This window comes from Bradyrhizobium sp. 482_C4_N1_8, assembly GCF_052075965.1.
Taxonomy (GTDB): Bacteria; Pseudomonadota; Alphaproteobacteria; order Rhizobiales; family Xanthobacteraceae; genus Bradyrhizobium; species Bradyrhizobium barranii.
Map to the genome: position 1 here is coordinate 450,169 of NZ_CP197231.1, position 452,556 is coordinate 902,724.

The following is a 452,556-nucleotide window of genomic DNA, read 5'->3' on the forward strand; positions in this document are numbered from 1 at the left end:
GCGAAGAGCGCGTCAAGATGACCCGTCTGCGCCAGACCATCGCGCGCCGCCTCAAGGACGTGCAGAACACCGCGGCCATGCTGACGACCTTCAACGAGGTCGACATGACCAACGTGATGGCGCTACGCGCCCACTACAAGGATGCGTTCGAGAAGAAGCACGGCTCGAAGCTCGGCTTCATGGGCTTCTTCACCAAGGCCGTCGTGCAGGCGCTGAAGGACATCCCGGCGGTCAACGCCGAGATCGACGGCACCGATCTGATCTACAAGAACTACTACCACATCGGCGTCGCCGTCGGCACCGACAAGGGTCTGGTCGTGCCGGTCGTGCGCGACTGCGACAACAAGTCGATCGCCGACATCGAGAAGGGCATCGCCGATTTCGGTCGCCGCGCCCGTGACGGCCAGCTCAAGATCGACGAGATGCAGGGCGGCACCTTCACCATCACCAATGGCGGCATCTACGGCTCGTTGATGTCGACCCCGATCCTGAACGCGCCGCAGTCCGGCATCCTCGGCATGCACAAGATCCAGGAGCGGCCGATGGTCGTCGCCGGCAAGATCGAGGTCCGCCCGATGATGTACCTGGCACTGTCCTACGATCACCGCGTCATCGACGGTAAGGAAGCCGTCACCTTCCTGGTCCGCGTCAAGGAGAGCCTGGAAGATCCGGCGCGCCTGGTGCTCGATCTCTGATCCCTGAAGCTCTGCGAGCGCCGTCGCCTTAATCGTGCGACGGCGCGGGTCGAACCATGGAGGCGCGCGTGACGGATAAAGTCGTTGTCATCACCGGCGGCAGCCGCGGCATCGGGCGGGCGACCGCGATTGCGGCGGCCGCGCGCGGCTTCCGTGTCGTCGTCGGCTACGCCAGCAACAAAACGGCTGCTGACGAGGTGGTCGCCCAGATCGCGGCCAGCAACGGCAAGGCCATCGCGGTGAAATGCGATGTCGCCGAGGAAAGCGACATCATCGAGCTGTTCAAGGCTGCCGACAAGTTCGGCACGCTCGGTGCACTCGTCAACAATGGCGGCATCGTCGGCCAGAGCGGCGTGCGCGTCGACGAGATGTCGGCGGAGCGCATCCGGCGCGTGATGGCCGTCAACGTCACCGGCTCCATCCTCTGCGCGCGCGAAGCGGTGAAGCGGATGTCGACCAAGCACGGCGGCCAGGGCGGCGTCATCGTCAATCTGTCATCGGTCGCTGCCAGACTTGGTGCGCCGAATACCTATGTCGACTATGCCGCGTCCAAGGGCGCGATCGATTCCTTCACCGTCGGTCTCGGCTATGAGGTCGCAGGCGAAGGCATTCGTGTCGCGGGCATCCGCCCCGGCCTGATCGACACCGAAATCCACGCCGCCGGCGGCGAGCCCGATCGCGCCCATCGTCTGGCCCATATGGTGCCGATGAAGCGCGTCGGTACCGCCGACGAAATCGCCAACGCCATCGTCTGGCTGATGTCGGACGAAGCCTCCTACGTCACCTCGGCCATTCTCGATGTGTCCGGCGGACGCTGACACATCCTCATCACGCTAAACTTACGGGACTTTCTCTCATGGCTACCTACGATCTCGTCGTCATCGGCACCGGACCTGGCGGTTATGTCTGCGCGGTGCGCGCGGCCCAGCTCGGCATGAAAGTCGCCGTGGTCGAAAAGGACGCCACGCTCGGCGGCACCTGCCTGAACGTCGGCTGCATGCCGTCGAAGGCGCTGCTGCACGCGTCCGAAATGTTCGAGGAAGCCGCGCACTCCTTCGCCAAGATGGGCGTTTCCGTTTCCGCGCCGAAGCTCGAGCTTCCGGCGATGATGAACTTCAAGCAGCAGGGCATCGACGGCAACGTCAAGGGTGTCGAGTTCCTGATGAAGAAGAACAAGATCGACGTGCTCAAGGGCACCGGCAAGATCCTGGGCACCGGCAAGGTGGAAGTGTCCGCCGACGGCAAGTCGCAAGTGGTCGAGACCAAGAACATCGTCATCGCGACCGGCTCCGACATCGCGCGCCTCAAGGGCATCGAGATCGACGAGAAGCGCATCGTGTCGTCCACCGGCGCGCTGTCGCTGGACAAGGTCCCCGGCAAGCTCTTGATCGTCGGCGCCGGCGTGATCGGCCTCGAACTCGGCTCGGTGTGGAAGCGGCTCGGCGCTGAAGTCGTCGTCGTCGAATTCCTCGATCGCATCCTGCCCGGCATGGATGGCGAGATCGCCAAGCAATTCCAGCGCATCCTGGAGAAGCAGGGCTTTGCATTCAAGCTCGGCGCCAAGGTCACCGCCGTCGACACCTCCGGCAAGTCGCTGAAGGCGACCATCGAGCCTGCGGCCGGCGGCGCTGCCGAGACGCTGGAAGCCGACGTCGTTCTCGTCTGCATCGGTCGCGTGCCGTACACGGATGGGCTCGGCCTGAAGGAAGCCGGCGTGGCGCTGGACAATCGCGGCCGCGTGCAGATCGATCCGCATTTCGCGACCAGCGTGAAGGGCGTCTATGCCATCGGCGACGTCGTCGCGGGCCCGATGCTCGCGCACAAGGCCGAGGATGAAGGCGTAGCCGTTGCGGAGATCATCGCAGGGCAGGCCGGCCACGTGAACTACGACGTTATCCCAGGCGTCGTGTATACCACGCCAGAAGTGTCCTCCGTCGGCAAGACCGAGGAGGAGCTGAAGCAGGCGGGTCAAGCGTATACCGTTGGGAAGTTTCCCTTTACCGCCAACGGCCGCTCCAAGGTCAACCAGACCACCGACGGCTTCGTGAAGATTCTCGCAGATGCGAAGACCGATCGCGTGCTCGGCGTGCACATTATCGGCCGTGAAGCCGGCGAAATGATCCATGAGGCCTGCGTTCTCATGGAGTTTGGCGGCAGCGCGGAAGATCTTGCGCGCACCTGCCACGCGCATCCGACCCGTTCAGAGGCCATCAAGGAAGCCGCGCTTGCGGTGGGCAAGCGGGCCATCCATATGTAGGCGACGCGCCTAGCGTCGAATCGGGCGGGAAACACATGCTGCGCCGCCTACTTCAACCGGTCTGGGTCCTGCTGGCGATCATCTTCCTGATCGAAGCCTGGCTGTGGGACCATCTCGAGCCGATCGTCGCGCGGGTTGTCGCAGCCATCCCGCTCGCACGCTTCAAGCAATGGCTGACGGAGCGCGTCGATGCGCTGCCGCCGGCCATGACACTGATCGTGTTCGCGGTGCCGATCATCCCGCTGTTTCCGCTCAAGCTGATGGGCCTGTATCTGCTCACGCATGAATACTGGCTGAGCGGCGTATCCACGTTTCTGTTCGCAAAGCTGCTCGGCGTCGGCGTCACCGCCTTCGTGTTCGACGTGACGCGCGACAAGCTGATGGAGATGCACTGGTTCGAGCGGCTCTACGATCTCGTGATGAAGCTGCGCGCCAAGGCCGCCGAGCTGGTCGACCCGATCAAGCAGCGCATCCGCGAGCTGATCGCCGGCAACGGCGAAGGCTGGTCCGCCCGTACGCTCCGCCTGATCCAGCGCTTTCGCAAGAGCGTGCACCAGGCGCGCTAGCTGCTCGCGACATACACACTGTCATCGTCACATACTCGGTGTCATAGCCCGCGAAGGCGGGCAATCCAGTATTCCAGCGACGGTAAGGCTAGAACCGAGAAGCTGCGGCGTACTGGATGCCCCGCTTTCGCGGGGCATGACACCCAAGATGTGACGGCTGCGCGCGCCTCAACGCCGCTAATGCAAATGCACCAGATGCGGCCACCACAGGCCGAGCGCGGTCATGAGGAGGCCGGCCAGGGTCAGGACGCCGGCGACATAAGCGAGCGCGATCATGCCGGTGATGATGGTGGCCGAGGCCAGAACGATGCCGATCTGGAAGGCGGCGGAGGCCAGCTCGAAGTGATGATATTTCGCGGTCGCCTCGTCGCGCTCGTGCTCGGCGTGCTTGGCCTTCTCGGCGAGCTGCTCGGTGCCTTCGCCGGTCTCGGGCTCTGAGCGATAGCGCTGCGCGGTCTTGGTCCAGTCGTCGACCTGCTTCTGCACCGCCGGCTTCTGAGCCTCGTCGGCGGCGGCGAGCGTGAGCTTGCCCTGCTCGGATGCGGTCAGCACCACGGTGCGGCGGATGGTCTTGGCCTGGAAGAACGCCCAGAGATTGGCGGACTCGACGTTCTTGCTGATCGATTCAGTCTGGGCGCCCTTGCCGAGCGTCTCGGAGATCGCCAGGAACAGCGCCAGCACGGCGATCAGAAGAGCGATCTTCTTGTTCGATCCGGACGCGTGCTCGGCGTGTTCGGCATGCTCCATGCTTTCGTGTGCGCTCATGATTCCCTCCAGTCGCGGTTCCCCACGATTGACCGAACCGCGGGCGCCGCGCAAGAGGCACGCGCGCTATGACAGCTTCATGTCAGGTTCATCGCCGCGGATGGGCGCTCGCATAGACTTCGAGCAGCCGCTCCGAATCGATGCCGGTGTAGATCTGCGTGGTCGAGAGCGAGGAGTGACCCAACAGCTCCTGGATCGCGCGCAGGTCGCCGCCACGCGACAGCAGATGCGTCGCGAAGGAATGCCGGAGCGCGTGAGGCGTCGCGCTGTCGGGCAGGCCGAGCGCGCCGCGCAGCCGCTCCATCGCGAGCTGGATGATGCGCGGGCTCAAGGGCCCGCCGCGCGCGCCGAGGAAGATCGGGCCTTCCGCCGGCAGCGGATAGGGGCACATCGCAACGTATTCCTGCACGAGCGCGAGCACGTTCTGCAGCACCGGCACCATGCGGGTCTTGTTGCCTTTGCCTGTCACGATCAGCACGTCGCCTTCGCCGGGACGCGGCACCTCGCGGCGCTTCAACCCCAGCGCTTCGGAGATGCGCAGGCCCGAGCCATACAAGAGCGCCATCACCGCGGCGTCGCGGGCCAGAACCCACGTCTCGCGTTCCTCGCCGGCGCGCTCGTCGGCATCGGCGAGACGTTTTGCGGATGCCATCGGCAGCGGCTTCGGCAAAGTCTTGGCCACCTTGGGCGCGCGGATAGCCGAGAGTGCGCCGACCTTGCCCTTGCCTTCGCGTTCGAGGAAACGGCCGAACGAGCGCAAGCCCGCCAGCGCGCGCATCAGCGAGCGGCCGGCAATGTCGTCGGCGCGGCGCATCGCCATGAAGGCGCGGATGTCGGTGGCTTCCAGCGCGGCAAAGCGCGCCAGCGTCACGCGCTCGCCCCAATGGGCGCAAAGGAAATCCAGGCATTGCCGCAGGTCGCGGCCATAGGCCTCCAGCGTCTTCGGCGACAGCCGCCGCTCGGCGCCAAGATGCGACAGCCAGCGCGTCATCTCCTGCGCGATCGAGGGATCGGCGCTGGCGAGCTCGATTGGGGGGGCGGCCGCTTTGCTCATGCGCTCTGGACGTAATGATTCCACTCAGTATATCGCATCACACCCGTTTACTGTTCGCTAAGGCCGCCCCTGGGCGCTAGCCTCAAGGCCCAAGGTTCCGATTCTCCCTCCAAAGATCTTTGATGGATCATTCGTCGCGCAGCACGACCACCCCCGCCAACGCGACCCGCATGGTCGACGTGCTGGTGCCGGTCGCGCTCGACCAGACCTATTCCTACAAGGTGCCGCGGGGGATGGAGCTGAAGGCGGGCGATCTCGTCGGCGTGCCGCTCGGCCCGCGCGAGGTGCTGGCCGTGGTCTGGGCGGAGAACGCCAATCCCGACCCGCGCCTGCACAACCGGCTCAAGGAGGTCAGCGAAAAGCTCGATCTTCCTCCGCTGAAGCCTGAGCTGCGCTCGGTCGTCGACTGGGTCGCCAATTACACGCTGAGCCCGCGCGGCATGGTGCTGCGGATGTGCCTGCGCATGGGCGAGAATCTCGGCCCGGAGCGGGTGCGCGCCGGTGTGCGCCTGGTCGGCGATCCGCCGCGACGGCTGACGCCGGCGCGGCAGCGCGTGATCGAGCTGCTGTCGGATCGCCTGCTGCACGGCAAGTCCGAGGCCGCCAAGGAAGCAGGGGTCTCGGCCGGCGTGATCGACGGCCTCGTCGACGAAGGCACGCTCACGGTCGAGCCGATGCCGCCGCCTCCGCCGCCGCCGGCACCCGATCCGGATTTTGGCCAGCCGGATTTTTCACCGCTCCAGCGCGCCGGGGTGGATGCAATGCGCGCGCTCGCCGCCAACGGCACCTTTCACGTTGCGCTGCTCGACGGCGTCACCGGCTCCGGCAAAACCGAGGTCTATTTCGAGGCGATTGCAGAGACCATCCGCCGCGGCAAGCAGACTCTGATCCTGATGCCGGAGATCGCGCTGACCGGCCAGTTCCTCGACCGCTTCGCGCAGCGCTTTGGCGTGCGTCCGATCGAATGGCACTCCGAGCTGACGCCGCGCACCCGCGCACGCAACTGGGCCGCGATCTCCGATGGCAGTGCGCCGGTCGTGGTCGGCGCGCGCTCGGCGCTGTTTCTGCCGTACGCCAATCTCGGCCTCATCGTGGTCGATGAAGAGCACGACCAGGCCTACAAGCAGGACGAGGGCGTGCATTATCACGCCCGCGACATGGCGGTGGTCCGCGCGCATATCGCCAAGATCCCGATCGTGCTGGCCTCCGCCACGCCGTCGGTCGAATCCGAGGTCAATGCGCGCAAGAGCCGCTATCAGCGCATCGCGCTGCCCTCGCGCTTCGGCGGCCAGCACATGCCGCATATCGAGGCGATCGACATGCGCCGCGAGCCGCCCGCGCGCGGCCGCTATATCTCGCCGCGGCTGGCTTCCGAGATCAGAAAAGCGGTCGAAAAGCGCGAGCAGGCGCTGCTGTTCCTCAATCGCCGCGGCTATGCGCCGCTGACCTTGTGCCGTGCCTGCGGCCATCGCTTCGCCTGCACCATCTGCGATGCCTGGCTGGTCGATCACCGCTTTCGCCAGCGGCTGGTCTGCCACCATTGCGGCTTCTCGATGCCGCGCCCGCAGACCTGCCCGCATTGCGCGGCGGAGGAATCGCTGGTCGCGGTCGGACCGGGCGTCGAACGCTTGCAGGAAGAGGCGGCCGCGCTGTTCCCCGACGCGCGCACCATGGTGCTGTCGAGCGATCTCATCACCTCGATCGAGACAATGCGCTCCGAGCTTACCGAGATCGCGGAGGGCCGCGTCGACATCATCATCGGCACGCAGCTCGTCGCCAAGGGCCACAACTTTCCACGGCTCAATCTCGTCGGCGTGGTCGACGCGGATCTGGGCCTGTCCAACGGCGATCCGCGCGCGTCGGAACGCACCTGGCAGCTGCTCAACCAGGTGATCGGCCGTGCCGGGCGCGAGCAGGGCCGCGGCGTCGGCTATCTCCAGACCCACCAGCCCGATCATCCCGTGATGAAGGCGCTGATCGCCTGCGACCGCGAGGCCTTCTACGACAGCGAGATCGATCTGCGCGAGCGCACGCTCTATCCGCCGTTCGGCCGGCTCGCGAGCCTGATCATTTCGGCCGGCGACCGCCCGAGCGCCGAAGGTTTGGGTCGCCGCCTCGTTGCGCTCGCACCGCGCGACGAGCGCGTCGTGGTGCTGGGACCGGCGGAGGCCCCGCTCGCCGTGATCAAGGGTCGCTACCGTTTCCGCATCCTGGTGAAATCGGCGCGTGGTTTCGATCTGTCGGACTATTTGCGCAACTGGCTGGCGGTGTGTCCGAAGCCGAAGGGCAACCAAAAGCTCGAGGTCGACGTCGACCCGCAGAGCTTTTTGTAAGGCTGCGATCCATCCCCGTCATTGCGAGCGCAGCGAAGCAATCCAGAATCCCTCCGCGGAGGCAGTCTGGATTGCTTCGTCGCTGCGCTCCTCGCAATGACGAAAGAATCAAAAAGCCCGCCGTCCCCCAAGACGGCGGGCTTGTTTCGCCCGAACTGGTCTCGCCGCTCACACGTCCGCGGACGATGGCGAGATTTGCGCTTTGTCGGTGAGGCGCTGGTGGCGCCTTAGGAGACGACTTCCGCGGTGACGCGGCCGACGCCGGCGCCGGTGAGGCCGATGGCGCGGGCAGCGCCCGTGGAGAGGTCGAGGACGCGGCCGCGAATGAACGGGCCACGGTCATTGATGGTGACGATGACGCTCGAACCGCCATGGGTGACGCGCAGCTTGGTGCCGAACGGCAGCGAACGGTGCGCTGCGGTCATGGCGTTCTGGTTGAAGCGCTGGCCCGATGCAGTCCGGCTGCCGGATTCGTTGCCATAATAGGAGGCCATGCCGGAGAAGCTGCGGCCCGTGCCCGACGACGGCGTCATCGACGCGTTGGCGTTGCGCCAATCGGAGGTCGTGTTGGCATCGCTCTGGGCGTGGTGGCGGTGATGATGGTGAGAGTACCGGTGGTGATGCCGGGATTTGGCAGAAGCTTCGGTGGCGGTTCCACCGACGAGGAGAGTGGCGGCAACGAAAGCGATCGCCGTGCGCGGCCGGGGCACGGAGCCCAGCGTCTTCAAAGACAGCATTTAGTGGTCCCTAATCTAGTATTGCCACATATGTGGCAAGTGGAGCCCCCGTAAGTCTGTGAGCGGGATCGCGTTTCGATTCCTAATGAGGCGTGAATTGGGCAGTAAATCCGTTCTGTGTCGTCATGAAATATTCTGTGATTGGCATCAATGTTGCAGCCGATGTTCTGGAATCTTTCGCTTTAACAATTATTTAACTATTTTATTACTCATTAATACTGTAAAACGAGGTCATTATACTTCATGTTTAGAATTAGGAAAGTATTCAGGGGAGGCCGCTCGTCACGTCCGACTCACGCCTCAGCGATTCGTGTTCATGGCCGCTATGCGCTGAGGGCAGGAACGAATGGCCGCGATGCCGCCGAGGGGGCGCGTCATTCCGCGACGTGGCAGGCCGCTGTCGCGGTGCCGTCGGCTGCGACGAACTGGCGACAGAAGGTCGTGCCTTTAATTTGGCGTCATGTTGCACGTGCGCGCCTGCTATGTTAGCAAAGCCGCGATTTTAACGGACCCGGCACCTCCCGTGTCGGCCGAAAATCGAAGTCCCGCTTGAATTCCAAGGGCTTGGATCGCTTGGCGCCGCTTTGTGGCGACGGTTTTTCCCTTGCGAGTTTGACAGCAAAAAGAGCGCGTCTGTGGCTGCAGAAGATACGTCCGTTTCCGGTGTGTCCGGCCGTTATGCAACGGCCTTGTTTGAACTGGCCCGCGACCAGAATGTGGTCGACGAGGTCAAAGCCGATCTCGATAAATTCGAGGGCTTGCTGAGCGAAAGCGCCGATCTGACGCGCCTCGTCCGCAGCCCGGTGTTTGCGGCCGATACCCAGTCCAGGGCCCTCTCGGCCGTTCTGGACAAGGCGGGCATCGCCGGCATCTCCGCCAATTTCCTGAAAGTCCTGACCGCCAACCGCCGCCTGTTCGCGGTGGCTGACGTCATTCGCGCCTATCGCGCCCTCGTCGCCAGGTTCAAGGGCGAGACGACGGCCGACGTCACCGTGGCGGAGGCGCTTTCGGACAAGAATCTCGACGCCCTCAAGGTTGCCCTGAAGTCGGTGACCGGCAAGGACGTCGCGCTCAACGTGAAGGTCGATCCCTCGATCATCGGTGGCCTCGTGGTCAAGCTTGGCAGCCGCATGATCGATAGTTCGCTTCGCACCAAACTCAATTCGATCAAGCACGCGATGAAAGAGGCAGGCTGATGGACATCCGCGCCGCGGAAATTTCCGCGATCCTGAAGGACCAGATCAAGAATTTCGGCCAGGAAGCTGAAGTCTCCGAAGTCGGACAGGTGCTGTCCGTCGGCGACGGTATTGCCCGCGTCTATGGTCTGGACAACGTCCAGGCCGGCGAAATGGTCGAATTCGAGAACGGCACCCGCGGCATGGCGCTGAACCTCGAAACCGACAACGTCGGTATCGTTATTTTCGGCGCCGACCGCGAGATCAAGGAAGGCCAGACCGTCAAGCGCACCCGCGCCATCGTGGACGCGCCGGTCGGCAAGGGCCTGCTCGGCCGCGTCGTCGACGCGCTCGGCAACCCGATCGACGGCAAGGGCCCGATCCAGGCCGACAAGCGCATGCGCGTCGACGTCAAGGCGCCCGGCATCATTCCGCGCAAGTCGGTGAGCGAGCCGATGGCGACCGGCCTCAAGGCGATCGACGCCCTGATCCCGATCGGCCGTGGCCAGCGCGAGCTGATCATCGGCGACCGTCAGACCGGCAAGACCGCGATCGCGCTCGACACCATCCTGAACCAGAAGCCGCTCAACGCGCAGCCGGACGAGAACATCAAGCTGTATTGCGTCTACGTCGCGATCGGCCAGAAGCGTTCGACCGTCGCCCAGTTCGTGAAGGTGCTGGAAGAGCAGGGCGCGCTCGAATACTCGATCATCGTCGCCGCCACCGCTTCGGATCCGGCTCCGATGCAGTACATCGCGCCGTTCACCGGCTGCACCATGGGCGAGTACTTCCGCGATAACGGCATGCACGCCGTCATCATCTATGACGATCTGTCCAAGCAGGCCGTCGCCTACCGTCAGATGTCGCTGCTGCTGCGCCGCCCGCCGGGCCGCGAAGCCTATCCGGGCGACGTGTTCTATCTGCACTCCCGCCTGCTCGAGCGCGCGGCGAAGCTGAACAAGGACCAGGGCTCGGGCTCGCTGACGGCGCTGCCGGTCATCGAAACCCAGGCCAACGACGTGTCGGCCTACATTCCGACCAACGTCATCTCGATCACCGACGGCCAGATCTTCCTGGAAACCGACCTGTTCTTCCAGGGCATCCGTCCCGCGGTGAACGTCGGTCTGTCGGTGTCGCGCGTCGGTTCGTCCGCGCAGACCAAGGCCACCAAGAAGGTCGCCGGCAAGATCAAGGGCGAGCTCGCGCAGTACCGCGAAATGGCGGCGTTCGCGCAGTTCGGCTCCGATCTCGACGCCTCGACCCAGCGCCTGCTCAACCGCGGTTCGCGCCTGACCGAGCTGCTCAAGCAGCCGCAGTTCGCGCCGCTGAAGATGGAAGAGCAGGTCTGCGTGATCTGGGCCGGCACCAACGGCTATCTCGATCCGCTCCCGCTCAACAAGGTGCGCGCGTTCGAGGACGGTCTGCTGTCGCTGCTGCGCGGCAAGAACGCCGAGATCCTCAACGCGATCCGCGACAGCCGCGATCTCTCCGACGACACCGCCGCCAAGCTGAAGTCGGTGGTCGAAGGCTTCGCGAAGAGCTTCGCGTAAATGCCGTCATGGCCGGGCTTGTCCCGGCCATCCACGTCTAACGGCGTGTGAGGCACCGCGTGGATGCCCGGGGCGAGCCCGGGCATGACGACTGGATAGGTTTGCGATCAGGCCAAAGGGTCGGATCGTCGGGGACGAAGAATGGCGTCACTTAAAGACATGCGCGTCCGCATCGCCTCCACCAAGGCGACGCAGAAGATCACCAAGGCGATGCAGATGGTCGCGGCGTCGAGGTTGCGCCGTGCCCAGCAAGCGGCCGAGGCGGCGCGGCCCTATGCCGACAAGATGAGCGCGGTGATCTCCAACATCGCCAGCGCCGCTGCGGGTTCGCCCGGCGCGCCGGCGCTGCTGGCCGGCACCGGCAGGGACCAGGTCCACCTGCTGCTGGTCTGCACCGGCGAGCGCGGTCTGTCCGGCGCCTTCAACTCCTCGATCGTGCGCCTCGCCCGCGAGCGCGCCCAGGCGCTGATCGCGCAGGGCAAGGAAGTGAAATTCTTCTGTGTCGGCCGCAAGGGCTATGAGCAGCTCCGCCGCCTGTTCGACAAGCAGATCGTCGAGCACCTCGACCTGCGTAGCGTTCGTCAGCTCGGCTTCGTCAACGCCGAGGACATCGCCAAGAAGGTGCTGGCCCGTTTCGACAACGGTGAGTTCGACGTCTGCACGCTGTTCTACGCGCAGTTCAAGTCGGTGATCGCCCAGATCCCGACCGCGCAGCAGATCATCCCGCTGGTCGTCGAGGAAAAGGCGGCGAACGCGCCGACGACGTCCTACGATTACGAGCCGGAGGAGGACGAACTGCTGTCCGGCCTGTTGCCGCGCAACATCGCGGTGCAGATCTTCCGCGCGCTGCTGGAAAACAACGCTTCGTTCTATGGCGCGCAGATGAGTTCGATGGACAACGCCACCCGCAATGCCGGCGAAATGATCCGCAAGCAAACCCAGATCTACAACCGAACCCGTCAAGCCCAGATCACCAAGGAGCTGATCGAGATCATCTCCGGCGCCGAGGCGGTCTGACGCACGAACCAAACGACGGTCGTTCAAGTCCAGAATTTCGAAGGAGAGCTATTCATGGCTACAGCAGCTAACCAGGTCGGTCGCGTCACCCAGGTCATGGGCGCCGTCGTCGACGTGCAGTTCGAGGGCCACCTGCCCGCCATTCTCAATTCGCTGGAAACCCGGAACGGCAACATCCGCCTCGTGCTGGAAGTTGCGCAGCATCTCGGTGAGTCCACCGTCCGCACGATCGCGATGGACGTGACCGAAGGTCTGGTGCGCGGCCAGGAAGTGACCGACACCGGCCAGCCGATCGCGGTTCCGGTGGGTGACGGCACGCTCGGCCGCATCATGAACGTCATCGGCGAGCCGATCGACGAAGCCGGCCCGATCAAGTCCGAAGGTCTCCGCGCCATCCACCAGGAAGCGCCGAGCTACACCGACCAGTCGACCGAAGCTGAAATTCTCGTCACCGGCATCAAGGTCGTCGATCTTCTTGCTCCGTATGCGAAGGGCGGCAAGATCGGCCTGTTCGGCGGCGCCGGCGTCGGCAAGACCGTGCTGATTCAGGAGCTGATCAACAACGTCGCGAAGGCGCACGGTGGTTACTCCGTGTTCGCCGGCGTCGGCGAGCGTACCCGCGAAGGCAACGACCTCTATCACGAGTTCATCGAGTCCAAGGTCAACGCCGATCCGCACAATCCGGATCCGAGCGTGAAATCCAAGTGCGCGCTGGTGTTCGGCCAGATGAACGAGCCGCCGGGCGCCCGCGCCCGCGTCGGCCTCACCGGTCTCACCGTCGCCGAGCACTTCCGCGACCAGGGCCAGGACGTGCTGTTCTTCGTCGACAACATCTTCCGCTTCACCCAGGCCGGCTCGGAAGTGTCGGCGCTGCTCGGCCGTATTCCTTCGGCGGTGGGTTATCAGCCGACGCTCGCCACCGACATGGGCGCGCTGCAGGAGCGCATCACCACCACGCAGAAGGGCTCGATCACCTCGGTGCAGGCCATCTACGTTCCGGCCGACGACTTGACCGACCCGGCGCCCGCGACCTCGTTCGCGCATCTGGACGCGACCACGGTGTTGAACCGCGCGATCTCGGAAAAGGGCATCTACCCCGCGGTGGACCCGCTCGACTCGACCTCGCGCATGCTCTCGCCGCTCGTCGTCGGTCAGGAGCACTACGACACCGCGCGTCAGGTCCAGCAGGTGCTGCAGCGCTACAAGTCGCTCCAGGACATCATCGCCATTCTCGGCATGGACGAGCTTTCGGAAGAGGACAAGCTGACGGTGGCCCGCGCCCGCAAGATCGAGCGCTTCCTGTCGCAGCCGTTCCACGTCGCCGAAATCTTCACCGGCTCGCCCGGCAAGTTCGTCGACCTCGCGGATACCATCAAGGGCTTCCGCGGCCTCTGCGAAGGCAAGTATGACCACCTGCCGGAAGCCGCCTTCTACATGGTCGGCACCATCGAAGAGGCAGTCGAGAAGGGCAAGAAGCTGGCGGCGGAAGCCGCCTAAGCTGGCGAATAGCGAATAGGGAGTGGCGAGTAGAATCTATTCGCCATTCGCTGCTCGTCACTCGCGCGTTCGCTACTCACCATTCGCAGGTTTCCAATGGCCACCATCCACTTCGATCTCGTCTCGCCGGAAAAGCTCGCATTCTCGGGCCAGGTCGATCAGGTCGATATCCCCGGCGTCGAGGGTGACTTCGGCGTGCTGGCGGGACATGCGCCGGTCGTGGCTGCGATCCGGCCCGGCATCCTCACCGTGACCACGGGCGGCAGGCACGTGAAGATCATCGTGCTCGGCGGTCTCGCCGAAGTCTCCGAAAAGGGCCTCACCGTGCTCGCCGACGTCGCGACGTCGCTCGACGAACTCGACCGTGCCCAGTTCGCCGCGACCATCTCCGAGATGGAAGACGGCCTGAAGGAGCACGAGGGCGGCGAGCTCGATCAGGCCATCGAGCGGCTCGACCACTTCAAGAGCATCCAGCAGCAGCTCAACAGCACGGCTATGCACTAAGCCCCGGTGCACTGCTCCGGGGCTCAAGCTAAAAATTCCTGAACAGGTTCAGCGCTCGTCACGAAAGTGGCGGGCGCTGAAACTTTGTTGCACCGCGCCGCCGATAGCGGCATTCTGCGCCCGCGAATTTGTTTCGGGGCTGGCAGCAGATGAAACGCAAGATCGCAGCGATTTTCGCAGCCGATATTGCCGGTTACTCAAGACTGGTCGCGGAAGACGAAGAGGAGACGCTGCGGCGTCTCGCCTCCTATCGCGAGGTCGTCGACGACTTCATCGCGAAGGCCAACGGCCGCATCTTCAACACGGCGGGTGACGCCGTGCTCGCGGAGTTTCCGAGCGCGGTCGATGCGGTGCGTTGCGCGATCGACATCCAGGAATCCCTGCGAACCCGCAACATGGCCTATCCGCCGAGCCGGCAGATGTCGTTCCGCATCGGCATCACCATCGGTGACGTGGTCGAGCGCAACGGCGATCTGCTCGGTGACGGCGTCAATATCGCCGCCCGGCTCGAAGGCCTCGCCGAGGTCGGCGGCATTTGCGTCTCCCGCGCCGTGCACGAGCAGGTCGCCAACAAGCTGTCGGTGCAGTTCGCCGACATCGGCGCGCAGGAGATCAAGAACATCCCGACGCCGGTGCATGCCTACATGGTGGCGATGCGGCGCGAGGACGGCACTTACGCCACGCCGAAACTGAAGAAGCCCGCCTCCAAGCTGGCCGCGGCACCCGTCTGGATGTGGCCGCTGGTGGTCGCCGTCGTCTCGGTCGTCGCCATCCTTGTCACCGGCTTCCTCTACAACACCAAGCTCAAGCAGACGGTCACCGCCGCAGTCGCGCCGGCCGCGACGCCAAGTGCTGCAATGCCAAGCGCAGCGCCAGCGGCAGATGCCGTGGCGCCGAGCCCGATGCCGACCCAGATGGCAAAGGCGCCGATGGCTCCGATGAGCCCAGCCGGCGCTGCGATGGCGCCGATGCCCGCGTCCTCACCATCCGCCGCGCCGCTATCGGGCAAGCTGGCCGCCGACAGCGTGCCCTTCATCAACGAGCGCATCCGCAACTATCTGGCTGGCGACTATTCCGCCTCCGGCGACTACAAGGCCTTCGCGCTCAATGTCGGCGGCTTCACAGGCGCGGCGTTGAACCAGCCGACCGAGGAAGCCGCGCGCAACATGGCGCTCGAGCAATGCCAGAAGCGCGCCGATGCCGCGCAATCGCCGCGGCGCTGCGAGCTCTATGCGGTCGGCAACGACGTCGTCTACACGCACGGCAAGCCGCCGATGCCGCCGCAGCCCTGGGTGCGCCACGACGCCATGACCGAGCGGGCCTTCGTGCCGAAGGATTTTCCTATGGTGCGCGATCCGGCAAAAGTCCGGCTCGAGAACATGTTCGTGCCGGCGGCGAAATCCCGCGCGATCGCGCTCGGCCCGGGCGGTCAATATTTCATGGTGCTGGGCGCGTCATCCGTCGACGATTCGGCGCGGCGTTCGCTGGAATCGTGCGGCGCCATCGCCGGCATGGCCTGTCTGATCGTCGCGGTCGACGACAATTTCGTCGTGCCGATCCCGACCCTGCTCAGGATCACCGGCTTCTTCCATGCCGCTTCCAACGCCTCGATCGCCGCCGACGCGCGGGCCGAGGTCGTACGCAAGCTCGCCGATGGCATGGGCTGGAACGCGGTCGCGGTCGGAACCGCGGGCCGGCCGGGCCTCGGCCTGAAGGTGGCGGACGAGCAGACCGCCGTCAACTCCGCGCTCGCCGACTGCGCCAAGCGCGACAGCGATTGCCACGTCATCGCGATCGGCCCGTTCACGGTCGGACCGACGAATTAGAGCTTGCTGGACGTAGGCCGCCACGCCGCTTGTGCCCCGCGGCCGATTCTCTTTGACGCTTCAAAAACTTCGCCACAACCACCGCGCATCGCGCCGGCAATCGCCGGCTACTGTGCATGGGGTTGTTTTCGCGGTTTTAGTTTGCGAAGGGCGCAAACTGCTGCGCGACCGCGCGGTAGACGTCGCGACGGAACGGCACCACGAACTCGGTGACGCGGTCGAGCCGCTCCCAGCGCCAGGCGTCGAACTCCGCGGGCTGTTCGTTGCGCGGCGTCAGCGGATCGATCTCGTCATCGCGGCCGGTGAAGCGCAGCGCGAACCATTTCTGGCGCTGCCCGCGGAACTTCGCCAGCCGATGCGTCTGCGGCCCGTCGTAGGGCGGGAACTCGTAAGTCAGCCAGTCTGTCTCGCCGAGATAGTCCGCACTCTTGACGCTGGTCTCTTCCCAAAGTTCGCGCAGCGCCGCATCGCGCAGGTTCTCGCCCTCATCGACACCACCTTGCGGCATCTGCCAGTCGAGGCCCGGCAGGATGATCTCGGGGCCGTCGCCCTTGAAGCGGTGGCCGATCAGCACGCGGCCATCGGCATTGAAGAGGGCGATCCCCACGTTGGGACGGTAGGGTTTTTGATTGGTCACGCGCGCGTCTTTCATCGTCATTCCGGCGATGCATTAGCACCGAACCCGGGATGACGATTTGATTTATTCATCCGCCAGCGCGGAAAATTCCTTCACCACGCGCTCATAGACCGGGCGCTTGAACGGGATGATCAAACCGGTCAGGTTCTTCATCGGCTCCCAGCGCCAGCTCACGAACTCGGCCTTGTGGCCGCCGCCGGGCTTTTCGACATTGATCTCGCTGTCCTTGCCGGTGAACCGGACCGCGAACCATTTCTGGCGCTGGCCGCGATAGCGGCCCTTCCAGGCGCGCCCGGCAACCGTGCGCGGGATGTCGTAGACGAGCCAGTCCGGGACCTCGCCGAGCCGCTCGACCGAGCGCACGCTGGTCTCCTCATAGAGCTCGCGCTTGGCGGCATCCCAGGTGTCCTCGCCGGGATCGACGCCGCCCTGCGGCATCTGCCAGACATGGGCGTCGTCGACATGCTCGATGCCACCGGCGCGGCGGCCGATGAACACCAGACCCTTCATGTTGATCAGCATCACACCGACGCAGGTACGGTAGGGCAGATCCTCGTAACGTGCCATTCCGCCAGACCTCTCGCGTGCTTTTGGTGGGTATGCCGGTCCCGAGGGCCCGTAACGTACCAATCCGTTGATTTAGCTAGATTTTGATTTCAGCATCGCGGTTGTCAACGGCACCAAAAGGATACCACGGTCGCTCAATGTCTTGGTCCAGCTGCCGATGCGCTCGATCGAGACCGGCAGGGCGGAGGCGGTGCCGATTGCAACGCCGCGCTCGCGCGCCATCGATTCGAGCTTGTTCAGGGCGCGGTCGATCTCCGCCGGGGTCGGCACCACGTCGATCGCGATATCGCCCTTGCCGAACGGCATCGCCTGGCTGCCCGCGGCCTGGGGCGCGATGCTGCGCGGCGAGGAGCCGTCGTCGAAGAAGCCGAGGCCGCGCTTGGCCGCCTCGCGGATGATCGGCTGCATCGCGGCGTCGGTCGCCACGAAACGGGCGCCCATGAAATTGGTGAGGCCGGCATAGCCCTGCATCCGGCTCAGGTGCCAGTACAGGCGGTCCATGTTCTGGTCGGTGGTGAGCGAGGTCAGCAGCGTCTGCGGGCCCGGGTCGTTGTCCGGGAAGTCGTAGGGCTCCATCGGGATCTGGAGGAAGATCTCGTGCCGCTGGGCGCGGGCCCGCTCGGCGAGCTTGCCGGGATCGGCGCCATAGGGCGTGAAGGCCAGCGTCACCGCCGGCGGCAGCCGCATGATCGCGTCGGTGGTCTTGGCCGCGCCGACGCCAAGGCCGCCGATCAGGATCGCGACCACAGGCATCTTTGCCGCCTTGGCGCGGTCGGCATCCGCCGCGTAGACGTTGAACGGCTTCGCGCCCTCGGCCGTCACGGGGATCATGCCGTAGCGCGATTTTTCCAGCAGTTTTGGGTCGATCCCGGCCATGACGGGCGGAGGGGCGGAGGCGGCTGCCGCGTCCCCCTTGTCGGCGGCATCGCCGCCACCGATCACCACGTCGTGGCGCGTGCCGGTGGAACCGTCGATCATGGTGACGGTCTTCTGCTCGCCCGCCTGCTTCGGCGCCTCCTTGGCCTCGTGCTTGCTCTCTGGCTTGCTCTCCTGGCCAAGGCTCGCGGCGGCCGGCTTCTCGTCGGTGGCCCTGGGCTCGCGGATCGCAATCCGCGTCATCGGCTCACCGCCGAGCGGATCCTTGTTGAAGATGGCGAAGCCGGCGAAGGCGACCAGGAACAGGCCGAGCATGACCGTGAGGGCCTGCATGGCTGTGAACGGCAGCCGCAGCCGCCGTTTCCGGCGCGGCTTGTCCTGTCCGAGCGGGGCGCTCAGATCATCGGCCGTTTCAGTCATGCGAGATCCCGAATCACTCCCGCCGACGATACCACGCCGAGGTCAAGCGGCGTCAGGCCGGGATAGGCCGGGGGTAGCAGGAGCCCCAAGCAAAAAGGGCGGCTCCAGGAGCCGCCCTTTTCGAGAGATGAGGTGACGCGCCGACTTAGTTCGCCGCTTTGGGCTTGTCGGTCGTGGCCTTGTTGTCGCCCGGCGTCGGCGCCGCGGAGGCGCTGTTCTTGATGCCGTGGAGCAGGTCGTCCGCGAGCTTGAGCGCCTTGTCGTCCTTGGCGTCCGGCGGGACGTAGGACTGCGAGCCGGTCTTCTCGTCGCCGTCGTTCTTGAGATGGCCGCGCAGCGAAGCCTCGCCCTTGGTGTCGGTGCGCGACTTCAGCTCGTCCGGCACATCCTGGAGCACTTCGATGTCGGGCACGATGCCCTTCGCCTGGATCGACTTGCCCGACGGCGTGTAGTAGCGCGCCGTGGTCAGGCGCAGCGCGCCGTTGCCCGAGCCGAGCGGAATGATGGTCTGCACCGAGCCCTTGCCGAACGAGCGCGTGCCGACGATGGTCGCGCGCTTGTGGTCCTGCAGCGCGCCGGCGACGATTTCCGATGCCGAAGCCGAACCGCCGTTGACCAGCACGATAACAGGCTTGCCCTTGGTGAGGTCGCCCGCATGCGCGGTGCGGCGCTGGGTCTCCTCGGCATTGCGGCCACGGGTCGAGACGATCTCGCCCTTCTCCAGGAACGAGTCGGAGACGGTGACCGCTTCCTCGAGCAGGCCGCCCGGGTTGTTGCGGAGATCGATGATGTAGCCCTTGAGCTTGTCGCCGATCTGATTCGAGAGGTTGGCGACCTCGCGCTTCAGGCCTTCGGTGGTCTGCTCGTTGAAGGTGGTGATGCGGATATAGGCGATGTCGTCGGCCTCGATGCGCGCGCGCACCGAGCGGACGCGAATGTTGTCGCGCACCAGGGTGACGTCGATCGGATTGTCCTGGCCCTTGCGGATGATCTTGAGCTTGATCTTGGTGTTGACCGGACCGCGCATCTTCTCGACCGCCTGGTTCAGGGTCAGGCCCTGCACGGCTTCGTCGTCGAGATTGGTGATGATGTCGTTGGCCATGACGCCGGCGCGCGAAGCGGGGGTGTCGTCGATCGGCGAGACCACCTTGATCAGGCCGTCCTCCATCGTGACTTCGATGCCGAGGCCGCCGAACTCACCGCGGGTCTGCACCTGCATGTCGCGGAAGCTCTTGGCGTCCATGTAGCTCGAATGCGGATCGAGGCCGGTGAGCATGCCGCTGATGGCGGATTCGATCAGCTTCGTGTCATCGGGCTTCTCGACATAGTCCGAGCGCACGCGCTCGAACACATCGCCGAACAGATTGAGCTGGCGATAAGTGTCTGCAGTTGCGGCTCGCGCGCTGGAGCCCATGAAGACCGCGCGCGGCTGGGTCACGAACAGCGTCAGCGCAGCACCGGTGGCCGCGCTGAGGAGGATAACTGAAGTCTTGCGCATCATCCGCGAACCTTCTCGCCTTCATTTGCGGCCCACCATGGGCCTGGATCGATTGGAGTGCCGTCCTTACGGAACTCGACATACAGCACAGGTTGACTCGCGTTCGTGGCGAGAATGGAGGCGACTTGTGAGGTCGATCCCATGGTCGCGACCGGCTCCCCCGTGAGCACAAACTGACCGATGTTAACCGAAATGCGCTCCATCCCGGCGATCAGGACATGATACCCGCCCCCGGCGTTGAGGATCAAGAGTTGTCCATAGCTGCGGAACGGGCCGGAATAGACAACCCAGCCATCACACGGCGTCGTGACCTGGGAGCCGGGCCTGGTTGCCAGCGAAATGCCCTTCTGGACACCGCCGACCCCGTCGGAACCGCCAAAATCCCTGATCTTGTTACCGTTAACCGGGAGAGGCAGGAGCCCCTTGGCCGCCGCGAAGGCGATCGCCGGGGTGGTCCGGGACCGGTCCTTGAAAGTGCCCGGACCGGGCTTGGCGCTGGCGGCCGCCTTGGCCTCGGCCTGCTTGGCGGCCTCAGCCGCCTTCTCGGCGGCCTTGGCGGCGCTCTGCAGATCCTGCTCCATCTTGGTGATCAGCCCCTGGAGATCGCCGACCTGCCTGGAGAGCGCGATGGCGCGCGAGTTCTCGGCGTCTAGGTCTTTTTCGCGCGACGCCTGCTGACGCTGCCGCTCGTCGACCAGGGCGGTCAGCCGGGTCTGGTCGTTGCGGACCTTGTCGCGGTCGGTGGCAAGCTGGTCGCGTTCGGCGGCGATGTTCTTGCGCAAGGCCACGAGCTCGCCGAGGTCGCCGGCGAGCTTCTCGGCGCGGCCGCGCAATTCCGGCACCACGGCGCCGAGCAGCATGGCGGTGCGCAGTGATTGCAGCGCATCTTCTGGCCGCACCAACAGCGCCGGCGGCGTGCGCCGGCCGGCGCGCTGCAGGGCCGCCAGCACCTCGACGATGTCGGCGCGGCGCGACTCCAGCGAGGTGCGCATCTGCTGCTCGCGGCCGTTGAGCGAGCGCAGCCGCGCTTCGGCTTCGTCGATCTTGGTCTCGACGGCCCGCACATTGGCTGCGGTATCGATCAGCTGCTGATTGAGCTGGGTGCGGTCCTGGCCGAGCGAGGTGATTTCGGCCTTGAGCTTGGCCTGCGCTTCCTCGGCGCTCTTCTGCCTCGCGCGGGCGGCCTCGAGCTCCTGCTCGCGCTGCTTGATCGCATCGGGCGAGGCGGCCGCCGTCTGTGGCGCGGGCGCAATTATCGGACCTTGCGTCTGAGCTTGCGCGAGGCTTGCGCCCGTGACGCCGGCGATCAGCAGCAGGTTGAGGATCGGCGCTCGCATCGCTTTACGCAAAGGTGCTCGTTGTGCGCGCATCACGCGCGGTGATAGGGGTGGCCGGCCAGAATGGTGGCGGCCCGATAAAGCTGTTCCAGAAGCATGACGCGGACCATTTGGTGCGGCCAGGTCGCAGAGCCGAACGCGATCGCGAGCTTGGCCTTACGGCGCAATTCGGGCGAAAGTCCGTCCGCCCCTCCGATCACGAAGATAGTATGTCCGGCACCCTCGTCGCGCCAGCGACCGAGGTGCCGTGCGAATACGGTGGAGTCGAGATTCTGGCCGCGCTCGTCCAGCGCCACCAGGATCGATTTTTCCGGGATGTGCGCACCAATCGCCGCGGCCTCTTCGGCCATCCGTGTCGCGGTGTCGCGCGCGCGGCTTTCGGGGATTTCGTGGATGGTGAGCTCGCGGAATCCGAGCTTGCGGCCGGCTTCGTCGAACCGCTCGAAATAGCGGTCGGCAAGCTCCCGTTCGGGGCCCTGCTTCAGCCGGCCCACCGCAATGACAGCAACGCGCATGATATCTTCAGGTCGTGTTTCGAGACCGCGCGCAATATGCGCGCGCACGACGCTAGCATGCGCGTCAGCCGATTCGAAATCGGCTCGATGAGCCTAGATCGCCTTCGCCGCCCCTGGGCCCTGCGTGTACAATCTCTCGAGATTGTAGAACTCACGGACCTCGGGTCTGAACACGTGCACGATCACATCGCCGGAATCGATCAGCACCCAGTCGCAATTGGGCAAGCCCTCGACGTGGATGTTCCTGATGCCGTTTTCCTTGAGGCCCTTGGCGACGTTGTCCGCGATCGCGCCGACGTGCCGGTTCACCCGGCCGGTGGTGACGATCATGTAGTCGGAGTACGCCGATTTGCCGCGAAGGTCGATGGTGACCGTCTCTTCCGCCTTCATGTCGTCGAGGCGGGAGAGGATCAGGCTCAGCGTCTTGTCGGCGTCGGGTTGCGCCTTCAAGGCCGCAGCTTTGGTCGATGTTTTACGCGCCGGTTTCGCTACCTTGGGTAAAACAGACTTGGACAATACAGATGTGGTCAGGGACCATTCCTTTCACTGTATCGCGAACGCCGAATCCGACGCTCACTGGTTACACTACATCATGTGGGGTTAAGGGTTTCAATATGCCAGAGAGTCTGAAATCCCCACAACGTCCACACACTCCGTCTCACTTCGGACCTTTCCAGCTCCCGTCCGGGTTCCGCAAGCCGGTCGAGGACAGGTTCAGTTTCAACCCCGTCAGAAAGACCCAGGCTGGCGCTGGCCGATCCGGAAGCAATGCCGCGTCCGTCTCGGGCACGCGGTAGCGTGCAAGGGCCTGGGCAGCGGGCGAGGCGAGGGCGCGAAAACTCTGCGGCGGGCGATCGATGACCGCAATCGGCACCTGGTCGGCGATGCGCCGCCAGTGCTGCCAACGATGGAATTGAGCGAGATTGTCGGCGCCCATGATCCAGACAAAGCGCAGGCCGCTGAGGCGGCGGCGCAAGGTGTTGATCGTGTCGATAGTATAGCGGGTACGAATGACGGATTCGAGACAGGTCACCTCGATCCTGGGATCGTCGGCGACGTCGCGCGCGGCTTGCATGCGCGCGCCGAGCTCATGCAGCGTGCCGTTCTCCTTCAGCGGATTGCCCGGCGTCACCAGCCACCACACGCGGTCGAGTCGGAGGCGTTTCAGCGCGAACTGGCTGATGGCGCGATGGGCCTCGTGCGGTGGATTGAACGAGCCGCCGAGCAGGCCGACGCGCATGCCTTCGGTGTAGGGCGGAATGGCCTGCGCGAAGAAACGTGGCGCGACGAAATTGTTACTCAATGCCCCACGCCTCGCGACATGACTTACGGCCGCGTCTGACCTGTGCCGTGGACGCGATATTTGAAGCTCGTGAGCTGCTCGGCGCCGACAGGACCACGGGCGTGGAATCGGCCAGTGGCGATGCCGATCTCGGCGCCGAAACCGAACTCGCCGCCGTCGGCGAATTGCGTCGAGGCATTGTGCAGCACGATCGCGGAATCGACCTCGCTCAGGAATTTCTTCGCAGCAGCCTCATCCGCGCTCACGATCGCATCGGTGTGGTGCGAGCCGTGGTTCTGGATATGCGCGATTGCGCCGTCGACACCGTCCACCACCTTCGCCGCGATGATCGCGTCGAGATATTCGGTGTCCCAATCGTCTTCGCTGGCAGCCTTGACGCGCGCATCGGTCTTCTGCACGGCGTCGTCGCCGCGCACTTCGCAGCCGGCCTCGATCAGCATCTCGACCAGCGGCCTCAGGTTCTTGGCGGCCGCGGCGCGATCGACCAGCAGCGTCTCGGCCGCGCCGCAGACGCCGGTGCGGCGCATCTTGGCGTTGAGCACGATCGACTTCGCCATGGCGAGGTCGGCGCTGGCATCGATATAGACGTGGTTGACGCCTTCGAGATGCGCGAACACGGGCACGCGGGCCTCCTGCTCGACGCGCGCGACGAGGCTCTTGCCTCCGCGCGGAACGATCACGTCGATGGCGCCGTTCAACCCCGACAGCATCATGCCGACCGCCGCGCGGTCGCGCGTCGGCACCAGCGTGATCGCAGCTTCGGGGAGCCCGGCGTCACGCAGGCCCTGGACGAGACATTCATGGATCGCGCGGCACGAACGAAAACTGTCGGAGCCGCCGCGCAGGATCACGGCATTGCCGGATTTCAGGCACAGCACGCCGGCATCCGCCGCAACGTTCGGCCGGCTCTCGAAGATCACGCCGACGACGCCGAGCGGAACGCGCACGCGCTCGATGGTCATGCCGTTCGGCCGCTGCCAGCTCTCGGTGACGATGCCGATCGGATCGGCGATGCCGCGCACGATACCGATGCCCTCGGCCATCGACTCGACGCGCGCAGGTGTCAGCGTCAGGCGGTCGATGAATGAGGCGATCATGGTGCCCGAGGCCCGGGCCTCCGCGACGTCCTCGGCATTGGCGGCAAGGATCGCGGCAGAGTTCGCGCGGATCGCCCGCTCCATGGCCCCGAGCGCCCTGTTCTTCTGCTCCGGCGGCGCCAGCGCCAGCACGCGCGCGGCAGCGCGGGCACGGGCGGCGAGATCGGACATCAGCGCCTGGAGATCGGCATTGCCGTCGACGGCTTTGAGGGGGGCGGCCATGGAGAGTTCAACCTTCTGCTAAGGCAGTGTCCTAGCACGGAAATCCCGCGTCTGCGAAGGGTCGGGAGGGTATGGCTGGGGCCCGGTTCGCGCCGCCCGGTCGGCCAATGGCCTGGTTGCCCCCGAGGCCGGACGGATCCTTGCGAGGCGCTCAAATATCAATAAATATCATTACTTGATAACGGAGCCGTTCCATGGCGAGCAGCTACAGCATTGGAAAGCATTTCGAGGACCTGATCGACGATCTGGTCGAGAGCGGCCGCTATGCCACCGCGAGCGAGGTCATGCGCGAAGGCCTTCGCCTAGTCGAGGAGCGTGAAGAGCGGCGCAGGGTCAAGCTGGAGGCGCTGCGGGAGGAAATCCAGAAGGGGTTTGACAGCGGACCAATGGAAGAGGTCGATGTCCAGGAATGGATGAACGACATCAAGGCGCGGGGACGGCAGCGACTGGCCGCGCGCAAACGTGGCGAATAGATTCCGCAAGGCCCCACAAGCCGACCAAGATCTAGATTCGATCTGGGATTTCATCGCGTCGGACAGCGTTCGGGCGGCCGACAAGCAGATCGCGCGCATCGGCGAGATTTTCGAGATGCTCGTGGAAAATCCCTTGGCTGGCCGCGAACGGCGAGAATTGCGCGACAGCCTGCGCAGCTTCCCCGTTGGCAATTACGTGATCTTCTATGTCCCGCTGCCCGATGGAGTCGAGATCGTCCGCGTGATGCACGGCCGCCAGGATATCGGCTCTGACGACATGCAATAGTTGGCGGACTTGCTCGTCCTTACCCACCCACCACTAGATCGTCGCGGTGGATCATCTCGGACCTCCCGCTGATGCCCAGGATGGCCATCACGTCCGGGGACGAGCGGCCCTTGATCCGCTCGGCGACCTCGGCATCGTAGGCGATCAGGCCGCGGCCGACCTCGCTGGTATCAGGACCGCGCACGATCACGGCATCGCCGCGGGCGAACTGGCCTTCGACCTTGATCACACCGGCCGGCAGCAGGCTGGCGCCGGCACGCAGCGCCGTCACGGCACCGGCATCGATGGTCAGCGTGCCCTTCGGCTCCAGCGTGCCCGCGATCCACCGCTTGCGCGAGGTGATGGGGTTGGCCGGCGTCAGGAACCAGGTGCAGCGGCCGCCGTCGGCGATCGCCTGCAGGGGATGCTCGATCTTGCCCGAGGCGATCAGCATATGCGTGCCGCCTGTGGTCGCGATCTTGGCTGCCTCGACCTTGGTGCGCATGCCGCCGCGCGACAGCTCGGACTCGGCGTCGCCTGCCACGGCCTCGATCTCGGAGGAGATGCTGTCGACCACGGGAATGAGTTTTGCGTTCGGATTGTTCTTCGGCGGGGCGTCGTAGAGCCCGTCGATATCGGACAGCAGCACCAGCAAATCGGCGCTCGCCATGGTGGCGACGCGCGCGGCGAGGCGGTCATTGTCGCCGTAGCGGATCTCGTTGGTGGCGACCGTATCGTTCTCGTTGATGACGGGGATCGCGCGCCATTCCAGCAGCTTGCCGATGGTGGAGCGAGCGTTGAGATAGCGGCGGCGCTCCTCGGTGTCCTGGAGCGTCACCAGGATCTGCCCCGCGCCGATGCCGTGGGCGCCGAGCACCTCCGACCAGATCCGCGCCAGCGCGATCTGGCCGACGGCGGCGGCCGCCTGGCTCTCCTCCAGCTTCAGCGGGCCGCGCGGCAGCTTGAGGCGGCTGCGGCCGAGTGCGATCGAGCCCGAGGACACCACGAGCACATCGCGGCCCTCGCGATGCAGCTTGGCCATGTCGTCGGCGAGCGCGGCGAGCCAGGAGGCGCGCACCTCGCCCTTGTCGGAATCGACCAGCAGGGCGGAGCCGACCTTGACGACGATGCGGCGGAATTGACTGAGTTCGGGGCTGGCCATGTGTGTATGCGTTGGCGCGTGTGACGGATTGCTCTGCATCGGAAACGGCGGAGCGACAGGCGGCGCCGGTTAAGGCCTGCTTTTGCAGCAGGACGATGGCCGGCGCAAGGCGGCTAAAATGGTAAACGGCGCTTGTCCGGGACACGCGTCTGGCTCTAATTGTCGCCAACCATAATGGGCTCAAAGAGGAAACCGATGGATCGCCGCAACTTCATCGCCGGATGTCTCGGGTTGCCGCTGTTGGCGCAGGCGGGCGGATCGCAAGCGCAGGCCGGGCTGACAAAGATGATCTTCCCGTTCGCGGCGGGAGCGGGCGGCGACACGCTGTGCCGGCTGATCGCGCAGGAGATGGCGCCGGCGCTGCAACGGACCATCGTCGTCGAGAACCGTACCGGCGGCGACGGCCTGATCGGCATCAAGGCGGTGAAGGGCGCGAGTGCCGACGGCAGCATGGTGCTGGTGACGACGGGCCCCACCATGTACCTGCTGCCGATGGTGGAGACGACGCCGAGCTTCGACACGGCCAGGGATTTCATGCCGGTGTCGCTGTTGGCGCGGTTCGAATTCGCAGTCGTGATCGGCCCGGCGATTGACGCTGCCGATTTCAAGTCATTCGTGGCGTGGCTGAAGGCGCATCCGGACAAGACGTCGTTCGGGGTGCCGAGCAACGGCACCATTCCGCATTTCATGGGCTCCAAGCTCGAGAAGGATCTCGGCATTCCCTTGACCCGCGTGCCCTATCGCGGGAGCGCGCCCATCCTCAACGATCTCATCGGCGGCCATCTGTCGTTCGGCATCGTGACATTGGCCGATGCGCTGCCGCAGCACCGCGCCAAGGGCGTGAAGATCATCGCGGTCGCGAGCGCGGAACGTTCGCCGTTCGCACCTGAGGTTCCGACGCTGAAGGAGAGCGGCATCGATCTCGTCGCGGATGCCTGGTACGGCATGTGGCTTCCCGCCGGCAGCCCGCCGGACTTCGCCAGCAAGCTCGGCGCCGCCGCGAGTGCGGCGCTCGCCAGGCCCGAGGTGAAGGAGAAGCTCACCGCGATCGGGCTGATCCCGGTCGGCAGCACCGCGGATGGCCTGACCAAGGAGCTCGCCGCCAACACGGCGTTCTGGCAGCCGATCGTGAAGGCGACGGGGTACAAGATCGAGAATTGAATGCCGCGCGCTACTCTATCCCCTCATCCTGAGGAGCCGCGGAGCGGCGTCTCGAAGGATGAAAGGCCCGGCTGTAGCAGCGGGGGCCTGCATGGTTCGAGACGGCGCTTCGCGCCTCCTCACCATGAGGGTTTTAGAGCTTCGCGCGTTGCGCGATCCCGTCCTTGATCGACGCAAGCTCCGCCTCATCCCAGACGCCGATCAAAATGCCGCCCTTCACCTGGAGCTGGTTGTCGGCATAGTTCGCGATCTTCTCGCGCGGCGTGGTGATGTGGTCGTTGGGATGCAGGGCCCAGTCGAACAGCTCGGCCTGTAGCCTCGCGATGATCGCGGCGCATTCCGGATCGTCGCCGCGATCGACGTATTCCTCCGGATCGGTTTCGAGATCATACAGCATCGGGCGGAAGCCGGAGGCGTGGATGTATTTCCAGCGGCCGTCGAACACCATGAACAGGCGGCAGCGTTCGATCGGCTGGTTCAGCTTCAGCCGCACATCCTGCATGGCGTAGTCGTATTCAGAGAACGCGACCTTGCGCCAGTCGGACGGCCTCTCGCCGCGCAGCAGCGGCAGCAGCGAGCGTCCTTCGAGGATGTGGCCCGGCACCTTGCCGCCGAAATAATCGACGAAGGTCGGCGCGAGATCGATGCCTTCCACCAGCGCGTCGCTGCGCGCGCCACGCGTGGCGTCGGCTTCCTTCGACGGATCGATGATGATCAACGGAATCTTCGCCGACTGTTCGTGGAACAGATCCTTCTCGCCCATCCAGTGATCGCCGAGATAATCACCATGATCGGAGGTAAACACGATCATGGTGGTGTCCAGCAGGCCGCGCGCCTCCAAAAACTTCATCAGCACGCCCATCTGGTCGTCGATCTGGGTGATCAGGCCCATATAGGTCGGGATCACCTTCTCGCGAGCCTCGTCGCGCGCCATGTTGCGGGAGTAGCGCATGTCCATGTAAGCGCCGAACACCGGATGCGGATTCTGGCGTTCGCGCTCGGAGCGGATCGCCGGGATCATGTCATCGGTCGAATACATGCTCGCATAGGGCTCGGGCGCGATGTAGGGCCAGTGCGGCTTGATGTAGGACAGATGCAGGCACCACGGCCTGCCGTCGGTCTCGGCCTCGCTGATGAAGTCCATCGCGCGCCGCGTCATGTAGGGCGTCTCAGAGTGCTCGTCCGGCACGCGCGCGGCCTTGTCGGCATGCACCAGGAGCCAGCCGTTCTGCAGGGAGCCGTCGCCAGCTTCGCCGGAATTCGCCCAATGCTCCCAGGGATTGGTCGCCTCGAATCCCTGGCTGCGCAGGTACTCATCGTATTTCGGGCGCGGCCGTCCCGTTGGATGCAGGCCGTCGTCACGCTCATAAGGCTCGAACCCGCATTCGGCAACGTGAACGCCGATCATCGATTCCGGCGGGATGCCGAGCGCCTTCATGCCCTCGAGATCGGGCGCCATGTGGGTCTTGCCGACCAGCACGTTGCGCACGCCGATCTTTTTGAGGTGGTCGCCGAGCGTGGGCTCGCCGACGCGCAGCGGCCAGCCGTTCCAGTGCGAGCCGTGCGAGCGCATGTAGCGCCCGGTGTAGAACGACATCCGCGACGGGCCGCAGATCGGCGACTGCACATACGCCTTGCTGAACAGCACGCCACGCTTGGCCATGGCGTCGATGTTGGGCGTTTTCAGCGTGGGATGGCCGGTGCAGCCGAGATAGTCGTAGCGAAGCTGGTCGCACATGATCCAGAGAACGTTCTTCGCGCGCGCCATGCTTCGCCCCTGCCGTTTCTTGATTTTTTAATGCTGCGCTATCGCGGGCGCGATGACAAGCCAGCGATACGCGTGCCCGCGGCCGCGCATTCCGCTGTCGTCCCTGCGAAAGCAGGGACCCATAACCCCAAGACGTAGTTTTGCGAAGGCTCGTTGTTCGGTACTACAACCGTCCGCAATCGAAAGATCACGCGGTATGGGTCCCCGCTCCCCGTGCGCAATTGCGCACTAGGCGGGGACGACCGTGGGGAGAGAGTTCAAGCCGACCACGGCTCCGCTTCGGCCGCGCTCTTCGCCTTGGCCGATACCGGGGCCTCGCCGATCACTTCGACAAGCGCGCGCAACGCTTCCTTCACGCCGTCGCCGGTGATGCCGGAGAGCAGCAGCGGTGTCTTCTTGGCGGCGCGCTTCAGCCGGTCCTTCTGCTTCTTCAACTCGTCCGGCCCGACCGCGTCGATCTTGTTCAGCGCGACGATCTCGATCTTGTCGGTGAGCAGGCCGCCATAGGCATTGAGTTCGTTGCGAACCGTCTTATACGCCTTGCCCGCGTGCTCGCAGGTCGCGTCGACGAGATGCAGCAGCACGCGGCAGCGCTCGACATGGCCGAGGAAGCGGTCGCCGAGGCCGGCGCCTTCATGCGCGCCTTCGATCAGACCGGGAATGTCCGCCAGCACGAATTCGCGGCCGTCGGAATTCACGACGCCGAGCTGCGGATGCAGCGTGGTGAAGGGATAGTCGGCGATCTTCGGCTTCGCCGCGCTGACCTTGGAGAGGAAGGTCGATTTGCCGGCATTGGGCAGGCCGACCAGGCCGGCATCCGCGATCAGTTTCAGCCGCAGCCAGATCCAGCGCTCCTCGCCGGGCTGGCCGGGATTGGCGTTGCGCGGCGCGCGATTGGTCGACGATTTGAAATGCGCGTTGCCGAAGCCGCCATTGCCGCCCTCGGCCAGCACGAACTTCTCGCCGACATCAGTGAAGTCGTGGATCAGGGTCTCGCGATCCTCGTCGAAGATCTGCGTGCCCACGGGGACCTTCAGCACGATCGCCTTGCCGTTGGCGCCATGGCGGTCCGAGCCCGAGCCGTTCTCGCCCTTCTGGGCCTTGAAATGCTGCTGGTAGCGGTAGTCGATCAGCGTGTTGAGGCCGTCGGCGACCTCGATGACCACGTTGCCGCCGCGGCCGCCATTGCCGCCGGAAGGACCGCCGAATTCGATGAACTTCTCGCGGCGGAACGCCACGCAGCCGTTCCCGCCGTCACCGGAGCGGATATAGACCTTTGCTTCGTCGAGGAATTTCATGGGCCATAGGTAGGGCAGGTGGTCCCGCGCGGCAACCCGGACTTATCCCTGAATCGGCCGAATTTCCGCGAATTTGACCCCGTGCTTAACCCGCAGGCCGTCTCCGGATCAGGAATTTCTGCATCCCCTCCAGCACCAGCTCCTTGCGCTGGTTGAATACGGTGCTTTTGAGCGTCACCGCGCCGGTCGTGCGACCCGGCACCAGCTCCGTGACCTCGAGCGCGGGATAGATGGTGTCGTCGGCGAACACCGGTTTGAGGAACCGGCTCGATTGCTCGAGGAAGCCGACCAGGGAGTCCTCGACCATGAACGGAAACAGGCCTGCGCCGGGCGCCGTGTGGATCAAGGTCTGGAAGCCGTGGGCGAGCAGATGCGGCATGCCGCGGCTGCGGCAATATTCCACGTCGTAATGCACGGGATGAGTGTCGCCGCTCGCGGTCTGGAAGGCGGCGAACACCGCCGAGGTCTGGGTGCGGCTCGGCAGCACGAAGCGCTCGCCGACCACGAAATCCTCAAACCAGCGTTGCGCGGGGATCATGCGATGCCGCGTCGGGTCGAAGTCGGTCATGTCCATGCTCTCTAGTTGGGGAGGCGCCTATCGCTATCGCGCCGCGAAGAGTGCGACAATCCGTTCAATCGGCAGATGCGGGCTTGTCCGGCGCGCCCACGTGATTAAAACGGCGCCAATGCCCTTCTTCAAGAATCTCTCCGCCTATGACGACCGCTCCGCACGCCTGGCCGGCATTGCGTTGATGGTGCTGTCGATCTTCATGTTCTCGTTCGGCGACGCCATGGGCAAGTTCCTGGTCGGGACGTATTCGGTGGGGCAGCTCTTGTTCCTGCGCGCCTGCGCGGCGCTGCTGCTGCTGTCGCCGCTGGTCTGGCGGCAGCGTCACCAGTTCCTGCATCTGGAGCGGCCGCGCCTGCAGCTGTTTCGCGTCGTGCTGTCGACGCTGGAAGTGGCCGCTTTCTTCCTCGCGACGGTCTATCTGCCGCTCGCCGACGTCATCACTTATTATCTCGCCGGCCCCATCTTCGTCACCGCGATGTCGGCGATCTTCCTCGGCGAGAAGGTCGGCTGGCGGCGCTGGACGGCGATCCTGATCGGCTTCTGCGGCGTGCTGATCGCGTTACGGCCGTCGGCCCAGACGGTCAGCCTGCCGGCGCTGATCGCGCTCGGCGGCAGTCTGTCGTTTGCGACCCTGATGCTGATCACGCGCAGCCTGCGGAAGACGCCCGACATCGTGATGGCGTCGTCGCAATTCATCGGCACGTTCTCGCTGGGTGCTGTGCTGTCGGCATTCCACTGGGTGCCGCCGACACCGGGCAGCCTCGCGATCTTCGCAATGGCGGGGTGCGTCTCGGTGACGGCGCTGTTCTGCGTCAACCGCTCGCTCAAGCTGGCGCCGGCGAGCGTCGTGGTGCCCTATCAATATTCGATGATCGTCTGGGCCGTGATCTTCGGCTTCGTCGTGTTCGGCGACGTGCCGTCGATTGCCACCATCATCGGCGCCGCCATCATCATCGGCGCCGGGTTCTACATCTACTTGCGCGAACGCGATCTCGGCCGCCCGAGCAACGAGGTGAATCCGCCGGCGTAGCTGCGGTCACACCGTCGTCCCGGGGCGCGCGTAGCGCGAGCCCGGGACCCATACCCACAGGACGCCGTTTTGCGATAACTCGGAGCGGGAGTTTTTGTCCCCCACTTCTCCCTGGGATTATGGGTCCCGGGCTCGCGACTTTGTCGCGCCCCGGGACGACAGCGGAGAATGGAGCAGTTCTCCGCCCTACCTCATCCGTCTCGCACTGCTCCAGTTCTTCAGCGACGACCACACGCCGCGTGACAGGCGGAAGCAATCGACCGGCGTGGACGAGCCCAGCGCGAGGAAGCGATGCAGCTGGACGCCGCTCCACTGGAAGCCGCACTTCTCCAGCACGTTGCGCGAGGCCGGATTGGTGACGCGCGCGCCCGCATGGAGATGATCGTCCTCGAATTCCTCGAAGAAGAAGTCGATCGCGCCGCGCGCCGCCTCGGTGGCAAAGCCCTGGCCCCAATGCTCGACGCCGAGCCAGTAGCCGAGCTCGGCATTGTCGGGCGTGGAGCGGTCGATGCCGACCATGCCGACCGGCCCGGTGTCGTGCTCGATCAGGAACACGGTCTCGCTGCCGAGCGCGGCGGTGGCGCGGACGAATTCGACGGCGTCGTCCTGCGAATAGGGGTGTGGAAGGCGGCGGGTGTTTTCCGCGACACGGCGGTCGTTGGCGAGGTGGGCGATGGTCCTGACGTCGGCGAGAGTCGGGCGCCGCAACGTCAGCCGCTCGGTGGCGACGACGCTCGGTCTCGCCTCCCGCAAGGTCACGCTCGAGAAATCCTGCAACATGTCCGGCTCCGTCAAAGTCACTAAGTGAAAAGTGAGCAAGTCAAACGAAAGGGGAGGCCGGTTTCCCTGCCTCCCCTGGAGCCGTCTTGTGGACTCCGCCGGTTCGGTCAAGGACCCGGCGGACTCCAAATTTGGTCCACCGTCTATTCAGCCGCCTCGGCGATCGGGAGTACCGATACGAATGTGCGGCCGTTGGCTTTGGCTTGGAACGTGACGCGACCCTCGATCTTGGCGAACAGAGTGTGGTCCGTGCCCATGCCGACATTAAGGCCGGGATGCCAGGTGGTGCCGCGCTGACGCGCAATGATGTTGCCGGGAATCACGACTTCGCCGCCGAACGCCTTGATGCCGAGGCGCTTGCCCTTCGAATCGCGACCGTTGCGCGATGAACCGCCTGCTTTTTTATGAGCCATGGCTCGTCTCCAAAATCCTGCGTACTTCTAGATCAATTCCTTGACGGAATCATTTCACAATTTCTCACGCATCAATTCGTGATTGCGCGTGATCAAATTATGCGGCGGCTTCTTCGGTGGTCGCTTCCTTGGCGACCTTCTCCCGCTTCGGACGCGGGCCCTTGGTGGGCTTGGCGCCGTCCGTCAGGATCTCGGAGATACGGAGGACCGTGATCTCGTCGCGATAGCCGCGCTTGCGGCGCGAATTTTTGCGGCGGCGCTTCTTGAACGCGATGACCTTCGGCCCGCGCTTGTGGTCGAGCACCTCGACCGCAACGGACGCGCCTGCGACCGTCGGGACGCCCAGGACCGGCGTGTCACCGCCGAGCACCAGCACTTCATTCAGCTGTATGATCGAGCCGACTTCGCCTTCGATCTTGCCTACTTCGAGAACATCATCCGGCACGACGCGGTATTGCTTGCCGCCGGTTTTGATGACTGCGAACATCGTTTTTTCTCCGTGTTCAAATCCCGGCCTCGCGACGAGAATCGTCCGGGCCGGCTTTTTGTCAGTCGCTATGGGTTTATGCGCGTTTTGTGCGGGCGGGAGTTATCCCTTTGAAAACCCACGCAAAAACAAACAGCGCGAGAAACGCCCCGCGCCGGTTGCGGGACTTATAGCCGCCGGACGCGGAGAGTCAAGGAAAAGCGCCGAAAACCGAAGAGTTTAGGGCAATTCACCCGTAATCCAGGAGGCTACAAGGCCTGCGCATGGAGGATCTCGTGGCTCTCCCATCGGTCCCATTGGCTCATGCCCGCCCCCAGGGTGCGCTCGGCCATCAGCCGGCACGACAAGGACCCGGTCTGTGATTGACGTCGATGCGGTTGATGGACAGGAAGATCCTCCCATCATTGGTCGGAACCTTTCCGACGGAACTTCCGCATCCCAAAACCGCGATCGGAGGTGGTCCCGGTATCGACGCAACGCGAGGGATATGCTTGTGCCCGTGAAGCACGGCGGCAAATCGCCGCTGGCGGACGAAGTCCCCGAATTCGGCGGCGTCCTCAAGCTGGTCGGTCTTCTCGAAAAATCGTCCCAGTATCCGCTCGTAGAACGGCCTTGCATACCAGGCGGGATTATCGACCGGGAGCGGATGATGATGGAGTACGCCAACCAGCGTGTGATCCCGCCAATCGCGTTTGTGGTCGATTTCGTTGCCAACGTCGGCAAATTGCTCCGGCCCAATCTTGCCCGCGGCGAGACGGCCGCCGGCCACTGAATTGAAGCAGACCAGACCAAGAGGCCGATCATCGAACCATCGCACGCGATTTGTCGGGAGCTTGATCGCGTTTCTCAGGTTCTCGCTCAGATAGCCATCTGTTCGGACGTCGTGGTTGCCCAAAACGAGGATCGGTGGTTCCTCCGTGAGGTTTTGCGCTGTGTCGAGGAACTGTCGCGCCGAATTGTAGTACTCGTCTTTGGGATCGTCGATCAGATCGCCGCTGATGACCAAAACGACCTTTTGCCCATTCGGTATCTCGTGGATTTGATTCCGCAACAATTGTTGCAGACGGGGCAAGCTCGTCGCTGCCTCGGTGCTTCCGATGTGAAGGTCGCTGATATGCAGCAGCGTCGTGGTTGATGCTGCAGTAGCTCTGGCCTCTGGAAATCTCCTGAAATATTCGGCTTCGAATGTCTTTAATCCGCGAAACCTGGATATCTTGAGATTGGACAACGCCCATCCCGCGCATTCGCGGACAGCAGCCGGCGTCTTGCCTGCAAAGGGCAGAAACACGGAATCCTCGTTGGGTCTCCAGAACAGCAGCCCGGGCCACCGCGTCATTGCGTTCAACGCAGTCTGAAATGGGGGGAAGACGTCCAGCAGCGCTTGCGGGTGATCGTCGAGATCCCGGGGCTGCATGATCAGGCCGTCGTCTTGCCAGTTCACCTTATGGACGAGATCGTAAAGAAATTCCGGAGAGGCCAGAAAACGATCCAGCTCCATATTCTTCATCGATGGCACGATCATGCCGATCCAAGGGTAGTGCGAAAACAGTTGTTGCAGCGACTCGAGGATCTCAAGGGGAATCTCCTGCCCGTAGGGAATCTGGCTCAATTGCGCACGTGCCGCCTCAGCGACCTCGCGCACCTTGTCCTTGTTCCCGCGAGAGGAGACAAAACGCTCCGGCAATTGGCTTAGGAACATTTCCAGCGATTCGTGCTCATCAGGCGCGGCACGCCGGGGAATGTGTCCGCCAGGCTGAAGCAAATGGGCCAACCAGTTGACGGTGGCCAGGTCGAAGGCAATTCCCATTCGATCCTCCCCACAATCTGAGGGCGAACAATATACCATATATCCCCGGACGTGGCCAGAACTGTGCCATGGGCAACGCAACCAAACGGGTTCCCGTTTGTTGTCCCGCCGGATTTTTGCAATCGGGCAGGGCTTTCATGGCAACGGACGAACTGGTCAAGACGACGACGGGCATCGCCGCCCACGGTGCGGCGCGGCTGCCGTCAGTGGACATCGACAGTTTCAACATCGAGATGAAGGACGAGGACGGTTTCCTCGGCGACCGCGCCAGCAAGGGCGCGTTCCGCGAAATCCTCGAGCGCTGGCGCAAGCCGCTGCGCAAGTCCGGCGAGGATCCGTTCGGCAAGGAGCCATCGGATGAGATCAGCAAGAAGACGCTGGACGCCATCCTGATCGGCGATGACACCGAGGCCTGGGCCGTGGTGCATAGCGCCATCGAGGACTTTGCCCAGGAGCTCGCTTACGTCACCCGTCGCTTCCTCAAGAGCAAGGCCTGGGCGAAGACCGCGCGCATCGTCGTCGGCGGCGGCTTCCGCGATTCACGGCTCGGTGAGCTCGCGATCGCGCGCACCGGGATCATCCTCAAGGCCGAGGATTTCAAGATCGACATGGTGCCGATCCGCGCCCATCCCGATGAAGCGGGCCTGATAGGCGCGCTGCATCTGGCGCCATCATGGATTTTCGAGGCTCATGACAGCATCCTCGCCGTCGACATCGGCGGCACCAACATCCGCTGTGGCCTGGTGGAGACCGGCTGGAAGAAGGCCAAGGACCTCTCGAAGGCCAAGGTCGTGAAATCCGAGCTGTGGCGTCATGCGGATGACGAGCCGACCCGCGAGGGTGCGGTGAAGCGGCTCACCAAGATGCTGAAGGGGCTGATCACCGAGGCCGAGAAAGATGGCTACAAGCTCGCTCCCTTCATCGGCATCGCCTGCCCCGGCGTGATCAACGAGGATGGCTCGATCGAGAAGGGCGCACAGAACCTGCCGGGCAATTGGGAGAGCAGCAAGTTCAACCTGCCGGCGAGCCTGATCGAGGGCATCCCCGTGATCGGCGACCACGACACCGCGATCCTGATGCACAATGACGGCGTGGTTCAGGGCCTCTCCGAGGTGCCGTTCATGCAGGACGTCGATCGCTGGGGTGTGCTCACCATCGGCACCGGGCTCGGCAATGCCCGCTTCACCAACCGCCGCAAGGACAACGGCAACGGAAAAGACCGGGATTCTACTGAGAACGGCAAGAAAAAGAGTAAGGCGGACAAGGAGTAACCTTGACTGGTTAGGTTAAGGACCGGATTGCGTTGCGGCGCACAGGACACTCGCTAGGGTCGAATCGTCGCCTCACCCTGGCCGGCGAAGCCGCCCTTCCCAGCCAGTATTTCAATGAGCGGCACGGGACCGCCAGTGTTTACCGCGTCTGGCGGTCCCACCCCTGTCTTCAGCTCCAGCCGATCCGCTGAAAGAACGCCGCGATCTCCGCGGCCGCGCGATCCGGATCTTCCCGATGCGGGAAGTGGCCGACGCCCGGAAACATCGCAAGATCGAGATCGCCAAACGTCTCGCCCAGACGATCGGTCCAGGCATAGGGAAACAGCGGATCGTGCTCGGCCCAGCGCACGCAGGTCGGCGCGTTGATCGGCGGAAGCGATAGGGCTTCGCCCTTCATCATCGCGACCCGCCCGGCATGCGAGGCGCGATAATGCGCAAAGCCCCCGGCGAGATTGCCTTCTCTGAAGAAATTGTCGGCGAAGGCGTCGAGAACATCGTCGAAGGCGCTCTCCCGGTGCGCCCAACCCTTGAGGAAGTGGCTGATATAGAGCCGGCAGCTCTCGCGGCTCATGCCGACGAGCGCGGGCGCCATCTCCATCTGGTGGAAAGATTGATACCAGATGTGGTTGAGCCTATCGGGCGCCGCCATGCGCGGCCCGATGCCGGGATAGACGAAATCGAAGAAGAACAGCCCCGCGAGCCGCTCGGGCGCCTGCCGGGCCAGCGGCTGCATCACGGCGCCGCCGACGTCATGGCCGACCACGGCGAATCGCTCGATGCCGAGCCCCTCCATCAGCGCCAGCATGTCGGCGGCATGGCCGTCCGGCCCAAAAGGCCCGTCCGGCTTGTCGCTGTCGCCGAAGCCGCGCAGATCGGGCGCGATCAGCATGAAACGGTCCGAAAGCCTTGATATCACCGGCTCCCAAGTCAGCCAGAATTCCGGCCAACCATGCAGCAAAAGCAGCGGTTTGCCGCTGCCAGCGCGGACCAGGTGGAAATCGGCGCCATTGGCCTTGATCGTCAGGTGCTCCACGGCAGTTCCTCCCGGCGGTGAGAGCGTTTTCGAGCGAAGCGGACACCGGTTCGCCTCAAGAAAACGCGTCAAAACAAGAATCTGGAGCCCCGTTCCGATTCATCGGACCGTAGACGGCTCCAGGGCAGGGCTGAAAGAGGCAGCGGATTTTCCCCTTTCGCGCCTTGTCTGGCCCGCCATCCTCGCCTATTAACGCCCCCAACCACAGGGGCCCTGCTCCTTACTTGGCGCCTTCAGGAGAGGTGGCAGAGTGGTTGAATGCACCGCACTCGAAATGCGGCATAGGTGCAAGCCTATCGGGGGTTCGAATCCCTCCCTCTCCGCCATATTAAAGCGACTTTGAGAACTCCCACCAAGGACAGTCTCTCTGCGTCCCAGCAGCCTCTGCTGTCGTCCCCCCGGGGACCGCAATCTGACGCCGCACTTGCGACTGGCTGCCAAGCTTCTCCACAATGCCCCTCGTGACGACCCGCCCGAGGATCATTCCGGATGACGGCTAAAATCGATCTGCTGACGCTGCAATTGTTCGTGGCGATCGTCGAGGAGCAGAGCATCGCGAAGGCGGCGGAGAAGAAGAACATTGCCGCGTCCGCGGTCAGCCGGCGCGTCTCGGATATCGAGGACCTGTTTCAGGTCGAGCTGCTGCATCGTCATTCGAAGGGGATCGAGCCGACACCGGCTGGCTTCGCCCTGCTCGAGCACGCCCGCATCATCCTGGGAAATCTCAGCAAGCTCGAGAGCGAGCTGACGGGATACCGGCAGGGCAAGCGCGGGCTGATCCGGATCTGTGCCAACAAATCCGCGATCCTCGAAGCGCTCGCCGACGAGCTCAGCCTGTTCCTGGAACGGCATCCGCTGGTCCACATCGACATCGAGGAGGATCTCAGCCCCGCGATCGTGCGTGCGGTGGTGGAGAACCGGGCCGACATCGGCATTTTTGGCGGCAACATCGACGGGCAGGATCTGGAGCTGCTGTCCTATCGCAGCGACAGCCTGGTCGCGCTGGTCACGCGCGACCACCCGCTGGCGGGCCGCGATAGCGTTCGCTTCCGCGAGCTGGTCGATTTCGACTTCGTCAGCCTGGAGAAGGGCAGCTCGATCGAGACGCTGTGTGTCAGGGCCGCCGCGGCACTCGGGCAGCACCTCAAGGTGCGCATCCGCGTCAGCAGTTTCGATGCGCTGTTCCGCGTCGTCGATGCCAGGATGGGGGTCGGAATCGTGCCGCTCGAGATCGTTCGCGACCGCTACGGCGTCGACAGTCTCGTCACCGTCCCGCTCGACGAGTCCTGGGCGCGACGCGACCTGGTCATCGGCGTGCGCGATTACAAGTCGTTGCCTTCGGTGACGAAGCTGCTGGTGGAGCATTTGCGGACCCATGATGATGCGCGTCTCACCATGGGCGGCGTCTCCGACCGGCTGACGGTCGTGCGCGGCCGAAGCTGACATCGCTCCTGCCGACGGCCTGCCATCGCCGGCCGCGATGGCTCCCTGCCCAACCGTCACTGCACATTTCCGCGACGGACTTCTATCCTGCTTCTCAAGCTCGCTGTCGGTCGGCATGATCGGCGGCAACACGGCACATCAGATGCCGAACAGGGGAGGACGGATCGTGGACACGCGTGGCCGCACGCTGCTGGCCAAAATCTGGGACCAGCATGTCATCGCCCATGTCAGCGATGACACCGATCTGCTTCACGTGGATCGCCATCTGCTGCATGACCTCGGCGGCTCCAGCGGCCTGATCAATCTCAAAAGCCGCAACATTCCGGTCCACAATCCCGAACTGACCTTCGCGACGCCCGATCATGCGATTTCGACGGCGTCCGGACGTGCCGGCACGATCAAGACCGGGTGGGAGCTGCTGGCGGCGTTGCGGACCGAGACGTCCGCCAGCGGCATCCGGCTGTTCGACCTCGACCAGCCGGGGCAGGGCATCGTCCATGTCATCGGGCCGGAGCTCGGTCTCAGCCTGCCCGGCTGCCTGATCGTTTGCGGCGACAGCCACACCTGCACCCATGGCGGGCTTGGCGCGCTCGCCTTCGGCATCGGCTCCAGCGAGCTCACGCATGTGCTGGCGACCCAGACCATCATCCAGCGCCGGCCGAAAACCATGCGGGTGACGTTCGACGGCCGGTTGCCGTTCGGCGTGACGGCGAAGGACCTCATCCTCGCCTTGATCGGCCATGTCGGAGCCGCCGGCGGCACCGGCTATGCCGTCGAATATGCCGGCAGTGCGATCAGGGACATGCCGATCGAAGGGCGGCTCACCATCTGCAATCTGTCGGTCGAGCTCGGCGCCAAGATGGGGCTGATCGCGCCGGATGAAACGACGTTCGATTATATCCGCGGCCGTCCCTATGCGCCGCAAGGCGAGATGTGGGAGCGGGCCGTCGCGGCGTGGCGGACGCTGCGGAGCGACAGCGACGCAATGTTCGATCGCGAGGTGTCGATCGACGTCGGAACCATCATCCCCCAGATCACCTGGGGCACCAGTCCCGAACACGTCCTTGGTGTCGATGGCCGCATCCCGGATCCCGCTGATATCGCCGATCCCGCGCGCCGCGGCGCGATCGAGATCGCGCTCGACTATATGGGCCTGAAGCCCGGTGCGCCGATCGCCGGCACGCCGGTGGATTGGGTCTTCATCGGCTCCTGCACCAACAGCCGCCTCAGCGATCTGCGTGCCGCGGCCGAAGTCGCGCGCGGCCGCAAGGTTGCGCCAGGCGTGCGGGCCTGGGTCGTGCCGGGGTCGGAGACCGTCAGGCGCGATGCGATGGCCGAGGGGCTCGACAAGATCTTCATCGACGCGGGCTTTGAATGGCGCGAGCCCGGATGCTCGATGTGCCTCGCCGCGAACGGCGAGACCGTGCCGCCCGGCCAGCGCTCGGTGTCGACGTCGAACCGGAATTTCATCGGCCGGCAGGGGCCGCGTGCCCGCACCCATCTGGCAAGCCCGGCCATGGCCGTGGCGGCGGCGGTGTCCGGCGCCATCGCCGACGTCCGAACGATGGAGCGCTAGATGCCGCAAGCCTTCACCAAGCTGACCGCGACTGCGGCGCCGATCATGCGCACCAATGTCGATACGGACGTCATCATCAGCATCAATCGCATGATCGGAAATTCCGTCCGCGGCAGTCTCGGAAAATGGGCGTTCGGTTCGCTCCGTTATTTGCCTGATGGCTCGGATAATCCGGAGTTCATCCTCAATCGCGAGCCCTATCGCGCAGCGGAAATTCTGGTGACGGGACCGAACTTCGGCTGCGGCTCGTCGCGGGAGGCGGCGGTGTGGTCGCTGCAGGAGATGGGCATCCGCGCCATCATCGGATCCGGTTTCGGCGACATCTTCTTCGCCAATTGCTTCCAGAACGGCATCCTGCCGGTGGTGCTGGACAAGGCCGTCATCGACGGCCTCGCCGCGGAGATCGAAGCGAGCCAGGGCGCGGGACGTGTCAGCGTCGATCTGCAGGAGCAGACGGTTACCTCGCCATCGGGCGTACGGCACGTCTTCGAGATCGATCCGCGCCGGCGTGCGGGTTTGCTCGAAGGCCTCGATGAGATTTCGCTGACGTTGCGGCGCGACCACGAGATCCGCGCATTCCAGGCATCCGACCGCGACGCGCGGCCGTGGATTCACTTTGCAGGACATCAGGCAGGACAATTGGCATGAACACGCTCTCGAACATGATCAAGGTCGCCGTGGTCGGCGGTGAAGGCATCGGTCCTGAAGTGACCGACCAGTCTCACCGCATTCTCAAATGGTTTTCGGCGAGGCGCAGCATTCCCGTGGCGCTGCGCGAAGCGCAATACGGTCTCATCCCCTATCTCGCGACGGGCAAGGTGTTGCCGGACGACACCGTCGAGGCGATGGAGGAGGCCGACGCGATACTCTGGGGCGCGACGGGTGGTCCTGAAACCACTGAGGTCCCTCCGGCAGCGCGCAAGGCGGGAAGCCTGCTGTCGTTGCGCAGCAAGTACGACCTTTATGCGAATCTCCGGCCCATCGTCGCCAATCCGGCGCTGGCGGACTCCGCGCCGCTCAAGGCCCCGGTGCTGAAGGATGTCGACTTCATCATCATCCGCGAGCTCACCAGCGGCATCTATTTCGGCGAACCGCGCGGCATCGAAACGCTGCCGGACGGCCAGCGCCGCGGTTTCAACACCCAGCAATACACCACCAGCCAGATTCGCCGGGTGGCGCGAACCGCGTTCGAACTGGCGCGGACGCGCAAAGGCCGGGTCTGCTCCGTCGACAAGGCCAATGTGCTGGAAACCAGCGTGCTGTGGCGCGAGGAGGTCACCGCGCTGCATCAGGCGGAATTCTCCGATGTGGAGCTGACACACCTCTATGTCGACAACGCTGCGATGCAGATCGTGCGGGCGCCGTCGCAGTTCGACGTCATGGTGACTTGCAATATCTTCGGCGACATTCTCTCCGATTGCGCCGCGATGGCCTCGGGCTCGCTGGGCATGCTGCCGTCGGTCTCGCTCGGGCCGCCGGACCGGCTGGGCCGCCGCAAGGCGCTCTATGAACCGGTTCACGGCAGCGCGCCTGATATTGCGGGCAAGGGCATCGCCAATCCGCTCGGCTCGATCCTCAGCGTCGCAATGATGTTGCGCATCACCCTCAATCGGCCCGATGATGCCACGCTGCTGGAGAAGGCCGTGGATACGGCGCTGGCTGCCGGCGCAAGAACGGCCGATATCGCCGAACCCGGCGCAAAAAGACTTTCGACCCAGGAGATGGGCGATGCGGTTCTGAACGCGCTCGACAAGGTGGTCGGCAAGGAGAGGGAGCACGCGTGATGAGGACTCGGGTCACCAGACGGGCCGCGTTGACGATCGTCGCCGGCGCCGGTGCGTCCATGGCGGCAGGACGGGCGTGGGCGGATACCCCGTCGGGCCGCGTGATCTATCCGGTGGCCATTCCGGTCTATCAGTCTCAATTCGTCGCCGACCGGGCCGGATTCTTCAAAGAGGCCGGCCTCGACTGCAAGCTGATCCAGGGCGGCAGCGGCGTGAAGACGCGCGAGATCATCGCTTCGTCCCAGGGCGATATCGGTATCGGCGACATCACCCACCCGATGCAGCTCAGCAATCACGGCCGCAGCGCGCGGGTCCTGATGCCGGTCGATACAAGAAGCAACGCGGCGATCTTCATCATCCGCAAGGATCTGTTCGATCAGGGCATCACCACCCTGGAGGCGCTGGCGAAGTGGAAGCGGCCTGACGGACGAAAGCCGATCGTCTCGGTGTCGTCGCTGGGCGGCACCAACCACGTCTGGGCGTCCTACTACATGGAAACCATGGGGCTGGACGACAAGGTGACCTGGATCGGCACCGGCAATGTCGACACCATGATGGGCACGTTGAAGACGAAGCAGGTCGATGTTCTCATCAACTCGCCATCGATCCTGAAGGATTCAGTGGAGCAGGGCTGGGGTGCGCTGTTGTTCGATGGAACGGACGAGGCAGTCTGGGCCAAGTATATCGGCGGCAAGGTCCCGGTGACGTCTCATTTCACGCTGCAGGCGACCATCGACAAGGACCCGCAGAAGATGCAGGCGTTCGTCACGGCGCTGTGGCGCGCCACCCTGTGGATCAAGGGGCACTCTCCCGAAGAGATCTATGATATGATCGAGCCTTACGTCGGAAGCACGTCGCGCGATGCGAATATCTTCGACAGCGGCGTCATGAAGAAGGTCACCGATTACGAAGGCATCATCGATGCCGCCAGCTTCGCGCGCGGTCAGAAGGTCTGGTTTCGTGAAATGACCGGCATCAAGCCGCTCGCGATGGCCGACGTTGTCAACACCAGCTTCATCGAAGCGGCACGCAAGGCCTATCCCGCTTGACGATCCAGGCCTTACACACGCCGCACGTCGATGCGCCGCCTGAGACGCGGCGCATCGACGTGCGCGGTTTGTGCAAGACGTTCCAGCTGGCGGGTACGGCCATCGAGGCCGTGCGCGACGTCTCCTTCAATGTCCGGCGCGGCGAATTCGTCGCCCTGCTGGGGCCATCCGGCTCGGGCAAGAGCACCGTCCTCAACATGATCGCAACCCTGGTCAAGCCGACCAGCGGTCAGATCCTGATTGATGGTACGCCCGTCGTCCCCGGACAGGCGACGCCCAATGTCGGCTATGTGTTCCAGCGCGACACCCTGTTTCCCTGGCGCACCGTCGCCGACAACATCGGCTACGGCCTCGAACTGGCGGGTGTCCCGGCGGCGGAGCGAAAGGATCGTGTCCGTGCCTGCCTGGCGCAAGCCGGGCTGCAGGATTTCGACAATGCCTATCCCTCGGCGCTGTCGGGCGGCATGCGCCAGCGCGCCGCCTTGATGCGAACGCTGGTCGTCGAGCCGCAGGTTCTGCTGATGGACGAGCCGTTCGGCGCACTCGACACCCACACCAAGATCGACATGCACGATGTGCTGCTTCGCATCTGGGAACGCGAGCAGCAGACCGTGCTGTTCGTGACCCATGATCTCGGCGAGGCCCTGACGCTGGCAGACCGCATCATTCTGTTTTCCGCGCGGCCGGGCCGGATCAAGGAGAGTTTCGAGGTGGATTTCGCCCGCCCGCGCAATGCCGTGAAGATCCGGGAGACGCCGCGTTACGCCGAGCTGTTTCAGCTGATCTGGCACTCGCTCGGCGAGGAATTCATCAAGGGCCGCAAGCCATGAGGCGCGCGCGCCGCCCCGGCAGAACGTTCGCATGGCAGATGTTGATCTGCATCGGCTTCCTGTCGATCTGGCAGTGGGGGTACGATCTGCACGGCCGCCTTCCCTGGCTGGTGCCGGATCTGCTCGACCCCTATTTCGTGTCCAAGCCGTCCGACATCTTCGAGCACTTCCTGATCCTGAGCTGCCTCAAGTCCAAGCTCGGCGTGTTCAACGGCTGGTTCAATGGCGAATTCACCCGCTGCATGGCGCGATCCGAGAACAATCTCTGGATCGCGACCGCCGTCACCCTGAAGAACACGTTCTTCGGTTTCGTCACCGGCGTCAGCAGCGGCTTTGCCGCGGGCCTCGTGCTCGGCCGTTCGGACCGGCTCAGCGCGATCTTCCAGCCGTTCATCACGGCGGTGAATTCGATCCCCCGCATCGCGCTGGCGCCGATCATCGTGCTGGCCTTCGGCATCGGCGATACCTCGAAGATCGTCACGTCGTGGATCGTGGTCGTCTTCCTGGTGTTCTTCAATACGTTCGAAGGGGCGCGCTCGATCGACGAGGGCTTCGTCAACGCAGCGCGGCTGCTCGGCGCCAGCGAGTGGCAGATCACCCGCACGGTGGTCATCCCCTCGACCATGGCCTGGGTCTTCGCCTCGCTGACGCCTGCGATCTCCTTCGCCCTGATCGGCGTGATCGTCGGCGAGTTCATCGGCGCGGAACGAGGAATCGGCCGCCTGATCATCGAATCCGAGGCGCGGGCGGAGGCATCGGGAATGATGGTCGCCGTCGTCGTGCTGATGCTGGTCGGCGTCGCGCTGTCCGCGTTGATCTGGCGATTGCAGGCCTATCTGCTGCGCTGGCAGCAGCATAATCTCGCGGAGTAGCCCGAGCAGCGGCCTGCGGATTACGACCCCGCCAGCACCGTCCGAGCCGTCGTCACAAACGCCTGCGCCGCCGGCGACAGCGTGCGTCCCTGACGCTGCAGCAGCGACACCGGGCGGATGATCGCCGGGCGTATCAGCGGTCTTGCGATCAGCGTCGGGAATTGATCGGCGGGCAGCATCGTTGCGGGGAGGATGGCGAGGCCGAGGCCTTGTGCTGTCATGGCGAGCGCGGTGTTGATCAGCGTGACCTCATAGGTTGGAGAAAGGTGCTTGCCCTGCGCACCGAGGGCGTGATCGATCTGCATGCGGATCCGCGTCTCGCGCCGCATCGCGATGGTCGGAAGCTGCGCCAGTTCGTCCCATGTCAGTGCGCGCCGCGCGGCGAAGTCGGCGGTGCGACGGCCGATCGCGCTCAGCCGCCCGCGGGTCAGCGTCTCGATCGTCATCTCCGCGAACTCACCTTCGACGCTGCCGATCGCGAACTCGGCATCGGTTGCGATCAGGCGCGGAACGAGATCGTCGGCGGCGACGTCGCGCATGTCGATGTCGATCTCGGGATGGCCCGAGCGGAATTTCGCGAGAACCTGCGGCAGCAGTGCCGAAGCGGCACCCGCCGACGCGACGAACGCGACGCGGCCTGCGCGCGCCTGCGCGAGGTCATGCATGCGCCGTGACAGGCCCAGCGCATCGCTCAGCATGCGTTCGGCGGCGTGAAAGGCCTCGTCGGCGGCCAGCGTCGGCTGCACCGAACGCGTGGAGCGATCGAACAGCTTCACGCCGAGCTGCACTTCGAGCTGCTGGATCAGGAGGCTCGCCGCCGATTGCGTGATGCCCAGCTCGCGGGCGGCCCGCGTGATGCTGCGCGTGCGATACACGCCGGTGAAGGCCCGCAATTGTCGCAAGGTGACATTCATAGCTAATTCTCATGAATTGATGAGTTCTTTCCGACTTATCGCATAAGAGGCCTTGCAATAAAATGCATACTGCGCGGGCAACGAATCCGCGATGATGCAAGGGGATGGAAACGAGCATGAGGACACAGGTGCTGGTCGTGGGCGCCGGGCCCGTGGGATTGACCGCGGCCATGGATCTGGCCTCGCGCGGGATCGACGTCGTCGTCGCGGAGATCCGCCACGCCGGCGATCCGCCCAGCGTCAAATGCAATCACGTCTCGGCGCGATCGATGGAAATCTTCCGCCGGCTGGGCGTCGCCGCAAAGCTGCGCGACGCGGGCCTGCCCGCGGACTTCCCGAACGATTGCTCCTATCGGACCACGGCGACCGGTATCGAGCTGTGCCGTATCGACATTCCCTCGCGCGCGCGCCGCTACAGCGCCACCGGCGGCCCCGACACCTGGTGGCCGACGCCCGAGCCGCCGCACCGTATCAACCAGGTCTATCTCGAGCCGATCCTGTTCAGCCACGCCGCCGCTCAACCGCGCATCACCATTTTGGCGCGCACGGAAATCACCGATATCGAGCAGGACGACGATCGTGTGGTCGCGCTAGGTCGCGACCTCGACAGTGGAGACGCGCTCCGCATCGAGGCCGACTTCGTGGTCGGCTGCGATGGCAGCCGCTCCCTCGTCCGCAAATCGATCGGCGCCAGCCTGTCCGGCACGCCGGTGATCCAGCGGGTGCAATCAACCTTCATCGAAGCGCCGCAACTGAAGGAGTTGATGGGCGCGCACAAGCCGGCCTGGATGGTGCTCTCGCTCAACCCGCGACGTTCCGGCACCACCGTTGCGATCGACGGCCACGACCGCTGGCTGATCCATAATCATCTGAGGCCCGACGAGCCTGAGTTCGACTCGGTCGATCGCGACTGGTCGATCCGTGCCATCCTCGGCGTCGACGAGCGGTTCGAGTACAAAATCCTCAGCAAGGAGGACTGGGTCGGGCGCCGGTTGGTGGCCGATCGCTTCCGCGACCGCAGGGTCTTCATCTGCGGCGACGCCGCGCATCTGTGGATGCCCTATGCGGGCTACGGCATGAACGCGGGCATTGCTGATGCCGTCGATCTCTGCTGGCAATTGGCCGCGCGTCTGAACGGATGGGCGTCGGCTGCGATCCTTGATGCCTATGAGGCGGAGCGCCAGCCCATCACCGACCAGGTGTCGCGCTTTGCCATGGATCATGCGATGAAGATGATGGCGCAGCGCGGCGGCGTGTCCACGGAGATCGAGGATGACACGCCGCGCGGCCACGCGGCGCGCGCTTCGCTTGCGAGAGCGGCCTACGATCTCAACGTGCAGCAATATTGCTGCGCGGGCCTCAACTTCGGCTACTACTACGATGCCTCGCCGATCATCGCTTATGACGGCGAAACCCCGCCGGCCTACGCGATGGGAAGCTTTACGCCCTCCACCGTGCCGGGCGCCCGCGCGCCGCATGTGTTTCTCCGCGACGGACGATCGCTCTACGACGCCTTCGGAGCCGGCTACACGTTGCTGCGGTTCGACCCGGCAATCGATGTGGCGCGGCTGCTCTCAGCCGCAGAACAGCGCGGCATGCCGCTCGCGCTCATCGACATCGCGCCGGATGAGGCGAACGGGGCCTATGCCGAGAAGCTCGTGTTGGCACGACCCGACCAGCACATCGCCTGGCGCGGGCAGGCCGCGCCCGAAGATCCGCAAGGCCTGCTGGCGCGCATCACAGGCGCTGCGGCGTGATCGAATAGCAGGCTGCCTGCCAACGGCACGGCAGCCTGGTTGGCCTACAAACAAGAATACGTAATGGGGGAGGAGAAATTGTTTCACGTTGCAAGGCGCCGCATTCTGGCCGCGCTGACGGCCGCGACTTTCGCCGTGCTGCCGCTGGAGGCCGGTGAAGCAGCCTATCCGGACCAGTTGATCAAGATCATCGTGACCTTCCCGCCCGGCGGCAGCGCCGACACCGTCATCCGTGCGCTCGAGCCGCTGGTCACCGCGGAGCTCAAGCAGAGCCTGGTGATCGAGAACCGCGCCGGGGCAGGGGGCAATATCGGCATGGCCGCGGTGGCCCAGGCCAGGCCCGACGGCTACACGCTCGGCGTTGCGCCGGCGGGCGCACTGACGGTGAACCCGCACCTCAATTCGTCGATGCCGTTCGACCCAAAGGATCTCGCGCCGATCACCCTGCTGGCGGAAATTCCCTTTGTGCTGGTCGCGTCCGCGGACGTGCCCGCGCGCAATGCCGCAGAGACGATCGCGCTCGCCAAGGCGAAGCCGGGCGCGCTGTCGATCGGGCATGGCGGCAATTCGACCGCGATGCATCTGACGGCCGCGCTGTTCACGCAGAAGGCGGGGATCAGCATGGAGCTCGTTCCGTATCGCGGGACGGCGCCGGCAGCGGTTGATGTCCTTGCGGGACACGTCCCCTTCGCGGTGCTGGATATCCCCGCATCGAGGCAACTGATTCTCGAAGGCAAGCTCAACGCCGTCGGCGTCTCCTCGGTACGTCGCCTCCCATCCTTGCCCGATGTGCCAACCCTTGCCGAGAGCGGTATTGCGGGCTTTGAATCCGTAGGCTGGTTCGGGCTCGTTGCTCCCTCAGGCACGCCCGCGGACGTCATCAGCAGGCTGAACGAGGCTTTCACAAAAGCCCTGAAAGACCCGGTGGTGGCCGAGAAAATCCGGACCCTCGGCGCAGAGCCCGCGCCGACCTCGCCGGAGCAGTTCGGCCGCTTCATTCAGAGCGAGAGCACGAAATGGGGCAAGCTCATCAGCGAGGCCGGCATCAAGGCGAATTAGGCCGCGTACCCATAAACCCGGTGCGTCATGTGACTGGTGGCTTCGTCCGCTTTGCTCCTATAACCGAAACCACCATGATCGCGGCGTGCTAATCGAACCTCGTGGTGCCAAACGGAGGCCGTATGAGTCAGTTGAGGTCGATGTACCCACCCATCGAGCCCTATAGCGCTGGTACCCTCGACGTTGGAGAAGGTTACCGGGTTTATTACGAACGGGTGGGGACGCCGGGCGCGAAGCCGGCGGTCTTCCTGCACGGCGGACCGGGCGGAGGTTTGTCCCCTGAACATAGGCGTCTGTTTGATCCCAATCGATATGATGTCATGCTCTTCGATCAGCGAGGATGTGGGCAATCAACTCCGTATGCGGGGCTCGAAGCGAATACGACTTGGCATTTGGTATCGGACATCGAGCGCTTGCGTGCACTTGCAGGCGTCGACAAATGGCTCGTGTTCGGTGGCTCGTGGGGATCGACTCTCGCGTTAGCCTATGCAGAAACGCATCCCGACCGCGTCAGCGAGCTTGTTCTCCGTGGCGTCTACACCGTCACCAAGGCGGAGCTGCAATGGTACTATCAGTTCGGCGTTTCAGAGATCTTTCCGGAGAAGTGGGAAAAGTTCCAGGCACCGATACCCCTGAGCGAGCGAGGCGACATGATTGCGGCGTATCGCAGCCGGCTGACGGGCGACGATCGAGCCACCCAGCTCGAGGCAGCCAAGGCTTGGGCTATTTGGGAGGGCGAAACGATCACGCTGCTGCCTAATCCAGCATTCTCGACATCGTTTGGCGACGACCAATTTGCGCTCGCGTTTGCGCGATTGGAGAACCACTATTTCGTTCACGATTGCTGGCTGGAGGATGGGCAACTTCTGCGCAACGCTCACCGCCTCCGCGGTATCCCGGGAGCCATTGTTCACGGCCGCTACGACATGCCCTGTCCAGCCCGATATGCGTACGCGCTGCATAGGGCGTGGCCTGATGCCGCATTCCATCTGGTCGAGGGTGCAGGTCATGCTTGGTCGGAGCCAGGTATCCTCGATCAACTGGTGCGCGCCACCGATCGCTTCGCGACAGCACCATAAAGAGGGCAACGACGAAGTCGGAATAAATCCGGGCGCAGAAGAGGAGAATCGTCCGTTGGTGACGGGCTGGTCTCTGGGGCCGCATCATCGACACGCTGGGTGCTTGCTACTCCACGTAAGAAGAGCGTCTGCGACACGTCGATTGTCCGCGTGCATCAGCACTGAGCGCTTCTTCAACAGGATCAAGCAATGCCGTCGTGTGGCGACGCGTTATGACAAGCTTGCCGCCAACTATCTCGCCTTCGTCCAACTCGCTTCAATCAGGCTATGGCTTGGCGCTAATGAGTCCACGTCCTAGGCCTTCCTCTCCGCCGCTCAAGCTTGCTTGTTCTGACGGAGCCGTGACGGCCAGCCGATCCTGACCAGGGTCTCGTCCGGGTCCGACAGCGCAAACTCGTACATTCCCCACGGCGTGTCCTCCGGCCCCCGTCCGTTGGCCAACTCGCCCGAAAACTCTCGCGCGAGTTCGTCGACGGCCTCGGTGTAGAGATAGAGACCGAACGGGTTGCGGCCTCTGATCAGCCAGCCTTCGACGGCATCGGTGAGATGGAGATGGCCGCCCTTTCCATCGGAGAGGATGCGATAGCTGTCCTCACCGTCCTCCGGCTTGTCGCCGTCCGCGCGCGTAAAACCGAGCCGGGCGTAGAATTTCTCCGAGGCGTCGAGGTCGTTGCAGGGAAGGATGGACGTCAGTGCGTGAGTTGGCGTCATGCGAATCCCTTTGCAGTAGACTGCCGATACGTGGGGACGGAAGGTTCAAAGTCGTCACGGCCCGCCGTCCCGACCAGCTTGCGTCCTTTTGAAGACGACCTTATAACCTCGCGCAGGTGCCGAAGGGGCGCCTTCCCGCACAAGAGGCTCTCACCCTTCGAGAGGTTGTCCGTTTTCTTCCGGCGATACGATCCTTCGATCGGCATCCGGGAAGGCCAACGATGACGAGCCCTTTGTTCGGCAATAGCGGGAGTGTCGGACGCCTCATCGGGGTTGTCATGAACACCGTATTCTCGTCGGGCGCTGCGATGCTCGAATTCCCAAGCACGTGCGATGAATTGTTGCGTGAAATCAAAATTCGCGCGCGGTTACGCTTGAACGATCTGACCAATGAATCGCCGGACGTCATATTCTACGCACGCTGGATATCGAGGCGGCGACGCTGGGCGTGGCCCGCGAAATGGAAGTTCCCGCGCTCGGGAACGCGCAGACCATCGGGACTGCGTTGCAGTCGACCAAAGTACAGCTCGTGATCCTGGACGGCCTGACCCATGAAGCCGAACTGAGTGCGGTCGATCTCGTCCTGCCTCGAGTTCGTCAGTTTCTGCATGACGGGTCATCATCATGACGGCCGGTTACTCACTCGGTTCGACCGTGAACGCGAAGCCGCTGTCGCGCGGGGGCACGCGCCCGGTCCCCCCGCAACCAGAGCGGTGACAGGTTGAACCTGCTACCGTCGCGGCCCGACCAACAGCATCCCGCCAACCGGCAGGGAGCGAGGTGTTTCACGACGATGTTCGACAAAACCTATCGGCAGCGCCTCGAGGCTGATCTTGCGCAATGGGAAGCCGACGGCGTGATCGCGCCGGCGGCGGCCACCTCCATCCGCAGCGCGCTGCCGCCGCTCTCGCCCGGCATCAACATCGCCGTCGTCGTTGCCATCGTCGGCGGCCTCTTGATCGCAGCCGCCTTCCTCGCCTTCGTCGCGGCGCACTGGACCGAGATCGCGCGGCTGCTGCGGTTCGCGATCCTGATCGCCGGCATGGTCGTCGCCGGCGGCCTCGGAGCGTGGTTTGCCGCGACGGGCCGCAATGTTCTCGCCGATCTCTGTGCGAGCATCGGTGCGATCATCTTCGGCGCGGGCATCGCGCTGGTCGGCCAGATGTATCATCTCGGCGAGGATTTCGCCGGCGGCATGCTGCTGTGGTCGATCGGAGCATTTGCCGCCGCACTGCTGACCGGATCGCGCGGCGCGCTTGCGGTCGCCCTCGTCGCGGCCTGCATCTGGACCTGCATGCGCAACTATGATGCGCATGATGTCCTGCATCTTCCGTTCGTGGCGGTCTGGCTGATCGCCGCCGCGCTCGCGCTTGCATGGAATTCCCGTGTGGCGGCCCATCTCGTCGCGGTCGCGCTGCTTCCGTGGTGGATCGCGACTTCGCTCCGCTTCGAACTCGACGGTGCCCAGCCGTCGTTCGTGCTCGCGAACGGCGCCGCCTTGCTGTTCGGCGCCGGACTCGCAATCGCCGCTGTGCCGTCGCCGAGGGCGCGGCGTCTCGGGACCGTTTTATCGATCTACGGAGCGTTTTCGCTGGCGGCCGTCGCTTGCCTGGAGGTGACAACGGTGGACGACATCATCCGCTTCCGGAACAGCACGGTGCCGGCCCAGCCACTTTGGGCGATCCTGTGCGGGGCCGCGGGCGTGATCCTCGCGCTTGCGTCTGCCGGCGTCACCAGGCGTGCAGGTGAAATCCTTGCGGCATGTTCGATCGGACTCGTCCTGCTCGCGGCGCCGATCTGGCCGGCATCCACGGCCGGCGAGCCCTGGTTCGCCTATGCCGCGCTGCTCTGCGCCATGCTGTGCCTTGTTGTCTCCGGTGTGCTCGATGATGTGCGTCCGCGGATCGTTGCCGGCTGGCTCGGGATTGCCGGCGTGATCGCGGGCATCACCTGGGCGGTGAAGGGATCGCTGCTGCGCCGCTCGGCTTTCCTTGCCGCGGCCGGTGTTGTTGCCGTCGTATTTGCCACCGCGCTCAATCGCGCGCTGCCGAGGGCCCAGCGATGATGGAGTTGACCGCGTCCGTGACAAAACTCTGGCAACGCATCCCGAAAGCCGTGCTGTTCGGTGTCGCCGTCCTGCTTCAATGCGTGCTGCTGGTGCTGATGGTCGCCGATCGCATGCAGATCCTGCGCGAAGGCCGTGAGGTGACGTTGCAGACGCAGCCGGTCGATCCCCGCGATCTGCTACGCGGCGACTATGTCGTGCTCCGCTACGACATCTCGCAACTGCCGGCGGGCACGCTCGCTGGACAGCCGGCGGCCGAGCGCAAGCCCGTCGTGTTCGTCAAGCTCGCGCCGAATGCCAATGGTCTCTACGAGGCCGTCTCGGTGCATGCCGAGCCCGTCACGGTCACGGCTCCCGAAGTGCTGATCCGCGGCCGCGTCTCCTCTTACGGCGGAACCTGCGGCTCCGGCTCGCGCGTCTTCTGCGAGAAACTGGCGATCAAATACGGTCTCGAAAGCTATTTCGTGCCCGAAGGCGAGGGCAAGAAGCTCGAGCAGGCCCGCAACCAGCAGAAACTCCGGGTCGTCGCCGCCGTACTCCCCTCAGGCCGCGCCGCCATCAAGCGGCTGCTGCTCGACGGCGAGCCGGTCTATGAGGAGCCGTTATACTAGGCGCTGATCATTTGGCCTTCAGCGCCCGCCGCAGCACGTCCCACATTCGCGGATCGCTCATATGCGCCACGTTGAAGCGCAGGAAGTCCGATGCCGTCTGCGATACGCTGAAGACGTTGCCCGGTGCGAGCACCACATCCTCCTCGAGCGCGGCGCGCGCGACGGCGGTGGCATCCTGTCCGCCCGCGAGGCGGCACCAGAGGAAGAAGCCACCGCGCGGCATCAGCCAGGGCTCGATGCCCAGCGCCTGAAGTTTTCGCGCGACGTCGCGGCGCGTGCGCGTGAGCTTCTGCCTGAGCTCGTCCATGTGCTTGCGATAGCTGCCGCCGGCCAGGACCCTTGCGATGATTTCGGTCGCCACCGGGCTCGGGCCGCCAAAACTGGTCGCGACCTGGAGGTCGACGAGGTGCTCGATCCAGTCGGCTCGCCCTGCGATGTAGCCGCAGCGCACCGAGGCCGACAGCGTCTTGGAGAAGCTGCCGATGCGGATCACGCGGTTCAATCCGTCGAGCGCGGCAAGGCGCGGCGAGCGCTCCGGTTCGAAGTCGCCGAAGATGTCGTCCTCGATGATGGTGAGGTCGTGCGTCGTGGCCGCAGTCAGAAGCCGGTGCGCGGTCTGAAGCGAGATCGTCGCGCCGGTCGGATTGTGCAGCGCTGAATTGGTGATGTAGAGCCGCGGCCGCTCAGCCGCGAGGATCTGCTCGAAGCGCGCGACATCGGGGCCCGACGGCGTGTAGGGCACGCTGACGATCTTCGCCTGATGCGCTCGCAGCAGCGCGCGAAAATTGAAGTAGCAGGGATCGTCGACCAGCACGGTGTCGCCGGGACGGAGCAGGAAGCGGCAGATCAGGTCGGTCGCCTGCGTGCCTGAACCGGTCAGCATCAACTGGTTGATCGAGGCCTCGATCGCGTCTTCGGCGAGGCGCGCGAGCAGCAGCCGGCGCAGGGCAGGGGAGCCGCTCGTGCTGCCGTAGTTGGTCAAAACGCTCGCGTCGGTGCGGGCAAGCGCGCGGGTGGCGCGGCGCAACGCCGCCTCCGGCATCCACTCCGGCGGCAGCCAGCCGCAGCCGGGTTTTGGCACGCCATCATCCGTGTCGAGCGATTGTCGGGAAACCCAGAACGGATCAACTTCCCGGTCGCGGCGGGGCTCGACTTCGGTCAGCGCCAGCGGCGGGGTGACGGCCGATGAGACATAGAAGCCCGAGCCGCGCCGGGCGCGGATCAGGCCATCGGCGGCCAGCCGATCATAGGCTTCGACGACGGTGGACGGCGAAACACCCATTGTCGCGGCAAGGCTGCGGATCGACGGCAGGCGGTCGCCGGCACTGAGCGCGCGGGCGGCGACCTTGGCGCGGATCGCGCCCATCACGTCGCTGGTCCGCGTCCCGCCCCGTCCCTTCGTTTGTAGCTCGCCGCCCAAGGTGTATTACCTTCCATATCCATACAGTTCTGCCGGATTGTACTGGATTGTTGCTGGTTTCGCCACCGGCGACGGCCGATGATCGTGACCCAAAAAGCGAGACGGACATGCAATCTACAGGCAGTGGCTGGGGCAACGGGCTTCTCGGCGTCATCATCTTCAGCGGCTCCTTGCCGGCGACGCGCGTGGCGGTCGGTGGTTTCTCCGCGCTGTTCCTGACGTCCGCCCGCGCGGTCATCGCGGCCCTGATCGGTATGGCCGTGCTCTTCCTGCTCCGCCAGGCGCGGCCGCAGCGGAAGGATCTCGTCTCGCTCACCATCGTCTCCATCGGCGTCGTGGTCGGCTTCCCCCTGCTGACGGCGCTCGCGCTCCAGCACATCACCTCCGCGCATTCGATCGTCTTCATCGGGCTCTTGCCGCTGTCGACGGCGATCTTCGCGGTGCTGCGCGGTGGCGAGCGACCGCAGCCGCTGTTCTGGCTGTTCGCTGTCCTCGGCAGCACCACGGTGGCAGGCTTTGCTTTGTCCAACGACGGCTCGGCATCAGTCACCGGCGATCTCCTGATGGTCGCCGCCATCGTGCTGTGCGGGCTCGGTTATGCCGAAGGCGCGGCGCTGTCGCGCCGCCTCGGCGGCTGGCAGGTGATCTCCTGGGCGCTGCTGCTCGCGCTGCCGCTGATGGTGTCGGTCGCGATCCTGACATGGCCGTCGACGTGGAGCGGCGTCGGCGTGCCCGCCTGGATCGGGCTCGCCTACGTCTCCGTCTTCAGCATGTTCGTCGGCTTCATCTTCTGGTACCGGGGCCTTGCGGTCGGCGGCATTGCCCGCGTCGGTCAATTGCAGCAGCTCCAGCCGTTCTTCGGCCTCGCGCTTGCCGGCTTCCTGCTGCACGAGCCGGTCGCATGGAGCATGATCGCCGCGACCGCACTCGTCGTCGTCTGCGTGTTCTTCGCGCGGCGATATGCCTGAGGCGGTGATCGCAGTTCCCGACCAGGGTCTGAAGTTGATGACCTTGATCGAACGCGCTTCCATCTGGTCATTGGCTCGCGACCACACCTTGGCGCGGTCGTTATGCGACTGCCAACGTTGATCTAGATCAACGTCTGTTCTTGCACGCAGTGCCGCACTGGATGGGAGAGTTATCTCCCCGGTGCATCGCGTGCCCTGTTTCGCGATCACAGTGACAGCATCCGCCTGGCTGGTCTGCTCGTTTCGCTGATGGGACGGTGATCGGCATCCTCACGCGACTGACAGAAATCCGCAGAAAGCAAGGGAAGGAGCACGTCATGCGACACGGAACCAAATTTTGGCTAGCCGGCGCCGTTATTGCCTGCGCAGCCATGGGCTCGGTGCAGTGGTCGGAGGAGGATGGTCTTTCATTCTCGGTTCAGAGCGCACAGGCCCGCGTAGGGCGACCAGCGACCCCAGTGAGTGTCGCCGGCGTCGCGCGGCGAACGACGCGCCGCGCCGTAGTCGGTGGAGCGGCCGTAGGCGCCGCTGTCGCGGCACCAACGTGCGCCCGCGTGCTGGTCAATGGCGCGTGGGTCTGTCGCTAGGAAAGCTCTGTCCTTCATGGGGGTGATCGCAGCGATCGCGCTCGTGGTCGTGTGCGTCTTCTTCTTCGCGCGGCGGTTGGCGTGAGGCCTGTGCCTCACGCCTGCCCCATCACCGTCCGCGTCAGCGCACTCCGGGCAAACTTCTTCAGCGGCATCGGCTTGCCGAACAGAAAACCCTGCACGAGGTCGAAGCCGAGCTCGTTGGCGGCGACGAGGTCGGCGCGGCTCTCGACGCCTTCGGCCACGGTGCGCGCGCCGTAGGCGTGCGCGAGCTCGACGATGTGACGGCACACCGTGCGCTTCAGCCGATCGCTGCCGCTGCCGGTGACGAAGTGCCGATCGGCCTTCAGCTTGATGAAGGGAATCTTGTCCAGATCCATCAGTGACGGCCAGTTGGCGCCAAGATTGTCGATCGACAGGCCGATATTGTGCAGGCGCACCTCGCGGGCGACCTCGACGAGGAATTCGAGATCGCGGATCGCCTCCTCGCTGTCGATCTCGATCGTCAGCCCGCCGAAGGCCGGATGCGTCGGCATGCGGCGGCAGAGATCGCGCACCGCCTGCGGCTCCTTCAGATACGACGTCGGCAGGTTGATCGAGAGATCGACCGGGCTCTGCTGCTCCAGGAGATAGTGCCAGTCCTGCAAGGCGCGCTCGATCACGAACTCCGAGAGCTCGCGCAAATGCGGATCGTGCTCTTCGGGGATGAAGTAGGCGGGCGGCACCACGCCCCAGGTCGGATGCCGCATCCGCACCAGCGCCTCGGCGCCGCTGCGGACCAAGGTGCGCGCGTCGATCTTGGGCTGGTACCAGAGCTCGAGCCAGCCGGCATGCAGCGCCTCGCCGACATACACGGCCGGGCTCGGCGCCGGCTCGTCCGGCAGCAGCATCGCGACGCGCTCGCGCAGCGTCTCGGCGGCAAAGGGCGTGGTCAGTGGCGGCAGCATCGCGAGGCCATACTCCTCGCCGACCTGCTGCACAGCCCTGACGATGATGGACTCGCGGGCGCCGACGGCGAGAACCTTGCCGTCGAAGGCCTCGCGCACCAGTGTCTCCAGAAACGTGCCGGGCTCGATGCCGTCGGCGGCGATGCCGAGCAGGATCAGGTCCGGCAACTCGCGGGTCAGCACGGTCTGCAGCTCGTCCGCGCTGGCGCATTCGCTGGTGACGAAACCAAGATCCTCCAGCACCTCGGCGAGGAATGCGCGCAGATGGCGCTTGCCGTCGGCGACGCATGCGCGCGGCGTTACCTTTCGCCGTCCGAAGGTTTTAGGCCTCCGTCCGGCGAGCTCAACAAGTTCATCGTTCATCGCAAACCACTCCCGTTCCGCGACAGGTGTTAGCGATGGGAGCAGTTTCAAATATGGAGAGCTTCAGTCGATTGTTGAATTATCTGGGTAACGTTAAAGCCCGCATCACGTCTAAAATTGTCTGGATCTTCTTCCAGAAGTTTTTACGTCTGCCCGCGCGTCGCGCGCGAGCGTGCGGCAATCCCGCGCAATTTTTGCAAGACGCGGCTTGGCTGCGGACACGCGCGCTGTCCTGTAATCGGACGAGGTCGCGCGCACTTCGCCCAATTGAATAATGGACGCCTCAATTGCTTGTGGCCGTGGCGTGCCGGGTCATGCAGTACCAGCTCGCGACCGCGACTCAGGACGGGAAACGCCTTGTAGAATCCGTGCTTGTCGAGCTGCGCATTCAGCTCGTTCAACGCGCTACGAACCGCTCGCGTTTCGCGCGGCGCTGGCGCGCGCGTGCAATGCCGCCATCGTCGATGTCCGCCGGTTCGATCTCATCGCAACCTCCTTCCCGTCGCTCTTGCGGTGCATCGCAGGATCGACACGATGGCAGCGATGGGAGAGTTCATTTTCACGCGATGCGCGCATGTTCCATGGTTTACGCGTGACAGTTCTGCGACAACGTGGCCGGCTGCGGCGGCGCAAATGTGAAGCACATCACATGTGTCTTGCTGCACCTGCGCTATTGCTGTGCGCAGCCGGTGGTGGGCTGTCGAGGATTACAGCAATGACGACGCGGCGATTGATGTATTGGTGGTTCAGATTCGTTCTGTCAGGACGATTTACCGATCGCTTCCTGTGCCTGCCGCGGGCGGAGTAGCCGCGCCGCAGTATCAGGTCTGCCCAATCAATTTGCGAAACGCCGCCGCGCCGTCCTGCACGGCGTCGCGTCCCTTCCAGGCCAGATAGGACAGCTTGCCACCGAGCGTGTCGTGGCTGCGCAGCCGGCGCGAGCCGAGAATGTGGCCGACATTGGAGGGGAAGCGGCTCACCTCGGCGGACACCAGCGCCGCGATCGCATCCATCAATTGCTGGAGCCGGATACCCCATTCGCAACCCTCGATGCCGTCGATGCGGACCTTGAGCGCATATTCGGTGTCGTAGATGTCGGCGAGCAGGTCGCGGGCGACCAGCACGCGGTTGTGCTTGAGCGCGACCCGCAGGGCGAGCCGCTTGTCGTCGAGCCGGTCGAGCACCATGGGAACGACGCAGGCATAGGGCGTGGCGGCGACGTCGGCCACGCTCTTGCTCGCGGCGATCCTGGTGGCAAGGCGCACCAGCTCCCAGGACGTCTTCAGCCGCCTCGCCACCAGCGCCAGCGCAAAGGGCAGCGCGTCCGGGTGGGACTTCTTGAAGACATCGAGTTGCGCAGTGATCTGGGCAACCTGGCCGTCGTCGAATTTCGCGATCTTCTCAGGCAGCTTTTCGTTGAACTTCGGCAGCGCGTCGCCGGCGCGCAGCACCTGCTGCATTTTCCTCACGTCGTCGAAGGCGGTGCGCGAGGCCGTGTATTGCGTGAGCTTGGCGCGTGCGAACTCGGTGCTTTCCGCCGATGCGAGGGTGTTCTCGAGGACCTTGAGGACCTTGGTCTGGAAGATCGACGCGGTTTTCAGCACTTCCTTCGGGTTGTTGGCGGTGACCTGGTCGTTGATCGCCTTGATGTAGTCGCGCGCCATGGTCGGCAGCAGGTCGCGGCAGATCCACTCCCAGATCGGCGTGAGCGTGTTACGTGAAATCCGCCCCGCATTGGCATGCTCGGGTGCGCCGTCGATCAGGAGCAGTTCGAGCGGCGCGAAGAAATAGCGCGAGGGACTGGTGGCGCGTGCCTGGGTCGATCCGTCCTTGCGGAACTCGGCGCGCAACTTCGCCTGGATGTCGGACGAGCCCGGCATGTCGATGCCGCACAGTTCGAGCCGCTCGAGCTCGCTGAGCAGACAGCTGCGCGAGAGCGGCGTCAGCCTCTGCAAGAACTCGGACAGCCGATCGATCTCGTTCATGGCACGCAATCTTCCGCAGCGTTTCCCGCAGGCCTACCGGCCTCATGCGTGGAGGCATTTGCGCGCTCTCAATCGTGACCAAGAGAAGCAAGTCATTGTTAATTTATCCGTAAAAACCGGGAGGCGCGGGCGCCCGCTGGGGAGCGTTGGTTAAGGAGGCATTTCGTCGCCTGCTCAAGTTTTGGGCGAAACCTCAACCTACGCGTGGTCGATTGCGTGGGTACTCAAGCATAAATTGTGCCTGCGCCGGTATTTCAGCACAAAACTGCCAAAATTACCGTAGTCTTACGGAGCAAAAAGTTAACTACAGACCGGCCTCGGTTCCGCTAAACGAGTCACATGGGGTCACAGAACGATACGGCCACCGATTCGCGGCCGTCGGAATGGTTCGAAAGCAGCTCTGCTCCGACCGAAGAGCTCGATTTCGCCCGCCTGAACGCGGTCCGCGCCAAGGCCGCCGACGAGATGGCCAGCGCCATCGCCCGCGAGCTCAACGGCCCCCTGACCGCGCTCCTGCTCTACATGGGCGAGATCAAGCACCACAGCGACCAGCTCGCGCCGGTTACGGCCGATCGGGCCTATTTGCAGCGCGTGGTGGAGAATGCGCTGGCGCAGACCGAACGTGTTTGCGGCGTGGTCAAGCAGCTTGCCGGCCCTCATAGGGATGCCCTGCCGATCCAGTCCAGGACCGAGGGCGCCGAATTGAACGCCGCCCGCGCACAGCAAGCGCAGCGTGTGCCGAGCACCGAGTTGCTGGGCCTGTCGGGCCAGAAGCGGCTGACCAAGCGCGAACGCGAGGTGCTGAGGCTGATCAGCGAGGGCTACTCGAACAAGCAGGGCGCGCTGCGGATGCAGATCAGCCCGCGCACGTTCGAGAGCCATCGCGCCGAGGCGATGCGCAAGCTCGGCGCGCGCAACACCGCGGACCTCGTCCGTGCGGCGCTGCTGCATTCGATCGATTGAGGTTCTGTCCTGCGCCGCCAGGCGGGCGATCAAGCCTGAGAATGGCCTGGGGACCCGATGGGTTCAGAGATAATCCTCGGCGAAAGGGCGTACCCGCGACGGCGGCCGCAGCGACTTGGGCTCTTCCTTCGGCGCGCTCGGAATGATCGTGATGGTCCAGCGCGGCGGCATGCTCGATTCCTGCTCCAGCACCGAGCGAACGAAACCAGTCACCGTCGCCTCGCCAGCCTTCACCGTCGCCGTCCTGCCGTTGAACTGTGCGATGCGGAAGCGACGGACCTCTTTCTGATCCGCAGTCTCATAGGTGAACATGGAAACCCTCCTGGTTTCCGGCGACTATCGCCACCTATGATTAGCCATCTGTGAAAATCCCAAACCGTAGAAGTACGGCGGGCCTGGCGCGGTTTTCGTCAGAGCGTTTTCGAGCGAAGTGGATACGGTTTGCGCAAGCCCCGCTCCGATTCATCGAAACGAAAATGGCTCTAGCCCTGCGGCTCCTGCGCGCGCGCGGCGGCGTAGGCGGCATCCATCAGGTCGAGGAGACCGTGGAATTCGGCCTCGCCAAGCGTCTCCGCGGTCTGCTCCAGCCGCAGCGCCAGCGCCGCAAGCCTGACATAGCCGAACGTTCCGGCCGCGCTCTTCAGCGAATGCGCTTCGCGGGTGATCCTGGCGAGGTGCCGCGCGAGCGAGAGCGTGCGGAACAGCTGCAGACGCGCGCAGGTCTCGCTCCAGAACACGTCACGGACTTCACAGGCCCCGTCCTCGCCGATCTCCCGCACCAGCGCTTCGTACGCACCCGGCTCGCGCGCGGGCGCAGCATCGAGCGCTTTTGGCATCGGCGCGGCGGTCACTTCAAACATGGCTTTGGCCCGTCCTGGTCACGGTTCGTCTGCCGCGCGGCCTGTACGGCGCGAGGCATGCCCCGTGTCTAGGGCATCCGAATTTCAGTTCCGGTAGCAGGACGATCCGTGTTTGCAGGCCGGCGTTAGCCGCCGGTTTACCAAGGCGCCGGTCAGCGCGGGCCGAGCAGCCGGTCGTACTGGGCCTTCACGGTGGCGTAGCATTCGCACGCCGTCTGGCGCAGGCCGTCCAGGTTGAGGATCTGGATGTGCCCGCGGCTGTAGTGGATGAAATTGGCGTGCTGCAACGTATTGGCGACCAGCGACACGCTGTTGCGGCGCGCCCCGATCATCTGCGCCATCGCCTCCTGGGTCAGCAGCAGCCGGTAATCGCCCGACAGGTCATGGGTGTGCAGCAGGCAACGCGACAGCCGCGACTCCACCGGATGGGCGGCGTTGCAGCCCGCGGTCTGCTGGACCTGTGCGTAGACGGCCAGCCCGTGACGGGTGAGCAGCGTCCGCAAGGTGCTGCTCTGGTCGGCCGCGTCGCGCAGCCGGTCGAGGTCCATCACGGAGGCGGCACCGGGGACCAGCACGATTGCCGTGTTCAGCGCGCAGGCATCGCCCATGGTCGAGAGCGTTCCGAGCAGGCTGTCGCGGCCGACCATGGCGACCTGCACATGCTCGCCCTTGGCGAGTTTCACCACCAGCGAGATGACGCCGCGGTGGGGAAAGTAGGCGCGCTTGAGCGTCTCGCCGGTCTCCACCAGGATCGCTTCGTGCGGCAGATCGATCATGCGCAAATGCGGGCGGATCAATTCGTAATCCTCCGCCGACAGTGCGGACAGGAAACCGTTGGATGGGCGCGCCATCGTTTCCAAGACTGCCTCCGTCTCGTCAGCCCCCGAACTCGAAGCGAATGGGCTGCTCGCTGTACGGATAAGTTTGATCATGTTCTCGTCGGGATATATTGGCAATTGGGACAAGATGTCCGGTTGCGATGGCGCCCCCGCTGCACTGTGTGCACACCGGCATGCAGCAGGCCGGTTGCGCCGGGCTATCTTCATCGCGGGGCTCCCAGCAGGCGGGCGTGGCAGCCCTTCACCGCCGCATAGCAGTCGCAGGACCTCGTCTCCAATGCGCGCTCGTCGACGATCTCGATCTGGCCGCGGGTGTAGTGAATGATGCCGGCGCGCTGGAGCGCATTTGCGACGAGGGAAATCGCGTTGCGCCGTACGCCCATCATCTGCGCCAGCGTCTCCTGTGTCAGCGGAAGGAACTTGCTGTCGGACAGGTCGCGGGCACGCAGGAGCCAGCGCGCCAGCCGCGCTTCGACCGGGTGCACCGTATTGCACAGCACCGATTGCTGCGCATGCGCGAGCAGCGCCTGCTCGTGGCGGATCATCAGGCCGCGAAACTGCGCGCTTGCGGCCGCCACCGCCCGGAAGGCCGCGATTTCGAGCACGGACGCAGTCCCGGGGAAGAGCACAGCGGCATCCGTCGGAGCGATGCCGTCGGCAAGCGCGGCGCCGGCGCCGACGGCGCTGTCGCGGCCCAGCATCGCGACCTCGATCATCTGTCCCTCGGAGAGACCCACCGTGATCGAAACGGACCCGCCGTGCGGGAAGTAGACATGTCGCAGCGCGGCGCCTGCCTCGGCCAAGACAGATTCCCTGACCATTTCGACTGTCGCGAGATGGGGGCGCAGCAGATCGAAATCCGCCACGCCGAGCATTTGCAGCAACTGGTTGGACGGGTGGCCGCTCGCGGTCATGCAGGTCAATCCGGCGCGTTCATTAGGACGATCGGCCGCCGCGCCCTGTGCGTCATTCAGTTGCACGGCGACCAAAACATATTGTAAAGGTTGTGTGGCCGTCCATATACCCGTTGGGGGGCAGACAGGCTGCGGCATTTGCGGCGGAAATTGAGAAACGCACGCTGATTCGCGCGTTAATTAGGGGCGTCCGTCTTGCGCCGGGCGGCAGGAAAAAGCGGCAAGGGGGCCATCATGAGCCGCTAGGATCGCATCTGCGCCGTCATCGGACCCGACCGACACCTGCGGCTTCCCCTCAAGCGCGCATTTTCTATCCATCCGGGACTGGTCCGCGCGGCTTCGCAACGCCGCGACTGTCGCACCCCTTGCCCCTGATTTCCCGACAGGACCGTTGACGCTTGCATCAATGTTTCGACCAGCCAGAGGAGAACGGCGTGCCCCACGGTTTGACGTTTGAATCGCCGAAACGGGAAACTCAAACGGGGACGGCAGACCTGCACCATACTCTCGTCGACGACGACCCGATGGTGTGCATGGCCATCGAGATCTATCTGCAGCGGAATCATTTCCGGGTGACGATTGCCGACGGAGGAGAAGCCGCCTCCGCGCTCTCGAGAACGAACAGGTCGATCTGATGATGATCGACATCTTCATGCCGCACACGCGAGGTTCGAGTCGATCCGGATCTTCCACGAGCACGCGCCGGCCATTCCGCTGATTGCGATGTCCGGCTACGCCTTCGCAAATTTGAACGCGCCCGCACCCGACTTCCTCCGGATGGCGCCGGAGCTCGGCGCTGCGCGTTGCCTTCGCAAGCCGTTTAGACCGGATGCGCTATTCGCGGCCATCGAGGATTGTCTCGCGGAGCATCGTGCTGTCTCCGCAATTGGGTTAGCGCGGTAGCAATCGCGGCGGCCGCGAAATAAGCGTCCGTTTACCGCAAGCGCAGCTGTTGCGGATTGAGCAGGCGAGCAGCGGGCGGCGGTGTGAGCGATTCTGATTGCGCGTGATTTGATTCAATTCGCGCGGCCCGTGCATATCGTCCTTCGCGAGCAGGATTTTTCGCATACGTCGCAGTGTTGTTATCGGAGCGTTTACCTATCGCGTCTGTCGCGTGAGATGCGGCGCCGCTTTTGTCGCAAGACGCTATCGCAGGCCTCGAAGCGCAAACTTGTCTTCAATATCCGTATTAGCACGGAGGCTGAAATTAACGGGACCGTGAAAGGGGTTGTCTAACGATCCAGGCGCGGACCTCCGCCGAACTCCAGGTGCGGCCCAGGCGTTGAAGTCCGGCTCAGTAAGGCGTAGCTCATGGATGATCTGTTGCGGGAGTTTTTGACGGAGACCAGCGAGAGCCTGGACACCGTCGACAATCAGTTGGTGAAGTTCGAGCAGGAGCCGAATAACGCCAAGATCCTGGATAACATCTTCCGCCTGGTCCACACCATCAAGGGCACGTGCGGCTTCCTCGGACTGCCGCGGCTTGAAGCGCTGGCGCATGCCGGCGAGACCCTGATGAGCAAATTCCGCGACGGCATGCCGGTGACGGCCGGCGCGGTGACGGTGATCCTGTCCTCGATCGACCGCATCAAGGAGATCCTCGCCGGCCTCGAGGCGACCGAAGCCGAGCCCGAAGGCAACGACCGCGATCTCATCGACAAGCTGGAAGCGATGGTCGAGCAGGGCATGGCCGCGATGGCCGCAGGTGCTGTTGCTGATGCACCGCCGCTCGTCCCGGAAGCTCCCACTCCCGTCGAAGCAAAGGTTGCACCGTCGAAAGAAAAAGAAATGACCGAGGGCACGCTGATCGACCAGACCCTGGAGCGCCCCTTACGTCCGGGCGAAGTCTCGCTCGACGAGCTCGAGCGCGCCTTCCGCGAGACCGCGATCGAAGCGCCGGCTCCTGTCGCCAAGGCCGAGCCCGCGCCGGCTGCTGAAGCTCCGGCGCTCGCCGCCAAGGAAGCTGCGAAGCCCGCCAAGGAAAAGGCCGCGCCGAAGAAGTCGACGGCCGACGAGAATGCAGGCGAAGGCGCCAGCATCGCCAACCAGTCGATCCGCGTCAACGTGGATACGCTGGAGCATCTGATGACCATGGTCTCCGAGCTGGTCCTGACCCGCAACCAGCTGCTGGAGATCTCCCGCCGCAACGAGGACACCGAGTTCAAGGTGCCGTTGCAGCGCCTGTCCAACGTCACCGCCGAGCTGCAGGAAGGCGTCATGAAGACGCGCATGCAGCCGATCGGCAATGCCTGGCAGAAGCTGCCCCGCATCGTCCGCGATCTCTCGAGCGAACTCGGCAAGCAGATCGAGCTGGAGATGCACGGCGCCGACACCGAGCTCGACCGCCAGGTGCTCGACCTGATCAAGGACCCGCTCACCCACATGGTGCGCAACTCCGCCGACCACGGCCTGGAGACCCCCGCCGAGCGGCTCGCGTCCGGCAAGGGCGAGCAGGGCACCATCCGCCTGTCCGCCTATCACGAGGGCGGCCACATCATCATCTGCATCGCCGACAACGGCCGCGGCCTCAACACCGAGAGGATCAAGGCCAAGGCGATCTCCTCCGGTCTCGTCACCGAGGCCGAGCTCGAGAAGATGAGCGAAGCCCAGATCCACAAGTTCATCTTCGCGCCGGGCTTCTCGACCGCAGCTGCGATCACCTCGGTCTCCGGCCGCGGCGTCGGCATGGACGTGGTGCGCACCAATATCGACCAGATCGGCGGCACCATCGACATCAAGTCGGTGGCCGGCGAGGGTTCCTCCGTCACCATCAAGATCCCGCTGACCTTGGCCATCGTCTCGGCGCTGATCGTCGAGGCCGCCGGCGACCGTTTTGCAATCCCGCAGCTCTCGGTCGTCGAGCTTGTCCGTGCCCGCGCCAACAGCGAGCACCGCATCGAGCGCATCAAGGACACCGCGGTGCTCAGGTTGCGCAACAAGCTCTTGCCGCTGATCCACCTCAAGAAGCTGCTCAAGATCGACGACGGCGCGGCCAGCGATCCCGAGAACGGTTTTATCGTGGTGACCCAGGTCGGCAGCCAGACCTTCGGCATCGTGGTCGACGGCGTGTTCCACACCGAAGAGATCGTGGTGAAGCCGATGTCGACGAAGCTGCGTCACATCGACATGTTCTCCGGCAACACCATTCTGGGCGATGGCGCTGTTATCATGATCATCGATCCCAACGGCATTGCCAAGGCGCTCGGCGCCGCCGGCTCCTCGGCCCATGACATGGGCGACGAGAACGGCGCCCATCACATCGGAAGTGGCGAGCAGACCACCTCGCTGCTGGTGTTCCGCGCCGGCTCCAGCCAGCCCAAGGCGGTCCCGCTCGGGCTCGTCACCCGCCTGGAAGAGCTCCCGGCCGACAAGATCGAGTTCAGCAACGGCCGCTACATGGTGCAGTACCGCGAGCAGCTGATGCCGCTGGTCGCCATGGAGAGCGTCACCATTGCGAGCCAGGGCGCCCAGCCGATTCTGGTGTTTGCGGATGACGGCCGCTCCATGGGCCTCGTCGTCGACGAGATCATCGACATCGTCGAGGAACGGCTCAACATCGAGGTCGGCGGCTCCGCCTCCGGCATTCTCGGTTCGGCCGTGATCAAGGGCCAGGCCACCGAGGTGATCGACGTCGGCCACTTCCTGCCGATGGCGTTCGCCGACTGGTTCACCCGCAAGGAGATGAAGCCGTCGCAGCACTCGCAGTCGGTGCTGCTGGTCGACGACTCGGCCTTCTTCCGCAACATGCTGGCACCCGTGCTGAAGGCGGCCGGCTACCGCGTCCGCACCGCGCCGACTGCGCAGGAGGGCCTGGCTGCGCTGCGTGCGCAGAGCTTCGACGTGGTCCTGACCGACATCGAGATGCCCGACATGAACGGGTTCGAGTTCGCCGAAGTGATCCGCTCCGACACCAATCTGGGCGCGATGCCGATCATCGGCCTGTCCGCGCTGGTGTCGCCGGCGGCGATCGAGCGCGGCCGTCAGGCCGGCTTCCACGACTATGTCGCCAAGTTCGACCGTCCCGGTCTGATCGCGGCGCTGAAGGAACAGACCGCGGGCGCCGCCGGCGCCTCCGAGCTGAGCCGGGCAGCGGCGTAACGGCACTGGGGATCAGGAGATACCGCTATGAGCAACAAGAAGACGCAGATCGGCGAAGGCGCCATGGTCGAATACGTCACCGCGATGATCGGCGGCCAGCTGTTCGGCCTGCCGATCTCCCGCGTGCAGGACGTGTTCATGCCCGAGCGCGTCACCCGCGTTCCCTTGTCCTCGCGCGAGATCGCGGGCGTGCTGAACCTGCGCGGCCGCATCGTCACCGTGGTCGACATGCGTGCCCGGCTCGGCCTGCCCAAGCCCGAGGACGGCAAGACCCCGATGGCGGTCGGCGTCGACCTGCGCGGTGAATCCTACGGCCTCCTGATCGACCAGATCGGCGAGGTGCTGCGGCTCGCCGAGGACAACAAGGAAGAAAACCCCGTCAACCTCGATCCCCGCATGGCCAAGCTCGCCGGCGGCGTCCACCGCCTCGACGGGCAGCTCATGGTCGTCCTCGACGTCGATCGCGTCCTCGAGCTTAAAACCGAAGTACAAATGGCTGCCTGAGCTAACCGAAACATCGAAGCCGGAGAACCAAAATGAAGACATGTTTGGTGGTCGATGATTCCAGCGTCGTGCGAAAGATCGCGCGCCGGATCCTGGAAGGCCTGGAATTCGAAGTCACCGAGGCCGAGGACGGCTCGAAGGCGCTGGAGATCTGCCAGCGGCAGCTGCCCGATGCGGTGCTGCTCGACTGGAACATGCCCGTGATGGACGGCTTCGAGTTCATGGGCCACATGCGCCGCCTGCCCGGCGGCGACCAGCCGAAGGTGGTGTTCTGCACCACCGAGAACAACGTGGCTCATATCGCCCAGGCGCTCAGCGGCGGCGCCAACGAGTACATTATGAAGCCCTTCGATAAAGACATCATCGCCGACAAATTCGCTGAAGTCGGCTTGATCCCGGTCGGACAAGCCATGGTCTGAGTATCTGGCCCGAGCGTTTCAGCCAGAGTGTCCCCAGTACAGCTTCCGAGAGGCTATCCGTGACCCCGACCGAGTATGAGTATCTGCGTAAGTTCCTGAGGGATCATTCCGGACTCGACCTGTCCGCAGACAAGCAATATCTGATCGAAAGCCGGTTGTTGCCGCTCGCCCGCAAGGCCGGGCTCTCCGGGATCGGCGAGCTCGTGCAGAAGCTGCAGGGCGGCTCGAGCGCGCTCGTCACCAGCGTGGTCGAAGCCATGACCACCAACGAGACCTTCTTCTTCCGCGACAAGGTCCCGTTCGATCATTTCCGCGACACCATCATGCCTGAGGTCATCAAGGCGCGCGCCGGCCGACGGAGCGTGCGCATCTGGTGCGCCGCCGGCTCGACCGGGCAGGAGCCCTATTCGCTCGCGATGTGCCTGAAGGAGATGGGCGCGGCCCTGACCGGCTGGCGCGTCGAGATCATCGCGACCGACCTGTCGCAGGAGGTGCTCGAGAAGGCCAAGGCCGGCATCTACAGCCAGTTCGAGGTGCAGCGCGGCCTGCCGATCCAGATGCTGATGAAATATTTCAAGCAGACCGGGGAGACGTGGCAGATCAATCCCGAGCTGCGCGCGATGATCCAGCACCGGCAGCTCAACCTGCTGCATGATTTTGCCCAGCTCGGCACCTTCGACGTCATCTTCTGCCGCAACGTGCTGATCTATTTCGACCAGGACACCAAGATCAACATCTTCAACCGCCTCGCCCGCCAGATCGAGGGAGACGGCTTCCTGGTGCTGGGTGCAGCCGAAACCGTGGTCGGACTGACCGACACGTTCAGGCCGATCCCGGATCGTCGCGGCCTCTACAAGCCGAACGATCCGCGTGCAGCGGCAACCAAACCGGCTCTCGCCGGCGCCGCGCCGCCGCGCATGGCGGTGTTGGCAGGACGATAGGCATGGCAGAGGATGGCAAGGGCGCGGAGCGCGTCACGTTCAGTCGTGGCTATGATGTCTGCATCATGGCGATCGATGGCACGTGGCGGCGCGACTGCAAGCTCAATGCGATTTCCGACACCGACGCCATCCTCACGGTGGACGGCTCGATCCAGGGATTGAACCTGAAGGAATTCTTCCTGCTGCTGTCGTCGACCGGGCTCGCCTATCGCCGTTGCGAGCTGGTGCGCGTCAACGGCGCCGAAATGGACATCCAGTTCCTGCGCGGCAAGAACCGCAAGAAGCGCGGCGCCGCCGGCGGCCGTGACGAGGCAGCGTGATCGCCAAATAGGCCTCGTCCCGCGCGCCCCGTCGCCGCTTTCCGAGACGTTGGTTCATATTTGCTAAAACATCCGGACGAATTCGCCGCACCGGCTTTACGTGGCCTAAGCGCGAGCCGTGTAGCAATTGCCCGTCTCAATCTCAGGATACGGCAATGCCCCGAAGTTCCCTCTCCCCCATCCCGTCAAATCTGCCCGACGTCGCCGAGCGGCGTGCGCTTCAGCTCCTGGTGGTCGACGACGACGCCACGCAGCGCAGCCTGATCACGGTCGCCGCAAAGCAGGCCGGCCATGAAGTCACGGTGGCGCCGTCCGTCGCCGAGGCGATCGAGAAGCTCCGCGCCGCCCGCTTCGACTGCGTGACGCTCGATCTCGTGCTGGAGGATGGCGACGGCATCGACGTGCTGCGCGAGATGGCGGCGGCGAAATTCGCAGGCCATGTGATCGTCATCAGCGGTATGGACGGCAAGCGCCGCAGCGCCGCCCGCAGCTTCGCCCGTTCCGTCGGGATTCAGCTCCAGGGCCTGCCGAAGCCGCTCGATCTCGCGGCGCTGCGCATCAGCCTCGCCAATCTCGGCAAGACCGCAATGGGGCTGCCGGCGATCCACACCTGGGGTGGCGTCGCGACCGACGCGATCGTGGAACGGCACCGCGCCTGAGGCGCGGAGCTGCCATGCGATCGGACGCGGGCACTGCGCCGCGTCGGTCGCAATTCAAGCCGGATTGCCGGATTCAGACAGGTATTGCAGGGCGTGGCCGAGGCCTGCCCGGCAGGCGTTGAGAGCGGCGTTCGCGGTGGCATAACGCGGCGTGACGTCGTCGAGTATGAAGACGTCGGCGGAACCTTCCGGATCGTTGCTGTGTTCTTGATCCATGGCTGCGGCGATCCGGCGCATACTGGTCTCGATCTGTGCGATCAGCAAGCGAAGGTCTGCGGCGATCAATCGTTGGCTGTCGGCCTCGGATGTCGCGACCAGCGGCGGCGTATCGGCCAAATTTAGCATGGATATTCTCCGTCTCCTGCAATTAGGCGCAATGCCGCTACTTGTGCGTTAAGTCTATGTCCCGTACAAATACGGGTGGGCCGAATCCGCGCCGAACGCCATAACGGTTGGCGCGGACGCGAGTCCGTAATGCCAACTGGATGTGGCACATGGCCGAGCAAACCTCTCGTGGTGAAATCTTCGTGGTCGACGACGACCCTGCGGTTCGCGACACCTTGTCGATGGTGTTGAAGGCGGCGGGTTATGAGGTGATCTGTTTTGCGGACGGCGCAGCGCTGCTCTCCGTCGCGCGGAACCGTACGCCGGCTGCGATCCTGCTCGACGTGCACATTCCCGGAAAGTCGGGCCTCGACATTCTGAACGAACTGCAGGGCGAAGATTATCCGGCGCCGATCTTCATGATCTCCGGGCAGGGCGACATCTCGATGGCGGTGGGCGCCATCAAGAGCGGCGCGCTCGATTTCATCGAAAAGCCGTTCCGCGGTAGCGAGATCGTCGGCCGGCTGGACGAGGCGATCGGAGCCTATGCACGCAGGCAGGCAGAGAGCGTATCGCCGAAATTCTCTTCGCTGCACTTCCCCGGACGCGAGCCGTTGACGCGGCGCGAACGCGAGGTGCTCGAGCAGTTCGCTTCCGGTGCGTCCAACAAGGAAGCCGGCCGCACGCTCGGCATCAGCCCGCGCACCATCGAGGACCATCGCGCCAACATCATGAAGAAGCTCGGGGCGCGCAACGCCGCCGATCTGATCCGCATCGTGATGACTGCGGCCCAGCGCGCATCGTAACGCTCGCCATCCTCTCGTGCTCCGGACGCAGCGCGTCATGCAATGATGCGCTGCTGAGCCGGGGCCCATATCTCTCCAATTTCACGGCTGACAGTTCTGGGTCCCGGCTCTGCGCCGCAGCGTTGCACGCTGCGCCTTGTCCGGGACACGGTTCCTCAACTGCTCAGCGCCTTGCGGATGATCCGCGCCAGATCGGATTTGCGATACGGCTTCGCCAGCAGCAGCACGCCTAAATCCAGCCGGCCGTGATGGATGATCGCGTTCTCCGTATAGCCTGAGGTGTAGACCACCCTGAGGTCCGGACGCGTCTTCGACACCTCGTCGGCAAGCTGCCGTCCGTTCAACTTGCCGGGCATGATGACGTCGGTGAACAGCAGGTCGAACGGCTTGCCGGTGGCGACGATCGCGAGCGCCTCCGCGGCGTTCGCGGCCTGCAAGGTGACGTAGCCGAGCGAATGCAGCTGCGCCAGCACGTAGTCGCGCACCAGCCGGTCGTCCTCGACCACGAGGATCGTCTCGTGTCCGCCCTCGATCGTCGACGGCGTCACGCCTTCGCCCACGGCCGCGGCCGTCTTGCCGGGCGGCAGATACATCTTGATCGTGGTACCGTGGCCTTCCTCGCTGTAGATCTTGATGTGGCCCGTGGACTGCTTGATGAAGCCGTAGACCATCGAAAGCCCGAGCCCGGTGCCCTTGCCCGGTCCCTTCGAGGTGAAGAACGGATCGAACACCCGGGCCAGCATGTGCGCAGGAATGCCGGTGCCGGTGTCGCTCACGGCGATCAGCACATAGTGTCCGGGCCTGACGTCGTTGACGCTGGCATAGACCTCGTCGAGATAGGCGGCGCCGGTCTCCACGATCAGCTTGCCGCCGCCGGGCATGGCGTCACGGGCATTGAGCGCGAGGTTGAGGATCGCGGTGGTGAGCTGGTTGGGGTCGACGATCGCGACGCAGCTCTCGTCCTCGAACACCGATTCGATCTGGATCTGCTCGCCCAGCGTCGGGCGTAACAGCTTTGCGGTGTCGATGATCAGCGCGTTGATGTCGACCTCGCGTGGCTGCAGCGGCTGCTTGCGCGCGAAGGCGAGCAGGTGCTGGGTCAGCTCGGCGCCGCGCCCGGCGGCCTCGTCGATCATCTTCGTGATCGCCGCAAGCTCCGGCTCCTTCGCCACCGCGTCGGCCAGGATCTCGATCGTCCCGGTGATGACGGTGAGGATGTTGTTGAAGTCGTGCGCCACGCCGCCGGTGAGCTGGCCGACAGCCTCCATCTTGTCGGCGTGGCGGATGCGCTCCTCGGACGCGATCTTGTCGGTGAGGTCGCGGTAGAACACGTTGAACAGAATGCCTTCGCGGCGTTTCAGCGCCGTGACGCTCAGCTCGGCCCTGAATTCTTTGCCGTCGCGACGGCGAACCGTGAGCTCGCGGCGGCGGTTGAGCGTCTGGCCGTCCTGGGACTCGAGGAAGCGCGCGAGGCCGGCCTTGACCCGCTCCCGCTCGCTCTCGGCGACGATGAGGTCGACCCCATTCCTGCCCAGCGCTTCGTCGCGCCGCCAGCCGAACAGCTCCTCGGCCCGCGAGCTCCAGTTCAGGATGGTGCTGCGCTCGTCGGTCTGGACGAAGGCGTCGAGCGCGGTCTCAACGATATTGCGCGCGAGCAGCTCGCTTTCGCGCAAGGACTCTTCCGCGCGCCGCGCCTCGGTCATGTCGCGTCCGACGAAGAAGAAGCGTTTGGCCTGATCTGACCAGTTGCCGAGCCAGGACAGCCAGACCTCGCGTCCGTCCTTGTGGATGCAGCGGGTGTCGGCGAGCCTGGGGTGCCCGCCGCGCCGCAGCGCGCGCATCTCCTCGCGGGATTGCTCGAGATGCGCGGGATGGATGAAATCGACGCCGCTGCGGCCGATCATCTCGTCCGGCGGGTAGCCGAGCACGGCTTGGCTGCTCGGGCTGACCTGCACGATATGGCCCCGCGAATCCATGATCATGATCAGATCTTCCGAGGCGTCGAACAGCTGCCGCCGTTCCTCGATCTGCTGTTGCAGCGCGCGCTCGGTCCGTCGCGCATCGGTCAGGCGGCGCGCCGTGCCGGACGCGCCGATGATCTCGCCCGAATCGTCCCTGATCGGTGACAGGCTCACCGAGATTTCGACCGGACTGCCGTCTTTGCGCAGGCGCACCGTTTCGAAGTGCTCGATCCGCTCGCCCGTCGCAATCCGCCGCAGATAGTCCTTGCCCTCTTCGCGGCGATCGGGTGGCAGGAGGATCAAGGTCGGCTGTCCGACCGCTTCCTCGGCCGTATAGCCGTAGAGGCGCTCGGCCGCCGCATTCCAGCCGATGACGATGCCGTCGAGCGTCTGCATCACGATCGAATCGTCGGAGGATTCGACGGCCGCGCTGAACAGGCGTTCGCGGACGGCAAGCTGGTCGCGCGCGGCCTCGGTGCGCCGCCGCTCTTCGACCTCATGCTCCAGCGCTGCCGTCTTCGCCCGCATTTCATCGATCAGACGGGCAAATGCCCGCGCCAGCACACCGGTCTCGCCGGGGGCGTCGGTTGGAATTCTGATGGAATTGTCCCGACCGAGCCACTCGACCGCCGCAGTGAGCTGCCCGATCGGCCGGGTCAACGACCGCGCCAGCAGCACGGCCAGTATGGCGGCGACCAGCACCGCGATGAGGCCGATCGTGATGGTCGATTTCTCGATGGTGACGGCCGGCGCCATGAAGACGGCGTTGGGCACGACGCGGATGACACCGACCCACTGGTCCTCGGCCAGGATTGCGGGCGCGATCGCGGTGCCGCTCGGCTTGCCGTCACTGCCCGGCACGACCTGGGTCGCACCCAGCGTCGATCCGGTGATGGCTGCGAAATAGGGGAAGTCGTCCTGCCAGCGTGTTGGTGTCCCCAGTTGCGAACCGAACTCGCGGGTGCGATCCGGATGCACGAGATAATCGCCGTTGCGGCCGACCACATAGACCGCTTCACCGTTCCGGATCGATATCCTGATCCGGTCGAACACCTGGCGCATGTCGACATTGACGACGACGATGCCGAACAGCCGGTGATCGGACCCAAACAGGGGCGCCGCGACGCGCAAGGTCGGAACATAGGGCATCTGAACCACGCCGTCGTCGACGTCCAGTTCGACCGGGGAGACGCTGACCTGGTCTTCTGCCAGCTTGATCGCCGCCTGGAAGAAGGAGCGCTCGCCCTTGTTCTGCAAGGCATCGTCGGGAACTGCTCGCACCGCTCCGTTCGGGCCGGAGCGGTCGACGCGCAGATACTCGACGCCGTCGGCACCGATGATACGGAATTTTGCGTAGGCCGGGTTGGCGCCGACGTCGGCCACGAGGCGCGTCAGCAAGCGGTCGCGCCAGGTCTTCTCCGAGAGGTGATCGACCGGATCGACCCCGTCGTTGAAATGGGCATCGATCATGCCGCGCGCGGCGGCACGGGAGCGGAACGTCGCAACGTCGGCGCGGGCGCCGTTCACATGCGCTTCGAGTTGCGAGGCCAGGAGCCGTGAGTGGCCCTCGATACGGTCGAGCACGCGCGGCAGGAAGGCTTGCTCCAGGCTGTAATGGCTCAGCCATCCGACAGCGGCGACCGCAGCCGCGACCAGCAGGATCATTGCGATGGCCAGCCGGGTCGCGAGGGTCATTTCGGCCTTCGCGCTGCGTCGCGAGCGGTCCCGAATGTCCTGCTACGCTGCAACATGGATCGCCCCGTCATCGGCTGCCGGAGGCGGCATTGGCTAGCGGCGCGGATGTGAGGCAGCCGTCGACAGCGGCGAGCAGGGCGTCCGGCCGGAACGGCTTCTGCAGACTTGCGACCGCGCCGAGCTTGGTCGCCATCTTCAGAAAGTCCGGCTCGGCATAGGCGTCTGGCGCGACGGCGCGGCCGGAAATGACGATGATCGGAAGGGTCGGCTGCAGCACCCGGATGTGGCGCATCGTCTCCAGTCCGTCCATGCCGGGCATGAATATGTCGAGGAACAGGAGGTCGAACCGGCTCGCCTCGAACAGCGCAAGCCCCGTGTGGCCGTCGCCGGCGGCGGTGACGTGATGGCCGGCCCTCTCCAGGATCAGCCGGATCGTGATCTGCACGGCCGGGTCGTCATCCACAATCAGGATGTTGGCCACGTCTGAAACCCTCCGGGCCGGATGGGACGTTCCAGCGACCCCAAATCAAAGCATCAAATGCGAAATTGTTGCGCGGTTTCCGTCCGGCCTGCAAGCACTTCGCGGCCGACACCTTGTCCGCCTCGCGCGATTTCGGCGAGGTCGGTCATATGCATGCTTACGTGCACATGCGGTCCCTGACGCACGCCCGGATCGTGTCGCGGGCCTAATCGGTCAGGTATTCGGGATGGTGGCTCCGGATCTTGTCGAGCTCGCTGAGCGTGCCCGACAGGTGCTTGCGCAGATGCTGTTGCGCGGCATCGGCCTCTCCGGCCTCGATCGCGCGCGTGATCAGCTTGTGGTGGCGGACGATGTTCTGGGCCTTGCCGGGCGAGGGCAGATGCAGCCGGCGCAGCCGGTCGATATGCCCGCTGCGGCTGCGCACCAGCGTCCACAGGTCTTGCTTTCCGGCGGCGGCGTAGAGCTGGGCGTGAAAATCATTGTCGGCGGCGATGAAGCTCTCGAAGTCCCCGGCCTTGGCGAATTGCTGCTGGAGCGCGATCGCGTGGTCAAGACGGATGACCAGGGCCTGGTCATGTTGTTCCGCGAGCATCCGGACGATTTCGAGCTCCAGCGCCTGGCGCAGGAAATGGGCCTGCTCGGCGCGGCCGACGTCGACTCGGCTGACCACGGTCGCGTGCTGCGGAAATACGTCGACGAGCCCTTCCTCCTCCAGCCGCATCAGCGCATCGCGCACCGGTGTCGAGCTGACGCCGAACTGGCCGGCGAGCTCGGCGCGTGACAGGGGGGCGCCCGGCGGCAGTTCCAGGGCGATGATCGCATTGCGCAGCCGCTCGAACACCTGCGGCGCGGCCTGGCGGGCGCGATCGAGCCGGGCGGGTCGTGCCGCGCGCAGCGCGGTATGGGTTGCTTCCATGTCGGGTCCCGCGGGCTTGCCTTTGATGCACTAATATATTAGTGCATCAGCAGGGTCAACGCAGCTCGACGCTGGCCGGAGGAAACACACAACAATGATCAAGCATCTTCGTAGCAAGCTTGCGGCTGCCGCCCTGATCGCCGCAACCGTCCTGCCGGTATCCGCGGCGCATGCGCAGCAGAAATCCGAGATCTCGCTGTCGCGCCAGCCCGGCATTTTCTACATGCCGAGCCACATCATGGAAAAGCAGAAGCTGATCGAGAAGCACGCAGCTTCGCTCGGCGTACCCGGCGTCACCACCAAATGGGTGACCTTTTCCGGCGGCGGCGCGCAGACCGATGCGCTGCTCGCCGGCGGCGTCGACATCCTCAACACCGGCACCGGCAATCTTCTGTTGCTGTGGGACCGCACCCGCGGCGGCGTGAAGGGCATCGTCGCGACCTCGGCGCAGCCGATGACGCTGATCAGCCGCGATGCCAACATCAAGTCGATCAAGGATCTTGGTCCGAGCGACAAGATCGCGGTGCCGACCGTAAAAGTCTCGACCCAGGCGATCGTGCTTCAGATCGCGGCCGCCGAGGCCTTCGGTGCCGACCAATGGTCGAAGCTGGACGCCAACACCGTGCAGCTTGGCCATCCCGACGCCTATGCGGCGCTGTCCAATTCGAAGCACGAGGTCCACACCCACTTCTCGATCCCGCCTTTCACCTTCCTCGAGCTGAAGAACGTGCCGGGCGCGCATGTCGTGCTGAACTCGCCGGACGTAATGGGCGGCCCGCTGAGCCAGGCCCAGTTCTTCACCACGACGAAATTCGCCGACGCCAATCCGAAGATCATCCAGGCGGTGCGCGATGCCACCAAGGAAGCGCAGGATCTGATCCGCAGCGACACCAAGCAGGCGGTCGAGATCTACAAGGAGATCACCGGCGACAAGACCTCGGTGGAAGAGCTGCTCGATCTCCTCAAGGAGCCCGGCATGATGGAATGGAATCTCGAGCCGCAGGGCACGATGAAATTCGCAGCCCATCTGTTCAAGACCGGCACACTGAAGATGCAGCCCAAGGCCTGGACCGACTATTACCTCCCCGTCGCGCACGACCTGAAAGGCAACTGATGGCGCTGCTCGACGTCAACGGGGTGACGCTGCGCTACAAGACCTCCAGCGCCGTCGTTACCGCCACCGAAAGGGTCAGCTTCACGGTCGACAGGTCCGACCGCTTCGTGCTGCTCGGGCCGTCCGGCTGCGGTAAGTCGACCCTGCTCAAGGCCGTCGGCGGCTATATGACGCCGAGCGAGGGCCGCATGACCATCAACGATCGCGAGATTCATGGTCCGGGCGCGGACCGCATGATGATCTTTCAGGAGTTCGACCAGCTGCTGCCCTGGAAGAGCGTGCTTGCCAACGTGATGTTCCCGCTGCTGACCGCGCGAAAGCTGTCGCGCAAGGACGCCGAGGCCCGCGCACGGGCCTATATCGAGAAGGTCGGCCTCACCCGCGTCGTCGACGCCTATCCGCACACGCTGTCCGGCGGCATGAAGCAGCGCGTCGCGATTGCGCGCGGCATGGCGATGGAGCCCGATATCCTGCTGATGGACGAGCCGTTCGCCGCGCTCGACGCGCTGACACGGCGCACCTGCCAGGACGAGCTGCTTCAGCTCTGGAGCGAGACCAAATTCACGGTGCTGTTCGTGACGCATTCGATCGCGGAAGCGATCCGCATCGGCAACCGCATCCTGCTGCTGTCGCCGCATCCCGGCCGGGTCAAGGCCGAGGTGGTCGACGTCGACAAGGTCTCGAATGGAGACGGCAGCGCCGGCCGGCTGGAGAAGGAGATCCACGATCTCCTGTTCGCGGCCGAAGCTGTGGCGCATTGAGGGAGCCTGTCATGGGCGAGGCGAGAATATTGCTGCGCGACGCGTCGGTTGCCGCGACCGGCGGTGCGGGCGAGGTCGAGCGCAAGCTGAGCGTGCCGGAGCTGTTGTGGAACGACGGTTTTGTCCGCAAGACCGTCATCATCCTGTTTCTGGCAGCGGTCTGGGAAGCCTATGGCGTCGCCCTCGACAATCCGCTGCTGTTTCCAACGCTGCACGACACCATCGTGACGCTTTGGGACCGCGTGAAAGACGGCACCATTCCGATGCGCGCCTGGGCTTCGCTGAAAGTCCTTTTCATGGGCTATTCGGCCGGCATCGTGCTCGCCGCGATCTTCACCGTGCTCGCCATCTCGACGCGGATCGGCACCGATTTCCTCGAGACTGTTACGGCGATGTTCAACCCGTTGCCGGCGATCGCGCTGTTGCCGCTCGCCTTGATCTGGTTCGGGCTCGGCAATGGCAGCCTCGTCTTCGTGCTAATCCATTCGGTGCTGTGGCCGGTCGCGCTCAACACCCATTCCGGCTTCAAGAGCGTGTCCAACACGCTGCGCATGGTCGGGCGCAATTACGGCCTGCGCGGGCTGCCTTATGTCGCGAAAATCCTGATCCCGGCGGCGTTCGGCTCGATCCTCACCGGCCTCAAGATCGGCTGGGCCTTTGCATGGCGCACGCTGATCGCGGCCGAGCTGGTGTTCGGCGTGTCCTCGGGGCAGGGCGGGCTCGGCTGGTTCATCTTCGAGAACCGCAATCTCCTCGACATACCCGCAGTGTTCGCGGGCCTCTTGACGGTGATTATCATCGGGCTTTTTGTCGAGAACCTGATCTTCCGCGCCATCGAGCGGAATACCGTCCAGAAATGGGGCACCCAATCATGACCAAGAAGAAAATCACGCCCGACCAGCTCCGCAGCGCGCGCTGGTTCGCGCCCGACGACCTCCGCTCGTTCGGCCACCGCTCCCGCACGATGCAGATGGGCTACGCCCCGGAGGAGTGGAAGGACCGCCCGATCATCGCGATCCTCAACACCTGGTCGGACGCGCAGCCCTGCCACATGCACTTCAAGTCGCGCGTCGACGACGTCAAGCGCGGCATCCTGATGGCCGGCGGCCTCCCGCTGGAGCTGCCGGCGCTGTCACTGTCGGAATCGCTCTTGAAGCCGACCACGATGCTCTACCGCAACCTTCTGGCGATGGATGCCGAGGAGCTGTTGCGCAGCCATCCCGTGGACGGCGTGGTGCTGATGGGCGGCTGCGACAAGACCACGCCGGCGCTGCTCTTGGGCGCGACCTCGATGAACATTCCCGCGATCTATCTGCCCGCGGGTCCGATGCTGCGCGGCAATTGGAAGGGCAAGACGCTCGGCTCGGGCTCCGACGGTTGGAAATACTGGGACGAGCGGCGCGCCGGCAAGATCTCCGACAAGGACTGGCTCGATATCGAAGCCGGCATCGCGCGGAGCTACGGCACCTGCATGACCATGGGCACCGCCTCGACCATGACCGCGATTGCCGAGGCGATCGGCATGACGCTGCCCGGCGCCTCCTCGATTCCGGCCGCCGACGCCAACCACATCCGCATGGCGTCGGAATGCGGCCGGCGCATCGTCGAGATGGTGTGGGAGGATTTGACGCCGAAGACGATCCAGACCCGCAAGGCGTTCGAGAACGCGATTGCGGTCGCCATGGCGATGGGCTGCTCGACCAACGCGATCATCCATCTGATCGCGCAGGCCCGCCGCGCCGGCCTCGACATCGGCCTCGACGATTTCGAGAAGGCGAGCCGCAAGGTGCCCGTGATCGCCAACGTCCGACCGAGCGGCGATGCCTATCTGATGGAAGACTTCTTCTATGCCGGCGGCCTGCCGGCGCTGATGAGCCAGATCAAGCCGCATCTGCATCTCGACTGCATCACCGTCACCGGCCAGACGGTCGGCGAAAACATCGAAGGCGCCGAAGTGCACAATGCCGATGTCATCCGCGGCGTCGATAACCCCATCTACAAGGAAGGCGCGCTCGCCGTGCTCAAGGGCAATCTCGCGCCCGATGGCTGCGTCATCAAGCCGAGTGCCTGTGCGCCGCGCTTCCTCAAGCACACCGGGCCTGCGCTGGTGTTCGACGACTATCCGTCGATGAAGAAGGCGGTCGACGATCCCAACCTCGATGTCACCGAGGATCACATCCTCATCCTGCGCAATGCAGGGCCGCAGGGCGGGCCGGGCATGCCGGAGTGGGGCATGCTGCCGATCCCGACCAAGCTCGTGAAGCAGGGCGTGCGCGACATGGTGCGGATCTCGGACGCGCGCATGAGCGGCACCAGCTATGGCGCCTGCATTTTGCACGTTGCGCCCGAATCCTATGTCGGCGGCCCGCTGGCGCTGGTGCGGAATGGCGACCGCATCACGCTCGACGTCGCCGCGCGCACTATCAACCTCGATGTGTCCGAAGCCGAGCTCGAAAAGCGTCGCGCCGCCTGGAAGCAGCCCGAGCGCCGCTTCGAGCGCGGCTATGGCTGGATGTTCACCAAACACATCAAGCAGGCCAATGACGGCTGCGACTTCGACTTCCTGGAGACCGATTTCGGCGCGCCGATCGGCGAGCCGTCGATTTACTGACCGTCGTTCCGGGGCACGCGTAGCGCGAACCCGGAACCCATTTCACCGCGTTGCGTGCGGCCCGATGGATTCCGGGCTCGCCGCTGCGCGGCGCCCCGGAATGACAAGAGGATACACATGACAAAACTCACCGAAGCCACCCGCACAAAACTCAAATCCGTCTCCACCGCCACCGTCGCCACCGCGCTGTTCAAGCGCGGGCTGCGCATCCAGATGATCCAGGACGTGCACCCGCTCGGCGCCGACCAGCCGACCATGGTCGGCGAGGCCTTCACGCTGCGCTACATGCCGGCGCGCGAGGATCTCAACACCATCGACGTCTTCAAGGACCGCTCCCACCCGCAGCGCAAGGCGATCGAGGATTGTCCGCCCGGCAGCGTGCTGGTGATGGACAGCCGCAAGGACGCGCGCGCGGCCTCGGCCGGTGCGATCCTGGTGACGCGATTGATGAAGCGCGGCGTCGCCGGCGTCGTCACCGACGGCGGCTTTCGCGATTCCGCCGAGATCGCCAAGCTCGGCATCCCCGCCTATCACCATCGCCCCTCGGCGCCGACGAATCTCACGCTGCACCAGGCGATCGAGATCAACGTACCGATCGGTTGTGGCGATGCGCCGGTATTTCCGGGCGACGTCATTCTCGGCGACAGCGACGGCGTCATCGTGATCCCCGCGCATCTCGCCGACGAGATCGCGAACGAAACCTTTGAGATGACGGCGTTCGAGGATTTCGTCACCGAGGAAGTCGGCAACGGCCGCGGCATTTTTGGGCTCTATCCCGCCACCGATCCGCAGACGCTCACCGACTTCGCGGAATGGCGGAAGAAGAACGGCCGCTAGGTCGAAGCTAAGTCACGTCAAGAAACGAGCCGGCGCATCAAGCGCCGGCCTTTTATCGAGCAGGGAGGATACTTATGAATCTCACGCGACGTAGTCTCATGGCCGGCGCCGGTGCGGCGGCGGCGTCCGCACTTCTCGCCCGCACCGCCGGTGCCCAGTCGTTTCCGTTCACGCCCAACCAGCGCTACCCCGATCCCGCCGTCCAGATCCTCGATCCGAGCTTTGGAAAATACCGGCTCTATTCCTCAACGGTCGAGCAGGTCGCGACTGGCATGCGCTGGGCCGAAGGCCCCGCTTATTTCCCCGAGGGCGGTTATCTCCTGTTCTCGGACATTCCCAACAACCGGATCATGAAGTTCGACGAGAAGACCGGGCAGACCAGCGTGTTCCGCGCCAACGCCAATTACGCTAACGGCAATGCGCGCGACCGCCAGGGCCGCCTCGTCACTTGCGAGCACTCCGTCACCCGCCGCATCACCCGCACCGAGAAGGACGGCAAAATCACGGTTCTCGCCGACAAGTTCGAGGGCAAGCGGCTGAACGCGCCGAACGACATCGTGGTGAAGTCCGACGACAGCATCTGGTTCACCGATCCCTTGTTCGGCATCAACGGCGAGTGGGAAGGCAACAAGGAGAAGTCCGAGCAGGCCACCACCAACGTCTATCGCATCGCCAAGGACGGCAAGATCAGCGCCGTCCTCACCGACCTCGTCAATCCCAACGGCCTCGCCTTCTCGCCGGACGAGAAGAAGCTCTACATCGTCGAATGGAAGGGCACGCCCAACCGCAGCATCTGGAGCTACAATGTCGGCGACGACGGCAGCTTGAGCGGCAAGACCAAGCTGATCGATGCCGCCGACCAGGCCTCGCTCGATGGTTTTCGCGTCGATCGCGACGGCAATCTCTGGTGCGGCTGGGGCTCCAACGGCGCGCTGCAATCCGAACCCACCGACATCGGCGGCCGCAAGGTCTTTCAGCTCAGGGGCAAGTCGGAAGATCTCGACGGCGTGATGGTGTTCAACGCGGACGGCAAGCCGCTCGCCTTCATCAAGCTGCCCGAACGTTGCGCCAACCTCTGCTTCGGCGGCCCGAAGAACAACCGGCTTTATATGGCGAGCAGCCACTCGGTGTATGCGCTGTACGTCGAGGCGCATGGGGCGGTGTGAGGCAGAGCTGACCAGCTAAGCTGCCGTAGGGTGGGCAAAGCGAAGCGTGCCCACCGCTCTCGTCGCAATTGCTGAAAAATGGTGGGCACGGCGCGATGCGCCTTTGCCCACCCTACAGAGCTGCCGAATTCCTTCGCCTCTCCCCGCGTGCGGGGAGAGGCCCGTAGCCCGGATGGAGCACAGCGCAATCCGGGGCGGTCTTGCCGTCTGCACGAATCCCGGATTTCGCTGCGCTCCATCCGGGCTACAAGGTCACGCCTCCGGCATCCCCGCTGCCCAAAGCGCGAACGCATAGACGATCGCGACTTCGTCCAGCCGGTCGAACCGCCCCGATGCGCCGCCGTGGCCGGCACCCATGTTGGTGCGGAGCAACACCGGGCCGCCGCCGCTCATGGTCGCGCGCAGGCGCGCGATCCATTTGGCCGGCTCCCAATAGGTCACGCGCGGATCGGTCAAGCCGCCCATCGCGAGGATCGCCGGATAGTCCTTCGCCGCGACATTGTCGTACGGGGAGTAGGACAGGATGGTGCGAAAATCCTTTTCGCTCTCGATCGGGTTGCCCCATTCGGGCCATTCCGGCGGCGTCAGCGGCAGCGTGTCGTCAAGCATGGTGTTGAGCACGTCGACGAACGGCACTTCGGCGACGATGCCTGCGAACAATTCGCCGGCGCGGTTCGCGACGGCGCCCATCAGCATGCCGCCGGCCGAGCCGCCATGGCCGACGATGCGTTTTGCGCTGGTGTATTTCGCATCGATCAGCGCCCGCGCGCTGGCCGCAAAATCGTCAAAGCTGTTCGTCTTTTTCTCGCGCTTGCCGTCGAGATACCAGCCCCAGCCCTTGTCGGCGCCGCCGCGGATATGGGCGATGGCGTAAACAAAACCGCGGTCGACCAGCGAGAGGCGGTTGGCGTTGAAGGAGGCCGGCATCGCCATGCCGTAGGAGCCGTAGCCGTAGAGCAGCAGCGGCGCCGAGCCATCGAGCTTCAGCCCGAGGCGATAGAGGATCGACACCGGCACCTCGGCGCCGTCATGCGCCTTGGCCATGATGCGCGTCGTGACATAGTCGGCCGCATCGTGACCGGACGGAATCTCCTGGCGCTTGCGCAAGGTCCGCGTGCGCTTGACCATGTCGTAATCGTAGACTTCCGACGGCGTCGTCATCGACGAATAGGCGAAGCGCAAGTTCGTGGTGTCGAATTCGTAGGAGCCCATCGTGTCGAGCGAATAGGCCGCCTCGTCGAAGGCGATGGCGTGCTCGTCCCTGGTCGCGAGATCGCGGATCACGACCGACGGCAGCGCATTGGCGCGCTCCAGCCGCACCAGATGGCCGGCATAGAGATCGAGGTCGATGATGTAGACGCCGGGACGATACGGGATCAGGTCGCGCCAGTTCTTGCGCTCGGGTGCGCCAAGCGGCGCGGTGACGATCTTGAAATCGATGGCGTCATCGGCATTGGTGAGGATGAAGAGCTCGTCGCCGCGGTCGGCCAGCGAATATTGCACGCCGTCCTCGCGCGCCGCGACCAGGCGCGGCGGCGCTTCGGGGTGGGCGAGATCGATCAGCCGCTGCTCCGAGGTCTCGTGATCGCCGCCCGCGATCACGCAGAAGCGGCCGCTGGTGCTCTCATGCAGATGGGTGAACCAGCCGGAATCCTGCTCCTCGTAGACGAGCGAGTCGTCGGCCTGCCTGGTGCCGAGCCTGTGCAGCCACACCTGCATCGGGCGATGGTTGTCGTCGAGCTTCACATAGAAGAAGCTCTTGCAGTCCTTGCTCCAGACGATGCCGCCGTCGGTCTCCTCGACCAAATCGTCAAGATCCTTGCCCGTGGCCCAGTCGCGGACGCGGATGGAGAAATATTCCGAGCCCTTGGTGTCGGCGCTCCAGGCTTGCAGCTTGTGATCGTTCGAGTGGCGGCTGCCGCCGAACTTGAAGTATTTGTGGTCTTTGGCGAGCGCGTCGCCGTCGAGCACGATCTGGCCCTCGCCGCCGTCGCGCGGCATGCGGCCGAACAATTCGTGCTGCCCACCCTCGCGAAACCTCCGGAAATAGGCGAACGGTCCGTCGGGCGAGGGCACGCTGGAATCGTCCTCCTTGATCCGCCCGCGCATCTCGCGCACCAGCGTCTTCTGAAGCGACGAGGTGTGGCCGAGCAGGCTCTCGGTGTAGCCGTTCTCTTCATCGAGATATTTGCGGATGTCGGGATCGAGCACGGCGGGATCGCGCAGCACCTCCTGCCATTTCTCGTCCTTCAGCCAGGCATAGTCGTCGGCCACGGTGATCCCGTGCCGCGTGAAGGAATGCGGCCGGCGCGGGGCGACGGGGGGCTGGGAAGGTGTCTTGGCTTGTGTCACTCGGTCCTCATCATCTCGTACTCGCGCTGCGTTCCCTCTTTACCTCTCCCCGTAAGAACGGGGAGAGGGAGAAGAAAGGCGCGCCGCATCGCTCGCCGTATTCCACCTTATATCGTCCCGATTCCGCGAATTGCCAGCGCCGCTGCGCCAAGGACTGCGCCAAGTCGCCGGGTTGTTGATCGCCCCCTTGTATGCTTTAGGGGCGATACCCCCCGCCGCCGGTCCAGCCTGATGCTGTTCAATTCCTACCCGTTCATCCTGCTGTTCCTGCCGGCCGTGCTGGCCGGCTATTTCTGGCTCGGGCGGCGCAGCAATCTGGCGCCGGTGATCTGGCTGGCGCTGGCCTCGCTCGCCTTCTACGCCTTCGGCAGCTGGCAGTTCGTGGGCCTGCTGCTGGTCTCGATCGCCTTCAACTACGGCGTCGGCTATCTCCTGATCGCGGCGAAGCTCGCCCCAATGCAACGAAAGGCGGCGCTCGCGCTCGGCGTCGTCGGCGACCTCCTGGTGCTCGGCATCTTCAAATATGCCGGCTTCGTCGCCGAGAACATCAATGCGCTGGCCGGTACGCATGTTGCGGTCCACATCCTGCTGCCGGTCGGCATCTCCTTCTACACCTTCACCCAGATCGCGTTCCTGGTGGATGCGTATCGTGGCCAGGTCGCGCGTTACGCCTTGCCGCACTACGCGCTGTTCGTGACCTACTTTCCGCACCTGATCGCGGGGCCGATCCTCCACCACAAGGACATGATCCCGCAATTCGAGCGGAAGGAGACCAAGTATCCGGACGCACACCTGATCCTGTGCGGAATCGTCATCTTCGCGATCGGCCTGTTCAAGAAGACCTGCCTTGCCGATGGCATCCAGCCCCTGGTGGCGCTCGCCTTCGAGGCGCGCTCGCCGAGCTTTGATCAGGCCTGGTGTGGTGCGCTCGCCTACACGTTCCAGCTCTATTTCGACTTCTCCGGCTATTCCGACATGGCGATCGGGATATCGCTGATGTTCGGCATCTTCCTGCCCGTGAATTTCAACTCACCCTACAAGGCCACCAGCATCGTCGAGTTCTGGCGCCGCTGGCACATGACCTTGTCGCAGTTCCTGCGCGACTATCTCTACATCTCGCTCGGCGGCAATCGCCGCGGCCGCGTGCTGCGCTACGTCAATCTGATGATCACGATGCTGCTCGGCGGGCTCTGGCACGGCGCGGCCTGGACTTTTGTCGCCTGGGGCGCGCTGCATGGCGCTTATCTCTGCGTCAATCATGCCTTCAACGCGCTGGTGCCCAACGTCCCGACGTTGCTCGTGCGTCCGGTCCGCATCGTCGGAGCCGTGCTGACGTTCCTCGCCGTCGTCGTGGCTTGGGTTTTTTTTCGCGCCGAGAGCGTTACTTGGGCGCTGCGTGTCCTCCACGCGATGGCCGATCCGTCGAATATCGTCCTCGGCCGCGAGGAGATCGCCGCATTGGTTCTGGTGTCGATCTACGCCGCGCTGGTGTGGATGTCGCCGAACACGCAAGCGATCATGGGATACGATCACGACAATCGCAGGGTCGGCGAGGCCCTGCCGGCAGGACGGATGCGACCGCTGTTCCTTTACGGCGCGGCGCTGGTGCTCGCTCTCGGGATTCTCGGCATCCAGAGCCACAGCGAATTCATCTATTTCCGGTTCTGATGCGAGGCAATTTCATACATCTGAGACGTCTTCTGCTCGCCAGCATCGCCTGCGTGCTGGGCGCGGCGGTACTCACCTATCTCGTCGATCCCTTGCAACTGTTTCGCCCGTCGCGACTGGCCTTCTATTCCGACGACACGCGCGTGCAGAATGCCGGGCTGATCCGCAGCCAGTCGTTCGACACCGCCTTCATGGGCACCTCGCTCGCGATCCGTTTCCGCCAGAGCGACATCGATCGCGCGCTCGGCGTCCACTCGCTCAAGCTGGCGATGACCGGGTCCAATTCGCGCCAGCAGGGCTTTGTGCTGGAGCGGGCGATCGAGCGCGGCGCCCGGCGCGTGATCTGGGCGATGGACGATTTCATCTTTGTCGATGCGGCGGATATCGAGGCCGATCCCTTTCTGTCCGTCGATCTCTATCGCCAGACAACGAAGGGCATCGCGTCCTATCTGTTCAGCGCCGCGATGGCGAAGGAATCCTTGTTCGTGCTGCTGCGGTCGATCCCGCCGCTGCAGCAGAAGCTGACCCAGGCGGCGCCGTTTCTCCCCGTCAAGTTCGCGCTGTCCGACGTCGACGACATCTACGCGCTGCCGCGCGATTTCGACGTCGCGCGTGACTACAATGCGAAGAAGACGCTTGCCTCGTTCGCTTACATCACGAGCCCCGTGCGCAGCCGCTTCCTTGGCGAAGGCTATGGCTACGACGCCATGCTCCGGCATTTCGAACGCGACGCCGTCGGCTTGATCACGCGTCATCCGGACGTGACCTTCGACATCTACTTGCCGCCCTATTCGATCCTGCAGTTCGTGGCGATGCGTGATGCCTCGCCTGCGACGCTGAAGATCGTCACCGACCTCACCGCGCGCATCGCCGAGCGGCTGACGCAGCTTCCGAATGTGCGTCTGTACGATTTCCGCGCGATCAGGGCGGTGACGCACGATCTCGATAACTACAGCGACGTCATCCACCATTCGCCGGCGGTCGATGCGAAGGTGCTGAATTGGCTGGCGCGTGGAGAGTATCGCGTCGATCCTGAGGCGCCGCTCGCGTCGCTGGATGCGCTGAAAGCTCAGGTCGAGGCCTATCGCGTGGAGCGCTGACCTTTCCCCCTCTCCCCCTGTGGGCCTGTTGCGTTATCGGCTTTTGAGGCTGAAGACGTCAGGAGAGAAGGCCTTGGTCCTGGCAATGCCTGCGAAGATCTGTAGTTGTTGCCCTCAGCGGGCAGCTCACGCGGCGATCGTGGCCCACCGCCTCATGTTGAAGGCGATTGAGGCGAGCAGAACTTGCCCGGTCGCCTTGATCAGACCGACGTAGCGGATGCAGGTCAGCCGCATGCGGCGTTTGAGAGTAGCGAAGGTGGTCTCGACCTGGGCTCGGCGGCGCGCGATGAGGAGGTTGTAGCGTTTGAGCCTCGGCGGCAACTCCGGGTGATGCCGGTTGGGCCGACGAGCAATGCGGGGTTTCTTGCCCTCCGCCTTCAGCCGGGCCCGTCGGGCATGGGTGTCGTAAGCCGCATCGGCCCACACCGCAGCTTCATCGCCGCGGATCAAAGCGTCCGCCGGTGTCGTGTCGTTGATGTTGGCCGGTGTGGTCAGTACCGTGCGGATCAAGCCGGATCCTTCGTCGACACCGACATGGGCCTTGTAACCGAACGTCGTGCCGCTCTTGCCTTGCCGCTTGGTGAAGCGGGCGTCGGGATCGTTTGAGGGGCGATCCTCCTTCGGAGGAGCCGACACCGCCTGGATCAAGGTCGCATCCAGCATCGTGCCGCGCTTGAGGATGACGCCGGCATTCTCAAGCTGACGATCCAGCTCACCAAACAGCTTCTCCAGCAGGCCTTGTTCGACAAGCTGGTTCCGAAAGCGGTTCAGGACCGTATGGTCGGGCGTCGCATCCTCAAGGCTCAAACCGACGAAGCGCTTGAACGACAACCGGTCGCCCAGCGCTTCCTCGAGTTCGCGCTCCGAAAGACCATACAGCGACTGCAACAGCACAGCACGAAACAGCACCAGCACCGGATAGCCTGGTCGACCGGGGCTCCCTTCATCCCGCAAATGGCCGATCAGCTTCTCGAACCGGTACCACTTGACCAGGCCAGCCAGCCGATCCAGCGCCGCATTGGCGCCGGCCCCCTTCGGCATCAGCGCTTCCACAAAGCTCGGCTGTCCCGTCCGCTTGACCGCCATCGCTACCCTCCAAGGCTTTGCCCTAGGGAATCACAATTGACGAATTACGCAACAGGCCCCCTGTGGGAGAGGGTGGCTCGCCGCGTAGCGGCGAGACGGGTGAGGGGTATCTATCCGCGAGTCCATCTCGCAATTGAGTTCGCCGAGACAACCCCTCATCCGGCGCCATAGCCGAAGCTTCGCTTCGGCGTTCCTAAGAACGGCGGCCGAAGGCCGCCTACGCCACCTTCTCCCACAAGGGGAGAAGGAAGAAAGCGCGTCTAGACCGCCACCTGCTCGCCGAGATACGCGACCGCGGCTTCCAGCCCGCCCTTGCCGTGCGGGATCTTCAGCGCATTCAGCCCGATCTCGACCACCCCCAACGTGCCGAGCAGCATCGGCGCATTAACGTGGCCCATATGGGCGATGCGGAAGGCTTGTCCGGAGAGATCGCCGATGCCGGTGCCGAGCACGACGCCGCACTTGTCTTTGCAATAGCGCTGCAGCAGCGCCGGATCGTGGCCATTGCTCATGGTCACCGTGGTCACGGTGTTGGAGCGCTCGCTCGCCTCCGCGACGTTGAAGCCGAGCACCTGGCCTTCCGACCAGGCGGAGACGGCGCGGCGCGCGGCTTCGCCGAGCAGGCTGTGGCGGCGGAACGCGTTTTCGAGCCCTTCCTCGTGCAGCAGGTCGATCGCCTTGCGCAGCGCGAACAACAGATGCACCGGCGCGGTGCCGGCATATTTGCGATAATTCTCGCTGCCCTCGCGCTCGCTCCAGCTCCAATAGGGCGTCGACATGTTGGCCTTCTTCTGCACCTCGAGTGCGCGCGCGTTCGCCGCGACGAAGCCGAGGCCGGGCGGCGTCATCAGGCCCTTCTGCGAGCCGGACATCGCGACGTCGATGCCCCATTTGTCCATTTCGAACGGCATGCAGCCGAGCGAGGCGACAGTGTCCACCATGTACAGCGCGGGATGGCCGCTGGCCTTGATCGCCTTGCCGATCGCCTCGATGTCGTTCTGCACGCCCGATGCCGTGTCGACCTGGACGACGACGACGGCCTTGATGGTGTGCTCCTTGTCGCGGCGCAGGCGCTCTTCGACCTCGTGCGGCCGCACCGCGCGGCGCCAGTCGCCCTTGAGCACCTCGACCTCGGCGCCCATCAGGGCGGCGGCGTTGCCCCAGCCGATCGCGAAGCGCCCGCTCTCCAGCACCAGCACCTTGTCGCCGCGCGACAGCACGTTGCTCAGCGCGGCTTCCCAGGCGCCATGGCCGTTGGCGATGTAGATGTAGGACTTGCCCTTGGTCGCGAACAGCTTCGAGATGTCTGCGAGAAGTGTATCGGTCAGCTCGTGCATCTCTTTGGAGTAGATGTCGATCGCCGGACGATGCATCGCCTGCAGCACCTCGTCGGGCATCGTGGTGGGCCCGGGGATGGCCAGAAATTCCCGGCCCGCGCGAACGGTCATTGCTGTTGGTCCTTGTTGCTTGAGAACAGGCTGGTGGGTCGCTGACTCACGTTCTACGCGCCGTGGAAGCCCAAGAAAAGCACGCAAAACGCAGGTCTGGGGTGGTTTTTGTTTCGAGCATGGTCTTGTCGGAAAACCGCCTCACACTTTTCAGGACCATGCACTCATCTCTTGGTCTCGCGGCAGCCGGCGGCTTCGGCCTCTTCCACCGAGCAGAACCAGCGGGTGCCCTTGCTGATCTTCATCTTGATCTGGGTGTACCAGCGGCTGGTCGGCTGGTGATAGATGCACTCGCCGGCGGTGTTGACGTTGCCCTTGATGGTGCAGTCCGGCGAGGGCGCGACCGGCCCGGAGGCCGAGGCGAGCAGCACCGCATGCGCGCCCTCGGGCGGCTTGGTGGCGCCCAGGATCGTGGTTTTCTTGTTGCGGACGCGCCAGTCCCACGGCGCGATGAAGGCGCCCTGCCACATGCCGGCTTTGGCCTCGCGCGCGGCGGCCTCATCGGGTTCGTAGTCGTGAGAGACGCGGGTGTAGGCGAGTGCCCAGCCGCTGCGCACCAGCCATTTCTGGATGTCCTCGCCGCCGACCTCGCAGCGCGCCACGGTGCGGCCGCGCCGGTCGATCGCGCGGGCGTGGCAGACCCAGCTCTTGCCTTCGGTGTATTTGGCGAGCTCGTCGCGCGCCGCGATGCCGCAGGTCCAGCGTTCGGTTTTTGTATTGAGGCAGAGCTGGTCGACCGCGGGCGCGTCGATGCCGCCAAGCCGGACCCGCGTGTTCCCGATCAGGACGGAATCGCCGGAGCGGACCTTTGCGGTGCCGGTGATGTCGGCGGCCTGGGCCAGCGAGGGGATGGCGAGCAAAGACAGCGCAATCAGGAATTTTCGCAACATGCCGGTCCGCGTGTGAGGAAAATCTCGATAGACGTCGCAATTGTGGTCGGCTTTTGGCCGCCCGGCCAGCGCCTGCCCAACGATTGAGCTTTCAACTTCCCGTCATTGCACGACGGTCTCGTAGGGTGGGCAAAACGAAGCGTGCCCACCATGTCCAGCGCGGTGGCGGATGGTGGGCACGGCGCGCGAAGAGCGCGCCTTTGCCCACCCTACGAGACCTACCCCCGCCCCGCCATCGCCCGCTTCGCCACGGCCAGCCCCATCAGCACGAAGGCCGACGTCACCTCGGGACCACCGACCAGAATCCGCGTCGGCGTCTTCATCTTGTTCCATTCATAGGCGCGGAACGGGCCGCGGCGACCGCCTTCGCCGAGGCTCGCGACGATCACGTTCAGCGCCGGCGCGAAGGCGCGCGGGTCGGCGCCGAGATGGCCGAGCGCGATCAGCGCCAGCGCCGCGTCGAACACGTTCATCTCCGCGGCCATCAGCTCGCCCTTGACGTAGGAGAGCACGCGATGGCGGATGAAATCGAAATCGCCGTCGGGGTCGATCGCGGCCTGTGCTGCCAGCGGCAGTGCGAGGAAGGCCGCATAGCAGCGGCCGAAATAGGCGCTGTAGAGCTCGGGCAGATAATAGATGTGCGAGCGCGGATTGGCGAAGGCGCCGTTGGCGGCGAGCCGCTTCTGGAAGCCGATGATGCGATGCACGGTCGCCAGCCGCGCCGGCGTCTCCAAAATCTTCCAGCGCGCGAGGTTGCGAAAGCTGACCTCGAGAATGTCGAGATTGAGCGTCGGATCGAGATCGTTGCCGTAGGGCCGCTCGCCTTTGAGGTTATCGATCCAGGTCGCGACGCCGCCCTCGTAGTCGATGTTGTCGTTGAGCGGCACGGTCACGCGCGGTTCGTTGACGCCGGCGAGCACCTGATAGCCCGAATAGAAGTCCAGCAGCGGCTGGTCGATGATCGGATCGGTGCAGCCGGCTTGCGTCGCTGCCGAGATCGAGCACGCCGTGGTGTCGCAATCCGGCACGTAGACGCCGAAGCCGAGGTCCTGCTTGATCTGGGCGAAGAAGCGGGAGAAGCGCGGATGCGGCGCCGGCGCGAGCGCGGTGATGACGTTGAAGCGTGTGCCGTCGATACCCTCGACCTCTTCGCGGCTGATGTTGACGCAGAAATCGACCATGTCGGCGATCGCACGCTCGGCTGCAATCTTGTCGGCCGGCGAAGCGAGCCCGGTCTCGACATAGCTCAGCAGCGCCTCGATGAAGAACGCGTCGTAATAGGCCGAGCGGTGTCGGATCTGCACCGGCTCCCACATCGGCTCGGCAATGCCGCTCCAGGGCGGATTGACGACGGCTGCTGCCTGTGAACGCGCGATGAAGACGCGGGCGAGGTTGAACAGCAGCGAGGAGTTCTTGTAGCCGCGCGCGTTCAGCCCCGTCAGCGCCATGGTCAGCTCGCGCCCGCGGACATCGGGGTCGCCGATCAGGTTGAAGGCGGCATAGGTCGGCAGGAAGCCGTTCTTGCGGTACGAGCCGAGCAGATGCTGCGCGCAGTCGCGGATCACGCCGTCGATCTGCGCTTGTTGCGGCGCTAGGCCCGTGAATATCGCCGGCGGCGGCTTTGGATGGTCGAGCGCGATGCTGTCGACGAGATCGGCGACGGGCTGGCCGATCGCCGCCCAGTCGGGCTCGGCGTCGTCGCGTGCCCGCACCAGTGCCGTGCGAAGCCGGGTCAGCTTCGCCTCGTCGCGCAACTCGGGCAGCCCGGCGCGACCGAGCAGGATCCGCAATGCGGGATTGCCGAGCGCGGTCTTGTAGAACTTGGCCAGATGCGGATCGCCGCTGGCTGGGCCCGACAATACGGGATCGCAGACGTCATAAAGCGACGGGCCGTCTTTTCGCGCCGTCAGCGCCCGGCAGGCAGCGCCGGCAAAATAATGAAAGCTCATGAAATACCTGGTCGCGGGGTCTTGGCCAGGGGCCGGCCGGCACGCTCCCATCTGCGCGCCACCCCCTGCAAGTCTTTGAAAAAGCTACCCGGATTCGCGGGAAATTCAAATGTGATGGCGGTCACGGAAAAATCCGGCACGGGAGCTGCATGATTAAGGCCGTTACAAGGGGCTCGCGACGAAAAGACGTGCAAATTCTGCTCGGAGGATTAACCAATATCTTCAGTCACTTAGCTCAAATTTTGGGCGATCTATTGCCGGGGAGGAGATATCCGGTTAAGGCTTTGTTTGGTGCGGCGCCGCAAATTGCGCGCAGTTCGGGGGCACATCCCCGGCCAATCCCTCAAACCTGAAGCCACCATCGCGCTACTCAAACATTGTGCGCGCGCTTGGCTGGTCTTTGGCACAGGAACGAACCGAGATGAATGTAAGGCAGCTCGAGCTTTCCAGACGCACGATCGCGGTGGCCGCAGCCCTCATCGGCACGGTGTCGCTCGTGATCGGCGCCCATGCTGCCCTCAACATGCGCGCGATCGATGCCGCCAAGGCCGTGGCGACCGACGAGGTCACCGGCTCGATCGGCCAGTCGTCCCGCCTCGCCCTCGTCATCGGCAATGGACATTATCCCGACGCCAGCGCGCCGCTGACGCAGTCGATCAACGACGCCCGCGCGCTGTCCTCGTCGCTCCGTAAGAACGGCTTTGACGTCGATATGGTGGAAGACGCGACCAAGGACGACATGGTCCGCGCCGTCAACCGCCTGAAGTCCCGGATCAAGCGCGACACCGTCGTCATGCTGTTCTTCGGCGGCTACGGCGTGCAGGCCGGCCGCGAGAGCTACATGCTGCCGGTCGATGCGGTGATCTGGAAGGAAAGCGACGTCCGCCGCCAGGGCGTGTCCATCGACGGCGTGCTCGACATGATGAAGGAGCAGGGCGCCAAGGCCAAGCTCGTCGTCGTCGACGCCTCCCGCCGTAACCCCTACGAGCGCCGCTTCCGCTCCTACAGCCATGGTCTTGCACCGATCAGCGCGACGGACAACGCGTTGATCCTTTCCTCGGCTTCGCCCGGCAAGGTCGTCGACGACGGCAAGGGCGAGTACAGCGTGCTGGTCGGCGAGTTCCTCACCAACCTCAATGCGCAGGGCAGCGCCGAAAGCGTCTTCAACAAGACCCGCGTCGCCATCTCCCGCGCCTCCGAAGGCGACCAGGTCCCGACCATCTCCTCCTCGCTGCTCGAGGACGTCCATTTCGGCGAAGCAGCCGGCGGCTAGCCGCAAATTGTAGGGTGGGCAAAAGCGCAAAGCGCCGTGCCCACCATCTTTTCGAGATTTCAATAGAAGACGTGGGCACGCTTCCGCCTTCGCTCGCCGAGCTACGGCGGACAAGTCGCTTTGCCCACCCTACGGTCTGCGTGTGTAACGCACCACTGCCCCCACATCGTCATTGCGAGCGAAGCGAAGCAATCCAGGGTCTCTCCGCGGAAAGATTCTGGATTGCTTCGCTTCGCTCGCAATGACGGTTGAGGCGAGCCCTACTTCGCGGCTTCCGTGGCCATCACCGGGCGCACCGGATCGCCTTCGCGCAGGATCGCGCCGGCGCGGGCGACGACGATATCGCCTTCGTTGAGGCCGTCGCGAACCTCGATATTGCCGCCCGACATCAGCCCGATCTCAACCCGCTTGGTCTCGACGCGGTTGCGGCGGATCACCTGCACCACGGTGCCGGCGGTGGAATACTGCACCGAGGTCAGCGGCACCGCGACGTTGCAGCTCTGCCCGGTCTTGATCAGCGCGCGCCCGCTCGCGTTCAGCAGCAGCCGCTTCTGCGAGGAGATGCCGATATAGACCATTCCCTGCTGGATGTTCGGCTCGACGGTCGGTCCGATGCGGCGCACCTTGCCGTCGAGATCGCCCGCGCCGGCAATGCGCACCGTCGCCTGCTGGCCGACCGCGAGCTTCCGAATATCGGTGGTCGCGACCAGGCCGACCAGATCATATTCGCTGCGCGCCACGATCGTGAACAGCGCCTCGCCCTTGGCCGAGGCGAGGTTGCCGATCTGCGCGGTCGACGTCGCGATCACGCCCGCCACGGGGGCGGTGACCTGAAGCGTGCCGCCTTCGGGCAGCGCCAGCCGCGCCAGCACCTGGCCGGCCGTGGTGGTGTCGCCGGCTTCCGCCAGCACGTCCGTGACCTTCAGGCCGGGACGTTCCGGCCGCACGGAGGTCTCCTCGCGCGCGATGATCGTGCCGGTGGCCTCGACGATGTCGGAGAAGCAGGATTTTGCGACCTTCAGCACTGTGACCGCGGGCCCCTTGGGCGCGTCGTCATCGGCGGCGCGCGCGGGCTGGGCGGACAGCAGAACCAGTCCGGCGAGAGCAACGAGTTTTTTAGGAAAGGAACGCGCAGGCAATGAACGCATCGGTCATTCCGGTTGGGGCCTTGACGGCCTCATCGTTAGCAGAAGCAACCGCGGCGGACCATGGGCCGGCCGGATGAGAATGCCGCAGCGCAGGCGGCGCGATGCCGCTTGTTGGATTAGTCGTGGCAAGGACGAAGAGGTTCGCCGTCTCTTACCCTCCCCTGGAGGGGGAGGGTCGATCGCGCGCAGCGCGAGCGGGGTGGGGTGATCTCTCCACTCGGGCAGTGTGCGAGGCGGAGAGGCCGTCACCCCACCCCGCTACGCATTTCGCTTCGCTCAATGCCTAGCGACCCACGAGCGAGCTACGCTCGTCTCGGACCCCTCCAGGGGAGGGTAGGAAAGTAGCCTCACTGCAGCGTCAAGAACTCCACCCAGTTCGGCTTCTTGCCGGTGGGATAGGATTTCAGCTTGGCGAGCGCGCCGCTGCTCTGGTCGATCGCATAGACCGTCATGCTGTCGGAGAGCTCGCCGACTGCGGCGAGGTAACGCCCCGACGGATCGATGTGGAAGCCGCGCGGCTGCTTCTCCGTCGGCACGCTGCCGATCGTGGTCAGCTTGCCGCTTGTTGCGTCGACCTTGTAGCCGGCGAGCGTGTTGGTGGTGCGCTCGGAGGCGTAGAGGAAGCGGCCGTCCGGGGTGATGTGGATGTCCGCGGCCCAGGGCTTGCCAGTAAAGCCTTCCGGCAGCGCGGTGGTGCGCTGGATCTCGTCCCATGCGCCGCTCTTGGCCTCATAGCTGAACGCCGCGACGTCGCCGTTCAGCTCATGGACGAGATAGACGAACTTGCCGTTGGGATGAAACACGAAGTGCCGCGGTCCCGATTTCTCCGGCACCTTGGTCACCGGCGGATCGCTCGGCGCCAGCGTGCCCGCGACTGCATCGAACGCGAAGGTCAGCACCTGATCCGAACCGAGATTGGTCGCGAACACGAAGCGGTTGTCGGGCGAGGCCAGGAAGGCGTGCGCATTCAGCCCGGTCGGAATCACCTGCTTCGGCTCGCCGGCGACGCCGTTCGGGCTGAGCGGATTCAGCGCGACCCTGTTGCCGCCATAGGAGGCGCTGAACAGGAATTTGCCAGTGCTGTCGACGGCGATGTTCGCCATGCTGTCGGCAAGCGGACCATTGCCGAGAGGGCTGAGCTGGCCCGTCTTGGGATCGATCGCAAAGCTCACCGCGAGGAATGGTTGCGAGCGCACGCCGGCAATCAGCACGCGGTGGTCGGGTGTGATCGCGAGCGGTGTCGACGAGCCGGGCTTGTCGACGCCGGTGAAGGCGGCGGTCTGCACCGGTGTCATCTCGCCGCTCTCGGCCAGCTTGAACACGCTGATGTCGTTGCTGTCGGCGTTGCCGACATAGGCGAAGGTCTCGGCCATGCCGGGGCGGACTCCAGAAACGAGGGTGAGGAAGGCGAGGGTGGTGGCGATCGCAGCGCGTGGCGCGATGCGGCGTGTCGGTCTCGGCATGGGGCTCCTCCTTACAGCGTTACGGCCTTGTCGTTTTGTCCGGAGGATAGCGGGAGCCGTGCCGCCTTACCAAGTTCCGGTTGAAGATCGATCGATGCCGAAATTGTATCGGTCGCGCGGTGGCTACCGCACTGCGGCCGTCTGGCTGCGGGAGGGCAGATGCGGGCCGGACGCAGTGTTGGGTGCCCCGAGCAGGCCCCACACGGCCACCGCCAGCAGCGCGCAGGTCAAAATGGTCCAGGCGACCAATCGTTTCCGCATCAAGCCAAGTCCATCCGTTGTTTGAAACCCCGGGGCCCGCACATGATCGTGCACTGCAAACGGCGACGATCCTATGAACTCGTTCACAGGCACAACATCGCATCGGCATTGCGAACCAATGCCGCGGGAGTGCATTGACCCATATGCCGCGTGAAAATGACCTCGAAGGCAAGCCCGACATGGGCGGCAAGCATGGCGGCCAGAAAGGCCAGCCCAAGCCGCCGCCGCGCCCGCGCGAGGGTCCGCACGATGAGGACGTCGTGGCAAAGCGCCACACCGGCCAAACCGATCGCACGCTGCCGCCGACCAAACAAAAATAGCGCTGTATTTCGCGCCGGGAACATCAGCCTCGCCTTGCCGTTATGCTGATCCCGCAAGCGGACGAGGTCGAACCGGAGGCTGGCACGTGTTTTGGATCTATTGGAACACCGCTTGGTCGCTCATCATCAGCGGCATCATGTTCACCACCATCGTCACCCATCCCGACGCCGAGTTCGCCGAGATCCGGGCGGCAAAGCAGGCGAAGTGAGCCCGCGCGCCTGAGGCCCGATCTCCGGGGCTATGAACCGTTCGCGGGTAGCGATGGCTGCTCCGTCGGCGGCGTTGAAGACGGCTTTCGCGCCGCTCTGCTCGAGCGCTTCTTGACCGCGGGTGCCGGCAACGCCGCTTGAAGGGCTGCGTCAGCCGCTTGCTTGGCTTCGCGCGCCTCTCGAAGCCGCGCCATGTTCTTGCGAATCTCGATGGACTGCCTTTCGACGTCTGCCAGTGCAAGTGCTCCCTCTTCGGCGGCGAGGCGCCTGCGATTGGAGCGCGCGATGCTTTCGGGTGACAGCTCGGCGGATTTCCTGGCGCTCATGCTTCACTCCGTTGTGCAACCGGCAAAACCCGCTCGATCCGGGGATCGAACGGGCTGGCGCGCGACAATCGCGCGAACGCTTTCAACTCGGTCGATGTCTTTGGAAAAGGTGCCCGCGGGCGCATTCAACGAGGCACAGCGGCTGATCGAACGCCCCCGATATATGTCTCGTTCGATTTTCTGCAAGGACGGCAAGGCCGATTTGGCTCAGCCAGGCAGCTCCGGCGCCTCGATCGAGAGGCTTCACGCGATCCGGCCGACGTGCAGCCAAGGCTTTATCGATTGACAGGGCTGCACTGGAGTGGTCACGTGCCAGCGCGAAGTTGCATCGCTGTGACAAGCGCATCGACTTGTCCGAAGCTGGCGACGAATGTCGCAGCGCTATCCTCAAAATTCGCAATGAAGCTCCTGCGCAATTGGCTGCCATGCAGGGCGTGTCGCATTTGCAGCCCCAAGCGAGGAGGAGGATCGATTGCAGGTACTCGTCAGAGACAACAATATCGAGCAGGCACTCCGTGTTCTCAAGAAGAAGATGCAACGCGAGGGCGTCTTCCGCGAAATGAAACAGCGGCGTTCCTACGAAAAGCCCTCGGAGAGAAAGACTCGCGAGAAATCCGAGGCCGTTCGACGCGCCCGCAAGCTCGCGCGGAAGCAGGCAATCCGCGAAGGATTGCTGCCCGCGCCGCCGAAGAAGAAGCCTTTTGAGCGCAAGCCGCCCCTGCCGGATGTCAAGGCTCGGGTCCCTATAGCCTGAAGTCGATGCCTCGCAGCACGATGCCGGGCGGCGTGCCTTCGAACTCCGTCGCGCGATATTTGCTCGCCGCGCGTGCTTCGATGCGATCCCGCAGGCGAGTGAACTGGGCCTCACGTTGCTCGGGCCTGACCTGCGGGCTGGGCTCGAGGTAGTCCATCGCCGAGGTCGAGATTGCGCAAGGAATCTCCCTGGCACCGTCATGCATCGAGAACCGGACGATCATCCGATCGTATTCGTGGCCGATAAAGCGGCCGCTGGTCAATGTCATGGCTTACTCCGTCACCTGATTGCTGCTTGGCACGATGCCCCTCAAATCATCGCCGCCGATTCCCGGCTGGCCGGAACGTGGCGCACGTCGAGACTGCAGGCGGCCGTCGTTTGTCTCAGTCATCACCCGACAGCCGGACGAAATCGTCCAACAGCGCCGCCACCAGCGCGCGGTGGCGTGTGTCCTCGGCGGGCAGGCTCGCAGCATAGAGGTTGAGCAGATGGCGCGCCTTCACCGCCGCTTCCGGCCAGGACGTGGCGGGCACCGTCATCATACGGTTCTCGAGATCGGCCTCGCGCTCGCGCAGTTCCCTGACATTTGCCTCGACCTCCGCCAGCGCGCGGCGCAGGTCGGTCGCCTTCTGCGCGGCCATGCCCCGGTGCTTGTCGAGATCGACGGTGCGGTCAGTCATTCGCCACGCTCGCGTCTGCGGCCTGCGCGTTCGCAAGATCAACCGAGCCGATCGACAGCATCTCCAAGGTTCCGCGGGGGCCTTCGGCGGGCACGGTGATCATCGTGGCAACGCGGCGATAGGCCGCGAAGGTCAGGCCCTCGATCGCCTCCTCGTCAGTGACGACCTCATAGGCGCCGGCCGGCAACATGCGCTCGACGCCGCGGATGCGGAACGGATGCCTGAAGGTGACGGTTTCACGCCGCGAGCGGATGGTCATGCACGCCTGCCTTTCGCAAGTGAAGCCCCAACCGGTGCCGGCCGTCACGACCATGCGCGCTCGCCGCGGCAATAGCCAGTACTATCGTCGCCGGGCCGGCAAGCGACGATGTCACAGCAGCCATTGTTTCCGCAGCATTTTAACCCTCGCTATTGGCTCGGTGCGGGCGTAGGGTCGCTGCCATCACCGCACGTCTCAACGGCTTCGACCGGTGACTGAGGGGCACGTGTGCTCCCGCCGAAGGCTTCGCAGGAGCGTTCGATGGCGTGCGTTCGCTTCGCGGATCGGATCGTGCCGCCGGTGATGGTTCCGCGGTTTCTTCTGCTTCTCGTCGGCGCGGCCGCCATCTTCAATGGCTAGGGCAACAATTGTGCCGTATCTGGTCAGCGGGACCAACGAATACGGCAGCTCCAATCTCGGTCGCGGCAAGGCGACGTTCGCGCTGCGCCTCGCTCGAAAACTGCTGCGCGAAGGCTACATGGACGTCAGGGTCTGCACCCCTCGTGGACGGCTGCTGCAATCGGATGAGCTCGACGAGCTCGAACCAACGGAGAGCGACATGGCAAAGGGTCAGCAACGCGGTAATCGCGAAACCAAGAAGCCGAAGAAGGAAAAATCCAAGGTGATCGCGGCGGCGCCGAGCCGCAAGGAAGCCGCCTGGCAACCGGATTTCGGACCGGCGAAGAAGAAGTAGCGAGGCGTCGGCGAGGGATGGGGTGACTGGCCGCGCTAAGCCGCCACCGCCTGCGCCGACAACAGCTGCCTCAGCTTTGCCGCCGGCACGGCGGGGCTGAACAGCCAGCCCTGCATCTGGCTGCATCCGAGCTGCCGCAGCACCTCGCGCTGGGCTTCGGTCTCGACGCCTTCGGCCGTCGTCGCCATGTGGCGGGCGGCCGCCATGTGCACCACCGCCTGCACGATCGGAGAGGAATCCTCGGACCGGCCGATGTCGCTGATGAAGCTGCGGTCGATCTTGATCTTGTCGAACGGGAAGCGGTGCAGATAGCTCAGCGACGAATAGCCGGTGCCGAAATCGTCGAGCGCGATGCGCACGCCGAGCTCGCGGAATCGACATGATCACCCTGCGCTTCAACTACGGCTTCGGCTGCTACACGACGCCGATCACGGCGCGCTATTAGTTCAATCTCGGTCCCCAGCAACCTGGCCCCGGGGAAGCCGCCCGGGGCGGTCTATTTGTTGCTGGTCTGACGAACGCCGCGTCGCGCTGTGCTGCGATCAAGGGTTGACGTCCGCTCGTCAGAATGGCGGCGCAAGAACGGACATGTCGCAGGTCTCGCTCGGCCCGCGCGCCACAATTCTTTCTCCAATTCCCTTGATTTGAATCAATGCGGCATCGCGCTGCCGACCATTGTCTGCGCGGTGCCTGGGGGCCGCTCACCTTGGAGGTTCCCGATGATGAAAGCAGTAGTGATCGGAACAGCTGCGCTCCTTCTTGCCGCACCGTCGATTGCCAACGCGCAATCTCCGTCCCCTGCGACGCCAGAACGGCTGAACACAGTGGACCGGAGTACACTGATGGACATGCGGATCGATCTGACCAAGGCCGCGTTGCAGCTTACACCTGACCAGGAAAAACTCTGGCCGCCTGTCGAGAGCGCCATTCGTGCCAGGGCGGAAGATCGGAAGGCCCGTGTTGCAAAAATCTCGGAAACAGTGGGTAGACGGGCCGACCAAAATGCCGTCGAAACCATGCGCAATCGTGACCCCATCGCCTTCTTGCAACGACGCTCGGAGGCATTGGCTCAACGATCAGCCGATTTGGATAAACTCGCCGAGGCGTGGCAGCCACTCTACAAGACCCTCAGTCCCGAACAGAGGCAGCGCATGGGAGCCCTCGCGGTCCTTGTCCTTCACGATATGAGTGATGTCGTGGAACGACGTCGTGCGCAGGCCGAGGACGAGGACTGAAGCAGGGTGTTGATTCATACCGGCCGCGTGATGGTCTGAACCTGCGCGGCAAACTAACTTTAAGCCTGGGCGATGTCCCCTTTGGTAGGGCCGACATCCCCAGGCAGCATGCGCGACCAACGACCGCCGCTGCGATTCCGTTTCCCAAGATCACAAGGTGACTAGGGCCGCAACCAGCCACCTGTTGGGGACCGCGACATCGAAGCTGAGGTCCAGACTCAACGACACACGTAGGAACCATTCACCAGTACGCGCACACAGGCTGTACCGGCGGCCGCCGCGCCGACCGCAGCCCCCCCTACGACTGCCCGTCGCGTCTGTCTGCGCGCAACGCCTGCGACGCTCATCGGCGTCGCCGGTCGTCCGACCCTGGCTTCTGCGCCTTGTACAAGCGACAGGCCGTCGCTCTCCGACCAATTAATCGTGCCAAATCCACACGCCAGCCCGATTGCTACGAATGCGAGCTGCATTCCGCCAATCCGCTTCATCATGAGCCTCCTTGTGGTCAGTGTGTACCTTGCCTGTCGATACTTCCCCGATGGCGAACGCGTCGCTTGATCCACGTCAATGGCGAGGAGCTATCTTGGACGAGGTTGCTATTCGGAACTTTGGCAAAAGCTGCATAGTGCACGATACAATCCCGAGCCTTCGTGCTCTCGGAGCTATGCTGCGCTATCGACGCAGCGAAGCCTTCTCCGAGGCGGGTGCGTTCTCGACAGAAGGCGGAGAAACGGCGCATGCCGCCCGAGATTTGAGAGCGCCTGCCATGCTCGAAGGTCTGATCTATCTAGTCATCAACGTCGTTGTCGTCGGTCTCGTGATCTGGCTATTGCGCTTCCTGATCGAGTTGAACCCCCTTGGCGGGCCGTTGCGACGAGTCGCAAACGTCGCGGTGGTGGTGATGGGTGTCCTGATAATCGTCATGTTGCTCATGAACTTCGTGGGCAAGCATCTCATGGCTTAACGCTCGCATGGCCTTCGGCTCTGCCGGTGCGATACATCGTCTTAATGGCTTTCCCCGGCAGAATGCTGTGCGAGCCGTTTGCGCGCCTAGTCGGGACAGGCGGCATTAGTGGGGCCTCCTTCCTGATCGTCAGCCAGCCAGGACTGGATGCGGGACGCCGGAATGAGTTGCTTGGGAGAATGCGGATTGATGGTGCCAGCCAACAGCACCAAGCCGTCCTCAAGCTTTGAGCGAGCGAACGCCTTGGCCTCGGCCTCGGTTGCAAACGTCCTCGTTTCATGGGGACTTCGCGGTTTCGGAAGCAGGCCACTTCTGCGAACTTCAAAGGTCACGTACCAAATTGCCGTCACCTCCTTTCTAATTACAGTGGAGTGACGATGCCGTCGCCATCTCAGCCCTTCGCGAGCCTCAAGGGCGGGCTCGAAGCCTGCAGATGCCAGGCATGACTGGCTTACAGCATCGCCTCTCCATCAAGACCGATCGTTGTTTTGAGAACAGCCTTGACGCCGTGCCGATCGTCCTCAGGCGGATGCAAACTGCTCTTCATCCAACCCATGACGATTGGGGACGTGAGCGGATCAAGAGAACACTCCTTTGACGAACGAGATCGCTGGTCCGCCGTGAGCCACGCGCGCACACTGGTGCGCGGACGCTCACCCCGCAGAGAACACAATTGTCGCCATCCCCGGACAAGCATGATTGACCTTGTACCGCTCTGGAGCGCTCCAAGCTGACCTACGGGTGCACACTTGCTCCTGAGGTCGGCCGCTGATTTGGAGCTTGAAATTGCCGCTCGCACCATTGTCCGAAAGGGAAGCAGCGGTAACAGGCGATGCCTGCGTAGCTTCGCAAGTGTTAGCTCTCCCGACGCGAAGCAGGCGCGGGGAAGTACGTTTTCTCGCGATTGAACTGCGCGAGGCCGATCAGATGCTAGCTCGATGGTGGTTCACTGGTACAGCGCGCAAACGCCTGCATTCCATCGTACGCATCTGCGGACGTCCCGGCGGGTCTGGCGGATTGTGGTTCTGGCTACGCACACGCCGTTGACCATCGTCCTACCCGGCCCGCAGCCGGCAGCGACTTGCGTGATGAGATCGTCCGACTGAATCGGCGCGCGTGGCATTGCCTGCGTCGATGACGCGATGGCCAACGCAAAACCTGCAACAGCAAATAGCCTGATCATCGTCACTCTCCTTTTGAAATCACGCAAAGCAAGGTTGGTGCCCTTCGAAGGCAACATCAATCCGCATGCAGGACCAGGAAGAGTTTTATCTGGAGGCGGCCGTTTGGACCGCCTCCTGGTCGCTGCGTGTTTCCTTGCTGGCCGACGTACATGGTTCCGTCGCCGCCCTTGATCAGTGTGCCGGGCGTGCAACAAATTCCGTTGCTTTGCGCACAATCACTTGTTAGCGCGACCCTTTAGATCAGGATGCCATAACGTCGCTGATACCCTGACGGGCCGAAGTCCTTGTCCGCTTCACCGGCCTTCGTCTGTGTTTTACGGACAGCGGAACGGCAAGCCGTTGGCGCCTGTGACCAAAGTCCCCGATGTGCAGGCCATGCCGGCGGGCGTTATGTACCAGCCACTGCTGTCGCCGGCTGTGGACGCAGGATAGTAGGCATTAGCTCCCAAGGCTCCACCACCGTAGGAAGGCCCACCTCTGGCGGGACTCACGCCCGTAACTCCATAGTTGTCGACACCTGTGTCGTAAGGGCTGCCTCCCCATCCCCAGTTGGGGGATGTGGCCGCCACTGCAGCGGCTGTGCCTACGGCGGCCGCGCCGGCGACGCCGGCGCCGACCACCCCGGCACCATACCCGTACGCAGCCCGCCGATTTTGCCGGCGAGCAACACCTGCAACGCTCATTGGGGTCAGCGGTCGACCGACCCGTGCTTGGGCACTCTCCATCGACAAGGAGACGCCGTGTTGTTCAGACCAGCTAAACGAGAACAGTGCCGCGCATGCGACAGTTGAGCCCGCAATTGCAAGTTTTGTTAGAAGCATCTGTCTCATGAACTTGCTCCATTACTGGCTTGCCCCATGCTGAAAAGATGCTGCCTCACCGTCGGGTCGGCATTGCGCTAGATCAAAGTTGGACGAGGGAGCTTGCGAGCCTCGGATGAGGCAGAGACTCTGACGCTACCAACGACTTTTCTTCGATGGTGCGCGAGCCCGTGACGGCAAGAACGCACAGCGTTTTCGAATTGAAAGAGGCGGCGCTCGCGCCGCCTCTCGTTGCAGTCCGCGTGCTTACTGGCAGACGTACATGATTCCGTCACCGCCCTTGATCAATGTGCCGGGCGTGCAACCAATGCCGTTGAGCCTCGCATAGCTATCCCAACCGTCGTAGCAGGTATAGGAAGCACGGCCAAAGACTCCAACCGTCGTGCCGTACCCGGTCCCGCCGCCGGCCCCACACCAGGGGCCGCCAGCATAGTAGGTTCGCACTGCGTACCAGGGCAGACCGGTTTGATCGGGTATGTAGTGACTGTAGGGATACGGGCTGACATAGAGTCGCCTCGCCTGGGCACTCTCAACTGAGAGCGAAATCCCGCGCTGCTCAGACCAGTCAACGGTGAACAGTGCTGCAAAGGCGATAGTCGAAGTTGCAATTGCAAAAGTTCTGAAAGCTGTCTGCTTCATCGTTTTGCTCCTATACTGTCGTCCCCTTTGCATAAGAAGCCTGTCGGTTGACGCCGACATGACGAGGATCAATTTGGTCTGCCTCGTGACTGAACCTTAAATTGCGTCTTGAAGGATTTGTGCACGCAATCGTGCGCAAGGGGCAGCCGAGAGATGTTGATGCGCCGCGCTCTCTGGTGTGTTTGCTCGGTGTTACGTCGAGGCTGAGGTGGGTTGGCGGATCGCTTCAGGCACGACAGGGTTTGTTGCGAAATCGTGCCGCACCCGAACAATATCGCCGATCTAAGCCGCCACCGCCTGCGCCGACAACAGCTGCCTCAGCTTCGCCGCCGGCACGGCGGGGCTGAACAGCCAGCCCTGCATCTGGCTGCATCCGAGCTGCCGCAGCACCTCGCGCTGGGCTTCGGTCTCGACGCCTTCGGCCGTCGTCGCCATGTGGCGGGCGGCCGCCATGTGCACCACCGCCTGCACGATCGGAGAGGAATCCTCGGACTGGCCGATGTCGCTGATGAAGCTGCGGTCGATCTTGATCTTGTCGAACGGGAAGCGGTGCAGATAGCTCAGCGACGAATAGCCGGTGCCGAAATCGTCGAGCGCGATGCGTACGCCGAGCTCGCGCAGTTGCTGGAGGATCGTCAGCGCCTCCTCGTCGTCGCGGATGAGCACGGTCTCGGTGACCTCGAGCTCGAGCCGTCCGGGCGCAAGTCCTGACTCCGCGAGCGCGGCTGCAACCTTGAGCGCCAGCGTCCTGGCGCGGAACTGCACTGGCGAGACGTTGACCGCGATGTGGATATCGCCGGGCCAGCTCGCGGCCTCGGTGCAGGCCTGCTTCAGCACCCATTCGCCGATCTCGCCGATCAGTCCGGTCTCTTCCGCGACCGGAATGAAATCGACGGGCGAGATCATGCCGCGCTCGGGATGGCGCCAGCGCAGCAGCGCCTCGCAGCCGTTGACCACATTGGCCGCGAGATCGACCAGCGGCTGGTAATGCACCTCGAACTCGCCGCGGGCGAGGGCCTGGCGCAGGTCGAGCTCGAGCTGGCGGCGCAGCCGCGCCTTGGCGTCGTATTCGGGCACGAAGAGGCGGAAGGTGCGGCGGCCCTCGGACTTCGCGGCATACATCGCGAGATCGGCGCGCTTGAGCAGATCGTCGAGATTGTCGCCGTGATCGGGCGCGATCGCGATGCCGATGCTGGCATCGGTCGGGATCTCCTGGCCCTTGCAGTCCACGGGCGTACGCAGCGCTTTCAGGATATTTTCCGCCAGCGCCGTCAGCTCGGTCCGGTCGCTGGTGCCGGCCTTGACGATGGCGAATTCGTCACCGCCCAGGCGCGCAACGAGGTCGTTGCCGCTGACGCAGGCGCGCAGGCGGTTGGCGACCTGGCGGAGCAGCTCGTCGCCGACCTCGTGGCCGAGCGAATCGTTAACGCCCTTGAATTCGTCGACGTCGATGTAGAGGATCGCGAACGGCTGGCCCTGGGCAAGCTCCGCGATGCGGCGCTCCAGATGGCCGCGCATCAGCACGCGGTTGGGCAAGTCGGTCAGCGCGTCGTAATGCGCCATATGCGCGATGCGCTCGTCGGCGCGGATGCGTTCGGTGACGTCGTCGTGGGTCGCGAGCCAGCCGCCGGCGGCGCCGGGCTGGTTCTTGATCTCGATCAGGCGGCCGTCCGCGGTCTCGACGACGGCGCTCTGGGTTCGCCCGGTATTGCTCAGAATGTCGTCGCAATAGGACGCGACGTCACCGTGGAACGATCCGGTGTCATAGCGATGCTGGATCACGTCGCGGAAATAGGCACCGGGCTTCACCACGTCGGCCGACAGTCCGTACATCTCGATGTAGCGCCGGTTGCAGACGATCAGGCGCTCGTCCTGGTCGAACATCAACAGGCCTTGCGTCATGGTGTTCATCGCGGTGTCGAGCTGCTGCTTCTCCGCGGCGAGCCTGCGCGTCATCTGGCGGAAGATCAGGAACAGCGTGAGCACGAGCAGGCCGATCGACAGCACGGCGACGGCGACGAAGAATTTTGTCTGCGTCCGCCAGGTGGCCAGCGTCGCGTCCAGCGATTTGGTCGCGACCACGACCAGCGGCTCACCGGTCAGGAGGCGCGCGGCGACGATGCGGTCCTTGCCGTCGATCGGGCTGGCGAGCTGCGTCGTGACGAAGGTGCGCTCGAACACCGCCATCTGCTCGCGCGTGCCGTTGCGAAAATTCTGTCCGATCATCGTGTCGACATGCGGAACGCGCGCGAGCAGCTGGCCATTCTGGTGGTGCATCGCGATCGAGGATTCCTCGCCGAGCCCGGCCGAGGCGAAGAAGGATTCGAGCTGCTCCGGCGAAATGGCCCGCGACACCATGCCGAGGAATTCGCCGTGGGGACCGGAGACACGCCGCGCGAACACGATCGCAGCTCCGTTGCCGAGCCGGCCGGGCACGACCTCGATCTCTTCCTGCGAGGCCGGATCGTTCCTGAGGCGATTGAAGTAGCCGCGGTCGGCGACCGAAATATCGGCGACCGGCCAGCGCCGCGACGAGTTGATCAGCACGCCGTTGGAATCGAACACGTTGGCGCCGGCGACGTCGGACCAGCCGCTGGCCTTTGCGCGCAGCACCTCGTGCATGGCCAGCGTGGCCATCTCGCTGCGGAAGAGATCGGCGGATGCGATGCCGTGACTTTCAAGCTCGGCGATGACGCTCTTCTGGAGCACCGCAAAGTCGGCGAATTCGCGGTCGAAATGCCGGGCGAGCATGCGCACGGAGTTTTCCAGGCTGTCGCGGCCGCTCTCGATTGCATTTTGCCGGAAACGATCGACGGTGAGCGCGGTGCCGATGGCCATCGCGACCATCAGCACGAAGCCGCCGGCGATCAGCCACGTCAGCGGCGCGCCCTGCCAACGGCGGAGCAACGCGCGCATGCGCGTGGTCCATCGGATTGATGTGCCCATCCAGCCCTCCCGTGGGATGCAAGATGCAGCAAAACCGACAAGAGCCCGTTACCAGTAAGGGTTAGGAAAACATGAATCGGAACGGAATCAGAGGGTTGATTTCCCTCGATCGGCGGGAGCTCCGCTGGCTGGATTTACGGTGACGCGATTCCGGGGGATCACCGGCGGATTTCCCACCTCAAGGCTTCCGCATTCTTCTTGGCGAACGTCTCGGGCACGTCGAACTTTCCGGTCTCGAGATCATAGCGGCAATGCCAGCCGCCCAGTCCCTTCATGGCGACGTTCTTGGGATGATTGTCATATTCGCCCGACAGCGAGATCACGAGGTAGCGGTTGTTGGGCCAGTCCATGCCGAGCGAGCGATAGGCCTCTTCCGTACCCTCCATGAGATTGGCCGAGATGTGGAAGTCGAGCTTGGCGAACCTCTTCGTCTCCGGCCGGCCGTAGAAATAGGCCCAGGCGAGATCGCTGAGCGGCTTCTTCGTCGCGCTCGCGAAGGCGCCCTTCTCGACATGGTAGAGATAGAGGTCCTGCTCGCCCGAGCCGGTCTTCTGCATCCGCACCAGCCATTGCGAGTCGCCGGTGAAGCGGAAGCCGGCCCCGTAGCCCTGCTCGGGCTTCAGCTCCGTCATCTGCTCGCCGCGGCGAGCCCAGACCTGCCATTTGACGTCCCAATCCCCGCCGTCCTTCATGTACTGCTCGATCCTGGTGGCGCCATCGGGCGAGGTGAAGGCGAGGCCGGCATTGTTGGTGAGGATGTAGTCCGGCGGCGGGCCGGATGCGGCGAGCGCCGGAGAGGCGGCCAGTGTCAAGACAAGCGCCAGCCATGGTGCAGGACGGCAAAATGCGGTCACGGAAAAAAATCCTCAAGAAATGACCGCGATGCGGCCTCGGTGATTTGACGCCGTCGGTGCCCCGCCGGTTCATGCCGGGCGTGCCGGAACGAAAGGTGCATCATCCCAATGATCGACTTGCTGACGCAGCCAAATCGGCGCAATTTGCCGGCTTCGGTTGATTTGCGATCCAAGGGTTCATTGTCTGATGATCACCGCTTCCAAGGCCTTCATTGCATTCTGCCTGCTCGCGGTGGGCGGCACCCTGCTGGTGATCGGTCCCACCGAGCTGCGCCGCCTGCTGCCGGGCGGCGCGCAGACCGGGATCGCCGTCGCCGCCAAGCCGGAGGCAACGCCCGAAGCCAAGGCCGAGACCAAGCCAGAGCCGAAGCCGGACGAGCCAAAGCTCGCCGCCGCCGCGCCGCCTGCACCATCGGCGCCCCCAGCCTCCGCGCCGAAGGTCGATGCGCTGGCCGAGACGCAGAAGCAGGCCATGGCGCTGGCCGATCTCGTGCCGGCCAAGCCGCCGGCGGCCACGACCGATGCCGGCCCGCGGTTCGACGTCGCGCGCGTCGACGATCACGGCGAGGCGGCGGTGATCGCGGGTCGGGCCGCGCCGGGTGCACAGGTCGAGCTGCTGCGCGACGGCAAGCCGCTCGATACGGTTGTCGCCGATGCCTCGGGCCAGTTCGTGATGACCCCGCCGCAGCTTCCCGCCGGCTCCTATGAGCTGACCCTGCGGGCGAAAGCGCCTGACGGTACCGTGACGCAGTCGGGCCGCAGCATGCCGGTGACCATCGCCGAAGCCGCGCCGCCGCCCGCGCGCCCGGCACCGGCCGCGAAGCTGGAGCTGAAGCAGGCCGAGAAGTCCGACGACAAGTCTGATGTCGTGGCATCCCTGCCGTCGGCATCGGCGCGCCAGGCATCGGCGCATGACAGGCCCACGGTTCAGCCGAGATTTATCGGTGCACCGAAACCCAGGGTGATGGCGCGAGCGCCCGCGGCCACGACCGTTGCATCGGCGTCGCCGGCGGACGCCATCAGCGGCGCACCGGCCGAAGCAGGCGGCAACCGGGTCATCTCCCGCGGCGACAGCCTGTGGGCGCTCAGCAGGCTCGCTTACGGTGACGGCGCCCGCTACGCGGTGATCTACAACGCCAACCGGGGCAAGATCCACAACCCCAACCTGATCTATCCCGGCCAGACTTTTGTGGTGCCGCGGAAGGCGGAGTGAGACCGCATCGGCAACGCCGGTGCGCGTTGCGACGCTTTGCCCTCCGTCTCTCCGGAACATTCGGTTCCCCAGCGCGTCATTGTGATGCGTCGTAGTGCGCGCTTGCCGCTGGGAGGAGGCCAAGGTGGTCAGGTCCGCTTTCATGTCCGGACGCATGGGACTGGCGCTGGCGGGCGCTACTCTTGTGATTGCGGCAGTGCTGCTGCCGAATAAGGCCGAGGCACAGTTCGGATTGCGCGGTGGTCCGCTCGGTGTCGCGCGCTTTGCCGTCGGCCACGTGATCGGCATGACTCGCCTGCGCCATGCGCGCATGGCGGTACGGGGCGGCCGATACCGCTCCGCCGCGCTGAGGTCGCAGGATCCTCGCGGCGCCGAACGCGGCCAGCCGGCCAACCCCTACATCCTGCGTGCGGCGCTTACGGCGCAAGCTGCGCTGTCGGGCTGGCACGGTGGCCGTCGCCCGCAGGGCTGGTGGCGCCACCCCGATGGCAGCTATGGCTGGGCGGGCCCGGTGTTCTGGCCGTTCGCGCATGACGACCTCACCACCGCGATCATCCTGGGCGATACGACCAGCCTCTCGCTCTATGGCTATGGCGACATCTACGCCGCGATCTTCGCGCCCTATGCGGCCACGGAGTTCGCCGCCTACACAGCGCCGCAAGGCAGGCGCGCGCGAAAGGTCCCTTCGGTCGAGGCCGTTTGCGATGCCAGCGACACCGGCGGCCTGCCGGTCGACCGTATCGTCGCCCTGGTGCAGCCGAACGAATTGCAGCGCACAGCGCTCGATGAGCTCGCGACCGCCTGGGTCGCTGCGCGCGACACCATTCGCACGGCCTGCCTGACGCAGGTCCCCGCGACCGCCGCGGAGCGCCTCGGCCTGATGCAGACGCGCCTCGCGGCCATGATCAAGGCGACGGACGCAATCGCGCCGCCGCTCGCAAAATTCGTCGATCTCCTCGATGCCGGCCAGAAGGCAAAGCTCGACGCGCTGGCCAACGAGCGCCGTGCCGCGCTTGCGGCCGGCCAGCGCAAGGATGCGCAGACGCCAGCCGCGTGCGAGGCCGGCTACGATCCCCGCTATGATGTGCAGGCGCAGCGGCAATACGAGCAGCTCGTGCAGCAGCAATGGCCCGCCGGCGAGATCGCGTCCACGCTGAGGCTCGACGACACCGCTCGCGCCCGGCTTGAGGTGCTCCAGGACACTACGCTGCGCACCATGGAGACGCTCAGCGCCTGCCCGACCCATGCGGCCGCAACGCCGCAGGCCCGCCTCACGGCCGTGAAGGCGCGGCTGGAGACGATGCTGCAGGCAGTGAAGGGCGTCGGCGACGCGCTCGACGATTTCGAGGCAGACTTGAGCGACGAGCAGAAGGTCGGCTTCGAGGCGATCGGGCCGAAGCGCGGGGCGTGATCAGCCGCACGCCCAGTCGAACTTCATGTCCTTGAAGTCGAGCTGCGCGTTGCCGCCGCCGAAATTGTAGCCGCCGAAATATTCCTCGAACTCGATGTAGAACGGGCTCATCTCCGGCACCGCCTGGCACGGCCGCATGGTGCCGCCGAGATGGTTGTGCGCGTGATCCTTGCCCCAGTCATGCAGGCGGAAATTGTCGCGGCTCGGCACGCCGCCGACATAGTAATAGTAGGGCTGATAACCAGTCGGCGGGTTTTGTCGGGTGTGCTCGTCCTGCGGGCCCTTGCCGGCATTGGGATCGGTCGCGCGTGGCACAAGCGCGATCGCGCGGGTCTCGCTGAGATCGGCGCGCAGCTGCGCGGCAAACATCTTTTTTGCGTAAGGCGCGGCGGCCTCGAAGAAGGCACTGGCGCCGCCGACGTCGAGCCAGCGCGGCCGATCGGCTGTCGCAAGCGGAAGCGGTGCCGGCGGCGCCGCGAATGCGCCCTCATATTCGGCCTTGGTCAGCAGCAACGCTGCATATTCGTAGTCGAGAATATCGGTCATGCGCGAAAGCCGCGGATGCGCTGGTCGCGCCGCCACGGCCTCGCGAATCTCGGGATCATCGGGCGCACCGCCGTCATTGTGGTCGGGCGCGGTGGCGAAGAACGAGACCGCAACGATGTCCTCGCCATGCACGCGATAGTCTTCCGGCAGCTTCAAGGTGAAGCCGTGCATCAGCGGAAAGCCGGTGACGAGATCGAGCGGCCATTGCTCGCTGCTGATGCCCGGCGGCAGGCCATAGACCCAACCGTGATCGCGCGCACGATCAGCGGGACGGTCCAGCATCTGCATATCATACGCGCGCGAAGGCAAGGCAAACGCCACGATCGTCTCCATCCGAAATCGAGCCTCGACCCCGAGGCGATCGTTAGTCGCAGGGAGGAGGGATGTGGTTCGTGGGAGGGTGTGGGAGATGATACCATTCCGCCGGTGTTTTGCCCGACGTGTCAAACCACTCCCGCACCCGCGTAAGTCATTGATCTTGCGGACCCCGTCTACTGTGCATGGGGTTGTTTTCGACTTTTTTGTTGTTGGCTACCCTCTCCGCCGCGCTGCGGACGCATCCACCACGTTCTCCACCTGCTCGCGCCAGGACAAAATCTCCATCGCCAGCACCGGGTGATTGAACCCCTTGAGCACGAGGTCGTCGAGCGCGCGGGCTTCGACCCAGGGCTCGACGATGCCGTAGACGCGGCGGCTGACCACGATCTGGTTGGCCTTGGCTTCGTCGCAGAGACGCGAGGCGAGGTTGGTGACGCTGCCGATCGCGGCATATTCCAGCCGCTGCTCGAAGCCGACCTGGCCGAGCGTGGCATAGCCGAGCGCGATGCCGATGCCGAAGCCGAGCGTGTGCCCGCGGTTGCGCCACTTCTCGGTCAGCGGGCCGATCGTGTCGCGCATCTCCACCGCCATCTGGACCGCGCGCCGCGTGTGGTCCTCGAACTGGATCGGCGCGTTGAACAGGATCATCACGCCATCGCCGGCATATTTGTCGAGCGTGCCCTCGTATTTGAAGATCAGCTTGCCGAGCGCTGCGTGATATTCGCGCAGCACGTTCATCGCCTCTTCCGGCTCGGTCGCCTCGGTGAAGGCGGTGAAGCCGCGCAAATCGCAGAACAGCACGGTGACCTCGCGGCGATGGCTGTCGAGCAGCGAGTCATGACCATCCGACGAAGCGATGAGCTGGGCGACCTGCGGCGCGAGAAATCGTTCGAGCCGTTTGATGCGGCTGATCTCGCCGAGCTGCTTCTCGACGCGCTCTTCCAGTGAGCGGTTCCAGTTGCGAAGCTGCTCGGTCTGCTCCTGGAGCTTGGCCGCCTGCTGCTGCACGGTGTTATGTGCCGCGGCGAGCTCGCGGCCCTTGTGATCGACCTCGGTGAACAGCCGCGCGTTGCGCATCGCCAGCACGGCCTGGTTGGCAAAGGTGCGCATCAGGCCGGTGAGGCTTCCGCCGAACTCGCCGCCGGCCCGGCGCAGCACCACCAGCGAGCCGAGCGTGCCCTGCTGGTCCACCAGCGGCACCACCAGCACCGAGTGGAAGCCGGCATCGACCGCGACGTCGCGCAGCGGCTGCTCGGAGGCCCGGTCGAGATCGGCGATCGCGATCGGCTCGCCGCTATCGGCGGCATCGCTCAGGATGTTGGCGCCCTGCTGGATCGTGACATGCGCGCCGTCGGCCGATTTGTCGATGCCGTTGGATTCGATCAGGTTGAAGCGGCGCGTCTCGGCATCGAAGCCATAGATCAGCACCGCATCGGCATGGGTGATCTCGATCGCGCGCGCCGCGATGGTCGGCAGCACGGCGTTGAGATCGAGCGAGGAGGCGACCGCACGGCCGACCTCTTCCAGCGCCTTGAGCTCGTTGATCGACTGCGCGAGATCGCGGGTGCGCTCCTCGACCTTGGTCTCCAGGTCCGAATAGGTTTCCTGGAGCTGGCCGGCCATGCGGTTGAACTGGCCGGCGAGGTCTTCCAGCTCGTCGGAGGTGTGGACGTCGATGCGGTGGCTGAAATCGCCTTCGCCGAGCTTGTGCGCGCCGTCGCGCAGCGCCGTGATCGGGATGATCATGCGGCGGGCGAGCAGCGTGCCGGCGAGGATCGCGACCATCAGGCCCATGCCGATCAAGAGCGCGATGCGCACGAGCTGGTCGCGGATCGGCATCAACGCCTGCGTGGTCGGCTGCTCGAACATCACGTTCCAGCCGAGCTTCGGCACGGTGCTCGCGGCGCTCATCACCGCATGGCCGTTGAAGTCGGTGCCCGAGGTGTCCGGCTCGCGGCCGGGCGCAATCGCCGCCGCCACCTGCGGCAGCTTCGACAGGTCCTTGCCGACATCGGGCCCTTTCGACGACGTCGCCAGCACGCGGCCGCGCGGATCGACCACATAGGCGAACGCGGCCTTGCCGACCTGGGCGTCGGACAGGAAGTCGGAGAGGAAGCTGAGGTCGATCTCGGCCACGGTGACGCCGGCATTGAAACCGGAATGCGCCAGCGAGATCGACATCATCGGCGTCCGGTCGGAGAACCAGGCCGGCGCGTAGCTGACGCCGCGGGCAACCGTGTCGGTGAAGCGCATGTCGCGGGAGAGGTCGGCATTGCCGCCGGTCGTGGTCGACTGGCGCGAGACGCGCAGCACCTCGCGTCCCTCGCCGTTGAGCTGGAACAGCTGATTGACGACCGAGACCTGGTGCAGGAGCGATGCGTAGTCGGCGCGGCGCTTCTCGAGCGTGTCCTGGCTTGCCCGCGTCACCCAGCTGATCTGGCGCTCGAGCTCGGAGATCGACTGCTCGATCCGCCGGGCGGCTCCTTGCGCCTTGTCGTCGAGCCCGTCGGTCAGCTGGGTCTTGGTGGCGCGATAGGAGATCCAGGTCTCCATCGCGCCGTTGACGGCGAGGACAAACACGACGAGGCCGACGAGGGAGACGACGTATTTGGCGAACAGGCCCTCGCGCAGAAACCGTGTCTTGTCTTTCGCTCCCGCCATCCAGATCCTCTCGCGCCGTCATCGACGCCGACGCTACGGGCCGTACCGGTCCAGGCGCCCTTCTACCACAATTCGGGCCAGCGGGCCGTCCAGCGACCTGTGGACCGGCCGGCGTGGTTACCGCTGTCGAGGCCGGGGCTCGGCCGAAGGGGTCGTGAATTGTCGCGGCCTCATCCCTTTGGATGAAGCGGCGGACGGGGAGGCCGATGTAGGGATTGGCGTGGAGTCCAGTGCGTTGGTCGGCCAATCATCGATTAAAGAGCTGTCGCAGCACGTCGTTCATCGGCTGGCTGTCCTGCTGCACCACCGCCGGGTCGTCCTGGGCCGGGGGCGCGGGAGAGGCCTGCGGAGCGGGGGTGGACGGTGTCGCCGGCAGGCCGCGGCTGCGGCCGGTGCCAGTGCTGGTCCCCGCACCGCTGGAGAGCCCCTGCTGGATCAAATTGCCGATCGCCTCGCCCAGCGGGCCGCCGAGCGGGTTGTTCTGTCCCGGCTGCTGGGTTTGCGGATTGGCATTGCCGGCCGCGTTGCCGCCGCCCGGCGCTGCGGCGCCGCCCAACCCGAGGCTGCCCAGGAGATTGCCGAGCCCTGCGCCATCAGGGCCGAACAGGCCCTTGCCCATCTCGCGCAGCTTGGCATAGGCGGCATCCGGATTGTCCAGCATGCCGGCCATGTCAGGGTAGATCCGCGGCTGCGACCAGCTGCCCTGGATCATCACGGGAATGCCGAAGCCGACCGGCTCCGACGTGCGGCCCTGGCCTTCGGTCGTCATCACGAGCTTCGGCTCGACGCGAAAACCCATCATCTTGGTGTCGAGGGCGATGGTGCCGGCGCCGGTCACGCGCACCAGCGGTCCGATCAGATTGAGATCGGTCGTCACCGCCTGCCCCTTGTCGATGCGGAAGGACGCCGAGAGCTGCGACAGATCCGTGCTCTGGGCCTCACTGTCCTGCCAGCCCGACAGCGTGCCCGACGTCAGCGAGCGGATCATCTGCGCGATATTGATGCCGCGGATGGCGCCGTCCTGGAAATTGACGAAGGCCGTGCCCTGCATGTTCGCCATCAGCGCGCGCTGGCTGGTGCCGGCGCTGCGCAGCGCGAGCTTGGCTTGCAGCTTGCCGTCGATCCGGTCGAACTCGGCAAGGCCCTGGAGCAGCGGCAGTGCGCGCACGCCGACGAGATCGGAATGCATGGCAAAGCTCGGTGCGCCGCTTGTGGCATCCAGGATCACCTCGCCCGAGACCTGGCCGTCATAGGCGCCGAGATTGGCGGTGCCGGCCTTCAGCACGCCGCCGGCGAGCTTCGCATCGAGCGCCAGCGGCGCGAGGCGCGCATCGCCGATCACGGCCTCGTTCGCGGAGATCCTGATTTGTGCGTCGACATAATTGAGCCCGGACACGTCGATCGGTGCATTGCTCCAGGGCTGTCCCGACGTGCCCTCCGGCGATTTCGCCACCGGAATCGCGAGCCGCTGGAAGTCGAGATCGACCTTGACCAGGGGCTTGCTCGCAATATCGACCGAGGCCCAGCCGTTGAAGGCGCCGTCGCCGAGCCTGCCGTTCACGCCGTTGATCATCACGACATCGCCGCTCAGCCGCATCTCGGCATGACCGGTGAGCTGGGACTTCAGCACATCAGGCATGTCGATGGCGAAATCCACCGGAATGGTCGGCCGGTCGGCCGGCGGCGCCGGCGTCGACGCCTTGATGTCGAACTTGGTCGGGTGATCGCCGACCCGCGCGGTGCCGGCGATGTCGACCTTGCGGTCGCGGCCAACGACGGCGTCGGCGTTGATGGCGCTGATGCGGCCCTCGACACGGTCGCGCACGCGCGCGAACGCGACTTCGCCGTCGACGACCTTGACGCGGTCGATGGTCGCACCACCGGTGTCGAGCGCCAGCGGCTTCGACGCGGTGCCGGCATTCGGCAGTCGCTCACGCAGCAGCGGCTGGTGGAGCACGGGATGGGTGACGACGAGTTCGCTGATCTTCGGGCTGCCCGACCATACGCTCGAGAGCGACATGTCGGCCTGCACGCTGTCGACCGTCAGGCGCGTGATGCCGCTGCGGTCCTTCGGGTCCTGAAGCGTGAGATCGTTGAGTGTGACGTTCAGCGTCGGCCACAGGCTGATCTTCGTGGTGCCGTCGATGGACAGGCGGTAGCCGGTCGCGCTCTCGACCCGCGAGGCAATCGTCGTGGTCAGGAATCCCGAGGGAATCCCGATCACGAGGAGAAGCCCGATCACGATGATGACGGCGGCTATCGCCGCGCCGGCGAATTTCACTGCTCTCATGTCGACTTTCCAACGACGGACAATCGGCGGCGAATCCCGCAGATGACCGTCCTATGCATCCGTCCTTTGCGCCTGAGTTTATCCCCGGACGGGAAGCGGCTCCAAGCACGTAAAAATAGTCAGGGGGTGCTGCAAAGTTATGTGACTTATGACACACTTCCCCGGCGCGGTATTACGCGATCCTGATTTGATGGTTCCAAGCGATTTGCCAGGGAAACTGGCTAAGGAAATTCACAAGGACATTGAAATGAGCAAGCAGGCCGAATTTGCGGTCATCCTGAAGATGAACGCGATGTTCGCCGATCTCGGCGCAGACGAGCTCCAGCGGCTGTCGAATCTCTGCCACACCCAGCATCTGGGGAACGGCGAGGTGCTGTTCCAGAAGGGCGATGCGGGGGACGCGCTGTTCGGCGTGCGCCGGGGCCAGGTCCGTATCGAGACCGGCGTCTCCGACGGCAGCCGTCTGACCCTGAACTTCATGGGGTCGGGCGACCTGTTCGGCGAGGTCGCGGTGCTGGACGGCCAGAGCCGGACTGCGGATGCGACCGCAGGCGAAGCCAGTGAATTGTTCGTGCTGCGGCGCGAAGATTTTCTCAGCTTCCTCGAACGCGAGCCGAAGGTCGCAATCAAAATCATCGCGCTGCTGTGCCAGCGCATCCGCTGGCAGAGCGAGCGCATGGAAGAATCCATGCTGCAACCGCTGCCGGTGCGGCTGGCGCGGCGGCTCTGCGCGCTCGCCGCCGATTTCGGCTCGGAGGTCCACATCTCGCAGGAGCAGCTCGGCATCTTCGTCGGCGCGGCCCGCGAGAGCGTCAACCGCCAGCTTCAGGCGTGGCGCAAGGAGGCGATCCTCGATCTCCAGCGCGGCCGCATCCTGCTGCGGAACATGACCAAGCTGACGGCCATCGCGCGGAACGAGTAGGGGATCGGCTAAACCGCTTCGTCGTTCGGACGGCGCGACCGGTGCGCTTGAACGCTTCGTAGCGGAGACGATCTCCTGCGACGTCGGGTTCGCTGACGCCGCTCGCTGAACCAGCTTGAGCTGTCGACGTCCGTATCACGGCTACTCCGCCGCGGGGTGTACCATGCCCTTTTTATCCGGCGCCGTGCCGTGATGATCGGCGGTGTCGGCATCCTCGCTGTGCACGATCAGGCGCTTTGCGAATCGCCAGATCAGGGCGCCGAGATCGTCCATCACCATGAACATCGCGGGCACGAACACCAGCGACAGGATGGTCGAGAAGATCAGGCCGCCGATCACCGCGAGCGCCATCGGCGAGCGGAACTCGCCGCCGGCGCCGACCGCGAGCGCGCTCGGCGTCATGCCCGCGGCCATCGCGATCGTGGTCATCACGATCGGGCGCGCGCGCTTCATGCCGGCGTCGATCATCGCTTCCTCGCGCGGCTTGCCGGCGCGGATCGCCTCGATGGCGAATTCCACCAGCATGATCGCGTTCTTGGTGACGATACCCATCAGCATCAGGATGCCGATCCAGACCGGCGTGGTGAGCTGCTTACCGGTGATGAGCAGTGCGGCGATGGCGCCGCCGATCGAGAGCGGCAGCGAGAACAGGATGGTGATCGGCTGCAGGAAGGTGCCGAACAGCAGCACCAGCACGGCGTAGACCATCATCAGGCCCGCGGTGATTGCAGTGGCGAAGCCGTCGGACAGCTCGTTCAGGCTTTCGGCGTCGCCGGAGGGCGAGACCTTCACGCCCTTCGGCCGGCTCTTCATCACCGGCAGGTCGTAGATCTTCTTGGTCGCGTCGCCGAGCGCGGCGGAGCCGACGAGGTCGGCGGCGACGGTTGCCTGCCGCTCACGATCGTAGCGGTTGATGCTGGTCGGACCCTGGTCGAGCTTGACGTCGGCGATGACCGAGAGCGGCACGCCGCCCTTCTCGCCGCGCTCGCCGAGCGGCACGCGCAGCTGTTCGAGCGTCCTCAGATTACCGCGCGCGGCGTCCTCGAGCTGAACGCGGATCGGCACCAGGCGGTCGCCGACGTCGAACTTGGCGAGCGCGGGCCCGACATCGCCGATGGTGGCGACGCGGATGGTCTGCGACAGGCTTTCCGTGGAGACGCCGAGGCGCGCGGCGAGATCTGCGCGCGGCTCGATGCGCAGCTCGGGCCGCTCGAGCGTGGTTTCCGAGATCACGTTGGAGATCGTCGGAATCCGCTTCATCTGCGTCGCGAGCTCGCTGGCGACGTTGTTGACGATGTTGGCGTCGACGCCGGTCACGACCAGCGAGATGGCGCGCAGGCCGTTCTCGTCGAGGAACCAGAAGCGGATGTCGGGAACGTTCTCCAGCTCCTGGCTGATCGAGAATTCGAGCTCGCGCTGGGTGATGTCGCGGCTGTCCTTGGGCGTGTAGCTGATGATCAGAGAGGCGCGCCGGACTTCCTGGGTGCCCGGCGGGACGCGCCCGCCATCGACGAAGATGCTCTTCACCTCCGGCCGCTTGCGCAGGCGTGCGACGATGTCCTCGGTGACCTTCTCGGTGTAGGCAAGCTGGGTGCCCGGCGGCAGCTCGAGCGCCAGCAGCGAGCGCGCGCTGTCCTGCGCCGGCAGGAAGCCCTGCGGCAGCAGCGTGATGCTCCAGATTGAGGCGGCGAACACCCCGAAGCCGATCAGCACGGTGATGAAATGGTGCTTCACCGACCAGGCCACGATCCTGTGATAGGCCCGCAGCACGCGGCCGGGCGGCGGCTCTTCGTGCGCATGGTGCTTGAGGAAGTAGGCGGCCAGCACCGGCGTGACGAAGCGCGCCGCGAGCAGCGAGAAGAACACTTGCACCGAGACGGTGATGCCGAACTGCTTGAAGAACTGTCCGGCGATGCCCGACATGAAGCTCGCTGGCGCGAAGATCGCAATGATCGTCAGCGAGATCGCGATCACCGCGAGGCCGATTTCGTCGGCGGCCTCGAGCGCGGCACGGTAGGGCGATTTGCCCATGTTCATGTGCCGGACGATGTTCTCGATCTCGACGATGGCGTCGTCGACGAGAATACCTGTCGACAGCGTGATGGCGAGGAAGCTGACGAGGTTCAGCGAGAAGCCGAGAAGGTCCATCGCCCAGAACGCCGGGAAGATCGACAGCGGGAGCGAGATCGCGGCAATGATGGTGGCGCGCAAGTCCCGCAGGAACAGGAGCACGATGATGACGGCAAGGATGGCGCCTTCGAACAGGGTCGAGATCGCCGCGTGGTAATTGCCGTTGGTATATTCGACCGAGGTGTCGATCACCTTCAGGTCGACGTCGGGATAGGCGGCCTTCAGCGCGTCGATGCGCTTCTGCACGGCCTCGGCCACTTTCACATCGCTGGCGCCCTTGGATCGCTTGATGCCGAGCGCGACCACCGGCTCGCCGTTGAAGCGGGCGAAGGTGCGGCGGTCGGCGATGGTGTCGGTGACGGTGCCGAGATCGTCGAGCCGGACCTCACCGCCGCCGAACAGCGGGATCATGGTGCCGGCGAGATCGCCCAGTGTCTTCGCGCCCGCAAGCGTGCGGATCGCCTGGTCGTTCTTGCCGATCTCGGCGCGGCCGCCGGCGACGTCGACATTGGTGCCGCGCAGGCTTTGGCTGACATTGACCGCGGTCAGCCCCATCGCCTGCATCCGGTCCGGATCGAGCGAGACCAGGATCTCGCGCTCGACACCGCCGATGCGCTCGACCTGGGCGACGCCGCGCACGCCCTGCAGCGCGCGCTTGACCACGTCGTCAACGAAATAGGAGAGCTGCTCCGGCGTCTTGCCGGGCGAGATCGCGGCATAGGTGACGATCGGCAGGCCGATGACGTCGACGCGCTGGATCAGCGGCTCGGTGACGTTCTGCGGCAGGTTCGATCGTACCCGCGTCACCGCGTCCTTGACGTCGTTGAGCGCGCGGTCGGTGTTGGTTTCCAGCGCGAACTGGATGGTGGTCACTGACACGCCGTCGGTGATCGAGGAGGTGATGTGCCTGACACCCTCGACGCCGGAGACGGCGTCTTCAACCGTCTTGGTGACCTGGGATTCGAGTTCTGCGGGTGCGGCGCCGAACTGCGACACCACGACCGAGATCACGGGAATGTCGGCCGAAGGCAGCCGCGTCACGGCGAGCTTGGTGAAGGACACCCAGCCGAGGACCAGGAGGATGATCGAGAAGACGACCGACGGCAGCGGATTGCGGATCGACCAAGCCGAGATATTGAGAGCCATCAGCGTACCCGCGTGCGATCGAGTTCATCGGCGAACATGGTCTTGATCTGGTCGCCGTCATGGAGCGAAGACCCGGCGTCGGCCACGACGATTTCGCCGACCTCGAGGCCTTCCAGGATTTCCGTCGCGCTGTCGGACGACAGCCCGACCCGTACCTTGCGCGTCTCGACAATATTGTTTTTGACGACCTGAATGGTGAGATGGTCGATCGCGGTCTTGGGGATCGAGACGCCGCAGCTTCGCTTGGCGTCGATCGAGGCGCGGGCAAACACGCCGACCTTGAGCGATGGATTGTTGGTGACGCTGATGCGGACGCGGCCGAGCTGCGTGGTGCGGTCGATTTCGGGCGCGACCAGCCGGACCCGGCCGATCAAATCGGGCGCGTCATCGCGGCTGATGCGCACGGTCGCGCCGGGATTGAGCTTGGGCATGTGCACCGCCGGGACCTGGGCGTCGAGCTCGATCTCGTTGTTGACGGCGATGCGGAACATCGGGCCGGCCTGCGGCGAGGCGGGCGCGCCGACGACGGTACGCACTTCGGTGACGAGGCCCGGCGCGGGCGCCTTCAGCGAGATCGGGCCTTGCGGGCCGGGTCTTTGCGGCTGGCCGGGGATCTGCGGCGGCGCCGTCAGGCGCGCCAGCTCCTGATTGTCGGTGACCATGGCGCCTTCGGTGACGAAGAGGTCGGTGACCCTGGAGCCTTCCTGGTCGGCGACGACCACGGCCTCGCGGCGCGGCACGAAGAAGCCGGTCACCCGCACGAGGTCGGAGAAGCAGGCGTTGGTCGACTTCGTCACGATGACGAGCGCCTCGCTCGGCGTTTCCTTCGCCTCGGGGCGATGCCGATGCTCGAACAGATAATAGCCGACGCCGAGCGCAACGACGAACACCACGGTTCCGGCAGGCTTGAGATATTCGGAGGCGTTCATCGCCGGATTGTCCTGGCCTGGCTCACGGCCATCCGCACGAGGCCTGCTGAGAGCGTTTCCCTGAAATAAAGCGGCGTCCCACAAGGCTGCGGGACGCGCTTTTGAAGCAAGACTTTACACCACATCACGACTTGGCACTTCAAAGGATTTGGCACTTCAAAGGATTACGTCGTGCTCTCACTTCGATGCGGTGGTCTTGTTTTCCATGTTGACGACCTGGACGCGACGATTGACCTCCGCCATCGGCTGGGCCGGGTCCTTCAGCTTGCTCTTGCCGTAGCCGACGGTGACGAGATCGGTCGCGGAGATGCTGTACTTGTCGACGAGGTAGCGCTTGATCGAATCCGCGCGGCGCTCCGACAGGTCCTGATTATAGCCCTCGCCGCCGGCGGCGTCGGTGTGGCCGGCCACCACGAAGGTCGAGCCCTTCAGGTCGGGGCTGGTCAGCGCGCGACCGAGCGCCTGTACCGAGGCGAGCGACTTGGCGCTGATATTGGCCGAGTTGTAGTCGAACGTGATTTCAAGATCGATGTTCGGCTTGTCCTTGGCCACTGAGGCGATTTCTTCGCGCTCGGTCGACGAAAGTGAGCGCGTCGAGCGGCCGCGCACGGACTGGATCAGCTTGGTTTCCGTCGCACTGGGTGCGGGATCGGCCTGCGGGGCGATCGAGAGGCCGCGGGTCAACGGCTTCTTCGGCGGCGGCGCCAGTGCGCGGACGATCTCGTCCTCGGTGACGTTCTTGCTGTTGCCGTCGTCGCCCGCGAATGCGAGCGGGGTCGTCAGCGACAGAGCGACGCCGACCGTGATGATGGACAGCATCGCGCTAAATCCCTTTGCAGCCAATCTCATTGCCAGTCCCTCCTGCGCAGCTGACCGCGCGGTTCCAAAATTCCTGCAATGGCCCCCCCGGGAAAGGCCGCCTGCGGCATCCGTCCGTTAGTCTTCCCTGAGCCGCCGAGGGTTCGAGGCGTCTGCCGCCTCAACTCAAAAAAATACTAGCGTACTCCGTAGCTTGCGAACTCCTGAACAATGTTCGGGTCCATCGCCTTGGCATTGGCGATGTCGAGCGCGCCTTCCTGCGCCGAGCCGTTGCGCTGCTTGGCAATCCCGCGGCCAAAGAGCGAGGAGGTCAGGCGCGGGTTGATCTTCAGGGCTGCGTCGAAATCGGCGATGGCGTTCTTGACCGCTCCCGATTTCAGATTGACGAGCCCCCGGCTGTCCAGCGCATCGACGAAATTCGGCCGCAGCCGCAGCGCCTCGTTGCAATCCTTCAGCGCGCCCTGGAGGTCGCCGACCACGGTGCGGGTCCAGCAGCGGTTGTTCAGCGCCTCGACGTCCTTCGCGTTGATCCGAAGCGTCTCGTCGAAATCCTTGATGGCCAAATTGTAGGCGCCCTTGCTGGCATAGACCTGACCGCGCCGGTACAGCGCATTCACGTCATCAGGATTGGCGGCGATCTTGGCCGTCAGGCCCTTGATGGTCGGATCCTCCGCCAGCGCGGCCGCGCTCGGCCCGCTATCCATGCTCGGTGCGGGGGTGGTCTCGGCTGGTTTCACCGGCGGTGGCGCCGGCGGCAAGGCGGCCTCGACCTGCGGTTTCGGTGAGGGCGCCGGTGCAGGAGCAGGTGCTGGAGCAGGTGCCGCTGCCGTGTCCGCCGGCTTCGGCGGCGGAGGCGGTGCGGGCGGAGCCGGCGGCGGATTGTTGGCGACGACCGGCGGCGGCGATGGCGGCGGTGCCGTCATCGACGGGCGCGATCCGCCGGCGCCTGGAATGAACGAAAAATCCTCGGCGAGGGAAGAGGAGATCCACGGCACCTGTTCGCCGCGCGAGGCGCGGGTGACGCCCATCTTGGTGCGGTTCAGCGTCTCCTCGGCCATCAGGTCGGGGACGCGGATCTCCTTCAGGAGCTCCTGGACGAACAGGCTGTGATCGCCGCCCGCGTCCGAGACCACCGAGGCCAGTGCCGCCGAGTACATCACCAGCGTGCCGTTCGGCGCGATGACCGGCGTCAGGCCGGCCGAGAAGCTGCGGAACCGGCGCTCGAAGGGATTGCGCCTGGAGGCGTCGACCAGCGCGATCTTGACGCCCGCGCCACGGGTATTGAGCTCGCCGAGCACGGTCTCCAGGCTGAAACCGTCGCGGCGGACGTCGGATTCGGTCCAGATCTGCGCGTCGATCGGCAGCATGTAGCTCTGGCGCGCCGACTGGATGCCGAAACCGCTGAAGAAGATCAGCGCCACCGAGCCCGGCTTGATCTTGCCATAGAGCTTGTCGAACGCGCGGCGCATGCCGTCGCCGGTCAGGTTCTCGCCGATTTCAACGGAAAAGCCGTCGCGCTTGAGCTCGTCGGCGACGTCGCGCGCGTCGTTGAGCGGTTCCTTCAGCGGGGCGTCCGCGTCTGGATATTTGGCGTTGCCAATGACCAACGCATAACGGTCGCCGGCGGCCAGGGATGGCGCAACCGGGACGAGCGAAACGAGCAAGGGCAGAAGAAAAAGGAAGCGAATTTTCATAATCAGCGCGGTCCAGCCAAAAAGGCGCCGTTACCAGCTTGCGCCGCGGCGACCTTAACTTACGCAATGTGCATTATCAAACCGCGGAAGGGGGGCGTCAACCGCTTGGAGATTCGGCATTATCGCGACAATTGACCGCGATGCATGGGCGCGCCGGGAGGGGAATAAACGGACTGTCACGGTTGTGCTCGGCGCCATCTGGTTCGACTCTGCGGCAGGATGCTGGAGCGGCCGCGACAAAGAAGATGTGAGGGGTCTCACATAGCAGGCTGGACGCTGTCGCAGCCCTCCGGTGTTTGACCTTTGCTGCGGACAATGGCTTGGTGCGCTCGATCGTCCCCGAAGGTCCAACTCAGAAAAGAAAACCATGGGAAACGCCTACGAAATCTACGCCCTGCGTTATGCGACGATGTCGCCACGCACCCCCAACATGAACTTCCTTCAGCCCGACCCGCATGACAGCGCGGCGCAGGATCTCGACTATTTCGTCTGGCTGATCCGAGGGCAGGGCCGCGAGATCCTGGTGGACACCGGTTTCAACGCCGAGGAGGCGAGCGCGCGGGCGCGCAAGCTGACGCTCAATCCGGTCGATGCGCTGGAGCGCTTTGGCGTCGCGGCGTCGAGCGTTCGCGACATTATCGTGACGCATCTGCATTACGACCACGCCGGCAATCTCGATCGCTTCTCGAACGCGCGCTTCCATCTCCAGGAGCGCGAGATGGCTTACGCGACGGGACGCTGCATGTGCAACGGACTGCTGCGACATCCGTTCTCGGTCGAGCACGTCACGCAGATGGTGCGCCATGTCTATGGCGAGCGCGTCAATTTCTATTCCGGCGACGGCGAGATCGCGCCCGGCGTCACCGTGCACCGTGTCGGCGGCCATTCCGACGGCTTGCAGGTGGTCAAGGTCGAGACCGCGCGCGGGCCGGTGGTGCTGGCGTCCGATGCCGCGCATTACTACGCCAATCTGCAGCGCAAGAGCCCGTTCCCCATCGTCTACAATATCGGTGACATGGCGCAGGGCTGGGAGACGATCGAACGCCTCGCCGGACATCCTGACAGGTTCATTCCCGGCCATGATCCGATCGTGACGGAGATCTATCCGCGTGCCAGCGACAAGGTCGATGCCTGGGCGCTGCATTTGCCGCCGTCGCGGTCGTTTGCGAAATGACGGAATCCGGGGCGTGGTGTCAGCGAGTGCCGGCAGGATCCGCACAAGCAACGATGTCGCGGGGAGATTTTCGAGCCGCTACCTCCGGCGGAGAGAATACCGCCAGGTATCCTCCGTCCCCTGCGAGCTCATATGTGGCAACGTCGCGATAGCCGACGGCGGTCAATTCGCAGCGCAAGAGCTCAATTGGCGTGCCATGCTTCGACGTCGGAAGCTCAAGATCGACAATTCCGACCCGCGCATCCTGCTTTAGAGCGGCCGCGAGATTGTAGAGGAAGGCATAGGGTTGGGCTATCTCGTGATACATGTGCACGAGGATTGCAGCATCCAGCGAGGAAGCGGGCAGACGCGGGTCGTGTGGTTCGCCGAGCGCGAATTGCACGTTCGTCAACTTCAGACGTTCTGTTCGCCTGGCGAGCTCGATGAGGTAATCCCGCGTGACGTCCTGGGCAACGACAGAACCGGCGGGGCCGACGACGTGCGAGAGCCTGACCGTGTGGTAGCCGCTGCCTGCTCCAATGTCGCCCACTGTCATACCTGGTTTCAGTTCAAGAGCACGTGCGATTTGACCGGCCTCATTGAGGGCGTCTCGGCGCTCTTCGGCGGCACGGCGCGGGCTGACGATCCGTGCAACAGGGCGCTGTGGTGAGGGAAACTCGTTTGCAGCGACTCCGGGGGAAGCCAGATAACCTATGTCAGCGGCGTATGCGCGAGTTACGGCAAACGCCGCAAGTAGCGCCGTTATATAAGCCAGTGCCGTCACGGACCTGCCAAGCTTTCTCAATCGGCCTCCCAAAAGCCGACGTCTGCACCTCTATGAGTACGCGCCCTAATACGCCTCTTTCGCGTCGGCCTCTTCGCTGGTCTGGATCAGGTCGAGGCTCTGTTCGATCTTGCCGAGCAGGGCCGACAGTTGCTTGCGCTCCTGCGCAGAGAGGCAGGCGAGGATCTCGTCTTCCCGCCGCAGCAATTGCGGGAACAGCTCTTCGTACAGCGCGCGACCCTTCTTCGTCAGTTGCAGGCGGAATTCGCGGCGGTCGGCTTCGTTCTCGACCCGCTCGATCAGCCCCTGGTGCAGCAGCGCGGTCACGGCGCGGCTGATGGTGGATTTGTGCGTGCGGGTGCATTGCGAGATGTACTGCGCGCTACAGGCATCGTTGCGGAAGCCGAGCGTGGCGATCACGCGCCAGGCCGGAATGTCGAGGCCGTGACGCTCCTGATATTCGACCGCAAGCGCGGAACTCACCTCGGCGGCCAGCCGGTTGAGGCGGAACGGCACGAATTTGAACAAATCGAGCCGCGCATTCGGCCGCAATGAAGCCTCGTCGGCCTCACGTGCCTTCAGCGCGATGTCGCTGGATGTCCTCGCCAAGGCTTGCGCTCCGAATTCCAGTTGACGGCCGGCCGGCTCCGGTCCAAAATAGTTGCACGTGAGACTATCTAGCAGATCAGTCCTCTCTTGACCAGAGCCGAGGTTAGCGCATGGCGCAGGCCAATACGCAGCAGGCCAAAACCCAGTTCGGCTATCGCCGCCATCCCGACCAGGATCGTCCCGGCCAGAGTGCGGCCGAGCATCCCGTGGTGGTCGTCGGCGCGGGGCCGGTGGGGCTGTCGCTCGCGATCGACCTTGCCCAGCGCGGCCAGCGCGTCGTCCTTCTGGATGATGCCGACCGGATCGGCGAAGGCTCGCGCGCGATCTGCTTCTCCAAGCGGTCGCTCGAATATTGGGATCGGCTCGGCGTCGGCGACCGCATGGTCGAGAAGGGCGTGGTGTGGAGCGTCGGCCGCATCTTCCATGGCGAGTCGCAGCTTTACCAGTTCAACCTGTTGCCCGAGGACGGTCACAAGCGGCCGGCCTTCATCAATCTCCAGCAATATTACGCCGAGGCCTATCTGGTCGATCGCATCAGCGATCTCTCTGAGATCGATCTGCGCTGGCGCAACAAGGTGACGGCGCTTGAACAGCGCAACGATTCCGTCGCGCTGACGATCGAGACGCCGGAGGGCGCCTATCGCCTGCACGCGCAATATGTCGTCGCCTGCGACGGCGCGCGCTCGTCGCTGCGGCAGATGGTCGGCGCCGAGTTCGCGGGACAGGTGTTCGAGGACCAGTTCCTGATCGCCGACGTCAAGATGACCGCGGAGTTCCCGACCGAGCGCTGGTTCTGGTTCGATCCGCCGTTTCATGCCGGCCGCTCCGCGCTGCTGCACCGTCAGCCCGACGACGTCTGGCGCATCGATCTCCAGCTCAATCGCTATGCCGATCCCGTCGTCGAGAAGAAGCCGGAGAACGTGCGGCCGCGGATCGCGCGCATGCTCGGTCACGACAAGTTCGAGTTCGAGTGGATCTCGCTCTACAAATTCCAGTGCCGGAGGATGGATCGCTTCCTCCACGGCCGGGTGATTTTTGCGGGCGATTCCGCGCATCAGGTCTCGCCCTTCGGTGCGCGCGGTGCCAATTCCGGGCTAGAGGACGCCGAGAATCTGTCCTGGAAGCTCGATCGTGTGTTGCGCGGCACCTCGCCGGCGAGCCTGCTCGAGAGCTACCATGTCGAGCGGAGTCTCGCGGCCGACGAGAACATCCGCGAATCGACCCGCTCGACCGATTTCATGGCGCCGAACTCGCACCAGGAGGCGCGGCTGCGCAAGGCAGTGCTGTCGCTGGCTAAGGAGACCGAATTCGGCAAGCGCATGGTCAATGGCGGGCGGCTCTCGGTGCCGTGCAGCTACGACTCGCCGCTGTCATCGCCCGACGCGGAGGCGTGGCGCGGCGGACCGTTGCCCGGCTGTTCCATGCTCGACGCGCCCGTTGGCGAGCAGGCCTATCTGACCGATGCATTCCGCCGGGGTGGAACGGACTTCACCTTGCTGTCGTTCAGCAATGGCGCGGCGGTCGATGCGCCCGATGGTGTCAAGGATATCCGCATTGGTGGCGAGGGCGGGCTTGCCGATCCCTCGGGCCTTGTCGCAAAGCGCTATGACGCCGCGCCTGATACAGCCTATCTGCTCAGGCCCGACGGCTACGTTGCGGCCCGCTTCCGCCATCCGACGCGTGCGGCGATCGCGGCCGCGTTGTCGCGGGCCCAAGGCTTGAATTGAGGATTCGCATGCCGCTTTCAACCAGCTCCAACTTCGCGCGGCCCGACGATGCCTTTCGTGCCATCGTCGAGGCGCACCGCGGCTTCACGGACGAGCAGAGCGCCGATTTCGACGCGGCACTGGTCCTGATCCTCGCCAACCATATCGGCGACATCGACGTGTTGCGGGAAGCGATCGTGCTCGCGAAGCGGCGCATGACCGACGGCCAGCAGCAACAACAGCAACAACAATAACCCCAAGACCTGAGGACGAATTGATGGCGAAGAACTTCGCATCCACCGGCGATCTCTCCGAGAAGAAGATCACCTTCTCAGAGATCGGCACCGATCTCTATGCCTTCACCGCGGAGGGCGATCCGAACACCGCGATCATCGTCGGTGACGACGGCTGCCTGGTGTTCGACGCGCAGTCGACGCCGGCGATGGCCAACAAGGTGATCGAGCGCGTCCGCACCGTCACCGACAAGCCGATCAAATATGTCGTGCTGTCGCACTATCACGCCGTGCGCGTGCTGGGCGCCTCCGCCTACAAGGCGCAGGGCATCGTGGCCTCGCAGGAGACCTATCGCCTCATCGAGGAACGCGGCCAGCAGGATTGGGATTCCGAATATGGCCGCTTCCCGCGGCTGTTCCAGGATGCCGCGAGCATTCCAGGCCTGACCTGGCCGACGCTCACGTTCGAAGGCGAGATGTCGATCTATCTGGGCAAGCGCGAGGTGCGCCTGATGCAGTTGGGCGCAGGCCACACCTCCGGCGACATCGTCGCCTGGGTGCCGGATGCCGAAGTGATGTTCTCCGGCGACCTCATCGAATATCACTCGGCCTGCTATTGCGGTGACGCGCATTTGCGCGAATGGCCGCTGACGCTGAACGAGATCCGCAACTTCAATCCCAAGGCGATCGCGCCGGGCCGCGGCGATGCGCTGAAGGGCACGGCCACGGTGCGCGAAGCCATCGCGATGACGCGTGACTTCGTTACCTCGCTCTATGGCGCGGCCGAAATTTCGGTCGCCAGGGGGCGTACGCTGAAGGAATCGATGGCGGCGACGCGCGAAGTCATGGATCCGAAGTTCCACAGCTTCGCCATCTACGAGCACTGCCTGCCGTTCAACGTGTCGCGCGCCTATGACGAGGCGTCGGGGATCGACGACCCCGTGATCTGGACCGACAAGCGCGACCAGGAAATGTGGGCCGCCCTGCAAGGAGGAGGATAGTCATGAACGTCAACACCTCGCCTGATCAGATCATCCGGAGCTCGGCGCAGGTCACGCCGGGCTACATGTCCGGCTTCGGCAACAGCTTCGAGACCGAGGCGCTGCCGGGCGCGCTGCCGATCGGGCGCAACTCGCCGCAGCGCTGCGCTTACGGGCTCTACGCCGAGCAGCTCTCCGGCTCACCCTTCACCGCGCCGCGTGGCACCAATGAGCGCTCCTGGCTCTATCGCATCCGCCCCTCGGTGAAGCATTCCGGCCGCTTCGAGAAGGCCGATGCCGGCCTGTGGCGCTCGGCGCCCTGCCATGAATACGATCTGCCGATCGCGCAGCTGCGCTGGGACCCGGCGCCGATCCCGAAGGAGGACATGACCTTCCTCCAGGGCGTGCAGACCATGACGACGGCTGGTGATGTCAACACGCAGGCCGGCATGGCCGCGCATGTCTATCTCATCACCAAGTCGATGGTGGATCAGCATTTCTACAATGCCGACGGCGAACTGATGTTCGTGCTCCAGCAGGGCAATCTGCGCGTCGTCACCGAATTCGGCCGTATCGACGCCGAGCCCGGCGAGATCGTGGTGATCCCGCGCGGCGTCAAATTCCGCGTCGAGATTCCGAACGGTCCTGCGCGCGGCTATCTCTGCGAAAACTACGGCGGCGCCTTCACGCTGCCGGAGCGCGGGCCGATCGGCGCCAATTGCCTCGCCAACGCGCGCGACTTCCTCACCCCGGTCGCGTATTACGAGGACAAGGACACGCCGACCGAGCTCTACGTGAAATGGGGCGGCTCGCTGTTCAAGACCACGCTGCCGCATTCGCCAATCGACGTTGTCGCCTGGCACGGCAATTACGCGCCCTATAAATACGATCTGCGCACCTTCTCTCCCGTAGGCGCGATCGGGTTCGATCACCCCGATCCCTCGATCTTCACGGTGCTGACCTCGCCGTCGGAGACCGCGGGCACCGCGAACATCGACTTCGTGATCTTCCCCGAGCGCTGGATGGTGGCCGACAACACCTTCCGTCCGCCGTGGTACCACATGAACATCATGAGCGAGTTCATGGGCCTGATCTACGGCGTCTACGACGCCAAGCCGCAGGGTTTTGTCCCGGGCGGCATCTCACTCCACAATTGCATGCTGCCGCACGGTCCCGACCGCGATGCCTTCGAGCACGCCAGCAACGGCGAGCTGAAACCGGTCAAGCTGACCGGCACCATGGCCTTCATGTTCGAGACCCGCTACCCGCAGCGCGTGACAGCGCATGCCGCGAAGTCGTCGACGCTGCAGGACAATTACGCGGACTGCTGGACGGGCCTGGAGAAGCGATTCGATCCGAACAAGCCGTAGTCTTGCTTACCCTCCCCTGGAGGGGGAGGGTCGCTACGCATGCAGCGAAGCGGAATGCGTAGCGGGGTGGGGTGATGGTCTCTCCGCAAGGAACACTGCCCGTGTTGAGAGATCACCCCTCCCCGTCTCATATTTCGCTGCGCTCAATATGAGCCGACCCTCCCCCTCCAGGGGAGGGTGACAGAAGTTCAGCACCAGAATTCGTATGGCAGGAAACATGCCCCACCCCAACGACCCCAGCCTCCGATCCTTCATCGAGGTCGATCCCGCCTCCGACTTCCCGATCCAGAACCTGCCCTATGGCGTGTTCTCGACCTCGGCCAATCCGACGCCGCGCGTCGGTGTCGCGATCGGCAACTACGTGTTCGATCTCTGGGCGCTCGAGCAGGATTGCCGGCTTGATGTCGGGCCGCTCGGCGTATTCTCCGCGCCCTCGCTCAATCCGTTCATGGCGCTCGGACCGAAGGTCTGGACGAAGACACGCGCGCGGATCAGCGAGCTGCTGCGTCATGATCATCCGGAGCTGCGTGACAATGAGGAGCTGCGCAAGCAGGCCCTGGTGCCGATGCGCGATGCAAAATTGCATCTGCCGTTCGCAGTGTCCGGCTATACCGATTTCTATTCGTCGAAGGAGCACGCCACCAATGTCGGCGTGATGTTCCGCGGCAAGGACAACGCGCTGCAGCCGAACTGGCTGCACATGCCGATCGCCTATAATGGTCGCGCCTCGACCGTCGTGGTCTCCGGAACGAAGGTGAAGCGGCCGCGCGGCCAGCTGAAGCCGCCGAATGTCGAGGTGCCGAGCTTCGGGCCGTGCAAGCGGCTCGATTTCGAGCTGGAGATGGGCGTCGTGGTCGGCCAGCCCTCTGCCATGGGCGGCATGCTGACCGAGCAACAGGCCGAGGAGATGATCTTCGGTTTCGTGCTGCTCAACGACTGGAGCGCGCGCGACATCCAGCAATGGGAATATGTGCCGCTCGGGCCGTTCCTGGCAAAAGCGTTCGCGACCTCGATCAGCCCGTGGGTGGTGACGCGCGAGGCGCTGGAGCCGTTCCGGCTGAAGGGGCCGGAGCAGGAGCCGGTGCCGCTGGACTATCTCAAGCAGGCGAAGCCGCAGAACTATGATCTCGAGCTCGACGTCTCCTTGCGCGCGGCCGGCGCCAATGCGCCCGCCGGCATCAGCCGCACCAATTTCAAATACATGTACTGGTCCTCGGTGCAGCAGCTCATGCATCACGCCTCCAGTGGCTGTGCGATGAATGTGGGCGATCTCCTTGGGTCCGGCACCATCTCCGGCCCGGAGAAGAACCAGCGCGGCAGCCTATTGGAGATCAGCTGGAACGGCACCGAGCCGGTGGAATTGCCCGGCGGCATCAAGCGGTCGTTTTTGGAAGACGGCGACAGCCTCGTCATGCGCGGCTGGTGCCAGGGCAATGGCTACCGGGTCGGGTTCGGAGAGGTCGAGGGGACGATTTTGGCGGCGGAGTAGCCGCGCGTTCCGGTGTCGTAGGGTGGGCAAAGCGAAGCGTGCCCACCATCACGATCGCGCTTGCGGAGACGTGGTGGGCACGGCGCAAGGGCGCCTTTGCCCACCCTACGAAGTCACCGCCTCTCCGGCGGCACGTCCCTGACCCGCGCGCAATGCGCCGCGACATCCTCCACGCTGTACTTCAAATGCACCCGCTTGTCGGACGGCACGTGTTTGGTGACGCACACGCCCGGCCGCCATTCCTGCGTCGGCCTGATCGGGCGCGGCGCAAAGCCGCCGCCGCAATTCGGGCAGACGTTGGAGAGTTTCGTCTCCACGCAATCCGCACAGAACGTGCATTCATAGGAGCAGATCCGCGCGTCCGTTGCATCAGGCGGCAGGTCGCGGTCGCAATATTCGCAGTTCGGTCGAAGCTGGAGGGCCATGGCAGAATCTCCGCAGATTGGCTTGATCATCGCAGACGGCGCGTGAAGCGCGAATGCCGTAGTTCCCTCGATTTCAGCCAGCCTTCAAATCCTTCAGCGGCAGCCGCGAGCTTTCCTTGAGCCTGTCGAGCACGATCGAGGAGCGCACATGCGCCACGCTCTGGTGCGGCATCAGCACGTCGTTGACGAGATTGGAGAGACCCTTGAGGTCGCGCAGCACGGCTTTGAGCACGTAATCGGCGTCGCCCGTCAGCGAATAAGCTTCCTGGATCTCGTCGATGCGGTTGACCAAGGCGCGGAAGCGTTTCGAATTGTCCGGCGAGTGGGTCGCGAGCCCCACCTGGATAAAGGCGATCACGCCGAAGCCCAGCGCTTCGCTGGAGAGATCGGCGTGATAGCCCGAGATCACCTTCTCCTCCTCCAGCCGCATCCGCCGCCGCGAGCATTGCGAGGCCGAGAGACCCGCGAGATCGGCGAGCTCCTGGTTGGTGAGGCGGCCGTCGTCCTGGAGCGCGCCCAGGATCTTGAGGTCGAAGGCGTCTACGGAGATCATGCGTCATTTATCCATTTCATGCACGGATCGTGCATATGATAGCCAAAACGCGTCCCGTTTGCACGCTCATTGCACGCCCGGTGAAGGATAGTTCATGGCAGCAGCAATTGGAGAGCACCATGGGTCCGTTTCCGCACGATGCACCGCCGGCCACCGTCACCGCCGACAATCCGATGGGCACCGACGGGTTCGAGTTCGTCGAATATGCGCATCCCAATCCGGAAGAGCTGCACGCGTTGTTCAAGCTGATGGGTTATGCGCCCGTCGCCCGCCACAAGAGCAAGAAGATCACGGTCTACCGCCAGGGCGACATCAACTATCTCGTCAACGAGGAGCCCGGCACCCACGGCTTCGACTTCGTCGCCGCGCACGGCCCCTGCGCGCCGTCGATGGCGTTTCGCGTGGTCGATGCGAAGGCGGCCTATGACCGTGCGATCGCGCTCGGCGCCGAACCTGCCGATGTGTCGTCGGTGCAGAAGACGCTTGATGTGCCCGCGATCAAGGGCATCGGCGGCAGCCTGCTCTATTTCGTCGATTGCTACGGCGCCAAGGGCTCGGCTTACGATGCCGAGTTCGAGTGGTTGGGGGCACGCGATCCCAAGCCGGTCGGTGCCGGCCTGTTCTATCTCGATCACCTCACCCACAACGTCCATCGCGGCCGCATGGATGTGTGGACGGGCTTCTACCAAAAGCTGTTCAACTTCCGCCAGATCCGCTTCTTCGACATCGAGGGTCGCGCCTCCGGCCTGTTCTCGCGCGCGCTGACCAGCCCCGACGGCAAGATCCGGATTCCGATCAACGAGGACGCCGGCGATTCCGGCCAGATCGAGGAATATCTCAATATCTATCGCGGCGAGGGCATCCAGCACATCGCCTGCGGCTGCCGCGATATCCACGCCACCATCGAAGGCCTGCGCGAAGCCGGCCTGCCGTTCATGCCGTCGCCGCCCGAGACCTATTTCGAGCGGATCGACGCGCGCCTGCCGAAGCACGGCGAGGACGTCGCGCGGCTCCAGACCAACGGCATTCTGATCGATGGTGAGGGCGTGGTCGATGGCGGCCAGACCAAGGTGCTGCTGCAGATCTTCTCCGCCAACGCGATCGGCCCGATCTTCTTCGAGTTCATCCAGCGCAAAGGCGACGACGGCTTTGGCGAGGGCAACTTCAAGGCCCTGTTCGAGTCGATCGAGGAGGACCAGATCCGGCGCGGCGTGTTGAAGGTGGATACGGCGGCGTAGGTCGCTGCGTTCGGGCACACTGCCGTGGTGGGCAAAGCGCAAGCGTGCCCACTACTTCTATCAGAATTGCGGAGCGGTGGTGGGCTCGGCGCTTCGCGCCTTTGCCCACCCTACGCGATCTTTGCCGAGGCTAGATCTACCTCTTCCACGCAGCCATCACCGCACCAATCTCCGCGCCCTCCGGCTCCCGCACCGCCGACGGCGTGCGTGAGAACCGCGGCGCGGGCGCGGGCTGCTTCACGCCGTGGCGCTCGAGGAAGACGTTGCGGGCGACCATGTGCGGATGCTCGGTCGCTTCCGACATGGTGAGCACCGGCGCGAAGCAGATGTCGGTGCCTTCCATGATCTTGCACCAGTCCTCGCGGGTCTTGCTCCTAAACACGGCCTGCAACTTCTGCTTCAGCGCGGGCCAGGCCTTGGGGTTCATCTGCGCGTCGAAGTCGGCATCGGTCAGGCCCGCGTGCTCGCGCAGCAGCGCGTAGAACTGCGGTTCGATCGAGCCGATCGAGACGAAGTGCCCGCAGGCACATTCATAGACGCCGTAGAAATGTGCGCCGCCGTCGAGGAAGTTCTGGTTGCGCCCCTCGCTCCAGCGGCCGATCGTCTTCATGTCGAAGAAGAACGACATCAGCGATGCCGCGCCGTCGCACATCGCGGCGTCCACGACCTGGCCCTTGCCGGACCTTTGCGCTTCGAGGAGGGCGGCGAGCACGCCGACGACGAGATAGAGTGCACCGCCGCCGAAATCGCCGACCAAATTGAGCGGCGGCACCGGGGCTTCCTTGGTGCCGATCGCGGCCAGCGCGCCGGTGATCGAGATGTAATTGATGTCATGGCCGGCGGCGTTGGCCAGCGGGCCTTCCTGGCCCCAGCCGGTCATGCGGCCGTAGACGAGTTTGGGATTGCGCGCGAGCACGACGTCGGGCCCGAGCCCAAGCCGTTCCATCACGCCGGGACGAAAGCCCTCGACCAGCGCGTCGGCGCTGGCAAGCAGGTCGAGCACCTCTGCGATCGCCGCCTTGTCCTTGAGGTCGAGCTCGATCACCTTGCGGCCGCGGCCCGCGACCGACTTCATGCTCTTCTTCGCACCGACGCGATCGAGCGTGACGACATCGGCGCCCATGTCAGCCAGCATCATGCAGGCGAATGGGCCGGGTCCGATGCCGGCGAATTCGACGACACGGAAGCCCGAAAGCGGGCCGGAGGTGCGGACGGAGGAGGTGGGCGCTGGTTTATCGAGCACGCTGTTGTTTCCTCGGGTCACCGGCGAATGCCGGTGGTCCGGCAATCGCCTTAGACGTTCCTCTTTGGGGACGAGTTAATTGGCTGATTAACTTTTCTCGCCTTCATGTCCGCGTGGCAAGCGGTTTTCATGCATGGGCGCATAATAAAAAGCGGCGCGCATTGCTGCGCGCCGCGGAAGATTTGTGTTGAGGCGCTAAGGCGCGACGCGCTGTCGCGCTTTAGCGACTCGGTCAGCCCGCGGCGGCCACCGCGCGCTGCGCCATCACCTTGACGAGGTTGGCGCGGTATTCCGCGGTCCCGTGGATATCGGCCAGCAATCCGCTCGCCGGAATGCTGACATTGTCGAGCGCCGACGGCGACCAGTTCGCCTTCAGCGCGGCTTCGATCGCGGGCACCCGCATCACGCCGCTCTGCGAGGCGCCGGTGGCGGCAACACGGATCTCGCCCGACTTCGTCTGCGCGACGAACACGGCAGTCAGCGCGAAGCGTGAGGCCGGGTGCCGCATTTTTTCGTAGCCTGCCTTCGCCGGCACCGGGAACGACACCGCGGTGATGATCTCGCCGTCTTCCAGCGCCGTCGTGAACAGGCCCTGGAAGAAGTCCTCGGCCGAGATCGACCGCTTGTTGGTCTTGACGGTGGCACCGAGCGCCAGCAGCGCGGCCGGATAATCCGCGGCGGGATCGTTGTTGGCAATCGAGCCGCCGATCGTGCCGCGATAACGCACGGCGGGATCGCCGAGCACCGAGGTGAGATAGGCGATCGCGGGGATCGCCTTCTTCACGTCGGCATTCTGCATGATGTCGAAATAGGTCGTGCCGGCCTTGATGGTCAGCACGTCGCCCGAGAGCTCGACGCCCTGCAGCTCCTTGATCTTGCCGAGATCGATCACGTCGGACGGGCTGGCGAGCCGCTGCTTCATGACCGGCAGCAAGGTCTGGCCGCCGGCGAGGAATTTCGCCTCACTGCTCTTGCCGAACAGGGCGACGGCCTCGTCGACCGAGGAGGGGCGATGATAAGTGGTCTGGTACATCTTGTTGCTCCTCTCAGGCCGCGTGGATCGTGCGCCACACCCGGTCCGGGGTTGCGGGCATTTCCAGATTGTTCTTGCCGATCGCATCCGTGATCGCGTTGATCACGGCCGCAGAGGCGCCGATCGCGCCGGCCTCACCGCAGCCCTTGATGCCCAGGGGATTGCCCGGGCACAGCGTCGTGGTGTGGGAGAGGTTGAACGAGGGCAGGTCGTCGGCGCGCGGCATGGAGTAGTCCATGAACGAGGCCGTGACGGGCTGGCCGTTGGCATCGTAGATGGCGTGCTCGAGCAGCGCCTGCCCGATGCCCTGGGCAAGGCCGCCATGGACCTGTCCCTCGACGATCATCGGGTTGATCAGCCGGCCGAAATCGTCGGCCGCGACGAAGTTGACGAAGGAGGTCTTGCCGGTGCCGGGATCGACCTCGAGCTCGCAGATGTAGGCGCCGGCCGGGAAGGTGAAGTTGGTCGGATCGTAGAAGGCGCTTTCCTTCAGGCCCGGCTCCATCCCGTCAGGCAGATTGTGCGCGGTGTAGGCCGCGAGCGCGACCATCGGGAAGGCGATCGCCTTGTCCGTGCCGGCCACCTTGAACTCGCCGTTCTCGATGACGATGTCGCCCTCGGACGCTTCGAGCGCATGCGCCGCGATCTTCTTGGCCTTGGACTCCATCTTCTCCATGGCCTTCAGGATCGCGGTGAGACCGACGGCCGCCGAGCGCGAGCCGTAGGTGCCCATGCCGAACTGCACCTTGTCGGTGTCGCCATGGACGATCGAGACCTGGCTGATGGGAACGCCCAAGCGTTCCGCAACGAGCTGGCAGAACGTGGTCTCGTGACCCTGGCCGTGGCTGTGCGAGCCCGTCAGGATCTCGATGGTGCCGACCGGGTTGACCCGCACTTCGGCGGATTCCCACAGACCAACGCCGGCGCCGAGGCTACCGACGGCCTTCGACGGCGCGATGCCGCAGGCCTCGATGTAGCAGGACACGCCGATGCCGCGCAGCTTGCCGTCCGCCTTCGCCTTGGCCTTGCGGGCTGCGAAGCCGGCATAGTCGATCGCCTTCATCGCGGCATCGAGCGAGGCATTAAAATCACCGGTGTCATAGGCCATGATCACAGGCGTCTGGTGCGGGAACTGGGTGATGAAGTTGCTCCGGCGCAGTGCTGCCGGATCGACCTTGAGCTGCCGCGCCGCCGTCTCCATCAGCCGCTCGATCAAATAGCTCGCCTCGGGGCGGCCTGCGCCGCGATAGGCGTCGACCGGCGTGGTGTTGGTGTAGACCCCGACCACCTCGGCATGGATCGCCGGGATGTTGTACTGGCCCGACAGCAGCGTCGCGTAGAGATAGGTCGGGACCGACGAGGAGAACAGCGACATGTAGGCGCCGAAATTGGCGTAGGTCTTCACCTTCAAGCCGGTGATCTTGTTGTTGGCATCGAACGCCATTTCGGCATGGGTCACATGGTCACGGCCATGCGCATCGGTGAGGAAGGCCTCGGTGCGGTCGCCGGTCCATTTTACTGGACGGCCGACCTTCTTCGAGGCCCACAGCGCCACCATCTCCTCGGGATAGATGAAGATTTTTGAGCCGAAGCCGCCGCCGACGTCGGGGGCGATCACGCGCAGCTTGTGCTCGGGGGCGATGTTGTAGAACGCCGAGAGCACGAGGCGGGCGACGTGCGGGTTCTGCGAGGTCGTATAGAGCGTGAAGTGCTCTTCCGCCGCGTCATAGTCGGCGATCGCCGCGCGCGGCTCCATCGCGTTCGGGGCGAGGCGGTTGTTGGTGACGTCGAGCTTGACCACATTGGCGGCCTTGGCGAAGGCGGCATCCGTCGCGCCCTCGTCGCCGATCACCCAGTCATAGACCTGGTTGCCGGGGGCTTCGGGGTGAAGCTGGGCTGCGCCGGCCTTGATCGCGGCATGGATATCGGCGACTGCCGGCAGCTCTTCATAATCCACGACCACGGCTTCGGCCGCGTCGCGCGCGAGGTTCTTGCTGTCGGCGATCACGACCGCGACGGCCTGACCGACGAAGCGCACGGTTTCCGGCGCCATCGCCGGCCATGCGCCCATCTTCATCGGGCTGCCGTCCTTGGAGGTGATGGCCCAGCCGCAGATGAGATTGCCGACCTTGTCGTCGACGATCTGCTGTCCCGTGAGCACGGCGACCACGCCCGGCATGTTGAGCGCGGCGGATGAATCGATCTTCTTCACCTTGGCATGCGCATGCGGGCTTCTGATGAAATGGGCATGGGTCATGCCCTGCAATTTGATGTCGTCGACGTAACGGCCTTTGCCGGTAATGAAACGCTTGTCTTCCTTGCGCACGACGCGCGCGCCGATGCCTTCAACACCCATGTCTGGTCCTCCCGACCGGAAGTTTCTTTGACTGCGCTTTCCCTCGAAAGCGGCAGCGGTGGTTCTTTATTCGAGGCGCGCCGATTTACTCGGCCGCCTGCGAGACCTTCATGCGCCCGGCTGCGTCCAGCACGGCCTTGACGATGTTGTGGTAGCCGGTGCAGCGGCAGATATTGCCTTCGAGCTCTTGGCGCACGGTGGGCTCGTCGAGCTGGCCGCCATGGCGGTGCACGATGTCGATCGCCGACATGATCATGCCCGGCGTGCAATAGCCGCATTGCAGGCCGTGATTGTCGCGGAAGGCGGCCTGCATCGGATGCAGCTCATCGCCCTTGGCGATGCCTTCGATGGTGGTGACGCTGGCGCCGTCGGCCTGGCCGGCCAGCATGGTGCAGGATTTCACCGCCTTGCCGTCCACGTGTACGACGCAGGCGCCGCACTGGCTGGTGTCGCAGCCGACATGGGTCCCGGTGAGGTTGAGGTGATCCCGCAGGAGTTGGACCAGCAGCGTGCGGTCCTCGACGTCGACGGCAACGGCCTTGCCGTTCACCGTCAGTTTGACTGTAGACACGGAATATACCTCCCCGGATTGATTTTGATTGTTTCTAATTAGAGACCGCCGCCCCCTGACATTGCAACTAGGATTTTGGTCACGCCGGTCATGGAAAAGTTATCGATCCTGACGAGCGGGCAATGACTTGGGCCGGCGAAGCGGGTCGACCGCCGCAAAATGGTCGGCCCATGTGGGATGCCAGCCGTCATCCCATCCGGTCGGCTTTTGGCCGACAAAGCCGGAAATTGCGCAGGTGCGGCGAATTTACCGCCCTTTATCCATTCTGCCCTAGTTTTGCGCATCCGGCGGGGCGCCTCCGGATCACGGCTGAATAGAAAATGGGGGTTGGAATGTCCGGGCGTATCGCGTCGCCGTCGAAGCGTACAATATTTCCGACCCTCCGGTTCCGCGCCAAGATCATCCTCGGCTTCGCCGCGGTGCTGGTGATCTCCGCCGGCAGCATGGCTTTCTCTTATTTCGGTTTCGAGCGGGTCTCGGCCGGGGTCGGGTCCTACCGCAGCAGCGTCACCGAGGCCGATCTCGCCCGCAACATCGACCGCGAGCTGCTCGCCTACCGCTCGGCAGTCCGTTATTTCGTCGTCACCGGCAAGGAGGACGATGCCAAGGCAGCGCTGGACGCCGAGACCGGCCTGAAGAGCGCCATCGACCAGGCGGTCAAGAGTGCCCAGAAGCCGGCGCGGCAGGAGGGCCTCAACAAGCTCGCCAAGGAATTCTCCAACTTCTCCGCAACCTTCGCAAAGGTCCTCCAGGCCAAGCGCGACAGCGCGCTGCTGGTGCAGAACCAGCTGACGCGCCAAGCCAATCTCCTGAAATACAAGCTTGACGATATCGGCAACAATGCCTCCGATTCCGAGGCGCAGTCGATCGAGTTCGGCACCAAGCAGGTCAACGCCCAGTTCCAGACCGCGAGCGCGGCGGCGACCAATTTCGTGCTGACGTCCGACCAGGCGATCGCGACCAGCGCGCTGGCGCGGCTGAAATTCGTCGAGAATTCGCTCGGCGCGGTCTATTCCATGGACGACAAGATCGTCGCCGGCCTGAAGGACGCCAAGACCATCCTCGTGGCCTATCGCGAAGCGCTGGAGAAGCTGATCGCCAACGCCAAGATGGTGGATGAGCTCGTCACCGAGATGAGCGGTTCTGCCGGTGCGATCCTGCAAGGCGCCACCGCCATGAAGGCGGACCTCGTCGCCGAACAGCAGCGGCTGGATTCGGAGTCGGAAGCGACCATCGGACGGACCGAGCAACTGGTGCTGATGCTGGCCGTCGGCGGCACGCTGCTCGGCGCGATCCTCGCCTTTCTGCTCGGCACCGGCATCTCGCGTCCGATGATCGCGATGTGCAAGGCGATGCGCGAGCTCGCGTCGGGCAATTTCGACGTCGTGCTGCCGGGCCTCGGCCGCAGGGACGAGATCGGCGAGATGGCCGGCGCGGTCGAGGAATTCAAGGTTCAGGCCGTGGCCAAGGCCGAGCGCGACGCCGCCGCCAGCGAAGCCCAGAACAAGGAACTGGCCACCGCACGTCGTTCCGAGCTGATTCGCTTCGCCGATGACTTTGAAAGCGCGGTCGGTGCCATCGTGTCGAACGTGTCGGCTTCCGCTGTGCAGCTCGAATCGGCGGCGTCCACACTGACCCGAACCGCCGAAACCACGCAGACCCTGTCGAGCCAGGTCGCCGGTGTCTCCGAGCAGGCCTCGAGCAACATGCAGTCGGTCGCAACCGCGACGGAAGAGCTTTCGGCCTCCGTCGAGGAGATCGGCCGCCAGGTCCGCGATTCCAGCCGCATCGCGGAAGATGCGGTGGTTCAGGCCAAGGAAACCGACGGCCGGATCGGCAAGCTGTCGCACGCCGCCCAGCAGATCGGCGAGGTGGTCAAATTGATCACCGCGATCGCCGAGCAGACCAACCTTCTGGCGCTCAACGCCACCATCGAGGCGGCGCGTGCCGGCGAGGCCGGCCGCGGCTTTGCCGTGGTCGCCAGCGAAGTGAAGTCGCTGGCCAGCCAGACCGCGAAGGCCACCGACGAGATTTCCTCGCACATCGCGGGCATGCAGGGCGCGACGGCCGAGTCGGTCGCCGCGATCAAGGAGATCGGCGCCACCATCGGCAAGATTTCGTCGATCTCGACCTCGATCGCGAGCGCCGTGGAAGAGCAGGGCGCCGCGACGCAGGAGATTGCCCGCAGCGTCCAGACCGTCGCGCAGGGCACCCAGACCGCCGCCACCGACATCGGCCAGGTCAACCGTGGCGCCGCCGAAACCGGCTCGGCCTCGGAGGAGGTCCTGAATTCGGCCAAAACCCTGTCCAGCGAAAGCACCCGCCTGCGCGCCGAGCTCGACCGGTTCATGGGGAATATCCGGGCGGCATAAGGCTCGGCCGCGTCCGAAGCCGCTGCCGTCGCGTCACTCTCGGCTGTCGTCCCGCGAAGGCGCGTGAGCGCGGGGACGACAGCCGAGTGCGCATCTCCCCGCGTCACCTAACCGCAAGTTGCGACGCCATAAATTTACCGCCGCTTATCCTTTGCACTCTACCGTGCTCACGAGTCAGGAAGCGGGCTGCTTCCGGGCTGCGCCTGGTTTTCCGCGAATGGAATGGGGTGGGGAATGCCCGTCAAGTCGACGCCGAACACATCGAAGCTCTTCACCCTGCGTTTTCGTGCAAAAATCATCCTCGGCTTCGTGGCGGTGCTGGCCATCCTCGCCGTCAGCATGGCTTTCGCCTATTTCGGCTTCGAGCGGATCCAGGCCGCCGTCGCCTCCTACCGGGCCAGCGTGTCGGAAGCGGACCTCGCGCGGACCGTGGACCGCGAGCTGATCGCCTATCAGGGACTGGCGCGGGCCTATACGCTAACGGGCGCGACCGATGACGAGACCGCGGCCAAGGCCGCCGAAGAGAATCTGAAGGGCGCGATCGCCAAGTCGGTGGCGGCCACGACCGGCGCGGCGCGCCGCGAGCAGGTCGGCAAGCTCGAGGCCGAATTCCAGCGCTTCACCAAGGTGTTCGGTGAGATCATCACGTTGACCCGCGAGAACAACAAGATCGCCGCCGACGAGCTCAACAGCGTCGGCAACAAGATCCGCTTCAAGTTCGACGATCTCGCCGATACGGCCGCGCTGGCGGGCCTGAACTCGGTTCAGACCACCGCCAAGGACGTCACCTCGCAATATCTCGCGGTCTCCACCTCGGTCAGCGCCTTCGTCGCCAAGCCGGAGCCGAAGACCGCCGACGGCGTGATCGCCCGCATCAAGTTTTTGGAGACCCTGCTGGTCTCGATCTATGCCAATGACCAGAAGATCACCGACCGCGTCACCGAGATCGGCAACCTGCTGAAGCAGTACCGCACCTCTTTCTCGAAGCTGACCGAGAACGTGAAGATCATCGTCAAGTTGAACGGCGAGATGACCAAGACGGCGGCGGGCATTCTCAAGCTCTCGGCCGAGTTGCGGTCCGATCTGACCTCGGATCAGCAGCGCATCGAAGCGAGCGCCAACTCCACCATCACCGAGACCGAACGGCTGATGCTGATGATGGCGCTCGGCGGCCTCGCCATTGGCGCCGTGCTGGCCCTGATGCTCGGCAACGGCATCTCGCGTCCGATGATCGCGATGTGCAAGGCGATGCGCGAGCTTGCGTCCGGCAATTTCGACGTCGTGCTGCCGGGCCTGGGCCGCAAGGACGAGATCGGCGAGATGGCTGGCGCGGTCGAGGAATTCAAGGTTCAGGCTGTCGCGAAAGCCGAGCGCGACGCCGCCGCCAGCGAAGCCCAGAACCGCGAGCAGGCCGCAAGCCGCCGCTCCGAGCTGATTCGCTTTGCCGACGATTTCGAGAGCGCCGTCGGCGCCATCGTCTCCAACGTCTCGGCCTCGGCCGTGCAGCTGGAATCGGCGGCCTCCACGCTGACCCGCACCGCCGAGACCACGCAGAGCCTGTCGAGCCAGGTCGCCGGTGTCTCCGAGCAGGCCTCCAGCAACATGCAGTCGGTGGCAACCGCGACGGAAGAGCTCTCGGCCTCCGTCGAGGAGATCGGCCGCCAGGTGCGCGACTCCAGTCGTATTGCGGAAGCTGCCGTGGTGCAGGCGAAGGAAACCGACGGCCGCATCGGAAAACTCTCCCATGCCGCGCAGCAGATCGGCGAAGTGGTCAAGCTGATCACGGCGATCGCCGAGCAGACCAATCTTCTTGCGCTCAACGCCACCATCGAGGCGGCGCGCGCTGGCGAGGCCGGCCGCGGCTTCGCCGTGGTCGCCAGCGAAGTGAAGTCGCTGGCGAGCCAGACCGCGAAGGCGACCGACGAAATCTCCTCCCACATTACGGGGATGCAGGGCGCGACCGCCGAGTCGGTCGCCGCGATCAAGGAGATCGGCGCGACCATCGGCCAGATCTCGTCGATCTCGACGTCGATTGCGAGCGCCGTCGAGCAGCAGGGCGCCGCGACGCAGGAAATCGCCCGCAGCGTCCAGACCGTTGCGCAGGGCACACAGACCGCAGCCACCGACATCGGTCAGGTCAATCGCGGCGCCGCCGAAACCGGTTCGGCCTCGGAAGAGGTGCTGAACTCGGCCAAGACGCTGTCATCCGAAAGCACGCGCCTGCGCGCCGAGCTCGATCGCTTTATGGGCAATATCAGGGCCGCGTAAGGCTCGCCGCGCGTCAGGCGCTTGGCGCTTGAAGACCTCGCTATCGCCTCATACTCCGCTGTCGTCCCGGACAAGCGCGCCCTTAGGCGCGCGCCGATCCGGGATCCATACTCCCAGCGGATAGTTGAGACGGACGGTGGTAACTCCAAGTCTTCGCCAAACCACTCCCTGTGGTTATGGTCCCGGATCTGCGCTTCGCTTGTCCGGGACGACGGGGGGTAAAGAGCGCGAGTCTCACTCCCTCCCGAACGTCCGCTTCAACTCCACCTTCGCGCGCTCCAGGTTTTGCGCGAATGTGTCGTCTTTCTGACGTGAGCCATGCGTCAACTCCCAGCGGCTCCATCGGAAACGGACGATCCCAAGCGCTGTTCCCGCGGGAACCCGCCTTTGCCGCAGGCGTTGTCGAGCGCTGTTCCCGCGGGAACCCGCCTTTGCCGCAGGCGTTGTCGCAGGTGGCAGGCGGAATGCCGCACCTCCATGATCGGAACGCCCCTGTCCACACCATGTGAACCGGGGCCGCTTCCATTGGTTAGACCCAGCAACGCGATGGAATTGCAGCAAAGCCCAGCGCTGAATTATGGACCTGCAGTCTCTGCGGCGGTCGCGGCTGACCGCATCATCGAGACCAGCATTCCCGCGCGGCTCGATGCGCTGCCGTGGAGCGGCTTTCATACCCGCGTCGTGCTGGCGCTCGGGATCACCTGGATCCTCGACGGGCTCGAGGTGACGCTGGCCGGCGCGCTCTCCGGCGCGTTGAAGCAGAGTCCGTCGCTGCAATTCTCCAATCTCGATCTCGGTATCGCCAATTCCGCGTATCTTGCCGGTGCGGTGCTCGGCGCGCTCGGCTTCGGCTGGCTCACCGACCGCATCGGCCGCAAGAAGCTGTTCTTCATCACACTGGCGCTTTATCTCTCCGCGACCGCCGCGACCGCCTTGTCGTGGAATGTCGCGAGTTACGCGCTGTTTCGTTTTCTCACCGGCGCCGGCATCGGCGGCGAATACACTGCGATCAACTCGACGATCCAGGAACTGGTGCCGGCGCGCTATCGCGGCTGGACCGACCTCGTCATCAACGGCAGTTTCTGGATCGGCGCGGCGATGGGCGCGGTGGCGGCCATCGTGCTGCTCGATCCCGCATTGATCGGTCCCGATCTCGGCTGGCGCCTCGCCTATCTCATCGGCGCGACCCTTGGCCTCGTCGTGCTGTTGATGCGGATGTGGATTCCGGAGAGCCCGCGCTGGCTGATGATCCACGGCCGGCCCGACCAGGCCCACGCCATCGTGGACGAGATCGAGCGCTCTGTGATCGGGCATGACCGGCATGCGAGCGATGGCCGCTTCACGAAAATACGCCTGAAGATGCGCGACCACACTCCGATCAGGGAGGTCGTGCACACGCTGTTCTTCGTCTATCGTCAGCGCTCCCTGGTCGGCCTCGTGCTGATGAGCGCGCAGGCGTTCTTCTACAACGCGATCTTCTTCACCTTCGCGCTGGTGCTGACCGACTTCTACGGCATCAGCGCCGAGCATGTCGGCTGGTATCTCCTGCCGTTCGCCGCCGGCAACTTCCTCGGGCCGCTGCTGCTCGGCCGCCTGTTCGACACGCTCGGCCGCCGCGTCATGATCACGTTTACCTACGGCGTATCGGGCGTGCTGCTGGCGCTCTCGGGCTATCTGTTCTCGATCGGCGCGCTGAGCGCGCAGGGGCAGACCATTGCCTGGATGGTGATCTTCTTCTTTGCCTCGCCCGCCGCGAGCGCGGCCTACCTGACCGTCAGCGAGACGTTCCCTCTGGAAGTGCGCGCGTTGGCGATTGCAGTGTTCTACGCGGTCGGCACCGGCATCGGCGGCGTGATCGGGCCCGCGCTGTTCGGCGCGCTGATCGACACGGGATCACGCACCAGCGTGTTCGCGGGCTATTTGCTGGGGGCCTTCCTGATGATCGTGGCTGCGATCGTGGCCTGGCGCTACGCCGTCGCCGCGGAACGCAAATCGCTCGAACAAATCGCGCGGCCGCTTGCCTTTATGGAGTAGACTATGAAATCGGAACTCGCGGAATTGGATCAGAAGCGCCCCATGGTTGACGAAGAAGCGCCCGACGCGGTGCCGGTGCCGCATGCGCTCGTGCCGCATCTGGGGGAGACCGCGATCCTGCTCGACATCGACGGCACGCTGCTCGACCTGATGCCGACGCCGCGCGAGGTGTGGGTGCCGCCGGGCCTGTCGGAAACGCTGAACCTGTTGACCGAGCGCACGTCCGGCGCGCTGGCGATGGTCAGCGGCCGTTCGCTCAACGACATCGACCTGATCTTCGCACCCGACGTGTTTCGCGCGGTCGCCGGTCACGGCGCGGAAATGCGCCTGTCGGTGGGCAATGAGGCCGACGACGTGCACGCGCCGCCGATGGACAAGGAGCTGAAGCGGCGCCTGGCTGCGATCGCCAAGCTCAGCCCCGGCATTCTGCTCGAGGACAAGGGCTATTCGCTGGCGCTGCATTATCGTCTCGCGCCGCATGCGGAGAAGGCGATCTTCGAAGCCGTCTCGCTGATCCGCGCCGATCTGCCCAATGCGCCGATCGAGGTGCTGCCCGGCAAGTTCGTTTGCGAGATCAAGCATTCCGGCTTCACCAAGGCCACCGGCGTGCGCGAATTGATGAAGCATGAGCCCTTCAAAGGGCGCCGTCCGATCTTCATTGGCGACGACGTTACCGATGAGACCGTGTTCGCGATCATGCCCGACATGAACGGGCTGTCCTTCTCGGTCGGTCGCCGCGCCATCGGCGTCAACGGCCATTTCGATGAGCCGAAGGATGTGCGCGCGTTCCTCGCGCGTCTGCTCGACGACACAAGGTTGGAATAAGGCACCGACACCTCGGGGCCACATTGTCGCTCGCGTGGTTCGCTTGCGCGCGCAATTCATGCTGGGCAACACAGTCACGAAAACTGACTTTGTTGAGCGAAACCGCCGGGTTCCCAGCAGAAAAACTGGTTCCAACGCATGTGCCTGATTTTGGTTTCATTTCGTACAAATGATGGACAGGAACCATATTGATGAACAGCAGTTAAACGGGTTGGAATGAAGGAGGGGACGACCTGTGAATTTAGTCGTCGTTTCAAATCGAGTTGCGCGCGGTAAACCCAACGAGCCGATGACGGGCGGCTTGGCTGCGGCATTGCTTCCCGTGGTGGAACATTCGGGTGCTATCTGGGTGGGTTCGTCGGGCCGTGTGCGCGACGGCCATCAGAAGGAACCGTTCGCCGAGATCGAAGCGCTTGGCTCGGGTGCGATTGCGACGCTGGATCTGCCGGCGGCGCACTACGGCGGCTATTACGAAGGCTTTGCCAATTCGGCGCTGTGGCCGGCGCTGCATTCGCGCAGCGATCTGATCCGCGTCTCGCGCGACGACTATGTCAGCTATCGCGAGGTCAACGCCTTCATGGCGCGCGCCTTGATGCGCTTCCGGAAAGCGAAAACGGCTTTCTGGGTGCAGGATTATCATTTCCTCGCGCTCGGCGCGGAGCTGCGCGATCTCGGCGTCGATGATCCGATCGGCTTCTTCCTGCACACGCCGTGGCCGGTCGCCGCGGTGATGCAGGGCGTGCCCAATCATCGCGAGCTGATCACGGCGATGCTGGCCTACGATCTGCTCGGCTTCCAGACCAATGAGGATTGCCAGAATTTCCTCGGCTATGTCGCGGGCGAACTCGGCCTCGCCGTCGAAGACGGCGTTGCGATCTCGCAGCATGGCCGTACGCGTTGCGAGGTCTTTCCGATCGGCATCGATGCGGAGAAGTTCGCAGCTTACGCCGCGAAGTCGGCCTCGCATCCTGACGTGTCGCGGCTGCGCCGCAGCCTCAACGGCGAGCGGCTCGCCATCGGCGTCGACCGGCTCGACTATTCCAAGGGTCTCGTCAATCGCATCAGCGCGTTCGACCGGCTCTGGACCGAGCATCCGCAGTTCGCGCGCAGCATCTCGCTGCTCCAGATCGCCAACCCCTCGCGCGGCGCGATCGAGGCCTATGGCAATCTCCAGAACGAGGTCGCGCGTCTCGTCACCGACGTCAACGGCCGCCACGGCGAGGTCGACTGGACGCCGATTCGCTACCTCAACAAGGGCTTCAGCCAGACCGTGCTCGCGGGTCTCTACCGCACCGCGCAGATCGGCGTGGTGACGCCGCTGCATGACGGCATGAACCTCGTCGCCAAGGAATATGTCGCCGCGCAGAACCCGGCCGATCCCGGCGTGCTGGTGCTGTCGAAGTTCGCCGGCGCCGCCAACGAGCTCGAAACGGCGCTGCTGGTCAATCCGCACGACATCGACGGCATGGCGCGCGCGATCGCGGTTGCGGCCGCGATGCCGCTCGCCGAGCGCAAGATGCGCTGGGACGCGATGATGAAGAAGCTGCGCGGCCACACCATCCAGCAATGGTCCGCCGACTTCGTCGCCGAGCTGGAGAAGTGCCGGACCGAAAAGGCCGTCGTCGCGCCGCTCGAGACCCAGCCGCCGCAGGCACTGCGCTGGCTGAAGTCGGCGATATCAGGTGTGCGGCTGATTTAAGCTCGCTTGCTCTCCCCGTTCTCGCGGGGAGAGGCGCTCAATAACAATACGACACCCCGTCCAAAATCGCGCATTGCCGCTTGTTCGGCGCGTTGGGATCGTCCAGCGGCACCATGCCCTTGCCCTGGCCGACGAACACGCCGGGTCCGACATGCACCGAGCTCTTGTTGCCGATGATCACGCTCGGATGCGGCGAGGCGTTCGAGCGCGTCCCGTCCGGCCAGATGATGGCATCGCCCGAAAGCACCCCGCGCCGCCCGTCGTCGCAACTCACGTCGACGCCCTGCCGGGTGCAGACCTGCGCGGCGGCCGACGCGGCAAAGGCGGAGCCAAGGGCCGAAATCAGGCCCAGCGCGACGATGGTCTTTTGGATGGTCATGGCGTCCCCGGTCGTGTTTGGCGGTCTTGAGTGAATCGTCGCGCCAAACCCGCTTCCGGTTCAGCCTTTGAGCGGTTCCGAAGCGCCAGCTGGCGCCAGATATTGTCTTTCAAATACAATATCTTACGGAAAATTCACCCGATTTCCCCGCGATCTCTTGCAAAATCATCGGCTCCCCTTCAAGAGAGGGCGCTCCGGAGAGATGGCCGAGTGGCTTAAGGCGCACGCTTGGAAAGCGTGTGTGCGGGAAACCGTACCGTGGGTTCGAATCCCACTCTCTCCGCCATACCTCTCTGATATCACTATATATTTTGCAAGAATCTAGGCCCACCCGCCATAGCGCCGGCCATCCTGCTGACGCTTAAATGCGACAAAATGCGTCAATCGGGCCGCGACATCAGACATGCGTAGCCAATAGTTAACGTCCAGCCACGCCGCCGCCCTCGCGGGGATCGCCTCGCTCTCGACCGGCAGCGACCGCTGTTTTCGCCATCAGCGCCGTTTGGTGAAGCGCGATCGAGAGTGAGGAAAGATCAGAGATGAGCATGGTGTATTGTGCAGCCAGCCGAACCGTTCGGTCGTCGAAGATACGTTTCCAGGGCCGCCTGCTGCAGCCACGACGGATGATTGGTTTTCAAGACGAGGATATTTCGGACCAAGGTGAGATTTGCCGCGGCGTATCCAGGCGAGCCGACAAAACGCCCTCCGCGAGCGAGCCTCGGAGTAGTTCTGCGCGCTCCAATATTCCGCTTTTGAGAAGAAAGAGATCGGCGTTCTCCTGGTTTCCACCCTGCTTGCAACGAGCCTGAATGGGCCGCCTTGTTGACGCCTAGGTGAGTAACGAGCGTTGCTGCCAGGCCTCGGCATCAATCTTGCCGCCCTCGACGAAGAGATCCTCGCAATGAACACGCGTCGATCGCGCGAAGCGTCTCGGAGATCAGACTTCAGACGGAAGACGCCATTGGGTCAGCTAGCGCGCTTGCTGCTCGACCGTTCTGTCGAGAATTCCAATCCGACCGTGATCGCATTCGATCTTACCGCACGCGCGGTACCTCCACCACTTTCCTCGAACACTGCAGTCGCGCAGTCGATAACCAATTCTGAAGACTCGCATTTTTCCAAGTTGGGACACGACGCGCGCGCAATGCAACGGCCATCAATGAAATAAACACGATTGAGGTCTAGTCTCGGCTTGGCATGCAACGTATTCATTTCGGCCGACGTCGCTTCGGGGGCGAACTAGTGCTCCGACGACCGGGTTCTTGGATTTGTCAGCGCGAGGGGCTTTTTACCAGCTGGCGGAGCCGCTATAGATTCGCCGATGACGCGTTGCGATCCGGGGTCGCGGGAAAGTCAGTATGGGGGCTGCGAAGAGGAGGAGAGCGTCCGCCAGTCGTCGGGCGCTGTCCTGCGTAGATTTGTTTGCAGGTGCCGGGGGATTCTCGCTCGCCGCCGCTCGCGTGGGCTTTTCGGTCAAGCTGGCCATCGAACAGGACAAACACGCTTGCGATACCTACCGTCAAAACTTTCGGCGGCACGGAACGATCCTTGAGGAAGGCGACATCACTGGGATGTCGCCGCGGAAGTTGGCCAGCACGCACTTTGGCGATGAGAAAATCTGCGACCTTCTTCTCGGTGGGCCGCCATGCCAAGGCTTCTCGACGCACCGAATCAACGATGCTGGCGTGGAGGATCCGCGCAACCATCTAATCCATACCTACTTCGATTTCGTTCGCGCTTTTCAGCCCTCGGCGTTTCTGATGGAGAACGTTCCGGGGATGTTATGGGATAGGCATTCTGGCTTCTTGAAGGATTTCTATCGGCGGGCGAAGGCAACGAACTACGACGTATGCCAACCTGCCGTGATCGACGCCAGAGATCACGGCTTGCCACAGCGACGTAAGAGGGTTTTCATCCTGGGGATCAGACAAGATCTCGACCGCGCCGATCTTTGCTGGCCGCCAGCGCCCTCGCATGGCAGCAAGACGGCGTGCATCAAAGACAAGGATCTGAACCGCTGGGTCTCGTGCGCACCGGTTTTCCGAAATTTGCCTCGCGATGATGAGAACGGCATCTGCATGAAGCACTCCGACGAACTCGTCGAAGCTTTCAGGAGAACACCACCCAATGGCGGAAGTCGCAACGCATCGGGAAGATTGCTGGATTGCCACAAGGGACATGACGGCCATAGAGACGTCTATGGTCGAATAGACCCCAGGCAGCCTGCTCCTACGATGACGACAGCTTGCATCAATCCTTCCAAAGGTAGGTTTGTGCATCCTACCCAACACCACGGAATCACAGTCCGTCAGGCGGCTCGTATTCAGACATTTCCGGATGATTTCGTATTCAAGGGCGGCTTGATGGCGGCGGGAGTGCAGATCGGAAACGCGGTACCGGTTCAACTCGGGGAGATCCTGCTTCGTTCGCTCGCACCATTTCTCCGGCGCGCGCGTCGAAGTCGCGTCCGCTGATCGAGAACGCCTCAGCCTGTCGTCCAGGCTACAGACTTGCCGACGAAGTCTAAGCCGATCCGCGTAAACGTCGATCCGAGAGTCTGGACCAAATTCAGCGCGTATTCATATCGCAGCTGAGCGACGACCTGAGCTTCGTGGATCGCCGCTACCAGCTCGCCGCCATCCATAGAAAGTCTGGAAAACTTGAATTTGAAATCCTGCTCGAACTTGCCGAAGTTCGCTGCGTAGAGCGGATACCATTGCGGAGCCGAATTCATCCTGGCCGGATCGCTGATGCAGAAAGTCCTTTTCCCTTCACGCAACTCGAGAAAAATGAATCGATTGGAATGGACATCTATGACCTGGGTGTCGGACACAGGTTGGAGTTTGACCGCGAAGAACGGAATCCGCGTCGATACCTCCTTGTAGTGTCCCGAGGTCTTTTGCCCCGGTACCAAGTCGCAGGCAGGAGATAGGCAGACCCAATGGCTTTCCGAAGCAACGAAGACGTGACCTGTTTGCAGGTGCCACCCGCTCGGCTTCTTGCTGCAGGCGAATATGTTGTGATCTCGTTCGGCCTGCTTTTCGTCGCTGGCCTTACCTAAGTCCACGGCGAAGTGCGCGTGGACCAGTTGTGTATCCTTTACCGGCCCCTTGGCGTCTTCAGCGACGAGCTGCTCCGCAAACTTCTGAACACTAGCCTGGATATGATCGAGCATCTGTTCAGCGTGTCGCGAGATGCTTATATCGATGAGAGTCTTTCGTCGGATCTCATCGCCAGCCAATAGGTCGGCGTACCATCGCGCCAAAAGAAACCTGTTTCGAAGCGTCGCATCCTCCGCTGCGACACCGGTTTCTTCGAGCGCTGATCGCAGCTTCGTGAGGAATAAGCGTGAGGGCTCCGGGCCCCAAGCTATGAGCGACTGCCAGAGCTCGTGAAGAATATCGAGATCTGCTTCCGTTTTCTTTGCAAACGCAAAGAAACCGGAATGGGACCTGATCCATCTATCTTGTTCGCTCCACTTGAGTTGAAGCTTATTGCCGGCAAAGTGCATCTTCTTATGGTTTTTAGACTCGAACCTATGCATGGCCCACGCAAAAATCTGCTTCGCGGAAGCGGGCTTCCAACCCGCTTGCTTGCAGACATCGCTGAATCCCGCAAATGGCGCATTTCCGACAACGGCAGCCCTCATCGCATTTGCAATGTCCTGTCTGGCGAACAGATACTGTTCGATCTCAAATGCCTTCTCGATCTTCCCAACGATGCCGTCGTCCTGCTCCAACTCATGCTTCTCGATCAGCTGCTGTGCGGCCGCACGCTGAACCGCGGTGCCGCCGTCGCAGCACGGTGCCATGACGCCGAGAAGAATCTCGCGAAAGGCTTTCTGGAGGTCCTCCGCTGTGTGCACTACCACTAGGTTGAAGTGATCGTTCGCCATCACCTTTCTGGCAATCTCCACGGACTTCGAGGCGCCAGCTGCGGTATCGCCCAATTGAAAGTCCAGAACGAGAAGATCAGACTGGTGGAGATGGTACGCGATAGAAGCTTCGGTGCCATCTCCACCGTCATGAATGTCGACGACGAGAGATAGTTCGGGCCTGCGAAAGCTGTCGATCACTTTCTGAATCTGCTCGGGATTCGTACGCCAGCGTTTAGCCGAGGCCGGTGCAGCTTGCCCGGCGATACTGCGTTGCTGTAAGTCTAGCATCTCCGAATAGGTCGGATAGTCGTCATCGACAATCAGGACGGACCGAATCGGCTTGATGAAGGCTTCCCTAATGAAAGCTTTGTACCCCTCATTGACCGGCATACTCGGCCCCTCTGAACTCGATGATGAAGTGGGCACCCGATAGTTCGGATCCGGACTGGGCGCGCGAATAGCTGATCTTGTGCCCGCTAGCGGCGAGATTCGCTCTGCAGAGATAGAGGCCGACGCCCCGTCCGCCGCGAAGCTTGCGAGTGAAGAACAACGTGAACAGGCTTTCTAGGTCGTCTTCCTCGACGCCCGGGCCGCTGTCGGATATGATGACGCGAGAATTGTTCACCGACAGAAGGATTCTGCGAGGGGGCTCTTTGACGCCGACCCAGTAGAGGCTGTTGTTCACCAAGTTGATGAACACCGGGTAGAGCCTGGACGGCTGGTCGAACACCCGGAATTGCAAGAACTCCGACGTCGCTTCGAATAATACGTTGGCCCTGACGAACTTCGGTCCAAAGAATTCCTTGATATACGTGAAAATCTGTTGGCCTGTGATCCAATTGGAAGGACGGTCGCCAGACAGCTTCAAGGGGGACAAGAAGCGGAGCTGCTCAGTCAAGCCTTCGCAGCCGAACTCGATGTCCTTCGCGGCTTGACTCGCCCTGATATCCGTTGGCAGACGCCTGAGGCCAGACCGGATCATGTCGTCGTAAGATTCGAGTTCATGGCCAATGATCTCGACCGATATGCCGAGTTGTGCAAGGCTGTTTAAACGATCAAGCTCCTGGCGCAGCTCGTTGACTTCCTCCATCCCAAAGTTAGCTAAAGTCTCGAGGTCGATGCTTTCGCGTAAGCTCTCGAGTGCGCCGATATAGGGTTCGAACAGATTTGTGTTCTCCGTGTCCATGCGCTCACGGAGTTGTTCCATCATATCGACTAGCATTCCGATGGTCAGCTCGTCACGATCCAACGAATCGAGCAATGGCGTGGCCTGTAAGTGGAACGCCTTGTTTCGCTGATCGATGAGCGATCTGATTCTCTCGAATTCATCTTTTTGCAACACATCGATGGATTTGCGCCATTCGGATATCCTGCGAGAAATCATCGCGCTGTTTCGCGCCAATTGCCGCTGCGCGTATTCCCGTGGCTTGGCCGGTGCAAGCGTTTTGACGGCCTCCTGAATGCGATCATCGATTCGTGAAATCGCCGCTTGGGCCAAGTGAATATCGGCTCGATACTTCTTGTACGCTGGCTCTAACGTGCCGAGGTTCTGGGGCGCCTCGCCGAGCCGGAATGATACGCGCCGATCCTTGAGTTCGCCGATCAAGGCTTGTGCCGCTTCGATATCCCGTTCGGCCTGGAGCTTGAGAGATCGCTCTGCATGATTCACGGCCTCTAGGAAGGGGGGAAGCTCCTTCGTAAACGTCTTCAATTTCGCGCTGAACTGCGAGCGCTGCTTCCGTCGGAGCTTGTTGCGCTCCTCGGTCGCCCGCGCTCTTTTGTTTGTCTCTTGAATCTTCGGAAGCAGCTCGGTTCGATAGTCGGACGCCGATCCGAAGAACTCTCGAGCGAGCTTCATCAGAATATTCGCGACGACTATCTTGAGTGTCTTGGCCGCATTGTTGTCAAGCAGGCCTTCGCGGCCCGCCTTATCTTTGAGATTCGGATTGCGTGCCCGGCTTATGCCGAGGCGCCCGAACATCTGTCGGTGGTTCCAGTACTCACGGCCAGCGCTTAACGAGCGTCGCATTTCGATCTCGAAGAAGTCGTTGTCGGTGCGACCGTAAGGCATGATTCGGAGGCCATCACGGAACATCATGAAGCCGCCGTACTTTTCCGCGAGAGCCCTAAAGTGATTGAATTGAGTGCTACCGAGGGTCGTATTGAGAGCCTCGAATTCCATCGCAGCGATGTAAATGTCGACGGGCCCCATCGCAGAATCGGGTCGTTTGAGAATGATCAAGTCCTTCGGCGGAGGTATCTCGAAGTTATCCGCGCGCCATTCTCCAAAAGCTTTGATGCGTCCACGGAATACCCCGTTTACATCAATGATGCCGTCGACGATGTGCTCGAGGGGTTCGAGCATCTTCCGATTGAATTCCTTGCCTACCCCAATGATGGTCGTCGGCCTATCGCCATCCCACGCCCGTACCTCGTATGAAAATTGAGGGTCTCTGGCGCTGATCGTCAGCACGTCAGACGCGATGTAAGGATCGACGAAGTTCGACAAAGTTTCCGTGAATTTGTCAGACGCGGCCTTCGAGGCTGCGTCCGGAATCGTTGAAGGTAGTTGGGCCAGCAGGTCATAATTGATCTGCGACACGAGAAGTGCGGTGCCGTGTTCAGATTCTCCGGACCACACAGGCCATTTGGAAATGTGGCGCTCTTCGAATAACGTATCGATCAGCGTTGAAGCGATCTGAGCGGAAGGCGCGGGTCGGCCCTCCGGTGGATCGCGCCGCGCGTCCTGCCGCGCCTGAAGCGCATCGTAGTCGTTCCACGCCGCCTGGATGCGTGCCTTTCGCGATTCGTCCTTGCCGCCCCAGACGTTCTCCATGAGCTGCTCGAACAATTGATCGAGCAGATCAAAAAGTTCCTGTTTCTCCGAGAATTCGGCAATCGGGATCTCGACGTCCGCCAGATTGAGAAACGGGTTTTCGAACAGTCGCCAATCGATCAGTGCTGCTACGAAATTATCATTGCGCCGCTTCGAAACGAGCAGCAGTAGCGGTCCCAAGTTCGCGCACGACAGCCGGCCGATGCCCTTCTGCCCCTGCTTGGGTCTGAAATCCAAACCGTTGCGATCATCGACGTCCGTGGGTTCGTCGACAGCTTTCGATTCCGTCCCGACGACGAGCCATTTGTCGACGAATTCCCGGCGGTGCATGCCGTGGCCGTCGTCGACGATCGCGGCTACGGGCGCGGGGCCATCGAAAATATCCAGAGCGACCGAACGGGCATAGGCATCAAAGCTGTTCTTCCACAACTCCGAAATAGCGGTGGGGCAGTCGGCGATCTGCTCACGGCCCAGATGGTCGAGAGTTCTGGCTTTCGTCTGAAAAGCGATGCTCTGGATCATGAAGAAGCTAGGATGGAAATGACAAAAAGGGAGCGGGAAACGAAGACCTCTGGATCGTGCCGCGACGCTAGAGCAGCTGCAGCAACGCCGGAACCGTGGGATGAGTTGGTGATCGGGCGATCATACGGTAAACCATAGGAGCAAAGCAATGCTCCGACAACCTAGAAGGCTAGCGTCGGGCGCTTCTCCGGTTCTCTTTGGTCGTATGCTTAATCCCGCATCGTGCGGCGCCTGAGGACCGGATCGGCCGAGCTCCTGATTGCTGGCCGGGCAAAAGTCCGAAGATGGAAATGCGCTCGATAGCTTTAGTTGCTGCCAGATCGTCGGCTATCTGGCACTGCCAAATCACTTCGACGTGCCAGCCAATTTTTCGAAGCGCCGCATAGTTCTTGCGATCGCGCCGAGCGTTCTTGGCCAATTTCTCTCGCCAGAAGTCGACGTTGGAAGCAGGTAACTTGGACCTGCGGCACCCGCGATGGCCGTGCCAGAAACAGCCGTTCACGAAAAGAACGGTCTTCCACCTTGGAAAGACCAGATCCGGACAACCGGGCAAATGCCGGCGATGCAAACGAAAGCGTAGTCCTAACTGGTGAGCGGCTTTACGAACGGCAATTTCGGGCCCGGTGTTCTTTCCACGAACCGCCCTCATGTTTGCCGATCGTTGAGACTTAGAAATCCTATCCATGACCCGAAAAATACAGAAGTCGTTCCATTGATGCAATTGAGGCGACGTCATTGCCTGCGATGGGGACGATTGTCCTTCGATAGGCTGTAGAGAGTTGTAGATCGAAGGCTCGTTTCGATCGCGGGATGTTACCAAATCCTCAAGGTGAATGGGTCTGTCGCCGTGCTTGTGTGTCTCAGAAGCGGGCGAACCGTTATCGCTTCGGCGAGCCGGGGGTTCGTTCGGATCGGGAGGGGCACGGGCAGAACTGGCAGCAGCTCGCTCGATGGCACTTCACGAGCTTGCGCAGAATATCCACGTTGGGCGCCATGACGATCATTCGCAAGAACGAATGCGCATGATAGCAGCACCGCGTCGGAATCGACGGCGCTACCGAGATGCCCAAAGGACCAGTTTGATGAGACGCTGAAGCGGATCGGGCACTCTTGGATGTAAGCCCATCGCTTGAGGTTGGCGGCTAGCCATCGCTTCCGCTGCGCAGTTTCGCGCGGGCGACCCGATTCGCCAGTCCCTCGACGTCGCTCACAGCAACCTGATCCTGGAAGGCATTCACGCGCACATGCTTACCGATCAGCTCCAGGCGGCGCAGGCGGTCACTCAGCTTGATCTTCTTGACGTAGCCAACCTGCCGGCGATCCTCGCCCGTCCCCTCGAATAGGGCGTCAACTTCCACACCGGCAACGAGGCCTTGCCTCCAAATTTCCGGCCAAAGTTCTATCGGTTTGAGATCGCCGTTGCCGTCGTAGAGATCAGCAAGATCGGCCTCGGCCTCCTCAACGAGCCGGCGCAACATCCAGTCGGCGTCGATTTCCGTTCGCTCGGAGCGCTGGAGCTTTGCTGCGGCGATCGCGGCCTTGATCTCAGGATTGGACAGCAGGCGAGGTCCCTGCTTATCGGCCGTTCCCTTGGAGTAGCCAGCGCGGATCGCCGCCTGGGTGGCGTTCAAATCCAGGAGAAATTCCTGAACAAATCGCTGCTGCTTCGCGGTCCTTGCCATGCGGCGAGGCGTGGCACGCGAATGGTTGCCGCGAAAACAACTACTGCATTTCCCTACATCCTGGGAGGATCAGGCGTTTAGCGGGCGGTTGAGCAGCGCTTGTTGACCGTTACGCGAGCATCCATGATTTGAGCTTGAATTCGAGTTCGAAATTCGGCGCGGATGTCCCTGATCATGCGTCCTGAGTACTCGGCCAAGTCGTCAGGCGAAAAGTTGCCCTCCAACTGCTTCTTTGCTGTCAAACTGTCGCGTAATGTCTGTTCCTGCGAAGTACATTTGCCAAAGACAGCTTCGACTAGTTCGGCGGGAGGATTGCAGGTCTGCAAGCCGTATTTGTACCCTTCCAGCTCGTAACACTTCATCATGTTGTTGGCTGCTGCTTGCGGACCAACTTGAGCAGAGGCGCTTGCTCCGAGCAGGATCGTCGTCGCGATTATCACTACTGTTCTTGCCTGCATGAGACCTCGGCAGCTGCAACCGGTTCAACCGGTTTTTTCCTAAGACTTCCCGGATGCGACATGTAGCAAGGTATATAACCATGCATAAGGGGCGACCTAAGGGGGATGCGGCTACTTTAGTCAAACAACCGGTTGCAGTGGTTGCACTGGTTACAGCGCTGAGGTCGCAAACGATTTTCGTCACCGGTTCGCGAAGCAACTGGTTGCACCGGATGCACCGCAACGGGTTCGCATTGCCTGCAACCGATTCCGCAACCGGTTCGTCCTGCCGAACCGGTTGCGGCCCCATGGCGATAAAGGGAACTCTAAATTTCATGGGCGCAACGATCGCTCTGCGGCCAAACAAACGAGAAGCCGGCAAGGGATGCCCCTGCCGGTTCACGTCAGCCGCGCGGATGGAGGTGTCTGTTACCAGTTCACCGCTGGCGCTGGAGATGGATCGCCGGGGGACCACCATTCGGCTTCGTGGAGATCGCCACGGACGTACGCCTTCACGGTCTTGCCGAGCAGGTCCCGGATACCACCGTCCTTCCGCTCGAAACCAAGTCCCGCCATCGCCGCCTTTATATGAGAGTGGTGCGCCTTGGTCAGCTTGTTGATGCTCTCGGGGCTATCGAACCCGACGAGCTTCCACACATCAACAACCCTAATCTTGAGCGGGCCTTCCGGGATGCGGCTGCCAAGAACCTCCAGCCACGGCCCAAAATCAGAGGCCTCGCGGGTGATCTTTGCTGCGGCCGATTTCAGATCGGGTTCGTCCAGCCACAAGGCCTCGTTCGGCTCGGCCGCAACGGCCTCGGCCCATAACTGATCGCGAACCTCGGCGAGGCCGGCGGGGTCCGCTTTGGTGGCTCTGACGATCCAGAAGCGTCGGTTTCCGGTGAGATCGGATAGGTAGTGGTTTTCGTTAGTGGTGCCGAACAGGGCAAATTGTCGGTCTCGTGTGACGGCGTAGCGTCCGTATGCCAATCTCGAACGATCCCGCGTTGTCGTAATGAACGACTTGACGCGATTAGTGTCGCGCCGTCCCATGCCATCAAGCTCGGGCATCTCGACGATCCAGGAACCGGACGTTTTCTCGATAGTCACCTTGGCATCAGCGCCAACCTCGAGCTGGTCGGTGAACCAGTTTTCGTCATGACACAGAGATCGGATGAGCGAGGACTTGCCCAAGTCCTGAGCACCTTCAAGAACAAGCATGGCGTCGAACTTCGCGCCGGGCTGCATCACGCGACGGACGGCGGCAGAAAGGATTTTGCGACCGAACGCCCGATTAAGCGGCGTGTCCTCTGCTCCCGCATACTGCACAAGCCACCCGTCCAGGCGCTCCACGCCGTCCCAGCGGAGGCCGGCAAGGTAGTCGCGAACAGGATGATACGACCGCCGCTCACCGATCAACGCCACGGCGTCCGCGATCTTGTCTTTTGCCGGCTCTTTGCCGTTGGCGGCATAGGCGACCGTGAAGCGGATTTCGGCAAGCCGCTCATCTGTCATCGGTACGATGCCGCCCGCAAGGTGAATTTCAAGTTCTCCAGATAGGTGGTTCAATTTTACGAACCATCCGCGATCTATGAGCCACGCCTCAAGTTCGGCATCAAATCGCTCTACGCCGAGTATCTGGCCGACACGCTCGTTAGACCGGTCAACCCGTTTAAACTCAGCCACCTCAGCGTCGCGGACAGGCGTTGCCGTCGCGGCCGGCGCGACGGGACCGGCAGGGGCAGCGGGCTCCTCGGCGGCCATCTCCGGTGATGACGGTGCAAAGTCGATCCGCCCATCGGCCTCGTAAGCTGAAACCGGCGGCACATCGTCCATCCAGGCTGGCGATCGGAAATCATCCATGGCGCGGCCCGCTTTAAATGTCATCGTCGGGCTTAGGCACGCTGTGATGGCTGGCGTCGTACAACTCATCGTCGCGGCGGATGACCTCGCCCAGTCGCTTCCAGGCGGTGAAGCCGTACTTGTCCTCAAGCCGCTTTACATAGTCTCGGTACCGGAAAACGAAGCCGATGTTGCGGGCCATCTCGTGACCGCCGACGGTTTCGCTGGTCGCCACTTCGCGGGTGCACGGCTTTCGGCTCGTGGGGCGAAGTCCATTGTCCGCGACGCGCTGCTCACCGATCGCACCCCATAGATATTCGCTGGCGGCGGCGATGTCCGCATATCGCGCGATCAGTCGGGCACGATCGTCGTCGCTGAGGGAAAACGTTCGGTACAAGTGATCGGCCCGCGCGGCAATGGCCTCGACATCGGGGTGGTCGAGCGGAACGCGATAGTCGCCGCCCGCGATGGAGCGCGGGAATTTAGGAGTGAATTCGGAAGACATGTGCCCTCGCATGTTGCGAAGGGCGGCCGATCGTTGTAAGGAACGCAGCAGCTACGATGCGTTTTTTCGATTGATCCGCCCGGTTCAGAAGTGAGCCGGGCGTTTTCGTGCCCGGCATGGCGGATCGGTTAGGCGGCGTTGCGCTCACTCTTTGAGTGTTCCCACCGTTCAAGGTCCTCAAGCCGCCAGCGCGAACAGCCGGCAGAGAGGTGGACCGGCTTAGGAAAGCTCTGGTCAGACTTCACCCATCGCCAGATTGACGGGCGAGAAACACCGTAACGCTGAGCAACGGCTTTATCCTGGAGGTAGACAGTCACTTGGCGGCTCCATCTGTATTCGATGGATGCAATGTGACGCGAATCGGTTGCGTGCCGGCAGTGGCGTAAAATAAGTCAGATTTTTGGAGGTGGCACAGTCGCCGTTAATACCGTCTCACCACGGGCGTGAACTTCATCTGACCACGCAGCGTACTTGCTGGCGATGCGCTCTCGCCGCTTAAGGCGCGCGGGCCACCGCTCAGGGTTGGACGCCCGGGGATGCTTTCGCTTACCGGCGATGTGTGCGGCTATGTCTGCATCCAACAATCTCGGCCGCCCCCTTCCTGGGCCGGCGACGGCAGCGTGCATCGCTGATTGAACGCGCCGCACCGTGGCGGGTGGCGCGTTCAAAGCCGTGGCAGTTCCTATCGCCGCTGCCAATTCTTGCGGCACCAAAGGCGCGAACTCCGCGCCCCGTCGCTTCCGACGCGCTGCCTTATCGAGTAGCGCCGCCATCTCCGTGAGGCGTCTTGCCAAATCCGCGTTATAGCCAGGGGTAAGTATCGTGTCGGCACGCGCTGCGATCTTCGGAACCGCGACCGCAACTAGCCACCGCGCCGCGGCGGCAGCGTCGGTAGCAGACATGCGGACGTGAACATGATCCCGTGCGCCCATGTCAGCGCGCCGCCTGAAAGTGCACAACCTTGCCCCTGACATTGCGGCCGACCATAAAGCCGGCCCAGGCCGTCATCATCGCCCGGCGCTTCTCGATCATGTCGCCGCGCCGATATGCCGCCTCGACCGCATTCGAAATCTTGTGAGCTAGTGCGACCTCGGCCATCTCGCCGGGAAACGCGGTGCGATCCGATACCCAATCGCGAAACGTTGAGCGCAGGCCATGCGGCACTGCCGGGCGCTTCGACACGCGATCAACAAAACCATATCCGCCGTTCTCTTTGTCGTCCTCGTGCAGCCGCTTCATGGTTGCGCTTAGCGTCATGTCAGACAGCGAACCGCCCCTCGATGCCGGGAACACAAGCGGATTGTCCTTGAGACGCGGCAGAGTGCGCAGCAGCGCCACAGCGTCAGGAGAGAGCGGAACGCGATGCTCACGCTTCATCTTCATACGGGCGGCCGGAATAACCCACAACGCTTTATCGAGATCGATTTCATCCCACGTCGCGCCGCGCACCTCACCTGACCGGCAGGCAGTCAGGGCCAGGAATTCCAACGCCCGGCTGCCGGTGCCTTCGCGCTTCCGAAGAGACGCAAACCAGCGAGCAGCGTCGTCCAATTGAATCGCAGGCTGATTGCTCTGCTCGGCGATGGCGGAGGGGAGAGGCAGAGATTCCTTGAGGTTCCCAGCCCATCGAGCCGGATTGTCGCCAGTGCGATGGCCGTTCACTGTTGCCCATGACAGCACAGCCTCTATGCGACCGCGCACGCGACTGGCCGTTTCTGTTCGGGCTTCCCAAATCGGTTTGAGCACCCGAAGAACGTCTTGCATGGTGATCTCCGAAACGAGCATCGCGCCAATTTCCGGGACGGCATACGTTGCCAACGTGTTTTCCCATTGCTGGCGGTGCTTAGCGTTTTTGAAGTTTTTCAGTTTAGTCTTGAGGTATCTATCAACAGCATCCTTGAACGTCAGGCCGCGAGCTTGTTGCGCGGCGAGAGCCGCGCGGGCGGCCTTGCGTTCTTCGACAGGATCGACGCCGTTGCGGATTTTTTCTTTGGCCTCACGCGCGCGCCGCACAGCGTCCGCAAGGGGCACGTCGGGATAGCCGCCGAGGCCGATCTCACGGCGCTTGGTGCCTACGACTGTTCGCAGCAGCCATGTGCGCGCCCCTCCCTCGGTGCATTGAAGGAGCAGTCCGGCAACGTTGCCCACGGCGAACGTCGCGTTTCCGCCCCGGCCCGGATGCCGCAACCGCGCCACTTGAAGCGCGGTCATATCCTTCGCTTTTATCGGCACGTCGCAACCCCTCATCGTACCCGCCATAACGGATACGATTTATAGCGACGACGTGTGACGGATCAAGACATGTGAAGTGTTGCGACTTTCGCAACACGCTGATTTTGAGTTACAATTTGCTACACTAAGCAACGACGTGAAACAGGCTCATGGCGGCCACTCTCTCCGCCACCCCCAAAAAATTCGTTTCTTATTTCGATCTGGAGACAGGCCAAAACGCGGCCATTTTCCTGCATTCCTGCCGGCGGAGAACTCCAATCGGTCCTCCAACAGGGGCCTGAATGAAGCCGGAGAACCGAATTTTCTCCGAATCTTAGAACCTGCAAAATTGGTCTAGTACGGCATTTCTCGCAAAATTAGCGGCTTGGTTGCGCGGCGGTTTGGATCTCTCTCCCTCAATCGAGTGACAAATTGGGTACTTCCCACCTCAGCCCCGTATTCCGGCTCCGGCAGAAAAATTTCCAGGAGACGCACGAGCCGGAATTCCCAAAGGTCTCCGGGCTCCCGTGTTGCGGCGACGGGTTGGACCAGAACTGCCGCCGCCGGACCGTGGCGTTCGTTCGAAGCGGCCTTCCCACGTCAACTAGGAAAAGTTGGCAATACGTCGGCTAGAACGCCACGCGAGGTCGCTCCTGCAGCCAGACTAGATGCTGTGGCGGATTGCTGCGATCGACAAGCTTGCGCCCCCCGCTCATAAATTGGCGCTAGAGGGCTCGCGCATCGGGACGAAGACCGCCGTTGAGGAGCGTAAGCGATGTTCTCAGGCCACGCGCCAGCGTTCTTGGGTAGCGAGATAGGCCCAGGGTAGCAGTTCGTCGATCTGGCTGTTCGGGTGGTCGTTGACGATGCGGGTGATGACGTCGGCGAGATAGGCGTGGGGTTCGACGCCGATGAGCTTGCAGGTTTCGATCAGTGAGGCGATGACGGCCCAGTGTTCGCCGCCGCCGTCCGAGCCAGCGAACAGGGCGTTCTTGCGGTTGAGCGCGATTGGGCGGATAGCGCGCTCGACGACGTTGGAATCGATCTCGACGCGGCCGTCGGCAATGAAGCGCGTCAGCCCGTCCCAACGCGACAGCGCATATCGGACGGCCTCCGCGAGTTTGGTCTTCTGGCTAATCAGACCAAGCTTGGCGCGCAGCCAGGGTTCGAACTCGTCGGCGATCGGCCGGCTCTTCTCTTGGCGGACGGCGCGACGCTCGTCGGCGGTGCGGCCGCGGATCTCGGCTTCGATGACGTAGAGCCCGGCGATACGTTCGAGTGCCTCGCTGGCGATCGGTGCGGGACCGGCCGCGGCGAGTTCGTAGAAGCGCCGGCGCACATGGGACCAGCAGAACGCCAGTTCTACGTCACCGCGCTCGGCCAGGACCCGATAGCCGGCATAGCCGTCGACCTGGAGGATGCCGGCAAAACCCGCGAGGTGGACGATCGGCCGTTCGGCCTTGCGATCGGGAGCGTAGACATAGGCGACGGCGGGCGGGTCCGTGCCGCCCCAGGGCCGGTCGTCGCGGGCATAGGCCCAGAGCTGGCCGGTCTTGGTGCGGCCGCGTCCGGGATCGAGCACCGGGGCGGTGGTCTCGTCGGCAAACAGTTTTGGCGACTGCTTCAGCCTCGCGAGCAGTCGCTCATGCACCGGCCGCAACAGGAAGGCTGCCCGCCCGACCCAATCGGCCAGGGTCGAGCGATCCAGCTCGAGGCCCTGGCGGGCGTAAATTTGAGCCTGCCGATACAGCGGCAGATGGTCGGCATATTTGGCGACGAGTACCTGCGCCACGGTGGCTTCGGTCGGTAGCCCGCCCTCGATCAGCCGCGCTGGCGCCGGTGCCTGTACCATGGTCTCGCAGGCCCGGCAGGCATACTTCGGCCGCCTTACGACTAGGACCCGGAACTGGGCCGGGACGATATCCAGTCGTTCGCTCACATCCTCGCCGATCCGGTGCAGCGCCTGCTGACAGCACGGGCAGGCGTGATCGTCGAGGTCGACCAGCATCTCGACCCGCGGCAGATGCGCCGGCAACGCTCCTCTGTTCCTGCGGCGCCGTGCGGCTCGGCTCGATCGCTCGGCAGCATTGGCTGCATCGGTCGCCGCATCACTGCTCGCCTCGACCTGCTCGACCTCCTCCAGGCCGAGCAGCAACTGGTCCTCCGGCAGCGTCTCGGCCCGGCGGCCGAAGCGATGACGCTGCAACTCCTTGATGATCTGCTCGAGCCGCGCGGCGCGCGCCCGTTCGGCCAGCAGCATCGCCTTGAGCGTGCCGGGATCGTCCGGAAGCGTGTCGGCCGTCGTCGCCATGATGCGATTACACCATGCGTCGCGGCATCCCGCGAGCGCGACATGCATACTGATTCACTGTGCCGCAGTTCAACTCGCTTGGATCGGCGACGGTGTCTCGCGCGCGGCGTGGACGCGCTTCCAGTCTAGTCCTTCGAGCAAGGCTGACAGCTGCGCCGCGGTCAGGCGAATGACGCCGTCCTGCACGTTGGGCCAGCAGAACGAACCGGTCTCAAGCCGCTTGGCGAACAGGCACACACCCGTGCCGTCCCAATAGATCAGCTTTACCCGGTCGGCGCGCTTGGCGCGGAACACATACACGGCGCCGGAGAACGGATCGGCCTGGATGCTCTCACGCACCAGGGCCGCGAGCCCTTCGGCACCCTTGCGGAAGTCGACCGGCCTGGTCGCCACCATCACCCGCACCGCGCCCGTCGGACCGATCACGTGCAGGTCTTCAGCGCATGGATCACGGCCGCAATCGTCGCGGCATCCGCGCCGCGGCCGACCCGGACCGCGACGCCGTTGATCTCGAGCTCGATGATGCTGCTGTTCTCGGCGCCCTCGAGCGCCTTCCGGAGGCGTCGGCGCTGCCGCGGTGAGCGCTCCGGCGGCGTGGACGATGGGGTAACGACAGCGGGCACGAACGTCTGCGGCTCGGGAGCCACAGGGATCGCAACCGGCTGTCGCATTTGCCGGCGCCACGTAAACAGCTGTTGCGGCGACAATCCGTGCCGCCGCGCGACCTCCGATACCACGGCTCCCGGGGCCAGCGTCTCCTCGACGAACCGCGCCTTGTCGTCGGCCGAGAACTGCCGGCGTCGGCCGCTCTCCGTGATGACCTCGACCAGACGAACCGAGGTCCTGGGCTCAAGCATATGTTCAAGCTTAGACACAAGCCGATCTCCAATCAGAGATCGATCATTCCTCGCTCGACGCCTTCAATGGAAGGTGGGACCGAAACAGCGCTTACTGAGGAGCAACTGCCAGACAGGATTGAACTGTGACGCACGCCACGTTCGTTACTGAAAATATTGAGGTTTTTCGCCTGGCCAATGGCGTGTGGGTATCAGCGGCGAGAGCAGCGCGCAAGCGGGTTGGGCCCGGCCGCAAGAGGGGCGTCTTCTTAACGGGCTTGCCAAAATTGAGCTTGGCCCAATAGCCAAGCGGCGGGGTAGGTATCTGATAGCGGACACAGGTCTTTCGTAAGCCGATGTCGGACAGCCCAAACTCTTTTGCGAGTTTCACCATGGGGGTTGCCCAGACGAGGTCGTAAAGCTCCTGGCGAGAAAATTCCGCGGATTTGCTCATGGCCGCATCCCGAGTTGCATTGGTCGGTCAGCGGCCGATTTATGTCATAACTTTCATACGCGCGCGACGCTGCGCCGAGCTTCCCGATCACACGGTTAAGGGGGCGGTCGCTGGCCGGGTTCTTCCATAACAACGCATACGCGAACGAGACGACGGGCCTGGAGCTATCGACGCGATCAGAGCGCAAGTTGCTTAGCCGCTCGCAGCTGCCGACCGCAGCTAAACGTAGCCAGTCGGTTAAGCCTCTAAGCGCGCACTTTCTTACTGCTACATAATTGCCCGGCCCTGGTCAGAGCCGGAATGCCAACCAGCGAGCCTGCGACTGGCACTCCGACCCGAGAGACTTCTGTGGGGCTAGCGAAAGCTCGCCGGCCTGATGGGCTCCGTGCGGGGTCGCCGCCATCCCCACCGCCACGATTGCTCCGCCCCAAAGTGCGGCTTCTCCCGTGGTCCCCGCGCTTATTAGGGTCCGGGTCCCCTTACTAGTTGAGACTTAGTCTGTGCCAGTGGTCGACGTCATCTCCACGATTTTCTTGAATTCGCTCAGAAGCTCCGGGTGATGTTTCTCCAGATATTTTACGATCTTTGGATTGCCAACAAGCTTCGCCAGATAGCCTCTTGCGATAGTTAGGTACAGATGATCTTGGCCATATGTGTCTTGGATGGAGGTTATTGCTTGCTGGAGCTTTGCAAGTTCACTTTCCATCCGAGACAAGGCCTCGGCTGTCATTCCCTTCATTCTCTTAGGTCTTGCCGTATCAACGAGCTGCGCTTGCGGGGTGCCCGCAAGTATTGCCGAGGCGTAGCCTACCGTGTAGTTGTTGGCGTTGATTAGGAGTTCTGCAGCCTCGATCTGTCGAATCGGGAGCATTTTACGTAGGACGTCAAAGGTTGCCATCGGACAAATCTTGTCTTTAAGGAGCGCCACCACTTCTTCGCAGATGCCGTCGACGAGCGCCGCCTTCCGCAGAAGGCTCCGCGTGTTAATGTTCAGCGCCTTTGCGATCTTTTCCTTCGGAACGTTTCGCTCGATCGCTTTAGCGATCATTCGCTGCTCTTGAATCGCAGACAATCGGCTTATCCGCTTATTGTAGGTAAAGGACTCGTCGTCGAGAGCGAGGAGGCATTCAACTTGAGTCTCTCCAAGCTCCTTGAGCACCTCGATACGAAGGTGACCGTCCAGCAAAAGGTAGATCCCTTGCCTCTGTTTGTCTCGGCAAACGACTGGAGGCTCGACGATCCCGATCTCTCTGATCGAGCACGCAATTTGTTGATACTTATGGCTAGCCTTAACTGTCTTTCCGATAGCTCGCACCGGAAGGATAGTATGAATATCTACAACCTCAGTGTCAGAGCTGAAGGCTTGAAGCACTTCTTTCAGAACACCCGGGCTAACGTATCGGTTCATAGCTTGGTCTCGCTGCCAGTCGTTCCTGTAGGATGGACGGCATCAGAGCTAGCTCCTCTGACTGAAGTATTCGGACAAACTCCCTATCTTCACGAAGCGCCCGAAAAGCTTCAACGATAAACAGCAGCCTGTTCTGCGTCACTTCGGCCTTCTTTATCAGAAGCCGTTGTCGGTCAGCCTCCTGCCGATAAACTCGAATCATGGACTCACTAGTCAGTGGCCGCTTCGACGTCTCTCGACGACCGAAGGTTTGACCGTGCAGATGCTTGCCTCGTCTCTGACGCTGCTCAATTAGGCGGCGGACGGCGACTAGCTTCTTCCCCCTCAACTTCTTCTCTGAATACGCCTGTGTTAGCGCGCGTTGGACGTCATTGTCGTCGCATTTTGCGATCTCGATCGCCATATTGAGGGGAAGAATGCCAGTTTCGACGGCGTTTACCAGGCGTTCCTCACCATTTTCTAGTAGGTTGCTAATCATTCGGACATAGTCAGCAGTTACACCAATCTTCTCCGCGATCTCCCGATCGTCGTAACCGCGCCCGCGCAGTGTAGTAATGTCCTCAAGAAGGTCGAGAGCGCGGTGTTGGCGCCGCGCGCAATTTTCAACCAAACTCATGACTAGGCAGTCACTCTCGTCAGCGTCGATTACAATGGCCGGTATTTCGCGCTGTCCAAGCTGTGCGAATGCTTCGACGCGCCCCTGCCCGCACACAAGATCATACTGACACGCATCTGCTTCGGAAGTTCGAGGGCTCACTGTTATGGGTCGCTTCAATCCCACACTTGCAATGCTATTCACTATTTCCCGAAAATTTCGTTGGTTCCGTGCCCGTGGATTGAGGATCCGAATCTGATCAATTGGAATGTTCTTAATCTCGCGTCGTGGAGAACTTGGCGCCACATGGTTATTCATGCCGCTTCTCCAAATGAGCATCGCCGAGCCAGCGAATATAGAAAATCCAGCGTTTCGAACCGATACGCGTCCAAACAGAGTGCGTTGTCTTGACCAAGCTTCAAATGCGGGATCGTGAGGTCGAGGCTAGGAAATACGTAATAGTCCAATATGTCCGTATTTGAGGTGCACAGCCGAACAGCAATCGTTAGGTCCGGAAAAAGACCCGTATCCAGTCTAATGTGCCATCGGTAGCCTGACCCGTAGCTAGCCGCTCGCGCGATCACGATGGCCGTGGAGAACTGACCGTTGACCGTGAGAAGTTGAGTTTCGTCGCGGGACACGTTGCCGCCCGCGAGCTCGAAGCCACTAATTATTCTGCTAACGACCGTCGGGTAAGCGTCTCTTATTAGACGGTTGATCTCAATGTAGGAATAATCACGATCAGGGACGTATCCAATCAAGCTATAGGCTCTAGTCAAACTTCCGAAACGGCGCCTGTATACGCTCGCTGATGGCATGTCGTCGCGTTCATCGATTACCACTCCGGAAAGATAGCCTTCTTCGTCGAGTATCGTCTGAAGCAACCTTAGAAGTTCTTCATCAGAGTACCCTGCGCTTCGTGCATCGATAATAGCGCGGGCACGCTCAAAGAGAGCGCGACTGACAACCGCGGGAAACGCGGAGTCAGAACGAACCCAAGTCTCGGGACTATTTGCAACCCTCTTTTGCTTTAGCTTGAACGAAACCCGATTAAAGACGTTGTTCCCGATGTATTTTTCATTCGTGAGAATTTGATGGACCGAGGCACTGGTCCACGGTCGCCCGAAGTCCGTGAGACTGCCGTTTGCGTTGAGATCCGACGCGATTTCTTTTTCGGACCGGCCTTGATGAACGAACAGCTGATAAATTTCGCGAATCTGCTCAACCTCTTCGGAGGGCCCGAGTGTGAGCACTACTCGGTCGGTCTGAAGGCTTTTTCGATCTCCTCTGTTGAGAATTCCCTTGGAAATTCGGTTCTCGTCGATCAACTGACGCCGAAGACCGTAGCCCGCGGGGCCTCCCTGCCTAAAACCGAGCTCCACCAGTCGGCATTGGCCCGCGAATACCTTGATGGATAGTTCCCGGCTGTATTCGCCAGCCATAACGCGCTTAACGTTCTTAAGCAGAACCGATCCGATGCTGCCATCGTTATCAAATTGCTCACCGCAATAATGAACCCGAATTCCGGCTCGAGAGCAGACATACTCATAGTAGGCTCCCTCGTCTGCATCTTGGAAACGTCCCCAGCGGCTAACATCGTAAACAAGAATGGCTGAGAAGTTGGCGTTTCCCGTCTGGACTTCTCGCACGAGACGTTGGAGACCTTCCCGGCCGTCAACTCTCAGCCCGCTTCGACCCGAGTCCTCGAATACCTCGGTGATACGGAAACCTCGTTCTTCCGCGTAACGTTCAATGGTCTTTAGTTGGTTCTCGGTCGAATACTTTTGATGGTCGGTTGACATGCGGACGTAAGCCGCCGCGCGTCGGCTGTCACCCTGTCCTTCGTCTGCGGTGAAACGTCGACGCATCAAAGCCGCGTCCTCATGGAATAGCTGTTTTCCTGCCGTCACCTTGCGGCCGCCGGGGCGCGGTAATCATAAAAAGCAGGGTGAGGGAATGTCGTTTCCAAAAAAGGGCAATTTGTTTCCTCGAGCTCCAAGTGACGATCTTGTTGCCAATTACGGAGCGCACTCGAAAATCTTTGCCGCGAGAGTCGCCTCGGCCTTAAACGATGAACTTGGAAAGACGACCGCTCATGTGAAGATCGTCGCAGCTTGGACAGGAGCCAATGAGCGTACTGTAAAGAATTGGTTCGCGGGACACTACGGCCCCAGCGGAGATCACCTCGTCACGCTCATCAAGCATTGTGACACTGTATTGATGGCCGTGCTTTCGATGGCGGGTCGTGATCAGCTGCTCATTGGCGCGAAAATCGAGGACATTGAGCGCCGGGTAACCCAATTGCTAGAAATGCTTCGGCGACGGGATAGGGGCCCTCCGGGGTGAAATGCTGGTGTGCTCCGGCAACAGAGCCGGTAAGAATATCAAGACGATATCGCTTCGCTCGTGGAGAAGAGACTAGCCGACATTTTGAAAGCAGACGATGCATTATTGAAATCCAAAGACGCTGCGGACTTCGTTTTACCGTCGGTCTGACCCCGGCGCTTATCGACGATGGCCTGAATTTCTGTCGGACGTGGACTACTTTCTCGAGAGTGCACTCCACAATAAGTTTCTTTGGCGCAACCGGGAGCTTCGAGGTGTCTTGAGCAAGCTTTGTTGGGACCACCCAGACCCGCGTTCAAACTTGGATATGCCTAACGCATACAATGCGGTGGAGCAGCGGATGCTTAAGGAGCAACCTGAGTGGTTCGATGATAACGGCCATCAATTATCGCCTTGGCAATCGCGCCTGTGTCGCTCACGGCACTCCAGCCAGAGCGTTGCCCTGGGGCGTTGTGGTGAATCAGTTGCTGACCTTGATCGCTGATCATGATCGAAGGGCGCTCAATTGAAAACCTGCCTTTGCCATTTCATCGAACGGGACAGTAGTGCTGGCTTGAAGAGCATCGCCGCCAGTCACATGTGATAAGGATCGGGGATCGTTGGCCCGACACAGTGGCAACGCACCCACCGGCCTCATTGAAGGTCGTGTGCGTCCAAATAAGAGCGAGCACGGGCTGCGGTCGAGCACCGCTCGACGCAGTACCTCTACGCAAATGCAACGGCACGAGCCGTCGAGGGAGACCTTGGCGGCGTTTTGCGTGTGGCGCAAAGAAACGGCCCCTTAGGGAAGGTCGGCCAGCCGAGGTTCTTGCACTTTAGGTACGAGGTAAGTCGCGCCGACTTGGGTAGTTGGATTAGCCTGTTCAGGTACAATGATGCCGCGTCCAACGGCAGTCTAGACCCGCGACGGTACGCGGAGAGGCCGCGAAATCCCATCCCTCTCGCCAACCGAGAGAACCTGAGATGCAGCGGTCGAGCAAATTTTTTTACAGATTCTCTCCCTCCGCCAGCTCCTATCGAAATGTAAGGTAGATCTCTGTTTTCGACGGTCGCCCCCCCGGATTGCTTCTGGGCGCGACAGGGGTTGGAAAGCGAGATCCTTTCTGAATTCGGTCGAGAGCCGAGCTTAACTGCGCTTGCCTCTGTTTCTGCAGCCTTCACACCCGTGCGCTGTCGTTACCGGTGGCGCCTGCTCCGACGGCGCCCGGCGCGGTGCCGAAACGCCGGCGGAAGCCGCGCGCAAAATGCGTGTAGTCGCGAAAGCCGCAGGCGTAGGCAATATCGCTGAGAGGCTGACCTGTCTTCATCAACGCGCGTCGTTCGATCAGACGCGCCGCATGATCCAGACGGGCCGAACATATGTGGTGACCGCATGTCGACCCACGGGCCGTGAACAGCTTCTGCAAATAGCGCAGTGAAATTCCCGCCTCGGCAGCCACCTCCCGCGGAGAGATGTCCGGATCGGCAAAGCGGTCCTTTATGATGCCGCAGACGCGCATGAACAGCTTGTCGTTGTGACGCGAGCCAAGCGGGGCGGGAGGTGCAAACAGTGCGCCGAGGAGATCGTAGACCACCAGATGCATAAATTGATCAGTCGACGCGAACGCCGGTTCTGCATCGCTGATCGGGTCAAGAGCGAGTTGACAGAGCAGACGTGACGCTTGCGCCTGCCGAGGACCGCACACGCCACCCTGCGGTTCGAAGCCGAGATGCGACGCCAGCTTCTGGCGCGGCACTTGCACACCAAGCCATTGCGCGCTGTCTTCGGCCCGCGAGATGAATGTCACGGGTTTTGTGGAATCGAGCAGGATGACATCGCCAGCAGTGATATTTACGACTCGGTCGTTGTGAATGATGATCGATTCGCCGGTATCCTGAACTGTGACGAAATAGTACTCCATGTTATCACGGCGAATGTCCTGTTCCGTCCGCTCAAGGCGGGTAGCGCTGCAGGTGAGATCCACTGCAGCGAATCCGAAGACGCGCCGCGTGCGCACCTTGCTGGCGAAGATGTTGGTTTCGCGAGCAGGAGTAAACCATCCCCAATCCTCGCGCATTGCAGATCGGAAACCGTCATAGTCCAATTCTGGAGCGCTGAGAAAATCGTCGTTCGGGCGCATCATCACCTCCACGGGTCTTGGTAAAACGAGCCTTGGCAAGCCTAATCGCACGGTTTGTAATGGCCTGCGCCGGAAACCACGGGCAGACGTCGATCAAGCTAGCGTGGCCCGGGACGAGTCCCACTCAACTCTGCGTCACGCCAAATCACGCCCCCGAGATCGTGTCAGCATCGCCGCGAGGCGCGCCAGGCGGTGCGCGCCAGTACGGACGATTGGGCGCGATCGTCTCACGACACCTGAGGTCCAGCCGCCTAGATTCCGATCCTGGTAGTCACGCTTTGACGAGAATCGGAGGCAACAATGATTGCAGAAGTTCAGAATACAATGACGCTAACGGGGAACCGGGCTCTTGTGACCGAGCAGGCAACGCAAAACGAGTCCGATCCTGCCTTGGGAGTTGGGCGGCTTGGAATTCCGGTTCCGCTTCATTGTTTGCCCGTGACGGATGCCACCGTTCTTGAGTTGTACGAATATGTTTTCGCGCCTTGGGTGAAAATGCTCGGCCTTCGTGAGTTCAAGGTCTGCCCGGGCATCGTGTCCGCGATGCTTCCACAAAATGATGCGCTCAAATTGTCAAGCTGTGCGGTGTGTGGCCAGGCAATTATGGCGGCCATTGACTCGGTTGCATCACTGTCCGCGGGCACGACGGGGCGCATCACTAAAGGCACCGTGTATCAGCACACTCACTTCCTGCGTCCAGCCGTCAACGATGACTATCATGTACGAGCGGAAGCATTGCGCTTTGGCAAAGCGTCGGCCTTCACGGAAACCCGCGTTTCGTTTGCGTCTACGGGAACGTTGGTTGCACACGCCAGCCTGGAATTCGCCTTCTGACTCGCATCCAAGGCTTCATCACCCCAACCCGCCGCTCCTGACGTCTGTTGAAGCTCGTTCTCGGACATCCCGGTCGCGGTACTCCGCCAGTTCCTGACCAGCCATACCGGCTGATCATCTCGCATTGACCCGCAACCCTCACCACCGGAGGCAAACCATGACCAGGACTATTCTCATCACCGGCACATCGAGCGGCTTCGGCCGCGAAACCGCGGAAAGGCTGGCGCGCGACGGCTATCGCGTGTTCGCCGCGATGCGCGACATCGCCAGCCGCAATCGCAGGCACGCCGACGCGCTACGAAGCCAGAAAATAGGCGTCGTGGAACTCGACGTTACCGATGACGGCTCGGTCGATCGCGCCATTGCTTCTATCCTCGCCGAGGCCGGCAAGATCAACGTGCTGGTCAACAACGCCGGCATTGCGTCGGTCGGCGTGACCGAAGCCTTCACGGCGGATCAGGCGAAGGCGATCTTCGACACCAACGTCATCGGGCTCCTCCGCGTTACACGGGCAGTGCTGCCTTCGATGCGTCGGGAGCGCGACGGCCTCATTATCAACATGGGCTCGGTCCTCGGCCGCGTGACGTTCCCCTTCGTCGGCATCTACGGCGCGAGCAAGATGGCGATCGAAGCTTTGACCGACAGCATTCGGCTGGAGGTCTCCCAACTCGGCGTAGACGTGGTGGAAGTTCAACCTGGCGCTTACCCGACAAGCCTGTACTCGAGCATCCAGAGGCCTGCCGACGGCGACATCACGAAGTCCTACGGCGAGGTCGGCCAGATTCCCGACGCCATCTACAAGACCTTCACGTCAATGCTGCAGGGAAAGAACGCTCCGAAGCCTCACGACATTGCCGAGGCCGTCGCCAAGCTCGTCGGCCAGGCGAAGGGCAGTCGCGCCGCTCGGACGGTGGTGGGCACGTCGTTCGGTGCTGACAAGATCAATGCCGACATCGCGCCCGTCCAGAAGGCCGTCGTCGACGGTCTGGGCCTCGGGCATCTCGAAGAACTCGCGTGATGGAGCGTTCCGGGTCGGCGCCTGCCGTCGACCCGTCCTCACGCGGCAGCATGCTGGCGGGCGCGCCCTGCCAGGAGCTTAACAAGGAGAACTCAAATGCCTCTGTGGCATATTTACTGCCCGGAAAATGCGTACTCAGCCGAGGACAAGCGCGCGCTTGCGACGCGTATCACGGACCTCTACGCGGATGTCGGCCTGCCCCGGTTCTATGCAAGCATTGTCTTTCACGAATTGCCAAAGAACTCGTTCTTTGTCGGCGGAAAGGCAACGAACGATTTTGTCCGGATTTGGATTGATCAGATTGCTCGCGCAACTGCTCCCGAGCGGCGAGCGTGGTGGCTGGAGCGCGTCAACACTACGCTCAATCCCTTCGCACGCGAGCGGGGTTATCGCTGGGAGGTCCACATTGACGAAACGCCAATCGATTTCTGGACCATCCAAGGAATGAAGCCGCCTAACCCCGATTCTGAGGCTGAAAAGCACTGGGTCAAAGAGGACCGCCCGTCAGCATATAGCTGAGTGTGGGCGCAGCCTTCAGCGAGCCGATCGCAGCAATGGGTATCAATCCGCCAAGCTTCGGCGGCGCGAACGCCTAAATGCCGAAAGGCGCGGGCGGACGCAATACGCCCGGCCGGCTCGTCGCAGTGTTCTTCAGCCTCGACGTTTTACAGGTTTTATGTCGCAACCCAAAGGAGATCGCTATGTCGATCCGTAGCATGTTTGTAGCCGCAGCATTCGCCTTGGCCTCTCTGGAGGCCGCCCACGCCGATGGCCTGCGTCCGATTGATGGTATGAGCATCGACCTCGGCGAAGTGTCCGGTGTCGCCTACTACACCGTCGGGCGCGACGGATTCCATGTTGTCACGACCCTCGCACAAGGCATGGCGGGAACGCCGATCCGTATTGTGTCTGTTCTTGCACCGGGTCAGCGTGTGGCGTTCTCAACACCGTACCAGGCAGATGCGCTCGAAATCAGCCGGAACGGCGACAGCGTGCTCGTCCGCAAGGTGAAATCGGTCTCGAACTAAATTTCGAGCGAATTGGCGCCTTCTCACGATGATTCCAATGCGGAAAGGGGACGGGCGAACGCAATGCCGCCCGGCCGGCCCGCCGCAGTGCTCTTCAGCCTCGACGCCTTACAGGTTTTGCGTCGCAATCCAAAGGAGATCGCTATGTCGACAATCGGACGAGACGATCATATGAAGATTCTCGTCGTTTCGACCCCCATGACCGGCCATCTCAATCCGCTGCTTGCGATCGGCCACATCTTGATCGCGGAGGGCCACGAACTTGCCTTTTTGACCGGGAGCCCCCTGCGTAGCCGTGTCGCGCGGTTCAAAGCAAATTTCTGTCCGCTCCCCAAAGAGGCGGATATTAATGCAAACGAAATTGTCATGTCCGACGAAGTAAAGGCCGCGCCACTCGGGCCACAATGGCGGCGCTTAGTAATCGAACGCCTCTTCGTCGATCCCATTCCCGGTCAGCACAGCGGCATGCTCAAGGTCCTGCGGGAATTCCCCGCCGACGTCATCATCGGCGACGACATGTTTTTTGGCGTCCTGCCGATGCTGCTCGGACCGCGCTCGAAACGCCCGCCCATCGTTCTTTGCGGCACATCCATCTTGCACTGGCAACGCGACGACAAAGCGCCAGTTTTTGCGGGTCTGCCGCCCGCAGCCACCCGAGCGCAACTCGACGAATATGCCGCCTTCGCGCGAGAACAGGACAAGATCGTCGACGGGCCTCTCGGCCTTTGCGTCAATCGGTACCTGAGGGAGCTGGGCGTTGGACCGGTGACCAAGCCTCTCTTTGAATCCGTCGTAGAGCTTGCAGATGCCTATATGCAGCTGACGGTGCCGCGTTTTGAGTTTCCACGCGATATCCCTTCCTCGGTGACTTTTGTTGGCACCCCTCCGATTATACCCAACCAGGTCCCGCTTCCGTCGTGGGCGCACGAACTGGACGGCTCGCGCAAGGTTGTGCTGGTGACGCAGGGTACGTTGGCAAACCACGATTTCGACCTGTTGATCGCGCCGGCGCTCGCGGGACTCGCGAACGAACCTGACTTGCTTGTGGTCGTCACAGCAGGCGGTCGCGCGGTCGGCGACATTCCCGGCCCAATTCCCGGCAATGCGCGTCTCTCCAGCTATCTGCCGTTCGAGTGGCTTCTGCCCAAGGTCGACGTGCTCGTCACCAACGGTGGATATGGGAGTGTCAACCAGGCGATGAGCTTTGGAATTCCGCTTGTGACCGCAGGGTTGACGGAAGACAAGGCGGACGTGAACGCGCGTGTGGCATGGTCCGGGGTCGGAATCAATCTTGCGACCAACAATCCGACACCGCAAGCGTTGCGCGAGGCCGTGCGGAGCGTGCTCGACAAGCCGGACTATCGTTCGGGTGCCTCAGCTATGGCCGACGAGTTCAAGACGATCGACACTCGCTCCGAAATCCTGCGGATCATCAACCAAGTCGCGCAAGGGTCGAATGAGATAAGCGACCCGGGCGGCACCACGGTCGCTAAGCAAGGTCGACGTGTCGCCGCCAATCGGTGACTTGCTTCCGCTCCCGGGAAGGATGGAAGGTTGATTCTTCCGTCCTTCGTCTGGGAGGCGATCGATATCTCCGCGGACACGCGCCGCATCTGACGACGCGCGGGATCAGCAACGTATCGGATATTCAACCCATGCGTATTCAACCCGCATCGTTTGCCTTCACGCTGTTGCTGGGCCTTCTTGCCTCAGTTCCGTATTCGGGCATTGACATGAGCTTACCGGCACTGGCGGCCACTGGCGCCGCTCTCGGCGCGCCGCCCGCGGATGTCGGCTTTACGATGAGTGTTTTCATGCTCAGTCTGGCGACGGCGCCGCTTGTCTATGGGCCGGTATCCGATCGGTACGGTCGCAGGCCCGTCGTGGTATTCGGCGTCACGCTCTTTGTCGTCGGCAGTCTCGCTTGCGCGCTCGCCCAATCATTGCCGGTGCTGCTGGTGTGCCGCTTCGGCCAAGGCTGCGGCGCGGCCAGCACAACGTTGACGTTTGCAATCATCCGCGACCTGTTCGAGGGGGATAATGCGCGTGCGAAGATGGCCAACGTTGTCATTGCCATAAATGTAGTCACATTGATCGCGCCGACCGCTGGCGCGGCTCTACTGGCGCTGGGCAGCTGGCGCCTGATTTACACGATTCAGTTCGTAATGGGTCTGGTTTTGTTGATCGCATTGGTCACCGGCTTTGCCGAAAGTGCAAAGATCGATCAGACCAATCGCCTTGCACCATCAATCATTGGCCGCAGCTATCTTCAAGTCCTGAGGCATCCGATCTCGTTCGCATACATTCTGGTCGGTGCAGCCGCCGGCGGGACCGTTATGGCTTATGTCACCGGGTCCTCCCTGTTCTTCATCAACAGCATGGGGCTACGGCCTAATCGGTATGGCCTGATTTTCAGTGCGTGCTCCGGATCGGTCATGGCCGGGGCTTTCCTCGATCGCCGGCTCGTCGCTTGGAACGTCTCACCAGCTTATGTGCTGATGAGGGGTTTGACAGTCTCGGCGGTGGCTTCAGGGCTATTGCTTGCCACGACACTGGTCGGCTGGGTACCGCTACTCCTTGTTGTTTCACTTCTGGTCGCTGTTGGTCTTGCCTTCGGATTGACCATACCGAACGCCATCCGCGCGACGATGCATCCGTTGCCGCAGATCGCCGGCGCGGTAGGCGCTGTGTCCGGAAGCATTCAGATGATGGCAGGCGCCGTCTCAAGCGGGCTCGTTGCGTGTCTTTATGACGGACGATCAGCGCTATCGATGGCCGCGGTCATGACGCCGTGTTCGCTTCTGGCGCTGGCCTCTGTCCCGCCGAGCGTCGCGTTTTCGCAAGTTAGCGTCATGCCCGCGCTGGATGGCCTCGATCACCTTCGGCGACGATGCTGCCATGCGCGGAGGCTTCGCTCGTTCCAAGCCGATCGGAACTAAACCCTAGCGAAAGGACGAGATCCATGAGTAACGACGAGACTGCGGTGCCAACGGGAATTTCCCTGACCCACTTGGATCCCGTCTTTCGGGAGCGGCCAGACGAATATCTCGATATGCTGAGGTCGCGCGAGCCGGTGCACCAGGACCGGATGTTCGATCGGGTGGTGCTGACCCGTGCGGTCGATGTCGATGCCGTCATGAATAATCGTGAACTGGCCTCCGATCCACGGAAATCCCGCCCGGGTTCGTTCTCTCGGGTGCAACTGAAGGTGGATGAGACATTTCAGCCGCTCATACTGCATATGGATGACCCGGACCATAAGCGCCTGCGCTCCCTGGTCGTCAAGGCGTTCAACCAGGTCGCGGTCGATGCGATGCGCCCGCGTATCACTGAGGTCGCATGCGGCTTGCTGGACGACATCGACGATCCATCCTGCTTCGATATTATGGAGGCTTATGCCCGACCGTTGCCGACGATCGCCATCGCGCTGATGTTGGGCGTCGATACCGCCCGCTGCGACGACTTCAAGCAGTGGTCTGACGGCAAACTACAAATGTTCAACCCGCAACGCACGCCGGAGCAGGAGGCCATCCTGGCATCCTGCAATGCTGCTCTCACCAGCTACTTCGCTGAGGTAATCCAAAAGCGTCGTAAGGAACGACGGGCCGATCTGATAAGCAGCCTGATCGACGCCGAAGAGGACGGCGAGCAGCTCGACGAAGCGGAGATCACAAACGTTTGCCATAGTTTGCTCTTTGCGGGCAACGTGACGACGACTGATCTTATCGGTAACGCCGTACTAGCCCTGCTACAGCATCCCGGTGAACTCAGCAAACTGCTCGCTAATCCGAGCCTGGTTCGTAGCGCCGTCGAGGAAGTGTTGCGCTATGACGCGCCAGTCGTGCAAGGCACTCGGATCGCAACCGAAGCGATGCAGATCGACGGGTGCCCGGTCGCGGCGGGGCAGACGATCAATGCCGTGCTCTACGCAGCGAACCACGACTCAGAGGCGCATCCCGACCCAAAGCGGTTTGACATCGAACGGCCGGATAAGCGTCACATCTCATTTGGCGGCGGCGCTCATTTCTGTCTTGGCGCGCCATTGGCCCGGGCCGAGGCACAGATCGCTCTTTCGGTGCTTTTCGAGCGGTTCCCGAAGCTCCGCCTGAGTGCCGAGCACCCCTTGGAGCGCCGGACGATGCTCAACTTCAATGGATTAGAGGCGCTTTGGGTGCGCGCGGACTAGCACTGCGTTCCAGTCACCATGAGCCTTTGTCCCCCACGGCCGACCTGATGGCGCTTGCAAGCCCCATCAGCAGTGCGGACCGTCGCATTTCACCGAACATGCTCACACCCGATGTATTTGAACTAGGAATAGCCGACCATGAAAGAAACTATTCTGCGCTCCGGCATCGACCGTCGCACCCTGCTCACGACGTTGGCGCTGCTTCCAGCCCTATCCGCGCCGCCCTTATCCGTCTCCGCGTTGGCCCAGACCGCTTCGAGCGGCCCATTGCCATCGTGGAATAACGGATCCGCCAAACAAGCGATCCTCGACTTCGTCCGAGACACGACAGACCGGGCAAGTCCGAAGTTCGTGCCTCCCGAGGAACGCATTGCCACTTTTGATCAGGATGGCACGCTTTGGGTGGAGCAGCCGATTTATAGCCAAATGGTGTATTGCCTCGACCGGGTCCCGGTGTTGGTCGCGCAAGAGCCGGCGCTAAAGGACGTTGAGCCATTCAAGACGGTGCTCTCGGGAAACCGGGAAGCGATAGCCGGGCTTTCGATGCGAGACCTCGAAAAGATCGTCCTTGCCACGCTCGCCGGCATAACAACTGACGAGTTCGAGGCCGAAGGAAAGAAATGGCTTTCCTCCGCGAAGGACCCACGCTGGAAGCGGCCCTATACCGAACTCGTCTACCAACCGATGCTGGAGGTGATGACCTACCTGCGGGCGAATGGCTTTAAGACCTACATTGTCACAGGCTTCGGTCAGGATTTTGTGCGCCTGTATTCACAGCAGGTCTACGGCATCCCACCGGAGCAGGTGGTCGGGTCGGCGCTTGCCGTCAAATATGATTATGACAAGGACGGCAAGCCGGTCCTCATTAGTGAACCCAGGCTCATGCTGTATGACAGCGCTGCCGGGAAACCGGAGGGCATTCACTTGATGATTGGTCGGCGTCCGAACGCTTCATTTGGCAACTCGACTGGAGACCAGCAGATGCTGGAATATACGGGTGCCGGGGAGGGCGCGCGACTATCGATGCTTGTACTGCACGACGATGGAATACGTGAGTACGCTTATGGTCCGGCGCAGGGGCTGCCCTATACCAAGATCGGTTCCTTCACCCCCGCGCTCTACGCTGAGGCCAGGAAGAAAAACTGGACCATCATCAGCATGAAGAACGACTGGAAGAATATCTTTTCGTTCCAATAGCTGATGGCTGAGTTGGTGGCGCGACGTGGCAGTGAGCGGTGCGTGCCAGTACCGGTGAAAGGGCGCCGGCGGCTCACGACATCCAGCTTCCAGAGTCTTAGCTTCATTCACAGCATCGAATCTAAATCGTGTTTGGAAGACAAATGCCCCTGTCAGTCATATGGCTCGTCACGTCCTTTGCGATCAGGCTGCTAGTCGTTCACTTCAAGCTCGCCATCCTTCTCAGGTCTCGCGCGAAGGCGCGTGTTCGGGGACCGGGCACCCAAGGGCGCGAGGGCGGGCGAGACGTCGTCCTGGCTGATGAAGACCTCTCGCCAAATGGATACCCGTGCGGACCATCTCCTGCCCGCACGAACAGTCGCTTGCGGCTGAAGTGAAGGCGTTGAAACCGAGGGAACATTCGCCATGCTTGGCTTAATGATGCAAACTCCGTTGCTCCTGTCGTCCATTCTCATGCACGCGGCGCGCTCCTTTCCCGATGTTGAGATCGTCTCCCGAACTCCCGACAAGCCCGATCACATCACGAGCTACAGCGGCCTTCTCGAGCGCAGCTCTCGGCTCGCAAATGCATTGGACTCGATCGGCATTAAGCCAGGCGATCGCGTGGCGACCTTAGCCTGGAATAGCTATCGGCATCTGGAGCTATACTTCGGCATTTCCGGAATGGGAGCCGTTTGCCACACGATCAATCCAAGGCTGTTCGTGGACCAGATCATATACATCATCAACCACGCCGAAGATGCGGTTGTATTCTTCGATCTGGCTTTTATCGATCTCGTACACTCTTTAATGCCGCAATGTCCGACTGTTGAAGCGTGGATATATCTGGGCGAGGCGGGCGACGCAAAGATCGTGGGAGCCAAAGGCTTCCCATCCTATGAAGGATTTCTCTCCGGGTGCTCGGAAGCTTATGCATGGCCCGAGTTCGACGAGAACACGGCATGCGGACTTTGCTATACGTCGGGAACGACAGGAAACCCAAAGGGTGTGCTGTATAGCCATCGCAGCGCGGTGCTGCATTCCTGCGCCGCAGCGCTCCCAGACGCTTGTCGCATTTCTCTGGATGACACGGTCGCGCTTGTCTCGCCGATGTTCCACGCAATGTCTTGGGGAATGCCGTATTGTGCAACGGCGACGGGTTCGAAGCTGGTGATGGCCGGCCAAAACGTCGACGGTGAGAGCCTGCACAGGTTGTTCGAGGACCACGGGGTGACTTTCGCCGGCGGCGTGCCGACGGTCTGGCTGGGCTATGTTCGATACCTGCAAAGCGCCGGCGTGAAGCCGACGACGCTCAATCGCGCGCTGATCGGTGGCACGGCATGTCCGGCCTCCCTGATGGAAACGCTGCAGGACGAATACGGAGTAGAAGTTCTGCATGGCTGGGGCATGACGGAAACCAGCCCGCTCGCGACGATCTCGAAGCCACTGCGCAAGCACATGACCTCGTCGAGAGCTGAACGGCGGTCTCGCCAGGTCAAACAAGGACGTGCGCTTTTCGGGGTCGAAATCGGCATTCGCGATGGCAACAACAGAAAACTCCCCCACGATGGCAAGGCAGTTGGCGACCTCGTGGTTCGGGGGCCCTGGATTGCCCGCGCTTATTACAAGATGCCGGAAAGCGAGCGTGCCGATGGCTGGTTTTTCACGGGTGATGTCGTCACGATCGACAGCGACGGTTATATGCAGGTTACGGATCGCTCGAAGGACGTCATCAAGTCCGGAGGCGAATGGATATCGTCTATCGAGCTCGAAAACCTGGCGATGGCCCACCCCGAAATCGTCGAAGCGGCGGTGATTGGTATTGCGCATCCAAAATGGGACGAACGCCCGCTCGTGCTTGCGGTCCGGCGCCAGGGGGCGAGGCTCGAGGCGCAAGATCTCCTGACCTTTTACGAGGGCAAGATCGCGAAGTGGTGGATGCCGGACGATGTTCTGTTCGTCGACGAGCTTCCGCACGGGGCGACCGGAAAAGTCCTGAAGACCAAATTGCGCGAGCTTTACGGAAACCGCGATTCCGCCGCGATCAGCCAGACGGGCAACCCGCCCGCCGCCGAAGCCAACGGAGGTTCCTATGTCAGTCCGCAGCTCGCTTCTCGCAGCCGCCGTCACCTTCGCCTCACTCGGGGCCGCACACGCTAACGGCCTGCGGCCGATCGAGGGCCTGAGCATCAATCTCGGCGATGTATCCGGCGTCGCCTACTACACGGTCGAGCCCGATGGATTCCGCGTCGTCACGACTCTTGCACAGGGTGCAGCGGGAACGCCGATCCGCTTTGTGACAGTACTGGCGCCCGGTCAGCGCGTCGTTGTCTCAACGCCATACCAGGCACCCGCGCTCGAAATCAGCCGAAAGGGTGATGAACTGCTCGTCCGCAAGGCGAGCACGTTCTCCAATTGACCGTCAATTGGCACGCAAGCGTCGGCGTCAAGGAGCCAAAGATGTCCAGATACATCTCCGCCAGCCATTTGGACGGCGCAGGCAGGATCGGCTCTCAAGTCGGGATCAAGCCTGATCCGCGATAGCTTTCGATCAGCGCATCGAACAATTTCAGGTCGGCGCGGCTCCGTGCCATCAGCTGCGCGCCGGCAACGGCCGCGTAGATCGCGCGCGCCCTTGCTTCACGCTTGCTGGCGGGAACTGAAGCCGCAGCGAGCATCCTGGTCAGCCAGGCCACGTTGACATCGGCGAAGGCTTGCACCTCGGTTTTGACGGCGTCCGGCAGATCATCATATTCGGCCGCCATGAAGCTGCAGAGGCACATGCGATTGTCCTGCTCGAGCGATCGACGAAAAAGTCCCGGATAGGCGCGGAGCGCCTTTCTTGGATCTCCGTTCGCTTTTGAAAGAGCTTCGAGGTTCGCCGCCGTATCCTCCCAGTAGCGTCTCGCCACCGCCGCACCCAGCTCGGCCTTGCCGGGGAAGTGATGATAGATGCTCGCAGCCTTGATGCCGACTTCAGCCCCGATGTCGCGGAAGTTCAACCCGCCATACCCGTGGGCCTGCGCTGTCCTGCGCGCTGCAGCCAGGATCGCTTCCTTCGCATTTTCGCTCATCGTGATCACCTCAACGTGTCCCTACCAAATGGCAGGTAGGGATTGAAGTCCATAAATGCGAGGGACATGTCCAGCCTACCAAATGGCAGGTAGGACAGATATGATGGATAACATCGTTAGAATGGACGCCACCCGCATCGCCCAGCTGATCGCTCAACGGGAGCTTTCGCCCGTCGAGGTCATGCAGGCGCATCTCGACCGCATCGCGGCGGTCAATCCCAAGCTGAATGCGATCGTGACGCTGGCCGACGGCGCGATGGAAGGCGCCAGGACGGCCGAAGCGGCGGTGATATCGGGCGCCCAGCTCGGCCCTCTCCATGGCGTTCCGTTCACGGCCAAGGATGGAATCGACACGGCGGGCGTGCTGACACAGCGCGGTTCGCCGATTTTCAGAGGGCGCGTGCCTGATACTGATGCCACCGTCGTGGCCAGGCTGAAGGCCGCCGGCGCCATCCTCATCGCAAAAACGAATCCCCCGGAATTTTCCTACTCAATCGAAACCGACAATCTCCTGACCGGCCAGACGAACAACCCCTGGAACCTCGATTACACTCCGGGCGGATCGAGCGGCGGTGAATCCGCTGCCATCGCAGCGGGCATGTCGCCACTCGGTGTGGGCAGCGATCTCTCAATCTCGTTGCGCGGCCCGGCAGCGCATACCGGTGTCGTCGGATTTAAAGCGACTCACGGTCGAATGCCGATGACGGGCCACTGGCCTCGGGTACCGCGCCGTTTCTGGCACATCGGTCCGATGGCGCGTTCCGTTCGCGATGTGGCGCTCGCTTATTCCTTGATGGCAGGACCTGACGGTGCCGACGGCTTCTCGGTCAGCTCGCCCAGCCTCGATACAGGGCTAGGTACGAAATCGACCCGTGAGCTTCGCGTAGGCTGGATGGCCTCTCCGGGCTTCTTCGGACCCATCGATCCGGAAGTGGTCGCGATCGTGAAGGCAGCGGCACATGCGCTGAGCAATGCCGGCTACCACGTCGAACAGGTCCGGTTGCCGGTGGTGGAGCAGACCGATGCCAACAGCGTCCTCTGGCAGCTCCAGCAGATGGAATCCCGGCGCGAGTTCGAGAACGTCACTGCCGGCCATGAGGCCCAGATCTTCAGGCACGCCAAATTGGTCCTCGATACACCTGACACGCCGATAGCCGACTTCGTCGCCGCCGAGCAGGCCATAGAGCGCCTTCGCGACAGCTTCGCCGAATACTTCCAGCGCTACGATGCGCTGCTATGCCCGGTGACCCCGTTCCCGGCGACCAAACACGGTCTCAACGACCTCGTGGTCGATGGTGTGACGGTTTCACCCTTTCACGTCATGAGCGCCACATCACCGTTCAGCTTGACGGGAATGCCCGCTCTATCAATGCGGTTTGGAACGAGCCACGACGGCCTTCCGATCGGCGTACAAATAGTCTCCTCCTGGCTGGCGGAATCGACGGTGCTCAAGGTCGCCTCGCTCCTCGAGGAGGTGAGCCCGGTCCGCAACCTTCATCCGACCATTTGACGATGAAAGGGCGGGATTCATCCCGCCCTCTCCCCTGAGAGCATCCACCATGAACGATGAGCTGACGATATCGCGGCTTGCTCAATCAATCGACGGTCACGTTCAATTGCATCGCAAGTCCTGGTGCGCTCCGGTCATTGTTGCCGTCCATAGGTTCGCTATCGGTTGCCGCTCCCTTCCCTCATGAAGTTCCCGCGCGCGCCGGACCATCACCGGAAACAGGACGTCATGAAGGCACACAGCAGCGTTCTCGAAGAGGCCGAGAAGGATGATCGGAATGAACATTCAAGTCTCGCTCACACCGACGCGCAGCCGATCGACCTGAATTCCCTGCAGACATTCGTCGCTGTCGTGCGCGCCGGCGGATTTGCGGCGGCAGCCCGCGAAACCAACACGCCGAGGTCGTCCGTCAGCTTGCGCATCCGCAGCCTGGAGGCGGCGCTCGGTGCGCGGCTCTTCAAGAGGTCCACGCGCGCTTTTGCCCTCACGGCCGCAGGACGAGAACTCTACCAGCGTTCGGCTGGCGCGCTTGCCCTGCTTGTCAACGCGCTCCGGGGGGTAAGCGGTGCTGACGACCCGTATGCCGGCGAAATCCGCATCACGCTGCCGGCCGACTTTCCGGTCAGGATCGTGGCAGCCGCGATCGGGGATTTCAGAAACGATCACCCCAATGTGCGCTTTGAGGTGTCGCTCACTAACGACGTGCTCGATCTCATCTCCCGGGATATTGATATTGCGCTCCGCATCGGAGCGGCCAATCCTCAGGAAGCCCTGATCAAGGGCGCAATCGACATGAAGTTCGGTCTTTATGCGAGCTCAGACTATGTGAGCCGTCACGGGATCCCCGTCGATATTCGCGACGCGTCGACCTTGATCGGGCCATCGAGGCCGGAATTGCTGCGCCTTCTATCCCGCTCCTTGCCGGGCGGGGCGACGTGGCCCGCCTTTCATCTCGCGGTCGACTCCTTCGCTCTTGCTCGTGAGCTTGTGCTGAATCACCAGGGGATTGGTCTGCTTCCGGAAGCCCTCTGCAGAGTGGAATACGCATCGGGGCTCGTCGTGCCGGTTTTGCCAGAGCAGTTCTCCGGGACGATCCGCCTGCATCTCACATATCCGTCGCGGGCCGATCTGAGCGCCAAGGTCGCGGATTTTACCCGTGTGTTCGAGCGACAGCTTGCAGCTGCGGGGCGGTGATTTTCGTTGTTGTCGTTGTTCATGCCGACAGTTTGAGGTGGACCGTTCGGGCAGCTGAACTGGTCTTCGGGAAACTCCGATGCCAATTGGCCAGAACTACAGCCGCTGTGGCTTGCGGAAGGGGACTAATCCGCAGCCCTCCCGCATGCAATCTATCGAGCTCCGAAGTCAATGGAGCCTTGGCCAATGCAGAGCGTCATCACGACGAAGTTCGAAACGACCGAATTTGCCGGTCTCACGACGAAAATTATCAATCCGCAGGAAAGCCTGTTCACGGTGCTGGACATGACCATCAAGCCGGGCTTCGGCGCACCCGCCCACATCTCCGAGGAGGAGGACAAGCTGTTCGTCCTCCTGGAGGGCCAGGTGAAATACCTCGTGGGAGACCAGACCGAGGTCGCTGGACCCGGTTCGCGGATTCTCGTGCCGAGAGGAGTTGTTCACGGCTTCACCAATGAGGGGCCGGCCGACGCGAGACACATCCTCGTCTCCACGCCGCGTCGTCACGAGGAATTCTTCCGCGATCTGCACAGGATCCCCGAGCCGCGCGAGCAGCACATGGACATGCTGCCGAAGATCGCAGCGCGCAACGGCCAACGGATAGTTGGTCCGCTCCCATGACACGATGGGCAGCACCGAACGCACCTATCGCCGCGATTTCGACGTCCCTAGGCCACCCTCCACCTCCCGTCCCCCGCGCGCTTCAGCGCGGGGTCGCTCACCCGCACATGCTCGGCGAGAAAATCGATGAACGCGCGCACGCGCGCGGGCAGGGGCGCGGTGTGGCCGACATAGACGGCGTGGATGTCTTCGCGGTCGCCGGGATTGTAGTTCTGCAAGACCGGAACGAGACGGCCCGATTCGATGTCGGGGCCGATGTGGAAGAGGGCGAGGCGGGCGAGGCCGACGCCGCCGAGGGCGAGGCGGCGGGCGATTTCGCCGTCACTGGCGCGGGCGGCCGGTGGCGGCATGGCTTCCTCGGTGTGGTCGCCGCGCCGGAATGGCCAGCCGCCGCGGATGCGCGGAAAGGTCCAGCCGATGCCGCGATGCTGGGTGAGATCCGCCGGCGTCTTCGGCGTGCCGAAGCGCGCCAGATAGTTCGGGGTGCCGACGACGACCATGCGGCTGGTGCCGAGCTTTCGCGCGACCAGGCGTGACGCTTTCAGGGGCCCGACGCGGATGGCAATATCGGCCCGTTCCTGCATCAGGTCGATCAGCGTGTCGGTCAGCACGAGGTCGAGTGTGATCTCGGGATGCCGTTCCAGGAAGCGGGGAATCAGCGGTAGGACGTGCAGCATGCCGAAAGGGATGTTGCAGTTGACCGTGAGGTGGCCGCGCGGCGCCGCGCCTGAAGCCGCCTCGCGCTCAGCTTCCTCCATCTCTCCGAGGATGCGCACGGTGCGCTGGTAGAAGGCCTGGCCCTCCTCCGTCAGCGTCAGCTTGCGCGTGGTGCGGTTGATCAGCCGCGAGCCGAGGCGCGTCTCCAGCCGCGAGATCAGCTTGCTGACGCCCGACGGCGTCAGGCGCAGGTTTCGCGCGGCCTGGGTGAATCCGCCGAGTTCGACGACGCGGACGAAAACCTCCATCTCGGCGGAGCGGTTGGTGTCGAAACGGGCCATGTTGAATTCACGTCACAAATGATTGGATTGCGGACATCCTAATGGTTTTGCTGCGCTGCGGCTATCTGCGTGGCTCGTCCCTCGCATTGGAGCCACGCATGCCTCCCGCCGTCCTCGCCCTCACCGCCGGTGCCTTCGGCATCGGCACCACCGAGTTCATCATCATGGGCCTGTTGCTCCAGGTCGCCGCCGACATGCACGTCTCCGTGCCGGTCGCGGGGCTGCTGATCTCCGGCTATGCGCTCGGCGTCTTCGTCGGCGCGCCTGTCCTGACGCTGGCGACGCGGCGGATGCCGCGGAAAACCGTTCTTCTCGCCCTGATGGCGATCTTCACGCTCGGCAATGCCGCTTGCGCGCTGGCGCCGAACTACGAATGGCTGATGGCGGCGCGGGTGCTGACCTCGCTCGCCCACGGCACCTTCTTCGGCGTCGGGTCGGTCGTTGCGACCAGCCTCGTCGCGGAGGACAAGCGCGCGTCGGCGATTGCGACCATGTTCATCGGCCTGACGGTCGCGACGCTCCTGGGCGTGCCCTTCGGCGCCTGGTTCGGCCTGATGCTCGGCTGGCGCGCGGCATTCTGGGCGGTGACGGTGATCGGCGTGATCGCCTTCGCAGTGGTGGCCACATTCGTGCCCGGCGATGTCGGCAATGGCGACAAGCCGATCTCGCTCTCCGAGGAGGTCGCGGTGCTCGGCCGTCCGCAGGTGCTGCTCGGCCTTGCCATGACCGTGTTCGGCTTTGCCGGCCTGTTCGTCGTCTTTACCTATATCCAGCCGATCCTGACGCGCTTCACCGGTTTTTCGGAAGCCGCGGTGTCGCCGATCCTGCTGGTGTTCGGTACAGGTCTCGCAATCGGCAACGTCGCCGGCGGCAAGCTCGCCGATCGCGGCCTCGCGCGTGCCCTGATCGGCACGCTCGCTGCGCTCGCCATCGTGCTGCTTGGCCTTGCCGCCGTGCTGTCGGTCAAGATCGCAGCCATTGCGCTGATCCTGCTGCTCGGCATTGCGGCCTTTGCGACCGTCGCGCCGCTCCAGCTTCGCGTGCTGGAGGCGGCGGGGCCAAGCGGCCGCACGCTCGCCTCCAGCCTCAACATCGCCGCCTTCAATCTCGGCAACGCGCTCGGCGCCTGGGCAGGCGGCGTCACCATCGACCGCGGGCTCAGTCTCTCCGCGCTGCCGCTGGTCGCGGCCGGCATCACGGCTGTCGGTCTCGTGCTCGCGCTATGGAGCCTTCAGCTTGATCGAACGCAGTCCGCAGTCGCGGCGTGCCCGGCGGAATAGGAGAATGATCATGGAATATCGCAATCTCGGTGCCTCCGGCCTCAGGGTACCCGTCCTCAGCTTCGGCACCGGCACGTTTGGCGGCCAAGGCCCGCTATTCTCGGCCTGGGGCCGCAGCGGCGCCGACGAAGCGCGCAGGCTGGTCGACATCTGCCTCGAGGCCGGCGTCAACCTGTTCGACAGCGCCGATGTCTATTCGAACGGCGCATCCGAGGAAATCCTCGGCGCCGCGATCAGGGGACGCCGCGACAAGGTGCTGATCTCCACCAAGATGAGCCTGCCGATGGGCGATGGTCCGCTCGATGCCGGCTCTTCGCGATATCGTCTGGTCGCCTCGGTCGAAGCAGCGCTGCGGCGGCTCGGCACCGATTACCTCGATCTGCTCCAGCTCCATGCCTTCGATGCGTTCACGCCGATCGAGGAGGTGCTGTCCACGCTCGATACGCTCGTACGCGCCGGCAAGCTCCGCTATGTCGGTGTCTCCAATTTCGCCGGCTGGCAGCTGATGAAGTCGCTCTCCATCGCTGACCGGCACGGCTGGCCGCGCCATGTCGCACATCAGGTCTATTACTCGCTGCTCGGCCGCGACTACGAATGGGAGCTGATGCCGCTCGCACGCGACCAGGGCGTCGGCGCGCTGGTCTGGAGCCCGCTCGGCTGGGGCCGGCTCACCGGCAAGATCCGGTGCGGAAAGCCGCTCCCTGCGAGCAGCCGTCTGCACGCCACTGCGCAGTTCGGCCCGCCCGTGGATGATGAGCGTCTCTATGCCATCGTCGACGTGCTTGAGACGATCGCCGCGGAGACCGGCCGCACCGTGCCGCAAATCGCTATCGCCTGGCTGCTGTCGCGTCCGACCGTATCCTCGGTGATCATCGGCGCCCGCGACGAAGCGCAGTTGCGCGACAATCTCGGCGCGGTTGGCTGGTCGCTCAGCGCTGCGCAGATCGCGCGTCTCGACGAGGTCAGCGCCGTGATGCCGCCTTATCCCTACTACCCCTATCGCATCCAGGAAGGCTTTGCGCGCCTTAACCCACCGCTGGTGTGACGGAGAACTAGTAAAAGGCCGCGATCGCGGTCGCGATTCCCGCTGGAAGATTCGGCTCGTTCTTCAGCGTGTCCAGAAACGCGGGATCGCCTGATACCGTGAGGCCATCCAGCTTGATCGGGTGCAGCGGCTCGGCCGCTGCCGCGACCGCCGCCAAATCCGGACCGGTCCTGACGCCGTTATATTCCAGCCGCGGGCGGAGCTGGACGTTGTTGCCGAACTGCTCGTCGAGCGCGAGACGCCATCCGGTGCGTGACACCGCTCCGCGGGCGATCGCATCACTCATGGCGAGGCTGTGCGGTTGCAAGGTGCCGAGATTGCCGAGCGCGGCACGGAGGCGGCTCGTCGCCTCCGCCAGCGTGATCCTCTCGATCCCGGGATCCTGGTCGGGCGAGGTGAAGTCGATCACTCGCGCGCTGCTGCCGATCTTGAGCGCCTCGCCGATTCCGCCTGCCTTTTGCATGACCGTCTTCGTCCCATAACGGGCTCGTCCGCCGATGGTGACCAGGACGATGTCCTGCTCGCGCGATTTGATCAGATGAGCGTAGGGATCGCCGGTGACTCCCTTCACGACCAGAAGGTCGGCGAACTTGCCATTGGCAATCGTTCCCAGCTTCGTATCCCACTTGAGGATCGCGGCCGGATTGCGCGTCGCCATCGAGACGATGTCGTAGTCGCTGAAGCCGAGATTGAAATGCGCGGACACGACCTTGGCCGCCTTCAGCTCGCCGAGCAGGTTCTTGCTGCCGGACGGCGACCAGTCAGAACCGAGCGCAATGGTGAGGCCGGCCGTGCGCGCAGCAACGACATTGGTCGTCTTTCCGTAGAGCAGGAGATTGCTCAGGGGCGACCAGACGACCTTGGCATGGTTTTCGGCCATCGTTCCGAAGTCGGTCGCATCGAGTGCCGTGCAATGAATGCCGGCGAGTGACGGCTCGATCGCCCAATCTCCCTCGGAATTGCGCAAGGCGAGGAAGTGGCTATGCGCCTTGGTGTCGATGCCTTCGCTGAGATGCAGCAGGAAGCACGATGACGATTTCAACTCGTTGTCGAACTTCGCCCAATCCTCGGCATCGATGTCGGGAATCTTCGAGTGTGCCCGCGGCAGATCGGGCGGGCTGCCGATCTCGGCGGCGCGCAACGCGCCCTTGTAATATTTGTGGATCGTGCCGCTCCAGTTCGACAGCGTGATCCCCTGGCTCGTCGTGGTCCCTGCGACCATGCACTTGGCTTCGACATAGCGGACCAGGGCCGGCAGCAGCGAGCCGTCGTCGGCGAGCGCGATCGCGCTCATGGGGCCGGTGACCGACGTCTTGTACGATTTGGCATTCTGCCATTGGTCGCGATTGCCGTAGGGCTGCGGCACGCGCCAGAGCGGCAGGATGTTGTAGCTCAGGTGATTATGCAGCTCGATCAGGCCAGGATAGATGGTGCCGCCGGTCGCCACTGCAACGACGGCCTCGAAGCCTGCCGGGGCCGGCTGTCCCTTGGGTACGATCGCCGCGATGCGATTGTCCTCGATGAAGATCGTCCCGCTCTTGATGACGTCGCCCTCGGTGGTCATCGTCACGATCCGCCCGCTCAGGGCCCATCGTTTCGGGTTGGCAGCCGGGCTCATGGGATCACTCCGTCGGGGATGGTGATCGTGATCGTGCGCCGCTTGGTGGCCGCGTCGGCGCCCTGGCGCACGGCCCATGGCGTGTCTCCGCGCATCCAGGCCGGCAGTCCGGCGGGAAGATCCTTTGCGATGATGTCGAAGAGCTCGGTCGGCTTGAAGGCGTCGCCGTACGGCACGAGCGTCGTCGGCACGTCGGGATGCTGGAGCCCAGGCGCGAGAGCCGCGAGCGCGGCATTCCACTTGGTCAGCATGATCTTCGTGTTCGCGGCCCGCGTCGCGTTATCGTGGGCCGAGCTTTCCGGCCAGGTCGGGTGCGTGATATGCTGATAGGCGAGGGTCTTGTAGGCCTCGCCGTCGGGCGTCTTGAGCCAAGACTTCCACGCCTCGTCGGCGAGGCCGCCGAGTGAGACAACGGCTTCGATATTGCCCGGCGCGAGCACGGCCTTGAACCATTTGTTGCGATACTCGACGATGCCCGGCTCGTTCTTGTGCTTGTTGCCGCCGCTCTGCCCGTAGACGCTGTACAGGAAGGTGTTCACCATCACGTAGCTCCGCGTGATGCCGAGCTTGGCGAGAAAGCCCTGAGTGCGGCGCCCCGCGGTGCCGACCAGAATTCTGCGCACGATCGTCTCGTGCTGGGCGGGATCCTGACCGACGACGAGCACACGCGCCGATCCGTCGAGCCGGCCGCGGTGAAAGATCGGCCCCCATTCAATCCGGAAATCGTCGGGATCGTAGGTTTCAGCGCCCGGATAGTCGGCGCACAGATCGCGGAAGGGTTGCTGGTCGTATCCGCTGTCGAATTCCACGAGCATGGCAAATGCTCCGATGCGTCGCTGTCAGAATAGCTACGTCAAAAACCTAATCGCCATGGCACAATCTTGATGACACAATCTTGGCGGTGGTTTGTTCCACTATTCAACCAGTATATGGGTCAGGACAGCGGGGCCAAAGGTTCATGCGCGTCACTCGCGCCGGCCCGTGGCAGAGCGTCGCGGCGACGCGCCATGCAGAAACGCGCCTGTACACGCTCGCGTGATCTCCATAACCTCCGCCGCGCAATTTTTTGGAGATGCGGCGTGGCGAAGAAGACGGCGACGAAGAAGAAAAGTGTTGCAAGGAAAGTAACGAAGACCTCGGTCAAGGCGAGCACCGCCCGCAAGGTGGCCGTTGCGAAGGCGGCCAAGAAGACGGTCAAGAAGCCGGCACCGCGTAAGGCGGCCACGGCACGCCGTCCGAAAGGTCCGGTCTGGCAATGGTCCGCGGTCGACACCGCAGCCGCGATCCGCAACGGCGCGATCTCCGCGGTCGAGACCGTCGAAGCGCATCTCGAACGGATGCGCGCCGTCAATCCGCGGCTGAACGCGGTTGTCGTCGATCTCAGCGAGGAAGCGCTGAAGGCTGCGCATGCGGCCGACAAGCAGCGCGCCAAGGGCGGCGCGCTCGGCCTGCTGCACGGCGTGCCCATCACGATCAAGGAGAATGTCGACTACGAAGGCCGGCCGAATTTCAACGGCGTGCCCGCCAACAAGGATTTAGTCGCGCCGTCGGACTCGCCCGTGGTGCGCAATCTCAAGAAAGCCGGCGCGATCGTCATCGGCCTCACCAACACGCCGGAATTCTCCTTCCGCGGCTTCACCGACAATCCGCTGCACGGGCTGACGCTGAACCCCTGGGACCCGAACATCACCTGCGGCGGCTCTTCGGGCGGAGCGGGCTCGGCGGTGGCCGCCGGCATCGGCACCATCGCCCATGGCAACGACATCGGCGGCTCGCTGCGCTGGCCGGCGCACTGCAACGGCGTTGCCACCATCAAGCCGACGCAGGGCCGCATCCCCGCCTTCAACGGAAGCGCCACGGCCGAGCGTCCGATGCTGGCGCATCTGATGTCGGCGCAGGGCCCGCTCGCCCGCCACGTCGGCGACGTCCGCCTCGCGCTCGATGTGATGAGCCAGCGCGATCCGCGCGATCCCTGGTGGGTGCCGGCGCCGCTGGCCGGGCCGAAGCCGAAGGGACCGATCAAGGTCGCACTGGCCAGGATTCCGGAGGATATGGACGTCGATCCATCCGTCCGCGCGGCGCTGCGGCAGGCCGCCGATCACCTGGAGCGTTCCGGCTATCGCGTGACCGAGGTCGATGTCCCCGACATCGACGGCGTCTGGCAGACCTGGTGCGACATCATCACCAACGAGACCGTGGTGATGCAGGAGGCCGGCATGCTGAAGGTGACGTCCGAGGACTTCCACAAGGCCTGGGGCGGCATGAAGACCAAGGCCAATGTGCTTGATCTCAAGGCCTGGATGCAGGCGACGGCCGCACGCAACGGCCATATCCGCGCCTGGCAATTGTTCTTCGAGGAGTATCCGGTCGTGCTGGCGCCGACCACGGTGAAGCCGACGCCGGGTCCGCGCGACGACACGGTCAGTGCCGATCGCGTGAAGGAAATCTTCTGGGGCGAGATCCGCTTCATCTCCGCCATCAACGTGCTGGGCCTGCCCGGCGCGGTGGTGCCGGTGACCCTGCATGACGGCAAGCCGATCGGCGTGCAGCTCATCGCCGGCCGCTATCGCGAGGACCTCGCGCTCGATGCGGCGGCCGCGATCGAGAAGCGTGCCGGTGTGCTCGCTCACCGGCTCTGGGAGACGATGGAGTAGGGAGTACTCTCACCCTCCCCCCTTCTTGTGGGAGAGGGTGGCATAGGCGACCTTCGGCCGCCGTCCTTAGAACGCCGATGCTTTGCATCGGCTATGGCAAAGCGGCGAGACGGATGAGGGGTCTCTCCCCACAGGCGAGCATTTAGCCGTATGGACAGATACCCCTCATCCGGCGCTTCGCGCCACCTTCTCCCGCAAGGGGAGAAGGGAAAGCACCGTCACTGCCGCGTTTGCTCGCAGCAATTCATTAATCCAATTCGATTCAAATTTTAGCCAATTCACCAACAATCGTTAGGGTTACTTCCTCGATCTCTAGGCGAATTATTGTCCGCTTTACCACCCGCCTCTAACAGAGGAACGGCGGAGAACGCACATGCCTCATACAGGCCAATAAGTGCGGCCCGCTCCACGCGGAGGTGGCACGATGCGCAACGAGACGATCGCTATTCACGCCGGCTACGAGCCAGAAGCCACCACGCACGCGGTTGCGGTGCCGATCTACCAGACCGCGGCCTATGCCTTCGACAGCGCCGATCACGGCGCCGCGCTCTTCAATCTCGAGGCCGAGGGTTTTCGCTACAGCCGCATCGCCAATCCGACCAGCGCGGTGCTGGAGAAGCGTATCGCCCAGCTCGAAGGCGGCGTCGGCGCGCTCGCGGTCGCGACCGGCCAGGCTGCGCTGCATTTCGCCTTCGTCAACGTCGCCGATCACGGCGGCAACATCGTTTCCGTGCCGCAGCTCTACGGCACCACGCACACGCTGCTCTCGCACATCCTGCCGCGGCAGGGCATCAACGGCCGTTTCGCCGAGAGCGACAAGCCGGATGCGATCGCAAAACTGATCGACGAGAATACGCGCGCCGTGTTCGCCGAGACCATCGGCAATCCGGCCGGCAATGTCTGCGACATCGAGGCTCTCGCCAAGATCGCGCATGCGCACGGCGTGCCGCTGATCGTGGACAACACCGTCGCGACCCCGATCCTGCTCAAGCCGTTCGATTACGGCGCCGACATCGCCGTGCATTCGCTCACCAAGTTTCTGGGCGGCCACGGCACCACGCTCGGTGGTGCGATCGTCGATTCCGGAAATTTCCCCTGGGCGAAGCACGCCGACCGCTTCCCCGGCTACAACAAGCCGGACGCCTCCTATCACGGCCTCGTCTATGCCGAGCGCTTCGGCCGAACCGCCTATATCGAACGCGCCCGCAGCGTCTATCAGCGCACCATGGGATCGGTGCTGTCGCCGTTCAACGCCTTCCTGCTGCTCCAGGGCATCGAGACCGTCGCGCTGCGCATGGAGCGCCATGTCGAGAACGCGCGCAAGGTCGCCGAATTCCTGCGCAAGGACTCGCGCGTTGCCTGGGTCAACTACACCGGCTTTCCGGACAGCCCCTATTACCCGCTCGTTCAGAAATACCTCGACGGTAACGCCTCCTCGCTGTTCACCTTCGGTATCAAGGGCGGCATGGAGGCCGGCAAGACCTTCTACGATGCGCTGAAGCTGATCACACGCCTGGTCAATATCGGCGATGCCAAGTCGCTGGCGTGCCATCCGGCCTCGACCACGCACCGGCAGATGTCGGCGGAGCAGCAGCGCGTTGCCGGCGTGCTGCCGGAGACGATCCGCCTGTCAATCGGCATCGAGCATTCGGCAGATATCATCGCGGACATCGATCAGGCGCTCGAGAAGGCCTGCCCGTCGGCCCGCCTCCAGGCCGCGGAGTAGGCGCCGGCGCCGATGACGATCTTGATCGACAGGGATCAAGGTATATCGAGCCCGGCGCTGGTGCCGGCCGAGGGCGATTTCGCGCGCGACCACGGTTTCGCCGATCTCACGATCGGCCTGATCAACAACATGCCGGATCCAGCGCTGAAGGCGACCGAGCGGCAGTTCATGAAGCTGCTCCAGGCGGCCGCAGGTCCGCGCCGTATCCGTTTCCATTGTTTCTCGCTGCCCTCGGTGAAGCGGTCGCCCGAGGCGAAGTGGCATGTCGAAAGCGAATATTCGGAACTCAGCGAGCTCAGGCACCACAAGTTCGACGGGCTGATCGTGACCGGCGCCGAGCCGGTCGCGCCCGAGCTCGACCAGGAGCCGTATTGGCGCGACCTCACCGACCTGATCGACTGGGCCAAGGTCAACACGCGCTCGACGATCTGGTCGTGCCTCGCCGCGCATGCGGCGGTGCTGCATCTCGACGGCATCGCGCGGCGGCGGCTCCCGGCCAAATGTCACGGCATTTTCGACTGCGAAACTGCGACGAACGATGCGCTGACGCGCGCTGCGCCTGCGCCCCTCAAGGTCTCGCATTCGCGCCTGAACGAGATCGCCGAGAGCGATCTCACGCAGGCCGGCTATCAGGTGCTGACGCGTTCGGCAAAGGCCGGCATCGATATCTTCGTCAGGCAATATGCCAGCCGCTTCGTCTTCTTCCAGGGCCACCCGGAATACGATGCGCTGTCGCTCCAGCGCGAATATCTGCGCGACATCGGCCGCTATCTCGCGCGCGAGCGCGAGGCGTATCCGCACCTGCCCGTGAGTTATTTTGACGCAGCGACTGAAGAGAAGCTCGCCCGCTTCGAGAAGAAGGCGACCCAACAGCGCCACCCGGCGCTCACCAACGAACTGCCTGCGCTGAATCTGCGCGCCGATATCGCTGCCGGCAGCGCCGCGGCGGCGCTTTTCCGCAACTGGCTGCAATATCTCGGTGCGGAAGCCGATATTTCGGTCCTGGCACGCTAGACGAAGGGCGTTGGTTCCGCATTAGGATTACCCGGGCGTTAGGCTTGCCTCTACCAGCGCACGAATGTTTCAGTAGAGAAATAGGGAACCGCAGGAAACGCAGTCGTGTGGTCGGCACTCCAGGGACGCGTGAGCAATCGGCTGGCCCGGCATTTCCGTGCCGCGCCGCACCGGCTGCCTGCGCATGCGCCGATGGTGAGCTTCACGTTTGACGACGCGCCCGATAGCGCCGCAGGCGAGGGCGCCGCGCTTCTGGAGACGCATGGTGGCCGCGGCACCTATTACCTCGCCGGCAGCCTGATCGATCGTCCGTCGGATCACTGGCACGGCCTGTCGAACGACGCGATCGTGCGGCTTCACCGGGCCGGTCACGAGATTGCCTGCCATACCTTTTCGCACCAGAGCTCGGCCGATCTCGACGAGGCCGCCATGGCGCGCGAGATCGAGCGTAACCGCAGCCATTTCCACGCCATCGATTCCTCGATCGTGCTGGAGAACTTCGCCTACCCCTATGGAATCGCCTCGGTCTGGCGCAAGCCGCAGCTTGCAAAGGCCTTTCGCTCGGCGCGCGGCATCCTTCCCGGCGTCAATCGCGACGTCATCGACCTCCAGTTCCTACGCGCCTCGCCTCTGGTCGATCGCGAGATCGATATTGCTGGCGTCGATCGCTATTTCGACGAGGCGGTGGCGAGCGGCGGATGGCTGATCTTCTACGGCCACGACGTCGCCGACGCGCCAAGCCCCTACGGCTGCACGCCGCACCTGATGCGCCATGCGCTGGAGGCGGCCGGGAAGCGCGACATGCCGATCGTGACGGTCGCGGAAGCGCTACGACGGATCGGGGCGTAGCTTCTTCTTCCTTCTCCCCTTGCGGGAGAAGGTGGCATAGGCGGCCTTCGGCCGCCGTTCCTAGGAACGCCGAAGCAAAGCTTCGGCTATGGCGCCGGATGAGGGTTATGTCTCCACAGAGCAAGCTTTACCGAATCCGTGGATAGATACCCCTCACCCGTCTCGCCGCTACGCGGCGATCCACCCTCTCCTGCAAGGGGAGAGGGGAAGAGTCCTGCCTGCCATCCAAACAGTCTTGCCATGCCCGCGCGGTCATGCGACTGGCCTTGTGACGAATCCTACGGCCTTGCACCGACGCACCCATGTCCGCTCCCTCCACCGCCCCGCTGCCTGCGCCGGCCAACGGCCGCGACGCGCTGTCGGTGCTGCATTCGGTGTTCGGCCTGCCGGAGTTCCGTGGTGCACAGGGCGAGATCATCCGGCACGTCACGGATGGCGGCAATTGCCTGGTCTTGATGCCGACCGGCGGCGGCAAGTCGCTGTGCTATCAACTGCCGTCACTGCTGCGCGAAGGTTGCGGTATCGTGGTGTCGCCGCTGATCGCGCTGATGCGCGACCAGGTCGCCGGCCTGCTCGAGGCCGGGGTCAACGCCGCGGCGCTGAACTCGTCGCTGACGCTGCAGGAAGCTTCCGACATCGAGCGCCGCCTGATCGCGGGCGATCTCGACCTGCTCTATGTCGCGCCGGAACGCCTGGTGACGCCGCGCTGCCTGGCGCTGCTGGCGCAGGCGAAGGTCGCGCTGTTCGCGATCGACGAGGCGCATTGCGTCTCGCAATGGGGTCATGACTTCCGTCCCGAGTATGTCGGCCTCTCCATCATCGCCGAACGTTTTCCGAACGTTCCGCGCATCGCGCTGACTGCGACCGCCGACGAACTGACGCGCAAGGAGATCGTCGAGCGCCTCCGGCTCGCCGACAGCCCGCAATTCGTCTCCAGCTTCGACCGCCCGAATATCCGCTACGAGATCGTCGACAAGCGCAACGCCGTGTCGCAATTGAAAGAATTCATCCGGGAGCGGCACGCGGGCGACGCCGGCGTGGTCTATTGCCTGTCGCGCAATCGCGTCGAGGAGGTTGCCGCCGCGCTCGACGACGCCGGCATTGCGGCGCTGCCCTATCACGCCGGGCTCGACAGCGGCATACGCTCGCGCAACCAGGACCGGTTCCTCAACGAGGACGGCATCGTCATCGTCGCGACCATCGCCTTCGGCATGGGCATCGACAAGCCCGACGTCCGCTTCGTCGCCCATCTCGATCTGCCGAAGAGCATCGAGGCCTATTATCAGGAGACGGGGCGGGCGGGGCGCGACGGCAAGCCGTCGGCGGCCTGGATGGCCTATGGTCTCTCCGACATCGTGCAGCAGCGCCGCATGATCGACGAGTCCAGCGGTTCTGACGATTTCAAGCGGGTGTCGATCGGCAAGCTCGACGCACTGGTCGGCCTCGCCGAGACCGCGCAGTGCCGGCGCAAGCGGCTGCTCGCCTATTTCGGCGAGGCGGAGACGGCGAACAATTGCGGCAACTGCGACAACTGCCTGACGCCGCCCAAGATGCGCGACGGCAAGGTGCTGGCGCAGAAGCTGCTGTCCTGCGCCTATCGCACCGGGCAGCGTTTCGGTGCGATGCAGCTGATCGACGTGCTGATTGGCCGCCTCACCGAAAAGGTGACGCAGTTCGGCCACGACAAATTGTCCGTGTTCGGCATCGGGCGCGAGCTGAACGAGAAGCAGTGGCGCACCGTGCTGCGGCAGCTGGTGGCGATGGGGCATTTGTACAGCGACAGCGAGGCGTTCGGCGCGCTGAAACTGACGGAGAGCGCGCGCGGCGTGCTACGTGGCGAGACCGAGGTGTGGCTGCGCGAGGAGGCGCCGGGCACGCGCGTTCGCGCGAGCCGGACAAAATCCCGCCGTGGTGACCTCGCGCCTGCGGCCAACGCGCCGCAGGGCGATGTCGATCCCGAATTGCGGGCGCGGCTGAGGTCCTGGCGTTCGGACATCGCGCGCGAACGCGGCGTGCCGGCCTATGTCGTGCTGCACGATGCGACCATCGACGGCATCGTCCGGGCGTGGCCGACGACGCTCGACGAGCTCCGCAACGTGCCCGGCATCGGCGACAAGAAGCTCGAGCATTACGGCGACGAGCTGCTCCAGATCGTCAAGACGCGGTAGCGGTCAATCTCTCTGCTGTCATCCCGGGCAAGCGCAGCGAAGCGGAGCGCAGATCCGGGATCCATAACCGCAGGACGATGTGGTTGGGGCAAGCCGGTAACCACGAGTCTCCGCCAAATGCGATCCTGTGGTATGGGTCCCGGGCTCGCGACTTCGTCGCGCCCGGGACGACGGTCTTTGGCTAGCCGTTCCGGAATGCGTAACCGTAGCCGTTGAGCGCCGGCGCGCCGCCGAGATGGGCGTAGAGGATCTTTGCGCCCTTCTCGAAATGGCCCTTTTGGGTCAGGTCGATCAGGCCTTGCATCGATTTGCCCTCATAGACAGGGTCGGTGATCATCGCCTCTAACCGTGCGGTGAGGCGGATCGCTTCCTTGGTCTCTTCCGACGGCACGCCGTAGGCAGGATAGGCGTAGTCCTCGATCAGCACGACGTCGTCTTCGACGATATCCTTGCCGAGCTCGACGAGCTTGGCGGTGTTCTGCGCGATCGAGAGCACCTGCGCCTTCGTTTGCGCCGGCGTGAAGGACGCATCGATGCCGATCACCTTTCGCGCGCGGCCGTCGGCGGCGAAGCCGACCAGCATGCCGGCATGGGTCGAGCCGGTGACGGTGCAGACCACGATGTAGTCGAACTTGAAGCCGAGCTCGGCTTCCTGCTTGCGCACTTCCTCGGCGAAGCCGACATAGCCGAGGCCGCCGAATTTGTGCACGGAGGCACCGGCGGGGATCGCGTAAGGCTTGCCGCCCGCCGCCTTCACCTCCTCGATCGCCTGCTCCCAGCTCTTGCGGATGCCGATGTCGAAGCCGTCGTCGACCAGGCGCACGTCGGCGCCCATGATGCGCGACAGCATGATGTTGCCGACGCGGTCATAGACGGCGTCCTCGTGCGGCACCCAGGCTTCCTGCACCAGGCGGCACTTCATGCCGATCTTGGCGGCGACCGCCGCGATCATGCGGGTGTGGTTGGACTGCACGCCACCGATCGAGACCAGCGTGTCCGCGTTCGAGGCGATCGCGTCCGGGATGATGTATTCGAGCTTGCGCAGCTTGTTGCCGCCATAGGCGAGGCCGGAATTGCAGTCCTCGCGCTTGGCATAGATCTCGACATTGCCGCCGAGATGCTTCGACAACCGCTCCAGCTTCTCGATGGGCGTCGGGCCGAAGGTCAGCGGATAGCGCGTGAATTTGTCCAGCATCATTGGGTCATCCCGATTGGCGTTGAATTGGCTCAAGCGCCTAGCACTGCCGTGGACAAATGTGCTTTCAAATATTGCGCAGCAACTGTCGTAAAGCTTGCAGTCGATCGTCAAAAGGATCTATTTTCTTCCGAACTTGAGCCCAATAGCGAAAGCTTCTTCCATGGCCGCCAGGCTCGACCGTACCGACCTTAAGATGTTGAGATTGCTGCAAAATAACGGCCGGCTCAGCAATGCCGAGCTGGCCGAAACCGTCGCCATCAGCCCCGCCACCTGCCATCGCCGCACCCAGCGCCTGTTCGAGGACGGCTTCATCGCCGCGGTCCGCGCCATGGTCGCGCCGAAGAAGGTGGCGAAGGGCACGCTGGTGATGGTCGGCGTCGTGCTCGACCGCTCGACCCCGGAGAGTTTTGCCACCTTCGAGCAGGCGATCACCAGGCTGAAATGCGTGCTCGACTGCCACCTCGTCGCCGGCGACTTCGACTATTTCCTCAAGATCCGCGTCGGCGACATGGAGGATTTCAACCGCATCCACGGCGAACAGCTGATCGCGCTGCCCGGCGTGCGCCAGACCCGCACCTTCTTCGTGATGAAGGAGGTTGTCGACAACGCGCCGCTGGAGTTTTGAGCAGCTGCTATTGATGCGCGATCCGCATCATGGGAGATTCAGGCGATGCAGACATTTCCCTTCCGCCAACTCAATCCGGCCGGGCCGGCCTATCGGCGCGGTTGGGTGGACGAGGCCGTCGCCGCGATCGAGGCCGACGAGTGCCGCACGGCCGACACGCATCTGATCCGGCTGATCGTGCCGGCGCTATCAGGCATCGACATCTATCTCAAGGATGAGTCCACGCATCCGACCGGCAGCCTCAAGCACCGCCTTGCGCGCTCGCTGTTCCTCTACGCGCTCTGCAACGGCCACATCCGCGAAGGCACGCCCGTGGTCGAGGCCTCGTCGGGATCGACGGCGGTGTCGGAAGCCTATTTCGCGCAGATGATCGGCGTGCCCTTCTACGCCGTGATGCCGCGCACGACCTCGGCGGAGAAGATCGCCGCGATCGAGCATTATAGCGGCAACTGCCATCTGATCGACGACGGCCGCGCGCTCTACGCGGAAGCCGCCGCGCTCGCTACCCGGCTGAACGGCCACTACATGGACCAGTTCACCTTTGCCGAGCGCGCCACCGATTGGCGCGGCAACAACAACATCGCAGAATCGATCTTCACGCAATTGCAGGGTGAGCCGCGTCCGATTCCCGACTGGATTGTCATGGGTGCGGGCACCGGCGGCACCTCGGCCACCATCGGACGGTACTTGCGCTTTCGCCAGTATCCGACACGGCTGTGCGTCGCCGATGTCGAGCATTCCGCCTTCTTCGATTGCTTCCGCACGCAGGACCGCTCTCACGTTTGCGAACGCCCATCGTTGATCGAGGGCGTCGGCCGGCCGCGCTGCGAACCCTCCTTCGTCCCCGGCGTGGTCGACCGCATGATGAAGATCCCGGATGCGGCAACGATCGCGGCGATGAACGTGCTGTCGCGCCGACTGCGCCGCGCGGTCGGCGGCTCCACCGGCACCAACTTCCTGGCACTGTGCCGCCTCGCCTCGGAGATGCGACAGGCGAACGTATCAGGGTCGCTGGTGACGCTGATCTGCGATTCCGGCGAGCGCTACCGGCAGACCTATTACGAGCCCGAATGGCTGAAGGGGCGCCGCCTCGATCCTGCGCCGTTCGAGGCGGCCCTGTCGTCGTTCCTCACGACGGGCGAGCCGCTGACGCTCGATGTCGACGACGTCGCAAATCCGCAGATCGTACCAAGCCCCGAGGCATCCTAGCCGACGTTTCCTTGCCACTTCCAAAATGGCACGATCGTCACGGCAACTTCACTTGCCTTGCACGCACACGCGGGTGAGCTTCGCCTCTTCTCAACGAGGAGATCCCCGCCGTGCGCCTTCCCATTCTCGATCCGAAAGACCTGAGCGACGAACAGAAGCCGCTCTATGACGACATGCGAGCCGGCATCAAGGACCACTTCAAGGGCTTCGTGAACATGCGCGACGACGGCGCGCTGCTGGGGCCGTGGAATCCCTGGGTCTGCGAGCCACGTTTCGGCAAGCCGGTGTGGGAGCTGGTCAAGGCAATCGCGTCGAACCCGCTGCTGCCTGCGCCGGTGCGCGAGGTCGCGATCCTCGTCACCGGTTCGCATTTCCGCTCCGGCTACGAGCTCTATGCTCATGTGCTCGTTGCCGAGCAGCGCGGCCTCTCCGACGAGAAGCTCGCGACCATCGTCGCGGGGCAGCGGCCGGTGGATCTCACCAAGCAGGAAGCCGTCGCCTACGACGTGGCGGCCGCATTGGTCGGCGGCGGCGTGCTGCCGGAATTGACCTGGCGCGCCGCGGTGAAGGAGTTCGGCGAGCACGGCGCGGCCGAGCTGTCCTATCTCGTCGGCGTCTACTGCATGGTCTCGGTCACCCTCAACACGTTCGACGTGCCGGTGCCGGAGTAGACGCCGCGTCCTTCGATCACTCCGCCGCCTTGCTTGCAGGCGGCGGGGGCGCCCATGCGATGCAACGATTGCGGCCTTCGGCCTTGGTCTGGTAGAGCGCATGATCGGCCGCTCCCATCAGCGTGTCGATGCCGGACATGCTGACGGTGGCTTCCGCCATGCCGATGCTCACGGTGAGGCCGAACTGAACCTTGTCGGCAAAGACCTGCGCGCTCATTACGCGCTTGCGGATGCCGCCGGCAAGCCGCTCGGCAGCGTCGTGCCTCTGCGTACCGCCAGCGCTTCGAATGCGGCCGACAATGTTGTGTTGCCGAAGCCGAGCCCGAGCGTGCCGGCGGGGATGGTCGCATGGATCGTGCGAAGATCGAGGTAGATGTTGGGGACAGCGGGCTTTGCCGGCGCGTCTTCCTCATCGTCGGCAGCGAAGGCAGTGCCTGCCGAGATCGTCAGACAAAGCAGTCCCATCGCGACAGCGCGTGAAGCCTGGCGATGCGATGGGTTGTGATGGGACACGTGACAATCCGACGCGTGGCGATTTGATGACGGAACCGTTGTTGGATGGAACGTGATCGCTCGGGTGGTCAAGCGGTATCCGTAAGCGATGGACGGCACGGATGTGCGCGGCTACCCTGCCGTGATCGCACTGACACACGCGCCGGCCGGAGTGCGGGCCGGACATTGGAAGGACACAGCCATGAACACGTCACGCCGCATCCTGCTCACTGGTCTGGCGGGCCTCGCTGTCGCTCCGACCGCGGCGGCGGCTAGCGTACCGTCGGCCGAGCCTGGCGACGTGACGGTCGCCGAAGAGCGATTCGCGCGCACGATTGCCGCCGCCCATGCCCCTGACGTCAGCTGCGCACGGCAGGCCGAGCGCTATGCGGATGCGCATTGGCTGGAATATGTCGTGGCGGCGCGGGCCGTGCTCGGCGCGCGCGCGTGATGCTTTCTTCTCTTCTCCCCTTGCGGGAGAAGGTGGCGCGAAGCGCCGCTACGCGGCGATCCACCCTCTCCCACAGGGGGAGAGGGTAAGAAAGTGCCTCATTTCTCCACCGCCCGCCGAACCTGTTCGCCGATCTGCGACAGCACGAGCCGCGCCTGCGGCAGGATCGCGCCCATGGCGTGGAAATTGTGGACCATGCCGTCATGGCAGACATGCTCGACCGCGACACCCGCGGCGAGCAGCTTGCGCGCATAGGCATTGCCCTCGTCGCGCATCGGATCGAATTCGGCGGTGTGGATGATCGCGGTCGGCAGGCCTGCAAGCCGCGTCGCGCGCAAGGGCGAGATGCGGGGGTCGGCGGTGTCGATGCCATCAGGCAGGTAATCGGCGAGATCGGCTTCGATGGTGGCGCGATCGATCAGATGGCCTTCGGCGAATGCCTCGCGTGAAGGCGAGGTCTCCTCGAAATCCAGCACCGGGCAGATCAGGCATTGCGCGACGATCGAGAGGCCGGCGGTCTGCATCGCTTCCTGGCACACGATCGCAGCGAGCGTGGCGCCGGCGGAATCACCGCCGACCACCAGCCGTTCGGCGTCGATGCCCAGCGACGAAGCTTGCCGCGCGACCCACTCCGTGGCCGCGATCGCATCAATGACGGCGGCAGGAAATTTGTGCTCAGGCGCGAGCCGGTAATCGACCGAGACGAGGCGACAGCCGGTTACATGCGCCAGCGCCGCCGCGATGCGGTCATGCGTCGCAATGCTGCCGGCCACGAGCCCGCCGCCATGAAAGAACACGAAGCCCGGCGCGCGGTCGCCGGCTGATGCGGGCGAATAAAGGCGATAGGGCAGCTCTCCACCGGGACCTGGAAGCGTGCCGTCGGCGGTGGTCACATCCGGCGCATCAGTGCGTGCAAACTGCATCAGCTTGGCCAGCGACTGCCGCCGTGCCTCGACGCTCGGCCGGCTCCGCCCCTGCGGGGCGGCCGCAGCCATCATGGTCAACAAACGCCTTGCAAGCGGATCGAGCGGCATGGATCCTTCTCCCTCGTCGGAGAGGGTAACGCACCATATCCCAGCAGGGAATCATTTAGACATTGGGACAATAGTGCCCGGGTATGTCCAAGGGAGGCCGGTCATGGCCGAGATCAAGAAACCGATCGAATATTCGCCGAGCTGGACCTTCTTCGAGGGCAAATGGCACGACGGCAACGTGCCGATCATGGGCCCGCGCACGCATGCGGCCTGGCTCGGCTCGGTCGTGTTCGACGGTGCGCGCGCGTTCGAGGGCGTCGCGCCCGACCTCGACCGTCACGTCGCCCGCGCCAATCAATCCGCGATCAATTTTGGTCTGAAGCCGGTGGTCGACACCGGCACCTGGCTGTTGCTCGCACACGAAGGCATCGCGCGCTTCACCGCGAATGCCGAGCTGTACGTCCGTCCGATGTACTGGGCGCAGAACGGTTCGGGCGGCGGCGTGCTGTTCGACCCCGAGACGACCAATTGGTGCCTGTGCATCTACGAGGCGCCGATGCCGAAACCCGTCGGCAACGCCATCACGCTATCGCCGTTCCGCAGGCCCACCGCCGAATGCGCGCCGGTCGAGGCCAAGGCCGCCTGTCTCTATCCGAACAATTCGCGCGCGCTCGCGGAAGCCGCCGGACGCGGCTTCCAGAACGCGCTGATGCTCGACATGCTCGGCAATGTCGCGGAGTTCGGCAATTCCAACGTGTTCATGGCCAAGGACGGCGTGGTCTACACGCCGGTCCCGAACGGCACGTTCCTGAACGGCATCACGCGCCAGCGCGTCATCAGCCTGCTGCGCGGCGACGGCGTTACCGTGGTCGAGAAGACGCTGCGCTATGCCGACTTCCTCGCTGCCGACGAGATCTTCTCGACCGGCAATTTCGCCAAGGTCGCCCCCGTCATCCGCATCGACGATCGCGAACTGAAGCCGGGCCCGCTCTACACCAAAGCGCGCAAGCTCTATTGGGACTTTGCGCATGCGGTGAAGCTGGCGGCGTAGGGCGCCGCACTTTCCTTCGTCCTAGCCGCGTCGCTTAAACCGGCTGAACTGAAACGCCTGGGTCGACTTCCACGGCGTGTGGTGCGTCTCGCTCCGCGTCTCGATCAGCTCGAACTCCGGCCCAAGCTCCGCAGCAAGGCTCGCGCTATCGTGCCGCTGCACCGGAAGGCCGCTGCATTTCTCCGGGCCATCAAGCGCAAATGTCGCGATGATGGCGTGGCCGCCGGGCGTAATCGCCGACCGCAGGCGCTCGACGTAAGCGGCCCTGTCGCGCGGATCGGTCAGGAAGTGAAATGCCGCGCGATCGTGCCAGACGTTGTAGCTGCGCCCCGGCCGCCATGTCGTGGCGTCGGCAACGATCCAGTCGACTGCTGAGGCCGCCCGGCCGATTCGTTTCTTCGCCGCTTCAAGCGCGTTGGCGGAGAGATCGAGCACGGCGAGGTCGCGGTATCCGTCCCGCAGGAGAGCGTCCACCAGCCGCGAAGCACCGCCGCCGATGTCGATGATGGCGGCGCCATGGTCAGGACGGGCCGAACGGATCATCTCGAGGGAGATCGCTGGGCTGTCCTGAAACCAGCTTACCTCGGCCTCGCCCTTGGTGGCGTAGACGTTGTCCCAGTGGGTGCTGCGGTCGGACATGGCGGCTCCGGCCTGGCCGGGACGACAGCGCGCACGTCGCGCCGTTACGAACCGGCGGCCCGCGCGCCCGCCGCAGGTGGACGCGCCGGCACGAACGAAATCCCTACTCGTCCTTCTTCGACATCCGCTCGAGGCGTTCCTGCATGTCCTTCATCTGCTGACGCAGGTCGTCGATGTTGCTGCTGTCCGTCGGCGCCGCAGCGCTTGCGTCGGCCTCCGGTTCGGGGCTGGTCGCCGGACGGCCCGCGTTGGGGGCAAACGGCTTGAACATCGAGAAGGTCTGCTGGAACAGCTCCATGTTGCGGCGGACCTGTTCTTCCAACGGAGCAAAAGGAGTGCCGGAGAGCGAGTTGGCGATCTGCTTGCGGAACTTCTCCTGCTCCTGGGTCAGCGTCGCGATCGACTGCTCCAGATATTTCGGCACCACCATCTGCATGCTGTCGCCGTAGAAGCGGATGAGCTGGCGCAGGAAGGTGGTCGGCAGCAGGTTCTGGCCGGCCTTGTTCTCCTGCTCGAAGATGATCTGGGCGAGCACGGAGCGGGTGATGTCGTCGCCGGTCTTGGCGTCGTAGACCAGGAAATCCTCTCCGTCCTTGACCATGGCGGCGAGGTCTTCGAGCGTCACGTAGGTGCTCGTTCCGGTGTTATAGAGCCGGCGGTTCGCGTATTTCTTGATGGTGGTGGGTTGGTCTGATTTCGCCATGGGCTCTCACTTGCAAGCGCGGAGAACGGGAACCCGGCGGATAATGCCGCAGGGCGGGAAGAGTACGCAACGCAACAAAATAAGCATTTTCAAAGGGGTCACGCTACCGTTTTGTGCGCCACGGTTAATCGGGCAGCAAAAACGTGCTTGCGAAAGCGCCAAGAACGCTATTTTGAATGCGTTGCGGCATGAATTCGGTCGCCGGCCGATTGACATGCCTCAACGACGTTAACAGGATGCCATTCGAGACTGGCGAGCCGTTTCCCCAGCCCCGCCTGCCCCCTTTCAACACCAGGAGATGCCCATGTCAGACGATGTCGTCATCGTCAGCGCCGCCCGCACCCCGGTCGGAAGCTTCAACGGAGCGTTCGCGACCCTTCCCGCCCATGACCTCGGCGCCATCGCCATCAAGGCCGCGCTGGAGCGTGGTGGCATCGAGCCTGGCCGGGTCTCCGAAGTCATCATGGGTCAGATCCTGACCGCGGCTCAGGGTCAGAACCCGGCCCGCCAGGCCTCGATTGCCGCCGGCATTCCGGTGGAGAGCCCGGCTTGGGGCGTCAACCAGCTTTGCGGCTCGGGCCTGCGCACCGTCGCGCTCGGCTACCAGGCGCTGCTCAACGGCGATTCCGAGATCGTGGTCGCCGGCGGCCAGGAATCCATGAGCATGGCTCCGCACGCCCAGTATCTGCGCGGCGGCGTCAAGATGGGCCCGGTCGAGTTCGTCGACACCATGATCAAGGACGGCCTGTGGGATGCCTTCAACGGCTATCACATGGGGAATACGGCCGAGAACGTCGCGCGCCAGTGGCAGATTACCCGCGCCCAGCAGGACGAATTCGCGGTCCACTCGCAGCAGAAGGCCGAGGCGGCGCAGAAGGCCGGCAAGTTCAACGACGAGATCGTTCCCGTCACCATCAAGACCCGCAAGGGCGACATCGTCGTCAGCGCCGACGAATATCCGCGTCATGGCGCAACGCTCGACGGGATGGCGAAGCTCAAGCCCGCCTTCGAGAAGGAAGGCACGGTCACCGCGGGTTCGGCCTCCGGCATCAACGACGGCGCCGCTGCTGTTGTGCTGATGACGGCGAAGCAGGCCGCCAAGGAAGGCAAGAAGCCGATCGCGCGCATCGTGTCCTGGGCGCAGGCCGGCGTCGATCCGAAGATCATGGGCTCGGGCCCGATCCCGGCCTCGCGCGCCGCGCTGAAGAAGGCTGGCTGGAGCGTCGGCGATCTCGACCTGATCGAGGCCAACGAGGCCTTCGCGGCGCAGGCATGCGCCGTCAACAAGGATCTCGGCTGGGACACCTCGAAGGTCAACGTCAACGGCGGTGCGATCGCGATCGGCCATCCGGTCGGCGCTTCCGGCGCACGCGTGCTGGTGACGCTGCTGCACGAGATGCAGAAGCGCGATTCGAAGAAGGGCCTCGCCACGCTGTGCATCGGCGGCGGCATGGGTATCGCGATGTGCCTGGCGCGCGACTGAAGCTGACATCTAACTTACGTGTCACTTGCGCGTGCGCTGCACACATAGATGAGTGCATCGCACGCGACTAAAAAGGCGGCGGTTGCAAATCAAATATTCTTCGCAACAGCGCCAGCCTCGACTAAATACAAACGCCCGGCTCGACGCCGGGCGTTTTGTTCTTGATGTCCGTCAAACCAACCGCATAATCCGCATCTAAAACGATCACTCAGAAACGTCCGCAGAGTCCAAGGGAAGGAATACGATATGGCACGTGTTGCACTGGTGACGGGTGGTACGCGGGGCATCGGAGCTGCGATCAGCAAGGCGCTGAAAGCGGCCGGCTACAAGGTCGCGGCGAGCTATGCCGGCAATGATGCGGCGGCGGAGAAGTTCAAGGCCGAGACCGGCATCGCCGTCTACAAATGGGACGTCAGCAATTTCGATGCCTGCGCCGAAGGCGTGAAGAAGGTCGAGGCCGAGCTCGGCCCCGTCGACGTGCTCGTCAACAACGCCGGCATCACCCGCGACACCGCCTTCCACAAGATGACGCTCGAGCAGTGGAACGCCGTCATCAACACCAATCTCGGCTCGCTGTTCAACATGACGCGCCAGGTCATCGAGGGCATGCGCGCGCGCAAGTTCGGCCGCGTCATCTCGATCTCGTCGATCAACGGCCAGAAGGGGCAGTTCGGCCAGGTCAACTATTCTGCAGCAAAGGCCGGCGACATCGGCTTCACCAAGGCGCTCGCGATCGAGAACGCCAAGGGCGGCATTACCGTCAACGCGATCGCACCGGGCTACATCAACACCGAGATGGTGCAGGCGGTGCCGAAGGACGTGCTGGAGAAGAATGTCATTCCGCAGATCCCGGTCAATCGTCTTGGCGAACCGGAGGAGATCGCCCGCGCGGTGGTGTTCCTCGCCGCCGACGAGGCCGGCTTCATCACCGGCTCGACGCTGACCATCAATGGCGGCCAGTATCACGCCTGATATGGCGTCAAGCCTGTAGATTCAGGCGCGACAAGGCGATAGTGAAGACGAAATGCCCGGCCTCGTGCCGGGCATCATCGTCCTCAGGGCCTTTCGATTGATGACCCCGCGCACAGCCACACTGATCGGATTGACCGCGATCCTGATGTGGTCGCTGCTATCCGTGATGACGGTGGCGACCGGAAAGATTCCGGCGTTCCAGCTCGCCGCCATGACGTTCGCGATCGGCGGTCTCGTCGGCCTCCTCACCTGGGTCGGCCGTGGCGATGCGGCGAGGAGCTTGCGTCAGCCGCTGGTCGTGTGGGTCGTCGGCGTCGGTGGCCTGTTCGGCTATCACGCACTGTATTTCCTGGCGCTGCGCTTTGCGCCGCCGGCCGAAGCCGGTCTTTTGAATTACATGTGGCCGCTCCTGATCGTGCTGTTCTCGTCGTTCCTGCCGGGCGAGCGGCTTGCGGTGCATCACATCATTGGTGCCGTGCTCGGCCTCGTCGGCACCGTGCTGCTGTTCGCCGGGAGCACCTCCGGCTTCGCGCCGGGCCAGCTGCCGGGATTGATTGCGGCGTTCATCGCGGCGTTCGTCTGGGCGGCCTATTCGGTGTTGTCGCGGCGATTGAAGGCGGTGCCGACCGATGCGGTCGCGGGCTTCTGCCTTGCCACCGCCGCGCTTGCCGCGCTGATGCATGGTCTGCTTGAAACCACGGTGTGGCCGGAGACGACGCTGCAATGGCTCTCCGTGGCCGCTCTCGGCATCGGCCCCGTCGGCGCCGCGTTCTACGCCTGGGACATCGGTATGAAGCGCGGCGACATCCGCGTGCTCGGCGCCGCATCCTATGCGACGCCGCTGCTCTCGACCGGATTCCTCATCGCCGCCGGTTTTGCAAAAGCCAGCGCGAACATCGCCATCGCCGCGATCCTGATCGCCGGCGGCGGCCTGATCGCGGCGAAGGATATGGTGCTGCGGAAGCGGTGACAGTTGTTGTCGGGCTCGCTGCCATGCGGCGCCAGGGAATGACAGTGCGCCTTACGGCTCCCAGTCCTTCGGCGCGAGCTCGAATTTTGCGAACTCGAATGCGGGCGCCACGGTGCAACCGACCAGCGTCCACTCTCCCATGCTCTCCGCCGTCTGCCAGGCATTCGCCGGCACGATTCCCTGCGGCCGTTCGCCGCTCACAAGGTCCGTGCCGAGCCGCACCTCGTGTTGCGAGCAGCCTTCATGCGCGATGCGCAGCGTCAGCGGGCTGCCGGCGTAGTAGTGCCAGGTCTCCACGGCGTCGATGCGATGCCAATGCGAGCGTTCGCCGCGCGCGAGCAGGAAATAAATGAGGGTCGAGCGCGACCGGCCGTTAGGGTCCGTGGTCTGGTCGCGAAACGTCTCGCGGTAGTGGCCGCCTTCGGGATGCGGGCGGAGTTCGAGGCGTGCGATGATCTCGGCTGCGGTCGGCATCGATCCCCGTCAGGATTTCTTCTTCAGGATTTGTTCTTGCGCTCGCGCAGTTCGCCAAACACCGCGGCAGCGTCCGCGCCCTTCATGTGTAGCCTGGTTGCGACCGATGGTTCATCAGCACGCAGGAACACGTTTGCTCGCTTCTCGTCACCAAGCAGTGATGGAATGGTTGGCCTATTCTCGGCCCGCAGCTTCGCCACTTCCGCCGCGCGTGCCTGGAGCGCCACATTGTCGGGGTCGATGGTGAGCGCGAACTTGACGTTGGACGCGGTGTATTCGTGCCCGCAATAGAGCTTGAAGTCGTCAGGCAGCGCCCGCAGCTTCAGAAGCGAGTCCCACATCATCGGGTAGTCGCCTTCGAACACGCGGCCGCAGCCGATCGAGAACAACGTGTCGGCCGCGAACAGCGTCTTCTCATTGTCGAACACGTAGGAGATGTGGTCGAGCGTGTGGCCGGGCGTCTCCAGAACGCGCCCCAGCAAGCTGCCGACCTTGACGATGTCGGCATTGGCGACGCGCAGGTCGACGTTGGCGATCTCAGTCGTCTTGTCATGCGGCGCGACGACGCGGCAATTGTATTTCTGCTTGAGTTCGGCGACCCCGCCGACATGATCGCCATGATGATGGGTGATCAGGATGTCGGTGAGCTGCCAGCCCTCGCGCTCAAGCGCCTTCAGGATGGGGCCGGCCTCCGGCGCGTCGATCGACGCCGTCGCCTTGGTTTCCACATCGTGGATCAGATAACCGAAATTGTCGTTTAAACAGGTGAAAGTACGAATTTCGGCGGCCATGTCATCTCCATCGCGCTCAGCCCCGCAGACAAATATGGCGTTAACGTTGCGCAGGCAATGCAATATTCCGGGCGCGGGAGCCGCCTCGTGCATGTTACATTGCCGTCATGACCATTGATGTCGTCGACCTCCGCGAGTTCTACTCCCGTCGCCTCGGGATTGTGGCGCGGCAAATGATCAATCGCGGCATCAGGGAGCGCTGGCCGACCGCCGCGGGCCAGCGTGTGCTCGGCATCGGCTATCCCACCCCTTATCTCGGCCTGTTCCGCGAGGACGCGGAGCGCTGCATCGCCTTCATGCCGTCGGCGCAGGGCGTCTTGAAATGGCCGACGGGCCGGCCGGCGCTGGCCTCGCTGGTCGATGAATTCTCGCTGCCGCTTCCTGACGCCGCGGTCGACCGGATCCTGCTAATTCATGCGCTGGAGATGTCGGACGATCCGGCCGCGCTCTTGCGCGAGGTGTGGCGGGTGCTGTCGCCCTCCGGCCGCGTGATCGCGGTGATCCCGAACCGGCGCGGGGTATGGACCCGCACCGACAGCACGCCGTTCGGTCACGGCCGGCCCTATTCGCGCTCGCAGATCACCGACCTGTTGCGCCAGACCTGGTTCACGCCGACCGCCTGGGGCGAGGCGCTGTTCATGCCGCCCTATGCCGGCGGCTGGGTGCTGAAATCGGCGCAGGTGTGGGAGCGTGCGGGCGCGGCGCTGTCGCTGCCCTTTGCCGGCGTGCACATTGTCGAGGCGACCAAGCAGGTCTATCGCGCGATCCCCGCCAAGCGCGAGCGCGCGCGGCTGATTCCCTCGTTGAAGCCGGTGCTGGTGCCGTCCTCGACGGTGACGCGCACTTGAAAACAAATCGTCCCGGCGCGAGGCCGGGACGATTGCAGATCAGAAGAAGCTTACTCGCCGGAGGCGACTTCGTCGCTGGAGCCGGCCGGAGCCGCCTCGCGCTCGGGGCGCGGGCCGTGCGGCCGGCGGCGCCGCCGCGGAAAGCGTTCGCCGCCACCGCCGCCTTCCAGGCCGCCCTGACCGCCATTCGCGGCACTATTCACTTGCGGCTGTGCGCCGGTGATGAAGGAGGGCAGGCGATCGACGCTGCCGGCGTCGGCAACGACGGGCTGCGGCTGGTTCAGCGGCAGCGGCTGCGGCTGATATTGCGGCTGCGCACGATGGTCGCGTTCGCGATGTTCGCGGGGCTGCTGGTTGTCGCGCTGATAGGGCTGCTGGCCGTCACGCGGCTGATGATCACGCTGGTGATCGCGCTGGCCGTCGCGGTCGCGCATGAAGGGCTGTTGCTGCTGCGGCGGCTGCGGGACGAAGCCCGGCTCCTGGCCGAAATTCGAGAAATTCTCGCCGTCGTCCTCGCTGTCGTCGCCGCTGTTGCTGACGGGCTCGTCGCCGCGCGGCTGCTGGTTCTGGCGGAACTGTTCCTGGGCTGCCGCGATCAGGCGGAAATAATGCTCGGCGTGCTGGTAGTAGTTCTCGGCGGCGACCGGGTCGCCGGAAGAGCGCGCATCGCGCGCGAGCTGAAGATATTTTTCGGCGATGTGCGAAGCCGTGCCGCGGATCTTGATGTCGGGTCCGTTCGATTCGTAAACCCGGGTCATCGGGTTCTGGCCGCGCCGGTTGTTGTTGTTGTTATTATTATTGTTATTGCGGTTGCGCATCCGCTGCTTGTTCTGACCGTTTCTCATGTCCTGCCTTTAATTCCAGCCCTAAAGGTTGCACGCATTACTGATTGCTCGGAGTGACCTGATGACAGCGGTTCACATCTCTCATGCGCACCGCGCGCAAGAGCGGCTTGAACCCTGCCGATGTCCGTCGACCGTCGCGTTCAACAAAGACGCGTTCCCCACCCGCCAGCATCCATTGCCAGCGAACCCATTCATATCGCCTGCCGAAACAAGCCCAGCTTTGTTGCGTAAGTCTTCAAGCGCAATATCAGGCTTTCGTTCACTTTGCGGTCGGAGAGCAGCGCAGCTCCAATGGCCATCGCGCTCAACAGGACCTGCGGCTTGGAACCTTTAAATCAGTAAAGCTCTCGCCCGAGAGCCCGGCTTTTGCCCGTAGGTCTACGGGGCCGGCACCGATGTGTTGACCGGAACGTAGTCGTTCCCAAGGGATATTCCAAGAGGTTTTTTGCAACCCAATCCGGCTTTTATGGGGGCATTTTTCGGGCCGAAACCGCCCGCGGGATGCCCGCCAAATCGGCCTTGGGCGGCCTGTCCACAGACAACGCGGCGGCCGTCATCAAGGTTTCAATATCGCGGGCCTGCCCTTGCCCCGCCTCGACGATCAACGCCCCGCCGGGGGCGAGCCGCTCGGCCGCCTGCGGGATCAGGGCGCGGTAGGCGTCATAGCCGTCATTGCCGCCGTCGAGCGCCAGATGCGGATCGTGCTCGCGCACATCGAGGCTCAGTTTCGGAATTTCCCCTGAGGGAATATAGGGCGGATTCGACACGATGAGATCGAACGGGCCGCGCAGCGCCGCCGCATAGGAGCAGGCGACGAAGCCGGAACGATCGGCGAGGCCCAGTGCTGCGGCATTGCTCCGCGCGGTGTCGAGCGCGGAGAGGCTGAGATCGGTTCCGACACCGAAGGCATCGGGAATTTCGTGCAGCAGCGCGAGCAGGATCGCGCCGGATCCAGTGCCGATATCCGCGATTCGCGGGCGCTGCCCCGATATCGCGGCCTCCCGAAAGATTTCCAGTGCCAGTTCGACCACGGTCTCGGTGTCCGGCCGCGGCACCAGCGTCGCTTCGGACAGTTGGAACGGCAGGCCCCAGAATTCGCGCGCGCCGAGAATGCGGGCGACCGGCTCATGCGCGAGCCGGCGCTGCGCATAGGCTTCGAGCCGCGCGGCCTCTTCGGGCGTGAGCTGGCGCGCCGCCTGCGTGACGATGCCGGTCAAATCAAGCCTCAGCGCGGCTCCGACGAGCAGGCGCGCGTCGAGGGCGGGCTCTTCGATGCCGGCCGATTGCAGCCGCGCCGCAAGCGCGCGCCGCGCACTCTCGATGCTGTGTCCGGAATCGAAACCTGTCGCCAATGGAGCCATCCTGCCTGGTATCGTGGATAGATCGGCGGCATTGCTTGCGTCAACGGAAAGGAGCGCGTCTGATCGCATCTCGCAGCCAGCGAGGGATCCATGGCGGCTTACGACGATCAGAACGTCTTCGCAAAGATCCTGCGCGGCGAGATTCCCTGCTTCGAGGTTTTCAGCGACGACCGCAGCCTCGCCTTCCTCGACATCATGCCGCGCTCGCCCGGACACACGCTGGTCATCCCCCGGGCGCCGGCGCGTGGCATCCTCGACATCGCGGATGACGATCTCGCCGCGGTCGCCCGAACCGGCAAACGGATCGCGATTGCAGCGATGAAGGCGTTCGACGCCGAGGGTATCATCCTGCAGCAGTTCAGTGAACCGGCGAGCGGGCAGGTGGTCTTCCACCTGCACATGCACGTCATGCCGGTCAGGGCCGGAATCGAGCTGCTGCCGGCGCAGACGCGCAAGGAAGACATGGCCGTGCTCGCGGCTCACGCCAAGCGGATGATTGCGGCGCTTGGCAGTTGATCGAGATAGCGCTGCAGCAAGACCGTAGGACGGGTAGAGCTGTTGCGAAACCCATCATCGAGACAAACTCGAAATCGACTGGCGCAGCTTCGCTCCACCGAAACTGCGAGCCAGCGATCTTTCATCGAACCTTCATCAGTTCCTGTTCAGCGGGCGGGGTCGAAGGGGAGAGCCAATCGGACATTCGAGCGCGGCACGATCCCAGCGTCCGACATCAGCTGCTGCCTGATAGGTGGTTTGCAGAAACGCCATGAGCGTGGCCTCTGGCTCGCTGGATTTTCGCACAAGGTCGTAGGGCAGGAGATATTCGCCGAGCTTCCGATCGAAGTATGCGCCCGCCGGCATGACCTGTCCGTCAGCAAAGCCATTCGGGGTGGGGTAGGCATAGGAGTAGAAAGCCGCAAAGTCTGTGCCACCTCCGCCCGGCCAAAAGCCGGCGGACGAGACCTCATCGCTATAGGCCTCGCGTGTCACGACGTCCGGCAAACCCGGGACGCCACCCGGGTGAAGCGGAGCGGAACGCCCAGAGAAGCGCGTCACCGCGAGATCGAAGCTGCCCCAGAAGAGATGGACCGGACTGACTTTCCCGATGAATCCCGTCCGAAACCGATAGAACACTCCGCTGATCGCGACGAGGGCGCGGAAGAACCGCGTCACGGCGTCTGCGTCATAGGGCCTGATCTGGCGGTCCTCCGTGAACGGGATCGGATCCGGGACCTCACTGGGCCGACCGTCAAATTCTGGTGTTCCGCCGAGATGTTCTACCAAATCACAGAACCGGGCGTGAAATTCGGCGACGGACATTCGCCCGAGCGGCATTTCCGCCCTGCGCCCATCAGCTGCTTCTCCGATCAGGACGTGACGGGAGAGATCGAAGACGATCTCGATACCTGATGCGTCTGGAATCAGCGAAGTCGTGAGCCCGCGTGCATTCACGTAGAAGGTCGCGTGCCAGGAATGGTTGACCCACGGCGTTCTCGCGAGCCGATACTTGCCGACAATCTGGCAATACAGATGAAGCGCGGAACAGGTTTCGCGCCATGCCTCGAAGGGAATCTCCGGCCAGATCGCGCTCATAGCGTCTCCTCCCTCAGGTTCGGTTCGGCTTGGCAAGACCTCACCTCGGCTAAAGGCGACCCTGTGTCCGCTTTGGGCCCAAGGCGACATTCCGGGGGCGAGGCCGCATGCTGCGCCCTCGAAAGCAGATATCCCGGAGTTTAGGGGGACTCGACCTAGACGCCAAGGTATCGCTGCAGCAGCTCCGGCTGGACCTTGAGCTCCTGCGCCGGTCCCTCGTGCACGATGTGGCCGTTGTTGATGATGTAGATCCGCGTCGCCAGCGCCAGCGTCGCTGCCAGATTCTGCTCGACCAGCACGATGGTCTGGCCGGCGGCCGCGAGCTCGCGGCAGGCCTTGACCAGATCGTGGACGATGACGGGCGCGAGCCCCTCGAACGGCTCGTCCAGCAGCACGATCTTGGGATCGCGCACCAGCGCCCGGGCGATCGCGAGCATCTGCTGTTCGCCGCCGGAGAGCTCGGTGCCGCGGTTGTTGCGCCGCTCCTTCAGCCGCGGAAACATCTCGTAGACGCGCTCGAGCGGCCAGCGCTTCGGTGCGGTGATCCCGGCGAGGACGATGTTCTCCTCCACCGACAAGCTGCCGAAGATCCGGCGCTCCTCGTGCACGAGCTGCATGCCGGCCTGCGCGATTCTGTGGCTCTTGCGTCCGGCGATATCGATGCCGTCGAACTTCACGCTGCCGCTGCGGGGCGTCACGACGCCCATCAGGCTCTTGAGCGTCGTGCTCTTGCCGGCGCCGTTCCTCCCGAGCAGCGCCACCACCTCGTGCCGCTCGACGCGCATGGCGACGTCGAACAGGATGTGGGAGTCCCCGTAGTAGCTGTTCAGGCCGTTGACCTCGATCAGGCTCATGCGGCGATCTCTCCGTGAACGCCGCCGAGATAGGCTTCCTGCACCGCGGCGTTGGTCCTGATTTCCTCCGGTGTGCCGTCCAGCAGCACCTTGCCCTCCTGGAGCACCGTCACGCGCTCGACCAGCTCGAACAGCGAATCCATGTCGTGGTCGATGATGATCATGGTGCGCCCGCGCGCGATCGATTTGAGCAGCTTGACGGTCTCGACCCGTTCGCGCGGGCTCATGCCCGCGAGCGGCTCGTCGAGCAGCAGCAGGCGCGGCGAGGTGGCGAGCGCAAGCCCGATCTCCAGCCGGCGCTTCTCGCCATAGGCGAGCTCGGATACCGGCGTATCGGCGCGGCGGGTCAAATTGACCAGGGCAAGCGTGTGCTCGACCTGCTCCGTCAGGCCCTTCACGCCCGAGAGCTTGCGGAACAGGTCGAGCCGAAATTTGCCGCGCAGCTCGGCGAGTGCTGCGATCGTCAGGTTCTGCCGCACCGTGAGGCCCGTGAAGAGCTGGTTGACTTGGTAGCTCTTGGTGAGTCCGAGCTGGCAAACCTCGGTGACCTTCAATCCCGTGATGTCGCGGCCCTCGAACACGATCCGGCCGGAGGTCGGCGCGATCTCGCAGGTCAGCATCTTGAAGAAGGTCGATTTGCCGGCGCCGTTGGGCCCGATGATGCCGCGCAGCTCGCCCTGATTGACGCTGAAATCGATGTCGCTGTTGGCGACGAGACCGCCATAGCGCTTGGTCAGGCCGGTGGCTTTCAGGATCGGCCCGGAATAGGCGGGATGCGCGACCTCCCTGGCCTGCATCGGTGCAGGCGGAGCTTGCTGTGGCGTCTCGATCTCGGCCTCCACCTCCGTCTCCGCAGCCTTCCGCGCTCGCTTGCCGGACACGAGGCCGTAGAGATCGACGAGGCCGCCCACAATGCCGCCGCGCAGGAAGCAGACCAGCACCACGAACACGACGCCCAGCACGAGCTTCCAGGCCGCCCCGAGGCCCAGCGCGGACTGGAGGAAATCCTGAAGGAAGAGCCAAACTGTTGCGCCGACCAGCGGTCCGAACAGCGTGCCGCGGCCGCCAATGGCGGTCTGCATCACGAGCTGGCCCGAGGTGTCGAAAGTGAAGGCGTCAGGCGGCATGAAGGCCTGCAATACGCCGAGCAGGCCGCCGGCGAAGCCCGCATAGGCCGCAGCGATCACGAAGGCGGTCAACTTGTAGCCGTGGATGTTGTGGCCGACGGCGGTGGCGCGCAGCGGATTGTCCCGGATCGCGCTGAAGATGGCGCCGACCGGCGAGCGGACGATCCTGAGCGCGATGATGACGCCGATGAAGTAGCACAGCGCGATGAACTGATAGAGCGACCAGCCATTGGTGAAGTGGATGGTGGTGAAACCGAGATTGAAGCTCGGTGTCGGCACGCCCGGCAGGCCGTTCTCGCCGCCGGTGAAATCCGAGAGCGGATTGAACTCGACGAAGAAGAACACCTCCGCGATCGCCACCGTGATCATGGCGAAATAGATGCCGGTGCGGCGCAGCGCGATCAGGCCGATCAGGTAGCCGGTCGCCGCCGCCGCGATCATGCCGATGATCAGCGCGCCCAGCACGTTGCCGAAGCCCGCGCGGGTCAGGAGGTAGGCCGCGACAAAGCCGCCGGTGCCGTAGAAGGCGGACTGGCCGAACGACAGCAGGCCGGTGAATCCGAACAGGATGTCGAAGCCGAGACCGAACAGGCCCCAGACCAGAATCCGGTTCACGGTGTTCGGGGCGAAGCCGAGATGAGGCAGCACGAAAGGGGCTGCGATCAAACCGATCGCGGTCAGGGTCTCGATCAGGAACGGGCGTTGCTTGAGCATCAGGAAATCGCTTACTCGCGGCCCTGGACGCCGAGCAGGCCATGCGGTCGCACCACGAGCACGAGCGTCATCGCCGCAAACAGCATCACATAGGCGTAGCCGGGGTTGAACATGGAGGTGACGCTGATGATCTCGCCGGCGATCAGGCCGCCGAGGATCGCGCCCGGAAACGAGCCGACGCCGCCGATCACCACCACCACGAAGGTCTGGACCAGGATGTCGTCACCGATGCCCGGTGTCAGCGACACCACCGGCGCATTGACGATGCCGGCAAATCCGGCGGCCATCGCGCCGATGCCGAACACGACCATGAAGACGCGGTAGACGTTGATGCCGAGCGAATCGACCATCACCGAATCCTCGATGCCGGCGCGCACGATCATGCCGAGCCGGGTCCGGTACAGGACGATGAACAGTGCGCCGAGGGCGACCGCGACGATGCCGACGACGGCGAGGCGGTAGGTCGGATAGAACATGAAGCCGAGATTGGTGATGCCCTGGAACAGGGCCGGCGGCGGCACCAGCTGCGACTGGCTCGAGAAGATCAGGCGCACGAGCTCGACGAAACAGATGCCGAGCCCGAAGGTCACGAGCAGCTGATCCTCGTGCGGGCGATGATAGAAATGGCGGATGATGACGCGTTCCATCGCGACGCCGAGCAGCATCACGAACAGCGAGCCCGCGATGACGGCGATGATGAAGGACTCCGTGTACTGGTAGGCGACGAAGCCGGCATAGCCGCCGATCATGAACATCGCGCCATGCGCGAGGTTGAGCACGCCGAGCGTGCCGTAGATGATGGTCAGGCCGGAGCTGATCAGCGCGAGCAGGGCGCCGAGCGCGAGCCCGTTGAAAAGCTGCGAAACGAGGTTGGGCCAACTGATCATGCGACAATCGCCGTTGTGACGCGCGATGGTGCGCGTCAGAAAAAGGTGACGCCGCAGGACCAGAGTGCAGCCCGCGGCGTCACAGGGGTTAGCGCGGGCTCAGCTGTAATCGCCGGGATGGCAGCCGAACGCGTCCGGCTTCTGCATCAGGCCTTCACCGGGGACGATCTCGACGACGTCGTACCAGTCTTCCTTGCTCTTCATGTCCTTCTGCTGCTTGCCCTTCACGATGATCACCGGGCGGACGCATTGGTGATCCTCGGGGCGGTAATGCACGTCGCCGACCAGGGAGGGGATCGTCTCGCCCTTCTCGTAGGCCTTGATCACGTCGGGCGGATTGAAGCTGCCGGCCTGCTCGCACATGTGGGCCCAGTGCGCGAAGCTGACATAGGCGTTCTCGGCGCCCCATTCGGGCTTGTAGCCGTACTTCTTCTCGAAGGCCTCGTTGAACATCTTGGCGAGCGGGAACTTGTCCTCGATCGTCCACCAATAGTCGGTGGCGGCGTACACGCCCTGCATCAGGCCGCCGGTCTCGCGTGCGATGAAGGGCACCTGGTAGGGGACGACCAGCTTCATCTTGTCGAGCACGCCGAACTGCTTGGCCTGCTGGGTCGACAGTACCGCGTCGTGGCCCCAGTTGACGTTGATGAGCACGTCGGCGCCGGAATTCGCGACGTTCAGCAGATATGAGGAGTAGTCGGGCGCGCCGAGCGGTGCGACCTGGTTGGTCACCGTCGTCCAGCCCGCGGTCGCGAGGAAGTCCTGCATCGACTTGGTGACGGTGTGGCCGTAGGTGTAATCGGGCGTCAGGTAGGCGGCCTTCTTGTTCTTGCCGAACTCCCTCACCATCACCGGGCCGATCGCCGCGGCGGCGGTCTGGCCGAAGAAATTCTGGCGGAAGCCGTAGCGAACGCAGTCCTTGCCGGTGGTGTCGTTCGAGCCGGAAATGCCGCACACGAACAGCACGTGTTCGCGCTGCGCGAGCTTGTTGAGCGCGACCGCGACGGCGCTCGACGTGCCGCCGGTGATCATGATCGCCTTGTTCTCGCTGATGAAGCGCTGCTGCGCCTGCACCGCCTCGTTCGGCTTGGCCGCGGAATCCGCGACGCCGAACTTCAGCTCCTTGCCGAGCACGCCCTTGCTGGTCTTCGGCGAAATCTTCTTGATCAGGTCGTGGCCGCTGTTGATGTGCTCGATCGCGAGCTGGTAGCCCTTGAGCTCGTCCTCGCCCTGCACGGCATAGGTGCCGGTGCGCGGGACCGAGATTCCGATGAACGCGGTGGAACCCGAAACGCCGGCGGGATACGAGCCGATCGCCGGCTTGTCCTCGGCAAAGGCCGGCGTCGCGGGCAGCATCGAGCCGCCGATGAGGCTAGCTGTGGTCTGGAGCAGGCCACGGCGCGAGAGGCCGCGGCGGATGAGATCGTCAGTCATGGTCGTTTCCTCCGAACATCGTTCTTGTTTGCAGGCGCAAGCACGACCTGTCCGGCGCCAGCCGGCCTCGCTGGCCTGCTGCGCCGGGCACGTCACATCCGCGTGTAGCTCTTGGCCCTAAGCATTGCTCGTGAAGTCCTTCTGTCAATTTCGTCTTTGGTCGAACGACGAAAATTATCACGTGAAAACATATCGGATCACGATATATATTAGTCTTTGTGAGTACGAGGCTGGCGGGTTCGGCGAGAGAAATGGCGCGGCAGACGACAGTGGCGAGTGCCCGGAAGCGACGATCCTGGCCGCAGGAGGCGGAGCGGCCGGAGGCCGCGTGGCCCGCGGGGGAGGGCAGCGACCAGCGCGCGGCGCCGCAGTCGGGCGATGCCTCCCGCGTGTCCGAGCCGTGCAGCCGGTCAGCCGGCCGGCGCGGACCCGTCGTCGGCTCCGTCCAGGCCAAGGTCCAGGCCAAGCGCGCGCCCGGCCCGATGCAGAAGCTGAGCGTGCGCGCGCAGAATGTTCTGAAGGAGCTTGCGGTGGAGCTCACCGGCGAACAGCCGCCGAAGGGGAATTGGCTGCCGTCGCGCGAGTTGCTGCTCGCGCTGACGGCCGAGCGCCTTGCGACCACGCGCAACTGCGGTCCTCACACGATGCGGGAGATCGTGGATTGGGCCCAGGGCTGCGGCGTGACCATCAAGCCGGTGATACCGCCCGGCGGCTCGCTGTCGCAGATGTGGGCGGAGTTGATTGCCAATGCGTCGGCCGGGGCCTTGACCAGCGCCGAGATCGCCAGCGCGCTCCAGCGCTCGATCAGGCGAAAGAGCGTTCGCATCCCGATCGCGTTTCAGGTCATCCTGGTGAAGATCCTGCTCTCCAGTTTCGAATAGCCCCCGATATTTGTGCATCCGCGGCGCCGCTCGGTTGGTTCCGCCGGTCCTTCCTTGCTAGTCTCGGCAGCGCCCGCCCGCTTCATCGGTGGGCTCGACGTCGCAGGCAGGAATGACTCAATCGAAGCGGAAGACGACGCGTCCCGCGTCCGCGGCGCCCTCAAAGGGCGGCGCGATGCGCGAGGCCGACTATGCGGCGCTCGCACAGTTCCGCTATCAGCTCCGGACCTTCCTGGCGTTCAGCGAAGCCGCGGCCCAGAGTGCCGGCTTGACGCCGCAGCAGCATCAGGCGCTGCTGGCGATCAAGGGGCTGGCCGCCCCTGACGGCGCAAGCGTCGGCGACATCGCGCGCTTCCTCCTGATCCGGCACCATACCGCGGTGGAGCTGGTGGATCGCATGGCGAAGCTGAAGCTGATCGGCCGGGAAGCCGATCCGCAGGACGCAAGACGCGTCCTGGTCAGGCTGACGGCCAAGGGCGAGCAGAAGCTGCGATCGCTCTCGCGCATTCACCTGGACGAGCTGGGTGCCGCCGCGCCCGCCCTGGCCAGGATCCTGCGATCGTTCCGGGCCAAAGCGCGCTGAGGCGCGGTTCAGGCGGCTGCGCCTTGCGCGGCGAGCTGTGCGGCCTGATGCTCGGTGGTCAGCGCGTCGGTCAATTCGCCGAGCGCTTCGCCGGCGATCACCTGCGGCAGCTTGTAGAGCGTCAGGTTGATGCGATGATCGGTGACGCGTCCTTGCGGGAAATTGTAGGTGCGGATGCGCTCGCTGCGGTCGCCGGAGCCGACCTTCTCCTTGCGTTCGGCCGAGCGTGCGGCGTCGAGGCGCTGCTGTTCGGCATCGTAGATGCGCGAGCGCAGAATGTTCATGGCGGAGGCGCGGTTCTTATGCTGTGAGCGGCTGTCCTGCATCATCACCACGATGCCGGTCGGGATGTGGGTGATGCGGATCGCCGATTCGGTCTTGTTGACGTGCTGGCCGCCGGCGCCCTGCGCCCGCATGGTCTCGATCCGCAGATCGTCGTTCTTGATGTCGACGTCGACCTCCTCGACCTCCGGCATCACGGCGACGGTAGCGGCGGAGGTGTGGATGCGTCCCTGCGTTTCGGTGTCCGGCACGCGCTGCACCCGGTGCACACCGGATTCGAATTTCAGCTTCGAGAACGCGCCGCGGCCCTGCACCTCCGCGATGATTTCCTTGTAGCCGCCGACGGTGCCTTCGCTGGCCGAGATCACCTCGACCTTCCAGCCCTGCAAGGCCGCGAAGCGCTCGTACATCCGGAACAGATCGCCGGCGAACAGCGAGGCCTCGTCGCCGCCGGTGCCGGCGCGGATTTCCAGCACCACGTTGCGGTCGTCCATGGCGTCCTTGGGCAGCAGCGCGACGCGAATCTTCTGGACCAGCTCTTCGATTTTAGGCGTCAGCTCGTCGCGCTCGGCTTCAGCCATGCCGCGCATCTCGGAATCCGTCGCGGGATCGGCGATCAGCGCCTCGGTGTCGGCGAGTTCTTTGACCGCAGAACGATACGCCTTCACCGCCTCGATCAGCGGGGTGAGCTCGGCGAGCTCGCGGGTGATCTGCACGTAGCGTTCGGAGGCGAGCTGGCCGAGCGATTCGGCCTCGAGCGAGGCGTGATGCGCGAGCAGGACGTCCAGTTTGGCTTCGGGGAGTGACGACATCGGTTCAGTCTCAAATGGCGGAAGAGGGCGAGGCGGCGGGAGGGGGCGACAGGCCCGCTACAACGCCAGGCCTTCGGCCTCGGCAAATTCCGTCAGCTTCTGCCGGATCGAGACGCTGCCGGAGGGCGCGTCCAGCAGCGGGCCGAGCATCGCTTCGGCCTTCTTCGCGTCGAGATCGATGACCATCGCCTTGACCGGACCGAGCGCGGTCGCCGAGAGCGACAGCGAACGATAGCCCATCGCGATCAGCGCCAGTGCGCCGATCGGCTTGGAGGCCATCTCGCCGCAGAGCGATAACGACTTCTTTGCATCGTTCGACTTCCGCGCGATCTCGCGCAGCACGCGCAGGATCGGCGCCGACATCGTGTCGAAGCGCTCGGAGACTTTCGCATTGCCGCGATCGACCGCGAACAGGAACTGGAACAGATCGTTGGAGCCGACCGAGATGAAGTCGACCTTCTTCAGGAGCTCGTCGAGCTGGTAGAGCAGGGCGGGCACCTCGACCATGGTGCCGATGTCGATCCGCTCCGGCAGGGTGTGGCCGTGCTGGCGCAGATAAGTCAGCTCGCGCTCGACCAGCGCCTTCGCCGAATCGAATTCGGCGACCTCCGAGATCATCGGGAACATGATGCGCAGCGCGCGGCCGCCGCCGGCGCGCAGCAGCGCGCGGATCTGGCCGCGCAGCAGGCCGGGGCGATCGAGGCCGAGCCGGATCGCGCGCCAGCCGAGTGCGGGATTCTCCTCGATCACCGCTTCCATGTAAGGCAGTGCCTTGTCGCCACCGATGTCGAGGGTGCGGAAGGTGACGGGCTTGGTGCCCGCGGCATCCAGCACCGTGCGATAGAGCGCGAGCTGGTCGCTGGTGCGCGGCAGGCTCTGCCCCACCATGAATTGCAGCTCGGTGCGGAACAGGCCGATGCCGGCGCTGCCGGTGTCCTCGATATGCGGCAGGTCGATCGCAAGACCTGCGTTGATCATCAGCTCGACCTTCTGCCCGTCCTTGGTGACGCAGGGACGGTCGCGCAGCGCGAGGTATTGCGCCTGGCGGCGGGCGCGGAAGCGCACGCGTTCGGCGAAGGCGGCTTCGACCTCCTGCGACGGGCGCACATAGATCGAGCCCGAGGTGCCGTCGACGATGATGGCGTCGCCGGGATCGGCGATGCCCGGCGCGTTCGGGACTTCGCCGACCGCGGGGATGCCGAGCGCGCGGGCCACGATCGAGACGTGGGAGTTGGCGGTGCCTTCCTCCAGCACGATGCCGCGCAGGCGCTTGCGGTCGTAGTCGAGCAGCGCCGCCGGGCCCATTGCGCGCGCGATGACAATGGCATTGTCGGGCAGTTGCTCGCGTGAGGGCGCGTGGTCCTGGCCGACCAGCTGCCGCATCAGGCGGTAGCCGAGATCCTCGAGATCGTGCAGCCGGTCACGCAAATAGGGATCGGTGGAGCGCAGCATCCGCGCGCGGGTGTCGGACTGCACGCGCTCGACGGCGGCTTCCGCCGTGAGGCCGGTGGCGACCGCCTCATGCAGCTTGTGCGACCAGCCCTGGTCGTTGGCGAACATGCGGTAGGCTTCCAGCACCTCGCGGTGCTCGCCGCCCTCGGCAACGTCGCCACGCTCCAGCATGCGGTCGAGATCGGCGCGCAGCTTGGCGAGCGCGGTGTCGAGCCGCTTGATCTCCTTCGGCAGATCCTCGGCGATGTAGTCCTTGATGACGACGCGCGGCTCGTGCAGCACGACATGGCCGAGCGCGATGCCTTCCGAGAGGATGGCGCCGACCTTCTGCGCCGAATGGCGCGCGGCCGGCTCCTGGCCCGGCTGGGCCAGCGCAGACAATTCGCCGGAGGCGATCAGCTCCGCCAGCACCATCGCGGTGGTCTGGAGCGCCTCGAGCTCCTCCTCGACATAATTGCGCTTGGCGCGGTTCTGCACCACCAGCACGCCGAGCGTGTTGCCGGCGCGCAGGATCGGCACGCCGAGGAAGGAGTGATAGATTTCTTCGCCGGTCTCCGGGCGGAACGAGAAGGCCGGGTGGCTTTGCGCGTCGCTGAGATTGAGCGGGGTCGCCTCGCTGGCGACGAGGCCGACCAGGCCCTCATGGGCGCTCAGCACGGTGTGGTGCACCGCCTCGCGGTTGAGGCCTTCGGTGGCGTAGAGCTCGAGCGTGTTGTCAATGCGCAGCACATAGACCGAGCACACCTCGGCCACCATATTGGCGGCGATCAGCACCACGATCTTGTCCAGCCGCTCCTGGGCCGAGACCTGCTCCGCCATGGTTTCGCGGAGCCGTCTCAACAAGACGCGGGGACCTCCCGACGCGCTCCGCATGAACCGTCAATCTCCTCCGTCTGCCTGGCCCGGCGGTATCGGCCGGCGGCTGGCCCAAAATTCCAGAAAAACAACCAAATTGTTCGTCCGGCGCAGGCACAAACACAAATCTACTCAAGATTTAGCGCTTGCACCGAATCAGCGCCGCCTGAACTGGGACACAGTCTGCGGCAGCCCACCCTGTTCGCCGTATAGCGAATTGAGGCTTGTTTTGCCAAGCAAAACGCCTGCCAAACGCGAAGGTGTGTACACCTTCGCGTTTGCTGCGACCGCTAAGAGAAAATTCGTCTAGGCCTGATCGAGACCGTAGAGCGTGTGCAGGGTGCGTACTGCGAGCTCGGTATAGGCGGTGTCGATCAAAACCGAGAATTTGATCTCGGAGGTTGTGATGGCCCGGATGTTGATATTCCGTCCGGCGAGGGCCGAAAACGCCTGGGCGGCGACGCCGGCATGGCTGCGCATGCCGCTGCCGATTACCGATATCTTGGCGACGTCGGTGGCGGTATCGAGCCGGGCATAGCCGATCTTGCCTTTGGCGGCCGTGATCGTGTCCTTGGCACGGGTGTAGTCGGCCGCCGGCACCGTGAAGGTGAGATCGGTGGTCTTGCCGTCCTCGGAGACGTTCTGCACGATCATGTCGACGTTGATGTTGGCATCCGCCAGCGGGCCGAAGATCGACGCTGCCACGCCGGGCTTGTCCTCGATCTGGCGTACCGAGATCTGGGCCTCGTCCTTCGAAAAGGCAATGCCGGTGACGACGTGGCTTTCCATGATCTCCTCCTCGCTGCAGATCAGCGTGCCGGGCGGCTGGTTGGCATGCGGGTCGATATCCTCGGGCTTGTCGAAGCTCGAGCGGACGAAGATCGGCATGTTGTGGACCATGCCGAGTTCCACCGAGCGGACCTGGAGCACTTTTGCGCCCTGGGAGGCCAGTTCCAGCATGTCTTCGAACGCGATCTTGTCGAGGCGGCGGGCCTTCGGCACGATTCGCGGGTCGGTGGTGTAGACGCCGTCGACGTCGGTGTAGATGTCGCAGCGGTCGGCCTTGACGGCGGCGGCGATCGCCACGGCCGAGGTATCGGAGCCGCCGCGGCCGAGCGTGGTGATGCGATTGGTCTCGGGATTGATGCCCTGGAAGCCGGCGATGACCGCGACCTCCTTGCGCTCCCGGAAGCGCTTGATGATCTCGCTGCCGTCGATGTCCTCGATCCGGGCCGAGGCATGGGCGTCGCTGGTCTTGATCGGGATCTGCCAGCCCTGCCAGGAGCGGGCCTGGATGCCCATGCCCTGAAGCACGATGGCGAGCAGGCCCGACGTCACCTGTTCGCCGGAGGCGACGACGGCGTCGTATTCGCGCGCGTCGTGCATCGGCGAGGCCTCGGTGCACCAGGCCACCAGCTCGTTGGTTTTACCGGACATCGCCGAGACGACCACGGCCACTTCATGGCCGGCGTCGACCTCACGCTTCACATGGCGTGCGACGTTGCGGATACGTTCGATATTGGCGACGGACGTGCCGCCGAATTTCATCACGAGGCGGCTCATGACGACGCGTGCATTCCCTCATAAGGATCAGTATGGTGACCCGCACCGGACGGGTGCGGGCGGACACCGACCGCGCGTATACATAGCGGCGGGGCCGGGGGCAAGCGGGTTCCTGCGGGGGCAGGGTAAGGTCCGACCTAAGGTCGGGCTTGGGGGTATGGGTTAACCGAGATCATGGCGCGTTATATCGACGAGATCCTGCAACCGGGCGAGCGGGTGCTGTATTCGACCAATGCGCACTGGATCTTCCATGTCCCGGCGATGATGGCCTGGATCGCGGCTCTGGCCCTGTACGTGGCCTCCCGCCTGATCGACGTCTACAGCGTGATGATTCTGTGCCTGTTCGGCTCCGGTCTGGTGGCGCTGGTTGCCCTTTACTCGACAGTCAAGGCTTGGTTCCATCGCTGGACCACCGAGATCGACGTGACCAATCTGCGGGTTGTGCACAAGACCGGGTTCATTACCCGGAAGACCTTCGAGATGAGCCTCGACAAGGTAGAGAGCGTCGACGTTGATCAGTCGATTCTTGGACGTATTCTCAACTATGGAAACGTGACGATCCGCGGTGTGGGTGAAGGTCGCGAGATCATTGATACAATCGCCTCGCCGCTCGCCTTCCGTAGTTCGATCACCACGCGGTAGGACCGCGCCTAACCATGAGCATGCAGCAAAATACTTCCGCAACCGCAAGCCCGCAGCCGGGCTCGACCGCCGACGCCGCCGAGATCGCGAAATTCTCGAAACTTTCGGCCGAGTGGTGGGACCCCAACGGCAAGATGGCCCCGCTGCACCGGATCAACCCGCTGCGGCTCGGCTATATCCGCGACGCCGCCTGCCGCAAGTTCGAGCGCAACGTGCGCAGCCTCAACTGCCTCGGCGGCCTGCGCGTGCTCGACATCGGCTGCGGTGCCGGCCTGTTGTGCGAGCCGCTGTCGCGCCTCGGTGCCCAGGTCATCGGCGTCGATCCCTCGGTCAGCAACATCGCCGCCGCGAAGCTGCATGCCGACAAGAGCCATCTGTCGATTGATTACCGCTGCACCACGGTCGAGGAGATCGACCCGCGCGAGCGCTTCGACATCGTGCTGGCGATGGAAGTGGTCGAGCACGTCGTCGATGTCGGCGTTTTCCTCAAGCGCTGCGCGGCGCTGCTGAAGCCGAACGGGCTGATGGTGGTCTCGACGCTGAACCGGAACTGGAAGAGCTTTGCGCTCGCCATCGTCGGCGCCGAATACGTCCTGCGCTGGCTGCCGCGCGGCACCCACGAATGGAACAAGTTCGTCACCCCCGACGAGCTGACGAAGTATCTTTTGGACAACCGTCTCGTCATCACCGAGCAGACCGGCGTCGTCTACTCACCCTTCGCCGACAAATGGACCCTCTCCTCCGACATGGACGTGAACTACATGGTCGTGGCGGAAGGGATGGTGTGAGGGGTACGCGAGGCGCGAGCATCGCACCCATGACGTGGGCGTGATTGACCTGCTTCGCCGCTAGCGGCAGGTTGGCCACGGCTTCCCCTCCTACCGCTCCCACCCGCATGTTCACCATCGCCAGCCTCTGGATTCCCTTCACCGTCATTGCTGCGCTAGGCCAGGTCGCGCGCAATGCGATGCAGCGGTCGCTGACGAAGCCGCTGGGGACCTGGGGCGCGACCAATATCCGCTTCCTGTTCGGTTTCCCGTTCTCGCTGCTGTTTCTGGGAGTGGTGCTGATCGCTACCGGCGATCACCTCGGCATGCCGCCGACCGTGTTCTGGCCGTGGCTGCTGCTCGGGGCGCTCAGCCAGATCGTCGCCACCGGGCTGATGCTGCTCGCGATGAACGATCGCTCCTTCGTGGTGACGACGGCGTACCTGAAGACCGAGGCGATCCAGACCGCGATTTTCGGCTTCGTCTTCCTCGGCGATCACCTGACCTGGCTGAAGGTGCTGGCGATCGTGATCGCGACTGTCGGCGTTGTCATCACGGCCCTGCGGCCCGGCGGCGAGAAGAGCTTTGCCGAGCTGAAGCCGACCATCACCGGTCTCGTCGCGGCTGCGGCGTTCGCGTTGTCAGCGGTCGGTTTTCGCGGCGCGATCATCAACGTGCCTGATGTCTCCTTCGTGACGGCGGCGTCGTTCACGCTGGTGCTCGGTCTGTTCGTGCAGACGCTGGTGCTGACGATCTATCTGCTCTGGCGCGCGCCAAAGGTGCTCCAGTCGATCCTGGGATTGTGGAAGCCGTCGCTGCTCGCCGGCTTCATGGGCGCGTTCGCCTCGCAATTCTGGTTCCTGGCCTTCGCGCTGACGGCCGCCGCCAATGTCCGCACGCTCGCTTTGATCGAGGTGCTGTTCGCGCAAGGCGTGGCGTATTACTCGTTCAATCAGCCGATCGCGCCGCGCGAGATTTTTGGTATCGCGTTGATCGTCGTTGGCGTTGCGGTGCTGGTGGGGGCCTAGTTCCTATCTTCCGGCAGCGTCGGCAGCGGCGACACCTCGATGCCTTCGTCGATCAACGACTTTGCCTCGTCGGGCGAAGCCTCGCCATAGATCGGACGGTGCTCCTTGTCGCCGTAATGCATCGCGCGGGCTTCGTTCGCAAAACGCTCGCCGACATTGTCGGCGTTCTTGACGATGTGATCGCGCAGCTCCTTGAGCTTGGCGCGCAACTCGCGCTCCTGCGCCATCATCAGCGAGGTCGGTCCCGACGGCGCGGCCTCGGGCGCAGGCGTTGAAGCCGGCTCCGGCGGCGGCGTCGCCCGTCCGCGGCCCTTCTTGCCGATGATCCGCGGGGCCATGATCGCCTTCTCGACCTTGGCCGAGCCGCAGATCGGGCAAGTCACGAGCTTGCGCTTCACCTGCGAATCATAAGCCGACGAGCTCTGGAACCAGCTTTCGAATGCGTGGCTTCGGTCGCAGTGGAGCGCGTAGCGGATCATGCCGATCCCCGCACGAGGTGGAGATGGTCCGGCCCGGCCTTGGGATCGGCGACGCCGAAGCGGCGGCCGTGCTGGAGCGAGGGGATCGCGCGGCGGGCGGTCTCGACCTTGGCCGGGTCGATCTTGGCCATGATGATCCCGGGCTCGACGTCACCCTCGGCGAGGATCTCGCCCCAGGGGTCGATGATCAGCGAGTGGCCATACGTCTCGCGCTTGTTCTCGTGCAGGCCGGCCTGCGCGGCAGCGAAGATGAAGCAGCCGGTCTCGATTGCGCGCGAGCGCAGCAGGATGTGCCAGTGCGCCTCACCGGTCTTGCGGGTGAAGGCCGAGGGCACGGTGATGAAATACGCACCGCTCTCGGCCAGCGCGCGGTAGAGCGCGGGGAAGCGCACGTCGTAGCAGATCGTCAACCCGACCCGGCCCCAGGGCAGGTCGGAGATCACGGCAGTCTCGCCCGGCTGGTAGTTGGCGGATTCGCGATAGCTCTCGCCGTCCGGCAACTCGATGTCGAACATGTGGATCTTGTCGTAGCTCGCGAGCACACTGCCCTCGGGCCCGATCAGGAAAGAGCGGTTGACCGCTTTTTCGTCCGAGTAGCGCAGCGCCAGCGATCCGACATGAATGTGAATTCCGAGTTCCGCCGCGAGCGCGCGATAGGCCTTCAGCGAGGTGTCGTCCTCTTCGCTCTGGAGGTGCTCGAACAACGCCTTTCGGTTGAGCTGCATCATGTTGCTGACTTCGGGCGTCTGCACGTAGTCGGCGCCGTTGGCGGCAGCCTGCCGGATCAGCCTGGTGGCCTGCGCGAGGCTCGGCTCGGGCATCAGGCCGGTGCGCATCTGGATCATCGCGGCGGTGAAGGTGCGATCCTGGCTCATGACACCGCCTTTACGCTTTCGAGCAGGCCGTCGAGCTTGCCCTCGCGGTCGAGCGCATAGAGCTCGTCGCAACCGCCGACATGGGTTCCGCCGATCCAGATCTGCGGGAAAGTCGAGCCCCCGCCGGCGCGGTCGTACATCTCTTCGCGCCAGGACGGGTTCCTGGCGATGTCGAACTCCGTGAAGGTTGCCTTCTTGCGGGTCAGCAGCGATTTGGCGGCGGAACAATAGCCACAGCCCGGCCTGGTGTAGATTTCGACAGCGTCGGTCATGTCGTGTGGCGCTCTCATGTCATGAAGTCATTGAATTATATGGGACGGGGGCCGCTCTCGACAACCCGGGCGAAGACCAGCACGTCCACCTGGGCCGCCTTGGCGCGCAACAAGGCCCGCGCGCAGGCGTCCAGCGTCGCCCCCGAGGTCAGGACATCGTCGATCAGGACGATGCGGCGGCCCTGGATTTCCGCCTGGCGGTCGGGGGATACCTGGAATGCGCCCTGCACATTGGTGGCGCGCTGGGTCCGCGACAGGCCGATCTGCTGCTCGGTGGCGCGCACCCGGCGCAGCACTTCGCCGCGCACCCTGACACCGCTCTGCCGCGCGATGACGTGCGCCAGCGCCCCGGACTGGTTGTAGCGGCGCCGCCACGCCCGGCGCCAATGCAGGGGAACGGGCACCAGCATGTCGGCTCCGGTGAGCAGTTCGGCGCCCGCGCGCGCCATCCAGCGGCCCATGGCCGGTGCCAGATCGGTGCGGTCCTGGTATTTCAGCGCATGCACCAGGGTGCGCGCGACGTCGTCATAGCGCACCGCCGCGCGTGCGCGCGTGTACGCCGGCGGGCTGGCGATCGCCTCCATCGACAGCATCTCGGGGCCGGGATCGTAGACGAAGGGAATGCCGAGGCGCGGGCAATAGGGCCGTTCGATGAACGACAGCCGCGCCCAGCAGGCCGCGCAGACGCCCTCGCCATCGACCGGCTCCCGGCAGGACACGCACAGCGTAGGCAGCGCAATGTCGAGCGCGAGCCGTGCGGCGCGTGACAGCACGTGGCGGCCGGCCGTCCACGCGGCACGCAACGGCGCGGCGATGGAGCGGGTGGGGGCGGCGTCGGCTTCCATGGGGGCAGGCTAGCGTTATGGGAAGAGCCGCTCAAGCGACTGAATCGGTCTCGTGCCCCGGACGCAGCGCAGCGCTCCCGGCGATGCGAAGCATCGTCCGGTGCGGTGCGCTGCAGAGCCGGGGCCCATCTCACCGCATCGTGCGGTGGTGCCTTCTGGGTCCCGGCTCTGCGCAGCAGCGCTAAGAGCGCTGCTGCGCGTCCGGGACACGAGAGAGGAGATTGCCATGGCGGTCGTGATCGGCGTAACCAGCGGCATGGCCCAGAACCCGCAAACCCCGCCCGCTCTGTTCGATCGCGCATTGCTGCATGCGCGGCAGCGGCGCGCACATGCGCAGGGCGAGGTGACATTCCTGCTCGATCGTGTTGCAGAGGACATGACCGACCGGCTGGCCGCCGTGATGCGGGAGTTTCACGCTGCGGCCGATCTCTGGACGCCCGGAGAGGGGCTCACGGGGCCGCCATCACTTCGGCGGATCGCGCTCGACGAAGCGGGCGCGGAAAAACTGCCCTTTGCCCCGGAAAGTCTCGACCTCGTCGTCTCGGCGCTGGCGCTGCAATTCGTCAACGACCTGCCGGGGGTGCTTGCGCAGGTGCGGCGTGCGCTGAAGCCGGACGGATTGCTGCTCGCAGCGATGATCGGCGGCGACAGTTTAACGGAGCTGCGGCAGGCATTTGCCGCGGCGGAGGCCGAATGCGACGGCGGCGTGTCGCCGCGCGTGGCCCCGTTCGCGGATTTGCGCGACATCGGCGCGCTGTTGCAGCGGGCGGGCTTTGCACTTCCGGTCACCGATGTTGACCGCGTGGTGGTGCGCTACGCCAATGCGTTTGCGCTGATGCAGGATCTCCGCCGCATGGGCGCGGCCAATGTGCTGATCGAGCGGCGGCGCACGCCGACGCCCCGCGCGACGCTGCTGCGGATGGCCGAAATCTACGCCGAACGCTTTGCGGATGCCGACGGCCGCATCCGTGCGACATTCGACATCATCTGGCTCTCCGGCTGGGCCCCGCATGCGAGCCAGCAGCAGCCGCTGAAGCCGGGGTCGGCCAAGGCGAGCCTGGCGGAGGCGGTGAAGAAGGCGGGGAAGGAGTGATCCTCATGGTGAGGAGGCGCGTAAGGCGCGCTTAGCGGACGATGCTTCGCATCGCCGCGAGAACCATGCAGGCCCCGCTCTTGCCGTGTGGCCATCCTTCGAGACGCGCGTGCCGCGCTCCTCGGGATGAGGTCCGTACTCACATCAGCAAGTCGATCAGATGCGGGATCAGCGGGATGTCGGCGGGCGGCATCGGGTAGTCGCGCAGCTTGTTGGCGCGGACCCAGGCCAGGGTCTGGCCTTCGCGCGGGGTGACCAGCCCCTCCCAGCGCCGGCAGATGTAAAGCGGCATCAGCAGGTGAAAGGTCTCGTAGCCGTAGCTCGCAAAGGTCAGCGGCGCCAGGCACGGTTCGGCGACGGTGATGCCGAGCTCTTCGTGCAGCTCGCGGATCAGGCTCTGCTCCGGCCGCTCGCCGGGCTCACACTTGCCGCCGGGGAATTCCCAGAGGCCCGCAAGCGTCTTGCCCTCCGGGCGCTGCGCGATCAGGACGCGCTTGTCGGCGTCGACGAGCGCGCAGGCCACCACCAATGTCAGTTTGAGATCGGCCATCGGCGTTCGCTTAAGACCTGTAATCCCCGTTGATCGCGACATACTCCTTCGTCAGGTCGCAGGTCAGCACGCGGTCGCGACCCTTGCCGAGGCCGAGCGAGACCTTGATCGCGATTTCCGGGGCCTTCATCGCTTCCGACACCTGCGCCTCGTCATAGGACGGATCGCGCGCGCCGCTCTTGGCGACGCGGATGCCGTTGAAGGAGATCGAGAGCTTGTCGCGATCGGCCGGCTCGCCGGCCTTGCCGACCGCCATCACCACGCGGCCCCAATTGGCGTCCTCGCCGGCGATTGCGGTCTTGACCAGCGGCGAGTTCGCAATCGACATCGCGATCTTGCGCGCCGACGCCTTGGTCTTGGCGCCTTCCACGGTGATCTCGACCAGCTTGCGCGCGCCTTCGCCGTCGCGGGCGACCTGCTCGGAGAGATTGGCGAGCACCTGGTTGAAGGCTTTCACGAAGGCCTTCAGGCGGGGATCGCTGGCCCGGCTGATTTTTGGTGCGCCGTGCTCTGCGGCGGCGCCGGTGGCGAAGGCCAGCAGCGTGTCCGAGGTCGAGGTGTCGCCGTCGATCGTCACCGCGTTGAAGGTGTCCTCGACGCCGCTCTTGAGCAGGGCTTGCAGGGCGGCCGGCGCGATCGGCGCGTCGGTGAAGATGAAGGACAGCATCGTCGCCATGTCGGGGGCGATCATGCCGGCGCCCTTGGCCATGCCATTGATGGTGACCTTGGCCTTGCCGAGCTTGACGGTCGCGGTCGCGACCTTGGGGAAGGTATCGGTGGTCATGATCGCCTTGGCCGCGGCGAGATAGTCGCCGGGCTCGGCAGTCTCGGCCAGCCGGCCGAGCACACCGTCGAACTTGGTCGCGTCCAGCGGCTCGCCGATCACGCCGGTCGAGGCCAGGAAGATCTCACCCTCGCTGCATCCGACCGCCTTGGCCGCGATCTTCGCGGTCAGCGCGGTGGAGCTGCGTCCGGTCTTGCCGGTGAAGGCATTGGCGTTGCCGGAATTCACCACCAGCGCGCGCGCCTTGCCGCCCTTCAGCTTGGCGCGGCACCATTCCACCGGCGCGGAGGGGCATTTCGACTTGGTGAAGACGCCCGCGACCGCGGTGCCCTTGTCCATTACCGCCAGCAGCACGTCGGTGCGGTTCTTGTAGCGGATGCCGGCTTCGGCCGTCGCAAGGCGGACGCCCGCGATCACGGGCATGTCGGGGACAGTTTTGGGGGCGAGCGGGGAGACGGAGGAGGACATCGGGGCGCCTTGGTGAGGTCTGGATATGCAGATGGCCGGGCATTTGCCCGGCCATTGCGACGTTAGATACTATTGGCGTCCGCGAAGTGACAGCGAATTCTTACTTCTTCGCGGGGGGCGCCATCTTGCTGTCGGACGGCTTGGCAGGGTCGGCCGGCTTGGCATCCGGTTTGGCATCCGCTGCCGGCTGGTCCGTCCGCTCGACCTTGGCTTCCGCGCGGAGTTTGGCGACGTAGTCGGCCTGGGCCTTGCGGGTGACGTACTGCTCGATCTGGGCCTTGACCTGCTCGAAGTCCGGCGCCTTGCGGTTGCGCTTTTCCTCGACCTTGATGATGTGCCAGCCGAACTGCGACTTCACGGGATCGGAGATCTTGCCCGGCTCCAGCGTGAAGGCCACGGCCGAGAACTCCGGCACCATCTGCTCCTTGGTGAAGAAGCCGAGGTCGCCGCCATCGGCGGAGCCCGGATCCTTGGACTTCTTCTTGGCGAGTTCGGCGAAATCGGCGCCCTTGTCGAGCTCGGCCTTCACCGCCTTGGCCTCGTCCTCGGTCTCGACCAGGATGTGGCGGGCGCGGACCTCCTGCTCGCCGGTGATCTGCTTGGAGGCCTCCTCATAGACCTTCTTCATGGCGTCGGGGGTGGTGGCGGCCTTGCCCTCGTTGGCGAGCAGGCTGTCCATCAGCAGGCGGTTCCGGGCGAACGCCAGGCGCTTCTTGAACTCGTCGCCGTCGGCGACCTTCTTGTCCTCGGCAGCCTTGCTGACGATCTTCATGTCGATCAGGAAGGACAGCACGTTCTCGTCCTTGGTCGCCGGGTCCATCTGGGCGAGGCTCGCCCCGAGTTCCTCCTCGGCCATGGCAACGTCGCTCTTCTTGATTTCCGCGCCATTGACCTTCGCCAGCACCGGATCGTCGGCAGCCCGGCCGGGACCCGCGATCAGCGCCAACGCAAGGCAGCCCACGAGGGCGGTGGCGAGGCCGAAGCGCAGGCCGGTTTTGGTTACCGGGAACGAGGTGGTCATGGAAAATCCTTTTGTTGAAGCAGGGGGCTGCTCTAGCGGGGCGGACACTCGCCCAATTCAGGGGGGCTTGGCAACGCGAAAAGTCTGTCAAAATGATGAATTAGCCGCAATGCGCCCGCCGTTGACAAGGCCCTGACCGGGCCATATCTCTGCCCGGTCGCGACCATGGCGATGGCGTTTATTTTGCTGCGTTTTTGGCCGTTGAACCCAGACTTGCCCAATTCCCACCCATATGGCGGATGACCCCCCGCAGTCCGGGCTCTGTCGCCATCAGGCGTCACGGTGAGTTGATAGGCAGGGGGGTGACAACTTCTTGGCTGCAACGCGGTTGAATCGCGAACACAGGAACTAGGCATGATCGGCGCGCTCGCCCGCAAGTTTTTCGGCTCCGCCAACGACCGGCGGGTGAAGGGATACCAGTCCCGCGTCAACGCGATCAACGCGCTGGAGCCGGAGGTTTCGAAACTCTCCGACGAGGCACTGAAGGCCCGCACCGTCGAGTTCAAGAAACAGCTCGCCGAGGGCAAAACGCTCGACGATCTGCTGGTGCCGGCCTTCGCCACCGTGCGCGAAGCCGCCAAGCGCACGCTCGGCCAGCGTCATTTCGACGTGCAGCTGATCGGCGGCATCGTGCTGCACGAGGGCGACATCGCCGAGATGAAGACCGGCGAAGGCAAGACGCTGGTCGCAACGCTCGCGGTCTATCTCAACGCGCTCGCCGGCAAGGGCATTCACGTCGTCACCGTCAACGACTACCTCGCCCGCCGCGACTCCGGCTGGATGGGCCAGATCTACGGCTTCCTCGGCCTGACCACTGGCGTGATCGTGCACGGCCTGGACGATGCCGAACGCAAGGCGGCCTATGCCTGCGACATCACCTACGGCACCAACAACGAATACGGCTTCGACTATCTGCGCGACAACATGAAGTACCGGCTCGAGGACATGGTCCAGCGCCCGCACTTCTACGCCATCGTCGACGAAGTCGACTCGATCCTGATCGACGAAGCGCGCACGCCGCTGATCATCTCCGGCCCGCTCGACGACCGTTCCGATTTCTACAACACCATCGACGGCTTCCTGCCCAAGCTCGACAAGACCGATTACGAGGTCGACGAGAAGCAGCGTACGGTGACGCTGACCGAAGGTGGCATGGAGAAGATCGAGACGTTGCTGCGCGACGCCGGCCAGCTCAAGGGCGAGTCGCTCTACGACGTCGAGAACGTTTCCGTCGTGCACCACATCAACCAGGCGCTGCGCGCCCACACGCTTTTCACGCGCGACAAGGACTACATCGTCCGCGACGACGAGGTCGTCATCATCGACGAGTTCACGGGACGCATGATGGCCGGCCGACGTTATTCGGAAGGCCTGCATCAGGCGCTTGAAGCCAAGGAGCATGTCCAGGTTCAGCCGGAAAACCAGACGCTGGCCTCGATCACCTTCCAGAACTATTTCCGGATGTACGAAAAGCTCGCCGGCATGACCGGCACGGCGCTGACCGAAGCCGACGAACTCTTCGACATCTACAAGCTCGAAGTCGTGGAGATCCCGACCAACGTGCCGGTCGGCCGCCTCGACGAGGACGACGAGGTCTATCGTACCCAGAACGAGAAATACGCCGCGATCCTGGCCGAGATCGAGCGTGCCAATGCGCGGCTGCAGCCGGTGCTGGTCGGCACCGCCTCGATCGAAAAATCGGAAGTGATCGCCGAATACCTCAAGAAGCACGGCTACCGGCAGATCGATTTCGGCAACGAGAATTCGATGCAGAAGCTGTACGCCGCGGCCCGCGCCGGCAAGCCGGCAAAACTGTTTGCGGTGCTGAACGCGCGCTTCCACGAGCAGGAAGCCTATATCGTCGCGGAAGCCGGCGTGCCTGGCGCGATCACGATCGCCACCAACATGGCCGGCCGCGGTACCGACATCAAGCTCGGCGGCTCGCTCGAGATGCGGATCCAGCAGGAGACTGCCGGCATCGAGGACGAGGCGGAGAAGGCGAAGAAGATCGAGCAGATCAAGGCCGACATCGAGCACTTCCGCGAGATCGTGCTGAAGGCCGAGGAAGAGGTCGAGATCGAGCCGGCGAAGGGTTCGAAGCCCGCCAAGACCGTGAAGAAGCCCGGCGGCCTCTACATCATGGGATCCGAGCGTCACGAATCCCGCCGCATCGACAACCAGCTGCGCGGCCGTTCCGGCCGTCAGGGCGACCCCGGCCGCTCGAAGTTCTTCCTGTCGCTGGAAGACGATCTGATGCGCATCTTCGGCTCGGATCGCCTCGACAGCATGCTGCAGCGTCTCGGCCTCAAGGAAGGCGAGGCGATCATCCATCCCTGGATCAACAAGGCGCTCGAGAAGGCGCAGCAGAAGGTCGAGGCGCGCAACTTCGACATCCGCAAGAACCTGCTCAAGTTCGACAACGTCCAGAACGACCAGCGCAAGGTGATCTTCGATCAGCGCGTCGACCTGATGAAGGACGACAGCGTCGCCGAGACCGTTACCGACATGCGCCACGCCTTCATCGACGACCTCGTCGCCAAGCACGTGCCCGAGCATGCCTATGCCGAGCAGTGGGATGTGGCCGGCCTGAAGGAAGAGCTGAAGCGCGTGCTCGATCTCGACCTGCCGGTCGACGAATGGGCCAAGGAAGAGGGCATCGCCGACGAGGAGCTGCTCACCCGCATCGAGACCAAAGCCGACGAGCACATGGCGGCCAAGGTCGGGCAATGGGGTCCCGACGTGATGCGTTACGTCGAGAAGACCATTCTGCTCCAGACGCTCGACCATCTCTGGCGCGAGCATCTGATCATGCTCGACCATCTGCGCCAGGTCATCGGCCTGCGTGGCTACGGCCAGCGCGATCCGTTGCAGGAGTACAAGACCGAGGCCTTCAATCTCTTCCAGGAGATGAGCGCGCATCTGCGCGAGGCCGTCACGGCGCAGCTGATGCGGGTCGAGATCGTCCCGCCGGAGCAGGAAGCCCCCGTGCTGCCGCCGATGGAAGCGCACAAGTTCGACCCGAACACCGGCGAGGACGAAATGGCGCTCGCCAGCGTCACGCTCGGTGCGCAGGCTTCCGACGCAGCTCTTCGCGATCCGAAGAACCCCGCAAGCTGGGGCAAGGTCGGCCGCAACGAGGATTGCCCGTGCGGCTCAGGCAAGAAGTACAAGCACTGCCACGGGCGGTACGGCTAGCCGCTAAGCTCCGCTGTGAGGCGCGACGTCGGCGCCTCACTCTCCACTGTCGTCGCCCGGCTTGACCGGGCGACCCAGTACGCCGCGGCTTCTCGGTTCAATCAAAACTGTCTCTGGAATACTGGATCGCCCGATTAAATCGGGCGATGACAGCCGAGTGTGTGGCGCGCAACTCGCACCACATCGTCGTCCTGGCGCTCCGCTTCGCTTGTCCAGGACGACGATGAGATTGAAATCGACGCCGCTCAATTCGAGCTGTCGATCAAGCTCTCCAGCAGCCGCTTCAGTTCGCTCGTCGATTTGTCGCCGTAGCTCTCCAGGATGTGCTCCTCCTGGTCGACCGCGAGCGAGTTGAGCTTCTTGCACAGCACCTTGCCGCGGTCGGAGATGAACATCAAAACCTTGCGGCGATCATTCGGGTCCTGCACGCGATAGACCAGCGTGTCGGAGACCATGCGGTCGATCATCTTGGTCAGCGTCGGATGATTGAGCAGCACCGCGTCCGCGAGTTCGCCCATCGAGTGGCCATCGCCGTCCGACAACACCTTAAGGATGCGCCACTGCTCGACGGGAACGCCTTCCTTGCTCAGCCGCAGTTCCAGCTGCCGGTTGATCTCCCGGTTGGCTTGCGCGAGCAGGTAGGCGAGGTGTTCGGTGATCGGGGAGTTCGGTTTTGCCACGGCTAAGACTTCGTCTTGACCCAAATGAGTGAATGTCTTGCAATCAATGCTGCTTCTATATGCACTTCAATTGTTGAATATTCAATATTTTCAAAATAGGATGATTGCCTAACAAAAGGGCGGATGCCGCGGCCGCCTGCTCATTGTGCTTTCAGGTCTGGTGCCAGACAGGAGTTGGCGTGCACGCGACGGTAAACTTCCCGGCTCACGGCAGTCCGGCGATGCCGCCGTCCTTGCTGCTGAGGAATCTGTCGTCGTCGGGCGCCGATAGCTCGCTGTCGCCGGGCGATCATGCTTTCCTCAGGCGGCGTGGCGCGAACAAGCTGCGCATCGGCGGTTTCATCTGCTGCACGGGATCGCCGGGTGTGTGGGGCCCCTGCGCGACCAACAGCGCGCAACTCGCCGTTGCCGAGATCAACAAGCGCGGCGGCATCCTCGGCCGCGAGATCGAGCTGTCGATCTACGACGCCGGCGGGCCGCTCGACGAGGTGCTGAACCGCGCCGAACAGGCGATCGCGTTCGACGAGGTCGATCTCATCGTCGGGCTGCACACCAGCGCGGTCCGCGTCGGCTTGCGCGACGTCACCACGCGTCACCGCATCCCCTACATCTATACGCCGGTCTACGAAGGCGGCGAGCGCACGCCCGGCGTGATGGCGATCGGCGAGACGCCGCGCTGGCAGAGCCGGCCGTCGATCCACTGGCTTGCCGACGTCAAGAAGGCGTCGCGCTGGTACCTGATCGGCAGCGATTACGTCTGGCCCTGGCAATCGCACCGCGCCGTGAAGAACTACATCAAGGAAACCGGAGGCCACGTCGTTGGCGAGGAGTTCGTCCCCCTCGGCGAGGACAATCACGAGCCGCACCTGGCGCGCATCCGCGCCGCGCGGCCCGATGTCGTGCTGATCTCGCTGATCGGCACCGACAGCGTCACCTTCAATCGTGCTTTCGGCGAATGCGGCCTCGGCGCCACGACGCTGCGGCTGGCGGGAGCCATGGACGAGACGGTGCTGCTCGGCATCGGCGCCGACAACAGCGAGAACATGTTCTGCGCATCCGGCTATTTCTCCGGCATCGGCTCGCGGGCCAATGACGACTTCCAGATCCGCTATCGCGCGATGTTCGGGCCGAACGCCCCGCCGATCGGATCGCTCGGCCAGTCCAGCTATGAAGGCCTGCGTTTCCTCGAAGCCGTGGCGAAAAAGGCAGGTTCGCTGTCGATGGCGCCCATGCTCGCGGCGGGCCGCAACATCGTTTACGGCGGCGCGCGCGGCCCGGTCGTCGTTCGCAACGGCCACGCCCGCATGCAGATGTATCTCGCGGAGGCCGACGGCCTCGACTTCAAGCTGATCAAGCCGGTCTGAGCCTGCTGCGGCAATCCGGACAGCCCCATCTTAAAATAATACTTGAAAAGGAAAATATTTCCGCTTTGAATGTTTCAGCAGGGCCGCTGCGCGCGTCGCGCCAATCGCGGCCGCGCGCAGGGACCGTACCAAGAAACTTCAGGAGAGCGCCGTGACAGTTGTCCTTCCCACGCCTGCCCAACTTCTTGACGTCGCCAAGCAGTGCGGCCTTTCGCTGACCGATGCCGATGTCGCCTCGTTCCGCGGCCTGATGCAGGGCTCGATCGAGGCCTATAATCTCGTCGGCGCGATGCCGGACGAAGTGCCGGAGGTGAAATATCCGCGCACGCCGGGCTACCGGCCCTCACCCGAGGAGAACCCGCGCAACGCCTGGTATCGCAAGTCGACCGTGAAGGGTGCGGCGAGCGGCAAGCTCAAGGGCAAGACCGTCGCGCTGAAGGACAACATCATGCTCGCCGGCGTGCCCATGATGAACGGCTCGGCGACGCTGGAAGGCTATGTTCCCGATTTCGACGCCACCATCGTCACGCGCATGCTCGATGCCGGCGCCGAGATCGCCGGCAAGGTGCATTGCGAATCCTTCTGCATGTCCGGCGGCAGCCACACCGGTGCGGTCGGTGCCGTGCACAATCCGCACAAGATGGGCTATTCGGCCGGCGGCTCGTCCTCCGGTTCCGGCGTCGTGGTCGCGCTCGGCGAGGTCGACATGGCGATCGGCGGCGACCAGGGCGGCTCGATCCGCATGCCGTCCTCGTTCTGCGGCACCTACGGCATGAAGCCGACCTGGGGCCTCGTCCCCTACACCGGCATCATGCCGATCGAGGTCTTCGTCGACCACACCGGTCCGATGACCGCGACCGTCGCCGACAATGCGCTGCTGCTCGAAGTGCTCGCCGGCGACGACGGCTACGATCCCCGCATCAAGGCGCCGAAGGTCGAGGAGTACACCAAGGCGCTCGGCCAGGGCGTCAAGGGCATGAAGATCGGCATCCTCAAGGAAGGCTTCGAGCAGGCGAACGCGGAGGCCGCCGTCAACGAAAGCGTCCGCGAGGCCGCCAAGCGCTTCAAGGACCTTGGCGCCACGGTCGAGATCGTCTCGATCCCGATGCATCTTGTCGGTCCCGCGATCTGGACGCCGATCGGCACGGAGGGCATGACCCAGACCATGATGTATGGCGATGGCTATGGCCTCAGCCGCTCCGACCTCTACTCGACCTCGCTGATGGACTTCCATCGCGGCTGGCGCCGGCAGGCGGATTCGCTATCGGAGACGACAAAACTGTTCCTGATGCTCGGGACCTACATCAACAACAGCTTCGGTCCCCGCTATTACGGCAAGGCACTCAACATCTCGCGTCGCCTGACCGCGGCCTATGACAAGGCGTTCGGCGAATACGACCTGCTGCTGCTGCCGACGACGCCAATGAAGGCGACGAAGCTGCCGGAGCCCACCGCGAGCCGCGAAGACTACGTCGCCCGCGCGCTCGAGATGATCTCCAACACAGCGCCGTTCGACATCACCCATCATCCCGCGATGTCGCTGCCCTGCGGCATGGTCGACGGCCTGCCCGTCGGACTGATGCTGGTCGGCCGCATGTTCGAGGAATCCACGATCTACCGCGCCGCGCATGCCTTCGAGCAGATCGGCGACTGGAAGAAGATGTGAGCGAGGCATCGATGCAGACGGACGGACCAGAGCGTTTTCAAGCGAAGTGGATACCGGTTCGCGTCAAGAAAACGCGTAAAAATAAGAATCCAGCGCATGGCTAACGCGTTCGTCGCGGCGTTCGAAATCCTGAGCTTCGGCGCGATCATCGTCCTGATCGTGCTGGGGCTCGGAATCATCGCCAGCATGATGGGCATCTTCAACTTCGCGCAAGGAGAGTTCGTCCTGCTCGGGGCCTACATCACCTATCTCGCCTACGCCAAGGGCCTGCCGATCTGGGCCGGCATGGTCGCGGCGCCCTTCGTGGTCGGTGCGCTCGGCTTCGTGCTGGAGGCGCTGATCATCCGCCGCTTCTACGCCGCGCCGATCGTGGCGATGCTCGGCACCTATGCGCTCGGCCTGATCATCCGCGAATCCGTGCGCGGCCTGATCGGTGGCTTCTATCTGACCGTGCCCGAGCCGATCGGCGGCTCGATCGATATCGGCGCCATGCATATCTCGGCCTGGCGCTTCACCATCATCGTCATCACGCTCCTGGTGATGGCGGGCTGTTACCTCCTGCTGTCGCGCACGAGTTTTGGCCTGCGCATGCGCGCCACCCTGGAAAATCCCTCGCTGGCGCGGGCCTCAGGCATCTCCACGCCCCTGATGTACGGCGCCACGTTTGCGTTTGGCTCCGCGCTCGCCGGCCTTGCCGGTGCGCTGATCGTGCCGGTGTTCAGCCTGTACGCCGATCTCGGCCTGCGTTTCCTGATCCAGGGTTTTGTCGCGGTGATGGTCGGCGGCGTCGGCTCCTTCATCGGACCGGTGGCGGGCGCCGGCGTGATCGGCACCCTCAGTGCCGCGCTGCCATGGGTGATGGCGCCCGTCGTCGCCGACGTCCTCGTCTTCGTGCTCGCCATTGTCTTCATCAAATTTCGGCCACAGGGCCTCATCGCTGGAAAAGGGGTTTAGTCATGTTCGATCGTACTCAGCTTTCGCGTCGCCGCTTCCTCTCCAATCTTGCCTTTACCACCGGCGCGGTCGCGACCGGCGTCGGAAGCTGGGTGATCCCGGCGCCGTGGGCGAACGCGGCGGAAGGCCCGATCAAGGTCGGTATCGCGACCGATCTCACCGGCCCGATCGCTTATGCCGGCAATGCCGACGCCAATGTCGCCAAGATGGTGATCAAGGAGATCAATACGGCCGGTGGCCTGCTCGGCCGTCCGCTCGAGCTCTATATCGAGGACACTGCGTCGAACGAATCCGTCGCCGTCGGCAACGTCCGAAAACTGATCCAGCGCGACAAGGTCGACATGGTGCTGGGCGGCATCACCTCGTCGATGCGCAACGCGATCAAGGACCCGATCGTGGCGCGCGGCAAGACGCTCTACATCTATCCGCAGCTCTACGAAGGCAAGGAGTGCACACCCTATCTGTTCTGCACCGGGCCGACGCCGGCGCAGCAGTGTGACGAGTTCATCCCCTGGCTGATCAAGAACGGCGGCAAGAAGTTCGCGCTGCCGAGCGCCAACTATGTCTGGCCGCACACGCTCAACGTCTACGCCCGCAAGGTCATTGAGGCGAACGGCGGCGAGGTCGTGTTCGAGGAATATTACCCGCTCGACCAGATCGACTTCTCATCGACCGTCAACCGGATCATCTCCAACAAGGTCGACGTCGTCTTCAACACTGTCATTCCGCCGGGCGTCGGCCCGTTCTTCAAGCAGCTCTATGAAGCGGGCTTCCTCAAGAACGGCGGGCGCCTAGCCTGCGTCTACTATGACGAGAACACGCTCAACATCAACCAGGCCGCCGAGATCGAAGGGCTCGCAAGCTGCCTCGACTATTTCAAGGTGCTGACCAAGGAGAACCCGTTCGACGCAAAAATCCAGGCGGCGTACGAGAAGGACTTTCCCGGCAACTTCCTGTTCGCGGCCGGCAGTGCCGCGACCGGTACCTATCGCGGCCTCAAGCTGTGGGAAGCGGCCGTGAAGGAAGCCGGCAAGGTCGATCGCGACTCGGTTGCCGCCACTCTCGATCACGCCAAGATCGCCGAAGGCCCGGGCGGCCCGGCCGAGATGGTGCCGGGCAAGCGGCACTGCAAGATGAAGATGTACACCGCGGTCGCCAAGGGTGGGAACTACGAGATCGTCGGACGCAGCGACGGGCTCGTCGATCCCAAGGAATGCTGAGGCGGAATGCCGAAGTCGATGACTGTGGTAAGAGAAGCCATCGCCGGCGACGAAGCGGACGGTGCGATGGCTGAACGCGTGGCCGCGGGACAGGCCAAGGAACAGGTCAAGGCAGGACGAAAGGTCCTGCCGATCGTGGAGGGCGTCGTGCTCGTCGCGGCGCTGCTCGCGCCGCTGGTGCTGCAGGACTACCTCACCGTGTTCGCGACCCGCGTGATCATCCTCGCGCTGTTCGCGTTGTCGTTCGATCTGGTCTGGGGTTATGCCGGCATCATGAGCTTCGGCCAGGCCCTGTTCTTCGGCTCGGCCGGCTATGGCGTCGCGCTGCTCGCGCGCGACCTCGACATCACCAACATCTTCGTGGTGCTGCCGGCGGGAACGCTGATCGGCCTCACCTTCGCGCTGCTGCTCGGCGGCTTCCTGCTGCTTGGACGGCACCCCTCCAGCGTCATCTTCGTGTCGCTGGGCACGCTGACCGGCTCCTACGCCGCCGATCGCCTCGCGCGCGGCTGGTACTATCTCGGCGGCCAGAACGGCATCCCCTCGATCGCGCCGATGTCGCTCGGCGGCTACGAATTTACTGAGGGCCCGGCCTTCTACTATCTCGTGCTCGGTATCCTCGTCGTGGTCTACCTGCTCTGCCGCTTCCTGGTACGCTCGCAATTCGGCCTGGCGCTTGCGGGCCTGCGCGAGAACGAGCAGCGCATCGCCTTCTTCGGCTACAAGGTACAGCACCTGAAGGCGATCATCTTCGCGATCGGCGGCGCCATCGCAGGTCTTGCCGGCAGCCTTTATGCCTTCCATGAAGGTTTCGTCTGGCCCAACATGGTCGGCGTCGTCGTCTCGACGCAGGTCGTGCTCTATGTGCTGTTCGGCGGCTCCGGCACGTTGATCGGCGCCGTCATCGGCGCCGTGATCGTCGAGGGCGTCAGCTTCTGGCTCTCTGACAATTATCGCGAGATCTGGCCGATCATCCTCGGTCTGCTGCTGCTGCTCGTGATCCTGTTCCGGCCACTTGGCCTGATCAGCTTTGTGCTCGGCGAGCGCGAACGGGTCGGCAGCTTTGGTGCCAAGCCCAAGGAGACCGTGAAGCGGACTGAGAAGCAGACTGAGAAGGAGAAGCGCAATGCCGCTCCTTGAAGCTGCCGATATCAAGAAGATCTTTGGCAAGCTCACCGCGCTCGACGGCGCCGCGCTGACCGTCGGCGAGAACGAGTTTCACGGCCTGATCGGACCGAACGGCTCCGGCAAGAGCACGCTGATGAAGTGCATTGCGGGGGCCGAAGTGCCGACCCAAGGCAAAGTGAGTTTCATCAACACCGACATCACCGCGTTCACGCCGACCGAACGGGCCCGGGCCGGCATGAGCCTGAAATTCCAGATCACCAGCGTGCTGCCGACGCTGACGCTCTACGACAACATCCTGCTCGCGCTGCAGGCGCAGTCCTCGCTGTTCGATCTCGTATTCTCGCGCACGCGGGACGCGCTGCACGACCAGGTCATGACCATGCTGACGCAGTTCCGCCTCGCCGATCGCGCCTTCGACGCGGCGGCCGCACTGTCGCACGGCCAGCAGCAATGGCTGGAGATCGCGATGGCGCTCGCGGGCAAGCCGAAGCTGCTGCTGCTGGACGAGCCGACCGGCGGCATGAGCCTGGAGGAGCGCCGCGTCACCGGTGAATTGCTTCAGCCGATCAAAAAACATTGCTCGCTCGTCATCGTCGAGCACGACCTCGATTTCATCCGCGACATTTGCGATCGGTTGACCGTGCTCGACCAGGGCAAGGTGCTGGCATCAGGCACCGTGTCGGAGATCCAGGCCAACAAATCCGTTCAGGAGATCTATCTGCGCCGTGCCTGAATTTTTGGACATCAAGCATCTCGACGCGGGCTATGGCCGCAGCCAGGTCCTGTTCGACGTCACCCTCGGCATTCCCTGGCGCGGCGGCGTCGCCGTGCTCGGCCGCAACGGCGCAGGCAAGACCACGCTGATGAAGACCATCGTCGGCGAGCTGCCGGCGTGGAAGGGCGAGGTCGCCTTCGACGGGCGCGACATCAGCCGCCGCGCGACCCAGGAGCGCGTGCGCGCCGGCATCGGCTACGTGCCGCAGGAGCATTCGGTATTCGCGCGCCTGTCGGTGCGCGACAATCTCGCGGTCGGCTCGCTCGCCAGCAAGAAGGACGACGCGGTCGACCATGTGCTGACTATCTTCCCGAAACTCGGCCAGCGCCTCGACCAGCCCGCCGGCACCCTCTCCGGCGGTGAGCGCAAGATGCTCGCCATCGGCCGCGCGATGCTGGGCGATCCGAAGCTGTTGTTGCTGGACGAGCCGACCGAAGGCGTCTGGATCGGAGTGATTGAGGAGATCACCGAGCGCCTGATCGAGCTCGCGAAGAGCATCGCCGTCATCATCGTCGAGCAGCACCTCGACCTCGCGCTGCGCGTCGCCGATTACGCCTATGTACTGGACCGCGGCAGGGTCGCGCTGCAAGGGCAGGCGAACGATGTGCGCGTCAATCCGGAGCTGATGCGGTACCTGGCGCCGTAGGTCGCGCTGCCCGTCTTTGAGTGAGGCGCAGCGCTCTCACTGTACCTCATCAAGGGGAATGACGGCGTCAGGCTGAGATGGATCGGAGAGATTAAGCGGAGCGCCGCCCTTACTTCACCGCCCCAAAGCGGCTGTCGAACGAGTTCGACGACACCACCGGCGCGGCGCCCATGATCTGCGTCGCTTCACTCGCGCCATCCGACACCGACGGCTTCAGCGCCGGCCGCGTCGCGGCGAGGCGCGTGTCCGGCTTCACCGGTTCGGCCGGCTTGGCGGCGGCGACGGCCGGCTTAGGCGCGTCCTTGGACGTATCGCGGCCGGGCACGAACCGGGTCACTGCGGCCTTCAGCCTCGATGTCGCGGTGGGTGGCGTTGCGGGCGCAGCGGCAGGGGCCACGGACGCGGTCGCTTGCGGGGGAGGCGTGGTCGCCGTCGTGTCGGCGGTGCCGAGGCCCATCTTGCGGCCGAGGTTGGAGAAGAAGCCGCCTGACGATTTCTCTTGGGATTTCTCGCTGGCCGGCGCGGCCGCGGCGACGCGGGTGGTGGCGGCGGGCGCGCTGACGGCGACGACCGGCTCCTGGTTCACGGGAGCGGCGGCGACCGCATCGAGATTGGGCTTGGGCGGATTGACGTGTCCGGGGATCGTGCCCGGCGCCTTCGCCATCGCCAGCATCTCCAGGGTCGAGCCTTCGGCGTTCTCCGAGAGTCCGGTCGATCCCTCCGGAATCTTCGAGGCAAAAATCTTGTTCATGCCGCCGTCGATGCCGGTGTTCATGCGCGCGATCGGCGTGCCCTTGGCGACGAGCTTGTTGTATTCGACCTGGTCGCGCGCATCCTTGTCGCGCACCGCGCTGGCGATGTTCTCGGGGATCACATAGGCCGGGCACTTCGCGGACGCGTCGAACACCGGATCGCGCTTCGCGTCAGGCGTCTTCGTTGCGTCGAACACGTATTTGCGCTCGCAGAAATCGACCTTCGGCTCCTGCCGCGTCACCTCGAAATGATCATAGCCTTCCTTGATCATCTTCCAGAACGGCATGTTCGGGTTGTTCCGGTGCTTGGCCATGTTCACCGGCGTCATCTTGAACGGATAGGCCTGCAGCTGGAACGCCTTCTGGCCGCCGAAGAACGACTCGCGGCCAAGCGAATAAATCTCCGCGATCTGCTCGTCCGTCATCGCGTAGCAGCCGCGCGACGAACAATCGCCATGCACCATCAGCTGCGAGCCGGTGCGCCCCAGAGCCTTGTCGAACGCGTTCGGATAGCCCGTGTTGAACGAGAGATAGTAGGCCGACTGCGGATTCATCTGGCCCGGATTGATCGAGTAGAATCCTTCCGGCGCCTGGCGGTCGCCTTCGCGCACCTTCGGACCGAGATCGCCCGACCAGCGGCAGATCGGATAGGTCTTGAGCAGCGCGAACTGGCCGTTGCGGGCCTGCTTCCAGACCTCGAGCTCGGCCTCCTGCTTGAACAGGCGGACCAGGATCGGCGATTGCAGGTCCATGTCCTTCTCGACCATCGCGGCGAGAAGCTTTGGCGGCACCGGCTGGTTGGCCTTGGCGTTGGTCGCGAGCGAGACCTGGTCGGTGTCGCAGCCGGCCAGCAGAACACTGGCTGTCAGCAGCGCAACCGAAGCCAAAAGCGCGCGAGCAAGCGAACGAGAAATCAAGATGGACCCCACACCGTGCCGGGCAGAGAGCGCGAACCCCAATCTCGAAGCATGATCCGACCGGAGATCCGGACCCGTCGTGACGGGCGTTTTCGAACCACGCTCCAGCGCTTGTGCCCTGAAGCCATTGATTAAAATTCTAACCTCTGGGTCATGTGGTCGCAACCCGAGCTGGGATCACGAGCCCGTTGGCCCAGTGGCATGGTCAACGAAGACTAAATGGACGCGACTTTGGGCCGTACTTGGGCCTTCCGGCCCAATCCGCACAGAGATCGCTGATTTGGGCAAAAAAGGGTTAACGGGGAGTTACCGGGGCGTCGGGGGCCGCCCGAAAGGTCTTGTAGGGTGGGCAAAGGCGCAAAGCGCCGTGCCCACCATCTCGCTCCCCATACTGTTTGGAATGGTGGGCACGCTTCGCTTTGCCCACTCTACGGCACCGAAAACGGCCGAATCAGCCCAGCTTCCGGCCGATATCGAGGAATTTCTGCCGCCGCTGCTTGCGGATGGTGTCGCCGTCCAGGCCGCGGAGCTCGTCAAAAGCCTTGGCGATGGCATCGCCCGTGGTGGCGATCATGGCGGTGGGGTCGCGGTGGGCGCCGCCGACCGGCTCCTTCAAGATGCTGTCGATCACCCCGAAGCGCAGCATGTCCTGCGCGGTGATCTTCATGTTGTTGGCGGCTTCCTGCGCCTTGGAGCCGTCGCGCCACAGGATCGAGGAGGCGGCCTCGGGCGAGATCACGCTGTAGATCGCGTGCTCCAGCATCAGGACCCTGTTGGCGGTGGTGATGGCGATGGCGCCGCCCGACATGCCCTCGCCGGTGATGATGGCGACGTTGGGCACGGTCAGCGCCATGCAGGCATCGGTCGAGCGCGCGATCGCCTCGGCCTGGCCGCGCTCCTCGGCGCCGATGCCGGGATAGGCGCCGGCGGAATCGGCGAGCGACAGCACGGGCAGGCCGAACCGCTCGGCCATCTCCATCAGCCGCACGCATTTGCGATAGCCCTCGGGCCGCGCCATGCCGAAATTGTGCCGGATGCGACTCTCGGTGGAATCGCCCTTTTCCTGGCCCATCACGCAGATGGCCTCACCGCGGAAGCGGCCGAAGCCGGCAACCAGCGCCTCGTCCTCGCCGAACTTGCGGTCGCCCGCGAGCGGGGTGAATTCGGTGATCAGGCCCTTGATGAAGTCGTTGAAATGCGGCCGCTGCGGATGCCGCGCGACCAGCGTCTTCTGCCACGGCGTCAGGTTCAGATAGAGGTCGGCCAGCGCCTGCGCCGCCTTGTCCTCGATCTTCCCGATCTCCTCGGAGATATCGGTGCCCGAGGCCGCAAGCGTCCGCAGCTCGTCGACCTTGGAGTCGAGCTCGGCGACCGGCTTTTCGAAGTCGAGATAGCTGCGCATGTGATCTGGCATCAACTCAATATAGCGAGGACGGGGCGGGGCGTCGAAGCAGGTTTGGACCGGCGGAAAGAAATGTAGCTTCTTCAATGAGTTGGCTTGTGCGCTCTAAAGCAGCCCGCCAAATCATGCGTGAGGCCACGGCTCTTTCTGCGGAGATGTGGCCGAAGTCAAGGCGGTTTCATGGGTTGCCTGTAGCCCGGATGGAGCGAAGCGCAATCCGGGAGGGTCTTTCCGCGAGGCGGGCGGCCCCGGATTTCGCTGCGCTCCATCCGGGCTACAAGAGAACTATTTCTCCGCCAGCGGGTGCAGGTCGCGCACCAGGCTCTTCAGGCGCTCCTCGACCACATGGGTGTAGATCTGGGTCGTGGAGATATCGGTGTGGCCGAGCAGGGTCTGCACGATGCGCAAATCCGCGCCGTTGTGCAGGAGGTGGCTGGCAAAGGCGTGGCGCAACACGTGCGGGGAGACCAGCCGGGCCTGCAGCCCCGAGGCGACAGCAAGCTCTTTCAGGTCGCGGGCGAAATGCTGCCGCGTCAGATGCCCGCTCTCGCCGAACGATGGGAATAGCCATTTCGAGGCGGCCACGCTGTTCTTCTTGTCGGCTTTTGCCGCTTCCGTCGCCGCGAGATAGTCGGCCATCGCCTGCCGCGAGGCCTCGTTGAGCGGCACCAGGCGTTCCTTGTTGCCCTTGCCGCGCACCACGATCATGCGGGCGTCGCGTTTTGCCGCGGAGCGCGGCAGCGCCACCAGCTCGGAGACGCGCAGGCCGGTGGCGTAGAGCACCTCGAGCAGGCAATAGAGCCGCAACGCGCGCAGCCGTTTCGAGGGAGAAGCGTCCTCCGCCTCGCTCAATTCCTTGGCGCGGCTGAGCATGCGGTCGACATGCGCGATCGACAGCACCTTCGGCAGGCCGCGGCCGCGCTTGGGGCCGGACAGGATCGCCGCGGGATCCTCGGTGCGGATGCGCTCGTTCAGGAGAAAGCGGTAGAGATGCCGCATCGCCGACAGCCGCCGCGCGACGCTGGTGGACTTGAAGCCGCGGCTGTCGAGATCGGCGAGATAATCGCGCAGGATCTGCGTCTCGGCGTCGGCAAAGCTGTGCCCGACGCGGCCCAAAAATTCCGAGAAATCGGTGAGGTCGCGGCGGTAGGCGTCGAGCGTATTGGGGCCGGCGCCCTGTTCCGCCGCGAGCATGTCGAGGAACAGGCCGGTGAGCTTGCTGTCTGAGGGCTGTACGCGCATGCCCTGGAGGCTAGCTCCTATTTCTTGAGAAACTTATCCGGCGGGATCGTCACCGTCATTTCTCGCGACTTCGGGCTCACAAAGTTCGCCAGCGCGAAGACCACGCCATAGACGATGCCGGCGAGCACGGCGACGACCGTCAGGAAGCGGAACAGGCTGGGCATCGGGCAAGGTCTCGGGAGGGTCTCAGGCGTCCAAATTAACCAATGGAATCATCCAACATGTTCGCCGTTTCGTGGCAAGAGTCCTCTGGCGAGGGCCCCGAGGGGGTCGTATAGGTGGCCAAAGCATGCCGCCTCCGGCGGCAGATCGAGCGAGACCCAGAGCGAGATTTATGCCCGACGCCGCGTTGCCGATACAAGCTGCCCCTGAGGCCGACATCCTGTCGGCGCTCGGGACGCGCTCGATCGTGCTCGTCGGCATGATGGGGGTGGGCAAATCCACCATCGGCCGCCGCATGGCGGCCCGGCTCAAGCTGCCCTTCGTTGACGCCGACACCGAGATCGAGGTCGCTCATGCCGGCATGACCATACCGGAGATTTTCGAGCGCCATGGCGAGCCGTATTTCCGGGATGGCGAGGCGCGGGTGATCGCGCGCCTGCTCGACGGCGAACCGATCGTGCTGGCGACCGGCGGCGGTGCCTTCATGCGCGAGGAGACGCGCAACCGCATTGCGGCCAAGGCGGTCTCGATCTGGCTCAAAGCCGACCCTGACGTCATCATGCGCCGGGTGCGCCGCCGCGCCGACCGCCCGCTGCTCCAGACCGCCGATCCCGAAGGAACCGTGACGCGCCTCCTCACCGAGCGCGAGCCGATCTATCGCCATGCCGACCTCACCATCGCCTCGCGCGACGTGCCGCACGACAAGATCGTCGAGGAATGCATCGAGACGCTGCGCGCCCATTTCCGCGGCGAACAAGCCGCCCAATCACCTGCCGACGTTGCGAGTGCCGTACGATGACTGCGCCGTTGAAACATTCAGATCCTGTCAACGTCGACGTCGCGCTCGGCGATCGCGCCTATGACATCGTCATCGGCCGCGGCGTGCTGGCCTCGCTCGGCGAACGTGTCGCGCGCTTGCGGCCCGGCGTGCGTACGGCAATCATCACCGATCGCACCGTCGCAAAATACTGGCTCGAGCCGACCGAAGCGTCGCTCGCTTCTGCCGGCATTCCGACCTCGCGCATCGTGGTCGAGGAAGGCGAGATCTCCAAAACCTATGCCGGCCTCGAAAAGGTCAGCGAGGCCCTGATCGCCGCGAAGATCGAGCGCAACGATCTCGTCATCGCGCTCGGCGGCGGCGTGGTCGGCGATCTCGCCGGCTTTGCGGCCGCGATCCTGCGCCGCGGCGTCGATTTCGTGCAGGTGCCGACCTCGCTGCTGGCGCAGGTCGATTCCTCCGTCGGCGGCAAGACCGGCATCAATTCGCCGCAGGGCAAGAATCTGCTCGGCGCCTTCCACCAGCCCGTGCTGGTGATTGCCGACACCGCCGTGCTCGACACGCTGTCGCCGCGGCAATTCCGCGCCGGCTATGCCGAAGTCGCCAAATACGGCGTGCTCGGCGACGAAGCCTTCTTCACCTGGCTGGAGAAGAACCATTCCGATATCTTCAAAGGCGGCTCGGCGCGCGAGCACGCGATCGCGACCTCCTGCCGCGCCAAGGCCGGCGTCGTCTCGCGCGATGAGCGCGAGACCGGCGAGCGCGCGCTGCTCAATCTCGGCCATACCTTTGGTCACGCGCTGGAGGCCGCGACCGGTTTCTCCGATCGCCTCTTCCATGGCGAGGGTGTTTCGATCGGCATGACGCTGGCGGCGCAGTTCTCGGCGAAGCTTGGCATGATCGGCGAGGCCGATGCCGCGCGCGTCGAGCGTCACCTCATCGAGGCTGGCCTGCCGACGCGCCTGCAGGACATCGCCGGTTTCGCGCAGGAAGGGCTCGCCGACGCCGACGCGCTGATGGCGTTGATGGCGCAGGACAAGAAGGTCAAGCGCGGCAAGCTCACCTTCATCCTGCTGGAGGCGGTCGGGCGTGCCGTGATCGCGAAGGACGTCGAGCCGGCGCCGGTGCGCGATTTCCTCAAAGAGAAGCTCGCGCAAAAGGCTTGATGCGCGGCTAACCGGTTTTTGAGTGGTGCATGGACTGGCTCGGATTCACCATCGTCATTCTCTGCCTGCTCGTCTCGGGCTTCTTCGCCGCGAGCGAGACCGCGCTGACCGGCGCCTCGCGCGCCAGCATGCTGCGGCTCTCCAAGCAGGGTAACCACGACGCCGATGTCGTCTCGCAGCTGCTCGACATGCGCGAGCGCCTGATCGGCGCGCTGCTGCTCGGCAACAATATCGCCAATATCAGCGCGTCCGCGCTCGCCACCAGCATCTTCACGGCCTGGTTCGGCGATGTCGGCGTGCTCTATGCCACCGGCGTGATGACGGCGCTGGTCGTGATCTTCGCGGAGGTGCTGCCGAAGACCATCGCGATCAACGCGCCCGACCGCATGGCCCTTGCGGTCGCCCGCCCGATGCGGCTGACGATGTATGTGCTGGGACCGTTGCTGCGGATCGTCGAGGTCATCGTCCGTCTGCTGATGCGCTTGTTTGGTCTGGCCGGCGAGCACCAGGCGATCCTGTCGCCGACCGAGCGCCTGCGCGGCGCGGTCGACCTGTTGCACCACGAGGGCAAGGTCGAGAAGCAGGACCGCGACATGCTCGGCGGCCTGCTCGATCTGCGCGAGCTCCAGGTCTCCGACGTCATGATCCATCGCACCGAGATGATGATGATCAATGCCGACCTGCCGCCGGAGGAACTGGTGCGCGAGGTGCTGGCGACCGAGTACACCCGCATTCCGCTGTGGCGCGAGAAGCCGGAAAACATCATCGGCGTGCTTCACGCCAAGGATTTGTTGCGCGCAATCCGCGCATCCGACGGCGATACCTCGCGCATCGACGTCTCCACCATCGCGCTGCCGCCCTGGTTCGTGCCGGAAATGCGCCCGGTCTCCGAGCAGCTCAAGGCGTTCCGGCGCCGAAAAACCCATTTCGCGCTCGTCGTCGACGAGTACGGCGAGGTTGAAGGTCTCGTGACGTTGGAAGACATTTTGGAAGAAATCGTCGGCGACATCTCCGACGAGCACGACGTCGTGGTCGCCGGCGTGCGCGCCCAGCCGGACGGCTCGGTCGTGGTCGACGGCTCGGTGCCGATCCGCGATCTCAACCGCGCCATGGACTGGCACCTGCCCGATGAGGAGGCAACGACAGTCGCCGGTCTCGTCATTCACGAGGCGCGCTCGATCCCCGACCGCGGCCAGAGTTTCACGTTCCACGGCTTCCGTTTCCGCGTCCTCCGCCGCGAACGCAACCGCATCACCGCGCTCCGTATTTCACCGGTGCCGCGTGACGCGGAGATGGAAGAGGCCAAGCCCAGGCGGGCGGGAACGTCGTTTTGATTTCTCTTACCCTCCCCTGGAGGGGGAGGGTCGATCGCGCGCAGCGCGAGCGGGGTGGGGTGATCTCTCCACTCGGGCAGTGTCGCGTGTGGAGAGATCACCCCACCCCGTCTCAAATTTCGCTGCGCTCAATATGAGCCGACCCTCCCCCTCCAGGGGAGGGTAAGCGAAGATCAACCTTCCCCCGGTGCCTGCGCGTGGATCGCGAGCGCGTGCACGCTGCCGGCAAGTTCCGCGGCCAGCGCCGAATTTATCATGCGGTGGCGATCGACCCGGCTCTTCCCTTTGAAGGCCTGAGACACAATATAAACGCGAAAATGTGTTTCGCCGCTCGGCCGATGGCCGGCGTGGCCCTCATGCAAATGTGACTCGTCGACGACCTGCAGGCTTTCCGGCGTGAAAGCTTCCTTCAACTTGTTGCTGATAGTGTCTTTCATAACCATGAGTGCCATTAAAGCGCGCAGCCGCACTCCGTCAATTGCATAGGCCGCCTGCGGCGGCCGTACCTCGAAGACGCCGGAGTGAAACTTCGGCTGCGGGTTCCCAGCTAATTGCAATGTCAAGACTTGAAGGTTTTTGCATTGCGTAGTCAAAGTCAGTCATGCCGATCGATTCATCAAAGTTCTTCGACTCCATCCGGGTCAAGCCGAAAGGCAAGCAGCCGGAAGTGAAGCCGCGCGACGCCGTGGTCAATTGCGAATGGGCCGGGTGTCAGAACAAGGGCGCGCACCGTGCGCCGAAGGGCCGCGAGAACCAGCGCGAGTACTGGCACTTCTGCTTGAACCACGTGCGCGAGTACAACCAGAACTACAATTTCTTCTCCGGCATGAATGCCGATGCCGTCGCGCGCTACCAGAAGGATGCGCTGACCGGTCACCGCCCGACCTGGAAGATGGGCGCCAATGGCGGCAAGAAGGGTGCGGAAGCCGAGATCGACATGGCGTCCGATCCGTTCAGCATGTTCAGTGAGATCAACGGCCGTGCGGGCTGGCGGAAGGGTCCGCAGGCCGAGCCCAAGGCCGAGACGCGCAAGGTGATGAACGCCGAGCGCAAGGCGCTCCAGGTCATGGGCCTCGGCCCCGATTCCACGCTCGCCGACGTCAAGAGCAAGTACAAGGCGCTGGTCAAGCAGCATCACCCTGACGCCAACGGTGGCGACCGGTCGACCGAAGACCGCCTGATCGAGATCATCAAGGCCTACAATTATCTGAAGACGGTGGTCCGCGAGGCCTAGGCTACGCCTTCCGGGAAGGACAGTTCGCAAACCAGTCCTTCCGGCCTCCACTGTCGGGTAATGGTTCCGCGCAAGGTCCGGATGATGCCGTCGACCGCGCCGATTCCAAAGCCCTTGCGCGTCGGCGCCTCGTTGACCCGAGGACCGCCGCTCTCCGACCAGTGCAGCACGAGAGGCTCTGCACCATTGGTCTCCCAGCTGATCTCCAGCCTGCCCGAAGGCCTCGACAGCGCGCCATACTTGGCGGCGTTGGTGGCGAGCTCATGCAGCGCGACGGCGATCGACTGGGCCAGCGTGGGCGGCAGGCGGACGTCGTCTCCCGCGATCCTGATCCGCTCGCCGTCCCGGCTTGCGTACGGCCGGAGTTCCTCTTCGACGATGGTCTTCAGATTCGCGCCGGTCCAACGCGAAGCCGAGAACAGCCTCTGCACGTTGGCAAGCGCGCTGAGCCGGCCTGCAAACACGGTCTGGAACTCTTCCGCGGTATCCGCCTTCGTCAGCCGCAGCATCGCCTGAGCCACCGCGAGCAGGTTGTTGGAACGGTGATCGACCTCGGAGGTGAGGAGCATCATCCTCTGCTCGGCCTCCTTGCGAGCCGTGATGTCGACCAGCATGTTCACCGCACCAACCAAACGCCCCCGTTCGTCGCGCAGCGGCGTCGGATATGGCATGAAGCAGATCCGGGAGCCGTCCGGCCGCTCGGCCACGGCCTCGACGTCGCGCACTGGCCGGTTCTGCTTGAGCGCGATTGCCATCGGGCATTCATCGTGGGGAAGCGCCGTGCCGTCGGGCAGATAGAGCTTCCAGGTCACGCACCACATCTCGCCGATCTTCGGCATGCGTCCGGCAAAATCGATGCAGGCGCGATTGAAGAAGGTGATGCAGCCTTCCGCGTCGGTTGTGTAGATCGCGGCAGGCAGAGCCTGCAGCAAGTCGCGGAATCGTCTTTCAGAATCCGTGCCGGCCTCGGTCCGGTTGGCGGCATAGCCGGCGGCGATCTCGCCGATCCTGGCCTCGTCCGCTTGTCCAAACAGGTCCAGCATTGGAATCTTGATCCGAGGGGGCTCACAGTTAAGTCCCCAGACCCGGAGATGTTCCAAGTTCGTCGCCCGGACCGTGCGCGCGTTCCCGCAATCACGATCTCGCGCGACGGCTCTGCCGTGTCATTGTTCGTCCGGGCGAGGCACGACAGCGCAGTGAACGGCCCGGCTGTCGTGCCCTTGTGCTCTATTCGCCGGAAGCCTTCGGCATTTCCCCCACATATGACGAACTCGGCCGGATCAACCGCCCCGTCCGCTGTTGCTCGCGCGCATGGGCGGTCCACCCCGCTGCACGCGCCACTGCGAAGATCGGCGTGAAGGCCTGGCGTGGAATGGCGAGGGCATCGAGCAGAATCGCCGTGAAGAACTCCACGTTCGTCTCCAGCGGCCGGTCAGGATTCTTCTTGCGCAGCGCGCTGCGGATATAGGCCTCGACCTCGCCGGCAAAGGGCAGGTCGGCGCCATCCGCCGAAAGCCGCCTGATCGCGGCCTTGAGCACGTCGGCGCGCGGATCGCGCACGCGATAGACGCGATGGCCAAAGCCCATCAGCCGCTCGCCGCGGGCGAGGGCCGCATCGACCCATGGCTTGATGCGTTCGCTGGAGCCGATCGCATCGAGCATTTCCAGCACCGGCTCCGGCGCGCCGCCGTGCAAGGGGCCGGTCAGCGCGCAGTATCCGGCGGTGACGGCGGCAAACAGATCGGCCTGCGTCGAGGCCACCACGCGCGTCGTGAAGGTCGAAGCGTTCATGCCGTGGTCGCAGACCGTGACGAGATAGGCGTCCAGCGCCGCGACCTCACGCGGCTTCGGTGAGGCGCCACGCAGCATCCGCAGCGTATCGGCGGCATGGCTCGCATTCGGATCGGGCGCGAGCAGCTCCAATCCCTTGGCGCGACGGACCAGCGCGCCTGCGATCACAGGAAACGCGCCGACGATCGTCGCCTCATGTTCCAGCCCGTTTTCCGCGCGCAGGCCCGCGACCGCCGCGCGGAACTCGTCGACGATGCTCATGCCGCGTGTCGCCGGCAACAGCTCCGGCAAACGCGCGAACGCACGCTCGCGCGCCGCGCCCAGGCTCGCCCGCACATTGGCTTCGCTCAGCGTGGTCTTGCTCGCGCCGTTCCAGAGCCGGGCGGTGACGCCCTCGAAGCTCGACTGGCTTGCGAGGGTGCCGACATGCTCGCCGGCGATGATCAACTCGCCGCGCTCGCCGTCGACATGGCTCAGCACGGTCTCGGCCGCGGGAACGCCGTCCAGCCCGATCTGGCTTTTGGTGAGGTGGATGTTCATGACCCAATCTCCTTTGCACTGCACCAGGAGAAAATCAGGCCTCTCGACAGATTGATCAATCTTGATTACATAAATCAATATGAATAATTCCGAGGAACTCTATCTGTCGGCCCGGGAAGCTGCCGCCGAGCTCGCGATCTCGCCGGCCACGCTCTACGCCTATGTCAGCCGCGGCCTGATCCGCTCCGAGCCGACGCCGGATTCGCGCAAGAACCGCTATCGGGCGGAGGACGTCCGCGCGCTCAAGGAGCGCCGGGTGCCGTCGCCGGAGCCGCGCGGCCTGCGCAGCTTCGATGCCGACCTGCCTGTCATGGACACGGAGATCTCGACCATCACCGAGGAGGGCGCGATCTACCGCGGCGTCAATTGCGTCGATCTCGCCGAGAACGATACGCTGGAGCACACGGCGACGCTGCTGTGGGACGTCTCCGACGTCGATCCCTTCACGCCGGACAATCAGCCCCAGATATCCGACGAGATGCGCGCGATCGCAGAGGCCGCGCGCCGCGCCGCGCCGATCGACCGTGCCATCGCAGTGCTGGCGCTCGCGACCAGCGCGGACGCGCGTGCCTTCACCCGCGCGCCCGACGGCCGCGCGATGGTCGGCGGGCGCATTGTCCGGCTCCTGGTTGCGACCATGCTCAACGCCGAGCCGTCGTCCGAGCCGCTGCACCAGCAGATCGCGAAGGCCTGGGCGCCCGACAACAAGCACGCGCCCGACCTCATCCGCCGCGCGCTGGTGCTGCTCGCCGATCACGAATTGAACGCCTCGACCTTCACCGCGCGCTGTGCGGCATCGACCGGCCTCAACCTCTATGACTCCGTCATCGCCGGCCTCGCCGCGTTGAAAGGGCCGAAGCATGGCGGCGCCGGCGTGCTGGCCTCGCAGCTCGTCAAGGCGCTGGTCGATCGCGATGTCGCCCCGATGGTTCGCGAGCGCGTCGCCTTGGGTGAGCGCTTTGCCGGCTTCGGCCACGGCGTCTACAAGCGCGGCGATCCCCGCGCGCAGTCGCTGCTGAACGCGCTGGCGCGTGCCGGCGCGCCGCGCAAATTCACGCGCGAAGTGCCGGAGCGGATCGTCGAGGCGACCGGCGAGCTCGTCAACATCGACTATGCACTGGCCGTCCTCGTGCACGCGCTGCGCCTGCCCTTAGGCAGCGAGCTCGCGCTGTTCGCGATGGCCCGCAGCGTCGGCTGGATCGCGCACGCCAGCGAGCAATTGCAGTTCGGCAAGCTGATCCGCCCGCGGGCGCGCTATGTCGGACCGGCGCCGGGAAGAAGGGCTAGTTAAAATCTCTCTGCGAGCGCGTCGTCCTCCGCTGTCGTCCCTGCCTAGTGCGCAATTGCGCACTAGGCAGGGACGACACCGGCGCACTAAGCCCGCGGCTTGGACGTCGCGACGAGGCCGTTCTGCCGGCGGCGGTAGTACCAGATGCCAAGGCCGCCGATGATCGCCACGGCCACCACCATCAAGATCCAGATGTGCTTGAACGGATGCCCATGGTGCGGCACGCCGAAATATTGGTGGAAGGCCGATACCGCCAGCACGCCCGGCAGCACATGCGCGGGGGCCCAGACCAGGATCGCCGGGATATTCACGGCATAAAACTTCGCGGGGGTCATCCCCAGCGCGCCGGCGGTGACGGGCACGAAGGCGCGGATCGGCGGTACGAAACGGGCGAAGAACACGGCCCAGGTGCCGAAGCGGTGGAAGAAGCTTTCGCTCTCGGCAACCACGCGCGGATAGTTGGTCAGCGGCCAGGTGTTGAGGATTTCGCGCTGCCGCCGGTGCCCGATCCAGTAGGCCGAGCCGTCGCCCAGCACGGCGCCGATTGCCGCCGCCAGCAGCACCCATTGCAGCTTCAATTCCCCGCCTGGAACCAGCGCGCTCAGCGCCAGAATGATGGTCGAGCCGGGGATCACCGATCCCACCACCGGAACGGCTTCGAGCAGCGCCGCCAGGAACAGGGTCAGATAGGCCAGCCACACATGGGCTGAAACGAAGGATATGAGGGGATCGAGAAAGGACGTCACGTCGTCTTTCGTGGGGGGCTGGAGCACCGGGGTTCGGACCCTACATAAGTAGGTGCACGCGGTAAAAGTGCCATTCGCGCGGGCAGGGCCGCTGGCCCGCTTGAAATTTGAGCGTGATTCGCAAGGCAGCCCTCCAAAAATCGCGTTCCTTGCCTATCTAAATGAAAAGACAATGGAACTTTGATTGGGGCGCGGGCTTCTGCCGGCACGTTGTCTCTGATAAGTTCGCAACCGCACCCAGCCGCAGCCAACGTGCAAATAACTGGTCTCGGGATCGCCCGGGGCCTCGGAGGATTGATGACGACCGCCGCTCTGTCCAAAGTTGAGGAAATTTCCGGTCTGCCCGACATGAAGGTGTCGGTGCGCCAGGTGTTCGGGATCGATAGCGATCTTGAAGTCCCGGCCTATTCCGAAGTCGATCCTCATGTGCCCGAAGTCGATTCTGATTACCGCTTCGACCGTGCCACCACGCTTGCCATTCTCGCCGGCTTTGCCCGCAACCGCCGCGTGATGGTGACCGGCTATCACGGCACCGGCAAATCCACCCATATCGAGCAGGTCGCTGCCCGCCTGAACTGGCCCTGCGTGCGCGTCAACCTCGACAGCCACATCAGCCGTATCGACCTCGTCGGCAAGGACTCCATCGTGGTCCGCGACGGCAAGCAGGTCACCGAATTCCGCGACGGCATCCTGCCCTGGGCGCTCCAGCACAACATCGCGCTGGTGTTCGACGAATACGACGCCGGCCGCCCCGACGTGATGTTCGTGATCCAGCGCGTGCTGGAAGTCTCCGGACGCCTGACGCTGCTCGACCAGAACAAGGTGATCAAGCCGCATCCGGCCTTCCGCATGTTCTCGACCGCCAACACGGTCGGCCTCGGCGACACCTCGGGCCTCTATCACGGCACCCAGCAGATCAACCAGGGCCAGATGGACCGCTGGTCGATCGTCACCACGCTGAACTATCTCGCCCATGACGAGGAAGTGGAGATCGTGCTGGCCAAGGCCAAGCACTATCGCACGCAGGAAGGCCGCGACATCGTCAACAAGATGGTCCGCCTTGCCGATCTCACCCGTAACGCCTTCGCCAATGGCGATCTGTCGACGGTGATGAGCCCGCGCACGGTGATCACCTGGGCCGAGAACGCCGATATCTTCGGCGATATCGGCTTCGCGTTCCGGGTCACCTTCCTCAACAAGTGCGACGAGCTCGAGCGTCCCCTGGTCGCCGAGTTCTACCAGCGCTGCTTCAACGCGGAGCTGCCGGAATCGGCGGTCAACGTGGCGCTCAGCTAGACCATGCCAAACATCACCGTCGAGCGCACCATTGGGACCACCAAGAAGGCTGTGCTCGCCGGGCTCGGCGCCTATAACGACGAGCAGTTCGGGAAGCAGAAGGTCAGGAGCATCGCGGTCTCGCTGAAAGACCGCGGCAAGATCGTCGGCGGCATCGTCGGACACCTGTGGGCCACGGTTCTGTTCATCCAGTACTTCTGGATCGACCAGAAGCAGCGCGGCAAGGGTCTTGGCACGAAGCTGATCGCGGCGATCGAGGACGAGGCAAGACGGCAGGGCGCGATCCAGGCCCATGTCGACACGATGAGTTTCCAGGCGCCGGGCTTCTATCGTTCCTGCGGGTACGAGGAGTTCGGCACCCTCAAGGGCTATCCCGGCGGCGTGACGCGCCACTCGTTTACGAAGTCGCTATGAGCACATCATCATCCAACTCCAAATTCCGTAACACCAAGGAAGCCCCGACCGAGCCGTTCAAGCGCTCGGTGGCCTCCTGCCTGAAGGCGATCGCGAAGTCGCCGGAGCTCGAGGTCAGTTTTGCTGCCGAGCGCCCTGGTCTGGCGCCGGGCAAAGCGCGGCTGCCCGAGCCCGCGCGCAAGATGACCAAGCGTGACGCTGCGATCGTGCGCGGCCACGCCGATTCCATCGCGCTCAAGATCGCCTGTCACGATGCAAAGCTGCATCGCAAGCTGATGCCCGGCAATCCGCAGGCGCGCGGCGTGTTCGAGGCGGTCGAGCAGGCCCGCGTCGAGGCGATCGGCGCGCGCCGCATGGCGGGCGTTGCGAAAAACCTCAGCGCGATGCTCGACGACCATTTCCATCGCGGCAAGTTCGACGAAATCACCGACCGTGCCGATGCGCCGCTGGCGGATGCGCTGGCGATGCTGGTGCGCGAGCGCCTGACCGGCATGGCGCCGCCCACGGCGGCGAAGAAGATGGTCGATCTCTGGCGGCCCATTCTCGAGGACAAGATCGGCAAGCGGCTCGACCGGCTCGATGGCCTGGTCGAGGACCAGACCAGGTTCGGCGACGCCGTGCATGACCTGCTGACCGCGCTCGAGCTCGGCGACGAGCGCAGCGCCGACAGCGAAGACAACGACGACGACGAGGAAAACCGCGACGGCGACAACGACCAGTCCGGCGCCGAAGGCTCGCCCGATTCCGATGCCGCGCAGGAGATGAGCGCCGACCAGGCGCAGGCCTCCAGCGAGGAGATGAGCGAGAGCGCGATGGAAAGCGCGCAGGCCTCGACCTCCGACACGTTCGACGACGGCGAACTCGGCGACGACGAGACGCCGGGCGAGGCGACGCGTCCGAACGCTCACGGCAAGAACGAGCCGCGCGGGCCGGAATATCACGCCTTCGCGCCGAAATTCGACGAGGTCATCGCGGCCGAAGACCTCTGCGACCATGACGAGCTGGAGCGCCTGCGCGCCTATCTCGACAAGCAGCTCGCGCATCTGCAGGGCATCGTCGCGCGCCTCGCCAACCGCCTTCAGAGACGCTTGATGGCGCAGCAGAACCGCGCTTGGGACTTCGACCTCGAAGAGGGCATTCTGGATCCGGCGCGGCTGTCGCGCGTGGTGACCGATCCCTATCACCCGCTGTCCTTCATGCACGAGAAGGAGGCGACGTTCCGCGACACCGTGGTGACGCTGCTGCTCGACAATTCCGGCTCGATGCGCGGCCGCCCGATCACGGTCGCCGCGACCTGCGCCGACATCCTGGCGCGCACGCTGGAGCGTTGCGGCGTCAAGGTCGAGATCCTCGGCTTCACCACGCGCGCCTGGAAGGGCGGGCAATCGCGCGAGGCGTGGCTTGCCGCCGGCAAGCCGGCCAATCCCGGCCGCCTCAACGATCTCCGCCACATCATCTACAAGTCCGCCGACGCCCCCTGGCGCCGCGCGCGGAAGAATCTGGGCCTGATGATGCGCGAGGGTCTGCTGAAGGAGAACATCGACGGCGAGGCGCTGGACTGGGCGCACAAGCGCCTGCTCGGCCGGCCCGAGCAGCGCAAGATCCTGATGATGATCTCCGACGGTGCGCCGGTCGACGATTCCACGCTGTCGGTCAATCCCGGCAACTATCTCGAGCGGCACCTGCGCCACATCATCGAGGAGATCGAGACCCGCTCGCCGGTCGAGCTGATCGCGATCGGCATCGGCCATGACGTGACGCGCTACTATCGCCGCGCGGTAACGATCGTGGATGCCGAAGAGCTCGGCGGTGCCATCACCGAGAAGCTCGCCGAACTGTTCAGCGAGACCAATACCGCGCCCACGCATCAGGCCGGTCGCCCGCGACGCAAACTGCATTCGTGAGCACGCAATCGTCCCGCCGCAGCTTTCTTGGCCACGCGGCGGCGGGATTTTCCACTCTCGCACTCTCCCGACTGGCGCAGGCGCAGCCGACGACCGAGCCGCCGCCGCGCACCGCGCAGATCGAGCACGCCGTCACCGAGGCTGTCAGCGTCGAGGTGAACGCGCGGCCGATTCCCAATTTCGAGCCGCGCGACCGCTCGCGCGTGCGCTTCGGTCAGCTGCAATATCGCAGCGGCCTGGTGCTGACTTCGCCCTATCGCGGCTTCGGTGGCCTGTCCGGCATCCGGCTCGATGCGAAGGGCGAGCGCTTCCTCGCGATCTCCGACCAGGGCGGCTGGTTCACCGGCAGCATCCGCTATTCCGGCGGCAAGATGATCGGGCTCGACGATGTCGAGGCGTCCCCGATGCTCAATTCCGAGGGCCGGCCGATCACGGAGAGGCGGTTCTGGTACGACACCGAGTCGCTCGCGCGCGACGGCAATGTCGTTTACGTCGGGCTCGAGCGCGTCAACCAGGTCCTGCGCTTCGATTTCGCGAAAGGCGGCACGCGCGCCCGCGGCGAGGTGTTGCCGACGCCGCCCGCCGTGCGGAAGCTGCCCTCCAACAAGGGGCTCGAAGCGATGGTCGTCGTGCCGAAAGGCCAGCCGCTGGCAGGCACCCTGATCGCCTTCTCCGAACGCGGACTGGACGCCGACGGCAATCTGGTCGCGTTCCTGATCGGCGGTCCGTCGCCCGGCCAGTTCAGCGTCCGCCGCACCGAAAAATTCGACATCAGCGATGCCGTGCTGCTGCCGTCCGGCGAGCTTCTCATCCTCGAACGCAAATTCTCCTGGTTCACTGGCATCAACATCCGCATCCGGTCGATCCCCCTGAAATCCATCGCGCCCAACGCGCTGGTCGACGGCCCTGCGCTGTTCGCCGCCGATCTCGGCCACGAGGTCGACAACATGGAAGGCATCGACGCCCACGTCACGCCCGAGGGTGAGACCGTGCTGACGCTGGTGTCGGACGACAATTTCTCGATGCTCCAGCGCACGCTGCTGCTGCAGTTCACGCTGGTGGAGTGAACGTCCGCCCGCCCTTCTCCGACAAACCGTCATGCCCTGCCGCGCCATCCTCGCCCTCGCCCTCATTTTCACGCTCGCCGCGCTGTCGCCGGCCTTCGCCACGGCCGAGCACCGGTACGGAAAGAACGAATACGCCATCATCCAGGGCGGCCGCGCGCCGAATGGGAAGCTGTCGGTCGCAGCCCATGGCGGCGGCGAGTCTGGAAGCGAAGGCTTTCGCATCTACCTGATGGCCGAGCCCGGCCATCGCCGGCTGATGACGCTCGACAATGTCAACGACGACAACATTCTGGACTCGGCGCCGGATGCCTTCCACGCCGCCTGGTCGCAGGACTCACGCACCGTCGCGGTCTCGTTCCGCAGCGAGCGCCATATCGTCACGCTGAATCTCTACGCCATCGACGGCGGCCGCGCGCGGCTGGTCGCCGGGCCGGATCTGTTCCGCGACGTGACCGGCCGCAGCGTCGACATCAAGACCGACGGCGACATGCGCACATCCGTGCCCGCGCTGACATGGCAGGCGCCGCGCCGCTTTCACCTCACCGAGTACCGCGTGTTCGTGCTCGACGACACCGCGCTTGCCGACAAGCTCGGCCCGCTCGGCAAGGTCAGCAAGCGCGACGGCGGCGGCAACACGATCCAGTTCTCGGCCGAAGCCGACGGCGAGCTGTTGCCCGACGGCCGCATCCGCATGGGCAAGCCCGTGCCGGGCAGGTTCGAGGAGCTGGAGTAGGGGCCTCAAATTCGATCGTCGTCCCGGGGCGCGCGAAGCGCGAGCCCGGGACCCATAGGCACAGGGAGAGAGACGTTTGGCGAAGACCAGCTGTTGTCGATCTTCGTAAAACCCAATCCCGTGGTTATGGATCCCGGGCTCGCGCTTCGCGTGCCCCGGGATGACAGTGGAGTTCCTGGCAAGCGGCCGAGGGTTATCTCCGCCTTGTGATCATATGACGCGCGCAATGCATGGCGCCGCGGGCGGGCATGTCCGCCGCGCAGCTGGCAATTCGCCGTAGGGCTACTAAACTTCATGCAATCGCTTCCATTCCTCCATCCCCCGGAACTCCCCGCATGAGCGCCCTGTTTTCCCCGATCAAGCTGCGCGGCCTGACGCTGAAGAACCGCGTCGTGGTGTCGCCGATGTGCCAGTATTCGGCCGACGACGGCGTCGCCACCGACTGGCACTTCACCCATATCAACAACCTCGCGCTGTCGGGCGCGTCGATGTTCTGCATCGAGGCGACCCATGTGGAGGCGATCGGCCGCATCACGCCGGGCTGTCTCGGGCTCTACAGCGACGCCTGCGAAGCCGCGCTGAAGCAGATCCTCTCCTCCGTGCGCAAGCATTCCACCACGGCCGTCGCGATGCAGCTCGCCCATGCCGGCCGCAAGGCCTCCAGCGCGCGGCCTTGGGACGGCGGCCAGCTCATTCCGCAGAGTGAAGGCGGCTGGCAGACGGTGGCGCCGTCGGCGCTGCCGCACAAGGAAGGCGAGGCCGCGCCGCTGGCGCTCGATGCCGCCGGCCTGAAGCGCATCCGCGAGGCCTTCGTCGACAGCGCCAAGCGCGCTGCCCGGCTCGGCATCGACGCGATCGAGCTGCACGGCGCGCACGGCTATCTCATGCATCAGTTCCTGTCGCCGATCTCCAACAGGCGCACCGACGAATATGGCGGTTCGCTCGAAAACCGCATGCGCTTTCCGCTCGAGATCTACGACGCGGTGCGCGCGGTCTTCCCGCACGACAAGCCGGTCGGCATGCGGGTGTCGTCGACCGACTGGGTCGAGGGCGGCTGGGACCTGGCGCAGACCATCACGTTCGCAAACGCGCTGAAGGCGCGCGGCGTCGACTGGATCGATGCCTCCTCCGGCGGCGTCTCGCCGCTGCAGAAGATCCCGCTCGGCCCCGGCTATCAGGTGCAGTTTGCCGAGGCCATCAAGCGCGAGACCGGATTGCCCACCATCGCCGTCGGCCTGATCACCGAAGCCAAACACGCCGAGGAGATCGTGGCATCCGGCAAGGCCGACATGGTCGCGCTCGGCCGCAGCTTGCTCTACGATCCCCGCTGGGGCTGGCACGCCGCGGCCGAACTCGGCGGCGAAGTCGAAGCCCCGCCGCAATACTGGCGCTCGCAGCCGTCGACGCAAAAGGCGCTGTTCGGCAAGACCACGTTCGGGGCAAGGTAGGGCGCGAGAGGGCGCTGCCATACCGCGTGATCTCACGATGATGCGCGGTATGAGTTGCCACTGCACAACTTAAAGTCTTCGCCAAATCTCTCCCTGTGGTGATCCCGGATCTGTGCTTCGCTTGTCCGGGACGACAGCGGTGGGGGCAGCGCGGGCGATCGTGCCCTCACTATCCCGCGCCCTCACGCATCCGTAACTCTCCTCACCTTCCACGCACCGCAAAACTGGCCTACCCTCCCGCGCACCCAACTCCTCAGGGAGGCCCGCCATGCGGTTTCGTGTTCGCAAGACTGCCCACGTTTTCGAGCGCGTGGGCCTCGCGATGGCAGGCGCGGCGTGCGGGCTGTTCGTCGGCGCCTATGTGGGATCTTCGATCGCCCCGCTGACCACGCAGGGCTTCCTGCTGCTGATGATGCTGCTCGGCTTCGTCGGCTTCTATCTCGGCATCGACACGCCGCAGCTGCCCTTCGACGACGCCCACAGCGCGATCGACGCCGCGGAATTCCTCAGCGCCGCCGGCACGCTCTGCGCCACGCTCACCGCGCTCGCCTCCGTCGGCGTCATCGTGCTCCGCCTCGAGCCGCACCTGGCGTGGACCTGGCTCGCTTTGTTCGGCTGGATCGCCGGCGTCGCCATGCAGATCGTCGCCGGCACGAAAGCCAGGATGCGGGCGTAGCTACGACAGCTGTTGGAAAAAGGTCGTGCCGCATCACCGCTGCGTTCCCTCCCCCCTTGCGGGGGAGGGCTAGGGAGAGGGGTAGCCACACGGCACGCGCTATCGAATGAAGCGCGCCTGTGTTGCATCACCTCGCACGCAGCTAACACCTATTGCCGGGCCACCCCTCTCCCCAACCCTCCCCCGCAAGGGGGAGGGGGAAGAGCGGAGTGCTCGGCGGAATTATTCAGTTACGGAGAGAGCGTCCCCCTAAAACACCACGCCGATCCGCGAGCCGCGCTTCCAGGCGATGCGGCAGCGCTTCTTGGTGTTGACGTGGAGCAGCTCGAACCTGTCGGGGATATTCACCTGCCCGCCGAGATCGACGCAGGCGCCGCCGGGCGAGTAGTCGATCAGCGTGCAGGGAATCACCGGCGCGCGCGGGTCAGTGATGATCTTGGCCTGGCGGGATACCAGCCCGGACGGTTTCACGCGGGCATGTCGGCGCGGATGCATTGGCACTCTCCTCCAATTCCGCGGACGGCGCGGGTGGTCTTGGGAGGCATGATGGAAAGAGTTGATGCGATCCGACTAAGGGCGGCCCGAGAATTTTAATGAAAAGTAGCAGCGAACGGAGAAAACGCCGGTAGCGGGATGCCCACCCTCCCCTGGAGGGGTCCGAGACGAGCGAAGCTCGCTCGTGGGTCGATCGCGCGTAGCGCGAGCGGGGTGGGGTGATCTCTCAACACGGGCACTGTTGGAGGTGGAGAGACCTTCACCCCACCCCGTCTCATATTTCGCTGTGCTCAATATGAGCCGACCCTCCCCCTTCAGGGGAGGGTGGCAGCGAGTCCGGAGCGGCTTCAGCATGCGGCCGCACCGGCATCGGCACGGTCACATAATCCCTCGGCAAGTTCACCGGCCGGTAGCCCGGCTCCACCGCCATCCGCTTCAGCACGCTCTCGTGCACATGGGCGCCTTCGGGGATCACGCGCGGCTCGCAATCGGGGATGTAGAAGCCCAGAAAAACCTTTCGCTGCGGCCATTCCTTGTACTTTGCGCTCTTCGGCACAAATTCCAGCACGCGCCAGAGCGCCGTCATCGAATTGTGCAGCTCGCCCACCTTGCCGGTGTAGGCAGGCTCGACATACTGGAACGGCGAGTTCTTGCGCTGGATGCCCCAGGCGAGCTGGTTCACGGTGCGCGGGTTGAAGTTCAGCCCGGCCTTCGCCGCTTCCTCGATCATCCAGATCAGCGGATATTTGGACTCGCCGCTCTCGGCTTCCGGATAGCCGCCGCCGACGTCGCAATGAACGCCGGCGAACCACACCTGCATGATGTCCTGCGGCACCTTCTTCTCGTCGGGCACATAGCGGTTACTCCAATATTCCTGCGGCTCCTTGTACGCCTTGAGGCGGAACATGCAGCGCCGCTCGTCGATCGCGATCGCCTGCCGGAAGATTTTTACGCTCGGATTGCGCAGCGTGAAGGCGAGCTCCTCCAGGCTGAATACGAAGAAGAAATTGTCGCGCCGCGGCACGATCACGCTCGCCACCGTGTCCCAGACGCCGATGAAGTGGATGGTCGGCCAGCGCGTCGAGGTGATGCGCGCGAACTGGGCGGCGAGGTCGAATTCGTCCTTCGGCAGCGGCCCGCTCTCGTCGAAGGCGACATCCTTGAGGTCCTCGATGTCGTTGCCGCGCCCGGTGCCGGAATATTGCTTGTAGGCGACGAGGCCCGAGCCCGCGAGGTTCGCCTGCTCCGGCGAGATCAGCCCGATCTTGTGGATCAGCCCCGCCAGCACCCGCACGGTGTAGGCGCCGCGCGAGAAGCCGAACAGGTAGATGCGGTCGCCCGGCGCGTAATGCTCGACCAGGAAGCAATAGGCTGACAGCACGTTGTCATCGAGCCCGTAGCCGGTGGCGAGCCCCAGCACCAGATTGACGTTGGCCTTGAGCCGGTGCCACGTCGAAGGCTCCGTCACCGTGCCGACGCCCGGATCGTAAAACACCATCTGCCGCGGCTTCGTCTTGTCGGTCTTGCGCAGGCAGCGATAGAGCTTCAGGACGTTGGAGATGTTCTCCGAGATCTCGTTGCCGGTGCCGTCACAGCAGATGACGAGGTTTTTCGGCTCGGTTTTGGGTTTGTGCTGGTCGTCGTGCTCCACGGTATGCCCCTCCCGGTGATGCTACCGGGGCGAGTATAGCGAAAATGGATGGCAGCGAGGAGACGAAGTCGGCATCGGCGGCATGGTGCCTCATTGCCCCATCATCTGTTGACATTAACCACCTGTTAACCATGTCGTCGCCTAATGAGGACGGTGGGGGTCACCATGTCGGCCCATATGACGCGACCGAAGTTGATGCCTTTTTCGGCCGATCCAGCCTTTGGTTCGCTTAACCGGCTGGCGGTTCGCGTCACGGCTGTCCTACGGAGCAAAGCCATGTTCGGGAAGGACGATCTAGTGGACAATCTCAGTCGCGATCTCGATCGTGCGCGCCTGCGCCGCGATGCACTCGCATCCGAAGCCACGACTCTCACGGCTCAGATCGCCGAAATCGAAGCCCGCCTTTCGGAAGAGAAGACCAGGCGGGAGCGTGATCGCGTCTTGGCCGAGATCGAAGCGATAAGAACGCGAATCAAACAAGCCGCCGGCGCGTTCGCACCGGTCGTCGACGGTCTCTCCAGGGCGATCGAGTCGGCCTCGGCCGTTGTGCCCGAGGCTCGCGAGCTCAACAGTTTCATCGTGTCGGTGGCGACCGAAATCGACAGCGTGCTCGATCCCCTGATGCGCGAACTGGATCAGCGCGCGGATGCGGTGCGGGCAGGGCAGGCCGTGCTGGACCTCCCGCGTTCGGCCAATGAAGCACCGCCCATCGAGCCGCCAAAAGACGGCAACGATCGCCTGCTTCGCTTCCCGGCATGGCTGTCTCGCGACAAGGAGCCGGAAAAAAGGGAAACGGCGGAGACCCCGCGCAGCACGGCAGCGTGAACGATCGGCGCGCTGCGCAGATCGGAAGCTCGCCTGCGGCTATCCTTCGAGACGCCCGCCTACGGCGGGCCCTCAGGATGAGGGCGGAGTGCGCGGCGAGATATCAGAGCCTCATATCACAGTGGTTCGGCACAGCCGGGGCCACAAACTCGTCATGCCCGGGCTTGTCCCGGGCATCCACGTTCTTCGTGCCGTGGGAAAGGCGTGGATGGCCGGGACAAGCCCGGCCATGACGCTGTGGGGCATCGCACGCGAGCTCACTAAGACCAAATGCGATCGCCCCGCGCTTCCCCCGCGCCCGCTCAATTAGCGGAGCGGCGCAGGAAGGCCGGGATGTCGAGAAGGTCTTCGTCGGCTATATTGCGCGGAGCGGTGCGTCCGTAGGGATCGAGCGGCTGAGGCGCCGCGCGGCGCGCATATTCCGGATCGGGCCTTGCCGGTTGCACTGCGGGTCGGCCGGCCGCCGGGCGGAGCGGCGGGCTTTCCACGTGCGGAAGCGGCGCACTGCGCTGCTCGATGCGATCGGCGATGCGGCGGCTGTCGTCGCGCAGCCTGCCGGCGAGCTGCGTGAGTGCGGTTTCCACCGGCGCCGCCAGCTGCGCCGGGTCGACATTGTCGATCCCGGTCGCCACCACCGAGACGCGGACGATGCCTTCGAGGCTTTCGTCGAACGAGGCGCCGACGATGATGTTGGCGTCCGGGTCGGCCTCGTCGCGAATCCGCGTCGCGGCTTCGTCGACCTCGTACAGCATGAGATCCTTGCCGCCGGTGATGGAGATGATGAGGCCGCTGGCGCGCTTGATCGAGGGGTTCTCGATCAACGGATTGGAAATGGCGGCCACGGCGGCGGCGAGCACGCGCTTCTCGCCGGACGCCTCGCCCCGTCCCATCATGGCCTTGCCCTTCTCCCGCATCACGGAGAGAACGTCGGCAAAATCGAGATTGATCAGGCCTTCCTTGACGATGAGGTCGCTGATGCAGGCCACGCCCGAATAGAGCACCTGGTCGGCAAGGGCAAAGGCATCGGCGAATGTGGTCTTGGCGCTGGCCACCCGGAACAGGTTCTGGTTCGGGATGATCAGCAGGGTGTCGACCGTCTTCAGCAGCTCCTCGATGCCGGCTTCGGCAAAGCGCATGCGGCGCTGGCCCTCGAAGTAGAATGGCTTGGTGACGACGCCGATCGTGAGGATGCCGAGTTCGCGCGCGGTCCTGGCGATGATGGGGGCGGCCCCGGTGCCGGTGCCGCCGCCCATGCCGGCGGTCACGAACACCATGTGCGCGCCGGTCAACTGATCGCGGATCGTATCGATGACCTCCTCGGCTGCGGCGCGTCCCAATTCGGGCTGAGAGCCGGCGCCGAGGCCTGCGGTGACCTGGGTGCCCAGCTGGATCAGGCGCGGCGCCTTCGACATGGCAAGCGCCTGAGCGTCGGTATTGGCGACGACGAAGTCGACCCCCTGCAGCCCGGATGTGATCATGTTGTTGACGGCATTGCCGCCGGCGCCGCCGACCCCGAATACGACAATGCGCGCCTTCATCTCGTGAATATCGGTCATGCCAGTCATTCTGTCCTCGCGATTGCTCCGGCAGGCCGGGATGGAGAAGGGTTCGAGTGCTATCTGCGAGCCGCGCGGTCTGCGCCCACGATGGCCGCGGCCAGATGTCCCAATCGACGCGCGGCTTGTCCCGCGGTCGCGCCGCCAGCCTGGCGACCGGTCCGTAAGTCCGCCACTTCGTCTTCCAGTCGTGCCGCCCACGCATTGGCTGCCGCCGTCTCGGCGGCCGCCTGCAGCAACTCGACGGCCAGGCGATCGGCGCGCTCGCGCTCACGCTCGAAAACTAACCTGGCGCCGGCTGCGAGGGCTTCGAGCCGCGCGATCTCCGCCTTGAATGCCTCGATCTTGAAGGCCTCGATCTTGAAGGCCTCGACCTTGAAGGCCTCGATCTCAGCCATGGGGGCAGCGATGGGGGCTGCCTTGCGGCCAATTCGCGGGCGGGGCGTGTAGCGGAGCTCGGCGAGATCGACGCTCACCAGGGCCTTGCCGTCCTCCGACCGCGAGCGCGGCAAACGGCGACGTCTCGCCAGGGCACGCGCGGCCTCGCGCGAGATATTGAGGCGGGCACTGAGATCGGCATACGTCAACAACGCAACGCACATTGGCGCTTCTCCTGGAGCGAACCGGGAAGGCATTTCGAGCTAATGATGGCTGGACGATTACCGCAGGCTAGGCTGCGTTGGTTAACGGACGGTTAACGCGCGTGGGGCGTTGTTTAGGGTGCCGTCACAGCAGATGACGAGGTTTCGCGGCTCGGATTGGGGTTCGTGCTCACGGAAGGCCCCTCCCGGTGAGGCTAGGGGGCGAGCAGAGCGGAAAGTGGAGCAGATGACATGGTTCAAGTAGCCCTGGAACTCATGTGCGAGTCGGTCACGCTGGAATCGGATGGTCGGGCACCGCTAATAAAATTTCATGCTCGTCGAACCACTCGTTTCTAAGCATCTGCATTTTCACCGCCTCGGGAGCGGAAGTGTAGAGCACCAACGCAAGGCTCTTCTTGGCTCTACTGCAGGTGACATAAAATAGGCGACGCGTCCTGCTAACCGAGTTGTCGCGGCCCTCAGATTCATTTGACAAATCGCTCGCTGAAAGTTCTTTGGCGCCGAAGAACTTTTCATATCCGAACATGAAGCCGCGCGCCTCGGTATCGTCCATCAACACCATAACGCGATCGAACTCTAGCCCCTTAACCCCCTGGTGTGTGCCGAACTCGGCCGTATTCGAGATGTACTGAGCATATGGCGCGATTTCCGAAAATGATGCGAGCAGAAATTTCTCAATTGCCGCGTCTGCCTCATCTAAAGGATCACGAGACTCGTCGTCAGAGCTAGATTGGGCTTCATCGTCCGATCGGTGAATGGCAAATGGCTTCAAAGCTTCTGGGAGATCAAAGAGATGTTGCTCGGCGACATAAGCCAGGACTTCGCCGCAGGTAGGTGTCCCCTGCTGCCACAGTTTCAATAGGCCCTCAGCTGCGATCTTGGCATTGCGCAATTGATTGCGCTGGTCGGTCGCATTCTTGAGTCTTTCAGCGCTCAGCAGTGGCGAGGACTCACGCACAATTCTTGCGGTAGCAAATTTGTCATTGTTCTGGAGAGCGGAGACGAGAGGCAGGACGTTGGCCGTAAACAAACGTGTGACCGGCAAAGACCCGTCAAGAAGTCCTGTTCTGAAGGTGTCAACCCTCGTTGAGCCGGATATCGAAAGCCTTTTGTGCTTGTTCGATCGCTTGCAGCGCTTTTATATCCCTCGTGTCCGGGTTGTCGTAAGGGTCCAAGTGGCGGCTGTAGTACCCCCGGAGTTGCTCGGAGAGCTTCCGCGCATTGGCGGTGTCAGTAACGGCGCCGGCCTCATCTTCGTCGAATGCGACTTCAGCTTCTTGCCCGAAGCCGCGTTGCGCACTGATCTCACTAATTTTGATGAGACCCCTAAAGGGGTCTTCCTCTAGTGCAACGGCATCAGGCGGCAGATCTTGCGGTTTCGCCGTACCATGTTCCGGCTCTTGACGTTTTGTGGGATCGAGGACGTATGCTCTGATGACGAATAGCCGTGCAAGGCGGCGGCGGAGAAAATCAACAAGGTCATCCGGCCAAAGTGAGACGACGATGGTCTCGCTCGCCTTATCCGCCTCGCTGATAGTTTCACCCTTTTTTGCGTTCTCCGCATCTGCACGAGCGGAGAGATACTCGCGCTGTAATTCTGTCATGTCCTTGGGTTCAAAGCGTAGCCGCACGCCGAGCTGACCGCCCTCCCAATCCAACGTGGGCAAGATCTTTTGGACATAGTGGACTTCGTCACTCTCAACGTGGAGCCAGACGTCGAGTGTTGGAAGAAAGTCGTCCCAGTCGGGTTCAGGGAGTGTCTCGTCGGCAGCGGCGGCCTTTTCCCAACTCGCGCCCATCGCCACGAGTGAGGGCCAGTGAGAGACGGTGAAGTCGTTTAGTGTGAAGCTACTTCGTTCATGAGCTACGAGGAAATATCGTAGTGCGACCATGGCGGAAGTTTTGCCACTGTTGTTCGCGCCGACGAAGACTGTCTTGTCTCGTGCAAAACTCACCCGAGTAGAACGAAGCTTGCGAAAGTTAGCAATTTCAACTGAATCAATATGCATCGGTTATCCTCTGACCGACACAAACAGATTCACATTGAACCTGCAACTAAGGGCTGTACGATCTTGTGTACTCCCTTTTGCTGATGTCACTCCAAATTCGCTACTGGCCTACCGGCAACAACAAAAACGGCCGGATCTTTCGATCCGGCCGCGACGCAAAACTCTACTGGCTAAGACTACGCCGCGCGACGCAACTTAGCCCCCGCCCGATTTCAAAATTGGATTAGCTGGCCTTCTTCGCCGGCGCGGCCGTCGGGCCGACCTTCTTCTGGATGGCGCGCTTCAGCTCGAGGGCGCGCGGCGACAGGACGTCGGCCTTGGCCTTGAGCAGGAAGGGGTCGAGGCCGCCATTGTGGTCGACGCTCTTGACCGCGTTGGTGGAGACGCGCAGGCGCACGTTGCGGCCGAGCGCTTCGCTGATGAACGTCACGTTGACGAGGTTCGGCAGGAAGCGGCGCTTGGTCTTGATGTTGGAGTGGCTGACCTTGTGGCCGACGAGGGGGCCCTTGGCCGTCAGTTCGCAGCGGCGAGACATGGTAGAAATCCTCTTCTGTCCCCCAAACGATTTGCGGCCGCCATTCTGGGCGCCACGGGGGCTAATTCTGTGTCCTTGTAGGGAGCGGGCGGACGTATAGGGGGGAAGGGACGGGACGTCAAGGTTTTGGGCGGGGATTCATGCTCCGCGGCATCCCCCACAACAGGTGTCATCGCCCGGCTTGACCGGGCGATCCAGTACGCCGAGGCGGTGCGGCTGGAGCCGAGGGGCTACGGCGTACTGGATGCCCCGGTCAAGCCGGGGCATGACGGCGGAATGGGCGGGGCGAGGTGCGCGTCCCTGACACACCCCCGATCACCAAAACGGCAATGATTGAAGTGCCTTACCATCACATAAAGGGCGTATTCGCACCCGAAGTATCAAATGGAGTTCCGCAAGCCTCCGCGCCCGGACACATTGTTTGCCGCGGTTTTTGGCTTAAGTAACAACCGTTCGCGCCCCGATTGGATTGTTTCGTGCTCGCATCCCCCCGACTTTGGCTCCAAGGCTTGGTCAGTCACGGCTCAGCCAGTCCGCGCTCTGCCGGCCGGCTGGCCTTCGCAGCCCTTTGCGGGCTCGTCGTGGCCTGGGGCGCGGAGCCCGTGGCGGCACAGGGCAAGCTCGAGGCGCAGTATGAGGCGACGCTGGCGGGCATTCCCGTCGGCAAGGGCGCCTGGAACATCGACATCGGCGACGACGTGTTCGCGGCCGCGGCAAGCGGCGGCACCACGGGGCTGCTGAAATCCTTCGCGGGCGGGTCCGGCACCGGCGCCTCGCAAGGTAGGGTGGTGAACGGCGCGCTGGTCGCGACCGGCTACCAGGCCTCCACCACCACCTCGAAGAAGACCGAAGAGATCCGCATCACGCTCGACAAGGGCAATGTGAAGGAGTTCGGCATCGTGCCGGAGCCGCCTGTCGATGCCGACCGCATCGTCGTCACCGATGCGCATCGCCGCGGCGTCTGGGACCCGATGACGGCCTCGCTGCTGCGCGTGCCCGGCACCGGCGACCCTGTTACGCCCGACGCCTGCCACAACGCCGCGCCGGTGTTCGACGGCCGCATGCGCTACGAGCTGAAACTCGATTTCAAGCGCATGGAGAGCGTGAAGGCGGAGAAGGGCTACAGGGGCCCGGTCGTGGTCTGCGCGCTCTATTTCGTGCCCGTGGCGGGCTACATTCCCGACCGTCCCGTGATCAAATACCTCGCCGCCCAGCGCAACATCGAGATCGCCTTCGCCCCCGTCGCGGGCACGCGCATCCTGGTCCCGTTCTGGCTGAAAGTGCCGACGCCGCTCGGCCCGGCCATGCTGGAAGCCACCAGCTTCATCACCTCAGCCCAGCCGCCAAAGGTCGCCAAGACGCAGTAGGGCTTTAGCTGCGCATTCCCCCTTAGAGACCGTCACCCTGAGGTGGCCGCTTCTTCAGCGGCCCTCGAAGGGCGACAGCCCGGCTGTTCCCGCAGGGAATATCCGTGCGTGCCGCCGCATCCGGGCCGTCCATCCTTCGAGGCTCCCGGCGCGATGCTGCGCAACGCGCCACTCGCACCTCAGGATGACGGAAAGACCGCGTCGCGCGCCGGAATGACGGGGAGGCAATTTGGCTGGAAAGAAATGTAATCCTTTCAATGGCATTTCTACTGTGCATGGGGTTGTTTTCGCGAAAATGAGTTTGGGGGTCGTGATCCCGGGAATCCATTTGACTCCTGCCCGATTCTGATTCGACTCCGCGCCGTCCCCAATTTTAAGGAACCGGTCATCGAAACGCCGCTTGTGCGGCAGGGCAAAACTCCATCTAGTGCACAACCAATAAGAGTCCCGCGACATGTGGCGTGAACGGAACAGGCTTCAGCGGGAGTCAGCGATTCGGCCGCGATTCGTTCTAGAGTCGTTCCGAAGCTTAAGGCCAACGGGAAAAGCGTCGCAAAGTGAGACAGTTGCGCGAGGTTTGGGGAGTGCGCTCCCACACGCTCGGTGTCATCGCCCGGCTTGACCGGGCGATCCAGTACGCCGAGGCCGTTGTGGTTGAGCGGACAGGCCGCGGCGTACTGGATGCCCCGGTCCCGGCTCCGCCAAGGCTACGCCGGGGCTCAGGGGGGTGCTCGGCCCGCCGAAGCCTTGGCGAAGGCGGCAGGCCGGGGCATGACAGCGGAATGCTTGGCTGCAGCGTAGCGTTCGGAGACATGGCCGACACCTCCCAGCCCTCAACACACCCCAAAGCAGCACTGACATTCGCCCAAATCGCCACTACCTAATCCCCAGACATGGCCTTCTCCTCCTCCCTCTTCGCCTCCGAGCGCGCACCCGGCGCGGGCGTCACTGCGGTGCTCGGGCCGACCAACACCGGCAAGACCCATCTCGCCATCGAGCGGATGCTCGCGCATCCCTCTGGGCTGATCGGGCTGCCGCTGCGGCTGCTCGCGCGCGAGGTCTATAACAAGATCGCCGCACGGGTCGGCAGCGAGGCCGTCGCGCTTGTGACCGGCGAAGAGAAGATCAAGCCGAAGAACCCGCGCTATTGGGTGTCGACCGTCGAGGCGATGCCGCGCGATCTCGACGTCTCCTTCCTCGCCGTCGACGAGGTCCAGATCGCTTCCGATCTCGAACGCGGCCACGTCTTCACCGACCGCATCCTCAACCGCCGCGGCCGCGACGAGACGCTGCTGTTGGGCGCGGCCACGATGCGCCCGATCATCGAGCGGCTGCTGCCGGGCGTGTCCATGATCACGCGGCCGCGCCTGTCGCAGCTCGAATTCGCCGGCGACCGCAAGATCACGCGCCAGCCGCGCCGCACCGCCATCGTCGCCTTCTCGGCCGACGAGGTCTACGCCATCGCCGAGCTGATCCGCCGCCAGCATGGCGGCGCGGCCGTGGTGCTGGGATCGCTCTCGCCCCGCACGCGCAATGCGCAGGTGGAGATGTTCCAGAACGGCGACGTCGACTATCTCGTCGCCACCGACGCCGTCGGCATGGGCCTCAATCTCGACGTCGACCACGTCGCCTTCGCCTCCGACCGCAAGTTCGACGGCTACCAGTTCCGCCGCCTGACGCCGGCCGAATTCGCGCAGATCGCAGGCCGCGCGGGCCGCGCCACGCGCAACGGTACTTTCGGGACGACGGGCCGCTGCGGGCCGTTCGAGCCCGAGCTCGTCAACGCGCTGCAGAACCACACCTTCGACAACGTGAAGATGCTGCAATGGCGCAATTCGAAGCTGGATTTCGCCTCCCTCGGCGCGCTCCAGGTGTCCCTGAACCAGTCGCCCGGCCATGAGGCGCTGACGCGCGCGCCGATCGCCGAGGACATGCGCGTGCTCGACCACGCCGCCCGCGACGTCGAGGTGCGCGATATCGCGCATGGCAAGGCGGCCGTGGAACGGCTGTGGGAGGCCTGCCAGGTCCCCGATTACCGAAAACTGTCGCCGGCCGCCCATGCCGAGCTCGTGACCACGCTGTACGGCTTCCTGATGCAGAAGGGCTGCATCCCCGATTCCTGGTTCGCGGCCCAGGTCGACCAGGCCGACCGCATCGACGGCGACATCGACACGCTGTCGGCCCGGATCGCCCAGATCCGCACCTGGACCTTCGTCGCCAACCGCCCGGACTGGCTGAAAGACCCCGAACGCTGGCAGGGGATCGCCCGCGAGGTCGAAAATAAATTATCGGATGCGCTCCATGAACGCTTGACTGAGCGTTTCGTTGATCGCCGGACCAGTGTATTGATGCGCCGCCTGCGGGAGAACACGAGCTTGAATACTGAAATCGGCAAGACCGGCGAAGTCATCGTCGAAGGCCATGTCATCGGCCGCCTCGATGGCTTCACCTTTGCACCGGATGCGGCGGAAGCAGGCTCCGATGCGAAAGCCTTGCAGGCTGCAGCGCAAGCGGTGCTCGCCGGCGAGATCAACGCGCGCGCCGAAAAACTGGGCAATGCGCCGGACGATCAGTTCGTGCTGACCTCGGAAGGCACCATCCGCTGGACCGGCGATGCCGTGGCGCGCCTGTCTGCCGCGGAGGAGGCGCTGCATCCGCGCATCCGCATCATCTCCGACGAGCGCCTCACCGGTGCGCCGCGTGAGAAGGTGCAGGCCCGGCTCGAGCTCTGGCTCAAGACCCATATCGAAAAGCTGCTTGGGCCGATGTTCGAGCTGTCGAAGGCCGAGGACGTCACCGGCATTGCCCGCGGCATCGCCTATCAGCTGGTCGAGGCGCTCGGCGTGCTCGAGCGTCCCAAGATCGCCAACGAGCTGAAGGACCTCGACCAGCCCTCGCGCGCCGTGTTGCGCAAATACGGCGTCCGTTTCGGTGCTTATCATATCTATTTCCCCGGCCTGCTCAAGCCCGCCGGCCGTGCGCTGGCCGCACTGCTGTGGGCGCTGAAGCAGGACAATGTCGATCTGTCGTCGCTGTCCGGCGCGCAGCATCTGGCATCTTCGGGCCGCACCTCGTTCCCGGTCGACAAGCAGCTGCCGCGCGATGCCTATCGCGTGCTCGGCTACAAGCAGGCCGGTGAGCGAGCGGTGCGCGTCGACATTCTGGAGCGCCTTGCCGATCTGATCCGGCCGGCGCTGGCCTGGCGCGAGAACTCGCCCGGCGAAAAGCCTGCCGGCGCGTTCGACGGCCGCAGCTTTGTGGTGACGCAGGCGATGACCTCGCTCACCGGCTCGGCCGGCGAGGATTTCGCCTCGGTGCTGCGCGCGCTCGGCTATCGCATGGAGAAGCGTGCGCCGCTGCCGCCGAAGCCGGTGGCTGCTGCCGTGGAGACGCCGGCGGCCGAAGCAAGCGCAGAGGCTCCGACTGAACCGACGGCGACCGATGATGCCACCGCAAGCGCGGACACCGCAATCGAAGCCGCCGCCGAGCCCGTCACCGTCGAAGACGCGCCCGGCATGGAGCAGCACGACGAGCCCGCACACGAAGAGCCGGCGCTCGAAGCATCGCCTGATGCCCCCGTCACGCCCGAGGATGCCCCCGGCATCGCGCCGCCGGCGGAAGAGGCTGCTGCGCCCAGCGAGGCGGTGGAAGCCGCTCCCGCCGAGGCCGCTGCAACGGAAGCCGCTGCATCCGCCGATGCCGCCGCGCCGGTCGAGGCTGCCGCTGTGCCTGCCGAGCCCGAGCTCGTCGAGGTCTGGCGTCCCGGCGGCCGCCACGACGATCGCAAGCCCCGCCACGAGCGTCATCGCCACCAGCGTCACCACAATCAGCGCCCGCAGCAGGCCGGTGCTGAAGCTGGCGCCGCCCCCGCCGAAGGCGCGGCCGCGCAGTCAGCCGACGGCGAGAAGCGCAATGAGCGCCATCGTCACGGCGGTCATCGCAGAGATGGGGCAAAGGATTTCCGCAAGCCGCGCGAAGGTGGCGCCGAAGGTGCACCGCGCCAAGAGGGGCGCGACGACAAGAACCGCCGCTTCGAGGGCAAGGATCGCGACAACAAGGATCGCGATCGCAACAAGGGCAAGTTCGGCGGCGATCGCGACAAGGGCCGCGACAATCGCGGTCGTGACCGCGACAAGGGCCGCGACCGTCAGGGCGGGCCGTCGCTGCGCCCCTACGCCTCGAGCGCGAACCCGCGCGAGCGCGATCGTCCGGCCGATCCGAACTCGCCCTTCGCAAAGCTTGCTGCGCTGAAAGAGCAGCTGTCCGGTCGCAAGGAGTGATCCCACGACCGAGCGGCAGCGTCTCGACAAATGGCTGTGGCACGCGCGGGTGGTGAAGGCGCGCACCTCCGCGGCCGAGCTCGTTGAGTCCGGCCACGTTCGCATCAACGGCACACGCGAGAAGTCGCCGGGCCATGCGATCAAGATCGGCGACGTGATCACCATCGCGCTCGATCGCACTGTGCGCGTGCTGAAAGTAACCGCTTTCAACGAGCGCCGCGGCGATGCCGCCTCGGCCCGCGTGCTCTACGAGGAGCTGAGCGAAGGCAATCAAAGTTCTCGGCGCAATTAATTGCGCTCTGAATTCATTTCTTGGTCGATCAAACGCGTAAAGCCGTCATGATCGGCCGTTCCCGACCTTGCGGCGCCGGGCCATCCGCGCTACGCAAGCCGCGACTTTTAAAAGAGCTTTTCGGAGCGTTGGATGACTTACGTCGTCACTGAAGCCTGCATCAAGTGCAAGTATACCGACTGCGTCGAGGTCTGCCCGGTCGACTGTTTCTACGAGGGCGAGAACATGCTCGTCATCCATCCTGACGAGTGCATCGACTGCGGCGTGTGCGAGCCGGAATGCCCCGCTGACGCGATCAAGCCGGACACGGAACCGGGCCTCGAAAAGTGGCTCCAGGTCAACGCCGACTACGCCAAAAGCTGGCCGAACATCACCCAGAAGAAAGAATCACCCCCCGACGCGAAGGAATTCGACGGCCAGGAAGGAAAGTTCGAGAAATATTTTTCTCCGAACCCGGGCTCGGGAGACTAATTCTCGCCCAAACTTAACCCTAATACCTTCGTCAGCGCCGAAAACCAGCCCTCAAGACCCCTAAATCATTGATTTTTGCGGGAAATGTGCTATATTGAGCACATTAAGCTGAACCCCCGTCAGCCCAGTTGGCCCCGTTGGGTTCCCGTGAAACCAAATGTCGAACAGGGGCGTGGCAGTTTCCGCGCGCAGGCTGTGTCACAGAAAACGCGTAAAAAGAGTACCTCAGCGAGGGCTTCCCATAAGGAGGCCAAAAAAGTCGCCGCGGCCAGCCGTAGCGCATCCAAGGGTCGGACCGCGACTAAGGCACCGGCTGCAAAGTCCTCGAAGAACAAAAGAAGCGCAATGCCTCACAAGACTGCCAAACCGGCCGCGAAAGCGACCGTTGCCAAGCCTGCTGCTGCCAAGGCTTCCGCTGCCAAGCCCGTTGCTCCGAAGGCTCCTGTTGCTGCCGCCCCTGCCAAAGCCCCCGTTGCTGCTGCGAAGCCGGCCGTGAAGGCTGCTGCACCCGCGCCGAAGGTCGAGGAAAAGAAGGTCGTGACCCAGCGCCAGGGCTTCAAGGCCAACGAATTCGTCGTCTATCCCGCTCACGGCGTTGGCCAGATCCTGGCCATCGAGGAGCAGGAGATCGCCGGTGCGAAGCTCGAGCTGTTCGTCATCAATTTCATCAAGGACAAGATGACGCTGCGCGTGCCGACCGCCAAGGTCGCGAACGTCGGCATGCGCAAGCTGTCCGACCCCGCGCTGGTGAAGAAGGCGCTGGAGACGCTGAAGGGCCGCGCCCGCGTCAAGCGCACCATGTGGTCGCGCCGCGCCCAGGAATACGAAGCAAAGATCAATTCGGGCGACATCGTCGCGATCGCGGAAGTCGTGCGCGACCTCTACCGTTCCGAGTCGCAGCCCGAGCAGTCGTACTCTGAACGCCAGCTCTATGAAGCGGCGCTCGATCGTCTCTCCCGCGAGATCGCGGTTGTGCAGCACTCGACCGAGACCGAAGCGGTCAAGGAGATCGAGGCCCAGCTCGCCAAGAGCCCGCGCCGCACCAACGCCAAGGCGGAAGCCGCCGACGGCGAGGGCGAGGCGGATGCCGACGGCGATACCGATGGCGACGACACCGCCGTCGCCGACGAGGCCGCGTAAGCGTCTCGCAGCGTCGATTGCAAGCAATCAAAAGCCCGGCCGGTTGGCCGGGCTTTTTTGTTTTGAGCGGATCAGGCTTTGTGACGGTGCAATCCATGCGTTCGCACGGCCACGGGTGTTCAGGCCCCGTGTTGAGGGCATCGCGTCGAGGGAGAGTGTGACGAACTTGACCCGAGTCACTTCCTGATCAGCGGAATCTGCAAATTGGTCGGCCGGTTCTGCTCGGTGTCAAAGCCACGGCCGTCGATGTTGCGGGCGCCCCAGAACAGGAGGTCGCCCCTGAGATAGACGAGATCATATTCCATGAAGTTCGTGGCCTCGGCGAGACCGAAGGGAGCGAAGGTCTTGCCGAAGATGCTCTGGGGCGCGCCAACGTCCCACGGTGCATATCCGACCGCGGCGACCTTGTTGAGCACATCGGCAAATCCCTGTGCCAGCGGCGTAACCTCGTAGGTCTCGTCGGCAACGAAGTCGACCTTCTGCGCGCCCGGAGCGATGGGATGCGCACCCCTCCACAGCATATGGCCGCCAATCCTGATCCGCGCGAGCGGCACGGCGCTGTAGGGATCGGCCGAGTTGACGATCTCGAGCTCGAAACGGTCGGAGGGGAGATATTTGAAGGCCCGCTTGAGATAGAACGGCTTGAGCGTGCCATCGGCGTTCTTCGCCGCGCTCGGGCGCACCTCCGGTGCGATGCTTTCCCAGTCGCCGAGCAACGCCTGCTTCAATCCTGTCACATCCAGTTCCATGTTGTTTGCCTTTGCCTGCGTGTTGGAGGATTGCGCAGCCACTTCGCCAGATCCCGCCAGCGTGAGGATCAGCAGAGACGTTTGAATGCTCTTGAGCATGTGAAGCTCGCTCCCGTGCGCCTCTGCCTGCCAGGCAGACTTCGTTCACGCCGGCTATACGGGCAGCTGGCCGCTTGGAAAAAGACTTTGTAAGCTGGCCCCATGCCTGCGAGATATGGGAGATCGCGATGGAGCTTCGGCATCTCCGCTATTTCGTCGCCGTTGCCGATGCGGGCAGTTTGACTGTTGCGGCCGAGCAGAAGCTGCACACGTCGCAACCGTCGCTCAGCCGGCAAATCCGGGATCTCGAACGGGAGGTCGGCGTTCCCTTGATGAACCGCAGCGCCCAAGGCATCGCGCTGACGGCGGCCGGCAAGGCCTTTCTCGAGCACGCCAGAATGGCGCTGCTTCAGGCGGAGGCTGCCAAGGAAGCGGCGCTCCGTGCCGCGCAGCCCCCGCAGCCCGCTTTCTCGTTGGGCTTTCTGTCGGGCGCCGAAATCGACCTGCTGCCCGAGGTGGATCGCATTCTGCGCGACGCATTTCCCGGCATCGATATCCGCCTGTCGAGCGATTATTCGCCCTCGCTTGCCAAGGCCCTGATGCGGCGAAAGCTCGATGCTGCCTTCATCCGGTCGGAAGAGCACATGGAAGATCTGGTCTGCCGGCGCGTGCGCACCGATCCGCTGGTCTTCGTCTTTCCGAGCGACCATCGGCTGGCATCGCAAGCCGCGGTGGCGCCCGAGGAGATCAGGGACGAGACCTTCTACCTACCGTCCAAATCCGCTCCCGCGGTTCGCCGTATCGTTCTGGATTATTTCAGCCGGACCGGAATCGACCTCAAGCCCGATCGCGAAGTGCACAACGTCGTCCACGCGATCTCGATGATTGCGTCGACGCGCGGCGTCATGATGCTGCCGGCCTACACGAAGCGATATTTGCCGGAGACCATCACCACCCGGCCGGTGCGGGGAGAAGCACCCAAGCTTGATCTCGTTGTCGCCTATCACAAGGCGAATCAATCCCCGATCCTGAAGTTGCTTCTCTCCGAGGTCGGCAAGCTCGCGACGGCGTCGTCCTAGGCTCACTTCACCGGCCGCTTCTCGAGCTTTCTTGCCAGCGTGCGCCGGTGCATGCCCAATCGTCTCGCCGCTTCCGAGATGTTGAAATCGGTCTCGATCAGCGTCTGGTGGATGCGCTCCCATTCCAGCGTCTTGATCGAGGTCGGCCGTGCATCGAGGGCGACTTCGGCGTTGCCTTCGGCCTTGTTGAAGGCGGCTTCGATATCGTCGGTGTTCGACGGCTTTGCCAGGTAGTGGCAGGCGCCGAGCTTGATCGCCTCGACGGCGGTGGAGATGCTGGCAAAGCCGGTCAGCACCACGATCAGCATCTCCGGATCGTGCGTGTGCAGCAGCTCGACGCAGGCGAGGCCCGAGGCGCCGCCGAGCTTGAGATCGACCACCGCGTGTCCAAAGGATCGCTCCTCCAGCACCTTCCGCACCTCTTCGATCGAAGCTGCGAGGACGACGTCGTAGCCGCGGCGCTCGAACGAGCGTTTCAGCGTGCGCGCGAAGCCGGCATCGTCCTCGACGACGATGAGCGAACGGTCAGGCGTCAAAAGTTCCTCCGATCGCGAGCGTTGCGAGCGGCAGCGTCAGGCGGACGGTGGCGCCACGCTTCCTGTGGTTCTCGGCGGTCACGCTGCCGCCGAGCTTGCGCACGACGTTCACCACCAGGAACAGGCCGAGCCCGCCGCCGGCGCGGCCCTTGCTCGAGTGATAGGGTTTTCCCAGCTGCGCCAGCATCTCCGGCGCAAAGCCCGGGCCGCGATCGCTGATCGACAGCACGAGATTGTCGCCCTCGCGCTCGGCCAGCAGCTCCACCCATTCGCGCGAGACCTCATAGGCATTGTCGAGCACGTTGAAGATCACTTGCTTCAGCGCGATGTCGGAGACGATCGCGACGTCCTCGCCGAACGTGTTGACGAAATAGAGCGTGCGGGCCGAGCGTGCGTCGCGCCACTCGTTCACCAGCGCGGTGACGAAGGCCGTCACCGTCGTCGGCGAGGAGCCTTCGCCGCGCGCTTCGCCCGCCGACACCAGGATGCCCGTCACGATGGTCTTGCAGCGTTGCAGAGAGGTTTCCATCTCCGCGAGATCCTCGGCAAGTTCCTGATCGGCGGCGAGATCGGGCATGCGGCGCCAGTCGCTGAGGATGACCGACAGCGAGGCGAGCGGCGTGCCGAGCTCATGCGCAGCGCCGGAGGCGAGCAGGCCCATGCGGACGATGTGGTCCTGCTCGGCCGCATGCTGGCGCAATGCCGCCAGATGCGCATCGCGCTCGCGCAAATTCCTGTTGATCCGGGTGACGAACACGACCAGCAGCACGGCGTTGAGGACGAAGCCCAGCAGCATGCCTGTCACGGTGAGACTGTAGGCCTCGCTGATCGGGTTCGGCGGCAGGTCGAGCGGCCGGTAGGCCATGGTCAGCCAGATGAAACTCGCGCAGGTCAGTGCGACCAGCGACCAGGTCGAGCGGGCATTAAGCAGCACCGCGCCCAGCGTCACCTGGAGCAGGAACAGCGAGGTGAAGGGATTGGTGGCGCCGCCGCTGAGGTAGAGCTGAGCGGTCAGCGCGGCGACATCGAGCATCAAGGCGACCAGCAGCTCGTTGTTGGTGATCGCGGCGCGATGGCGCACCCAGACGAGGCTGGAGACGTTGAGCAGCAGCAGCGCGCCGATCACCGCGCCCATCCGTTCCAATGGCAGGGGAATACCCAGGCCGAAATGCACGCCGCCGATGGTCACGATCTGCCCGACCACCGCGGTCCAGCGCAGCTGGATCAGCAGCGCCATGTTCTTGCGGTTGGTCTCGTCGTCGGTCGGCGCAACGCCGATCAGCTCGCTGCGCGCGTCCGCCTGCGATTGCAGCGTGACGGCGTCATGCGTCATTCCGTCGTCAGGTAGATTCGACGATCGTTCCAGCATCTGATCCCGTCCTGCGGGCGGTTGCATCGGAGCAGCCGGCCGGTTCGTGGACGAAGCGCTTGCGGCGGAACAGCCCGCCGCCGAATGTGACGAAAAGTTTACCCGCCAGCATGAAAGCCAGGGCAAACCACGTCAGCGCGTAGATCAGGTGGTTATTGGGAAAGCTGATCACGGTCAATCCGCCGATCGGGCCGCTGGTGGTTTGTGATCCGGCGTCAGCATCGACGAAAAAGGGTGCGACATGGTCGAGGCCGCGCGCTGCCGCAATCGCGGCGACATCCCGCGAGTACCAGCGGTTGTGCTGGGGGACGTTGTTCCGCAAGAACCCGCCTTTCGGCTCGGTCATGCGGAGCAGGCCCGTGATCTCGACCTGCCCGTCCCGATTGCCGCTCTGGCGCGTCGATGCGTCGCGCCGCTCGGACGGCACGAAGCCGCGATTGACCAAGACCAGCGTGCCGTCGCCGCGCTGAAGCGGCGTCACCACCCAATAGCCGGGGCCTTCCTCGGTGACCGCCTGAACCAGCGTCTCGCGGTCATGCAGGAAGAGGCCGGTGAGGCTGACGTGCCTGTATTCGTCGTTTGCGGTGGAGACGGTCGGCCAGGCCGCGGGCGACGGGATCGGTTGGGCCGGGGCATGGACGCGCTGCTCGACGCGGTCGATCAGCGCCAGCTTCCAGGCGCGTCGCTCGATCTGCCAGACGCCGAGTGCGATCAGAAGTGCAAAGGCCGCGAGCGAGAGGACCGTGAGCCACAGGCGCGGACGCGCAGCCTTGCGACGCGCGTCCTTATCCTTGCCTGTCACGGTCCAAGCCTTGCTCACTTCCAAGCCTTGCTCACTTCGAAGTCTCGCTCACTTCATTCCCGTCATCTGGTGCATCGGCATCATGTTGCTGTTGAGATGGTTCATCACCCACAGCGAGCCGGACAGCGCGATCACCACCATGACGATGGTGAAGATCAGCGCCATCATGCTCCAGCCGTTCTCGGACTTGGTGCTCATGTGCAGGAAGTAGATCATGTGCACGACGATCTGCACGACCGCGAAGGCCATGATGACCAGCGCGGTGATCTGCTTGCTCGGCAGCGCGCCGCTCATCACCAGCCAGAACGGGATCGCGGTGAGCACGACCGAGAGCACGAAGCCGAGCATATAGGTCGAGAACGTGCCGTGGGCGTGGTCGTCGCCGTGGTGATGGCCGTCCGCGTGGGCGGCGTGGGTATCGGTGTTCATCGCAGAACTCCCAGGAGATAGACGAAGGTGAAGACGCCGATCCAGACCACGTCCAGGAAGTGCCAGAACATCGACAGGCACATCAGGCGGCGGCGGTTGGCTTCGATCAGGCCGAACTTCCAGACCTGCACCATCAGGGTCACCAGCCAGATCAGGCCGCAGGAGACGTGCAGGCCGTGGGTGCCGACCAGCGTGAAGAAGGAGGACAGGAAGGCGCTGCGCTGCGGGGTCGCCCCTTCATGGATCATGTGGGCGAACTCGGAGAGCTCGATGCCGATGAAGGCGAGGCCGAACAGGCCGGTGATCGCCAGCCACATCTGGGTCTGGGCGATCTTGTTCTGCTGCATCGTCAGCATGGCAAAGCCATATGTGATCGACGACAGCAGCAGCATCGAGGTGTTCACCGCGACCAGCGGCAGCTCGAACAGGTCCTTCGGGGCGGGGCCGGCGGCGTAGTTGGCGCCGAGCACGCCGAAGGTGGCGAACAGCATCGCAAAGATGAGGCAGTCGCTCATCAGGTAGATCCAGAAGCCGAGCGGGGTGCTGTAGCCTTCCGGATGCGGGTGTTCGTCGGCGAGGTAGAACATCGGCTCGCCGGTCTGGGCGGGATTGACAGCGACAGTCATTTACTTGGCTCCGGCGAGCAGTTTGGTACGCGCGTCCTCGGTCCGGATGACGTCGTCAGCCGGAATGTCGAAGTCGCGGTGATAGTTGAAGGTGTGACCGATCCCGACGGCGAGCATCGCGATGAAGCTCACGGCCGCCAGCCACCAGATGTACCAGATCAGGCCGAATCCCATCGCGGTGGCGAGGCCGGCGAGGATGACACCGGTGCCGGTGCTGGAGGGCATGTGGATCGGCTTGAACCCGGTGAGCGGACGCTGGTAGCCGCGCTTCTTCATGTCCCACCACGCGTCATTGTCGTGAACGACGGGGGTGAAGGCGAAGTTGTAGTCCGGCGGGGGCGAGGAGGTCGCCCATTCCAGCGTGCGTGCATCCCAGGGATCGCCGGTGACGTCCTTGAGCTGCTCGCGCTTGAGGAAGGAGACCGCGAACTGCATCAGCATCGAGAGGATGCCGAGGAAGACGAGGCCGGCGCCGATCGCGGCGATGACGAACCAGATCTGCAAGGACGGATCGTCGAACACGCGCAGGCGGCGGGTCACGCCCATCAGGCCGAGCACATAGAGCGGCATGAAGGCCATGTAGAAGCCGGTGACCCAGAACCAGAACGACAGCTTGCCCCAGAACGGATCGAGCTTGAAGCCGAACGCCTTCGGGAACCAGTAGTTGATGCCGGCGAACGCGCCGAACACCACGCCGCCGATGATCACGTTGTGAAAGTGCGCGATCAGGAACAGGCTGTTGTGCAGGACGAAGTCGGCCGGTGGCACTGCGAGCAGCACGCCGGTCATGCCGCCGAGCACGAAGGTCAGCATGAAGGCGATCGTCCACAGCATCGGCAGCTCGAAGCGGATGCGGCCGCGATACATCGTGAACAACCAGTTGAACATCTTCGCGCCCGTCGGGATCGAGATGATCATCGTGGTGATGCCGAAGAACGAGTTGACGCTGGCGCCCGAGCCCATCGTGAAGAAGTGGTGCAGCCAGACCAGGTACGACAGGATGGTGATGACCACCGTGGCGTAAACCATCGAGGTGTAGCCGAACAGCCGCTTGCCGGAGAAGGTCGAGGTCACTTCCGAGAAGATGCCGAAGGCGGGGAGAACCAGAATGTAGACCTCGGGATGACCCCAGATCCAGATCAGGTTCACGTACATCATCGGGCTGCCGCCGAAATCGTTCGTGAAGAAGTTGGTGCCGACGTAGCGGTCAAGCGAGAGCAGCGCGAGCACGACGGTCAGGACGGGGAAGGAGGCGACGATCAGGATGTTGGTGCAGAGCGCGGTCCAGGTGAACACCGGCATCTTCATCATGGTCATGCCGGGACAGCGCAGCTTGACGATGGTGCAGATCAGGTTGATGCCGGATAAGGTCGTGCCGACGCCCGCGACCTGCAGCGCCCAGATATAATAGTCGACGCCGACGTCAGGACTGTAGCCGATGTTCGACAGCGGCGGATAGGCCAGCCAGCCGGTGCGGGCGAATTCGCCGATGAACAGCGAAGCCATCACCAGCACTGCGCCGCCGACCGTCATCCAGAAGCTGAAATTGTTCAGGAACGGGAACGACACGTCGCGCGCGCCGATCTGCAGCGGCACCACGTAGTTCATTAGGCCGGTGACCAGCGGCATCGCCACGAAGAAGATCATGATCACGCCATGGGCAGTGAAGACCTGGTCATAGTGATGGGCGGGGAGGAAGCCTTCGGAGCCGCCGAACGCGAGTGCTTGTTGTGCGCGCATCATCAGCGCGTCTGCGAAGCCGCGCAGCAGCATCACGATGCCGAGGATCATGTACATGATGCCGATGCGCTTGTGGTCCACGGTGGTGAACCACTCGCGCCACAGATAGCCCCAGAGGCGGAAATAGGTGATGCCGGCGAACAGTGCGCCGCCGCCGAGCGCGACCATCACGAAGGTGCCGACCAGGATCGGCTCGTGCAGCGGCAGCGAATCGAGGCCGAGACGGCCGAAGATGAGCTTGAGAAGATCAGGAGACATGCGAGCTCTCTTTAGGAGTCTGACTTCAGGAGTCTGACTTGGGACGTTGTCCGAGGAAGAAGGACGAGGACTTCAGCGGCGTGAAGATCGGCCGCTTCAGGCCGGCACCGAGCAGCGGCGCGGTGTCGGCGGGTGCCGTGATGGAGGCGGTGGTCCTGCCCTGGGGCGCATCCGGCGTGCAGGTGCCGGCGACGAAGGTCGGCTCGGGTCCGAGCGCGGTGCCGCGGCGTGCGTACTTGTCGTAGGCCAGCGGCAGGGTGTTGTTCAGGCCCTCATGGCCGAGACCGCCCTTGGCGTCGATCGCCATCATCTCGCTCTGGCACATCTTGCCGGTCTCGACGCACATGTTGAGGATCAGGCGGTAGAGGTCGGAATCGACGGTGCCCCAGCGGCGCACCGGCTCGTTCTCGCTCGGCTTTTCGAGCTGGAGATATTCGGCGCGGCCGAGCGAGCCGCCGGCCGATTTGGCCTGCGCGATCCAGGCGTCAAAGCCCTTGTCGTCGAGGCCCTGGAAGTTGAAGTGCATGCCAGAGAAGCCGGCGCCGCTGTAGTTCGCCGAAAAACCCTTGTATGTACCGGCGTGGTTGATCACGGCGTGGAGCGACGTCTCCATGCCCGGCATCGCGTAGATCTGACCGGCGAGTGCGGGGATGTAGAACGAGTTCATCACCGAGGAGGCGGTGATGTGGAAGTTGATCGGGCGGTCGACCGGCGCGGCGAGCTCGTTGACGGTGGCGATGCCGTAATCGGGGTAGATAAAGAGCCACTTCCAGTCGAGCGCGACGACATCGACGACGAGCGGAGCCTTGGACTGGTCCACGGCGCGTTCCGCATGGATGCGGCCGATGTTGCGATAGGGGTCGAGCAGATGCGTGCCCATCCAGGTCAGCGCGCCCAGGCAGATGATGATCAGCAGCGGCGCCGACCAGATCACCAGCTCGAGCTTGGTCGAGTGGTCCCAATCCGGCTCGTAGCGGGCCGAGGTGTTGGACTGGCGGTAGCGCCAGGCGAACAGCACCGTCAGCGCCATCACGGGGACGACGATCAGGAGCATCAGGACGGTGGAGATGATGACGAGGTCGCGCTGTTGGGCGGCGATGTCGCCGGCCGGCGACAGCACGACGTAGTTGCAGCCGCTGAGCGCAGCTGCCAGGGGTAGCAGCGCCAGGATCTTGAGACGGGACACGGGCCGAGCCTTATGAGAATGAGTTTCCTTTGCGGGCCCAAGGGGTAGCTGCGGCGCAGCAATCCGGACATTGGACAATTTGTCCAATGTTGCAGTGCGGAATGTTGGGTCAGACAAGGGCAGATTGCCTGGCGCCCCGCCGGGCGGTCGGCTTTGGTTTTCAGGACGTTAAGGGCGCACGAATGGCGACGGCACAGACCCCCGCAATGGCAGACCTCCACTCGGGCGAGCACGGCCACGACCAGGCCAGTCCCGGCGAGATCGCCATCGGCGTCATCATCGGCCGCACCTCGGAATTCTTCGACTTCTTCGTCTACGCGATCGCCTCGGTGATCGTGTTTCCGCGCCTGGTGTTCCCGTTCACCAGCGAGCTGACCGGCACCCTCTATTCCTTCATGATCTTCGCGCTGGCCTTCGTGGCCCGGCCGATCGGAACCGTCATTTTCATGACGGTCGATCGCGAGTACGGCAAAACCGCCAAGCTGGTCTCGGCGCTGTTTCTGCTCGGCACCGCCACAGTCGCGCTCGCGTTCCTGCCCGGCTATCACGACATCGGCAGCGCCGCGATCTGGCTGCTGGCGCTGGCGCGTATCGCGCAGGGTCTGGCCTGGGGCGGCGCCTGGGACGGCATGGCTTCGCTGCTGGCGCTGAACGCGCCGCCCTCCAAGCGCGGCTGGTACGCGATGGTGCCGCAGCTCGGCGCCCCGCTCGGCCTGATCGTGGCGAGCGCGCTGTTCGCCTATTTCGCCGGTAACCTCTCGGCCGACGACTTCTTCGACTGGGGCTGGCGCTATCCGTTCTTCGTCGCCTTCGCCATCAACGTCGTGGCGCTGTTCGCGCGCCTGCGCATGGTGACGACGGAAGAATATGCTTCGTTGTTCGAGACCCGCGAATTGCAGCCCGCGCGTATCTCCGAGACCGTCGCGCGCGAAGGCCAGAACATCATGCTCGGTGCATTCGCGCCGCTCGCAAGCTTCGCGCTGTTCCACATGGTCACGGTGTTTCCGCTGTCCTGGGTGTTCCTGTTCACCCGCGAAAGCCCGGTGCGCTTCCTGATCATCGAGATCGTCGCCGCCGTGTTCGGCGTCGCGGCCATCGTGGCCTCCGGCATCATCGCCGACCGCGTCGGCCGCAAATCGCTGCTGATGGGATCGGCAATCGCGATCGCCATCTACAGCGGTTTTGCTCCGCAGCTGCTCGATGCCGGCGCGTTCGGTGAGACCATCTACATGGTGATCGGTTTCATCCTGCTGGGTCTCTCCTTCGGCCAGTCCTCGGGCGCGATCGCCTCGAACTTCCGGCAGGCGTACCGCTACACGGCTTCCGCGCTGACCTCGGATATGGCCTGGCTGTTCGGGGCGGGCTTCGCGCCGTTGGTGGCGCTTCTGCTCGCCACCAATCTCGGCGTCATCGCGTCGGGTGCGTATCTGCTGTCAGGCGCGTTCTGGACGCTGCTCGCACTCTGGCTCAGCGGCCAGCGCGAGGCGGGCGACATGGACGCGGGCGGTTAAGCCGCGTCCAGCGGACGGGAATAAAACTCGGGCTGGACGATCCTGTTTGCGGCGACGCAAGCAGGAGATCCCATGAACGTCCGGTCCAATCCCGTCCACCCGCAAAGTTTTGCAAGCCTCCTCACCGTAAGCCTGGTCCTCACCATCGTCGCGGTCGTTTTCTCGACCGGGCTTGCCCACGCCACCGGCAACGTCGCGCGCGGCCAAACGCTCTACAAGGGCTGCGCAGATTGTCACTCCATCAATGAGAACGCTGTCGGCCCGATGCACAAGGGCGTGGTCGGTCGCAAGGCGGGCAGCGTGCCCGGCTATGACTATTCGGCCGATCTGAAGAACTCAGGGATCGTCTGGACCGAGGACAATCTCGACAAATGGCTGGCCGGACCGCAGGCCATGGTGCCGGAAACCAAGATGTTCTTCGACGTCCCGGACGCGCGGGATCGTGCTGACATCATCGCGTTTCTGAAGGAAAAGGCGCGGTAGGTCGGCAGAGCAGGTCTCGTAGGGTGGGCAAAGCGAAGCGTGCCCACCATCTGTCGCTATCATTACGGATCGTGGGCACGGCGCTACGCGCCTTTGCCCACCCTACGGCACTGTCTTTGTGGCCCGAGATCCCGGGTTCGCGCTAAGCGCGCCGCGGGATTGACGCGCGCTTAGCGCGCGTCAATCCGCCACGACCTTCACGCGATCCCGCACCTTCACCTGCGCGTTGCGATCGAGCCCGTTGAGCACGCGGAAGCGTTCGGCGGGATGATCGACGCCGGCCATGCGGTGGGAGAGCGATTCCACGGTGTCGCCGGGCTGCACGGTGATGACCTTGATGCGCAGGGGGCGCGCGGCCTGGATTTCGTCGAGCGTCAGGCGGCGGAATGAATTGACGGTCTCGCGCGCGTTGCGCTCGCTCTCGGTCGATTTCTGCCGTGTCGCGAAGATGAAGCGATAGACGTCGCTGCCGAAGCGCAACGCATAGACCTTGAACTGCCACTGATCGCCCTTGGCGGTGGCGGACGCAGCCGGAAAACCGTTGATGGTGATGTCTTCGGTGGAGGCCTTCTCGACGCCCTCCATCCAGCCGGAATTCAGGTAATCGCCGAGTGACTGCTCGGCCGGCACCCGCACGACGTCGAAGCGCATCGCCTGAGAGCCGCCGTCGCGCACGCCGATCACCGCCTGCGCGGTGTTGTCGAGCGTGAAATTGTCCGGCGCCTGGAAGGTGAAGCCGAGTTTCGGGTGCAGGAAACGCCGGCCGCGGACAAAACCTTCGCTGGGATCTTCGCCATAGACGAGGTTGTCGATCGCGGCGAGATAGGTCTCGCGGTCGCGCTCGGCGCCCTCGGGCGCCGCATATTGCCGTGCGATGGTCTGCGCATTCTGCACGCGCTCGGGGGTGGCCGGATGCGACGAGGTGAAATCCTGCGCGCGCGGATCGAGCGAGGTCTTGCCGACCTTGAGCTCGGCATTGCGCTCCATCGCCGACAGGAAGCGCGCGGCGCCATAGGGATCGAAATGTGCCTTGGCGGAAAGGCCGACGCCGATGCCGTCGGCCTCGAACTCCTGGTTGCGCGAAAAGCTCGCCATGGTGAGCTTGGTCTTGGCCAGTGCAAGCGCGGTGAGATCGGGATCGTTGCTCATGTCGGTGACGACGCGGGTGACGATCGCAGCCTGGCGCGCCTGGTCCTCGCGCATCGCGGCGTGCTTGGACAGCACATGCGCCATCTCGTGGCTGAGCACGGAGGACAATTCCGAAGTGTCGCTGGCGAGCGCGAGCAGGCCGCGGGTGACATAGAGCTGGCCGTTCGGCAGCGCGAACGCGTTCACCGCGCCGGAATTGAGGATGGTGACCTTATAGCCCTGGTCGGGGCGGTCGGACGCCGCGACGAGCCGGTCGACGGTCTTGCTGACCAGCGATTCGAGCCTGGGGTCGTCATAGGTGCCGCCATAGCTCGCCAGGATGCGCTCGTGCTCCTTTTCGGTGGCGGGGGTCTGCGCGACGGCCGGTTTCGGCTTGGGCATCGCCACGGTCGGCGGGGCCGCCGCGGTCTGGAACCGGTTCATGTCGCCGCAACCGGCAAGGGCTGCGCCCAGCACGAGGCACAGCGCCGCCGGCGCAGCCCGCAGGCGGCGGCGTTCACTCGATACGTGCCGTTCTAGCACCCCATCCACGTCGCTTAACCCGTGCCTGGCCCTTTTAGGGCCTTACCCCTGTCGGCTCGTTTGCACCCAGCAACTCGACCTGCCCCGCAAGGCGCACATCGATGCGCGGCCCTGAATTCCCCTCGACCCAGCCCCGGACGCGAATCCGTCTATTTTCCAGGGACTTAAGAGTGATCCCGGCGTTTTCGAGCGCGGGTTGCGTACGCTTTGAAATAGTGACGGCAAAGCCGCGTGTCCAGTTTCGTCCGAAGTTGAGGTAGGTCATTGCCCCAGCTTGCCGGACCGACAGGACTTTGCCCTCGACCACCATAAAGCGCCCGATCCCCGCCAAAATATCGTCCGGACTTTCCGCGTTTTTTATGGCCGACGGGTCAGCCCAGTTGCCCTTTTTTTGGCGCCGTGCCTCGGTCTCCGCCGCCATCAGGGCCGCCGCGCAGTCCTTGTCCGCGATCTCGGCGGAGACGAGGGCGTCGCCCTGGGCGAGCAGCGTCGCCTGGATGGGGGCCTCGCTTTCGCCGACGAAGATGAGTGCGCCCTGACGGCCGTAGCGGTCGGGCGTGTCGTCGGTGCCGCGCAGCGTGACGTCGCGTCCGGTGAGCAGCGACGTCAGCGCCTGCTTCGTCGTTGCGGTTGGCTCGATCCCGGCGAGGCGCACCTCGCGGCCGTCGTCGAGACGCACGCCACGCGCATCGACGATTGCGGCGACGCGGCCGTCGCCTTGGGACTCGAACTGGCACGGTGCGGCGAACGCGGTGTGACCGGCGACGAGAGGAAGTGCGAGGATGAGATGAAGCAGTCGCGTCACGGTGCCCGGAAAGGTTGCGTTGTGCTCTAGTTCTAACGCAAACGTGGCGAACCGCGAAGGCTATCGTAGGGTGGGCAAAGCGAAGCGTGCCCACGTCTTTGATTTGTCGCGCGGGCTCGTGGGCACGGCGCGAAGAGCGCGCCTTTGCCCACCCTACGGCAGTTCGCGTGACGCGTCGCCATTGCCTCACACTCGATCAGCGAATTAATGAACTTGCACAGCAATGACGGTGGAAACATTTCGCCGCAACATGCCATTCCGCTTTGCGGAAAACATGTGCGGCAATCATGCGCCCGCAACGCCCTCGCGCTTGCTGCGCACTTGCGCATGCGGCATGATTGCGGCAACAGCTTCAACCAAGAGCAATAACCAAGCCGCCATCAGAGTACGGCGCGATAAGGGAGGTCTTTTTCTATGAAGCATATTTTGTCGGGCATTTTTGCCGCAGCGTTTGCGCTGAGTGCGAGCGCCGCCGCGCAGGCCCAGGACAAGCCGCCGCTGAAGATCGGCGGCATCCTCGACATGTCGAGCCTCTATGCCGACATCACCGGCCCCGGCAGCGAGACCGCGGCCAAGATGGCCGTCGAAGATTTTGGCGGCGAGGTGCTGGGACGCAAGATCCAGGTGCTGGCGGCCGACCATCTCAACAAGGCTGACCTGTCCGCCAACATCGCCCGCGACATGCTCGACAACCAGGGCGTCGAGATGATCTACGACGTCGCGGCCTCGGCCACTGCACTCGCCGCCGGCGAGATCGCGAAAGCGCGCAACAAGATCATCATGTTCAACGGCCCGGGCTCGATCCGTCTCACCAACGAGGCCTGCGGTCCCTACACCATCCACTACGTGTTCGACACTTACGGCCAGGCCAACGTGACCGGTCTTGCCGCCGTGAAGTCCGGCCTCGACAGCTGGTTCTTCCTCACCGCCGACTACGCCTTCGGCCAGGACCTGGAGAAGGACACCAGCGCCGTCGTCACCAAGACCGGCGGCAAGGTGCTCGGAGCCGTGCGCCATCCGCTCAACACCTCGGATTTTTCGTCGTTCCTGCTCCAGGCGCAAGCGTCCAAGGCCAAGGTGATTGGCCTTGCCAACGCCGGCGGCGATACCGTCAACGCCATCAAGCAGGCGGCCGAGTTCGGCATCACCAAGGGCGGCCAGAAGGTCTCGCCGCTGCTCGCCTTCGTCTCCGACATCGATTCGATCGGGCTGGAGACCGCGCAGGGCCTGCTGCTCGCCGAAGCCTTCTACTGGGACCTCAACGACGACACGCGCGCGTTCTCGAAGCGATTCATGGAGCGCACCAAGCGCGTACCGACCTCGGCGCAGGCCGGCGTCTATTCGTCGGTCACGCATTACCTGAAGGCTGTGAAGGCGGCGGGCACGACCGACTCGGCCGCGGTCATCAAGGTGATGAAAGAGACACCGATCAACGACTTCTTCGCCAAGAACGGCAAGATCCGCGAGGACGGCCGCATGATCCACGACATGTACCTGTTCGAGGTCAAGAAGCCGTCGGAGTCCAAGGGCCGCTGGGACGACTACAAGCTGCTCGCCACCGTGTCCGGCAACGAGGCGTTCCAGTCGCTGGAGCAGTCGCGCTGCCCCCTGGTGAAGAAATAGAGATCGTCATTGCGAGCGAAGCGAAGCAATCCAGAGATGTTTCCGCAGAGACGGTCTGGATTGCTTCGTCGCTTCGCTCCTCGCAATGACGGGTGTGGCTGAGGCCCGAGCAAAACAACAACAAGGGAGACGTCCCATGAACGACATGGTCCTGCAAAAGCTCGAAGGCGGGCTGCTCACCATCACGATGAATCGCCCGGAGCGGAAGAACGCGCTCAACCCCGACATGGTCGCGGGGCTGGTCGAGGCCGCGCGGCGCGCGGCCGACGATCCCGAGGTGCGCGCGGTGCTGTTCAAAGGCGCAGGCGGCTCGTTCTGCGTCGGCGGGGACGTCAAGTCGATGGCGGCAGGCCGTGCGCCGCTGCCGTTCGAAGTGAAAATGGCGAACCTGCGCCGCGGCATGGAAGTGTCGCGCATCCTGCACCAGATGCCAAAGCCCGTGGTGGCGCAGCTCGACGGCGCGGCAGCCGGCGCCGGCCTTTCGATGGCACTGTCCTGCGACCTGCGCATCGCGAGCGAATCCTGCAAGATCACGACCGCCTTCGCCAAGGTCGGCTTCTCAGGCGATTATGGCGGCACCTATTTCCTGACGCAGCTGCTCGGCAGCGCGCGGGCGCGCGAGCTTTATCTGATGTCGCCGGTGCTCTCGGCGAAGGAGGCGTATGCGATCGGCATGGTGACGAAAGTCGTTCCCGACGCCGAGATCGATGCCGCCGCACACGAGCTCGCGCTGTCGCTGGCGCAGGGGCCATCGATCGCGCTCGGCTTCATCAAGCGCAACATCAACAACGCCGAGCATCTGGCGCTGGAAGATTGCTTCGACGGCGAGGCGATCCATCACACCCGTTGCAGCGACACCGAGGATCACAAGGAAGCCGCGAAGGCCTTTGTCGAGAAGCGCAAGCCGACCTTCAAGGGCGCATGACGATGGCGCCCTATATGCGGCTCCGGCAGATCTGCCTCGTCGCGCCGCAGCTCGTGCCTGTGGTCTCCGACATCGCCGGGATCATGGGCCTCGACGTCTGCTACCGCGATGGCAATGTCGCCAAATACGGCCTGGAGAACGCGCTGCTCCCGGTCGACACGATCCTGCTGGAGGTGGTCGCGCCGTTCAAGGGCGGCACCACCGCCGGCCGCTTCATCGAGAAGACCGGCGGCCGCGGCGGCTATATGGCGATCTTCTGCTGCAACGATCCGGACGAACGCGGCCGCAACGCCAATGCGATGGGCGTGCGCACCGCCAACGTGATCGACCACGCGCCCTATCACGGCGTGCAGCTCCACCCCCGCGACTGCCGCGCCGCCTTCATCGAATTCAACCATACCAAAGGCAGCGACGATATTCTGGGGCCGTACCCGCCCGCAGGGCCGGACTGGCAAAAGTTCATCCGCAAGGATGTGACGCAGGCGCTGACGGGCGTGGAGATGCAGAGCCCGGATCCTCAGGGGCTCGCGGAACATTGGGGGAAGATCATCGGGGTCGTACCGAGTGGCGGCGCCGAATTGAAACTGCCCAATGCCACCTTCCATTTCGTGAAGGGCGCCAGCGAGATCATGAGCGCGCTGGAGTTTCAGGTGGCGGATGCCGCAAGCGTGCTGCATGCCGCGAAGGCGAAGGGGCTCGCGATTGCGGGGAACGAGTTTTTGCTCGGCGGGGTGACGTTCCGGCTTGCGGCTTGAGCGGTTGCCTCACACACCGCTGTCGTCCCGGACAAGCGAAGCGCAGATCCGGGACCCATAACCACAGGGAGTGGTTATGATGCGGGATGATAACTCCGCGTCTCCGCCAAACCCCTTCCTGTGGTTATGGGTCCCTGCTTTCGCAGGGACGACAGGGAGATTATGGTGACGCTGGTGTGATACGGCGAGACGTCGCCGCAATCACCTTCCCTTAAAATTCGCCGCGCGGCGCTCTTCCGTCGCCTTGACGCCCTCCTTGAAGTCTTCCGTCGCACGCAGCCGCGTCTGCTCGGCGAGCTCGTGGTTGGTCGCGGCCATCACGCGGTCGGCGAGGTTGGCGCGCATCGTGGCGCGGGTGGAGAGGAGGCCGAGCGGCGAGCATTCGGCGATCTCGGCGGCGAGCTTCATCGCGCCGGCCTTCACCTGGTCCTGCGGCACCAGCTCGTTGGCGAGGCCCCACTTCACTGCCTCCTCGCCGGTGACGCGGCGGCTGGTGTAGAACATCAGCTCAGCGTTGTTCTTGCCGATCAGCTCGGGCAGCGTCACGGTCAGGCCGAAGCCGGGATGGAAACCGAGCTTCGTGAAATTGGCGGAGAAGCGCGCTTCCGGGCAGGTGACGCGGAAGTCGGCCGACACTGCGAGACCGAGCCCGCCGCCGATGGCTGCGCCCTGCACGGCCGCGACGATCGGCTTCTTGGCGCGGAAGATACGCACGGCCTGGATGTAGAGATGGTTGATCGGGCCGAGGTTGTCGGCCGGGTCGCCCTTCTTCTCGGCCTCGCGCGCTTCCTGCGCCTGGCGCGCCGGATCGCCGAAATTGGCGCCGGCACAGAATGCCTTGCCTTGTGCCGACAGCACGGATGCGCGGATCTCGATGTCGCGATCGAACTCGTCGAGTGCATCCGCGATCTGGTTGATCAGCGAGATATCGAAGAAGTTCAGCGGCGGGCGGCGGATCTCGATGGTGCCGACGTGGCCAACTTTTTCGACGCCGATATCTTTATAGGTGCTCATGACGATCCTCGATTGAATTAGCGCAAACCAAGTCCGCGCGACTAGCGCAGGCCAAGTCCGCGCGCGATGATGCCGCGCAGCACCTCGGTGGTGCCGCCCTGGATGGTGAGTTTCGGTGCGGTCTTGATGGCGAAGTCGAGTTGCCGCTCCAGCGTCTCGCGGTTGGTCGCGGTCTCCTCGACGAAGGCGGCGAGATCGCGCACGCGGTGCGGAAGCTGCTGCTCCCAGACCGTGCCGATGTCCTTGACGATGGAGGCTTCCACCACCGGCTCCTTGCCGGCCTGCAGCATGCCCGCAACCGAGACCGACATGCGCCGCATGGTGTGGAGCTGCGCCACGAGACGGCCGATGCCTTCGGCGCTGCGGGTATCCGGGTTGGGGCCGACCGCGCGCACCAGCTCGGTCAACACATAATAGGTCTCGAGGAAACGCTCAGGGCCCGAACGCTCATAGGCGAGCTCGCTCGTCGCCTGCTTCCAGGCGCCGTCGACTTCGCCGAGCACGTGATCATCGGGCACGAAGAAATCGGTGAAGACGACCTCGTTGAACTCGTACTGGCCGGTGATCTGGCCGATCGGGTTCACCTGGATGCCCGGCTGCTTCATCTTGACCAGAAACTGCGTCAGGCCGTGACGGCGGTTTTCCTTGGTCGGCTGCGAGGTCCGGAAGATCGCGATCATGTAGTCGGCGATGTGCGCCGACGAGGTCCAGATCTTTGTGCCGTTGATGAGGTAGCCGCCGTCGGTCTTGGTCGCGCGCGTCTTGGCCGCGAACAGGTCGGAGCCGGAGTTCGGCTCGCTCATGCCGATGGCAAAGCAGATCTCGCCGCGGCAGATGCGCGGCAGGATATCCATCTTGATATGCTCGGGCGCGTATTTGATCAGCACCGGCCCGCTCTGGCGGTCGGCGACGAAGAAACGCCGCGTCGGCGCGTTGGCGACGCGCATTTCCTCGGTCACCACGTAGCGCTCGAGGAAGGAGCGCTCCTGGCCGCCATATTTTTTCGGCCAGGTCATGCCGAGCCAGCCCTTGGCGCCGACCCGGCGGGAGAATTCCGGCGCGTCGGTGTCTTCGCGGTTGGGCTTGTGCGGATCGAAGGTGCCGGCCGCGATTTCCTCGGCGAGGAAGGCGCGCACTTCCTTGCGCAATTGCTCGCACTTCTCGGGCAGGCGGATCGGATCGAAACGGAGGGCAGCGGTCATTGTTGTCTCGTCCTCTGATCAGCGCGAAGCCACGAGCGGCCACAATTCGTCGGCGCCGCGGTTTGCCACCAGCTTGCCGAGCTCGACGGCCCAATGGCTCTCCGAACCGAAATCATCGCGCCAGGCCAGAGCCCGCAGCGAAAAGCGGTGCAGGATGTGCTCGCTGGTGAAGCCGATGGCGCCGTGCACCTGATGCGCGATGGCGCCGCCTTTTTCCGCGGCTTCCGCGCAGCGGATCTTTGCCGAGGCAGCCTCGAGATAGACCTCGTCGTCGAATGACTTTGCGTTCGCGATGGCGTCGGCCGCCGACGTCGCGGCCGCAAGCGCCGCGGCGGATTCGCCGGCGAGACGGGCGAGGTTGTGCTGCACGGCCTGAAACTTCGAGATCTTCTTCTCGAACGCGACGCGCTCGTTGGAATAGCGCACGGAGATGTCGAGCATCGCTTCCAGCGCGCCCGCGATCTGAAGGCTGCGCGCGACGCCGCCCATCAGCATGAGCGTGGTCTGGTCAAAGCCCTTCGCGGGCTTGACGGTGACGGGCTGGACCTTGTCGAGCGTCACGGTATCGCTGTGGTCGTAGCCGACGTTGAGTCCGGATTCGATCCGGCCCTTGCTCGCTTCGACCAAGGCAATCGAGATACCATCCTTGCCGTGCGCCAGCACCGCAAAGTGCTTCGCCGCCTTGGCAAAGGGCACGCCGCGGGCGCGGCCGGAGAGCGCGCCGTCGGCATCGAGGGTAATGCGATCCTTCGGCGAGGCCGGCAGCACCGTCATCTCACCTTCCGGTGAGGCGATTTTCGCCTGCGCAAGCAGCCAGCCCGCCAGCATGGTCTCGGCCAGAGGAACCGCGACTGCGAAGCGGCCGGCGGCGTTCAGCAGCGCAAAACCGTCGGCAAGGCTGGCGCCGGAGCCGCCGAGATCGTCAGGCACCCAGGACAATGGCAAGCCGGCTTCGCTCAGCGCCTGCCACAGCGGCGCCTGCCACGAACCCTTCTTGTCGTTGTTGATGGTCTGCGGATCGGCGAGATCGGCGAAGATTTTCTCCGCGGTCTCGACGACGATATTGTCACTCTCCGCCACAGCGTTCCCCGTGTTTTGCCATTGGCGCGTTCCGTCCGGTCGGCGCGGCGCGCGGTCTCTTCTTGCGCCCGATGATCCGAAAAAGCCATGGCCCTGACAAGCGTTGACCGCAGGCCCATCTGCGGCTCCGGCATGGGCGCAAGAGCTGCTATGGACTAATTCCGCTTAGCGGAGTTTGGTCGATTTGCAGGGCGCGGCAAACTCGCTAAACAGGGCCAGCTGCTTAAGGCTTGTATTCAATCAAGGGGAAGGAAATCCGGATGGCAAAAGATGGCTTGTGCGCAATCGTGACGGGGTCCGCATCCGGACTTGGTGCAGCGACTGCGGAAATTCTCGCGCGGAGCGGGGCGCGGCTCGTCATCAACTATTCCTCGAGCCAGAAGGAAGCCGAGGCCACGGCCGAACTCTGCCGCAAGGCGGGGGCGGCGGAAGTGCTGGTCGCGCAGGGCGACGTTTCAAAAGATGACGATTGCCGCAAGATCGTTGCGGCAGCCAGCGGCTGGGGCCGGCTCGACGTGCTCGTCAACAATGCCGGCATCACCAAGCATGTTGCGCATGCCGATCTCGATGGATTGTCGGCTGAAGATTTCCAGCGCTTGTACGGCGTCAACACGATCGGCCCGTTCCAGATGGTGCGCGCAGCACGCAGCCTGCTCGAGGCCGGCGCGAAGGCTTCGGAACGGCCGTCCGCCGTGGTCAACGTGTCCTCGGTTGCCGGCATCAGCGGCGTCGGCTCGTCGATCGCCTATGCTGCGAGCAAGGGCGCGCTCAACACGATGACGTTGTCGCTGTCCCGTGCACTGGCGCCGCTGATCCGCGTCAACACGGTGTGCCCCGGCTATATCGACACGCCCTGGTTCACCAAGGGCCGCGGCGAGGCCGGCGCCAAGCAGGTGCGCGACAGCGTGGTGGCGAAGGTGCCGCTGAAGGTCGCTTCATCCGCCAATGACATCGCGCAGCTCGTCTGCTTCCTGGCAACGCCGGCGTCGAGCAACATGACCGGCGAGGTCGTGCGGATGGATGCGGGGATGCATCTGATAACTTAATTCGTCATTGCGAGCGAAGCGAGCAATCCAGAGAGCGTCCGCGCGGACAGTCTGGATTGCTTCGTCGCAAGGGCTCCTCGCGATGATGGAGTGCGAGGGCGGCGTCGTGCCCGACGTCCGGCACCACTACCCTTTTATCACGCCGCTCGCGACCAGCCGGTGCCAGATGAACAGCACCACCACCGCGCCGATCGTGGCCATGATGAAGCCGGCGCCCTGGTCTGGGCTGTAGTGCCCGATCGCCTGTCCGATGAAGGTCGCAAGAAACGCACCGGCGATGCCGAGGATGGTGGTGAGGATAAAGCCGCTCGGGTTGTTCGGTCCCGGCGCCAGCCAGCGCGCGATGAGGCCGGCGATGAAGCCGACGACGATGATCCACAACAGGCCGCCCATGCTCATGTCAGTGCTCCCCTTCCCGAGAATGCGTAGATCAAAGTTCGATTAAAGTCTGCCCGAGAGCTCGTTCTCGGTCGGCAGCCGTCCGTCCGGCGTCAGGTGGTCGATCACCTGTGGCAGATACTGGCTGAGGCCGGAGAGCAGCTCGTCGCGCGACAGGCCGCTCTGGGCGGACAGGCTTTGGATCTGGTCGGCGCCGAGGGCGCTGGCGAGATCGCCGGGCGCGATCGCCTTGTTCTCGCCCTTGCCGACCCAGGTGCTCGCGGTCTCGCCGTGGCCACCCTGCTGGAGCTGGTTGAGGAGATCGCCGAGGCCGCCGCTGAGCACGCTGCCGGCCGCGCCGCCCGCGAGCAGGCCGCCGAGGCCACCCTTGAGCAGATCGCTGAGGCCGCCGCTACCACCGGGGCCGCCGGGAACAGCGCTGCTGCCCGTATTGACAGGCGTCGGAGGCGGCAGCGGCGAGCGCTGCTGCGGCGCCGGCGCCGCGTCGGGCTGGCCAGCCGTCAGATGCTTGAAGGCCTTCCAGGCGATCAGGCCGAGCAGCGCCATGGTCATTGGCGACATGCCGCCGGAGGATTGCTCAGAGCTGGGCGTGCTCGGGCCGCGGGGGCCGTTCTGCATGCCGTTGAGGACGTCGAGTAGACCCATGGTGCTCTCCTTTGGCGTTCTCGTCGGCGAGTTCTCGCCGGTGACAGCCCCCGGGGCAAAAACATATGAGGCTCTCATGACGGTTACAAGGCGAATGCACCGCAACCAATGGGCAGCCGGCGTTGCCTCTGCTATCGAGGGCAGGTCATTCAAGGGAGCAAGGTCAGGTGGTTGCGGATCGACCGATCGTGGTGGCCGGCGCGGGCGCCATCGGCTGTTTCGTCGGAGGCCAGCTGGCGGCCGGAGGGCGCCGCGTCGCGCTGCTGGTGCGGCCGCGGGTCAAAACCGAGATCGAGCGGTTCGGCCTGCGGCTGACCGATTTCGACGGCTCCGAGCAGAAGCTCGGCGCGGGCCAGCTGGCGCTGTCGGAGGATCCCGCGATCTTTCACAACGCCGGCATCGTGCTGGTCACGGTGAAGAGCGCCGACACCGCCGATGTCGCGGACCAGATTGCCCGGCACGCGCCGCAGGACGCCGTCATCGTCTCCCTGCAGAACGGCGTCGGCAATGTCGCGGTTCTGCGCGAGCGGCTCGGCGGCCGGCACGTGCTCGCCGGCATGGTGCCGTTCAACGTGATCGCGATGGGCGAGGGACGCTTCCACCGCTCGACGTCCGGCGACATCCATGTCGGCGCGGATGAGGCGAATACGGCCGTAGCGCTGTCGGTGCCCGGCCTCGCCATGCGCGCAAGCCGCGACATCACCGGCGTGCAATGGGGCAAGCTGATCATCAATTTGAACAATGCGCTCAGTGCGCTGTCCGACATGCCGCTCGCCGCGCAACTGGCGAACCGCGACTGGCGAAGACTGTTCGCCGACCAGATGGCCGAAGGCGTGACTGCGATGAAGGCCGCCGGCATCACGCCGGTCTCGGCGACGCCGATCCCGCTGAGGTGGACGCCGACCCTGCTGAGGCTGCCTGATGTGATCTTCAATGCGATCCTGGGGCGCACGATGAAGATCGATCCCGAGGCGCGCTCCTCGATGTGGCAGGACCTGAAGCAGGGCCGCAAGACCGAGATCGACTATCTCCAGGGCGCAGTCATCGCGCTCGCCGAGCAGAACAACGTCGACGTGCCGCTGATGCGCCGTATTGTTGCGCTGATCAAGCAGGCCGAGACGGCAGGCAATGGTCCGCCGCGGCTGACGCCGCAGCAGATCCGCGGAGCGGCCTGAGTGCGAGCCGGGCGGCGGGAGGAGCAACGATGAGGCGTTGTTTGATGATTGGGCTCGCGCTGGCCGCGCTCTGCGGCACGTCGACGCTGGCCTACGCAAGGCCGCCAACGGTCGTGAGCTCGCCCGGCTATGACAGGCGGTTGCAAGAGAGCAGGTCGCAGTTGGGCAATTCGCCAACGACAACAGAGCCCACGCGTGCGCCGGTGGTCAAACCGAAGCGCGGCAAGAAGAAGCAGCCGAACTGACGCCACACGCTCGCTGTCGTCCCGGATCAGCGCTCCGCTTGTCCGGGACGACAGCGGAGTTTGCCGCGCGATGAGCTTACCCCTTCTTCGCCGGCTTGCTTGGCGCGGGGGTGAACAGCTTCTTCAGATCGCTCAAGCTTTCCGATAGCCGCGGCCATTCGCAGGAGAACGAGCCCTTGGTGCAGGGCGCGCCCTTCGGTCGCGGGCTGACGGACTGCTGCACCTTCGGCCGCTCGACCGGGACAGGCACGCGCGCGACCGGGACGGACACGCGCTCGACCTCGGTTCGCAGTGCGACCTGCTGTTGCCGCGCTTGTTCCTGCTGCTCGCGCTGCTGACGCGCGGCGGCTTGGGCGGCTTCATTGCTGCGGCGCTGATTGGCGAGGTAGGAGGTGTAGGATTCGTCGATCCTCTTCTGCTCCTCCGGCGTCGGATTGGGACCTGCGATGTCGAAGGTGCGGTCCTGGAGGAAATCGTAATAGGAATAGCCGCCGCCTGGCTTGCGGCGGCCCGCGAACTTGGCGTTGCAATCGGCAAGCGCAGCCGTCTTCTCGGTCTTGTTCGCGGCCTTCTCGGCGGCGTCGGCGCATTCCTCGAAATCGACCGGCGCGCGCTTCCACCATTGGGCGTGGGCATGCAACGGCGTCAGCAGAAGAAATCCTGCTGCGGCAACGACTAGCGCCGCACGACGCGATGCAACTACGTCCGACATTCTACGAGAGCATTCCTTGCAAAACTCAACCCGAACTGAGTCGGGTCCGATTTTTGCCCCTTTATCGCCGGCTTGTCACCCGTGGAACTCGGGAATTTCATGGCTGCAATGCTGACATTTTTTGCTTGACGTGGCGCGGGAGTCACAGCCGCGCGGCACATGATCGGCTTAGACTTTATTGGTTTGAATTCGAAGGGGAATATCCGTCATGAGAGCGTTGGCCCGCCTCGCCGCAATCACATTGGCGTTCATTTCCAGCTATGCGTTCGCGGCGGACGAAGAAGCGCCCAACCGCAAGCCGGTGAGGGCGATCGCCGACGCGCGGCTTTCGGTCGGCGGCCAGGGAATGCTGCCGCTCTATCTCTCCAGCGACTGGTCGCTGCCGCTGCCGGCGATCTCGCGCGCCATCATCGTGCTGCACGGACGCCTGCGCAATGCCGACGAATATTACATGTCGGCCCATACTGCGCAGGTTGCCGCGGGCGACGACGGCAAGAGCGCGCTCATGATCGTCCCGCAGTTTCTGGCGGAGATCGATATCGACGCGCACAGGCTGCCCGCGGATACGTTGCGCTGGTCGCTGGAGGGATGGGAGGGCGGCGACGCCGCGCTGGCGCCGAATCCGGTGTCGTCCTTCGATGCGCTCGATGCGATCCTCGTAAAACTCTCGGACCGGCGCATCTTCCCGAATCTGAAGCAGGTCGTCGTCGCCGGCCATTCCGGCGGTGGCCAGGTCGCGCAACGCTATGCCATCGCCGGCAAAGGCGAGGCGGCGCTGTCGCGCCAGCATATCGATGTCCGCTACGTTGTCGCCAATCCCTCCTCCTACGCTTATTTCAGCAACACGCGGCCCGTGCCGGCGATCGCCGCATCCTGCCCGGGCTACAACAATTGGAAATACGGCATGGACGGGCGTCCGCCCTATCTTGCGAACGCAACGCCGGTAGCGCTGGAGCAGCGCTATGTCGAGCGCGAGGTGATCTATCTGCTCGGCACGCTCGACACCAATCCGAAGCATTCTGCGCTGGACAAGAGCTGCATGGCCGAGGCGCAAGGTCCCACGCGCTACGCCCGCGGCCACGCTTATGCGGATGCGATGGCCAAGCGCGACCGCGGCACGCCCAATCACCGGGTCTGGGACGTCGCCGGGGTCGGCCACGACGGCGACAAGATGCTGACCTCGAAATGCGGCCTCGCAGCGCTGTTCGATATTCCGGGCTGCGGGGCGGAGCGCTGATGCGGACGTCTTGAAGGCAGATCTCTTGAAGGCAGATGCCTTGAAGCCAGATCCCTTGAAGGCAGATCCCTTGAAGCGTTGGCTCCGGCTGTTACACTTCGTCTCGCGACGCCTCATCCTGAGACGACGCCAAGAAGACGAAGTGGAAACACCTGATGCTGCTGCCCCTGTCCGACGTGCCTCGCTGGTACGCTCAACGCAAACCGCAAGGCACGATCGCCGTCCGTCACGGGCAGGATACGCTGACATGGGACGAGCTCGAACGCGGCGCCAATCGGCGCGCACGGGCGTTCATGGCCAAGGGCGTCAAGCCCGGCGACTTTGTCGCAATCGGTTTGCCTAACGGCAACGCGTTCTTCGAGACCTCGTTTGCGGTCTGGAAGTGCGGAGCGACGCCGACGTCACTGTCGTGGCGGCTGCCGCGCGGCGAAGCCGCCGCGGTGCTCGACATCCTGAAGCCCGCGCTGGTGGTCGGCGGCGAGGCCGACTGGAACGCGCCGAACCGCCTGCCGGCGGATTTCGTGCCGGAAGGTTTTTCGGACGAGCCGCTCGATCCGCCGGTGGCTCGCTACTGGAAAGCCATGACCAGCGGCGGCTCGACCGGCCGGCCGAAAGTGATCCTCGATCATCAGCCGGCCGTGACCGACACCGTCGCCGCGCCGCCGCTCAACATTCCATTCGGGGTTTCGCTGCTCAATCCCGGTCCGCTCTACCACAATGCGCCGTTCATCGTGTCGCACTACGCGCTGTTCACCGGCGGCCAGCTTACCGGCCTCGTCAAGTTCGACGCCGAGGAGACGTTGCGGCAGATCGCACGCGAGCGCGTGCAATGGGTCAATTTCGTGCCGACCATGATGCACCGAATCTGGGCGCTGCCGGAGAACGTGCGGAACTCTTACGACATGTCGAGCCTTCAGACCGTCTTCCACATGGCGGCTCCGATGCCGCCCTGGCTGAAGGAGAACTGGATCGCCTGGCTCGGCCCTGAGCGCGTCTGGGAGCTCTATGGCGGCACCGAGCGCCAGGGCTCCTGCATCATATCAGGCACGGAATGGCTGACCCACAAGGGCTCGGTCGGCAAGATCGGGGAGATGGCGCGCTTGCGCATCGTCGGCAAGGACGGCAACGACGTCGCGCCCGGCGAGACCGGCGAGATCTATTTCCTCAACAATGACGGCAGGGATGCCACCTATCATTATCTCGGCGCCGAGCCGAAGCGCCGCGCGGACGGCTGGGAGTCGCTCGGCGACATCGGCCGGCTGGACGCCGAAGGCTATCTCTATCTCGGCGACCGTCTCGCCGACATGGTGCTGCGCGGCGGCGCCAACATCTATCCGGCCGAGGTCGAGGCCGCGGTCTCCGAATGCCCCGGTGTGCGGTCCTGCGTGGTGGTGGGATTGCCCGATCCGGAATTGGGCCAGCGCGTGCATGCCATCGTCGAGCCCGAACCTGGCGCGGACGGCCAGGCCATCGCCGACGGCATGGCGGACTTCTTGAAAGACAGGCTGAGCCGCTACAAGCACCCCGAGAGTTTCGAGATCGTCAGCGCCCCGCCGCGCGATGATTCCGGAAAAGTTCGCCGCACCCTGTTGCGCGACGAGCGCGCGGCGTGGATGAAGGAAGGGCGCGCCTTCCGGATTCGGCCGGCGAAGGCGCGGGCGCACGCCGAATAAGAAGAATACAGAAGGATTGAGACATGACGATCACCATCGCAGCGAACAGCGTGCCGAGGCCGCCGGCCGAGATCATCGAGGGTTTTCGCGGCGCGCCGACCTCGGTCATTTCAGACAATCTCGCCCGGTTGCCGGGCGCGGTCGGGCTGAAACCCTATCATCGCGGCGGCAAGCTGGTGGGGACGGCCTTCACCGTGCGCACCCGCCCCGGCGACAATCTCGCCATCCACCGCGCACTTGAACTGGTCGGTCCCGGCGACGTCATCGTGGTCGATGGCGGTGGCGACGAGACGCGCGCGCTGGTCGGCGAGATCATGAAGAACATCGCGCAGTGGCGCAAAGCCGAAGGCTATGTCATCGACGGCGCGATCCGAGATGTCGCGGCCTTCGCCGCTGACGACTTTCCCTGCTACGCCCGCGCGGTGATCCATCGCGGCCCCTACAAGAACGGCCCCGGCGAGATCAACGTGCCTGTTACGATCGGCGGCAGCGTCATCTCGCCCGGCGACATCGTCGTCGGCGATGAGGACGGCGTGGTGTCGTTCCCCGCCGCCGGCGCCGCGGCGCTGCTGGAAGCCGTCCGCGCCCAGGTCGCGCGTGAGGAGGAGACCATGAAGGCGATCCGCGAGGGCCGCTACCAGGGCTCCTATGGCAAATCCTGATCGGATCAGAATGAAGGGGAGGGCGGCTTGAGCCAGAAGGACGAATTTCACAACATCGACGATCCCAGCGATGGCCTCTTCCGCGAGCTCGCGGCGGGGGTGACCACGCGCATCTTTTCCGGCGAGCAGGCGATGCTGTCGGTGGTGACGCTGGCCCCGCATGCGCAGGGCACGCTGCATCATCATCCCGAGGAGCAATGGGGCGTGCTGCTCGACGGCTCCGCCATCCGCGTCCAGGGCGATGAGGAAATTCCGGTAAAGAAGGGCGATTTCTGGCGCACGCCCGGCAATGTGCCGCACACGATGCGCGCCGGCCCCGATGGGGCCCGCGTGCTGGACATTTTCAGTCCACCACGGCCAGAATACAAAAAAGCGGGGTCGGGCTTCGGCACGACTTAAGCGCCAAAGAGCAAAAAGCCAGGCGCAAAACCAAAGGGGAGGGGACTATGACGATCACACGACGCACGCTGCTGGCAGCGCCCGCTATTCTCGCAATCGCGCCAGCGGTGGCGCAGGCCGGCAAGATTACTCTGGTGGTGCCGTTTCCGCCGGGCGGATCGACCGATGCGATGGCGCGGCTGTTGCAGGCCAATCTACAGACAAAACTCAACCGCATCGTCGTGGTCGAGAACAAGTCGGGCGCCGCCGGCGCGCTCGGCGCGGCGCAGGTTGCCAAGAGCCCGCCGGACGGCTCGACGTTCCTGGTCACCTTCGATTCCCACGCGGTGATCCCGTCCATCCTCGACAAGCCGCCGGTCGATGTCGAGCGCGAGCTGATGCCGGTGCTGCTGGTGGGCACCGCGCCCTACGTGATCGCCGCCGGCGCCGGCCGTCCCTACAAGAGCTTTGCCGACGTGGTCGCCGCCTGCAAGGCGACGCCCGGCGCGGTGAAATATGCCTCCGTCGGCATCGGCACGCTCGGCCATCTCGCCATGACGGTGCTCGGCACCAAGGCCGGCGTCGAGATCATGCACGTGCCCTATCGCGGCGGCGGCCCGGCGATGAACGACGTGCTCGGCGGCCATGTCGATCTGATCGCGGGATCGGCGGCGCTGGTCTCGGCCCAACTCGGCACCAACATGCTGCGGCCGATCCTGCAACTCGGCCGCGAGCGGCTGCCGGGCTTACCGGATACGCCGACCGCGATCGAGGCCGGCTTTCCGGACTTTGAGACGCTGGCGTGGTGGGGCGTTTTCGCGCCCGCGGGCACGCCGCCGGATATCGTCGCGGCCATGGCGACGGCGTCCAGGGAGATCCTGAGCGAGCCCGCGACCGCCGCCCAGCTCAAGGAGACCCAGCAGATGACGCTGCTGCTCCAGGACGGCGCCGCCTTCAAGAGCTTCTTCGACAAGCAGGTCGCCTATTGGGGCAAGGTGGTGCGCGAGAACAATATCAGGGCATGAGAGGCCTATTCCCGGGATTGCCATCCCGGGTCCAGTGCGCTCGCGCGGGCTTGAGCGTCAGAGCATCTTGCCGACGATCTTTGTCATATCTGCCGCCGAAAACGCGCGCAGCGTTTCGGTGCGGACATTGCCGAGTGCGCTGAGACTAAGGCTGAGCGACATCGCGGCAGCCTCATCTGGAGCCTCGAGAACGGTTACAACGTCATATCGTCCCTGCGTCCAGACGATCTCTTTCACGGTCACGCCGAACGTTTTGGCCATCTCCTTGAAGGCGTCGGCCCGCTTCGGCGAGTCCTTGACGTTGCGGACTCCCTGATCAGTGAAGCTTCCCAGCACGACATAGGTTACCATGGTCGTCCTCCCTGGTTAGAACCCAGATCCAATTCTCGCTTGAGGCAACCGCGCCGAGCTTGCCACGGCGGCTGAGACAGCGCTACTGCGCGTTGGGAACGTCAGCGGATGTGACTTATTCGGTCAGGACAACGGCCGCGCGAAACTGAGCTCATGGCCGTCGGGGTCGGTGAGATGGAAGTAGCGCTCACCCCATTCTGCATCGCGCGGCGTGGTCGACGGCTGCCATCCGGCGGCGCGTGCGCGCTCGTAGGTCCCGTCGACATCGGCGACGTAGAAGATGATGCGGCCCCACCAGGACCAGCGCTTGTCGTCCGGCTGCGCCGTCAGGTTGAGATAGCCGGTGCCGGCGCGAAAGCTGGTGAATGCGGCGGCTTCGCCGCCATACAGGAGCTCGAACCCCAGCGAACGGTAGAAGTGCACGGCGCGCCCCATGTCATGCGTGCCGAGCGTGATGGCACTGATGCTTTCGATCATGTGAGCTGCTCCGCCGAGAGGGGCCTGGAAGCGATTGTATAGCCGCCCCGTTCAGGTTGACGATGATCCGGCCCGCCTTGCGGCTGGCGAACCGCATTTTGCTCTGCTATGACGGGATCGAACCCATACCAGCGGGTTCCGCGGTCCCGTAGCTCAGCCGGATAGAGCGGCGGTTTCCTAAACCGTAGGTCGCATGTTCGAGTCATGCCGGGATCGCCAGCTTTTCGATGACTTAGCTTGATGCCGCCAGGGGCGGAGCGTGGTGGTTTCGCAACGCTACGCATCATGAGCTGATTGATCAGCAGCCTCCCAACGACATTCGTCACAACCATATTGCTTTGGGGAGACTGGCAACAGCAACGCGCCGGCAATTCGAGCCGTGCGTCGTCAGCGATCTCAGGGATTCCCAAGGTGCCGGCGAGCACGGCTCGAAGACATCACCACATCGAGCTATGGGCAGGGGTGTCGCTTGCCATCGTAGCCGAGATACGTTCCCGAAGCCGGGTCGTACGACCGATATTTTTGTTCGCAATAGGACGAGCCATCAGCGGAGTCGTCGTAATCGCCGTAGTAGCCGTCGTCGTAGCCGCCATAGTAAGGCCAGCCCGAATAGGCGCCCAGCGCTAAGGCGCCGCCAAGGCCAAGACCCCCGCCGTAAGCAAATGCGTGGCGGTAGCGATGCCGGAATCCGGCATGATGGAATTGACCGCCATGGAAGCCGGCGCCGGCCGCGACGGGACGTGGCGCATGGAAGCCGCCGGCGGCCCGGAAGTGACCAACTCCGCCGTGGAAGCCTCCGCCGCCTCCGAAGTGCCCACCACCGTGAAATCCGCCGCCGCCTCCGAAATGTCCGCCACCGCCCCCATGTCCACCGCCCCCATGTCCGCCGCCGCGCGCAGAGGCGGCCGCTCCCGGCGCCAAGGTTGCGCAAAGAGCGATCACGCCAAGCAATTTCAGTCGTTCCATCGTTTTTTCTCCAGCTACATGATGTCGGCCACGTCTCGACCTTGCCGGACACTCATTGGCCCGAGACCTGCCGACGACTCCATGTTTGCCGGATGCGCGCTCGCCGTCTTTTCAATAGGCCGCGGATGTTTCAGCTTCGCACGTGAAGCCGGAATCCGAGCGAACAGGCCGCTGATATTGTTGACCTGAGAGCGGTTTCGTAAAACATGGGTTGAAAGTTCGAGTCGTCCCGGGATCGCCATTTTGTCATGGGCAATCGTCGCAGTTTGCCACGCTCGTCGGCGCAAAATTTGCTAGAAGCGAAAGACGTCCTTCCTGGCCTTGCCGACGTGCCGGCCACGCCTCGCTACCCCATCCGGAGACAACAATGCCTTTCGACTTGATCCTGCGCGGCGGCCGTGTGGTCGACCCGTCCCAGAAGCTCGATGCCGTGACGGACATCGCCTTTGCCGGCGGCAAGGTCGCCGCCGTCGGGACCGGGCTCAAGGCCGATCCGGGCACCGATGTGCGCGACGTCTCGCGTTACATCGTGACGCCGGGGTTGATCGATCTGCACACCCATGTCTATTGGGGCGGCACCTCGCTCGGCATCGATGCCGAGGAATTCTGCCGCCTCTCCGGCGTCACCACTGCGGTCGATACCGGCAGTGCCGGTCCCGGCAATTTCGCGGGCTTCCGCAAGCATGTGATCGAGCCGAGCCAGGTCCGCATCCTCGCCTATCTGCACGTCTCGCATGCCGGCATCTTCGGCTTCTCGCACCGGATCATGGTCGGCGAGAGCGAGGAGTTGCGGCTGATGAACCCGATCGAGGCGGCCAAGGTGGCCGATGCCAACCGCGACCTCATCGTCGGCATCAAGGTGCGCGTGGGGCTGCACTCCTCGGGCACGTCGGGGATCGTGCCGCTCGACATCGCGCTCGAGGTCGCGAACGAGGTCGGCATGCCGCTGATGGCGCATATCGACCATCCGCCGCCGAGCTACGAGGAGGTGCTGGGCCGCCTGCGTCCGGGCGACGTGCTGACCCATGCGTTCCGCCCCTTCCCCAACACGCCGGCGACCGCGCAAGGCACAGTGAAGAGGGCGGTGCTGGACGCGCGCGAGCGCGGCGTGCTGTTCGATATCGGCCACGGCAAGGGCTCGTTCGCCTTCAAGACCGCGCGCGCGATGCTCGCCAACGGCTTCTATCCCGACACGATCTCTTCCGACATCCATCAGCTCTGCATCGACGGCCCGGCGTTCGACCAGGTCACGACCATGTCGAAATTCCTGTGCATGGGCATGGAGCTGTCGGACGTCGTCGCCGCCTCGACGGTGAACGCGGCCATGGCGCTGCGGCGTCCCGAGCTCGGCAGCCTCAAGCCCGGTAGCGTCGGCGACGCCACGCTTGTTACGGTCAGGCAGGGCCAGTTCGACTATGAGGACGTCGTCGGCGAGCACCTGATCGGGGATCGCAAGATCGTCTCCGAGGGCGTCGTGATCGGCGGCCGCTGGTGGCATCCGAATTAGGGCTTTGCCTCTTCCCGTGAGAACGGGGAGAGGAAGCTACTCGTTCTTGTCTACATTCCAGAACATCGGCGTCGCCGGGCCGTCGATCACGCCGGTGAGCGATTTGCGCCAGGCGCTCGGCGCCTGGAACTGGCCGAGCGGGACGTAGATCACCTGGTCGTAGGCTTCCTTCTGCACCTCAAGCGCGATCTTCTTGCGCTCCTCGGGCGAGGTCGCGCGGGCAAAGGAATCGCGCAACTCCTCGAGCTTGGGGTCCTCGGACCAGCCGTACCAGCCGCCACTCGTGCCCTTGCCGACCATCGGGACGTTGACCAGCGGGTTCAAGGAGTCGGCGGCGCCCTGGTAGGTAAAGAACATGTTCCAGCCACCTTCCTTCGGCGGCTTCTGGATTGCCCGGCGGGTGACCACGGTCTGCCAGTCCATCGCCTGCAGATCGACCTTGAAGCCGGCGTCGCGCAACAGCTGTGCGACCACGACCGGCTGCGCCTTCAGCAGGATCTGATCGGTCGGCGCCAGGATCACCACGGGCGTGCCGTCATAACCGGCCTCGGCCAACGCCTTCCTGGCGTCCGCCATGCCGTTGCCCTTTATCAGGGTCTCGCCGCCGGCGTCGCTGGCGAGCGGCGTGTCGCAGATGAAGAACGCGCCGCACAGCTTGTAGTATTTGGGATTGCCGATCTGCGCGTCGAGCACGTCCTTCTGGTTGATCGCCAGCATCGCGGCGCGGCGGATCTTCACATTGTCGAATGGCGGATGCAGAAAATTCATCCGGCCGAACGACTGGAAGCCGAACTTGTTCAGGATGGATACGTTGATGTCCGGATTGGACTCGAGCGCGGGCAGCATGTCGAATGGCGGCGTCTCGACGAAATCGACATCGCCTGACTGCAGCGCGTTGAGCGCGGTCTGCGCGTCCGGCATCGTGATCCACTCGACCCGGTCAACCTTGGCCACCTTGCCGCCCGAGGTCCATTCGGCCGGCTCCTTGCGCGGCACATAGTCGGTGTTCTTTTCGTAGACGGCCTTCACGCCGGGCTGGAATTCGGCCGCGACGAATCTGAACGGGCCGGAGCCGATCTGCTCGGGAATCTGCTTGGTGATCGGGGTTTCAGCAAGCCGCTTGGGCATCATGAAGGCGCAGACCGACGATGGCTTGGCGATCGTCTCCAGCACCAGGCCATAGGGCTCCTTCAGCTTGAAGACGATTGTTTTGGCGTCCGCGGCTTCGATACCGGCCGTGAAGTCCATCAGCTTGCGCGCCATGCCGTCGACGCTCGTACCCCAGCGCTTCAGGGAGGCCACGCAATCCTCGGCCGTCACCGGTGCACCGTCATGCCACTTCAGGCCGTCGCGCAAGGTGAAGGTGTAGGTCAGCTTGTCCGCGGACACTGTCCAGTCGGCCATCTGCGGCTGCACCTTGAAGCTGGAATCGATGCCGAGCAGCGTATCGTAGACCATGTAGCCATGGTCGCGGGTGATGATGGCTGTCGTGAAGCCAGGGTCGGTGACGCGAAGGTCCGATTGCATCACCGCGCTCAGGGTCTTCTTTCCGGTCGCGGCAGATACAACCGACGTCCAGGCCAGAGGAAGTGCCGATGGCGCAACAGCCGCAAGCTGAAGCAGTTTCCGTCGCGAGACGTGAACCATTCGCTTCTCCTGACTTGACGCAAAACGAAACCAGATGGCGGTTGCCGAACACGGGCAGCGTATGGCGGGGAGCCACACGTGACAAGCAGGGGTTGCTTCTACCGATCTGGATTCGTTAGCGGACAAGCAAGGGCTGTGCCGCCGAAGCCGGCGGTAGGAGCAATCGTCGAAAGTCGTCGCGCTCTTGACGGACGCGCGTCAGTCGCGCCCCGCCTCCATGATCGCCTTGGCCAGCCGCGCCGGATCGGAGAAGCACAGCTCGTGGCTTCCCGGCACCTGCACCAGACGGAACAGGCCGAGCTTCTCCGAGAGCCGCGGATGCCAGGGATGGCTGTGCGGCATCGCGACGTCCTCGGTGCAGTTGATGTAGGACTTTGCCAGCGGCATCTCCGCCGGATTGGTCTTGAGCGCGATCTTGTCGGTGAAAGTCGCGAACGGATGCGGGTTGAGCACGTCATAGGCGCGCTGCGCGGTCTCGAGATCGGCATCGTTGATGAAGGTTTCGCGCCAGATCGGGAAGGGCAACACCACAGAGCTGTCGCCGCGTTCGGCCGCGATCGCTTCGAACAGCCCGATAAAGTGCGGCGGCACCATGTCGTTGAGGCATTCGCCGTTGTTGGGCACGAAGGCATTCCAATACACCAGGCGGCGAATGCGCTCGGGCGCGAGGTCGGCGACGCCGGTGATGATCATGCCGCCATAGGAATGGCCGAGCAGGACGATGTCCTTCAGATTGTTTTCGGCGAGATAGTCGGCGATCGACTGGATCGCGTCCTTCAGCCCGGTCGTCTTGGCATCGCCGGGGCGATTGCCCTTGATTGTCGGCGTATAGACCTTGTGGCCGGCGGCGCGGATCGGGGCCGCGACGGGTTCGAACTCGGCACCGGTGTGCCAGGCGCCATGGACGAGAACGTAGGTCGACATGTTGTAGCTGCTCCCGAGGGTGTGGTTAGATCGGCATGACGTGGGTCCTTTGCGGCGCTCGCGAGGCGCAGCGGACAATTCTTGTTGTGCGAAGTGTGAACCGGCCGGCCATTTTCCGCTTGGCTGGCGCTGAACCGGATTGGTCTCGGAGCGAACTGATGGAGCAGGTCACAAGCCGGCCGCGGCACGTCGTCTGGAACACCGCAGTGACGCGGCCGGACGAGCAGTTTTCCTATTACCGCGAGGCGATCTGCCAGGCATTCATGAACCTGACGCCGGAATCGGCGACGACGTCGCGCTTCCCTGCGAAGGTGGAGACGATCGGGCTCGGCGCCGGCGCAATCAACCGGGTGATGTTTCCCGAGCATACCGTCAATCGCTCGCGCGCCGATATCGCAGCATCGACCGAGAGCTGCTTCTATCTCAACTTCAAGCTGGCCGGGCGCTGCCGCATGCTCCAGGGCGACAGCGAGGTCAGCCTGTCGCGCGGCCAGGTCGGCATCGTCGACAGCGACCGCGAGGTGACGCTGCTGCACGATCGCGGTCCGATGCTGGGGGTCGCTTCGTTCTGGGTGCCGTCGCGCGCCCTGCGCGACCGGCTGCCGCCGTCGTTCGATTTCAGGGCCGAGCGCGTCTCCGACGATCCCCATGTCGGTCACCTCATCGTCGAGACCGCGCGCTCCCTCAACGCCGGCGCATTGCGGATGGCGGAAGAGGACAGCATTCGGCTGTTCGACGTGCTGCTCGATCTCGTTGCGCTCAGCCTGTCGCGCCGCTCGCGGGCGCAGACGGCGGAAGCCGCAAGCTTTGCAGACGCGACCGTGCTGGCGCTGCGCCGCGCCATTCACGAGCGGCTGCGCGAGCCGGGACTGACGGTCGCGGCGGTCGCCGGCTCCGTCGGCATCAGCGAGCGCTATGTCCACAAGCTGTTCGAACGCTCCGGCACGACATTTTCGGACTACGTGATCGATCGCCGCCTCGTGGGCGCGGCGGCCGACCTGAAGGATCCGGCATCGGGCGGCCGCGCGATCGGCGCTATCGCCTTCGACTGGGGGTTCTCCGATCTCTCCCACTTCGCGCGGCGCTTCAAGCAGCGCTTCGGCTGCCGCCCACGCGATTGGCGTGCGCGATGAACAGAGCTACAGCGACCTCGCGATCAGCAGCTTCATGATCTCGTTGGTGCCGCCATAGATCTTCTGGATGCGGGAATCGATGAAGATGCGGGAGATCGGGTATTCCTGCATGTAACCGTAGCCGCCGAACAGCTGGAGGCATTCGTCGGCGGTCTGGACCTGCTTGTCCGAGCACCAGTATTTCGCCATCGACGCCGTGACGGTGTCGAGATCCCCGGCGACGAGGCGCTCAATGCACCAGTCGACGAAGACGCGCGCAATCATCGCTTCGGTCTTGCGCTCGGCGAGCGTGAAGGCGGTGTTCTGGAAATCCATCAGCGGCTTGCCGAACGCCTTCCGTTCCTTGGTGTATTCGGTGGTGAGCTTGACCGCGCGCTCCATCGAGGCGACCGCGCCAACCGCAAGCGCGAGGCGCTCCTGCGGCAATTGCTGCATCAGCTGGACAAAACCCTGGCCTTCCTCCTTGCCGAGCAGGTTTTCCGGCGGCACCGTGACGTTGTCGAAGAACAGTTCTGACGTGTCGGAGGCATGCAGGCCGATCTTGTCGAGGTTGCGCCCGCGCTTGTAGCCGTCCGCGCCCGCGGTCTCGACCACGATCAGCGAAATGCCCTTGGCACCCACATCGCCGGTGCGCGCGACCACGACGACGAGATCGGCGGCCTGGCCGTTGGTAATAAAAGTCTTCTGGCCGTTGATGACGTAGGAATTGCCCTGCTTCTTCGCGGTGGTCTTGACGGCCTGCAGGTCCGAGCCGGTGCCGGGCTCGGTCATGGCGATGGCACCGACCATCTCGCCGGAAGCCATCTTCGGCAGCCAGCGCTTCCTTTGCTCCTCCGAGCCGTAGTTGAGGATGTAGTGCGCGACGATGGCGCTGTGCACGGAGACGCCGGTGGTGAGCTCCGGCACCGTGCTTTCGAGATCGTCGAGCACGGCGGCGTCATAGGCGAAGGTGGCGCCGAGGCCGCCATATTCCTCCGGCACGCTCGCCAGCAGGGCGCCCATCTCGCCGAGCCCGCGCCAGGCGAAGCGGTCGACCATCTTCTGCTCGCGCCATTTCTCGGCATGCGGCGCCAGATCCTTGGCCAGATATTTCCGGAACTGGTCGCGGAAGATTTCGAGCTCTTCGGTCATCCAGGAGGAGCGGTAGGACATGGTCACCTCGGTCAATGCGGCTTTCCGGCCTTGGTAGGCTGGTCGGCGGCGGCAATTATTGTGTTTTCAGGCTGCGCCGGTGACGCTACCAAGGCGGCCGGAAAACGCGTCTGTCGGGGTGTCTGATCTTGGCTGTCAAAATGCAGGAGCTCAAGCTCGACATCGAGCGCATCGGCACGGTCTCGGCGATCCTGACGCAGCCGGACAATGCGCGCGCCTGCTACGTCCTTGCGCACGGCGCCGGTACCGACATGCGCCATGCATCGATGGACAAGATTGCGGAGGGGCTCGCCGGTCGAGGCATTGCGACGCTTCGCTTCAATTTCCCCTACATGGAGAAGAGGCTGGGGCGTCCCGATCAGCCTGCGGTCGCGCATGCCGCCATCCGTGCGGCCGTCGAGGAGGCAGCGCGGCTCTGCCCCGGCTTGAAGCTCGTTGCCGGCGGAAAGTCGTTCGGCGGGCGCATGACCTCGCAGGCGCAGTCCAAGGCGCCGCTACCTGACGTCAAAGGGCTCGCCTTCCTCGGCTTTCCCCTGCACGCCGACAAAAAGCCGTCGACGGAGCGCGCCGAGCACCTGGTCCATGTCGAGATCCCGATGCTGTTCCTGCAAGGCACGCGTGACGGGCTTGCCGATCTCGGCCTCCTCAAGCCCGTGATCGCGCAGCTCGGCCCGAAGGCGACGCTGCACGAGGTCGCCGGCGGCGATCATTCCTTCGCGGTGCTGAAGAAGTCCGGCCGGACGAATGAAGAGGCCCTCACAGAGGTGCTCGATACGCTGGCGGCCTGGATCGATGAGCTCGCTTAAGGCTCAAGCGGAATAAAGCCCCTTGTCCCGCGCCTTCTGGATCGCGAGCGCGGCGATCAGGTCGAGCGTCGGCGTCGACAGGCCGGCGGTGCGGGCGAAGGCGGCGGGCGCCTTCACCAGCACGTCGATCTCCATGGCGCGGCCGAGCTCGTAATCCTGGAGCAGCGACGGCTTGTGGTTGGGGGCGGGGCCGCTGCGCGTCACGCGCTTGACCTCGGGGATGAAGTGCTGCGCGATGTCGTTAGCCTCGTTCAGCATGCGCGGAATGACCTCGGCAAAGGCCGGGTCGTCGCGCACTCCGCGCGCGGTCTGGCCGGTGAGCAGGCACAGCACCGACAGTGACATGTTGGTCAGGAGCTTTGACCAGATCGCCTCGCGGATCTCCGCCACCGGCGGCGATTCCAGCCGAGCATCGTTGAGAACGCCGCGAAGCCTGGTGATGCGCTCGCAATTGCGGTCGTCGCATTCGCCGATCAGCAGGCGGTTGCGGTCCGGCGTCAGGTTCTGCACCACACCGGGCGCGGTCACCTCGTTGGAGGAGAAGACGACGCCGCCGACGATCCGCTCTTTCGGGATGCAAGCGCGCAAGCGCCCGCCGGGGTCGAGGAAGGAAATGTCGGGCGGCGTCGGATGCCGCGGCGGCAGGCCGATGCCGTACCACCAGGGAATACCGTTCTGCGCAAAGACGATCGCGGTGTCGTCATGGAGCAGCGGTTTTATGCTGGCGACCAGGCCCGTCAGCGCGGTCGCCTTGAGCGTGCTGATCACGACGTCCTGCGGGCCGAGCTGGGCCGCATCGCCGGAGGCGTTCACCTTGGCGGTGACCTCGGAATCGCCGACGCGCAGCTTCAGGCCATTGGCGCGGACCGCCTCCAGATGGGCGCCGCGCATCACGCACGAGACCTCATGGCCGGCGCGGGCCAGCCTGACCGCGATATGGCTGCCGACGGCGCCCGCGCCGAAAATGCAGATGCGCATGGTGTGATGTCCCGTCCCTGATCCCGTGATGTCGCCCGGCAGCAGCATGACACAAGCCGCCATGCGATGGACGCGGCCGCCCTACGCCGGAAAGATATGGATCGGGATGAGTTGCCTCAGCCATAGTGGGCGGCAAACAAGATGACCGGAGGATCGCCGATGACTGCCAACCCCGTCCTGTGGACCCTCGATGAGCGTGGGGTTGCGACCGTCACGTTGAACCGGCCTGAAGTGAACAATGCCTATGACGGCGCATTGATCGCAGGCGTGCTCGCGGCCATGGACGATCTCGGCAGGAAGTCCAACCTTCGCGTCGTCGTGCTCCGGGGCAATGGCAAGCATTTCCAGGCCGGCGCCGACCTCAAATGGATCAACGGCGTGCGGCCGCAATCGGCTGAGGCGAACGAGGCGGCGTCGCGGGCGACCTTCGAGGCCGTGCAGCGGCTCAATACCTTGCCAATCCCGACCATCGCGCTGGTACAGGGCGGCTGTTTTGGCGGCGGCACCGGCGTGATTGCCGCTTGCGACGTCGTGATCGCGGCGGACAATGCGCTGTTTTCGATCACGGAGGTGCGCTGGGGGCTGACCGCCGCGATCATCATCCCGCAGCTTTGCGATGCCATTAGTGTACGGCAAGTCCGCCGTTACGCGCTGACAGGCGAACGCTTCGGCGCCGAAGACGCCCGCCGCATCGGCCTCGTCCACGAGGTCGTCCCGCTCGCCGAGCTGGAGGCTGCCGGCGCCAAGGTGGTCGAGCAGCTCCTTGCCAACGGACCGGAGGCGATGGCCGAGACCAAGCGGCTCGCGCTGGAGAGCTCGTTTGGCGGGATGGCGGTGGACGATGCCGCGTACAAGCGGCTCGTGCACCTGCATTCGGTCAAGCGTCAGAGCGCGGAGGCGGCGGAGGGCCTAGCGTCGTTCGCCGAAAAGCGCGCGGGGCGTTGGAGCAACCAAGGGTAGATTTTGCTCCGGCGATGTGCTGGATGGCCACCACTATCGAGAGTGTGGGGGCTGAGAGGTCATGCGTCGGAAGTTCATTCTTGCACTGCCGTTGCTCGTCGCAATCTGGCCCGGTCATGCAAGCTCCGATGACAGCGTCGTCTGCAATGACGAGAAGGTTGCCTCCAACATACGCATCGAGATCTGCACAAGACTGCTCGATCAGGAGAAGAACAAGGAGAGCCGATCCCGACTGCTGGCCCGCCGCGCCGATGCCTATTTTGACAAGGACGACTTCGCACATGCCTTGACCGATTTCGACGAAGCGATTGCAAATCATCCGGGGAATGCTGACGCCTTCATGCATCGCGGTTTCCTGCACTGGTACCGTCTCGAAGATGACGCCGCGTTCAAGGATTTCGATGCGGCGCTCCGGCTTGATCCGGCGCCATCGCGCCTGTTGTCCCGGGGGCGGAGATACGTTTTGCTGCGACAGTTCGATGCTGGGATCGCCGACATGACACGGGCGATCAAGCTCGATCCTCGTTCCGGGGACGCCTATGCGGATCGCGCATGGGCTTACAGCCGGAAAAAGGCATTCGATCTCGCGATCGCGGACTATGACCGGTTGCTCAAGCGTGACCCGAGCGACGGCCGCAGCACGCTGGCGCGTGACAATGTGCGCGCGGCGAAGGGCGCCGGTGTGAAATCCATCGATGAATACGGCCGCATGTTGGTTGCGCGGCTGCAAATCGAAAAGTCCTATCCGCGGCAGGCCGTCAGCGACAGGGTCGAAGGGGTGGCGGAGCTTGCATTCAGCATCACCCGCTGGGGATTGCTCGCGGCGAGCAGCGTGAAAACCAGCTCAGGCTCGGCCATGCTGGATGAGGCGGCGCTCAATACCCTTAGGCAGGCACAACCGTTCCCGCCATTGCCTCCCGGCAGCAGGTCGATCGAGGCCTTCGTGATCTCACTGATCTATCGAAATCAGTCGGAACGTTAGGCGCCTTGAGCTCGGTTGCGATCTCAGCAGCCGCGGCAGATGTTGTTGATGCTGCGATAGACGGCATCGTCGTCCTGCCGCATCTGGCGCATCGATTCGAGCGTCTTGCTTTCCGCGCTCGGCTCCGGCTTGCGCTTGGCGGCCAGCGCGGCTTCCTGACGTTGGTAACACGCTTCGCGCTCCGGCTTGGCCTGTATGAGCCGGCATTGCGCGACCTCGGCGCGGGCCGGGGCCGTACCGCCCATGATGCCGATCGCGATGGCGGCGGCCACGTTTATCCTTGATCCCATCGTCATTCCCCCGAACCACTCATTATCACATAGCAATCCGATACCATCTGCATCGGACCTCTGTCCCAAATCTCGTCGGCGGCGGATCGAGGCGAATCTCCGTAATTCCGCGGGGCCTTCCTTAAGGGTTCAATCATTCCCCGCCATTAGGGTTACGACAATTGTCACGCCATGGTGTCGAATGCACAGACAAGTTTTGGGACTTTGGAAAGCCGGATCGATCGTCGCCGCGGCGGCGGGGCTGCTGGTTCTGCAATCGGCTGCCGCTTCACCGCGATTGATCTCTCTGGCGTTCAATTCCCAGCTGGGGAGCCCGCAGCAAATCGGAGCCGATGAGTTTCGCCAGAAGCTGGTGGCGTCGGCCGGCAAGCGCATCGTGATCGACGAGCGGGCCACCAACGCGCTCGGCAGCGAGAACGCCATCCTGGCGGCGACCCGGGCCGGCTCGGTCGATATGGCGGTGCTGTCGGGGTCTGTGGTCAGTTCGGTCGTCCCCGAACTTGGCGTGTTCGACATTCCCTTCCTGTTCCGCGACACAGCCCACGCGAAGGCCGTGGCGCAAGGTCCGGCCGGCGCGGCGATCGCCACTAAATTCGCCGACAAGGGGCTGACGCTGCTGGCGATCGGCCGACAGGGATTTCGCAACGTCACGAATTCCAAACGGCCGGTTCGCTCGCCCGAGGATATCAAAGGGCTCAAGATTCGCGTCATTCCGAACGAGATCTACCAGATGACGTTCAAGGCGCTCGGCGCCGAAGTGGTCCCGATGGAATTTCCGCTGGTCTATACCGCGCTGAAGGACGGCCGGCTCGATGGGCAGGAAAATCCGGTGCCGACCATCGCCGGCTCCCGGCTCTACGAAGTCCAGAAATACCTCACGCTGACCGGTCACTTCTTCGCGCCGATCGCATTCGTCGCCAACCGTGCCATGTTCGAACAGCTTCCGCCGGCCGACCAGGCCATGCTGATCGCGCTGGCGAAGGAGGGAGCGGAGGCGACCTGGCAGGCGAAGCTCGATGCCGCGTCGCTCGAGCAGGTGCGTAGCGGCGGCATGGACGTCATCGAGACATTCGATCGCCAGCCGTTCGTCGACGCGGTCAAACCGCTCGATCAGGAATTCGAGAAGCGGTTCGGCAAGGATCTGCTCGCCGCCATCCGCTCCACCCGTTGAAGAATTTCGGATTTGCCATGAAATTATCGCACATGATGTCCCGCGTCGGCGTTCGTCCGCGCGTGTTCGGCGGCTTCGCGCTGGTTCTCAGCTTTCTGGTCCTGCTCGGGGGCTTCGCCATGGTCCAGGTCGAGCGGATCGGCGGAACGGTCAATGAGCTCGTGACCAGCGCTGCCGGCGACGCCGGCATGTCACAGGCGCGGGCCGCGCTTCTGGAGGCGAACTCGGCGGTCGAGAAATTCATCCGAACCTGGAATGTCGGCGACAAGGATGCCGCGGCCAAGGCGATCGACGGCGTCGGCAAACTGGCCGATCAGGTCGACCGGCAGTTCGGCAAGCTGCAAGCGATCGCGGAAGGCATCGGCCCGGTCAAGACCGCGCTGGAAACCTATCGCTCGTCGTTCACCGCGGCAGCGGAGGCGGCGGATCGGCTGCGCGCCGCGACCACGAAAACCGACGCCCAGGGTGCAGCCGCCGGCCTCAATGTCAGCGGCATTCAGGTTGCGCTCGCCAACCGGTCCGAAGACGCGGAACGGCTGGTCAACCCGATGCGTCTGGCCGGCGTCGTTGACGCACTGCGGATCACCGTGATGCGCTATGGCTCCACTTTGTCGACGGGCGATGCCGACGACGCCAAGCAGGCCTTGTCCTACGCCCAGCTGGCGATCGCGGACACCGAGGCTGAGCTGGCGGGGGCGAACGACGCCAAACTGAAGGCGCTGATCGCCGCGCTCAAGACCGCGATCACTGCCGACGCGGCCGCGCTGGACGAGGTCATCAAGGTGGCCGCCGATCTGCGCGCCAGGCAGGCCGAATTGAAGAAGGCCAGTGCGGCCATCGACGACCACGTCAACAAGATCAACGCGAAGCTCGGCACTGTGCGCGCCGAGCAGGGCGACAAGACCGCGGCAGCGGTCGATCAGACCAAGCAGACCGTCATCGCGACCGCGACCGGCGCGCTGCTGCTGGGAGCGGTGCTGGCGTGGTTGATCGGCGCCAGCGTGTCCGGTCCGATTCGCAGCATGACCGACCGGATGCAATCGCTGGCGGCGGGCGAGCTCGATGAGCCGATCCCCGGCGGCGACTCGCGCGACGAAATCGGCCGCATGGCGCGCGCCGTCGAGGTGTTCCGCGAAAACGCGCTGGCGGTTCGCCGCATGGAAGGCGAGGCGACGGCACAGCGCGAAGCCAGCGAGGCTGACCGCGCCCGCATGATGTCGGATCTTGCCGGCCGCTTCGAGCAGGGCATGCAGGGAGTCATTTCCGGTGTCGGCGGCCGTGCCGACGACATGGGGCGCAGCGCCGAGGAGTTGGCAAAGGTCGCCGAACGCGGACGCGGGCTCGCCGAAGCGGTCGCGACCCGCGCCGAGCAGGCATCGATGAATGTGCAGACCGTCGCCTCCGCCACCCAGCAACTCGCGGCCTCGATCCGTGAAATCTCGAGCCAGGTGCACCGCTCCGTCGCGGTCTCGAACAGGGCGACCGACGAGACCAACCGCACCTCAGAATTGATGCATGGGCTGTCGGATGCGGCTGAGAAGATCGGCACCATCATTCAGCTGATTCAGGCCATCGCCAGCCAGACCAATTTGCTGGCGCTGAACGCGACCATCGAAGCGGCGCGCGCCGGCGACGCCGGCCGGGGCTTCGCGATCGTCGCCAGCGAGGTCAAGAGTCTCGCCACCCAAACGGCGCAGGCGACCGAGCAGATCGCCAGCCAGATCGCGACGATCCAGAGTGCGACCGGCCAATCGGTTCAGGCGATCAGGCAGTTCGGCTCCACCGTCAAGGAAATGGCCGACATCGCCACGGCGATTGCCGCGGCCGTCGAAGAGCAGGGCGCGGCCACGGGCGAAATCGCGCGCAACGTCGAAGAGGCGGCCAACGGCACCTCGGCGGTGACGCAGGAAATCGGGCAGGTGCGCGCCGTGGCAGGCGAGACCGACGCCGGCGCCGAAGCCGCCCTGACGGTCGCAGCCGCCCTGAAGCAGCAGGCGGATTCGATGAGGTCGAACGTCGACGATTTCCTCCACACCATCCGCTCGGCGGCCTGAACCCCGGGAAAACCGGGGACGCCACGGGGGCGAACGAGGCGGCCTTACAGCACCGGTAGCAGCGCGCTCTTCAATTCGCGCAAGAGCGCCTGCACCGCGGCGGCGTTGCGCCGCCGCTCGGGGATCGCGGCCTTGACCCACAGCTCGGGAATTGGAAAGTCGCGCAGCACCGGCTTGAGCGTACCGTCGCGCAGGGCATCCGCCACGAGATAATGGGAGATCAGCGCGATGCCGTTGCCGGCGATCGCGCTGCGCGCCAGCACATGGCCCTCGTTGGAGGAGAGCAGCGGGCTGACCTGGATGCTGATGCGCCCGCGCGGGCCGTCGAAGATCCACTCCGGTCCCGTCGGCAGGAAGCTGAGGCAGCGATGGTCGACAAGGTCGCGCGGGTGCTTTGGCGCGCCGTGCTTCTTCAAATAGGCCGGTGAGGCGCAGAGCAGCCGCTTCAGCGGACACAGCGGCTCGTCGACCACACCGCCGAAGGAATGAGGGAAGGCGCCGATGGCGATGTCAAAGCCTTCGGTGACGGGATCGACCGGGCGGTCGATCAGCACGATCTCGAGTTTCAATCGCGGGTTCTGCGTCTGGAAGGCGCTGAAGGCGTCGGCAAGGCGCGCCACGGTGAGCGAGGTCGGCGCCTTGATGCGGAGGTGATCGACGAGATCGTGTCCCTTCTCGCCCATCCGCGAGAGCAGGTCGGTGGCATCGGCGACGACACTGCGGGCGCGATGCACATAGCGCTGGCCGGCTTCCGTCAGGCGTAATTGCCGGGTCGAGCGATGGAACAGCGGCGCGCCGATCCGCGCCTCCAGTTGCGTGACGCGCTTGGCCACGACCGAGGTCGAGACATTGAGCTTGCGCGCGGCGGCGGAGAATCCGGCCGTATCCGCGGTGGCGAGGAAGGCCTGAAGGTTCACCAGGATGTCCATGTCGACCTTTCTCGATTCGAGAAAGCTGATCGCGTATTTTGGTGGATTGTAGCTCGCCCTGCGTTAATTCATAGTCGGCTTCAAGCAAGAGATTTTGGGAGCGGACGCGCATGCGGGCCATGATGATCGAAGAACCGGCACGCCAGGTGCCGCTCTACGGCGAATATGAAGTCGTCGTTCTCGGCGGCGGACCCGCCGGCATCGTGGCGGCGGCGTCAGCGGCGCGCGCGGGACGAAAGACGCTGCTGATCGAGCGCTACGGCTTCCTCGGCGGCATGGGCACGGCTGCCGGCGTCACCAATTTCTGCGGCCTGCATGGCAATGTCTACGGCCAGGCCCACCGGCTGGTACAGGGCATGGCGTCCGATCTGCTGGCGCGGATCGATCATTTGAACGGCCTCAACGCACCGCACCTGATCCTCGGCAAGGTCTTCGCCCAGGCCTATGACACCGCGGCCTACAAGATCGCGGCCGACGAGCTGCTCGCCAGCCACAAGGTGCACATCCTCTTCCATGCGCTCGGTGCCGGCGTCGTGATGGGCGACAACTGCCGCATCGATGCGCTGATGGTCGAGACCAAGGCCGGACGGCAGGCCGTCCGCGCCGAGATCTTTATCGACTGCTCCGGCGACGGCGACCTCGCGGTCTGGGCCGGGGCGCCCTTCGAGCTCGGTGACGAGCACGGCCATCCGATGTACCCCTCGATGATGCTCCGCCTCAACGGCATCGATCCCGAGAAGGCTGGCGATGCCTGGCGCACCATCCCGCAATTGATGGAGAAGGCGATCGCCGCCGGCACCCACACATTCCCGCGCAAGAGCGCAATCGTGCGGCCGCAGAAATCAGGCATCGAATGGCGGGTGAATTTCACCCAAGTGGCGCGTGAGGACGGCCATGCCATCAACGGCATCGAGCCCGACGACCTCACCCGCGGCGAGATCGAGGGCCGCAAGCAGGCGCTGGCCGCATTCGAGTTCCTGCGCAGCACCGTGCCGGGCTTCGAAAAGTCCTACATCGTCGATTTGCCGCCGCAGCTCGGTATCCGCGAGACCCGCCGCATCAAGGGCGGCTACCAGCTCAGCGGCGAGGATGTGCTCGGCTGCGCCTCGTTCGCGGATTCCATCGGCGTCAATGGCTGGCCGATCGAGGCCCATGTTCCCGGCGACGTCGTCTTCACGTTCCCGCCAATCCCGGAATCGCGCGGCTATAACGAGCTGCCTTACCGGATGCTGGTGCCCGAGGGCGTCGACAATCTCCTCGTCGCCGGCCGCTGCGCCTCGATGACCCATGAGGGCCAGTCGGCGGCGCGGGTGTCCGGTGCCTGTTTCGTGATGGGGGAGGCCGCCGGTTCCGCCGCGGCGCTCGCGCTCTCAGGAAACCGCATCCCGCGCGATATCCCCATTGAAAAATTACAGGAAACGTTGAAACAACAGGGCGCCTTCATCGGGCGGGACCAGCCCGTGCCTGAAGGTTTGTGACGGTTGTAACATTACGACCGAGAGAACGACGACGGAGGAGACGGAATGATCGGGATTGCGCGGCTCGCACTGGCTGGCCTGATGGCGATCACAGCGATGGGCACGGCCCGGGCCGAAGACGCGCTGAAGGCCAGGGTCGGCGTGCTCCGCCTGTCGTCGTCCGCGCCCGTCTTCATTGCGCAGGACAAGGGCTATTTCCGCGAGGCCGGTCTCGACGTCGAGCTGAAGTTCTTCGATGCGGCGCAGCCGATCGCGGTGGCGACCACATCGGGCGACGTCGATTTCGGCGTCACCGCATTCACCGCCGGTCTCTACAATCTCGCCGGCAAGGGCACGCTGAAAGTGATCGGCGGCATGAGCCGAGAGAAGGCCGGTTATCCCCTGATCGGCTATTTCGCCAGCAACAACGCCTATGCCGCCGGGCTGAAGACGCCGAAGGACCTCGCGGGCAAGCGCGTAGCCGTGACGCAGGTTGGCTCGTCCTTCCACTATTCGCTGGGGCTGCTCGCCGACAAATACGGTTTCAAGCTCGCCGACGTGAAGATCGTGCCGCTGCAATCGCTGTCGAACGCGGCCGCCGCCTTGAAGGGCGAGACGGTCGATGCGGCGCTGCTGCCGATCTCCACCGCGCGAAAGCTGATGGACGAAGGCGGCGCGAAGTTTTTGGGATGGGTCGGCGACGAGACGCCGTGGCAGCTCGGCGCAGTGTTCGCTTCGCCGAAGACGCTGACCAACAAGGTGCTGGTGACGAAATTTCTCGGCGTGCTCGCGAAAGCCGACCGCGAATATCACGACGTCATCCTCGCAGCCATGAAGGACGGCGTCGCCCCCATCAACGACAAGACCAGGCCGCTGCTGGAGATCATCGCCAAATACACCAATTTGCCGGTCGAGCAGGTGGTCGGCAATTGCGCCTATATCGATCCCGACGGCAAGCTGGACGTCAAGAACGTCGACAACCAGATCAAATGGCTCCAAGAGCAGGGATTCGCGGACAAGGGCTTTGATGTGAACACGATCATTGCCAAGGATTTTGTGAAGGCGGATTGAGAGTAGAACGCAGCTTATGGACCTGATCGCCAACCACATCAGCCATCGCTTCGGTGACCTCGCCGTGCTCGACGACGTTTCCTTCACCGTCGGTGCCGGCGAGGTGGTGGCGATCGTCGGGCCTTCGGGATGTGGCAAAAGCACGCTGCTGTCGATTCTCGGCGGACTGTTGCAGCCATCGTCGGGCGCGCCCGAGCTGCGCGGATCGCCGCCGGCGGACAGTCTCAATCCGCTGACCTTCGTGTTCCAGGATTTCGCGCTGCTGCCCTGGGCGACGGTGGAGGAGAATGTCGAATTCCCGCTGCTGCATACCCAGCTCTCGGCCGTGCAGCGCCGCGCGCTGGTCGACGATGCCCTGCGCCGCACCGGCTTGACCGATTTTCGCACAACCTATCCGAAGCAGCTTTCCGGCGGCATGCGCCAGCGCGTCGGCATTTCGCGCGCGCTTGCGGTCAAGCCCGCCATCCTGCTGATGGACGAGCCGCTGTCGGCGCTGGATTCGCAGACCCGCGAACTTTTGATGGAAGACTTCGTCCGCCTGCTCGCCGATGGCGGCATGGGCGCAGTCTATGTCACCCACAATCTCGAGGAAGCCGCACGGCTCGCCGACCGCATCGTGGTGCTGTCGCGGCGGCCGGGCCGTATTCGCGAAGTCGTGGCCGTACCGATGACGCGCACCGAGCGCGGCGAGATCGCTGCGCGTGAAAAGCTGCTGGCGCTTCAGAACCAGATCTGGTCGCTGATCCGCAACGAGGCGATCGACGCCGAGCGCGAGGTCCAGCATGCTTGATCGCGCGGGGACGTCTGCGAAGGACGACACGACGCGGCGCGTCCGTTTTCGCGGCGCCGGCTTCGTGCCCGCCAGCAGCCGCTTCGGCGGCTGGATCGCGCTCGCCCTCGTCATCGCGATCTGGCAGGCGGCCGGCAGCGCCGGGCTCGTCAATCCGCTGTTCCTGCCGGCGCCGGCTGCGATCGCGCGCGCGATCTACGAGCTCGCGATGTCAGGCGCGCTGTGGCAGCATCTGTCGGCCTCGATCCTGCGCATCGGCGTCGGCTGGGTGCTGGGAACGGCGGCCGGCGTCGCGGTCGGCTTCGCCATCGGCCTGTCGCGGCTTGCGCGCAGCGTCGGCATCACCTTCATCTCGGCGCTGTTCCCGATCCCGAAGATCGCACTTCTGCCATTGCTCATTCTCTGGCTCGGCATCGGCGAAGAGCCGAAGATCGCGACCATTGCGCTCGGCGTGTTCTTCTCGACCGCAATCTCGGTCTATAGCGGCGTCGATGCGGTGCCGCGCAACCTCATCCGCATGGCGCAGAGTTTCAACGTTCCCTTCGCCACCATCGTGCGCAAGGTGATCTGGCCCGGCGCGCTGCCCGCCATCCTCGCCGGCTTCCGCATCACCGCGTCTGTCGCACTGCTGCTCGTCGTCAGTGCCGAGATGATCGGCGCCCAGTATGGCATCGGCGCCTTCGTGCTTCAGGCCGGCAATCTGATGCAGACGGACCAGCTGCTCGCGGGCGTGGTGATCCTGTCGGTGTTCGGGCTTGTGGTGGGGAAGGTGATCGGCTGGCTGGAGACGCGGTTGCTGCACTGGCGGTAGCCGCAACCCGCGCGACTGCAGGGTGGGCAAAGCGTAAGCGTACCCACCATCTCTTCATCAGTCGCTGAAGTGTGGTGGGCACGGCGCAAGGGCGCCTTTGCCCACCCTACGAAACCGGCGGCTCACGCATTCCCGCGATCTTCCCGAAACAGATCCAGCTTCTGCTGCACCGGGCGATCCGAGAAGCTGAACAGCACGGCGTCGTCTTCGGCTTCGTGCGTCACCCACTGCCAGCTCGGCACCACGAACAGATCGCGCGGGCCCCATTCGAAAACGGCATCGCCAATCCGGCTGCGTCCTTTGCCCTCGATCGGACAGAACACCGTCGCATCGGTCGCGCGGTAGCGTGCGGTCTTGAAACCCTTCGGCAGCAACTGGATGAAGGTGCCGATGGTCGGCATTGCGAAATCGCCGGTCTCGGGATTGCTGAATTTCAGCTTCAATCCGTGGCAGGCGTCCCACTCCTGGCTCGCGCGTGCCTTCTCCAGCGCCTCGCGGGTGTAGGCATAGGGATAGCTGAAGATCGGAGAGGTCTTGGACGATCGCTTCACGTCGACCGGTAGCAGATTGTGGCCGTAGCGCGCAAAGCTGTCGCCGGCGGGCTTTGTGATCCTCTGCTGGTCGTCCTTGGAACCTTCCGCAAAGGAGCAGTCGAAGAACTGCACCAGCGGGATGTCGAGGCCGTCGAGCCAGAACATCGGCTGGTCGGTCTCGTTGGAATGATCGTGCCAGGTCATCGACGGCGTGATGATGAAATCGCCGGGCTCCATCGCGGTGCGCTCGCCGTCGACCGCGGTGTGAGCGCCCTTGCCTTCGAGCACGAAGCGCAGCGCCGACTGGCTGTGGCGGTGTGCGGGCGCGACGTCGCCGGGCACCACCATCTGCACGCCGGCATAGAGCGAGGTCGTGATTTTCGACTGGCCGCGCAGGCCGGGGTTCTCCAGCACCAGCACGCGCCGCTCGGCTTCCTTGGCCGTGATCAGTCGGCCTGCTTCCGTCATGTAGTCGCGGATGACGTCGAATTTCCACAGATGCGGCCGGCAGGCGCTCCTCGGCTCCGGCGTGATCAAATCGCTCATCACCGTCCACAACGCGGTGAGGTTTTCGCCGTCAATCTTCTTGTAGAAGGCCTCGCGTTCCGGCGTCTTGGTCACGGCTTCCATGGTGCGGCTCCCGTTCGTTTTGTTGATTGACAGTATACTGACGATCTAGGTAGCGTCAACGTGACGAACGGCCTACAAAGCCGCTGTCATTCCGGGGCGCGCCGAAAGGCGCGAGGCCTGAATCCATACTCCCGATCGTGGTTATGGATTCCGGGCTCGACGCTAACGCGTCGCCCCGGAATGACGAACAAAATATAGGGAGGGTTCCGATGAAGCTGCACGGCTATTTCCGCTCCAGCGCCGCCTATCGGGTGCGGATCGCGCTGAACCTCAAGGGCCTCGGCGCCCAGCACCTGCCGCATCATCTTCGCAAGGGCGAGCAATGTGCGCCCGCCTATCTCGCCATCAATCCGCAAGGGCTGGTGCCGACGCTGGAGAACGATGCGGGAGCGGTGCTGACCCAATCGGTCGCCATCATCGAATGGCTCGACGAGACGCATCCCAATCCGCCGCTGCTGCCGAAGGATCCGCTGCGGCGCGCGAAGGTGAGGGCGTTCGCGCTGGCGATCGCCTGCGACACCCACCCGGTGCAGAATTTGAAGGTGCTGGCGCGGCTGCGCGAGCTTGGGCTCGCCGAGGAGAAGGTCCAGGACTGGGCGGCGTGGGTCAACCGCGAGGGGCTGTCGGCCTGCGAGACGCTGATCAGGGACGAGCCGGGGCCGTTCTGCTTCGGCGATGCGCCGACGCTCGCCGATCTCTGCCTGGTGCCGCAGCTCGCCAATGCCCGCCGCTTCGGCGTCGATGTGTCGACCTATCCGCGGCTGCTGAAGGCGGAGGCTGCGGCAAAGGCGCTGCCGGCCTTCGCAAACGCCGCGCCGGAGAAGCAGCCCGATGCCGAGTAAGCCCGCCCCTCCGATCACGATCGACGCGGTCTATGCCGCGCCGGGCTATCTGTTCCGGCGCATGCAGCAGATCGCAGTCTCGATCTTCATGGAGGAGTGCAAGGCGTTCGATCTCACGCCGGTGCAATATGCGGCGCTGATCGCGATTCACACCCACCCCGGCATCGACGCGACACGGCTGTCGGCGGTGATCGCCTTCGACCGCTCCACCCTCGGCAGCGTGATCGAGCGGCTGCAGGCCAAGGATTTTATCGAACGCAAGCCGGCACCCGAAGACAAGCGGATCAAGCTGCTCTATCTGACGAAATCGGGCGCCGCGATCCTGCGCGAGATCATCCCCGCCGTCGAGCGCGCCCAGGCGCGGATGCTGGAGCCGCTGAAACCCGCCGACCGCAAGGCGCTGATGGGGCTTTTGGTGCAGCTCGTCGACCTCAACAACGAGGCCTCGCGCGTGCCGCTGCGCGCGGAGGACGCGCTGGAGCATATGGGGAAGGCGGGGTGAGCGGGATGGTCGGCGGATGCGGTGACGCTGTCGCCTTTATCTCCGCTGTCATTCCCCGCGAAAGCGGGGAATCCAGTACGCCGCGGCTTCTCGGTTCAATCACAACCGCCTCGGAATACTGGATCGCCCGCTTTCGCGGGCGATGACAGCGAGTTTGGGATTGCTACATCCGCAACAACGCCTGCCGGTCAATCTTCCCAGTCCCCGTCTTCGGCAGCTCGTCGATGAAGATCACCTCGCGCGGATACTTGTAGGGAAGCAGCTTGCCCTTGACGTAATCCTGCAGCCGCCGCGTCGCCTCATTCTGATCGGTCGCGCGGTTGTTCATCACCACGACCGCCTTCAGCGTCATGCGCCGGTCCGGCAGCTCGGCGGCGAACACGGCGCATTCGCGGATGTCGGGGTGGTCGGCGAGGCACAGCTCGACTTCGAGCGGGTAGACCCACTGGCCTGAGATCTTGATGAGGTCGTCGGCACGGCCGCGGAAGAAGTGGAAGCCGTCGGCATCGCGCACGAAACGGTCGCCGGTGTAGATCCAGCCGCCCTCGCGGATGGTCTCGGCGGATTTGTCCGGCCGGTTCCAGTACAGCGGCGTGTTGGAACCGCCGCGCACCCACAAGATGCCTTCCTCGTCGTCGGCGACGTCGCGGCCGTCCTTGTCGCGCAGTGCGACCTCGTAGCCTGGCACGCGCAGGCCGGCGGCGCCGAGCTTCTTCTGTTCGGGGCGGTTGGAGAGGTAGATGTGCAGCACCTCGGTCGAGCCGAGGCCTTCGACGATTTCGAGGCCGGTGAGCGTCTTCCAGCCGTTGAAGACGTCCGCAGACAGGACCTCGGCCGCCGAAAGCGACATGCGCAGCGACGAGAAGTTGGTCTTGTCTGCCCCCTCCGCCTTGGTCAGTGAGGTGTACAGCGTCGGCAGGCCGAAGAAGACCGTCGGCTTGTATTGCTCGATCGCGGCAAAGATCGATGCAGGCTTCGGCTGGCCCGGCAGCAGCAGCGTCGCGGCACCCGCGGAGAACGGGAAGGTGACGGAGTTGCCGAAACCGTAGGCGAAGAAGATCTTCGGCACCGAGAAGCAGATGTCGCCGGGCGTCAGCTTCAGCACGTTCTGCGCAAAGGCGGCATCGCTGTAGGCCATGTCGTGCTGGAGATGCACGATGCCCTTGGGCCGGCCGGTCGAGCCGGAGGAGTACATCCAGAACGCCATCTCGTCGCGATGGGTGTCCGCTTCCGCGAGCTCGGCCGGGAACTGCGCGAGCCAGCCTGGCGCCGCGATCGCAGCAGGCGCGGCGTGGGCGCGCGCTTCGCCGTTGACGACGATCAGCGTGCGCAGGCAGGTCGCCGCGCAGGCCTCCGCATCGAAGCGCGTCGCGAATTCGGCATCCGCCACCGCGACCGCGGCGCCGGAATCGGCGAGATAGAATTGCAGCAGGTCCGGCGGCGTCAGCGTGTTGATCAGGAGCGGCACGAAGCCGGCGCGCACCGCGCCGAAGAATGCGGCCGGATAGGCCGGGGTATCGTCGAGGAACAGCAGCACGCGGTCGCCGCGCTTCAGGCCAAGCGACGCGAAACCGTTGCCCCAGCGGCAAGTTTCCGCGCAAAGCTCGGAATAGCTGCGGGTCCCCGCGGGTCCGATCAGCGCAGGCTTGTCGCCGCGGCCCTTGGCGAGCTGGTCGAACAGCACGCGGCTGGCATTGTAGGTTTGCGGAATGGCAAAGCCGATTTCACGGGCGCCCGGGCCGTCAGCGGGCACCTGGTCGCGGATCTCGCTGCTCATGCGGCATCTCCGCCGTTCTTCTCGGCCTCGTAGCGCGTCATGAAGGCGGGCGACATCGCGCGCAGCCGGGGGTCGTCGATACGGCCGGAGCGGGTGATGTAGCTGTAGGCGAAGTCCATCAGGCCGAGCTGCATGTGCTGGGCGAAGTGCTCGTACCAGAAGGCCGAGGTGCGCGCGGCATTGACGAGCTTCTGCACCACCGGTTTTCGCGCGGCCTGATAACGGTGCAGCGCGGTCGACAGATGCGCATCCGACTCCAGCGCCTTGACCAGCGCAATGGCGTCCTCGATCGCGAGCCGCGTCCCCGAGCCGATGGAGAAATGCGCCGAGTGCAGGGCGTCGCCGAGCAGCACCATGTTCTTGAACGACCAGTGCTCGTTCCAGACCCAGGGAAAGTTGCGCCAGACCGACTTGTTGGAGACCAGGCAGTGGCCGCCCAGCGTGTCGGCAAAGACCTCCTCGCAGACGCCCTTGCACTGCTCGGCATCCTTGTAGGCGAAGCCATAGGCCTGCCATGTCGCGTGGTCGCATTCGACCAGGAAGGTGCTCATGGTCGGGGAGTAGCGATAGTGATGGGCATTGAAGGCGCCGCGGTCCGTCTTCACGAAGGTCTGCGACAGCGTGTCGAAGCGTTTCGAGGTCCCGTACCAGACGAACTTGTTGGAGGAGTAGGACAGCGACGTGCCGAAATCGCCCTCATAGGCGCGCCGCACCAGCGAATTCAGCCCGTCGGCCGCGACGATCAGGTCGTGGCCGTTGAGCTGGTCGATGGCGTGGATCTGCGTGTCGAAGCGCGGCGTGACGCCGGCGTCGAGCGCGCGCTGCTGGAGGAACTGCAGGAGCTCCAGCCTGCCGATCGAGGAGAAGCCGACGCCGTCGATGGCGACGCTGTCGCCGTGAAGGTTCAGCGTGATGTTCTCCCAGCTCTCCATATGCGGCGCGATCGCATCGACCGTTTCGGGGTCGTCGGCGCGCAGGAATTCCAGGGCCTGATCGGAGAACACGACGCCAAAGCCCCAGGTCGCGTCGGCCGGGTTCTGTTCGAACAGGTCGACTTGATCCTCGGGATGACGCTTCTTCCAGAGATAGGCGAAATAGAGCCCACCGGGCCCCCCGCCAATCACGGCGATCCGCAACGTCTGCCTCCCTAATTGACAGTATACTTACTATCTAGGGGTAGACTAATGTGCTCCGGCTTTCCACGCCAGCGGAATTATCGAAGGCGAGGCGCGCCGAAGCTTACTCCCGGACACGCGTCTGGCGCGTGTCCGAAGCAGTGACGTTGCGAACCATAACCAAACCGCGCGGGCTTGGCCATCCGGGGTCAGACGCAGCGCTTCACGTAGACGCCGTTCACCAGCACCCTGGTACAGCGGACCGCGGGAACCGGCTTGCGCACCACGACGGCCGCATTCGGCCCGGCACAGCCGGCGCGGTAGACGCCCCGGGCGCACACCACCGCGTTGGCATCGGTAGACTCAAAGGTCATGCTCGCGCCGAAGGCGAGGAGCGCGGCAGCAATAAGCAGAAATGAACGCATGTCTTTCTCCCGGTCTTGTCGTGATCGAAATCGGTTACTTGCAAAGGGTTTGTCGCGGCCGGCGCGCGAAAATTCATTCGCGCGCGCCCGATCGTGGTCGCGCGCTTGGCGCGCAATCCCGCGCCGCTTATCGCGCCGCGAATGGCGCCAGCACTTCCTTGCAGGCGGGCGACAGTGATGCGGCATTGCTGGAGATGCATTGCACGATGCGGCCCCCGCCCGGCGCGACGCCGGCGCAGAGCGTGCGGATGTCGGCACCGCAGGCCGAGCGCACGATGAACAGTTCTTCGCGCGGCCGTAGCGGGCGCAGAACGATCACGGCCGGCGCCGCCGCCGGTGCTGCTGCCGCAGGAGCTGCGCCCGCAGGTGCTGCTGTCGCAGCAGCGCTGCCGCCACCGGTTGCGGCGCTCACCGCCTTCTCACAGGCCGGCGAAACCTTGGCCTTGTTCTTCTCGAGGCATTCGAGGGCGGGGGCGCCGCCCGGCGGCACGCTGGCGCACACCTTGGGATAATCGGCGCGGCACGCGCTCTTGACCGCGGCAATCTGCGTGCTGCTCGGCTGCTTTGACGCTGCCGCTTTCGGAGCGGCTGCGGCGGCGGGCTTCGCCCCGGCGGCGGGGGCCGCTTCGGTCTTTGCCGGTTCAGATTTGGCGGGCGCAGCTTCAGTCTTCGGCGCCGCAGCGGGCTCGACCGCGCGAACCGCGGTCTGGCATCCCGATGACAGGCTGGACATGTTCTTCTGGAGACATTGATACGCCTCCGCGCCACCGGGCGTGACGCTCGCGCAGTGTGCCATGAAGTCCGAGCGGCATGCGGAACGGATGGCGCTCTTCTGAGCCTCGGTCGGCGCTTGCGCGAATGCGCCTGTTGCAGTTGCGAAGAGCGTTGCCGCCAGCAGCGCGCGACGCGTTGACGCGTGTTTCAACGTGTTGAACATTTGGGTAAATTCCCTGCCCTGTCGGTCACGCCGACGATTTTTAAATGTAATGCAAGCAATCATTGCGGGTGATGCCGCGTGCAGCATCATTGGCTGCCTCGGCCTCTACCGCAAGTAGATTATACGGGCGCAATTGCGACGTAACCAGAGCATGATCCGGAAAAGTGTGCCGCGGCTTTCCCTCGCGACAAACGCGGAACGCGTTGGCGCGGAGATCATGCTCAAACAATACGGCGTCAGAGCTTGACCATGCGCTTGCCGCGGTTCTCTCCCGCCAGCAATCCGATCAGCGCCTTCGGCGTATTCTCCAATCCGTCGATGATGTCCTCCTGCACCTTCAGCTTGCCGGATGCGACCCAGCCCTGGAGGTCGGCGAGCGCGCGCTGGCTCTCCTTCATGTAGTCCATCACGATGAAGCCCTGCATGACGAGCCGCTTCACCACGATCAGGCCGGGCACGCCGCGCGGGCCGTGCGCGGCAGGTGCGCCGTCATATTGCGAGATCGCGCCGCAGCAGGCGATGCGGCCGTAATTGTTCATCTGCGGCAGGCAGGCTTCCAGAATGTCGCCGCCGACATTGTCGAAATAGACGTCGATGCCTTTTGGCGCCGCCGCGCGCAGGGCCTTGAACACCGCGCCGTCCTTGTAGTCGACGGCGGCATCGAAGCCGAGCTCGGAGGTCAGCCAGTTGCACTTGTCTGCGCCGCCGGCGATGCCGACCACGCGACATCCCCTGATCTTGGCGATCTGCCCGACGATCGAGCCGACGGAGCCGGCCGCCGCGGACACCACGACGGTCTCGCCCTCTTTGGGCTTGCCGATCTCCAGCAGGCCGAAATAGGCGGTGAGGCCGGCGATGCCGAACACGCTGAGCAGATGCGTCATCGGTTCGAGCTTCGGCATTTTCGTGAGATGCTTTGCCGGCACCGCGGCAAACTCCTGCCAGCCGGTGTCGCCGAACACGATGTCGCCGGCAGCCAGCCCCGGCGCCTTCGAGCTGACGACCTCAGCGATGCCGCCGCCGGCCATCACGCTGTTGGCCTCGACCGCGGAACGATAGGTCGCGCCATGCATCCAGGCGCGGTTGGCGGCGTCGAGCGAGATGTAACGCACCTGCAGCAAGGCCTCGCCGTCCTTCGGCTCCGGCATCGCACCCTCGACCATCTTGAAGTGCTCGGCACCGAGCTTGCCGCTGGGCTTTTCGACCAGAAGAATCTGGCGATTGATGCTGCTGCTCATGGCGTTTCCTCTTCGTTTGCTTGACGATTATGGATGCAGCCGCCGCAAAGAAAACGTGCAAGCCGCATTCGTTGTGCGCTGCATGAAGGCTAGATCGCGCCGACCCGTTTCGCAACGGGAACATCAGGCCATCGCGCGAGCACGCCAAGCGTGTTGCGTCGTCGTCATATCTGCGACATCATGAAGCGCCGGTGTAGGTGGGGGTAAGCGATGTCGAACAAGTTTACGCAATACATTCTGGCCGCGATGGTGCTGGGCATCGTCATGGGGGCGGCGATCTTCAACTTCCTGCCTGACACCAGAGCCGAATGGGCTTCCTCCATCAACCTGATCGCCATGATGTTCCTGCGCCTGATCAAGATGATCATCGCGCCGCTGGTGTTTGCGACGCTGGTCGGTGGCATCGCGCATATGGGCAGCGGCTCGCGGCTCGGGCGCATCTTCGCCAAGACCATGGGCTGGTTCGTCAGCGCGTCCTTCGTGTCGCTGCTGCTCGGCCTCGTCATGGTCAATCTGCTCCAGCCCGGCGCGAACTTCCCCGGCACGCTGCCGCAGGCGGGGCAATCGACCGGCTTGCCGGTCTCGGCCTTCTCGATCGAAAAATTCCTGACCCATCTGATCCCGACCTCGATCGCCGACGCCATGGCGCAGAACGAGATCCTGCAGATCGTGATCTTCGCCGTGTTCTTCTCGGTGGCGATGGGCTCGATGCCCGAACGGTCGAAGCCGATCCTGGCAATGATCGACGACGTCGCTCACATCATGCTCAAGGTGACGAGCTATGTGATGCTGTTCGCCCCGCTCGCGGTATGGGCCGCCATCACGGCCACTGTCGCCAAGAACGGCCTCGGCGTGCTGTGGAAGCTCATCGTCTTCATGGGTGGCTTCTATCTCGCGCTTGGGATCCTGTGGGTCATCCTGATGATCGTCGGCTTTGTGGTGATCGGGCCGCGATACAGCCATCTGCTGAAGCTGATCCGCGAACCCCTGATGATCGCGTTCTCCACCGCGAGCTCGGAAGCGGCCTATCCGAAGACGCTGGAGGGGCTGACCAAGTTCGGCGCGTCGTCGCGGATCTCGAGCTTCGTGCTGCCGCTCGGTTACTCCTTCAATCTCGACGGCACGATGATGTACTGCACCTTCGCGAGCATCTTCATCGCGCAGACCTACCACATCGAGATGTCGCTCGCGACGCAGCTGGCGATGCTCGCGACGTTGATGATCACCTCCAAGGGCGTTGCCGGCGTACCGCGCGCATCCCTCGTGGTGATCGCCTCGACGCTGTCGCAGTTCGGCATCCCCGAGGCAGGCCTGCTGATGATCATGGGCATTGACACGTTCCTCGACATGGGACGCAGCGCCACCAATGTCATCGGCAATTCGCTCGCGACCGCCGTGGTCGCGAAGTGGGAAGGTGAGCTCGGGCCCGAGCACGAGCTCGGACCCGGCGAAGCGACGACGCCGGACATGGTTCCGGGCGAACTGCCCGCGATGGCCGGCCATTGACGGGAGTGCATCATGCGCCTTTCAACGGCGATATCGGGTGGCCTGTTGCTGGCGGCGTGCCTGCTGGCAACCGGCGCCTCCGCCCAGACCGGCGGCAGCGAAGGGCTTAGCCCGACGCTGTCGGCCATCAAGAACAGGCACACCGTGCGGCTCGGCTATCGCGAGAGCTCGCCGCCGTTCTCCTTCCTCGACCAGTCAGGCCGCCCGATCGGCTACAGCCTCGAACTCTGCGAGGCCATCGTCGAGGAGATCGGCGTCGAGGTCGACGATCCCGATCTGAAGATCGACTACGTCAAGGTCACCTCGGACGACCGCATCGACGCCGTGCTCCAGAACAAGATCGACCTGGAATGCGGTTCGACCACGGCCAATGCCGAGCGGGGCAAGCGCGTCGCGTTCTCGCCTTTGATGTTCGTCGCCGGCACCAAGCTGATGGTGCCGAAGGCATCAAAGGTCCAGTCGTTGACCGACCTGAAGGGCAAGACCGTGGTGGTGACGAAGGGCACCACCAACGAGCAGGCGATCCAGGCGGCCGACAAGAAGTCCTCGCTCGGCCTCAACATCGTCACCTCGCCGGATCACGAGCAGTCCTACCAGATGCTCGTCGACGGCAAGGCCGACGCGTTTGCAACCGACGACATCCTGCTCTCCGGCCTGATCGCTCGCCATAAGGCGCAGGACAAGTTCCGCGTCACCGGCGATTACCTGTCCTATGACCCCTACGGCATCATGTTCAGGAAGGGTGAGCCTCAGCTGACGGCGGTGGTCGACCGCACCTTCCGCAAGCTCGGCTCCAATCGCGATCTCGTTCCTCTCTACAACAAATGGTTCACCGCGCGGCTGCCCACCGGCGAACGCCTGAACGTGCCGATCTCCCTGCAGCTGGAGGAAGCCTTCAAGGCGATGGACGATTCCGCGAGCGCGAATAATTGAGCGCTTACTTCCTTCTCCCCTTGTGGGAGAAGGTGGCGCGAAGCGCCGGATGAGGGGGCTCTATCCGCACGTTAAATCTACGTTGAGGAGAGAGACCCCTCACCCGTCTCGCCGCTACGCGGCGAGCCACCCTCTCCCACAAGGGGAGAGGGGACGCAGCGCACTTTGTCGCAAGAGTTCGATCAACGTTATGCCCCAAACACCCGATCCAGCGCCGCATCGTACGTCGCCTGCACCAGCTCCGGATGCAGCTTCGCCAGCGCTTCCATCATCACGCCGGAATTGATTTCCAGCACCCGCCACTCGCCATCGACACGGACCACGTCAATCGATGCGAAGGCGATGTCGATGGCGCTCGCGGCATCGGTCGCGAGCTTCACGCAGGCCGTTCGAACCTTGTCGTCCTCCAGCAGCACCGGCTTTGCGCCGGCATCGAGGTTGTGTCGCCAATCCGACCCACGCTGCTTGCTGTAGACGACGAGTGGCACATCATCGAGCAGGATCACGCGCACCTCTTGCTCGATCGCGACATAGGGCGAGATCACGAGTCCGGCGCTCATCGAAAAGACCTCGGCGGCCGCGTGGTCGAGTTCCGCCTCTGTCGTCACCTTGAACACCGCGCGCCCCGATGTTCCCTCGTTCGGCTTCACCACCACGCCTTGCGGATGGTCGTGAAGCAGCTCGAGCATTGCGTCTCGCCAATTGGGACCAACAACGTTCTTGCCCAGCTTTGGGTTGAGGAAGAGGCGATGGGGAACGCATCGTACGCCCTCAAGCGCCAGCACCTCGGCAGTGGCCGATTTGTCGTTGGCGAGACGGTGCGCGATGGCGCTGTTGAGACCGATGTCGTAGCCGAACGCGAAGTGGCGCTTCGCGCGGCTGCGCATCGCGAGCAGCCAGCCGCCGGCGCGGACATCGAGCGCGATGCCATGGGTCGCGCAATAGCGCCTGATCGCCTGGACGAAGATCCGCTCGCCGCTTGCCATGTGTTCAGTCGTTCCTGTCGCCAAAAGCCGCAAAAATGCGGGAAACGGCGCCAAACCGGGGTGAAAGTCAGAGCTATTCTTAATGAAATTCTCGCGAGCGCGACGGAAATTAAGTGCTGCAATCAGGCCCTGAAGGGAAAAGAAATTGCCCGCCGCGCATGCCCGGCAGCAGATTCATTAATGATGTGGCCATTTCCGCCGCAAATGCCGGTTTGAGCGGCATCAATTGCATCCGGAACGAGGTTGATTATTGGCCTCAATGGCGTAGATCACACACGCGAAATCCTCCGCCATGGCAATGGTGTCCGCCCCGCTTTCAGGGGCCGGGCAATGCTTTTGCCCTAAAACCGCAATTATTCGGAATATCGAAAATCATGAGCGCGTTTTACCGAGAGAAGGTTCTTTCCGTCCAGCACTGGACCGACACGCTGTTCAGCTTCCGCGCCACGCGCGACACCGGCTTTCGCTTCCAGAACGGCCAGTTCGCCATGATCGGCCTCGAGGTCGATGGCCGTCCGCTGCTGCGCGCCTACAGCATGGCGAGCGCCAACCACGAGGAAGAGCTCGAGTTCTTCTCGATCAAGGTTCAGGACGGTCCGCTGACCTCGCGCCTGCAGAAGATCAAGGAAGGCGACACCATCCTGGTCGGCCGCAAGGCGACCGGCACGCTGATCACCGACAACCTCATTCCCGGCAAGCGGCTGATGCTGCTCTCGACCGGCACCGGTCTCGCGCCCTTCGCCAGCCTGATCAAGGACCCCGAGGTCTACGACCAGTTCGACAGCATCGTGCTGGTGCATGGCTGCCGCCAGGTCTCCGAGCTTGCCTATGGCGAGAAGCTGGTTGCTTCCTTGCGCGAGGACGAGCTGTTCGGGGAGCTGCTGGCGGACAAGCTGATCTACTATCCGACCGTGACCCGCGAGCCGTTCAAGAACCGCGGCCGCATCACCGACCTCATCAACTCCGAGCAGATCTTCAACGATATCGGACAGGGCCCGCTCGACATCGAAACCGACCGCATCATGATGTGCGGCAGCCCGGCGATGCTGGAAGAGCTGAAGGTGATGTTCGAAGGCCGCGATTTCATCGAGGGAAGCGGCAACAAGCCCGGCCATTTCGTGATCGAGAAGGCGTTCGTCGAGCGGTAAGCCGCTCGTTTTCTGAGCGACGCCTTTAGCCACAACATCGGTGTCGTCCCGGGGCGCGCGACTTGTCCGCCGTAGCTCGAAGAGCGAAGGCGTAAGCGCGAGCCCGGGACCCATAACCACAGGACGTGGTTTGGCGACGGCTAGTGGCTATCAGCTCGCTCCATAACCTCTCCCTGTGGTTATGGGTCCCCGCGTGCGCGGGGACGACAGTTGAGAGTTTGGCTGGCATCTCGCCTCACACTCGCTAGGCCATCCACGTCCCTCACCCTCCTCCCCCGACTTTGTTATTGGCGCGTCTCGCGCGCCCCTTGTTATAAGCTCGCGCCAAAATCTCGCCGCGATGTTGCAATGCGAGAGCTGGGGAGCTGCGCAAATCTTGTCTGTGATCGACCATGGTTCGCCGAAACCGACCGCCTTCGTGCTGGCGGGCGGCGGCAGCTTCGGGGCGATCCAGGTCGGGATGATGCATTCGCTGGCGAGCCACGGGGTCGTCGCCGATCTCGTGGTCGGCTCCAGTGTCGGCGCGATCAACGGCGCCTATTATGCCGGCGATCCCTCGCTCAAGGGCGTGCTGGGGCTGGAAGCGGTCTGGCGCGGCCTGAAGCGTCATGATGTCTTCCCGGTCACCTGGAAGAGCCTCGCCGGATTCATGTGGCGGCGCGATTTCCTGATTCCCCATGACGGCATCCGCAAGCTGGTCGAGGACCACATCCCCTATCGCAACCTCGAGGATGCCGCGCTTCCGGTGCACATCGTCACCACCGATTTCGTCTCCGGAGAGAGCGTGGTGTTGTCGGAGGGGGCGACGGTGGACGCGATCCTGGCGTCCACTGCGATCCCCGGCGCGTTCTCGCCGGTCTACTACCGCAATCGGTTCCTCGCCGACGGTGCGATCTCCTCAAACACCCCGGTCCGGGTCGCGATCAAGAAAGGCGCAAAACGGCTGGTCGTGCTGCCGACCGGGCACGCCTGCGCGGTGAAGGATCCGCCGGTGGGCGCGGTTGCCAATGCCCTGCATGCGCTGACGCTGCTGATCGCCCGGCAATTGGTGGCGGAGCTCGAGGGGGTGGCGTCCGACATCGAATATGTCGTGGTGCCGCCGCTCTGTCCGCTGGTGGGATCGCCCTACGATTTTTCGCGGACCGACGACCATATCGAGCGTGCGGTCGCGAGCACCGATGCCTGGCTGGCGCGAGGCGGCCTCGAGCAGCACGGCGTCATTCCGCACGAGGCGCAGCCTCATGGTCACTGATTTGTCATTTCATTTGAATCTATTGCACTGCGAAGCCCGCCGCGGGATGGATTGATTTGCGGCATCCGGATTCGGTAGCCTCAAGGCGGGGTCCGCGTCATAACCATGGACGTGGCGCGGGCGTATCATGCCCTGTCAGACTGACGAGAGGGATGTGGTCGTGGCCAACGATAACAAGACGCAAGCTTCGCCCGAAGGGCTGATGGAAACCCTGCTGCTGCCGTTCTCGCCGCGTTTCATCGTGCTGACCATCTGCGCGGTCGTCACCGCGCTGTTGATTGGCATCGGCCTCGCCGATGGCAAGATCTTCGACATCCTGCTGATCCCGATCGCGATCTTCGGCGCTCTCACGCTGCTCGGCGTCCGCGATCTCATGCAGAAGAGTCACGCGGTGCTGCGCAACTATCCGATCTCGGCGCATATCCGTTTTCTGCTCGAAGAGATACGCCCCGAGATGCGGCAGTATTTCTTCGAGAGCGAGAAGGACGGCATGCCGTTCTCGCGCGATACCCGCTCGCTGGTCTATCAGCGCGCCAAGATGGAGCTCGACAAGCGCCCGTTCGGCACCCAGGAGGACGTCTACCGCGAGGGCTACGAGTGGATGCATCACTCGGTCTCGCCGAAGACGCACGCCGAGGAGAAGTTTCGCGTCACCATTGGCGGCCCCGATTGCGCAAAGCCATATTCGGCATCGGTGTTCAACATCTCCGCGATGAGCTTCGGCGCGCTCAGCCCGAACGCCGTGCGCGCGCTCAATGCCGGCGCCAGGAAGGGCGGCTTCGCGCATGACACCGGCGAGGGCGGCTTCAGCCCCTACCATCGCGAGATGGGCGGCGACATCATCTGGGAGATCGGCTCCGGCTATTTCGGTTGCCGTCATCTCGACGGCACGTTCGATCCCGAGGCGTTCGCGCGCGTCGCGAGCCAGGACCAGATCAAGATGGTCGAGCTCAAGATCAGCCAGGGCGCCAAGCCCGGCCATGGCGGCGTGCTGCCGGCTGCGAAGGTGTCGGAGGAGATCTCAAAAATCCGCGGCGTCACGATGGGCGAGGACTGCATCTCGCCGGCCTCGCACCGCGCCTTCTCCACGCCGGTTGGCATGATGCAGTTCATCGCCGAGATGCGACGCTTGTCCGGCGGCAAGCCGGCCGGCTTCAAGCTGTGCATCGGCCACCCCTGGGAATTCCTCGCGATCTGCAAGGCGATGCTGGAGACCGGCATCTATCCTGATTTCATCGTCGTCGACGGCAATGAAGGTGGCACCGGCGCCGCGCCGCTGGAGTTCATGGACCATCTGGGCATGCCGATGCGCGAGGGCGTCAATTTCGTCCACAACGCGCTGGTCGGCATCAATGCGCGCGACCGCATCAGGATCGGCGCGTCCGGCAAGATCGCGACCGCCTTCGACATGGCGCGGGCGATGGCGATTGGCGCCGACTATTGCAACTCGGCGCGCGGCTTCATGTTCTCGCTCGGCTGCATCCAGTCGCTGAGCTGCCACACCGACCGCTGCCCGACCGGGGTTGCGACCCAGGACCCGACGCGTGCGCGTGCGCTCTACGTGCCGCTCAAGATCGACCGCGTGCATAATTATCACCACGCCACGCTGCACTCGCTCACCGAGCTGATCGCCGCGGCCGGTCTCGAACATCCGCAGCAGCTGCGCCCGATCCACTTCAGCCAGCGGACATCGACCACCCAGGTGCGATCCTTTGCGCAGCTCTATCCGTCGCTGCGTCCGGGCGAGCTGCTCGAAGGCACCGAAGATCCGCGCTTCCGTGAAGCCTGGCAGATGGCGCGGGCGGAGACGTTCCAGCCGGCGCCGTAGGGGCCACCGCATGATCCGCCGGATCCTGCGGCGGTGAAAATTCATCGGGGATTGTGGTTGTGTTTTAACGTCTGTGTCAGCTTGGGGTGTAAATTGGCCCCATGGACGAGCGACGCGACAAAACCAGGCACCGCGTGCTGAAAGCCGGAACCATCGAGTTCGGCGGCGGCGCGATCGACTGCACCATCCGCAATTTCTCCGATACGGGTGCCGCGCTCGATGTCACCAGTCCGGTCGGTATCCCGGAGCGCTTCACCCTGGTCATCCAGGCCGACGGAACGCATCTCGCCTGCACGGTCGTCTGGCGCAAGGAGAAGCGGATCGGCGTGCGGTTCGGGTGAGCGGTCTGCGTTTGATCGGCGCGCGCTTAGGGCGCGCTTGTCCGGGACGACGGGTGGAGGGTTGGGTGCGCAATCACCCCGTCTCGACCTCACTCAACCGGCCCGCCAGAATCTTGTCGATCCTGCGTCCGTCGAGATCGACCACCTCGATATGCCAGCCGGCGAAGTCGAAGGCATCGCCGACATTGGGCAGCACGTTGAACTGTTGCAGCACCAGGCCCGCCACCGTGTTGTAGCGGTGCGGCGGCAGCTCGACGCCGAGCAACTCGCCGAACTCGTCGACCGGCATCCAGCCGGAGACCAGCAGCGAGCCGTCATCGCGCCTGACATAGGCCGGCTCCGGCGGTCCCTCCTCGGAATGGAAGGCGCCGACGATCGATTCCAGAATGTCAGCCGTCGTCACGATGCCCTCGAAGGCGCCGTATTCGTCGTAGACCAGGCCGACATGAACCGGAGCGGCTTTCAGGATCGCCAGCACGTCGCGGGCGTCGGCTGATGCCGGAATGCCGGGCGCCTCGCGCACCAGCGCTCGCAGATCCGGCGTGCGCTCGTTCATGTAGGCGACCAGCAGGTCTTTGGCCTGGAGCACGCCGATCGGCTTGTCGCGATCGCCGTCCGAGACGGGAAAGCGCGAATGCGGGCTCTTCGCGATGATCGCTTGAATGGCCTCCGGCGCATCGTTCAGATCGATCTCGTTGACCTCCGTGCGCGGCGTCATGATCGCGCCGACCGGCCGGTCGCCGAGCCGCATGACGCCCGCGATCATCTCTTTTTCGCCCGACTCCAGCACGCCCGCGTTCTCGGCTTCGCTGACGAGGTGATGGATCTCGTCCTCCGAGACCTTCTCCTCGGCCTTGCCGCCGCGGCCGAGCAGCGTGAGGATCAGCTTGCCGGAGAGATCGAGCAGGAAGACGAGCGGCAGCGAGATCCGCGCCAGAACGTGCATCGCGGGCGCGACCTTGACCGCGATGCTCTCGGGGTCGCGCAGCGCCACCTGCTTCGGCACCAGCTCGCCGACGATCAGGGTGGTGTAGGTGATGAGCGTGACGACGATGCCGACGCCGACGATGTCGGCAATCCCTGAGGACAGGCCGAGCTCGACCAGCCATTGCGTCAGCCGCTGTCCGAGCGTCGCGCCGGAGAACGCGCCCGAGAGCACGCCGACCAGCGTGATGCCGATCTGCACCGTCGAGAGGAACTTTCCGGGATCGGCCGCCAGCGTCAGCGCCCGCTCGGCGCCGCGCACCCCCTTGGCCGCGAGCAGCGACAGCCGGGCCGGGCGGGACGAGACCACCGCCAGCTCGGACATGGATAACAGGCCGTTAATGACGATCAGGACGACGACGATGATGATTTCGACGGACAACATTGTGCGCAAAGAGAAGGGATACTTGACCCGGCGAACGCCGGACCAAGCCCCTTATATATGAACTCGATGCACAATTTGTCCGGTTCCCGACCAAATTGCCGCAGGCGGGATCAAGCGCTCTCGCCCGGGTTTTCGAGGCTGAACGTCTCCGACTGCTCGTCATATGCGAACAGCTCGCCATAACGTCCCCAGGACACCACGGTCCTGAGCGTCTCGTCCGCATAGTCCTCGGACATGTAGTCCTCGAGCTCGTTGCGGAACCGTGCCGCGGGGGCGGTATGGGAGGGACGTTCGTCGAGCACGCGGCGAATCAATCCCATCACCGGCACGTAAGTGACGAGATGTTCGGCGAACAGCTTCTTGCGTGCGTCGGTTTCGAGATGGGCAAAACGCTTGCCCGTGTCGGTGAGCATCAGGTCGCCTTCGCTCAGCTGGGCGAAGCGCAGCAGTTGCAGGGACTCACCGAGGTGGAGGATCTCGTCGGCCTCGAGCTGGAGCTGGCTTGCGAGCACGGGCAGGTCGGCGTGTCCGTGATAGGGCGGCCCCGCCAGCGTCTCGATCAGGCCCGACAGCACGTTGGACGATACGTGGTGCAGGGTCATGCCGACACCGGAGCCCAGGATGCCTTCGACGGGGGGCGCCTTCGGTTCGGCGCGTTGGGTCATGCGCGCGTAGATGTTGTCGACGAGCTGCCGGAAATGGGGGTCGAGCCGGTTGCGCGGATGCGGCATGTCGACCTTGATCTCGGCGGCGACACGCCCTGGATTGGATGAGAACACCAGGATGCGATCGCACATCAGGACCGCCTCCTCGATATTGTGCGTCACCATCAGGATCGATTTGATCGGCAACCGGCCCTCGATCCAGAGGTCGATCAGGTCCGTGCGCAGCGTCTCGGCCGTGAGGACGTCGAGTGCCGAGAACGGCTCGTCCATCAGCAGGAGGTCGGGATGCACCACCAGCGCGCGGGCGAAGCCGACGCGCTGGCGCATGCCTCCCGACAGTTCCTTCGGGAAGGCGGACTCAAACCCGTCAAGGCCGATCAGGTCGATCGCAGCAAGAGCGCGCTTGTGGCGCTCGGTGGCATCGACGCCCAGCGCTTCGAGCCCGAGCTCGACGTTCTGGAGCACGGTCAACCAGGGAAACAACGCGAATGACTGGAACACCATGGCGACGCCGTTCGGCGGCCCGACGATGATCTCGCCGCGACAGGTCGCCTGTCCCGCAGACGGGCTGACCAGACCGGCGATGATCCGCAGCAAGGTGGACTTGCCGGAGCCGGAGCGGCCGAGCAGGCCGACGATCTCGCCCGAGCGGATCGTCAGGTCGACCTTGTCCAGCACCAGGAGCTGTTCGCCGCTGCCTTTCGGGAAGGATCGGCAGACACCGCGGATGTCGATGAGCGCAGAGGGTTGATCGAGCATGATGGTCTCCTCGTCAGCCGAGCCGCAGGCGACGCTCGCCGAAGGCATAGAGCGGCCGCCAGACCAGACGATTGAACAACGTCACCAGAATGCACATCGTGGCAATTCCGAGCACGACGCGCGGGAAGTCACCGGCTTCCGTGGCGGAAGCAATATAGGCACCGAGCCCGGTGGCCTTCAGATGCGTGTCGCCCCAGCTTGCGACCTCCGCGACGATCGACGCATTCCAGGAGCCGCCGGACGCGGTGATCGCGCCGGTGATGTAATAAGGAAAGACGCCGGGCAGTATCACCTTGAACCACCATCGCCATCCCCCGAGATGGAAGCTGCCGGCGGCTTCGCGCAGATCGGTCGGAAAGGCGCTCGCGCCCGCGATCACGTTGAACAGGATGTACCACTGCGTGCCCAGGATCATCAGCGGGCTCAGCCAGATGTCTGGATTGAGCTTGAAGCTGACAATGGCGACGACAAAGACGGGGAAGGCGAGATTGGCCGGGAAGGCCGCCAGAAACTGGGCCAGCGGCTGGATTCGTTCGGCGAGCTTCGGGCGAAGCCCGATCCACACGCCAACCGGCACCCAGATCAGTGTGGCGAGGGTGATCAGGATGGCGACGCGCAACAACGTGATGAGCCCGTCCCTGATGACGACGAGAACGTCGGACATTCCGAGACTGGCCGAGAGATAGCGATAGGTCAGCCAGGCGGCATATGCCGTGCCGGCGAGGATCAATGCGATCCAGACCGTATCGACGAGGCGTGACGTCTGGTCTTTACCTGGTGCCGCGGGCGGCAGCTTTGGCAGCGGAATGCGCAAGTTCGAGATCGCGCGGTTCAGCGCCGCGAAAGGAAGGGTCAGCGCACGCAGCGCCCGAGTCCGGCGGAACAGGTCGAGCATCCAGGAGGCCGGCGCCTCGCCTGAGGCGGTCTGCTCGAAGCGGAATTTGTCGGCCCAGGCGACGATGGGGCGGAACAGCAGCTGATCATAGGCGATGATCACGAGCAGCATCGCCAGCATGGCGTAGAGGATCGCCGGCAAATCCTGCTGCTGAATTGCCATCGCGACATAGGAGCCGATGCCCGGCAGCGTCACCGTGGTGTTGCCGACCGTGATCGCCTCCGAGGCCACCACGAAGAACCAGCCGCCCGACATCGACATCATCGCGTTCCAGATCAGGCCGGGCATCGCGAAGGGGACGTCGAGGCGCCAGAAGCGCTGCCAGCCGGACAAATGGAAGCTTTGCGTGGCCTCTTCCAGATCCTTCGGAACGTTGCGGATCGACTGGTACAGGCTGAACGTCATGTTCCAGGCCTGGCTGGTGAAGATCGCGAACACCGAGGCGAGCTCGGCGCCGAGCACCTGCCCCGGAAACAAATTCATGAAGAACACGACGGTGAAGGTGAGGAAGCCCAGGATCGGGACGGATTGCAAAATATCCAGCAGCGGGATCATCACCAATTCGGTTCGCCGGCTCTTGGCTGCGATCGCCGCGTAGATGAAGGTGAAGACCGTCGAACAGACGATGGCGAGCAGCATCCGCAAGACGGTGCGCAAGGCATAAAGCGGAAGGTTTGCCGGATCGAGCGTGACCGGTGCGCGCTCGAGCTCGGACAGCGGCGCCGTGGTCTGCTCGCCGCCATAGACGATCAGGACCATGGCGCCGATCACGAGGATCAGCGCCGCGACATCCCAGACATTGGGGAGTAGCGCCCGGCCGATCGCGGCCGTGCGGATATCTCTCGGCTTCATAGGCCCGCCCTTGGGCTGGAATTTTGGGCTAGAACTCTGCGTGCAGGCGGCCCGAGAAGATCGAGACCGGCCCGCGGTCGGCGTTATAGGCCGGGTTTGTGATCAATTGATAGTCCGCGGTCAGCGTGACGTTCTTGTTCACCGAATAGGCATAGTAGGCCTCAAGGATGCGCTCCTTGCGGTAGTTGAGAGCGCCGTCGCCGATGAGAACACCGAGGCCGCCGGCGGCCAGGAAGTCGCGATAATCCTGCGAGATGGCATTGACCGCGCCGCCGATGCCGACGACGTCGTCAGGCCGGCCCCATTTCGTGCCCTTGATCGACAGTCCGCCGGCCAGGCTGCTGTTGATGTCGGTGAAGGCGAGTGTTTCGGTCTTGCCGTCGTTCCAGCTCCAGCGGCCGAACAGCCCGATATCTTCTGTGATCGCCTGCTCGAGGTTGACGACGTAGCCGACCTTGAGGCGGCCGCGGCGGGTCTGCGCGATGTCGAGATTGAGCGCAGGATTGTCCAGCGTCTCGCGGAAGCTGCCCATGTTGGCGCTGTCGACCCAGCCCATGGTCCTGAGCTTGCCAGGTTGGCCGAGCAGCGAGAACCGCGTCTCCAGCTCGATCGCGTACTGACCGCGTTCCCCGACCCTGGTGTCGAAATGATTCGAATTGGACTCCGCGACCATCAGGAAATAGCCGCCGCGCAGCGCCCATTGCTTCTGGTTGAGCTCGGCGGTGACGCCATAGGTGAGACCGACCTTGTCGGCGGAATAGTCGAAGGCGCCCGGCGCCCACAGCGACCAGTTCATGAAATCCTTGCGGGTGTCCTTGGCAAAGGCATTGCCGTCGAACACGTCGATCACCGCGAACTTGCCGGCCTGCACCGTGAGCCTGGACACGTCGACCTTTTGCCCAAGCTGCAACTGGCCGCTCGCGAGCTCTTCCTGCTCGCCGCCAAAGCCGAACGTCTGGCGCACGAACAGCCGCGAGGTGTTGTAATGCGGATAGGGGAAGTTCGATTTCTGCGCTTCGCCGTTGGGAAAGCCTGCCGCGCCCACCGTGTCGTTCAGTCCAAATCCCTGGAGCAGTTCGGGATTGTAATAGACCTCGCCGCCGTCCCACAGCCGCGCGTTCAGGAACAGGCTGTTGCTCCAGGTCGCCTTGGCCTGGGTTGAAGGCGAGAGCGAGTTTGTTCCGCTGTAGAGAGCGGGGAACGACGGATAGCCTTGCGGCAGATAAGTGCTCTGACCGTGAATCTCCCAGCGATCCGATTCCGTGTCGATCAGGGAGCTCTTCGGATTGTAGCTCGGCATGCCCGGCCAATCGACCTTGCGGTTGAGCCCGAGCCTGATCGACTGGAAGTCGAGCGACGAGGAGGTGTATTGGGCCCCCGTGGAGAAGGCGACGTTGGCGCCGTCGAAGCGGCTATAGAGATATTCGAGCCGTGCGCTCCAATGCGGCGCGAAGCCGTATTCGATGCCGGCACCCGCGATCCAGCCGGGCCGCGTGTTCAGGATTTTCGGGACGTCGCCCGCGGCCGGCGTGTCGAAATAGCGCTCGCCCATCCACGCAAAGCCGCCGGTGGCATAGACGAGCCATGGACCGCTGGTGTAGCCGACGCGGCCGCGCAGGCTGGCGGTGTAGTCCCACTGCTGGATGACCGTGTTGGCAGGTGTCGCGAGGAAGGAAACGATCGAGTTGGAGGTGATGTAATTGGGAAACGAAAAATCGCCTTCGACGCCGACGAGCCAGCCGGAGTTGAGCCGGTAGTTGTAGCCGGCCTGCACGCCGCCGATCATGCCGCTGAAGACGCCGCTGCCGTTGATCGCGGTGCCGTCGTTCAGCGCGAAGCTGGACGAGCCACGGCTGTAGCCGGCATGCGCGCCGATATAGAGGCCGGTCCAGTCATAGACCGCTTTCAGCGCCGGCGCCTTCAGCGGCAGATCGGCCGCGTGTACGGCGGCGGGAAAAGCCAGCACGCCCGAGGCAATCGCCGCGGCCGTTCGCAAATACCGGTGCCGGTGACCTCTCAACTTCAAAACGCACGCCCCCAAACGCGAATGTGTCCTATTCGCCGCGATATCCCTGCAGATTCGCGGCGACCCTGTCACGAAGTCTTGGTTGTTCACGCGATCGGACCAGACGATCCCGATTCGACGCGATTTCTTCCCAAGCCCCTGTGCTTGTTACAAACCTTATTGCGATTAATTCGCAATAGCAACTGGCACGGATTGCCGCAGGGGATGGTTCGCACTCTTGTGTGACGGAGCTGCAACAAATTCTCAGGTCCAAAATGAATGACCCGCCCGGGGGGACAGCCGGGCGGGTCGGGGGCACGACACGGGGTGGATGAGGCGCCCGTGTCGAACGCGGGATCCACGTGAGATCGGCCTCAGGTACTCAAATCAGTAGCAAGTACGAACGCGGCCGACGTACTGGCCGAAGGCGTTGTACTGGGCGACCCAGCCGCAGCGGTGATAGCCGTAGTAATAGGGGTCGTTGCTGGCGGCGATCGCGGAGCCGACGACGGCGGCGGTGGCGATGCCGGCACCCACACCCCAGACCCAGCCGGGCTGCTTGGCTTCGGCCGAAGAGGTGGTGGACACGATGCTGCCGGTGACGGCGAGGGCAGCGAGTGCGACGGCGGCAATCCTGGTCTTGATCGACATGTGAAACTCCATCCGGGTTGAGGCGGTCCGTTGTGGCCCGCGTGCCCAGTTGGACGGAGGCTTGCCGCGTCCGGTTCGAATCCAGCAAAAGTGAGCGTGCAGATCGGCTGTTTCCCGAATGATTCCAGTCGGATGCGAGCTAGCCGAGAGGCCCTTTGGCGAGCCTCTTCACGTCGAAGTTATCGACCTCGGCCAGCAGCTCGCAAAAGGCGCGCGCACCCTGATCGACGAGCTGCACACCCTTCTCGGGGACAGCCAGCGTCGCATTGCCGATCGCGCCGCTCGTGTGGAGATCCTGCGCCTGCCAGGCGAACGGTGCGGGCCGCTGCGTCGACAGCCAGCGATACTGCTTTTCCATGGCGATGCTGCTCGCGGGAAAATCCGCGATCGCATCCTTGCGCACCTGATCGGGATAGCGCGCCAGCATGATCGAGGTCTCGACCGCGCCGCCATGGATGCCGTGGCGCACTTCATCCGCCGGGAACAGTTTCTCCGCGCCCGACAGCCGCGACCACGACGTCGTCACCACAAAGAGCTTGCGATGCGCGCGAAGATCCTGCGCGACCAGCATCATTGCCGCGCTGTTGCCGCCATGGCTGGTGATGATGACGAGCTTCTTCAAGCCGCGCCGCGCGACGTCCTCGCCGATTGCGGTCCATCGCTTCAGCGCCACCTCGGTCGGCAGCGTCTGCGTGCCCGGAAAGTCGATATGCTCGGTGGAAATCCCGACCGGTTCAACGGGCAGGAACGTCGCCGGAACATTTGCGGGCAACAGCTCGCGCACGCGCGCGAGATACGCGTCCGCGATCAGCACGTCGGTCTCGAGCGGCAGATGCGGGCCGTGCTGCTCGGTCGCCGCCAGCGGCAGCACCGCGATCCGGCGCGACACGTCTGCAAGGCTCCCATCGGCCCAGTTGATGTCGATCCAGTCGCGGGACGGCGTCATCGTGGTTTCTTTGCCCGAATTTGTCGCGTATTTTGGGGTTATCAGGGGACGCGGGCCTGGCCGGCTCGCGTCCCCGAACTTCATGCGGTTCTATCGCGTTGCCTTCACATCGGCCAGCCACGATCGACGGAGTGCCATCATGACCCCCTCTCATCTGCGGCGAGCGTTAACGGCGGGCTTGATGGCCGCTTGCGTCTCTCTCGCGCCGGTGCGTGCAGAGACGCTGGACAAGGTCACCTTCGGCACCAACTGGGTCGCCGAGGCCGAGCATGGCGGTTTCTTCCAGGCGGTCGCCGACGGCACCTACAAGAAATACGGCCTCGACGTCACCATCGTTCCCGGCGGTCCGAACGAGAACAACCGGATGCTGCTGATCGCCGGCAAGATCGATTTCTTCATGGCCGCGAACACGCTGATGTCGTTCGACGCGGTGGCGAATAACGTCCCCGTCGTCACCATCGCAGCGGTCTTCCAGAAGGATCCGCAGGTGATGCTGACGCAGCCGGACGCCAAGGTCGCCAAGATCGAGGATCTCAAGCCGCTGACCTTGTTCGTCTCCAAGGAGGGCATGACCAGCTACTTCCAGTGGCTGAAGTCCGAATACGGCTTCAACGAGAAGAACGTTCGTCCCTACAATTTCAATCCGCAGCCCTTCATCGCCAACCCCAAGAGCGCGATGCAGGGCTACGTCACCTCCGAGCCCTTCGCGGTCGAGAAGGCCGCCGGCTTCAAGCCGAATGTGCTGCTGCTTGCCGATTACGGCTTCAACACCTATTCGACCCTGATCGAGACGCGCCGCGACATGGTCGAGAAAAAGCCGGACCTGGTGCAGCGCTTCGTCGATGCCTCCATGGTCGGCTGGTACAATTACATCTACCGCGACAATTCCGCGGGCAATGCCATGATCAGGAAGCTCAACCCGGAGATGACTGACGAGCTGCTCGCCTATTCCGTCGCCAAGATGAAGGAATACGGCATCGTCGATTCCGGCGAGTCCTTGAAGAACGGTATCGGCGCGATGAGCGACGATCGCTACACCTCCTTCTTCAACAAGATGGTGAAGGCCGGCGTCGTGAAGGCGGATCTCGACTTCCGCAAGTCCTATACGCTGCGCTTCGTCAACAAGGGCGTCGGCGTCGAGCTGCGCCCGAGCAAGCCGTAGCGCAAGGTCCATGTCATCCGTCAAAAGCTCGTCCGGGGTCGAGGCCGGACTGACGGCTCTCGCCGTCAGCCTGCGCGGCGTGACGAAGGCGTATGACAATGGCGTCATGGCGCTCGGTCCGCTCGACCTTGCCGTTCGCAAGGGCGAGTTCATCTCGCTGCTGGGCCCGTCCGGTTGCGGCAAGTCCACTGCGCTGCGCCTGATCGCAGAGCTCAGCGCGCCATCGTCCGGCATCGTGCGGGTGGCGCGCCACGAGGGCGATGTGCTGCCGGGTCATGGCATCGGCTTCGTGTTCCAGGAGCCGACGCTGATGCCCTGGACCAGCGTGCGCGAGAATGTGCGGCTGCCCTTGAGGCTCGCAGGCGTTCCGAAGGCGGAGGCGCGCGCGCGGGCCGATGAGGCATTGGCCAGCGTGGGTCTTGCCGATTTCGCCGATGCTTTCCCACGCGAGCTCTCCGGCGGCATGAAGATGCGGGTGTCGCTGGCGCGTGCGCTCGTCACCGACCCTGATATCCTCCTGATGGATGAGCCGTTCGCCGCGCTCGACGAGATCACGCGCTTTCGCCTCAACAACGACCTGCTCGCGCTGTGGCGAGCCCTGGGCAAGACCGTCATCTTCGTCACCCATTCGGTGTTCGAATCCGTCTACCTGTCGCAGCGGGTCGTGGTCATGACCGCGCGGCCCGGCCGCATCCAGGCCGATATCCGCATCGAGACGGTCGAGCCGCGCGGTGAGGAGTTTCGGACCTCGGCCGCCTATTCCAATTATTGCCGGAAAGTGTCGGCCGCGCTGGCGCCGTCCTATTCGGGGCAATCGATGCTATGAACGCGCAAGCTACCGTCACCGCAAAGCCATCCGGCGCGCAACGCGCGATGCGCTTGGTGCTTCCCGTCATCGTGTTCGCAGCCGGACTCGCGGCCTGGGAACTGGTCGTCCGCATCAAGGACATCCCGCCTTACGTTCTGCCAGCGCCCTCCGTCATCTTCCTGACGCTGATCAAGGACTGGGCGGTGCTGTCACAATCGCTCGCGACCACGCTGCTGACCACGCTCGAAGGTTTTGTCGCCGCCAGCATCGGCGGCATCGCGCTGGCACTGCTGTTCAACCAGTCGAAATGGGTGGAATATTCGCTATTCCCCTATGCAATCGTGCTCCAGGTGACTCCTGTCATCGCGATTGCACCGCTGCTTCTGATCTATCTGGAGCAGCAAACCGCGGTCGTGGTCTGCGCCTTCATCGTTGCCTTTTTCCCGGTGCTGTCCAACACCACGCTCGGGCTGAATTCGGTCGATCGCAACCTTGCCGGCCTGTTCCAGCTCTATGGCGCCTCGCCGCCGCAAACCCTGCGCTTCCTGAAGCTGCCGGCGGCGCTGCCCTATATCCTCGGCGGCCTGCGCATTGCCGGCGGCCTGTCGCTGATCGGCGCGGTTGTGGCCGAAATCGCGGCCGGCACCGCCGGCGCGGGCTCCGGGCTCGCCTACAGGATCGCCGAATCCGGCTATCGATTGAACATACCCCGCATGTTCGCAGCGCTGCTGCTGTTGTCGCTGGCCGGGATTGTCATCTATGGGGTGCTGGCGCTAGTTTCCCACCTCGTTTTACGGCGCTGGCACGAGAGCGCGCTTGGAAAGGAAAACTGATGACTACCGGTTCGATTTCGTCCGAAAAGATCGACCTTCTGATCTATGGGCCGGTGCGGCCAATTCTCGACAACGGTTTTTCCGATCATTTCGTCGTGCACAAGGCGGAGACCCGGGGCGATCTCGAGCGGCTGACACCGGCGATCCGCGAAAAGATCCGCGGCGTGGCGGTGACCTATCACACGGTGCGTGCCGACAGGGACTCGCTGTCGCAATTGCCCAAGATCGAGATGGTGGCGAGCTTCGGCGTCGGCTACGACCATATCGACGCCAAATACGCGGCCGAGCACAACATCATCGTCACCAACACGCCCGACGTGCTGACCGAGGAGGTCGCCGACGTCGCGATGGGCCTTCTGATCTCCACCGTGCGTGAGTTCATCAAGGCCGACCGCTACGTCCGCTCCGGCCTCTGGCAGACGCAGAACTATCCGCTCAGCGTCGGCTCGCTGCGCGACCGCAAGGTCGGCATCGTCGGCATGGGCCGGATCGGCCAGGCCATCGCGCGCCGGCTCGATGCCTCGCTGGTGCCGGTGGTCTACCACTCCCGCAATCCGTCGAAGGACGTCTCCTACAAGCACTATCCCGATCTGATCGAGATGGCGAAGGCGGTGGACACGCTGATGGTGATCGTGCCCGGCGGCGCCTCGACCAACAAGATGATCAATGCCGAGGTGCTGAAGGCGCTCGGTCCGCGCGGCGTGCTGGTCAACGTGGCCCGCGGCTCGGTGGTCGACGAGGCGGCGCTGGTCCAGGCGCTGAAATCAGGCACCATCCTCGCCGCCGGTCTCGACGTGTTCGCGGCCGAGCCGAGCGTGCCGGACGAGCTCAAGACCATGCAGAACGTCGTGCTGCTGCCGCATATCGGCTCGGCGTCGGTGGTGACGCGCAACGCGATGGATCAGCTCGTGGTCGACAACCTCAAGTCCTGGTTCGCCGGCAAGGCGCCGTTGACGCCGGTTGCGGAAACGCCGTTCAAGGGGCGCTGATGAGAGGTCTTCGGTTCGTTGCATTCGCCGTCGCGGCCTTTGTGGCCGCGATCGGCATCGCGCATGCGCAGGATGCGACGACCCTGAAGAAGACGATGCCCGGGCAGTGGGAGCTCTCGACCACCGAGCGCAGCAAGACCTGCGTCGTCACGATGAAGGGCGATGCCGCGGCGCAGGGGTTCAAGCTGGAGCTGGAGCCGGCCTGCAAGACCACGCTGCCCTTTACGAAGGACATCGTCGCCTGGAGCGTCAGGGGCCTCGACATCGTTCGTTTGCAGGACGCGACCGGTGAAGCCGTGATCGACTTCACCGAGGTCGAGGCCGGCATCTTCGAAGGCCTGCGGCAGGGCGAGGGCGTCTACATCCTCCAGGACCTCGCCGCAGCCCGCTCGATGGCCAAGTCGATGGACCAGATGATCGGCGATTGGTCGATGGTGCGCGGCAACGGCCAGCCGGTGTGCGGGCTGACGCTGACCAACACGGAAGCCGGCCCGGACAATTTCCAGGTCTTCGTCAAGCCGAAATGCGATCCGGCGATTGCTCAGTTCAATCTGGCGCAATGGCGGCTCGAGCGCGGCCAGATCGTCCTGATGTCGAAATCAGGCGAGGCCTGGCAGTTCGAGGCCGATGACAACGCGCAATGGCGGCGCGTCCCCGATACCGCCGATCCCCTGATCATGCTGCGGCAATAAATCTTCCGGTCGATGTCGATTTAGCCAAGGCTCAATCGTCACATCCATAGCGAGCCGGTTTGCAGCCGGAGCGGTTGCTGCTCGCCAAGGGAGTTTTTCATGCGTTTCATGTACATCGTCACCTCCAGCCAGCCGATGGCTGCCCCGAGCCCGGCGCTGATGGAGGCCATGCAGAACATATCCGAGCGGGAGATCAAGGCCGGTCGAATGATCGACAATGGCGGCCTGATGCCGCTTGCGACCGGCGCACGGGTGCGAATCGTGGACGGCGAGCTCAGCGTCATCGACGGCCCCTTCGTCGAGGCCAAGGAAGTGATCGGCGGCTATGCCATTTTCGAGCTGCGCGACAAGGCGGAAGCCGTGGCCATGGCGAAGGAATTCATGCAGCTGCACCTCGATCACATGCCGGGCTGGGAGGGTACCTGCGAATTACGGGCATTCGCCACGCCGGGCGTGGAGATCGCCTGCCAGGTCGACGCGCAGTCCAGGGTGGCTGCCCACGCCTGATGGACACCACCGCTCGTCCTGGAGCGTTTTCGAGCGAAGTGGATACCGGTTCGCGCAAAGAAAACGCGTCAAAACAAGAATCTAGAGCCCCGTTCCGATTCCATCGGAACGGAAAGGGCTCTGGTCGGCGGCGATGACGACCGCCGACATCGATCGCGAGATCCGCGCCGCGATTCACGCAACCTGGCGCGTCGCGCAGCCACGGCTGATCGCCACGCTGTCGCGTATGCTGCGGGACGTGCCGCTGGCGGAGGAATTGACCCAGGACGCACTGGTCGCAGCGCTGGAAGCCTGGCCGCACAGCGGGGTGCCGGACAATCCCGGCGCCTGGCTGGTTGCGACGGCCAAGCGCCGTGGGCTCGATCATCTGCGCCGGGCAAAGATGCTCACCCGCAAGCAGGACCTGCTGACGTACGAGCTGATGCAGGAGCAGGACGCGATGCCGGATTTCGACGCCGCCCTCGACGACGATATCGGTGACGAATGGTTGCGGCTGATCTTTACGGCCTGTCACCCGCTGCTGCCGCGGCAGGCCCGCGCGGCGCTGGCCTTGCGTATGATCTGCGGCCTGACCACCGACGAGATCGCGCGCGCCTTCCTGGTCACGGAGGCAACCATCGCCCAGCGCATCGTCCGCGCCAAGCGCACGCTGTCGCGGTCGGGCCTGAGCTACGAGATCCCGAGCGGCGAGGCGCTTTCGGAGCGTCTCGCCTCGGTGCTCGAGGTCGTTTATCTCATCTTTAACGAGGGCTATTCGGCCTCAGGCGGCGAGGAGTGGCTGCGGCCGCAGCTCTGCGACGAGGCCCTGCGCATGGGGCGGGTGCTGGTCGGGCTCGCGCCTCTCGAGCCCGAGGTCCACGGTCTCATGGCACTGATGGAGCTGAATGCTGCGCGGAAGCAGGCGCGCACGGGCATCGATGGCGAGCCCATCCTGCTCATGGACCAGGACCGCAGGCTCTGGGACCGGCGCCAGATTGGCAGCGGCCTTCGCGCGCTCGATCGCGCGCGCGAGCTCGGCGGTGCCGGACGGTTCTACACGCTGCAGGCCGCGATCGTCGCGTGCCACGCGACGGCGGAGACGGCCGTTGCCACCGACTGGCGCCGCATCGCGGAGCTCTATGGCCAGCTCGCGGCGCTGGTGCGCTCGCCGGTGATCGAGCTCAACCGGGCGGTCGCGCTTGGCATGGCCGAAGGGCCGCAGGCCGGTCTCGATCTCGTGGACATGATCGCGGACGAACCGGCGCTCGGGACTTACCACCATCTCCATTCTGTCCGCGGCGACCTCCTGGAGAAGCTCGGTCGCTTCGCCGAGGCGCGACGATCGTTCGAGACCGCAGCGCGTCTCACGAACAATGCGCGCGAGCGCGTGTTGATGGAGCGGCGAGCGGCAGCCATTGCCGATGCCGACGGCTGAAGACGCAAACGGCTTTACGTCGTCGGCTTCGGCGGCGGCGCGGTGCCTTGCGCCCACTTCTCGAACTTGCCGAGCACGCCCCAGGCCGTGAGCGCCAGCGAGATCGGCATCGCGAACTGGCCGAGGCCCGGCACCGCCGATACGATCGTTCCGAGCAGTCCGGCAATACCGCCTGCATTCGGGCTCGCGGTCACCGAAGAGAGCAGCGCAGTGAGCACCGAGCCGCCGATGCCGAGTGCCGTCTTCTTGCCGTCGAGCAGCTTGCCGATGGTCTCGCCGAGCGCGCCGTTGACCTGGCCGAGCACCGGCTTGCCGTCCTTGTTGAGCAGCGTGCTGAGCAGGTCGACGACCTGCTTCAACTGATCGACGGGGGCTGGATTGGTCGGGCTGACCGGTCCTGGCACGGGCGCCGTCTTGTTGATGAGGGAGAAGAGCCGTTCGAACAGGTTGATCGGATCGTTGGTGGCGGGCAGCGTGTTGCCCGGTGTCGTCGTTCCCGGTGTTACGCCGCCGGCTGACGGTCGCAGCAAGTGTGCGAGGTCCTCCAGCCGCTTCAGGATCTTGGACAGATCGCCGCTCTGCACGGAACCTCCCGCCTGCGTTGCACGCGTGAGCGCCGCGACCGTGGCCCCGTCGAGAAGCCCGGTATCCCTCAGGCCGTTCTGCTGCTGAAACTGCGAGACCGCGGCCCCGGTCTTCGGTCCGCTGATGCCGTCCTCGGCGAGCGGCGGATTGGCGCCGAGCTTGTTGAGCGCCTGCTGCATAAGAACAATCGTCGACGCCGCATCGTCCTCGGGCTCGGTGCGGCCGGCGAATTGCGGGCTGCCGTCGAGGGTGATCGAGGAATCGAGCGACATCATCGCATGCAGGATCACCGCCGTGCCGAGCTGGGAATCGACGTGGTTCGAGTCGAACACGTGGTCGCGGACGAATTTGCCGGCCCTCGCCTCGGGCGGGCCGTACAGTGTCGAACCGCCATAGAGGTAGGGCGAATTGCAGCCCTTCGAGTGATAGCCGAAGCCGTTGAACGCCTCGAGCCGGAACAGCATCCGCGCGATGCCCCAGTCGTGGGCGCCGATGAAATTCTCGATTCTGAACGCGTCCACGGCGCCGTCCACGAACGTGGTAAAGGGGCCGCGCCCCTTCGGAACGATGGTCGTCACGCGATGAAGCGTTTCGCCGTTGCCGAGATAGGTGTCGAAATCGAAGTTGGATTCGCGGTAGTGGCAGAGCGCGGCAAAATACCAGGGGACTCCGGTCAACCGCTCGATCTGCTGATAGGTCGCCTTGCCGTTGATCGCCTTGCGCGCGACGCCATTCGCGTCGCCGAGGCGGGAAGGCCGGATCTCGAGATCGGCCCAATTCCGCTCGTACTCGCTTTTCAGACTCTCGAATGAGACCATCTTCCGCTCCCGAAAATTGATGAATTATCGAAATTTCGTGCAAGTCAGATATGGACCAGGTGCCGTGATCGGGTGTGACTCCAACGTGATCTCCGGCAAATGTGGCAGGTTGCCGGCCCGGCGCATGTGAAATGGCTTACAGCCTGGGCGCGAAAATGCGCCGCAGGGCCGGACCCGCGCCTTCGCCGGCAGCGCGACCCGCCAGTGGGGGAACCGGCATGGTCGTTCGTCCGTTAGCATTTTAGACGATGCGGTAGGGAGCCCTGCATGGCCAAGCGCGTCCTCGCGATCGGCATCGAACCCGGCAATGCGGATTACAGCGCATTTCCGCAGCTCACGCCGGAGCTCATGCGCCATTATATCGAAGCGCAATTGCTGCGCCTGCGTGATCTCGGCTACGAGGTCACGAGCTGCCTGATCGATCTCGACGCGACCGCCGAAGCCGGCGTCACGGCCGCACTGCGCGACGAGCGCTTCGACTGCATCGTGATCGGCGCGGGGCTGCGCGAGCCGAAAGAGCGCCCGCTGCTGTTCGAGAAGGTGCTCAACCTCGTCCATCAACTGGCGCCTGACGCCGCGATCTGCTTCAACTCCACGCCGGCCGACACCGCCGAGGCCGTGCAGCGCTGGATCTATCCCTGACGTCCGATTGGCCGGCCTGTGCGTCGCTCGCGGCATGGTTTGAGCCGTCTTCGCGCTGCGCCTCCGGCGCCATCGCGTAGGCGTCGCGAGCCGCGCTGCCGGCTATTTGTCTGGTCCGAATCCGCTTCCGGCGCTATGACTGGCTCATCACAGGGAGGGCGAGCATGCTTCGAAGTCTTCGCATTGGAAGTTTTGGAATCGCGGCATGTCTGACGGTCGCGATGGCGATGCCGGCGCATGAGGCTGCAGCCCAGGATGCCATCGGCGGTGCGATCATCGGCGGTGTCGGCGGGGCGATCCTCGGTGGTGCGCTCGGCGGAGGCCGCGGCGCCGCAATCGGCGCCGTCGTCGGTGCCGGCACGGGCGCTGCGATCGCTTCCGAGGGCGAGCGCCGCCGCTCCGGTTACTACGCCTATCAGCGCGGCTGTTATGTGCAGCGTCCCGACGGCTATTACGTCCGGGTCAGCCAACGCTATTGCTATTGATCGATCAACCGCCGGCGCCCACAGGATTGACGGCGCCCGGCAGTAGATTGGACGCGGAGGGGTGAGTATCGGCCGGCGAGCCGCTCTCCCGAGCTGGTGGTTCGCATGAGCATCCGATCTCGCATATGCCGGTGGCTGATCGCCGCGATCGTGGCCGGCGATCTCGTCGGAGCCGGGGCTGCCCGGGCGCAACAGATTCCAACCGACGAACCCGCGTTTACGGCTTTCGTGGCCGAGCGCATCCGCGCCGAGATTCGTGACACCCCGGTCGTGATCAAGGGACCGCTGACGCTGTCGGTCGGCCCTCTGCAAACCAACCTCGACCGCATCTACGCCTTCTGCAAGGCCAACACCGGCGGCTGCGCCAGGGAGATCGGCGCCTATGTCAGCGGCGTCAAGGCAACGGCGAGCAGCCGGAATGATCCGCCGACCCGAGCAGCCCTTCGCGTGGTCGTGCGCTCGGCTGACTACATGCGGCAGGCGCTTCGGGAGGTCGACGCGCGCGGCCCGGCGCTGACGCGGCCGCTGGCGGAGGGGCTGGTGATCGTCCCGGTGCTGGATTCGCCGCGGGCGGTCAGGGTGTTCAACGACAAGGATCGTGCCGCGCTCGGCTTGACGCAGGACCAGGTCTTCGACATCGCCATCGCCAATCTGCGCAGCAGCGTGAAGCCGTTCACGACCGTCGCAAAAGCGGTCCCATCAGGACAGTTCGGCACGTTGACGGGAGACTATTATCAGACCAGCCGGCTCGCGCTGATCGACAGCTGGGCGCCGCTCGCGCAGGCCCAGGGCGGTGTCCTGATCGTCGCGGCGCCGTCGGCCGATCTCGTGCTCTATGCAAGCGAAGACAGCAGTGCCGCGATCGACGCGCTGCGGACGCTGGCCAGGAACATGATGGCGCGCGCGCCGAAGCCGCTGTCCGGCACGCTGCTGCGCTGGACGCCGAAGGGGTGGCAGCTCGTCCGGTGAGATGCTCTCACGCGGGGCGGCCGCTCTGCTCAACTCTTGCCGGGGTCTGCCGGCATGATCTGGAGCAGCGGCTCCGGTTGGATCGAGATCTGGCCGGCGAACGGCCGGTCATGCGCGGCGATGAGCAGGACGGAGGTGGCGACGCCGGTGGCGAACAGGCCCATCGCGATCGCCGATCCCAGCCGGTTGTCGCAATGAACGAGGCCGATCACCAGCAGCGCGCAGGCCGCCTGGAGATACAGGCACCACCATTTGACCGGGTTCACCGCGGCGAGGCTGACGATGATCCGCTGCCGCCGCGCGTCCAGCGCCTGCTCCAGCGCGGCGATGAGCTCGCGCTGCACATTCGCCTGCCCCGGGCCTTGCGGCGTCATCGCGACGACGAACTGCAGGGCTTCGGCGAGGGCCGGCGGCGTGACCTTCAGCGACACTTCCTGATGCGCCATCATCGGCCATTCCACCGCGACGGCCTGGCCGACATAGTCGCGCACCAGGCCGCGGAGCTTCGTCTCCTGCTCCGCCGGCAGGCCGGCGGCCAGCAGCACGGCGCTGCGTAGCGCACTGGCCTCGCGGCTCACCGCGGCGCTGGCGCGGTCGCTGTCGCCCCAGACCTGCGCGGCGATGAAGGCGACGAACAGGCCGAAGATGATTCCGAGCACCGGCAGCATGCCCGGCGAGATCGCCTTCAGCGACTTCGCGCGCTCCTCCGTCGCGGCCCTCGCGATGCCTGCGAAGATGGCCGCGGCGAGCAGGTACGTGAATCCAAAGATCACCAGCGCCATTGCAGGCACCGGCAGATTGTGCAGCCAGTCGCTCATCGTGTCCTTGTCATCTGATTTGAGGCTCTAGATCAACCGCATCCCGCGCAGCCTGGCATGCCTGCTCTTGCCGACGATGATGTGGTCGTGCACGGCGATGCCGAGCGGCTTTGCGATGTCGATGATGGCTTTCGTCATCTGGATGTCCGCCTGCGAGGGCGAGGGATCGCCCGAGGGGTGGTTGTGGATGAATCTATCGCTTCACGTAATGCGTTGAACACACAATAGATTTTTTAGGTGGGGTAGTAGCAGGGGACGTAGACAGGGGACTGTAAGCAGTGATCGTTCGTGATGATCACGTTAACACGTGGAAGCGCCTTTATAAGCCATTTCACTCACCAGGGACCATCAGCGGACTTCAGCTCTGACCTCAGTGGCGGTCATTCTGCTTCGGCGTCGTGAGGTCCGAGACGGGCCAGAAGCGGAAGTCGCCGTAAACAGATCAGCGCAAGTGATGCTTCAGTCCGACGCGCACGATGCAGCCCGGAATGGTCGTCATTTGAGCTGCGCGCAACAATTAGCACGGCGCGGCTGCGGCTTTATCCGGTGGCAATATAGCCGCGCGCGCCTCGTCGAGATGCAGAAACAGCTATTCTGATCCAGACGAACAGCGCTGAAATCCCGGAAGCGGATAGCAACGTCAGCAGTTCTGACGGAGCTAGTGATCGGGTTAGTGCTTAGGCGACTGGCAGCACGAAGACCGCCGCCCGAGGCCAAGCTGAACGGTCTCGGAGAGCCGCTCCAAAGAGAGCCCCGACCGTACCAGCCGGGGCTCCAGGCGAGATCCGCGCGGCCGGGAGAGCAAGCCGCGCAATTTCGGAGTATGCCTGAGTCCATGCTGCCTCCTGTGATGGAAGTGCGGCGGTCCACAGGAAAGGCTGCTCAAAGCAATCCGCTCGCCACGAACCTGCAACGAGTGCCGCCACCGCGTAACAAGTGAGGTGAACTCCAGAACGCCACTGCCGCGCCACCAAATCGCCTAACGACTCAACGACGCATGTTGCATCGGGCCGGGGCGATGCGCATGGGTGGTGTAGTGATGCGCAATTGGTCCAATGTTTATGTGACTGCGTCCGTGAGCGGGCTGATGGTCACGATGCTTTTGCTTGGCGCGATCCTCGCTCGAAATGTCGGACTGGCGGAGAAGAAAGGCGACCGGGTCATCGCTGTGTCAGCGCACAGCGAGGCCCGCACCCAGACGACTTCTGAGAACGGTGGCGGGGCCACGGTAGATTTTGGTGTCGCGGACCTTAGAGGGTCGCTGCCGTAAGGAAGTGATCATCGGCCCGCCCTGCCGAGCTCGCCGAGAGACCTTTCGGCTGGCCAGTCATCTTGCCTAAAGCGCGATGAGATTGGGATGAATCGTCATCGCGCTTTAGGTTGTTGTTTGAGCATGATCTCCGCTCAAACGCGCTCCGCGTTTGTCGCGAGGGAAAACCGCTGCGCACTTTTCCGGATCATGCTTTAGCCGAGGCGATCGGCGCGTTGTAGGCTGCCAATCCGGGTCATTCGTGACCAAGCGAAGACGGCCGCATGGAAGCGGCCTGCCTTGTGCGCTGGCCACTTCCGGTCTTCCTCGGTTCGCGGACATTCTCAAGGTCGGTCGGCATGTCTCAAACAGGGCCGCATCCGGACATGCACATAGTGTATACGGCAGGCCGCGGAATGCGGGCCTCGCTGCGCGTAGAGATCGCAAGCAGCTTGATGGAACCCTATTCACCAGCTGTAGCGTATGCCCGCGGTGCCTTTGGCGCCTTGCGGGCCCGCGTTGACCGTGCTGCCGACGTCGAATTGATAACCGAATTGAGCATAGACGCTATAGCTCTTGTCGAGCTTGCCGGTGAAGCCGACGAAGGTTTCGACCGTCTGCATCTTCTGCAGCAGCAGCACTTGATCGATGCCAAAAGTGGTGTCCGCTCCCGCGCCCCAGCTGCGCCAGTAATTGACGCCTGCATAAGGCTGCCAGAGCATCCCGTTGCTGCTCGTGGTATTCCACTGCCCGCGCAGGCCGAGCCGTCCGATCGGACCCGACGTCGTGCCCAGCCCGACCGGGCCCAGACCGTCATTGGCTTCGTCGAACGAGACCCGTTGCCAGATGATCTGGGCCTGCGGCTCGAGCACGAAGCCTGGGCCAAGCGGCAGCGGGATTGGATAGCCCGTCTCCAGCGAGGCAACGAAGCCGGCGCCCGTGAGCGGCAATTGCGTGAATTGCGTCGTCGCGTTGCCGCGATAGAGCGTCCCCTGCAGGATCGCGTCGAGGTACCAGCCGGTCGGACCGTAGTGCGTCCAGTAGCCGCCGGCCGAGTAAGCCTGGATGTCGTTGGTCCCGGTGTGGGTGAGCATGTAGCCAGTGGCGGCCGGGTTTGTGACCAGCCCGGTCACGTCGGCCCGCGCCTGGGTATAGGCGAAGTAAAGTCCAGCAGAGTCGCGGTGACCGGGGATGGTGCTGCCGCGCCAGAGATCGATTCCGCCTTGGAAGCCCGCCAGCCAGCCATCGGTGCGCGGGTCGGCGAAGGCCTGGTAGTGGCCGTTGATCTGCTGACCGAAAACGCGCGCCCAGTCCGACCGGCCCCAGCCATCAGGGTCGGTACCCGCATTCAACAATGTCATCGTGTCGCCGACTCGCTGGTTGAGCGTACCAAGCGTGGCGAGGCCGATTTGCCGGGCCATAGGTTGAACGGACCCGTAGGTTGCAAGTCCAGGCCCGATGATTGGGTAGGAGCCGGGCGGCAGCCCGTCCGGAGGCGGATCGGGCGGCAGGATCGGCGGCGGGATAATCGGCGGGTCCGGGGGTGTCGGCCCCGAATCGAAAGTCGAGCGCAGGAACCAATCCTGGGGCGCATTGCCGTTAATGCCGCCGCGAAACAGGAAGTAATCATAGGCGCCGCCGCGCACCTCGCCGGCGAGCGAGAAAGCGCCGGGCGCCGTGGTGGCGTTGTTGACGGTCTGCACCAAAAGGATGCCGTTCGCAACGGTCTGATCGCCGGGACCGGTCGTGTTCAATACTCTTAGCGTTGTCGAGCCCGTCGCTGCGCCGCCGTTAATGACCAGCCTGTCGGATGGCGAAGTGTCGTTGCCGAGAAAAGTATTGAGCGTGATCAAGCCGCCTGCGCCCCCATAGTTATTCGCAATCAGCGTCTTGTAGCTCGACAGTTGTGTGGGGTCCGCGGTCGGCGGGGTGAAGATGATCTCACTGCCGTTGTTGGTCAGGTTGGTTGCGTTCGAATTGCCCGTCATCGTCCAGACGGTATTCTGCGCAAGGGTGACTGTGCTGATGCCGCCGGCCGCCGTCGTGATCACCCCTCGCAAGGTCGATGCCTGTGCGTTGAACGTCGTGCTGGCTCCAGACACCGTTTCGAGCAGGGTGTTGTTATTTGTTACTGCGACGGCATTACTAAGACTGATGTTGGCCGCGGCGCCCTGCACCGAGAAGGAGGCGGCGCTGGCCACGATGGTGGCGTTGCTGTACTGCAACGTGTTTCCGCTACCGTTGAACAGAAAGCCGAAGCCGCCATTTCCTGACGCGGTCGCGTCGGTTCCGGTCATGGTTGCGTTGCCGCCGTTCTGCAGCAGCCCGCCCGCGCCGTTGACGACGGACACCGAGCCACCACTCGTCGTAACGGTGCCGCCAGTCGTCGCATTCACTCCAGCGTTTCCACCGCCTCCCGTCACGCTGACGACCACATCGTTTGCGGTAACCAGGCTGTTCGCCCCCGTCGCCCGAAGTCCTATCTCCCCGCCGCCAATGCCCGGAACGGTAACGGAGCCGCGCGTCAACGTCACCTGGCCCCCGGACGCGGCGTTCACACCGACATCACCACCGCCATTACCTACCGACAAGCTCAGATCGGTCGCCGTGATCGAACTGTTGGTCCCTGTTGCCGATAAGCCGGTATTCCCGCCGCCTCCGGCGAACGTGATGCTGCTGCCGCTCGCAAGCTGGATACTCCCCCCGTTCTGCGCCGTAGCCGCGGTCATGCCGCCCGAAGCACCCATGTTCACGGAAAGACCATTGGCGATGATTTGGCTTGTCGCACCGTCGGCGGTCATCAACTTGCCGAAGCCACCGCTGAGATTGATCGACGAGCCAGGTGTGAATTGAATCAGACCTCCCGCCGTGGCCTGCACTACCCCGCCCACCCCGACCGCGGCGCCGCCGTTCCAATTCACGGTCGTGCTATTCGCGATGATCGTGCCGGTGGTGGCGATCATGGCCGCGCCGCCGCCGCCAGAATTCGCCAGGGTGATCGCATTAATGATGATCGTGCCGCCGGTGTTCGCAATCAGGCCAGTGCTGGCGGCGGTTACATTTGCGTTTGCGGTGACCGTGGCGTTGGTGGTGGCCTGGATTCCTGTTCCACCACCATTGGCCGTCACCGTGCCATTGGTCGTCACGTTTGCGCCGTTCAACGCGCTGACCGCGATGTTGAAACCGGTGCTCACCGGATTATTGGCTACGCAGGTTCCGCCGTTCTGAAGGATGCCGCCGTTGACAGGATCAGTTGTACATTGAGCGCGGGCCGCTTGCGGTGCGGCGATGATAATCACGCAAGGCAGAACAACGGAAAGCACCCGTGCTCGCAGAGGGTGCCGACGCGGCGCCTGACCGGCACGTAATCGCAAAGGCTTGCGCAGTTCCATTTTGTTGCGCCCGATCACACGCGATCGCGAAAGGCAACGAGCACCAGAATTGTTGTGCGAAGACGCCGCATCTGTGGCGATCGCGGCAGCAATCCATTATCCCGACCACTGTCGCTTACGAGTCACGCATGGGACAACAATGCTGATCCAACGGATCCACGCCGTGCTCTCTGGACAACCTCGAGTTGCCAGCGGGACTGATGACTGCTCTGGGGCAATCGCGTCGTTTTGCGAGGTTCGCGGTAAGGTCCGCTTTAGCCCCCAAGAGGCGACGTCGTTTAGATCAGCTTCAGTCCCTTCAGACTGGCGTGACCTCGTTTGCCGACGATGATGTGGTCGTGCACGGCGATACCGAGCGGTTTTGCGATGTCGATGATGGCCTTGGTCATCTGGATGTCGGCCTGTGACGGCGAGGGATCGCCTGAGGGGTGGTTGTGCACCAGGATCAGCGCGGTCGCCGACAGCTCCAGCGCGCGCTTGATCACCTCGCGTGGATAGACCGGGGTGTGGTCGACGGTGCCGGTCTGCTGCACCTCGTCGGCGATCAGCTGGTTCCGCTTGTCGAGGAAGAGCAGGCGGAATTGCTCCTTGTCTGAAAACGCCATGCTGGAGCGGCAATAGTCGATCACTTCGTTCCAGGACGACAGCGCGTTGCGGCTGTTGACCTCGCCCTTGGCGACGCGATGCGTTGCCGCGGCGATCAGCTTGAGCTGGTGGATCGCGGCTTCGCCGATGCCGCCGACCTCGCGCAGACGCGCCACCGGGGCATGGACGACCTCGGCGAACGAGCCAAAGGTCTTGATCAGCGTCTTTGCCAGCGGTTTGGTGTCGCGCCGCGGCAGCGCCGGAAACAGCGCCATCTCCAGCAGCTCGTAATCGCTGAGCGCATCTGCGCCCGCGCTGTAGAAGCGCTCGCGCAGCCGTTCGCGATGGCCGTGATAGTGCGGCGCGTCCTCGGGCTTGGCCTTGTCGTGGTCGGTCTTGGCGGGCATCAGGCCTAACCATGCCGTACGGCGCGCGTTTTGCAACCGGGAAGTGTCCGGCCCCGGCGGCTCGCTCATTGGCGCGGCCGCCGGGGCCTCGTCGTCTACCTACGACGAAAGCCCTCCCGGCGGGGTGCAGACCTCGACCAGGACATTGCCCGGCGCGGTGACATAGAAGTGCGGGACGCGGACGCCGCCGCCACGATCCATGGAGGCGATCCTGCTCGGGTCGAGGCCCGCGGCCTTTAGCTCGGCGTGCTTGGCTTCCACGTCGGCTGCCTCGTCGTAGTAGAAGCCGATATGGAAATTGGCGGGATAGTCGGCCGGCTCGCCCGTCCTGCCGCGCATCACGGTCAGGATGAAATCCTCCTTGTTGCGCAGGACGACGAGGGCTTCGCCACGCGAGGCATAGGGTGCAAAGCCGAAGAAGCGCTCGAAGAAGGCGGCAAGCGCGGTGACGTCCGAGGTCGCGAGGTTGAGATGTTGCAGTCGCATAGGTGCTCTCCGTTCAGGTGAAGGAACGGACGGAACGAGCTTCCACACTGAGCGGCGGCCGAGTTGACACGATGACATGACCCGCCGATCATCGTGACGATCGCGTCACTCTGTCCGGCCGTGGGTCCTACCGTGGAGACGGTGGCAGAATTCCTGGCAAGTCAGGAACAGGCCGGGCTTACCAATCCGGCCATGCCTTTTTCGGCGCGCTCCGGGTAGCAGAGTTCGCGCGCATCGGCAACGCCGGGAGCCGGTCAGGATGTTGCCGGCCCGGATTCCCGGCGCCGCCTACGCTCGGGGCGATTGAGCCGTCGAGAAAAAATTTCACACCAGCTGTCTTCGTTCTCCTGCCTCGTTCGTCTCAGCGCTGTTGGCCGGTCGAGTGGCCAGCCGATCTTCCGCAACAGGAGAATATCAATGTCCCGGACCAGACCTGAGCCGTCGCGTCGTGCCTTCGTTGCCACCGGCCTCGGAGCGGGCGTCTTGCTCGTCGCGCAAGCGGCGCCGTCCCACAGCCAGAACAGGAGTTCGAAAATGGAAGCGACCATTCGCACCGGTAGCGACGTCACGACCCTCGTCAACGTCTTCACGGTCGAGCCGGACAACCAGCAAAAGCTGGTTCAGTTGCTGAAGGGGGGCACCGAGACCTTCTTCAGCAAGCAGCCCGGGTTCATCTCGTCCAGCGTCCACGCCAGCAAGGAGGGCCGGCGCGCGATCAACTACTCGCAATGGGCAAGCGCGGGGGACATCGAGAATTTTCGCAAGGATCCGCGATTTGCGCCGTACATCCAGAGCCTTGCGGCGCTGTCGAAGGCCGAGACGATCCTGTGCGAGGTCGTCGAGGTCAATCATGCCTGATCTGTAACGGCGGCTCGGGGGCGGTCCAAAAGATCGCCCCGCGGACGCTCTTACGGTTCGAGACCACGGTGCCGCGCCGGCAGGGGCATCGTGATGGCGATGACCCCGGCGAGAATGAGCGTCATGCCTGCAAGGGCCGACCAGGTGAAGCGTTCGCCGAGCCATGCCGTGCCGAGCGCCACCGCGAAGCCGGCGCGCAGATAGCTGCCGCTGGTCGTGCCGAGTGGGCCGAGCGTGCGGATCAGGCGGAAATAGATCACCATCGCGAGCGCCGTGCAGATCACCGCGAGGCTGACGACGGCCGCGACCGCGTGCGAAGTCGGTGCCAGCGTCCAGGGTCGCTCGAGGACGAGTGCGGCAGGGACCATGAGGATCGCGGCACAGCTCATGGCGCTGGCCGCCGTGACGGTGGCGGGAAAGCCGGAGAACCGCTGCCCCCATATCGGTGCGAGCGCGTAGCAGAGGCTTGCGCCGAGCACGGCGGCCTGCGCCAGCGGGGCCGTCGTGCCCAAGGCGGACAGCGCATCGATGCCGATCGTCACCGCGACGCCCGCAAGACCGAGCGCGACGCCGATGATCTTCCAGCTGCTGATCGCCCGCCGCCCTCGTCCGGTCATCATCGCGATCGCGAGCACGAACATCGGCGGGGTCGCATTGAGCACGCCGGCGAGACCGCTTGCGATATGCAGCTCGCCCCAGCTGATCAGGGTAAACGGCAGCGCGCTCTGTAGCAGTCCCTGCACGAAGAAAGCCGCCCACACCGGTCCCCGGGCGGGAAGAGCGTGCCCCTGAGCGCGAGCGATCGCGATCAGGAGAATGGCCGCGATCGTCACGCGCGCGGCGACCATCGTGAACGGCGGGATCGTCGGGATTGCGACCTTGATCAGCGTGAACGAGCTGCCCCAGATTAGTGAGAGGAGGAGCAGGAGCCCGATCTCGAACGTGAGCGTGGTTTGTCCTGACGTCGTTTGTTGCGCCTGCGTGTGCATTGCGAATCTGCTCCGGGATGGACCGGGACCATGATCCGGCGTGGTGGCGCAGGCTGGCTGGATTCGGACCTCATCGCCCGATCGAGTCCGATTCCAGCTACTCGGCGGGCTGCGATGAAACTATTCTTCCGCCATGGCAACAGGCTCGGCACATCGGCAAACGCTGCCGCCGCATCTCGACTGGGACACCTGCGATCGGGCGCGGCTGGCGCGGGCACGCGCGTTCGACGGGCTGTTCTTCTCCGGCGTTCGCTCGACGAGGATCTACTGCCGGCCGGTCTGCCCGGTTCGCCCCGCTCGCTCCGAGAACGTCACCTTTTATGCGACCGCCGCTGCCGCCGAGCGCGCCGGCTTTCGCCCGTGCCTGCGCTGCCGGCCGGAAACCGCGCCCGGATCGCCGGCCTGGATGGGAACGGCCACCACCGTCGCGTGCGGGATGCGCCTGATCAATGACGGATTCCTGGATCGCGCGTCGATGATGGACCTTGCGGAAGTCCTGGGAGTCGGGCCGCGCCATCTGCTCCGCCTGTTCATGCGCCACGCCGGTGCGAGCCCGAGCGAGATCGCCACGACCCGCCGTGTGCAGGAAGCCAAGCGTCTGATCGACCAGACCAGCATGACATTGGCGGAGATCGCCTTCGCCGCCGGTTTCGGCAGCGTTCGCAGATTCAACGATGCATTTGTCGCGACCTACAAGCGGCCGCCGTCGTCATTCCGGCGCCGCCACTAGGCCGCCGAGCCAGGCATCACCCGATCTGCTTCCCGCCATGTCGCGGGCAATGCCGCCGCATTTGATAATTGACTATTCGTTCCAGAATAACTATTGTCGTGTCATGGCAAGGACCAAGGAATTCGATCAGGACGAGGCGCTCGATGCCGCGATCGGTGCGTTTCGCGAGCACGGTTTCGAGGGAACCTCGACGCCGATGCTTGTTGACGCCATGGGGATCGGCCGCCAGAGCATCTACGATACGTTTGGCGACAAATGGCAACTCTATTGCGCCGCGGTGCGCCGCTACGCGGCCAGCGAGGTCGAAGCCCATCTTGCCGCGCTGCGGGCGCCGCCGCGCGCGATTGACGGCCTCAGGGCGATGATCGACCGCGTCGTTCGCGACGCGAACGAGGCTTGCCTGGGCATCGGCTCGATCAGCGAGTTCGGCCGCTCGCGGGATGACCTCACCAGCATCCATGCGGCGTCAGGCCGCGCGCTCCAGGGCGCCGTTTCGAAACGCTTGCGCGAAGCGCAGGCCGACGGCGACGTGACGCGGGATCTCGACGCCGACGACGCAGCCGAGTTTCTGCTGGCGAATGTTGCCGGTATTCGAATCGCCGCGCGCGGTGGCGCCAGGCCGCGCCAATTACGGGCGCTCGGCGCCATCGCATTGCGCGCCCTCGGGTAATTTTTTTTGGTCAAATTTGGAACGATCGTTCAAAATAAGGAGAGAGAAAATGAGCAGCAAAGTCGCGTTGGTGTTTGGTGGAGCGCGCGGCATTGGCGCCGCGATCGCGGTCCGTCTCGCACGGGACGGGTTCGATATCGCGCTAACCTACGTGTCGCGACCGGACAGTGCCGCCGAAATCGTGTCCGCGATCGAGAACGCTGGCCGCAAGGCCGTCGCGATCAAGGCCGATAGCGCCGATCCCGCCGCGATCCGCGCGGCCGTCGCCGAGACCGTGAGCCGGCTTGGGGTGCTTGATGCGGTCGTCGTCAACGCGGGCATTCTCCGCCTCGGTCCCGTCGAGCAGTTCAGCCTGGAAGACCTCGACCTCATTCTCGATGTGAATATCCGCGGCGTCTTTCTGGCCATCCAGGCGGCAGCCGGGCAGATGCGTGACGGCGGCCGCATCATCACGATCGGGAGCAACACGGCGATCCGGACAGGGACGCCGGGAGGCAGCGTCTATGCCATGACCAAGGCCGCCGTTGCCTCCTTGGTCCGCGGCGTTGCGCTCGACCTGGCGCCTCGCCGGATCACGGTCAACAACGTCCAGCCGGGCCCGACCGAGACCGACATGACGGCCACGATGGTGTCGCGGCTGAAAGAGATCGTTCCGTTGAAGCGCGTCGGTGAGCCCGGCGAGATCGCCGCGCTGGTGTCATATGTGGCGGGCCCGGAATCCGGCTATATGACCGGCGCCAGCCTCACCATCGATGGTGGCTACGTGCTGTAAGAGGTCCGCCTCTAACGACAGATCGTCGCCGGCGAACAGGATGGCAGGATCGCATCGCGGTCCTGCCGGGCCATCACCCGATCTGCGTCTCGCCGTGCCGCTTCGACAGCGTGAAGATCTCGACGCCCGTCGCGGTCACCCCGACTGAGTGCTCGAACTGCGCCGACAGCGAGCGGTCGCGGGTCACCGCGGTCCAGCCGTCGGAGAGGATCTTCACATGCGGCTTGCCGAGATTGATCATCGGCTCGATGGTGAAGAACATGCCGGGCTTGAGCTGAACGCCTTCGCCGGGCCGGCCGATATGGATGATGTTCGGCTCGTCGTGGAACATGCGCCCCAGGCCATGGCCGCAGAAATCGCGCACCACGCTCATGCCCTGCGGCTCGACGAAGCTCTGGATGGCGTGGCCGATGTCGCCGGTGGTAGCGCCCGGCTTGACCGCTGCGATGCCGCGCATCATCGCCTCATACGTCACCTCGATCAGCCGCTCGGCCTTGCGGGCGATCGGGCCGACCGCATACATCCGGCTGGAATCGCCGTACCAGCCGTCGACGATGAAGGTGACGTCGATGTTGACGATGTCGCCTTCCTTCAACGGACGGTCACCAGGCATGCCGTGGCAGACCACGTGGTTGAGCGAGGTGCAGGTCGAGTAGCGGTAGCCGCGATACATCAGCGTCGCCGGATAGGCGCCGTGGCTGAAAGCGAAGTCGCGGACGAACTGGTCGATGCGCTCGGTCGGCACGCCGGGCCCGACGATATCGGTGAGCTCGTCGAGGCACTTCGCCACCAGCGCGCCCGCCTTGTGCATGCCGGCAAAGGCGCTCGGCCCGTGCAGCTTGATCTGTCCGGTCTTGCGCAGGGAGGTATCGGAGGCTTCGACGTAGCTCATGCGGGGCTGGTCTCGATGTCGGCGGAAGGGCTTGATTTCAAGGCCATAATCTAATGATCAGGGGCCTTCATGCAAGTCAGGCGTGGCTCTTGCGCCCGAAACAGGGCCTAATTCGGGACTTCTACGGTGGTTTCCACCGGCAGGGCGCCGCCCCGGACGCGAATCTCGCGGACGGGATAGGGAACCCGGATGCCCTCGCGCTTGAAGGCCTCCCATAGCGCCAGCATCACGTCACTCTTGACGCCATCCATGCCGTCGGGGTCCGCGATCCAGAAGGTCAGCGAGAACTTCATCCCGGCTTCTGCGAACTCGGTCAGGATGCTGTTCGGCGGCTTGCCCTTCTGCGCGCGGGGATGGGCGGCCGCGGTCTCCGCGGCGAGCTTGCAAACCAGCCGCGGGTCGGCGTCGTAATTGGTGCCGAAGGCGATCTTCACCAGCGTGTTCTTGTCGGTGTAGGTCCAGTTGACGACCTTCTGCGTCACCAGGTCCTCGTTCGGCACCAGGAATTCGCGGCCATCGCCGGCGGCGACGGAAATATAGCGCGTCTTCATCGCGCTGATGCGCCCGGTATTGTCGCCGATGGTGACGAGGTCGCCCGGCTTCACCGACTTGTCCGCAAGCAGGATGATGCCCGAGATGAAGTTGGCGACGATCTTCTGTAGGCCGATACCGATGCCGACGCCGACCGCGCCGGAGAACACCGCAAGCGCCGAGAGATCGATACCGACCGCGCCGAGCGCGATGACGATTGCGATGGCCAGCAGCCCGATCCGGATGATCTTGACCAGCAGCACCTGCACCGACGGGGTCAGATCGGTGGTCGAGTTGATCCGGCTCTCGGCGAAATTGCTGGCGATGTTGGTGGCCCAGAGCGCGATGAGCAGGAGCGCGCCGGCCTTGATCACCAGCAGCGGCGTCAGCCGCAGGCCGCCGAGCACGATCGCAAAGGAATCGAGCAGGTCGACCGTCGTGTCGAGCTGTCCGATGATGGACAGCGCCGCGACGAACCACGCCGAGATCGATACCAGCTTGACGATGAAGGCGTTGCGCAGCACCGAGGTCACGAGCCGGATCGCAAGCCAGGCCAGTCCCAGCTTGGCGGCGACCATCAGGAGATAGCTGCGGCTCGGCCAGGTCGCGTGATACATCACCACGCGGGAGAGGATCACCATCAGGGTGAACACCGCCGTCGAGGCGCTCGAGACCATCACCCGGGCGAAGTGCCGGAGCGGCAGCGGCCAGTGTATCGCCAGCGATGTCAAGTCGATGCGGTTGCGAACCCCGGCTTCCGCGGCATAGGCGATGCCGGCCGCGGCCAGGATCAGGCCGAATTGCAGGTAGAACCAGGGCGAGGAGATTTCCGCCCCGACGCTGCGCGCGGTGGTCTGCACGAACTCCATGAAGTCTTTGAGGTCCATGTCCATCAGTCTCGTCGGGAAGCGGGCGGCAGGGATTGATTCGAGGGCGCCGCAGATTCCCACAAAGGGAGCGGCCCGGCCATCGATACACCGCTAAGTGAGGTGCGTTAAGGCCGCAAAATACGGGCAGATTGCCGCGAGTGGGAGAAAATGGGTTGGCGTGGGAGTCTGCCGACGATAAGGATGCAATTCCAGCGATTTGTACCCGGAAGGTGGATGGCTTCCCTCGACTCTGTCAGCCTCGCCATATTGCTCGGCGCCGTCCTCGTCATGGCCGGTATCCTGTCGAGCCTGCTTGCTCTGCGCTTCGGCGCGCCCCTGCTGCTCGTCTTCCTTGCCATCGGCATGCTCGCGGGCGATTCTGGCCCCGGGCAGCTTCAGTTCGACGACGTCCGCACCACCTATCTGGTCGGCTCGGTGGCGCTGGCCCTGATCCTGTTCGACGGCGGCCTGAAGACGCGCTTTGCCAGCATCCGCACCGTGCTCGCGCCGTCCGTTGTGCTCGCGACCGTCGGGGTGCTTCTGACCGCGCTGATCACGGCGCCGTTCGCCAAATACGCGCTCGACCTCAACTGGACGGAATCGCTGCTGGTCGGTGCCGTCGTGGCCTCGACCGACGCGGCTGCGGTGTTCCTGCTGGTGCACACCCAGGGCCTGCGCCTGCGTCCGCGCGTCGGCGCGACGCTGGAGGCCGAATCCGGCACCAACGATCCCTTCGCGATCTTCCTCACCCTGATGCTGGTCGAATACATCTCGCTGGGATCGAGCTCGGCGGGCCATGTGGCGATGGAGTTCATCCAGGAGGCGGTGCTGGGCGCCGTCGTCGGCTTCCTCGGGGGACGTCTCGTCGTCGTTGCGCTCAACCGGGTTGCGCTGCCGCAGGGCCTGCATGCGCCGTTTGTCACGACCGCGGCGCTCGTGATCTTCGGCGGCTCGCAGATCATGCACGCCTCCGGATTCCTCGCGGTCTATCTCGCCGGCATCATCATCGGCAACCGCCCGACCCGCGCGCATAATTCCGTGGTGGCATTCCTGGATGCCGCGACGTGGCTGGCGCAGATCGTGATGTTCGTGCTGCTGGGCCTGCTGGTTTCGCCGAGCCGGCTCGGCACGAGCGTGCTGCCGGCGGTCGGGGTTGCGTTCGTCCTGATGCTGGTCGCGCGGCCGATCGCGGTGTTCGTGTGCCTGGCGCCGTTCCGCTTCAACTGGCGCGAAAAGATCTTCATCGCCTGGACCGGCCTGCGCGGTGCGGTCGCGATCTTCCTGGCGTCGATCCCGATGCTGGTCGGCCTGTCGAAGGCCTATCTCTATTTCGACGTCGCCTTCGTCGTCGTCATCATCTCGCTCCTGCTGCAGGGCTGGACGCTGGCGCCGGCAGCGCGCAAGCTGCACGTGGCGCTGCCGCGCGCCGAGCGTGGTCCACGCCGCGTCGAGCTGGATCTGCCCGGCCAGCTCGAGCAGCAACTCGTCGGCTATCCGGTGCGGCCCAAGAGCCTGTATTTCCGCCGCGGTCTGATCCCGTCCTGGTCCAAGCCGACGCTGGTCATCCGCAACGAGAACATTTTGACCCCGACAGAAGCCGATCCGATCGCGCCCGGCGACTACATCTATCTGCTGGCCCCGCCGGAAAAGGCCGAGTCGCTCGACCGCTTCTTCGTCGACATGCAGCCGAGCTCGGCGCCGGATCCGCATCTGCTCGGCGACTTCATGGTCTCCGGCGAGCACACGCTGGCCGAGCTTGCCGAGATCTACGGCGTCAAGGTCGGCGAGGATGACGGCAAGCTGACCCTCGCCGACTATTTCGACGTCCATCTCGATCGCGCGCCGAAGGAAGGCGCCGAGCTGCCGCTGGACGAGATCGTGCTGGTTGCGCGCAGCATCTCCGGCGGCCGCGTCAACGTCGTCGGCCTGCGTCTGCCGGAGGACGAGGAGACGCCCGCGCCGCTGACGCGCCGGCAAGCGCTGCGGCGCAAGCTCGCGGATTTGTGGACGTCGGTGGCGGGGGTTTAGCGCTCACCATTGCTTGCGCGCCGCCGCCACAACCTCGCTGTCATCGCCCGGCTTGACCGGGCGATCCAGTAATCCGAGACGATTGTGATTGAACCGAGAAGCCGCGGCGTACTGGATGCCCCGCCCCCGTGCGCAATTGCGCACTAGGCGGGGCATGACAGCGATGGTGGGGCGAGGTGTCTCGGCAAGTCGTCAGCGCCCCTCACGTCAGCACCTTCACCCCGCCGAACGATGTCACCCGCCCCTGCTTCAGCATCACGATCTGCGTCGCGAGCTGGCGCAATTCTGCGACGTCGTGGCTGACATAGACCATGGGAACATTGGCTTCATCGCGCAGCCGCACCAGATACGGCAGGATCTCCAGCTTGCGGCCCTCGTCGAGCGCGCCGAGCGGTTCGTCGAGCAGCAGCAGGCGCGGCCTCGACAGCAGCGCGCGCCCGAGCGCGACGCGCTGGCGTTCGCCGCCGGAGAGCTTTCCTGGACGGCGATCAAGGAGCGCGCCGATGTCGAGCAGCTCGATGATGCGCCTGTGCTGGGCAGGATCGGGCGCGAGGCTGTTCATCCGCCGGCCGTAGTCGAGATTTTGCGCGACGTTGAGATGCGGAAACAGCCGCGCGTCCTGGAATACGTAGCCGATGCGGCGGCGCCAGGTCGGGACATGGATGCCGGCGGCAGTGTCGTCGACGGTCTCGCCGTCGATCACGATGGTGCCGCGGTCGGGCCGCAGCAGGCCCGCGATCATGTTGACCAGCGAGCTCTTGCCGGCACCGGACGCGCCGAACAGGCCGATGACGCGGCCTTCGCTGGTGAAGGTTGCGGAGAGCGAGAATTCGCCGAGCTGTTTTTCGATGTCGACGCGCAGCATGGTCAGTTCCCGTGCAGGCGTTGCGTGGCGCGGCGGGCGAACCATTCGGCGGCGATCAGCGCGCCGAGCGCGAGCACGATCGAGATGATCACGAGTCGTCCCGCGGCCGCGTCGCCATCGGGCGTCTGGATCAGCGAGTAGATCGCCGACGAAATCGTCTGGGTTTCGCCGGGAATGTTGGAGACGAAGGTGATGGTCGCGCCGAACTCGCCGATCGCCTTGGCAAAGCCCAGCACCATGCCGGCGAGCACGCCGGGCAGCGCCAGGGGTAGCGTCACCGTGAAGAACACTTTCCAGGGCGCCGCTCCCAGCGTCTCGGCCGCCTGCTCGAGCCGGCGATCGATCGCCTCGATCGACAGCCGCATCGGGCGCACCAGCAGCGGAAACGACATCAGGCCGCAGGCGAGCGCCGCCCCGGTCCAGCGAAACGCGAAGACGATACCGAGATAGTCGGCCAGAAATCCGCCGACGAGTCCCTTGCGACCAAAGGTGAGGAGCAGGAGATAGCCCGTAACGACAGGCGGCAGCACCAGCGGCAGATGCACGAGCGCATCGAGCACCGATTTGCCCCAGAAATCATGGCGGGCAAGCAGCCATGCCAGCGCAATGCCGAACGGCGTTGCGACCAGCGTGGCGATGACGGCGACCCTGAGCGAGAGCAGGATCGCCGTCCATTCGGCGGGAGAGATCTCGAGCATCAAGTCGTAGATATCAAGTCGTCGGGCTGATCAGGAACTTGAAGCCGTATTTTTCCAGAATGGTCTTGGCAGCGGTCGAGCGCAGAAAGGCGAGATAGTCGTTGGTCTCGGGCTTCGCGGTGGTGGTCGCGGCAACCGGATAGATGATCGCGGGATGCGAATCCGCCGGGAAGGTGCCGACGACCTTCACGCCGGGCTCGACCTTGGCATCGGTCGAATAGACGATGCCGAGATTGGCCTCACCACGCGCCACCAGCGTCAGCGCGGCGCGCACGCTCTCGGCCATGGCGAATTTCGGCTCCGCAGCCTGCCATGCGCCCAGCTTCTCCAGCGCCGCCTTGGCGTATTTGCCGACCGGCACGGACTTGACGTCGCCGGTCGCGATCTTGCCGTCGCCCGCGAGCTTTGCGAGGTCGAAACCCTGCGCGATCGTGACGTTGTCGATCTTGGAGTCCTTCGGCGCGATCAGGACGATGCTGTTGCCGAGCAAATTGACGCGGGTCGGCTCGTTGATGGTCTTCTTGGAGATCGCGTAGTCCATCCAGTCGGTGTCGGCGGAAACGAACACGTCGGCCGGCGCGCCCTGCTCGATCTGCTTGGCGAGAACCGAGCTTGCGGCATAGCTGACGCTGAACTTGACGCCGGTCTTGGCGGTGTAGGCGGCGTCGATCTCGTCGAGCGCGTTCTTCATCGAGGCGGCGGCGAACACGGTGATGGTCTTGTCCTCAGCGGCGGCAGGCGAAAGGCTCGCGCTCGCGAGGAGGACGAAAGCGGTGAAAAGTCCGGCAATACGAATCATGGAATGCGCTCCGTGCGAGTTCGCGCGCGCGAACGTACGCGCAAATCTGGCGTTGGGTGGGTTGGCGTGCGACGGGCGGAAGCGCTGTTCCACGTGTCCCCGCAACGACTTACGGCCGGCGGGGATATCGCAGCTGCGAAGATAGCAGGCTAAGCCTTCAGGTCAAAGGCGGCCGTTTGTCCAACCAAGCGACTTATTGTGCCGGCAGGATCGCGATCGACAGGGAATTGTCCTTGGCGCCGCTGACCTGGAGCACGAAAGGCTGTGCCGACAGCTCGTATTTCATGGTCTTGCGGATGCCGTCGCAATCGGTCGCGCCGCTGAAGGCCACGGGCTTGAGGAAATGCCCGTCCTGGACCACGTCGACCCAGGCCCCGGAGGACAGGCTGACGGTGTAGAGCCCGGCCTTCGGCGCCTTGATGCTGGTGAAGCCCGCGAAGGTGCCGTCCTTCGGCGCCCTTTCCGGCGGCGTCGGCAGCTTCGCGTCCGCTGGGGCCACCAGCCCCAGCGTGATGGCCGACGACGGCAAGGCCGCCTGCTCGCTCCCCGAGGCGAGCTTCGCGCGGACCGGCGCGGTGAGCGCGGCGCGCTCACGCTCGATCGGCCATTTGAACTTGTCGCAGCCGCTGGGCTCTTCGGCAGCCAGAGCGGAGGTCGCACTGAGCGAAAGCGCAGCGAGGAAGGTGAGGACGCGCATGTCAAATCTCATCGTTGGCCACGCGAACAATGCGGGGCTTGCGGTCATTGCTGAAAGGCGGGATGCGCGTCCCGACAGGGCCGCTCAGCTTACGGCAGAGCGGCAAGGCGATCCTAGCGCATTTCAGAGGATGGGAGCCAGTAATGACTCTGTCATCCCGGATAAGCGCAGCGAAGCGGAGCGCAGATCCGGGATCCATAGCCCCAGGGAGGAATTTGACGAAGACTCGGAGTTACCGCTTCGCTCAACCACCGCTCCCTGTGGTTATGGATCCCGGGCTCGCGCTTCGCGCGCCCCGGGACGACAGCGGTGGGTGAGGCGGCAGCTTGCCCAGCCAGCCGCCTATTGCTTCGCATCCACCGCGTGCAGCACCGCCTTGCAGGCCGCCGGCATCTGCGCCAGCGTCATCGGCGGCTTTGGCTTCGGCGGCTCCGGCGGAGGCTTCGGATGCAGCACGGCGTCGCTGAACCAGTAGGCGAGGTCGGACGGCTTGCAGCCTTCGTCCTCGGATTGCGACGACTGGCCTTCGCATTCGCTCGAGCCCGCCGGGCAGCGCATGCGGATGTGGAAGTGATAGTCGTGGCCCCACCACGGCCGGATTTTCGACAGCCATGAGCGGTCCCCCTTGGCCTCGCGGCACAGCGCCTTCTTGATCGCGGGATTGACGAAGATGCGCTGCACTGCCGGCTCCTGCGCTGCGTCGCGCAGCACCAGCACATGAGCAGGCGTGAACACCTTGGGGTCGATGTCGAGCCGGTCCTGGCGCACCATCATCACCGCCGACAAGTCCTCGCGCTCCTCGCGTGACAAACGACGGTCCGGCATCGGCGTCAGCCAGATGTCGGCATCCAGGCCAATTTGATGGCTGGCATGGCCTGACAGTGCCGGCCCGCCGCGCGGCTGGGCGATGTCGCCGACCAGAATGCCCGGCCATCCCGCGTCCTTATTCGCCCTGGCCGCGAGCCGCTTGATCAGCGCGATCATGTCGGGATGACCGTAATTGCGGTTACGCGACAGCCGCATCACCTGCCAATTGTCGTCGTTGAGCGGCATCTGCATGGCGCCGCCGATACAGCCCTTGGTGTAGGAGCCGATGACATGAGCCGTTCCCTTCGACGGCAGCAGCTTTCGCGCGAACAGCTCCTTGGCGCCGATGCTGGGATCGTTTGGGTTGGCGAGCGGCGGTAGCGGTTTTGGGTTGACGCTGCCCTTGTCCTGGGCCGGCGCGGCGCCGGCGGTCAGGAACGTCATGACAAGCAGGAGAGGGGTGAGGCGGCGGGGACTCATGCTGTCATCCTTATAACGCAACGCGGCGTCAGGGTTAAGAAACAGTCCTTCGGCCGAAATATTGTCCGAAAGTCGCAGTTCCCTACGCGCGGCCGGCCGATTTTTAACGACGCGATAACCCTCTCGTGCATTGACCAAAATTCGTGCGTGGGAGGCGTGCTCCCAGCCCTCTGTATGCATTCGCGCGCGATCTCGGAAATGATTCAAGGCAGCGCGCAATTTTGCGCCATCGCGTTCTCCGATGACGACGATGTGATGGGCTTGGCGCGCCCGGCGGCGCTGCCGCGCCGCGCAAAGCGGCAATGAGGGCTGCTTTTCTGCGGCCACCAGACTGTGCGACCGACCGACAAGCCACCCAAGATTACTTTTTTTTCAGACACTTGCCCCAAAACTTGCGGCCACTGGGCGCGACTGGGACGCATCAAGTTGAGTTTGGGGTTTCGAAAAACAACAAAGCGAAAGGGAGGCGTGCTCGCCCGGGCTCGCCGACAGCCGCGCAAGCCGCGCTTCGCGCGCGCGCCTCAATCCGTTTCCGAACGCGACGAACTCCTGCGCCGCCGCGCCGAGGCGGAGGCGGCGATTGCCGAGGCCCGCAAATCCCATGAGCGCCTGCGCCAGGCCATCGACCTCCTGCCGCAAGGCATCGTGTTTCTCGATGCCGAAGGCCGTTACGTGCTCTGGAACAGGAAATACGCCGAGATCTACAGCAAGACCGCCGATCTGTTCGAGGAAGGCGCGCGCCTCGAGGACACGCTGCGCATCGGCGTCGCGCGTGGCGACTATCCCGAGGCGGCCGGCCACGAGGACGAGTGGATCGCCGAGCGGCTGCAAAAGCTCTATCAGCCCGGCGCGCGCCACGAGCAGATGCTCGCGGACGGCCGCGTCATCCTGATCGACGAGCGGCTGACCGACGACGGCGGCGTGGTCGGCCTGCGCGTCGACATCACCGAGCTGAAGCAGCGCGAGGCCTCGTTCCGCCTGCTGTTCGACGGCAATCCCGTCCCCATGATCGTCTGTGCGCTCGACGACGAGCGCATCCTCGGCGTCAACGATGCCGCGATTTCCCATTACGGCTATAGCCGTGCCGAATTCGAGAAGCTGAAGATCCGCTCGTTGCAGGCTTTCGACAGCGAGCCGCCCTGGACCACCGATCGCTCCAGCGAGGAGCAGGCCGCACGCACCTGGAAGCACGTCAAGGCCAACGGCGCGCTGATCGACCTTGCGATCTATTCCCGCGAATTGACCTATGCCGACCGGCCCGCGGTGCTGCTCGCACTGATGGACATCACCGAACGCAAGCGCGCCGAGGCGCGGCTCGCCTTCATGGCCCAGCATGACGGGCTGACCGGCCTGCCGAACCGCAATCTGCTGCGCCAGCAGGTGGACGAGATGCTGCTGCATATGCGGCGCAGCTCCGACAAGGTCGCGCTGCTGATGCTGGGGCTGGACAATTTTAAGGCGGTCAACGACACGCTGGGACACGCGGTCGGCGACAAGCTGCTGCGCGGCGTCGCCAAGCGGCTGCGTTCGACCTTGCGCGAGGAGGACGCGCTGGCGCGGCTGAACTCCGACGAGTTCGCGATCGTGCAGAGCGGGCTGACGCGTCCCGAGGACGCGGTGATGCTGGCAAAACGCCTGTTGGAAGCCATCGCCGATCCCTATCTGCTCGACGGCCATTCCGTAGTGATCGGCGCCTCCATCGGCATCGCGATGGCGCCCGGCGACGGCGATGATTCCGAAAAGCTGCTCAAGAGCGCCGACATGGCACTGTCGCGCGCCAAGGCCGATGCCCGCGGCACCTTTGCGTTCTTCGAGGCCGCGCTCGATGCCAAGGCGCAGAGCCGGCGCAAGATCGAGGTCGAGCTGCGCGACGCGATCCAGAACGACGTGCTGCGGCCCTACTATCAGCCGCTGATCGACCTCCAGAGCGGCCGCATCACCGGCTTCGAGGCGCTGGTGCGCTGGCCGCATGCCGAGCGCGGCATGGTCTCGCCGGCCGAGTTCATTCCGGTCGCCGAGGAAACCGGCCTGATCAATCCGCTCGGCGGCTTGATGCTGCGCCGGGCGTGCCTGGACGCCGCGACCTGGCCTGACGATGTCCGCGTCGCCGTCAACCTGTCGCCGCTCCAGTTCCGCAGCGGCAATCTGCTTTCGGTCGTCACGGACGCGCTGAAACATTCCGGCCTGCCGGCGCGGCGGCTGGAGCTCGAGATCACCGAGACGTTGCTGCTCGAAAAGAGCGCGCAGGTGCTGGCGACGCTGCATGCGCTGCGCGCGCTCGGCGTCCGCATCTCGATGGACGATTTCGGCACCGGCTATTCCAGCCTCAGCTATCTGCGCAGCTTCCCCTTCGACAAGATCAAGATCGACCAGTCCTTTGTGCGCGATCTCGGCGCCAACCGCGAGGCCCAGGCGATCATCCGCTCCATCGTCAGCCTCGGCAAAGGCCTTGGCGTTACCATCACCGCCGAGGGCGTCGAGACCGAAGCCGAGCTGAGCTGCCTGCGGGCCGAGGGCTGCGACGAGGGCCAGGGCTTTCTGTTCAGCAAGGCCCGGCCCAACGCCGAGATCATCAGCCTGCTCGCCGCCCAGCGCGGCATCGATGGTGACGAGAAGGCTGCGATGGTGGCGTAAGGCGGGGCTGCCCCTTACCTCGCCCCGCTTGCGGGGAGAGGTCGGAATGCGCGCGTAGCGCGGATTCCGGTGAGGGGGTACAGGTCCTTCAACGACCGCCCGTGTGGAGAGATGCCCCTCACCCCAACCCTCTCAGCGCGAGCGAAGCTCGTCGCGGCCCCGTAAGAACGGGGCGAGGGAGCGCAGCGTCATTGCGGCTGTAGTTCAGCGTCCCTCCGCCAAAATCGCCTTCCCCACATCCTCATAATGCGTATCCCGCGCCTGGATCTGCTGCGCGATCGCGTGCATGTCGCGAAAGCGCCGCTCGAACGGATTGCTGCGGAACACCGCAGTCGCGCCGGCCATGTGATAGGCGGCGTCGACTACCTTGGCCGATTGATGGATGGTCCAGGTCGCGGCGAGGCGAACGGCGCTGCGATGCGCCGGGCTGAATTGGCCGGTCGCGCAGAGGTCGTGCCACATCGCATTCGCCGTCGCATAGAGATAGGTGCGCGCAGCGCGTAAGTCGCCCTCGGTGCGGCCGATCAGGCCCTGGACAGCCTGGTTGTCGCGCATGGCGCTCGCTGCCAGCGACTGGTGCTTTGCCCGCGACAAAGCAATGGCGGCATCCAGCGTCGCGCGCGCGACGCCCAGCGAGACCGCGGCAAAGCCGAGGCTGAAGGTCGAGCCGGTGCCGATCCTGTAGAGCGGACCCGTCTCACGCAGCGCGGACGGCACGTCACGGAACGCCGTGAAACGCTCGGGGATGAAGAGGTCGCTCACTTCATAGGAATCCGTGCCGGTGCCGGCGAGCCCGATCGCCTGCCAGACGTCGTGCAGCACCGCGCTCGCAACCGGAAACAGGATGGTGCGAACCTCTGGCGAGCCGTCGGCATTTTTCCGCGGCGTCCCGTCGGCTCCGACGATGCGGACATGCGCCCCCAGCCAGCTCGCCTGCCGCGAGCCCGAGGCAAAATCCCAGCGCGCTGTGACGCGATAGCCGCCCTCGACCGCACGCGCCTCATGCGCGATCGCGCCCCAGGCGAGGATGCCGGGCGGCCTGTCGAAGATCTCGCGCGCAATGTCGTGGTCGAGCGAAGCCGCGATCATCGCGCAGACGCTGCATTGGCCGAGACACCATGCGGTCGAGGCATCCGCCTTCGCGATCTCCTCCTGCATCTGCATGAAGGTTTCGATGGGGGCTTCCGCACCGCCGAGACTCTGCGGCAAAAGCGCGCGATAGAGCCCGCTCTCGATCAAAGCCGAGACGACGGTCGGCGTCAGCCGACGGGAGCGCTCGATCTCGTCCGCTTCGCGCGCAATCAGTGGCGCGATTGCCCGGGCACGTTCAACGAGATCGAAGCCTTGCGGCCTGTTCATGCGTCACCTCGTCAGGCCGCAGCGCGGCCGAGGTCGAGCGATTGCCTGCGTCTTGTCGGAAAACTCAGCGCCACCGCGACGGCGGCGAGCCCGATCGCGAAGGAGCCGGCGTGCAGCCATGTGTAGCGTTGGAAATTGTCGAACACGAGCCCGCCGGCCCACGGACCCAGCGCCATGCCGAGGCTGGCAAAGGCCGACACCGCGCCGAACACGGTGCCCATGATGCGCGCGCCGAAGTACTCGCGGACCAGCACGGCATAGAGCGGCATCACCCCGCCATAGGCGAGGCCGAACACGACCGAGAGCGCGTAGAATTCGCCGAGCTGCGCCACCGCGAGATAGGTCACGATGCACATCGCCTGCACGAACAGGCCGCCGACCAGCACGGGCTTGGCGCCGATGCGATCGGCTGCCGCGCCGAGCAGCAGGCGTCCGCCGAGCCCGGAGACGCCGGCGACGCTGTAGACCGTCACCGCGGTGAGCGGGGCGATGCCGCACACCATCGCATAGGACACCATGTGAAAGATCGGACCGGAATGCGCCGCGCAGCAGGCGAAATGCGCGGCTGCGAGCGCGATGAATTGCGGCGTGCGCAGCGCCTGCGCCGCGGTCAGCTCGATCTCCGGTGCCGCGTCGGTGCTCGCCGGGCCAGCCGCCTGCGGCGCCGGCCGCACCAGGAAGCAGGCCGGGATCAGCAGCGCCCACGCCGCACAGCCGATCACCAGCATCGCGGTGCGCCAGTCATAGGCCGTGATCAGCCAGCTTGCGGTCGGCGCGATCGTCACCGGCGACACGCCCATGCCGGCAGAGACCAGCGCCACCGCGAGGCTGCGGTTCTTTTCGATCCAGGCGCTCGCGAGCGCCATCATCGGCGCGTAAAAGCTGCCGGCGGCGACGCCGATCAGCACGCCGAAGAAAAGCTGGAATTGCCATAGGCTGGTTGCCTGGCTCGCAGTCACGAGACCGAGGCCCAGCAGCAGGCTTCCGGCAAGCACCACGATGCGGGTGCCAAACCGGTCCGACAGCGTGCCCCAGAAGAACGCGGCAACGCCCATGCAGAGGAAATCCAGCGTCGCCGCCGCCGACACGCCCGCGCGCGACCAGCCCATCGCTTCGGAGATCGGCTGCAGGAAGACCGCAAGCGACAGCATCGTGCCGAAGCCGACACAGGTCATCAGCGCTCCCGCAGCGACCACGACCCAGCCATAGTCGAACCCTGACGGCTTGCTCATCCGTTTCCTCTGCGCTTTTGCTCTTGTTGATGGTGCGCGCGGGATGGTGGCCCATCTGTCGGCCGAGGGCAAGATTACGCGCAATGCGCGGGTACAGAGCTCGTTACCTTGCAGCGCCTTGAGCGTCGGCATGCGCCATGGGCCACCGCAACACCGACTTAGGATGTGTCTTGTGCCGCGGTTTCGCTGCCCCCGCGTGCCCGTTCCATTTGCCCCGGCCACCCGTACGCCGAGATCAGGCTCATGTAGGCCTCAGAATCCGTGCCGGTCATATTGAGGGAGCGGCTGCACTGTTGGAGGGCTTCTTCATATTGACGGAGGTGCAAGTGTGCGACGCAGAGAAGCCGCGCTGCGATGGTATCCTGCAAGACGGCCAGGTTTGCGAGGTCGCCGTCGAACCTATCCGACCAGATGTCGCGGGCGGTCTGAAGGTCGGTCAGAGATACGTTGACCCGCACCTGGTCTCCGTTGCGTCTCACCGCGCCCCGCACGGCCCAGCGGACGCGGAGATCCGTCCCGAGCTGCTGCAGATCGACCACCTTCTTCTTGTAGGTCAAGGCGGTGTCGCGTCCAACAACGAGAGTGGCGGGCGTTCGCGCGAGATCGGTCGTCAAGCCTGTCGAGATCAAGTCGGCAAAGGAGTCCTGCGCCGGACCGTCGTTGAGGCTGGCGAAGGGCAACACGACGAGAGAGAGGCGAGGCGCGATCTCGGGCCTGACTGTCGGCTGTGGCTGGATATTTTGAGCTTCCCGTTGTGCGTCGGTACGGACTGTCTTCCAGGCATTCCAGTATCCGGCAACGCCACCGGCAATTGCGCCGATGGCGGCGACCGACGCCAGCACGCTGCCGACGAGCTTCAAACGGCCTCTGAGGTCCTCCAGCCAGCCTGCGGATCGCCGTTCGCCAACAGCGTGTGCAGAGGCAACCGGGATCGTAACCGCTGCCGTGGTTCCTGGTTGCCGATCCTCATCGTGCACGGCGCCCACGAAACGAAAGCCCTTGCGTGGAAATGTCTTGATAAGACGTTGTTGCTGACCGGAGTCACCGATCGCGCGCCGGACGGCGTTCAGCCGGGTCGTCAGCGCCGCATCGGATACGATCCGGCCATTCCAAATCGCGTTGACGAGATCGTCCTTGCTGACGACGCGATCCCTGCTGCGGATCAGATGTTCGAGCAGATCGAGAACCTGGGGTGTCGTGGGCACCACATCGAGCCCGCGCCGCAATTCGCGCCGCTCGGTGTCCAACGCACAGTCCTCGAAGAAATAGCGCATGGCACCATTCTCCAAGCCTGCCCTCTATTCTCCGAGGGCGCGGGAGCAATAATCCGTGGAGAATAGGCCTTCGCTCCCGAAAACTAAGCCGCGAACATTGGTCCACCCCGTCAGGGGGTGCCAAGGTCGTGCTTTTCCGGAAGGCCCGCTTCGCAGAGACCCTTCTCGAAGATCGCGAAGTCATCTGCCCGGCGAAACGGTGCCAGATTCTCGAGATTGGCACGAAGATCTGGATTGCATTCAAGGGCTTGCAGGAGGGATCGTTGCGCTCGTTCACGCCGCCCAGCGAATGCGTTGCTGGCTGCGGCAATGCAGGTCACGAGCAGGAAACTCGTCTGACCACGCAATGCGGTCTCGGCGCATGATACCGCCGCGTCATAGCGGCCCGCCAGAAAATGCGCATACGCCATGGCTCCCTGCGCGTCGTAGTACATGGGCGGATCGAGCGGGCTAAGTCTCACGGCATGTGCGGCGTGCTCGAGGGCGAGATCCGGCTCTCCCCTCCAAACTCTCAGCCAGGCACTGGTGGCCCAGGCTTGCGCGAAGTTAGGGTTGTCAGCCAAAGCTCGATCCACGAAAGCAGCCGCGTCGTCGAACTCATGGGCTATGAAGGCGAGTGCATATCCACCCACGGACAGTGCAACCGGATCATTTGCCCCCAGTTCTACCGCCTTCCGGGCCAGCCGGGTGGCTTCCGCAATTTCCTTCGCGGGATCGCTGATCCAGCCGTTCGCCTTGCGCCGGGTATAGCACCAGGCGGCCATCGCATAGCCACAAGCCAGTCGAGGGTCGAGTTCGGTCGCCTTGCAAAAGAGCTGCAGCGCCTCGGTGTTTGCGTTGTTGGACCAACGGGATTTCGCCAGCCCGCGCAGATAATGATCATACGCATCCAGATTTTCGGGCGGCTTCCGCCTTGCCCGCTTGATTTCCTCACGCTGCAGCCTCGGGGCGATTGCGCCTATGACACTGGACGTCAGATTGTCCTGCAGATCGAACATGTCCTCGATCGGGCCCTCAAAGCGGTCTGCCCAGAGATGCGTTCCAGTTTCGGCATCGATCAGCTGCCCCGCGATTCGAATGCGATTTCCGGCTTTGCGCACGCTGCCTTCGAGTACATAGCGGACACCAAGCTCGCGGCCGACCTGCTTTACATCAACGACCCGGCCCTTATACGCAAAGCTCGAATTGCGTGCGATCACGAACAGCCAGCGAAAATGAGCCAGAGCCATCGTGATTTCCTCCACGATGCCATCTGCGAAATACTCCTGTTCGGGATCGGAGCTGAGGCTGACGAAAGGGAGTACGGCAATCGAGGGCTTATCCGGTAGCGGGAGGGCCGCTGTTCTCGCTTCTGACCGGTGAGGGACGGTTGAAGGATCCGGCTCCCGTACTTCCCGAACGGCTCCGACGAAACGGAAGCCCTTGCGCGGGATCGTCTTGATCAGGCGCTGCGCTTCCCCGCAATCGCCGACTGCCGTGCGGACGCCATTGATGCGGGTCGCAAGCGCGGCCTCCGATACGATGCGCCCCTTCCAGATCGCGTTCATGAGGTCGTCTTTGCTGACGACACGCTCCCTGTTGCCGATCAAGTAGTCGAGAATGTCGAAGACCTGTGGCGCAACGGAAACAGCATCGGCCCCGCGATGCAGCTCGCGCCGATCCGTGTCGAGCACGTATTCATCGAAGAGATAGCGCAAGTTGCCACTCCCGTCGTTGGATGAAGCCGCCTCTGCACCTGCTGGGGCGTAAAGTAAGGCGCCGGTCAGGAAAATGTAAGCTGCACGTCAAGCGTGCCCGGCGAAGTCCTGACATCCTGCCCTCGGTAAAGGTATCGCCAAGGGATATCGCGGATGAGTACCATCAACGGCGTTGCACAGGTGCGACGGACTGCCACACCCGTGCAGCAAGTGACCAGCCTTTTCCTGCGGGTCTGGAGCGCATGGCAGAAGCGCCGAAGACGGCTGAAGGTACAAACCGCTCTCTGTGCCCTCAGCGATCGGGAGTTGATGGATATCGGCGCGACGCGCGCCGATATGGACTACATTGCCTTGCAGCAAGGCCGCGCAAGGCCCGATCGTCCGGCACCCTGGCGCATTGGCAGTGCGCTTGCGATCCTGTTGGTCGTCAACCTGTTCAGCTTGATTTCCGTAGATCGCGCCGAGGCTCAATGCACTGCGCAGGATGGTTTGCGGAGGCAGCTGGCGGTCAAGGTCGACCCGCCGGCTCCCAGATCGGAGATTCCGGTCAGCTCGGCTGCAGATGTCCTGGCGTGGAAGACGATCCGGATAGGAACATTCACGGATACGTTCGCTCTTCGCAGCGCGATGAGCGCAATGGGCTGCGGCGTCGGAAACGCGGCTGATGAGATACTCGCTCGACCGGCCTTTACCCTAAGTCGCAAGAAGGCGGAGGTTGAGCTTGTTGCCGTGTCGGTTGCGGAGCTCGGCTTTCAAGGCGAGGCTTCGCTGCGGGAAATCTATGCGCGTGCACAACAGCTCGGTCTTGCTCTGGCGCCCGCCGAAATCGCGCCGCAGCTGAGACTTCAGTATTTGGACCAGCCGATCGGTGAGTTTCTCACCATCGGGATGGAGCCTATCGGAACGTGGGCGGGCGAAGCGGTCGTCCTGACGGTGGCGAATGGCGGAGCAGGCCTCATCCTGATCGGCCAGGATGGCCGTGAGGACGCGCAGATATCTGCGATATCCCGTTTTGTGTTCGTGCGACCCGGCTCATCCATGGCTCCAGAGACCGCAGCGATGGCCAGGTAGCATGCTGCGATCTCATTTGGTCTGGGCTCGATCAGGGAAACGGGTGATGATCACGCGTCGTGATGTGTTGTCGGCGGCCGCTGCGGCGTTCGCCGCTACGCATATTTCACCGCGGGCTCTTGCACAGCCGATCGCGAGAACCGCGCATATCCTGACGGGCTTCACGCCGGGGCTGCAGGATGGGTTGGCGCGGCTCGTGGCGGGCCAGATGAGCGGCTATGCGGAAACCATTGTGGTCGAGACCCGTCCGGGCGCGGCCGGTCGCATCGCGGTGGAGGCGGTGAAGAGCGCCGACGCCGACGGATCGGTCATGCTGTTCGCGCCGCTCGGCTTCATGATGTTCTTTCCGCACGTCTACAAGACACTGAGATACCATCCGCGGGATTTCACGCCTGTGTCGACCGTCGCCTCGACCCCGACATTGCTGACGGTCGGTCCCAGCGTGCCGGCCGACGTCAAGACGCTGGCGGACTTCGTGGCCTGGTGCCGCGCCAATCCGAAGCACGCCACCTTTGGTTCGCCGGGCGCCGGAACCTCGCTGCATTTTCTCGGTGCGATGCTGGGCCGCAGCGCCGGCTTCGATTTTCTTCACGTGCCCTATCAGGGCGGCGGTGCGATTCAGGATCTGGTCAAGGGCGTGATTGCCGCGACCGTCATGCCGATCGGCAGCTCGCTCGGACTCGTCCAGTCCGGAGATCTTCGCGCGCTGGCGACCACCGGACCGCGCCGCAGCCTGTTTGTTCCGGCGGTACCGACGATGCGGGAGGCCGGATATCCGTCGCTCGAGGACCTCACATGGTTTGCGTTCTTCGTTCCGGCCAAGACGCCGGCGCCGATCGTCGATAAGCTCAACACCGCGATCCAGGCGGCCTTGCGCACCGACGAGGTCAAGGCCGGCATGGCAAAGCTGGCCGTCGAGCCCGACGCGATCGCCATGGAAGACTTCGCCCGGCTGATCGCATCCGAATCCGACCGGTGGAAGGCGATCGTTCAGGCAACGGGGTTCGTCCCGACCGATTGAAGCGGCATTGACAGGAGGCAACACATGAGCGGGCCGGCATCCGTGCATGATCTCGTGCAGTCGCATCGCATCACCGCGGTGATCTATGCGGCGGCGAAGCTCAATCTCGCCGAGGCCATCGGCGATGAGGCGAAATCGGTGACCGAGCTCGCCCGGCTGGTGTCCGCCGATGAAAGTGCGCTGCGCCGATTGCTCGTTGGCCTGACGACACTTGGCCTGTGCAGGCAGGCCGACCGCGACCGGTTTGCCATGACCGAGCTCGGCCGGCAGCTCGACGAGACCGCCGACCCCTCCTTCAAGGACTGGGTTCTCTTCGAGGGCGAGATGCTCGCGCAATCCTGGCTCGGACTGGTCGAATCGGTTCGCTCGGGCAAGAGCGCGGGCGAGCTGCGCGGCGATGGCGACGATCGCTATGCCGCGACGAGCAATGCGCCGGAATTCACCCGCCGCTTCAACGCCGCGATGGTCAGCCTGACGCGGAGCATCGTTCCAAGGATCGTTGCGGCCCACGACTTCGCGACCGCGCGCGTTGTCATGGACCTCGGTGGCGGCACCGGCGAATTGATCGGCGGCGTGCTCCAGCGCAACCCGCATCTTGAGGGCATCGCCTTCGATCTCGCGCGCTGCGAGGCGGGAGCGCGGGCGCATTTTGCCCGGCTTGGCATCGCCAATCGCTGCCGGTTCGTCGCCGGCAGTTTCTTCGAGAAGGTCCTGGGCGGCGCCGACACGATCCTGATGAAGAGCATCCTGCACAATTGGAGAGACGATCGTTGCGAGGTCATTCTGCGCAACTGCCGGGACGCGCTGCCGGCCAGCGGAACGTTGATCGTGATCGAACGGATCATGCCGGAGCCTGCGACGACTGAGACCCAGGACCGCTCCTGTGCCATGAGCGACCTCAATATGCTGCGGGGACCTGGTGGCCGCGAGCGGACGGAAGCCGAGTACCGCAGGCTTGGCGTCCTCGCCGGCTTCGCCTTCGTCGGCACCAGCGGTGTCGGCTCGTTCAGCCTGGTCCAATTCCGAAAGGTCGGGCACTGACTGCCGTCCGTTGGGACGCCAGTCGAGTCTCATCCCATCAGGCCTTGGCGCAGGATCGATCAGCAGCCCCGGCAGACGCCGGAGATCTTGCGATCGACGTTGGCATCCTCTTGGTCGAGGAAATCCAGCGATCCCGAACTTGCCGAGGGCACGTCGGAGGCGTGGGGCTGGCGGTGACCGACCGGGGCCGTCCACGGCCTGGTGGTCGTTTCCTTTCCGGGCAGCGACGGGTGGAAAGGTTGCGCCGAAGCTGTGCCCATCGTCGATACGATCGTGACCACAATCAGCATCTTTGAGGTGATCATAGGTGTCTCCAAATGCATCCCGCCCTGCATGTGCGGTTCAGACATTCAGATTTGCATCGAAGACCCGCTATTCCCTGTCATCGCGGAGGCGTGATACCGCCGTGGTCCGGCCTTCCGGAACGACGTTTGTCAGGCCGGCGCTTTCCTGCCGATCAGACCGAAGACGATCATGACGAGGCTGATGCCGCGGACAGCACCCGAGACCTCTCCGACCGTGCGCATCAGGGCGGCAGGATCATTGGACCACGGCGTCATGTCCCGCATCGAGAGGAAGAACAGGACGGCGAGCACCAGCAGGACCGAGCCAACGGCAATCAATCGCCAGTTTCGCTTTCGCATGACAGACACTCCCCCGTATCGCCCACAGATGGGCGGGGCCGTTTAGGACGCAGGGAGATAGTGTCGTCGAGCCCGGGTCGGGTTCAATGGCCACGAGCCGCATCGAACAAATGTGACCCTCATCCCCAATTTGTTCGCGGCCGCTGGTGGGTGGCCAACAGATGTTTTGACTTTTTTGTGTTTTCAACGCTTTGACGGCTCGACCCTGTCGGCATGGACCAGTCTCGATCGTCCTTGGATGGACTCCGCACACGTCAGTGATGCCGTCACCTAGAAAATCGAACCAGGAGCTTATGTTCATGAGGATCACCGTAGAAACCACCGTAGCAGCCCCCATCGATCAGGTCTGGCGTGCCTATACGACACCTGCTGACATCATGGCGTGGAACGCCGCGTCCGACGACTGGCATACGACCAAGGCTACGGTCGACCTGCGGGAAGGCGGGGTCTTCTCGTCGCGCATGGAAGCCAAGGACGGCAGCATGGGCTTTGACTTCGCCGGGACTTACACGACGATCGTCGAACACAAGCTGATCGAATATTCATTCGGCGATCGCAAGGCCGAAGTCGAGTTCGTGCCCGGGGCGAAGGGCGTCGTCGTCCGCGTTGTCTTCGATAGCGAGCCGACACACTCGGTTGAGCAGCAGCAGGGCGGCTGGCAGGCGATCCTCGACAACTTCGCGCGACACGTGCAAGCGAAGCAGAAGAAGTCGTGAAGCCGTGCGGGGGCAGGAGATGTCCCTGACGGGCGCCGTCGGCTTTCCGCGCAGAGTACCTGACGGAAATTGATCAGTCGAGGAATAGCCGGCTTCGGGGGCAGTCGCGTCGGTTGCCCCCTCAGCCGGCGACCTCCGGTTTGCGCCGGGCTCACCGGCGCGGTGGGCCAACAGGTGACGTCAAGCTGCTACGACGGCTCCACGCCCCCCGCGCGCGTCTCCGGGGGCGCGCCACGCCTCAGGGGAAGCGGCTGGTCGCCAAGCAACACCTTCACCACCACGTCACGCGCATTGCCGGGATCAAGCGAGTGCTTGGCGATCAGGTCGCTACAGTCGGCGACGATCTGGTCGGCGTCCTGCATGATCTTGAGCTCCTTGTAGCGATCGTGCCGATGCAGGCCCATGCTTTCGCCGACCACTTCAAGGATATTCATGATACGAAATGGCCAGTCGCGCTCGTGCGCGCACAGTTCGCGATGATCGGAATGATAGACCGCGACCAGTGCATCGACACCTGCATCGCGCGCCGCCTCAAGCTCCATGAGTTGCAATTCGCGCTTGTACTTTGGAAGCGCGCCGACATCCACGCTCTGCAAACCCACCGCCGGCTGGTTCAGATCGACGAGTTCGATACCGGGTACCGCCGTCAAGATTTCAGCGGCGGATTCCACGACGCCGGCCACGCCGGGATGCCTGTGCAGCGCGACCCGCATTTCGACCCTGCGTTGAAGGTGCGGCTTTAGCTGCGCCAGCCGGTCGCCGAGAAAGCGCATGAACGGGTTCATCTCGAACGGGCGGGACCCGTGTTGTCGCTCCACCGTTGGCAGGATGGTCTCCGTGTACTGGACGTAGCACGACGGGCACCAGGAGATCACCTGCCCCGAGTTCGAGTGCGACAGCTTTTCCATCGTACTCGATCCCATACGACCGGCCATCTCTGCGTCGCCAGACTTGAGCTGGAGAATGCCGCAACAATGGCTCGGTCCGCCCATCACCTGGTAACTGACGCCGAGCGCGTCCATGATATCGAGGGCAAGCAAGGCGATGTGCGGCGTCTTGAGCACATTGCAGCCAGTGTAAAACACGAAATCCGGCGTTTCAACGGGCGTGGCGACCGACGCCGATCTCTGACCCAGTCGTTCGAGCACGTCCGCATCGAGTTGCAGGCGCGAAAGCACGTTCACGCCACGACTGCCGTCGCGGTACCTCTCGACACCCCGCCGGCGCCGTTCCGCAAGCTCATTGTCCGACTTCGCGATGCCAAGCCGCGCCATGCTCAGCAGGAAACGCGGATTGACGCCATAGCTGCACGCCTTGATGCATGCCCCGCTTCGCATGCAGGACAGCGCCCATTTGCGCGACGCTTCCGGGCCGTTGCCGGTACGCACCAGCTCGAGAATGCCGCCGATGATGTCTTCGGACTTTGTCGTCCGCGAGATGCCGGCCGGCTCGACACTCGGACAGGCCTCGACGCATTTCCCACATCGCGTACAGGCGTCGAGCATGTCTTCGGCATATTCAGCCAGGGACGTCTCGAAGGGGACCTCGTTCATCGGCTGCATGACCAACTCCCAGGCCTGCTGGAGGATCGGCTACGTGCGGCATACGACAGCGCCGGAACCTAACTCACAATTGGCGAGCTGTACACGAGCAGGCCGCAATGGGGATTTGTCGCCTTCGGGTCAATCGCGTCTGCTGCGCGCTGGGTGAGCCCGCTGCCGGCGTGCTCTTACTACCGGACCACCCGTGACCGATCTGGACTTCGCATTCGGGTCAACAGGCGACGTTCGTTAGCCGGCACGGCGACCGTCAGAGCAAGGCCGCTCTGCTCCGGTCCCCGAAGGCCATCTCGGGAGATGGGGAGGATTATTTCTACCCGCCCTGCGGTAGCCCTTAAGGCCTTTGTTGGATGTTGACTCGCCTCTTGCGGCACGGACGATCCGGCACCAGCTTTCACAGGTCAAGTAGGGACCGGCGGACGATGATCTCCGTTGTTGTCGGGTCACGACAACATGCCGGTTGACCGACGATCTCTACGTTGGAGGGTCAACTATTTCGCCCCGCACGCCTCTGGCGCTTCTCATCATATCCCTGGGTGCGATCGCCGCGGTGTGGTGGTGGCTGGCCATACCGATCAACTTGGCGCGCGCGCCGATCGATCCGAATGCCAAGCTGCAATGCATATCCTACGCGCCCTTCCGCAACAACCAAACGTCGGAGTCGCCGACACCAGTGCCGCGGGACCAGATCGCGGAAGATCTCGCCCAGCTTGCCAAAATAACCGACTGTATTCGTACCTATGCGACTGATCTTGGTCTCGATCAGATCCCCGAACTTGCGTCCAAGGTGGGGCTGAAAGTCATTCAGGGAATTTGGCTCGATAGGGACCGACGGAAGAGCGCGACGCAGATATCCACGGGCATACGCCTCGCCCGGCAATATCCGGAAACCATCACCGCACTCGTGGTCGGCAATGAGGTTCTGTTGCATCGGAAGATGACACCTTCCGATCTTGCTGCCTTGATCCGCTCGGTCAAGGCACAGGTGCCGGTCCCCGTCACCTATTCCGACGTCTGGGAGTACTGGCTGCGCTATCGGGAACTCGGTGACGCCGTCGATTTCGTCACCCTTCATATCCTGCCATATTGGGAAAATGTCCCGGTCGCGGCGAAATCTGCCGCTGCTCACGTCGACGCCGTCCGAAAGCAGGTGGCGTCGGCGTTTCCGGGTAAGGAAATCCTGATTGGAGAAACAGGTTGGCCGAGCGAAGGGCGGATGCGCGAGTCGGCGCTACCATCGCGCACCAATCAGGCGCGGGTGATCTCGGAGGTCCTCGATCTTGCCCGGCGCGAGAATTTCCGCGTCAACCTGTTCGAGGCGTATGATGAATTGTGGAAGCATGAGTTCGAGGGCACCGTCGGCGGATCGTGGGGCTTATTCGATTCCACGCAGCGCACGCTGAAATATCCGCCCGGCATCCCCGTCAGCAATTATCCGCTCTGGAAACTGCAAATGAGCAGCGGAATGGCGCTGGCGATCCTGGTGTTCGGCGCTGCATGGCTGACCTTGCGCCAGAAGCCCTCGCAGCCCCGGCTCATCTCATGGTTTGCGGTCGGAATATCGGCAACCACCGCCGGAGTCTTGTTTGGGGTGGCCGCTCAAAAGATGTTCTATGAAAGCTACGGCGCGGGCAGCTGGCATCTGTGGGGCGCACTTCTGGTGGCGGCAACTGCCTCGCCGCTGTTCGGCGCCAACGCCCTGATGTCCGGGCGCGCACCGCCCACATTTTTGGAATTGCTGGGTCCGGCGCACTACCGGACCCCATCGGGACTGGCGATCATGCACGGATTGATCTTGATCGTAACCATCGTGATCGGCACTGAGACGGCGCTGGGCCTGGTGTTTGACCCGCGCGAAAAGGATTTTCCCTTTGCGGCCCTCACTATGGCGGCGGTCCCTTTCGCGGCGATGACGCAGCTCAATCGCCCGAAGAAGGGAATCCGCGGAAGCGATGTTTGCCGTCGTATTCCTGGTGGCAGCCATCTATGCGGCGCTTAGCGAAGGACCGGACAATTGGCAGTCGCTATGGACTTGTGCTGCCTATATGCTGCTTGCGGTTACGCTGTGGCGGGCGCGCGCTTGAGTAAACCTGGCCAGCCGACTTCCGTTGTGGGTCAATCGCGTCACTATGGCCGCGTGCCGATCTCTTCCGGTCTACCTCTGTGAACGGAAATCGTCAGACTGCACCGGCACGTCTCACACGGGCCAGAAGCGGACCCACGACCTAATCCCGAAATCCTGCCCTCGATCGCTCGCCTTCATATGCAAGCCAATCAGAGGATAATCTGTCGTATTGAGGTTTACTTATTGGAAATGAAGCGAGCCGCTGAATGCCATCTCCCATAGAATAGATCGCCACCGTGTACTCTCGGCCCCGTTGATCCGGTGTGCGGGGAATGGCGATGTACCTTCGGTGTTCGCTACGCTGGCCTAGGAAAACATCGAGCACTTGGCCGACTTCAGCTTTGCCTTTGAGAGTCTCCGTGATTCTCAGACGGGCGAACCATACATCGTTGGTACAAAGCTCGCAGTGACGGCCACCCATCCATATTACGGGTTGCTGCAAGCGAACTCTCGCAACGACGACATCCCTAGCGTCGGGAGACAAATTGTTCAGTGCCTCTACGAGATTGTCTGGCGCGCCTTCTGAAAAATACGCAATGGGCGTCTTGTTCTCCATCGCCGAGGAACGCGGCGGACCGACAATGATTGCGCTCATCATCGCAGCGACAAGAGCTAGGCTTCGCTTGACCGATTTCATCTACAGCACTGCGCACCGAATGGTTGTAGTGGCACTATAATCCAGTTTTGAGAAGTTGAACAGATTAGGTCTGCTTTGGGTCAAAATGCGAAGAACTCAGAGTGAGCAAAGTCAGCCCGCTCTACTCCGCCAAGCGGACCTCAATGAAAGGTGTCGCCACTTCGCTGATGGGCCAGCAGCAGACATTGATCAGAGACGAAAACCCAACTTCACCAACGTCGTTGGGGGGCGGACTGACTTCAGTATGCCGGAGCGCAAGCGTGAACTAGCCCACATTGGGAGACCCGTGCGCGTGCTAAACTGCACTGTGCGCGCCAACTAACTTCGGTTCGACAAGAACTGGACGTTTCGCGGAGTAGGCCATGGACGAAAATCGTCGAAACGCACTTTCCACGGAATACGGCGAGGTCTGCAGCAACTTTCGGACGCTGACCGACATCCGGTTCAAGTTGCTGGGTCTACTGCCGATCGCGACCGCCGTAGCCATTGCGCTCAAAGTCGACCACATTGATGGCCGGAGCTTTGTGTTCTCGTTGTTTGGCCTGATCGCAACGATCGGGCTCGTGACCTACAATACGAGAAATGACGAGCTGTATGATGAACTCGTGAGACGTGCCGCATACATTGAACGAAGCCTTGGTCTCGCGGATGGAGCATTTGCCAACCGCCCGCGCGCGTCGCTCAAGTTTCGTCTTTTCGGCATCCCATGGAAAGTCGACCACCGAGTAGGTATCGGCACGATTTACCTTGCGTCCATCGCTGTTTGGCTTTTCCTGGTCTTGGCGTCGTTGTCGGCTTGGCTGGCTCCGGAGGCCTCGGTATTGGCTACGCTGGCTGCTTTTGGGCTCGCAGTCATTGCGACCTGGTGGGCGAGGACGTGGATCAAGCGTAAGAAGAAAGAGGTCGATGAGGAAAAGAGATCCTTGGCCATCGAGGCCGTTCAAAAGGCGTTCTCAACCGATTTGTCGCGAGGCACGGCGGACGGGGGGCTGATAGATTTGTGCTTCAAGCTCGCGGACGAGAAGACGCGCGAAATCATCGCCAAACGGGCTCAGTTCTATGCCGGAATCGATCGCGACTCCTCAATCTACTACCCGCCGGGCGTCTCAAAGGAACAGGCTGCATGTCACTTGGTGGCGCTACTCACGGATTTGCCACCGCGGTGGCTGTTCGATTGCGCCACAAATCGAAGAGGAGACATGCCAGAGAAAAGTCCCGTATTGTTCCCGCCCCGCGCTGACGAGGTAAGGTGATAGCGCATTGATTTTCCGCTTTGGGTCAGAAGCACCAGCCTGGACCTTTAGCCGACGACTTCCGGTCTGGCACCAGCTTCGGAAGTTCTCTCGCCGCGCGGAAAGTGGCGCGATGGGCCAAGGGGCGACATTGTCCGCGAGCGGCTGGCGCCAGAACAAATGTGAGATAGTTCATATCGGGCGCGTCGCCGACGTGTTGCCATTCCGATGTTTCCGGCGAAACTTCATTTCTTTCGCCACCGTGGCCGGTGCGTATCGCGCTACGGTTCGGACTGTGCGGGAGGCGTTGAATGGTCAATATCAAAGTTCCTCTTAATCCAGTGCAGAAACGCGGCTTGTGGCCGCCCAAAGGCGGGCGCGAATATCCGGTCTTGGATACGGACGACTGGTGGAAAATTGCGGCGCGCGAGCACATAGATGCGTGGGCGTTAATCGAGTTCAATTTCCAAACGCACGTTCCTGAGGAGGTGAATTGGTATTTGCGAGAGCTCGTGGGTTGCCGCCACAGCCGTGACGGGGGGCGCAATTACGCGTTTATCGGGGCTGACCCGAAGCTGCGCAAAATCTATCTTCCCGCTATGCCGCCTCCGCCCCCACCTGCACCCATACCCTGGCCCGACAAACTCAAGAAGCTCCAGTACGAGGTGGAGCATTCGAACGATCCACAAAAGGAACGGTTCCTCTGCATGCTCAAGGCGATGGAGAACCGCCGTGATGATCGCGTGATCTTTTGGTCCACCATAGCCCCGGGCCCCGAGTGGGTTGCTCCGCTTGGCGTTGAGGGAAGAGGGATTGGGAAAGCGTTGATCGATTCGCAGTGGCTCTATAAAAATATAAAGACTGTGCGGGATGTGGACCTTCTTCCGTATGGCAACGGATTACCGAGAAGCGATACTTTCGTGATCAGCTTCCACAAGTATCTGTTTGAAACGGCTTCGCCTTCCGTCGGCATACTGCGCGCGGCGAACGCAGAAATTGTCAAGACGCATGTCATGTTGGATCGTTGGGCGAACCAAAGCATGGGTGGAAGTGCGTCGATGCCGACGTGTTATCGCGCAATCAAAGAATTTATTCGCTTACAGGAGCAAAGTGATTACCCGTCTGTGATCAACTGCATCGTGACAACTGGCGCGTAGCCAGTTCCCTGGGCGGATGACTGCACCAATCCCCACCGCTTCAACGATTGCGGAGTCATCTGCTTCGGCGGCGTTAAGTCCACCGACACGTACCTCGCACTCGCAATTCACCACTTCAACAAAGAGATCATCGGCTGGCTGGAACCGGCGGCAAACAGCATCTCACATTTAGTTTGATCACCTCGTCGGTGGGCCGCTGGAGATGCAACGACACGTCGAGGTCGAGCGCTTTTTTTGGCGGTCTTGAAGTTGATCACCAATCGAATTTGGTCGGCGCCTGAATAGGCGGGTTGTAGCCCTTCATATTGGGTACGCTGGAACGCGACCGATGTCTCAATCGGGTCAAAATGCGAAGAACGCAGAGTGAGCAAAGTCAGTCCGCTCCACCCCACCAAGCGGGCCCCAATGAAAGGTGTCGCCACTTCGCTGATGGCGAGAAGCGGACATTCCCGTTTGGAGCCTGAGTGTGCTAGCCTGAGGCACCATGCCCACACCTGCCGAAGCAGTAAGAACCTACATCTTGGCCAAGGACGGCAACCGACCGTTCTTGATGAGGCAGGCGTTCTCTGAAGACATTGCACTCGAAATGGTGGTCAAGACCGACGCCATTTCATTCCCCAACACGGCTTCCGGCTTGAACGCCGTGGAAGAAATCTTGGTGCGTCGTTTTGGTGTCGAATACGAGAACATCTACACGTTCTGCCTATCCCGGCCTTCCGAAACGGACCGAGCGCGCTTTCAGTGCCATTGGTTGGTGGGGATGTCCGCCAAGGCCAGCGGGCAACCGCTGCGAGTTGGATGTGGACGTTACGACTGGCATTTCAATGAGCACGGAAAAGTGGTGAGGCTGGTGATCACCATTGAAGTCATGAAAGTCTTATCTGGCGCCGAACTCGATGGCGTGATGCGCTGGCTATCTTCGCTTCCCTATCCGTGGTGCAGTCCGTCTCAGGCTCTCCTGTCATTTCCTCCGCAGAACGACCTGCGCGAGGTTGAAGCCTACTTGAAGCAGGCTCAGTAATCTCCGCGGTCGAACTACGATTGGCCAATAAGGTTGACGTCCCGAAGTTGAAGCTTGCTGTATGTCGCCTTCGGGTCAATCGCGTCAATATGGCCGCGTGCCGCTCCCTTCCGGTCTGCCGCTGTGAACGGAAATCGTCAGACTGCGCGGGCATGTCACCCGCGGGCCATAACCGGACCTGTTCACTCGATGACCTTGTCGGCACTGGCCGCGAGTGCAGGAGAGACGGAAAGGCCCAGCTGCCTGGCCGTCTTCAAGTTGATGGACAGATCGAATTTGGTCACTTGGTAGAATGGAATATCGCCAGCTTTTGCTCCGCGGAGAATTGCGTCGATGTTGTTGGCAGCGCGCTGATACAATTCGACTAGATCAAAGGAGTAGGCCATTAGGCCCCCGGCTTCGACGGATTCGGTGAACGCGAAAATCGCCGGAAGTCTCGCGTCGGTCAGCAACTTGGCGATCAAAGCGCTGTTTTGAAAAGTTTCAGGGGAGTCGACCACCATGACTGCATTTGCGCCTTCGCCGGAAAGGCTCTCTACCGCTGCCCGCCAGTCATTTTCTTGAGCACCAACATCCAGTAGCGACACCGCGATAGGTAGGCCAGCCTCCTGGGCCGCTGCGGGGATAGGCGAACCCTTGACGAGCCCGCTGTATTGGATGTGAAGAGCGAGCAAGCCAAGTTTTGATATTGAAGGAAAGATTTCGCGCAGCAGTGCAATCCGTTTTCCATGAATCGATGGACCGGCATCGATGCTGGCTCCCGTGAAATTGCTGCCCGGGTGAGCCAGACTTTCGGCAATCCCCAATCTAACGGGGTCGGCAGTTATCGTTACGATTGGAATACGCGATGTCAGTTTCTTGAATATGAGTGCGCCAGGACCACCGAGGAGAATGACATCCGGGTTGCTGCTAACGATTTCCGTCGCCAAGGCTTCGAGGCCGGACGTATTTTGCTCTCGACCATAACTTTCGACTGTGAGGTTTTGTCCCTCGATCTGTCCCAACCGTCGCAGTTCCGCGAAGAGGGCTCGAGGATATCTTTTCCCGCTCTGATCGTGCCAGTCCGCGCTCGGCTCTGATGGGACGAAAATAGCAAGACGTTTCTTCTTGGTGCTCCCCGCGGCCGCAGCCAGCTGCGGCGATGCTACCGCACCACAAACGGCACAGAGAAAAGCACGCCGCCTCATGTTCGCCCCCTAGCCAGAGTCTAGGTCAACGCATCTTAGCGTCTAAAAGGCCATACTGAAAATCAAAGGTGGCTCTGCGATGTCCGGGTTGGGTCAAAAGCGTCGGTTTGGCGCTCAGGGGCAAACTTCCGCTCTGCCGCCATCACCCGACATAGCTGCACCGCGTCAACGGAAGCGATGGGGCACGAGCGGAAGTGCCTAGCCGCTCCATATCGGCCGCCGTCGGTCATCCCTGAACGAACAGCTTACTTTTCTCTCGTCTCCGGCCTATTCTTGGTGTCCTTCTGCGATGAGCGCGTTTGGGAAGAAATGTGGTCTATCGGGCGGAGAAGACGGCGTTGCGCTATCTCTTCGAAGACTATGTATTGGACACGGACCAGCGCGAGCTGCGCTGCGGAGCCGAGCTGATTGCTACTGCGCCGCAAACGTTTGACTTGCTCCTTTACCTCATTCGCAACAGGGAGCGGGTTGTCAGCAAGGACGATCTCCTCGGTGCGGTCTGGAGTGGTCGCATCGTCTCAGATGCCGCGCTCACGACGCGCATGAATGCAGCTCGCAGCGCAATTGGCGACACGGGCGAGAAACAGCGCCTGATCAAGACGATGGCCCCGCAAGGGTTTCCGCTTCGTTGGCGCGGTGCAGGAGGCGCAAAGGCCCACAACCGTCCCCCTTGGCCAAGTGGCGCAGAACGATGATACGGCGCAGAGGTCGCTTTCACCACCTCGCCTTTCCATCGTTGTGTTGCCCTTCGTCAATCTCAGCAGCGCCCCCGAGCAGGACTACTTTGTCGATGGTGTGACCGGGAGCCTCACCACGGATTTATCACGCATCAGTGGCTCATTTGTTATCGGCCAACACACCGCGTTCACCTACAAAGGCAAATCGGTCGATGTCAGGCAGATTGGTCGTGAGTTGAATGTTCGCTACGCGCTTGAAGGCTCGGTGCAGCGTTGCGATAATCGTCTCCGGGTGAATGTTCAATTGATCGACGCGACGACGGGCAATCATTTGTGGGCCGACCGCTTCGACAAGCCCTTCGCCGATCTGCTCGATATGCAGGACGAAATCGTAGCAAGGATTGCGCGGACCTTAGACAACCAGCTCATCGTGGCCGAGGCGCGTCGCGCGGCAAGAACGTTGAATCCCGATGCCATGGATCTCTATTTCCAGGGCCGCCATTCTTGCAATAGGGGGGTGACACTCGAGAATTTGACAGAAGCTCGCAATTCCTTTGAACGGGCTCTGGCGACTGATCCGCAAAATGTCGACGCCATGAGCTGGAGCGCGTTGGTCGAGACAGTGCTTGTCGCGGCGTTCTTGAAAGACAACGAGCCTCCGCATCTGGCAGCGGCAGAGACCATGGTGCTAAAGGCGCTCCGCCTTGCTCCGGACCATGCCTGGGCTCATTTCACCTTGGCAATGGTGCTCATCTATACGAACCGGACGGCCCAAGGCGTGGCTGAGTGCGAGCGAGCCTTGGCCCTGGATCGCAATCTGGCTGACGCTCACGAGATGATGGGTCAGGCCAAATTTTATATGGGTTGCGGTGCGGATACCGAGTTCCACGTCAACGAAGCACTGCGCCTTTCCCCTCGCGATATCTCCGCCTTCCGATGGATGAATACGGCGGGCTTTGCCAAGCTCCAGATCGCAGCAGACGCTGAAGCGGCCGCTTGGTGTGCCCGAGGAATCGAGGCCAACCGAAACTATCCGCTGCTGCATTTCGGGTACGCTGCAGCGCTCGCGCTTCTTGGGAGGCTGGACGAGGCGCAAGTGGCCGCCAAAACCGGACTTGCACTTGATCCAACATTTACGATCCGTCGCGTCAGAAACGTTCCAGTGCGCGGCGACGCGAATTTCGTTGCAGGAGCCAGGCGCTTGGTTAGGGGATTGTACATCGCCGGAGTACCGGAGGGGTGATGCCGGCGATCGGTCTATCGCGTTACTATGGCCGCGTGCCGCTCTCTTCCGGTTTACCCCTGTGAACGGAAATCGTCGGACTGCACCGCCATGTCTCACACGGGCCAGGAGGCGACGTTCCCTGCTGGCCTCATAAGACCCGATATGACAGAGAGGCCACCATCTGAGGGCGGCCTCTGCTGCGTGCGTGAATTGGTCAGTTCTTGTACCCCATACTGCTACAGACCGCGTATTGATAGTTGGGGTTTGCACCTTGCGCCCATAACCCTTGTTTGCATTCCACGTACGTCCTGGCCTTGGCTGGCGCAAACGCCCTTATATCCGGGTCAAGCACTTTGGCATGCGCACCCGAGTAAAATATCTCTGTCGATGGAGTGTTCGGCCTCGTAGTTTTCTTCACGGCGTTGGCGGGTGCATTCGACAAAATGGCGACAGCTAAGCCCACAAGGAACAGCGAGGAAAATCTCATAGTAATGTCCTCCACAACTCCACCTCGAAGTGGGCGACTATTCAAGAGAGCTACAAGCAGTGGTGGCGTCGATTAAACATAACAACCTTATTCCCGAAGGGCAATGGACGGAGTTGCTCCAATGTCGCCACGGGTCAAAAGCGGTCTTCGAGGAGCAGTGCTTGGCAGGTCGGTTTATGGGCCAGAAGCCGACGCAAGCCGTCATCGACGTGGCGCCAGGATATCGAATTCAGAGGTTGCCAATCGGTCGGCGGCCGAGATGGCGTGTCCTGATGGACGCCTGCTGCACACCCGCTGCCATGATGACATCATGCCCCTGTTTTGCCCGACGGGTCAAATCGATTTCGTAAAATCGAAAAAGCCCAATGCCGACAAGGGCCGGCTACTGTGCATGGGGTTGTTTTCGCGAATTTTGTTTGTCGGTCCCGATATCCGGGCCGGACCCCAATCTCGTCAGGTCCGGTGTGGCCCGAGCACTGGCCTCAGCTATCGACCTTCAGCGCGGCAATGAAGGCTTCCTGCGGGATGTCGACCTTGCCGAACTGCCGCATCTTCTTCTTGCCTTCCTTCTGCTTCTCCAGAAGTTTCCGCTTACGCGTGATGTCGCCGCCGTAGCACTTTGCGGTGACGTCCTTGCGCAGCGCGCGCACCGTCTCGCGCGCGATCACCTTGCCGCCGATCGCCGCCTGGATCGGGATCTGGAACATGTGCGGCGGGATCAGCTCCTTCATCTTCTCGACCATCGCGCGGCCGCGCCCCTCCGCGCGGGTGCGATGCACCAGCATCGACAGCGCGTCGACCGGCTCGTTGTTGACCAGGATCTGCATCTTGACGAGATCGGCCACCTTGTAGTCGGTCAGGTGATAGTCGAACGAGGCGTAGCCTTTCGAGACCGATTTCAGGCGGTCGTAGAAGTCGAACACGACTTCGTTGAGCGGCAGATCGTACTTCACCATGGCGCGGGAGCCGACATAGGTCAGCTCCTTCTGCGCGCCGCGGCGATCCTGGCACAGCTTCAACACGCTGCCGAGATATTCGTCGGGAGTGAGGATGGTGGCCTCGATCCAGGGCTCCTCGATATCGGCGATCTTGACCACGTCGGGCATGTCGACGGGATTGTGGATCGAGATCTCCTGGCCGTCGGTCAGGTGCATCTTGTAGATCACGCTTGGCGCGGTCGCGATCAGGTTGAGGTCGAACTCGCGCGACAGCCGCTCCTGGATGATCTCGAGGTGCAATAGCCCGAGGAAGCCGCAGCGGAAGCCGAAGCCCAGCGCAGCCGAGGTTTCCATCTCGTAGGAGAAGCTCGCGTCGTTGAGGCGCAACTTGCCCATCGCCCCGCGCAGCGTTTCGAAGTCATTGGCGTCGGCCGGGAACAGGCCGCAGAACACCACCGGGATCGCCGGCTTGAAGCCCGGCAGCATTTCGGTGACCGGCTTCCTGTCGTCGGTGATGGTGTCGCCGACGCGGGTGTCGGCGACTTCCTTGATCGCCGCGGTGATGAAGCCGATCTCGCCGGGGCCGAGCTCGTCGACCTGCTCCATCTTCGGGGTGAAGAAGCCGACGCGCTCGACGTCATACGCCGCGCCTGTGCCCATCATGCGGATGCGCTGGTTCTTCTTCATGACGCCGTCGACCACGCGGATCAGCACGACTACGCCGAGATAGACGTCGTACCAGCTGTCGACCAAGAGCGCCTTCAAGGTCGCCTCGCGGTCGCCCTTCGGCGGCGGCAGGCGGGTGACGATGGCTTCCAGCACGTCGGGGACGCCGAGGCCGGTCTTGGCCGAGATCATCACGGCGTCGGAGGCATCGATGCCGATGACGTCCTCGATCTGCTGCTTGATCTTCTCGGGTTCGGCCGCGGGAAGGTCGACCTTGTTCAGGACCGGGACGATCTCGTGATTGTTGTCGAGCGCCTGGTAGACGTTGGCGAGCGTCTGCGCTTCGACGCCCTGGCTGGCGTCGACCACCAGCAGGGAACCCTCGCAGGCCGCCAGCGACCGCGAGACTTCGTAGGCGAAGTCGACATGGCCGGGCGTGTCCATCAGGTTGAAGATGTAGTCCTTGCCGTCCTTGGCGTGGTAGGCGAGGCGGACCGTCTGCGCCTTGATGGTGATGCCGCGCTCGCGCTCGATGTCCATGGAATCGAGCACCTGCTCCTTGCCCGCCATTTCGCGGTCGGTGAGGCCGCCGGTCATCTGGATCAGGCGGTCGGCCAGCGTCGACTTGCCATGGTCGATATGGGCGACGATGGAGAAGTTGCGGATGTTGGAAATGGGGACGGTCGTCATGGGCGCGGGATACCACTCACATCCCCGTGCGGCAACCATATTGCTGTATTTTCAGGGCCTTTCTTCACGCCAAGCTGATTCCACGAGGGCCCAAAACGCGCTACGCAACGGCCCATGTCCAGGCTCATGTCCACGACCTCGATCCCCTCCGCCCGAACACGCGTAAAAGCCCGGGTGAGCTTTAACCGCTTCCGGGCCTGGCTGGTTGCCTGCGCGATCCGGCCCGAAGCGCGGCTCTGGCTGGTGATCCAGCTCGCCATCCTGCATGCCGTGATCTGGACCTTCATCCTGATCAATCTCAAGGCAGCGCAGGACGTTCACATGGACGTCGCAGAAGCCTATGGCTGGGGCCAGGAGTTCCTGTGGGGCTACGGCAAGCACCCGCCGCTGTCGGGCTGGGTCGCCGGCCTCTGGTTCAAGGTGTTCCCGGCGGCGGACTGGGCGACCTATGCGCTGGCGATGGCGACCGTCGGCGTCGGCATGGTGATCTGCTGGCTGCTGAGCTTGCGCGTCGTGGACGCGCGGCGTGCGTTCCTGGTCGTGGTGATGGTCGCGCTCTACCCGATCTTCAATTTCAAGGGTTTCAAGTACAACCCCGACCTGCTCCAACTCGTCACGCTGCCGCTGCTCGTGCTCGCCTATCTCAACGCCTTCGAGAAGCGGACCTGGCAGTCCGGTATCTGGTTCGGGCTCGCCGGCGCGCTGGCGCTGATGACCAAATACTGGGTGCTGACCATGATCGGCGCCATTGGCCTTGCCGCGCTGATCCATCCCGACCGGCTGCGATTCCTGCTGTCGCCGGCGCCGTGGGTGGCGATCGCGACAATGGTCGTGGCGATGATCCCGCACATCGTCTGGCTTGCCGGCGTGCATTTCGTGCCGCTGACCTATGCCGGCGATACCTACAGCCTCGATGACAGCCGCCAGGTCCATCAGCTCGTGGCGGGCTACGCCCTGCATAATCTGGCGCTGCTGGCGTTGCCGGTGGCGCTGGCCGCGCTCGCAATGGCGCTGGTGCCGCATTGGTTCACGTTGCTGTTGCGCGCACCGTTACGCATCGTCACGCGTGCCTGGGGGCGCGGCGCCAATCCCGGCGTCAATGTTGCGCAGGCGTTGAACGTCTGGATCATCCAGATCATCGTCGCGGTCGGCCCGCCGCTCGGCGCGCTGGCCTTCAGCATCTACATGAAGACCGATTGGGGCATCTCGCTGTTCTTCCTGGTACCCTTGGCGCTGGTCGCGATCCCGGCGCTGCGGGTGCAGAGCGCGGCCCTGTTCAACATCGCCGTGATCTGGCTCCTGCTCAGCGTCGCCACGCTCGCCGCCTCGCCCTGGATCGCCGCGCGCGAGATGGCCGCTAATGCCGGCAACACGGCGACCTACGGCGCGCGCTCGGAGCTAGCGCATGAATTGACGCAGGCCTGGCACACGCGTTTCGGCTCGCGCTGGGCGGTCGTTGCCGGCACCATGGAGTCGATCCAGCCGATGGTGTTCTACAGCCCCGACCATCCGGCCGCGTTGATGCCGCTCGAAGCCTGGGATTCCGGGCTGACATCGCGCGAGGATGCCAAGAAGTATGGTTTCATCGGCGTGTTCGATCCGACCGATGGCCGCCTCCCGGCGTTCGAGAAATGGGTCTCGGAGATCGCGCCGAACGCCGAGCGCATCGTGATGACGACGCGCCGCTTCACCCACGGCAAGGCCGGCCCGGCGATGAGCTGGAATATCTACATCGCCCCGCCGGCGAAGTGATTGCGGCGTTGTCGGTCCCGTAGGGTGGGCAAAGCGACTTGTCCGCCATAGCTCGAAGAGCGACGGCGGAAGCGTGCCCACCACTTCTGTGGCGATTGTCGCGAGATGGTGGGCACGGCGCTTCGCGCCTTTGCCCACCCTACGGCGCCGAGCGCGTGGCTCAGATCCCTTCCTCGTTGAACTTGCTTTCAACGAGCTCGGTAATCGCCGCAAGCGCAGCCTGGGCATCATCACCGGCGGCGGCGACCGTGATCGTCGTGCCCGGTCCTGCGGCCAGCATCATCAGGCCCATGATCGAGGTGCCGCCGACGGTCTCGCCGCCGCGCGTCACCCACACCTGCGCGTTGAAGCGCTCCACCGCCTGGACGAACTTCGCCGAGGCGCGGGCGTGCAGGCCGCGCTTGTTGATGATCAGGAGGTCTTTGGAAATGGCTCCCGCCGGCACGCCTGTCCCGGCCTGGTTTCCGAGCGGCGCGTCGTCGCTCATTTGCCGGCGAGCACGCGGCTGGCAATGGTGACGTATTTGCGACCCGCTTCCTGGGCCATCGCGATCGCGTCGGGCAACGGACGCTCCTCGCGCACCTTGGCAAGCTTCACCAGCATGGGAAGGTTGATGCCCGCGAGCACTTCGACCTTCGGCCGGCTCATGCAGGATATTGCAAGGTTCGACGGCGTGCCGCCGAACATGTCGGTGAGGATCGCGACGCCGTCGCCGGAATCGACGCGGTTGACCGCCTCGATGATGTCGCTTCGGCAGAGATCGGAATCATCTTCGGCACCGATCGTGATCGCTTCGATTTGCTTTTGTGGGCCCATGACATGCTCAAGCGCTGCCTTGAATTCGTCGGCAAGGCGCCCGTGGGTCACAAGTACTAGACCAATCATCGGAAAACTCCTCGCGGGCGCTTTTGGTGCACCGCACGAACGCGCCACTTTGACCATCCAGAGCCCCCGCGCAAGAGGGGATGTTGCGTATCTCCCTGAAACTAGACGGATGGATGAGGGGAGCTGCGCCGGTCTATTCGGTCGCGATAGTGGGGTTCATATGGTTACCATTTCCCTTCAAACAATCGCCTGAAGGGTTAACGGAAGATGAACTCTTGGTAGTGGTCAAGGCCGCAACAACCAAAGGGAGGGGCGAATAGTCGCGCCCGACGGGGATTCGCGGTATTTCGACACCGAAAATGCTTGTTTTCAGCGATTCCGCCGCAGGCAGCCGTTCTGCGTCGGCGGCGTCCAGATCGACCACGAGGCCGACGGTCGCATGCTCCACGAAGTCGCAGCGGCGGATTCCCAGTCCCCGAATCTCGATCAGGCCGGCCAGCAGCGGCGCGGGGCGGACTTCAATTTCGTCGCCGACTGTCGCCAGATGGACACGGTCATCGCCGACCAGAACGGCCCTTTCGACCACGCCAGCGCGTCCCGCCATGATCAAATCGAAGGCAAGGCGCGACTTGCCGGAGCCTGAGGGCCCGCGGATCAGCACCGCCAGAGTCCCGACCTTGACTGCGGAGGCGTGAACGCTGGGGCCACCGTCGCTCATAGCGCCGGCAGCCTCACCACGAACCGCGCGCCGACAACCGTAGGCGCTCCGTCCTCGTCCACAGGGCCCGGGCGGTTCTCGGCCCAGATGCGTCCGCCATGGGCATCGACGATCTGCTTGGAGATCGACAGGCCGAGGCCGGAGTTCTGGCCAAAGCCCTGGTGCGGACGGTCGGTGTAGAAGCGCTCGAAGATGCGCTCCAGCGCGTCGTCGCGGATGCCGGGACCGTCGTCGTCGACCACGATCTCGATCTCGGAGCGGACGCGGCGGCAGGTGAGGCGCACCTTGCTGCCGGGCTCGGAGAACGATTGCGCGTTGGAGAGCAGGTTGGAGACCACCTGCCCGAGCCGTGAATCGTGGCCCGTCACGGAGAACGCGTCGGTCGCGCCGCGGCCCTCGAAGCGCGTTTCGACCGCGACGTCATGGCCGAGCTTGGTTTCATTGGCGACGGACACGAGCGTCGTCAGCAGGCGGCGCAGGTCGACCCGGACCGCATCCTGGCGCTGCAATTCGGCGTCGAGGCGGCTGGCGTCGGAGATGTCGGAGATGAGGCGGTCGAGCCGCTTGACGTCATGCTCGATCACCTCGAGCAGGCGCGCGCGGCTGGTCTCGTTGCGCGCCAGCGGCAGCGTCTCGACCGCGGAGCGCAGCGAGGTCAGCGGGTTCTTCAGTTCATGCGCGACATCGGCGGCGAACATCTCGATCGCCTCGATGCGGCTGTAGAGCGCGCTGGTCATGTCGCGCAGCGCGCCGGACAGGTGACCGATCTCGTCGCGGCGCCGGGTGAAGTCGGGAATCTCGATGCGGGCCTTGATGCGGCGGCGGACGCGCTCGGCGCTGTCGGCGAGCCGGCGCACCGGACCTGCGATCGTGCTGGCGAGCAGCAGCGACAGCATGATCATGACCGCGGCAGCGACGCCGCCGACCTTCAGGATCGCCAGGCGCTCGGCGGTGACCATCTGGTCGATGTCGTCGCCCTGCGTCGACAGCATCAGGGCGCCGTGGATGGCGCGCGAGCGCAGCACGGGGACTGCGACCGAGACGATCACCTCGCCGCGCGAATTGACCCGCACCATCGAACGCTTCTGGCCCTGGAGCGCGTCGCTCACTTCCGAATAGCCATTGCCGTTCTCTCGCCCGAGCTCGCGATACAGCGGCAGGTCACCGCGGTTGATCCAGAGGCGCACCGAAGTCAGGCCGCGCTCGATCACGCCGGGCTTCTGCGATGGCGGCGGCAACGGGAAGATCAGCACGTTCTCGAGGTCGCGGCTGTCGAGCAGCACCGTCCCGTTGGGATCGAATATCCGCGCGCGGGTCTTGGTCGGCGAGATCAGTGTGCGCAGCACGGGGGCCACGCGCTCCGGGCTGATCGGGAAGTTCAGCGCCGAATAATCGTCGGATTCGCCGTAGCTGTCGCCGAGCTTCAGATCGAGCAGGCGGTCAGGATCGACCGTGATCGCGTTGGTCTGCACGGTCGCCGACGCTCCGATGGCACCGGCGATGATCTCGGCCTGCACCAGCAGGCTCTGCGCACGCGCGTCGATCAGGCCGGCGCGGAACTGCGAGAGATAGAGAATGCTCGCGACCAGCGCGACGAGGCCGGCGAGGTTGAGCGAGACGATGCGGCGGGTCAGGCTCGAGAAGGAGAGCGCGAAGAAATACTGACCGGCACGCGTCAGCCAGGAGAACGGTCGCCAACCTTGCGCGGCCGGCTTGTCGTCGGCGACGTGCTCCGGTACGCCGTCGGATGCGATATCCCCGGCATTCTGGTTCTCGTCAGGCTGCGTTCGGTCAAGCAATGCTTACGCCCGCGTTAGGACATCTCGTGCGAAGGGTCCCCGCATCCTAGAGCCATCCCGGTCCCGATGGAACGAGAACCGGCGATGCTCTCAGTCTTTCGTGAAGGCGCGTGAGCCTCAGGCTTCCTTGAAGCGGTAGCCGACGCCGTAGAGCGTCTCGATCATCTCGAACTCGTTGTCGGTCACCTTGAACTTCTTGCGCAGCCGCTTGATGTGGCTGTCGATGGTGCGGTCGTCGACATAGACCTGGTCGTCATAGGCGGCGTCCATCAGCGCGTTGCGGCTCTTCACCACGCCGGGCCGGGTTGCCAGCGCCTGGAGGATCAGGAATTCGGTGACGGTCAGCGTCACCGGCTCGTTCTTCCAGGTGCAGGTGTGCCGTTCGGGGTCCATGCGCAGCAGGCCGCGGTCGAGCGCCTTGGCATCGTTCTCCTTCGGCGCGACGGTCGGGTCCTTCGGTGCAGAGCGGCGCAGCACGGCCTTGACGCGCTCGACCAACAGGCGCTGCGAGAACGGTTTGCGGATGAAGTCGTCGGCGCCCATCTTGAGGCCGAACAGCTCGTCGATCTCTTCGTCCTTGGAGGTCAGGAAGATCACCGGCAGGTCGGATTTCTGCCGCAGCCGGCGCAGCGTTTCCATGCCGTCCATGCGCGGCATCTTGATGTCGAGGATGGCAAGATCGGGCTGGGTGGTGCGGAAGCCGTCGAGCGCGGAGGCGCCGTCGGTGTAAGTCATGATGCGATAGCCTTCGGCCTCCAGCGCGATCGAGACGGATGTGAGAATGTTGCGGTCGTCGTCGACCAAAGCGATTGTGGGCATGAGCCTCTGCTTTCTGCTTTCCGTTTGGGTCGTGGCTTGAAACGGCGAGCAATTCACTGATGCGCCGCATACACGGGTGCCGAAGTCGGCGGTCGAACCTTGTCACCGAGCAATGCAAGCTGGGCTGAAGTGTGACCAAGTTCCACGAAGCGCAGCAGATTCGCCGCGTTTCGACCCATAACCTGACCCCCGTTTACCCGAAAAAAGACCTCCCTTGCAACCACCTGACCCGAGAAAGCCGATGCACCCGACCCCCGACTTCGACCCTGGAAAGCTCGCCAAATCGCTGCTCAGGCGCTCGCGCCAGGGGGCGCTGGCAACGCTGATGGCCGGCAGCGGCGATCCCTATTGCTCCCTGGTCAATCTGGCGAGCCACCCCGACGGCTCGCCGATCCTGCTGATCTCGGGCCTGGCCGTGCACACCAGGAACATCCTGGCGGATCACCGGGTCTCCCTGATGCTGGACGAACGCGCGGCCGGCGATCCGCTGGAGGGTGCCCGAATCATGCTGTCCGGCCGGGCGGAACAGGCCGATGCCGACAAGGATCTGCTCCAGCGGCGGTATCTCAATGCCCATCCATCGGCCGAAGCGTTTGTTTCGTTTAAGGATTTCTCTTTCTTCAGAATTCGGCCCACGGGAACCCATCTGGTCGCCGGCTTCGGCCGCATCGTCGATCTCAAGCCCGAGCAGTTCCTGACGGACCTTACCGGTGCCGAGGATCTGCTGGCGGCGGAGGAGGGGGCGGTCGCGCACATGAATGCCGACCACCGCGACGCCATGGGTCTCTATGCAACAAAACTCCTCGGCGCGGCGGAGGGCGACTGGCGCTGCACCGGCTGCGACCCCGAAGGCCTCGACATGCAGGATGGCCAGACTGCGCTGCGGCTGGACTTCCCGGAGCGGGTGACTGACGGCACGGCGCTGCGCAAGATGCTGGTCCGCCTTGCTGGCAAAGCGCGCGCGAAGGTGGACTAGCGCGCAACAATTTGAACGCTGCCCCCCATCGCTGCGACCCAAGACCGTAATGGTTCGAAGTCGGCAGCGAGAGGGTTCATGACACGCCGTCGTTTGACGCTGGTTGCGGGTTTGGCGCTCGCGATCATCGCATCGCTTGCCACGCCCAGCTTTGCCCAGAAAGGTCTCGCCGCGGAGAGCGCGCGGATCAACGCACTCCGAAGCGCCGGCAAATATTCGGAGGCGCTGCCGCTGGCGCAGGCCATGGTGGCGTCTCTCGAGAAGACCACCAACAATCGTGATCTCGCGGGCGCGCTCAACAACCTCGCGCAGATCTACGCCGACCAGGGTCACGACGACCAGGCCGAGCCGCTCTACAAGCGCGCCATCGCACTGATGGAGAAGGGGACCGGTCTCGACAGCGTCGAGGTCGCGCCGGTGCTGAACAACCTCGCCGCGCTCTATCAGAGGCAGAGCCGCTTTGCGGAGGCCGAGCCGCTGTTCAAGCGTGCGCTCGCCGTGCGCGAGAAGGCGCTGTCGCGCGAGCATCCCGACGTCGGTCAGTCCCTCAACAATCTCGCCACATACTACGTCAAGCAGCAGCGTCAGGCCGAAGCCGAGCCGTTGTTTCAGCGCGCGCTCGCGATCTACCAGAAGGCCGGTGGCCCCGAGCATCCGGCGGTCGCGACGCTCCTGAACAATCTCGGCCAGCTCGATCGCGACCTCAACCGCGATGCGGATGCCGAGGCGCCGATCAGGCGCTCGCTCGCGATCCGCGAAAAAGTGCTGGGACCGGACCATCCCGACGTCGCGCGCTCGCTGAACAATCTCGCCGGTCTCTACGAGCACCAGCAGCGCTATGCCGATGCGGAGCCGCTCTATCGCCGTGCGCTGTCGATCCGCGAACGTGCGCTCGGTCCCGATCATCCGGACGTCACGACCTCGACCAGCAATCTCGCTTATTTCCTCTACGTCTCCGGCCGGAACGCCGACGCGCTGCCGCTCGCGGAAAAGACGCTTGCGACCAATCGCGCGCAGTTGCGCGTCGTGCTGCCGGTCCTGTTCGCCGCGCGACAGCAATATCTGCTGCCTGACGACAGGGCGCTGGACGAGGCGCTTGCCGCGATTCAGCGCGGCACGCAATCCTCCGCTGCCTCCGCCGTGAACAAGCTGGCCGTGCGCCTTGCTGCGGGCAGCGACAGGCTCGCTGAGCTCGTGCGCCGGGACCAGGATCTTGCGGCCGAGTCCGAGGCGCTCGACAAGGCGATCATCGCCGCGGTGTCGAAGCAGTCGGCCCAGCGCGACGTCGCGGCCGAGCAGCGCAGCCAGGTGCGGATCGCGGCGATAGCGAACGAGCGCACAGGCTTGCAGAAGACGCTCGCGGTCGAGTTTCCCGATTATGCGTCGCTCTCCAACCCCCTGCCGCTGGCGGTCAAGGATATCCAGCCCTTGCTGTCGCCCGACGAGGCGATGGTGCTCTACTCCGTCGTCGACAAGCAGAGCTATGTCGTCGCGATCACGCGCGAAGGCGTCGACTGGAAGGAGATTCCGCTCGGCGCGGACGCGCTGACGCAGAAGGTGACTGCCTTCCGCAAGGGGCTCGATGTCGGCAAGGCGCGTGATGCCTCCGGCAAATCAGGGTTGTTCGACCTCGGGCTCGCCAACGAGCTTTATGTCGCGCTGCTCGGCCCGGTCGAAGGGCTGACGAAGGACAAGCGCAACCTGCTGGTGGTGCCGTCGGCCGCGCTGACGGCGTTGCCGTTTCATCTGCTCGTCACGGAGACGCCGCAAGCTGCGATCCCGGACACGCTCGAAGGCTATCGCAGCGCCGCCTGGCTGTTGCGGCGTCAGGCGGTGTCGGTGCTGCCCTCGGTGGTCAGTCTGAAATCGTTGCGTGCCGTCGCGCGTCGGGAGCAGGGCGTGAAGCCGATGACCGGCTTTGGCGATCCCGTGTTCAATCCTGCGCTGGAAGGGCCGGCCGATCGTCGCGCTGCAAGCGGCAAGGTCGCCGCACGCAACATTGCAACAATTGCCTATAGCGATTTTTGGCGCGGGGCCGGCGTCGATCGCGCGCGGCTTGCGCAGGCGCTGCCGCAACTGCCGGATACCGCGGACGAGTTGAACGCGGTAGCAAAGGATGTCGGCGCGGCCGAGGCCGACATCCATCTCGGCCGCGATGCCAGCGAAACGACGCTGAAGCGTGCAGCGCTTGCTCAATACAGCATCATCTACTTTGCCACCCACGGTCTCGTGGCCGGCGATATCAAGGGATTGGGCGAGCCCTCGCTTGCACTCTCCATTCCCGATCGGCCGACGGAGCTGGATGACGGCTTGCTCACGGCAAGTGAAGTCGCTCAGCTCAAGCTTAACGCGGATTGGGTTGTGCTGTCGGCCTGCAACACCATCGCCGGCGACAAGCCCGGCGCCGAGGCCCTGTCGGGGCTGGCGCGCTCGTTCTTCTACGCGGGTGCACGTGCGCTGCTGGTCTCGCATTGGGCAGTGGATTCGGAAGCTGCCACCCGCTTGACCACGTCGACTTTCGAACTGCTCAAGAACGAACCAAAAATCGGCCGTGCCGAAGCTTTGCGCCGCGCGATGTTGACGTACGTTGATGACACCTCGTCACCGCGCAACGCCTATCCCGCGATGTGGGGGCCGTTCGCGCTCATCGGCGAAGGCGAGGTACGATAGGACGGTCCTGCGATTGTGCGTCGCAATAACCACAGGAAACGCGGAATTGCGCATTTGGTTGCGCGATCATTCGTATTTTTTTGATACGCTCGCTCAGAGCTGACATGCGCGGCATTTGGCGCGGTCCTTGAATAAACCAAATCCTGCGAGATCGGCTTGGCAACGCCAGCGTTCACCATTATTACGTCGTTCAACCGAGGCCGGACGGCCTATAATTCACGGTGACTGCGATGGCGCCAAAGCTTGGTCGCGCTGAGTGTCGCGGGTTCTAGGAGGATTTTTCGTGCAAGAGACGGGCGTGCGCAACGGTGCCTTCGGTGCCGACAAATTCGGCTTAAAGAATCTCAAACGGGTTCACTGGAACCTCGGCGCGCCGCAACTCTATCAATACTCACTTTCTGCGGGCGAGGCGGTGCTGTCGGCAGACGGTTCGCTTTGCGCCGACACCGGTGAGTTCACCGGTCGCAGCCCGAAGGACAAGTTCACGGTGCGTGACGCCACCACCGACAAGAAGATGTGGTGGGCCGGCAACCAGTCGATCACCGCAGAGCAGTTCGAGACGCTCTACCAGGATTTCCTCAAGCACGCCGAAGGCAAGAGCCTGTTCGCGCAGGACCTCTATGGCGGCGCCGATCCGGCCTACCGGATCAAGACCCGCGTCTTCACCGAGCTCGCCTGGCACTCGCTGTTCATCCGTACGCTGCTGATCCGCCCCGAGGCGGTCGAGCTGCCGAGCTTCACGCCGGAGCTCACCATCATCGACATGCCGAGCTTCCGCGCCGATCCGAAACGCCACGGCTGCAAGTCGGAGAATGTCGTCGCGATCGATTTCGCCCGCAAGATCGTCCTGATCGGCGGGTCTTATTATGCCGGCGAGATGAAGAAGTCGGTCTTCACCACGCTGAACTACTATCTGCCCGAGCGCGGCGTGATGCCGATGCACTGCTCGGCCAATGTCGGCGCTAATGGCGACACCGCGATCTTCTTCGGGCTATCAGGCACCGGCAAGACCACGCTGTCGGCCGATCCGAACCGCACGCTGATCGGCGACGACGAGCACGGCTGGGGCCCGAACGGCGTGTTCAACTTCGAAGGCGGCTGCTATGCCAAGTGCATCAAGCTGTCGCAGGAGGCCGAGCCTCAGATCTACGCCGCCTCGACGCGCTTCGGCGCGGTGCTCGAGAACTGCGTACTCGACGAGGACACCCGAATCGTCGATTTCGACGACGGTTCCAAGACCGAGAACACGCGCTCCGCGTACCCGCTCGACTTCATCCCGAACGCTTCGCGCACCGGCCGCGCGCCGCAGCCGAAGAACGTGGTGATGCTCGCCGCCGACGCCTTCGGCGTGCTGCCACCGATCGCAAAGCTCTCGCCGGCGCAGGCGATGTATCACTTCCTGTCCGGCTACACCGCCAAGGTCGCCGGTACCGAGCGCGGTCTCGGCAACGAGCCGCAGCCGGAATTCTCGACCTGCTTCGGCTCGCCCTTCCTGCCGCTCGACCCCAGCGTCTATGGCAACATGCTGCGCGACCTCATCGCCCAGCACAATGTCGATTGCTGGCTGGTCAACACCGGCTGGACCGGCGGCAAGTATGGCACCGGCTCGCGCATGCCGATCAAGGTGACGCGCGCGCTGCTCACCGCCGCGCTCGACGGCTCGCTTCGCAACGTCGAATTCCGCACCGACAAATATTTCGGCTTCGCGGTCCCGACCGCGCTGCCGGGCGTGCCGGCCGAGATCCTGAACCCGGTGAACACCTGGAAGGACAAGGACGAGTTCGACAAGACCGCCCGCGCGCTGGTCGGCATGTTCCAGAAGAACTTTGCCAAGTTCGAAGCCCAGGTCGACGCCGAAGTGCGCGCGGCCGCGCCGGACGTGAAGCTCGCGGCGGAGTAATCGCTCGCTCTGTCTTCAATGCAAAAGGGCGGCCGCGAGGCCGCCCTTTTTGTTTCTTCCTTCTCCCCTTGTGGGAGAAGGTGGCGCGAAGCGCCGGATGAGGGGTTGTATCCGCGCGTTCAACTGCAAGAGAAGCGCTCGCGGAGAGAGACCCCTCACCCGTCTCGTCGCTTCGCGACGAGCCACCCTCTCCCACAAGGGGAGAGGGGAAGAGCACCTCACGCCTTGAAATACGCGATCTGCGTCGTGGTCGCGAGCAGCCTGCCGTTCGGCGACCACAGCTCGGCGTTCTGATCGGCATAGCTCTTGTGCATGATCTTCGAATCGGCCGTCGCGAGCACGCGCGTGATGTCCTCGGCGGCGAGCTCCTCGCTGCCGGTGTGGAAATACGTCGTCAGCGACACCGTGCCGAACGGCACCAGCTCGCGCCTGGCGTGGAAGATGCGGCCGAAGAAGGCGTCCGACATCGACATCAGCGACAGCATGTCGAGCTTGCGCGGCGTGCGGTCGCCGATCCAGAGCTTGGAATAGGTGCCAGCGAGCTCGGTCCGCGGCGGGCCGATCCGCATCTCGCCCTCGACGAAGCGGAATTCATACTGGTTGGCCCAGGATGCCGATATCTTCGGGAATGGCAGCGTCGCCTCGAACGCCGTGGCATCGGGATATTGCGCCACCCTGTGCTCCCAGGACGGCCGGCGCTCGGCGAACACGGCGGTGGCGAGCGTAGCGACCTCGCCGCCGCCCTGCGACAGTTCGACGCTCCAGTGCTGGCTGGAGCGATTGGCCTTCACCAGCCGCACGTCCAGATCGAACGGCCCCTTGGCGATCGGCGCGCAGTAATTGACGGTCAGGGCCAGCGGATCGCCGGCGCGCTGCGGATGGTCGATCAGCGCACGCAGGATGGTCGCGGCCGTGGCGCCGCCGAACGGGCCGACAAACGCCCAGTAGTCGTCGCTGGTATGCCCCTGCCAGCTGGAGTCGCCGGCGCTGATGCGGGTGGCGTCGTCGAACGGGTGCGGGAGCTTGGCGTGCATGGGATTAGACCTCTACTGAGCTTCCGTCCCAACGACGAAACTCCATCGTCTCATCACCAGGGCCATATTGCTGCGAACTCAAAACATCGTCTGCCGGATCATCTGTGACCCAGGCATCCGCGACGGAGCCTCCTATGCGCTTCAGCGCAATGATACTCTTGCCGCTGATCAGATCGGCGACGAAGTCGCCGATGGCAGCTTCCTCGTCCTTGCCTGAAAGACTGGCAAGGATGCTGCCGTGCGTGTGCCAGGAGAATCCGTCGAACCCCAGCGTCCAGTCCCCGTCGGGACATATGACCAGCAATCGAAGCTGCCCATCCGGGCTCGTATACTCGCCGACAGGCACGATCGACTCCGGCCAGAAAAAGCTCAAGCCGTAATATGATGCCTATCCTGCCAAATCAATAACCTCGCAGGTAACGCCGATTTCACGTTGCGGAAAATCAGCCTGCCACGTCGCGCAGATCTGGCAGCAGCGGCGTGGTCGGATTGACCGGCACGTTCCAGATTTCCTCGGCATATTCGCGGATGGTGCGGTCCGAGGAGAACCAGGCCATGCGCGCGACATTGAGAATGGAGGCGCGCGTCCAGGCCGGCGCCACCTGCCAGCGTGCGTCGACGCTGCGCTGCGCTTCGTAATAGGAATCGAAATCGGCGCTGACCATGTAGTGGTCGAGATAGCGCAGCGCGTGCGCGATCGATTCGAAGCGGCCGGGATCGCCGGGCGAGAACTCGCCGGTGCCGATCGCATTGATGGCGCGCTGGAGCTTTGGCGAATTGCGGATCACGTCGGAGGCATCCAGCCCCTGCTTGCGGCGGATCATCACGTCGCCGGCCTCCATGCCGAAGATCGCGATATTCTCCGCGCCGACATGGTCGCGGATCTCGATGTTGGCGCCGTCGAGCGTGCCGATGGTGAGCGCGCCGTTCAGCGACAGCTTCATGTTGCCGGTGCCGGAGGCCTCCATGCCGGCGGTCGAGATCTGCTCGGACAAATCGGCCGCGGGAATGATCACCTCCGCAAGGCTGACATTGTAGTCGGGCAGGAAGACGACCTTGAGCTTGCCGCCGATCGCGGGATCGTTGTTGACGACGTCCGCGACGTCGTTGACCAGCTTGATGATCAATTTTGCGTAGCGATAGCTCGCCGCCGCCTTGCCGGCGAAGATCTTCACCCGCGGCACCCAGTTGCCGTTGGGATCGTCCTTCATCGCCTGGTACAGCGCCACCGTCTCGATGATGTTGAGGAGCTGGCGCTTGTATTCGTGAATGCGCTTGATCTGCACGTCGAACAGCGCGGTCGGATCGACCTTGATGCCGAGCCGCTCGCCGATCAGGCGCGCCAGCGCGGTCTTGTTGTGAAGCTTGACGCTGCGGAATTTCTTCTGGAATTCGACGTCGCTGGCGCGGGCTTCGATCAGGCTGAGCTGGGTTGGATCGTCGAGCACGACTTCGCCACAGGTCTCGCGCAGCAGGTCGGTCAGCTTCGGATTCGCCAACATCAGCCAGCGGCGGAAGGTGATGCCGTTCGTCTTGTTGGTGATGCGGCCGGGATAGAGATGGTTGAGATCGTGGAACACGGTCTCGCGCATCAGGTCCGAATGCATCGCCGAAACGCCGTTGATGCGGTGCGAGCCGACGAAGGCGAGCTGGCCCATGCGCACGCGGCGTCCGCTCCTCTCGTCGATCAGCGAAACCGAGGCCCGGAAATCGATGTCGCCGGGCGCGCGCGCTTCGGCCAGCGCGAGATGCTGCACGTTGATGCGGTAGATGATCTCGAGATGGCGCGGCAACAGCTGCTCGAACAGTTCGACCGGCCAGGTCTCCAGCGCCTCGGGCAACAGCGTGTGGTTGGTGTAGGACAGCGTCGCGACCGTGATCTTCCAGGCCTCGTCCCAGCGGAAATTGTGCAGGTCGACCAGGATGCGCATCAGCTCGGTGACGGCGAGGCTCGGATGCGTGTCGTTGAGCTGGACCGCGACCTTCATTGCGAGGCTGCGAAGCTGGCCGTCGGAGGTCAGGTGGCGATTGACCAGGTCCTGAAGCGAAGCGGAGACGAAGAAATACTCCTGGCGCAGCCGCAGCTCGCGTCCCGCCGGGCTCTCGTCGTTCGGATAGAGGAATTTGCAGATGGCTTCCGCGCGCGACTGCTCGGCGCTGGCGCTGACATAGTCGCCCTTGTTGAAGGCGTCGAGCTTCAACGGATCGGGCGAGCGTGCCGACCACAGGCGGAGCGCGTTGACGTGCTGGCCGCGCCAGCCGACGATCGGCGTGTCATAGGCGATCGCCTGCACGGTCTCGGCCGGATGCCAGATCGCGCGGTCGCGGCCCTTGTCGTCGACATGCTCGACGCCACCGCCGAAATGGACGTGATAGATCACCTCGGGCCGCTGCAATTCCCAGGGATTGCCGAAGCTCAGCCATTCGTCCGGATATTCCTGCTGCCAGCCCTGATTGATGATCTGGCGGAACAGGCCGTAATCGTAGCGGATGCCGTAGCCGATCGCGGGGATCGAGAGCGTGGCCATGCTCTCCATGAAGCAGGCGGCGAGCCGCCCCAGGCCGCCATTGCCGAGCGCGGCATCCGGCTCGCATTTGCGGAGCTCAGGCAGCGACACGCCGAGATCGCCGAGCGCGACCTCGAAGATCTTGAGCAGCCCCATGTTGTTCAGCGCGTCGGTGAAGAGACGGCCGATCAGGAATTCGAGCGAGAGATAATAGACGCGCTTGCGTCCCGCATCGTAGCTGTGCTTCTCGGCCGTGAGCCAGCGATGCACGATGCGGTCGCGCAGCGCGAGCGCTGCGGCCTGGTACCAGTCGTGCTTGGTGGCCATGCCCGCATCCTTGCCGATGGCAAGGCGCAGCTTCGCCAGGATCGCGCCCTTGACGTCAGCCAGCGCGAGCTCGTCGATGGGCTGGCCGGAGGCCGGAAAACTTGGCTGGAACGATTGATCTTGCAAGGCCGTCACTTCCTGGTCGCGAGAACACCACTAACTCTACGCGTCTTGCCCCTGCACCGGAACCATCCCTGGCGCGGCCGTGCACTGCGCTGGCGTAAATTTATGCAAGGAACGGGCCGATTTGGGAACCCGGAAGCGTACGGAGAGATGCGGATTCGGTGCTAGATTGAGGGCAGATTCAGCCATCAGTGTGGAGGAAACGTCCATGAGACTGCTGATCGAAATCGCCGCCGCGGCCTTCCTCGTCGTCTGCATCACCGCCTCCAGCGCCGCCTTTGCCGCCGGCAAGACGAGTCGCAGTGCCGACGGCATGAGCTGCGGCTTCAGCGTTCCGGAAAATGCGTCTCCCGCGGTGCGCTGCGCCGCCATCAAGCGCCAATGCGGTGGCAAGTTCTACGCGAATGCGTGCGGGGACAGGCTGGTGTCGGCAGCGAATTGAGGAGCGGGTCGCTGGATTCGCCGCGCGTGAAGGTGCTGCGCGCTATCTGACTACGCCCGACGTGAAGCCCGCCTTGCGGCGCGGCGGCTTGATTTCCTTTTTCAGGAAGCAGCGCGCTTCACGCCCGGTGTAGCCGGGACGGGCATAGGTGAAGGCGCGGCACTTGTTGTCGGCGATGCAGGCGGCCTTGCAGGCCTCTTCGCCTTCGCCGTCCTTGATCTCGAAATTGCGCAAGTCGCCGCCGGGGCGGTCGATCGACGTTTCAACGCCTTCGATCCGCGGCTCGATCACGCCGGCGCCACGCACACCGGAGATGCAGCAGCTGCCCGGGACACGCGGCGGCACCGTGTTCTTGAGCCAGCACACTGCCGAGCCGCCTTCGACGTCGGGATAGTTGAAGCTCCAGGAGCGGCAGCGGCGGTCACGCTCACACTGCAGCGCGCAATCCTCGGGGTCACCTGACGTCACCGGCGAGCTGAAATAGTCGCCGCCGGGCCGGTCGAACGCCGTCTGGGCGCGCGCAGGCGCGCTCGCAAACACGAGCGCAAGCAACGTGGCGCAGGCCACGACGCTTGCCATGACGGCCCCACGCAGGCGGCCCTTCCCCATTGGAACAGCTTTCGAGTTATTGACGGCGCTCAGGTTTTTTCAGCCGGTCATTTGATCGCCGCAAACCTGTATGGGCGATGAACGGCTCAGGTCCTGGTCGTCGGCCTCTGGCCTAGAACGCGTATTCCGCGTAGGCCGGTTCCACGGAGCCGTTCCAGGCGCCGTTGAACTTCTCCAGCATCTCCTCGGCCGGGGTCCGGCCGGAATCGATGATGCGATCGAGCGGCTCCAGATGCCGGGTTTCGTCGCGGCCGAGCTGGTCGATCCGGCCGCGGCGGCGCAGGCCGGCATGGGCCAGAACGAGGCATTCCTTGGCGATCTCGAACAGATAGCGGTCCTTGATCCGCGCCTTGAAGCCGAACCGCGGCACGTCGTCGCGCAGGGCCTGGCGCTCATGCGCGGTCCAGTGCTTCACGAGGTCCCAGGCGGCATCGAGCGACACATCGTCGTAGAGCAGCCCGGCCCAGAAAGCCGACAGCGCCGGCAGGCGGCCCCACGGGCCACCATCGGAGCCGCGCATCTCGAGATAGCGCTTGAGGCGCACCTCCGGGAAGATCGTCGAAAGATGATTGGCCCAGTCCGACAGCGTCGGGCGTTCACCGGGCAGATTGTTGTTGCGGCCGTCGAAGAAGGCGCGGAACGAGGAGCCCGAGACGTCGATGTAATCCTCGTCGCGCTTGACGAAATACATGGGCACGTCGAGCGCGTAGTCGACATAGCGCTCGAAACCCATGCCGTCCTCGAATGCCCACGGCATCATGCCCGAACGCGCATTGTCGGTGTCGCGCCAGATCTCGGAGCGGAACGACAGGAAGCCGTTCGGCTTGCCCTCGGTGAACGGCGAATTGGCAAACAGCGCGGTCGCGACCGGCTGCAGCGCGAGCGAGACGCGCAGCTTCTTGACCATGTCGGCTTCGGAGGAGAAGTCGAGATTGGTCTGCACCGTGCAGGTCCGGTACATCATGTCGAGGCCGTATTGGCCGACCTTCGGCATGTAATTGGTCATGATCTTGTAGCGGCCCTTGGGCATCACCGGGATGTCGGCGCGCGACCAGGACGGCGTCATGCCGAGCCCGAGGAAGCCGATGCCGAGCGGGGTCGCGATCTCGCGCACCTGCGCCAGATGCGCCATCAGCTCGCTCTGGGTCTGATGCACGTTCTCGACCGGCGCGCCGGAGAGCTCGAACTGTCCGCCGGGCTCGAGCGAGATGGCGCCGCCGCCGGTGACGTCGTAGAGGCCGATGATGTTGCCCTTCTCCATGATCGGCTCCCAGCCGAGCAGGAGCTTCATGCCTTCGAGCAGCGCGCCGATGCCCCGCGCACCCTCGTAAGGCACCGGACGGTGGCCTTCGAGCGTGAACGGCGTCTTCTCGTGCTCGGTGCCCATGCGGAATTCGGACGGGTCCTTGCAGCCGGCCTCGAACCACGCGACGAGCTCGTCGCGCGACTGCAGCGGCGTCATATCGATCTGGTCTCGCGCCATATCAAACTCTAATCAAAAAGGGCGCTTCGATCGAAGGCGCGCGGGTGACGGGGTGGTCCGCGAACCCAGGGGGTGCACGGACGAGCTGGTGTGCCGCACGATCATCGCGACGGCGTGGTTTCGTTGACGTGGATGGGCGGCAGTTTCATCTCGCCGCACGAGCAGCCGAGACGGTCGAGCAGACCGCTGAGCTTGACGGCATCCGCATCGGACAGTTTCGAGCCGACATACTTTTCGATCGCGGCCGAATAGGCGCCCCACATCCGCTTCTGCAACTCGCGGCCGGCTTCCGTGATCTCCACGAACTGGCCGCGCTTGTCGATCTTGCATTCGCGCCGGGAGGCGAGCCCCTCGTCGACCAGGCGATCGATCAGGCGCGAAGTGGAGTATTGCGGGATCAGCATTTGCCGCTCGAGTTCCACCGGCCGCAGCTCTCCCGAGGGCGCTCGCGACAATTCGAGCAGCGCGTCGTACCAGGCCAGCGGCGGGAACCCCGCCTTCTTCAAGTCCTGCTCGACGCAATCGAGCACGCGGCTCTGCACCCGCATCAGGCGGATCCAGGCCGAAGTTGCCTCGGTCGATGGTTTGCGTTTCATGGTCCCGCTCAAGCTCGTCGTCCCGTCTCTTACCTCACTCAATGCACCTGCATCAATCTTGACTATTGGATGCAAATGCATGTAGGCGTTCCTTCGCCCCAACCAAGCGTCAAGAGAAAGAAATTCCATGAAACTCTATTACTCGCCCGGCGCCTGCTCCCTGTCCCCCCACATCGCGCTCCTGGAAGCCGGCCTGCCCTATGAGCTGGTCAAGGTCGATATCCGGGCCAAGAAGCTCGAAAATGGTGAGGATTATCTGAAGCTGAACCCGAAGGGCCAGGTCCCTGCGCTGGGCCTCGACAGCGGCGAGATCGTGACCGAAGGCCCGGTCATTGTCCAGATGATCGCCGACCAGGCTTCGGCCAAGGCGCTGGCGCCAGCTCACGGCAGCTCCGAGCGCTACAAGCTGCTCGAATGGCTGAACTTCCTCACCTCGGAGGTGCACAAGAGCTTCGGACCGCTGTTCGCGCCGGCGCTGAACGACGAGGCCAAGGCCTTCTTCAGGGATCGCGTCATGGGCAAGCTGACATACATCGACAGCCAGCTCGCCGGCCGCGACTACCTCATGGGAAAGCAGTTCACGGTGGCCGACGGCTATCTCTTCACGATGCTGACCTGGGGCGATCGGATGGAGTTCGACCTCTCGGCCATGCCGAACCTGACCGCCTACAAGGCTCGCGTTGCGGCGCGGCCGCAGGTCCAAGAGGCGCTGAAGAAGGAAGGCCTTGCGCAGGCGAAGTAAGCGCATCGCAAGATGCAACAATCGAAAGGCCGGATCGACGATCCGGCCTTTTTCTTTGTGAACCATTCGATCGGCGGCCACGTCGAAATCGCGGAGCACCTCCATGGGACAGCCGCCGCCATGAACATGATCGTCCTTATGACCGCCGCGGGCGCGCCGCTCGCGATGCTTGGCTTGTCGACGCCGGACCTGCCGCAGCGCAATTGCATCTTCATGATCCATCCGCAGGTCACCTCGGCCGTGTTCGAGAGCAAGGAAGGAAAAATCGTCTTTCCCGATCGGCCGACCGAATATCCGTGTAGCTATGCCAGGAAGAAGGGCGGAACGGACATCGCCTTCACCAACCAGAATGGCTGGCGCTTCGAGGTTCGCATTGGCCGCGGCGATGAAGGCAGCTGGAGAGCGAGTCTTGCCGACGATGCGGTCTCGGGCCGGGCGTTCTCGCCGCTCGGAGACCGCAAATAAAACGGGCCGGATCGTCGATCCGGCCCGTTTTATTTGCCCTGGGGCGGGCTGGGCGCGAACCCATCTCGCCGGATCATCGTACCTATCATTAGACTTATGAACTACTGTTCGCCGAATGTAAGTAGTGCTGTCTTGTCAGTACCCGTAAAGCGCGCGAGCTTGGCGGAATTGTTAGAGGATTATTTCATCGGAGCCGAACTTGACGATTGCCTTGGTCCTGATCGTCGCAAGTGCATTGGTGGGAATAGCGACAGGTTATGTTTTCAGGATCTGGGCGCTGATATTGATTGCGCCGGCGATCGCAGTTTTCTCGGCAATCATTCTTCGCGCTTACGGATTCGGCATGATGGCGGGTGTGACCGTCATCGCCATCTGTCTTGCCGTCTGCCAGCTCGCCTACTTCGCGGCGGCCTACCTGCTGCACGCGCGGGCGGTCTCAGCCCATGACGAAGTCGACGGCGAGCCAGGCGAGGGAAGCCAGCATAAAATCCGCCGCCAGCACAAGTAACGCCAAAGCGGCCCAAAGCATCGGCCCCTTGCGGCGCAGGCGCGCCGGCTTCTGTTGCGGCGAGAGGCGGCCAGTTGTGGGTCCAACAGCATATTTCGCGGTGAGATCGCGACCGAGCGCGGTCTTCCGCAGCACCAAAGAGTTCATCAAGGATACTTTCTTATTTTGTCTTCAACCTGCCGATGGCTCGGCAAGTGTCCCAACCGGATTCGGAACCCTGACCCGGAGCAAGACTAGTGCCAGGGCCGAGCAAAAGAACGGCGCCGCTTCGACACGCCTATGACAATTGCGCGACACCACGGCAGCGGGGGACTCTGACACGGGTCCTACGCGAATTCTGTGATTGGTTCCACAAGCCGGGAACAAATCTGACGCAACCGTGATGACGTCTCCCCAAACAAAAAGGCCGGATCGACGATCCGGCCTTTCTTCTCAAATGATCTTGGGTGGTCAGGCTGCAGCCTTCTTCGGCGCGAATCGGCCGTAGAAGGTTTCTCCCTTCGCGGCCATCTCCTCGAGAAGCTTCGGCGGGGTGAAGCGCGAGCCGTACTTCGCCTCCAGCGTGTGGCAGAGCTCGACAAATTTCTTCGTGCCCATGAAGTCGATGTAGGACAGCGTGCCGCCGGTGAACGGCGCGAAGCCGAAGCCGAGGATCGAGCCGACATCCGCCTCGCGCGGGTCGGTGATGACGTGGTCCTCGACCGTGCGCGCGGCTTCCACCGCCTGCACCACCAGGAAGCGCTGCTTCAGCTCCTCGATGTCGAGCGTGTCGGGATCGAGCTGCTTCGGCTGCAGCGCCGAGAGGCCCGGCCACAGGCTCTTCTGGCCCTTGCCCTTCTCGGGGTAGTCGTAGAAGCCCTTGCTGTTCTTGCGGCCGAGACGGCCCTGCTTCTCGACCATCTCCACCATCAGCTTCTTCTGATCGGGGTTGATGGCGTTCGGGCCGAGATCGGCTTCCGTCGCCTTCATGATCTTGAGCCCGAGGTCGAGTGCGACTTCGTCCGAGAGCGAGAGCGGACCGACCGGCATGCCGGCCATCTTGGCGCAGTTCTCGATCATCGCCGGCGGCACGCCTTCGAGGAACATCTCGTTGCCTTCGGCGACGTAGCGGCCGACGCAGCGATTGGCGAAGAAGCCGCGGCTGTCGTTGACGACGATCGGCGTCTTGCCGATCTGCCGGACGTAATCGAGCGCGGTCGCGAGCGCGAGGTCGCCGGTGTTCTTGCCCTTGATGATCTCGACCAGCATCATCTTCTCGACCGGCGAGAAGAAGTGGATGCCGACGAATTTGCCCTGGTCCTTGAAGCCCTCGGCCAGCGAGGTGATCGGCAGCGTCGAGGTGTTCGACGCGAAGATCACGTCCGGCTTCATATGCTCCTGCGCCTTCGCGAAGGTATCAGCCTTGACCTTGCGATCCTCGAACACGGCCTCGATGACGAGGTCGACGTCCTTGAGTGCAGCATAATCGGCAGTCGGCGTAATGCGCGCGAGCAGCGCGTCGGCGTCACCGGGCTTGGCGCGGCCCTTCTTGATCTGCTCCTCGATCACCTTCTGAGCATGCGCCTTGCCCTTGTCGGCACTCTCCTGGTCGCGGTCGATCAGGACGACGTCGAGACCGGCGCGGGCCGAGACGTAGCCGACGCTCGCACCCATGAAGCCGGCGCCGATCACCGCGATCTTCTTCACCTTGGTCGGGGCTACGTCCTTCGGGCGGCGCGCGCCCTTGTTCAGCTCCTGCATCGACAGGAACAGGCTGCGGATCATCGCGGCTGCTTCCTTCGAACGCAGCACCGAGGTGAAGTAGCGCGACTCGACGCGCAGCGCGGCGTCGATCGGCAACTGCAGGCCTTCATAGACGCAGCTCATGATCGCGCGCGCGGCCGGATAATTGTCGTAGGTCTCCCGGCGATAGATCGCGTTGCCAGCCGGGAACATCATCATGCCGGCCTTGGAGAACACCGGACCGCCCGGCAGCTTGAAGCCCTTCTCGTCCCAGGGCGCGACCGCCTTGCCGCCACCCTTGATCCAGTCCTTCGCCGCCTTGACGAGGTCGCCTGCGGGAACGATGGCGTGAATCAGATTAAGCGCCTTGGCCTTCTCGACCGTGACCGGATCGCCCTTGAGCAGGATCGTCATCGCGTCCTGCGGCGGCACCAGGCGCGGCACGCGCTGCGTGCCGCCGGCGCCGGGGAACAGGCCGACCTTGACCTCGGGCAGGCCGAGGCGCGTCTTGGGATTTTCCGCCGCGACGCGGTAGTGGCAGCACAGCGTGATCTCGAAACCGCCGCCGAGCGCGAGGCCGTTGATCGCGGCCGCCCACGGCTTGCCGGAGGTCTCGATCGAACGCAGCACCTGCGAGAAGCGCCGGCTCTGGTCGAACAGCATCTGGTTTGCGGCGGTCTCGTCCTGCTCCTTCAAGACCTTGGCGTAGGCCTGGTTCATGCCCTCGAGCATCGACAGGTCGGCGCCGGCGCAGAACGCCTCCTTGGCGGAGGTGATGACGACGCCCTTCACGGCGGCGTCGGCCGTGGTTTCCTTGACGATCGCATCGAGCTCGCTGGTCGAGGTCTCGTCGAGCACGTTCATCGAACGGCCCGGGATGTCCCAGGTGACGAGCGCGATGCCGTCGGAATCGGTCTCAACCCTAAAGTTCTTGTAAGCCATGTTGGTTGCTCCTCGGTGCCGCAGCCGATCTCAGGCGCGGCGGTTGACTTGAGATCTCGTAGGATGGGCAAAGGCGCTCTTGCGCCGTGCCCACCATCCTTCGCGGAGACAGCAATGGTGGGCACGCTTCGCTTTGCCCACCCTACGGCAGCTCGTTAGACGCGCTCGATGATGGTCGCGGTGCCCATGCCGCCGCCGATGCACAGCGTCACCAAGGCGGTCGCCTTGTTGGTGCGCTCGAGCTCGTCGAGCACGGTGCCCAAAATCATCGCGCCGGTGGCGCCAAGCGGATGGCCGAGTGCGATCGCGCCGCCATTGACGTTGATCTTGGCGTTGTCGATGTCGAAGGCCTGGATGTAGCGCAGCACGACGGAGGCGAAGGCTTCGTTGAGCTCGAACAGGTCGATGTCCGACTTCTTCATGCCCGAACGCGCGAACAGCTTCTCGGTGACGTCGACCGGACCGGTCAGCATCATCGCCGGCTCGGAGCCGACATTGGCGAAGGCGCGGATCTTTGCGCGCGGCTTCAGGCCGTACTTGCTACCCGCTTCCTTGCTGCCGAGCAGCACGGCGCCGGCGCCGTCGACGATACCCGACGAGTTGCCGGCGTGGTGCACGTAGTTCACGCGCTCGATTTCCGGGTGCGACTGCACCGCGACGCCGTCAAAGCCGCCCATCTGCGCCATCATCGTGAACGACGGCTGAAGCTGTGCCAGCGACTGCATCGTCGTCGAGGGCCGCATGTGCTCGTCCTTGGCGAGGATGGTGAGGCCGTTGATGTCCTTCACGGGCACGATGGACCTGTTGAACCGGCCCTCGTCCCAGGCCTTGCCGGCGCGCTGCTGGCTCTGCACGGCATAGGCGTCGACGTCGTCGCGCGAGAAGCCGTACTTCGTGGCGATCAGATCGGCCGAGACGCCCTGCGGCATGAAGTAGGCCGGCACCGCCATCGACGGGTCCATCGGCCAGGCGCCACCGGAGGCGCCGATGCCGACGCGGCTCATGGATTCGGCGCCGCCACCGATCACCAGCTCATGCTGGCCGCTCATCACCTGGGCTGCGGCAAAATTCACGGCGTCGAGGCCGGAAGCACAGAAGCGGCTGATCTGCACGCCGGGCACGGCTTCGCCTAGGCCGGCCTTGAGCGCGGCGAAGCGCGCGATATCGCTGCCGGCTTCGCCGACGGGGTCGACCACGCCGAGCACGACGTCGTCGACGGAATCTTCCGGCAAGTTGTTGCGGTCCTTCAGCGCCTTCAGCGGCACGGTGGCGAGCGCGAGCGCCGTCACCTCGTGCAGCGCGCCGTCTGCCTTGCCGCGGCCGCGCGGGGTTCGGACGTGGTCGTAAATATAGGCATCTGCCATGGGAGCCTCCTGATTGCAGTTATTGGTTACGACCGCGGCGCGGTCGGATCATTGGCGAAGCGGGAAGCCTCAGAAAGCTTCCGCCGGCAGTTCCATGATGGTGGCGCAGCCGGCCTGGATGCGCGCGAGATTGGCGGCGGTCTCCGGCAGCATGCGCTCCATGAAGAAGCGGCCGGTGACGAGCTTGGTCGAGAGATAGGGCGTCGCTCCGCTCGCGGCAATCTTCGCCTGCGTCACCTTGGCCATCTTCGCCCACATGTAGCCGAGCGCGACGAAGCCGAAGAGATGCAGGTAATCGGTTGCGGCAGCGCCCGCATTGTCCGGCTTCGCCATCGCGTTCTGCATCAGCCAGGTCGTGGCCTGCTGGAGATGGCCGAGCGAGGCCGAGAGCGGGGTGATGAATGGCTTGAGCGCCTCGTCGCCGCCGTTCTCCTTGGCGAAGGCCATGACCTCGCCGAAGAAGGCCATGATGGCGCGGCCGCCGTCGCGCGGCAGCTTGCGGCCGACGAGGTCGAGCGCCTGGATGCCGTTGGCGCCTTCATAGATCATGGCGATGCGGGCATCGCGCACGAACTGCTCCATGCCCTGCTCGGCAATGTAGCCGTGGCCGCCATACATCTGCTGCGCCTGCACCGCGTTGGCAAAGCCGTAATCGGTGAGGAAGCCCTTCAGCACGGGCGTCATCAGGCCCATGTGGTCGTCGGCGGCCTGGCGGTCCTTGGGATCTTCGGAGCGATGGGCGACGTCGCTCTTCAGCGCGGTCCACATCACGAAGGCGCGCGCCGCCTCGTTGAAGGCGCGGATCGAGAGCAGCGTGCGGCGCACGTCGGGATGCACGATGATCGGGTCGGCCTGCTTGTCCGGCGCCTTCACGCCGGTCAGCGAGCGGCCCTGGATGCGCTCGCGGGCATAGGCGACCGCGTTCTGATAGGCGACCTCGGACTGCGCGAGACCCTGAACGGCGACGCCGAGGCGGGCCTCGTTCATCATCACGAACATGCCCTGCATGCCCTTGTTCTCTTCGCCGATCAGCCAGCCGGTGGCGCTGTCGTAGTTCATCACGCAGGTGGAATTGCCGTGAATGCCCATCTTGTGCTCGATCGAGCCGCACACCACGCCGTTGCGTGCGCCGACCGAACCATCGGCATTGACCATGAATTTCGGCACCACGAACAGCGACACGCCCTTGATGCCGGCCGGTGCGCCCTCGATGCGGGCGAGCACGAGGTGGATGATGTTGGGGGCGAGGTCATGCTCACCGGCCGAGATGAAGATCTTCGTGCCCGTGATCTTGAAGCTGCCGTCGGGCTGGCGGACCGCCTTGGTGCGGAGCATGCCGAGATCGGTGCCGCAATGCGGCTCGGTCAGGTTCATGGTGCCGGTCCACTCGCCCGCCACCATCTTCGGCACGTAGGTCTGCTTCTGCTCAGGCGAGCCGTGCACGATCAGCGCCGCGGTCGCGCCCATGGTGAGGCCGCCATACATCGAGAACGCCATGTTGGCGGAGATCTGGAATTCGTTGACCGCCTGGCTCAGCGTCACCGGCAGACCCTGGCCGCCGAACTCGGTCGGCGCCGACAGGCCAAGCCAACCGCCCTCTGCCACTTGCTTGAAGGCGTCCTTGAAGCCCTTCGGCGTGGTGACGCTGCCGTCATCGGCGCGCTTGCAGCCTTCGAGATCGCCCACACGATTCAGCGGCTGCAGCACCTCTTCGGCGAGCTTGGCGGCTTCGCCGAGAATGGCTTCGCGCACGTCGCTCGACGCGTCGGAGAAGCCGGCGAGATTGTCGTAGCGATCGATCTGGAAGACGTCGTTGAGCAGGAAGTTCACGTCTTCGACGGGGGCTTTGTAGATCGGCATGATGGTCTCCCGGCAGGCGGTCTGAAGTGATGATGTTGACTTATGATTGAGCGGCGGCCAACTGCTCCGCCATCAGGCGGTGCAGCATGTTGATCGCCTTGAGCGGACGCACCATCACCTTGAAATTGGTGATGCGTCCCTCGGCATCGAAGGTGATGATGTCGACACCGTTGATCTCGATGCCGTCGATGACATTCTTGAATTCGAGCACCGCGCCATTGGCGCTTTTCCACTCGCCGACATAGGTGAAGCCGGGACCGCCGAGCACCTTCTCGGCACTGGCGAGATATTTGAAGGTGATGTCGCGTCCACGCTGCGGCGAATGCACCACGGGGCTTTCGAACACGGCGTCAGGATGGAGCAGGTCCCAGAGCGCGGCGCGGTCGTGGGACTTCATAAAGGCGTACCAGGAATCGAGGCCGGTCATTCTCAGGTGCCTCCCTTAGTCAAAGGCCTTCTTGATCAAAGGCCTTGGCAAAAACGCGAAAACAACCCCATGCACAGTAGCGCGATGGCCGATAAGGGCGGGTCTGAAGCCCGCCTCATATGCACATTGACGCATATGCACCGATGCGCATAAAGTCAAGTCAATTGGTCGGGACCTCGAAATGGAGCTGGTGCCATGGCGCTCGGCGACGCAATCCTCGCATGCCTGACGGAACGTCCGATGACGGGCTACGAGCTCGCCAAGACATTCGATTCCTCGATCGGCTTCTTCTGGAAAGCCGACCACCAGCAAATCTACCGCGAGCTCTCGAAGCTGCGCGACCGCGGCTACATCCAGGGCCGCGAGGTCGTGCAATCGGGCAAGCCCAACAAACTGATTTATACGCTGACTCCCGAGGGCCGAACAGCGCTGCGGCACTGGGCCGCGCGGCCGAGCACACCGCCCTCGATCAAGGACGACCTGCTGGTGCGGCTGCACGCGCTCGACAGCATCGACATCGAGCCCATGCGCACCGATCTGATGGCCCGGCTGGAGCACCACCGCGACCGGCACGAGAATTACGAGCGGATCCTCAAGAAGCGATTTCCCGAGGGCTCGGCGTCGGGCGTGCTCGACCTCGGCAATCTGCTGCTGCTTCAGCTCGGTGCCCGCCACGAGCAGATGGTGGCCGATTTCTGCGAAGAGGCGCTCCAGGCGCTATCGGCGATGAGCGGCAAGGGCGCGGTCGTGCCGCTGGAGGACGGCAAGCGCGAGGGGAAAGGCTAGCTCTTCAGCGCCCTTAGTACTTCGTGACAACAGGCCTATCCCAGTTGAACCGGACATTGACGCCGGCGCGGACGATGTCGTCCGTCAGCCTGACGTCGCGCGTGACGGCGCCGCTGATCGGCGGATCGACATATCGTTTGCTGCCAAAATCGACGTGCACATATTCGAGCTTGAGGGTCACGGCGCCCCAGGTATCGACATAGGCCGCCCATTCACCACCGAGCCCGGCCGCCAGGCCGGTGCGGGTATGGGAGCTGGTGACCTGCACCACTTGGTTGGACACGGTGACCTCGGTACCGGCGAAGGCGATACCGGCCGTGCCATAGATCAGAAACTGATCGAGCGCGTAACCGACACGGCCGCGGAACATATCGATCCATTTTTCCCGCGTGCCGCTCGTCACCCCGACGTTGAAGGGCGGCAGATCCTGCACCTTGCCGTGCTGGTTGGTCCATGACGCGTCGTTCTCGAAGCCGAGCACGGTCTTTTCGATCTGGAAATCGCAGCCGAAGACGCCGCCCGCGACGGCAGCACCGCTGAGATTGAAAGTCCCTGTGATCGTTGGCCCGGAGTCGTCGCCGGCGCGCCGGACATGCTCGCTCTTGCCCCAGTTGCCGCCGCCCTGGATGCCGACATAGCAGCTGGTCCAATTGTATCCCGCGGGCGCCGGTGCCTTCACCGCAGGCGCTGCCGCCGGGGCATCGGCGGCAACAGCATGCGATGCCAGTCCGGCCGCCATCGCGGCCACGAGCAACCTTTTCATGTCAGCCAACAATCCAGTCAGGCAAGAACCCGCCCGTGGATCGGGCCGCTCTCTATCCATTGAGACGTGCGGACCGGGCGCGTGGCGAAATCTTTGTCGGGACGCAGCTTTGGGGCGGGGCCAGCGGCGGCAATCGGGTTCCCGGCGCCCAACTTTAAGACACCGGCAACGCGTTCCTTAACCCGTTATTTACCGTAACAGGAAAAAGTCGGTTTTCGAGGCAGACGACCCGCGCCAAATCCGATTGTCTTCACAACCGGCACGCGTGGGGAGGCTGGAGGCGCCGGGTGGGGCGCCGGAGTCGGAACCGGACAGAGTCATGAATTCGCGCGTATCGTGGAGTGTTGACGGCATCGATCCATCCGTCAGGGAGCGGGCCGAAGCTGCTGCGCGTCGTGCCGGCATGTCACTCAACGATTGGCTGAACTCCACGCTCGGCGAGACGGCCCCGCCGAATTTTCGCGGACCTTACGATCAACGCCAAGAACAACGTCAAGACCAGCGTCAAGAGCAGCGCCAGGATCAGCGCCCGCAACAGATGCCGAGCCAGGAGAGCCGCGACGTCGCCGATATCCACCAGCGGCTCGACGCGATCACCCAGCAGATCGAACGGATTTCAAAGCCCGCGCCGCGCCAAGATGCTTCACGACAGGACGCGTCGCGACCAGACGTCTCGCGCGAGCAGGGCGTCGCGCGCCAGCTCAACGACGCGATCTCGCGGCTCGATGCGCGGCTGTCGCAAATCTCAAAGCCGCAGCAGCCTCAGCGGCCGGCACCGGCTCCGGCACCCGTCGAGACGCGCCAGCGCCAGGCCGATATGGTCGAGCGCGCGGCCGCACAGGTCTATCGCAATTCACCTCCCTTGAGCCCCGCGTCGTTCGACGTTGCCGTCGCCGAGATCACGGCACGGCAGAGCGAGCTCGACGGCTTTACGCCGCGGCAGATGCCGCCACGCGCCGCGCCCTCGATTGCACCGACGGCAGCTCCTTTCGCGCCCCCGATGGCGCCGCCCGCGCCTGCCTATGCGCCGCCGCCCCCGCAGCCGGGGCCGGATTTTTCGTCGCTCGAGCGCCATCTGCTCAAGATCACGAGCCAGATCGAGTCGCTTCAGCGCCCTGACAACACCGAGCAGGCGATCAACGCTTTCCGCAGCGAGCTTGCCGAGATCCGCCACGCCATCACCGAGGCGATGCCGCGCCGCGCGATCGAATCTATCGAGAATGAGATCCGCTCGCTGCACCGTCGCATCGACGAGACCCGCTCGTCCGGGACGGACGGCCAGGTCCTGTCGGGCATCGAGCACGCGTTGTCCGAGATCAAGCAGGTGCTGCGCACGCTGACGCCGGCCGAGCAGCTCACCGGCTATGACGAGGCGATCCGCAACCTCGGCGCCAAGCTCGATCTGATCCTGCGCGCCAATGACGACCCGTCGACGGTGCGCCAGCTCGAAGGCGCGATCTCGGCGCTGCGCGGCATCGTCTCCAACGTCGCCTCCAACGAAGCCCTGGCGCGTCTTTCTGATGACGTGCAGCTGCTGTCCTCCAAGGTCGACCAGGTCACCCGCTCGTCCGGCCCCAGCGACAGCTTTGCGGTACTGGAGCAGCGCATCGCGGCCCTCACCGCCGCGCTGGAAACGCGCGAGCGGCCGCAGCCCACCGAGAGCAGCGAGCATCTCGAAGCCGCGATCCGCGCGCTGTCGGACCGTTTCGACCGCATGCAGGTCGGCAACGATTCCGCGTCGACCTTTGCGCATCTCGAACAGCGGGTCTCGTATCTGCTGGAGCGGATCGAGGCCGCCTCCGATCCGCGCAACGGCAATCTAAGCCGCGTCGAGGACGGGCTGCACGACATCCTGCGGCATCTGGAGCGGCAGCAGGCGACCTATTCCGCCCTCGCCGAAAGCCGCAATTCGGCGCCGTCTGCCGATCCCGGCATGGTCGATCTGGTCAAGCGCGAGCTCTCCGACATCCGCTTCAGCCAGGCCGAGACCAACCGCAGCACCCAGGATTCGCTCGAGGCCGTGCACAGCGCGCTCGGCCATGTCGTCGATCGCCTCTCGATGATCGAGGGTGATCTGCGCGCGGTGCGCACGGCGCCGCCGGCACCCGCACCGCAGCCGATGCCCAGTTCGACGTCCATGTCGATGCCAATGGCCGCGCCCATGGAGCCCCCGCCTGTCGCGCGCGAGCCGTGGCAGCAGCCACAGCAGCAGCCGAAATACGATCCGAAGCCAGAGCTGCAGAACCCGGCCGCCGCGCAACAGCCGCCACAGGGCGCCTTCGTCGCCGCGCCGCGCGAATTCCATGCCGCCGCACCGGCCGCGCCGCCGCCGGTGCCAACCGCACCGCCCGTTCCGCCGCGTGCGATCAGCGAGATCCTCGAGCCGCACACGGCGCCCGCGCGCGCCGCGCTCGCACCGGAATTGCCGCCGGACCATCCGCTCGAGCCGGGCACACGGCCGGGCGGCCGCGTCGCCACGCCCTCGGAGCGCATTGCCGCGTCCGAAAGCGCGATCAGCGAAATCCCCGCCGCGCCGAAAGAGCCGGTGTCGTCGTCGAGCTTTATCGCGGCCGCACGCCGCGCCGCGCAGGCCGCCGCCGCGCAGCCGGAAAAGCCGGCCCGCGGTGCCAAGGCAAGTGCAAAGGCAGCTGCCAAGGCGGCCATCGCAGGCCGCGCCAAGGACACGGGCCAGGAAGGCGGCTCGACCATCACCTCGAAGATCCGCTCGCTGCTGGTCGGCGCCAGCGTGGTCGTGATCGTGCTCGGCACCTTCAAGATGGCGATGAATCTGCTCGATGGCGGCAGCCCGCCGCCGTCACCGCAGGCGATGGAGAATTCGTCGAGCGCGCCCGCGCCGCAGGCTCCGCCGCCGCCGGTCGAGACCAGGCCTGCCACGCCCGAGCAGGTCACGCCGTCGATGACCTCGCCGACGCCGATCGGGAAGCAGTCGCTGAATAATCCCGCGCCCGCTCCCGTGGCAGGGTCGGGCAGCTCGGCTTCGGTCGAAATCCCGCCGGTCCCCGCGACGCCACCACCGCCTGCGGCGAGCAACGACGTCACCGGCGCGCTGTCGGGCGCGAGCCGCGCGAGGCTCGGTATGATCCAGGTGCCGCCGAGCGAGAAGCTCCCTGACGGCATCGGCGGTCCGGTGCTGCGCACCGCCGCGATGAAGGGCGATGCGACCGCGGCCTACGAGATCGGCGTGCGCTTTGCCGAGGGCAAGGGCGTCGCTGCGAATTACGATGAAGCCGCCAAATGGTACGACCGCGCGGCGCAGGCCGGCGTGGTGCCCGCGACCTTCCGCCTCGGCACGCTCTATGAGAAGGGCCTCGGGGTGAAGAAGGACGCCGACATCGCCCGCCGCTACTACACGCAGGCCGCCGAGCGCGGGAACGCCAAGGCGATGCACAATCTCGCGGTGCTCGACGCCGATGGCGGCGGACGCGGCGCCAATTACAAGAGCGCGGCGCAGTGGTTCCGCAAGGCCGCCGATCGCGGCGTCGCCGACAGCCAGTTCAACCTCGGCATCCTCTATGCCCGCGGTATCGGCGTGGAGCAGAACCTCGCCGAATCCTACAAATGGTTCACTCTCGCAGCCGCCCAGGGTGACGCGGATGCGTCCGGCAAGCGCGACGACGTCGCCAAGCGGCTCGATCCGCAGTCGCTCGCCGCCGCCAAGCTCGCGATCCAGACTTTCAGCGCCGAGCCGCAGCCTGACGATGCCGTCAATGTTCCTGCCCCGAACGGCGGCTGGGACAGCGCGCCGCAGGCAAACGCAAAGCCCGCGCCGAAGCCGGTCGCGACCAAGCGCTCGGCCTCGGCGGCGCACTAAAGCGCACTCTCACTCCTCATGGTGAGGAGCGCGCCCTGGCGCGCGTAGCGGACGATGCTTCGCATCGCCGCGAGAACCATGCAGGCCCCCACCACCGATCCGGGCCTCGCCCTTCGAGACGCCTGCTGCGCAGGCTCCTCAGGGTGAGGGGAGACAGCTCGCGCGCCACGTTCACCACGCCCTAAATTCATGGTCCCGCCCGACAACGAATTCCGCTATTGAAGGGCGCGGCAATCGTTCCGACCGTCCGGCGAGCATTCCCGCGCAATCGATCCATTTCGCCGGAGTGTGGTCCTTCGATGCAGCTCTATCTCCCGATCGCCGATCTGCCGGTCAACATCTTCCTGGTGCTGGCGATGGGTGCGGCGGTTGGCTTCGTCTCCGGCATGTTCGGGATCGGCGGCGGCTTCCTGATGACGCCGCTTCTGATCTTCATCGGGATCACTCCGGCGGTCGCGGTCGCCTCCGTTGCGAGCCACATCGCGGCGTCCTCCTTTTCCGGTGCGTTGTCCTACTGGCGGCGGCGCGCGATCGACCCGGCGCTCGCGAGCGTGTTGTTATGCGGCGGTGTCACCGGCACGGCGCTCGGGGTGTGGTCCTTCACGCAGCTTCGTGCGCTCGGCCAGCTCGATCTGATGATCGCGTTGTCCTACGTGGTGCTGCTCACCACGGTCGGCAGCCTGATGTTCTCCGAGGGCCTGCGCGCCCTGATGCGGACCCGTCGCGGCGCGGTGCCGCCACGGCGCACGCACAGCTGGATCCACGGCCTGCCGCTGAAAATGCGGTTCAAGCGCTCGAAGATCTACCTCTCGGTTATTCCTGTCGTGATCGTCGGCATCGTGATCGGCTTCATCGGCGCCATCATGGGCATCGGCGGCGGCTTCATCCTGGTGCCGATCATGATCTATCTGCTGCGGGTGCCGACTTCGACCGTGATCGGGACCTCGATGGTCCTGACGCTGGTCACGATGCTGTTCGCGACCTTGCTGCACGCGGTGACCAATCACCTCGTCGACGCGGTGCTGGCGCTGATCCTGATGGTCGGCGGCGTCACCGGCGCGCAGTTCGGCGCCCGCGCCGGCCAGAAGATCCGCGGCGAGCAGCTGCGGCTGTTGCTGGGCCTGCTGATCCTTTCGGTCGGCGTCCGCTTCGCCATCGAGCTGGTGATCCGGCCCGAGGATCTCTTCACCATCCGTGAATTGGGAGTGAGCGGATGATGCGCGCAGCTCTCGCAGTCCTTCTCGTCCTGCTGCTGGGCTCAGCCGCGCGTGCCGAGCGACTGATCGTGTCGGTCTCCAACCATCGCGTCACGGTGACGCCGAACTATTCCGGCGAGGAACTGGTGCTGTTCGGCTCGGTCGAGAAGGACGCCTCCACGCCCGCGGATCGAAAGAGCTACGATCTCGTCGTCACCGTGATGGGCCCGCGCGCCGACATGGTCACGCGGCGCAAGGAGCGTACCTTCGGCATCTGGATCAACACCGACTACCGGCAGTTCCTGGCGGTGCCGAGCTATCTCGCGCTGTTCGCCAACCGCCCCTTCGATGTCATCACCTCGCCCGAGATCGCGCGGCGGCAGCAGATCGGGCTCAACAACGTGCTGCTGACCCAACGGGTCAGCGGCGACTATGCCGACGTGGTGCCGAACGATGCGTTCCGCTCGGCCTTCATCCGCCTGCGAACCCAGAAAGGTCTCTATCGCGAGGACCCGAGCGCGGTGACGTTCCTGACACCGACGCTGTTTCGTACCGGCATTCCACTGCCGGAGGAGGTGCCGATCGGCACCTATGAGGTGGAAATCAAGCTGTTCGCGAACGGCGCGTTGGTCACCAAGACCGAGACCGCGTTCGAGATCGTCAAGGTCGGCTTCGAGCAGTTCGTCGCGACCAGCGCGCGGCAGCACGGCCTGATCTACGGCCTCGCGACGGCCGCGATGGCGCTGATGACGGGGTGGATGGCGTCGATCGTGTTTCGGAAGGATTAGCGTCCGTCATTGCGAGGAGCACCACTCTCTCCTCCCGTCATCGCCCGGCTCGACCGGGCGATCCAGTATTCCAGAGGCCTTCGTCGAATAGCTCGCTCTCGCAACGACCGCCGCGGCGTACTGGATGCCCCGGTCAAGCCGGGGCATGACAGCTGAGCCTCACGGCGCCTCAACCACCGTCGGCAGGCCCGGCTCCAGCAATCGCAACCGGGTCCCGAAGCCGAGCACATCAAAGGTCTTGCGCAGATCCTCGCCGTCCTGGCGGAAATGCGCCCAGCCCTCGGTATGCAATGGCACGATCATCGCATCCGGAAAGGCGCGCGCCGTCTCGATGGTGTCGTTGGTGTCCATGGTGAGATGGAACGGCCCACGCGTTTGCGCCGCGCCCGCGAACGGCAGCACCACGCCGCATTTGAAGCGGCGCGCGACCTCGGCGACGCCGTCGAACCAGGTGGTGTCGCCGCTGATGTAGACGTCGCTCGTGTCCGTCCGGCTCGAGGACACCACGAAGCCGATGACGTCGCCCGACAGCGGCTCGATGCCGGCCGGGCCGTGGCGCGCCGGCGTCGCGGTGATCGTCAGGGTGTTGCCGTCACGGTCCTTCAGATGCGAGGTCGCCCAGGGCGCGAGGCCCTCGACATGGCCGCCCAGGCGTTTTGCGC

General features: G+C 64.0%; 408 protein-coding genes, 3 tRNA genes and 7 pseudogenes (2 of these 418 cut by a window edge). 208 read left to right on the plus strand and 210 right to left on the minus strand.

From position 1 onward, the window contains the following. The 4 genes in view from odhB to AB7Z56_RS02135 are tightly spaced (at most 56 nt apart) and all read left to right on the plus strand, a layout consistent with a single transcriptional unit that may run on beyond the window. A protein-coding gene (gene odhB, locus AB7Z56_RS02120; RefSeq protein ID WP_028150479.1) for a 2-oxoglutarate dehydrogenase complex dihydrolipoyllysine-residue succinyltransferase crosses the window boundary here: on the plus strand, window positions 1–695 show its 3' portion. 553 nt of this gene lie to the left of the window's left edge; the window shows 695 of its 1,248 coding nt (coding positions 554–1,248); its start codon lies off the left edge, out of view; its stop codon occupies window positions 693–695. Window positions 696–751: 56 nt separating this feature from the next. After that, a complete protein-coding gene (locus tag AB7Z56_RS02125; protein ID WP_094183824.1) occupies window positions 752–1,513 on the plus strand; it encodes an SDR family oxidoreductase in 762 nt (253 codons plus the stop codon). A 38-nt stretch (window positions 1,514–1,551) separates the two neighbouring features. Further along, window positions 1,552–2,952: a dihydrolipoyl dehydrogenase gene (gene lpdA / locus AB7Z56_RS02130; protein ID WP_063980416.1), complete on the plus strand. Its 1,401-nt coding sequence runs from the start codon at window positions 1,552–1,554 to the stop codon at window positions 2,950–2,952. A gap of 35 nt (window positions 2,953–2,987) precedes the next feature. Further along, the gene (locus AB7Z56_RS02135; RefSeq protein ID WP_063980417.1) at window positions 2,988–3,518 is read left to right on the plus strand and encodes a hypothetical protein; all 531 of its coding nucleotides are present in this window, start codon (window positions 2,988–2,990) and stop codon (window positions 3,516–3,518) included. 177 nt (window positions 3,519–3,695) lie between these two features. Here the strand turns inward: AB7Z56_RS02135 and AB7Z56_RS02140 are convergent, their stop codons facing one another. Continuing rightward, entirely contained in the window at window positions 3,696–4,283 is a 588-nt protein-coding gene (locus tag AB7Z56_RS02140) for a DUF4337 domain-containing protein (RefSeq protein WP_063980418.1), read from the minus strand. Window positions 4,284–4,371: 88 nt separating this feature from the next. Then, on the minus strand, window positions 4,372–5,337 hold the full coding sequence (locus AB7Z56_RS02145; protein ID WP_063980419.1) for a tyrosine recombinase XerC: 966 nt from the start codon (window positions 5,335–5,337) through the stop codon (window positions 4,372–4,374). A 122-nt stretch (window positions 5,338–5,459) separates the two neighbouring features. Here AB7Z56_RS02145 and AB7Z56_RS02150 point away from each other — a divergent pair, with 122 nt between their 5' ends. Next, window positions 5,460–7,670, plus strand: coding sequence for a primosomal protein N' (locus AB7Z56_RS02150; RefSeq protein ID WP_063980420.1), 2,211 nt, complete (start codon window positions 5,460–5,462; stop codon window positions 7,668–7,670). Between the two features lie 227 nt (window positions 7,671–7,897). On the opposite strand, the gene AB7Z56_RS02155 is transcribed toward AB7Z56_RS02150, so the two are convergent. Further along, window positions 7,898–8,407, minus strand: coding sequence for a septal ring lytic transglycosylase RlpA family protein (locus tag AB7Z56_RS02155; protein ID WP_028150468.1), 510 nt, complete (start codon window positions 8,405–8,407; stop codon window positions 7,898–7,900). A 635-nt stretch (window positions 8,408–9,042) separates the two neighbouring features. Here AB7Z56_RS02155 and AB7Z56_RS02160 point away from each other — a divergent pair. The 6 genes from AB7Z56_RS02160 (at window position 9,043) to AB7Z56_RS02185 (ending at window position 15,976) form a co-directional block, all read left to right on the plus strand. Continuing rightward, window positions 9,043–9,603, plus strand: a complete 561-nt coding sequence (locus tag AB7Z56_RS02160) for a F0F1 ATP synthase subunit delta (protein WP_063980421.1) — start codon at window positions 9,043–9,045, stop codon at window positions 9,601–9,603. Further along, window positions 9,603–11,132 (plus strand): F0F1 ATP synthase subunit alpha, encoded by a 1,530-nt coding sequence (gene atpA, locus AB7Z56_RS02165; protein WP_063980422.1) that lies wholly within the window; start codon window positions 9,603–9,605, stop codon window positions 11,130–11,132. Before AB7Z56_RS02160 ends, atpA begins: the two co-directional genes overlap by 1 nt. A 141-nt stretch (window positions 11,133–11,273) precedes the next feature. Further along, complete coding sequence (locus AB7Z56_RS02170; protein ID WP_063980423.1) at window positions 11,274–12,149, plus strand: F0F1 ATP synthase subunit gamma; 876 nt, start codon at window positions 11,274–11,276, stop codon at window positions 12,147–12,149. A 54-nt stretch (window positions 12,150–12,203) separates the two neighbouring features. Then, the gene (atpD, locus tag AB7Z56_RS02175; RefSeq protein WP_063980424.1) at window positions 12,204–13,646 is read left to right on the plus strand and encodes a F0F1 ATP synthase subunit beta; all 1,443 of its coding nucleotides are present in this window, start codon (window positions 12,204–12,206) and stop codon (window positions 13,644–13,646) included. 96 nt (window positions 13,647–13,742) lie between these two features. After that, window positions 13,743–14,150 carry a F0F1 ATP synthase subunit epsilon gene (locus tag AB7Z56_RS02180; protein WP_063980425.1) on the plus strand — a complete coding sequence of 136 codons (408 nt, stop codon included), beginning with the start codon at window positions 13,743–13,745 and terminating at the stop codon, window positions 14,148–14,150. Window positions 14,151–14,299: 149 nt separating this feature from the next. Continuing rightward, window positions 14,300–15,976, plus strand: coding sequence for an adenylate/guanylate cyclase domain-containing protein (locus tag AB7Z56_RS02185; RefSeq protein WP_063980426.1), 1,677 nt, complete (start codon window positions 14,300–14,302; stop codon window positions 15,974–15,976). A 136-nt stretch (window positions 15,977–16,112) separates the two neighbouring features. Here the strand turns inward: AB7Z56_RS02185 and AB7Z56_RS02190 are convergent, their stop codons facing one another. The 9 genes from AB7Z56_RS02190 to AB7Z56_RS02230 all read right to left on the minus strand — a co-directional run bounded on the left by AB7Z56_RS02190 (window position 16,113) and on the right by AB7Z56_RS02230 (window position 24,448). Further along, a complete protein-coding gene (locus AB7Z56_RS02190; RefSeq protein ID WP_063985996.1) occupies window positions 16,113–16,613 on the minus strand; it encodes an RNA pyrophosphohydrolase in 501 nt (166 codons plus the stop codon). A gap of 63 nt (window positions 16,614–16,676) precedes the next feature. After that, entirely contained in the window at window positions 16,677–17,180 is a 504-nt protein-coding gene (locus AB7Z56_RS02195; protein WP_063980427.1) for an RNA pyrophosphohydrolase, read from the minus strand. 72 nt (window positions 17,181–17,252) lie between these two features. Continuing rightward, window positions 17,253–18,476 (minus strand): divergent polysaccharide deacetylase family protein, encoded by a 1,224-nt coding sequence (locus tag AB7Z56_RS02200; protein ID WP_063980428.1) that lies wholly within the window; start codon window positions 18,474–18,476, stop codon window positions 17,253–17,255. A gap of 145 nt (window positions 18,477–18,621) precedes the next feature. After that, a complete protein-coding gene (locus AB7Z56_RS02205) occupies window positions 18,622–19,977 on the minus strand; it encodes a S41 family peptidase (protein WP_014490597.1) in 1,356 nt (451 codons plus the stop codon). After that, window positions 19,974–21,311: a murein hydrolase activator EnvC family protein gene (locus AB7Z56_RS02210; protein WP_063980429.1), complete on the minus strand. Its 1,338-nt coding sequence runs from the start codon at window positions 21,309–21,311 to the stop codon at window positions 19,974–19,976. The genes AB7Z56_RS02205 and AB7Z56_RS02210 overlap by 4 nt, the downstream gene beginning before the upstream one ends. A gap of 32 nt (window positions 21,312–21,343) precedes the next feature. Continuing rightward, window positions 21,344–21,826 (minus strand): 23S rRNA (pseudouridine(1915)-N(3))-methyltransferase RlmH, encoded by a 483-nt coding sequence (gene rlmH / locus AB7Z56_RS02215; RefSeq protein WP_014490595.1) that lies wholly within the window; start codon window positions 21,824–21,826, stop codon window positions 21,344–21,346. A 93-nt stretch (window positions 21,827–21,919) separates the two neighbouring features. Further along, window positions 21,920–22,276: a ribosome silencing factor gene (rsfS, locus tag AB7Z56_RS02220; protein ID WP_014490594.1), complete on the minus strand. Its 357-nt coding sequence runs from the start codon at window positions 22,274–22,276 to the stop codon at window positions 21,920–21,922. Window positions 22,277–22,484: 208 nt separating this feature from the next. Further along, window positions 22,485–23,129: a nicotinate-nucleotide adenylyltransferase gene (locus AB7Z56_RS02225; protein WP_063980431.1), complete on the minus strand. Its 645-nt coding sequence runs from the start codon at window positions 23,127–23,129 to the stop codon at window positions 22,485–22,487. A 23-nt stretch (window positions 23,130–23,152) separates the two neighbouring features. Further along, on the minus strand, window positions 23,153–24,448 hold the full coding sequence (locus AB7Z56_RS02230) for a glutamate-5-semialdehyde dehydrogenase (protein ID WP_063980432.1): 1,296 nt from the start codon (window positions 24,446–24,448) through the stop codon (window positions 23,153–23,155). Window positions 24,449–24,642: 194 nt separating this feature from the next. Here AB7Z56_RS02230 and AB7Z56_RS02235 point away from each other — a divergent pair, with 194 nt between their 5' ends. Beyond that, entirely contained in the window at window positions 24,643–24,921 is a 279-nt protein-coding gene (locus AB7Z56_RS02235; protein WP_063980433.1) for a type II toxin-antitoxin system ParD family antitoxin, read from the plus strand. Then, on the plus strand, window positions 24,911–25,207 hold the full coding sequence (locus AB7Z56_RS02240; RefSeq protein WP_063980434.1) for a type II toxin-antitoxin system RelE/ParE family toxin: 297 nt from the start codon (window positions 24,911–24,913) through the stop codon (window positions 25,205–25,207). Before AB7Z56_RS02235 ends, AB7Z56_RS02240 begins: the two co-directional genes overlap by 11 nt. A 19-nt stretch (window positions 25,208–25,226) precedes the next feature. On the opposite strand, the gene proB is transcribed toward AB7Z56_RS02240, so the two are convergent. Then, window positions 25,227–26,348: a glutamate 5-kinase gene (gene proB, locus AB7Z56_RS02245; RefSeq protein WP_028149988.1), complete on the minus strand. Its 1,122-nt coding sequence runs from the start codon at window positions 26,346–26,348 to the stop codon at window positions 25,227–25,229. Between the two features lie 195 nt (window positions 26,349–26,543). Between proB and AB7Z56_RS02250 the strand changes: the two genes are divergently transcribed. After that, entirely contained in the window at window positions 26,544–27,509 is a 966-nt protein-coding gene (locus AB7Z56_RS02250; protein WP_063980435.1) for a Bug family tripartite tricarboxylate transporter substrate binding protein, read from the plus strand. A 133-nt stretch (window positions 27,510–27,642) separates the two neighbouring features. Here the strand turns inward: AB7Z56_RS02250 and AB7Z56_RS02255 are convergent, their stop codons facing one another. From AB7Z56_RS02255 to AB7Z56_RS02265, 3 genes are all read right to left on the minus strand, one after another. After that, window positions 27,643–29,277, minus strand: a complete 1,635-nt coding sequence (locus tag AB7Z56_RS02255) for an alkaline phosphatase family protein (protein WP_063980436.1) — start codon at window positions 29,275–29,277, stop codon at window positions 27,643–27,645. A gap of 257 nt (window positions 29,278–29,534) precedes the next feature. Then, entirely contained in the window at window positions 29,535–30,575 is a 1,041-nt protein-coding gene (obgE, locus tag AB7Z56_RS02260) for a GTPase ObgE (protein WP_063980437.1), read from the minus strand. A gap of 85 nt (window positions 30,576–30,660) precedes the next feature. After that, window positions 30,661–31,143 carry a MaoC family dehydratase gene (locus tag AB7Z56_RS02265; RefSeq protein WP_014490587.1) on the minus strand — a complete coding sequence of 161 codons (483 nt, stop codon included), beginning with the start codon at window positions 31,141–31,143 and terminating at the stop codon, window positions 30,661–30,663. A 118-nt stretch (window positions 31,144–31,261) separates the two neighbouring features. Here AB7Z56_RS02265 and AB7Z56_RS02270 point away from each other — a divergent pair, with 118 nt between their 5' ends. Next, window positions 31,262–32,176 carry a DMT family transporter gene (locus tag AB7Z56_RS02270; protein ID WP_063980438.1) on the plus strand — a complete coding sequence of 305 codons (915 nt, stop codon included), beginning with the start codon at window positions 31,262–31,264 and terminating at the stop codon, window positions 32,174–32,176. A gap of 186 nt (window positions 32,177–32,362) precedes the next feature. Here the strand turns inward: AB7Z56_RS02270 and AB7Z56_RS02275 are convergent, their stop codons facing one another. From AB7Z56_RS02275 to AB7Z56_RS02290, 4 genes are all read right to left on the minus strand, one after another. Beyond that, window positions 32,363–32,956 (minus strand): GNAT family N-acetyltransferase, encoded by a 594-nt coding sequence (locus AB7Z56_RS02275; RefSeq protein WP_063980439.1) that lies wholly within the window; start codon window positions 32,954–32,956, stop codon window positions 32,363–32,365. 143 nt (window positions 32,957–33,099) lie between these two features. Continuing rightward, window positions 33,100–33,369 (minus strand): 50S ribosomal protein L27, encoded by a 270-nt coding sequence (gene rpmA / locus AB7Z56_RS02280; protein ID WP_011083253.1) that lies wholly within the window; start codon window positions 33,367–33,369, stop codon window positions 33,100–33,102. A gap of 97 nt (window positions 33,370–33,466) precedes the next feature. Further along, window positions 33,467–33,856: a 50S ribosomal protein L21 gene (gene rplU, locus AB7Z56_RS02285; RefSeq protein ID WP_063980440.1), complete on the minus strand. Its 390-nt coding sequence runs from the start codon at window positions 33,854–33,856 to the stop codon at window positions 33,467–33,469. A gap of 331 nt (window positions 33,857–34,187) precedes the next feature. Beyond that, window positions 34,188–35,663, minus strand: coding sequence for a metallophosphoesterase family protein (locus tag AB7Z56_RS02290; RefSeq protein WP_441256149.1), 1,476 nt, complete (start codon window positions 35,661–35,663; stop codon window positions 34,188–34,190). Window positions 35,664–35,800: 137 nt separating this feature from the next. Between AB7Z56_RS02290 and AB7Z56_RS02295 the strand changes: the two genes are divergently transcribed. After that, window positions 35,801–36,934, plus strand: a complete 1,134-nt coding sequence (locus tag AB7Z56_RS02295) for an ROK family protein (RefSeq protein WP_063980442.1) — start codon at window positions 35,801–35,803, stop codon at window positions 36,932–36,934. Window positions 36,935–37,103: 169 nt separating this feature from the next. On the opposite strand, the gene AB7Z56_RS02300 is transcribed toward AB7Z56_RS02295, so the two are convergent. Further along, window positions 37,104–37,967: an alpha/beta fold hydrolase gene (locus AB7Z56_RS02300; protein WP_063980443.1), complete on the minus strand. Its 864-nt coding sequence runs from the start codon at window positions 37,965–37,967 to the stop codon at window positions 37,104–37,106. A gap of 236 nt (window positions 37,968–38,203) precedes the next feature. Between AB7Z56_RS02300 and AB7Z56_RS02305 the strand changes: the two genes are divergently transcribed. The 8 genes from AB7Z56_RS02305 (at window position 38,204) to AB7Z56_RS02340 (ending at window position 45,521) form a co-directional block, all read left to right on the plus strand. After that, a tRNA-Ser gene (locus AB7Z56_RS02305) sits at window positions 38,204–38,293 on the plus strand. A gap of 163 nt (window positions 38,294–38,456) precedes the next feature. Then, window positions 38,457–39,410, plus strand: coding sequence for a LysR family transcriptional regulator (locus tag AB7Z56_RS02310; RefSeq protein WP_063980444.1), 954 nt, complete (start codon window positions 38,457–38,459; stop codon window positions 39,408–39,410). Window positions 39,411–39,552: 142 nt separating this feature from the next. Beyond that, complete coding sequence (leuC, locus tag AB7Z56_RS02315; protein WP_425364319.1) at window positions 39,553–40,986, plus strand: 3-isopropylmalate dehydratase large subunit; 1,434 nt, start codon at window positions 39,553–39,555, stop codon at window positions 40,984–40,986. Then, window positions 40,987–41,634 (plus strand): 3-isopropylmalate dehydratase small subunit, encoded by a 648-nt coding sequence (leuD, locus tag AB7Z56_RS02320; protein WP_014490573.1) that lies wholly within the window; start codon window positions 40,987–40,989, stop codon window positions 41,632–41,634. Beyond that, window positions 41,631–42,770: a 3-isopropylmalate dehydrogenase gene (gene leuB, locus AB7Z56_RS02325; protein ID WP_063980445.1), complete on the plus strand. Its 1,140-nt coding sequence runs from the start codon at window positions 41,631–41,633 to the stop codon at window positions 42,768–42,770. Before leuD ends, leuB begins: the two co-directional genes overlap by 4 nt. Beyond that, the gene (locus AB7Z56_RS02330) at window positions 42,770–43,819 is read left to right on the plus strand and encodes an ABC transporter substrate-binding protein (RefSeq protein ID WP_063980446.1); all 1,050 of its coding nucleotides are present in this window, start codon (window positions 42,770–42,772) and stop codon (window positions 43,817–43,819) included. The genes leuB and AB7Z56_RS02330 overlap by 1 nt, the downstream gene beginning before the upstream one ends. Next, window positions 43,816–44,649 (plus strand): ABC transporter ATP-binding protein, encoded by an 834-nt coding sequence (locus AB7Z56_RS02335; protein ID WP_187387865.1) that lies wholly within the window; start codon window positions 43,816–43,818, stop codon window positions 44,647–44,649. The genes AB7Z56_RS02330 and AB7Z56_RS02335 overlap by 4 nt, the downstream gene beginning before the upstream one ends. Beyond that, window positions 44,646–45,521 carry an ABC transporter permease gene (locus AB7Z56_RS02340; RefSeq protein WP_063980447.1) on the plus strand — a complete coding sequence of 292 codons (876 nt, stop codon included), beginning with the start codon at window positions 44,646–44,648 and terminating at the stop codon, window positions 45,519–45,521. Before AB7Z56_RS02335 ends, AB7Z56_RS02340 begins: the two co-directional genes overlap by 4 nt. 20 nt (window positions 45,522–45,541) lie before the next feature. Here the strand turns inward: AB7Z56_RS02340 and AB7Z56_RS02345 are convergent, their stop codons facing one another. After that, the gene (locus AB7Z56_RS02345) at window positions 45,542–46,435 is read right to left on the minus strand and encodes a LysR family transcriptional regulator (protein WP_441256150.1); all 894 of its coding nucleotides are present in this window, start codon (window positions 46,433–46,435) and stop codon (window positions 45,542–45,544) included. A gap of 116 nt (window positions 46,436–46,551) precedes the next feature. Between AB7Z56_RS02345 and AB7Z56_RS02350 the strand changes: the two genes are divergently transcribed. The 4 genes and pseudogenes from AB7Z56_RS02350 to AB7Z56_RS02365 all read left to right on the plus strand — a co-directional run. After that, window positions 46,552–48,192 (plus strand): FAD-dependent oxidoreductase, encoded by a 1,641-nt coding sequence (locus AB7Z56_RS02350; RefSeq protein ID WP_084795325.1) that lies wholly within the window; start codon window positions 46,552–46,554, stop codon window positions 48,190–48,192. A gap of 78 nt (window positions 48,193–48,270) precedes the next feature. Further along, window positions 48,271–49,251 (plus strand): Bug family tripartite tricarboxylate transporter substrate binding protein, encoded by a 981-nt coding sequence (locus AB7Z56_RS02355; protein WP_063985999.1) that lies wholly within the window; start codon window positions 48,271–48,273, stop codon window positions 49,249–49,251. A 122-nt stretch (window positions 49,252–49,373) separates the two neighbouring features. Further along, window positions 49,374–50,330: a prolyl aminopeptidase gene (gene pip, locus AB7Z56_RS02360; protein WP_063980450.1), complete on the plus strand. Its 957-nt coding sequence runs from the start codon at window positions 49,374–49,376 to the stop codon at window positions 50,328–50,330. A 163-nt stretch (window positions 50,331–50,493) separates the two neighbouring features. After that, window positions 50,494–50,628: pseudogene (locus AB7Z56_RS02365) on the plus strand (IS5/IS1182 family transposase); the annotation flags it as partial. A 17-nt stretch (window positions 50,629–50,645) separates the two neighbouring features. Here the strand turns inward: AB7Z56_RS02365 and AB7Z56_RS02370 are convergent. After that, a complete protein-coding gene (locus tag AB7Z56_RS02370) occupies window positions 50,646–51,041 on the minus strand; it encodes a VOC family protein (protein WP_063980451.1) in 396 nt (131 codons plus the stop codon). 412 nt (window positions 51,042–51,453) lie between these two features. Beyond that, complete coding sequence (locus AB7Z56_RS02375) at window positions 51,454–51,651, minus strand: hypothetical protein (RefSeq protein ID WP_063980452.1); 198 nt, start codon at window positions 51,649–51,651, stop codon at window positions 51,454–51,456. Window positions 51,652–51,834: 183 nt separating this feature from the next. Between AB7Z56_RS02375 and AB7Z56_RS02380 the strand changes: the two genes are divergently transcribed. Continuing rightward, window positions 51,835–53,106: a DUF2157 domain-containing protein gene (locus tag AB7Z56_RS02380; protein ID WP_063980453.1), complete on the plus strand. Its 1,272-nt coding sequence runs from the start codon at window positions 51,835–51,837 to the stop codon at window positions 53,104–53,106. Then, window positions 53,103–53,717, plus strand: coding sequence for a GDYXXLXY domain-containing protein (locus tag AB7Z56_RS02385; protein WP_063980454.1), 615 nt, complete (start codon window positions 53,103–53,105; stop codon window positions 53,715–53,717). Before AB7Z56_RS02380 ends, AB7Z56_RS02385 begins: the two co-directional genes overlap by 4 nt. Window positions 53,718–53,724: 7 nt before the next feature. Here AB7Z56_RS02385 and AB7Z56_RS02390 read toward each other — a convergent pair whose 3' ends face one another. Continuing rightward, a complete protein-coding gene (locus AB7Z56_RS02390; protein WP_063986000.1) occupies window positions 53,725–55,083 on the minus strand; it encodes an aminotransferase-like domain-containing protein in 1,359 nt (452 codons plus the stop codon). Between the two features lie 161 nt (window positions 55,084–55,244). Between AB7Z56_RS02390 and AB7Z56_RS02395 the strand changes: the two genes are divergently transcribed. After that, window positions 55,245–56,105 carry a DMT family transporter gene (locus AB7Z56_RS02395; RefSeq protein WP_063980455.1) on the plus strand — a complete coding sequence of 287 codons (861 nt, stop codon included), beginning with the start codon at window positions 55,245–55,247 and terminating at the stop codon, window positions 56,103–56,105. A gap of 682 nt (window positions 56,106–56,787) precedes the next feature. On the opposite strand, the gene AB7Z56_RS02400 is transcribed toward AB7Z56_RS02395, so the two are convergent. Both AB7Z56_RS02400 and AB7Z56_RS02405 read right to left on the minus strand, forming a co-directional pair. Then, on the minus strand, window positions 56,788–58,002 hold the full coding sequence (locus AB7Z56_RS02400) for an EAL domain-containing response regulator (RefSeq protein WP_063980456.1): 1,215 nt from the start codon (window positions 58,000–58,002) through the stop codon (window positions 56,788–56,790). A gap of 821 nt (window positions 58,003–58,823) precedes the next feature. After that, window positions 58,824–59,987, minus strand: a complete 1,164-nt coding sequence (locus AB7Z56_RS02405) for a hypothetical protein (RefSeq protein WP_063980457.1) — start codon at window positions 59,985–59,987, stop codon at window positions 58,824–58,826. A 339-nt stretch (window positions 59,988–60,326) separates the two neighbouring features. On the opposite strand from AB7Z56_RS02405, the gene AB7Z56_RS02410 reads away from it, so the two are divergent. Continuing rightward, window positions 60,327–60,950 (plus strand): helix-turn-helix domain-containing protein, encoded by a 624-nt coding sequence (locus tag AB7Z56_RS02410; RefSeq protein WP_063980458.1) that lies wholly within the window; start codon window positions 60,327–60,329, stop codon window positions 60,948–60,950. 63 nt (window positions 60,951–61,013) lie between these two features. Here AB7Z56_RS02410 and AB7Z56_RS02415 read toward each other — a convergent pair whose 3' ends face one another. The 4 genes from AB7Z56_RS02415 to AB7Z56_RS02430 all read right to left on the minus strand — a co-directional run bounded on the left by AB7Z56_RS02415 (window position 61,014) and on the right by AB7Z56_RS02430 (window position 63,563). Beyond that, complete coding sequence (locus tag AB7Z56_RS02415) at window positions 61,014–61,262, minus strand: hypothetical protein (protein WP_063980459.1); 249 nt, start codon at window positions 61,260–61,262, stop codon at window positions 61,014–61,016. 170 nt (window positions 61,263–61,432) lie between these two features. Further along, window positions 61,433–61,810: an Hpt domain-containing protein gene (locus AB7Z56_RS02420; protein WP_063980460.1), complete on the minus strand. Its 378-nt coding sequence runs from the start codon at window positions 61,808–61,810 to the stop codon at window positions 61,433–61,435. Window positions 61,811–61,962: 152 nt separating this feature from the next. Then, complete coding sequence (locus tag AB7Z56_RS02425; protein WP_038943206.1) at window positions 61,963–62,661, minus strand: Crp/Fnr family transcriptional regulator; 699 nt, start codon at window positions 62,659–62,661, stop codon at window positions 61,963–61,965. Window positions 62,662–62,852: 191 nt separating this feature from the next. Beyond that, window positions 62,853–63,563 carry a Crp/Fnr family transcriptional regulator gene (locus tag AB7Z56_RS02430; protein WP_063980461.1) on the minus strand — a complete coding sequence of 237 codons (711 nt, stop codon included), beginning with the start codon at window positions 63,561–63,563 and terminating at the stop codon, window positions 62,853–62,855. Between the two features lie 434 nt (window positions 63,564–63,997). Here AB7Z56_RS02430 and AB7Z56_RS02435 point away from each other — a divergent pair. The 7 genes and pseudogenes from AB7Z56_RS02435 to AB7Z56_RS02465 all read left to right on the plus strand — a co-directional run bounded on the left by AB7Z56_RS02435 (window position 63,998) and on the right by AB7Z56_RS02465 (window position 70,504). Beyond that, window positions 63,998–64,466: pseudogene (locus AB7Z56_RS02435) on the plus strand (response regulator). A gap of 408 nt (window positions 64,467–64,874) precedes the next feature. Next, complete coding sequence (locus AB7Z56_RS02440; protein WP_231143771.1) at window positions 64,875–67,661, plus strand: hybrid sensor histidine kinase/response regulator; 2,787 nt, start codon at window positions 64,875–64,877, stop codon at window positions 67,659–67,661. Window positions 67,662–67,688: 27 nt separating this feature from the next. Beyond that, window positions 67,689–68,165, plus strand: coding sequence for a chemotaxis protein CheW (locus AB7Z56_RS02445; protein ID WP_231143772.1), 477 nt, complete (start codon window positions 67,689–67,691; stop codon window positions 68,163–68,165). Between the two features lie 32 nt (window positions 68,166–68,197). Then, window positions 68,198–68,584: a response regulator gene (locus tag AB7Z56_RS02450; RefSeq protein WP_018321619.1), complete on the plus strand. Its 387-nt coding sequence runs from the start codon at window positions 68,198–68,200 to the stop codon at window positions 68,582–68,584. 59 nt (window positions 68,585–68,643) lie between these two features. After that, on the plus strand, window positions 68,644–69,525 hold the full coding sequence (locus tag AB7Z56_RS02455; protein WP_071908599.1) for a CheR family methyltransferase: 882 nt from the start codon (window positions 68,644–68,646) through the stop codon (window positions 69,523–69,525). Window positions 69,526–69,527: 2 nt separating this feature from the next. Beyond that, window positions 69,528–69,845 (plus strand): hypothetical protein, encoded by a 318-nt coding sequence (locus AB7Z56_RS02460; protein ID WP_014490546.1) that lies wholly within the window; start codon window positions 69,528–69,530, stop codon window positions 69,843–69,845. A gap of 155 nt (window positions 69,846–70,000) precedes the next feature. Beyond that, complete coding sequence (locus AB7Z56_RS02465) at window positions 70,001–70,504, plus strand: response regulator (protein ID WP_063980464.1); 504 nt, start codon at window positions 70,001–70,003, stop codon at window positions 70,502–70,504. A 54-nt stretch (window positions 70,505–70,558) separates the two neighbouring features. Here AB7Z56_RS02465 and AB7Z56_RS02470 read toward each other — a convergent pair whose 3' ends face one another. Then, entirely contained in the window at window positions 70,559–70,849 is a 291-nt protein-coding gene (locus AB7Z56_RS02470) for a hypothetical protein (RefSeq protein ID WP_063980465.1), read from the minus strand. 149 nt (window positions 70,850–70,998) lie between these two features. Between AB7Z56_RS02470 and AB7Z56_RS02475 the strand changes: the two genes are divergently transcribed. Next, the gene (locus tag AB7Z56_RS02475; protein WP_063980466.1) at window positions 70,999–71,634 is read left to right on the plus strand and encodes a response regulator transcription factor; all 636 of its coding nucleotides are present in this window, start codon (window positions 70,999–71,001) and stop codon (window positions 71,632–71,634) included. Between the two features lie 155 nt (window positions 71,635–71,789). Here the strand turns inward: AB7Z56_RS02475 and AB7Z56_RS02480 are convergent, their stop codons facing one another. The 3 genes from AB7Z56_RS02480 to AB7Z56_RS02490 form a co-directional block, all read right to left on the minus strand. Next, the gene (locus AB7Z56_RS02480; RefSeq protein ID WP_063980467.1) at window positions 71,790–75,290 is read right to left on the minus strand and encodes a PAS domain S-box protein; all 3,501 of its coding nucleotides are present in this window, start codon (window positions 75,288–75,290) and stop codon (window positions 71,790–71,792) included. A gap of 67 nt (window positions 75,291–75,357) precedes the next feature. Next, a complete protein-coding gene (locus tag AB7Z56_RS02485) occupies window positions 75,358–75,771 on the minus strand; it encodes a response regulator (protein ID WP_063980468.1) in 414 nt (137 codons plus the stop codon). 205 nt (window positions 75,772–75,976) lie between these two features. Further along, complete coding sequence (locus AB7Z56_RS02490; protein WP_063980469.1) at window positions 75,977–76,687, minus strand: GntR family transcriptional regulator; 711 nt, start codon at window positions 76,685–76,687, stop codon at window positions 75,977–75,979. Between the two features lie 94 nt (window positions 76,688–76,781). Between AB7Z56_RS02490 and AB7Z56_RS02495 the strand changes: the two genes are divergently transcribed. The 6 genes from AB7Z56_RS02495 (at window position 76,782) to AB7Z56_RS02520 (ending at window position 83,176) form a co-directional block, all read left to right on the plus strand. Next, on the plus strand, window positions 76,782–77,801 hold the full coding sequence (locus AB7Z56_RS02495) for an ABC transporter substrate-binding protein (RefSeq protein ID WP_063980470.1): 1,020 nt from the start codon (window positions 76,782–76,784) through the stop codon (window positions 77,799–77,801). Next, entirely contained in the window at window positions 77,801–78,562 is a 762-nt protein-coding gene (locus AB7Z56_RS02500) for an ABC transporter ATP-binding protein (protein ID WP_063980471.1), read from the plus strand. The genes AB7Z56_RS02495 and AB7Z56_RS02500 overlap by 1 nt, the downstream gene beginning before the upstream one ends. Window positions 78,563–78,573: 11 nt before the next feature. Next, the gene (locus AB7Z56_RS02505; protein WP_063980472.1) at window positions 78,574–79,437 is read left to right on the plus strand and encodes an ABC transporter permease; all 864 of its coding nucleotides are present in this window, start codon (window positions 78,574–78,576) and stop codon (window positions 79,435–79,437) included. Then, window positions 79,434–81,173 carry an L-arabinonate dehydratase gene (gene araD, locus AB7Z56_RS02510; protein WP_063980473.1) on the plus strand — a complete coding sequence of 580 codons (1,740 nt, stop codon included), beginning with the start codon at window positions 79,434–79,436 and terminating at the stop codon, window positions 81,171–81,173. Before AB7Z56_RS02505 ends, araD begins: the two co-directional genes overlap by 4 nt. 117 nt (window positions 81,174–81,290) lie before the next feature. Beyond that, window positions 81,291–82,010 (plus strand): ribonuclease activity regulator RraA, encoded by a 720-nt coding sequence (locus tag AB7Z56_RS02515; RefSeq protein WP_063980474.1) that lies wholly within the window; start codon window positions 81,291–81,293, stop codon window positions 82,008–82,010. Between the two features lie 74 nt (window positions 82,011–82,084). After that, on the plus strand, window positions 82,085–83,176 hold the full coding sequence (locus AB7Z56_RS02520; RefSeq protein ID WP_063980475.1) for an SMP-30/gluconolactonase/LRE family protein: 1,092 nt from the start codon (window positions 82,085–82,087) through the stop codon (window positions 83,174–83,176). A gap of 252 nt (window positions 83,177–83,428) precedes the next feature. Here AB7Z56_RS02520 and AB7Z56_RS02525 read toward each other — a convergent pair whose 3' ends face one another. Continuing rightward, a complete protein-coding gene (locus tag AB7Z56_RS02525; protein ID WP_063980476.1) occupies window positions 83,429–85,528 on the minus strand; it encodes a S9 family peptidase in 2,100 nt (699 codons plus the stop codon). A 231-nt stretch (window positions 85,529–85,759) separates the two neighbouring features. Here AB7Z56_RS02525 and AB7Z56_RS02530 point away from each other — a divergent pair, with 231 nt between their 5' ends. Together AB7Z56_RS02530 and AB7Z56_RS02535 are read left to right on the plus strand one after the other, a co-directional pair. After that, the gene (locus AB7Z56_RS02530) at window positions 85,760–87,196 is read left to right on the plus strand and encodes an MBOAT family O-acyltransferase (RefSeq protein ID WP_063980477.1); all 1,437 of its coding nucleotides are present in this window, start codon (window positions 85,760–85,762) and stop codon (window positions 87,194–87,196) included. After that, window positions 87,196–88,296: a hypothetical protein gene (locus AB7Z56_RS02535; RefSeq protein WP_283017915.1), complete on the plus strand. Its 1,101-nt coding sequence runs from the start codon at window positions 87,196–87,198 to the stop codon at window positions 88,294–88,296. The genes AB7Z56_RS02530 and AB7Z56_RS02535 overlap by 1 nt, the downstream gene beginning before the upstream one ends. 126 nt (window positions 88,297–88,422) lie before the next feature. Here the strand turns inward: AB7Z56_RS02535 and AB7Z56_RS02540 are convergent, their stop codons facing one another. The 4 genes from AB7Z56_RS02540 to AB7Z56_RS02555 form a co-directional block, all read right to left on the minus strand. Beyond that, a complete protein-coding gene (locus AB7Z56_RS02540; protein ID WP_166348444.1) occupies window positions 88,423–89,382 on the minus strand; it encodes an IS5 family transposase in 960 nt (319 codons plus the stop codon). A gap of 260 nt (window positions 89,383–89,642) precedes the next feature. Further along, entirely contained in the window at window positions 89,643–90,830 is a 1,188-nt protein-coding gene (locus tag AB7Z56_RS02545; RefSeq protein WP_063980480.1) for a pyridoxal-phosphate-dependent aminotransferase family protein, read from the minus strand. Window positions 90,831–90,994: 164 nt separating this feature from the next. Beyond that, the gene (locus AB7Z56_RS02550) at window positions 90,995–91,720 is read right to left on the minus strand and encodes a thermonuclease family protein (RefSeq protein WP_063980481.1); all 726 of its coding nucleotides are present in this window, start codon (window positions 91,718–91,720) and stop codon (window positions 90,995–90,997) included. Window positions 91,721–91,938: 218 nt separating this feature from the next. Further along, on the minus strand, window positions 91,939–93,669 hold the full coding sequence (locus AB7Z56_RS02555; RefSeq protein WP_063980482.1) for a hypothetical protein: 1,731 nt from the start codon (window positions 93,667–93,669) through the stop codon (window positions 91,939–91,941). Between the two features lie 421 nt (window positions 93,670–94,090). On the opposite strand from AB7Z56_RS02555, the gene AB7Z56_RS02560 reads away from it, so the two are divergent. Then, the gene (locus tag AB7Z56_RS02560; protein WP_063980483.1) at window positions 94,091–94,942 is read left to right on the plus strand and encodes a caspase family protein; all 852 of its coding nucleotides are present in this window, start codon (window positions 94,091–94,093) and stop codon (window positions 94,940–94,942) included. A gap of 260 nt (window positions 94,943–95,202) precedes the next feature. Here AB7Z56_RS02560 and AB7Z56_RS02565 read toward each other — a convergent pair whose 3' ends face one another. From AB7Z56_RS02565 to AB7Z56_RS02580, 4 genes are all read right to left on the minus strand, one after another. Continuing rightward, a complete protein-coding gene (locus tag AB7Z56_RS02565) occupies window positions 95,203–96,090 on the minus strand; it encodes an efflux RND transporter periplasmic adaptor subunit (protein WP_063980484.1) in 888 nt (295 codons plus the stop codon). A 347-nt stretch (window positions 96,091–96,437) separates the two neighbouring features. Continuing rightward, complete coding sequence (locus AB7Z56_RS02570; protein WP_354125208.1) at window positions 96,438–97,553, minus strand: lactonase family protein; 1,116 nt, start codon at window positions 97,551–97,553, stop codon at window positions 96,438–96,440. 123 nt (window positions 97,554–97,676) lie between these two features. Continuing rightward, window positions 97,677–97,814: a hypothetical protein gene (locus tag AB7Z56_RS02575; protein ID WP_175627410.1), complete on the minus strand. Its 138-nt coding sequence runs from the start codon at window positions 97,812–97,814 to the stop codon at window positions 97,677–97,679. Between the two features lie 83 nt (window positions 97,815–97,897). Continuing rightward, window positions 97,898–98,158 carry a hypothetical protein gene (locus tag AB7Z56_RS02580; protein WP_187387868.1) on the minus strand — a complete coding sequence of 87 codons (261 nt, stop codon included), beginning with the start codon at window positions 98,156–98,158 and terminating at the stop codon, window positions 97,898–97,900. Between the two features lie 62 nt (window positions 98,159–98,220). Here AB7Z56_RS02580 and AB7Z56_RS02585 point away from each other — a divergent pair, with 62 nt between their 5' ends. Then, window positions 98,221–98,343 (plus strand): hypothetical protein, encoded by a 123-nt coding sequence (locus AB7Z56_RS02585; RefSeq protein ID WP_256376446.1) that lies wholly within the window; start codon window positions 98,221–98,223, stop codon window positions 98,341–98,343. Between the two features lie 30 nt (window positions 98,344–98,373). On the opposite strand, the gene AB7Z56_RS02590 is transcribed toward AB7Z56_RS02585, so the two are convergent. Further along, the gene (locus AB7Z56_RS02590) at window positions 98,374–98,670 is read right to left on the minus strand and encodes a transcriptional regulator (protein ID WP_084794926.1); all 297 of its coding nucleotides are present in this window, start codon (window positions 98,668–98,670) and stop codon (window positions 98,374–98,376) included. Between AB7Z56_RS02590 and AB7Z56_RS02595 the strand changes: the two genes are divergently transcribed. Both AB7Z56_RS02595 and rpsU read left to right on the plus strand, forming a co-directional pair. Beyond that, window positions 98,630–98,956 carry a hypothetical protein gene (locus AB7Z56_RS02595; protein ID WP_187387869.1) on the plus strand — a complete coding sequence of 109 codons (327 nt, stop codon included), beginning with the start codon at window positions 98,630–98,632 and terminating at the stop codon, window positions 98,954–98,956. The two genes, AB7Z56_RS02590 and AB7Z56_RS02595, sit on opposite strands and share 41 nt — an antisense overlap. Before the next feature lie 186 nt (window positions 98,957–99,142). After that, window positions 99,143–99,424 (plus strand): 30S ribosomal protein S21, encoded by a 282-nt coding sequence (rpsU, locus tag AB7Z56_RS02600; protein ID WP_063980487.1) that lies wholly within the window; start codon window positions 99,143–99,145, stop codon window positions 99,422–99,424. Here rpsU and AB7Z56_RS02605 read toward each other — a convergent pair. The 3 genes from AB7Z56_RS02605 to AB7Z56_RS02615 form a co-directional block, all read right to left on the minus strand. After that, window positions 99,414–99,692 carry a DUF1488 domain-containing protein gene (locus tag AB7Z56_RS02605; RefSeq protein ID WP_028149308.1) on the minus strand — a complete coding sequence of 93 codons (279 nt, stop codon included), beginning with the start codon at window positions 99,690–99,692 and terminating at the stop codon, window positions 99,414–99,416. The genes rpsU and AB7Z56_RS02605 overlap by 11 nt on opposite strands. A 115-nt stretch (window positions 99,693–99,807) precedes the next feature. After that, the gene (locus AB7Z56_RS02610; RefSeq protein ID WP_028149307.1) at window positions 99,808–100,104 is read right to left on the minus strand and encodes a hypothetical protein; all 297 of its coding nucleotides are present in this window, start codon (window positions 100,102–100,104) and stop codon (window positions 99,808–99,810) included. Continuing rightward, window positions 100,097–100,363 carry a hypothetical protein gene (locus tag AB7Z56_RS02615; protein WP_063986001.1) on the minus strand — a complete coding sequence of 89 codons (267 nt, stop codon included), beginning with the start codon at window positions 100,361–100,363 and terminating at the stop codon, window positions 100,097–100,099. The genes AB7Z56_RS02610 and AB7Z56_RS02615 overlap by 8 nt, the downstream gene beginning before the upstream one ends. A 352-nt stretch (window positions 100,364–100,715) precedes the next feature. On the opposite strand from AB7Z56_RS02615, the gene AB7Z56_RS02620 reads away from it, so the two are divergent. Then, entirely contained in the window at window positions 100,716–101,057 is a 342-nt protein-coding gene (locus tag AB7Z56_RS02620) for a hypothetical protein (RefSeq protein ID WP_208089604.1), read from the plus strand. Window positions 101,058–101,092: 35 nt separating this feature from the next. Here the strand turns inward: AB7Z56_RS02620 and AB7Z56_RS02625 are convergent. Beyond that, a pseudogene (locus AB7Z56_RS02625) lies at window positions 101,093–101,434 on the minus strand (EAL domain-containing protein); the annotation flags it as partial. A gap of 342 nt (window positions 101,435–101,776) precedes the next feature. Between AB7Z56_RS02625 and AB7Z56_RS02630 the strand changes: the two are divergent. Further along, window positions 101,777–102,292: a Spy/CpxP family protein refolding chaperone gene (locus tag AB7Z56_RS02630; RefSeq protein WP_354095960.1), complete on the plus strand. Its 516-nt coding sequence runs from the start codon at window positions 101,777–101,779 to the stop codon at window positions 102,290–102,292. A gap of 218 nt (window positions 102,293–102,510) precedes the next feature. Here AB7Z56_RS02630 and AB7Z56_RS02635 read toward each other — a convergent pair whose 3' ends face one another. Continuing rightward, window positions 102,511–102,780 (minus strand): hypothetical protein, encoded by a 270-nt coding sequence (locus tag AB7Z56_RS02635; RefSeq protein WP_283017917.1) that lies wholly within the window; start codon window positions 102,778–102,780, stop codon window positions 102,511–102,513. A gap of 176 nt (window positions 102,781–102,956) precedes the next feature. Here AB7Z56_RS02635 and AB7Z56_RS02640 point away from each other — a divergent pair, with 176 nt between their 5' ends. Then, a complete protein-coding gene (locus AB7Z56_RS02640; protein WP_354095961.1) occupies window positions 102,957–103,256 on the plus strand; it encodes a hypothetical protein in 300 nt (99 codons plus the stop codon). Window positions 103,257–105,507: 2,251 nt separating this feature from the next. Here AB7Z56_RS02640 and AB7Z56_RS02645 read toward each other — a convergent pair. The 3 genes from AB7Z56_RS02645 to AB7Z56_RS02655 form a co-directional block, all read right to left on the minus strand. Beyond that, the gene (locus AB7Z56_RS02645; RefSeq protein WP_283017920.1) at window positions 105,508–105,900 is read right to left on the minus strand and encodes a hypothetical protein; all 393 of its coding nucleotides are present in this window, start codon (window positions 105,898–105,900) and stop codon (window positions 105,508–105,510) included. A gap of 282 nt (window positions 105,901–106,182) precedes the next feature. Then, window positions 106,183–108,846 (minus strand): bifunctional diguanylate cyclase/phosphodiesterase, encoded by a 2,664-nt coding sequence (locus AB7Z56_RS02650; RefSeq protein WP_283017921.1) that lies wholly within the window; start codon window positions 108,844–108,846, stop codon window positions 106,183–106,185. 158 nt (window positions 108,847–109,004) lie between these two features. Further along, a complete protein-coding gene (locus AB7Z56_RS02655; RefSeq protein WP_231143775.1) occupies window positions 109,005–109,700 on the minus strand; it encodes a hypothetical protein in 696 nt (231 codons plus the stop codon). Between the two features lie 187 nt (window positions 109,701–109,887). Here AB7Z56_RS02655 and AB7Z56_RS02660 point away from each other — a divergent pair, with 187 nt between their 5' ends. Continuing rightward, the gene (locus tag AB7Z56_RS02660; RefSeq protein ID WP_441256151.1) at window positions 109,888–110,913 is read left to right on the plus strand and encodes a LysM peptidoglycan-binding domain-containing protein; all 1,026 of its coding nucleotides are present in this window, start codon (window positions 109,888–109,890) and stop codon (window positions 110,911–110,913) included. Window positions 110,914–111,055: 142 nt separating this feature from the next. Then, complete coding sequence (locus tag AB7Z56_RS02665) at window positions 111,056–112,324, plus strand: Spy/CpxP family protein refolding chaperone (RefSeq protein ID WP_063986002.1); 1,269 nt, start codon at window positions 111,056–111,058, stop codon at window positions 112,322–112,324. Here the strand turns inward: AB7Z56_RS02665 and AB7Z56_RS02670 are convergent, their stop codons facing one another. The 3 genes from AB7Z56_RS02670 to AB7Z56_RS02680 all read right to left on the minus strand — a co-directional run bounded on the left by AB7Z56_RS02670 (window position 112,325) and on the right by AB7Z56_RS02680 (window position 118,139). Further along, window positions 112,325–113,191: a hypothetical protein gene (locus AB7Z56_RS02670; RefSeq protein ID WP_441256152.1), complete on the minus strand. Its 867-nt coding sequence runs from the start codon at window positions 113,189–113,191 to the stop codon at window positions 112,325–112,327. It abuts the gene before it with no gap. A 210-nt stretch (window positions 113,192–113,401) separates the two neighbouring features. After that, window positions 113,402–115,849, minus strand: a complete 2,448-nt coding sequence (locus AB7Z56_RS02675) for an adenylate/guanylate cyclase domain-containing protein (protein WP_063980491.1) — start codon at window positions 115,847–115,849, stop codon at window positions 113,402–113,404. Window positions 115,850–116,096: 247 nt separating this feature from the next. Next, window positions 116,097–118,139 (minus strand): AsmA family protein, encoded by a 2,043-nt coding sequence (locus tag AB7Z56_RS02680; protein ID WP_231143776.1) that lies wholly within the window; start codon window positions 118,137–118,139, stop codon window positions 116,097–116,099. Between the two features lie 247 nt (window positions 118,140–118,386). Between AB7Z56_RS02680 and AB7Z56_RS02685 the strand changes: the two genes are divergently transcribed. Beyond that, the gene (locus AB7Z56_RS02685; protein ID WP_063980493.1) at window positions 118,387–119,061 is read left to right on the plus strand and encodes a Crp/Fnr family transcriptional regulator; all 675 of its coding nucleotides are present in this window, start codon (window positions 118,387–118,389) and stop codon (window positions 119,059–119,061) included. A 141-nt stretch (window positions 119,062–119,202) separates the two neighbouring features. On the opposite strand, the gene AB7Z56_RS02690 is transcribed toward AB7Z56_RS02685, so the two are convergent. The 4 genes from AB7Z56_RS02690 to AB7Z56_RS02705 all read right to left on the minus strand — a co-directional run bounded on the left by AB7Z56_RS02690 (window position 119,203) and on the right by AB7Z56_RS02705 (window position 125,779). Continuing rightward, window positions 119,203–122,337, minus strand: a complete 3,135-nt coding sequence (locus AB7Z56_RS02690; protein ID WP_441256153.1) for an efflux RND transporter permease subunit — start codon at window positions 122,335–122,337, stop codon at window positions 119,203–119,205. Then, window positions 122,337–123,266 (minus strand): efflux RND transporter periplasmic adaptor subunit, encoded by a 930-nt coding sequence (locus AB7Z56_RS02695; protein ID WP_063980495.1) that lies wholly within the window; start codon window positions 123,264–123,266, stop codon window positions 122,337–122,339. Before AB7Z56_RS02695 ends, AB7Z56_RS02690 begins: the two co-directional genes overlap by 1 nt. A 177-nt stretch (window positions 123,267–123,443) precedes the next feature. Further along, window positions 123,444–124,115, minus strand: a complete 672-nt coding sequence (locus tag AB7Z56_RS02700) for an OmpA family protein (RefSeq protein ID WP_063980496.1) — start codon at window positions 124,113–124,115, stop codon at window positions 123,444–123,446. A gap of 146 nt (window positions 124,116–124,261) precedes the next feature. After that, window positions 124,262–125,779, minus strand: a complete 1,518-nt coding sequence (locus AB7Z56_RS02705) for a caspase family protein (protein WP_283017922.1) — start codon at window positions 125,777–125,779, stop codon at window positions 124,262–124,264. A 367-nt stretch (window positions 125,780–126,146) separates the two neighbouring features. Here AB7Z56_RS02705 and AB7Z56_RS02710 point away from each other — a divergent pair, with 367 nt between their 5' ends. Next, window positions 126,147–126,953: an N-acyl homoserine lactonase family protein gene (locus AB7Z56_RS02710; protein WP_063980498.1), complete on the plus strand. Its 807-nt coding sequence runs from the start codon at window positions 126,147–126,149 to the stop codon at window positions 126,951–126,953. 19 nt (window positions 126,954–126,972) lie between these two features. Here the strand turns inward: AB7Z56_RS02710 and AB7Z56_RS02715 are convergent, their stop codons facing one another. Both AB7Z56_RS02715 and AB7Z56_RS02720 read right to left on the minus strand, forming a co-directional pair. Next, window positions 126,973–127,716, minus strand: a complete 744-nt coding sequence (locus AB7Z56_RS02715) for a class I SAM-dependent methyltransferase (RefSeq protein WP_084794927.1) — start codon at window positions 127,714–127,716, stop codon at window positions 126,973–126,975. A gap of 66 nt (window positions 127,717–127,782) precedes the next feature. Further along, window positions 127,783–128,325, minus strand: a complete 543-nt coding sequence (locus tag AB7Z56_RS02720; protein WP_063980499.1) for a MarR family winged helix-turn-helix transcriptional regulator — start codon at window positions 128,323–128,325, stop codon at window positions 127,783–127,785. 110 nt (window positions 128,326–128,435) lie between these two features. On the opposite strand from AB7Z56_RS02720, the gene AB7Z56_RS02725 reads away from it, so the two are divergent. The 5 genes from AB7Z56_RS02725 to fahA all read left to right on the plus strand — a co-directional run bounded on the left by AB7Z56_RS02725 (window position 128,436) and on the right by fahA (window position 134,103). Next, window positions 128,436–130,052: an FAD-dependent oxidoreductase gene (locus AB7Z56_RS02725; RefSeq protein ID WP_063980500.1), complete on the plus strand. Its 1,617-nt coding sequence runs from the start codon at window positions 128,436–128,438 to the stop codon at window positions 130,050–130,052. Window positions 130,053–130,060: 8 nt separating this feature from the next. After that, the gene (locus tag AB7Z56_RS02730; RefSeq protein ID WP_014490505.1) at window positions 130,061–130,285 is read left to right on the plus strand and encodes a DUF2783 domain-containing protein; all 225 of its coding nucleotides are present in this window, start codon (window positions 130,061–130,063) and stop codon (window positions 130,283–130,285) included. Between the two features lie 23 nt (window positions 130,286–130,308). Next, window positions 130,309–131,265 carry an MBL fold metallo-hydrolase gene (locus AB7Z56_RS02735; protein WP_014490504.1) on the plus strand — a complete coding sequence of 319 codons (957 nt, stop codon included), beginning with the start codon at window positions 130,309–130,311 and terminating at the stop codon, window positions 131,263–131,265. Window positions 131,266–131,267: 2 nt separating this feature from the next. After that, window positions 131,268–132,614, plus strand: a complete 1,347-nt coding sequence (gene hmgA / locus AB7Z56_RS02740; RefSeq protein ID WP_063980501.1) for a homogentisate 1,2-dioxygenase — start codon at window positions 131,268–131,270, stop codon at window positions 132,612–132,614. Window positions 132,615–132,831: 217 nt separating this feature from the next. After that, the gene (gene fahA / locus AB7Z56_RS02745; protein WP_231143778.1) at window positions 132,832–134,103 is read left to right on the plus strand and encodes a fumarylacetoacetase; all 1,272 of its coding nucleotides are present in this window, start codon (window positions 132,832–132,834) and stop codon (window positions 134,101–134,103) included. A gap of 113 nt (window positions 134,104–134,216) precedes the next feature. On the opposite strand, the gene AB7Z56_RS02750 is transcribed toward fahA, so the two are convergent. Together AB7Z56_RS02750 and AB7Z56_RS02755 are read right to left on the minus strand one after the other, a co-directional pair. Beyond that, a complete protein-coding gene (locus AB7Z56_RS02750; RefSeq protein WP_063980502.1) occupies window positions 134,217–134,528 on the minus strand; it encodes a DUF1272 domain-containing protein in 312 nt (103 codons plus the stop codon). A 73-nt stretch (window positions 134,529–134,601) separates the two neighbouring features. Next, entirely contained in the window at window positions 134,602–135,081 is a 480-nt protein-coding gene (locus tag AB7Z56_RS02755; RefSeq protein ID WP_038959069.1) for an Lrp/AsnC family transcriptional regulator, read from the minus strand. Between the two features lie 119 nt (window positions 135,082–135,200). Between AB7Z56_RS02755 and hppD the strand changes: the two genes are divergently transcribed. Further along, on the plus strand, window positions 135,201–136,319 hold the full coding sequence (gene hppD, locus AB7Z56_RS02760; RefSeq protein ID WP_231143779.1) for a 4-hydroxyphenylpyruvate dioxygenase: 1,119 nt from the start codon (window positions 135,201–135,203) through the stop codon (window positions 136,317–136,319). A 136-nt stretch (window positions 136,320–136,455) separates the two neighbouring features. Here the strand turns inward: hppD and AB7Z56_RS02765 are convergent, their stop codons facing one another. From AB7Z56_RS02765 to AB7Z56_RS02780, 4 genes are all read right to left on the minus strand, one after another. Then, on the minus strand, window positions 136,456–137,562 hold the full coding sequence (locus tag AB7Z56_RS02765; protein WP_063986007.1) for a CaiB/BaiF CoA transferase family protein: 1,107 nt from the start codon (window positions 137,560–137,562) through the stop codon (window positions 136,456–136,458). Window positions 137,563–137,794: 232 nt separating this feature from the next. Then, the gene (locus AB7Z56_RS02770; protein WP_028149283.1) at window positions 137,795–138,595 is read right to left on the minus strand and encodes an FAD binding domain-containing protein; all 801 of its coding nucleotides are present in this window, start codon (window positions 138,593–138,595) and stop codon (window positions 137,795–137,797) included. Window positions 138,596–138,608: 13 nt separating this feature from the next. Continuing rightward, on the minus strand, window positions 138,609–140,951 hold the full coding sequence (locus AB7Z56_RS02775; protein WP_063980503.1) for a xanthine dehydrogenase family protein molybdopterin-binding subunit: 2,343 nt from the start codon (window positions 140,949–140,951) through the stop codon (window positions 138,609–138,611). An 85-nt stretch (window positions 140,952–141,036) separates the two neighbouring features. Further along, window positions 141,037–141,522: a (2Fe-2S)-binding protein gene (locus tag AB7Z56_RS02780; protein ID WP_063980504.1), complete on the minus strand. Its 486-nt coding sequence runs from the start codon at window positions 141,520–141,522 to the stop codon at window positions 141,037–141,039. 332 nt (window positions 141,523–141,854) lie between these two features. Between AB7Z56_RS02780 and AB7Z56_RS02785 the strand changes: the two genes are divergently transcribed. The 5 genes from AB7Z56_RS02785 to AB7Z56_RS02805 all read left to right on the plus strand — a co-directional run bounded on the left by AB7Z56_RS02785 (window position 141,855) and on the right by AB7Z56_RS02805 (window position 150,720). After that, entirely contained in the window at window positions 141,855–143,894 is a 2,040-nt protein-coding gene (locus AB7Z56_RS02785) for a methyl-accepting chemotaxis protein (protein WP_231143781.1), read from the plus strand. Window positions 143,895–144,128: 234 nt separating this feature from the next. Next, window positions 144,129–146,162, plus strand: coding sequence for a methyl-accepting chemotaxis protein (locus AB7Z56_RS02790; RefSeq protein ID WP_063980506.1), 2,034 nt, complete (start codon window positions 144,129–144,131; stop codon window positions 146,160–146,162). Window positions 146,163–146,708: 546 nt separating this feature from the next. Beyond that, entirely contained in the window at window positions 146,709–148,196 is a 1,488-nt protein-coding gene (locus AB7Z56_RS02795; RefSeq protein WP_063980507.1) for an MFS transporter, read from the plus strand. A gap of 3 nt (window positions 148,197–148,199) precedes the next feature. After that, on the plus strand, window positions 148,200–149,021 hold the full coding sequence (gene otsB / locus AB7Z56_RS02800; RefSeq protein ID WP_063980508.1) for a trehalose-phosphatase: 822 nt from the start codon (window positions 148,200–148,202) through the stop codon (window positions 149,019–149,021). Between the two features lie 235 nt (window positions 149,022–149,256). Continuing rightward, on the plus strand, window positions 149,257–150,720 hold the full coding sequence (locus AB7Z56_RS02805; protein ID WP_028170078.1) for a trehalose-6-phosphate synthase: 1,464 nt from the start codon (window positions 149,257–149,259) through the stop codon (window positions 150,718–150,720). A 37-nt stretch (window positions 150,721–150,757) separates the two neighbouring features. Here AB7Z56_RS02805 and AB7Z56_RS02810 read toward each other — a convergent pair whose 3' ends face one another. Next, window positions 150,758–151,099 carry a hypothetical protein gene (locus AB7Z56_RS02810; protein WP_063980509.1) on the minus strand — a complete coding sequence of 114 codons (342 nt, stop codon included), beginning with the start codon at window positions 151,097–151,099 and terminating at the stop codon, window positions 150,758–150,760. A 196-nt stretch (window positions 151,100–151,295) separates the two neighbouring features. Here AB7Z56_RS02810 and AB7Z56_RS02815 point away from each other — a divergent pair. Together AB7Z56_RS02815 and AB7Z56_RS02820 are read left to right on the plus strand one after the other, a co-directional pair. Next, window positions 151,296–151,385 (plus strand) — tRNA-Ser (locus AB7Z56_RS02815). Between the two features lie 1,072 nt (window positions 151,386–152,457). Next, window positions 152,458–153,573, plus strand: a complete 1,116-nt coding sequence (locus AB7Z56_RS02820; protein WP_441256154.1) for a DNA cytosine methyltransferase — start codon at window positions 152,458–152,460, stop codon at window positions 153,571–153,573. Window positions 153,574–153,584: 11 nt separating this feature from the next. On the opposite strand, the gene AB7Z56_RS02825 is transcribed toward AB7Z56_RS02820, so the two are convergent. The 16 genes from AB7Z56_RS02825 to AB7Z56_RS02900 form a co-directional block, all read right to left on the minus strand. Further along, on the minus strand, window positions 153,585–155,366 hold the full coding sequence (locus tag AB7Z56_RS02825) for a response regulator receiver domain (RefSeq protein WP_441256155.1): 1,782 nt from the start codon (window positions 155,364–155,366) through the stop codon (window positions 153,585–153,587). Beyond that, a complete protein-coding gene (locus tag AB7Z56_RS02830; RefSeq protein WP_441256156.1) occupies window positions 155,353–158,334 on the minus strand; it encodes an ATP-binding protein in 2,982 nt (993 codons plus the stop codon). The genes AB7Z56_RS02825 and AB7Z56_RS02830 overlap by 14 nt, the downstream gene beginning before the upstream one ends. 169 nt (window positions 158,335–158,503) lie before the next feature. Then, window positions 158,504–159,070: a very short patch repair endonuclease gene (locus AB7Z56_RS02835; protein ID WP_441256157.1), complete on the minus strand. Its 567-nt coding sequence runs from the start codon at window positions 159,068–159,070 to the stop codon at window positions 158,504–158,506. 406 nt (window positions 159,071–159,476) lie between these two features. Further along, window positions 159,477–160,016 (minus strand): terminase small subunit, encoded by a 540-nt coding sequence (locus AB7Z56_RS02840; protein WP_441256158.1) that lies wholly within the window; start codon window positions 160,014–160,016, stop codon window positions 159,477–159,479. A 77-nt stretch (window positions 160,017–160,093) separates the two neighbouring features. Beyond that, window positions 160,094–160,474, minus strand: coding sequence for a hypothetical protein (locus AB7Z56_RS02845; protein ID WP_441256159.1), 381 nt, complete (start codon window positions 160,472–160,474; stop codon window positions 160,094–160,096). A 408-nt stretch (window positions 160,475–160,882) separates the two neighbouring features. Then, window positions 160,883–162,340, minus strand: a complete 1,458-nt coding sequence (locus AB7Z56_RS02850; RefSeq protein WP_441256160.1) for a VapE domain-containing protein — start codon at window positions 162,338–162,340, stop codon at window positions 160,883–160,885. Continuing rightward, window positions 162,330–162,800 carry a hypothetical protein gene (locus AB7Z56_RS02855; RefSeq protein WP_441256161.1) on the minus strand — a complete coding sequence of 157 codons (471 nt, stop codon included), beginning with the start codon at window positions 162,798–162,800 and terminating at the stop codon, window positions 162,330–162,332. Before AB7Z56_RS02855 ends, AB7Z56_RS02850 begins: the two co-directional genes overlap by 11 nt. A gap of 128 nt (window positions 162,801–162,928) precedes the next feature. Then, window positions 162,929–163,117, minus strand: coding sequence for a helix-turn-helix transcriptional regulator (locus tag AB7Z56_RS02860; protein ID WP_441256162.1), 189 nt, complete (start codon window positions 163,115–163,117; stop codon window positions 162,929–162,931). Between the two features lie 616 nt (window positions 163,118–163,733). Beyond that, on the minus strand, window positions 163,734–165,011 hold the full coding sequence (locus AB7Z56_RS02865) for a tyrosine-type recombinase/integrase (RefSeq protein ID WP_441256163.1): 1,278 nt from the start codon (window positions 165,009–165,011) through the stop codon (window positions 163,734–163,736). A 781-nt stretch (window positions 165,012–165,792) separates the two neighbouring features. Further along, on the minus strand, window positions 165,793–167,322 hold the full coding sequence (gene tnpC / locus AB7Z56_RS02870; RefSeq protein ID WP_283018506.1) for an IS66 family transposase: 1,530 nt from the start codon (window positions 167,320–167,322) through the stop codon (window positions 165,793–165,795). Between the two features lie 69 nt (window positions 167,323–167,391). Beyond that, window positions 167,392–167,748, minus strand: coding sequence for an IS66 family insertion sequence element accessory protein TnpB (gene tnpB / locus AB7Z56_RS02875; RefSeq protein WP_007606730.1), 357 nt, complete (start codon window positions 167,746–167,748; stop codon window positions 167,392–167,394). Next, a complete protein-coding gene (gene tnpA / locus AB7Z56_RS02880) occupies window positions 167,745–168,197 on the minus strand; it encodes an IS66-like element accessory protein TnpA (protein WP_144030647.1) in 453 nt (150 codons plus the stop codon). The genes tnpB and tnpA overlap by 4 nt, the downstream gene beginning before the upstream one ends. A gap of 73 nt (window positions 168,198–168,270) precedes the next feature. Next, complete coding sequence (locus tag AB7Z56_RS02885; protein WP_441256164.1) at window positions 168,271–168,612, minus strand: hypothetical protein; 342 nt, start codon at window positions 168,610–168,612, stop codon at window positions 168,271–168,273. 493 nt (window positions 168,613–169,105) lie between these two features. Further along, window positions 169,106–170,020, minus strand: coding sequence for a plasmid partitioning protein RepB C-terminal domain-containing protein (locus tag AB7Z56_RS02890; protein ID WP_354102760.1), 915 nt, complete (start codon window positions 170,018–170,020; stop codon window positions 169,106–169,108). Next, the gene (locus AB7Z56_RS02895) at window positions 170,004–170,933 is read right to left on the minus strand and encodes a plasmid partitioning protein RepB C-terminal domain-containing protein (protein ID WP_354102761.1); all 930 of its coding nucleotides are present in this window, start codon (window positions 170,931–170,933) and stop codon (window positions 170,004–170,006) included. The genes AB7Z56_RS02890 and AB7Z56_RS02895 overlap by 17 nt, the downstream gene beginning before the upstream one ends. Then, window positions 170,930–172,525: a recombinase family protein gene (locus AB7Z56_RS02900; protein WP_354102762.1), complete on the minus strand. Its 1,596-nt coding sequence runs from the start codon at window positions 172,523–172,525 to the stop codon at window positions 170,930–170,932. Before AB7Z56_RS02900 ends, AB7Z56_RS02895 begins: the two co-directional genes overlap by 4 nt. A 46-nt stretch (window positions 172,526–172,571) precedes the next feature. Between AB7Z56_RS02900 and AB7Z56_RS02905 the strand changes: the two genes are divergently transcribed. Further along, window positions 172,572–172,961, plus strand: coding sequence for a hypothetical protein (locus AB7Z56_RS02905; protein WP_354102763.1), 390 nt, complete (start codon window positions 172,572–172,574; stop codon window positions 172,959–172,961). A gap of 1,157 nt (window positions 172,962–174,118) precedes the next feature. Here the strand turns inward: AB7Z56_RS02905 and AB7Z56_RS02910 are convergent. Further along, window positions 174,119–175,081, minus strand: a complete 963-nt coding sequence (locus tag AB7Z56_RS02910; protein ID WP_187387879.1) for a helix-turn-helix domain-containing protein — start codon at window positions 175,079–175,081, stop codon at window positions 174,119–174,121. A 300-nt stretch (window positions 175,082–175,381) separates the two neighbouring features. Between AB7Z56_RS02910 and AB7Z56_RS02915 the strand changes: the two genes are divergently transcribed. The 10 genes from AB7Z56_RS02915 to AB7Z56_RS02960 all read left to right on the plus strand — a co-directional run bounded on the left by AB7Z56_RS02915 (window position 175,382) and on the right by AB7Z56_RS02960 (window position 185,742). Next, window positions 175,382–175,915, plus strand: a complete 534-nt coding sequence (locus AB7Z56_RS02915; RefSeq protein ID WP_187387880.1) for a PaaI family thioesterase — start codon at window positions 175,382–175,384, stop codon at window positions 175,913–175,915. Between the two features lie 157 nt (window positions 175,916–176,072). Continuing rightward, on the plus strand, window positions 176,073–176,933 hold the full coding sequence (locus AB7Z56_RS02920; RefSeq protein ID WP_063980533.1) for an SDR family oxidoreductase: 861 nt from the start codon (window positions 176,073–176,075) through the stop codon (window positions 176,931–176,933). A gap of 96 nt (window positions 176,934–177,029) precedes the next feature. After that, window positions 177,030–177,452, plus strand: coding sequence for a tautomerase family protein (locus AB7Z56_RS02925; protein ID WP_063980534.1), 423 nt, complete (start codon window positions 177,030–177,032; stop codon window positions 177,450–177,452). A 77-nt stretch (window positions 177,453–177,529) separates the two neighbouring features. Then, window positions 177,530–177,961, plus strand: coding sequence for a hypothetical protein (locus tag AB7Z56_RS02930; protein ID WP_231143783.1), 432 nt, complete (start codon window positions 177,530–177,532; stop codon window positions 177,959–177,961). Window positions 177,962–178,132: 171 nt separating this feature from the next. Next, window positions 178,133–179,485 (plus strand): glycosyltransferase, encoded by a 1,353-nt coding sequence (locus AB7Z56_RS02935; protein WP_063986012.1) that lies wholly within the window; start codon window positions 178,133–178,135, stop codon window positions 179,483–179,485. 131 nt (window positions 179,486–179,616) lie between these two features. Beyond that, entirely contained in the window at window positions 179,617–180,900 is a 1,284-nt protein-coding gene (locus AB7Z56_RS02940) for a multidrug effflux MFS transporter (protein WP_283017950.1), read from the plus strand. A 23-nt stretch (window positions 180,901–180,923) separates the two neighbouring features. Continuing rightward, the gene (locus tag AB7Z56_RS02945; protein WP_283017951.1) at window positions 180,924–182,147 is read left to right on the plus strand and encodes a cytochrome P450; all 1,224 of its coding nucleotides are present in this window, start codon (window positions 180,924–180,926) and stop codon (window positions 182,145–182,147) included. A gap of 138 nt (window positions 182,148–182,285) precedes the next feature. Then, complete coding sequence (locus AB7Z56_RS02950) at window positions 182,286–183,344, plus strand: HAD family hydrolase (RefSeq protein WP_063980537.1); 1,059 nt, start codon at window positions 182,286–182,288, stop codon at window positions 183,342–183,344. 405 nt (window positions 183,345–183,749) lie between these two features. Further along, the gene (locus AB7Z56_RS02955; RefSeq protein ID WP_084794930.1) at window positions 183,750–185,483 is read left to right on the plus strand and encodes a long-chain-fatty-acid--CoA ligase; all 1,734 of its coding nucleotides are present in this window, start codon (window positions 183,750–183,752) and stop codon (window positions 185,481–185,483) included. After that, complete coding sequence (locus AB7Z56_RS02960) at window positions 185,416–185,742, plus strand: hypothetical protein (RefSeq protein ID WP_063980539.1); 327 nt, start codon at window positions 185,416–185,418, stop codon at window positions 185,740–185,742. The genes AB7Z56_RS02955 and AB7Z56_RS02960 overlap by 68 nt, the downstream gene beginning before the upstream one ends. A gap of 94 nt (window positions 185,743–185,836) precedes the next feature. Here the strand turns inward: AB7Z56_RS02960 and AB7Z56_RS02965 are convergent, their stop codons facing one another. Next, a complete protein-coding gene (locus AB7Z56_RS02965; RefSeq protein WP_063986013.1) occupies window positions 185,837–186,397 on the minus strand; it encodes a TetR/AcrR family transcriptional regulator in 561 nt (186 codons plus the stop codon). Between the two features lie 100 nt (window positions 186,398–186,497). On the opposite strand from AB7Z56_RS02965, the gene AB7Z56_RS02970 reads away from it, so the two are divergent. The 3 genes from AB7Z56_RS02970 to AB7Z56_RS02980 all read left to right on the plus strand — a co-directional run bounded on the left by AB7Z56_RS02970 (window position 186,498) and on the right by AB7Z56_RS02980 (window position 189,722). Further along, complete coding sequence (locus AB7Z56_RS02970; protein ID WP_283017952.1) at window positions 186,498–187,907, plus strand: amidase; 1,410 nt, start codon at window positions 186,498–186,500, stop codon at window positions 187,905–187,907. 228 nt (window positions 187,908–188,135) lie between these two features. Further along, window positions 188,136–189,101: a LysR family transcriptional regulator gene (locus AB7Z56_RS02975; RefSeq protein WP_187387881.1), complete on the plus strand. Its 966-nt coding sequence runs from the start codon at window positions 188,136–188,138 to the stop codon at window positions 189,099–189,101. A gap of 186 nt (window positions 189,102–189,287) precedes the next feature. Then, the gene (locus tag AB7Z56_RS02980; RefSeq protein WP_063980542.1) at window positions 189,288–189,722 is read left to right on the plus strand and encodes a cupin domain-containing protein; all 435 of its coding nucleotides are present in this window, start codon (window positions 189,288–189,290) and stop codon (window positions 189,720–189,722) included. A gap of 47 nt (window positions 189,723–189,769) precedes the next feature. On the opposite strand, the gene AB7Z56_RS02985 is transcribed toward AB7Z56_RS02980, so the two are convergent. Continuing rightward, the gene (locus AB7Z56_RS02985; RefSeq protein WP_063980543.1) at window positions 189,770–190,720 is read right to left on the minus strand and encodes a LysR family transcriptional regulator; all 951 of its coding nucleotides are present in this window, start codon (window positions 190,718–190,720) and stop codon (window positions 189,770–189,772) included. 98 nt (window positions 190,721–190,818) lie between these two features. On the opposite strand from AB7Z56_RS02985, the gene AB7Z56_RS02990 reads away from it, so the two are divergent. Then, window positions 190,819–192,000, plus strand: coding sequence for an MFS transporter (locus tag AB7Z56_RS02990; RefSeq protein WP_063986014.1), 1,182 nt, complete (start codon window positions 190,819–190,821; stop codon window positions 191,998–192,000). Window positions 192,001–192,010: 10 nt separating this feature from the next. Continuing rightward, on the plus strand, window positions 192,011–193,045 hold the full coding sequence (locus AB7Z56_RS02995; protein ID WP_231143784.1) for an aldo/keto reductase: 1,035 nt from the start codon (window positions 192,011–192,013) through the stop codon (window positions 193,043–193,045). Window positions 193,046–193,052: 7 nt separating this feature from the next. On the opposite strand, the gene AB7Z56_RS03000 is transcribed toward AB7Z56_RS02995, so the two are convergent. Together AB7Z56_RS03000 and AB7Z56_RS03005 are read right to left on the minus strand one after the other, a co-directional pair. Then, window positions 193,053–194,663: an amidohydrolase family protein gene (locus AB7Z56_RS03000; protein ID WP_063980545.1), complete on the minus strand. Its 1,611-nt coding sequence runs from the start codon at window positions 194,661–194,663 to the stop codon at window positions 193,053–193,055. Then, window positions 194,660–195,478, minus strand: a complete 819-nt coding sequence (locus tag AB7Z56_RS03005; protein ID WP_063980546.1) for a uracil-DNA glycosylase — start codon at window positions 195,476–195,478, stop codon at window positions 194,660–194,662. The genes AB7Z56_RS03000 and AB7Z56_RS03005 overlap by 4 nt, the downstream gene beginning before the upstream one ends. Window positions 195,479–195,742: 264 nt before the next feature. Between AB7Z56_RS03005 and AB7Z56_RS03010 the strand changes: the two genes are divergently transcribed. The 5 genes from AB7Z56_RS03010 to recQ all read left to right on the plus strand — a co-directional run bounded on the left by AB7Z56_RS03010 (window position 195,743) and on the right by recQ (window position 203,074). After that, complete coding sequence (locus AB7Z56_RS03010) at window positions 195,743–197,317, plus strand: amidase family protein (protein ID WP_231143785.1); 1,575 nt, start codon at window positions 195,743–195,745, stop codon at window positions 197,315–197,317. A 424-nt stretch (window positions 197,318–197,741) separates the two neighbouring features. Then, window positions 197,742–199,043, plus strand: coding sequence for an O-acetylhomoserine aminocarboxypropyltransferase/cysteine synthase family protein (locus AB7Z56_RS03015; RefSeq protein ID WP_063980548.1), 1,302 nt, complete (start codon window positions 197,742–197,744; stop codon window positions 199,041–199,043). 12 nt (window positions 199,044–199,055) lie between these two features. Then, entirely contained in the window at window positions 199,056–200,057 is a 1,002-nt protein-coding gene (gene metA, locus AB7Z56_RS03020; protein ID WP_063980549.1) for a homoserine O-succinyltransferase MetA, read from the plus strand. A gap of 105 nt (window positions 200,058–200,162) precedes the next feature. Further along, window positions 200,163–200,906, plus strand: coding sequence for a polysaccharide deacetylase family protein (locus tag AB7Z56_RS03025; protein WP_063980550.1), 744 nt, complete (start codon window positions 200,163–200,165; stop codon window positions 200,904–200,906). Between the two features lie 302 nt (window positions 200,907–201,208). Continuing rightward, on the plus strand, window positions 201,209–203,074 hold the full coding sequence (gene recQ / locus AB7Z56_RS03030) for a DNA helicase RecQ (RefSeq protein ID WP_063980551.1): 1,866 nt from the start codon (window positions 201,209–201,211) through the stop codon (window positions 203,072–203,074). Between the two features lie 181 nt (window positions 203,075–203,255). Here the strand turns inward: recQ and AB7Z56_RS03035 are convergent, their stop codons facing one another. Beyond that, a complete protein-coding gene (locus tag AB7Z56_RS03035; RefSeq protein WP_063986015.1) occupies window positions 203,256–204,269 on the minus strand; it encodes a 1-aminocyclopropane-1-carboxylate deaminase in 1,014 nt (337 codons plus the stop codon). 163 nt (window positions 204,270–204,432) lie between these two features. On the opposite strand from AB7Z56_RS03035, the gene AB7Z56_RS03040 reads away from it, so the two are divergent. The 3 genes from AB7Z56_RS03040 to AB7Z56_RS03050 all read left to right on the plus strand — a co-directional run bounded on the left by AB7Z56_RS03040 (window position 204,433) and on the right by AB7Z56_RS03050 (window position 206,777). Beyond that, window positions 204,433–204,897 (plus strand): Lrp/AsnC family transcriptional regulator, encoded by a 465-nt coding sequence (locus tag AB7Z56_RS03040; protein ID WP_038943290.1) that lies wholly within the window; start codon window positions 204,433–204,435, stop codon window positions 204,895–204,897. A 45-nt stretch (window positions 204,898–204,942) separates the two neighbouring features. Then, window positions 204,943–206,106 (plus strand): PLP-dependent cysteine synthase family protein, encoded by a 1,164-nt coding sequence (locus tag AB7Z56_RS03045; protein ID WP_231143787.1) that lies wholly within the window; start codon window positions 204,943–204,945, stop codon window positions 206,104–206,106. A gap of 110 nt (window positions 206,107–206,216) precedes the next feature. Further along, window positions 206,217–206,777, plus strand: a complete 561-nt coding sequence (locus AB7Z56_RS03050; protein ID WP_063980552.1) for a carboxymuconolactone decarboxylase family protein — start codon at window positions 206,217–206,219, stop codon at window positions 206,775–206,777. Between the two features lie 16 nt (window positions 206,778–206,793). Here the strand turns inward: AB7Z56_RS03050 and AB7Z56_RS03055 are convergent, their stop codons facing one another. Together AB7Z56_RS03055 and AB7Z56_RS03060 are read right to left on the minus strand one after the other, a co-directional pair. Continuing rightward, window positions 206,794–206,994: a diguanylate cyclase domain-containing protein gene (locus AB7Z56_RS03055; protein ID WP_063980553.1), complete on the minus strand. Its 201-nt coding sequence runs from the start codon at window positions 206,992–206,994 to the stop codon at window positions 206,794–206,796. Beyond that, entirely contained in the window at window positions 206,994–207,242 is a 249-nt protein-coding gene (locus AB7Z56_RS03060; protein WP_063980554.1) for a hypothetical protein, read from the minus strand. The genes AB7Z56_RS03055 and AB7Z56_RS03060 overlap by 1 nt, the downstream gene beginning before the upstream one ends. Window positions 207,243–207,471: 229 nt before the next feature. Between AB7Z56_RS03060 and AB7Z56_RS03065 the strand changes: the two genes are divergently transcribed. After that, window positions 207,472–207,720: a hypothetical protein gene (locus AB7Z56_RS03065; RefSeq protein WP_063986016.1), complete on the plus strand. Its 249-nt coding sequence runs from the start codon at window positions 207,472–207,474 to the stop codon at window positions 207,718–207,720. 98 nt (window positions 207,721–207,818) lie between these two features. On the opposite strand, the gene AB7Z56_RS03070 is transcribed toward AB7Z56_RS03065, so the two are convergent. Continuing rightward, window positions 207,819–208,754, minus strand: coding sequence for an alpha/beta hydrolase (locus tag AB7Z56_RS03070; protein ID WP_283017954.1), 936 nt, complete (start codon window positions 208,752–208,754; stop codon window positions 207,819–207,821). Window positions 208,755–208,857: 103 nt separating this feature from the next. On the opposite strand from AB7Z56_RS03070, the gene AB7Z56_RS03075 reads away from it, so the two are divergent. Beyond that, window positions 208,858–209,745 carry a branched-chain amino acid aminotransferase gene (locus AB7Z56_RS03075; protein WP_063980556.1) on the plus strand — a complete coding sequence of 296 codons (888 nt, stop codon included), beginning with the start codon at window positions 208,858–208,860 and terminating at the stop codon, window positions 209,743–209,745. Between the two features lie 21 nt (window positions 209,746–209,766). On the opposite strand, the gene AB7Z56_RS03080 is transcribed toward AB7Z56_RS03075, so the two are convergent. Next, window positions 209,767–210,384, minus strand: coding sequence for a class I SAM-dependent methyltransferase (locus tag AB7Z56_RS03080; protein ID WP_063980557.1), 618 nt, complete (start codon window positions 210,382–210,384; stop codon window positions 209,767–209,769). A gap of 103 nt (window positions 210,385–210,487) precedes the next feature. Next, complete coding sequence (gene phaR, locus AB7Z56_RS03085; protein ID WP_063980558.1) at window positions 210,488–211,087, minus strand: polyhydroxyalkanoate synthesis repressor PhaR; 600 nt, start codon at window positions 211,085–211,087, stop codon at window positions 210,488–210,490. Window positions 211,088–211,391: 304 nt separating this feature from the next. Here phaR and AB7Z56_RS03090 point away from each other — a divergent pair, with 304 nt between their 5' ends. The 3 genes from AB7Z56_RS03090 (at window position 211,392) to yddG (ending at window position 214,512) form a co-directional block, all read left to right on the plus strand. Next, complete coding sequence (locus AB7Z56_RS03090) at window positions 211,392–212,570, plus strand: acetyl-CoA C-acetyltransferase (protein WP_063986017.1); 1,179 nt, start codon at window positions 211,392–211,394, stop codon at window positions 212,568–212,570. Window positions 212,571–212,816: 246 nt separating this feature from the next. Next, on the plus strand, window positions 212,817–213,542 hold the full coding sequence (gene phbB, locus AB7Z56_RS03095; protein WP_028149509.1) for an acetoacetyl-CoA reductase: 726 nt from the start codon (window positions 212,817–212,819) through the stop codon (window positions 213,540–213,542). 100 nt (window positions 213,543–213,642) lie between these two features. Next, window positions 213,643–214,512 (plus strand): aromatic amino acid exporter YddG, encoded by an 870-nt coding sequence (gene yddG, locus AB7Z56_RS03100; RefSeq protein WP_063986018.1) that lies wholly within the window; start codon window positions 213,643–213,645, stop codon window positions 214,510–214,512. Window positions 214,513–214,563: 51 nt separating this feature from the next. On the opposite strand, the gene AB7Z56_RS03105 is transcribed toward yddG, so the two are convergent. Beyond that, entirely contained in the window at window positions 214,564–214,986 is a 423-nt protein-coding gene (locus AB7Z56_RS03105) for a cupin domain-containing protein (protein ID WP_063980559.1), read from the minus strand. A gap of 23 nt (window positions 214,987–215,009) precedes the next feature. Beyond that, window positions 215,010–215,777, minus strand: coding sequence for a hydroxyacylglutathione hydrolase (gene gloB, locus AB7Z56_RS03110; RefSeq protein ID WP_063980560.1), 768 nt, complete (start codon window positions 215,775–215,777; stop codon window positions 215,010–215,012). Window positions 215,778–215,884: 107 nt separating this feature from the next. On the opposite strand from gloB, the gene AB7Z56_RS03115 reads away from it, so the two are divergent. Then, window positions 215,885–216,625, plus strand: a complete 741-nt coding sequence (locus tag AB7Z56_RS03115) for a class I SAM-dependent methyltransferase (RefSeq protein WP_014490441.1) — start codon at window positions 215,885–215,887, stop codon at window positions 216,623–216,625. Window positions 216,626–216,675: 50 nt separating this feature from the next. Here the strand turns inward: AB7Z56_RS03115 and AB7Z56_RS03120 are convergent, their stop codons facing one another. Together AB7Z56_RS03120 and prmC are read right to left on the minus strand one after the other, a co-directional pair. Next, complete coding sequence (locus tag AB7Z56_RS03120) at window positions 216,676–217,470, minus strand: DUF4167 domain-containing protein (protein WP_063980561.1); 795 nt, start codon at window positions 217,468–217,470, stop codon at window positions 216,676–216,678. Between the two features lie 464 nt (window positions 217,471–217,934). Beyond that, window positions 217,935–218,831, minus strand: coding sequence for a peptide chain release factor N(5)-glutamine methyltransferase (prmC, locus tag AB7Z56_RS03125; protein WP_187387883.1), 897 nt, complete (start codon window positions 218,829–218,831; stop codon window positions 217,935–217,937). A gap of 90 nt (window positions 218,832–218,921) precedes the next feature. On the opposite strand from prmC, the gene AB7Z56_RS03130 reads away from it, so the two are divergent. Next, window positions 218,922–219,347, plus strand: coding sequence for an HIT family protein (locus tag AB7Z56_RS03130; RefSeq protein WP_063980563.1), 426 nt, complete (start codon window positions 218,922–218,924; stop codon window positions 219,345–219,347). 135 nt (window positions 219,348–219,482) lie between these two features. Here the strand turns inward: AB7Z56_RS03130 and AB7Z56_RS03135 are convergent, their stop codons facing one another. From AB7Z56_RS03135 to AB7Z56_RS03155, 5 genes are all read right to left on the minus strand, one after another. Then, window positions 219,483–220,424, minus strand: a complete 942-nt coding sequence (locus AB7Z56_RS03135) for a DUF5996 family protein (protein WP_063980564.1) — start codon at window positions 220,422–220,424, stop codon at window positions 219,483–219,485. A gap of 155 nt (window positions 220,425–220,579) precedes the next feature. Continuing rightward, on the minus strand, window positions 220,580–221,278 hold the full coding sequence (locus AB7Z56_RS03140) for an ABC transporter ATP-binding protein (protein WP_063980565.1): 699 nt from the start codon (window positions 221,276–221,278) through the stop codon (window positions 220,580–220,582). Beyond that, window positions 221,275–223,119, minus strand: coding sequence for a branched-chain amino acid ABC transporter ATP-binding protein/permease (locus AB7Z56_RS03145; RefSeq protein WP_063980566.1), 1,845 nt, complete (start codon window positions 223,117–223,119; stop codon window positions 221,275–221,277). The genes AB7Z56_RS03140 and AB7Z56_RS03145 overlap by 4 nt, the downstream gene beginning before the upstream one ends. A gap of 11 nt (window positions 223,120–223,130) precedes the next feature. Further along, window positions 223,131–224,006 (minus strand): branched-chain amino acid ABC transporter permease, encoded by an 876-nt coding sequence (locus AB7Z56_RS03150; RefSeq protein ID WP_014490434.1) that lies wholly within the window; start codon window positions 224,004–224,006, stop codon window positions 223,131–223,133. A 99-nt stretch (window positions 224,007–224,105) separates the two neighbouring features. Beyond that, on the minus strand, window positions 224,106–225,440 hold the full coding sequence (locus AB7Z56_RS03155) for a substrate-binding protein (protein WP_063980567.1): 1,335 nt from the start codon (window positions 225,438–225,440) through the stop codon (window positions 224,106–224,108). 251 nt (window positions 225,441–225,691) lie between these two features. Between AB7Z56_RS03155 and AB7Z56_RS03160 the strand changes: the two genes are divergently transcribed. Continuing rightward, the gene (locus AB7Z56_RS03160; protein ID WP_187387884.1) at window positions 225,692–226,321 is read left to right on the plus strand and encodes a hypothetical protein; all 630 of its coding nucleotides are present in this window, start codon (window positions 225,692–225,694) and stop codon (window positions 226,319–226,321) included. Window positions 226,322–226,433: 112 nt separating this feature from the next. Continuing rightward, complete coding sequence (locus AB7Z56_RS03165) at window positions 226,434–226,904, plus strand: MarR family winged helix-turn-helix transcriptional regulator (RefSeq protein ID WP_063980568.1); 471 nt, start codon at window positions 226,434–226,436, stop codon at window positions 226,902–226,904. Window positions 226,905–226,912: 8 nt separating this feature from the next. On the opposite strand, the gene prfA is transcribed toward AB7Z56_RS03165, so the two are convergent. The 3 genes from prfA to AB7Z56_RS03180 all read right to left on the minus strand — a co-directional run bounded on the left by prfA (window position 226,913) and on the right by AB7Z56_RS03180 (window position 231,868). After that, the gene (gene prfA, locus AB7Z56_RS03170; RefSeq protein WP_063980569.1) at window positions 226,913–227,998 is read right to left on the minus strand and encodes a peptide chain release factor 1; all 1,086 of its coding nucleotides are present in this window, start codon (window positions 227,996–227,998) and stop codon (window positions 226,913–226,915) included. A gap of 57 nt (window positions 227,999–228,055) precedes the next feature. Further along, the gene (gene ptsP / locus AB7Z56_RS03175) at window positions 228,056–230,323 is read right to left on the minus strand and encodes a phosphoenolpyruvate--protein phosphotransferase (RefSeq protein WP_063980570.1); all 2,268 of its coding nucleotides are present in this window, start codon (window positions 230,321–230,323) and stop codon (window positions 228,056–228,058) included. A gap of 288 nt (window positions 230,324–230,611) precedes the next feature. Continuing rightward, on the minus strand, window positions 230,612–231,868 hold the full coding sequence (locus AB7Z56_RS03180) for an aspartate kinase (protein ID WP_063980571.1): 1,257 nt from the start codon (window positions 231,866–231,868) through the stop codon (window positions 230,612–230,614). Window positions 231,869–232,042: 174 nt separating this feature from the next. On the opposite strand from AB7Z56_RS03180, the gene AB7Z56_RS03185 reads away from it, so the two are divergent. The 3 genes from AB7Z56_RS03185 to AB7Z56_RS03195 all read left to right on the plus strand — a co-directional run bounded on the left by AB7Z56_RS03185 (window position 232,043) and on the right by AB7Z56_RS03195 (window position 234,305). Next, window positions 232,043–232,510 (plus strand): PH domain-containing protein, encoded by a 468-nt coding sequence (locus AB7Z56_RS03185; RefSeq protein ID WP_063980572.1) that lies wholly within the window; start codon window positions 232,043–232,045, stop codon window positions 232,508–232,510. Window positions 232,511–232,524: 14 nt separating this feature from the next. Beyond that, complete coding sequence (gene ubiG, locus AB7Z56_RS03190; protein WP_063980573.1) at window positions 232,525–233,298, plus strand: bifunctional 2-polyprenyl-6-hydroxyphenol methylase/3-demethylubiquinol 3-O-methyltransferase UbiG; 774 nt, start codon at window positions 232,525–232,527, stop codon at window positions 233,296–233,298. Between the two features lie 107 nt (window positions 233,299–233,405). Beyond that, window positions 233,406–234,305, plus strand: a complete 900-nt coding sequence (locus tag AB7Z56_RS03195; protein ID WP_063980574.1) for an EamA family transporter — start codon at window positions 233,406–233,408, stop codon at window positions 234,303–234,305. Here AB7Z56_RS03195 and AB7Z56_RS03200 read toward each other — a convergent pair. Genes AB7Z56_RS03200 through AB7Z56_RS03215 form a run of 4 tightly spaced genes read right to left on the minus strand, consistent with a single transcriptional unit; the run spans window position 234,302 to window position 236,776 of the window. Beyond that, window positions 234,302–234,784, minus strand: a complete 483-nt coding sequence (locus AB7Z56_RS03200; RefSeq protein WP_063980575.1) for a DUF1178 family protein — start codon at window positions 234,782–234,784, stop codon at window positions 234,302–234,304. The two genes, AB7Z56_RS03195 and AB7Z56_RS03200, sit on opposite strands and share 4 nt — an antisense overlap. After that, entirely contained in the window at window positions 234,781–235,659 is an 879-nt protein-coding gene (locus AB7Z56_RS03205; RefSeq protein WP_063980576.1) for a carbon-nitrogen hydrolase family protein, read from the minus strand. Before AB7Z56_RS03205 ends, AB7Z56_RS03200 begins: the two co-directional genes overlap by 4 nt. Continuing rightward, window positions 235,656–235,931 carry a glutaredoxin 3 gene (gene grxC / locus AB7Z56_RS03210; protein WP_063980577.1) on the minus strand — a complete coding sequence of 92 codons (276 nt, stop codon included), beginning with the start codon at window positions 235,929–235,931 and terminating at the stop codon, window positions 235,656–235,658. Before grxC ends, AB7Z56_RS03205 begins: the two co-directional genes overlap by 4 nt. 35 nt (window positions 235,932–235,966) lie before the next feature. After that, on the minus strand, window positions 235,967–236,776 hold the full coding sequence (locus tag AB7Z56_RS03215; RefSeq protein ID WP_063980578.1) for a ComF family protein: 810 nt from the start codon (window positions 236,774–236,776) through the stop codon (window positions 235,967–235,969). Between the two features lie 226 nt (window positions 236,777–237,002). Between AB7Z56_RS03215 and AB7Z56_RS03220 the strand changes: the two genes are divergently transcribed. Next, window positions 237,003–237,869 carry a methyltransferase domain-containing protein gene (locus AB7Z56_RS03220; RefSeq protein ID WP_063980579.1) on the plus strand — a complete coding sequence of 289 codons (867 nt, stop codon included), beginning with the start codon at window positions 237,003–237,005 and terminating at the stop codon, window positions 237,867–237,869. A 139-nt stretch (window positions 237,870–238,008) separates the two neighbouring features. Here the strand turns inward: AB7Z56_RS03220 and AB7Z56_RS03225 are convergent, their stop codons facing one another. From AB7Z56_RS03225 to AB7Z56_RS03235, 3 genes are all read right to left on the minus strand, one after another. Beyond that, the gene (locus AB7Z56_RS03225; protein WP_028159577.1) at window positions 238,009–238,419 is read right to left on the minus strand and encodes a (deoxy)nucleoside triphosphate pyrophosphohydrolase; all 411 of its coding nucleotides are present in this window, start codon (window positions 238,417–238,419) and stop codon (window positions 238,009–238,011) included. A 10-nt stretch (window positions 238,420–238,429) separates the two neighbouring features. Further along, window positions 238,430–239,671 (minus strand): bifunctional glutamate N-acetyltransferase/amino-acid acetyltransferase ArgJ, encoded by a 1,242-nt coding sequence (argJ, locus tag AB7Z56_RS03230; RefSeq protein ID WP_063980580.1) that lies wholly within the window; start codon window positions 239,669–239,671, stop codon window positions 238,430–238,432. A gap of 100 nt (window positions 239,672–239,771) precedes the next feature. After that, window positions 239,772–240,692, minus strand: a complete 921-nt coding sequence (locus AB7Z56_RS03235; RefSeq protein ID WP_063980581.1) for a peptidylprolyl isomerase — start codon at window positions 240,690–240,692, stop codon at window positions 239,772–239,774. 354 nt (window positions 240,693–241,046) lie between these two features. Here AB7Z56_RS03235 and secA point away from each other — a divergent pair, with 354 nt between their 5' ends. Continuing rightward, window positions 241,047–243,887, plus strand: a complete 2,841-nt coding sequence (gene secA / locus AB7Z56_RS03240) for a preprotein translocase subunit SecA (RefSeq protein WP_231143790.1) — start codon at window positions 241,047–241,049, stop codon at window positions 243,885–243,887. A 245-nt stretch (window positions 243,888–244,132) separates the two neighbouring features. Here the strand turns inward: secA and AB7Z56_RS03245 are convergent, their stop codons facing one another. Beyond that, on the minus strand, window positions 244,133–244,567 hold the full coding sequence (locus AB7Z56_RS03245; RefSeq protein ID WP_014490415.1) for a MarR family winged helix-turn-helix transcriptional regulator: 435 nt from the start codon (window positions 244,565–244,567) through the stop codon (window positions 244,133–244,135). Between the two features lie 179 nt (window positions 244,568–244,746). Between AB7Z56_RS03245 and AB7Z56_RS03250 the strand changes: the two genes are divergently transcribed. From AB7Z56_RS03250 to AB7Z56_RS03280, 7 genes are all read left to right on the plus strand, one after another. Then, entirely contained in the window at window positions 244,747–245,931 is a 1,185-nt protein-coding gene (locus AB7Z56_RS03250; RefSeq protein ID WP_063980616.1) for a substrate-binding domain-containing protein, read from the plus strand. A 151-nt stretch (window positions 245,932–246,082) separates the two neighbouring features. Beyond that, window positions 246,083–247,597 carry an amidase gene (locus AB7Z56_RS03255; protein ID WP_063980617.1) on the plus strand — a complete coding sequence of 505 codons (1,515 nt, stop codon included), beginning with the start codon at window positions 246,083–246,085 and terminating at the stop codon, window positions 247,595–247,597. Between the two features lie 96 nt (window positions 247,598–247,693). Continuing rightward, on the plus strand, window positions 247,694–248,551 hold the full coding sequence (locus AB7Z56_RS03260; RefSeq protein WP_063980618.1) for a branched-chain amino acid ABC transporter permease: 858 nt from the start codon (window positions 247,694–247,696) through the stop codon (window positions 248,549–248,551). A gap of 2 nt (window positions 248,552–248,553) precedes the next feature. Further along, on the plus strand, window positions 248,554–249,771 hold the full coding sequence (locus AB7Z56_RS03265; RefSeq protein ID WP_063980619.1) for a substrate-binding protein: 1,218 nt from the start codon (window positions 248,554–248,556) through the stop codon (window positions 249,769–249,771). Between the two features lie 6 nt (window positions 249,772–249,777). Further along, complete coding sequence (locus tag AB7Z56_RS03270; protein WP_063980620.1) at window positions 249,778–250,911, plus strand: branched-chain amino acid ABC transporter permease; 1,134 nt, start codon at window positions 249,778–249,780, stop codon at window positions 250,909–250,911. Continuing rightward, complete coding sequence (locus AB7Z56_RS03275) at window positions 250,898–251,632, plus strand: ABC transporter ATP-binding protein (protein ID WP_063980621.1); 735 nt, start codon at window positions 250,898–250,900, stop codon at window positions 251,630–251,632. Before AB7Z56_RS03270 ends, AB7Z56_RS03275 begins: the two co-directional genes overlap by 14 nt. Continuing rightward, on the plus strand, window positions 251,625–252,320 hold the full coding sequence (locus AB7Z56_RS03280) for a branched-chain amino acid ABC transporter ATP-binding protein (protein ID WP_063980622.1): 696 nt from the start codon (window positions 251,625–251,627) through the stop codon (window positions 252,318–252,320). The genes AB7Z56_RS03275 and AB7Z56_RS03280 overlap by 8 nt, the downstream gene beginning before the upstream one ends. Before the next feature lie 109 nt (window positions 252,321–252,429). Here AB7Z56_RS03280 and AB7Z56_RS03285 read toward each other — a convergent pair whose 3' ends face one another. From AB7Z56_RS03285 to AB7Z56_RS03300, 4 genes are all read right to left on the minus strand, one after another. Beyond that, complete coding sequence (locus AB7Z56_RS03285; protein ID WP_225048569.1) at window positions 252,430–253,989, minus strand: L,D-transpeptidase family protein; 1,560 nt, start codon at window positions 253,987–253,989, stop codon at window positions 252,430–252,432. A 451-nt stretch (window positions 253,990–254,440) separates the two neighbouring features. Further along, on the minus strand, window positions 254,441–255,403 hold the full coding sequence (locus tag AB7Z56_RS03290; RefSeq protein WP_063986022.1) for an acetyl-CoA carboxylase carboxyltransferase subunit alpha: 963 nt from the start codon (window positions 255,401–255,403) through the stop codon (window positions 254,441–254,443). Between the two features lie 273 nt (window positions 255,404–255,676). Continuing rightward, window positions 255,677–256,633 carry a site-specific tyrosine recombinase XerD gene (gene xerD / locus AB7Z56_RS03295; RefSeq protein ID WP_063980624.1) on the minus strand — a complete coding sequence of 319 codons (957 nt, stop codon included), beginning with the start codon at window positions 256,631–256,633 and terminating at the stop codon, window positions 255,677–255,679. A gap of 17 nt (window positions 256,634–256,650) precedes the next feature. Continuing rightward, entirely contained in the window at window positions 256,651–256,797 is a 147-nt protein-coding gene (locus tag AB7Z56_RS03300) for a hypothetical protein (RefSeq protein WP_035730492.1), read from the minus strand. 170 nt (window positions 256,798–256,967) lie between these two features. Here AB7Z56_RS03300 and AB7Z56_RS03305 point away from each other — a divergent pair, with 170 nt between their 5' ends. The 3 genes from AB7Z56_RS03305 to AB7Z56_RS03315 are packed head-to-tail and all read left to right on the plus strand — an operon-like array spanning window position 256,968 to window position 260,073. Beyond that, on the plus strand, window positions 256,968–257,594 hold the full coding sequence (locus tag AB7Z56_RS03305) for a shikimate kinase (RefSeq protein ID WP_063980625.1): 627 nt from the start codon (window positions 256,968–256,970) through the stop codon (window positions 257,592–257,594). Continuing rightward, a complete protein-coding gene (gene aroB / locus AB7Z56_RS03310; protein WP_063980626.1) occupies window positions 257,591–258,739 on the plus strand; it encodes a 3-dehydroquinate synthase in 1,149 nt (382 codons plus the stop codon). The genes AB7Z56_RS03305 and aroB overlap by 4 nt, the downstream gene beginning before the upstream one ends. Window positions 258,740–258,768: 29 nt before the next feature. Next, entirely contained in the window at window positions 258,769–260,073 is a 1,305-nt protein-coding gene (locus AB7Z56_RS03315) for an HlyC/CorC family transporter (protein WP_063980627.1), read from the plus strand. 173 nt (window positions 260,074–260,246) lie between these two features. Here the strand turns inward: AB7Z56_RS03315 and AB7Z56_RS03320 are convergent, their stop codons facing one another. Next, window positions 260,247–260,516: a BolA family protein gene (locus AB7Z56_RS03320; protein ID WP_063986023.1), complete on the minus strand. Its 270-nt coding sequence runs from the start codon at window positions 260,514–260,516 to the stop codon at window positions 260,247–260,249. Window positions 260,517–260,674: 158 nt separating this feature from the next. Between AB7Z56_RS03320 and AB7Z56_RS03325 the strand changes: the two genes are divergently transcribed. Next, complete coding sequence (locus tag AB7Z56_RS03325; protein ID WP_014490400.1) at window positions 260,675–261,307, plus strand: J domain-containing protein; 633 nt, start codon at window positions 260,675–260,677, stop codon at window positions 261,305–261,307. Here the strand turns inward: AB7Z56_RS03325 and AB7Z56_RS03330 are convergent. Next, complete coding sequence (locus AB7Z56_RS03330; protein WP_063980628.1) at window positions 261,304–262,350, minus strand: sensor histidine kinase; 1,047 nt, start codon at window positions 262,348–262,350, stop codon at window positions 261,304–261,306. The genes AB7Z56_RS03325 and AB7Z56_RS03330 overlap by 4 nt on opposite strands. Before the next feature lie 184 nt (window positions 262,351–262,534). Then, window positions 262,535–263,638 (minus strand): citrate synthase/methylcitrate synthase, encoded by a 1,104-nt coding sequence (locus AB7Z56_RS03335; protein ID WP_063980629.1) that lies wholly within the window; start codon window positions 263,636–263,638, stop codon window positions 262,535–262,537. Window positions 263,639–263,717: 79 nt separating this feature from the next. Here AB7Z56_RS03335 and AB7Z56_RS03340 point away from each other — a divergent pair, with 79 nt between their 5' ends. Then, complete coding sequence (locus AB7Z56_RS03340; protein ID WP_063980630.1) at window positions 263,718–264,929, plus strand: citrate synthase family protein; 1,212 nt, start codon at window positions 263,718–263,720, stop codon at window positions 264,927–264,929. An 83-nt stretch (window positions 264,930–265,012) separates the two neighbouring features. Here AB7Z56_RS03340 and AB7Z56_RS03345 read toward each other — a convergent pair whose 3' ends face one another. Then, window positions 265,013–265,672: a DedA family protein gene (locus AB7Z56_RS03345; RefSeq protein ID WP_063986024.1), complete on the minus strand. Its 660-nt coding sequence runs from the start codon at window positions 265,670–265,672 to the stop codon at window positions 265,013–265,015. 297 nt (window positions 265,673–265,969) lie between these two features. On the opposite strand from AB7Z56_RS03345, the gene cobS reads away from it, so the two are divergent. The 7 genes from cobS to AB7Z56_RS03380 all read left to right on the plus strand — a co-directional run bounded on the left by cobS (window position 265,970) and on the right by AB7Z56_RS03380 (window position 273,210). Next, complete coding sequence (gene cobS, locus AB7Z56_RS03350) at window positions 265,970–266,968, plus strand: cobaltochelatase subunit CobS (RefSeq protein WP_063980631.1); 999 nt, start codon at window positions 265,970–265,972, stop codon at window positions 266,966–266,968. Window positions 266,969–266,971: 3 nt separating this feature from the next. Continuing rightward, window positions 266,972–267,382 carry a GNAT family N-acetyltransferase gene (locus AB7Z56_RS03355; RefSeq protein ID WP_028149462.1) on the plus strand — a complete coding sequence of 137 codons (411 nt, stop codon included), beginning with the start codon at window positions 266,972–266,974 and terminating at the stop codon, window positions 267,380–267,382. Beyond that, on the plus strand, window positions 267,379–269,286 hold the full coding sequence (cobT, locus tag AB7Z56_RS03360) for a cobaltochelatase subunit CobT (protein ID WP_014490393.1): 1,908 nt from the start codon (window positions 267,379–267,381) through the stop codon (window positions 269,284–269,286). The genes AB7Z56_RS03355 and cobT overlap by 4 nt, the downstream gene beginning before the upstream one ends. Beyond that, complete coding sequence (locus AB7Z56_RS03365; protein ID WP_063980632.1) at window positions 269,283–270,353, plus strand: esterase-like activity of phytase family protein; 1,071 nt, start codon at window positions 269,283–269,285, stop codon at window positions 270,351–270,353. Before cobT ends, AB7Z56_RS03365 begins: the two co-directional genes overlap by 4 nt. A gap of 31 nt (window positions 270,354–270,384) precedes the next feature. Further along, the gene (locus AB7Z56_RS03370) at window positions 270,385–271,086 is read left to right on the plus strand and encodes a hypothetical protein (protein WP_063980633.1); all 702 of its coding nucleotides are present in this window, start codon (window positions 270,385–270,387) and stop codon (window positions 271,084–271,086) included. Between the two features lie 335 nt (window positions 271,087–271,421). Next, window positions 271,422–272,534, plus strand: a complete 1,113-nt coding sequence (locus AB7Z56_RS03375; RefSeq protein WP_063980634.1) for an NADH:flavin oxidoreductase/NADH oxidase — start codon at window positions 271,422–271,424, stop codon at window positions 272,532–272,534. A gap of 268 nt (window positions 272,535–272,802) precedes the next feature. Continuing rightward, window positions 272,803–273,210 carry a hypothetical protein gene (locus AB7Z56_RS03380; protein WP_063980635.1) on the plus strand — a complete coding sequence of 136 codons (408 nt, stop codon included), beginning with the start codon at window positions 272,803–272,805 and terminating at the stop codon, window positions 273,208–273,210. Window positions 273,211–273,459: 249 nt separating this feature from the next. Here AB7Z56_RS03380 and AB7Z56_RS03385 read toward each other — a convergent pair whose 3' ends face one another. Next, a complete protein-coding gene (locus tag AB7Z56_RS03385) occupies window positions 273,460–273,705 on the minus strand; it encodes a PilZ domain-containing protein (RefSeq protein WP_028149457.1) in 246 nt (81 codons plus the stop codon). A gap of 274 nt (window positions 273,706–273,979) precedes the next feature. Further along, window positions 273,980–275,356 carry a DUF2235 domain-containing protein gene (locus tag AB7Z56_RS03390; RefSeq protein WP_063980636.1) on the minus strand — a complete coding sequence of 459 codons (1,377 nt, stop codon included), beginning with the start codon at window positions 275,354–275,356 and terminating at the stop codon, window positions 273,980–273,982. Window positions 275,357–275,521: 165 nt separating this feature from the next. Between AB7Z56_RS03390 and AB7Z56_RS03395 the strand changes: the two genes are divergently transcribed. Further along, the gene (locus AB7Z56_RS03395; RefSeq protein WP_063980637.1) at window positions 275,522–276,181 is read left to right on the plus strand and encodes a hypothetical protein; all 660 of its coding nucleotides are present in this window, start codon (window positions 275,522–275,524) and stop codon (window positions 276,179–276,181) included. A 302-nt stretch (window positions 276,182–276,483) separates the two neighbouring features. Here the strand turns inward: AB7Z56_RS03395 and ftsZ are convergent, their stop codons facing one another. The 5 genes from ftsZ to rpmB form a co-directional block, all read right to left on the minus strand. Then, a complete protein-coding gene (gene ftsZ, locus AB7Z56_RS03400; RefSeq protein WP_084794938.1) occupies window positions 276,484–277,737 on the minus strand; it encodes a cell division protein FtsZ in 1,254 nt (417 codons plus the stop codon). A gap of 59 nt (window positions 277,738–277,796) precedes the next feature. Further along, window positions 277,797–278,339 (minus strand): hypothetical protein, encoded by a 543-nt coding sequence (locus AB7Z56_RS03405; RefSeq protein ID WP_354234088.1) that lies wholly within the window; start codon window positions 278,337–278,339, stop codon window positions 277,797–277,799. A gap of 268 nt (window positions 278,340–278,607) precedes the next feature. After that, window positions 278,608–279,384, minus strand: a complete 777-nt coding sequence (locus AB7Z56_RS03410) for a hypothetical protein (RefSeq protein WP_354234090.1) — start codon at window positions 279,382–279,384, stop codon at window positions 278,608–278,610. A 31-nt stretch (window positions 279,385–279,415) separates the two neighbouring features. Further along, window positions 279,416–280,348: an AAA family ATPase gene (locus AB7Z56_RS03415; protein ID WP_354234092.1), complete on the minus strand. Its 933-nt coding sequence runs from the start codon at window positions 280,346–280,348 to the stop codon at window positions 279,416–279,418. 223 nt (window positions 280,349–280,571) lie between these two features. Next, a complete protein-coding gene (rpmB, locus tag AB7Z56_RS03420; protein ID WP_063980641.1) occupies window positions 280,572–280,883 on the minus strand; it encodes a 50S ribosomal protein L28 in 312 nt (103 codons plus the stop codon). A 509-nt stretch (window positions 280,884–281,392) separates the two neighbouring features. On the opposite strand from rpmB, the gene AB7Z56_RS03425 reads away from it, so the two are divergent. From AB7Z56_RS03425 to AB7Z56_RS03445, 5 genes and pseudogenes are all read left to right on the plus strand, one after another. After that, window positions 281,393–282,250 (plus strand): DUF3108 domain-containing protein, encoded by an 858-nt coding sequence (locus AB7Z56_RS03425; protein WP_187387905.1) that lies wholly within the window; start codon window positions 281,393–281,395, stop codon window positions 282,248–282,250. An 893-nt stretch (window positions 282,251–283,143) separates the two neighbouring features. After that, on the plus strand, window positions 283,144–286,530 hold the full coding sequence (locus AB7Z56_RS03430; RefSeq protein ID WP_063980642.1) for a helicase-related protein: 3,387 nt from the start codon (window positions 283,144–283,146) through the stop codon (window positions 286,528–286,530). Between the two features lie 10 nt (window positions 286,531–286,540). Then, window positions 286,541–286,822: pseudogene (locus AB7Z56_RS03435) on the plus strand (RNA-binding S4 domain-containing protein); the annotation flags it as partial. Window positions 286,823–286,954: 132 nt separating this feature from the next. After that, complete coding sequence (gene fdxA, locus AB7Z56_RS03440) at window positions 286,955–287,293, plus strand: ferredoxin FdxA (RefSeq protein WP_063980643.1); 339 nt, start codon at window positions 286,955–286,957, stop codon at window positions 287,291–287,293. A gap of 345 nt (window positions 287,294–287,638) precedes the next feature. Beyond that, complete coding sequence (locus AB7Z56_RS03445) at window positions 287,639–288,433, plus strand: CarD family transcriptional regulator (protein WP_084794942.1); 795 nt, start codon at window positions 287,639–287,641, stop codon at window positions 288,431–288,433. Between the two features lie 176 nt (window positions 288,434–288,609). Here AB7Z56_RS03445 and AB7Z56_RS03450 read toward each other — a convergent pair whose 3' ends face one another. Continuing rightward, complete coding sequence (locus AB7Z56_RS03450) at window positions 288,610–289,281, minus strand: hypothetical protein (RefSeq protein WP_210387282.1); 672 nt, start codon at window positions 289,279–289,281, stop codon at window positions 288,610–288,612. Between the two features lie 128 nt (window positions 289,282–289,409). Between AB7Z56_RS03450 and AB7Z56_RS03455 the strand changes: the two genes are divergently transcribed. Next, complete coding sequence (locus AB7Z56_RS03455; protein WP_063980644.1) at window positions 289,410–290,300, plus strand: LysR substrate-binding domain-containing protein; 891 nt, start codon at window positions 289,410–289,412, stop codon at window positions 290,298–290,300. Window positions 290,301–290,302: 2 nt separating this feature from the next. On the opposite strand, the gene AB7Z56_RS03460 is transcribed toward AB7Z56_RS03455, so the two are convergent. Genes AB7Z56_RS03460 through cyoA form a run of 7 tightly spaced genes read right to left on the minus strand, consistent with a single transcriptional unit; the run spans window position 290,303 to window position 297,246 of the window. After that, window positions 290,303–290,836: a response regulator transcription factor gene (locus AB7Z56_RS03460; RefSeq protein WP_014490373.1), complete on the minus strand. Its 534-nt coding sequence runs from the start codon at window positions 290,834–290,836 to the stop codon at window positions 290,303–290,305. After that, entirely contained in the window at window positions 290,826–292,205 is a 1,380-nt protein-coding gene (locus tag AB7Z56_RS03465) for an ATP-binding protein (protein WP_063980645.1), read from the minus strand. The genes AB7Z56_RS03460 and AB7Z56_RS03465 overlap by 11 nt, the downstream gene beginning before the upstream one ends. Then, window positions 292,177–293,025, minus strand: coding sequence for an SURF1 family protein (locus AB7Z56_RS03470; protein WP_063986027.1), 849 nt, complete (start codon window positions 293,023–293,025; stop codon window positions 292,177–292,179). The genes AB7Z56_RS03465 and AB7Z56_RS03470 overlap by 29 nt, the downstream gene beginning before the upstream one ends. A gap of 30 nt (window positions 293,026–293,055) precedes the next feature. Continuing rightward, window positions 293,056–293,436, minus strand: a complete 381-nt coding sequence (gene cyoD / locus AB7Z56_RS03475) for a cytochrome o ubiquinol oxidase subunit IV (protein WP_063980646.1) — start codon at window positions 293,434–293,436, stop codon at window positions 293,056–293,058. Then, window positions 293,433–294,062: a cytochrome o ubiquinol oxidase subunit III gene (gene cyoC, locus AB7Z56_RS03480; protein WP_063980647.1), complete on the minus strand. Its 630-nt coding sequence runs from the start codon at window positions 294,060–294,062 to the stop codon at window positions 293,433–293,435. The genes cyoD and cyoC overlap by 4 nt, the downstream gene beginning before the upstream one ends. Then, window positions 294,063–296,060 carry a cytochrome o ubiquinol oxidase subunit I gene (gene cyoB, locus AB7Z56_RS03485; RefSeq protein ID WP_063980648.1) on the minus strand — a complete coding sequence of 666 codons (1,998 nt, stop codon included), beginning with the start codon at window positions 296,058–296,060 and terminating at the stop codon, window positions 294,063–294,065. It abuts the gene before it with no gap. A gap of 25 nt (window positions 296,061–296,085) precedes the next feature. Beyond that, entirely contained in the window at window positions 296,086–297,246 is a 1,161-nt protein-coding gene (cyoA, locus tag AB7Z56_RS03490; RefSeq protein ID WP_063980649.1) for a ubiquinol oxidase subunit II, read from the minus strand. A gap of 182 nt (window positions 297,247–297,428) precedes the next feature. Here cyoA and AB7Z56_RS03495 point away from each other — a divergent pair, with 182 nt between their 5' ends. Then, window positions 297,429–298,757, plus strand: a complete 1,329-nt coding sequence (locus AB7Z56_RS03495) for an MFS transporter (protein WP_063980650.1) — start codon at window positions 297,429–297,431, stop codon at window positions 298,755–298,757. Window positions 298,758–298,829: 72 nt separating this feature from the next. After that, window positions 298,830–299,240: a c-type cytochrome gene (locus AB7Z56_RS03500; protein WP_187387906.1), complete on the plus strand. Its 411-nt coding sequence runs from the start codon at window positions 298,830–298,832 to the stop codon at window positions 299,238–299,240. A 180-nt stretch (window positions 299,241–299,420) separates the two neighbouring features. On the opposite strand, the gene AB7Z56_RS03505 is transcribed toward AB7Z56_RS03500, so the two are convergent. Continuing rightward, window positions 299,421–300,812, minus strand: a complete 1,392-nt coding sequence (locus AB7Z56_RS03505) for a M48 family metalloprotease (RefSeq protein WP_028159916.1) — start codon at window positions 300,810–300,812, stop codon at window positions 299,421–299,423. 133 nt (window positions 300,813–300,945) lie between these two features. Next, window positions 300,946–301,716: a thermonuclease family protein gene (locus AB7Z56_RS03510; protein WP_084794943.1), complete on the minus strand. Its 771-nt coding sequence runs from the start codon at window positions 301,714–301,716 to the stop codon at window positions 300,946–300,948. A 414-nt stretch (window positions 301,717–302,130) separates the two neighbouring features. Here AB7Z56_RS03510 and AB7Z56_RS03515 point away from each other — a divergent pair, with 414 nt between their 5' ends. The 3 genes from AB7Z56_RS03515 to AB7Z56_RS03525 all read left to right on the plus strand — a co-directional run bounded on the left by AB7Z56_RS03515 (window position 302,131) and on the right by AB7Z56_RS03525 (window position 305,019). Continuing rightward, window positions 302,131–303,339 carry an ABC transporter substrate-binding protein gene (locus AB7Z56_RS03515; protein ID WP_063980652.1) on the plus strand — a complete coding sequence of 403 codons (1,209 nt, stop codon included), beginning with the start codon at window positions 302,131–302,133 and terminating at the stop codon, window positions 303,337–303,339. A 136-nt stretch (window positions 303,340–303,475) separates the two neighbouring features. Next, entirely contained in the window at window positions 303,476–304,264 is a 789-nt protein-coding gene (locus AB7Z56_RS03520; protein WP_063980653.1) for an enoyl-CoA hydratase, read from the plus strand. Window positions 304,265–304,266: 2 nt separating this feature from the next. Further along, window positions 304,267–305,019 (plus strand): hypothetical protein, encoded by a 753-nt coding sequence (locus AB7Z56_RS03525; protein WP_063986030.1) that lies wholly within the window; start codon window positions 304,267–304,269, stop codon window positions 305,017–305,019. A 201-nt stretch (window positions 305,020–305,220) separates the two neighbouring features. On the opposite strand, the gene AB7Z56_RS03530 is transcribed toward AB7Z56_RS03525, so the two are convergent. The 3 genes from AB7Z56_RS03530 to AB7Z56_RS03540 are packed head-to-tail and all read right to left on the minus strand — an operon-like array spanning window position 305,221 to window position 308,315. Beyond that, the gene (locus tag AB7Z56_RS03530) at window positions 305,221–306,033 is read right to left on the minus strand and encodes an enoyl-CoA hydratase/isomerase family protein (RefSeq protein WP_063980654.1); all 813 of its coding nucleotides are present in this window, start codon (window positions 306,031–306,033) and stop codon (window positions 305,221–305,223) included. A 41-nt stretch (window positions 306,034–306,074) separates the two neighbouring features. After that, on the minus strand, window positions 306,075–307,235 hold the full coding sequence (locus AB7Z56_RS03535; protein ID WP_008133127.1) for an acyl-CoA dehydrogenase family protein: 1,161 nt from the start codon (window positions 307,233–307,235) through the stop codon (window positions 306,075–306,077). Between the two features lie 18 nt (window positions 307,236–307,253). Next, complete coding sequence (locus AB7Z56_RS03540; protein WP_063980655.1) at window positions 307,254–308,315, minus strand: acyl-CoA dehydrogenase family protein; 1,062 nt, start codon at window positions 308,313–308,315, stop codon at window positions 307,254–307,256. A 260-nt stretch (window positions 308,316–308,575) separates the two neighbouring features. On the opposite strand from AB7Z56_RS03540, the gene AB7Z56_RS03545 reads away from it, so the two are divergent. Further along, on the plus strand, window positions 308,576–309,361 hold the full coding sequence (locus tag AB7Z56_RS03545; protein WP_063980656.1) for an SDR family NAD(P)-dependent oxidoreductase: 786 nt from the start codon (window positions 308,576–308,578) through the stop codon (window positions 309,359–309,361). Window positions 309,362–309,487: 126 nt separating this feature from the next. On the opposite strand, the gene AB7Z56_RS03550 is transcribed toward AB7Z56_RS03545, so the two are convergent. Together AB7Z56_RS03550 and AB7Z56_RS03555 are read right to left on the minus strand one after the other, a co-directional pair. Continuing rightward, window positions 309,488–309,760: a GlsB/YeaQ/YmgE family stress response membrane protein gene (locus tag AB7Z56_RS03550; RefSeq protein WP_080586664.1), complete on the minus strand. Its 273-nt coding sequence runs from the start codon at window positions 309,758–309,760 to the stop codon at window positions 309,488–309,490. A gap of 42 nt (window positions 309,761–309,802) precedes the next feature. Continuing rightward, complete coding sequence (locus AB7Z56_RS03555) at window positions 309,803–310,405, minus strand: YidB family protein (protein WP_063980657.1); 603 nt, start codon at window positions 310,403–310,405, stop codon at window positions 309,803–309,805. 167 nt (window positions 310,406–310,572) lie between these two features. Here AB7Z56_RS03555 and AB7Z56_RS03560 point away from each other — a divergent pair, with 167 nt between their 5' ends. Both AB7Z56_RS03560 and AB7Z56_RS03565 read left to right on the plus strand, forming a co-directional pair. Continuing rightward, window positions 310,573–311,580: a 2-dehydropantoate 2-reductase gene (locus AB7Z56_RS03560; RefSeq protein WP_063980658.1), complete on the plus strand. Its 1,008-nt coding sequence runs from the start codon at window positions 310,573–310,575 to the stop codon at window positions 311,578–311,580. Between the two features lie 29 nt (window positions 311,581–311,609). Beyond that, window positions 311,610–311,825, plus strand: coding sequence for a hypothetical protein (locus tag AB7Z56_RS03565; RefSeq protein ID WP_063980659.1), 216 nt, complete (start codon window positions 311,610–311,612; stop codon window positions 311,823–311,825). A 76-nt stretch (window positions 311,826–311,901) separates the two neighbouring features. On the opposite strand, the gene AB7Z56_RS03570 is transcribed toward AB7Z56_RS03565, so the two are convergent. Next, complete coding sequence (locus AB7Z56_RS03570) at window positions 311,902–312,537, minus strand: hypothetical protein (protein WP_063980660.1); 636 nt, start codon at window positions 312,535–312,537, stop codon at window positions 311,902–311,904. Window positions 312,538–312,745: 208 nt separating this feature from the next. Between AB7Z56_RS03570 and AB7Z56_RS03575 the strand changes: the two genes are divergently transcribed. The 5 genes from AB7Z56_RS03575 to AB7Z56_RS03595 all read left to right on the plus strand — a co-directional run bounded on the left by AB7Z56_RS03575 (window position 312,746) and on the right by AB7Z56_RS03595 (window position 317,512). Next, window positions 312,746–313,774, plus strand: a complete 1,029-nt coding sequence (locus tag AB7Z56_RS03575; protein ID WP_063980661.1) for an alpha/beta hydrolase — start codon at window positions 312,746–312,748, stop codon at window positions 313,772–313,774. Between the two features lie 155 nt (window positions 313,775–313,929). Beyond that, window positions 313,930–315,447, plus strand: coding sequence for an AMP-binding protein (locus tag AB7Z56_RS03580; RefSeq protein WP_231143797.1), 1,518 nt, complete (start codon window positions 313,930–313,932; stop codon window positions 315,445–315,447). Window positions 315,448–315,470: 23 nt separating this feature from the next. Next, entirely contained in the window at window positions 315,471–316,109 is a 639-nt protein-coding gene (locus AB7Z56_RS03585) for an RraA family protein (RefSeq protein WP_063980662.1), read from the plus strand. A 27-nt stretch (window positions 316,110–316,136) separates the two neighbouring features. After that, entirely contained in the window at window positions 316,137–316,508 is a 372-nt protein-coding gene (locus tag AB7Z56_RS03590; RefSeq protein WP_028159929.1) for a dimethylsulfonioproprionate lyase family protein, read from the plus strand. Window positions 316,509–316,555: 47 nt separating this feature from the next. Then, entirely contained in the window at window positions 316,556–317,512 is a 957-nt protein-coding gene (locus tag AB7Z56_RS03595) for a tripartite tricarboxylate transporter substrate-binding protein (protein ID WP_063980664.1), read from the plus strand. 57 nt (window positions 317,513–317,569) lie between these two features. On the opposite strand, the gene AB7Z56_RS03600 is transcribed toward AB7Z56_RS03595, so the two are convergent. Next, a complete protein-coding gene (locus tag AB7Z56_RS03600) occupies window positions 317,570–317,863 on the minus strand; it encodes a GYD domain-containing protein (protein WP_063980665.1) in 294 nt (97 codons plus the stop codon). A gap of 123 nt (window positions 317,864–317,986) precedes the next feature. Continuing rightward, window positions 317,987–318,340, minus strand: coding sequence for a VOC family protein (locus AB7Z56_RS03605; RefSeq protein ID WP_063980666.1), 354 nt, complete (start codon window positions 318,338–318,340; stop codon window positions 317,987–317,989). Window positions 318,341–318,482: 142 nt separating this feature from the next. Here AB7Z56_RS03605 and AB7Z56_RS03610 point away from each other — a divergent pair. Then, a tRNA-Arg gene (locus tag AB7Z56_RS03610) sits at window positions 318,483–318,559 on the plus strand. A gap of 231 nt (window positions 318,560–318,790) precedes the next feature. Here the strand turns inward: AB7Z56_RS03610 and AB7Z56_RS03615 are convergent. Then, window positions 318,791–318,961, minus strand: a complete 171-nt coding sequence (locus AB7Z56_RS03615; RefSeq protein WP_231145450.1) for a BA14K family protein — start codon at window positions 318,959–318,961, stop codon at window positions 318,791–318,793. Between the two features lie 72 nt (window positions 318,962–319,033). Between AB7Z56_RS03615 and AB7Z56_RS03620 the strand changes: the two genes are divergently transcribed. Both AB7Z56_RS03620 and AB7Z56_RS03625 read left to right on the plus strand, forming a co-directional pair. Continuing rightward, the gene (locus tag AB7Z56_RS03620) at window positions 319,034–319,495 is read left to right on the plus strand and encodes a hypothetical protein (protein ID WP_354234114.1); all 462 of its coding nucleotides are present in this window, start codon (window positions 319,034–319,036) and stop codon (window positions 319,493–319,495) included. A gap of 178 nt (window positions 319,496–319,673) precedes the next feature. Continuing rightward, on the plus strand, window positions 319,674–320,813 hold the full coding sequence (locus AB7Z56_RS03625; protein ID WP_063980668.1) for an amidohydrolase/deacetylase family metallohydrolase: 1,140 nt from the start codon (window positions 319,674–319,676) through the stop codon (window positions 320,811–320,813). A gap of 36 nt (window positions 320,814–320,849) precedes the next feature. Here the strand turns inward: AB7Z56_RS03625 and AB7Z56_RS03630 are convergent, their stop codons facing one another. Further along, window positions 320,850–322,460: an ABC transporter substrate-binding protein gene (locus AB7Z56_RS03630; RefSeq protein WP_063980669.1), complete on the minus strand. Its 1,611-nt coding sequence runs from the start codon at window positions 322,458–322,460 to the stop codon at window positions 320,850–320,852. Window positions 322,461–322,658: 198 nt separating this feature from the next. Beyond that, a complete protein-coding gene (locus AB7Z56_RS03635) occupies window positions 322,659–323,384 on the minus strand; it encodes an alpha/beta fold hydrolase (protein ID WP_354234095.1) in 726 nt (241 codons plus the stop codon). Between the two features lie 158 nt (window positions 323,385–323,542). Here AB7Z56_RS03635 and AB7Z56_RS03640 point away from each other — a divergent pair, with 158 nt between their 5' ends. After that, window positions 323,543–324,517: a helix-turn-helix domain-containing protein gene (locus tag AB7Z56_RS03640; protein ID WP_063980671.1), complete on the plus strand. Its 975-nt coding sequence runs from the start codon at window positions 323,543–323,545 to the stop codon at window positions 324,515–324,517. 6 nt (window positions 324,518–324,523) lie between these two features. Here the strand turns inward: AB7Z56_RS03640 and AB7Z56_RS03645 are convergent, their stop codons facing one another. Then, window positions 324,524–325,669 (minus strand): acyl-CoA dehydrogenase family protein, encoded by a 1,146-nt coding sequence (locus AB7Z56_RS03645; RefSeq protein ID WP_063980672.1) that lies wholly within the window; start codon window positions 325,667–325,669, stop codon window positions 324,524–324,526. Between the two features lie 128 nt (window positions 325,670–325,797). Here AB7Z56_RS03645 and AB7Z56_RS03650 point away from each other — a divergent pair, with 128 nt between their 5' ends. After that, window positions 325,798–326,475, plus strand: a complete 678-nt coding sequence (locus AB7Z56_RS03650) for an alpha/beta hydrolase family protein (RefSeq protein ID WP_063980673.1) — start codon at window positions 325,798–325,800, stop codon at window positions 326,473–326,475. A 3-nt stretch (window positions 326,476–326,478) separates the two neighbouring features. Here AB7Z56_RS03650 and AB7Z56_RS03655 read toward each other — a convergent pair whose 3' ends face one another. Continuing rightward, window positions 326,479–327,453, minus strand: coding sequence for a 2-dehydropantoate 2-reductase (locus tag AB7Z56_RS03655; RefSeq protein ID WP_063986031.1), 975 nt, complete (start codon window positions 327,451–327,453; stop codon window positions 326,479–326,481). 159 nt (window positions 327,454–327,612) lie between these two features. On the opposite strand from AB7Z56_RS03655, the gene AB7Z56_RS03660 reads away from it, so the two are divergent. Beyond that, entirely contained in the window at window positions 327,613–328,413 is an 801-nt protein-coding gene (locus AB7Z56_RS03660; protein WP_063980674.1) for an enoyl-CoA hydratase-related protein, read from the plus strand. 61 nt (window positions 328,414–328,474) lie between these two features. Then, window positions 328,475–329,395 (plus strand): TonB family protein, encoded by a 921-nt coding sequence (locus AB7Z56_RS03665; protein ID WP_063980675.1) that lies wholly within the window; start codon window positions 328,475–328,477, stop codon window positions 329,393–329,395. Between the two features lie 23 nt (window positions 329,396–329,418). Here AB7Z56_RS03665 and AB7Z56_RS03670 read toward each other — a convergent pair whose 3' ends face one another. Then, window positions 329,419–329,667, minus strand: a complete 249-nt coding sequence (locus AB7Z56_RS03670) for a hypothetical protein (RefSeq protein ID WP_231143801.1) — start codon at window positions 329,665–329,667, stop codon at window positions 329,419–329,421. 199 nt (window positions 329,668–329,866) lie between these two features. Between AB7Z56_RS03670 and AB7Z56_RS03675 the strand changes: the two genes are divergently transcribed. Together AB7Z56_RS03675 and AB7Z56_RS03680 are read left to right on the plus strand one after the other, a co-directional pair. After that, window positions 329,867–330,856, plus strand: coding sequence for a TRAP transporter substrate-binding protein (locus AB7Z56_RS03675; RefSeq protein WP_231145451.1), 990 nt, complete (start codon window positions 329,867–329,869; stop codon window positions 330,854–330,856). Between the two features lie 17 nt (window positions 330,857–330,873). Continuing rightward, entirely contained in the window at window positions 330,874–332,910 is a 2,037-nt protein-coding gene (locus AB7Z56_RS03680; RefSeq protein ID WP_441256165.1) for a methyl-accepting chemotaxis protein, read from the plus strand. A gap of 44 nt (window positions 332,911–332,954) precedes the next feature. On the opposite strand, the gene AB7Z56_RS03685 is transcribed toward AB7Z56_RS03680, so the two are convergent. Beyond that, window positions 332,955–333,839, minus strand: coding sequence for a LysR family transcriptional regulator (locus AB7Z56_RS03685; RefSeq protein ID WP_063980677.1), 885 nt, complete (start codon window positions 333,837–333,839; stop codon window positions 332,955–332,957). Between the two features lie 110 nt (window positions 333,840–333,949). Between AB7Z56_RS03685 and AB7Z56_RS03690 the strand changes: the two genes are divergently transcribed. Genes AB7Z56_RS03690 through AB7Z56_RS03705 form a run of 4 tightly spaced genes read left to right on the plus strand, consistent with a single transcriptional unit; the run spans window position 333,950 to window position 337,968 of the window. After that, window positions 333,950–335,317 carry an FAD-dependent oxidoreductase gene (locus tag AB7Z56_RS03690; protein WP_063980678.1) on the plus strand — a complete coding sequence of 456 codons (1,368 nt, stop codon included), beginning with the start codon at window positions 333,950–333,952 and terminating at the stop codon, window positions 335,315–335,317. Window positions 335,318–335,362: 45 nt separating this feature from the next. After that, window positions 335,363–336,367 carry an ABC transporter substrate-binding protein gene (locus AB7Z56_RS03695; RefSeq protein WP_063980679.1) on the plus strand — a complete coding sequence of 335 codons (1,005 nt, stop codon included), beginning with the start codon at window positions 335,363–335,365 and terminating at the stop codon, window positions 336,365–336,367. 16 nt (window positions 336,368–336,383) lie between these two features. Further along, on the plus strand, window positions 336,384–337,157 hold the full coding sequence (locus tag AB7Z56_RS03700; RefSeq protein ID WP_063980680.1) for an ABC transporter ATP-binding protein: 774 nt from the start codon (window positions 336,384–336,386) through the stop codon (window positions 337,155–337,157). After that, a complete protein-coding gene (locus AB7Z56_RS03705; RefSeq protein WP_063980681.1) occupies window positions 337,150–337,968 on the plus strand; it encodes an ABC transporter permease in 819 nt (272 codons plus the stop codon). The genes AB7Z56_RS03700 and AB7Z56_RS03705 overlap by 8 nt, the downstream gene beginning before the upstream one ends. Window positions 337,969–338,090: 122 nt before the next feature. Here the strand turns inward: AB7Z56_RS03705 and gtdA are convergent, their stop codons facing one another. Then, window positions 338,091–339,131, minus strand: coding sequence for a gentisate 1,2-dioxygenase (gtdA, locus tag AB7Z56_RS03710; RefSeq protein ID WP_063980682.1), 1,041 nt, complete (start codon window positions 339,129–339,131; stop codon window positions 338,091–338,093). Window positions 339,132–339,340: 209 nt separating this feature from the next. On the opposite strand from gtdA, the gene maiA reads away from it, so the two are divergent. Continuing rightward, window positions 339,341–339,973: a maleylacetoacetate isomerase gene (gene maiA, locus AB7Z56_RS03715; RefSeq protein WP_063980683.1), complete on the plus strand. Its 633-nt coding sequence runs from the start codon at window positions 339,341–339,343 to the stop codon at window positions 339,971–339,973. Beyond that, complete coding sequence (locus AB7Z56_RS03720; RefSeq protein ID WP_063980684.1) at window positions 339,963–340,475, plus strand: MarR family winged helix-turn-helix transcriptional regulator; 513 nt, start codon at window positions 339,963–339,965, stop codon at window positions 340,473–340,475. The genes maiA and AB7Z56_RS03720 overlap by 11 nt, the downstream gene beginning before the upstream one ends. 163 nt (window positions 340,476–340,638) lie before the next feature. On the opposite strand, the gene AB7Z56_RS03725 is transcribed toward AB7Z56_RS03720, so the two are convergent. The 5 genes from AB7Z56_RS03725 to AB7Z56_RS03745 all read right to left on the minus strand — a co-directional run bounded on the left by AB7Z56_RS03725 (window position 340,639) and on the right by AB7Z56_RS03745 (window position 345,967). Continuing rightward, a complete protein-coding gene (locus AB7Z56_RS03725) occupies window positions 340,639–342,252 on the minus strand; it encodes a benzoate-CoA ligase family protein (protein ID WP_063980685.1) in 1,614 nt (537 codons plus the stop codon). Further along, the gene (locus AB7Z56_RS03730; RefSeq protein ID WP_063980686.1) at window positions 342,249–343,388 is read right to left on the minus strand and encodes an FAD-dependent monooxygenase; all 1,140 of its coding nucleotides are present in this window, start codon (window positions 343,386–343,388) and stop codon (window positions 342,249–342,251) included. The genes AB7Z56_RS03725 and AB7Z56_RS03730 overlap by 4 nt, the downstream gene beginning before the upstream one ends. Window positions 343,389–343,576: 188 nt before the next feature. Continuing rightward, entirely contained in the window at window positions 343,577–343,792 is a 216-nt protein-coding gene (locus AB7Z56_RS03735) for a hypothetical protein (RefSeq protein ID WP_028148322.1), read from the minus strand. Window positions 343,793–343,919: 127 nt separating this feature from the next. Continuing rightward, on the minus strand, window positions 343,920–344,729 hold the full coding sequence (locus AB7Z56_RS03740; RefSeq protein ID WP_063980687.1) for a cysteine rich repeat-containing protein: 810 nt from the start codon (window positions 344,727–344,729) through the stop codon (window positions 343,920–343,922). A 236-nt stretch (window positions 344,730–344,965) separates the two neighbouring features. Continuing rightward, window positions 344,966–345,967, minus strand: coding sequence for an NADP-dependent oxidoreductase (locus AB7Z56_RS03745; RefSeq protein WP_063980688.1), 1,002 nt, complete (start codon window positions 345,965–345,967; stop codon window positions 344,966–344,968). A gap of 210 nt (window positions 345,968–346,177) precedes the next feature. Between AB7Z56_RS03745 and AB7Z56_RS03750 the strand changes: the two genes are divergently transcribed. Both AB7Z56_RS03750 and AB7Z56_RS03755 read left to right on the plus strand, forming a co-directional pair. Further along, window positions 346,178–347,473 (plus strand): dicarboxylate/amino acid:cation symporter, encoded by a 1,296-nt coding sequence (locus tag AB7Z56_RS03750; protein WP_063980689.1) that lies wholly within the window; start codon window positions 346,178–346,180, stop codon window positions 347,471–347,473. 12 nt (window positions 347,474–347,485) lie between these two features. Then, complete coding sequence (locus tag AB7Z56_RS03755; RefSeq protein ID WP_063980690.1) at window positions 347,486–348,406, plus strand: amino acid ABC transporter substrate-binding protein; 921 nt, start codon at window positions 347,486–347,488, stop codon at window positions 348,404–348,406. Window positions 348,407–348,594: 188 nt separating this feature from the next. Here the strand turns inward: AB7Z56_RS03755 and AB7Z56_RS03760 are convergent, their stop codons facing one another. Beyond that, window positions 348,595–349,392, minus strand: a complete 798-nt coding sequence (locus AB7Z56_RS03760) for an ATP-grasp domain-containing protein (RefSeq protein WP_231143805.1) — start codon at window positions 349,390–349,392, stop codon at window positions 348,595–348,597. Between the two features lie 374 nt (window positions 349,393–349,766). Here AB7Z56_RS03760 and AB7Z56_RS03765 point away from each other — a divergent pair, with 374 nt between their 5' ends. The 4 genes from AB7Z56_RS03765 (at window position 349,767) to AB7Z56_RS03780 (ending at window position 353,961) form a co-directional block, all read left to right on the plus strand. Continuing rightward, entirely contained in the window at window positions 349,767–350,540 is a 774-nt protein-coding gene (locus AB7Z56_RS03765) for a ferredoxin--NADP reductase (RefSeq protein WP_014490313.1), read from the plus strand. A 340-nt stretch (window positions 350,541–350,880) separates the two neighbouring features. Further along, a complete protein-coding gene (locus tag AB7Z56_RS03770) occupies window positions 350,881–351,792 on the plus strand; it encodes a patatin-like phospholipase family protein (protein WP_187387907.1) in 912 nt (303 codons plus the stop codon). A 202-nt stretch (window positions 351,793–351,994) separates the two neighbouring features. Further along, a complete protein-coding gene (locus tag AB7Z56_RS03775; RefSeq protein WP_063986035.1) occupies window positions 351,995–353,620 on the plus strand; it encodes an FMN-binding glutamate synthase family protein in 1,626 nt (541 codons plus the stop codon). A 101-nt stretch (window positions 353,621–353,721) separates the two neighbouring features. Further along, window positions 353,722–353,961: a PilZ domain-containing protein gene (locus AB7Z56_RS03780; RefSeq protein WP_063980692.1), complete on the plus strand. Its 240-nt coding sequence runs from the start codon at window positions 353,722–353,724 to the stop codon at window positions 353,959–353,961. Between the two features lie 73 nt (window positions 353,962–354,034). On the opposite strand, the gene AB7Z56_RS03785 is transcribed toward AB7Z56_RS03780, so the two are convergent. The 6 genes from AB7Z56_RS03785 to AB7Z56_RS03810 all read right to left on the minus strand — a co-directional run bounded on the left by AB7Z56_RS03785 (window position 354,035) and on the right by AB7Z56_RS03810 (window position 362,103). After that, entirely contained in the window at window positions 354,035–355,330 is a 1,296-nt protein-coding gene (locus tag AB7Z56_RS03785) for a hemolysin family protein (protein ID WP_063980693.1), read from the minus strand. Window positions 355,331–355,440: 110 nt separating this feature from the next. Then, window positions 355,441–356,754, minus strand: coding sequence for an ABC transporter ATP-binding protein (locus AB7Z56_RS03790; protein WP_063986036.1), 1,314 nt, complete (start codon window positions 356,752–356,754; stop codon window positions 355,441–355,443). 13 nt (window positions 356,755–356,767) lie between these two features. Beyond that, window positions 356,768–358,501: an ABC transporter permease gene (locus AB7Z56_RS03795; RefSeq protein ID WP_283017961.1), complete on the minus strand. Its 1,734-nt coding sequence runs from the start codon at window positions 358,499–358,501 to the stop codon at window positions 356,768–356,770. Window positions 358,502–358,529: 28 nt separating this feature from the next. After that, window positions 358,530–360,497: a carbohydrate porin gene (locus AB7Z56_RS03800; protein WP_063980695.1), complete on the minus strand. Its 1,968-nt coding sequence runs from the start codon at window positions 360,495–360,497 to the stop codon at window positions 358,530–358,532. Window positions 360,498–360,893: 396 nt separating this feature from the next. Further along, window positions 360,894–361,157, minus strand: coding sequence for a hypothetical protein (locus AB7Z56_RS03805; RefSeq protein ID WP_063980696.1), 264 nt, complete (start codon window positions 361,155–361,157; stop codon window positions 360,894–360,896). A 139-nt stretch (window positions 361,158–361,296) separates the two neighbouring features. Further along, on the minus strand, window positions 361,297–362,103 hold the full coding sequence (locus AB7Z56_RS03810) for a creatininase family protein (protein WP_063980697.1): 807 nt from the start codon (window positions 362,101–362,103) through the stop codon (window positions 361,297–361,299). A gap of 139 nt (window positions 362,104–362,242) precedes the next feature. On the opposite strand from AB7Z56_RS03810, the gene AB7Z56_RS03815 reads away from it, so the two are divergent. The 7 genes from AB7Z56_RS03815 to AB7Z56_RS03845 all read left to right on the plus strand — a co-directional run bounded on the left by AB7Z56_RS03815 (window position 362,243) and on the right by AB7Z56_RS03845 (window position 368,508). Further along, entirely contained in the window at window positions 362,243–363,265 is a 1,023-nt protein-coding gene (locus AB7Z56_RS03815) for an ABC transporter substrate-binding protein (protein WP_063986037.1), read from the plus strand. A gap of 10 nt (window positions 363,266–363,275) precedes the next feature. Next, window positions 363,276–364,091, plus strand: coding sequence for an ABC transporter ATP-binding protein (locus tag AB7Z56_RS03820; protein WP_063980698.1), 816 nt, complete (start codon window positions 363,276–363,278; stop codon window positions 364,089–364,091). After that, window positions 364,088–364,906, plus strand: coding sequence for an ABC transporter permease (locus AB7Z56_RS03825; protein WP_063980699.1), 819 nt, complete (start codon window positions 364,088–364,090; stop codon window positions 364,904–364,906). The genes AB7Z56_RS03820 and AB7Z56_RS03825 overlap by 4 nt, the downstream gene beginning before the upstream one ends. Beyond that, window positions 364,906–365,895: a 2-hydroxyacid dehydrogenase gene (locus AB7Z56_RS03830; protein ID WP_063980700.1), complete on the plus strand. Its 990-nt coding sequence runs from the start codon at window positions 364,906–364,908 to the stop codon at window positions 365,893–365,895. The genes AB7Z56_RS03825 and AB7Z56_RS03830 overlap by 1 nt, the downstream gene beginning before the upstream one ends. Further along, a complete protein-coding gene (locus tag AB7Z56_RS03835) occupies window positions 365,895–366,587 on the plus strand; it encodes an AprI/Inh family metalloprotease inhibitor (protein WP_063980701.1) in 693 nt (230 codons plus the stop codon). The genes AB7Z56_RS03830 and AB7Z56_RS03835 overlap by 1 nt, the downstream gene beginning before the upstream one ends. A gap of 99 nt (window positions 366,588–366,686) precedes the next feature. After that, the gene (locus AB7Z56_RS03840) at window positions 366,687–367,094 is read left to right on the plus strand and encodes a YciI family protein (protein WP_063980702.1); all 408 of its coding nucleotides are present in this window, start codon (window positions 366,687–366,689) and stop codon (window positions 367,092–367,094) included. 133 nt (window positions 367,095–367,227) lie between these two features. Further along, on the plus strand, window positions 367,228–368,508 hold the full coding sequence (locus tag AB7Z56_RS03845; protein ID WP_063980703.1) for an RNA polymerase sigma factor: 1,281 nt from the start codon (window positions 367,228–367,230) through the stop codon (window positions 368,506–368,508). Between the two features lie 14 nt (window positions 368,509–368,522). Here AB7Z56_RS03845 and AB7Z56_RS03850 read toward each other — a convergent pair whose 3' ends face one another. Beyond that, the gene (locus tag AB7Z56_RS03850; protein WP_063980704.1) at window positions 368,523–369,911 is read right to left on the minus strand and encodes a peptidoglycan-binding protein; all 1,389 of its coding nucleotides are present in this window, start codon (window positions 369,909–369,911) and stop codon (window positions 368,523–368,525) included. A 267-nt stretch (window positions 369,912–370,178) separates the two neighbouring features. Between AB7Z56_RS03850 and AB7Z56_RS03855 the strand changes: the two genes are divergently transcribed. The 3 genes from AB7Z56_RS03855 (at window position 370,179) to AB7Z56_RS03865 (ending at window position 372,007) form a co-directional block, all read left to right on the plus strand. Continuing rightward, window positions 370,179–370,553 carry a hypothetical protein gene (locus tag AB7Z56_RS03855; RefSeq protein WP_063980705.1) on the plus strand — a complete coding sequence of 125 codons (375 nt, stop codon included), beginning with the start codon at window positions 370,179–370,181 and terminating at the stop codon, window positions 370,551–370,553. 164 nt (window positions 370,554–370,717) lie between these two features. Continuing rightward, a complete protein-coding gene (locus tag AB7Z56_RS03860) occupies window positions 370,718–371,038 on the plus strand; it encodes a hypothetical protein (RefSeq protein ID WP_441256166.1) in 321 nt (106 codons plus the stop codon). 105 nt (window positions 371,039–371,143) lie between these two features. Further along, window positions 371,144–372,007: a hypothetical protein gene (locus AB7Z56_RS03865; protein WP_231143808.1), complete on the plus strand. Its 864-nt coding sequence runs from the start codon at window positions 371,144–371,146 to the stop codon at window positions 372,005–372,007. Window positions 372,008–372,036: 29 nt separating this feature from the next. On the opposite strand, the gene AB7Z56_RS03870 is transcribed toward AB7Z56_RS03865, so the two are convergent. Further along, on the minus strand, window positions 372,037–372,825 hold the full coding sequence (locus tag AB7Z56_RS03870; protein ID WP_063980707.1) for a bestrophin-like domain: 789 nt from the start codon (window positions 372,823–372,825) through the stop codon (window positions 372,037–372,039). A 27-nt stretch (window positions 372,826–372,852) separates the two neighbouring features. Further along, a pseudogene (locus tag AB7Z56_RS03875) lies at window positions 372,853–373,014 on the minus strand (JAB domain-containing protein); the annotation flags it as partial. A gap of 835 nt (window positions 373,015–373,849) precedes the next feature. Between AB7Z56_RS03875 and AB7Z56_RS03880 the strand changes: the two are divergent. Then, entirely contained in the window at window positions 373,850–374,095 is a 246-nt protein-coding gene (locus tag AB7Z56_RS03880; protein WP_135215889.1) for a hypothetical protein, read from the plus strand. 446 nt (window positions 374,096–374,541) lie between these two features. On the opposite strand, the gene AB7Z56_RS03885 is transcribed toward AB7Z56_RS03880, so the two are convergent. The 3 genes from AB7Z56_RS03885 to AB7Z56_RS03895 all read right to left on the minus strand — a co-directional run bounded on the left by AB7Z56_RS03885 (window position 374,542) and on the right by AB7Z56_RS03895 (window position 378,944). After that, window positions 374,542–377,466, minus strand: coding sequence for an autotransporter family protein (locus AB7Z56_RS03885; RefSeq protein ID WP_245328525.1), 2,925 nt, complete (start codon window positions 377,464–377,466; stop codon window positions 374,542–374,544). A 278-nt stretch (window positions 377,467–377,744) separates the two neighbouring features. Then, the gene (gene radC, locus AB7Z56_RS03890; protein ID WP_063980710.1) at window positions 377,745–378,458 is read right to left on the minus strand and encodes a RadC family protein; all 714 of its coding nucleotides are present in this window, start codon (window positions 378,456–378,458) and stop codon (window positions 377,745–377,747) included. 99 nt (window positions 378,459–378,557) lie between these two features. Continuing rightward, on the minus strand, window positions 378,558–378,944 hold the full coding sequence (locus AB7Z56_RS03895; protein WP_231143810.1) for a VOC family protein: 387 nt from the start codon (window positions 378,942–378,944) through the stop codon (window positions 378,558–378,560). 417 nt (window positions 378,945–379,361) lie between these two features. Here AB7Z56_RS03895 and AB7Z56_RS03900 point away from each other — a divergent pair, with 417 nt between their 5' ends. Continuing rightward, window positions 379,362–379,802, plus strand: a complete 441-nt coding sequence (locus tag AB7Z56_RS03900) for an antibiotic biosynthesis monooxygenase family protein (protein ID WP_084794946.1) — start codon at window positions 379,362–379,364, stop codon at window positions 379,800–379,802. A 50-nt stretch (window positions 379,803–379,852) separates the two neighbouring features. Here AB7Z56_RS03900 and AB7Z56_RS03905 read toward each other — a convergent pair whose 3' ends face one another. Then, a complete protein-coding gene (locus AB7Z56_RS03905) occupies window positions 379,853–380,791 on the minus strand; it encodes a DMT family transporter (RefSeq protein WP_063980713.1) in 939 nt (312 codons plus the stop codon). Between the two features lie 133 nt (window positions 380,792–380,924). On the opposite strand from AB7Z56_RS03905, the gene AB7Z56_RS03910 reads away from it, so the two are divergent. The 3 genes from AB7Z56_RS03910 (at window position 380,925) to AB7Z56_RS03920 (ending at window position 382,963) form a co-directional block, all read left to right on the plus strand. After that, entirely contained in the window at window positions 380,925–381,521 is a 597-nt protein-coding gene (locus AB7Z56_RS03910; RefSeq protein ID WP_063980714.1) for a bifunctional transcriptional activator/DNA repair enzyme AdaA, read from the plus strand. Window positions 381,522–381,624: 103 nt separating this feature from the next. Further along, window positions 381,625–382,191: a TetR/AcrR family transcriptional regulator gene (locus tag AB7Z56_RS03915; RefSeq protein ID WP_063980715.1), complete on the plus strand. Its 567-nt coding sequence runs from the start codon at window positions 381,625–381,627 to the stop codon at window positions 382,189–382,191. Between the two features lie 49 nt (window positions 382,192–382,240). Continuing rightward, a complete protein-coding gene (locus tag AB7Z56_RS03920; RefSeq protein ID WP_187387908.1) occupies window positions 382,241–382,963 on the plus strand; it encodes a 3-oxoacyl-ACP reductase family protein in 723 nt (240 codons plus the stop codon). A 73-nt stretch (window positions 382,964–383,036) separates the two neighbouring features. Here the strand turns inward: AB7Z56_RS03920 and map are convergent, their stop codons facing one another. Beyond that, window positions 383,037–383,855 carry a type I methionyl aminopeptidase gene (gene map / locus AB7Z56_RS03925; protein WP_063980716.1) on the minus strand — a complete coding sequence of 273 codons (819 nt, stop codon included), beginning with the start codon at window positions 383,853–383,855 and terminating at the stop codon, window positions 383,037–383,039. A gap of 107 nt (window positions 383,856–383,962) precedes the next feature. Continuing rightward, window positions 383,963–385,279, minus strand: a complete 1,317-nt coding sequence (locus tag AB7Z56_RS03930) for a mechanosensitive ion channel family protein (RefSeq protein ID WP_063980717.1) — start codon at window positions 385,277–385,279, stop codon at window positions 383,963–383,965. A 210-nt stretch (window positions 385,280–385,489) separates the two neighbouring features. Here AB7Z56_RS03930 and AB7Z56_RS03935 point away from each other — a divergent pair, with 210 nt between their 5' ends. After that, the gene (locus AB7Z56_RS03935) at window positions 385,490–387,283 is read left to right on the plus strand and encodes a potassium/proton antiporter (protein WP_063980718.1); all 1,794 of its coding nucleotides are present in this window, start codon (window positions 385,490–385,492) and stop codon (window positions 387,281–387,283) included. A 202-nt stretch (window positions 387,284–387,485) separates the two neighbouring features. Here the strand turns inward: AB7Z56_RS03935 and modC are convergent, their stop codons facing one another. The 5 genes from modC to mepA form a co-directional block, all read right to left on the minus strand. Beyond that, on the minus strand, window positions 387,486–388,148 hold the full coding sequence (gene modC, locus AB7Z56_RS03940; RefSeq protein WP_063986040.1) for a molybdenum ABC transporter ATP-binding protein: 663 nt from the start codon (window positions 388,146–388,148) through the stop codon (window positions 387,486–387,488). A gap of 2 nt (window positions 388,149–388,150) precedes the next feature. Continuing rightward, window positions 388,151–388,846, minus strand: a complete 696-nt coding sequence (gene modB, locus AB7Z56_RS03945; protein ID WP_028148288.1) for a molybdate ABC transporter permease subunit — start codon at window positions 388,844–388,846, stop codon at window positions 388,151–388,153. A gap of 13 nt (window positions 388,847–388,859) precedes the next feature. Next, window positions 388,860–389,645, minus strand: a complete 786-nt coding sequence (gene modA / locus AB7Z56_RS03950; protein WP_063980719.1) for a molybdate ABC transporter substrate-binding protein — start codon at window positions 389,643–389,645, stop codon at window positions 388,860–388,862. Window positions 389,646–389,838: 193 nt separating this feature from the next. Further along, window positions 389,839–390,342, minus strand: a complete 504-nt coding sequence (locus AB7Z56_RS03955; RefSeq protein WP_063980720.1) for a hypothetical protein — start codon at window positions 390,340–390,342, stop codon at window positions 389,839–389,841. A 342-nt stretch (window positions 390,343–390,684) separates the two neighbouring features. After that, window positions 390,685–391,629, minus strand: a complete 945-nt coding sequence (gene mepA / locus AB7Z56_RS03960; protein ID WP_441256167.1) for a penicillin-insensitive murein endopeptidase — start codon at window positions 391,627–391,629, stop codon at window positions 390,685–390,687. 468 nt (window positions 391,630–392,097) lie between these two features. On the opposite strand from mepA, the gene AB7Z56_RS03965 reads away from it, so the two are divergent. Then, complete coding sequence (locus tag AB7Z56_RS03965) at window positions 392,098–394,263, plus strand: putative bifunctional diguanylate cyclase/phosphodiesterase (RefSeq protein ID WP_063980722.1); 2,166 nt, start codon at window positions 392,098–392,100, stop codon at window positions 394,261–394,263. A gap of 204 nt (window positions 394,264–394,467) precedes the next feature. Here AB7Z56_RS03965 and AB7Z56_RS03970 read toward each other — a convergent pair whose 3' ends face one another. The 4 genes from AB7Z56_RS03970 to AB7Z56_RS03985 form a co-directional block, all read right to left on the minus strand. Beyond that, complete coding sequence (locus AB7Z56_RS03970; RefSeq protein WP_063980723.1) at window positions 394,468–395,622, minus strand: acyl-CoA dehydrogenase family protein; 1,155 nt, start codon at window positions 395,620–395,622, stop codon at window positions 394,468–394,470. A gap of 11 nt (window positions 395,623–395,633) precedes the next feature. Further along, complete coding sequence (locus AB7Z56_RS03975; RefSeq protein WP_063980724.1) at window positions 395,634–396,854, minus strand: MFS transporter; 1,221 nt, start codon at window positions 396,852–396,854, stop codon at window positions 395,634–395,636. Window positions 396,855–397,012: 158 nt separating this feature from the next. After that, window positions 397,013–398,128: a winged helix-turn-helix domain-containing protein gene (locus AB7Z56_RS03980; RefSeq protein ID WP_063986041.1), complete on the minus strand. Its 1,116-nt coding sequence runs from the start codon at window positions 398,126–398,128 to the stop codon at window positions 397,013–397,015. 110 nt (window positions 398,129–398,238) lie between these two features. Next, the gene (locus tag AB7Z56_RS03985; protein ID WP_063980725.1) at window positions 398,239–399,825 is read right to left on the minus strand and encodes a winged helix-turn-helix domain-containing tetratricopeptide repeat protein; all 1,587 of its coding nucleotides are present in this window, start codon (window positions 399,823–399,825) and stop codon (window positions 398,239–398,241) included. 153 nt (window positions 399,826–399,978) lie between these two features. Between AB7Z56_RS03985 and AB7Z56_RS03990 the strand changes: the two genes are divergently transcribed. From AB7Z56_RS03990 to AB7Z56_RS04000, 3 genes are read left to right on the plus strand one after another with little or no spacing between them, the layout of a single operon-like run. Next, on the plus strand, window positions 399,979–400,896 hold the full coding sequence (locus AB7Z56_RS03990; RefSeq protein WP_063980726.1) for a hypothetical protein: 918 nt from the start codon (window positions 399,979–399,981) through the stop codon (window positions 400,894–400,896). Window positions 400,897–400,942: 46 nt separating this feature from the next. After that, the gene (locus AB7Z56_RS03995; protein WP_084794947.1) at window positions 400,943–401,917 is read left to right on the plus strand and encodes a Bug family tripartite tricarboxylate transporter substrate binding protein; all 975 of its coding nucleotides are present in this window, start codon (window positions 400,943–400,945) and stop codon (window positions 401,915–401,917) included. A 24-nt stretch (window positions 401,918–401,941) separates the two neighbouring features. Further along, window positions 401,942–402,958, plus strand: coding sequence for a methyltransferase (locus AB7Z56_RS04000; protein WP_063980728.1), 1,017 nt, complete (start codon window positions 401,942–401,944; stop codon window positions 402,956–402,958). A gap of 59 nt (window positions 402,959–403,017) precedes the next feature. Here AB7Z56_RS04000 and AB7Z56_RS04005 read toward each other — a convergent pair whose 3' ends face one another. Continuing rightward, window positions 403,018–403,263, minus strand: coding sequence for a hypothetical protein (locus AB7Z56_RS04005; RefSeq protein ID WP_063980729.1), 246 nt, complete (start codon window positions 403,261–403,263; stop codon window positions 403,018–403,020). Between the two features lie 129 nt (window positions 403,264–403,392). Next, window positions 403,393–403,602 carry a hypothetical protein gene (locus tag AB7Z56_RS04010; protein ID WP_063980730.1) on the minus strand — a complete coding sequence of 70 codons (210 nt, stop codon included), beginning with the start codon at window positions 403,600–403,602 and terminating at the stop codon, window positions 403,393–403,395. Between the two features lie 299 nt (window positions 403,603–403,901). Here AB7Z56_RS04010 and AB7Z56_RS04015 point away from each other — a divergent pair, with 299 nt between their 5' ends. Further along, window positions 403,902–404,318 (plus strand): SRPBCC family protein, encoded by a 417-nt coding sequence (locus tag AB7Z56_RS04015; RefSeq protein ID WP_063986042.1) that lies wholly within the window; start codon window positions 403,902–403,904, stop codon window positions 404,316–404,318. 188 nt (window positions 404,319–404,506) lie between these two features. Here the strand turns inward: AB7Z56_RS04015 and AB7Z56_RS04020 are convergent, their stop codons facing one another. Further along, window positions 404,507–405,880, minus strand: coding sequence for a (Fe-S)-binding protein (locus tag AB7Z56_RS04020; RefSeq protein ID WP_063980731.1), 1,374 nt, complete (start codon window positions 405,878–405,880; stop codon window positions 404,507–404,509). 529 nt (window positions 405,881–406,409) lie between these two features. On the opposite strand from AB7Z56_RS04020, the pseudogene AB7Z56_RS04025 reads away from it, so the two are divergent. Beyond that, a pseudogene (locus AB7Z56_RS04025) lies at window positions 406,410–407,961 on the plus strand (glycoside hydrolase family 17 protein). Window positions 407,962–408,102: 141 nt separating this feature from the next. Here the strand turns inward: AB7Z56_RS04025 and AB7Z56_RS04030 are convergent. Next, entirely contained in the window at window positions 408,103–408,639 is a 537-nt protein-coding gene (locus AB7Z56_RS04030) for a hypothetical protein (RefSeq protein WP_187387909.1), read from the minus strand. A gap of 362 nt (window positions 408,640–409,001) precedes the next feature. Between AB7Z56_RS04030 and AB7Z56_RS04035 the strand changes: the two genes are divergently transcribed. The 3 genes from AB7Z56_RS04035 to AB7Z56_RS04045 all read left to right on the plus strand — a co-directional run bounded on the left by AB7Z56_RS04035 (window position 409,002) and on the right by AB7Z56_RS04045 (window position 412,049). Next, on the plus strand, window positions 409,002–409,892 hold the full coding sequence (locus tag AB7Z56_RS04035) for a hypothetical protein (protein WP_063980734.1): 891 nt from the start codon (window positions 409,002–409,004) through the stop codon (window positions 409,890–409,892). A gap of 290 nt (window positions 409,893–410,182) precedes the next feature. Then, window positions 410,183–411,028, plus strand: a complete 846-nt coding sequence (locus AB7Z56_RS04040; protein WP_187387910.1) for a hypothetical protein — start codon at window positions 410,183–410,185, stop codon at window positions 411,026–411,028. 484 nt (window positions 411,029–411,512) lie between these two features. Then, complete coding sequence (locus AB7Z56_RS04045; RefSeq protein WP_063980736.1) at window positions 411,513–412,049, plus strand: hypothetical protein; 537 nt, start codon at window positions 411,513–411,515, stop codon at window positions 412,047–412,049. 182 nt (window positions 412,050–412,231) lie between these two features. Here AB7Z56_RS04045 and AB7Z56_RS04050 read toward each other — a convergent pair whose 3' ends face one another. Next, the gene (locus AB7Z56_RS04050) at window positions 412,232–413,053 is read right to left on the minus strand and encodes an ABC transporter substrate-binding protein (RefSeq protein WP_231143814.1); all 822 of its coding nucleotides are present in this window, start codon (window positions 413,051–413,053) and stop codon (window positions 412,232–412,234) included. A 521-nt stretch (window positions 413,054–413,574) separates the two neighbouring features. On the opposite strand from AB7Z56_RS04050, the pseudogene AB7Z56_RS04055 reads away from it, so the two are divergent. After that, a pseudogene (locus tag AB7Z56_RS04055) lies at window positions 413,575–415,156 on the plus strand (winged helix-turn-helix domain-containing protein). A gap of 951 nt (window positions 415,157–416,107) precedes the next feature. Here the strand turns inward: AB7Z56_RS04055 and lepA are convergent. After that, window positions 416,108–417,919 (minus strand): translation elongation factor 4, encoded by a 1,812-nt coding sequence (gene lepA / locus AB7Z56_RS04060; RefSeq protein WP_028148267.1) that lies wholly within the window; start codon window positions 417,917–417,919, stop codon window positions 416,108–416,110. A gap of 126 nt (window positions 417,920–418,045) precedes the next feature. On the opposite strand from lepA, the gene AB7Z56_RS04065 reads away from it, so the two are divergent. Continuing rightward, entirely contained in the window at window positions 418,046–419,671 is a 1,626-nt protein-coding gene (locus AB7Z56_RS04065) for a glycosyltransferase family 39 protein (protein WP_063986044.1), read from the plus strand. Between the two features lie 160 nt (window positions 419,672–419,831). On the opposite strand, the gene AB7Z56_RS04070 is transcribed toward AB7Z56_RS04065, so the two are convergent. From AB7Z56_RS04070 to AB7Z56_RS04090, 5 genes are all read right to left on the minus strand, one after another. Then, window positions 419,832–420,158 (minus strand): HPr family phosphocarrier protein, encoded by a 327-nt coding sequence (locus AB7Z56_RS04070; RefSeq protein WP_063980739.1) that lies wholly within the window; start codon window positions 420,156–420,158, stop codon window positions 419,832–419,834. Continuing rightward, window positions 420,155–420,556 carry a PTS sugar transporter subunit IIA gene (locus AB7Z56_RS04075; protein WP_007597752.1) on the minus strand — a complete coding sequence of 134 codons (402 nt, stop codon included), beginning with the start codon at window positions 420,554–420,556 and terminating at the stop codon, window positions 420,155–420,157. Before AB7Z56_RS04075 ends, AB7Z56_RS04070 begins: the two co-directional genes overlap by 4 nt. A gap of 133 nt (window positions 420,557–420,689) precedes the next feature. Next, window positions 420,690–421,214, minus strand: a complete 525-nt coding sequence (locus AB7Z56_RS04080; RefSeq protein WP_063980740.1) for an HPr kinase/phosphorylase — start codon at window positions 421,212–421,214, stop codon at window positions 420,690–420,692. Then, window positions 421,211–423,013, minus strand: a complete 1,803-nt coding sequence (locus AB7Z56_RS04085) for a sensor histidine kinase (protein ID WP_063980741.1) — start codon at window positions 423,011–423,013, stop codon at window positions 421,211–421,213. Before AB7Z56_RS04085 ends, AB7Z56_RS04080 begins: the two co-directional genes overlap by 4 nt. Window positions 423,014–423,130: 117 nt before the next feature. Further along, on the minus strand, window positions 423,131–423,832 hold the full coding sequence (locus AB7Z56_RS04090; protein WP_038952081.1) for a response regulator transcription factor: 702 nt from the start codon (window positions 423,830–423,832) through the stop codon (window positions 423,131–423,133). A gap of 241 nt (window positions 423,833–424,073) precedes the next feature. On the opposite strand from AB7Z56_RS04090, the gene AB7Z56_RS04095 reads away from it, so the two are divergent. The 3 genes from AB7Z56_RS04095 to AB7Z56_RS04105 all read left to right on the plus strand — a co-directional run bounded on the left by AB7Z56_RS04095 (window position 424,074) and on the right by AB7Z56_RS04105 (window position 429,378). After that, entirely contained in the window at window positions 424,074–424,808 is a 735-nt protein-coding gene (locus AB7Z56_RS04095; RefSeq protein WP_063980743.1) for a HugZ family pyridoxamine 5'-phosphate oxidase, read from the plus strand. Window positions 424,809–424,886: 78 nt separating this feature from the next. Then, window positions 424,887–427,478: a CHAT domain-containing tetratricopeptide repeat protein gene (locus tag AB7Z56_RS04100; RefSeq protein ID WP_063980744.1), complete on the plus strand. Its 2,592-nt coding sequence runs from the start codon at window positions 424,887–424,889 to the stop codon at window positions 427,476–427,478. Between the two features lie 283 nt (window positions 427,479–427,761). Beyond that, on the plus strand, window positions 427,762–429,378 hold the full coding sequence (locus tag AB7Z56_RS04105; protein WP_063980745.1) for a phosphoenolpyruvate carboxykinase: 1,617 nt from the start codon (window positions 427,762–427,764) through the stop codon (window positions 429,376–429,378). A 218-nt stretch (window positions 429,379–429,596) separates the two neighbouring features. Here AB7Z56_RS04105 and AB7Z56_RS04110 read toward each other — a convergent pair whose 3' ends face one another. The 3 genes from AB7Z56_RS04110 to AB7Z56_RS04120 all read right to left on the minus strand — a co-directional run bounded on the left by AB7Z56_RS04110 (window position 429,597) and on the right by AB7Z56_RS04120 (window position 433,372). Further along, on the minus strand, window positions 429,597–430,412 hold the full coding sequence (locus AB7Z56_RS04110) for an acyl-CoA thioesterase (RefSeq protein WP_063980746.1): 816 nt from the start codon (window positions 430,410–430,412) through the stop codon (window positions 429,597–429,599). A 4-nt stretch (window positions 430,413–430,416) separates the two neighbouring features. Then, the gene (locus AB7Z56_RS04115) at window positions 430,417–430,785 is read right to left on the minus strand and encodes a hypothetical protein (protein WP_245328526.1); all 369 of its coding nucleotides are present in this window, start codon (window positions 430,783–430,785) and stop codon (window positions 430,417–430,419) included. 70 nt (window positions 430,786–430,855) lie between these two features. Beyond that, window positions 430,856–433,372, minus strand: coding sequence for a glycogen/starch/alpha-glucan phosphorylase (locus AB7Z56_RS04120; protein ID WP_231143816.1), 2,517 nt, complete (start codon window positions 433,370–433,372; stop codon window positions 430,856–430,858). A gap of 205 nt (window positions 433,373–433,577) precedes the next feature. Here AB7Z56_RS04120 and AB7Z56_RS04125 point away from each other — a divergent pair, with 205 nt between their 5' ends. Continuing rightward, the gene (locus AB7Z56_RS04125; protein ID WP_063980747.1) at window positions 433,578–433,811 is read left to right on the plus strand and encodes a hypothetical protein; all 234 of its coding nucleotides are present in this window, start codon (window positions 433,578–433,580) and stop codon (window positions 433,809–433,811) included. Window positions 433,812–433,853: 42 nt separating this feature from the next. Here AB7Z56_RS04125 and AB7Z56_RS04130 read toward each other — a convergent pair whose 3' ends face one another. The 3 genes from AB7Z56_RS04130 to AB7Z56_RS04140 all read right to left on the minus strand — a co-directional run bounded on the left by AB7Z56_RS04130 (window position 433,854) and on the right by AB7Z56_RS04140 (window position 436,499). After that, window positions 433,854–434,420, minus strand: a complete 567-nt coding sequence (locus AB7Z56_RS04130; protein WP_063980748.1) for a PAN domain-containing protein — start codon at window positions 434,418–434,420, stop codon at window positions 433,854–433,856. 112 nt (window positions 434,421–434,532) lie between these two features. Then, on the minus strand, window positions 434,533–435,903 hold the full coding sequence (locus AB7Z56_RS04135) for a glutamate--cysteine ligase (RefSeq protein ID WP_038933719.1): 1,371 nt from the start codon (window positions 435,901–435,903) through the stop codon (window positions 434,533–434,535). Between the two features lie 101 nt (window positions 435,904–436,004). Beyond that, window positions 436,005–436,499 carry a MarR family winged helix-turn-helix transcriptional regulator gene (locus AB7Z56_RS04140; RefSeq protein WP_038960026.1) on the minus strand — a complete coding sequence of 165 codons (495 nt, stop codon included), beginning with the start codon at window positions 436,497–436,499 and terminating at the stop codon, window positions 436,005–436,007. A 127-nt stretch (window positions 436,500–436,626) separates the two neighbouring features. Between AB7Z56_RS04140 and gstA the strand changes: the two genes are divergently transcribed. From gstA to AB7Z56_RS04155, 3 genes are all read left to right on the plus strand, one after another. After that, window positions 436,627–437,241 (plus strand): glutathione transferase GstA, encoded by a 615-nt coding sequence (gstA, locus tag AB7Z56_RS04145; RefSeq protein ID WP_063980749.1) that lies wholly within the window; start codon window positions 436,627–436,629, stop codon window positions 437,239–437,241. 120 nt (window positions 437,242–437,361) lie between these two features. Beyond that, complete coding sequence (locus AB7Z56_RS04150) at window positions 437,362–437,706, plus strand: hypothetical protein (protein WP_207794619.1); 345 nt, start codon at window positions 437,362–437,364, stop codon at window positions 437,704–437,706. A gap of 199 nt (window positions 437,707–437,905) precedes the next feature. After that, window positions 437,906–438,214: a hypothetical protein gene (locus AB7Z56_RS04155; protein ID WP_063980751.1), complete on the plus strand. Its 309-nt coding sequence runs from the start codon at window positions 437,906–437,908 to the stop codon at window positions 438,212–438,214. Between the two features lie 450 nt (window positions 438,215–438,664). Here AB7Z56_RS04155 and AB7Z56_RS04160 read toward each other — a convergent pair whose 3' ends face one another. The 4 genes from AB7Z56_RS04160 to AB7Z56_RS04175 form a co-directional block, all read right to left on the minus strand. Continuing rightward, window positions 438,665–440,878: an FAD-dependent oxidoreductase gene (locus AB7Z56_RS04160; RefSeq protein ID WP_063980752.1), complete on the minus strand. Its 2,214-nt coding sequence runs from the start codon at window positions 440,876–440,878 to the stop codon at window positions 438,665–438,667. 155 nt (window positions 440,879–441,033) lie between these two features. Further along, the gene (locus AB7Z56_RS04165) at window positions 441,034–442,242 is read right to left on the minus strand and encodes an acetyl-CoA C-acetyltransferase (protein ID WP_231143818.1); all 1,209 of its coding nucleotides are present in this window, start codon (window positions 442,240–442,242) and stop codon (window positions 441,034–441,036) included. Between the two features lie 69 nt (window positions 442,243–442,311). After that, complete coding sequence (locus AB7Z56_RS04170; RefSeq protein WP_063980753.1) at window positions 442,312–444,102, minus strand: acyl-CoA dehydrogenase C-terminal domain-containing protein; 1,791 nt, start codon at window positions 444,100–444,102, stop codon at window positions 442,312–442,314. A gap of 40 nt (window positions 444,103–444,142) precedes the next feature. Beyond that, complete coding sequence (locus AB7Z56_RS04175) at window positions 444,143–444,529, minus strand: nuclear transport factor 2 family protein (RefSeq protein WP_063980754.1); 387 nt, start codon at window positions 444,527–444,529, stop codon at window positions 444,143–444,145. Between the two features lie 195 nt (window positions 444,530–444,724). On the opposite strand from AB7Z56_RS04175, the gene AB7Z56_RS04180 reads away from it, so the two are divergent. Then, window positions 444,725–445,315 carry a PadR family transcriptional regulator gene (locus AB7Z56_RS04180; protein ID WP_063980755.1) on the plus strand — a complete coding sequence of 197 codons (591 nt, stop codon included), beginning with the start codon at window positions 444,725–444,727 and terminating at the stop codon, window positions 445,313–445,315. A 13-nt stretch (window positions 445,316–445,328) separates the two neighbouring features. Here the strand turns inward: AB7Z56_RS04180 and AB7Z56_RS04185 are convergent, their stop codons facing one another. Further along, entirely contained in the window at window positions 445,329–446,078 is a 750-nt protein-coding gene (locus tag AB7Z56_RS04185; RefSeq protein WP_063980756.1) for an outer membrane protein, read from the minus strand. Window positions 446,079–446,397: 319 nt separating this feature from the next. Here AB7Z56_RS04185 and AB7Z56_RS04190 point away from each other — a divergent pair, with 319 nt between their 5' ends. The 3 genes from AB7Z56_RS04190 (at window position 446,398) to AB7Z56_RS04200 (ending at window position 451,894) form a co-directional block, all read left to right on the plus strand. Continuing rightward, window positions 446,398–449,910, plus strand: a complete 3,513-nt coding sequence (locus AB7Z56_RS04190) for a tetratricopeptide repeat protein (protein WP_231143819.1) — start codon at window positions 446,398–446,400, stop codon at window positions 449,908–449,910. Between the two features lie 299 nt (window positions 449,911–450,209). Beyond that, window positions 450,210–451,127, plus strand: a complete 918-nt coding sequence (locus AB7Z56_RS04195) for a sulfite exporter TauE/SafE family protein (protein ID WP_063980758.1) — start codon at window positions 450,210–450,212, stop codon at window positions 451,125–451,127. Next, on the plus strand, window positions 451,124–451,894 hold the full coding sequence (locus tag AB7Z56_RS04200; RefSeq protein ID WP_063980759.1) for a TIGR02186 family protein: 771 nt from the start codon (window positions 451,124–451,126) through the stop codon (window positions 451,892–451,894). The genes AB7Z56_RS04195 and AB7Z56_RS04200 overlap by 4 nt, the downstream gene beginning before the upstream one ends. Window positions 451,895–452,053: 159 nt before the next feature. On the opposite strand, the gene AB7Z56_RS04205 is transcribed toward AB7Z56_RS04200, so the two are convergent. Beyond that, on the minus strand, window positions 452,054–452,556 hold the 3' portion of the coding sequence (locus AB7Z56_RS04205) for an MBL fold metallo-hydrolase (RefSeq protein ID WP_063980760.1). It continues 271 nt past the right edge of the window; only the last 503 of its 774 coding nucleotides appear in the window; its start codon lies beyond the right edge, outside the window; the stop codon is at window positions 452,054–452,056.

Coding starts and splice junctions, on each gene's coding strand:
- AB7Z56_RS02125 (WP_094183824.1), top strand. CDS start 752: ATGGAGGCGCGCGTGACGGATAAAGTCGTTGTCATCACCGGCGGCAGC.
- lpdA (WP_063980416.1), top strand. CDS start 1,552: ATGGCTACCTACGATCTCGTCGTCATCGGCACCGGACCTGGCGGTTAT.
- AB7Z56_RS02135 (WP_063980417.1), top strand. CDS start 2,988: ATGCTGCGCCGCCTACTTCAACCGGTCTGGGTCCTGCTGGCGATCATC.
- AB7Z56_RS02140 (WP_063980418.1), bottom strand. CDS start 4,283: ATGAGCGCACACGAAAGCATGGAGCATGCCGAACACGCCGAGCACGCG.
- AB7Z56_RS02145 (WP_063980419.1), bottom strand. CDS start 5,337: ATGAGCAAAGCGGCCGCCCCCCCAATCGAGCTCGCCAGCGCCGATCCC.
- AB7Z56_RS02150 (WP_063980420.1), top strand. CDS start 5,460: ATGGATCATTCGTCGCGCAGCACGACCACCCCCGCCAACGCGACCCGC.
- AB7Z56_RS02155 (WP_028150468.1), bottom strand. CDS start 8,407: ATGCTGTCTTTGAAGACGCTGGGCTCCGTGCCCCGGCCGCGCACGGCG.
- atpA (WP_063980422.1), top strand. CDS start 9,603: ATGGACATCCGCGCCGCGGAAATTTCCGCGATCCTGAAGGACCAGATC.
- AB7Z56_RS02170 (WP_063980423.1), top strand. CDS start 11,274: ATGGCGTCACTTAAAGACATGCGCGTCCGCATCGCCTCCACCAAGGCG.
- atpD (WP_063980424.1), top strand. CDS start 12,204: ATGGCTACAGCAGCTAACCAGGTCGGTCGCGTCACCCAGGTCATGGGC.
- AB7Z56_RS02180 (WP_063980425.1), top strand. CDS start 13,743: ATGGCCACCATCCACTTCGATCTCGTCTCGCCGGAAAAGCTCGCATTC.
- AB7Z56_RS02185 (WP_063980426.1), top strand. CDS start 14,300: ATGAAACGCAAGATCGCAGCGATTTTCGCAGCCGATATTGCCGGTTAC.
- AB7Z56_RS02195 (WP_063980427.1), bottom strand. CDS start 17,180: ATGGCACGTTACGAGGATCTGCCCTACCGTACCTGCGTCGGTGTGATG.
- AB7Z56_RS02200 (WP_063980428.1), bottom strand. CDS start 18,476: ATGACTGAAACGGCCGATGATCTGAGCGCCCCGCTCGGACAGGACAAG.
- AB7Z56_RS02205 (WP_014490597.1), bottom strand. CDS start 19,977: ATGATGCGCAAGACTTCAGTTATCCTCCTCAGCGCGGCCACCGGTGCT.
- AB7Z56_RS02210 (WP_063980429.1), bottom strand. CDS start 21,311: ATGCGAGCGCCGATCCTCAACCTGCTGCTGATCGCCGGCGTCACGGGC.
- rlmH (WP_014490595.1), bottom strand. CDS start 21,826: ATGCGCGTTGCTGTCATTGCGGTGGGCCGGCTGAAGCAGGGCCCCGAA.
- AB7Z56_RS02230 (WP_063980432.1), bottom strand. CDS start 24,448: ATGGCCGCCCCCCTCAAAGCCGTCGACGGCAATGCCGATCTCCAGGCG.
- AB7Z56_RS02235 (WP_063980433.1), top strand. CDS start 24,643: ATGGCGAGCAGCTACAGCATTGGAAAGCATTTCGAGGACCTGATCGAC.
- proB (WP_028149988.1), bottom strand. CDS start 26,348: ATGGCCAGCCCCGAACTCAGTCAATTCCGCCGCATCGTCGTCAAGGTC.
- AB7Z56_RS02250 (WP_063980435.1), top strand. CDS start 26,544: ATGGATCGCCGCAACTTCATCGCCGGATGTCTCGGGTTGCCGCTGTTG.
- AB7Z56_RS02255 (WP_063980436.1), bottom strand. CDS start 29,277: ATGGCGCGCGCGAAGAACGTTCTCTGGATCATGTGCGACCAGCTTCGC.
- obgE (WP_063980437.1), bottom strand. CDS start 30,575: ATGAAATTCCTCGACGAAGCAAAGGTCTATATCCGCTCCGGTGACGGC.
- AB7Z56_RS02265 (WP_014490587.1), bottom strand. CDS start 31,143: ATGACCGACTTCGACCCGACGCGGCATCGCATGATCCCCGCGCAACGC.
- AB7Z56_RS02270 (WP_063980438.1), top strand. CDS start 31,262: ATGCCCTTCTTCAAGAATCTCTCCGCCTATGACGACCGCTCCGCACGC.
- AB7Z56_RS02275 (WP_063980439.1), bottom strand. CDS start 32,956: ATGTTGCAGGATTTCTCGAGCGTGACCTTGCGGGAGGCGAGACCGAGC.
- rpmA (WP_011083253.1), bottom strand. CDS start 33,369: ATGGCTCATAAAAAAGCAGGCGGTTCATCGCGCAACGGTCGCGATTCG.
- rplU (WP_063980440.1), bottom strand. CDS start 33,856: ATGTTCGCAGTCATCAAAACCGGCGGCAAGCAATACCGCGTCGTGCCG.
- AB7Z56_RS02290 (WP_441256149.1), bottom strand. CDS start 35,663: ATGGGAATTGCCTTCGACCTGGCCACCGTCAACTGGTTGGCCCATTTG.
- AB7Z56_RS02295 (WP_063980442.1), top strand. CDS start 35,801: ATGGCAACGGACGAACTGGTCAAGACGACGACGGGCATCGCCGCCCAC.
- AB7Z56_RS02310 (WP_063980444.1), top strand. CDS start 38,457: ATGACGGCTAAAATCGATCTGCTGACGCTGCAATTGTTCGTGGCGATC.
- leuC (WP_425364319.1), top strand. CDS start 39,553: ATGCCGAACAGGGGAGGACGGATCGTGGACACGCGTGGCCGCACGCTG.
- leuD (WP_014490573.1), top strand. CDS start 40,987: ATGCCGCAAGCCTTCACCAAGCTGACCGCGACTGCGGCGCCGATCATG.
- leuB (WP_063980445.1), top strand. CDS start 41,631: ATGAACACGCTCTCGAACATGATCAAGGTCGCCGTGGTCGGCGGTGAA.
- AB7Z56_RS02330 (WP_063980446.1), top strand. CDS start 42,770: ATGAGGACTCGGGTCACCAGACGGGCCGCGTTGACGATCGTCGCCGGC.
- AB7Z56_RS02340 (WP_063980447.1), top strand. CDS start 44,646: ATGAGGCGCGCGCGCCGCCCCGGCAGAACGTTCGCATGGCAGATGTTG.
- AB7Z56_RS02345 (WP_441256150.1), bottom strand. CDS start 46,435: ATGAATGTCACCTTGCGACAATTGCGGGCCTTCACCGGCGTGTATCGC.
- AB7Z56_RS02350 (WP_084795325.1), top strand. CDS start 46,552: ATGAGGACACAGGTGCTGGTCGTGGGCGCCGGGCCCGTGGGATTGACC.
- pip (WP_063980450.1), top strand. CDS start 49,374: ATGAGTCAGTTGAGGTCGATGTACCCACCCATCGAGCCCTATAGCGCT.
- AB7Z56_RS02370 (WP_063980451.1), bottom strand. CDS start 51,041: ATGACGCCAACTCACGCACTGACGTCCATCCTTCCCTGCAACGACCTC.
- AB7Z56_RS02375 (WP_063980452.1), bottom strand. CDS start 51,651: ATGCAGAAACTGACGAACTCGAGGCAGGACGAGATCGACCGCACTCAG.
- AB7Z56_RS02380 (WP_063980453.1), top strand. CDS start 51,835: ATGTTCGACAAAACCTATCGGCAGCGCCTCGAGGCTGATCTTGCGCAA.
- AB7Z56_RS02385 (WP_063980454.1), top strand. CDS start 53,103: ATGATGGAGTTGACCGCGTCCGTGACAAAACTCTGGCAACGCATCCCG.
- AB7Z56_RS02390 (WP_063986000.1), bottom strand. CDS start 55,083: ATGGGCGCGATCCGCGCCAAGGTCGCCGCCCGCGCGCTCAGTGCCGGC.
- AB7Z56_RS02395 (WP_063980455.1), top strand. CDS start 55,245: ATGCAATCTACAGGCAGTGGCTGGGGCAACGGGCTTCTCGGCGTCATC.
- AB7Z56_RS02400 (WP_063980456.1), bottom strand. CDS start 58,002: ATGAACGATGAACTTGTTGAGCTCGCCGGACGGAGGCCTAAAACCTTC.
- AB7Z56_RS02405 (WP_063980457.1), bottom strand. CDS start 59,987: ATGAACGAGATCGATCGGCTGTCCGAGTTCTTGCAGAGGCTGACGCCG.
- AB7Z56_RS02410 (WP_063980458.1), top strand. CDS start 60,327: ATGGGGTCACAGAACGATACGGCCACCGATTCGCGGCCGTCGGAATGG.
- AB7Z56_RS02415 (WP_063980459.1), bottom strand. CDS start 61,262: ATGTTCACCTATGAGACTGCGGATCAGAAAGAGGTCCGTCGCTTCCGC.
- AB7Z56_RS02420 (WP_063980460.1), bottom strand. CDS start 61,810: ATGTTTGAAGTGACCGCCGCGCCGATGCCAAAAGCGCTCGATGCTGCG.
- AB7Z56_RS02425 (WP_038943206.1), bottom strand. CDS start 62,661: ATGGCGCGCCCATCCAACGGTTTCCTGTCCGCACTGTCGGCGGAGGAT.
- AB7Z56_RS02430 (WP_063980461.1), bottom strand. CDS start 63,563: ATGACCGCGAGCGGCCACCCGTCCAACCAGTTGCTGCAAATGCTCGGC.
- AB7Z56_RS02440 (WP_231143771.1), top strand. CDS start 64,875: ATGGATGATCTGTTGCGGGAGTTTTTGACGGAGACCAGCGAGAGCCTG.
- AB7Z56_RS02445 (WP_231143772.1), top strand. CDS start 67,689: ATGAGCAACAAGAAGACGCAGATCGGCGAAGGCGCCATGGTCGAATAC.
- AB7Z56_RS02450 (WP_018321619.1), top strand. CDS start 68,198: ATGAAGACATGTTTGGTGGTCGATGATTCCAGCGTCGTGCGAAAGATC.
- AB7Z56_RS02460 (WP_014490546.1), top strand. CDS start 69,528: ATGGCAGAGGATGGCAAGGGCGCGGAGCGCGTCACGTTCAGTCGTGGC.
- AB7Z56_RS02465 (WP_063980464.1), top strand. CDS start 70,001: ATGCCCCGAAGTTCCCTCTCCCCCATCCCGTCAAATCTGCCCGACGTC.
- AB7Z56_RS02470 (WP_063980465.1), bottom strand. CDS start 70,849: ATGCTAAATTTGGCCGATACGCCGCCGCTGGTCGCGACATCCGAGGCC.
- AB7Z56_RS02475 (WP_063980466.1), top strand. CDS start 70,999: ATGGCCGAGCAAACCTCTCGTGGTGAAATCTTCGTGGTCGACGACGAC.
- AB7Z56_RS02480 (WP_063980467.1), bottom strand. CDS start 75,290: ATGACCCTCGCGACCCGGCTGGCCATCGCAATGATCCTGCTGGTCGCG.
- AB7Z56_RS02490 (WP_063980469.1), bottom strand. CDS start 76,687: ATGGAAGCAACCCATACCGCGCTGCGCGCGGCACGACCCGCCCGGCTC.
- AB7Z56_RS02495 (WP_063980470.1), top strand. CDS start 76,782: ATGATCAAGCATCTTCGTAGCAAGCTTGCGGCTGCCGCCCTGATCGCC.
- AB7Z56_RS02500 (WP_063980471.1), top strand. CDS start 77,801: ATGGCGCTGCTCGACGTCAACGGGGTGACGCTGCGCTACAAGACCTCC.
- AB7Z56_RS02505 (WP_063980472.1), top strand. CDS start 78,574: ATGGGCGAGGCGAGAATATTGCTGCGCGACGCGTCGGTTGCCGCGACC.
- araD (WP_063980473.1), top strand. CDS start 79,434: ATGACCAAGAAGAAAATCACGCCCGACCAGCTCCGCAGCGCGCGCTGG.
- AB7Z56_RS02515 (WP_063980474.1), top strand. CDS start 81,291: ATGACAAAACTCACCGAAGCCACCCGCACAAAACTCAAATCCGTCTCC.
- AB7Z56_RS02520 (WP_063980475.1), top strand. CDS start 82,085: ATGAATCTCACGCGACGTAGTCTCATGGCCGGCGCCGGTGCGGCGGCG.
- AB7Z56_RS02530 (WP_063980477.1), top strand. CDS start 85,760: ATGCTGTTCAATTCCTACCCGTTCATCCTGCTGTTCCTGCCGGCCGTG.
- AB7Z56_RS02535 (WP_283017915.1), top strand. CDS start 87,196: ATGCGAGGCAATTTCATACATCTGAGACGTCTTCTGCTCGCCAGCATC.
- AB7Z56_RS02540 (WP_166348444.1), bottom strand. CDS start 89,382: ATGGCGGTCAAGCGGACGGGACAGCCGAGCTTTGTGGAAGCGCTGATG.
- AB7Z56_RS02545 (WP_063980480.1), bottom strand. CDS start 90,830: ATGACCGTTCGCGCGGGCCGGGAATTTCTGGCCATCCCCGGGCCCACC.
- AB7Z56_RS02550 (WP_063980481.1), bottom strand. CDS start 91,720: ATGTTGCGAAAATTCCTGATTGCGCTGTCTTTGCTCGCCATCCCCTCG.
- AB7Z56_RS02555 (WP_063980482.1), bottom strand. CDS start 93,669: ATGAGCTTTCATTATTTTGCCGGCGCTGCCTGCCGGGCGCTGACGGCG.
- AB7Z56_RS02560 (WP_063980483.1), top strand. CDS start 94,091: ATGAATGTAAGGCAGCTCGAGCTTTCCAGACGCACGATCGCGGTGGCC.
- AB7Z56_RS02565 (WP_063980484.1), bottom strand. CDS start 96,090: ATGCGTTCATTGCCTGCGCGTTCCTTTCCTAAAAAACTCGTTGCTCTC.
- AB7Z56_RS02570 (WP_354125208.1), bottom strand. CDS start 97,553: ATGCCGAGACCGACACGCCGCATCGCGCCACGCGCTGCGATCGCCACC.
- AB7Z56_RS02575 (WP_175627410.1), bottom strand. CDS start 97,814: ATGCGGAAACGATTGGTCGCCTGGACCATTTTGACCTGCGCGCTGCTG.
- AB7Z56_RS02580 (WP_187387868.1), bottom strand. CDS start 98,158: ATGTTCCCGGCGCGAAATACAGCGCTATTTTTGTTTGGTCGGCGGCAG.
- AB7Z56_RS02595 (WP_187387869.1), top strand. CDS start 98,630: ATGCTTTCGGGTGACAGCTCGGCGGATTTCCTGGCGCTCATGCTTCAC.
- AB7Z56_RS02590 (WP_084794926.1), bottom strand. CDS start 98,670: ATGAGCGCCAGGAAATCCGCCGAGCTGTCACCCGAAAGCATCGCGCGC.
- AB7Z56_RS02605 (WP_028149308.1), bottom strand. CDS start 99,692: ATGACATTGACCAGCGGCCGCTTTATCGGCCACGAATACGATCGGATG.
- AB7Z56_RS02610 (WP_028149307.1), bottom strand. CDS start 100,104: ATGACTGACCGCACCGTCGATCTCGACAAGCACCGGGGCATGGCCGCG.
- AB7Z56_RS02615 (WP_063986001.1), bottom strand. CDS start 100,363: ATGACCATCCGCTCGCGGCGTGAAACCGTCACCTTCAGGCATCCGTTC.
- AB7Z56_RS02620 (WP_208089604.1), top strand. CDS start 100,716: ATGGCTAGGGCAACAATTGTGCCGTATCTGGTCAGCGGGACCAACGAA.
- AB7Z56_RS02630 (WP_354095960.1), top strand. CDS start 101,777: ATGATGAAAGCAGTAGTGATCGGAACAGCTGCGCTCCTTCTTGCCGCA.
- AB7Z56_RS02635 (WP_283017917.1), bottom strand. CDS start 102,780: ATGAAGCGGATTGGCGGAATGCAGCTCGCATTCGTAGCAATCGGGCTG.
- AB7Z56_RS02640 (WP_354095961.1), top strand. CDS start 102,957: ATGCTGCGCTATCGACGCAGCGAAGCCTTCTCCGAGGCGGGTGCGTTC.
- AB7Z56_RS02645 (WP_283017920.1), bottom strand. CDS start 105,900: ATGAAGCAGACAGCTTTCAGAACTTTTGCAATTGCAACTTCGACTATC.
- AB7Z56_RS02650 (WP_283017921.1), bottom strand. CDS start 108,846: ATGGGCACATCAATCCGATGGACCACGCGCATGCGCGCGTTGCTCCGC.
- AB7Z56_RS02660 (WP_441256151.1), top strand. CDS start 109,888: ATGATCACCGCTTCCAAGGCCTTCATTGCATTCTGCCTGCTCGCGGTG.
- AB7Z56_RS02665 (WP_063986002.1), top strand. CDS start 111,056: ATGTCCGGACGCATGGGACTGGCGCTGGCGGGCGCTACTCTTGTGATT.
- AB7Z56_RS02675 (WP_063980491.1), bottom strand. CDS start 115,849: ATGGCGGGAGCGAAAGACAAGACACGGTTTCTGCGCGAGGGCCTGTTC.
- AB7Z56_RS02680 (WP_231143776.1), bottom strand. CDS start 118,139: ATGAGAGCAGTGAAATTCGCCGGCGCGGCGATAGCCGCCGTCATCATC.
- AB7Z56_RS02685 (WP_063980493.1), top strand. CDS start 118,387: ATGAGCAAGCAGGCCGAATTTGCGGTCATCCTGAAGATGAACGCGATG.
- AB7Z56_RS02690 (WP_441256153.1), bottom strand. CDS start 122,337: ATGGCTCTCAATATCTCGGCTTGGTCGATCCGCAATCCGCTGCCGTCG.
- AB7Z56_RS02695 (WP_063980495.1), bottom strand. CDS start 123,266: ATGAACGCCTCCGAATATCTCAAGCCTGCCGGAACCGTGGTGTTCGTC.
- AB7Z56_RS02700 (WP_063980496.1), bottom strand. CDS start 124,115: ATGAGATTGGCTGCAAAGGGATTTAGCGCGATGCTGTCCATCATCACG.
- AB7Z56_RS02705 (WP_283017922.1), bottom strand. CDS start 125,779: ATGAAAATTCGCTTCCTTTTTCTTCTGCCCTTGCTCGTTTCGCTCGTC.
- AB7Z56_RS02710 (WP_063980498.1), top strand. CDS start 126,147: ATGGGAAACGCCTACGAAATCTACGCCCTGCGTTATGCGACGATGTCG.
- AB7Z56_RS02725 (WP_063980500.1), top strand. CDS start 128,436: ATGGCGCAGGCCAATACGCAGCAGGCCAAAACCCAGTTCGGCTATCGC.
- AB7Z56_RS02730 (WP_014490505.1), top strand. CDS start 130,061: ATGCCGCTTTCAACCAGCTCCAACTTCGCGCGGCCCGACGATGCCTTT.
- AB7Z56_RS02735 (WP_014490504.1), top strand. CDS start 130,309: ATGGCGAAGAACTTCGCATCCACCGGCGATCTCTCCGAGAAGAAGATC.
- hmgA (WP_063980501.1), top strand. CDS start 131,268: ATGAACGTCAACACCTCGCCTGATCAGATCATCCGGAGCTCGGCGCAG.
- fahA (WP_231143778.1), top strand. CDS start 132,832: ATGCCCCACCCCAACGACCCCAGCCTCCGATCCTTCATCGAGGTCGAT.
- AB7Z56_RS02750 (WP_063980502.1), bottom strand. CDS start 134,528: ATGGCCCTCCAGCTTCGACCGAACTGCGAATATTGCGACCGCGACCTG.
- AB7Z56_RS02755 (WP_038959069.1), bottom strand. CDS start 135,081: ATGATCTCCGTAGACGCCTTCGACCTCAAGATCCTGGGCGCGCTCCAG.
- hppD (WP_231143779.1), top strand. CDS start 135,201: ATGGGTCCGTTTCCGCACGATGCACCGCCGGCCACCGTCACCGCCGAC.
- AB7Z56_RS02770 (WP_028149283.1), bottom strand. CDS start 138,595: ATGTACCAGACCACTTATCATCGCCCCTCCTCGGTCGACGAGGCCGTC.
- AB7Z56_RS02775 (WP_063980503.1), bottom strand. CDS start 140,951: ATGGGTGTTGAAGGCATCGGCGCGCGCGTCGTGCGCAAGGAAGACAAG.
- AB7Z56_RS02785 (WP_231143781.1), top strand. CDS start 141,855: ATGTCCGGGCGTATCGCGTCGCCGTCGAAGCGTACAATATTTCCGACC.
- AB7Z56_RS02790 (WP_063980506.1), top strand. CDS start 144,129: ATGCCCGTCAAGTCGACGCCGAACACATCGAAGCTCTTCACCCTGCGT.
- AB7Z56_RS02795 (WP_063980507.1), top strand. CDS start 146,709: ATGGAATTGCAGCAAAGCCCAGCGCTGAATTATGGACCTGCAGTCTCT.
- otsB (WP_063980508.1), top strand. CDS start 148,200: ATGAAATCGGAACTCGCGGAATTGGATCAGAAGCGCCCCATGGTTGAC.
- AB7Z56_RS02810 (WP_063980509.1), bottom strand. CDS start 151,099: ATGACCATCCAAAAGACCATCGTCGCGCTGGGCCTGATTTCGGCCCTT.
- AB7Z56_RS02820 (WP_441256154.1), top strand. CDS start 152,458: ATGGGGGCTGCGAAGAGGAGGAGAGCGTCCGCCAGTCGTCGGGCGCTG.
- AB7Z56_RS02825 (WP_441256155.1), bottom strand. CDS start 155,366: ATGCCGGTCAATGAGGGGTACAAAGCTTTCATTAGGGAAGCCTTCATC.
- AB7Z56_RS02830 (WP_441256156.1), bottom strand. CDS start 158,334: ATGATCCAGAGCATCGCTTTTCAGACGAAAGCCAGAACTCTCGACCAT.
- AB7Z56_RS02835 (WP_441256157.1), bottom strand. CDS start 159,070: ATGACGTCGCCTCAATTGCATCAATGGAACGACTTCTGTATTTTTCGG.
- AB7Z56_RS02840 (WP_441256158.1), bottom strand. CDS start 160,016: ATGGCAAGGACCGCGAAGCAGCAGCGATTTGTTCAGGAATTTCTCCTG.
- AB7Z56_RS02845 (WP_441256159.1), bottom strand. CDS start 160,474: ATGCAGGCAAGAACAGTAGTGATAATCGCGACGACGATCCTGCTCGGA.
- AB7Z56_RS02850 (WP_441256160.1), bottom strand. CDS start 162,340: ATGACATTTAAAGCGGGCCGCGCCATGGATGATTTCCGATCGCCAGCC.
- AB7Z56_RS02855 (WP_441256161.1), bottom strand. CDS start 162,800: ATGTCTTCCGAATTCACTCCTAAATTCCCGCGCTCCATCGCGGGCGGC.
- AB7Z56_RS02865 (WP_441256163.1), bottom strand. CDS start 165,011: ATGACCGCGCTTCAAGTGGCGCGGTTGCGGCATCCGGGCCGGGGCGGA.
- tnpC (WP_283018506.1), bottom strand. CDS start 167,322: ATGGCGACGACGGCCGACACGCTTCCGGACGATCCCGGCACGCTCAAG.
- AB7Z56_RS02885 (WP_441256164.1), bottom strand. CDS start 168,612: ATGAGCAAATCCGCGGAATTTTCTCGCCAGGAGCTTTACGACCTCGTC.
- AB7Z56_RS02890 (WP_354102760.1), bottom strand. CDS start 170,020: ATGAACCGATACGTTAGCCCGGGTGTTCTGAAAGAAGTGCTTCAAGCC.
- AB7Z56_RS02895 (WP_354102761.1), bottom strand. CDS start 170,933: ATGAATAACCATGTGGCGCCAAGTTCTCCACGACGCGAGATTAAGAAC.
- AB7Z56_RS02905 (WP_354102763.1), top strand. CDS start 172,572: ATGTCGTTTCCAAAAAAGGGCAATTTGTTTCCTCGAGCTCCAAGTGAC.
- AB7Z56_RS02910 (WP_187387879.1), bottom strand. CDS start 175,081: ATGCGCCCGAACGACGATTTTCTCAGCGCTCCAGAATTGGACTATGAC.
- AB7Z56_RS02915 (WP_187387880.1), top strand. CDS start 175,382: ATGATTGCAGAAGTTCAGAATACAATGACGCTAACGGGGAACCGGGCT.
- AB7Z56_RS02920 (WP_063980533.1), top strand. CDS start 176,073: ATGACCAGGACTATTCTCATCACCGGCACATCGAGCGGCTTCGGCCGC.
- AB7Z56_RS02925 (WP_063980534.1), top strand. CDS start 177,030: ATGCCTCTGTGGCATATTTACTGCCCGGAAAATGCGTACTCAGCCGAG.
- AB7Z56_RS02930 (WP_231143783.1), top strand. CDS start 177,530: ATGCCGAAAGGCGCGGGCGGACGCAATACGCCCGGCCGGCTCGTCGCA.
- AB7Z56_RS02935 (WP_063986012.1), top strand. CDS start 178,133: ATGAAGATTCTCGTCGTTTCGACCCCCATGACCGGCCATCTCAATCCG.
- AB7Z56_RS02940 (WP_283017950.1), top strand. CDS start 179,617: ATGCGTATTCAACCCGCATCGTTTGCCTTCACGCTGTTGCTGGGCCTT.
- AB7Z56_RS02945 (WP_283017951.1), top strand. CDS start 180,924: ATGAGTAACGACGAGACTGCGGTGCCAACGGGAATTTCCCTGACCCAC.
- AB7Z56_RS02950 (WP_063980537.1), top strand. CDS start 182,286: ATGAAAGAAACTATTCTGCGCTCCGGCATCGACCGTCGCACCCTGCTC.
- AB7Z56_RS02955 (WP_084794930.1), top strand. CDS start 183,750: ATGCTTGGCTTAATGATGCAAACTCCGTTGCTCCTGTCGTCCATTCTC.
- AB7Z56_RS02960 (WP_063980539.1), top strand. CDS start 185,416: ATGTCAGTCCGCAGCTCGCTTCTCGCAGCCGCCGTCACCTTCGCCTCA.
- AB7Z56_RS02965 (WP_063986013.1), bottom strand. CDS start 186,397: ATGAGCGAAAATGCGAAGGAAGCGATCCTGGCTGCAGCGCGCAGGACA.
- AB7Z56_RS02970 (WP_283017952.1), top strand. CDS start 186,498: ATGATGGATAACATCGTTAGAATGGACGCCACCCGCATCGCCCAGCTG.
- AB7Z56_RS02975 (WP_187387881.1), top strand. CDS start 188,136: ATGAAGGCACACAGCAGCGTTCTCGAAGAGGCCGAGAAGGATGATCGG.
- AB7Z56_RS02980 (WP_063980542.1), top strand. CDS start 189,288: ATGCAGAGCGTCATCACGACGAAGTTCGAAACGACCGAATTTGCCGGT.
- AB7Z56_RS02985 (WP_063980543.1), bottom strand. CDS start 190,720: ATGGCCCGTTTCGACACCAACCGCTCCGCCGAGATGGAGGTTTTCGTC.
- AB7Z56_RS02990 (WP_063986014.1), top strand. CDS start 190,819: ATGCCTCCCGCCGTCCTCGCCCTCACCGCCGGTGCCTTCGGCATCGGC.
- AB7Z56_RS02995 (WP_231143784.1), top strand. CDS start 192,011: ATGGAATATCGCAATCTCGGTGCCTCCGGCCTCAGGGTACCCGTCCTC.
- AB7Z56_RS03000 (WP_063980545.1), bottom strand. CDS start 194,663: ATGAGCCCGGCTGCCAACCCGAAACGATGGGCCCTGAGCGGGCGGATC.
- AB7Z56_RS03005 (WP_063980546.1), bottom strand. CDS start 195,478: ATGCTCGTGGAATTCGACAGCGGATACGACCAGCAACCCTTCCGCGAT.
- AB7Z56_RS03015 (WP_063980548.1), top strand. CDS start 197,742: ATGCGCAACGAGACGATCGCTATTCACGCCGGCTACGAGCCAGAAGCC.
- metA (WP_063980549.1), top strand. CDS start 199,056: ATGACGATCTTGATCGACAGGGATCAAGGTATATCGAGCCCGGCGCTG.
- recQ (WP_063980551.1), top strand. CDS start 201,209: ATGTCCGCTCCCTCCACCGCCCCGCTGCCTGCGCCGGCCAACGGCCGC.
- AB7Z56_RS03035 (WP_063986015.1), bottom strand. CDS start 204,269: ATGCTGGACAAATTCACGCGCTATCCGCTGACCTTCGGCCCGACGCCC.
- AB7Z56_RS03040 (WP_038943290.1), top strand. CDS start 204,433: ATGGCCGCCAGGCTCGACCGTACCGACCTTAAGATGTTGAGATTGCTG.
- AB7Z56_RS03045 (WP_231143787.1), top strand. CDS start 204,943: ATGCAGACATTTCCCTTCCGCCAACTCAATCCGGCCGGGCCGGCCTAT.
- AB7Z56_RS03055 (WP_063980553.1), bottom strand. CDS start 206,994: ATGAGCGCGCAGGTCTTTGCCGACAAGGTTCAGTTCGGCCTCACCGTG.
- AB7Z56_RS03060 (WP_063980554.1), bottom strand. CDS start 207,242: ATGGGACTGCTTTGTCTGACGATCTCGGCAGGCACTGCCTTCGCTGCC.
- AB7Z56_RS03065 (WP_063986016.1), top strand. CDS start 207,472: ATGAACACGTCACGCCGCATCCTGCTCACTGGTCTGGCGGGCCTCGCT.
- AB7Z56_RS03070 (WP_283017954.1), bottom strand. CDS start 208,754: ATGCCGCTCGATCCGCTTGCAAGGCGTTTGTTGACCATGATGGCTGCG.
- AB7Z56_RS03075 (WP_063980556.1), top strand. CDS start 208,858: ATGGCCGAGATCAAGAAACCGATCGAATATTCGCCGAGCTGGACCTTC.
- AB7Z56_RS03080 (WP_063980557.1), bottom strand. CDS start 210,384: ATGTCCGACCGCAGCACCCACTGGGACAACGTCTACGCCACCAAGGGC.
- phaR (WP_063980558.1), bottom strand. CDS start 211,087: ATGGCGAAATCAGACCAACCCACCACCATCAAGAAATACGCGAACCGC.
- AB7Z56_RS03090 (WP_063986017.1), top strand. CDS start 211,392: ATGTCAGACGATGTCGTCATCGTCAGCGCCGCCCGCACCCCGGTCGGA.
- phbB (WP_028149509.1), top strand. CDS start 212,817: ATGGCACGTGTTGCACTGGTGACGGGTGGTACGCGGGGCATCGGAGCT.
- yddG (WP_063986018.1), top strand. CDS start 213,643: ATGACCCCGCGCACAGCCACACTGATCGGATTGACCGCGATCCTGATG.
- AB7Z56_RS03105 (WP_063980559.1), bottom strand. CDS start 214,986: ATGCCGACCGCAGCCGAGATCATCGCACGCCTCGAACTCCGCCCGCAT.
- gloB (WP_063980560.1), bottom strand. CDS start 215,777: ATGGCCGCCGAAATTCGTACTTTCACCTGTTTAAACGACAATTTCGGT.
- AB7Z56_RS03115 (WP_014490441.1), top strand. CDS start 215,885: ATGACCATTGATGTCGTCGACCTCCGCGAGTTCTACTCCCGTCGCCTC.
- AB7Z56_RS03120 (WP_063980561.1), bottom strand. CDS start 217,470: ATGAGAAACGGTCAGAACAAGCAGCGGATGCGCAACCGCAATAACAAT.
- prmC (WP_187387883.1), bottom strand. CDS start 218,831: ATGGCTCCATTGGCGACAGGTTTCGATTCCGGACACAGCATCGAGAGT.
- AB7Z56_RS03130 (WP_063980563.1), top strand. CDS start 218,922: ATGGCGGCTTACGACGATCAGAACGTCTTCGCAAAGATCCTGCGCGGC.
- AB7Z56_RS03135 (WP_063980564.1), bottom strand. CDS start 220,424: ATGAGCGCGATCTGGCCGGAGATTCCCTTCGAGGCATGGCGCGAAACC.
- AB7Z56_RS03140 (WP_063980565.1), bottom strand. CDS start 221,278: ATGAGCCTGATCGAGGTCAACGGCCTGAACAGCTACTACGGGGACTCC.
- AB7Z56_RS03145 (WP_063980566.1), bottom strand. CDS start 223,119: ATGCTCAAGCAACGCCCGTTCCTGATCGAGACCCTGACCGCGATCGGT.
- AB7Z56_RS03150 (WP_014490434.1), bottom strand. CDS start 224,006: ATGATCAGTTGGCCCAACCTCGTTTCGCAGCTTTTCAACGGGCTCGCG.
- AB7Z56_RS03155 (WP_063980567.1), bottom strand. CDS start 225,440: ATGACTGACGATCTCATCCGCCGCGGCCTCTCGCGCCGTGGCCTGCTC.
- AB7Z56_RS03160 (WP_187387884.1), top strand. CDS start 225,692: ATGGCGCGGCAGACGACAGTGGCGAGTGCCCGGAAGCGACGATCCTGG.
- AB7Z56_RS03165 (WP_063980568.1), top strand. CDS start 226,434: ATGACTCAATCGAAGCGGAAGACGACGCGTCCCGCGTCCGCGGCGCCC.
- prfA (WP_063980569.1), bottom strand. CDS start 227,998: ATGTCGTCACTCCCCGAAGCCAAACTGGACGTCCTGCTCGCGCATCAC.
- ptsP (WP_063980570.1), bottom strand. CDS start 230,323: ATGCGGAGCGCGTCGGGAGGTCCCCGCGTCTTGTTGAGACGGCTCCGC.
- AB7Z56_RS03180 (WP_063980571.1), bottom strand. CDS start 231,868: ATGAGCCGCCTCGTGATGAAATTCGGCGGCACGTCCGTCGCCAATATC.
- AB7Z56_RS03185 (WP_063980572.1), top strand. CDS start 232,043: ATGGCGCGTTATATCGACGAGATCCTGCAACCGGGCGAGCGGGTGCTG.
- ubiG (WP_063980573.1), top strand. CDS start 232,525: ATGAGCATGCAGCAAAATACTTCCGCAACCGCAAGCCCGCAGCCGGGC.
- AB7Z56_RS03195 (WP_063980574.1), top strand. CDS start 233,406: ATGTTCACCATCGCCAGCCTCTGGATTCCCTTCACCGTCATTGCTGCG.
- AB7Z56_RS03200 (WP_063980575.1), bottom strand. CDS start 234,784: ATGATCCGCTACGCGCTCCACTGCGACCGAAGCCACGCATTCGAAAGC.
- AB7Z56_RS03205 (WP_063980576.1), bottom strand. CDS start 235,659: ATGAGCCAGGATCGCACCTTCACCGCCGCGATGATCCAGATGCGCACC.
- grxC (WP_063980577.1), bottom strand. CDS start 235,931: ATGACCGACGCTGTCGAAATCTACACCAGGCCGGGCTGTGGCTATTGT.
- AB7Z56_RS03215 (WP_063980578.1), bottom strand. CDS start 236,776: ATGGAAGCCGACGCCGCCCCCACCCGCTCCATCGCCGCGCCGTTGCGT.
- AB7Z56_RS03220 (WP_063980579.1), top strand. CDS start 237,003: ATGGCGGTCGTGATCGGCGTAACCAGCGGCATGGCCCAGAACCCGCAA.
- AB7Z56_RS03225 (WP_028159577.1), bottom strand. CDS start 238,419: ATGGCCGATCTCAAACTGACATTGGTGGTGGCCTGCGCGCTCGTCGAC.
- argJ (WP_063980580.1), bottom strand. CDS start 239,671: ATGTCCTCCTCCGTCTCCCCGCTCGCCCCCAAAACTGTCCCCGACATG.
- AB7Z56_RS03235 (WP_063980581.1), bottom strand. CDS start 240,692: ATGACCACCTCGTTCCCGGTAACCAAAACCGGCCTGCGCTTCGGCCTC.
- secA (WP_231143790.1), top strand. CDS start 241,047: ATGATCGGCGCGCTCGCCCGCAAGTTTTTCGGCTCCGCCAACGACCGG.
- AB7Z56_RS03260 (WP_063980618.1), top strand. CDS start 247,694: ATGGCTAACGCGTTCGTCGCGGCGTTCGAAATCCTGAGCTTCGGCGCG.
- AB7Z56_RS03265 (WP_063980619.1), top strand. CDS start 248,554: ATGTTCGATCGTACTCAGCTTTCGCGTCGCCGCTTCCTCTCCAATCTT.
- AB7Z56_RS03270 (WP_063980620.1), top strand. CDS start 249,778: ATGCCGAAGTCGATGACTGTGGTAAGAGAAGCCATCGCCGGCGACGAA.
- AB7Z56_RS03275 (WP_063980621.1), top strand. CDS start 250,898: ATGCCGCTCCTTGAAGCTGCCGATATCAAGAAGATCTTTGGCAAGCTC.
- AB7Z56_RS03290 (WP_063986022.1), bottom strand. CDS start 255,403: ATGCCAGATCACATGCGCAGCTATCTCGACTTCGAAAAGCCGGTCGCC.
- xerD (WP_063980624.1), bottom strand. CDS start 256,633: ATGCGCGTACAGCCCTCAGACAGCAAGCTCACCGGCCTGTTCCTCGAC.
- AB7Z56_RS03300 (WP_035730492.1), bottom strand. CDS start 256,797: ATGCCCAGCCTGTTCCGCTTCCTGACGGTCGTCGCCGTGCTCGCCGGC.
- AB7Z56_RS03305 (WP_063980625.1), top strand. CDS start 256,968: ATGCCCGACGCCGCGTTGCCGATACAAGCTGCCCCTGAGGCCGACATC.
- aroB (WP_063980626.1), top strand. CDS start 257,591: ATGACTGCGCCGTTGAAACATTCAGATCCTGTCAACGTCGACGTCGCG.
- AB7Z56_RS03315 (WP_063980627.1), top strand. CDS start 258,769: ATGGACTGGCTCGGATTCACCATCGTCATTCTCTGCCTGCTCGTCTCG.
- AB7Z56_RS03320 (WP_063986023.1), bottom strand. CDS start 260,516: ATGGTTATGAAAGACACTATCAGCAACAAGTTGAAGGAAGCTTTCACG.
- AB7Z56_RS03325 (WP_014490400.1), top strand. CDS start 260,675: ATGCCGATCGATTCATCAAAGTTCTTCGACTCCATCCGGGTCAAGCCG.
- AB7Z56_RS03330 (WP_063980628.1), bottom strand. CDS start 262,350: ATGCTGGACCTGTTTGGACAAGCGGACGAGGCCAGGATCGGCGAGATC.
- AB7Z56_RS03335 (WP_063980629.1), bottom strand. CDS start 263,638: ATGAACATCCACCTCACCAAAAGCCAGATCGGGCTGGACGGCGTTCCC.
- AB7Z56_RS03340 (WP_063980630.1), top strand. CDS start 263,718: ATGAATAATTCCGAGGAACTCTATCTGTCGGCCCGGGAAGCTGCCGCC.
- cobS (WP_063980631.1), top strand. CDS start 265,970: ATGACGACCGCCGCTCTGTCCAAAGTTGAGGAAATTTCCGGTCTGCCC.
- AB7Z56_RS03355 (WP_028149462.1), top strand. CDS start 266,972: ATGCCAAACATCACCGTCGAGCGCACCATTGGGACCACCAAGAAGGCT.
- cobT (WP_014490393.1), top strand. CDS start 267,379: ATGAGCACATCATCATCCAACTCCAAATTCCGTAACACCAAGGAAGCC.
- AB7Z56_RS03370 (WP_063980633.1), top strand. CDS start 270,385: ATGCCCTGCCGCGCCATCCTCGCCCTCGCCCTCATTTTCACGCTCGCC.
- AB7Z56_RS03375 (WP_063980634.1), top strand. CDS start 271,422: ATGAGCGCCCTGTTTTCCCCGATCAAGCTGCGCGGCCTGACGCTGAAG.
- AB7Z56_RS03380 (WP_063980635.1), top strand. CDS start 272,803: ATGCGGTTTCGTGTTCGCAAGACTGCCCACGTTTTCGAGCGCGTGGGC.
- AB7Z56_RS03385 (WP_028149457.1), bottom strand. CDS start 273,705: ATGCATCCGCGCCGACATGCCCGCGTGAAACCGTCCGGGCTGGTATCC.
- AB7Z56_RS03395 (WP_063980637.1), top strand. CDS start 275,522: ATGTCGGCCCATATGACGCGACCGAAGTTGATGCCTTTTTCGGCCGAT.
- ftsZ (WP_084794938.1), bottom strand. CDS start 277,737: ATGACCGATATTCACGAGATGAAGGCGCGCATTGTCGTATTCGGGGTC.
- AB7Z56_RS03405 (WP_354234088.1), bottom strand. CDS start 278,339: ATGTGCGTTGCGTTGTTGACGTATGCCGATCTCAGTGCCCGCCTCAAT.
- AB7Z56_RS03415 (WP_354234092.1), bottom strand. CDS start 280,348: ATGCATATTGATTCAGTTGAAATTGCTAACTTTCGCAAGCTTCGTTCT.
- rpmB (WP_063980641.1), bottom strand. CDS start 280,883: ATGTCTCGCCGCTGCGAACTGACGGCCAAGGGCCCCCTCGTCGGCCAC.
- AB7Z56_RS03430 (WP_063980642.1), top strand. CDS start 283,144: ATGGCCTTCTCCTCCTCCCTCTTCGCCTCCGAGCGCGCACCCGGCGCG.
- fdxA (WP_063980643.1), top strand. CDS start 286,955: ATGACTTACGTCGTCACTGAAGCCTGCATCAAGTGCAAGTATACCGAC.
- AB7Z56_RS03445 (WP_084794942.1), top strand. CDS start 287,639: ATGCCTCACAAGACTGCCAAACCGGCCGCGAAAGCGACCGTTGCCAAG.
- AB7Z56_RS03450 (WP_210387282.1), bottom strand. CDS start 289,281: ATGCTCAAGAGCATTCAAACGTCTCTGCTGATCCTCACGCTGGCGGGA.
- AB7Z56_RS03455 (WP_063980644.1), top strand. CDS start 289,410: ATGGAGCTTCGGCATCTCCGCTATTTCGTCGCCGTTGCCGATGCGGGC.
- AB7Z56_RS03465 (WP_063980645.1), bottom strand. CDS start 292,205: ATGCTGGAACGATCGTCGAATCTACCTGACGACGGAATGACGCATGAC.
- cyoD (WP_063980646.1), bottom strand. CDS start 293,436: ATGAACACCGATACCCACGCCGCCCACGCGGACGGCCATCACCACGGC.
- cyoC (WP_063980647.1), bottom strand. CDS start 294,062: ATGACTGTCGCTGTCAATCCCGCCCAGACCGGCGAGCCGATGTTCTAC.
- cyoB (WP_063980648.1), bottom strand. CDS start 296,060: ATGTCTCCTGATCTTCTCAAGCTCATCTTCGGCCGTCTCGGCCTCGAT.
- AB7Z56_RS03495 (WP_063980650.1), top strand. CDS start 297,429: ATGGCGACGGCACAGACCCCCGCAATGGCAGACCTCCACTCGGGCGAG.
- AB7Z56_RS03500 (WP_187387906.1), top strand. CDS start 298,830: ATGAACGTCCGGTCCAATCCCGTCCACCCGCAAAGTTTTGCAAGCCTC.
- AB7Z56_RS03505 (WP_028159916.1), bottom strand. CDS start 300,812: ATGAACCGGTTCCAGACCGCGGCGGCCCCGCCGACCGTGGCGATGCCC.
- AB7Z56_RS03515 (WP_063980652.1), top strand. CDS start 302,131: ATGAAGCATATTTTGTCGGGCATTTTTGCCGCAGCGTTTGCGCTGAGT.
- AB7Z56_RS03520 (WP_063980653.1), top strand. CDS start 303,476: ATGAACGACATGGTCCTGCAAAAGCTCGAAGGCGGGCTGCTCACCATC.
- AB7Z56_RS03525 (WP_063986030.1), top strand. CDS start 304,267: ATGGCGCCCTATATGCGGCTCCGGCAGATCTGCCTCGTCGCGCCGCAG.
- AB7Z56_RS03530 (WP_063980654.1), bottom strand. CDS start 306,033: ATGAGCACCTATAAAGATATCGGCGTCGAAAAAGTTGGCCACGTCGGC.
- AB7Z56_RS03535 (WP_008133127.1), bottom strand. CDS start 307,235: ATGACCGCTGCCCTCCGTTTCGATCCGATCCGCCTGCCCGAGAAGTGC.
- AB7Z56_RS03545 (WP_063980656.1), top strand. CDS start 308,576: ATGGCAAAAGATGGCTTGTGCGCAATCGTGACGGGGTCCGCATCCGGA.
- AB7Z56_RS03550 (WP_080586664.1), bottom strand. CDS start 309,760: ATGAGCATGGGCGGCCTGTTGTGGATCATCGTCGTCGGCTTCATCGCC.
- AB7Z56_RS03555 (WP_063980657.1), bottom strand. CDS start 310,405: ATGGGTCTACTCGACGTCCTCAACGGCATGCAGAACGGCCCCCGCGGC.
- AB7Z56_RS03565 (WP_063980659.1), top strand. CDS start 311,610: ATGAGGCGTTGTTTGATGATTGGGCTCGCGCTGGCCGCGCTCTGCGGC.
- AB7Z56_RS03570 (WP_063980660.1), bottom strand. CDS start 312,537: ATGTCGGACGTAGTTGCATCGCGTCGTGCGGCGCTAGTCGTTGCCGCA.
- AB7Z56_RS03575 (WP_063980661.1), top strand. CDS start 312,746: ATGAGAGCGTTGGCCCGCCTCGCCGCAATCACATTGGCGTTCATTTCC.
- AB7Z56_RS03580 (WP_231143797.1), top strand. CDS start 313,930: ATGCTGCTGCCCCTGTCCGACGTGCCTCGCTGGTACGCTCAACGCAAA.
- AB7Z56_RS03585 (WP_063980662.1), top strand. CDS start 315,471: ATGACGATCACCATCGCAGCGAACAGCGTGCCGAGGCCGCCGGCCGAG.
- AB7Z56_RS03595 (WP_063980664.1), top strand. CDS start 316,556: ATGACGATCACACGACGCACGCTGCTGGCAGCGCCCGCTATTCTCGCA.
- AB7Z56_RS03600 (WP_063980665.1), bottom strand. CDS start 317,863: ATGGTAACCTATGTCGTGCTGGGAAGCTTCACTGATCAGGGAGTCCGC.
- AB7Z56_RS03605 (WP_063980666.1), bottom strand. CDS start 318,340: ATGATCGAAAGCATCAGTGCCATCACGCTCGGCACGCATGACATGGGG.
- AB7Z56_RS03620 (WP_354234114.1), top strand. CDS start 319,034: ATGATGGAATTGACCGCCATGGAAGCCGGCGCCGGCCGCGACGGGACG.
- AB7Z56_RS03625 (WP_063980668.1), top strand. CDS start 319,674: ATGCCTTTCGACTTGATCCTGCGCGGCGGCCGTGTGGTCGACCCGTCC.
- AB7Z56_RS03630 (WP_063980669.1), bottom strand. CDS start 322,460: ATGGTTCACGTCTCGCGACGGAAACTGCTTCAGCTTGCGGCTGTTGCG.
- AB7Z56_RS03635 (WP_354234095.1), bottom strand. CDS start 323,384: ATGTCGACCTACGTTCTCGTCCATGGCGCCTGGCACACCGGTGCCGAG.
- AB7Z56_RS03640 (WP_063980671.1), top strand. CDS start 323,543: ATGGAGCAGGTCACAAGCCGGCCGCGGCACGTCGTCTGGAACACCGCA.
- AB7Z56_RS03645 (WP_063980672.1), bottom strand. CDS start 325,669: ATGTCCTACCGCTCCTCCTGGATGACCGAAGAGCTCGAAATCTTCCGC.
- AB7Z56_RS03655 (WP_063986031.1), bottom strand. CDS start 327,453: ATGCGCATCTGCATTTTCGGCGCGGGCGCCGTCGGCAGCCATATCGCG.
- AB7Z56_RS03660 (WP_063980674.1), top strand. CDS start 327,613: ATGACTGCCAACCCCGTCCTGTGGACCCTCGATGAGCGTGGGGTTGCG.
- AB7Z56_RS03665 (WP_063980675.1), top strand. CDS start 328,475: ATGCGTCGGAAGTTCATTCTTGCACTGCCGTTGCTCGTCGCAATCTGG.
- AB7Z56_RS03675 (WP_231145451.1), top strand. CDS start 329,867: ATGCACAGACAAGTTTTGGGACTTTGGAAAGCCGGATCGATCGTCGCC.
- AB7Z56_RS03680 (WP_441256165.1), top strand. CDS start 330,874: ATGAAATTATCGCACATGATGTCCCGCGTCGGCGTTCGTCCGCGCGTG.
- AB7Z56_RS03685 (WP_063980677.1), bottom strand. CDS start 333,839: ATGGACATCCTGGTGAACCTTCAGGCCTTCCTCGCCACCGCGGATACG.
- AB7Z56_RS03690 (WP_063980678.1), top strand. CDS start 333,950: ATGCGGGCCATGATGATCGAAGAACCGGCACGCCAGGTGCCGCTCTAC.
- AB7Z56_RS03695 (WP_063980679.1), top strand. CDS start 335,363: ATGATCGGGATTGCGCGGCTCGCACTGGCTGGCCTGATGGCGATCACA.
- AB7Z56_RS03700 (WP_063980680.1), top strand. CDS start 336,384: ATGGACCTGATCGCCAACCACATCAGCCATCGCTTCGGTGACCTCGCC.
- AB7Z56_RS03705 (WP_063980681.1), top strand. CDS start 337,150: ATGCTTGATCGCGCGGGGACGTCTGCGAAGGACGACACGACGCGGCGC.
- gtdA (WP_063980682.1), bottom strand. CDS start 339,131: ATGGAAGCCGTGACCAAGACGCCGGAACGCGAGGCCTTCTACAAGAAG.
- maiA (WP_063980683.1), top strand. CDS start 339,341: ATGAAGCTGCACGGCTATTTCCGCTCCAGCGCCGCCTATCGGGTGCGG.
- AB7Z56_RS03720 (WP_063980684.1), top strand. CDS start 339,963: ATGCCGAGTAAGCCCGCCCCTCCGATCACGATCGACGCGGTCTATGCC.
- AB7Z56_RS03725 (WP_063980685.1), bottom strand. CDS start 342,252: ATGAGCAGCGAGATCCGCGACCAGGTGCCCGCTGACGGCCCGGGCGCC.
- AB7Z56_RS03735 (WP_028148322.1), bottom strand. CDS start 343,792: ATGCGTTCATTTCTGCTTATTGCTGCCGCGCTCCTCGCCTTCGGCGCG.
- AB7Z56_RS03740 (WP_063980687.1), bottom strand. CDS start 344,729: ATGTTCAACACGTTGAAACACGCGTCAACGCGTCGCGCGCTGCTGGCG.
- AB7Z56_RS03745 (WP_063980688.1), bottom strand. CDS start 345,967: ATGAGCAGCAGCATCAATCGCCAGATTCTTCTGGTCGAAAAGCCCAGC.
- AB7Z56_RS03750 (WP_063980689.1), top strand. CDS start 346,178: ATGTCGAACAAGTTTACGCAATACATTCTGGCCGCGATGGTGCTGGGC.
- AB7Z56_RS03755 (WP_063980690.1), top strand. CDS start 347,486: ATGCGCCTTTCAACGGCGATATCGGGTGGCCTGTTGCTGGCGGCGTGC.
- AB7Z56_RS03760 (WP_231143805.1), bottom strand. CDS start 349,392: ATGGCAAGCGGCGAGCGGATCTTCGTCCAGGCGATCAGGCGCTATTGC.
- AB7Z56_RS03765 (WP_014490313.1), top strand. CDS start 349,767: ATGAGCGCGTTTTACCGAGAGAAGGTTCTTTCCGTCCAGCACTGGACC.
- AB7Z56_RS03770 (WP_187387907.1), top strand. CDS start 350,881: ATGTTGCAATGCGAGAGCTGGGGAGCTGCGCAAATCTTGTCTGTGATC.
- AB7Z56_RS03775 (WP_063986035.1), top strand. CDS start 351,995: ATGGAAACCCTGCTGCTGCCGTTCTCGCCGCGTTTCATCGTGCTGACC.
- AB7Z56_RS03780 (WP_063980692.1), top strand. CDS start 353,722: ATGGACGAGCGACGCGACAAAACCAGGCACCGCGTGCTGAAAGCCGGA.
- AB7Z56_RS03785 (WP_063980693.1), bottom strand. CDS start 355,330: ATGTTGTCCGTCGAAATCATCATCGTCGTCGTCCTGATCGTCATTAAC.
- AB7Z56_RS03790 (WP_063986036.1), bottom strand. CDS start 356,754: ATGCTCGATCAACCCTCTGCGCTCATCGACATCCGCGGTGTCTGCCGA.
- AB7Z56_RS03795 (WP_283017961.1), bottom strand. CDS start 358,501: ATGAAGCCGAGAGATATCCGCACGGCCGCGATCGGCCGGGCGCTACTC.
- AB7Z56_RS03805 (WP_063980696.1), bottom strand. CDS start 361,157: ATGTCGATCAAGACCAGGATTGCCGCCGTCGCACTCGCTGCCCTCGCC.
- AB7Z56_RS03810 (WP_063980697.1), bottom strand. CDS start 362,103: ATGACGCCGTCCCGCGACTGGATCGACATCAACTGGGCCGATGGGAGC.
- AB7Z56_RS03815 (WP_063986037.1), top strand. CDS start 362,243: ATGACCCCCTCTCATCTGCGGCGAGCGTTAACGGCGGGCTTGATGGCC.
- AB7Z56_RS03820 (WP_063980698.1), top strand. CDS start 363,276: ATGTCATCCGTCAAAAGCTCGTCCGGGGTCGAGGCCGGACTGACGGCT.
- AB7Z56_RS03825 (WP_063980699.1), top strand. CDS start 364,088: ATGAACGCGCAAGCTACCGTCACCGCAAAGCCATCCGGCGCGCAACGC.
- AB7Z56_RS03830 (WP_063980700.1), top strand. CDS start 364,906: ATGACTACCGGTTCGATTTCGTCCGAAAAGATCGACCTTCTGATCTAT.
- AB7Z56_RS03835 (WP_063980701.1), top strand. CDS start 365,895: ATGAGAGGTCTTCGGTTCGTTGCATTCGCCGTCGCGGCCTTTGTGGCC.
- AB7Z56_RS03840 (WP_063980702.1), top strand. CDS start 366,687: ATGCGTTTCATGTACATCGTCACCTCCAGCCAGCCGATGGCTGCCCCG.
- AB7Z56_RS03845 (WP_063980703.1), top strand. CDS start 367,228: ATGACGACCGCCGACATCGATCGCGAGATCCGCGCCGCGATTCACGCA.
- AB7Z56_RS03850 (WP_063980704.1), bottom strand. CDS start 369,911: ATGGTCTCATTCGAGAGTCTGAAAAGCGAGTACGAGCGGAATTGGGCC.
- AB7Z56_RS03855 (WP_063980705.1), top strand. CDS start 370,179: ATGGCCAAGCGCGTCCTCGCGATCGGCATCGAACCCGGCAATGCGGAT.
- AB7Z56_RS03860 (WP_441256166.1), top strand. CDS start 370,718: ATGCTTCGAAGTCTTCGCATTGGAAGTTTTGGAATCGCGGCATGTCTG.
- AB7Z56_RS03865 (WP_231143808.1), top strand. CDS start 371,144: ATGAGCATCCGATCTCGCATATGCCGGTGGCTGATCGCCGCGATCGTG.
- AB7Z56_RS03870 (WP_063980707.1), bottom strand. CDS start 372,825: ATGAGCGACTGGCTGCACAATCTGCCGGTGCCTGCAATGGCGCTGGTG.
- AB7Z56_RS03880 (WP_135215889.1), top strand. CDS start 373,850: ATGGGTGGTGTAGTGATGCGCAATTGGTCCAATGTTTATGTGACTGCG.
- AB7Z56_RS03885 (WP_245328525.1), bottom strand. CDS start 377,466: ATGGAACTGCGCAAGCCTTTGCGATTACGTGCCGGTCAGGCGCCGCGT.
- radC (WP_063980710.1), bottom strand. CDS start 378,458: ATGCCCGCCAAGACCGACCACGACAAGGCCAAGCCCGAGGACGCGCCG.
- AB7Z56_RS03895 (WP_231143810.1), bottom strand. CDS start 378,944: ATGCGACTGCAACATCTCAACCTCGCGACCTCGGACGTCACCGCGCTT.
- AB7Z56_RS03900 (WP_084794946.1), top strand. CDS start 379,362: ATGTCCCGGACCAGACCTGAGCCGTCGCGTCGTGCCTTCGTTGCCACC.
- AB7Z56_RS03905 (WP_063980713.1), bottom strand. CDS start 380,791: ATGCACACGCAGGCGCAACAAACGACGTCAGGACAAACCACGCTCACG.
- AB7Z56_RS03910 (WP_063980714.1), top strand. CDS start 380,925: ATGGCAACAGGCTCGGCACATCGGCAAACGCTGCCGCCGCATCTCGAC.
- AB7Z56_RS03915 (WP_063980715.1), top strand. CDS start 381,625: ATGGCAAGGACCAAGGAATTCGATCAGGACGAGGCGCTCGATGCCGCG.
- AB7Z56_RS03920 (WP_187387908.1), top strand. CDS start 382,241: ATGAGCAGCAAAGTCGCGTTGGTGTTTGGTGGAGCGCGCGGCATTGGC.
- map (WP_063980716.1), bottom strand. CDS start 383,855: ATGAGCTACGTCGAAGCCTCCGATACCTCCCTGCGCAAGACCGGACAG.
- AB7Z56_RS03930 (WP_063980717.1), bottom strand. CDS start 385,279: ATGGACATGGACCTCAAAGACTTCATGGAGTTCGTGCAGACCACCGCG.
- AB7Z56_RS03935 (WP_063980718.1), top strand. CDS start 385,490: ATGGCTTCCCTCGACTCTGTCAGCCTCGCCATATTGCTCGGCGCCGTC.
- modC (WP_063986040.1), bottom strand. CDS start 388,148: ATGCTGCGCGTCGACATCGAAAAACAGCTCGGCGAATTCTCGCTCTCC.
- modB (WP_028148288.1), bottom strand. CDS start 388,846: ATGCTCGAGATCTCTCCCGCCGAATGGACGGCGATCCTGCTCTCGCTC.
- modA (WP_063980719.1), bottom strand. CDS start 389,645: ATGATTCGTATTGCCGGACTTTTCACCGCTTTCGTCCTCCTCGCGAGC.
- AB7Z56_RS03955 (WP_063980720.1), bottom strand. CDS start 390,342: ATGCGCGTCCTCACCTTCCTCGCTGCGCTTTCGCTCAGTGCGACCTCC.
- mepA (WP_441256167.1), bottom strand. CDS start 391,629: ATGAGTCCCCGCCGCCTCACCCCTCTCCTGCTTGTCATGACGTTCCTG.
- AB7Z56_RS03970 (WP_063980723.1), bottom strand. CDS start 395,622: ATGAACAGGCCGCAAGGCTTCGATCTCGTTGAACGTGCCCGGGCAATC.
- AB7Z56_RS03975 (WP_063980724.1), bottom strand. CDS start 396,854: ATGAGCAAGCCGTCAGGGTTCGACTATGGCTGGGTCGTGGTCGCTGCG.
- AB7Z56_RS03980 (WP_063986041.1), bottom strand. CDS start 398,128: ATGCGCTATTTCTTCGAGGACTGTGCGTTGGACACCGAGCGGCGCGAA.
- AB7Z56_RS03990 (WP_063980726.1), top strand. CDS start 399,979: ATGAGTACCATCAACGGCGTTGCACAGGTGCGACGGACTGCCACACCC.
- AB7Z56_RS03995 (WP_084794947.1), top strand. CDS start 400,943: ATGATCACGCGTCGTGATGTGTTGTCGGCGGCCGCTGCGGCGTTCGCC.
- AB7Z56_RS04000 (WP_063980728.1), top strand. CDS start 401,942: ATGAGCGGGCCGGCATCCGTGCATGATCTCGTGCAGTCGCATCGCATC.
- AB7Z56_RS04005 (WP_063980729.1), bottom strand. CDS start 403,263: ATGATCACCTCAAAGATGCTGATTGTGGTCACGATCGTATCGACGATG.
- AB7Z56_RS04010 (WP_063980730.1), bottom strand. CDS start 403,602: ATGCGAAAGCGAAACTGGCGATTGATTGCCGTTGGCTCGGTCCTGCTG.
- AB7Z56_RS04015 (WP_063986042.1), top strand. CDS start 403,902: ATGAGGATCACCGTAGAAACCACCGTAGCAGCCCCCATCGATCAGGTC.
- AB7Z56_RS04020 (WP_063980731.1), bottom strand. CDS start 405,880: ATGCAGCCGATGAACGAGGTCCCCTTCGAGACGTCCCTGGCTGAATAT.
- AB7Z56_RS04030 (WP_187387909.1), bottom strand. CDS start 408,639: ATGAAATCGGTCAAGCGAAGCCTAGCTCTTGTCGCTGCGATGATGAGC.
- AB7Z56_RS04035 (WP_063980734.1), top strand. CDS start 409,002: ATGGACGAAAATCGTCGAAACGCACTTTCCACGGAATACGGCGAGGTC.
- AB7Z56_RS04040 (WP_187387910.1), top strand. CDS start 410,183: ATGGTCAATATCAAAGTTCCTCTTAATCCAGTGCAGAAACGCGGCTTG.
- AB7Z56_RS04045 (WP_063980736.1), top strand. CDS start 411,513: ATGCCCACACCTGCCGAAGCAGTAAGAACCTACATCTTGGCCAAGGAC.
- lepA (WP_028148267.1), bottom strand. CDS start 417,919: ATGACGACCGTCCCCATTTCCAACATCCGCAACTTCTCCATCGTCGCC.
- AB7Z56_RS04065 (WP_063986044.1), top strand. CDS start 418,046: ATGTCCACGACCTCGATCCCCTCCGCCCGAACACGCGTAAAAGCCCGG.
- AB7Z56_RS04070 (WP_063980739.1), bottom strand. CDS start 420,158: ATGAGCGACGACGCGCCGCTCGGAAACCAGGCCGGGACAGGCGTGCCG.
- AB7Z56_RS04075 (WP_007597752.1), bottom strand. CDS start 420,556: ATGATTGGTCTAGTACTTGTGACCCACGGGCGCCTTGCCGACGAATTC.
- AB7Z56_RS04080 (WP_063980740.1), bottom strand. CDS start 421,214: ATGAGCGACGGTGGCCCCAGCGTTCACGCCTCCGCAGTCAAGGTCGGG.
- AB7Z56_RS04090 (WP_038952081.1), bottom strand. CDS start 423,832: ATGCCCACAATCGCTTTGGTCGACGACGACCGCAACATTCTCACATCC.
- AB7Z56_RS04095 (WP_063980743.1), top strand. CDS start 424,074: ATGCACCCGACCCCCGACTTCGACCCTGGAAAGCTCGCCAAATCGCTG.
- AB7Z56_RS04100 (WP_063980744.1), top strand. CDS start 424,887: ATGACACGCCGTCGTTTGACGCTGGTTGCGGGTTTGGCGCTCGCGATC.
- AB7Z56_RS04110 (WP_063980746.1), bottom strand. CDS start 430,412: ATGCACGCCAAGCTCCCGCACCCGTTCGACGACGCCACCCGCATCAGC.
- AB7Z56_RS04125 (WP_063980747.1), top strand. CDS start 433,578: ATGAGACTGCTGATCGAAATCGCCGCCGCGGCCTTCCTCGTCGTCTGC.
- AB7Z56_RS04130 (WP_063980748.1), bottom strand. CDS start 434,420: ATGGGGAAGGGCCGCCTGCGTGGGGCCGTCATGGCAAGCGTCGTGGCC.
- AB7Z56_RS04135 (WP_038933719.1), bottom strand. CDS start 435,903: ATGGCGCGAGACCAGATCGATATGACGCCGCTGCAGTCGCGCGACGAG.
- AB7Z56_RS04140 (WP_038960026.1), bottom strand. CDS start 436,499: ATGAAACGCAAACCATCGACCGAGGCAACTTCGGCCTGGATCCGCCTG.
- gstA (WP_063980749.1), top strand. CDS start 436,627: ATGAAACTCTATTACTCGCCCGGCGCCTGCTCCCTGTCCCCCCACATC.
- AB7Z56_RS04150 (WP_207794619.1), top strand. CDS start 437,362: ATGAACATGATCGTCCTTATGACCGCCGCGGGCGCGCCGCTCGCGATG.
- AB7Z56_RS04160 (WP_063980752.1), bottom strand. CDS start 440,878: ATGGCTTACAAGAACTTTAGGGTTGAGACCGATTCCGACGGCATCGCG.
- AB7Z56_RS04165 (WP_231143818.1), bottom strand. CDS start 442,242: ATGGCAGATGCCTATATTTACGACCACGTCCGAACCCCGCGCGGCCGC.
- AB7Z56_RS04170 (WP_063980753.1), bottom strand. CDS start 444,102: ATGCCGATCTACAAAGCCCCCGTCGAAGACGTGAACTTCCTGCTCAAC.
- AB7Z56_RS04175 (WP_063980754.1), bottom strand. CDS start 444,529: ATGACCGGCCTCGATTCCTGGTACGCCTTTATGAAGTCCCACGACCGC.
- AB7Z56_RS04180 (WP_063980755.1), top strand. CDS start 444,725: ATGGCGCTCGGCGACGCAATCCTCGCATGCCTGACGGAACGTCCGATG.
- AB7Z56_RS04185 (WP_063980756.1), bottom strand. CDS start 446,078: ATGAAAAGGTTGCTCGTGGCCGCGATGGCGGCCGGACTGGCATCGCAT.
- AB7Z56_RS04190 (WP_231143819.1), top strand. CDS start 446,398: ATGAATTCGCGCGTATCGTGGAGTGTTGACGGCATCGATCCATCCGTC.
- AB7Z56_RS04195 (WP_063980758.1), top strand. CDS start 450,210: ATGCAGCTCTATCTCCCGATCGCCGATCTGCCGGTCAACATCTTCCTG.
- AB7Z56_RS04200 (WP_063980759.1), top strand. CDS start 451,124: ATGATGCGCGCAGCTCTCGCAGTCCTTCTCGTCCTGCTGCTGGGCTCA.